The sequence below is a fragment of the Butyricicoccus porcorum genome, assembly GCF_051246315.1.
Classification (GTDB): domain Bacteria; phylum Bacillota; class Clostridia; order Oscillospirales; family Butyricicoccaceae; genus Butyricicoccus_A; species Butyricicoccus_A porcorum.
In genome coordinates this window covers 2,468,771-2,930,143 of the sequence record NZ_CP178353.1, presented here as the reverse complement: position 1 = coordinate 2,930,143, position 461,373 = coordinate 2,468,771, and the positions used below count along the sequence as shown (strand labels likewise).

General features: G+C 51.0%; 448 protein-coding genes, 4 tRNA genes, 1 other RNA gene and 13 pseudogenes (2 of these 466 only partly in view). 359 read left to right on the top strand and 107 right to left on the bottom strand.

Translation table 11 applies throughout. The features are described 5' to 3' along the window. The 24 genes from ACLM7Z_RS14585 to ACLM7Z_RS14470 all read left to right on the top strand — a co-directional run. On the top strand, positions 1–49 hold the end of the coding sequence (locus ACLM7Z_RS14585) for a hypothetical protein (protein WP_087017302.1). 455 nt of this gene lie to the left of the window's left edge; 49 of the gene's 504 nt are visible here — the last part of the coding sequence; the start codon falls outside the window, past its left edge; its stop codon occupies positions 47–49. Between the two features lie 362 nt (positions 50–411). Then, positions 412–1,278: a YicC/YloC family endoribonuclease gene (locus ACLM7Z_RS14580; protein WP_435645783.1), complete on the top strand. Its 867-nt coding sequence runs from the start codon at positions 412–414 to the stop codon at positions 1,276–1,278. Between the two features lie 16 nt (positions 1,279–1,294). Then, entirely contained in the window at positions 1,295–1,561 is a 267-nt protein-coding gene (remA, locus tag ACLM7Z_RS14575) for an extracellular matrix/biofilm regulator RemA (RefSeq protein WP_087017306.1), read from the top strand. Then, complete coding sequence (gene gmk / locus ACLM7Z_RS14570) at positions 1,554–2,138, top strand: guanylate kinase (RefSeq protein ID WP_087017308.1); 585 nt, start codon at positions 1,554–1,556, stop codon at positions 2,136–2,138. Before remA ends, gmk begins: the two co-directional genes overlap by 8 nt. A 51-nt stretch (positions 2,139–2,189) precedes the next feature. Beyond that, a complete protein-coding gene (rpoZ, locus tag ACLM7Z_RS14565; RefSeq protein ID WP_087017310.1) occupies positions 2,190–2,522 on the top strand; it encodes a DNA-directed RNA polymerase subunit omega in 333 nt (110 codons plus the stop codon). A gap of 3 nt (positions 2,523–2,525) precedes the next feature. Continuing rightward, positions 2,526–3,734, top strand: a complete 1,209-nt coding sequence (gene coaBC, locus ACLM7Z_RS14560) for a bifunctional phosphopantothenoylcysteine decarboxylase/phosphopantothenate--cysteine ligase CoaBC (RefSeq protein WP_087017312.1) — start codon at positions 2,526–2,528, stop codon at positions 3,732–3,734. Then, positions 3,734–6,187, top strand: coding sequence for a replication restart helicase PriA (gene priA, locus ACLM7Z_RS14555; protein ID WP_435645782.1), 2,454 nt, complete (start codon positions 3,734–3,736; stop codon positions 6,185–6,187). Before coaBC ends, priA begins: the two co-directional genes overlap by 1 nt. Before the next feature lie 62 nt (positions 6,188–6,249). Next, positions 6,250–6,735 carry a peptide deformylase gene (gene def / locus ACLM7Z_RS14550; RefSeq protein WP_087017315.1) on the top strand — a complete coding sequence of 162 codons (486 nt, stop codon included), beginning with the start codon at positions 6,250–6,252 and terminating at the stop codon, positions 6,733–6,735. After that, entirely contained in the window at positions 6,732–7,667 is a 936-nt protein-coding gene (fmt, locus tag ACLM7Z_RS14545; protein ID WP_087017317.1) for a methionyl-tRNA formyltransferase, read from the top strand. The genes def and fmt overlap by 4 nt, the downstream gene beginning before the upstream one ends. Before the next feature lie 25 nt (positions 7,668–7,692). Next, on the top strand, positions 7,693–8,421 hold the full coding sequence (locus ACLM7Z_RS14540; protein ID WP_273348961.1) for a zinc metallopeptidase: 729 nt from the start codon (positions 7,693–7,695) through the stop codon (positions 8,419–8,421). Next, entirely contained in the window at positions 8,414–9,835 is a 1,422-nt protein-coding gene (gene rsmB, locus ACLM7Z_RS14535) for a 16S rRNA (cytosine(967)-C(5))-methyltransferase RsmB (RefSeq protein WP_435645394.1), read from the top strand. The genes ACLM7Z_RS14540 and rsmB overlap by 8 nt, the downstream gene beginning before the upstream one ends. Beyond that, positions 9,832–10,878, top strand: coding sequence for a 23S rRNA (adenine(2503)-C(2))-methyltransferase RlmN (rlmN, locus tag ACLM7Z_RS14530; protein ID WP_087017322.1), 1,047 nt, complete (start codon positions 9,832–9,834; stop codon positions 10,876–10,878). The genes rsmB and rlmN overlap by 4 nt, the downstream gene beginning before the upstream one ends. A 4-nt stretch (positions 10,879–10,882) precedes the next feature. Further along, a complete protein-coding gene (locus ACLM7Z_RS14525) occupies positions 10,883–11,614 on the top strand; it encodes a Stp1/IreP family PP2C-type Ser/Thr phosphatase (RefSeq protein ID WP_087017324.1) in 732 nt (243 codons plus the stop codon). A gap of 11 nt (positions 11,615–11,625) precedes the next feature. Then, positions 11,626–13,728: a Stk1 family PASTA domain-containing Ser/Thr kinase gene (gene pknB, locus ACLM7Z_RS14520; protein WP_435645393.1), complete on the top strand. Its 2,103-nt coding sequence runs from the start codon at positions 11,626–11,628 to the stop codon at positions 13,726–13,728. Further along, the gene (gene rsgA / locus ACLM7Z_RS14515; protein WP_330395833.1) at positions 13,728–14,615 is read left to right on the top strand and encodes a ribosome small subunit-dependent GTPase A; all 888 of its coding nucleotides are present in this window, start codon (positions 13,728–13,730) and stop codon (positions 14,613–14,615) included. Before pknB ends, rsgA begins: the two co-directional genes overlap by 1 nt. After that, positions 14,612–15,235 (top strand): thiamine diphosphokinase, encoded by a 624-nt coding sequence (locus tag ACLM7Z_RS14510; RefSeq protein WP_435645392.1) that lies wholly within the window; start codon positions 14,612–14,614, stop codon positions 15,233–15,235. The genes rsgA and ACLM7Z_RS14510 overlap by 4 nt, the downstream gene beginning before the upstream one ends. Before the next feature lie 24 nt (positions 15,236–15,259). Continuing rightward, the gene (locus ACLM7Z_RS14505; RefSeq protein WP_087017330.1) at positions 15,260–15,502 is read left to right on the top strand and encodes a TIGR03905 family TSCPD domain-containing protein; all 243 of its coding nucleotides are present in this window, start codon (positions 15,260–15,262) and stop codon (positions 15,500–15,502) included. Positions 15,503–15,895: 393 nt separating this feature from the next. Continuing rightward, the gene (locus ACLM7Z_RS14500; protein ID WP_087017332.1) at positions 15,896–17,092 is read left to right on the top strand and encodes a pyridoxal phosphate-dependent aminotransferase; all 1,197 of its coding nucleotides are present in this window, start codon (positions 15,896–15,898) and stop codon (positions 17,090–17,092) included. An 85-nt stretch (positions 17,093–17,177) separates the two neighbouring features. After that, positions 17,178–18,611, top strand: a complete 1,434-nt coding sequence (purB, locus tag ACLM7Z_RS14495; RefSeq protein ID WP_087017333.1) for an adenylosuccinate lyase — start codon at positions 17,178–17,180, stop codon at positions 18,609–18,611. A 221-nt stretch (positions 18,612–18,832) separates the two neighbouring features. Continuing rightward, on the top strand, positions 18,833–20,143 hold the full coding sequence (gene secD, locus ACLM7Z_RS14490) for a protein translocase subunit SecD (RefSeq protein WP_087017335.1): 1,311 nt from the start codon (positions 18,833–18,835) through the stop codon (positions 20,141–20,143). A 5-nt stretch (positions 20,144–20,148) separates the two neighbouring features. Then, positions 20,149–21,258 (top strand): protein translocase subunit SecF, encoded by a 1,110-nt coding sequence (gene secF / locus ACLM7Z_RS14485; protein WP_087017337.1) that lies wholly within the window; start codon positions 20,149–20,151, stop codon positions 21,256–21,258. 83 nt (positions 21,259–21,341) lie between these two features. Further along, positions 21,342–22,145, top strand: a complete 804-nt coding sequence (locus ACLM7Z_RS14480) for a sugar phosphate isomerase/epimerase family protein (protein WP_165761017.1) — start codon at positions 21,342–21,344, stop codon at positions 22,143–22,145. Continuing rightward, entirely contained in the window at positions 22,142–22,615 is a 474-nt protein-coding gene (gene nrdR, locus ACLM7Z_RS14475) for a transcriptional regulator NrdR (protein ID WP_087017341.1), read from the top strand. The genes ACLM7Z_RS14480 and nrdR overlap by 4 nt, the downstream gene beginning before the upstream one ends. A gap of 23 nt (positions 22,616–22,638) precedes the next feature. Continuing rightward, positions 22,639–23,685: an acyltransferase gene (locus ACLM7Z_RS14470; RefSeq protein WP_435645391.1), complete on the top strand. Its 1,047-nt coding sequence runs from the start codon at positions 22,639–22,641 to the stop codon at positions 23,683–23,685. A gap of 43 nt (positions 23,686–23,728) precedes the next feature. Here the strand turns inward: ACLM7Z_RS14470 and ACLM7Z_RS14465 are convergent, their stop codons facing one another. The 6 genes from ACLM7Z_RS14465 to fabD all read right to left on the bottom strand — a co-directional run bounded on the left by ACLM7Z_RS14465 (position 23,729) and on the right by fabD (position 30,913). Then, positions 23,729–24,790, bottom strand: a complete 1,062-nt coding sequence (locus ACLM7Z_RS14465; RefSeq protein ID WP_087017345.1) for an NAD(P)H-dependent flavin oxidoreductase — start codon at positions 24,788–24,790, stop codon at positions 23,729–23,731. A 148-nt stretch (positions 24,791–24,938) separates the two neighbouring features. Then, a complete protein-coding gene (gene pfkB, locus ACLM7Z_RS14460) occupies positions 24,939–25,841 on the bottom strand; it encodes a 1-phosphofructokinase (RefSeq protein ID WP_087017347.1) in 903 nt (300 codons plus the stop codon). Positions 25,842–26,149: 308 nt separating this feature from the next. Then, complete coding sequence (locus ACLM7Z_RS14455; RefSeq protein ID WP_273348956.1) at positions 26,150–27,001, bottom strand: DUF6734 family protein; 852 nt, start codon at positions 26,999–27,001, stop codon at positions 26,150–26,152. After that, entirely contained in the window at positions 27,001–27,777 is a 777-nt protein-coding gene (locus tag ACLM7Z_RS14450; RefSeq protein ID WP_087017354.1) for a hypothetical protein, read from the bottom strand. The genes ACLM7Z_RS14455 and ACLM7Z_RS14450 overlap by 1 nt, the downstream gene beginning before the upstream one ends. Positions 27,778–27,954: 177 nt before the next feature. Further along, a complete protein-coding gene (locus tag ACLM7Z_RS14445) occupies positions 27,955–29,742 on the bottom strand; it encodes a DEAD/DEAH box helicase (protein WP_087017357.1) in 1,788 nt (595 codons plus the stop codon). Positions 29,743–30,001: 259 nt separating this feature from the next. Further along, complete coding sequence (fabD, locus tag ACLM7Z_RS14440) at positions 30,002–30,913, bottom strand: ACP S-malonyltransferase (protein WP_435645390.1); 912 nt, start codon at positions 30,911–30,913, stop codon at positions 30,002–30,004. Positions 30,914–31,055: 142 nt separating this feature from the next. On the opposite strand from fabD, the gene ACLM7Z_RS14435 reads away from it, so the two are divergent. The 31 genes from ACLM7Z_RS14435 to ACLM7Z_RS14285 all read left to right on the top strand — a co-directional run bounded on the left by ACLM7Z_RS14435 (position 31,056) and on the right by ACLM7Z_RS14285 (position 62,999). Beyond that, positions 31,056–32,045, top strand: coding sequence for a beta-ketoacyl-ACP synthase III (locus ACLM7Z_RS14435; protein ID WP_087017361.1), 990 nt, complete (start codon positions 31,056–31,058; stop codon positions 32,043–32,045). A gap of 19 nt (positions 32,046–32,064) precedes the next feature. Next, positions 32,065–33,027, top strand: a complete 963-nt coding sequence (gene fabK, locus ACLM7Z_RS14430) for an enoyl-[acyl-carrier-protein] reductase FabK (RefSeq protein WP_087017363.1) — start codon at positions 32,065–32,067, stop codon at positions 33,025–33,027. A gap of 2 nt (positions 33,028–33,029) precedes the next feature. After that, positions 33,030–33,764, top strand: coding sequence for a 3-oxoacyl-[acyl-carrier-protein] reductase (fabG, locus tag ACLM7Z_RS14425; protein WP_205703598.1), 735 nt, complete (start codon positions 33,030–33,032; stop codon positions 33,762–33,764). 40 nt (positions 33,765–33,804) lie between these two features. After that, positions 33,805–35,040 carry a beta-ketoacyl-ACP synthase II gene (fabF, locus tag ACLM7Z_RS14420; protein ID WP_087017367.1) on the top strand — a complete coding sequence of 412 codons (1,236 nt, stop codon included), beginning with the start codon at positions 33,805–33,807 and terminating at the stop codon, positions 35,038–35,040. A 13-nt stretch (positions 35,041–35,053) separates the two neighbouring features. After that, positions 35,054–35,494, top strand: a complete 441-nt coding sequence (gene accB, locus ACLM7Z_RS14415) for an acetyl-CoA carboxylase biotin carboxyl carrier protein (protein ID WP_273350414.1) — start codon at positions 35,054–35,056, stop codon at positions 35,492–35,494. Positions 35,495–35,507: 13 nt separating this feature from the next. Further along, a complete protein-coding gene (gene fabZ / locus ACLM7Z_RS14410; protein ID WP_330395834.1) occupies positions 35,508–35,939 on the top strand; it encodes a 3-hydroxyacyl-ACP dehydratase FabZ in 432 nt (143 codons plus the stop codon). Between the two features lie 5 nt (positions 35,940–35,944). Then, positions 35,945–37,291: an acetyl-CoA carboxylase biotin carboxylase subunit gene (gene accC, locus ACLM7Z_RS14405; protein ID WP_087017371.1), complete on the top strand. Its 1,347-nt coding sequence runs from the start codon at positions 35,945–35,947 to the stop codon at positions 37,289–37,291. Positions 37,292–37,318: 27 nt separating this feature from the next. After that, a complete protein-coding gene (gene accD / locus ACLM7Z_RS14400; RefSeq protein WP_087017373.1) occupies positions 37,319–38,179 on the top strand; it encodes an acetyl-CoA carboxylase, carboxyltransferase subunit beta in 861 nt (286 codons plus the stop codon). Further along, positions 38,176–38,976, top strand: coding sequence for an acetyl-CoA carboxylase carboxyltransferase subunit alpha (locus ACLM7Z_RS14395; RefSeq protein ID WP_435645389.1), 801 nt, complete (start codon positions 38,176–38,178; stop codon positions 38,974–38,976). The genes accD and ACLM7Z_RS14395 overlap by 4 nt, the downstream gene beginning before the upstream one ends. Positions 38,977–38,997: 21 nt before the next feature. After that, on the top strand, positions 38,998–39,222 hold the full coding sequence (gene acpP, locus ACLM7Z_RS14390; RefSeq protein WP_435645388.1) for an acyl carrier protein: 225 nt from the start codon (positions 38,998–39,000) through the stop codon (positions 39,220–39,222). Positions 39,223–39,479: 257 nt separating this feature from the next. After that, a complete protein-coding gene (locus ACLM7Z_RS14385) occupies positions 39,480–40,808 on the top strand; it encodes a hypothetical protein (RefSeq protein WP_273350415.1) in 1,329 nt (442 codons plus the stop codon). 244 nt (positions 40,809–41,052) lie between these two features. Next, the gene (locus ACLM7Z_RS14380; RefSeq protein WP_165761018.1) at positions 41,053–42,714 is read left to right on the top strand and encodes a Na/Pi cotransporter family protein; all 1,662 of its coding nucleotides are present in this window, start codon (positions 41,053–41,055) and stop codon (positions 42,712–42,714) included. Between the two features lie 18 nt (positions 42,715–42,732). After that, on the top strand, positions 42,733–43,332 hold the full coding sequence (locus tag ACLM7Z_RS14375) for a TetR/AcrR family transcriptional regulator (protein ID WP_242969762.1): 600 nt from the start codon (positions 42,733–42,735) through the stop codon (positions 43,330–43,332). 91 nt (positions 43,333–43,423) lie between these two features. Beyond that, positions 43,424–44,494 (top strand): NADH:flavin oxidoreductase, encoded by a 1,071-nt coding sequence (locus ACLM7Z_RS14370; RefSeq protein WP_087017384.1) that lies wholly within the window; start codon positions 43,424–43,426, stop codon positions 44,492–44,494. 4 nt (positions 44,495–44,498) lie between these two features. After that, positions 44,499–45,323 (top strand): EcsC family protein, encoded by an 825-nt coding sequence (locus ACLM7Z_RS14365; RefSeq protein WP_087017386.1) that lies wholly within the window; start codon positions 44,499–44,501, stop codon positions 45,321–45,323. 16 nt (positions 45,324–45,339) lie between these two features. Beyond that, entirely contained in the window at positions 45,340–45,885 is a 546-nt protein-coding gene (locus ACLM7Z_RS14360; protein ID WP_435645387.1) for a DUF3877 family protein, read from the top strand. Between the two features lie 159 nt (positions 45,886–46,044). Continuing rightward, the gene (locus tag ACLM7Z_RS14355) at positions 46,045–46,758 is read left to right on the top strand and encodes a LytR/AlgR family response regulator transcription factor (protein WP_087017389.1); all 714 of its coding nucleotides are present in this window, start codon (positions 46,045–46,047) and stop codon (positions 46,756–46,758) included. Positions 46,759–47,111: 353 nt separating this feature from the next. Beyond that, positions 47,112–47,417, top strand: coding sequence for a putative quinol monooxygenase (locus ACLM7Z_RS14350; RefSeq protein ID WP_165761019.1), 306 nt, complete (start codon positions 47,112–47,114; stop codon positions 47,415–47,417). After that, positions 47,404–47,652, top strand: coding sequence for a hypothetical protein (locus ACLM7Z_RS14345; protein ID WP_087017393.1), 249 nt, complete (start codon positions 47,404–47,406; stop codon positions 47,650–47,652). Before ACLM7Z_RS14350 ends, ACLM7Z_RS14345 begins: the two co-directional genes overlap by 14 nt. A 149-nt stretch (positions 47,653–47,801) precedes the next feature. Further along, positions 47,802–49,754, top strand: a complete 1,953-nt coding sequence (iolD, locus tag ACLM7Z_RS14340) for a 3D-(3,5/4)-trihydroxycyclohexane-1,2-dione acylhydrolase (decyclizing) (RefSeq protein ID WP_087017396.1) — start codon at positions 47,802–47,804, stop codon at positions 49,752–49,754. 253 nt (positions 49,755–50,007) lie between these two features. After that, positions 50,008–50,799, top strand: coding sequence for a 5-deoxy-glucuronate isomerase (locus tag ACLM7Z_RS14335; protein WP_087017398.1), 792 nt, complete (start codon positions 50,008–50,010; stop codon positions 50,797–50,799). Positions 50,800–50,815: 16 nt separating this feature from the next. Beyond that, entirely contained in the window at positions 50,816–51,940 is a 1,125-nt protein-coding gene (locus ACLM7Z_RS14330; RefSeq protein ID WP_087017400.1) for an iron-containing alcohol dehydrogenase, read from the top strand. A gap of 186 nt (positions 51,941–52,126) precedes the next feature. Then, the gene (locus tag ACLM7Z_RS14325) at positions 52,127–53,434 is read left to right on the top strand and encodes an acetyl-CoA hydrolase/transferase C-terminal domain-containing protein (protein WP_273350418.1); all 1,308 of its coding nucleotides are present in this window, start codon (positions 52,127–52,129) and stop codon (positions 53,432–53,434) included. Positions 53,435–53,461: 27 nt separating this feature from the next. Continuing rightward, entirely contained in the window at positions 53,462–54,913 is a 1,452-nt protein-coding gene (locus ACLM7Z_RS14320; protein WP_087017403.1) for a 4-hydroxyphenylacetate 3-hydroxylase family protein, read from the top strand. Between the two features lie 20 nt (positions 54,914–54,933). After that, positions 54,934–55,941, top strand: a complete 1,008-nt coding sequence (locus ACLM7Z_RS14315; protein ID WP_087017405.1) for a Gfo/Idh/MocA family oxidoreductase — start codon at positions 54,934–54,936, stop codon at positions 55,939–55,941. Positions 55,942–56,009: 68 nt separating this feature from the next. Beyond that, on the top strand, positions 56,010–56,864 hold the full coding sequence (locus ACLM7Z_RS14310; RefSeq protein WP_087017407.1) for a transketolase: 855 nt from the start codon (positions 56,010–56,012) through the stop codon (positions 56,862–56,864). Between the two features lie 15 nt (positions 56,865–56,879). Further along, entirely contained in the window at positions 56,880–57,848 is a 969-nt protein-coding gene (locus tag ACLM7Z_RS14305) for a transketolase family protein (RefSeq protein WP_435645386.1), read from the top strand. An 86-nt stretch (positions 57,849–57,934) separates the two neighbouring features. Then, positions 57,935–59,425, top strand: coding sequence for a sugar ABC transporter ATP-binding protein (locus ACLM7Z_RS14300; RefSeq protein ID WP_087017412.1), 1,491 nt, complete (start codon positions 57,935–57,937; stop codon positions 59,423–59,425). A gap of 6 nt (positions 59,426–59,431) precedes the next feature. Further along, positions 59,432–60,403, top strand: a complete 972-nt coding sequence (locus ACLM7Z_RS14295; RefSeq protein ID WP_087017414.1) for an ABC transporter permease — start codon at positions 59,432–59,434, stop codon at positions 60,401–60,403. A 101-nt stretch (positions 60,404–60,504) separates the two neighbouring features. Then, entirely contained in the window at positions 60,505–61,476 is a 972-nt protein-coding gene (locus ACLM7Z_RS14290) for a sugar ABC transporter substrate-binding protein (RefSeq protein ID WP_205703599.1), read from the top strand. A 116-nt stretch (positions 61,477–61,592) separates the two neighbouring features. After that, positions 61,593–62,999, top strand: coding sequence for an IS1182 family transposase (locus ACLM7Z_RS14285; protein ID WP_435645385.1), 1,407 nt, complete (start codon positions 61,593–61,595; stop codon positions 62,997–62,999). Positions 63,000–63,060: 61 nt separating this feature from the next. Here the strand turns inward: ACLM7Z_RS14285 and ACLM7Z_RS14280 are convergent, their stop codons facing one another. Next, entirely contained in the window at positions 63,061–63,924 is an 864-nt protein-coding gene (locus ACLM7Z_RS14280) for a helix-turn-helix domain-containing protein (protein WP_273350615.1), read from the bottom strand. Between the two features lie 421 nt (positions 63,925–64,345). Between ACLM7Z_RS14280 and ACLM7Z_RS14275 the strand changes: the two genes are divergently transcribed. Together ACLM7Z_RS14275 and ACLM7Z_RS14270 are read left to right on the top strand one after the other, a co-directional pair. After that, on the top strand, positions 64,346–64,852 hold the full coding sequence (locus ACLM7Z_RS14275) for an iron-containing alcohol dehydrogenase (protein WP_087017419.1): 507 nt from the start codon (positions 64,346–64,348) through the stop codon (positions 64,850–64,852). Further along, positions 64,776–66,155: an aldehyde dehydrogenase gene (locus ACLM7Z_RS14270; protein ID WP_435645384.1), complete on the top strand. Its 1,380-nt coding sequence runs from the start codon at positions 64,776–64,778 to the stop codon at positions 66,153–66,155. The genes ACLM7Z_RS14275 and ACLM7Z_RS14270 overlap by 77 nt, the downstream gene beginning before the upstream one ends. A gap of 103 nt (positions 66,156–66,258) precedes the next feature. On the opposite strand, the gene ACLM7Z_RS14265 is transcribed toward ACLM7Z_RS14270, so the two are convergent. Further along, entirely contained in the window at positions 66,259–67,101 is an 843-nt protein-coding gene (locus ACLM7Z_RS14265) for a helix-turn-helix transcriptional regulator (RefSeq protein ID WP_087017423.1), read from the bottom strand. Positions 67,102–67,258: 157 nt separating this feature from the next. On the opposite strand from ACLM7Z_RS14265, the gene ACLM7Z_RS14260 reads away from it, so the two are divergent. From ACLM7Z_RS14260 to ACLM7Z_RS14250, 3 genes are read left to right on the top strand one after another with little or no spacing between them, the layout of a single operon-like run. After that, positions 67,259–68,110: an LD-carboxypeptidase gene (locus ACLM7Z_RS14260; protein WP_087017787.1), complete on the top strand. Its 852-nt coding sequence runs from the start codon at positions 67,259–67,261 to the stop codon at positions 68,108–68,110. Between the two features lie 31 nt (positions 68,111–68,141). Continuing rightward, on the top strand, positions 68,142–68,609 hold the full coding sequence (locus ACLM7Z_RS14255) for an LURP-one-related/scramblase family protein (protein ID WP_435645383.1): 468 nt from the start codon (positions 68,142–68,144) through the stop codon (positions 68,607–68,609). Positions 68,610–68,639: 30 nt separating this feature from the next. Beyond that, positions 68,640–68,819 (top strand): hypothetical protein, encoded by a 180-nt coding sequence (locus ACLM7Z_RS14250; RefSeq protein WP_087017427.1) that lies wholly within the window; start codon positions 68,640–68,642, stop codon positions 68,817–68,819. Between the two features lie 235 nt (positions 68,820–69,054). Here ACLM7Z_RS14250 and hemB read toward each other — a convergent pair whose 3' ends face one another. From hemB to ACLM7Z_RS14235, 3 genes are all read right to left on the bottom strand, one after another. Next, positions 69,055–70,038: a porphobilinogen synthase gene (gene hemB, locus ACLM7Z_RS14245; RefSeq protein WP_087017429.1), complete on the bottom strand. Its 984-nt coding sequence runs from the start codon at positions 70,036–70,038 to the stop codon at positions 69,055–69,057. Between the two features lie 61 nt (positions 70,039–70,099). After that, positions 70,100–70,978 (bottom strand): DMT family transporter, encoded by an 879-nt coding sequence (locus ACLM7Z_RS14240; protein WP_165761020.1) that lies wholly within the window; start codon positions 70,976–70,978, stop codon positions 70,100–70,102. 240 nt (positions 70,979–71,218) lie between these two features. Next, positions 71,219–72,589, bottom strand: a complete 1,371-nt coding sequence (locus ACLM7Z_RS14235) for a hypothetical protein (RefSeq protein ID WP_087017433.1) — start codon at positions 72,587–72,589, stop codon at positions 71,219–71,221. A 497-nt stretch (positions 72,590–73,086) separates the two neighbouring features. On the opposite strand from ACLM7Z_RS14235, the gene ACLM7Z_RS14230 reads away from it, so the two are divergent. From ACLM7Z_RS14230 to ACLM7Z_RS14185, 10 genes are all read left to right on the top strand, one after another. Next, the gene (locus ACLM7Z_RS14230; RefSeq protein ID WP_087017435.1) at positions 73,087–73,401 is read left to right on the top strand and encodes a (2Fe-2S)-binding protein; all 315 of its coding nucleotides are present in this window, start codon (positions 73,087–73,089) and stop codon (positions 73,399–73,401) included. A 12-nt stretch (positions 73,402–73,413) separates the two neighbouring features. Further along, on the top strand, positions 73,414–74,982 hold the full coding sequence (locus tag ACLM7Z_RS14225; protein ID WP_087017437.1) for an FAD-dependent oxidoreductase: 1,569 nt from the start codon (positions 73,414–73,416) through the stop codon (positions 74,980–74,982). A gap of 15 nt (positions 74,983–74,997) precedes the next feature. Then, positions 74,998–75,330: a (2Fe-2S)-binding protein gene (locus tag ACLM7Z_RS14220; RefSeq protein ID WP_087017439.1), complete on the top strand. Its 333-nt coding sequence runs from the start codon at positions 74,998–75,000 to the stop codon at positions 75,328–75,330. Continuing rightward, complete coding sequence (locus tag ACLM7Z_RS14215; RefSeq protein WP_087017441.1) at positions 75,327–76,478, top strand: NAD(P)/FAD-dependent oxidoreductase; 1,152 nt, start codon at positions 75,327–75,329, stop codon at positions 76,476–76,478. Before ACLM7Z_RS14220 ends, ACLM7Z_RS14215 begins: the two co-directional genes overlap by 4 nt. A 136-nt stretch (positions 76,479–76,614) precedes the next feature. Next, positions 76,615–78,057, top strand: coding sequence for an APC family permease (locus ACLM7Z_RS14210; RefSeq protein WP_205703600.1), 1,443 nt, complete (start codon positions 76,615–76,617; stop codon positions 78,055–78,057). A 7-nt stretch (positions 78,058–78,064) separates the two neighbouring features. Next, entirely contained in the window at positions 78,065–79,216 is a 1,152-nt protein-coding gene (locus ACLM7Z_RS14205) for an iron-containing alcohol dehydrogenase family protein (RefSeq protein ID WP_087017446.1), read from the top strand. Positions 79,217–79,243: 27 nt separating this feature from the next. Beyond that, on the top strand, positions 79,244–80,386 hold the full coding sequence (locus ACLM7Z_RS14200) for a tyramine oxidase subunit B (protein ID WP_087017448.1): 1,143 nt from the start codon (positions 79,244–79,246) through the stop codon (positions 80,384–80,386). Positions 80,387–80,704: 318 nt separating this feature from the next. After that, positions 80,705–81,994, top strand: coding sequence for an O-acetylhomoserine aminocarboxypropyltransferase/cysteine synthase family protein (locus ACLM7Z_RS14195; protein ID WP_435645329.1), 1,290 nt, complete (start codon positions 80,705–80,707; stop codon positions 81,992–81,994). Positions 81,995–82,138: 144 nt separating this feature from the next. After that, positions 82,139–83,068, top strand: a complete 930-nt coding sequence (gene cysK / locus ACLM7Z_RS14190) for a cysteine synthase A (RefSeq protein ID WP_087017452.1) — start codon at positions 82,139–82,141, stop codon at positions 83,066–83,068. An 18-nt stretch (positions 83,069–83,086) separates the two neighbouring features. Further along, entirely contained in the window at positions 83,087–83,644 is a 558-nt protein-coding gene (locus ACLM7Z_RS14185; protein WP_087017455.1) for a hydrolase, read from the top strand. 74 nt (positions 83,645–83,718) lie between these two features. On the opposite strand, the gene ACLM7Z_RS14180 is transcribed toward ACLM7Z_RS14185, so the two are convergent. Then, positions 83,719–84,363 carry a superoxide dismutase gene (locus ACLM7Z_RS14180; RefSeq protein ID WP_087017458.1) on the bottom strand — a complete coding sequence of 215 codons (645 nt, stop codon included), beginning with the start codon at positions 84,361–84,363 and terminating at the stop codon, positions 83,719–83,721. Between the two features lie 259 nt (positions 84,364–84,622). On the opposite strand from ACLM7Z_RS14180, the gene ACLM7Z_RS14175 reads away from it, so the two are divergent. Continuing rightward, entirely contained in the window at positions 84,623–84,904 is a 282-nt protein-coding gene (locus ACLM7Z_RS14175) for a DUF2325 domain-containing protein (RefSeq protein WP_087017460.1), read from the top strand. Between the two features lie 37 nt (positions 84,905–84,941). Next, on the top strand, positions 84,942–85,367 hold the full coding sequence (locus ACLM7Z_RS14170; RefSeq protein WP_273349140.1) for a flavodoxin: 426 nt from the start codon (positions 84,942–84,944) through the stop codon (positions 85,365–85,367). 240 nt (positions 85,368–85,607) lie between these two features. On the opposite strand, the gene ACLM7Z_RS14165 is transcribed toward ACLM7Z_RS14170, so the two are convergent. Together ACLM7Z_RS14165 and gltX are read right to left on the bottom strand one after the other, a co-directional pair. Next, complete coding sequence (locus ACLM7Z_RS14165; RefSeq protein WP_435645382.1) at positions 85,608–87,284, bottom strand: glutamine--tRNA ligase/YqeY domain fusion protein; 1,677 nt, start codon at positions 87,282–87,284, stop codon at positions 85,608–85,610. A 132-nt stretch (positions 87,285–87,416) separates the two neighbouring features. Next, positions 87,417–89,063 carry a glutamate--tRNA ligase gene (gene gltX, locus ACLM7Z_RS14160; RefSeq protein ID WP_087017789.1) on the bottom strand — a complete coding sequence of 549 codons (1,647 nt, stop codon included), beginning with the start codon at positions 89,061–89,063 and terminating at the stop codon, positions 87,417–87,419. Between the two features lie 222 nt (positions 89,064–89,285). Between gltX and ACLM7Z_RS14155 the strand changes: the two genes are divergently transcribed. Both ACLM7Z_RS14155 and ACLM7Z_RS14150 read left to right on the top strand, forming a co-directional pair. Beyond that, positions 89,286–89,657, top strand: coding sequence for a metal-dependent transcriptional regulator (locus tag ACLM7Z_RS14155; protein ID WP_087017466.1), 372 nt, complete (start codon positions 89,286–89,288; stop codon positions 89,655–89,657). A gap of 263 nt (positions 89,658–89,920) precedes the next feature. Continuing rightward, positions 89,921–90,009 (top strand) — tRNA-Ser (locus ACLM7Z_RS14150). Positions 90,010–90,055: 46 nt separating this feature from the next. Here ACLM7Z_RS14150 and ACLM7Z_RS14145 read toward each other — a convergent pair. The 6 genes from ACLM7Z_RS14145 to ACLM7Z_RS14120 form a co-directional block, all read right to left on the bottom strand. Continuing rightward, positions 90,056–91,216: a tyrosine-type recombinase/integrase gene (locus ACLM7Z_RS14145; protein WP_435645381.1), complete on the bottom strand. Its 1,161-nt coding sequence runs from the start codon at positions 91,214–91,216 to the stop codon at positions 90,056–90,058. A gap of 122 nt (positions 91,217–91,338) precedes the next feature. Further along, on the bottom strand, positions 91,339–91,578 hold the full coding sequence (locus ACLM7Z_RS14140) for a helix-turn-helix domain-containing protein (RefSeq protein WP_314987181.1): 240 nt from the start codon (positions 91,576–91,578) through the stop codon (positions 91,339–91,341). Positions 91,579–92,073: 495 nt separating this feature from the next. Continuing rightward, a complete protein-coding gene (locus ACLM7Z_RS14135) occupies positions 92,074–92,571 on the bottom strand; it encodes a hypothetical protein (RefSeq protein ID WP_007592954.1) in 498 nt (165 codons plus the stop codon). Positions 92,572–92,790: 219 nt separating this feature from the next. Next, a complete protein-coding gene (locus ACLM7Z_RS14130; RefSeq protein WP_117473792.1) occupies positions 92,791–93,033 on the bottom strand; it encodes a hypothetical protein in 243 nt (80 codons plus the stop codon). Further along, a complete protein-coding gene (locus ACLM7Z_RS14125) occupies positions 93,033–93,761 on the bottom strand; it encodes an ImmA/IrrE family metallo-endopeptidase (RefSeq protein ID WP_435645380.1) in 729 nt (242 codons plus the stop codon). Before ACLM7Z_RS14125 ends, ACLM7Z_RS14130 begins: the two co-directional genes overlap by 1 nt. Beyond that, a complete protein-coding gene (locus ACLM7Z_RS14120) occupies positions 93,758–94,021 on the bottom strand; it encodes a hypothetical protein (protein WP_435645379.1) in 264 nt (87 codons plus the stop codon). The genes ACLM7Z_RS14125 and ACLM7Z_RS14120 overlap by 4 nt, the downstream gene beginning before the upstream one ends. Positions 94,022–94,224: 203 nt before the next feature. On the opposite strand from ACLM7Z_RS14120, the gene ACLM7Z_RS14115 reads away from it, so the two are divergent. The 13 genes and pseudogenes from ACLM7Z_RS14115 to ACLM7Z_RS14055 all read left to right on the top strand — a co-directional run bounded on the left by ACLM7Z_RS14115 (position 94,225) and on the right by ACLM7Z_RS14055 (position 104,618). Beyond that, a complete protein-coding gene (locus tag ACLM7Z_RS14115) occupies positions 94,225–94,644 on the top strand; it encodes a helix-turn-helix domain-containing protein (protein ID WP_435645378.1) in 420 nt (139 codons plus the stop codon). Between the two features lie 59 nt (positions 94,645–94,703). Further along, a complete protein-coding gene (locus ACLM7Z_RS14110; protein ID WP_178869376.1) occupies positions 94,704–95,216 on the top strand; it encodes an ImmA/IrrE family metallo-endopeptidase in 513 nt (170 codons plus the stop codon). Positions 95,217–95,227: 11 nt separating this feature from the next. Next, positions 95,228–95,554: a DUF6050 family protein gene (locus tag ACLM7Z_RS14105; protein ID WP_435645377.1), complete on the top strand. Its 327-nt coding sequence runs from the start codon at positions 95,228–95,230 to the stop codon at positions 95,552–95,554. 33 nt (positions 95,555–95,587) lie between these two features. After that, a complete protein-coding gene (locus ACLM7Z_RS14100; protein WP_435645376.1) occupies positions 95,588–96,337 on the top strand; it encodes a Cthe_2314 family HEPN domain-containing protein in 750 nt (249 codons plus the stop codon). A gap of 41 nt (positions 96,338–96,378) precedes the next feature. Then, the gene (locus ACLM7Z_RS14095; RefSeq protein ID WP_435645375.1) at positions 96,379–97,887 is read left to right on the top strand and encodes a DinB/UmuC family translesion DNA polymerase; all 1,509 of its coding nucleotides are present in this window, start codon (positions 96,379–96,381) and stop codon (positions 97,885–97,887) included. Continuing rightward, the gene (locus tag ACLM7Z_RS14090) at positions 97,884–98,717 is read left to right on the top strand and encodes a 4Fe-4S dicluster domain-containing protein (protein WP_178572298.1); all 834 of its coding nucleotides are present in this window, start codon (positions 97,884–97,886) and stop codon (positions 98,715–98,717) included. Before ACLM7Z_RS14095 ends, ACLM7Z_RS14090 begins: the two co-directional genes overlap by 4 nt. Before the next feature lie 87 nt (positions 98,718–98,804). After that, positions 98,805–99,200, top strand: a complete 396-nt coding sequence (locus ACLM7Z_RS14085; RefSeq protein ID WP_435645374.1) for a hypothetical protein — start codon at positions 98,805–98,807, stop codon at positions 99,198–99,200. Between the two features lie 31 nt (positions 99,201–99,231). After that, positions 99,232–99,528: a transposase gene (locus tag ACLM7Z_RS14080; RefSeq protein ID WP_087017840.1), complete on the top strand. Its 297-nt coding sequence runs from the start codon at positions 99,232–99,234 to the stop codon at positions 99,526–99,528. Between the two features lie 11 nt (positions 99,529–99,539). Beyond that, a pseudogene (locus tag ACLM7Z_RS14075) lies at positions 99,540–100,436 on the top strand (IS3 family transposase); the annotation flags it as partial. A 234-nt stretch (positions 100,437–100,670) separates the two neighbouring features. Further along, a complete protein-coding gene (locus tag ACLM7Z_RS14070; protein WP_435645373.1) occupies positions 100,671–102,281 on the top strand; it encodes an ATP-binding protein in 1,611 nt (536 codons plus the stop codon). Between the two features lie 130 nt (positions 102,282–102,411). Then, positions 102,412–103,341, top strand: a pseudogene (locus ACLM7Z_RS14065) (hypothetical protein); the annotation flags it as partial. A gap of 11 nt (positions 103,342–103,352) precedes the next feature. Then, complete coding sequence (locus tag ACLM7Z_RS14060) at positions 103,353–103,985, top strand: hypothetical protein (RefSeq protein ID WP_419050056.1); 633 nt, start codon at positions 103,353–103,355, stop codon at positions 103,983–103,985. A 15-nt stretch (positions 103,986–104,000) separates the two neighbouring features. Then, positions 104,001–104,618, top strand: a complete 618-nt coding sequence (locus tag ACLM7Z_RS14055; RefSeq protein ID WP_435645372.1) for a hypothetical protein — start codon at positions 104,001–104,003, stop codon at positions 104,616–104,618. Between the two features lie 157 nt (positions 104,619–104,775). On the opposite strand, the gene ACLM7Z_RS14050 is transcribed toward ACLM7Z_RS14055, so the two are convergent. The 6 genes and pseudogenes from ACLM7Z_RS14050 to ACLM7Z_RS14025 all read right to left on the bottom strand — a co-directional run bounded on the left by ACLM7Z_RS14050 (position 104,776) and on the right by ACLM7Z_RS14025 (position 109,989). Then, positions 104,776–105,684: an IS3 family transposase gene (locus ACLM7Z_RS14050; RefSeq protein WP_435644794.1), complete on the bottom strand. Its 909-nt coding sequence runs from the start codon at positions 105,682–105,684 to the stop codon at positions 104,776–104,778. Next, complete coding sequence (locus ACLM7Z_RS14045) at positions 105,681–106,019, bottom strand: transposase (RefSeq protein WP_087021933.1); 339 nt, start codon at positions 106,017–106,019, stop codon at positions 105,681–105,683. The genes ACLM7Z_RS14050 and ACLM7Z_RS14045 overlap by 4 nt, the downstream gene beginning before the upstream one ends. 191 nt (positions 106,020–106,210) lie before the next feature. After that, positions 106,211–106,819: a helix-turn-helix domain-containing protein gene (locus ACLM7Z_RS14040; protein ID WP_435645371.1), complete on the bottom strand. Its 609-nt coding sequence runs from the start codon at positions 106,817–106,819 to the stop codon at positions 106,211–106,213. Between the two features lie 384 nt (positions 106,820–107,203). After that, entirely contained in the window at positions 107,204–108,610 is a 1,407-nt protein-coding gene (locus ACLM7Z_RS14035; RefSeq protein WP_435644792.1) for an IS1182 family transposase, read from the bottom strand. A gap of 189 nt (positions 108,611–108,799) precedes the next feature. Next, positions 108,800–109,615, bottom strand: a pseudogene (locus tag ACLM7Z_RS14030) (IS3 family transposase); the annotation flags it as partial. A 23-nt stretch (positions 109,616–109,638) separates the two neighbouring features. Further along, positions 109,639–109,989 carry a helix-turn-helix domain-containing protein gene (locus ACLM7Z_RS14025; protein WP_087017471.1) on the bottom strand — a complete coding sequence of 117 codons (351 nt, stop codon included), beginning with the start codon at positions 109,987–109,989 and terminating at the stop codon, positions 109,639–109,641. Positions 109,990–110,224: 235 nt separating this feature from the next. Between ACLM7Z_RS14025 and ACLM7Z_RS14020 the strand changes: the two genes are divergently transcribed. After that, a complete protein-coding gene (locus ACLM7Z_RS14020) occupies positions 110,225–111,613 on the top strand; it encodes an MATE family efflux transporter (protein ID WP_087017473.1) in 1,389 nt (462 codons plus the stop codon). 72 nt (positions 111,614–111,685) lie between these two features. Here the strand turns inward: ACLM7Z_RS14020 and ACLM7Z_RS14015 are convergent, their stop codons facing one another. Further along, positions 111,686–113,023 (bottom strand): acetyl-CoA hydrolase/transferase family protein, encoded by a 1,338-nt coding sequence (locus ACLM7Z_RS14015; RefSeq protein ID WP_087017475.1) that lies wholly within the window; start codon positions 113,021–113,023, stop codon positions 111,686–111,688. 213 nt (positions 113,024–113,236) lie between these two features. On the opposite strand from ACLM7Z_RS14015, the gene ACLM7Z_RS14010 reads away from it, so the two are divergent. Then, a tRNA-Ala gene (locus tag ACLM7Z_RS14010) sits at positions 113,237–113,312 on the top strand. A gap of 38 nt (positions 113,313–113,350) precedes the next feature. Here ACLM7Z_RS14010 and ACLM7Z_RS14005 read toward each other — a convergent pair. Then, positions 113,351–114,466, bottom strand: coding sequence for a tyrosine-type recombinase/integrase (locus ACLM7Z_RS14005; protein WP_435645370.1), 1,116 nt, complete (start codon positions 114,464–114,466; stop codon positions 113,351–113,353). A gap of 99 nt (positions 114,467–114,565) precedes the next feature. Next, a complete protein-coding gene (locus tag ACLM7Z_RS14000) occupies positions 114,566–114,937 on the bottom strand; it encodes a hypothetical protein (RefSeq protein WP_435645369.1) in 372 nt (123 codons plus the stop codon). Between ACLM7Z_RS14000 and ACLM7Z_RS13995 the strand changes: the two genes are divergently transcribed. After that, positions 114,927–115,121 (top strand): hypothetical protein, encoded by a 195-nt coding sequence (locus tag ACLM7Z_RS13995; RefSeq protein WP_435645368.1) that lies wholly within the window; start codon positions 114,927–114,929, stop codon positions 115,119–115,121. The genes ACLM7Z_RS14000 and ACLM7Z_RS13995 overlap by 11 nt on opposite strands. On the opposite strand, the gene ACLM7Z_RS13990 is transcribed toward ACLM7Z_RS13995, so the two are convergent. Genes ACLM7Z_RS13990 through ACLM7Z_RS13980 form a run of 3 tightly spaced genes read right to left on the bottom strand, consistent with a single transcriptional unit; the run spans position 115,114 to position 117,446 of the window. Beyond that, positions 115,114–116,505 (bottom strand): BRCT domain-containing protein, encoded by a 1,392-nt coding sequence (locus ACLM7Z_RS13990; protein ID WP_435645367.1) that lies wholly within the window; start codon positions 116,503–116,505, stop codon positions 115,114–115,116. The genes ACLM7Z_RS13995 and ACLM7Z_RS13990 overlap by 8 nt on opposite strands. Positions 116,506–116,540: 35 nt before the next feature. Next, complete coding sequence (locus ACLM7Z_RS13985; protein WP_435645366.1) at positions 116,541–117,011, bottom strand: ImmA/IrrE family metallo-endopeptidase; 471 nt, start codon at positions 117,009–117,011, stop codon at positions 116,541–116,543. Positions 117,012–117,020: 9 nt separating this feature from the next. Then, positions 117,021–117,446 (bottom strand): helix-turn-helix domain-containing protein, encoded by a 426-nt coding sequence (locus ACLM7Z_RS13980; RefSeq protein ID WP_435645365.1) that lies wholly within the window; start codon positions 117,444–117,446, stop codon positions 117,021–117,023. Between the two features lie 68 nt (positions 117,447–117,514). Between ACLM7Z_RS13980 and ACLM7Z_RS13975 the strand changes: the two genes are divergently transcribed. The 12 genes from ACLM7Z_RS13975 to ACLM7Z_RS13920 all read left to right on the top strand — a co-directional run bounded on the left by ACLM7Z_RS13975 (position 117,515) and on the right by ACLM7Z_RS13920 (position 123,467). After that, positions 117,515–117,778, top strand: coding sequence for a helix-turn-helix transcriptional regulator (locus ACLM7Z_RS13975; protein ID WP_435645364.1), 264 nt, complete (start codon positions 117,515–117,517; stop codon positions 117,776–117,778). 108 nt (positions 117,779–117,886) lie between these two features. Beyond that, a complete protein-coding gene (locus ACLM7Z_RS13970) occupies positions 117,887–118,318 on the top strand; it encodes a helix-turn-helix domain-containing protein (RefSeq protein WP_435645363.1) in 432 nt (143 codons plus the stop codon). A gap of 13 nt (positions 118,319–118,331) precedes the next feature. Then, the gene (locus tag ACLM7Z_RS13965) at positions 118,332–118,574 is read left to right on the top strand and encodes a hypothetical protein (protein WP_273350551.1); all 243 of its coding nucleotides are present in this window, start codon (positions 118,332–118,334) and stop codon (positions 118,572–118,574) included. Between the two features lie 3 nt (positions 118,575–118,577). Next, positions 118,578–118,763: a hypothetical protein gene (locus tag ACLM7Z_RS13960; protein WP_435645362.1), complete on the top strand. Its 186-nt coding sequence runs from the start codon at positions 118,578–118,580 to the stop codon at positions 118,761–118,763. 37 nt (positions 118,764–118,800) lie between these two features. Next, positions 118,801–119,004 (top strand): hypothetical protein, encoded by a 204-nt coding sequence (locus tag ACLM7Z_RS13955; protein WP_435645361.1) that lies wholly within the window; start codon positions 118,801–118,803, stop codon positions 119,002–119,004. An 88-nt stretch (positions 119,005–119,092) separates the two neighbouring features. Further along, entirely contained in the window at positions 119,093–119,317 is a 225-nt protein-coding gene (locus ACLM7Z_RS13950; RefSeq protein ID WP_273349058.1) for a hypothetical protein, read from the top strand. Position 119,318: 1 nt separating this feature from the next. After that, a complete protein-coding gene (locus ACLM7Z_RS13945; RefSeq protein WP_435645360.1) occupies positions 119,319–120,035 on the top strand; it encodes a helix-turn-helix domain-containing protein in 717 nt (238 codons plus the stop codon). Beyond that, positions 120,029–121,360 (top strand): replicative DNA helicase, encoded by a 1,332-nt coding sequence (locus ACLM7Z_RS13940; RefSeq protein WP_435645359.1) that lies wholly within the window; start codon positions 120,029–120,031, stop codon positions 121,358–121,360. Before ACLM7Z_RS13945 ends, ACLM7Z_RS13940 begins: the two co-directional genes overlap by 7 nt. A gap of 8 nt (positions 121,361–121,368) precedes the next feature. Continuing rightward, positions 121,369–121,785 carry a single-stranded DNA-binding protein gene (locus tag ACLM7Z_RS13935; RefSeq protein WP_273349061.1) on the top strand — a complete coding sequence of 139 codons (417 nt, stop codon included), beginning with the start codon at positions 121,369–121,371 and terminating at the stop codon, positions 121,783–121,785. Positions 121,786–121,794: 9 nt separating this feature from the next. Further along, positions 121,795–122,046 (top strand): hypothetical protein, encoded by a 252-nt coding sequence (locus ACLM7Z_RS13930; protein WP_273349062.1) that lies wholly within the window; start codon positions 121,795–121,797, stop codon positions 122,044–122,046. Then, entirely contained in the window at positions 122,024–122,800 is a 777-nt protein-coding gene (locus tag ACLM7Z_RS13925) for a ParA family protein (protein ID WP_273349066.1), read from the top strand. Before ACLM7Z_RS13930 ends, ACLM7Z_RS13925 begins: the two co-directional genes overlap by 23 nt. Continuing rightward, a complete protein-coding gene (locus tag ACLM7Z_RS13920; protein WP_435645358.1) occupies positions 122,793–123,467 on the top strand; it encodes a ParB/RepB/Spo0J family partition protein in 675 nt (224 codons plus the stop codon). Before ACLM7Z_RS13925 ends, ACLM7Z_RS13920 begins: the two co-directional genes overlap by 8 nt. On the opposite strand, the gene ACLM7Z_RS13915 is transcribed toward ACLM7Z_RS13920, so the two are convergent. Continuing rightward, on the bottom strand, positions 123,412–124,338 hold the full coding sequence (locus ACLM7Z_RS13915) for an IS630 family transposase (protein WP_435645357.1): 927 nt from the start codon (positions 124,336–124,338) through the stop codon (positions 123,412–123,414). The two genes, ACLM7Z_RS13920 and ACLM7Z_RS13915, sit on opposite strands and share 56 nt — an antisense overlap. A 56-nt stretch (positions 124,339–124,394) precedes the next feature. Between ACLM7Z_RS13915 and ACLM7Z_RS13910 the strand changes: the two genes are divergently transcribed. The 31 genes from ACLM7Z_RS13910 to ACLM7Z_RS13760 all read left to right on the top strand — a co-directional run bounded on the left by ACLM7Z_RS13910 (position 124,395) and on the right by ACLM7Z_RS13760 (position 147,696). After that, a complete protein-coding gene (locus tag ACLM7Z_RS13910; protein ID WP_435645356.1) occupies positions 124,395–125,225 on the top strand; it encodes a helix-turn-helix domain-containing protein in 831 nt (276 codons plus the stop codon). Further along, positions 125,218–125,355: a hypothetical protein gene (locus ACLM7Z_RS13905; RefSeq protein ID WP_435645355.1), complete on the top strand. Its 138-nt coding sequence runs from the start codon at positions 125,218–125,220 to the stop codon at positions 125,353–125,355. Before ACLM7Z_RS13910 ends, ACLM7Z_RS13905 begins: the two co-directional genes overlap by 8 nt. Next, positions 125,342–125,629: a hypothetical protein gene (locus tag ACLM7Z_RS13900; protein ID WP_435645354.1), complete on the top strand. Its 288-nt coding sequence runs from the start codon at positions 125,342–125,344 to the stop codon at positions 125,627–125,629. The genes ACLM7Z_RS13905 and ACLM7Z_RS13900 overlap by 14 nt, the downstream gene beginning before the upstream one ends. Next, positions 125,626–125,805, top strand: a complete 180-nt coding sequence (locus ACLM7Z_RS13895; protein WP_087020659.1) for a hypothetical protein — start codon at positions 125,626–125,628, stop codon at positions 125,803–125,805. Before ACLM7Z_RS13900 ends, ACLM7Z_RS13895 begins: the two co-directional genes overlap by 4 nt. Before the next feature lie 53 nt (positions 125,806–125,858). Further along, positions 125,859–126,017 carry a hypothetical protein gene (locus tag ACLM7Z_RS13890; RefSeq protein WP_273349065.1) on the top strand — a complete coding sequence of 53 codons (159 nt, stop codon included), beginning with the start codon at positions 125,859–125,861 and terminating at the stop codon, positions 126,015–126,017. Positions 126,018–126,188: 171 nt separating this feature from the next. Next, a complete protein-coding gene (locus ACLM7Z_RS13885; protein WP_435645353.1) occupies positions 126,189–126,368 on the top strand; it encodes a cysteine-rich KTR domain-containing protein in 180 nt (59 codons plus the stop codon). A 42-nt stretch (positions 126,369–126,410) separates the two neighbouring features. Further along, positions 126,411–126,620 (top strand): hypothetical protein, encoded by a 210-nt coding sequence (locus ACLM7Z_RS13880; protein ID WP_435645352.1) that lies wholly within the window; start codon positions 126,411–126,413, stop codon positions 126,618–126,620. Between the two features lie 6 nt (positions 126,621–126,626). Further along, entirely contained in the window at positions 126,627–127,370 is a 744-nt protein-coding gene (locus tag ACLM7Z_RS13875) for a rolling circle replication-associated protein (protein ID WP_435645351.1), read from the top strand. Positions 127,371–127,575: 205 nt separating this feature from the next. Continuing rightward, on the top strand, positions 127,576–127,935 hold the full coding sequence (locus tag ACLM7Z_RS13870) for an HNH endonuclease (RefSeq protein WP_435645350.1): 360 nt from the start codon (positions 127,576–127,578) through the stop codon (positions 127,933–127,935). 185 nt (positions 127,936–128,120) lie between these two features. Beyond that, entirely contained in the window at positions 128,121–128,696 is a 576-nt protein-coding gene (locus ACLM7Z_RS13865; protein WP_435645349.1) for a hypothetical protein, read from the top strand. Continuing rightward, positions 128,689–130,281 (top strand): terminase large subunit, encoded by a 1,593-nt coding sequence (locus tag ACLM7Z_RS13860; protein ID WP_435645348.1) that lies wholly within the window; start codon positions 128,689–128,691, stop codon positions 130,279–130,281. The genes ACLM7Z_RS13865 and ACLM7Z_RS13860 overlap by 8 nt, the downstream gene beginning before the upstream one ends. Before the next feature lie 8 nt (positions 130,282–130,289). Beyond that, positions 130,290–130,487 (top strand): hypothetical protein, encoded by a 198-nt coding sequence (locus ACLM7Z_RS13855; RefSeq protein WP_435645347.1) that lies wholly within the window; start codon positions 130,290–130,292, stop codon positions 130,485–130,487. Then, complete coding sequence (locus ACLM7Z_RS13850) at positions 130,477–131,718, top strand: phage portal protein (RefSeq protein ID WP_435645346.1); 1,242 nt, start codon at positions 130,477–130,479, stop codon at positions 131,716–131,718. The genes ACLM7Z_RS13855 and ACLM7Z_RS13850 overlap by 11 nt, the downstream gene beginning before the upstream one ends. Then, positions 131,715–132,440: a head maturation protease, ClpP-related gene (locus ACLM7Z_RS13845; protein ID WP_273348975.1), complete on the top strand. Its 726-nt coding sequence runs from the start codon at positions 131,715–131,717 to the stop codon at positions 132,438–132,440. Before ACLM7Z_RS13850 ends, ACLM7Z_RS13845 begins: the two co-directional genes overlap by 4 nt. Positions 132,441–132,450: 10 nt before the next feature. Beyond that, positions 132,451–133,668 (top strand): phage major capsid protein, encoded by a 1,218-nt coding sequence (locus ACLM7Z_RS13840; protein WP_273348976.1) that lies wholly within the window; start codon positions 132,451–132,453, stop codon positions 133,666–133,668. Continuing rightward, a complete protein-coding gene (locus ACLM7Z_RS13835) occupies positions 133,665–133,922 on the top strand; it encodes a head-tail connector protein (protein WP_273348977.1) in 258 nt (85 codons plus the stop codon). Before ACLM7Z_RS13840 ends, ACLM7Z_RS13835 begins: the two co-directional genes overlap by 4 nt. Next, positions 133,919–134,251: a phage head closure protein gene (locus tag ACLM7Z_RS13830; protein WP_273348978.1), complete on the top strand. Its 333-nt coding sequence runs from the start codon at positions 133,919–133,921 to the stop codon at positions 134,249–134,251. Before ACLM7Z_RS13835 ends, ACLM7Z_RS13830 begins: the two co-directional genes overlap by 4 nt. Further along, the gene (locus ACLM7Z_RS13825) at positions 134,248–134,661 is read left to right on the top strand and encodes an HK97-gp10 family putative phage morphogenesis protein (RefSeq protein ID WP_273348979.1); all 414 of its coding nucleotides are present in this window, start codon (positions 134,248–134,250) and stop codon (positions 134,659–134,661) included. The genes ACLM7Z_RS13830 and ACLM7Z_RS13825 overlap by 4 nt, the downstream gene beginning before the upstream one ends. Beyond that, positions 134,662–135,051, top strand: coding sequence for a hypothetical protein (locus tag ACLM7Z_RS13820; RefSeq protein ID WP_273348980.1), 390 nt, complete (start codon positions 134,662–134,664; stop codon positions 135,049–135,051). It abuts the gene before it with no gap. A 3-nt stretch (positions 135,052–135,054) separates the two neighbouring features. Next, the gene (locus ACLM7Z_RS13815) at positions 135,055–135,666 is read left to right on the top strand and encodes a major tail protein (protein WP_273348981.1); all 612 of its coding nucleotides are present in this window, start codon (positions 135,055–135,057) and stop codon (positions 135,664–135,666) included. Then, on the top strand, positions 135,667–136,032 hold the full coding sequence (locus tag ACLM7Z_RS13810) for a hypothetical protein (protein ID WP_273348982.1): 366 nt from the start codon (positions 135,667–135,669) through the stop codon (positions 136,030–136,032). It begins immediately after the preceding gene. A gap of 205 nt (positions 136,033–136,237) precedes the next feature. Continuing rightward, on the top strand, positions 136,238–139,225 hold the full coding sequence (locus ACLM7Z_RS13805; protein WP_435645345.1) for a phage tail tape measure protein: 2,988 nt from the start codon (positions 136,238–136,240) through the stop codon (positions 139,223–139,225). After that, entirely contained in the window at positions 139,225–140,034 is an 810-nt protein-coding gene (locus ACLM7Z_RS13800; RefSeq protein WP_435645344.1) for a hypothetical protein, read from the top strand. The genes ACLM7Z_RS13805 and ACLM7Z_RS13800 overlap by 1 nt, the downstream gene beginning before the upstream one ends. Then, complete coding sequence (locus tag ACLM7Z_RS13795; RefSeq protein WP_435645343.1) at positions 140,034–141,230, top strand: phage tail protein; 1,197 nt, start codon at positions 140,034–140,036, stop codon at positions 141,228–141,230. Before ACLM7Z_RS13800 ends, ACLM7Z_RS13795 begins: the two co-directional genes overlap by 1 nt. Further along, complete coding sequence (locus ACLM7Z_RS13790) at positions 141,220–143,409, top strand: M14 family zinc carboxypeptidase (protein WP_435645342.1); 2,190 nt, start codon at positions 141,220–141,222, stop codon at positions 143,407–143,409. Before ACLM7Z_RS13795 ends, ACLM7Z_RS13790 begins: the two co-directional genes overlap by 11 nt. A 68-nt stretch (positions 143,410–143,477) precedes the next feature. Next, on the top strand, positions 143,478–143,693 hold the full coding sequence (locus ACLM7Z_RS13785; RefSeq protein ID WP_435645341.1) for a hypothetical protein: 216 nt from the start codon (positions 143,478–143,480) through the stop codon (positions 143,691–143,693). An 11-nt stretch (positions 143,694–143,704) separates the two neighbouring features. Beyond that, positions 143,705–143,866, top strand: a complete 162-nt coding sequence (locus ACLM7Z_RS13780; protein WP_435645340.1) for a hypothetical protein — start codon at positions 143,705–143,707, stop codon at positions 143,864–143,866. Beyond that, positions 143,866–144,840, top strand: a complete 975-nt coding sequence (locus tag ACLM7Z_RS13775) for a C39 family peptidase (protein ID WP_435645339.1) — start codon at positions 143,866–143,868, stop codon at positions 144,838–144,840. Before ACLM7Z_RS13780 ends, ACLM7Z_RS13775 begins: the two co-directional genes overlap by 1 nt. Continuing rightward, a complete protein-coding gene (locus tag ACLM7Z_RS13770; RefSeq protein ID WP_435645338.1) occupies positions 144,768–146,378 on the top strand; it encodes a hypothetical protein in 1,611 nt (536 codons plus the stop codon). Before ACLM7Z_RS13775 ends, ACLM7Z_RS13770 begins: the two co-directional genes overlap by 73 nt. A gap of 101 nt (positions 146,379–146,479) precedes the next feature. Further along, entirely contained in the window at positions 146,480–146,875 is a 396-nt protein-coding gene (locus ACLM7Z_RS13765) for a carbohydrate-binding protein (protein WP_435645337.1), read from the top strand. Positions 146,876–147,480: 605 nt separating this feature from the next. Further along, positions 147,481–147,696 (top strand): hypothetical protein, encoded by a 216-nt coding sequence (locus tag ACLM7Z_RS13760; protein ID WP_087017477.1) that lies wholly within the window; start codon positions 147,481–147,483, stop codon positions 147,694–147,696. A gap of 192 nt (positions 147,697–147,888) precedes the next feature. Here ACLM7Z_RS13760 and ACLM7Z_RS13755 read toward each other — a convergent pair whose 3' ends face one another. Both ACLM7Z_RS13755 and ACLM7Z_RS13750 read right to left on the bottom strand, forming a co-directional pair. Then, positions 147,889–148,230 (bottom strand): hypothetical protein, encoded by a 342-nt coding sequence (locus ACLM7Z_RS13755; protein ID WP_435645336.1) that lies wholly within the window; start codon positions 148,228–148,230, stop codon positions 147,889–147,891. After that, positions 148,227–148,487 (bottom strand): helix-turn-helix transcriptional regulator, encoded by a 261-nt coding sequence (locus ACLM7Z_RS13750; RefSeq protein WP_435645335.1) that lies wholly within the window; start codon positions 148,485–148,487, stop codon positions 148,227–148,229. The genes ACLM7Z_RS13755 and ACLM7Z_RS13750 overlap by 4 nt, the downstream gene beginning before the upstream one ends. A gap of 509 nt (positions 148,488–148,996) precedes the next feature. On the opposite strand from ACLM7Z_RS13750, the pseudogene ACLM7Z_RS13745 reads away from it, so the two are divergent. The 3 genes and pseudogenes from ACLM7Z_RS13745 to ACLM7Z_RS13735 form a co-directional block, all read left to right on the top strand. Continuing rightward, positions 148,997–150,204, top strand: a pseudogene (locus ACLM7Z_RS13745) (IS110 family transposase). Between the two features lie 119 nt (positions 150,205–150,323). After that, positions 150,324–150,674 carry a transposase gene (locus tag ACLM7Z_RS13740; protein WP_435645334.1) on the top strand — a complete coding sequence of 117 codons (351 nt, stop codon included), beginning with the start codon at positions 150,324–150,326 and terminating at the stop codon, positions 150,672–150,674. A 20-nt stretch (positions 150,675–150,694) separates the two neighbouring features. Continuing rightward, a pseudogene (locus tag ACLM7Z_RS13735) lies at positions 150,695–151,318 on the top strand (IS3 family transposase); the annotation flags it as partial. Positions 151,319–151,459: 141 nt separating this feature from the next. Here the strand turns inward: ACLM7Z_RS13735 and ACLM7Z_RS13730 are convergent. Then, on the bottom strand, positions 151,460–152,260 hold the full coding sequence (locus tag ACLM7Z_RS13730) for an IS3 family transposase (protein ID WP_435645333.1): 801 nt from the start codon (positions 152,258–152,260) through the stop codon (positions 151,460–151,462). Beyond that, positions 152,211–152,558 (bottom strand): transposase, encoded by a 348-nt coding sequence (locus ACLM7Z_RS13725; RefSeq protein WP_242969781.1) that lies wholly within the window; start codon positions 152,556–152,558, stop codon positions 152,211–152,213. The genes ACLM7Z_RS13730 and ACLM7Z_RS13725 overlap by 50 nt, the downstream gene beginning before the upstream one ends. Before the next feature lie 97 nt (positions 152,559–152,655). Here ACLM7Z_RS13725 and ACLM7Z_RS13720 point away from each other — a divergent pair. Beyond that, positions 152,656–152,880: pseudogene (locus ACLM7Z_RS13720) on the top strand (IS3 family transposase); the annotation flags it as partial. Between the two features lie 53 nt (positions 152,881–152,933). Here the strand turns inward: ACLM7Z_RS13720 and ACLM7Z_RS13715 are convergent. Beyond that, positions 152,934–153,752 (bottom strand): undecaprenyl-diphosphate phosphatase, encoded by an 819-nt coding sequence (locus ACLM7Z_RS13715; RefSeq protein WP_087017488.1) that lies wholly within the window; start codon positions 153,750–153,752, stop codon positions 152,934–152,936. A gap of 138 nt (positions 153,753–153,890) precedes the next feature. Here ACLM7Z_RS13715 and recQ point away from each other — a divergent pair, with 138 nt between their 5' ends. The 5 genes from recQ to ACLM7Z_RS13690 all read left to right on the top strand — a co-directional run bounded on the left by recQ (position 153,891) and on the right by ACLM7Z_RS13690 (position 160,152). Next, positions 153,891–155,720 carry a DNA helicase RecQ gene (gene recQ / locus ACLM7Z_RS13710; RefSeq protein WP_435645332.1) on the top strand — a complete coding sequence of 610 codons (1,830 nt, stop codon included), beginning with the start codon at positions 153,891–153,893 and terminating at the stop codon, positions 155,718–155,720. Positions 155,721–155,980: 260 nt separating this feature from the next. Continuing rightward, a complete protein-coding gene (locus ACLM7Z_RS13705) occupies positions 155,981–156,736 on the top strand; it encodes a gamma-glutamyl-gamma-aminobutyrate hydrolase family protein (protein WP_087017492.1) in 756 nt (251 codons plus the stop codon). 26 nt (positions 156,737–156,762) lie between these two features. Further along, on the top strand, positions 156,763–157,587 hold the full coding sequence (locus ACLM7Z_RS13700) for an EFR1 family ferrodoxin (RefSeq protein ID WP_087017494.1): 825 nt from the start codon (positions 156,763–156,765) through the stop codon (positions 157,585–157,587). Positions 157,588–157,732: 145 nt separating this feature from the next. Next, positions 157,733–158,431 (top strand): response regulator transcription factor, encoded by a 699-nt coding sequence (locus ACLM7Z_RS13695; protein ID WP_435645331.1) that lies wholly within the window; start codon positions 157,733–157,735, stop codon positions 158,429–158,431. Then, a complete protein-coding gene (locus ACLM7Z_RS13690) occupies positions 158,428–160,152 on the top strand; it encodes an ATP-binding protein (RefSeq protein WP_273350677.1) in 1,725 nt (574 codons plus the stop codon). The genes ACLM7Z_RS13695 and ACLM7Z_RS13690 overlap by 4 nt, the downstream gene beginning before the upstream one ends. Positions 160,153–160,577: 425 nt before the next feature. Here the strand turns inward: ACLM7Z_RS13690 and ACLM7Z_RS13685 are convergent, their stop codons facing one another. Then, positions 160,578–161,702: an AAA family ATPase gene (locus tag ACLM7Z_RS13685; RefSeq protein ID WP_087017500.1), complete on the bottom strand. Its 1,125-nt coding sequence runs from the start codon at positions 161,700–161,702 to the stop codon at positions 160,578–160,580. A 124-nt stretch (positions 161,703–161,826) separates the two neighbouring features. After that, the gene (locus tag ACLM7Z_RS13680) at positions 161,827–162,762 is read right to left on the bottom strand and encodes an L-lactate dehydrogenase (RefSeq protein WP_087017502.1); all 936 of its coding nucleotides are present in this window, start codon (positions 162,760–162,762) and stop codon (positions 161,827–161,829) included. 146 nt (positions 162,763–162,908) lie between these two features. Here ACLM7Z_RS13680 and ACLM7Z_RS13675 point away from each other — a divergent pair, with 146 nt between their 5' ends. The 4 genes from ACLM7Z_RS13675 (at position 162,909) to ACLM7Z_RS13660 (ending at position 167,072) form a co-directional block, all read left to right on the top strand. After that, on the top strand, positions 162,909–163,877 hold the full coding sequence (locus ACLM7Z_RS13675; RefSeq protein WP_435645330.1) for an acyltransferase: 969 nt from the start codon (positions 162,909–162,911) through the stop codon (positions 163,875–163,877). Between the two features lie 168 nt (positions 163,878–164,045). Then, on the top strand, positions 164,046–164,690 hold the full coding sequence (locus ACLM7Z_RS13670) for a trimeric intracellular cation channel family protein (RefSeq protein WP_087017506.1): 645 nt from the start codon (positions 164,046–164,048) through the stop codon (positions 164,688–164,690). A gap of 84 nt (positions 164,691–164,774) precedes the next feature. Then, positions 164,775–165,620 (top strand): aldo/keto reductase, encoded by an 846-nt coding sequence (locus ACLM7Z_RS13665; protein ID WP_273350670.1) that lies wholly within the window; start codon positions 164,775–164,777, stop codon positions 165,618–165,620. 186 nt (positions 165,621–165,806) lie between these two features. Next, on the top strand, positions 165,807–167,072 hold the full coding sequence (locus tag ACLM7Z_RS13660; protein ID WP_165761022.1) for an MFS transporter: 1,266 nt from the start codon (positions 165,807–165,809) through the stop codon (positions 167,070–167,072). Positions 167,073–167,122: 50 nt separating this feature from the next. On the opposite strand, the gene ACLM7Z_RS13655 is transcribed toward ACLM7Z_RS13660, so the two are convergent. Next, positions 167,123–168,316, bottom strand: a complete 1,194-nt coding sequence (locus ACLM7Z_RS13655; protein ID WP_087017512.1) for a dicarboxylate/amino acid:cation symporter — start codon at positions 168,314–168,316, stop codon at positions 167,123–167,125. A gap of 158 nt (positions 168,317–168,474) precedes the next feature. Further along, the gene (locus tag ACLM7Z_RS13650) at positions 168,475–168,855 is read right to left on the bottom strand and encodes a hypothetical protein (RefSeq protein ID WP_087017514.1); all 381 of its coding nucleotides are present in this window, start codon (positions 168,853–168,855) and stop codon (positions 168,475–168,477) included. A gap of 165 nt (positions 168,856–169,020) precedes the next feature. On the opposite strand from ACLM7Z_RS13650, the gene ACLM7Z_RS13645 reads away from it, so the two are divergent. After that, on the top strand, positions 169,021–169,872 hold the full coding sequence (locus tag ACLM7Z_RS13645) for a DegV family protein (RefSeq protein WP_242969765.1): 852 nt from the start codon (positions 169,021–169,023) through the stop codon (positions 169,870–169,872). Between the two features lie 91 nt (positions 169,873–169,963). Continuing rightward, positions 169,964–170,149, top strand: coding sequence for a hypothetical protein (locus tag ACLM7Z_RS13640; protein WP_087017517.1), 186 nt, complete (start codon positions 169,964–169,966; stop codon positions 170,147–170,149). A gap of 95 nt (positions 170,150–170,244) precedes the next feature. On the opposite strand, the pseudogene hydF reads toward ACLM7Z_RS13640, so the two are convergent. Beyond that, a pseudogene (gene hydF / locus ACLM7Z_RS13635) lies at positions 170,245–171,282 on the bottom strand ([FeFe] hydrogenase H-cluster maturation GTPase HydF); the annotation flags it as partial. 48 nt (positions 171,283–171,330) lie between these two features. On the opposite strand from hydF, the gene ACLM7Z_RS13630 reads away from it, so the two are divergent. From ACLM7Z_RS13630 to ACLM7Z_RS13620, 3 genes are read left to right on the top strand one after another with little or no spacing between them, the layout of a single operon-like run. Beyond that, positions 171,331–171,861, top strand: coding sequence for a transposase (locus tag ACLM7Z_RS13630; RefSeq protein ID WP_435644886.1), 531 nt, complete (start codon positions 171,331–171,333; stop codon positions 171,859–171,861). Positions 171,862–171,887: 26 nt separating this feature from the next. After that, positions 171,888–172,253 carry an IS3 family transposase gene (locus ACLM7Z_RS13625; protein WP_435645318.1) on the top strand — a complete coding sequence of 122 codons (366 nt, stop codon included), beginning with the start codon at positions 171,888–171,890 and terminating at the stop codon, positions 172,251–172,253. Then, positions 172,195–172,740 carry an IS3 family transposase gene (locus tag ACLM7Z_RS13620; RefSeq protein WP_435645781.1) on the top strand — a complete coding sequence of 182 codons (546 nt, stop codon included), beginning with the start codon at positions 172,195–172,197 and terminating at the stop codon, positions 172,738–172,740. Before ACLM7Z_RS13625 ends, ACLM7Z_RS13620 begins: the two co-directional genes overlap by 59 nt. A 28-nt stretch (positions 172,741–172,768) precedes the next feature. Here the strand turns inward: ACLM7Z_RS13620 and ACLM7Z_RS13615 are convergent. Beyond that, positions 172,769–172,918, bottom strand: a pseudogene (locus ACLM7Z_RS13615) (GTPase); the annotation flags it as partial. 289 nt (positions 172,919–173,207) lie between these two features. On the opposite strand from ACLM7Z_RS13615, the gene ACLM7Z_RS13610 reads away from it, so the two are divergent. From ACLM7Z_RS13610 to ACLM7Z_RS13590, 5 genes are all read left to right on the top strand, one after another. Continuing rightward, a complete protein-coding gene (locus tag ACLM7Z_RS13610; protein ID WP_242969766.1) occupies positions 173,208–173,642 on the top strand; it encodes a putative ABC transporter permease in 435 nt (144 codons plus the stop codon). Positions 173,643–173,675: 33 nt separating this feature from the next. After that, positions 173,676–174,452 carry a type III pantothenate kinase gene (locus ACLM7Z_RS13605; RefSeq protein WP_087017521.1) on the top strand — a complete coding sequence of 259 codons (777 nt, stop codon included), beginning with the start codon at positions 173,676–173,678 and terminating at the stop codon, positions 174,450–174,452. A gap of 130 nt (positions 174,453–174,582) precedes the next feature. Beyond that, positions 174,583–174,963, top strand: coding sequence for a GntR family transcriptional regulator (locus ACLM7Z_RS13600; protein ID WP_087017524.1), 381 nt, complete (start codon positions 174,583–174,585; stop codon positions 174,961–174,963). Next, complete coding sequence (locus ACLM7Z_RS13595) at positions 174,960–175,808, top strand: ABC transporter ATP-binding protein (RefSeq protein ID WP_087017527.1); 849 nt, start codon at positions 174,960–174,962, stop codon at positions 175,806–175,808. The genes ACLM7Z_RS13600 and ACLM7Z_RS13595 overlap by 4 nt, the downstream gene beginning before the upstream one ends. Then, on the top strand, positions 175,805–176,455 hold the full coding sequence (locus tag ACLM7Z_RS13590; RefSeq protein WP_273350458.1) for an ABC-2 transporter permease: 651 nt from the start codon (positions 175,805–175,807) through the stop codon (positions 176,453–176,455). Before ACLM7Z_RS13595 ends, ACLM7Z_RS13590 begins: the two co-directional genes overlap by 4 nt. 51 nt (positions 176,456–176,506) lie before the next feature. On the opposite strand, the gene ACLM7Z_RS13585 is transcribed toward ACLM7Z_RS13590, so the two are convergent. Then, positions 176,507–177,394, bottom strand: a complete 888-nt coding sequence (locus ACLM7Z_RS13585) for an RluA family pseudouridine synthase (RefSeq protein ID WP_087017531.1) — start codon at positions 177,392–177,394, stop codon at positions 176,507–176,509. Positions 177,395–177,510: 116 nt separating this feature from the next. Between ACLM7Z_RS13585 and ACLM7Z_RS13580 the strand changes: the two genes are divergently transcribed. The 15 genes from ACLM7Z_RS13580 (at position 177,511) to ACLM7Z_RS13510 (ending at position 191,727) form a co-directional block, all read left to right on the top strand. Continuing rightward, positions 177,511–178,530, top strand: a complete 1,020-nt coding sequence (locus ACLM7Z_RS13580; protein WP_242969773.1) for a M42 family metallopeptidase — start codon at positions 177,511–177,513, stop codon at positions 178,528–178,530. Then, positions 178,527–179,555: a M42 family metallopeptidase gene (locus ACLM7Z_RS13575; RefSeq protein WP_087017536.1), complete on the top strand. Its 1,029-nt coding sequence runs from the start codon at positions 178,527–178,529 to the stop codon at positions 179,553–179,555. The genes ACLM7Z_RS13580 and ACLM7Z_RS13575 overlap by 4 nt, the downstream gene beginning before the upstream one ends. Beyond that, entirely contained in the window at positions 179,545–180,564 is a 1,020-nt protein-coding gene (locus ACLM7Z_RS13570) for a M42 family metallopeptidase (RefSeq protein ID WP_087017538.1), read from the top strand. Before ACLM7Z_RS13575 ends, ACLM7Z_RS13570 begins: the two co-directional genes overlap by 11 nt. A 73-nt stretch (positions 180,565–180,637) precedes the next feature. Then, positions 180,638–181,159 carry a cysteine hydrolase family protein gene (locus tag ACLM7Z_RS13565; protein ID WP_087017540.1) on the top strand — a complete coding sequence of 174 codons (522 nt, stop codon included), beginning with the start codon at positions 180,638–180,640 and terminating at the stop codon, positions 181,157–181,159. Between the two features lie 132 nt (positions 181,160–181,291). Further along, a complete protein-coding gene (locus ACLM7Z_RS13560; protein ID WP_087017542.1) occupies positions 181,292–181,531 on the top strand; it encodes a hypothetical protein in 240 nt (79 codons plus the stop codon). Positions 181,532–181,721: 190 nt separating this feature from the next. Further along, positions 181,722–182,336, top strand: coding sequence for a TetR/AcrR family transcriptional regulator (locus ACLM7Z_RS13555; protein ID WP_087017543.1), 615 nt, complete (start codon positions 181,722–181,724; stop codon positions 182,334–182,336). Between the two features lie 251 nt (positions 182,337–182,587). Continuing rightward, positions 182,588–183,877: an O-acetylhomoserine aminocarboxypropyltransferase/cysteine synthase family protein gene (locus ACLM7Z_RS13550; RefSeq protein ID WP_435645329.1), complete on the top strand. Its 1,290-nt coding sequence runs from the start codon at positions 182,588–182,590 to the stop codon at positions 183,875–183,877. A gap of 144 nt (positions 183,878–184,021) precedes the next feature. Then, positions 184,022–184,951 carry a cysteine synthase A gene (gene cysK / locus ACLM7Z_RS13545; protein ID WP_087017545.1) on the top strand — a complete coding sequence of 310 codons (930 nt, stop codon included), beginning with the start codon at positions 184,022–184,024 and terminating at the stop codon, positions 184,949–184,951. Between the two features lie 85 nt (positions 184,952–185,036). After that, positions 185,037–186,095: a [FeFe] hydrogenase H-cluster radical SAM maturase HydE gene (hydE, locus tag ACLM7Z_RS13540; protein ID WP_273349224.1), complete on the top strand. Its 1,059-nt coding sequence runs from the start codon at positions 185,037–185,039 to the stop codon at positions 186,093–186,095. A gap of 84 nt (positions 186,096–186,179) precedes the next feature. Further along, positions 186,180–186,611, top strand: coding sequence for an RrF2 family transcriptional regulator (locus ACLM7Z_RS13535; protein ID WP_435645328.1), 432 nt, complete (start codon positions 186,180–186,182; stop codon positions 186,609–186,611). Positions 186,612–186,712: 101 nt separating this feature from the next. Next, positions 186,713–187,042 carry a divalent cation tolerance protein CutA gene (gene cutA / locus ACLM7Z_RS13530; protein ID WP_273349219.1) on the top strand — a complete coding sequence of 110 codons (330 nt, stop codon included), beginning with the start codon at positions 186,713–186,715 and terminating at the stop codon, positions 187,040–187,042. Between the two features lie 200 nt (positions 187,043–187,242). Continuing rightward, positions 187,243–187,419 carry a cysteine-rich KTR domain-containing protein gene (locus ACLM7Z_RS13525; RefSeq protein WP_330395835.1) on the top strand — a complete coding sequence of 59 codons (177 nt, stop codon included), beginning with the start codon at positions 187,243–187,245 and terminating at the stop codon, positions 187,417–187,419. Positions 187,420–187,665: 246 nt separating this feature from the next. Continuing rightward, the gene (locus ACLM7Z_RS13520; protein ID WP_435645327.1) at positions 187,666–189,033 is read left to right on the top strand and encodes an MATE family efflux transporter; all 1,368 of its coding nucleotides are present in this window, start codon (positions 187,666–187,668) and stop codon (positions 189,031–189,033) included. Positions 189,034–189,148: 115 nt separating this feature from the next. Further along, on the top strand, positions 189,149–190,555 hold the full coding sequence (locus tag ACLM7Z_RS13515) for an IS1182 family transposase (protein ID WP_435644792.1): 1,407 nt from the start codon (positions 189,149–189,151) through the stop codon (positions 190,553–190,555). Between the two features lie 227 nt (positions 190,556–190,782). Then, positions 190,783–191,727, top strand: a complete 945-nt coding sequence (locus ACLM7Z_RS13510; protein WP_273349222.1) for a 2-hydroxyacid dehydrogenase — start codon at positions 190,783–190,785, stop codon at positions 191,725–191,727. A gap of 120 nt (positions 191,728–191,847) precedes the next feature. Here the strand turns inward: ACLM7Z_RS13510 and ACLM7Z_RS13505 are convergent, their stop codons facing one another. Continuing rightward, entirely contained in the window at positions 191,848–192,546 is a 699-nt protein-coding gene (locus ACLM7Z_RS13505) for an ATP-binding protein (protein ID WP_087017552.1), read from the bottom strand. A gap of 101 nt (positions 192,547–192,647) precedes the next feature. Between ACLM7Z_RS13505 and ACLM7Z_RS13500 the strand changes: the two genes are divergently transcribed. Further along, entirely contained in the window at positions 192,648–193,307 is a 660-nt protein-coding gene (locus ACLM7Z_RS13500; protein ID WP_087017554.1) for a Crp/Fnr family transcriptional regulator, read from the top strand. Between the two features lie 149 nt (positions 193,308–193,456). Here ACLM7Z_RS13500 and ACLM7Z_RS13495 read toward each other — a convergent pair whose 3' ends face one another. Then, positions 193,457–194,320, bottom strand: a complete 864-nt coding sequence (locus ACLM7Z_RS13495; protein ID WP_435645326.1) for an AraC family transcriptional regulator — start codon at positions 194,318–194,320, stop codon at positions 193,457–193,459. Between the two features lie 472 nt (positions 194,321–194,792). Between ACLM7Z_RS13495 and iolG the strand changes: the two genes are divergently transcribed. The 10 genes from iolG (at position 194,793) to ACLM7Z_RS13445 (ending at position 204,798) form a co-directional block, all read left to right on the top strand. After that, positions 194,793–195,809: an inositol 2-dehydrogenase gene (gene iolG, locus ACLM7Z_RS13490; protein WP_205703601.1), complete on the top strand. Its 1,017-nt coding sequence runs from the start codon at positions 194,793–194,795 to the stop codon at positions 195,807–195,809. A gap of 133 nt (positions 195,810–195,942) precedes the next feature. Beyond that, positions 195,943–197,340 carry an MFS transporter gene (locus tag ACLM7Z_RS13485; RefSeq protein WP_087017558.1) on the top strand — a complete coding sequence of 466 codons (1,398 nt, stop codon included), beginning with the start codon at positions 195,943–195,945 and terminating at the stop codon, positions 197,338–197,340. 24 nt (positions 197,341–197,364) lie between these two features. Beyond that, on the top strand, positions 197,365–198,198 hold the full coding sequence (locus ACLM7Z_RS13480; RefSeq protein ID WP_273349211.1) for a sugar phosphate isomerase/epimerase: 834 nt from the start codon (positions 197,365–197,367) through the stop codon (positions 198,196–198,198). Between the two features lie 42 nt (positions 198,199–198,240). Next, positions 198,241–199,140, top strand: coding sequence for a myo-inosose-2 dehydratase (gene iolE / locus ACLM7Z_RS13475; protein WP_087020039.1), 900 nt, complete (start codon positions 198,241–198,243; stop codon positions 199,138–199,140). A gap of 36 nt (positions 199,141–199,176) precedes the next feature. Next, complete coding sequence (locus ACLM7Z_RS13470; protein WP_435645325.1) at positions 199,177–200,193, top strand: Gfo/Idh/MocA family oxidoreductase; 1,017 nt, start codon at positions 199,177–199,179, stop codon at positions 200,191–200,193. A 218-nt stretch (positions 200,194–200,411) separates the two neighbouring features. Then, positions 200,412–201,554, top strand: coding sequence for a lactaldehyde reductase (gene fucO / locus ACLM7Z_RS13465; protein ID WP_273350596.1), 1,143 nt, complete (start codon positions 200,412–200,414; stop codon positions 201,552–201,554). Positions 201,555–202,000: 446 nt separating this feature from the next. Then, complete coding sequence (locus ACLM7Z_RS13460) at positions 202,001–203,074, top strand: 6-phosphofructokinase (RefSeq protein WP_435645324.1); 1,074 nt, start codon at positions 202,001–202,003, stop codon at positions 203,072–203,074. Next, positions 203,064–203,750, top strand: coding sequence for an HD domain-containing protein (locus ACLM7Z_RS13455; RefSeq protein WP_435645323.1), 687 nt, complete (start codon positions 203,064–203,066; stop codon positions 203,748–203,750). The genes ACLM7Z_RS13460 and ACLM7Z_RS13455 overlap by 11 nt, the downstream gene beginning before the upstream one ends. 180 nt (positions 203,751–203,930) lie before the next feature. Continuing rightward, entirely contained in the window at positions 203,931–204,083 is a 153-nt protein-coding gene (locus tag ACLM7Z_RS13450) for a hypothetical protein (RefSeq protein ID WP_435645322.1), read from the top strand. 82 nt (positions 204,084–204,165) lie between these two features. Further along, entirely contained in the window at positions 204,166–204,798 is a 633-nt protein-coding gene (locus ACLM7Z_RS13445) for a metal-dependent hydrolase (protein ID WP_435645321.1), read from the top strand. A gap of 63 nt (positions 204,799–204,861) precedes the next feature. Here ACLM7Z_RS13445 and ACLM7Z_RS13440 read toward each other — a convergent pair whose 3' ends face one another. The 3 genes from ACLM7Z_RS13440 to pfkB (ACLM7Z_RS13430) form a co-directional block, all read right to left on the bottom strand. Beyond that, positions 204,862–205,620 (bottom strand): DeoR/GlpR family DNA-binding transcription regulator, encoded by a 759-nt coding sequence (locus ACLM7Z_RS13440; protein ID WP_435645320.1) that lies wholly within the window; start codon positions 205,618–205,620, stop codon positions 204,862–204,864. 137 nt (positions 205,621–205,757) lie between these two features. Then, positions 205,758–207,674, bottom strand: coding sequence for a PTS fructose transporter subunit IIABC (locus tag ACLM7Z_RS13435; RefSeq protein WP_087017564.1), 1,917 nt, complete (start codon positions 207,672–207,674; stop codon positions 205,758–205,760). A gap of 33 nt (positions 207,675–207,707) precedes the next feature. Then, the gene (pfkB, locus tag ACLM7Z_RS13430; RefSeq protein ID WP_087017566.1) at positions 207,708–208,610 is read right to left on the bottom strand and encodes a 1-phosphofructokinase; all 903 of its coding nucleotides are present in this window, start codon (positions 208,608–208,610) and stop codon (positions 207,708–207,710) included. 337 nt (positions 208,611–208,947) lie between these two features. On the opposite strand from pfkB (ACLM7Z_RS13430), the gene sdaAB reads away from it, so the two are divergent. From sdaAB to ACLM7Z_RS13415, 3 genes are all read left to right on the top strand, one after another. Further along, positions 208,948–209,616: an L-serine ammonia-lyase, iron-sulfur-dependent subunit beta gene (gene sdaAB, locus ACLM7Z_RS13425; protein ID WP_087017568.1), complete on the top strand. Its 669-nt coding sequence runs from the start codon at positions 208,948–208,950 to the stop codon at positions 209,614–209,616. Continuing rightward, positions 209,613–210,488, top strand: a complete 876-nt coding sequence (sdaAA, locus tag ACLM7Z_RS13420) for an L-serine ammonia-lyase, iron-sulfur-dependent, subunit alpha (protein WP_435645319.1) — start codon at positions 209,613–209,615, stop codon at positions 210,486–210,488. Before sdaAB ends, sdaAA begins: the two co-directional genes overlap by 4 nt. An 88-nt stretch (positions 210,489–210,576) precedes the next feature. Continuing rightward, entirely contained in the window at positions 210,577–211,605 is a 1,029-nt protein-coding gene (locus ACLM7Z_RS13415) for a response regulator transcription factor (protein WP_165761024.1), read from the top strand. A 132-nt stretch (positions 211,606–211,737) separates the two neighbouring features. On the opposite strand, the pseudogene ACLM7Z_RS13410 reads toward ACLM7Z_RS13415, so the two are convergent. From ACLM7Z_RS13410 to ACLM7Z_RS13400, 3 genes and pseudogenes are all read right to left on the bottom strand, one after another. After that, positions 211,738–212,129: pseudogene (locus tag ACLM7Z_RS13410) on the bottom strand (transposase); the annotation flags it as partial. A 94-nt stretch (positions 212,130–212,223) separates the two neighbouring features. Next, positions 212,224–212,589, bottom strand: a complete 366-nt coding sequence (locus ACLM7Z_RS13405) for an IS3 family transposase (protein WP_435645318.1) — start codon at positions 212,587–212,589, stop codon at positions 212,224–212,226. A 26-nt stretch (positions 212,590–212,615) separates the two neighbouring features. After that, entirely contained in the window at positions 212,616–213,146 is a 531-nt protein-coding gene (locus ACLM7Z_RS13400; protein WP_435644886.1) for a transposase, read from the bottom strand. Positions 213,147–213,437: 291 nt separating this feature from the next. Here ACLM7Z_RS13400 and ACLM7Z_RS13395 point away from each other — a divergent pair, with 291 nt between their 5' ends. The 8 genes from ACLM7Z_RS13395 (at position 213,438) to ACLM7Z_RS13360 (ending at position 221,976) form a co-directional block, all read left to right on the top strand. Further along, positions 213,438–214,538, top strand: a complete 1,101-nt coding sequence (locus tag ACLM7Z_RS13395; RefSeq protein WP_087017572.1) for a sulfate ABC transporter substrate-binding protein — start codon at positions 213,438–213,440, stop codon at positions 214,536–214,538. A 71-nt stretch (positions 214,539–214,609) separates the two neighbouring features. Next, complete coding sequence (gene cysT / locus ACLM7Z_RS13390) at positions 214,610–215,449, top strand: sulfate ABC transporter permease subunit CysT (RefSeq protein ID WP_087017574.1); 840 nt, start codon at positions 214,610–214,612, stop codon at positions 215,447–215,449. Positions 215,450–215,462: 13 nt separating this feature from the next. Further along, on the top strand, positions 215,463–216,284 hold the full coding sequence (cysW, locus tag ACLM7Z_RS13385; protein ID WP_087017576.1) for a sulfate ABC transporter permease subunit CysW: 822 nt from the start codon (positions 215,463–215,465) through the stop codon (positions 216,282–216,284). 2 nt (positions 216,285–216,286) lie between these two features. Beyond that, a complete protein-coding gene (locus ACLM7Z_RS13380; RefSeq protein WP_087017578.1) occupies positions 216,287–217,363 on the top strand; it encodes a sulfate/molybdate ABC transporter ATP-binding protein in 1,077 nt (358 codons plus the stop codon). A 16-nt stretch (positions 217,364–217,379) separates the two neighbouring features. Continuing rightward, positions 217,380–219,053 carry an adenylyl-sulfate reductase subunit alpha gene (locus ACLM7Z_RS13375; protein WP_087017580.1) on the top strand — a complete coding sequence of 558 codons (1,674 nt, stop codon included), beginning with the start codon at positions 217,380–217,382 and terminating at the stop codon, positions 219,051–219,053. Beyond that, complete coding sequence (locus tag ACLM7Z_RS13370; RefSeq protein WP_273350583.1) at positions 219,037–219,348, top strand: 4Fe-4S binding protein; 312 nt, start codon at positions 219,037–219,039, stop codon at positions 219,346–219,348. The genes ACLM7Z_RS13375 and ACLM7Z_RS13370 overlap by 17 nt, the downstream gene beginning before the upstream one ends. 20 nt (positions 219,349–219,368) lie before the next feature. Beyond that, a complete protein-coding gene (cysD, locus tag ACLM7Z_RS13365; protein WP_087017584.1) occupies positions 219,369–220,268 on the top strand; it encodes a sulfate adenylyltransferase subunit CysD in 900 nt (299 codons plus the stop codon). Next, entirely contained in the window at positions 220,261–221,976 is a 1,716-nt protein-coding gene (locus ACLM7Z_RS13360) for a sulfate adenylyltransferase subunit 1 (protein ID WP_435645780.1), read from the top strand. The genes cysD and ACLM7Z_RS13360 overlap by 8 nt, the downstream gene beginning before the upstream one ends. 69 nt (positions 221,977–222,045) lie before the next feature. On the opposite strand, the gene queF is transcribed toward ACLM7Z_RS13360, so the two are convergent. Genes queF through queD form a run of 5 tightly spaced genes read right to left on the bottom strand, consistent with a single transcriptional unit; the run spans position 222,046 to position 224,950 of the window. Beyond that, a complete protein-coding gene (queF, locus tag ACLM7Z_RS13355; RefSeq protein WP_087017588.1) occupies positions 222,046–222,543 on the bottom strand; it encodes a preQ(1) synthase in 498 nt (165 codons plus the stop codon). 2 nt (positions 222,544–222,545) lie between these two features. Beyond that, positions 222,546–223,235 (bottom strand): 7-cyano-7-deazaguanine synthase QueC, encoded by a 690-nt coding sequence (gene queC / locus ACLM7Z_RS13350; RefSeq protein WP_087017590.1) that lies wholly within the window; start codon positions 223,233–223,235, stop codon positions 222,546–222,548. A gap of 12 nt (positions 223,236–223,247) precedes the next feature. Beyond that, positions 223,248–223,826 (bottom strand): GTP cyclohydrolase I FolE, encoded by a 579-nt coding sequence (folE, locus tag ACLM7Z_RS13345; protein ID WP_273350581.1) that lies wholly within the window; start codon positions 223,824–223,826, stop codon positions 223,248–223,250. A gap of 23 nt (positions 223,827–223,849) precedes the next feature. Further along, positions 223,850–224,518 (bottom strand): putative 7-carboxy-7-deazaguanine synthase QueE, encoded by a 669-nt coding sequence (gene queE, locus ACLM7Z_RS13340; protein ID WP_087017594.1) that lies wholly within the window; start codon positions 224,516–224,518, stop codon positions 223,850–223,852. 3 nt (positions 224,519–224,521) lie between these two features. Further along, positions 224,522–224,950: a 6-carboxytetrahydropterin synthase QueD gene (gene queD / locus ACLM7Z_RS13335; RefSeq protein WP_087017595.1), complete on the bottom strand. Its 429-nt coding sequence runs from the start codon at positions 224,948–224,950 to the stop codon at positions 224,522–224,524. 279 nt (positions 224,951–225,229) lie between these two features. Here queD and ndk point away from each other — a divergent pair, with 279 nt between their 5' ends. From ndk to ACLM7Z_RS13320, 3 genes and pseudogenes are all read left to right on the top strand, one after another. Continuing rightward, entirely contained in the window at positions 225,230–225,634 is a 405-nt protein-coding gene (gene ndk / locus ACLM7Z_RS13330; protein WP_087017597.1) for a nucleoside-diphosphate kinase, read from the top strand. Positions 225,635–225,785: 151 nt separating this feature from the next. Further along, positions 225,786–226,739 carry a hypothetical protein gene (locus ACLM7Z_RS13325; RefSeq protein WP_273350434.1) on the top strand — a complete coding sequence of 318 codons (954 nt, stop codon included), beginning with the start codon at positions 225,786–225,788 and terminating at the stop codon, positions 226,737–226,739. Positions 226,740–226,903: 164 nt separating this feature from the next. Then, positions 226,904–227,170: pseudogene (locus ACLM7Z_RS13320) on the top strand (ATP-binding cassette domain-containing protein); the annotation flags it as partial. Between the two features lie 318 nt (positions 227,171–227,488). On the opposite strand, the gene aroD reads toward ACLM7Z_RS13320, so the two are convergent. The 6 genes from aroD to ACLM7Z_RS13290 form a co-directional block, all read right to left on the bottom strand. Further along, positions 227,489–228,244, bottom strand: a complete 756-nt coding sequence (gene aroD, locus ACLM7Z_RS13315) for a type I 3-dehydroquinate dehydratase (RefSeq protein ID WP_435645317.1) — start codon at positions 228,242–228,244, stop codon at positions 227,489–227,491. A 77-nt stretch (positions 228,245–228,321) separates the two neighbouring features. Beyond that, the gene (locus ACLM7Z_RS13310) at positions 228,322–228,966 is read right to left on the bottom strand and encodes a fructose-bisphosphatase class III (RefSeq protein WP_087017605.1); all 645 of its coding nucleotides are present in this window, start codon (positions 228,964–228,966) and stop codon (positions 228,322–228,324) included. A gap of 16 nt (positions 228,967–228,982) precedes the next feature. Next, positions 228,983–229,486, bottom strand: a complete 504-nt coding sequence (locus tag ACLM7Z_RS13305; RefSeq protein ID WP_242969770.1) for a phosphatase PAP2 family protein — start codon at positions 229,484–229,486, stop codon at positions 228,983–228,985. Between the two features lie 182 nt (positions 229,487–229,668). Beyond that, a complete protein-coding gene (locus ACLM7Z_RS13300; protein WP_087017607.1) occupies positions 229,669–231,204 on the bottom strand; it encodes a recombinase family protein in 1,536 nt (511 codons plus the stop codon). Positions 231,205–231,339: 135 nt separating this feature from the next. Then, positions 231,340–232,020: an HI0074 family nucleotidyltransferase substrate-binding subunit gene (locus ACLM7Z_RS13295; protein WP_087017609.1), complete on the bottom strand. Its 681-nt coding sequence runs from the start codon at positions 232,018–232,020 to the stop codon at positions 231,340–231,342. Positions 232,021–232,048: 28 nt separating this feature from the next. Next, positions 232,049–232,699: a LexA family protein gene (locus ACLM7Z_RS13290; RefSeq protein WP_165761025.1), complete on the bottom strand. Its 651-nt coding sequence runs from the start codon at positions 232,697–232,699 to the stop codon at positions 232,049–232,051. Between the two features lie 149 nt (positions 232,700–232,848). Between ACLM7Z_RS13290 and ACLM7Z_RS13285 the strand changes: the two genes are divergently transcribed. The 37 genes from ACLM7Z_RS13285 to ACLM7Z_RS13105 all read left to right on the top strand — a co-directional run bounded on the left by ACLM7Z_RS13285 (position 232,849) and on the right by ACLM7Z_RS13105 (position 268,199). After that, a complete protein-coding gene (locus tag ACLM7Z_RS13285; RefSeq protein WP_087017613.1) occupies positions 232,849–233,046 on the top strand; it encodes a helix-turn-helix transcriptional regulator in 198 nt (65 codons plus the stop codon). Positions 233,047–233,103: 57 nt separating this feature from the next. Next, on the top strand, positions 233,104–233,880 hold the full coding sequence (locus ACLM7Z_RS13280) for a phage antirepressor (protein ID WP_435645316.1): 777 nt from the start codon (positions 233,104–233,106) through the stop codon (positions 233,878–233,880). A gap of 18 nt (positions 233,881–233,898) precedes the next feature. Next, the gene (locus tag ACLM7Z_RS13275; RefSeq protein ID WP_435645315.1) at positions 233,899–234,600 is read left to right on the top strand and encodes a DUF7666 domain-containing protein; all 702 of its coding nucleotides are present in this window, start codon (positions 233,899–233,901) and stop codon (positions 234,598–234,600) included. Between the two features lie 30 nt (positions 234,601–234,630). Further along, entirely contained in the window at positions 234,631–234,807 is a 177-nt protein-coding gene (locus ACLM7Z_RS13270) for a hypothetical protein (protein ID WP_165761026.1), read from the top strand. Continuing rightward, positions 234,804–235,001, top strand: coding sequence for a hypothetical protein (locus tag ACLM7Z_RS13265; protein ID WP_087017620.1), 198 nt, complete (start codon positions 234,804–234,806; stop codon positions 234,999–235,001). The genes ACLM7Z_RS13270 and ACLM7Z_RS13265 overlap by 4 nt, the downstream gene beginning before the upstream one ends. Next, positions 234,998–235,273, top strand: a complete 276-nt coding sequence (locus ACLM7Z_RS13260) for a hypothetical protein (protein ID WP_435645314.1) — start codon at positions 234,998–235,000, stop codon at positions 235,271–235,273. Before ACLM7Z_RS13265 ends, ACLM7Z_RS13260 begins: the two co-directional genes overlap by 4 nt. After that, entirely contained in the window at positions 235,270–235,797 is a 528-nt protein-coding gene (locus ACLM7Z_RS13255) for a hypothetical protein (protein WP_435645313.1), read from the top strand. The genes ACLM7Z_RS13260 and ACLM7Z_RS13255 overlap by 4 nt, the downstream gene beginning before the upstream one ends. A 192-nt stretch (positions 235,798–235,989) precedes the next feature. Next, positions 235,990–236,190 (top strand): hypothetical protein, encoded by a 201-nt coding sequence (locus ACLM7Z_RS13250; protein ID WP_087017627.1) that lies wholly within the window; start codon positions 235,990–235,992, stop codon positions 236,188–236,190. Then, the gene (locus tag ACLM7Z_RS13245; RefSeq protein WP_435645312.1) at positions 236,187–236,459 is read left to right on the top strand and encodes a hypothetical protein; all 273 of its coding nucleotides are present in this window, start codon (positions 236,187–236,189) and stop codon (positions 236,457–236,459) included. Before ACLM7Z_RS13250 ends, ACLM7Z_RS13245 begins: the two co-directional genes overlap by 4 nt. After that, entirely contained in the window at positions 236,437–236,940 is a 504-nt protein-coding gene (locus ACLM7Z_RS13240) for a hypothetical protein (RefSeq protein ID WP_435645311.1), read from the top strand. The genes ACLM7Z_RS13245 and ACLM7Z_RS13240 overlap by 23 nt, the downstream gene beginning before the upstream one ends. Continuing rightward, positions 236,940–237,692, top strand: a complete 753-nt coding sequence (locus ACLM7Z_RS13235; RefSeq protein WP_435645310.1) for a hypothetical protein — start codon at positions 236,940–236,942, stop codon at positions 237,690–237,692. Before ACLM7Z_RS13240 ends, ACLM7Z_RS13235 begins: the two co-directional genes overlap by 1 nt. Continuing rightward, positions 237,689–238,267: a hypothetical protein gene (locus ACLM7Z_RS13230; RefSeq protein ID WP_435645309.1), complete on the top strand. Its 579-nt coding sequence runs from the start codon at positions 237,689–237,691 to the stop codon at positions 238,265–238,267. The genes ACLM7Z_RS13235 and ACLM7Z_RS13230 overlap by 4 nt, the downstream gene beginning before the upstream one ends. After that, the gene (locus ACLM7Z_RS13225; RefSeq protein ID WP_435645308.1) at positions 238,251–238,556 is read left to right on the top strand and encodes an HNH endonuclease; all 306 of its coding nucleotides are present in this window, start codon (positions 238,251–238,253) and stop codon (positions 238,554–238,556) included. The genes ACLM7Z_RS13230 and ACLM7Z_RS13225 overlap by 17 nt, the downstream gene beginning before the upstream one ends. A gap of 5 nt (positions 238,557–238,561) precedes the next feature. After that, entirely contained in the window at positions 238,562–239,257 is a 696-nt protein-coding gene (locus ACLM7Z_RS13220; protein ID WP_435645307.1) for a conserved phage C-terminal domain-containing protein, read from the top strand. Continuing rightward, entirely contained in the window at positions 239,217–240,047 is an 831-nt protein-coding gene (locus ACLM7Z_RS13215) for an ATP-binding protein (protein ID WP_435645306.1), read from the top strand. Before ACLM7Z_RS13220 ends, ACLM7Z_RS13215 begins: the two co-directional genes overlap by 41 nt. Continuing rightward, a complete protein-coding gene (locus ACLM7Z_RS13210; protein ID WP_435645305.1) occupies positions 240,044–240,418 on the top strand; it encodes a hypothetical protein in 375 nt (124 codons plus the stop codon). The genes ACLM7Z_RS13215 and ACLM7Z_RS13210 overlap by 4 nt, the downstream gene beginning before the upstream one ends. Continuing rightward, entirely contained in the window at positions 240,415–240,813 is a 399-nt protein-coding gene (locus tag ACLM7Z_RS13205; protein ID WP_435645304.1) for a RusA family crossover junction endodeoxyribonuclease, read from the top strand. Before ACLM7Z_RS13210 ends, ACLM7Z_RS13205 begins: the two co-directional genes overlap by 4 nt. Next, a complete protein-coding gene (locus tag ACLM7Z_RS13200; RefSeq protein WP_435645303.1) occupies positions 240,803–241,243 on the top strand; it encodes a single-stranded DNA-binding protein in 441 nt (146 codons plus the stop codon). Before ACLM7Z_RS13205 ends, ACLM7Z_RS13200 begins: the two co-directional genes overlap by 11 nt. Positions 241,244–241,264: 21 nt before the next feature. Next, complete coding sequence (locus ACLM7Z_RS13195; protein WP_435645302.1) at positions 241,265–243,766, top strand: DNA methyltransferase; 2,502 nt, start codon at positions 241,265–241,267, stop codon at positions 243,764–243,766. A gap of 11 nt (positions 243,767–243,777) precedes the next feature. Further along, positions 243,778–244,245, top strand: a complete 468-nt coding sequence (locus tag ACLM7Z_RS13190; RefSeq protein WP_435645301.1) for a siphovirus Gp157 family protein — start codon at positions 243,778–243,780, stop codon at positions 244,243–244,245. Positions 244,246–244,312: 67 nt separating this feature from the next. Next, the gene (locus tag ACLM7Z_RS13185; protein WP_435645300.1) at positions 244,313–244,657 is read left to right on the top strand and encodes a hypothetical protein; all 345 of its coding nucleotides are present in this window, start codon (positions 244,313–244,315) and stop codon (positions 244,655–244,657) included. Positions 244,658–244,771: 114 nt separating this feature from the next. Then, positions 244,772–244,849 (top strand) — tRNA-Met (locus tag ACLM7Z_RS13180). Between the two features lie 213 nt (positions 244,850–245,062). After that, positions 245,063–245,275 carry a hypothetical protein gene (locus ACLM7Z_RS13175; protein ID WP_435645299.1) on the top strand — a complete coding sequence of 71 codons (213 nt, stop codon included), beginning with the start codon at positions 245,063–245,065 and terminating at the stop codon, positions 245,273–245,275. Then, positions 245,268–245,603, top strand: coding sequence for a hypothetical protein (locus ACLM7Z_RS13170; RefSeq protein WP_435645298.1), 336 nt, complete (start codon positions 245,268–245,270; stop codon positions 245,601–245,603). Before ACLM7Z_RS13175 ends, ACLM7Z_RS13170 begins: the two co-directional genes overlap by 8 nt. A gap of 41 nt (positions 245,604–245,644) precedes the next feature. Beyond that, entirely contained in the window at positions 245,645–246,169 is a 525-nt protein-coding gene (locus ACLM7Z_RS13165) for a hypothetical protein (RefSeq protein WP_435645297.1), read from the top strand. After that, the gene (locus ACLM7Z_RS13160; RefSeq protein ID WP_435645296.1) at positions 246,162–247,592 is read left to right on the top strand and encodes a terminase large subunit domain-containing protein; all 1,431 of its coding nucleotides are present in this window, start codon (positions 246,162–246,164) and stop codon (positions 247,590–247,592) included. The genes ACLM7Z_RS13165 and ACLM7Z_RS13160 overlap by 8 nt, the downstream gene beginning before the upstream one ends. After that, entirely contained in the window at positions 247,592–249,808 is a 2,217-nt protein-coding gene (locus ACLM7Z_RS13155; RefSeq protein ID WP_435645295.1) for a portal protein, read from the top strand. The genes ACLM7Z_RS13160 and ACLM7Z_RS13155 overlap by 1 nt, the downstream gene beginning before the upstream one ends. Continuing rightward, the gene (locus tag ACLM7Z_RS13150) at positions 249,805–250,122 is read left to right on the top strand and encodes a ribosomal-processing cysteine protease Prp (RefSeq protein WP_435645294.1); all 318 of its coding nucleotides are present in this window, start codon (positions 249,805–249,807) and stop codon (positions 250,120–250,122) included. Before ACLM7Z_RS13155 ends, ACLM7Z_RS13150 begins: the two co-directional genes overlap by 4 nt. Before the next feature lie 67 nt (positions 250,123–250,189). Further along, positions 250,190–251,062, top strand: coding sequence for a hypothetical protein (locus ACLM7Z_RS13145; RefSeq protein ID WP_435645293.1), 873 nt, complete (start codon positions 250,190–250,192; stop codon positions 251,060–251,062). Between the two features lie 12 nt (positions 251,063–251,074). Then, positions 251,075–252,100, top strand: coding sequence for a N4-gp56 family major capsid protein (locus ACLM7Z_RS13140; RefSeq protein WP_435645292.1), 1,026 nt, complete (start codon positions 251,075–251,077; stop codon positions 252,098–252,100). Between the two features lie 9 nt (positions 252,101–252,109). Further along, positions 252,110–252,391: a hypothetical protein gene (locus tag ACLM7Z_RS13135; protein WP_435645291.1), complete on the top strand. Its 282-nt coding sequence runs from the start codon at positions 252,110–252,112 to the stop codon at positions 252,389–252,391. A 59-nt stretch (positions 252,392–252,450) separates the two neighbouring features. After that, positions 252,451–253,767 (top strand): hypothetical protein, encoded by a 1,317-nt coding sequence (locus ACLM7Z_RS13130; protein ID WP_435645290.1) that lies wholly within the window; start codon positions 252,451–252,453, stop codon positions 253,765–253,767. Then, positions 253,764–254,126 carry a hypothetical protein gene (locus ACLM7Z_RS13125; RefSeq protein WP_435645289.1) on the top strand — a complete coding sequence of 121 codons (363 nt, stop codon included), beginning with the start codon at positions 253,764–253,766 and terminating at the stop codon, positions 254,124–254,126. The genes ACLM7Z_RS13130 and ACLM7Z_RS13125 overlap by 4 nt, the downstream gene beginning before the upstream one ends. Next, positions 254,123–255,748, top strand: a complete 1,626-nt coding sequence (locus ACLM7Z_RS13120; protein WP_435645288.1) for a hypothetical protein — start codon at positions 254,123–254,125, stop codon at positions 255,746–255,748. Before ACLM7Z_RS13125 ends, ACLM7Z_RS13120 begins: the two co-directional genes overlap by 4 nt. Position 255,749: 1 nt before the next feature. After that, complete coding sequence (locus ACLM7Z_RS13115) at positions 255,750–256,382, top strand: hypothetical protein (protein WP_435645287.1); 633 nt, start codon at positions 255,750–255,752, stop codon at positions 256,380–256,382. A 9-nt stretch (positions 256,383–256,391) separates the two neighbouring features. Next, positions 256,392–257,126 (top strand): hypothetical protein, encoded by a 735-nt coding sequence (locus ACLM7Z_RS13110; protein WP_435645286.1) that lies wholly within the window; start codon positions 256,392–256,394, stop codon positions 257,124–257,126. A 9-nt stretch (positions 257,127–257,135) separates the two neighbouring features. Beyond that, positions 257,136–268,199, top strand: coding sequence for a hypothetical protein (locus ACLM7Z_RS13105; protein WP_435645285.1), 11,064 nt, complete (start codon positions 257,136–257,138; stop codon positions 268,197–268,199). A 168-nt stretch (positions 268,200–268,367) separates the two neighbouring features. Here ACLM7Z_RS13105 and ACLM7Z_RS13100 read toward each other — a convergent pair whose 3' ends face one another. The 4 genes from ACLM7Z_RS13100 to ACLM7Z_RS13085 are packed head-to-tail and all read right to left on the bottom strand — an operon-like array spanning position 268,368 to position 272,678. Continuing rightward, entirely contained in the window at positions 268,368–270,959 is a 2,592-nt protein-coding gene (locus tag ACLM7Z_RS13100) for a M14 family zinc carboxypeptidase (protein WP_435645284.1), read from the bottom strand. Beyond that, a complete protein-coding gene (locus ACLM7Z_RS13095) occupies positions 270,959–271,876 on the bottom strand; it encodes a hypothetical protein (protein WP_087017638.1) in 918 nt (305 codons plus the stop codon). The genes ACLM7Z_RS13100 and ACLM7Z_RS13095 overlap by 1 nt, the downstream gene beginning before the upstream one ends. Beyond that, positions 271,873–272,169 carry a DUF4406 domain-containing protein gene (locus ACLM7Z_RS13090; RefSeq protein ID WP_087017640.1) on the bottom strand — a complete coding sequence of 99 codons (297 nt, stop codon included), beginning with the start codon at positions 272,167–272,169 and terminating at the stop codon, positions 271,873–271,875. The genes ACLM7Z_RS13095 and ACLM7Z_RS13090 overlap by 4 nt, the downstream gene beginning before the upstream one ends. Next, a complete protein-coding gene (locus ACLM7Z_RS13085) occupies positions 272,166–272,678 on the bottom strand; it encodes a phage holin family protein (RefSeq protein WP_435645779.1) in 513 nt (170 codons plus the stop codon). Before ACLM7Z_RS13085 ends, ACLM7Z_RS13090 begins: the two co-directional genes overlap by 4 nt. On the opposite strand from ACLM7Z_RS13085, the gene ACLM7Z_RS13080 reads away from it, so the two are divergent. Next, positions 272,608–272,793, top strand: coding sequence for a hypothetical protein (locus ACLM7Z_RS13080; RefSeq protein WP_165761028.1), 186 nt, complete (start codon positions 272,608–272,610; stop codon positions 272,791–272,793). The two genes, ACLM7Z_RS13085 and ACLM7Z_RS13080, sit on opposite strands and share 71 nt — an antisense overlap. Positions 272,794–273,036: 243 nt before the next feature. Then, the gene (locus tag ACLM7Z_RS13075) at positions 273,037–273,516 is read left to right on the top strand and encodes a hypothetical protein (protein ID WP_087017644.1); all 480 of its coding nucleotides are present in this window, start codon (positions 273,037–273,039) and stop codon (positions 273,514–273,516) included. On the opposite strand, the gene ACLM7Z_RS13070 is transcribed toward ACLM7Z_RS13075, so the two are convergent. After that, positions 273,459–273,935 carry an NUDIX hydrolase gene (locus ACLM7Z_RS13070; protein ID WP_087017647.1) on the bottom strand — a complete coding sequence of 159 codons (477 nt, stop codon included), beginning with the start codon at positions 273,933–273,935 and terminating at the stop codon, positions 273,459–273,461. The two genes, ACLM7Z_RS13075 and ACLM7Z_RS13070, sit on opposite strands and share 58 nt — an antisense overlap. 193 nt (positions 273,936–274,128) lie before the next feature. On the opposite strand from ACLM7Z_RS13070, the gene ACLM7Z_RS13065 reads away from it, so the two are divergent. The 21 genes and pseudogenes from ACLM7Z_RS13065 to ACLM7Z_RS12965 all read left to right on the top strand — a co-directional run bounded on the left by ACLM7Z_RS13065 (position 274,129) and on the right by ACLM7Z_RS12965 (position 297,659). Further along, positions 274,129–275,355 (top strand): recombinase family protein, encoded by a 1,227-nt coding sequence (locus ACLM7Z_RS13065; protein WP_087017649.1) that lies wholly within the window; start codon positions 274,129–274,131, stop codon positions 275,353–275,355. Positions 275,356–275,377: 22 nt separating this feature from the next. Continuing rightward, positions 275,378–275,773: a hypothetical protein gene (locus ACLM7Z_RS13060; RefSeq protein WP_087017651.1), complete on the top strand. Its 396-nt coding sequence runs from the start codon at positions 275,378–275,380 to the stop codon at positions 275,771–275,773. Between the two features lie 133 nt (positions 275,774–275,906). Then, positions 275,907–277,312: pseudogene (locus ACLM7Z_RS13055) on the top strand (IS1182 family transposase). A gap of 168 nt (positions 277,313–277,480) precedes the next feature. Beyond that, positions 277,481–278,380, top strand: a complete 900-nt coding sequence (locus tag ACLM7Z_RS13050; RefSeq protein ID WP_435645283.1) for a hypothetical protein — start codon at positions 277,481–277,483, stop codon at positions 278,378–278,380. Between the two features lie 142 nt (positions 278,381–278,522). Continuing rightward, a complete protein-coding gene (locus ACLM7Z_RS13045) occupies positions 278,523–280,364 on the top strand; it encodes a TIGR03960 family B12-binding radical SAM protein (protein WP_087017655.1) in 1,842 nt (613 codons plus the stop codon). Beyond that, positions 280,357–281,025 (top strand): TIGR03936 family radical SAM-associated protein, encoded by a 669-nt coding sequence (locus tag ACLM7Z_RS13040; RefSeq protein ID WP_087017657.1) that lies wholly within the window; start codon positions 280,357–280,359, stop codon positions 281,023–281,025. The genes ACLM7Z_RS13045 and ACLM7Z_RS13040 overlap by 8 nt, the downstream gene beginning before the upstream one ends. Before the next feature lie 19 nt (positions 281,026–281,044). Then, positions 281,045–282,490 carry a tRNA (N6-isopentenyl adenosine(37)-C2)-methylthiotransferase MiaB gene (gene miaB / locus ACLM7Z_RS13035; protein ID WP_435645282.1) on the top strand — a complete coding sequence of 482 codons (1,446 nt, stop codon included), beginning with the start codon at positions 281,045–281,047 and terminating at the stop codon, positions 282,488–282,490. Further along, on the top strand, positions 282,483–285,077 hold the full coding sequence (gene mutS, locus ACLM7Z_RS13030; RefSeq protein ID WP_435645281.1) for a DNA mismatch repair protein MutS: 2,595 nt from the start codon (positions 282,483–282,485) through the stop codon (positions 285,075–285,077). Before miaB ends, mutS begins: the two co-directional genes overlap by 8 nt. 20 nt (positions 285,078–285,097) lie before the next feature. Continuing rightward, positions 285,098–287,107 carry a DNA mismatch repair endonuclease MutL gene (mutL, locus tag ACLM7Z_RS13025; RefSeq protein WP_165761029.1) on the top strand — a complete coding sequence of 670 codons (2,010 nt, stop codon included), beginning with the start codon at positions 285,098–285,100 and terminating at the stop codon, positions 287,105–287,107. After that, positions 287,107–288,096 (top strand): tRNA (adenosine(37)-N6)-dimethylallyltransferase MiaA, encoded by a 990-nt coding sequence (miaA, locus tag ACLM7Z_RS13020; RefSeq protein WP_087017665.1) that lies wholly within the window; start codon positions 287,107–287,109, stop codon positions 288,094–288,096. The genes mutL and miaA overlap by 1 nt, the downstream gene beginning before the upstream one ends. Beyond that, entirely contained in the window at positions 288,086–288,331 is a 246-nt protein-coding gene (gene hfq, locus ACLM7Z_RS13015) for an RNA chaperone Hfq (protein WP_087017667.1), read from the top strand. Before miaA ends, hfq begins: the two co-directional genes overlap by 11 nt. Before the next feature lie 28 nt (positions 288,332–288,359). Next, complete coding sequence (locus tag ACLM7Z_RS13010) at positions 288,360–289,643, top strand: HlyD family efflux transporter periplasmic adaptor subunit (RefSeq protein WP_087017669.1); 1,284 nt, start codon at positions 288,360–288,362, stop codon at positions 289,641–289,643. Then, positions 289,640–290,350: a YggS family pyridoxal phosphate-dependent enzyme gene (locus ACLM7Z_RS13005; RefSeq protein ID WP_273349458.1), complete on the top strand. Its 711-nt coding sequence runs from the start codon at positions 289,640–289,642 to the stop codon at positions 290,348–290,350. The genes ACLM7Z_RS13010 and ACLM7Z_RS13005 overlap by 4 nt, the downstream gene beginning before the upstream one ends. Before the next feature lie 40 nt (positions 290,351–290,390). Beyond that, the gene (locus tag ACLM7Z_RS13000; RefSeq protein ID WP_087017672.1) at positions 290,391–290,879 is read left to right on the top strand and encodes a cell division protein SepF; all 489 of its coding nucleotides are present in this window, start codon (positions 290,391–290,393) and stop codon (positions 290,877–290,879) included. A gap of 37 nt (positions 290,880–290,916) precedes the next feature. Continuing rightward, positions 290,917–291,180 (top strand): YggT family protein, encoded by a 264-nt coding sequence (locus ACLM7Z_RS12995; RefSeq protein ID WP_087017674.1) that lies wholly within the window; start codon positions 290,917–290,919, stop codon positions 291,178–291,180. A gap of 99 nt (positions 291,181–291,279) precedes the next feature. Then, a complete protein-coding gene (locus tag ACLM7Z_RS12990) occupies positions 291,280–292,002 on the top strand; it encodes a DivIVA domain-containing protein (protein ID WP_273349464.1) in 723 nt (240 codons plus the stop codon). A gap of 97 nt (positions 292,003–292,099) precedes the next feature. After that, positions 292,100–294,886: an isoleucine--tRNA ligase gene (gene ileS, locus ACLM7Z_RS12985; RefSeq protein WP_087017678.1), complete on the top strand. Its 2,787-nt coding sequence runs from the start codon at positions 292,100–292,102 to the stop codon at positions 294,884–294,886. Between the two features lie 66 nt (positions 294,887–294,952). Then, positions 294,953–295,426 (top strand): signal peptidase II, encoded by a 474-nt coding sequence (lspA, locus tag ACLM7Z_RS12980; RefSeq protein ID WP_242969771.1) that lies wholly within the window; start codon positions 294,953–294,955, stop codon positions 295,424–295,426. Continuing rightward, complete coding sequence (locus tag ACLM7Z_RS12975; RefSeq protein ID WP_087017680.1) at positions 295,423–296,346, top strand: RluA family pseudouridine synthase; 924 nt, start codon at positions 295,423–295,425, stop codon at positions 296,344–296,346. The genes lspA and ACLM7Z_RS12975 overlap by 4 nt, the downstream gene beginning before the upstream one ends. Beyond that, complete coding sequence (locus tag ACLM7Z_RS12970) at positions 296,333–297,145, top strand: Cof-type HAD-IIB family hydrolase (protein WP_087017682.1); 813 nt, start codon at positions 296,333–296,335, stop codon at positions 297,143–297,145. Before ACLM7Z_RS12975 ends, ACLM7Z_RS12970 begins: the two co-directional genes overlap by 14 nt. An 85-nt stretch (positions 297,146–297,230) precedes the next feature. Beyond that, positions 297,231–297,659, top strand: coding sequence for a hypothetical protein (locus ACLM7Z_RS12965; RefSeq protein ID WP_087017684.1), 429 nt, complete (start codon positions 297,231–297,233; stop codon positions 297,657–297,659). Here ACLM7Z_RS12965 and ACLM7Z_RS12960 read toward each other — a convergent pair. The 5 genes from ACLM7Z_RS12960 to ACLM7Z_RS12940 all read right to left on the bottom strand — a co-directional run bounded on the left by ACLM7Z_RS12960 (position 297,656) and on the right by ACLM7Z_RS12940 (position 302,415). Beyond that, positions 297,656–298,591, bottom strand: coding sequence for a M14 family metallopeptidase (locus ACLM7Z_RS12960; protein ID WP_087017686.1), 936 nt, complete (start codon positions 298,589–298,591; stop codon positions 297,656–297,658). The genes ACLM7Z_RS12965 and ACLM7Z_RS12960 overlap by 4 nt on opposite strands. Beyond that, the gene (locus tag ACLM7Z_RS12955) at positions 298,584–299,540 is read right to left on the bottom strand and encodes a M14 family metallopeptidase (protein ID WP_087017689.1); all 957 of its coding nucleotides are present in this window, start codon (positions 299,538–299,540) and stop codon (positions 298,584–298,586) included. Before ACLM7Z_RS12955 ends, ACLM7Z_RS12960 begins: the two co-directional genes overlap by 8 nt. A 93-nt stretch (positions 299,541–299,633) precedes the next feature. Then, the gene (locus ACLM7Z_RS12950) at positions 299,634–300,425 is read right to left on the bottom strand and encodes a transglutaminase domain-containing protein (protein ID WP_165761030.1); all 792 of its coding nucleotides are present in this window, start codon (positions 300,423–300,425) and stop codon (positions 299,634–299,636) included. Positions 300,426–300,439: 14 nt separating this feature from the next. After that, positions 300,440–301,120 carry an alpha-E domain-containing protein gene (locus ACLM7Z_RS12945; RefSeq protein ID WP_087017693.1) on the bottom strand — a complete coding sequence of 227 codons (681 nt, stop codon included), beginning with the start codon at positions 301,118–301,120 and terminating at the stop codon, positions 300,440–300,442. Beyond that, positions 301,102–302,415: a circularly permuted type 2 ATP-grasp protein gene (locus tag ACLM7Z_RS12940; protein ID WP_087017695.1), complete on the bottom strand. Its 1,314-nt coding sequence runs from the start codon at positions 302,413–302,415 to the stop codon at positions 301,102–301,104. The genes ACLM7Z_RS12945 and ACLM7Z_RS12940 overlap by 19 nt, the downstream gene beginning before the upstream one ends. Before the next feature lie 351 nt (positions 302,416–302,766). Between ACLM7Z_RS12940 and asnB the strand changes: the two genes are divergently transcribed. From asnB to ACLM7Z_RS12915, 5 genes are all read left to right on the top strand, one after another. Further along, positions 302,767–304,590, top strand: a complete 1,824-nt coding sequence (gene asnB / locus ACLM7Z_RS12935) for an asparagine synthase (glutamine-hydrolyzing) (protein ID WP_273349476.1) — start codon at positions 302,767–302,769, stop codon at positions 304,588–304,590. Between the two features lie 55 nt (positions 304,591–304,645). Then, on the top strand, positions 304,646–305,254 hold the full coding sequence (locus ACLM7Z_RS12930) for an NUDIX hydrolase (RefSeq protein ID WP_087017699.1): 609 nt from the start codon (positions 304,646–304,648) through the stop codon (positions 305,252–305,254). Between the two features lie 33 nt (positions 305,255–305,287). Then, positions 305,288–305,639: RNase P RNA component class A (rnpB, locus tag ACLM7Z_RS12925), an RNA gene on the top strand. Positions 305,640–305,798: 159 nt separating this feature from the next. Then, on the top strand, positions 305,799–307,196 hold the full coding sequence (gene murD / locus ACLM7Z_RS12920) for a UDP-N-acetylmuramoyl-L-alanine--D-glutamate ligase (protein WP_087017701.1): 1,398 nt from the start codon (positions 305,799–305,801) through the stop codon (positions 307,194–307,196). Between the two features lie 68 nt (positions 307,197–307,264). After that, positions 307,265–309,049, top strand: coding sequence for an ABC-F family ATP-binding cassette domain-containing protein (locus ACLM7Z_RS12915; protein WP_435645280.1), 1,785 nt, complete (start codon positions 307,265–307,267; stop codon positions 309,047–309,049). Here the strand turns inward: ACLM7Z_RS12915 and ACLM7Z_RS12910 are convergent, their stop codons facing one another. Together ACLM7Z_RS12910 and ACLM7Z_RS12905 are read right to left on the bottom strand one after the other, a co-directional pair. Next, a complete protein-coding gene (locus ACLM7Z_RS12910) occupies positions 309,050–309,652 on the bottom strand; it encodes a manganese efflux pump (protein WP_087017705.1) in 603 nt (200 codons plus the stop codon). A 256-nt stretch (positions 309,653–309,908) separates the two neighbouring features. Beyond that, on the bottom strand, positions 309,909–311,219 hold the full coding sequence (locus ACLM7Z_RS12905; protein ID WP_087017707.1) for an alpha-amylase family glycosyl hydrolase: 1,311 nt from the start codon (positions 311,217–311,219) through the stop codon (positions 309,909–309,911). 308 nt (positions 311,220–311,527) lie between these two features. Between ACLM7Z_RS12905 and rplS the strand changes: the two genes are divergently transcribed. From rplS to pyrB, 16 genes are all read left to right on the top strand, one after another. Further along, on the top strand, positions 311,528–311,869 hold the full coding sequence (gene rplS / locus ACLM7Z_RS12900; protein ID WP_087017709.1) for a 50S ribosomal protein L19: 342 nt from the start codon (positions 311,528–311,530) through the stop codon (positions 311,867–311,869). 161 nt (positions 311,870–312,030) lie between these two features. After that, complete coding sequence (lepB, locus tag ACLM7Z_RS12895) at positions 312,031–312,594, top strand: signal peptidase I (protein WP_087017711.1); 564 nt, start codon at positions 312,031–312,033, stop codon at positions 312,592–312,594. 9 nt (positions 312,595–312,603) lie between these two features. Beyond that, complete coding sequence (ylqF, locus tag ACLM7Z_RS12890; RefSeq protein WP_087017713.1) at positions 312,604–313,506, top strand: ribosome biogenesis GTPase YlqF; 903 nt, start codon at positions 312,604–312,606, stop codon at positions 313,504–313,506. Then, positions 313,493–314,119: a ribonuclease HII gene (locus tag ACLM7Z_RS12885; RefSeq protein ID WP_242969772.1), complete on the top strand. Its 627-nt coding sequence runs from the start codon at positions 313,493–313,495 to the stop codon at positions 314,117–314,119. Before ylqF ends, ACLM7Z_RS12885 begins: the two co-directional genes overlap by 14 nt. Then, positions 314,116–314,463, top strand: coding sequence for a YraN family protein (locus ACLM7Z_RS12880; RefSeq protein ID WP_087017715.1), 348 nt, complete (start codon positions 314,116–314,118; stop codon positions 314,461–314,463). Before ACLM7Z_RS12885 ends, ACLM7Z_RS12880 begins: the two co-directional genes overlap by 4 nt. Next, positions 314,463–315,416, top strand: a complete 954-nt coding sequence (locus ACLM7Z_RS12875; protein WP_435645279.1) for a dipeptidase — start codon at positions 314,463–314,465, stop codon at positions 315,414–315,416. The genes ACLM7Z_RS12880 and ACLM7Z_RS12875 overlap by 1 nt, the downstream gene beginning before the upstream one ends. A gap of 46 nt (positions 315,417–315,462) precedes the next feature. Next, positions 315,463–316,956, top strand: coding sequence for a threonine synthase (gene thrC, locus ACLM7Z_RS12870; protein ID WP_435645278.1), 1,494 nt, complete (start codon positions 315,463–315,465; stop codon positions 316,954–316,956). A 2-nt stretch (positions 316,957–316,958) separates the two neighbouring features. Continuing rightward, positions 316,959–317,660: a metallophosphoesterase gene (locus tag ACLM7Z_RS12865; protein WP_435645277.1), complete on the top strand. Its 702-nt coding sequence runs from the start codon at positions 316,959–316,961 to the stop codon at positions 317,658–317,660. 72 nt (positions 317,661–317,732) lie between these two features. Beyond that, positions 317,733–319,022 (top strand): trigger factor, encoded by a 1,290-nt coding sequence (gene tig / locus ACLM7Z_RS12860; RefSeq protein WP_087017724.1) that lies wholly within the window; start codon positions 317,733–317,735, stop codon positions 319,020–319,022. Between the two features lie 49 nt (positions 319,023–319,071). Then, positions 319,072–319,662 carry an ATP-dependent Clp endopeptidase proteolytic subunit ClpP gene (gene clpP / locus ACLM7Z_RS12855; protein WP_087017726.1) on the top strand — a complete coding sequence of 197 codons (591 nt, stop codon included), beginning with the start codon at positions 319,072–319,074 and terminating at the stop codon, positions 319,660–319,662. A 159-nt stretch (positions 319,663–319,821) separates the two neighbouring features. After that, positions 319,822–321,096, top strand: coding sequence for an ATP-dependent protease ATP-binding subunit ClpX (clpX, locus tag ACLM7Z_RS12850; RefSeq protein ID WP_273350002.1), 1,275 nt, complete (start codon positions 319,822–319,824; stop codon positions 321,094–321,096). Positions 321,097–321,111: 15 nt separating this feature from the next. Next, positions 321,112–321,429 carry a DUF3846 domain-containing protein gene (locus ACLM7Z_RS12845; RefSeq protein ID WP_087017730.1) on the top strand — a complete coding sequence of 106 codons (318 nt, stop codon included), beginning with the start codon at positions 321,112–321,114 and terminating at the stop codon, positions 321,427–321,429. 335 nt (positions 321,430–321,764) lie between these two features. Continuing rightward, positions 321,765–324,233, top strand: a complete 2,469-nt coding sequence (gene lon / locus ACLM7Z_RS12840) for an endopeptidase La (protein WP_435645276.1) — start codon at positions 321,765–321,767, stop codon at positions 324,231–324,233. Further along, on the top strand, positions 324,227–324,820 hold the full coding sequence (gene yihA / locus ACLM7Z_RS12835; protein ID WP_087017732.1) for a ribosome biogenesis GTP-binding protein YihA/YsxC: 594 nt from the start codon (positions 324,227–324,229) through the stop codon (positions 324,818–324,820). The genes lon and yihA overlap by 7 nt, the downstream gene beginning before the upstream one ends. 211 nt (positions 324,821–325,031) lie before the next feature. Continuing rightward, positions 325,032–326,312 (top strand): diaminopimelate decarboxylase, encoded by a 1,281-nt coding sequence (locus tag ACLM7Z_RS12830; RefSeq protein WP_435645275.1) that lies wholly within the window; start codon positions 325,032–325,034, stop codon positions 326,310–326,312. Between the two features lie 285 nt (positions 326,313–326,597). Continuing rightward, entirely contained in the window at positions 326,598–327,698 is a 1,101-nt protein-coding gene (gene pyrB / locus ACLM7Z_RS12825) for an aspartate carbamoyltransferase (RefSeq protein ID WP_087017736.1), read from the top strand. Positions 327,699–327,812: 114 nt separating this feature from the next. Here pyrB and gltA read toward each other — a convergent pair whose 3' ends face one another. Both gltA and ACLM7Z_RS12815 read right to left on the bottom strand, forming a co-directional pair. Next, positions 327,813–329,207, bottom strand: coding sequence for an NADPH-dependent glutamate synthase (gene gltA / locus ACLM7Z_RS12820; RefSeq protein WP_087017738.1), 1,395 nt, complete (start codon positions 329,205–329,207; stop codon positions 327,813–327,815). Between the two features lies 1 nt (position 329,208). Then, a complete protein-coding gene (locus tag ACLM7Z_RS12815) occupies positions 329,209–330,060 on the bottom strand; it encodes a sulfide/dihydroorotate dehydrogenase-like FAD/NAD-binding protein (protein WP_435645274.1) in 852 nt (283 codons plus the stop codon). Between the two features lie 265 nt (positions 330,061–330,325). On the opposite strand from ACLM7Z_RS12815, the gene ACLM7Z_RS12810 reads away from it, so the two are divergent. From ACLM7Z_RS12810 to ACLM7Z_RS12625, 38 genes are all read left to right on the top strand, one after another. Next, complete coding sequence (locus tag ACLM7Z_RS12810; protein WP_273349991.1) at positions 330,326–331,201, top strand: stage III sporulation protein AB; 876 nt, start codon at positions 330,326–330,328, stop codon at positions 331,199–331,201. Positions 331,202–331,215: 14 nt separating this feature from the next. Continuing rightward, positions 331,216–331,734, top strand: a complete 519-nt coding sequence (locus tag ACLM7Z_RS12805) for a stage III sporulation protein AB (RefSeq protein ID WP_165761033.1) — start codon at positions 331,216–331,218, stop codon at positions 331,732–331,734. Between the two features lie 7 nt (positions 331,735–331,741). Further along, positions 331,742–331,936: a stage III sporulation protein AC gene (gene spoIIIAC, locus ACLM7Z_RS12800; RefSeq protein WP_087017744.1), complete on the top strand. Its 195-nt coding sequence runs from the start codon at positions 331,742–331,744 to the stop codon at positions 331,934–331,936. Between the two features lie 2 nt (positions 331,937–331,938). Continuing rightward, positions 331,939–332,328 carry a SpoIIIAC/SpoIIIAD family protein gene (locus ACLM7Z_RS12795; RefSeq protein WP_087017810.1) on the top strand — a complete coding sequence of 130 codons (390 nt, stop codon included), beginning with the start codon at positions 331,939–331,941 and terminating at the stop codon, positions 332,326–332,328. Between the two features lie 17 nt (positions 332,329–332,345). Then, the gene (locus tag ACLM7Z_RS12790) at positions 332,346–333,437 is read left to right on the top strand and encodes a stage III sporulation protein AE (RefSeq protein ID WP_273349982.1); all 1,092 of its coding nucleotides are present in this window, start codon (positions 332,346–332,348) and stop codon (positions 333,435–333,437) included. Beyond that, complete coding sequence (locus ACLM7Z_RS12785) at positions 333,434–333,910, top strand: hypothetical protein (protein WP_087017748.1); 477 nt, start codon at positions 333,434–333,436, stop codon at positions 333,908–333,910. The genes ACLM7Z_RS12790 and ACLM7Z_RS12785 overlap by 4 nt, the downstream gene beginning before the upstream one ends. Positions 333,911–333,922: 12 nt before the next feature. Continuing rightward, positions 333,923–334,453, top strand: a complete 531-nt coding sequence (locus ACLM7Z_RS12780) for a hypothetical protein (RefSeq protein ID WP_087017750.1) — start codon at positions 333,923–333,925, stop codon at positions 334,451–334,453. A gap of 11 nt (positions 334,454–334,464) precedes the next feature. Further along, positions 334,465–335,067, top strand: a complete 603-nt coding sequence (locus ACLM7Z_RS12775; protein ID WP_087017752.1) for a SpoIIIAH-like family protein — start codon at positions 334,465–334,467, stop codon at positions 335,065–335,067. A 74-nt stretch (positions 335,068–335,141) separates the two neighbouring features. Next, complete coding sequence (locus ACLM7Z_RS12770; RefSeq protein ID WP_087017754.1) at positions 335,142–335,543, top strand: Asp23/Gls24 family envelope stress response protein; 402 nt, start codon at positions 335,142–335,144, stop codon at positions 335,541–335,543. Between the two features lie 182 nt (positions 335,544–335,725). After that, positions 335,726–338,314: an NYN domain-containing protein gene (locus tag ACLM7Z_RS12765; protein ID WP_435645273.1), complete on the top strand. Its 2,589-nt coding sequence runs from the start codon at positions 335,726–335,728 to the stop codon at positions 338,312–338,314. Between the two features lie 264 nt (positions 338,315–338,578). Further along, positions 338,579–340,507 carry an OPT family oligopeptide transporter gene (locus ACLM7Z_RS12760; RefSeq protein ID WP_435645272.1) on the top strand — a complete coding sequence of 643 codons (1,929 nt, stop codon included), beginning with the start codon at positions 338,579–338,581 and terminating at the stop codon, positions 340,505–340,507. Positions 340,508–340,582: 75 nt separating this feature from the next. Then, complete coding sequence (locus ACLM7Z_RS12755; protein ID WP_087017760.1) at positions 340,583–340,942, top strand: PqqD family protein; 360 nt, start codon at positions 340,583–340,585, stop codon at positions 340,940–340,942. Then, positions 340,939–341,283: a hypothetical protein gene (locus tag ACLM7Z_RS12750; protein WP_087017762.1), complete on the top strand. Its 345-nt coding sequence runs from the start codon at positions 340,939–340,941 to the stop codon at positions 341,281–341,283. Before ACLM7Z_RS12755 ends, ACLM7Z_RS12750 begins: the two co-directional genes overlap by 4 nt. 42 nt (positions 341,284–341,325) lie before the next feature. Beyond that, positions 341,326–342,765 carry an aminoacyl-histidine dipeptidase gene (locus ACLM7Z_RS12745; protein ID WP_087017764.1) on the top strand — a complete coding sequence of 480 codons (1,440 nt, stop codon included), beginning with the start codon at positions 341,326–341,328 and terminating at the stop codon, positions 342,763–342,765. 400 nt (positions 342,766–343,165) lie between these two features. Next, positions 343,166–348,151 carry an immunoglobulin domain-containing protein gene (locus ACLM7Z_RS12740; protein ID WP_435645271.1) on the top strand — a complete coding sequence of 1,662 codons (4,986 nt, stop codon included), beginning with the start codon at positions 343,166–343,168 and terminating at the stop codon, positions 348,149–348,151. 279 nt (positions 348,152–348,430) lie between these two features. Further along, positions 348,431–348,937, top strand: coding sequence for a hypothetical protein (locus ACLM7Z_RS12735; RefSeq protein ID WP_435645270.1), 507 nt, complete (start codon positions 348,431–348,433; stop codon positions 348,935–348,937). Positions 348,938–349,212: 275 nt separating this feature from the next. Then, a complete protein-coding gene (locus tag ACLM7Z_RS12730) occupies positions 349,213–349,419 on the top strand; it encodes a hypothetical protein (protein WP_435645269.1) in 207 nt (68 codons plus the stop codon). Next, entirely contained in the window at positions 349,416–351,488 is a 2,073-nt protein-coding gene (locus tag ACLM7Z_RS12725; RefSeq protein WP_435645268.1) for a M14 family zinc carboxypeptidase, read from the top strand. The genes ACLM7Z_RS12730 and ACLM7Z_RS12725 overlap by 4 nt, the downstream gene beginning before the upstream one ends. 653 nt (positions 351,489–352,141) lie before the next feature. Then, positions 352,142–352,894, top strand: coding sequence for a YveK family protein (locus ACLM7Z_RS12720; RefSeq protein WP_435645267.1), 753 nt, complete (start codon positions 352,142–352,144; stop codon positions 352,892–352,894). Between the two features lie 3 nt (positions 352,895–352,897). Then, complete coding sequence (locus ACLM7Z_RS12715; RefSeq protein ID WP_435645266.1) at positions 352,898–353,677, top strand: CpsD/CapB family tyrosine-protein kinase; 780 nt, start codon at positions 352,898–352,900, stop codon at positions 353,675–353,677. Then, entirely contained in the window at positions 353,664–354,368 is a 705-nt protein-coding gene (locus ACLM7Z_RS12710; RefSeq protein ID WP_087019839.1) for a CpsB/CapC family capsule biosynthesis tyrosine phosphatase, read from the top strand. The genes ACLM7Z_RS12715 and ACLM7Z_RS12710 overlap by 14 nt, the downstream gene beginning before the upstream one ends. 1 nt (position 354,369) lies before the next feature. After that, positions 354,370–355,257, top strand: coding sequence for a hypothetical protein (locus ACLM7Z_RS12705; protein WP_435645265.1), 888 nt, complete (start codon positions 354,370–354,372; stop codon positions 355,255–355,257). 140 nt (positions 355,258–355,397) lie between these two features. Next, positions 355,398–356,084 (top strand): sugar transferase, encoded by a 687-nt coding sequence (locus tag ACLM7Z_RS12700; protein WP_407922958.1) that lies wholly within the window; start codon positions 355,398–355,400, stop codon positions 356,082–356,084. A gap of 294 nt (positions 356,085–356,378) precedes the next feature. After that, entirely contained in the window at positions 356,379–357,464 is a 1,086-nt protein-coding gene (locus ACLM7Z_RS12695; protein WP_087019844.1) for a glycosyltransferase, read from the top strand. Between the two features lie 107 nt (positions 357,465–357,571). Further along, positions 357,572–358,810, top strand: a complete 1,239-nt coding sequence (locus ACLM7Z_RS12690) for a nucleotide sugar dehydrogenase (RefSeq protein WP_087019994.1) — start codon at positions 357,572–357,574, stop codon at positions 358,808–358,810. Positions 358,811–359,055: 245 nt separating this feature from the next. Then, positions 359,056–359,973 carry a glycosyltransferase gene (locus tag ACLM7Z_RS12685; protein WP_087019847.1) on the top strand — a complete coding sequence of 306 codons (918 nt, stop codon included), beginning with the start codon at positions 359,056–359,058 and terminating at the stop codon, positions 359,971–359,973. Positions 359,974–360,030: 57 nt separating this feature from the next. Beyond that, positions 360,031–361,173 carry an EpsG family protein gene (locus ACLM7Z_RS12680; RefSeq protein WP_087019850.1) on the top strand — a complete coding sequence of 381 codons (1,143 nt, stop codon included), beginning with the start codon at positions 360,031–360,033 and terminating at the stop codon, positions 361,171–361,173. Continuing rightward, on the top strand, positions 361,154–362,269 hold the full coding sequence (locus tag ACLM7Z_RS12675) for an ATP-grasp fold amidoligase family protein (protein WP_242969828.1): 1,116 nt from the start codon (positions 361,154–361,156) through the stop codon (positions 362,267–362,269). The genes ACLM7Z_RS12680 and ACLM7Z_RS12675 overlap by 20 nt, the downstream gene beginning before the upstream one ends. 195 nt (positions 362,270–362,464) lie before the next feature. Next, on the top strand, positions 362,465–363,658 hold the full coding sequence (locus tag ACLM7Z_RS12670; RefSeq protein ID WP_435645264.1) for a polysaccharide pyruvyl transferase family protein: 1,194 nt from the start codon (positions 362,465–362,467) through the stop codon (positions 363,656–363,658). Positions 363,659–363,673: 15 nt separating this feature from the next. Then, positions 363,674–364,870: a Coenzyme F420 hydrogenase/dehydrogenase, beta subunit C-terminal domain gene (locus ACLM7Z_RS12665; RefSeq protein ID WP_435645263.1), complete on the top strand. Its 1,197-nt coding sequence runs from the start codon at positions 363,674–363,676 to the stop codon at positions 364,868–364,870. Positions 364,871–364,883: 13 nt separating this feature from the next. Further along, the gene (locus ACLM7Z_RS12660; protein WP_435645262.1) at positions 364,884–365,918 is read left to right on the top strand and encodes a glycosyltransferase family 2 protein; all 1,035 of its coding nucleotides are present in this window, start codon (positions 364,884–364,886) and stop codon (positions 365,916–365,918) included. Continuing rightward, the gene (locus ACLM7Z_RS12655; protein WP_435645261.1) at positions 365,897–367,021 is read left to right on the top strand and encodes a glycosyltransferase; all 1,125 of its coding nucleotides are present in this window, start codon (positions 365,897–365,899) and stop codon (positions 367,019–367,021) included. The genes ACLM7Z_RS12660 and ACLM7Z_RS12655 overlap by 22 nt, the downstream gene beginning before the upstream one ends. Before the next feature lie 127 nt (positions 367,022–367,148). Continuing rightward, positions 367,149–368,606: a flippase gene (locus ACLM7Z_RS12650; protein ID WP_242969829.1), complete on the top strand. Its 1,458-nt coding sequence runs from the start codon at positions 367,149–367,151 to the stop codon at positions 368,604–368,606. Between the two features lie 302 nt (positions 368,607–368,908). After that, a complete protein-coding gene (locus ACLM7Z_RS12645) occupies positions 368,909–369,256 on the top strand; it encodes a transposase (protein ID WP_242969783.1) in 348 nt (115 codons plus the stop codon). Continuing rightward, positions 369,207–370,064 carry an IS3 family transposase gene (locus ACLM7Z_RS12640; RefSeq protein ID WP_435645260.1) on the top strand — a complete coding sequence of 286 codons (858 nt, stop codon included), beginning with the start codon at positions 369,207–369,209 and terminating at the stop codon, positions 370,062–370,064. The genes ACLM7Z_RS12645 and ACLM7Z_RS12640 overlap by 50 nt, the downstream gene beginning before the upstream one ends. Before the next feature lie 200 nt (positions 370,065–370,264). Further along, positions 370,265–370,387 (top strand): hypothetical protein, encoded by a 123-nt coding sequence (locus ACLM7Z_RS12635; RefSeq protein WP_278308592.1) that lies wholly within the window; start codon positions 370,265–370,267, stop codon positions 370,385–370,387. Between the two features lie 167 nt (positions 370,388–370,554). After that, positions 370,555–371,679, top strand: a complete 1,125-nt coding sequence (locus ACLM7Z_RS12630; protein WP_273350456.1) for a M20/M25/M40 family metallo-hydrolase — start codon at positions 370,555–370,557, stop codon at positions 371,677–371,679. 57 nt (positions 371,680–371,736) lie between these two features. Beyond that, complete coding sequence (locus tag ACLM7Z_RS12625) at positions 371,737–372,306, top strand: peptidase C39 (RefSeq protein WP_435645259.1); 570 nt, start codon at positions 371,737–371,739, stop codon at positions 372,304–372,306. Positions 372,307–372,868: 562 nt separating this feature from the next. On the opposite strand, the gene ACLM7Z_RS12620 is transcribed toward ACLM7Z_RS12625, so the two are convergent. Then, entirely contained in the window at positions 372,869–373,741 is an 873-nt protein-coding gene (locus ACLM7Z_RS12620; RefSeq protein ID WP_435645258.1) for an AraC family ligand binding domain-containing protein, read from the bottom strand. Positions 373,742–373,836: 95 nt separating this feature from the next. On the opposite strand from ACLM7Z_RS12620, the gene ACLM7Z_RS12615 reads away from it, so the two are divergent. The 10 genes from ACLM7Z_RS12615 (at position 373,837) to ACLM7Z_RS12570 (ending at position 386,968) form a co-directional block, all read left to right on the top strand. Further along, on the top strand, positions 373,837–375,132 hold the full coding sequence (locus ACLM7Z_RS12615) for a galactokinase (protein ID WP_087019875.1): 1,296 nt from the start codon (positions 373,837–373,839) through the stop codon (positions 375,130–375,132). Between the two features lie 17 nt (positions 375,133–375,149). Continuing rightward, the gene (galE, locus tag ACLM7Z_RS12610) at positions 375,150–376,139 is read left to right on the top strand and encodes a UDP-glucose 4-epimerase GalE (protein WP_087019878.1); all 990 of its coding nucleotides are present in this window, start codon (positions 375,150–375,152) and stop codon (positions 376,137–376,139) included. A 10-nt stretch (positions 376,140–376,149) separates the two neighbouring features. Beyond that, a complete protein-coding gene (galT, locus tag ACLM7Z_RS12605; RefSeq protein WP_435645257.1) occupies positions 376,150–377,649 on the top strand; it encodes a UDP-glucose--hexose-1-phosphate uridylyltransferase in 1,500 nt (499 codons plus the stop codon). 23 nt (positions 377,650–377,672) lie between these two features. Then, positions 377,673–378,710, top strand: a complete 1,038-nt coding sequence (locus ACLM7Z_RS12600; protein ID WP_087019882.1) for an aldose epimerase family protein — start codon at positions 377,673–377,675, stop codon at positions 378,708–378,710. Positions 378,711–378,777: 67 nt separating this feature from the next. Next, positions 378,778–381,852 (top strand): glycoside hydrolase family 2 TIM barrel-domain containing protein, encoded by a 3,075-nt coding sequence (locus tag ACLM7Z_RS12595; protein ID WP_435645256.1) that lies wholly within the window; start codon positions 378,778–378,780, stop codon positions 381,850–381,852. Positions 381,853–381,866: 14 nt separating this feature from the next. Beyond that, a complete protein-coding gene (locus ACLM7Z_RS12590; RefSeq protein WP_087019887.1) occupies positions 381,867–383,237 on the top strand; it encodes an MFS transporter in 1,371 nt (456 codons plus the stop codon). 235 nt (positions 383,238–383,472) lie between these two features. Next, a complete protein-coding gene (locus ACLM7Z_RS12585; RefSeq protein ID WP_435645255.1) occupies positions 383,473–384,369 on the top strand; it encodes a YitT family protein in 897 nt (298 codons plus the stop codon). Between the two features lie 358 nt (positions 384,370–384,727). Further along, on the top strand, positions 384,728–385,852 hold the full coding sequence (locus ACLM7Z_RS12580) for a radical SAM protein (RefSeq protein WP_435645254.1): 1,125 nt from the start codon (positions 384,728–384,730) through the stop codon (positions 385,850–385,852). Further along, positions 385,824–386,456, top strand: a complete 633-nt coding sequence (locus tag ACLM7Z_RS12575; protein WP_435645253.1) for a TetR/AcrR family transcriptional regulator — start codon at positions 385,824–385,826, stop codon at positions 386,454–386,456. Before ACLM7Z_RS12580 ends, ACLM7Z_RS12575 begins: the two co-directional genes overlap by 29 nt. Next, a complete protein-coding gene (locus ACLM7Z_RS12570) occupies positions 386,453–386,968 on the top strand; it encodes a hypothetical protein (protein WP_087019899.1) in 516 nt (171 codons plus the stop codon). The genes ACLM7Z_RS12575 and ACLM7Z_RS12570 overlap by 4 nt, the downstream gene beginning before the upstream one ends. A 166-nt stretch (positions 386,969–387,134) precedes the next feature. On the opposite strand, the gene ACLM7Z_RS12565 is transcribed toward ACLM7Z_RS12570, so the two are convergent. The 5 genes from ACLM7Z_RS12565 to ACLM7Z_RS12545 all read right to left on the bottom strand — a co-directional run bounded on the left by ACLM7Z_RS12565 (position 387,135) and on the right by ACLM7Z_RS12545 (position 393,231). Then, positions 387,135–388,280: an acyl-CoA dehydrogenase gene (locus tag ACLM7Z_RS12565; protein ID WP_087019901.1), complete on the bottom strand. Its 1,146-nt coding sequence runs from the start codon at positions 388,278–388,280 to the stop codon at positions 387,135–387,137. Positions 388,281–388,370: 90 nt separating this feature from the next. Further along, entirely contained in the window at positions 388,371–389,372 is a 1,002-nt protein-coding gene (locus ACLM7Z_RS12560; protein ID WP_087019905.1) for an electron transfer flavoprotein subunit alpha/FixB family protein, read from the bottom strand. A gap of 16 nt (positions 389,373–389,388) precedes the next feature. Beyond that, positions 389,389–390,189 (bottom strand): electron transfer flavoprotein subunit beta/FixA family protein, encoded by an 801-nt coding sequence (locus tag ACLM7Z_RS12555; RefSeq protein ID WP_435645252.1) that lies wholly within the window; start codon positions 390,187–390,189, stop codon positions 389,389–389,391. Positions 390,190–390,224: 35 nt separating this feature from the next. Continuing rightward, entirely contained in the window at positions 390,225–391,646 is a 1,422-nt protein-coding gene (locus ACLM7Z_RS12550; protein WP_435645251.1) for an FAD-binding oxidoreductase, read from the bottom strand. A gap of 43 nt (positions 391,647–391,689) precedes the next feature. Further along, positions 391,690–393,231 (bottom strand): L-lactate permease, encoded by a 1,542-nt coding sequence (locus tag ACLM7Z_RS12545; RefSeq protein ID WP_087019914.1) that lies wholly within the window; start codon positions 393,229–393,231, stop codon positions 391,690–391,692. Positions 393,232–393,513: 282 nt separating this feature from the next. Here ACLM7Z_RS12545 and ACLM7Z_RS12540 point away from each other — a divergent pair, with 282 nt between their 5' ends. After that, positions 393,514–393,675 (top strand): hypothetical protein, encoded by a 162-nt coding sequence (locus tag ACLM7Z_RS12540; protein ID WP_435645250.1) that lies wholly within the window; start codon positions 393,514–393,516, stop codon positions 393,673–393,675. Positions 393,676–393,724: 49 nt separating this feature from the next. Here the strand turns inward: ACLM7Z_RS12540 and ACLM7Z_RS12535 are convergent, their stop codons facing one another. Together ACLM7Z_RS12535 and ACLM7Z_RS12530 are read right to left on the bottom strand one after the other, a co-directional pair. Beyond that, the gene (locus ACLM7Z_RS12535; protein ID WP_435645249.1) at positions 393,725–394,471 is read right to left on the bottom strand and encodes a FadR/GntR family transcriptional regulator; all 747 of its coding nucleotides are present in this window, start codon (positions 394,469–394,471) and stop codon (positions 393,725–393,727) included. Between the two features lie 313 nt (positions 394,472–394,784). After that, positions 394,785–394,861 (bottom strand) — tRNA-Pro (locus tag ACLM7Z_RS12530). Positions 394,862–395,153: 292 nt separating this feature from the next. Here ACLM7Z_RS12530 and recJ point away from each other — a divergent pair. The 10 genes from recJ (at position 395,154) to ACLM7Z_RS12480 (ending at position 406,206) form a co-directional block, all read left to right on the top strand. Then, positions 395,154–397,268 (top strand): single-stranded-DNA-specific exonuclease RecJ, encoded by a 2,115-nt coding sequence (recJ, locus tag ACLM7Z_RS12525; RefSeq protein ID WP_435645248.1) that lies wholly within the window; start codon positions 395,154–395,156, stop codon positions 397,266–397,268. Between the two features lie 10 nt (positions 397,269–397,278). Beyond that, a complete protein-coding gene (locus tag ACLM7Z_RS12520; RefSeq protein WP_407922959.1) occupies positions 397,279–399,435 on the top strand; it encodes a RelA/SpoT family protein in 2,157 nt (718 codons plus the stop codon). A 10-nt stretch (positions 399,436–399,445) separates the two neighbouring features. Next, positions 399,446–399,904 carry a D-aminoacyl-tRNA deacylase gene (gene dtd, locus ACLM7Z_RS12515; RefSeq protein ID WP_087019928.1) on the top strand — a complete coding sequence of 153 codons (459 nt, stop codon included), beginning with the start codon at positions 399,446–399,448 and terminating at the stop codon, positions 399,902–399,904. A 10-nt stretch (positions 399,905–399,914) separates the two neighbouring features. Beyond that, positions 399,915–400,565 (top strand): MBL fold metallo-hydrolase, encoded by a 651-nt coding sequence (locus tag ACLM7Z_RS12510; protein WP_087019931.1) that lies wholly within the window; start codon positions 399,915–399,917, stop codon positions 400,563–400,565. Beyond that, entirely contained in the window at positions 400,562–402,031 is a 1,470-nt protein-coding gene (gene hemZ, locus ACLM7Z_RS12505; protein ID WP_087019934.1) for a coproporphyrinogen dehydrogenase HemZ, read from the top strand. The genes ACLM7Z_RS12510 and hemZ overlap by 4 nt, the downstream gene beginning before the upstream one ends. Before the next feature lie 9 nt (positions 402,032–402,040). Then, positions 402,041–402,961 carry a uridine kinase family protein gene (locus tag ACLM7Z_RS12500; protein ID WP_087019939.1) on the top strand — a complete coding sequence of 307 codons (921 nt, stop codon included), beginning with the start codon at positions 402,041–402,043 and terminating at the stop codon, positions 402,959–402,961. Positions 402,962–403,025: 64 nt separating this feature from the next. Then, positions 403,026–403,430: a zinc ribbon domain-containing protein gene (locus ACLM7Z_RS12495; protein WP_087019942.1), complete on the top strand. Its 405-nt coding sequence runs from the start codon at positions 403,026–403,028 to the stop codon at positions 403,428–403,430. Between the two features lie 95 nt (positions 403,431–403,525). After that, positions 403,526–405,103, top strand: a complete 1,578-nt coding sequence (locus tag ACLM7Z_RS12490; protein ID WP_087019945.1) for a putative polysaccharide biosynthesis protein — start codon at positions 403,526–403,528, stop codon at positions 405,101–405,103. 39 nt (positions 405,104–405,142) lie between these two features. After that, positions 405,143–405,931, top strand: coding sequence for a nucleoside triphosphate pyrophosphohydrolase (gene mazG, locus ACLM7Z_RS12485; protein ID WP_242969832.1), 789 nt, complete (start codon positions 405,143–405,145; stop codon positions 405,929–405,931). Next, positions 405,928–406,206 (top strand): HU family DNA-binding protein, encoded by a 279-nt coding sequence (locus ACLM7Z_RS12480; protein ID WP_087019950.1) that lies wholly within the window; start codon positions 405,928–405,930, stop codon positions 406,204–406,206. Before mazG ends, ACLM7Z_RS12480 begins: the two co-directional genes overlap by 4 nt. Before the next feature lie 212 nt (positions 406,207–406,418). On the opposite strand, the gene ACLM7Z_RS12475 is transcribed toward ACLM7Z_RS12480, so the two are convergent. After that, positions 406,419–407,201, bottom strand: a complete 783-nt coding sequence (locus ACLM7Z_RS12475; protein WP_087019953.1) for a ZIP family metal transporter — start codon at positions 407,199–407,201, stop codon at positions 406,419–406,421. 178 nt (positions 407,202–407,379) lie between these two features. On the opposite strand from ACLM7Z_RS12475, the gene ACLM7Z_RS12470 reads away from it, so the two are divergent. From ACLM7Z_RS12470 to ACLM7Z_RS12445, 6 genes are all read left to right on the top strand, one after another. Beyond that, a complete protein-coding gene (locus ACLM7Z_RS12470; RefSeq protein ID WP_435645778.1) occupies positions 407,380–409,113 on the top strand; it encodes an ABC transporter ATP-binding protein/permease in 1,734 nt (577 codons plus the stop codon). Continuing rightward, positions 409,110–410,765, top strand: coding sequence for an amino acid ABC transporter ATP-binding/permease protein (locus tag ACLM7Z_RS12465; RefSeq protein WP_242969833.1), 1,656 nt, complete (start codon positions 409,110–409,112; stop codon positions 410,763–410,765). Before ACLM7Z_RS12470 ends, ACLM7Z_RS12465 begins: the two co-directional genes overlap by 4 nt. After that, a complete protein-coding gene (locus tag ACLM7Z_RS12460) occupies positions 410,765–411,100 on the top strand; it encodes a nitrous oxide-stimulated promoter family protein (RefSeq protein ID WP_435645247.1) in 336 nt (111 codons plus the stop codon). The genes ACLM7Z_RS12465 and ACLM7Z_RS12460 overlap by 1 nt, the downstream gene beginning before the upstream one ends. Continuing rightward, positions 411,097–411,495, top strand: a complete 399-nt coding sequence (locus tag ACLM7Z_RS12455) for a YbaN family protein (protein WP_435645246.1) — start codon at positions 411,097–411,099, stop codon at positions 411,493–411,495. The genes ACLM7Z_RS12460 and ACLM7Z_RS12455 overlap by 4 nt, the downstream gene beginning before the upstream one ends. Before the next feature lie 412 nt (positions 411,496–411,907). Next, positions 411,908–413,422 carry a hypothetical protein gene (locus ACLM7Z_RS12450; RefSeq protein WP_273349016.1) on the top strand — a complete coding sequence of 505 codons (1,515 nt, stop codon included), beginning with the start codon at positions 411,908–411,910 and terminating at the stop codon, positions 413,420–413,422. Between the two features lie 229 nt (positions 413,423–413,651). After that, positions 413,652–415,388 (top strand): AMP-binding protein, encoded by a 1,737-nt coding sequence (locus tag ACLM7Z_RS12445; RefSeq protein ID WP_435645245.1) that lies wholly within the window; start codon positions 413,652–413,654, stop codon positions 415,386–415,388. Between the two features lie 451 nt (positions 415,389–415,839). Here the strand turns inward: ACLM7Z_RS12445 and nagB are convergent, their stop codons facing one another. Further along, positions 415,840–416,571 carry a glucosamine-6-phosphate deaminase gene (nagB, locus tag ACLM7Z_RS12440; protein WP_087019968.1) on the bottom strand — a complete coding sequence of 244 codons (732 nt, stop codon included), beginning with the start codon at positions 416,569–416,571 and terminating at the stop codon, positions 415,840–415,842. 278 nt (positions 416,572–416,849) lie between these two features. Between nagB and ACLM7Z_RS12435 the strand changes: the two genes are divergently transcribed. From ACLM7Z_RS12435 to ACLM7Z_RS12400, 8 genes are all read left to right on the top strand, one after another. Beyond that, complete coding sequence (locus ACLM7Z_RS12435) at positions 416,850–417,536, top strand: N-acetylmannosamine-6-phosphate 2-epimerase (RefSeq protein ID WP_087020008.1); 687 nt, start codon at positions 416,850–416,852, stop codon at positions 417,534–417,536. Positions 417,537–417,579: 43 nt separating this feature from the next. Beyond that, on the top strand, positions 417,580–418,500 hold the full coding sequence (locus tag ACLM7Z_RS12430) for a dihydrodipicolinate synthase family protein (RefSeq protein WP_273349013.1): 921 nt from the start codon (positions 417,580–417,582) through the stop codon (positions 418,498–418,500). 45 nt (positions 418,501–418,545) lie between these two features. Next, positions 418,546–420,066, top strand: coding sequence for a sodium:solute symporter (locus tag ACLM7Z_RS12425; protein ID WP_087019973.1), 1,521 nt, complete (start codon positions 418,546–418,548; stop codon positions 420,064–420,066). Continuing rightward, complete coding sequence (locus ACLM7Z_RS12420; RefSeq protein WP_087019976.1) at positions 420,063–420,512, top strand: YhcH/YjgK/YiaL family protein; 450 nt, start codon at positions 420,063–420,065, stop codon at positions 420,510–420,512. Before ACLM7Z_RS12425 ends, ACLM7Z_RS12420 begins: the two co-directional genes overlap by 4 nt. A gap of 146 nt (positions 420,513–420,658) precedes the next feature. Then, on the top strand, positions 420,659–421,546 hold the full coding sequence (locus tag ACLM7Z_RS12415; RefSeq protein ID WP_087019979.1) for an ROK family protein: 888 nt from the start codon (positions 420,659–420,661) through the stop codon (positions 421,544–421,546). A gap of 15 nt (positions 421,547–421,561) precedes the next feature. Further along, complete coding sequence (locus ACLM7Z_RS12410; RefSeq protein ID WP_087019983.1) at positions 421,562–422,401, top strand: MurR/RpiR family transcriptional regulator; 840 nt, start codon at positions 421,562–421,564, stop codon at positions 422,399–422,401. Positions 422,402–422,420: 19 nt separating this feature from the next. Continuing rightward, a complete protein-coding gene (nagA, locus tag ACLM7Z_RS12405) occupies positions 422,421–423,548 on the top strand; it encodes an N-acetylglucosamine-6-phosphate deacetylase (RefSeq protein WP_435645244.1) in 1,128 nt (375 codons plus the stop codon). Between the two features lie 151 nt (positions 423,549–423,699). Continuing rightward, on the top strand, positions 423,700–424,896 hold the full coding sequence (locus ACLM7Z_RS12400; RefSeq protein WP_273349012.1) for a cyclically-permuted mutarotase family protein: 1,197 nt from the start codon (positions 423,700–423,702) through the stop codon (positions 424,894–424,896). 130 nt (positions 424,897–425,026) lie between these two features. Here ACLM7Z_RS12400 and ACLM7Z_RS12395 read toward each other — a convergent pair whose 3' ends face one another. After that, positions 425,027–425,401 (bottom strand): transposase, encoded by a 375-nt coding sequence (locus ACLM7Z_RS12395; RefSeq protein ID WP_435645777.1) that lies wholly within the window; start codon positions 425,399–425,401, stop codon positions 425,027–425,029. Positions 425,402–425,451: 50 nt separating this feature from the next. Here ACLM7Z_RS12395 and ACLM7Z_RS12390 point away from each other — a divergent pair. From ACLM7Z_RS12390 to ACLM7Z_RS12380, 3 genes and pseudogenes are all read left to right on the top strand, one after another. Further along, positions 425,452–426,581 (top strand): annotated as a pseudogene (locus ACLM7Z_RS12390) (IS3 family transposase); the annotation flags it as partial. A gap of 55 nt (positions 426,582–426,636) precedes the next feature. After that, positions 426,637–427,560 carry a transposase gene (locus ACLM7Z_RS12385; RefSeq protein ID WP_435644858.1) on the top strand — a complete coding sequence of 308 codons (924 nt, stop codon included), beginning with the start codon at positions 426,637–426,639 and terminating at the stop codon, positions 427,558–427,560. Further along, positions 427,502–428,047 (top strand): IS3 family transposase, encoded by a 546-nt coding sequence (locus ACLM7Z_RS12380; protein WP_435645759.1) that lies wholly within the window; start codon positions 427,502–427,504, stop codon positions 428,045–428,047. Before ACLM7Z_RS12385 ends, ACLM7Z_RS12380 begins: the two co-directional genes overlap by 59 nt. 321 nt (positions 428,048–428,368) lie before the next feature. On the opposite strand, the gene ACLM7Z_RS12375 is transcribed toward ACLM7Z_RS12380, so the two are convergent. Both ACLM7Z_RS12375 and ACLM7Z_RS12370 read right to left on the bottom strand, forming a co-directional pair. Then, complete coding sequence (locus ACLM7Z_RS12375; RefSeq protein ID WP_435645243.1) at positions 428,369–429,571, bottom strand: IS256 family transposase; 1,203 nt, start codon at positions 429,569–429,571, stop codon at positions 428,369–428,371. Positions 429,572–429,661: 90 nt separating this feature from the next. Then, positions 429,662–429,946, bottom strand: coding sequence for a helix-turn-helix domain-containing protein (locus ACLM7Z_RS12370; protein WP_435645242.1), 285 nt, complete (start codon positions 429,944–429,946; stop codon positions 429,662–429,664). A gap of 224 nt (positions 429,947–430,170) precedes the next feature. Here ACLM7Z_RS12370 and ACLM7Z_RS12365 point away from each other — a divergent pair, with 224 nt between their 5' ends. From ACLM7Z_RS12365 to ACLM7Z_RS12350, 4 genes are read left to right on the top strand one after another with little or no spacing between them, the layout of a single operon-like run. Next, a complete protein-coding gene (locus tag ACLM7Z_RS12365; RefSeq protein WP_435645241.1) occupies positions 430,171–431,718 on the top strand; it encodes a hypothetical protein in 1,548 nt (515 codons plus the stop codon). Then, positions 431,718–434,495: a hypothetical protein gene (locus ACLM7Z_RS12360; RefSeq protein WP_435645240.1), complete on the top strand. Its 2,778-nt coding sequence runs from the start codon at positions 431,718–431,720 to the stop codon at positions 434,493–434,495. Before ACLM7Z_RS12365 ends, ACLM7Z_RS12360 begins: the two co-directional genes overlap by 1 nt. Beyond that, complete coding sequence (locus tag ACLM7Z_RS12355; RefSeq protein ID WP_435645239.1) at positions 434,492–435,499, top strand: hypothetical protein; 1,008 nt, start codon at positions 434,492–434,494, stop codon at positions 435,497–435,499. The genes ACLM7Z_RS12360 and ACLM7Z_RS12355 overlap by 4 nt, the downstream gene beginning before the upstream one ends. A 4-nt stretch (positions 435,500–435,503) precedes the next feature. Beyond that, positions 435,504–440,747: a DEAD/DEAH box helicase gene (locus ACLM7Z_RS12350; RefSeq protein WP_435645238.1), complete on the top strand. Its 5,244-nt coding sequence runs from the start codon at positions 435,504–435,506 to the stop codon at positions 440,745–440,747. An 877-nt stretch (positions 440,748–441,624) separates the two neighbouring features. Here the strand turns inward: ACLM7Z_RS12350 and ACLM7Z_RS12345 are convergent. From ACLM7Z_RS12345 to ACLM7Z_RS12310, 8 genes and pseudogenes are all read right to left on the bottom strand, one after another. After that, the gene (locus ACLM7Z_RS12345) at positions 441,625–442,677 is read right to left on the bottom strand and encodes a virulence RhuM family protein (protein WP_435645237.1); all 1,053 of its coding nucleotides are present in this window, start codon (positions 442,675–442,677) and stop codon (positions 441,625–441,627) included. 444 nt (positions 442,678–443,121) lie between these two features. Next, positions 443,122–443,244: pseudogene (locus ACLM7Z_RS12340) on the bottom strand (IS5/IS1182 family transposase); the annotation flags it as partial. Between the two features lie 285 nt (positions 443,245–443,529). Next, entirely contained in the window at positions 443,530–444,213 is a 684-nt protein-coding gene (locus tag ACLM7Z_RS12335; RefSeq protein WP_435645236.1) for a hypothetical protein, read from the bottom strand. A gap of 15 nt (positions 444,214–444,228) precedes the next feature. Continuing rightward, positions 444,229–444,696, bottom strand: a complete 468-nt coding sequence (locus ACLM7Z_RS12330) for a hypothetical protein (protein ID WP_435645235.1) — start codon at positions 444,694–444,696, stop codon at positions 444,229–444,231. Between the two features lie 259 nt (positions 444,697–444,955). After that, positions 444,956–445,930 (bottom strand): IS3 family transposase, encoded by a 975-nt coding sequence (locus ACLM7Z_RS12325; RefSeq protein WP_435645234.1) that lies wholly within the window; start codon positions 445,928–445,930, stop codon positions 444,956–444,958. After that, on the bottom strand, positions 445,860–446,198 hold the full coding sequence (locus ACLM7Z_RS12320; protein WP_087021933.1) for a transposase: 339 nt from the start codon (positions 446,196–446,198) through the stop codon (positions 445,860–445,862). The genes ACLM7Z_RS12325 and ACLM7Z_RS12320 overlap by 71 nt, the downstream gene beginning before the upstream one ends. 338 nt (positions 446,199–446,536) lie before the next feature. After that, complete coding sequence (locus ACLM7Z_RS12315; protein WP_435645233.1) at positions 446,537–447,679, bottom strand: hypothetical protein; 1,143 nt, start codon at positions 447,677–447,679, stop codon at positions 446,537–446,539. Between the two features lie 11 nt (positions 447,680–447,690). Further along, positions 447,691–447,906 (bottom strand): hypothetical protein, encoded by a 216-nt coding sequence (locus ACLM7Z_RS12310; protein ID WP_435645232.1) that lies wholly within the window; start codon positions 447,904–447,906, stop codon positions 447,691–447,693. Between the two features lie 161 nt (positions 447,907–448,067). Between ACLM7Z_RS12310 and ACLM7Z_RS12305 the strand changes: the two genes are divergently transcribed. Then, positions 448,068–448,373: a hypothetical protein gene (locus ACLM7Z_RS12305; protein ID WP_435645231.1), complete on the top strand. Its 306-nt coding sequence runs from the start codon at positions 448,068–448,070 to the stop codon at positions 448,371–448,373. A gap of 50 nt (positions 448,374–448,423) precedes the next feature. Beyond that, on the top strand, positions 448,424–448,792 hold the full coding sequence (locus ACLM7Z_RS12300; protein WP_435645230.1) for a hypothetical protein: 369 nt from the start codon (positions 448,424–448,426) through the stop codon (positions 448,790–448,792). On the opposite strand, the gene ACLM7Z_RS12295 is transcribed toward ACLM7Z_RS12300, so the two are convergent. The 8 genes from ACLM7Z_RS12295 to ACLM7Z_RS12260 all read right to left on the bottom strand — a co-directional run. Continuing rightward, on the bottom strand, positions 448,779–448,961 hold the full coding sequence (locus ACLM7Z_RS12295) for a hypothetical protein (protein WP_435645229.1): 183 nt from the start codon (positions 448,959–448,961) through the stop codon (positions 448,779–448,781). The genes ACLM7Z_RS12300 and ACLM7Z_RS12295 overlap by 14 nt on opposite strands. Before the next feature lie 14 nt (positions 448,962–448,975). After that, positions 448,976–449,476, bottom strand: coding sequence for a hypothetical protein (locus ACLM7Z_RS12290; RefSeq protein ID WP_435645228.1), 501 nt, complete (start codon positions 449,474–449,476; stop codon positions 448,976–448,978). A 22-nt stretch (positions 449,477–449,498) separates the two neighbouring features. Further along, positions 449,499–451,898, bottom strand: a complete 2,400-nt coding sequence (locus ACLM7Z_RS12285) for a hypothetical protein (protein WP_435645227.1) — start codon at positions 451,896–451,898, stop codon at positions 449,499–449,501. A gap of 54 nt (positions 451,899–451,952) precedes the next feature. Continuing rightward, positions 451,953–455,936, bottom strand: coding sequence for an ATP-binding protein (locus tag ACLM7Z_RS12280; RefSeq protein ID WP_435645226.1), 3,984 nt, complete (start codon positions 455,934–455,936; stop codon positions 451,953–451,955). Next, positions 455,937–456,416, bottom strand: coding sequence for a hypothetical protein (locus ACLM7Z_RS12275; protein WP_435645225.1), 480 nt, complete (start codon positions 456,414–456,416; stop codon positions 455,937–455,939). It lies immediately after the preceding gene. Between the two features lie 95 nt (positions 456,417–456,511). Then, on the bottom strand, positions 456,512–460,003 hold the full coding sequence (locus ACLM7Z_RS12270; RefSeq protein ID WP_435645224.1) for an FtsK/SpoIIIE domain-containing protein: 3,492 nt from the start codon (positions 460,001–460,003) through the stop codon (positions 456,512–456,514). A 15-nt stretch (positions 460,004–460,018) separates the two neighbouring features. Beyond that, positions 460,019–461,161 carry a hypothetical protein gene (locus ACLM7Z_RS12265; protein WP_435645223.1) on the bottom strand — a complete coding sequence of 381 codons (1,143 nt, stop codon included), beginning with the start codon at positions 461,159–461,161 and terminating at the stop codon, positions 460,019–460,021. Further along, on the bottom strand, positions 461,158–461,373 hold the end of the coding sequence (locus ACLM7Z_RS12260) for a hypothetical protein (RefSeq protein WP_435645222.1). Its footprint extends 324 nt past the window's final position; 216 of the gene's 540 nt are visible here — the last part of the coding sequence; the start codon falls outside the window, past its right edge; its stop codon occupies positions 461,158–461,160. The genes ACLM7Z_RS12265 and ACLM7Z_RS12260 overlap by 4 nt, the downstream gene beginning before the upstream one ends.

The following is a 461,373-nucleotide window of genomic DNA, read 5'->3' as shown; positions in this document are numbered from 1 at the left end:
TGTTTTCTCAAAACTGATTGTTTATCTATTTCAACGGTTGCATATCTAGGCGCTATCTGAAAACCAAGAAAATGACGAATATTTCGCAAAGACGAGGTCGATTCGAGACAACAACATGCGGGAATCCTTCCGGATTTCAAGTGTTGTTAACGAGGAAGCGACCCGTATTTGTAGAAATAGTCAAAATTTTCGACTTTTCAGATACGTCCTATATATAAAACTAGCATAGATCACAATGAAAACGAGAAAAAGAAAGAAAAATTTGTATACAATGTAAGAAAATGGCCCGTTTCGCTTGAACACAAGTGATGCGGGCTGTTAAAATAACATGGAAACCCCTTTTGAGAGCGAGCAAAGAGAGCAAAAGGGATTTTTGAATTTGTGAATATGGGAGGAATTTCCTTGAGAAGCATGACCGGATACGGCAGAGCCCGCCAGACGCTGCATGAGCGCGACATTACGGTGGAGCTCCGTTCCGTCAACTATCGATATCTCGACGTCAATGTGAAGGCACCGCGCATTTATGGCTTTCTGGAAGAGGCGGCGAAAACTGCTGTCGCTGCGCTGATTGCGCGCGGAAAGGTAGATGTATTTATTTCCATCGATTCCGGTGCGTCGGGCGATGTGCGCATTTCGCTCAACCACAAGATTTTGGAGGGCTATCTGGACGCCCTGCACGAGATGCGCGACCAGTATGGGCTGGCAGATGACATCAGTGTAATGAGCCTGGCACGCCTGCCGGATGTCTTTTCTTCCGAAAAACAGGAGGCGGATGCCGACGAGCTGACAAAGGATGTACTGGCGGTACTGGCTGCCGCTGGCGCGGACTTCTGCGCGATGCGCGCGCGCGAGGGCGCCAAGATGAAGGAGGATATCCTGTCCCGCGGACAGACCATCCTGAAGCTGGTCGCCGAGGTGGAACAGCGCTCGCCGCAGGCGGTGGAGGAATACCGCGCCAAGCTGACCGCGCGCATGAATGAGGTGCTCGCGGATACGACGATTGATCCGCAGCGCATTCTGGCGGAGGCAGCTATTTATGCTGATCGAACGGCGGTTGCCGAAGAAACCGTCCGCCTGCGCAGCCATATGCACCAGATGGAGGTTATGGCGGCAGAGGAAAAGCCCATCGGACGCAAGCTGGATTTCCTCGTCCAGGAGATGAACCGCGAAGCGAATACCATCGGCTCGAAGGCAAATGACATCGAGCTGGCAAAAATCGTTGTGGACATCAAGTCGGAGATCGAAAAGATTCGCGAACAGATCCAGAATATCGAATAACCGGAGGCATATTCCGATGAAGCTCATCAACATTGGGTTTGGCAACATGATTTCCGCAGACCGGCTGATTGCGATTGTTTCGCCGGATTCTGCGCCGATCAAACGCATTGTACAGGAGGCGCGTGAGCGCAATATGCTGATTGATGCCTCCTATGGCAGGCGCACACGCGCCGTCATTGTGATGGACAGTGATCATGTGGTGCTGTCCGCAATCCTGCCGGAGACCATTTCCGGCAGAGCGGGAAACCGCGAGAACGAAAACGAGGTGAATGACGATGAGTAAGCAGGGAATTCTTTTTGTCCTGACCGGCCCGTCCGGTGTAGGCAAGGGAACGGTCCTCGCGGAGGTGTGCAAGCAGAAGGAGCTGTATCTGTCCACCTCTGCTACGACGCGCGAACCGCGCCCGGGTGAACAGGACGGTGTGCAGTATTATTTCCTGACGCGTGAGCAGTTCGAGCAGAAGGTCGCGGAAAACGGCTTTCTTGAGCATGCGGAGTTCAGCGGGAATTGCTATGGAACACCGGCGGAACCGGTGGATGCGCAGCTGGACGCGGGGCACGACGTCATGCTGGAAATCGAAGTACAGGGTGCGATGCAGGTACACCAGATGCGCCCGGATGCTGTGCGCATTTTTATCGCACCGCCGAGCTTTGCCGAGTTGGAACGTCGTCTGACCGGACGCGGGACAGAGGATGCCGACGCGGTGCGCCGCCGTCTGGAGACCGCGAAGCATGAGCTGACGCTGGCAAAGGAGTTTGATTACATCGTTGTCAACAACACTGTGGAACAGGCGACAGCCGATGTGCTGGCGATTCTGCGCGCGGAGAACTGCCGCGCGGCACAAGTAGAAATTAAGTAAAACAAGCAGGCGGTTTGTGCCGCCGATGACAATAGAAGGAGCGAAAATAGTATGTTAAAGCCGTCTATGCAGGATCTGATGAAGAGAGTCAACAATCGTTATCTGTTGGTCAACCTCGCCGCACAGCGCGCGCGTGATCTGTCCGCAGAGGAAGAAAATTCCGGCGTCAAGCTGGAAGAGAAACCGATCAAGATTGCACTGGATGAAATCTGCGACGACAAGATTGAGTACCGTCCGGGCCCGAAGCCGCAGGCAGAGGATCTGCTGGCAGCAGCGAGCGCACAGGACATCAGCGCGGCGGACGATATGCTGATGAGCGCAGAGGATGAAGTTGTTTCTCTGGATGATGAGGCAGACGAAGCGCCGGTGCTGGAGGATCTGTAAGAGATGGATTTTTCCGGCAAAACCGTGGTACTTGGTGTCACCGGGGGCATTGCCGCTTATAAGGCATGCGATCTGGTGAGCCGGCTGCGGAAAAAGGATATCAAAATTCATGTTATTCTGACAAAACACGCCTGTGAATTTGTTCAGCCGCTGACGTTCGAGGTACTGTCCGGCGCGCGCGCCGTGACCGACCAGTTTAACCGCGATTTCCCATGGGAGGTCGAACATATTTCACTGGCAAAGGCGGCGGATGTCTTTGCCGTCGTCCCGGCGACCGCAAATATTCTGGGCAAATATGCGCATGGCATTGCAGATGATATGCTGTCGACGACATTGCTTGCAACGCGCGCTCCGGTGCTGTTTGCGCCCGCAATGAACACCGCAATGTATGAAAATCCTGCGGTGCAGGATAACATTGCGGCGCTGCGCGCACGCGGCTGTCTGTTTGTCGAACCGGCGTGCGGACATCTGGCGTGCGGGGATACCGGGCGCGGCAAGCTGGCAGATGTCGAGGTCATCGAACAGGCAATTCTGGACGCACTGACCGAAAAGGATATGAAGGGCATGCGCGTGACAGTCACGGCGGGCCCGACGCGCGAAGCGCTCGACCCGGTGCGCTTCCTGTCCAACCATTCGACCGGAAAGATGGGCTATGCCATCGCGCGCAGCGCGAAAATGCGCGGCGCAGAGGTGACACTGGTTTCCGGCCCGGTGGCACTGCCGCCGGTGGATGGCGTGAACATGGTGTCGGTCACCTCTGCCTGTGACATGCGGCAGGCGGTCATAGATGCGCTGCCGCAGTCGGATTTCGTCATCAAGGCGGCGGCGGTCGGTGATTACCGCCCGGCGCAGTTTCAGGACGATAAAATCAAAAAACACGACGATGATATGAGCGTTGCACTCGTGCGCAACCCGGATATTCTGGCAGAAATCGGCCAGAAACGCCGGGACGATCAGGTAATCTGTGGATTTTCGATGGAGACTCGTGATTTGGTGGAAAATTCAACCAAAAAGCTGAAGAGCAAAAACTGCGATGTCATTGTTGCGAATAATCTGAAGGTAAAAGGCGCGGGCTTTGCGGGTGACACCAACGTGGTGACACTGCTGTACCGCGACGGCACGCGTGAGCCGCTTGAGCTGATGGGCAAGGGCGATGTGGCGGATATCCTGCTTGACCGCCTGCTCGCGCTGTGGAAGAGCAAGCAGTCGTGATGCAGTCGGTTTGCCGCGTTGCGGTGTCCGCCGCAAATTATGCGTTTGACCGGCTGTATGACTACGATATTCCCGAAGAGCTGCGCGGAAAAGTACAGCCGGGTGTGCGTGTTATCGTGCCGTTTGGCAAGGGAAGCCGCACCTGTGAGGCGATTGTCGTGCGCATGGGCTGCGATCCGAAAGCCGAATATGCGCGCAAGTCGATCTGCCGCGTGCTGGATGCGGAGCCGGTTATGGATGCACATCTGCTTCGGCTGGCAGCGCATTTGTGTTCGACGCTGTTCTGCACGTTTTACGATTGCGCGCGCGCCATGCTTCCGGCGGGGCTGTGGTTCCGCCGGGTCGAGCGGTACACGCTGGCGGAGGAGATCCCCGAAGCACAGCGCGCACAGCTGGCGCAGGAGTATCCGGCACTGTCCGTGTTTACCAGACGCAAGCGTACGGCAACAGCAAAGGAAATCGCAAAAAAATGCAGCGAACTGCCCGCAGAACAGCTGGATGCGCTGTGTACGCGCGGGGTTTTGACCTTTTCGAGTGAATTTGACCGCCGTGTCAGCGACAAGACCGTGACAATGTACGGGCTGGCGATGCCGGATGACGAGGCGATGCGTCTCGCAGAGCGCGGCAGAAGCCCGGTGCGCATGGAGGTTGTCAGCGCGCTGATGCATGAGGGCGCACTCAGCCGTCATGATTTGCAGTATCTCAGCGGCGCGAGCAACGAAGTGCTGCGCGCAATGGTCAAAAAGGGCATGCTGTGCCAGTGGGAAGAGGAGGCTTTCCGCCTGCCGGAGCAGGAGGAACTGCCGCCGAGGCAGGATTTTGTGCTCAGCCCGCAGCAGCAGGCCGCATATGATGGTATGGAGCCGCTGCTGCTCTCCGGTCATCCGGAGGCGGCACTGTTATTCGGCGTGACGGGCAGCGGCAAGACGCAGGTTTACCTGCGGCTGATTGAGCGCACGCTGCGCGAGGGCAGAAGTGCCATCGTGCTCGTGCCGGAAATCGGCCTGACCCCGCAGCTGATTCGCAAGTTTATGGCGCAGTTCGGCGAAATCACAGCGGTGCTGCACTCGGCGCTGTCGGTCGGCGAGCGCTATGACAGCTGGAAACGCATCCGTTCGGGTGCGGCACGTGTCATCGTCGGTACACGTTCGGCAGTGTTCGCCCCGGCACGAAATCTCGGCCTGCTGATCCTCGACGAGGAGCAGGACGATGCCTATAAATCGGAAAATAACCCGCGCTATCATGCGCGGGACGTCGCAAAATACCGGGCAATGCAGGAGAATGCACTTGTTGTGTTCGGCTCTGCGACGCCGTCCATCGAGACCTTTTACGGTGCGGAAATCGGAAAATACCCGATGTTTTTGCTGCGCGAGCGCTATGCGGGCACGCAGCTGCCGGAGGTCACCATTGCGGATATGCGCGGGCTGATACGGCAGGGCTATACCGGTGCAGTCGGCCCGGTGCTGCGGCAGGCGATTGACACCTGTCTCGCGCAGGGACACCAGTGTATTTTGTTCCTCAATCGGCGCGGTGCCGCCCGGCAGGTGGTGTGTACCGCCTGCGGCTGGACGCCGCAATGTCCGTCGTGCAGTGTATCAATGACCTATCATTCGGTCAACCACCGTTTGGTCTGCCATTACTGTGGGCATACCGAGCCGCTGCCGCGCGTATGCCCGTCCTGCGGGTGCACGCACCTGAAAACTGACGGCATCGGCACGCAGCGGCTGGAGCAGGAGCTGCACGAGCTGTTCCCGGAGGCCTCTGTGCTGCGCATGGATGCCGACACGACTGCGACAAAGGGTGCGCATGCGAAGCTGCTCGCGCAGGTCGCCGATGGAAAAACTGACATCCTGCTCGGCACGCAGATGGTCACAAAAGGTCTGGATTTTGACAATGTGACTCTGGTCGGCATCATTGATGCGGATCAGGCGCTGTTTGCGCAGGATTACCGCGCGCGGGAGCGGACGTTTTCCCTTCTGACGCAGGTGGTCGGACGCGCGGGACGGCGTGGGATACAGGGGCATGCGGTCATTCAGACCTACAGCCCGGAAAATCCGGTCATTCTGAACGCTGCCCGGCAGGATTACGAGCGGTTTTATGAGGAAGAAATTGAGATGCGCCGCGCATTGCAGTGTCCGCCTGCGGCGCAGATTGTTGTGCTGACGGCGAGCGCGGAGCGCGAGCGTGATGTGCTCGAAGCGTTGGTTGCCGTGAAAGCGCGTCTGGAGAGCCTGATGGCGGGGCAGTTTGCCGATTTCTGTTATCCGGTGCTCGGCCCGGCACCTGCCGCAGTTGTGCGCGTGCAAAACCGGTATCGCTATCATCTGTCCATCCGCTGCCCGGAGGGCAGGCGCCGCCGTGAGCTGATCGGCGGTGTGCTGCGGGAATTTGCTGCGAACAGCAAATTTCGTCCGGTCACGCTGTATGCGGATATCAATCCGATGCAGGTGTAAGCGATCAATACGCCCCAGAAAAGAAAGTTACATGTTTGTTTGGAATATAAAGGAGGATTTTTATGCCTGTACGTCAGATTCTTACCGATCCCGATCCGGTGCTGTATAAAAAATGCCATCCGGTCACAAAATTTGACAAGAGACTTGCGTCCCTGCTGGAGGATATGGCACAGACCATGCTTGCGGCAAATGGCGTCGGTCTTGCCGGCCCGCAGATCGGCATGGTGCGCCGCGTGTGCGTTGTGCTGGATACCAACAACAATGACAGGATCATCGAACTGGTCAATCCGGAGGTGATTGCGACTGAGGGTTCCCAGACCGGTTCCGAAGGCTGCCTGAGCTTTCCGGATAAATTTGGCATTGTCACTCGTCCGAATGTCGTCACTGTCCGCGCACAGGATCGCAACGGCGAATGGTTTACCATCACCGGACAGGGGCTGACCGCGCGTGCATTCCTGCATGAGATCGACCATCTGGACGGCCATGTCTTCACCGAAAAAGTGTCGAAGTTCATCGAGCCGGCGGGCGAAGAGGATGAGGAAGAATGAGAATCGTTTATATGGGCACGCCGGACTTTGCGGTCGCGTCGCTCGAACGGCTGATTGCGGATGGACATGACATTGCCGCCGTATTTACCCAGCCGGACAAGCCGCAGGGGCGCAAGATGAAGCTGACGCCCCCGCCGGTCAAGCAGCTCGCCATGCAGCACGACATTCCGGTTTATCAGCCGGATACGTTCAAAAATGAGAGCCAGCTGGCATTGTTGCAGGAGCTGAACCCGGAGGTCATTGTGGTTGTCGCGTATGGCAAGCTGCTGCCGGGTTATGTGCTCGATCTGCCGAAATACGGCTGCATCAACGTACACGGCTCACTGCTGCCGAAATACCGCGGCGCAGCGCCGGTGCAGTGGATGGTGCTCAACGGGGAACAGACCGCAGGCGTCACGACGATGTATATGGATCGCGGGCTGGATACCGGTGACATTCTGCTGATGCGTGAGACCGAAGTCGGGGAGAATGAGACCGCGGGCGAGCTGTTTGACCGTCTGGCTGCGATGGGCGCCGACCTGATTTCCGAGACGCTCGCGCGGCTGCCGGAAGGCATTGCGCGCACGCCGCAGGATGACAGCGCATCCACCTATGTCTCTGTCCTCGACAAGAGCATGGCGGTGGTTGACTGGACAAAATCAGCACAGGAGGTGCACAACCTCATCCGCGGGCTCGATCCGTGGCCGGTCGCACTGACGACGCGTGAGGGCGGACGGCTCAAGCTGTTCCAGTCGCGCCTGACCGGACGCACAGCACAGGCTGCACCGGGCACCGTTGTAGAGGCCGATCCGAAGAGCGGGCTGTTCGTCGCCTGCGGTGACGGCGGTGTTCTCCAGATTCTGGAGGTGCAAATGGTCGGCAAAAAGCGCATGCCTGCGGGCGATTACCTGCGCGGGCACGCCATGCAGCCGGGAACCGTACTCGGCGGCTAATGTAAGTACTCCGGGGAGGGCTTTGATGTATTACAATTATGGCTACGGCGGCGGAGGCGGTTGGTATACTCTGTGGATTATCCTCATGGTGGCCTGTTTTGCTTTCGCTTCGTGGGCACAGGTTTCTGTGTCTTCCAATTTTAAAAAGTATTCGCGCGTTATGACCCGGCGTGGACTGACCGGCGCACAGGCGGCACAGGCGGTTCTGCGTGCCAACGGCGTGACGGGCGTACAGTTTGCCCGCATCAGCGGCAATCTGACGGATAACTTCAACCCGCGCACCAATGTCATCAGTCTGTCGGGCAGTGTCTGTGATGTCAGCTCGGTTGCGGCAGTTGGTGTTGCCGCACATGAGGCGGGGCACGCGGTACAGTATGCGAAGGGGTATGCACCAATCCGCCTGCGCAATGCAATTATTCCGCTGTGCAATTTCGGCTCAAGCCTTTCGTGGCCAATGCTGCTCATCGGGCTTGTGCTGGGCGCAACGTCGGTCATGGGGCTGGGCGTCGCGCTGTATGCGCTTGCGACGCTGTTTCAGGTCGTGACGCTGCCGGTGGAGATCAATGCTTCCCGTCGTGCGCTCCAGGCACTGGAGCAGGAGGGATTGCTGACGGCTGATGAGCTGCCGATGGCGCGCAAAACACTGTTTGCCGCGGCGATGACCTATGTTGCGGCGCTGGCGACCTCGCTGGTACAGCTGCTTCGTCTGGTGCTCATTTATCTCTCCAACGGAGGAGGGCGCCGCCGTGACTGAAGCTCGTTCGGCGCGTGAAGCTGCGGCACGCGCACTGTTTGCCGTCCGCGAGGAGGGTGCCTGGAGTGCGCCTGCACTGCGCAGATATGCCGCCGGGCTGTCCGCGCGCGATGCGGCGCTTGCAACGGCGCTGACGGGCGGCGTGCTGCAAAACCGCGCGATGTGTGATTTTTATCTCGCGCATTTTTCCAGCATTCGGCTCAAAAAGGTACAGCCGCGGATTTTGGATCTGCTGCGGCTGGCCGTGTATCAGATGGTTTGGCTCGACCGCATTCCGAATGCGGCGGCGGTCAATGAGAGCGTGGCATTGGCGCGCTCTCTGTGCCATGCGGACAAGCGTACAGCGGGTTATGTCAACGGCGTGCTGCGTGCGCTGGCGCGCAGCATCGACCATCTGCCTCAGCCGGACTGCGCGACCAAGGCGGAATATTATTCGCTGCGGTACAGCCACCCACAGTGGCTGACCGAGCTGTATCTGGAGCAATTCGGGTTGAAGCAGACAAGATTGCTGCTCGAGGCGGACAATGCGCCTGCACCGACCGTGCTGCGCGTCAATACGCTGCGTGCACAGATGCAGCAGGTACAGGACGAACTGGCGGCGCAGGGAATCCGTGTCACGCCGCACGCCTGCATCCCAAACTGTCTGACGGTATCCGGAACGGGAAATATTGAAAAGCTGTCTGCCTTTGCGCAAGGGCGTGTGACTGTGCAGGATGGCGCAAGCCAGATGAGCGTTTATGCACTCGACCCGCAATCGGGGAACCGGGTGCTTGATTGCTGTGCAGCGCCGGGGGGCAAGAGCTTTTTCATTGCCGAGCGCATGAAAAATACCGGAACTGTGGTCTCATGCGATGTATACGGCCACAAGCTGGAAAAAATTCAGGCAGGCGCAGAGCGGCTCGGTTTGACGAACATACAGACCGAATTGCAGGATGCGTCAGAATTCCGCCCGGAATGGGAGGGGAAATTCGACCGTGTGCTGTGTGATGTGCCGTGCTCCGGCATGGGCATTATTCGCAAGAAACCGGAGATCCGCTACAAGGATGAGAAGGAGCTGCGCGGGCTGCCGGAAATCCAGCGCGCGATATTGGACAATGCGTGCCGGTATGTCCGGCCGGGCGGTATTCTGGTTTATTCGACCTGTACGCTGCTGCGGCGGGAAAACGAAGAAATTGTGGATTGGTTCGCACAAACGCATCCAATGTTCCAAAAAACTCTATTTTCTATACCAGTTTGTGAACAGAATGTGGAAGGCAGTGTCACTTTGCTTCCGCATATCCATGACACGGATGGATTTTTTGTTGCAAAATTCCGTAAAATGGCTTACTATGAAGATGATCCTGCGCGCGGGAACGAAACCGGCGGAAATACCGGAACGGAAAACAGGCGCGCATGCATCGGAGAATGTTTATGATAAAACCTGAGATCAAATGCAGAACCCTGCCGGAACTGAAGGCGGAGCTGTCTGAGATGGGCGAAAAGCCGTTCCGTGCGGCGCAGATTTTCCAATGGCTGCATCAGGGCGTGAGCTCGTTTGACGAGATGACCAATGTCTCCAAGCAGCTGCGCGCGAAGCTGGATGAGCACTACCTGCTCACCGCGCCGAAGATTTTGCGGAAACAGGTCTCGCAGGTAGACGGTACGATCAAATACTTATGGGAGCTGTACGATGGCAATTGCATCGAGAGTGTCTTCATGCGCTATCATCACGGCAATTCGGCGTGTGTATCCTCGCAGGTCGGCTGCCGGATGGGCTGTAAGTTCTGCGCTTCCGGCATCGGCGGGCTGGTGCGCAGCCTGTCAGCCGGCGAGATTCTCGACCAGATCCTGTTTATGCAGAAGGACACGGGCGAGCGTATCTCCAATATCGTGCTGATGGGCACGGGCGAGCCGCTGGATAACTATGACAATGTGCTGCGCTTCATCCGGCTGGTCGGCGCGGAGGAAGGGCTGCACATCGGACAGCGGCATATTTCGCTTTCTACCTCCGGTCTGGCTGACCAGATCGACCGGCTGGCGGAGGAAAAGCTGCAAATTACCCTGTCCATTTCGCTGCATTCGCCGGACAACGAGAGCCGGAGTGAAATCATGCCGGTCAACCGGAGCTATCCGGTGGAGCGGCTGCTCGCCTCCTGCCGGCGTTATTTTGACATGACCGGGCGACGTATCTCGTATGAATATACCATGATCGACGGCGTGAGTGACCGCCCCTGGCAGGCGAGGAAGCTCGCGGCGCTTTTGCGCGGGCGTCCGGCGCACGTCAATCTGATTCCCCTGAACCATGTCACGGAGAGCGGACTGCATACCTCGACGAAGGAGCATGTCGCGGCTTTTCAAAATATTTTGGAAAAGAACGGAGTCACTGCGACTGTCCGGCGCACGCTGGGGCCGGATATTGACGCATCCTGCGGGCAGCTGCGCCGCAGGCACATCGGTGAAACGTTCGGGAAAGAGTGATAGAATGAACGCATTTGGCAAAACCGATAAGGGCTTGGTTCGCGCCAGCAATCAGGACACATTCCGCATCGATATAAGGGAAAACGGGCTGGGGTTCCTGGTTCTGTGCGATGGCATGGGTGGTGCGCGCGCCGGAAATATCGCAAGCGTGCGCGCAGCGGAGCGGTTTATGGAGCAGGCCTGCACGGCGGATCCGGAGCAGGCTGATACGGAAACGCTTTCCCGCATTGCCCAGCGGGCTGTCACGGCGGCAAATTCCGAGGTTTATGAGCTGTCGCAGTCCTCGCCCGCCTACAATGGCATGGGTACAACGCTGGTCGGCTGCATTTGTGCCGGTGATCGCGTGGTGCTCGCAAATGTCGGCGATTCGCGCGCCTATGTCATCGACGGAGAGAAAATCGCACAGATGACAGCGGACCATTCGCTCGTGGCGGAGATGGTGCGCACCGGACGGCTGAGCAGTGAGGAGGCAAAGTACTATCCAGGACGCAATCTGATTACGCGCGCAGTCGGTGTAGACAGCGAAGTGGAAGCGGATTATTATGAAATTACCCTGCATGACGGACAGACGCTGCTGCTCTGTTCGGACGGACTGTGCGGTCTGGTGACCGATCTGGAAATTGCGGCCGCCGTTGTGCAGTCGGCTTCGCAGGAGGAAGCGTGCGACAGGTTGATTCAGCTGGCGTGCAGCGCCGGCGGAAGTGACAATATCACGGTTGTTTTATATACCAAGTAGGAGAAAATAGAATGGAAAATTACATTGGACAGACGCTCGGGGGCCGCTATGAGGTCCGCGAGGTGATCGGAACGGGCGGTATGGCGATCGTCTACAAGGCCTACTGCACTGTTCTGAATCGATATGTTGCCATTAAGGTTCTCAAGGAGGAGTATGCATCGGATGACGAATTCCGCAAGCGCTTCTACAACGAGGCACAGGCGGTTGCCAAGCTGTCGCAGAACAACATCGTATCCATTTACGATGTATGTCAGGACGGCGACGGCCCGGAATACATCGTCATGGAGCTGTGTGAGGGCGTGACGCTCAAGGATTACCTGCGTAAAAAGCACCATCTGACCTGGCAGGAGACGCTGTTTTTCGCGCAGCAGGTGGCGCGCGCGCTCGACCATGCGCACAGCCGCGGCATCATTCATCAGGATATCAAGCCACAGAATATCATGCTGCTGCGCGACGGCACGGCAAAGGTGATGGACTTCGGCATTGCGAGCTTTGCAAACAGCCAGGAGACACGCAAGGTGTCCTCTGAGGCGATTGGCTCGGTGCATTATATTTCGCCGGAGCAGGCAAAGGGCATCACGGCAGACTTCCGCACGGACTTGTATTCCCTCGGCGTGGTCATGTATGAGATGCTGACCGGCACGCTGCCGTTCCGCGGTGACACGGCGGTTGCTGTTGTCATGCAGCATCTGAACACGGTTCCGCCGGTTCCGAGCTCCATTGTACCGGAAATCCCGAAGGCGATGGATGAAATTGTCATGCACGCGATGTGTGCCAATGCCAGCCAGCGTTACAGCTCCGCATTGGATATGTACCGTGATATGGAGCGCTTGCGCACCAACCCGAATCTGGTGCTCAATTATTCCGGACACAACAGTGATCTGGACGCGACCCGTGCAATCCGTTATGACGATGAGGATGCGACCCAGCTGCTTCGTCCGGTGGACGAAGAGCAGGCAACGAAGTATGTCCCGCGTCCGCGGCAGGAAACACCGGCACAGCAGCAGCGCCGTGTTTATCAGCCGGTCAACGATGTGGATGACGAATATGAGCAGGAAGAACCGGTTCATGAGGTCAAGCGCGTCAAGACGAAAAAGAAGAAGGGCAACGGCGGCAAGATTGTCGTCGGTGTCATCATTGTCGCTCTGCTTGCGGCAATTGCCTACATGGCTTCCGGCCTGATGGGCGAGAGCAGCAAGGAGATGATTGAGGTTCCGAACTTTATCTCCCTCAACTATGAGGAAGACGTTCGCAACAACAGTGACTACGACGCATTCCGCTTTGATGTTGAAACGCGCAAGGATTCGTCCGGCGACTATGAGGACGGCGAAATCGTCGATCAGGACCCACTGGAAGGTGAGCAGGTCGAAGAGGGTTCGACTATTACGCTGACGGTCATCTCTGTCGAGGAGAACGACAGCGAGGAGCTGGTCAAGGTTCCGTCGGTCATTGGCAAGACGTTTGAAGACGCACAGAGTGCCCTGCGCGCGCGCGGATTGACCGCAAGCCGCAAGGAGGAGAGCTCTGAATCGGTTCAGGCTGGTTATGTCATAAGCACCGACCCGGAGCCGGGCGAGGAAATTGCAACCGGTTCGACGGTCACGGTTATCGTGTCCTCCGGCCCGGCAAACACAAACAAGACGGTACCTAACCTGACCGGCATGACGCAGAGTGCGGCGAAGTCGCTGCTCGAGTCGATGGGTCTGAAGCTCGGCGCGGTCACGCAGGAGGAAAGCGACAAGCCGGAGGGAACCGTCATTGGTCAGACTGTTGCTTCGGGTACGGAAGTCGCAGAAGGCACCAGCGTCGGTATTACCATTGCCAAGGCGAAGGGTGATAACGGCGGCGACGGCGACGACGGAAACAATGGTGGAGATGGAGGTTCCGGAACCTCCGTCTCCGTCACCAACTCGGCAGTTGTTGTGACGCTTCCGTCTAATCACAAGGACTGTCAGGTTGCCATAAGTGTTGACGGAAACCAGCTCTATAACCACACTGTTCGTGAGGGTAACCTGACGGCAACCTGCAAGCTGTCGTATGGCAGCGGTACGCACCGCATTGTTGTCACGGTTGATGGCGCTACGGTCTACGACCAGGATTATAATTTCGGCTGATGATGACAGAAACAGGAATCATTCTCAAGGGAATCGGTGGATTTTATTATGTCCGCACACAGTCCGGCGTCATTGAATGCAAGGCGCGCGGCAGGTTCCGCAAGGCAGCGGAAAAGCCGGTGATCGGTGACCGCGTGACCATTGAGGTGCAGGACGACGGCACCGGCTATATGATGTCCATTGAGCCGCGCAAAAACCAGCTGCTGCGACCGGCAGTTGCGAACGTCGATCAGCTGGTTGTGGTGTGCAGCGCTGCTCCGCCGAAGACGGAGACGCTGCTCATCGACAAGGTGACGGCAATTGCCGCACACAAGGGCATCGATACATTGATTGTCATCAACAAGTGTGATCTCGACCGCGGCGACCGGCTGTATCAGATTTACACGCAGGCGGGCTTTTCTGTGTTCCGCGTCAGCGCGGAGACAGGTGAGGGCGTTGACGCGCTGCGCGCTGCATTGGCGGGAAAGGTTTCTGCTTTTGCAGGCAATTCCGGCGTCGGAAAATCCAGCCTGCTCAATTGCATTGATGCGGAATTTAACATGAAAACAGGCTCCATCAGTCCTAAGACTGAGCGCGGCCGCCACACCACGCGCCACGTGGAGCTGGTCGAGCTGCCGGGCGGCGGCTGTATCGCAGATACACCGGGGTTTTCGGCGTTTGACACGGAAAAAATGGATCTGATCCGCAAGGACGATTTGCAATATGCATTTCCCGAATTTGAGCCGTATATCAACCAGTGCCGCTTTACCGGCTGTGCACATGTCAAGGAAAAGGGCTGTGCCATCCGTGCGGCGGTAGAGGACGGGAAAATTCCGCGTGAGCGCCATGAAAGCTACTGTAAATTGTATGAAAGTGTAAAAAATCTCAAGGAGTGGGAGCTGAAGTGAAAACATTGATTCTGGCTTCCGCACCTGAGACCGAATACGACTATGTCAGGCAGCTGGCACAGCAGGCGGAGTATATTATCTGTGCGGACGGCGGCACGCGGCATGCGGCGGCATGCGGCATTCGGCCGGATCTGGTGATCGGCGATTTCGATTCGGGTGCGCGTCCGGACGGCGTCGAAGTCATCGCGCTCCGGCCGGAAAAGGACGACAGTGACCTGATGTGCTGCACAAAGGAGGCCATTCGGCGCGGTGCGGATGATATTACGTATGCATGTGCGTCCGGCGGGCGCATTGACCATTTCCTGTGTAATCTGTCGCTGCTCGAATATCTGCACAGCTGCGGCGTGCACGGCATGCTGTGCGACAGCCGCAACCGCGTGACATTCCATCCGGGCGGTGCAGTGTGGTATCAGGCAGATGCGTCTTACCGCTATGTCGGCATTATTCCGCTGGACGCGGAGCTGATCGGCGTCACGCTGCGCGGATTGAAATATCCGCTCACGGATGCGACAGTTTCGCGCGCACAGATGATTACGATATCCAACGAGCCGGCAGCGCCGGAATATATGATATCTGTTCGGGAAGGGCGCTCGCTGGTAATTGAAAGCAAGGATAAATAAAAGAACAGAACGGAGGATTTTGAAATGAACGTATATAAGACAAAAGGCACCTGTTCGAGAGAAATTCGCTACAGTGTCAAAGACGGCGTTGTTGAGAACATTGAGGTTGTCGGTGGCTGCGCGGGCAATCTGTCAGGCATCTGCCGTCTGATTAAGGGCATGCCGGTGGAGCAGGTCATCAAGGCGTTTAAGGGCGTCGACTGCGGCGGCCGCGGCACTTCCTGCCCGGATCAGATTGCACGGGCACTGGAGCAGGCAGGGCAGTAATTCATCGCAACACACAGGCGGGGCTGTCAATTGGCAGCCCTGCCTTTTTGTGTGTGCACGGCGGGCAGGTGTGGGCGGAACACGTACAAAATGAATTTTTGCGGGGTAAAAATTCATTTTTTTGTTGTCCGTCGAAAAAATGAAATGCAAGTTGCAAAAGAACATGCTGCAATTTGTGCAAAATGACGCGGAAGGCGCGGAGAACAGAAAATTTTTGTTCAAAGTATGGAAAATTTAAAAAATGGTATAAAAAGAGCGGTTTATGGTTGAAAAAGAGGGGAAATATATCTATAATAAATACCATTGAACAGAAAGATGATACGCGGCGGAACGCAGCCGCGTCGGCGGATTCCTCCAAGTTGAAGGATCGCCCGGAAAGGATGAACGATTACTATGGTTAAACCGATTTCAAAAATTGCATCCGCAATCGCACCGTCCGCGACGCTGGCTATCAGCGCGCTGGCAAAGCAGATGAAGGCAGACGGCATTGATGTCGTCAGCTTCGGTGCAGGCGAGCCGGATTTTAATACCCCGGAGACGATCAAAGAGGCAGGCATTGCCGCAATCCGTGCGAATAAAACCAGATACACCCCGGCAGCAGGCATCATGGAACTGCGCCGCGCGATCTGCAACCGCATGAAGGAGGACCTCGGCCTGGAGTACGAGCCGAGCCAGGTTGTCGTTGCATCCGGTGCAAAGCACAATGTCTATCTTGCTATCATGACCTGCTGCGATCCGGGCGATGAGGTTGTTGTTGCCGCTCCGTATTGGCTGAGCTACGCGGAAATGATCCGCATGGCAGGCGCAGTTCCGGTTGAAGTGCGCGCAGAGGCTTCTGCACATTTCAAGATCACCGCAGAGCAGCTGGAAGCGGCGATTACCGACAAGACCAAGATGTTCATGCTCAACTCCCCGTCCAACCCGACCGGCATGGTCTACACAAAGGAAGAGCTGGAGGCACTGGCTGCTGTCTGTGAGAAGCACGGTATCTATGTCCTCGCCGATGATATCTATTATAAGCTGGTATACGATGGAATCGAATACACCTCCATCGCTTCGGTTTCCCCGGCAATGAAGGAGCAGTGCATCGTCATCAACGGCGTTTCCAAGACCTATGCAATGACCGGTTGGAGAGTCGGCTACGCGCTGGCCAATCCGACGGTTGCCAAGGCAATGTCCAGCTATGCCAGCCATTCCACCGGTGCACCGGCAACCATGGCACAGTGGGCTGCGGTCGAGGCACTCGAGGGCCCGCAGGAATCGGTTGAGGAGATGCGCCAGCAGTTCGAGAAGCGCCGCGACCATCTGGTTGAGCGTATGAACAAGGTGCCGGGTGTTTCCTGCATCAAGCCGCAGGGTGCGTTCTATGTTATGATGGATATGTCCAGCTTTGTCGGCAAGACAATGTACGGCAAGGTCATCGAGAACGACGGCGACTTCGCACAGCTGCTGCTGGAAAAGAATCTGGTTGCAACCGTTCCGTGCACGAGCTTCGCGGCGCCGAACTACCTGCGCTGGTCGTATGCGACCTCGATGGAGCAGATTGACAAGGGCATCGACCGTCTGGAAGAATTTATCGCAAACGCTTGACACAAATTCCCCCCGCATACTACAATAGAAGAATAGTACCGTGACGGAATCGGCGTCCCCGCGGCGCCGGGAAAGGAATTTGTTTATGAGCAACAACATATACGAAAGCCCGTTTTGTTCCAGATATGCCAGCCCGGAGATGCTGTATGTCTTCTCCCCGGACATGAAGTTCTCCACCTGGCGCCGCCTGTGGGTATCGCTCGCCAAGGCGGAAAAGGAGCTCGGTCTGCCGATTACACAGGAGCAGATCGATGAGATGGAAGCAAACATTGACAACATCGACTACGAGGTTGCCAGAAAGCGCGAAAAGGAAGTCCGCCATGATGTCATGGCGCATGTATACACCTTCGGCAAGGTTGCACCGAAGGCAGCGGGCATCATCCATCTGGGCGCGACCAGTGCTTATGTCGGCGACAACACCGATATCATCCAGATGCGCGAGGGCCTGAAGATTGTCCGCAAGAAGCTGGTTGCGGTGATTCGCCGCCTGTCCGACTTCGCACAGCAGTATAAGGATATGCCGACGCTGGGCTTCACGCATTTCCAGCCGGCACAGCTGACCACCGTCGGCAAGCGCGCGACGCTGTGGATCAACGAGCTGCTGATGGATCTCGACGAGATCGAGTTCCGTATTGAAAACCTGCGCATGCTGGGCTCCAAGGGCACGACCGGCACACAGGCGAGCTTCATGGAGCTGTTCGACGGCGACCATGAAAAGATCCGCAAGATGGAGCAGATGATTGCGGATGACTTCGGTTTCCCGGGTGTCGTTCCGGTTTCCGGTCAGACCTATTCCAGAAAGATCGACGCACAGGTTGTCGCAACACTCGGCGGCATTGCACAGTCCGCAAGCAAGTTCGCAACCGATATGCGCCTGCTCCAGCACCTGAAGGAGCTGGAAGAGCCGTTTGAGGCACATCAGATCGGTTCGTCCGCGATGCCGTACAAGCGCAATCCGATGCGCTCCGAGCGTATCTGCTCGCTGGCACGCTATGTCATTGTGGATACCCTCAATCCGGCTGTCACCACTGCAACGCAGTGGTTCGAGCGCACGCTGGATGACTCCGCAAACAAGCGTATTTCCGTACCGGAGGCATTCCTCGGCATTGATGCGATCCTGAATATTATGATTAACATTTCTGAGGGCATTGTCGTTTATCCGAAGGTCATTGAGAAGCGCGTGATGGGCGAGCTGCCGTTTATGGCAACCGAGAACATCATGATGAGCGCGGTTAAGCGCGGCGGCAACCGTCAGGAGCTGCATGAGCGCATCCGTGAGCACTCCATGGCGGCTGGCAAGCGCGTCAAGGAGGAAGGTCTGGACAACGACCTGATCGACCGCATTGCAGCTGATCCGATGTTCGGCCTGACCAAGGAGGAAATCCTTGCGGAGATGGATCCGAAGGAATATGTCGGCCGTGCACCGCAGCAGGTTGAGGATTTTATCGCCAACGATGTTATGCCGCGCATTCAGAAGTATCTGAATGATGACGACATCAAGGTTGAAATCAACCTGTAATGCTGAACATATAAAATCGAATGCCGCAGACATTTGTTCTGCGGCATTTTTTTGCGCCATATGACGGATAAAAGTGGTCGCACAACCGGTGTCATGAGCAAATTGCGCAGCAAAATTGGCTAAATTGATGAAAATTTCATGAAATCCGTGGGATAAAATTGACTTTATTGCTGCAATCATATATAATTAGCTTGCTTATTGTCACATAGGAGGCGAGTAATTTGAAAAAAAGTATCCTGTCCTTTGTGGCTGTGATTGCAGTGATTGCACTGCTTTGCTGCACAGCTGTCTTTGGACTCACCGTGGGACCGGTCTCAGTCCCCAGTGCATTGGATGAGGAAGACGGCATCCGGCGTGGCCTTGACCTGGTCGGCGGTTCTTCCATTACCTTTGAGGCTGTTCTGGAGGACGGCTACGATACTGCGAATCTGGAAACCGACATGGCTTCCGTACAGGCCATGATGCAGAAGCGTCTGGATTCGCTGGGCTACACCGAAGCAACGGTTGAGCTGGTCGGCGACAGACGCGTCAAGGTGGACATTCCGGCGATCAATGATCCGGCGGAAGCCGTTTCCACGCTCGGTGCGACGGCACAGCTGAAGTTCGTCGATGCGGACGGCAATACCATTCTCGATGGTTCCGGCATCAAGTCCGCGAAATCCGGCTATGGTCAGCTCTCTGAGTCTGACTTTTCCAGCCAGCATTATGTCGAGGTTACATTTAAGGAAGACGCGGTCGAAACGTGGGCCGAGGCCACTAAGGCTGCGGCAAACGCAGAGGATGGCAAGAACACCATCAAGATTATGATGGACGATGAGGTTCTGTCTGAGCCTTCGGTCAGCTCGGAATATGCGGCGACCGGCATCACCGGCGATACCTGTGTCATTTCGGGCAGCTTCACGGCAGAGACTGCGAAGACACTGGCAGAGCAGATCAACATCGGTCAGCTGCCGTTCTCGCTGGAAGAGGTCAGCATGAGCTCTGTCGGCCCGCAGTTGGGTGAAAAGGCGCTGTCCACCAGCGTCAAGGCGGGCGCAATCGGCATCCTGCTGGTTATGCTCTTCATGATCCTGTTCTATCGTCTGCCGGGTCTGGTTGCATCCATCGCGCTGCTGTTCTACACGGCGCTTGATCTGGTCATCCTGTCGGTGGCACATGTCAACCTGTCGCTGCCGGGCATTGCAGGTATCATCCTGTCCATCGGTATGGCGGTCGACGCAAACGTTGTCATCTTCGAGCGCATGAAGGACGAGCTGAGCAACGGCAAGACCATCCGTGCGGCGATTGATTCCGGTTTCCACCGTGCATTCTCCGCAATTCTGGACTCCAATATTACGACACTGATTGCGGCATTTGTCCTGTATTTCATGGGCACCGGCACGGTCAAGGGCTTTGCCCTCACGCTGGGCATCGGCGTTGTTCTGTCAATGTTCACGGCAGTTACGGTCACGCATTTCCTGCTCAACCGCATGGCGGATTTCCGGCTTACTGATCCGAAATTCTACGGCGTGAGAAAGAAAAAGGAGGCGTGAGACCAATGAAGAGCAGATTTTCTATTGTAAAGAAATTTCCGATTTTTGCGGTTATTTCCCTGATTCTCATCGCCCCGGGCCTGATCGGACTGATTACGCTGCCGTTTGGCCTGAACCTGTTCAATATGGACGTTGATTTTGTCGGCGGCACGAGCATGACGTTTGACATCCATCAGGAGGTCACAAGTGACCTTTCGGGCAATGTCATCCCGGATCTCGTCGAAGAGGCGGCCGGCATTGCGCCATCTTCCGTACAGAAGACGGGCGACAACGGCGAGCAGGTACTGATTAAGAGCACCAAGCTGGACAATGACCAGCAGAAGGCGATTGTCGCTGCCATGCAGGAGAAATTCAGCATTACGGACGACGATACGCAGAATATTTCCGATGTCAATGCGACCATCGGCAAGGAGATGCAGGGCAAGGCAATTATGGCAGCGCTTGTTGCGGTCATCCTGATGCTGATCTACATCACCTTCCGCTTTGAGCTGACCTCCGGTCTCGCGGCAATCACCTGTCTGGCTCATGACCTGCTGGTTGTGCTGTCCGCATATCTTGTATTCCGCATCCCATTCAACACGACGTTTATTGCCGTTGCGCTGACAATCCTCGGCTATTCCATCAACTCCAGTATTATCGTCTTTGACCGCGTGCGCGAAAACCGCAAGTTTGCACGCCGCGAACTGTTCGAGGACACGGTAGAGAAGAGCCTGTGGCAGACTGCGGGACGTACGGTCAACACATCGATCACAACGCTGCTGGCAGTCGGCATGATCTTCATTCTGGGTGTCACCAGCCTGCGTCAGTTCACTCTGCCGATCATCATCGGCATCATCGCGGGCGCATATTCTTCGCTGTTCCTGGCAGGTACGCTCTGGGCGAAGTATCGCGGTCTGCTCCGCAAGAACAAGCGTGAGAAGGCACAGATCAAGGCGCAGCGCGCAAAGCAGGAGAGCAAGGCTTCCACACCGGAGGCTGCCCCGCAGGCCGCGGAGAAGCCGAAGGCAGAGTCTTCGACGGAAACCGCTCAGCCGGCAAAGCAGCCGCAGACGGTTACCCCGAAAAAGGTTTCCTCCGGTTCAAAGAAAAAGCGCAAAAAGCGCAAACACGGATAACATCGGCCGGGCAGTTTCGCACTGCCCGGTCTTTCTTTTTGGAAAAAAATATGGTATGCTGAAATCAGACAGGAGGGACTCTGGTGCAGATTGGAATTTCAACGGCATCCTTTTATCCAAAGGAACTGGAACACGGCATAGAATATGCGGCACAGCTCGGCTACCGGCGCGTGGAGCTGTTTATCAATTCGGAAAGCGAATATGGCGTGCCGTTCCGCAGGATGCTCAAACAGAAGCTGCGGGAACTGGGGCTTGCGGTCGTGTCGGTGCACCCGTTTACGTCTGCAATGGAAGGGCATCTGTTATTTTCTGACTATGCGCGGCGCACGCGCGATGCACTCGACCAGTATACACGATATTTTGAAGCCGCCGCCGATCTCGGCGCGAAGTATTTTACGTTCCATGGCGAGCTGCTGCGTTCCCGCGGCCTGCCGCCTGCGCGGGCGGATGAGCAGCGGTTTGAAACCTACCATAAGCTGTGTGAACGCGCGTCTGCGTGCGGCATTGCCTTTACACAGGAAAATGTGTCGTGGTGTAAATCGAGCGATCTGGCGTTCCTGCGCGCGCTGTATGACCATGTCCCGGAGCTGCGGTTTACGCTGGATATCAAGCAGGCGCGCCGCGCCGGTCTGGATTGGAGCGATTACGCCGATGCGGTCGGTGACCGCACTGTCAATCTGCACATCAGTGACTACGACACGCAGTCGGACTGCCTGCTGCCTGGACAGGGAAAGGTGGATTTTTCCGCTTTGTTTGGCAGGATGGAGGCACTTGGCTGCGGCAGTGCGATGGTCGAGGTGTACAGCGACGATTATACCCGTCTGGCGGAGCTGGAACAGAGCAGGCTGTTTTTGCAGTCCGCAGCACAAAGGGGGCTTTTGAAATGAAATGTCCATATTGTAAGCATACCGAGAGCAAGGTCATCGATTCGCGGTCGACCGTCGACGGTGAGAGCATCCGCCGCCGTCGTGTGTGCCTGCACTGCGGCAAGCGGTTCACAACCTATGAGACCGTGGAGACCAGCTCGCTCATGGTCATCAAAAAAGACGGTTCGCGTCAGCAGTTTGACCGCGATAAGCTGATGCGCGGCATTGTCAAGGCGTGTGAAAAACGCCCGGTTACAACCGCACAGATGGATTCTCTGCTCGCAGATATGGAGCAGAAACTGTATGGCAGACTGGAAAATGAGGTGTCGTCGGAAACAATTGGCGAGATGGTGCTGGAGCGTCTGGTGCATATTGACGAAGTCGCCTATATCCGCTTCGCTTCGGTATACCGCGATTTTCAGGATGTGCATTCGTTTATGGAAGAGCTGATGCGCATGAAGCATATTGATTCCAAAGGCACAGAAATATGACAATAAGGGGGAAGAATACGAATATGGCGGAAATTGAGTTGCGACCGCGGAGAGAGTATGCAATCGATGTGCTCAAAGCGGTCGCTATTGTTTGCGTGCTGACCATTCACGCCAGCACGGGCGGATATGGCAGCCCGATCCGGAGTTTTGACTGGTGGGCATCGCTGTTTTGGGGCTGTTTGACGCGGGCCGCTGTACCGTTGTTTCTGATGTGCAGCGGCGCGCTCCTGCTCGACCCGCACCGCAGACTGTCAGTCAAACGGCTGTATACACATAATATCTGGCGACTTGTCGTCGCACTGTTTTGCTGGGCGGTATTTTACAAGCTCTATCATCTGATAGAGCAGGATTCCCTCACCTGGAGCCGTGTACTCCAGGCGCTTAGGGAGGTCGTGCTGTTCAACCACGAATTTCATCTGTATTATATTCCAATGATGATTTTGGTATATATTTTTATTCCGGTCGTGCGGCTGGTAATAGAGCACGCCTCCAAACGGCAATTTCAATATCTGCTGCTGGTCTGGTTTTTACTGGGGATTGTCTATCCATTGCTGCGGCATTACTGGCCGCTGCGGTTGCTGCCGACATCGATGAGCCAGTTCGGTCTCACAATGCAATATGCGGCAATCGGCTATGCCGCTGCGGGTTATTATCTGAAAAAGTATCCACTGCCGCAAAGGCTGTGTGTGCTGTGCGCCGGTCTGGGCTTTGCGATTACTTACGGCATGACAACATTGCTTACCATTACACATGGAGAGCTGTATACGCAGTTTCTGGAAGGCATGACACCGGGCGTGTGCCTGCTGGCCATTGGCATTTTCGGCCTGTTGATTCAAAAGAAATATGGCGCCAAAAGCTGTGCGATTGCAGCGCATGTTTCTAAGGCGTCGTTTTGTATCTATCTGGTGCATGTGTGTTTTAACTGCATATTCCACAACCACGGCCTGACAGTTTCGATTCTGCCGTGCATTGTGTCGATACCGCTGCTGGTGTGCCTGAATTTTGCGCTCAGTTATGTGGTATATCTGATTCTTTCGCACATTCCGGTTGTCAACCGGTATTTGGTTTAACATGCAAACAGTCCTGCATGCAGACGCATGCAGGACTGTTTTTTTACGCTTCGCACAGCTTGTGCATTACTTCGGGAACGGTTGAAATTTCGGTGATTTCACCGACACGGCCGCCGCAGAACACAAGGCCGTCCTTTTCTCCGGTTGCCGCATCAAACAGAGCCTGAGACAGACAGAACGGTGTTTCCGCAGCATTGCAGATTTCCGGCATACAGCGGAAGCAGTGTTCGACCGGAATGCCGCCGCGGTCGTAAGCGCGCTGGACGAAGTCCGTGTTGACTGCGCGTGCAGCGAAGCCGGTGGGGCTTTTGATGATGCGCACATCCTCCGGCCGCGCATCAATGTAGGTCTGCTTGAAGCGGTCGCTTGCATCGCATTCCTCCGTGGCGGCGAACAGGGTGCCGACCTGTACACCGGAGGCACCGAGGTCAAACATACGGCATACATCGTCGTGCGACCGGATACCGCCTGCGGCGATGACCGGGATGGCGACGCCGTGCTTTTCACAGAAGCCGCGCACATATGCGACAACATCCGACAGCGCCTGCTCGAGCGTCTGGTTGGTTCCGGCGAGCAGGTCGTCCAGATGGAAACCGAGGTGTCCGCCGGCGAGCGGCCCTTCGACGACAATGGCATCCGGGAAGCGGTTGAATTTTTTCAGCCACTTGGTCAGAATCAGGCGGCAGGCGCGCGCGGAGGAGACAATCGGCGCAATGCGTGTCTTGCTTCCTTCGACCAGCCCGGGGAGGGACAGCGGAAGTCCTGCGCCGGAAATGATGAGGTCAACGCCGTTTTTGACTGCTTCAGTCACATATTCGTCGTAATGCGCGTCGATAGACATGAAATTCATGCCAATGATGCCGTCCGGCGCAAGCTCCCGCGCGCGGCGCAGCTCGCTGCCAATGGCACGCAGGTTGGCGGCAACCGGGTTTTTACGGAATTCCGGGTCACGGAAGCCGATCTGTACGCCGGAAATAATGCCGATACCGCCCGCGTTTGCGACAGCAGACGCGAGTCCGGACAGAGAAATACCGATTCCCATGCCGCCCTGAATGACAGGGTGTCGGGCAGACAATCCACCGATGTTCAATTCTGGAAGTTTCAAGATGAGTTCTCCTTTTTCTGTGAATTTGTTTGCCAATCTAAATAAAATCTACCATCAGTATAGCACGCCCGCGTCAGAATGACAATAGTTTTTAGACGAAAAGAAAGAGGATGTGTAAAAATACACATCCTCTTGAAGCTTGGTTGAATTACATGCGCTGTGCGATGGCGATGATTTCCTCTCTGGTCGCGAGGCCCTGCTTGTACGCGGTAGCACTGCCTGCGGCGAGACCCTTGGCAAAGCCGTCGACCATGCTGTTGCGCTCGAGGTAGCCGGCGAGGAAGCCTGCGACCATGGCGTCGCCTGCGCCGATGGAATCGACGAGATCACCGGACGGTGCCGGAGCGGAGAAAACCTGACCCTCATCCGTGACGAGGATGGCACCTGCACTGCCCATGGAAACGAGTACGTTGCGCGCGCCCTCTTCCTGCAAGTGCTTGGCGCAGCCGACAATATCATCGTAGTCGATCAGCGAGCGGCCGAACAGCTCACCGAGTTCGATCAGATTCGGCTTGATGAGGAACGGGTGATATGCGAGCGTGCGGCGCAGTAGGTTGCTGGAGGTGTCGACGACGACGCGGATCTTGTCGGTGTCAACGGCGTCGAGAATCTGCTCATACATATCCTGCGGCATGGAGCTGGGGATGCTGCCGGAGAGCACCAGCGTGTCGCCCGGCTTGAGGCGCTTGATATTCATCATAAACCGTTCACATTCTGAGATGGAAACCGCCGGCCCCATGCCGTTCATTTCGGTTTCCGTCTCGTCCTGGAGCTTGATATTGATGCGGGAGAAGCCCTGCGGCAGACGGATGAACTCGGTCTTGCAGCCCAACTGCTGCATGCCGGATTCGATCTGATCGCCGGTAAAGCCCGCAATGAATCCAAGCGCGATATTTTCAACACCCAGAGAAGTCAGGACGATCGAAACATTGACGCCCTTGCCGCCCACACGGATCTCCTCGTAGTTGGTGCGGTTCAGCGTGCCGACTTCAAAATTCTTGATGCGGATGGTGTAGTCCAAAGACGGGTTAAAAGTAACAGTATAAATCATGTGTTTTCCACCTCAATATTAGGATGTTGGTTGTGTTCTTCCGTTAAAAACGGGAGAGAAAACCGTTTGATTCGCCCCCGAATAAAACGCTCTCTTTTAATGATAAACGAATTTCACATAATGTCAATCGATACAGGGCAACCTTCGCGCACAAAATGCCAGATAGAATTTTGTTCAAAATAACCAAAAATCGGAATATAATTCGCAATTTCGTTGCATATCGACGAAAAAAACGAATGCGGCGAGCAAAAATTCCGGAAAAACCGGCGCCGAAAAAAGAAAAAGACGGCCGGATGGCCGCCATTCATTCAGAAGTATTTGCGGAGTGAGGGAATATTGGCGCAGATGCTGTGATAGGTGGGGAAGTCGCGTGCAATGCGCGCAGCACAGCGCCGACAGAATGCCTCCCGCAGCTCGGGATGCTGTGCCATCGCCTGCTTGAAGCCCCAGATGTGTGTAAACTCAGTCTGTGCGGGATGGAACAGATGTTCCGGCGACGACAATGCATCGATCGGAACACCGTGTTCCCCGGCACACATGGCGAGCAGGCGTTGCTCGGCGAACACCATATAAATCAAGCCGTCGCGTCCGCGTGTGGCGTGGATAAAGTCAAACGCTTCGGACAGATAGGACTGGCGCAGGGCATCGCTGCCGAACCAGGTAAACGCCGTGTTGCAGGCGGGAGCCGTCCAGTCCCACCCTGTCGGGAAGGAGTAGCGCGGAGACAGAGAAAAGGCGGACGGATCGGGATAAATATCCGGTGCGAGTTCCTCGCGGTGGATAACCGCGAGGGCGGAATCCGTCAGTCTGTCGTGCAGATCTGACCAGACGATAAAATCTGTATCAATCATGGCACACGGTGCGGAAACCTGTGCGAGCGCATACAGCTTGCCCGCTGCCCAGAACGTCGAGGGATCAACGGTATACGGCACTTCGTCCAGTTCACAGGAAATGCCGCCATCCCAGACGGTCTCGAGGCCGAGCGAGCGGTAATACCGCGCGCCAACGCGGTCAGTAATCATACGGATGCTGCCGTTTTTCTGCTGCCAGGTCAGTGCGGAAAGGATGGTTGTCAGCAGCTCAAAGTCCGCAACATCATACGGCCGTCCCGGATGCTGCATGGCATAGGGACGCGTCCAGTTCGAGGCAAACGCACGCATCAGATCAGATTCAGGCCGTAGCCGCCGGCATCGATACCCCAGAGGAAGCTGCCCATATATGGCTTGTCCGCGACTTCCAGTGCTTCCGGCGGGCAGAAGGTATCGCCGGGAACAGGTTCCTCCTGTATCGGCATGCGCAGCGCACCGGACGACAGGCGATAGGAGCCGGAAGTCAGCCGGAACGAGCCGGACGAACGGCGGAACGAGCCGGAGGATACACGGTACTCATATTCATGTTGATGCCGGTGCAAACCGCTGGAAAGCCGATAAAAGCCGGACGATATGCGATAGGAACCGGAAGTGAGCCGATACGAGCCGGAGGTCAGGCGGTAGGAGCCGGACGACAGACGGTAGGAACCGGAGGTACGGTATGATCCGGAGCCGCAGCGCACCAGCATCGGCGCGCCGAGCAGAATACGGAACTCATTCTCACAGACCGTCTCATTGGTCGGGATATATTCGTAATATTCGCCATTTTCAACCGTATATGGCACAAAGACAGCAGTTTCAGGGCGGTATTCCGCCTGCCGATCCGCTTCAAAGGCCTGTGCAGCCATTTGGCGGAGATCCTGCGGGACGCTGAACGGATCGCTCGCCACAGCGGTATCCGCTTCCGGCGATGCGGCAGGCGCAGCCGTATCAGCTTCCGGTGATACTTCAGGTGCGGCGGCCGTGTGCTTTTCGTAGCTGTCTTTATCCATAACAGCGCCGTTTAGTACATAGAGGCCATCATAGTACTCAGAGACCTGCGGGATATGGGCGGTATGATCGGACATATCGGAACACTCCTTTCTGGGGAAAACGGAATTATACGCTTATTATAGGGGAAAAGAAACAAAAGAACAAGAGGGAATTGCAGGCATAGGAGTAAAAACGACGAAAAAGTCTATCATATTGCACATTGTGTGCATATTTGCACATGATACGATGCATTTTAGACACAACGTAAGAAATCAGTGTGAATGTCCTGCTTTTTTCCGGCGGGCAGGACTGCGGGAGGGAAGACGGCGATGGTTTTCTGCGGGGCGTTTGCCGCGGGAAGACGGTTTTTCCGCATTGCTTCGGCGGCTGCCCTGAGAGGCTGCCTTTGGATTCTTCGAGTCATACAGGCGCACATCCACCTTGTGTCCACCGATTTTTGTGCCGGAAACCTTCTGGATAATGACATTTTTGTATTTGCTCGGCACTTCGACGAGGCTGTATTCGCCATAGCAGTAGATTTTCTGAATCTGCTTGCCCGGAATGCGGGTCGCCTCTGCAATCGCTGCGACGATGTGATTCGGTGCGACGCGCTGATAGCGTCCGACACTGAAGCGCAGGCGGATATAGCCTTCCGGCGGGGGCGGCAGCGGGCTGCCACTCTGCTTTCCGCCGACCGGACGCGGGATTGCCAGAACCGGAACATCGGTCATCTCGCGCTGGAGCAGCAGCTCCATCATGCTTTCTGCCAGCTTTTCCGGGCTGTAGCCCTCTTCCATCAGCTCGACGATGAGCGGATTGCAGTCGGAGGAGCCGGGCTTTTGCAGCTGTCCGCGGATTTCCGCAACCAGCTCGTCCTTTTTGCGGTCAATGATATCCTGCGTGCAGGGCAGCGGCTTGTGCGCAATCGGCGCGCCGATGAAGCGGGAAATATCGCGCACCTGGAACACCTGACGGCGTCCGGCGGCGAGTGTATAGGACATGCCGGATTTGCCCGCACGGCCGGTTCTGCCGATGCGGTGGATATAATATTCATAATCCTGCGGAATGTCGAAGTTGTAAACCGCGTCCACATCGTCGACATCGATGCCGCGCGCGGCGACATCAGTCGCAATCAGGATCGGCGTGCGGCCGGACTTGAATGCCTGCATAACCGCGGTACGCGCTTCCTGTTTCATATCGCCGTGCAGCATGGAGCAATGGAAGCCGTGCTCACTGAGATAACGGTTGAGCTCCTCGACCATCTTCTTGGTATTGCAGAAGATGATGGACAGCTTCGGCTCGTGCGTGTGCAGCAGCAGCGCGAGTGCGTCCATCTTGCTGCCAAGCGGCACCTCATAGTAATACTGCTCGATGGTATCCATCGTGCGTTCCGGGCCGGATTGGGTTTCGATCATCAGCGGGTCGTGCTGGTACTGGTCGGTGATGTCCAGAATCGCCTGCGGCATGGTCGCGGAGAACAGCAGAGTCTGGTGTCCGTCCGGCATATACGACAAAATGCTCTCAATATCCTCGCGGAAGCCCATGTTCAGCATTTCATCTGCCTCATCCAGGACAACCATGGAAAGATTGTCCAGCTTCAGCGTGTGGCGGTGGATGTGGTCCATGATGCGTCCCGGCGTGCCGATGACAATTTCTGCACCGCGGCGCAGCTGGGGAATCTGGTTCTGAATCGGCTGGCCGCCGTACAGTGCAACCGCGCGGATGGCCTGGGTATAGCGTGTCAGCTTGCGGATTTCATCACATGCCTGCATGGCGAGCTCGCGTGTCGGGCACAGCACGAGAACCTGTGTTTCCCGGCAGTCGGCATGGCGCAGGCAGCGTTCCACTGCGGGAACGCCGAACGCCATCGTCTTACCTGTACCGGTATGTGAGCGGCCGATGATGTCGCCGCCGGACAGGACTGCGGGGATGGCGCGCGCCTGAATTTCAGTCGGCTGTTCAAAGCCCATTTCACCGATGGCACGCAGGACAGCCGGGGAAAGGCCCAGTTGGTCAAAGGTAACGGCAGTTTCTGCCGCTTCATTTGTGTGAGTAGACAAAATATTCCTCCTATAAACAGTTCAATCGAAAAATTGAATCAAATTAAGCAAAAAGAAAAGGCAGGAAGAGCTTCCCTGCCTATTTCAGTATATGCTTTTTTTGCACAATAGTCAAATAAATTGTTTCATCTGGTTACAGAAATGACGTTTTTCATAGATTCCACGAGGACAGAGGTGCAGAATCCGTGAATCCTGCTCCATTGATATGAAAAAACGCCCGGCCTGTGGACAGACCGGGCGCAGGTATGTATGATTGCAGTTATTCGGTGACCGCGGTGACATCGTCCATTGTTTCGACGACGCGGCAGGTCAGGTCGCGGGAGATGCGGCGCGCAAAGCCGGTCAACGTCTTGCCGATGCCGATTTCCAGCGCGTTTGTATGTCCATCCGCCATCATATTCTGTACGAGATGTTTCCAGCGAACCGGGGAGACCATATGGCGCTCCAGATATTCCGGATACTGCGGCACATCCAGCAGCTCGCCTGTGACATTGGTGTACAGCGGGATTTCCGGAGCATGGAATGTCAGGTCCTCGGCGAAGGTGCGCAGCTGTGCAGCAGCGGATGCCATCATCGGCGTATGGAATGCGCCGGAAACTGCCAGCGGCACGGCACGGCGCGCGCCGGCCTCCTTGCAGGCGGCAGCGGCAGCGGTGACCGCTTCACGTTCTCCTGCGATGACCAGCTGGCCGTCGCAGTTGTAGTTGACCGGCAGGACAATCCCCTCGATCTGTGCGCAAATCTGCTCGACCGTTGCATCGTCCAGTCCGAGTACGGCAGCCATGCAGCCATCGGTGCTGTCCGCTGCCTGCTGCATCAGCTCACCGCGGCGCTGTACCAGACGGATGGCATCCTCGAGCGACAGCACGCCGGATGCTGCCAGTGCGGTATATTCACCGAGAGAGAAGCCCGCGCAGGCATCTATCTGTACACCGCGCTCGCGCAGGGCTGCGAGACCCGCCATCGAACAGGTAAAGATGGCAATCTGGCTGTTTACTGTGCGCGACAGCTCTTCCTTATCACTGCGGAAACAGAGGTCGGAAACAGAGTAACCGACAATTTCACTGGCGCGGTCGAAAATATTACGTGCCGCCGCGCTGTTGTCGTACAGGGAATGTCCCATGTCAGGGTGCTGTGCACCCTGACCGGGGAAAAAAGCGGTACAAATCATAGGAAATAACCTCCATGCTAAATTATAGATGTCTGATATTAGATAATTTTCTAAAAAATGATTGACAACTTAACTGCCATAAATTATAATAGGCTTCGATAAGTTTGTCAATCTAAACATTTATCTGGCAAAATAAAATCGGATGGGAGTGATCGCAATCGGCAGCAGAATTACGGGAACAGGCAGCTTTCTGCCGGAAACACGCCTGACCAATCAGATGCTGGAACAGATGGTGGACACATCGGACGAATGGATTGTGCAGCGCACCGGCATCCGCGAGCGGCGCGTTGCCGTGGACATGCAGGCGATTGATGTGGCGCTGCCCGCAGCACAGCGGGCTTTGGACGACGCCGGACGAAAGGCGGAGGACATCGACCTGATTATCGCCTGTACGGTGACCCCGGACAGCTTCACGCCGACGCTCAGCTGCGCGTTGCAGGACAGGCTCGGTGCAGCGCATGCGTTTGCGTTTGACCTGTCGGCGGCGTGCTCCGGCTTCGTATATGCGACCGACGTTGCGGACAGCTATCTGCGCTGCGGCAAGGCAAAATGTGTGCTCGTTGTGTGTGCGGAGGTGCTCAGCCACCTGATCGATTACACCGACCGCACGGTCTGCTGCCTGTTCGGCGATGGTGCGGGTGCTGCGGTGTACGAATGGAGTGACGCGGAAGACGGCATTCTGGGAACCTATATGCGCTCGGACGGCAAAAACGGCAATGCGCTGTTTGCGCCGGCTTTTGCAGCAGAGAACCCGCTTGCCATGCCGCGCGAAGCCAACACAAACCATTACCTGCACATGGACGGCAAGACCGTATTCCGCTTTACCGCGCGTGCGGTGCCGGATGCCATTGACGGCGTACTGCACCGGGCAGGCATGGATATCTCACAGGTGGACTGGATCGTGCCGCATCAGGCGAACATGCGCATTCTGGATATGGTCATTCGCCGCTACGGACTGCCGGCCGAGAAGGTATTCAGCAATCTCGACCGCGTGGGCAATACGTCCAGCGCGTCTGTACCCATCTGTCTGGATGAAATGCGGCGGCAGGGATTGCTGAAGGACGGACAGACCGCGATTTTTGTCGGCTTCGGCGGCGGCCTGACCTATGGCGCTGTGCTCATCCGCCTGTAATGAGGAAAGAGGACAATATATGCGTACAAAAATTACAGAGTTATTGAATATCCGCTATCCGGTCTTTCAGGGCGCGATGGCGTGGATTGCAGATGGAAAGCTCGCAGCAGCGGTGTCCAATGCGGGCGGTCTGGGCATTATTGCAGGCGGCGCAGCGCCGGTTGAAGTAATCCGCGACGAAGTGCGCACCGCAAAATCGCTGACGGATAAGCCGTTTGCACTCAACATCATGTTGCTCAGCCCGACGGCGGACGACATTGCACAGCTCGTCATTGATGAGGGCGTGCCGGTTGTCACGACGGGTGCAGGGTCTCCGGCGAAGTACATGAAGCAGTGGAAGGAAGCCGGTGTCAAGGTTATTCCGGTCATCGCGTCGGTGGCGTACGCCAAGCGCATGGAGCGCGTCGGCGCGGATGCCGTCATTGCCGAAGGCATGGAGTCCGGTGGACATATCGGCGAGACTACGACGATGGCACTGCTGCCGCAGGTAGTCGATGCCGTAAACATTCCGGTCATTGCCGCAGGCGGCATTGCGGACGGCCGTGGACTGGCTGCCGCACGCATCATGGGCGCGGAGGGCGTCCAGTGCGGCACCGTGTTCCTGTCGGCAGAAGAATGTAGCATTGCACCGAAATATAAAGACCTGATTTATAAGGCGAGCGATATTTCCACCGTTGTGACCGGCAAGGCGTCCGGCCATCCGGTGCGCTCGCTCAAGACGCCGCTGTCCCGCAAGCTCATGGAGATGGAAGGACACATCGAGACGCGCACGCTGGAGGAAATCGAGGCGATGACCGCCGGTTCGCTGCGCAAGGCAGTACAGGACGGCAATTTTGAGGAAGGCACCTTCATGTCCGGTCAGATTGCGGGTATGGTAAATCATCCCTCAACCTGTTATGATATTATCAAAACGATGGTGCAGGACGCTGACGCACTGCTGCGCGGCGCACCGGCACTGTCCGGAGATGAAGGAGTCGATTGATTATGGGTAAACTTGCAATTGTAACAGGCGCTTCGCGCGGAATCGGTGCGGCGATTGCCAGAAAGCTGGCTTCTGACGGCTATGATATCGTCATCAACTGCGTGTCTAATGTCGCAAAGGCGGAGGCTGTCGCGGAGGAATGCCGTGCTATGGGCGTACAGGCATACGCAAAGGCCTGGGACGTATCCGATTACGAGGCATGCAAGCAGGCAGTTAAGGAGATCAAGGACGAAATTGGTGTCCCCGCCGTTCTGGTCAACAACGCGGGTATTACGCGCGACGGCCTGATGATCCGCATGAAGGCGGAGCAGTGGAACGCTGTCATCCAGTCCAACCTGAGCAGCGTATTCAATATGACCAGTCTGGTCGGCGCACAGATGGTGCGTGCGAAGACGGGCAGCATTGTCAACATTACATCCATTTCCGGCATGTTCGGCAACTTCGGACAGGTCAACTACACCGCGGCAAAGGCAGGCGTTATTGGCCTGACCAAGACGGCGGCGAAGGAACTGGGCGCGCGCGGCATCCGCGTCAATGCGGTTGCGCCGGGCTTTACGGAGACCGATATGACAAACGAACTGTCGGATGAAATCAAGGAAAACGCGCGTGCGCGCATTGCGCTCGGGCGGTTTGGAAAACCGGAAGAAATTGCGGAGGCAGTTGCTTTTCTGGCGTCAGATAAGGCGTCGTACATCACCGGGCAGGTACTCTCGGTGGACGGCAACACCGCGCTGTAAGCGCGGACGGCTGGCTCCGCCGGTCTAAGGAGGAAATTACATGGAACGCGTTGTCATCACCGGCATCGGCGCCGTTACGCCGATCGGCAACACTGCACAGGAATACTGGGACGGCCTGCTCGCGGGCAAAAACGGCATTGCGCCGATTACACGGTTTGATACCGAGGGATATAAAGCGAGCGTCGCGGGCGAGGTAAAGGACTTTGACCCGACGGCATATATCGATAAGCGTGAAGCAAAGCACATGGACCGGTTTTGCCAGTATGCACTGGCGGCGGCAGCACAGGCGATGGAGCAGTCGGGCCTGAAGGAAGGCAGCTTTGACCCGTTCCGCGCGGGCACTCTGGTCAGCTCCGGCATCGGCGGCATCCAGACCTTCAGCGACGAGCAGACCAAGCTGAATGAGCGCGGTGCGCGCCGTGTTTCACCGTTCTGCATCCCGATGATGATCGGCAATATGGCGTCTGCTCATATCTCGATGACCTATGGCCTGAAGGGTTCGAGCCTTTCGGTGGTCAGCGCATGTGCATCCGGCACCCATGCAGTCGGCGAAGGCATGCGTGCCATTCGTCACGGCTATCTCGATATCGCAGTGGTCGGCGGCGCAGAGTCGAGCATTGTCCCGATTGCGGTCGCGGGCTTTGCCAATATGCATGCACTGAGCACGGAATCCGACCCGGAAGCAGCCTGCTGCCCGTTCGATGCGCGCCGCAGCGGCTTCATCATGGGCGAGGGTGCCGGCGTTCTGGTGTTGGAGAGCCTGTCGCACGCCAAAGCGCGCGGCGCGACAATCCTTGCAGAGGTCGCGGGCTACGGTACGACCAGCGATGCGTATCATATCACCAGCCCCGATCCGACGGGAGAAGGCCCGGCACGTGCAATGACCATGGCAATCGAGGATGCGGGTCTGACCCCGGCGGACATCGATTACATCAATGCGCATGGCACATCCACGCCGGTCAACGACAAGTGTGAGACCGATGCCATCAAGATGGCATTCGGCGAAAGCGCACAGCGCGTCAAGATTTCCTCGACCAAGTCCATGACGGGACATCTGCTGGGCGCGGCGGGCGCAATTGAGGCAATTGCATGCGCTATGGCGGTGAAGGAAGATAAAATCCCGCCAACCATCCATTACGAACAGCCGGATGAGACATGTGACCTCGATTATGTCCCCAATCAGGCGGTCAGCTGCCCGGTGAGCGCGGCGATTTCCAATTCGCTGGGCTTCGGCGGGCACAATGCGACAATCCTGATCCGCAAGTATCAGGACTGAGGAGGCATTTCGCATGGAGATCAATGATCTGAAGGAGCTCGCCTTTGCCTTTGCGGACAAGGCAGCACAGAAAAATCTGGCAAAGCTGGCGGTCAAGACCGATGAGTTTTCCATCACTGTGGAGACACATGCCCCTGTCTCTGCCGGCGCAGCTGTCCCTGCCGCACCAGTGGCGGAGGTAGCTGCACAGAAGCAGGAGACGCCGGAGGAGAAGTTCGACGGAACTGTCGTATTTGCCCCGCTGGTCGGCACCTTTTATGCGGCGAATGCGCCGGAGGAGCCGCCGCTGGTCGAGGTGGGCGACAGCGTCCGCAAGGGACAAACGCTGTGCATCATCGAAGCGATGAAGACAATGAACACGATTGAATGCCCGTGTGACGGCAAGGTCAGCCGTGTTCTCGTGCAGAACGGCGATCTTGTGGAATACAACCAGCCGCTTATCGTGATTGCGTAAGGAGGTACGGCAATTGCTGCTCGATACAGAACAGATTAAGGCGATCATTCCGCATCGTGACCCGATGCTGATGGTCGATTCAATAGAGGAGATGGATCTGGAAGCGGGAACCGTGACCGGAATCAAGCATCTGACCGGCGACGAGATGTTCTTTGCCGGGCATTTTCCGGGAAATCCGGTCATGCCGGGCGTATTTATCATTGAAGCGCTCGCACAGACCGGTGCTACCGCGATCCTGTCGCGCGAGGAATTCCGCGGCAAGACCGGTTACTTTGCGTCGTGGGATAAAATCAAGTTCCGCCGCAAGGTGCTGCCGGGCGATACGCTGACGCTCAAGGTTCAGCTGGTTAAGATCCGCGGCAAGATCGTCGTCGCGGACGGCGTCGCCTATGTCGGCGACGAAAAGGCGGCACAGGGTACGTTTACCTGTGCGATTGGGGACTGAGCCCCATGTTTACAAAGGTATTGATTGCCAACCGCGGCGAAATCGCGGTGCGCGTCATCCGTGCCTGCCGTGACCTCGGCATTCTCAGCGTCGCCGTGTATTCGGAGGCAGACAAAGAGGCGCTGCATGCACAGATTGCGGATGAAGCGGTCTGCATCGGCCCTGCTCCGTCAAAGGACAGCTATCTGAATATCAGCAACATCATTGAAGCGGCGATCGGCGCGGGTGCACAGGCGATTCATCCGGGCTACGGCTTCCTGTCGGAGAATGCGGATTTCGCACGCGCCTGTGCAGAAAATGGTCTGGTGTTCATCGGGCCGAAGGAAGAAACCATCCGTGCGCTGGGCGACAAGACGTCCGCCCGTGACATGGCGCGCGAGGCGGGCGTTCCGCTGGCGGAGGGCTCGGACGGCATTGTCGAAACCATCGAGGATGCGGCGCACTGGGCAGAGAAAATCGGATATCCGGTCATGCTCAAGGCATCTGCCGGCGGCGGCGGCAAGGGCATCCGTGTCGCAGAGGACGAAACCCAGCTCAAGGAGGCATTTGAATCCGCTTCCAGCGAAGCTGTCGTCAATTTTGGCGACGGACGGCTGTATATGGAAAAGTTTATTTCCAAGCCGCGCCACATCGAGGTACAGGTGCTGGGAGACAACGAAGGCAATGTCATCCACCTGTATGACCGGGAATGCTCCATTCAGCGCCGTCATCAGAAGCTGATTGAGGAAGCACCGTCGCCGTTCCTGGACGAGGAGCACCGCCGCAGCATGTGCGACTGTGCTGTTCGTCTGGCAAAGCGTGCGGGCTATGTCGGCGCGGGAACAGTCGAGTTCCTTGTAGACAGCCAGCAGAATTTTTATTTTTGCGAGATGAACACGCGCATTCAGGTCGAGCATCCGATTACCGAGGCGATTACGGGTATCGACCTTGTCGCATGGCAGCTGCGCATTGCATCCGGCGAAAAGCTGGACATCGTGCAGGAGGATGTGCCGCGGTGCGGACATGCCATCGAGTGCCGCATCAATGCGGAGGATGCACAGTTCCGCCCGCAGCCGGGCACCCTCCAGTCGATGCATCTGGCGGGCGGCGCAGGCGTGCGCGTGGATACCGCCGTCTATCAGGGGTATACAATTCCGCCGTTTTATGATAGTATGATAGGGAAGCTGATTGCGTTCGGCTGCGACCGCGCGCAGGCGCTGGCGCGCATGAAGCGCGCACTGTCGGAAATGCTGTTTGAGGGCATTGTGACCAACACGGATTATCAGCTGTCTATCCTGCTGTCGGAAGCGTTTGAAACGGCTCAGTTTCATACGAATTCGATAGAAGACGGCACGTTTGATACAAAACGCTGATGTACAGCGTTGTTTGGAGGGCTCACAGTGCTGATTGATTTATTTCCGAAAACACGGGAAAATTCCAGACAGATCAAGTCCAAAGCGGGAGAGAAGGACAGCCCCGTTTCTGTGGTATGCAAAAAGTGCGGCGCGCAGCTTTCTGCCGCGAAATATGGCAAAAATCTGTATGTATGTCCGACCTGCGGCGCGCATGGCCGCCTGCTGGCGCGCACGCGCATCCGGCAGATTGCAGACCGCGATTCATTTCACGAGCTGTTTGGCTCGCTGCAAACCGCCGACCCGCTCAATTTTGAAGGCTATGCGGAAAAAATTGCCGCCCTGCGCGAAAAGACCGGTATGAACGACGCGGTTGTGACCGGTACGTGCCGCATCGGCGGTATGAAAACCTGCATTGGCGTAATGGACAGCCATTTCATGATGGCATCGATGGGCAGTGTTGTCGGCGAAAAGCTGACGCGGCTGTTTGAATATGCCACGGAGCACGCACTCCCGGTCATCCTGTTTACCTGTTCCGGCGGCGCACGCATGCAGGAGGGCATGTTTTCCCTGTTGCAGATGGCGAAGGTCAGCGGTGCGGCTGCCAGACATTCTGAGGCAGGCGGCCTGTATATCACCGTGCTGACCGATCCGACGACGGGCGGCGTGACGGCGAGCTTTGCCATGTTGGGTGACATTATTCTGGCAGAGCCGGGCGCGACGGTTGGCTTTGCCGGACGACGTGTCATTGAGGGCACCATCGGTGAAAAGCTGCCGGACGAATTCCAGTCCGCAGAATTTGTGCTCGAACACGGCTTCTGCGACGCCATTGTACCGCGCAGCCGCATGAAGCAGACGCTTGCCGATCTGCTTTCCGTGCATGGCTGCAAAGCAAAGCGGGGGGAATGAGCATGGAACAGAACATGGAAAAACAGCTGCGCGTCATCCACGATGCCGCGCGTCCGAACATAGATGATATTGTAAATGAAGTCTTTCACGACTTTATGGAGCTGCACGGTGACCGCCTGTACGGTGACGATCACGCAATGCTCGGCGGCATTGCGCGTCTGAATGGCACACCGGTGACGGTAATCGGCCAGCGGAAGGGGCATACCACGGCGGAGAACATTGCGGCCAATTTCGGTATGGCGCATCCGGAGGGTTACCGCAAGGCGCTGCGCCTGGCGCGTCAGGCGGAAAAATTCCATCGTCCGGTCATCTGCTTTGTCGATACGGCAGGCGCCTTTTGTGGCGTTGGCGCCGAGGAACGCGGACAGGGCGAGGCGATTGCACGCAATCTGTATGAATTCATGGGACTGCGCACGCCGGTCGTATCCATTGTTACCGGTGAAGGCGGCAGCGGCGGTGCACTCGCCATTGCTGTAGCAAATGAAGTGTACATGATGCAGAATGCGATTTATTCGGTCATTTCACCGCGCGGCTGCGCCAGCATCCTGTGGAAGGATGCTTCGCGCGAGCTCGAGGCAGCGGAGGCGCTGCAAATTACAGCGCGCGATCTGTACCGCTTTGGCATGATTGAGGGCATTATCAGCGAAGGAAGAAGCCGTGCATCGTATTTCCGCAACATCAAATCCGCTCTGACCGATTCACTGAAGCGGCTGGACGGCATGTCCGGCGACGCCCTGCGTCAGCAACGGTATGATAAATTCCGCAAAATCGGAGTTTTCAACGATACAAATTTATAAAACATGAAGGAGAATTAAGTTATGTACGAAAAGATTTGCGAACTGCTTGCAGAAAAGTTTGACGTAGATGTCGGCACGCTGAGCGAGAACACCAGCATTAAGGAAGATCTGAAGGCGGATTCCCTGGACATCGTTGAGCTGATGATGGATCTCGAGGAAAACTACGACATCACCATCGAGGATGAGGAAGCAATGAAGCTGAACACCATCGGTGACATTGTCAAGTACATCGAGGAAAACAAGTAAATTGATCCCCTCGAATCCCCCGGTTTCGCTTTTTGTCGAAACTGGGGGATTTTTTGTGCCTGCGGTACAGCATATTGCCAATTGATGCACAAATATAGTTAGTCGGACAAAATTTTATACATCTGAGAGCAAAATTTGTTTATTCCAGCTATTTTCATGCGGATGGAAAGTAAATATAATAGACTTGGAGAGGAAAATATGATAATAGGAGACATATTAGGTATTTTTCGTTTGATAATTTTTCATCGGAGGTAATTATGACTGATTTACGAATCAATCCGCTGACAATGACGGATAGCTATGGAAAAATTTTTCTTTATAATACAGAATCCACCGTGGCGTGCGTGCCACGCCATACCATCCGCATGAGCGAGCCGATTGACCCGGAATGCCTGCTCAAGGCAGTACGCATTGCGCTGCTGCGTTTCCCGCATATGTGCATCGGCATTGAAAAGACCGAAACTTCGTATCAGTGCTATGTTAACGGCGAGGATCCGGTTGTTCTGCCGTTTGATCCGGCGGGGGTAGAGCACCGATATGCCATCGGTTCGGCGGATACACACCATTATCTGTTCCTCGTCGGCTACCGCGGCAACAATATTTACATGGAATATCAGCACAGCATCAGCGACGGCAGAGGCTTTGAAGAATTTATCCGCTGCGTGCTGTTCCTGTATTTGCAGGAATGCGGCAAGCCGGTCAGGAATGACGGCAGCATCCGCGCGCTGGATACCATGTACACCCGCGAGGAGAGTGAAGATGCGTTCCGTGCTTTGCAGGAGATGGAGCCGAAGGCGGACGGCATTTATCAGAAGCCGGAGGCTGTGCATGCAGAGGGGCTGACCAACCTCGGCGATGTGGCAGAGGTCGTAACCGATATTACGTTCCCGTTTTCTGAGCTGCATGCGGTTACAAAGAAGCTGGGTGTCAGCCCGCTGACCGTGCTCACGCCGGTGTTCAGCCGTGCCTTTTACCACAAGTACGGCGAAGGCGTGGATAAGCCGGTCATCTCGCAGATTCCGGTCGACCTGCGCCAGGTGATTCCGAGCAGCACTACGCGCTATTTTATCTGTTTCCTCGACCTGCCGTATCTGTCGGAGTATGAATCGCTCCCGCTGGAGGAGGCGTGCCGTAAGACACATGATTTCCTTATGACCCAGCTCGTGCCGGAGCAGCTGCTGTACCGCGGAAAGGCAGCGAGTGAGGTCTGTCTGGAGCTGCATGAGCGTGAAATGCCGCTGGCGGACAAGGTAAAGGAAGGCATCGAGGTTGCGCGCAATTTTGTCCTTCAGGACAGTTTCCTCGTCACCAATGTCGGCCGGTTCGCACTTCCTGATTCCATGCTGCCGTATGTTGAGGAATATGGCGCGATCCTGCCGAGTGCCGCGCAGACCTATGCACTGCTCATCAGCTCGTACAACGGCACCATGCGTGTCTCCATCGCACACAAGGATCAGGATTTTGATGTGTGCAATGAGATGGTTTCGCTGCTCAGTGAGCTGGGCATTCATGCCGACAGCCGAACCGAACCGTTCTGTGTCACGCGCTATTCCGGCGAACTGTGTACGGAAGATCAGATTCTTTAATCTGTTTTTACATGCTTTGCCCGCTTCCCGGGATAATACGGGGGCGGGCTTTGTGCGTTCTGCATAACAAATGTAAAATTCATGTAATAGAAACTATAAAAGAATGTAAAAAAGCAGGTGCAAATACAGAACAGAAGTGTTATAATATTCCCTGGAAGTCGCTTTACAGATTATGACGATTTTCGGCTTATTACCCGAAAAAGGAATGGTTTGGGGCGAATACTGCTGTTATGAGGAGAATACAATGGGATTTAACAACATTCTGTCGCTGTGCGGCGGACTTGGCCTGTTCCTGTTCGGCATGCGCTATATGGGCGCCGGACTGGAGCTCGCGGCAGGTCCGAAGTTGAACAGCCTGCTGGAAAAACTGACGCGAAATCCTGTCATGGGATTTCTTCTCGGTGTTCTGGTCACTGCCGTTGTTCAGTCGTCTTCGGCGACCACTATCATGTGTATGGGCTTTTTGAATGCCGGGATTATGGATCTGGTACAAGCGGCTGGCGTCATCTTGGGCGCAAATGTCGGTACAACCATGACGAGCATCCTGATCGCGCTCGATGTATCCGGTCTCGCACCGGCATGTATTTTTGTCGGCTCGATTATGCAGATGTTCTGCAAAAAAGACTTGCAGAAAAACATCGGACAGATTATACTTGGTTTTGGTATCCTGTTCCAGGGACTGCACACGATGAGCGGTTCGATGTCCAGCCTGAAGGATATCCCAGAATTCCAGAGCTTTATTGCATCCGCAACCAATCCGATTATCGGCGTTCTGGTCGGTATTCTGCTGTGTGCGGTCATTCAGAGCTCGTCCGCAGCGGTCGGTGTTTTGCAGGCACTCGCAATGCAGGGTCTGATGCCGATTCGGTTCGCGGCATTTCTGGTCTGTGGTATCAATATCGGCTCGTCTGTCACGCCGTTCCTGTCGTCCATCGGCGCAAAGAACAATACCAAGCGTGCGGCTGTCATTTACTGTGCCTATAACGTCATCGGCGGCATTCTCTTTGTCCCGCTGACGATGCTGACACCGTTTGTCAATGTCTATTCACTGGTGACGGACAATCCGGTCGTACAGATTTCGATGTTCCACATCACCTTCAAGCTGGTGACAGCGCTCGTGCTGCTGCCGTTTGTCAAACAACTGGTCAATCTCTCGTATTTCTTTGTACCGAAGAAGGTGCACGAGAGCGCGTATCGCTTTACTTATATCGACCCGAAGCAGATTGTTGCGCCGAGCGTCACCACGCGCCAGCTGTACAAGGAGCTGGAGCGCATGGCAGGCCTTGTCCGTCAGAACTTTATTCTGGCAGCAGAGGGCATGCTGGACAACGATACCAGTCATGCGGACGAAATTCGTGAGCGGGAAAATGTCATCAATTTCCTAAACCATGGCATTACAGACTATCTGGTTGAATTCAGCGGACACAACCTGCCGGCTCATGTGCCGCAGATTGTGGCAAATATGTTCCATCTGGTCGGAGATCTTGAGCGCATCGGCGATCATGCCATTAACCTGCTCGAAAAGACCGAACAGTGTGTACAGAACAATCTGATTTATTCCGACGAAGCGCGGAAAGAACTGAAAAAAATCTATGAGGTCGATCTGCTGCTGTATGACCGCGCCTTCAGCGGCTTCCTGTGTCATAATCTGAGCGAACAGGATGCGCTGGAGCTGCATCATCTGGAGGATGAGATAGATACACTCACCCAGCAGTCGGAGAACAACCACATTGCGCGCCTGCGTGCGAAACAGTGCAGCACCCAGCCCGGCATTATCTTTGCCGAGGCTCTGCATGATTATGAGCGCGTCGGTGACCATTCCAACAACATCGTCCGTATTGCCCGCAAGAATGCACAGATTTCCGGCGGTCTGCGTCCGCCGGTGCTCAGTACGGATGTGATGTAAGAAAGAGTTGCAATATATATGAAACTACAAAGTGACAAGGCGATGTCGACAGAGGACAAAATTCTCGATGCTGCACTTGACGTCGTGCAGGAGCACACCATCAGCGGCACGCGCATCCACCTTGTGGCGGAATATGCCGGATGTTTCCAGTCGAATATCCACTATTATTTTAAGTCCAAACGAGATCTCTTGCTCGCTGTGCTGCATCGGCTGCAACGGCGCTGTCTGGATATCCGCGCAGAACTGCGCGAGCAGGCAGATGCGGGGCTGGATGCCCAGCTGGATATCTTTTTTGAACAGAAAAAGCAGTTCATCCTGCATGAAACCAAATACGACTATGCGGAAATTGATTTCTGGACACAGGCACATCTGGATGAGGAAATCCGTGAACAGTTTGCTGTTTCATTCCGCAAGTGGCGCGAGGAAATCAGCCGCGTGATTGCGCGCTACGCGCCGTGGGTTTCGCCACAGCAGCGCAGCTTCCTCAGCGCGTTGATGGTTTCCATGATGGAAGGCGCAACGCTGCAATATCTGGTAGATAAAAATGCTTTTGCACTTGACGATTATTTTGCACGCTGCAAGCAGCTGATTCTCGAACAGCTGCGGCAGGAAAACTGATCCCCCGGCCCGGCGAAGCAGCTTCGCCGGGCTTTTTTGCATGTGCTGCACGGGGGCGCGACAGCGGCGGCAGGCCGCAGGGAGGAAAATCATGAAGAAAGTATTACAGGATCATTTTTTTATTCGGAACACACGCATTCGCAATCGCATTTGCGTTCCACCCATGGTATGCTATCATTGGACGGATGACAGCGGTATCGTGAGCGACCGCCATGTGGAGCATTATCGTGCGATGGCGCGCGGCGGTGCGGGATTGATTATTCAGGAGGCGACCTGCATTACGCAGGAAGGCCGGTTGGCGGACAGCCAGCTCGGTATCTGGGATGACAGCCAGATCGCAGGCCTGCGCCGCATTACGGAGGCCGTGCATGCGGAGGGCTGCCCGATTTTTGTCCAGATTCACCATGCAGGGATCGTCGGCATTGCGGAGCATGCGCTCTGTCCGGATGCCTACACCCTGCGCCAGGGCGGGACGGAAAAGACTGGCGTAAAAATGCAGCAGGAAGACATTGCACGCATCCAGCAGGCGTTTATCGATGCGGCGCGGCGCGCATATGAAGCCGGTTATGACGGTGTGGAGCTGCATGGCTGTCACAGCTATCTGATGTGTCAGTTCCTGAACAGCCGTGTCAACCATCGGGATGATCGGTATGGTAAAAATCCGGAGCTGTTTATCACGGAAATCATGGATGGTATCCGCAACATTGTCCCGGAGGATTTTGTTATGGGCATCCGTCTCGGCGCGTTTGAGCCGACGTTGGCGGACGGCATCCGTCATGCAAAGGCACTGGAGGCGCATGGTATTGACTTCCTTGATATTTCCTACGGCTTTACCGGCGAGGCTGAACCGGAAAAGCCGGCGGATTTCCCGTATAAAGATGTTATTTATGCGGCGGGCGAAATGAAGCGGCAGGTATCTGTTCCGGTATTTGCGGTCAATGGCATGCGTGTGGCGGAAGATGCGCGCGGTGTGCTTGCGCAAACCGATGTGGACATGGTGGACATCGGCCGCAGCACACTGGTCAATCCGGCATGGGCGGCAGATGCACTCGCGGGACGCGATACGGGCAAGTGCCTGGACTGTTCTGTCTGCCGATGGCGCATCGATGCCGATCAGTGTGCCGGACGGAAATTACTGCAATATAAGCGTCAGATGGAGTGATAGCATGAAACGCGATCTCTGGGAGAAGGAATGGAACGACCTCACCCGAAAACAGGAGAAATATGTCCAGAAGCACAGTACGGAAAAAGAAAGCGTGCTGGAAAAACTACAGCGGTTCGTTCCGAACGGCCTACAAAGCAAGTTGGATGCAGCCTTTGTCAAGGCATTCCAGTTGATTTTTGAAAAGGGAACCGTTGTCATTGAGAAGACCTATAACAAGCAGAAGCGGCAGGAGGATTATGAAATTGCGGAATATGCGGCGAAGGTGCGCGAGGATCGCAGGCATGTGCGCGCGTTCCGCCGCAGGGCAGGGAACAGTGCGCGGTTGAATCTGCTGGTTTCCTCTGTCGAGGGCATCGGGCTTGGTCTGCTCGGCGTGGGACTTCCGGATATCCCGCTGTTTGTCAGTGTCGTTTTGAAAAATCTCTATGAGATTTCCCTCAGCTTTGGATATGACTACGATTCCATGGAGGAACGCCTGTTCCAGCTTCGGCTGATTGAAACCGCGCTGTACAACGGTGCGGAGATGCAGCAGCGCGATGACGATATGAATACAATGTGCTGGAGCATCCGCGGCGCAAAGCAGCGCACGTCGGAAGAAACCGAACGCCTGACCGGGCGGTTGGATGACCAGATTCACCGCACGGCTAAGGCACTTGCGAACGATATGCTGTACGCCAAATTTTTGCAGGGCGCACCGGTTGTCGGCGCAGTCGGCGGCGCGACAGATGTGACTGTTCTCAAACGCATTTCGGACTATGCAATGCTGAAATATCGCAGACGATATCTGCTTGATCGCAAATATCAGCAGGAAAACAGCAAATCATGAGGTTAGGAGCTGGAATATGGATCAGACACTTGATTTTGAAGCCCTGAAACAGGGACTGATCGATCTGGTACAGGAATCCCAGATCAAGGTCGGATATACAAAAAATGCAGTGGGATTGTATTATCCGCTGGATTCACTGAATCATCTGCTGGGCGCGGAGCAGAGCGCAGATGAAATGGAGGATTCGCTCAGGCGATTCTGTGGATATGCAAAAGATCCGCTCGGTGAAATCACTGTGACGCACGATGGCGAGCTGTTCTGTATCACAATATCAGAAGAAGGTGCTGCCTATGTGCACGACAGCTGCGGGGACAATGCATTCCTGCGGGCATTTATCCAACAGATTGGAACGCATCCCTGTGGGCTGGATGATCTGCTGGCAGTGTTCCGGCAGTATTCCACGCACGTGGTCTGCCAGAAAATCGACAACGAAGAGTTTGATTATCTGGTCTATTTTGCGGACGGCAGGCCGGATTCTTACCGGTACTGCATCCGGCTTGAAATGGGACATGCGATCTATCACCGCTTTACAGATAAGGATTATCAGGCGTTTGGATTCTGACAGAAAACAGGATATTGTCCGGGCTGCGCAGTGCAGACCGGACTGTTTTTTCGTATATACGGATAAAACAACCGGTAAAAAGCTGGGTTTTGTTGAAATTAGCGGGATAATACGGTAAACTGATAATAATTCTATACTGTATGGGAGATAGAACAGAACATGCTGAAAATAGGCATTTATGACGATGATGCCCAGATGGTACAGAGCCTCACCCGCAAGATTGATGAAGTGTGGGATTCCGAGTATCGCGTTTATACATGGTCAAATGTGCAAGAGATGGAATCCTGCCTGATGGATGACCTTCGGGGAGAGCTGGATGTATTGTTTCTGGATATCCAACTGAACGATACCAACGGCATCGCACTTGCCAGACGGATTGCAGAAAGCTGTCCATATCTGAAAATTGTATATTTTACCGGTTATATCGAATATTGTCAGAGCATTTTTGATGGAAAGCCGTCCGGATTTCTGCTCAAGCCGGTCGAGGCTGACCGCCTGCGCAGCACGTTGGAGCGCGTGGCAGAGGAAGTGGAGCAGGAGCGGACAAGCTGCCTTGATGTGCAGGTACAGAAACACATGCTGCGCATCCTGACCAGAGATATTCAGTATTTGGAGAGCCAAAAACGCATTGTGCGCATTGTCATCCGAGCGGGTGATGTCGTGGAGGTGTATCAGAAACTGAATGTGCTGGCAGAACAGCTGCCGGAAAATTTCCTGCGCTGCCATCAGAGCTTTCTGGTTAATTTGGATTATGTGCGTCGGTTTGAGGGCGATCATTTCGAGCTGTACAGCGGTATGGAAATCCCGGTGAGCAAGCAGCGGCAGAAAGCGACACGGGAGGGCTTTTACCGGTATATTGAGGGACAGCTGTAGCCTGCTATACGGGGAAACACACCCAATCGTTACATTGAAAGGGTTGATTTTGCACATTCTCCCTGTTATCCACCGGATTGTGTTACAATACAAACGGGATGAGGCCAACAGGGGTGAAAGGCACTCGGGGCACCTGAGAGGGGCGGATCCGCTCTCGGGTTTTCAGGGAACAAAACAGAAAAGCAGTCCTTGGGCAGAGGGAGCCGGAAAAGGCTGCTTTTTTGCTGCATGGAAAAACAGAGGGAAATTTCCGGTGGAGGCATTTACCTTTTTCAAAAGCTGTGGTATACTCTGCCTGTTTTCAATACAGGCTGCCGCCTGTTCTGCGGCGGCACGGCGAAAGGATGAGATCAATGAATACCATGATTTTGGCGACTGTGCGTTACACGGTGAAAGAAGGAAAACGCGAAGAATTTTATCGGAAGGCTGTGGAATTGGGCATTGACGCAGCGTCGAGAGGGGAAGCAGGCAACCTGAAATATGAGTTTTATTATCCGGTGGATTCGGAAAATGACCTTTGCCTGCTGGAAATCTGGGCAGATGCGGAAGCACAGAAGCAGCATGGAAATACCGCACATTATCGGCTTTTGTCCGGGCTGAAGCAGGAATATGTGGAAAAAGTACAGATTCAGAGCTATTCAGTGTGTGAAAACAGGTAAAGATACCAGTCAGGACATACAGTTTGCGACGAAAACGGCAGCCTTGCAGGAATTTGCAGGGCTGCCGCTTTTTTGTGTGCAGCGTGGGAATATGGAAAAATCAGGTGCGTTTCGCAGGATTTTAGATAAAGCTGAAGGTTGGAAAATCAGGCGGAAACCGAGCGGACAGCAAAAATTTGAAAACGAACGTTCCATATCCGGCGGAAATGGGCAAATTCACAGCAAGGATGTGTAAATGGGGGATAGACACCATATATGCACAAAAAAGCAAGAAGATAGAAGACGGTTTTTGGACAGAATGCTATAATGTGAGCAAGAAAAGACGAGAGGATGTCAGTACAGACAGTCTCCAGATGAAATGCAATATTTAAGGAGGATGCAACAATGAGCAAGACTAAGATGACAGTCGGTCAGGCAGTCGTTAAGTTCCTGAACCAGCAGTACATCGAGATGGACGGCAAGGTAGAGCCGTTTGTAGATGGTATTTTCACAATTTTCGGTCACGGCATGGTCGTTGGCCTGGGTCAGGCGCTGGATGAGGATCCGGGACACCTGAGAGTATACCAGGGCCGCAACGAACAGGGCATGGCACATGTCGCGATTTCCTATGCAAAGCAGCATAATCGCCGTAAGATTATCGCGTGCTCTTCGTCCATCGGACCGGGCGCAGCAAACATGGTAACCGCAGCGCTCACGGCATCCATCAACCACATCCCGCTGCTGCTGTTCCCGTCTGACTCCTTTGCAACCCGTCAGCCGGATCCGGTTTTGCAGCAGATGGAGGTTCCGAGCGATCTGAGCATCACTGCTTCCGATTGCTTCAAGCCGGTTACCAAGTACTGGGATCGTGTTTCCCGTCCGGAGCAGCTGATGCCGGCTATGATTAACGCAATGCGCGTTCTGACCGACACTGCAAACTGTGGCGCTGTCTGCATCAGCCTGCCGCAGGATGTACAGGGCGAGTCCTTTGAGTTCCCGGACTACTTCTTCCAGAAGCGCGTTCACCACATCGCACGCCGTTGTGCAGATGAGTACGAAATCCAGCAGGCAGTTGAGATGATTAAGGCTTCCAAGAAGCCGCTGTTCATCTCCGGCGGCGGTGTTCGTTACTCCGAAGCAGGTGAGACCGTCATGGAATTCTGTAAGGAATTCAACATCCCGGTTTCCCAGACGCAGGCAGGTCATTCCGCTCTGCCGGACAGCTTTGAGCTTTCTGTTGGCGGCGTAGGCGTCACCGGCGGCCTCGCAGCGAATGCGCTGTGCAAGGATGCTGACCTGGTTATCGGCGTCGGCACCCGTTTCAATGACTTTGTTACCGGTTCCAAGTGGGTTCTGTTCCGCAATCCGGACATCAAGGTTCTGGCAATCAACACTTCTGAATTCCATGCGGAAAAGCTGGATGCAACCCGTTGTGTCGGCGATGCAAAGGTAACGCTGGAAGAGATCATGAAGCGCCTGAAGGCAGAGGGCTACAAGTCCGGTTACACCACCGAGATTCAGGAAATCCGCGAAGTATGGGAGAAGGAGCGCCTGAGCGTTCTGGGCGTCCAGTACCACGGTGAAGGCTTCGGCGAAGGCAAGTTCGTTCCGTGTGTACCGTCCTGGACAGAAAAGATCATGAATGACTTCGTTCGTGACATCGGCGGCACCATCACCGAGTCCAACGCAGTTGGCATCCTCCGTGAAGAGATCGACGACGATGCAATCGTTGTTGCAGCAGCTGGTTCCCTGCCGGCAGACCTCGAGCGTCTGTGGGTTACCGATGCAAAGGATTCCTACAATATGGAATACGGCGCATCCTGCATGGGTTACGAGATCGCAGGTGCCCTCGGCTCCAAGCTGGCTGAGCCGGACAAGGAAGTTTATGCACTGGTCGGCGACGGTTCGTTCATGATGCTGAACTCTGAAATCCCGACTGCAATCCAGGAGAACGCAAAGATCACCGTTGTCGTATTCGATAACACGGCATTCGGCTGCATCAACAACCTCCAGATGGGCAACGGCGTTGGCTCTCTGGCAACCGAGATGCGTTACCGCAACGAGGAGACCGGCAAGCTGGACGGCAACTACTGCTACACTGACTTCGGCAAGGTTGGCGAAGGCTACGGCATGAAGGCATTCTATGCCAAGACCCCGGATGAATTCCGCAAGGCAGTTCAGGACGCAAAGAAGGAAACTGGCTCCTGCATCATCGACGCAAAGGTACTGCCGAAGACCATGGCAGAAGGCTATGAGTCCTGGTGGCACATCGGTGTTGCTTCCACCTCCAAGTCCGAGGCGGTTCAGGAAGCACGCAAGCGCCTGGATCAGCACATCAGCGAAGCGAGAATGTATTGATCACAACACTTCCAATTTCCTCTGCATTTCTCTTTTACATGACATTGTGACTTTCATTCTCATGCACTTATTTTCTCACATTGCCCCATCGCGGCGAAAGCCGCGGTGGGGGACACCCTCAGAAGTGCAGAGAAAGTGGTTCAATACTTTGGTTATATTCCTTTATTCATAACACCTATCACACACCTAATTCGGCAAAGCCGCCCGATAACAGAGCGGGCGGCTTTGTCATATCCAAAAAAGGAGTAAAACGATGAAATATACTGCAAAGGGCCCGTTTGAGAAGGGCTATAACAAAATGGTTTCCGCAGTTGAGAATCCGGAAATGATGGGCATGGAGTTCGGCGTTGTTTCCATGGCAGCGGGCGACGTGATGAGCTTCAACTATCCGCAGGAGGTCGTATACGATCTGATAAGCGGCGGCGTTACGTTCGCATGGGACGGCGGCGTGGAGACTGTTTTCCGCACCGATTGCTTCCATGAGGGCGCGATTCTGCTGCATGTTCCGCAGAACACGGCAGTCACCATTACCTGCACGGCTGACGCGGAAATCGCTGTTGCACGCACCGAAAATGCACGCAGCTTTGAGGCAAAGCTGATGCGTCCGGAGGATTGTCTGTGTGCAAATGAGGAGCGCGGTGCAGGCCAGATGAACGAGGCATCCACCCGCCTTGTCCGCACCTTTTTCGACCGTTCCAACTGCCCGGAGACCAATTTCTTCATCGGCGAGGTTGTACATTTCCCGGGCAAGTGGTCCTCTTATCCGCCGCATCAGCATGTTGAGCCGGAGCTGTATTACTATAAATTCCTGCCGGAGAACGGTTATGGTCTGGCTGAGTACGGCGATGACGCATTCAAGGTGAAGAACAACGATCTGACCGGTATGCCGGAAAATGTCACCCATTCTCAGGCTGCTGCACCGGGCTATGCAGAGTATTACCTGTGGTGCATCCGTCTTCAGGACGATAAGAATATTGTCACAACTGTCGTACCGGAGTATGAGTGGGTAACCGCACCGGACGCAAAGTATTTCCCGGACATCTGAGAGAGGAGCACACGACATGAAGGCATTTCAGCTGATTCCCGCTGTCGCAGAATATGCGCAGTTTGCGGATTATGCAAAGGAAGCAAATCTCGGCGCAAACGACCTGATTCTCACAAATGAATATATTTATGAGCCTGCTATTTCCAAGCTGGATCTGGGCTGTCAGACGCTGTTCCAGGAGAAGTATGGCGCAGGCGAGCCGACCGATGTGATGGTTGATGCCATCCTTGACGAGCTGCGCGGCAAGAACTATGACCGCATTATTGCAGTTGGCGGCGGTACGATCATCGATATCGCAAAGGTTCTTGCAGTCGCAACCGCAGAGGACAAGGTAGACGATCTGTATGACCGCATGCCGGACGGTCTGACCAAGGTTCATCCGCTGGTTATTGTTCCGACTACCTGTGGTACAGGCAGTGAAGTGACCAATATCTCTATCATCAACCGCACCACCAAGGGCGTCAAGCAGGGTATCGTTTCCCCGGCAATGTTTGCGAATGAAGCTGCCCTGATTCCGGGTATGCTGGCAAGCCTGCCGTACGGTGTATTTGCAACCTCTTCGATTGATGCCATGATCCATGCGGTTGAGTCCTATCTCAGCCCGAATGCCTGCGCACTGAGCGAGCTGTTTTCCGAGCGTGCGCTGTCGCTGATTCTGCGCGGCTGGAAGGCTGCTGTCGCAGAAGGCACCAAGGATGCATGGAAGAAGAACGCACCGGAATTCCTGCGCGCTTCCAATTTTGCAGGTATCGCATTTGGCCATGCGGGCTGTGCAGCAGTTCATGCACTCAGCTATCCGCTCGGCGGTGTACACCACATCCCGCACGGACAGGCCAATCAGCTGATGTTTGCCGATGTTATGCGCAAGTATCAGGAGAAAAAGCCGGTCGGCAAGCTCAATCAGCTGGAGGAAATCCTGAGCGCGGAGCTGGGCTGCGAGCCGGTGTTCGCACTGGAAGAGCTGTACAAGCTGATGGACGACGTGCTGAAGAAGACCCCGCTGCGTGAAAATGGCGTAACGGCGGATGAGCTTCCGGTTTACGCAAAGAGCGTACTGGAGACTCAGCAGCGTCTGCTCGGCAACAACTATGTCGAGCTGAGCGAGGAAGACATTCTGGACATTTACCGCAACGCGTTCTGATTGCGGTTTGACATAATATAAGGAGGAAGACGGGATGCAGAGCCGGAGAAAAGTCTGGATACTGGTCATAGTACTGCTGATTTTTATTGCGGTCTGGGTCTCGTCTTCTTATCGGCTCGGATATCTGCCGGAACAGTACGTTCCGGTGTACTGACACACGACCGAAACACATGAGGAGAATCGATTATGGAATGGACAGATTACTATAAAGAACATACCATGACGCCGGAAGAGGCTGTCTCGGTCATCAAGGACGGTGACCGTGTGGTATTCGGTCACGCTGTCGGCGAGCCGATTATTTTCCAGCGCACCATGGCACGTATGGCGGAGCAGTTTCACGGCGTTGAAGTAGCACATATGGTATATCTCGGCTCCGGCGAGTATTTACAGCCGGGCATGGAGGAGCATTTCCGCCATAATGCATTGTTTGTCGGCGGTCCTGCGCGTAAGGCAATCGCGGAAAACCGTGCGGATTACACCCCGGTATTCTTTTCCGACGTCCCGCACATGTTCCGCAACGGCGAGCTGCCGGTAGATGTCTTTGCATTCACCTGCTCGCCTCCGGATGAGCGCGGCTATGTTTCTATCGGACTTTCGTGCGATTACGGCTGGCAGGCAATCAAGTCCGCTAAGACAGTCATCGCCGAAGTCAATCCGAATATGCCGCGTACCTTCGGCGAGAGCTTCGTGCATGTCACTGACATCGACGGTTTCCTGCTGTCGTGGGAGCCGCTGCCGGAGTCCAAGCCGCCGAAGATCACCGAAGAAGATCAGAAAATCGGCAAATACATCGCAGACCTTGTCCGCGATGGCGACTGCCTCCAGCTCGGCATCGGTGCGGTGCCGGACGCTGTGTGCTCGTTCCTCGGCGACAAAAAGAACCTCGGTATTCACTCCGAGATGGTATCCGATGGCGTTCTGTCGCTGATTGAAAGCGGCGTCATCAACGGTCAGTGCAAACAGCGCGATATCGGACGCATCTGTGTGACCTTCCTGATGGGTACGCGCAAGCTGTATGATTTTGTCGACAACAACCCGGTCATCAAAATGCTTCCGGTCGATGTATGCAACAATCCGGCAGTTATTTCGCAGAACGACAACGTTGTTTCCATCAACTCGTGCGTACAGGTTGACTTGCAGGGTCAGGTATGTGCGGAGGCCATCGGTCTGCGCCAGATTTCCGGTATCGGCGGACAGATGGACTTTGTCCGCGGTGCAAACCTGTCCAAGGGCGGTCGTTCGATCATTGCACTGCATTCTGCAACCAAGAATGAGTCAGAGTCTAAAATCGTTCCGACCATCACGACCGGTGGCCCGGTAACTACCAGCCGCTGCGATGTCAATTACATCGTTACGGAATACGGTGTTGCCCAGCTGCGCGGACAGACGCTGCGCGAGCGTGCCAAGCGCCTGATTGCCATTGCGCATCCGAAGTTCCGTGCGGAACTGGCGGAGGAGTATGCAAAGCGTTTTGGAGAAACGCTTGACATATAAAAGAAAATAGAAAGAGAAAGAAGGCAGATTGTCATGATGACAAAAGAACAGTACATTGAATCCCTGCGCAAGCTGAATCTGAATCTGTATCGTTTCGGCCAGAAGGTTGAAAATGTTGTGGACGACCCGATTGTCCGCCCGTCGCTCAACTCGTTTGCAGCAACCTATGAGCTGGCAGAGGATCCGCAGTATGAAGATCTGATGACTGCGACCTCCAACCTGACCGGCAAGAAGGTCAACCGCTTTACGCACCTGCATCAGTCCACGGATGACCTGATCCGCAAGGTAAAGATGCAGCGCCTGCTCGGTCAGAAGACCGCAGCTTGCTTCCAGCGCTGTGTCGGCATGGACGCAGCCAATGCTGTCTATTCCACGACGTATGAGACCGATGAGGCATGCGGAACCAATTATTTTGAAAACTTTAAGAAATTCTGGACAATGGTTCAGGAGGAAGACCTCGCTGTTGACGGCGCAATGACCGACGTCAAGGGCGACCGCGGCCTGTCTCCGTCCAAGCAGGCAGATCCGGATCTGTTCCTGCATGTTGTCGAGCGCACTGCGGACGGCGTTTATGTCACCGGCGCAAAGGCACATCAGACCGGTTACCTGAACAGCCATTATGTACTCGTTATGCCGACCATCTCCATGCGTGAGGGCGATGAGGACTATGCAATTTCCTTCGCATGCCCGACCGATGCAGAGGGCATCACCCTGATTCTCGGCCGTCAGTCCTGTGACACCCGCAAGACCGAGGAATACAACGATATCGATGTCGGCAACAAGGTATACGGCGGCCATGAAGTTCTGGTTATCTTCGACCGCGTCTTTATCCCGAATGACATGATCTTCCTGAACGGCGAGACCCAGTTCGCAGGCATGATGGTAGAGCGTTTCGCTGGTTATCACAGACAGTCCTACGGCGGCTGCAAGGTCGGCGTCGGCGACGTTCTGATCGGTGCTACCGCTCTGGCTGTTGAGATGGCAGGCTGTGCAAAGGCATCTCATGTCAAGGACAAGATCATCGAGATGACTCACCTGAATGAGACCCTGTATGCCTGCGGCATTGCATGTTCCTCTCAGGGCACGCAGACCAAGTCCGGCAACTATCTGATCGATCTGCTGCTGGCAAACGTCTGCAAGCAGAACGTCACCCGCTTCCCGTATGACATTGCGCGCCTGGCACAGGATCTGGCAGGCGGCCTGATGGTAACGCAGCCGTCCGAGGCAGATTACCGCAATCCGGCAACGCATGACTACATCGAGAAGTACCTCAAGGGTGTTGCTTCTGTTCCGACGGAGGATCGTATGCGCGTCCTGCGCCTGATCGAGAACATGACCATGGGTACCGCAGCTGTCGGCTATCTGCCGGAGTCCATGCACGGTGCAGGCTCTCCGCAGGCACAGCGCATCATGATTGCACGTCAGGGCAACCTCGAGATGAAGAAGCAGCTGGCTAAGGCAATTGCCCGCATCAACTGATCCGCAGAAAGGAACATCGTATGAAAAAGGTTCGCGTTGGTCTGGTCGGTCTGGGCCCGCTCGGCAGGGTACATGCAGAGAATTTAATGTTCCGCATTCCCAATGCTGAGCTGGCGGCAGTCTGCACCCGGACACAGGCAAAGCTGGATGAGGTGCGCCGCGAATGGGAGACCCCGGAGGTCTATACCGATTACGCGGAAATGCTGGAGAAGGCAAAGCTGGATGCCGTTGCGGTCATTTCGCCGACAAATGTACATCTGGAACATGTGCGCCTGGCGGTGGAGGCAGGTCTGCATGTGTTCATTGAGAAGCCGACCGGTATGGATGCCGCAGAATGCGCTGAAATTGAGCGTCTGGCGGCTGCCGGAGGCAAGATATTTGCCGTGGGATTTATGCGCCGGTTCGATGCATCTTATGCCGATGCAAAGCGCCGCATCGAGGCGGGGGAGATTGGCACACCAGTTTTCTTCCGTGGATACAGCCTTGACCCGGTCTGGCAGGGTGAGGCACAGGTCGCGCGCGCGGAAGCAAACGGCAAGTGGTTTCTCGACATGGGCGTACATGATTATGATCTTGCGCGATGGCTGCTCGGCGCAGAGCCGAAGAAAGCATATGCCTGCGGAGGTGCCTATGTGTTCGGAGATTTTGCAAAAAATCACGATGTCGACAACGGCTTTTCGCTTGTCCAGTTTGACAACAATGCCGCAGCCTTTTTCTACTGCGGACGTACAGCGCCGCACGGTTCCCATGTGGAAAGCGAGATCATCGGCACGAAGGGAACGCTGCGCATCTGTGAATCCCCGCGCCGTGCCCGCGTAACACAGTTTACCCGTGGCGGTGAGGTACATGAATGTATCGACCATTACCTTGACCGCTGGGGTGAAGCGTATTATCAGGAGATGCAGCAGTTTGTCAATGAAGTACAGGCCGGAGAGCAGTCCGTCAGCGCAACCGCAGGCGACTGCACCGGTGCTGTCAGGCTGGCAGAAATGATTCTCGAAGCATACGAAAAGCAATTGGACGAATAAAGAATGGAAGCCCGTCCTGTGCATATCGCATTTGGACGGCTTCTGTTCTGTCAAAACAGGAGGTAAGCATGGATAAAAAGCAGAAGATGCAGCAGCTGCGCGTTTTTGCTGCGGAAATCCGTCTGGAAACGCTGAAGGTTATCGCTTCGCGCGGCTTCGGACATGTCGGCGGCTCGATGTCGATGGCAGATGCCATGGCAGTTCTGTACGGTGAGGTCATGAACATCGACCCGAAAAACCCGCGCTGGGAGGATCGTGACTGGTTCGTTCTGTCCAAGGGTCATGGCGGCCCGGTTATGTACGCGACCCTCGGCCTCAAGGGTTATTATCCGATGGAGAGCGCATATACGCTCAACCAGCCGGGTACAGACTTCCCGTCCCATACGGATCGCATGAAGACAGTCGGCGTCGATCTGACAACCGGCTCTCTGGGTCAGGGCATGAGTGAGGCAGTCGGCGCAGCGCTCGGCAACAAGGCGCAGGGCAGAAATAACCATGTCTTTGTTGCAGTTGGCGACGGCGAATGCGACGAGGGCCAGATCTGGGAGGCAGCACAGTTTGCAGCACATTATAAGCTGGACAATCTGGTTTGTCTGGTAGATGACAACAAGCGTCAGCTGGACGGTGCGGTTGCCGACGTCATGGGTCATGGCAAGGGCATCGGCGCGAAGTTTGACGCATTTGGCTGGAATGTCATCAATATTGAGGACGGCAACGATGTCGAGCAGATTTATGATGCCATCCAGGCAGCTTACCAGGTCAAGGGTCAGCCGACCTGCCTGATTCTGAACACCACCAAGGGCAAGGGCGCAACCTTTGCGGAGCCGTCCGGCGCACACTCCTCCCAGCCGACGCAGGAGCAGTGGGACGAAGCCATTGCGGCATCCGAGGCAGAGCTCGCAGCCATCCGTGCGCAGAAGTAAAGGAGGGGAATACCAATGAGCTACACTTTGATTGGAAAGCATGAAAAGGACAGCCGTGCAAACCGCGACGGTTATGTATCCGCAATGCTCGAACTGATGGAGCAGGACAAGAGCATTGTTCATATCGACTGTGACCTGATGGGCTGCATCAATACGGGTAAGCTGCTGAAGGCATTCCCGGAGCAGACCTTCAACGCAGGTATTGCTGAGCAGAACGCCATGGGCGTTGCCGCAGGTATGGCGGCAACCGGACTGAAGGCATTTATCCATTCGTTCGGTTGCTTTGCATCCCGCCGCGCCTTTGACCAGGCATTCCTGTCCGCAGGATATTCCCAGCTGCCGGTACATGTCATCGGTTCTGACCCTGGCGTGACCGCAGCGTTCAACGGCGCAACTCATATGCCGTTTGAGGACTGTGCACTGTACATGACTGTGCCGAATGCAGTTGTCATTGATTCCTGCGACTATGCGCAGACCAATGCGCTGACCAAACAGCTGGCAAAGCAGCCGGGACTGACCTATATGCGCCTGATCCGCAAGGGCTTTACCACGGTCTATGCGGATGGCTCCGAATTTGAGATCGGCAAGGGTGTCACGCTGCGTGATGGTACGGATGTCACCATCATCGCTTCCGGCATTCTGGTCGATGAAGCATTCAAGGCTGAGGAGCAGCTGGCAGCAAAGGGTATTTCTGCACGCGTGATCGACATGCACACATGGAAGCCGCTCGATGAGGAGTTGATTCTCAAGGCAGCTTCTGAGACTGGTGCGATTGTCACCGCAGAAAACCACCAGGTTTCGTGCGGCCTCGGCTCGGCAGTTGCAAACCTGCTGACGGAAAAATGCCTCGTTCCGCAGGAGCGCATCGGCATCCAGAACCAGTTCGGACAGGTCGGCCCGCAGGACTTCCTGATGGAGCAGTACCACCTGCTGGCAGCGGATATCGTTGCAGCTGCTGAAAAGGCAATTGCACGCAAGGGCTAATTGCACAGGCATTTATTTTGAAAAGAACAGGGCACCCGGCGAAATATTGGTTTCCGCCGGGTGCTTTCAGATAGGAGGGATGACTCATGTCGGAATATGTTCTTGAGATGAAGCACATTGCAAAGAGCTTTCCGGGTGTTCGCGTTCTGGACGATGTTACACTTCGAATCAAGCCCGGAGAGGTTCATGCGCTGATGGGAGAAAACGGTGCGGGCAAATCCACGCTTATGAAAATTCTGATGGGAATTTATACGATGGATGAAGGCGAAATGCTTTTGGATGGCAAGCCGTATCATGCCCGCGGGCCGAAGGACGCGATGGAAAAGGGCGTTGCAATGATTCATCAGGAGCTGAACCCGATTCTGGACATGCAGGTATATGAAAATATATTTGTAGGAAGGGAGAAAAAGCGAGGTCTTTGCGTTGACAAAAATCAGATGATCCGGGAAACACAGGCTCTGATGGATGAGCTCGATATAGACATTTCCCCAACTGCATATATGCGTGATTTGAGTGTTGCACAGTGCCAGCTGATTGAAATTGTCAAAGCCATTTCACTTTCTTCCAAGGTGATTGTCATGGATGAGCCGACTTCTGCGATTACGGATAAGGAAGTGGAAACGCTTTTTGAACAGATTCGCAGACAGAAGAAGGCGGGCGTCGCAATTATCTATATCTCGCATAAAATGGACGAAATTTTTCAGATTTGTGACACCATTACCGTGCTTCGAGACGGAAAATTTATCGGAACGGATGCAGCGGCCAATATGACAGAAAATCAGCTGATTCACATGATGGTAGGCCGTGACATCACAGAGGTCTTTCCGAAGACAGAAGCAGACATGGGACAGGTTATTCTGGAGGTTAAAAATTTGTCCTACGGAAACCGGGTCAAAAATGTCAGCTTTCAGCTTCGGCGCGGTGAGGTTCTCGGAATCTCCGGTCTGGTCGGTGCGGGGCGTTCCGAACTGGTTGAAACAATCTTTGGTATGCGGAAAAAATCCGGCGGTGAAATTTTTGTGGATGGAAAGCCGGTGCAGATCAATCATCCGCGGCATGCAATTCGCAATAAAATCGCGTTGATTACAGAGGATCGGAAGTTTACCGGGCTGAATCTGATTGGAACTGTTGCAGAGAACATCACGATTGTCAATCTTGGCAGACTGTTCCGCAACGGCCTGATTAACCGGAAAAAAGAAAGAGAAATTGCAGACATATATATTGATAAACTGTCCATTCGGACGCCGAATGCACAGCAGCAGATTGCCAATCTGTCCGGCGGAAATCAGCAGAAAGTTGTAATTGCCAAATGGTTACTTTCTGAACCGGATGTTATCATTTTGGACGAGCCGACGCGCGGAATTGATGTCGGTGCAAAACGTGATATTTATTTGTTGATTGGTGAATTGGTGCAGCAGGGAAAGGCTGTTATTGTGATTTCTTCTGAAATTCCTGAGGTCATGGGTCTGGCTGACCGCATATTGGTTATGGCCGAGGGGCGTGTGACCGGTGAGCTGGAACGCTCGGAGTTTTCACAGGAACGCATTATGACCTATGCTGCACAGTTTGGAGAGTGAACTGCGATGGAAAAAACGATGAAATCGAAAGGGATTTTAAAGAATTTTGGCCTAATTATTATTTTTGTTGTGCTCGTTGCGTTGCTGACCGCTGTTTCCGGTGGTGCATTTATTAAACCCGGAAATTTAATCAGCGTTCTCAAACAGACGGCGGTCAACGGGATTCTGGCGATGGGTATGACATTTGTCATTATTTCCGGGGGAATTGATCTCTCGGTTGGCTCAATTGTGGGACTCACAGGTGTCATCGCCTGCATGCTGGCACATCCGGCAGCGTCCGGAGAGGGAGGACAATTCCCACTGATTGTTCCGATTGTTGCAGCACTGCTGATCGGAGCATTGATTGGAACACTGAATGGTGTTGGAATTGCATATGGCGATATTCCGGCCTTTATTGTTACATTGGGATCGATGACAATTGTACGCGGACTGGCTCTGATTATTTCAGGTGGCTCTCCGGTATTTGGTGTTACCTCCGGCTTCGAGGCAATCGCATCCATAAAAATCTTCGGCATTCCGATTCTGGCAATTTATCTTGTCGTTGTCGTTGCAATCTGTGCCTTTGTATTGCAAAAGACAGTATATGGACGGCGTGTGTATGCAATTGGAGGCAATCCGGTGGCAGCCAGCGTTTCCGGCATCAATGTCAAGAAAAATCAGGTGATGGTTTACACAATTGCCGGGCTTCTGGCAGGCTTTTGCGGCCTGCTGACAGCGTCACGAACCATTACCGGTGCGCCGACAGCCGGACAGAGCTATGAGATGGATGCCATTGCAGCGGTTGTCATCGGCGGTGTATCCATGTCGGGAGGTTCCGGCAAATGGCACGGCGTTGTGATTGGTTCGCTCATGATTGCTGTCATTGCCAATGGTCTTGATATTATGAGAGTTGATTCCAACTGGCAGCCGGTTATTAAGGGTGCGATTATTATTTTGGCTGTATTGCTGGATATCCGGAGCAAACGGCGCAGTCGCTGAATGCAGGGTAATATCGGAGGATTGGGAAAATGAAAAAATTCCCGATGCTTCAGATATACCTTGAATATAAAACAGTTTGAAAGGCTGAAAGGAGAAAAACAATGAAAATGAAAAGAAAGCTGATTGCCATGCTGATGGCAGGAGTGACAGCCGTTACGCTGACAGCTTGCGGCGGAAGCGGAGAAACCAGCACAGAAGGAAGTGCAGCGAATGCGGAGGGCGACAAAAATTATAAGATTGCTGTATTGATGAGCCATCAGACCAATGCGTTTACCACTGCGGTATCTTCCGGCGCAAAGGATAAGGGAACGGAACTGGGAGTGACCGTGGATATTCTCGACGGCAAGCAGGATCCGAACACGCAGGCCTCCCAGATTGAAACCTGTATTGCACAGGGCTATGACGCAGTACTTGTAGAGCCGATTTCCGCAGATGCCATTGTTCCGGCTGTCAAGGCGGCAAATGAGGCAGAGATGCCGGTTATGACCATCGTACAGCAGATGAAAAACCAGGAAGATATGGCGGTTTCGTACTGCGGCGGAGATGAAAGCAAGGCAGGCAAAATGCAGATGGAAAAAGCCATGGAAGCAATTGGCGGAAAGGGCAACATCGTTGTTCTGTATGGCCCTATGGGTTCCGACGCACAGCTGTCCCGCAAGGCAGGCTATGACGAAGTGCTGAAAAATTATCCGGATGTCAAGATTGCGTTTGAAGATACCGCAAACTGGACGACCGAAGAAGCACTGTCCAAGATGGAGACATGGATTCAGACGGGCACGCAGATCGATGCAGTTGTAGCACAGAACGACTCCATGGCACTGGGTGCACTGAAAGCCTGTGAAGATGCCGGGAAGGACATTCCCTGCTTTGGACTGGATGCAGTTGATGACGCGTTGGCGGCAATCAAGGCCGGACGGCTGGCAGGTACGGTTTCTCAGGACGCATATGGACAGGGTGCAATTGGTGTTGAGAATATGGTCAAGTACTTGAATGGCGAAGAAATTGAACCGTTCAATTACACCGAATGCATCTGGATCGATCAAAGCAATGTGGATGAATATATAGATAAATAATTCTGTCATATGAAAAAGGACCGCAGGATTTCCTGCGGCCCTTTTCAGCCTGTCGAAAAAGTCGCCGAAAGGCGGCTTTTTCTGTTATAATAAAGATAAGAAAGACAGGTGATAAAATGATAGTAAAAGGGAAGGAAAACAGAGAGGCAGTAGAGATTGTAAGTCTGGATATGTTAGTGCCCGAGGATCATCTACTGAGGAAAATAGATGCAGCAGTAGATTTCAAACAAATTTATGAATTTGTAGATGATTTGTACTGCAAGGACAACGGCAGGCCAAGTATCGATCCGGTAGTATTGTTTAAGATTGTAATGATACAGCACATATATGGGATACCATCGCTCCGGCGGACGCTGGAAGAAGTGAATATGAATGTTGCATACAGGTGGTTTATCGGTTATCCATTGAATGAACAGGTGCCGCATTTTTCAACAGTAAGCTATAATTTTAAGCATCGTTTTACAACAGCAACTGTAGAATATATATTTCGGTGGATATTGAACACAGCAGCAAAGGAAGGATTTCTGGATACGAGTGCAATTTTTATCGATGGGACACATATCAAAGCAAGTGCAAACATGAAGAAAAAAGCACGAAAAGCTGTTCCAGTTGAAGCAAAACGATATGCAAAGGAGCTGCGGGAAGAAATTAACAGAGATCGCGAAGAACACGACAAAAAGCCATTCGATGATGATGACGATTCAACACCGCCAAAGGAGAAAGAAATAACAGTTTCGACAACGGATCCGGATGCCGGCGTATTCCATAAAGGTGAACACAAGAAGTGTTTTGCCTACGAAGCGCATACAGCCTGTGACAAGCATAATTTTATTCTCGACGTAGAAGTAACAGCAGGAAATGTACATGACAGTGTAGCATTTGACCCGTTATATGACCAGCTTTGCGAACATTACCCAGAACATAAAACGATAGTAGCAGACAGCGCCTACAAAACTCCTTCGATTTGTAAACGTATTTTTGAGAGTGGAAGAGTATTATCTACAGCATATAAACGTCCAATGACAAAGAAAGGCGGTCATGAATGGTGGAAATATGTTTATGATGAGTATTATGATTGTGTAATCTGTCCGGAGTATAAAACACTTCATTATGCAACAACGAACAAAGATGGATATCGTGAATATAAGAGCAGGTCATACGTCTGCGAACATTGTCCGACCAGAGAGCTGTGTACATCGAGTGCAAAGTTTGAAAAGACTGTCACCAGACACGTATGGGCTGATTATGTAGAGTTGGCAGAAGACGCACGTCATATGACTGAATATCGTGACTTATATAAACTCCGACAACAAAAGATTGAACGTGTATTTGCAGATGCCAAAGAAAAGCATGGTATGCGCTATACACAATATCGAGGCTTGGCTCAAGTTACCAACTGGGTGAAGCTTAAATTTGCTGCCATGAATCTGAAAAAGCTGGCTATGTGGAAGTGGAAGATCCATTTCCCTATTCCAGTTTTCCGGCTTTTTCCCTATATGTGCCAAAATCTGGCTCTCGCTTAATGCGCAGCCGGGTTCTTCGACAGGCTCAAAGGACCGCAGGATTTCCTGCGGCCCTTTTGTTTTATTCCTTCATTTCACGCATCGACTGCCGGTATTTTCCGGGTGGGATACCGACATACTTGTTGAACATGGTATTTAAGTGGCAGATACTGCTGAAGCCGAGGTGGTCGGCGATATCGCCGATGGGAATAGAGGTATCCATCAGCAAGCCCTGAGCCTCACCGATGCGCCGCTTCATGACATACTGCATGGGCGGCACGCCGAACTCGTCCTTGAACACATGCGCGAGATAGTATTCGCTGATGTGCAGGGCGCTGGCGATGGAAGGCAGTGTGAGCGGTTCGCGGTAATGCACATCCAGATATCGACGGATACGGTCTGCTGTGGCAGAGGCTGTTGTGCGCGCGCGGATTGACAGATTGCGGCTGCGACTGAGCAGCATTTCATAGGTCAACAGCAGCAGCGACTGCGACAGACAGTTGCAGGTCTCTCCGAGATTTTTCTCGTCAGAGGAGAGCAGGTGAATCAGCCGGAAAATCGAGCCGATGTGTTCCGACAGCATGCCGCACGAGATGACGGGAGTAGTTTCCTCGTCGCACAGACAGTTGTCGGGCAGACCGAGCAGGGCGACATTGGAAATGCCGATGCTGTACGAGCGCACATGCCGCGTATCAGCCGGATTTTCACCGTGCAGGATACCGGCATTGCAGATGATGATATCGCCTTCCTGAATATCATAAAACTGACTGTCCACCATATAGCGTCCCTTGCCGCTGTATACATAGAACAGCTCCAAAAAATTGTCATGAATATGGGGCAGTCTGGAATGCTTATTGCTGTGCTCTTCGTTGATAAAGTGGCTGGTACAGTATTGCGGGATACGGCTGTCACGCAGATGCGAGGACAGCGGATTGATTGAATTCATACATCCTCTCTCCTTCCTCTGTTCATTATTGTAATACGATCCAGTCGCAATGTCTTACAATATCCTGCGAAATATTTTTAAAAATTGGTGTGTTTTTAGGTGTAAAATATGAATAAATAATGGTTTTATATATAATAAATCAATTATATATGAAAAAACAAAAGAAAACAAGAAATTGTAATTCGTTTTGAGACTTTCTGTTTTTTGCGGTTTGAAAAAACGGCAGTGGCGATTGCTCAGAGTTTTTTGAGAGACAAACTTTTATGGCATAAGATGTTGATGAATCAACATCGTCGTGTTACCATCAAGAGCAGCAGTTTTTCACCTTCGATGATCGGGAGGAATCCATGAACCAGAGATTTGAAGCCTTTGTCACTTCCGTGCCTGCGCAGACGGAAATGATATAGCAGCGCACCGCAATATGCTTCGAGCCGCCTATCTGGCGGGAGCGGCATTTTCCAAATCATATGTCGGCTATGTGCACGCAGTTGCGCATTCGCTCGGCGGACGGTATAATGTTCCACATGGGCTTGCCAATGCGGTACTGCTCCCGTATGTGCTCGAAGCATATGGCTCAAAGATCCATGGCAAGCTGCATCGGCTTGCGGTTGCCGCAGGAGTGGCGTCTGCATCCGATACCCCGCAGGCAGGCGCACGGGCATTTCTGTGTGCTGTCCGCGATATGCAGCGCAGGCTGGATATCCCGAAAACGATACCGGAAATCCGTGCGGAGGATATCCCGGCGCTCGCCCGTACAGCGGAGCGCGAGGCAAATCCACTGTATCCTGTCCCTGTGCTGATGGATGCAGCGAAGCTGGAAGCATTTTATTATTCTGTTATGGAGGATGCATATGAAGCCGGAAGAAATTCAGCAAATTGTATCGGCACAGCGGGCGTACTTTGCGAGCGGAAAAACACTGCCGGTTGACCGTCGCATTGCGGCGCTGAATCAGCTGAAGGATGCCATTGTGCGGCATGAGGACGAAATTGAACAGGCCTTGCATGCGGATCTGGGCAAGAGCCGGATGGAGAGCTATATGTGTGAGATCGGCATGGTGTACAGCGAACTGACATATATGACGAGACATGTCAGACAGTACGCGCGCGAGCAGCGTGTGCGCACACCGCTGGCGCAATCTGTCTCGCGCAGCTATGTCAAGCCGTCGCCGTATGGCATCACGCTGATTATGAGCCCGTGGAATTACCCGTTTATGCTGACCCTGGACCCGCTGGTTGATGCACTTGCGGCGGGCAATACGGCAGTCGTCAAGCCGAGTGCCTATTCCCCCCATACCAGCGAAGTGCTGCGGGACATCCTCACGGAATGCTTTTCGCCCGAATATGTCGCCGTGGTCACCGGCGGGCGGGAGGAGAATGCCTGCCTGCTCAATGAACACTTTGATTTTATCTTTTTTACAGGCAGCCAGGCGGTCGGCCGGGAGGTTATGCGCCGCGCAGCAGAGCATCTGACACCGGTTGCCCTCGAATTGGGCGGAAAAAGCCCATGTGTGGTGGATAAAACGGCAAAAATCAACCTCGCCGCGCGCCGCATTGTGTTCGGCAAATTCCTCAACTGTGGGCAGACCTGTGTTGCGCCGGATTATATCTACTGCGACGCTGCAATCCGGGACGAGCTGATATCTGCCATTCGCCGTGAAATCAAACGGCAGTTTGGTGCGGATGCACTTTCCAATGACAATTACGGAAAGATTATCAACCGGACGCATTTTGACCGCATCAGCGGACTGATTTCACAGGAAAAGGTCGTCTGCGGCGGCAGGACAGATGCCGGATCCCTGCGCGTCGAGCCGACGGTCCTGTGTCCCGCCGACTGGGATGATCCCGCCATGCAGGAGGAAATTTTCGGTCCGGTGCTGCCGGTACTGACCTATGACCGGTTGGAGGACGCACTCGATGAGATCAATGCGCATCCGCACCCACTTGCATTCTATCTGTTTACAGAGGACAAAAAGACGGCACGTCATGTCACAGAAACCTGTGCGTTTGGCGGCGGCTGCATCAATGACACAATCATTCATCTTGCGACGACGAACATGGGCTTTGGCGGCGTCGGTGCAAGCGGCATGGGCGCGTATCACGGCAAGGCGGGCTTTGATGCATTTTCCCACCATAAAAGCATCGTGGATAAAAAAACATGGCTTGACCTGCCGATGCGCTACCAGCCGTACACACGGCTGTACGAAAAGTTGGTTCGCGTATTTATGCGATGAAAAAAACAGATATCCGTTCAGCACAGACTGAGTGGATACCTGTTTTGCATGCAGCTGCATATATGCGTGGCTGCCGTTCGATGCGTGCATCTCATGACGGTTCCTATCTCCACATCATCCGGAACTGGAGCGGCGTGATGCCGGTCATCCGTTTGAATACCATAATGAAATGCGAGGCATTGCTGAAACCACAGATATCCGCGATGTCTTCGATGCTGCGCGAGGTGGTAGTGAGCATTTGCCGTGCACTGCGGATCCGCACCGCCTGGATATACTGGTGCGGCGTGATGCCGCGGATATTTTTAAACTGACGGATAAAATAACATGAGCTGAGTGCAGACATGTGTGCAAGGCTTTCATTTGACAGGTCAGCGTCACCGTAATGTGTTTCAATATAGGCGGCAGAGCGGTCGATGACCTGTTCGATGTCGCTTCTGTGCAGCTGTCCGGGCAACTGCACCAGCAATGCGAGCAGTGTGTGGATGTGAACAGATGTCATGTGGACATTCATATCCTGCTGCTGTGCGGCAGCCAGGATATCAGACATACAGGCCTGGATTTTTCCCTCCGGATCGACAGGGAGGACAACGCCGCGGGTTTGCAGGATAAGATTCGTATATGCTTCGCTGCCCGCACCGACGAAGTGGAACCAGCGCATATGCAGCTCATCCGAACCGGCGGTATATCGGTGTGGTCTGCGGCAGTCGAGCAGGACGAGTGAGCCTGCGGGAGCGACATAGCTTTCTCCGTTGTATTCGACGTACAGCTGTCCCTCCTCCACCAGAATGAGCTGGCACACGTCCAGATGGTCGCGTGCGACCTCATACTCGCGGTTGCAGCGGTAATCCCCTGCATGCGGGGTAAAATACAGGCAGCTTTCCGTGAATGAGTCCGCCTCATGGTAATAACGGCTGGAGCCGGGCAGAACGCCGATGTCTGCCAGCATATGCACTTCCTCCTTCCGGGATGTACTGCTTTTCGAGGGGTATAATATAAAATTATACCATAGCAGGGCGAAAAAGGAAAGCCGGGGCAAAACAGAGGGGACAATGGAATTCTATACATCGCTGTGTTATAATGGAAAGGAAAAGGAGGCGGTGCAAATGGAACGTCAGAGCTGTTGCGGACAGCATGCGCCGCTTGCGGGAATCCAAACTGCCGGCCTGGTCTGCTGCTCAAACGGGCTGCCGGCATCTGCGGCGGCGGAGTTGGAGCGCCTGCAACGCGTGCTTGCGGATTGCGGGATTGAAACCGTGTGTAGCCCGTATTTGTATGCAAAGGACGGCGTGCGCAGCGGCAGCGCGGTGCAGCGGGCGGAACGTCTGATGGCCTTTTACAACGATCCGGAAATCGATGCGATTTTTGATGTGTCCGGTGGCGATATTGCGAATGAGATTTTGCCGTATCTGGATTTTGCTGCGATAGCCAAGGCAAAAAATCGTCGCGGTGAGCCCAAACAACTGTGGGGATACAGTGACCTGACGGTTTTGCTCAATGCGGTTTATGCGGAGACCGGAAATCCGGGCGTGCTGTATCAGATGCGGTACTTCACACCGGAACGGGCGGATACGCTGTTTTCGTTCCGGTATTCGTTTGTACAGGGAAATGAAATGTCCGGTATTGTAGCGGGCGGCAACATCCGCTGTCTGCTCAAGCTCGCCGGAACGAAATTTTTTCCTGACCTGCGCGGCAAGCTCCTGTTGCTCGAGGCGCGCAGCGGCTTGCAGCCGCAGATGATTGCCTTTCTCAGCCAGATGCAGCAGATGGGCATTTTTGAACAGATCAGCGGCATTCTGCTCGGTACATTTACGCAGTTGGAGCGCGAGGGACAGCGGATAGAACCGCTGGTACAGCAGTTTGCCGGACAGCTTCCGATTGCAAAGACCGAAGACATTGGGCATGCGGCGGATGCATCGGCAATTGTCATCGGAACATACATGCATTTGTCGGATTAACCGGCAGAACACAGGAAAAGGAGGCGGCTGCATGCGTCTGCTCATCAAACAGCGTGTCTTTTCATGGACGGATTCCTATGATGTCTATGATGAGTACGGCAATCGGAAATACTTTGTCAAAGCGGAATTTCTAACGCTGGGACATCAGATTCATGTGTATGACATGCAAGACCGCGAGGTCGGCTGCATCCGGCAGAAGCTTCTGACGCTGCTGCCGGAATTCCGCATTGAAATGGATGGTGTGGAATGCGGCAGCATTCAGAAAAAGTTCACATTCCTGCGCCCGAAATATGAGGTTGACTGTAACGGCTGGCGTGTAGAGGGTGATTTCCTCGGCTGGGATTATGATGTGTATGCCGGGTGCAGCGCAGCCATCCACATCTCGAAGGAACCATTGCACTGGGGAGACACCTATGTACTCAATTTTGCCGACCCTGCGGATGAGAAAATGGGATTGTTGCTGGTTATTGCCATCGATGCAGCGAACTGTTCCGAATGAAGATACAGAAAAAAAGAGGAGGAAGCAACCATGGGATATGCAGACCCGGTCAATTACACGGTCGTCACGATTGACGGCGATTATGCAATGCTGCAAAATGAAAGCGAGCCGGAAGCGCCGCTCGCACAGGTCGCGTTGGCTCTTTTGCCGGAGGGGATTTCTGACGGCAGCCGCGTGCAGCGCATTTTGCTGGAATACACACTGCTGTAAAACAAGGGCGTATTTGAACAGTCGAAAACTTTGACTATTTCTACAAATGCGGGCTGCTTCATCGTGAAAAACACTTGAAATCCGAACGGATGCCTGCGTGTCTTTGTCTTGAATCAGCCTCGCTTTTGCGAAATTTTCGTCATTTTCTTGGTTTTCAGATAGCGCCAGTCAAAAAAAACGGAGGCTCAGATCCCCCCTAAAGGGAATCTGAGCCTCTTGACGATTTTAGATGAAATTATCCCAGACGGCCTTCATCCATGTACTTCGCCAGTTCCTGGGCGAAGTAGGTGATGTAGATGTCCGTGCCCGCGCGGTACGCGCAGGCCGCCATTTCACAGACGATTGCTGCTTCGTCAAGGAAGCCTGCGGCGGCGGTTGTCTTGACCATCGAGTATTCGCCGCTGACGCTGTAAGCCGCAATCGGCAGGCAGGTATTGTCCTTTGCCTCGCGGATCAGGTCGCCGTAAGCCATGGCAGGCTTAATCATGATGATATCTGCGCCTTCGTCCACGTCGAGCAAAACCTCCTTGAGCGCTTCCCGGCGGTTGTGGTAGTCCATCTGGTAGGTTTTGCGGTCGCCGAACGACGGTGCGGAGTCAGCTGCGTCGCGGAACGGGCCGTAAAACGCAGAGGCAAACTTGGCGGAATACGCCATAATCGGCGTGTTGATAAAGCCGTTGTCATCAAGGATCGAGCGGATTGCTTCAACACGGCCATCCATCATGTCGGACGGTGCGACCATATCCGCACCTGCCTGCACCTGGGAAAGTGCGGTCTTTGCGAGCAGTTCCAGCGTCTTGTCGTTGTCGACATCATGGCCGCACAGCACGCCGCAGTGACCATGCGAGGTGTATTCACACATGCAGACGTCGCCGATCATGTACAGCTCCGGGCAGGCTTCCTTTGCCTTGCGGAATGCCTTCTGCACAATGCCATCCTCGGCATAGGCCTGGCTGCCGACTTCATCCTTGTGATCCGGGATGCCGAACAGCATGACGCCGCCGACACCGGCTTCTGCCAGCTCGATGAGCTTTTCTTCCATGCGGTCGACGCTGTAGCGATACTGTCCCATCATGGAGGGGATTTCCTCCTTGATGTTTGTGCCTTCGGTGACAAACATCGGGTAGATGAGGGACGATTTGTCCATGCGCGTTTCACGTACCATTTTGCGCAGGCGCATGCTGGAACGCAGGCGTCTGGGACGATAAGTGAGATCCATTTTTGTGTCCTCCTAAACAGGGTATGATAAAATATTTGCCGCGGGGGCGGTAAAAGTAGCATTATTGTGAAATATCCGAGGCGGGATGCGCCTCCGCCGACGGGGCAGATGCACCAAGTATATTGTACGACAGAATGGCAATGACGACAATAGCAGCGCCTGCCATCGACAGCGGCGCAATGGTTTCACCCCAGAATACAGCGACCAGAATCGGATTGAGAATCGGTTCGATTCCGGCAATCAGTGATGCGGAAACCGGGCGTGTGTACTTTGTCCCGATGGAAAAGCAGAGATACGCTACGCCGACCTGGAAGAAGCCAAGCAGAAAGACGGCGAGCAGAACCGACGGCGTAAACACGGTTTCGCGCACGATCATCGGTGCCATCAGCACGGCGGAGATAATCTGTCCAAGCACCATGGAGGAAACGGCGTCGCCCTCCGGAAACTGATTGAGCAGGAACAGCCCGCCGTAAAACACGCCCGACAGGACAGCGATGACGTTGCCGACCATGCTGCCTGAGCCGAGGCTGTCCAGAAAGAAGCAGAGGATGCCTGCGAAGACGATGGCACAGGTCGCAATGTCCAGCTTTGTCGGGCGGACATGGAACAGCAGCGCCATGAACAGGATAATCCAGACCGGTGCCGTATACTGTAAAATAATTGCATTGGCGGCAGTGGTCATTTTGTTTGCGATGATAAACAGCGTGGTCACGCCGGTCATGCACAGCGCACCGAACAACACGGTACGGTTGAATTTTAGTTTATGATGGGTCGCCCGGAAATAGATGAGGAACACCAACGTGCTGAACAGGCTGCGCACACCGTTGATGGTCAGCGGCGACCACGGGATAAACTTGCACAGCAGGCCGCCGGTGGAAAACAGCAGTGCTGCACACAGCATCATAAACGGTCCGAAATGAGAAGACTTTTTGAGGGGCATATGCATACCTTCTTTGCTTGCTTGTCAGTCAGATTTCCGGGATGCTCCTTTTTGCTTGCATATATGCTTCTTTTGCGTGAAACAAGGGAGAAAATCTGTGGTATCTGCGGAAATACAACTGAAAAAATACAGAAATAATCATAATATCATCATTAAAGCACGCAGAAGGATGAAAGTCAAACAGTATGTGGGATGTTGCAAAAAAAATCAGGACGGGAACCGTCCGTCCTGATATGGAATTTATGAGAGCTGCACTGTGCTGCCGCCCCGGGTTAGAATCGGCACGATGCGTGACCGGATTTCGTTACTGTCCGCCATGCGATTGAGCACGAATGGTTCCGCGCTGCCGCAGCACAACAGATATTGGCTGTCAGTCTGTTGCAGAACAACCTGTTCGTAGCGTGTATAGGAACCGTCTATACCGAAGGCACGGTTGTCTGATACGCCGGCGGCGTCGAATACGATGTTGTTGTTTGCATAAAATAGCGAAAAGACGAGGCAGGCGGTAATGACGGCACGAGAACCCCAGGTGCGCACGGCAGAGCCGGGCATGTGGTCAGATTCCAGCAGTGCGGCTTCTTCTGTTCCAGCGAACCAGTGGTAAAACGAATGCCGCAGCAGGATGCAGAGCAGCAGGGCAGGCAGCAGGGCAAAGACGAACAGCCCGGCGCGGCTGGGGAACAGCACGAGCAGATGGTGCTGTGCGAACACGCGGCAGAATACCGTGTAAGCGCCCTGCGTGAGCACGCACAGCAGCGCATAGGTCAGTGCGGCACCGAGCGCCAGCGATCGCGACCGGGCACGCTCTGTGCGCTGTTTTTCCGCCGCGGTTTCCGGCACGAAAAACCAGAGTGCGCGCGGCAGGCTGGTATATGTCCGGTTTTCTGCGAGCAAGTTCTGAAGAAACGCATACAGACGCTGTTCATGTGCCAGAAGTCGGCTGTAACGGGAACGATTTCGATAGGCGCGCCGTGCGGCGGAGAAATTGCCCAGCAAAAACAGGAGATATGCGTTCGAGCACAGCCGCCGCGTGAGTGCGTCACTGTACCAGCCGAGAAAGACGGAGAGCTGTTCCGGGTGCCGGGCACACCGGGAAAATACATCATCCTGAAAGTAGGCGGTTACATCGTCGCAAAATGCTTTGTCCATCTGTGCAAGCCGTTCCGGATCACCGCACAGGCGGCTCAGCGCGTCATAGTGCCGCAGGAATGCGCGAAACAGATACTGCATACCCGCCTCCAGCTGTTCCGGCGTTGTGACGGCAGACAGCGTATAGCAGGAAAAATCATCCGGGTCGAGATAGGGCAGGACGGCGTAAATCGGATACGCGCGCGCATCTGCGCGCAGTCCAAAGCGAATATGAAGCTGCAATACGCCGGTGAGCAGGCGGGGATGGCGCGGCTCAAACATCACACACAGGCGAAAGCCGGGAAAGACAATGCTTCCCGTGATGCAGGACAGCAGGCTGTCATTGCTCTCATGTGTGGCACGGCTGAAGCTGCAGAACATCGCTTCCTTCTCATGAAATGTAAAGTCGGTTACCTGCTTCTGGAATGCAGTCTCCAGCTGGCAGAACAACCGCTCGGTTTGTGAAAGCTCCGAATGAACCATTGCGGACACCTCCCCTGGAGCAGGGCGTGGATTTTCTTTCATTATAGGGCAAAATGCGAGTGGTTGTCCAGATGCAATCGGTGGATCTTTTAACACGATACCGTACAGGGGGAGTAGAACAGGAAGCGAAAAGTGGTATAAACAGGACAGAAAGAATGTACACAGGGGATAAAAGAGGTGTGAAAACATATAGAAGGAGAAAATGTTGCAGATACTGGGTAAAAATATAAAAAATAAGGGGTATATGAACGGCTTGTGTTGTAAAAAACGGCAAAAGAATTAGTCTGAACTACAGTCGATTTTGGTGCATTCTCTACTGGAAAGAAATAAACTTTCTGTGTATAATAACACCTGTAAAGCGGTGGAAAACACCGGAATGAAGAAAATCAGATCAGTGAATTCAGACGACGGAGTCTTGTCAGTCTTCCTTTTCAGATGGGAGATTCGACAGGGCTCTTTTTTATTGGTTTGACAAAAGAAAAGAGGGAACTCCGACAATGAGAATCAGTCAGCATCCAATCCTCGGCGAACCCGAGAAGGGACGGCTCGTCACCTTTTTCTACGACGGCAGGCCCATGCAGGGGTATGAAGGGGAACCGATTGCAGTCGCATTGAAGGCGGCAGGCGTGATGGTTCACCGGCATACCAAAAAGTATGACAGGCCGCGCGGCGTGTTCTGTGCAATCGGACGGTGTACCGACTGCGTTATGGTAGTCAACGGAAAACCGAATGTGCGCACCTGTGTCACGCCGCTCGAAGAAGGCATGACCGTACAGACGCAGTATGGTGTCAGTGCAAAGCCGCAGGAATGAGAGGGTGAAACGATGGAAAGACATGATTTGATTGTCATCGGCGCAGGCCCGGCGGGGCTTTCTGCGGCGATTGAGGCGGCAAAAACCGGCATGGATGTTCTGGTCTTTGACGAGAATGCAAAGCCGGGCGGACAGCTGTTCAAGCAGATTCATAAATTTTTCGGCTCGAAAGAGCACAAGGCAAAGGTACGCGGCTTCCGTATCGGACGCGAGCTGCTGGACGAGGCAAATCGCCTTGGCGTCCGCGTTGAGCTGAATTCGGTCGTCATGGGACTGTATACTGACAAAGAGGTGACAGTCAAGCAGGGCGACTGTGTCCGCCATTACAAAGCGGATGCGATTATTATTGCAACCGGCGCGTCGGAGAACATGGTGACCTTTGATGGTTGGACACTGCCCGGTGTCATCGGTGCAGGCGCGGCACAGACGATGATGAACCTGCATGGCATCCAGCCGGGCAAGCGTGTTTTGATGCTCGGCACCGGCAATGTCGGTCTGGTTGTCAGCTTTCAGCTGTTGCAGGCGGGTTGTGAGGTCGTCGCGTTGGTCGATGCCGCACCGCGCGTCGGCGGCTATGGTGTGCATGCGGCAAAGGTTGCGCGCTGCGGCGTGCCGTTTTATCTGTCGCATACGATTGTCAAAGCAGACGGCGGGGATTGCGTCACCGGCGTGACCATTGCACAGGTCGACAGCAAATTCCAGCCGATTGCCGGTACGGAAAAGCATTTTGATGTCGATACGATCTGTCTGGCAGTTGGTTTGTCTCCGATGTCGCAGCTGGCGAAAATGGCGGGCTGCAAGATGATCGAGAGCAAGGGCGGCACCGTCCCCGCGTGCAATGAATACGGTGAAACCAGTATGGACGGTATTTTTGTTGCGGGCGACGTTTCCGGCATAGAGGAAGCGAGCTCGGCGATGATCGAGGGTCGCATCGCGGGCATTTCCGCCGCATACACACTCGGATATCTGTCCGAGGAAGAACGCAACAGCGGCGTTCAGGCACAGGAGGCCGCGCTGGAAAGCCTGCGACAGGGCATGTTTGCCCCGAAAAACCGAGGCAAGCTGGTCAAAGAAACGGAAGAGGGAATTGCGGTTTCGATGAACCTGCTCGAAAAGGGTTATGTAGCGGAGGATGAAATAGAACGCTATCCGGGTGTCACACATTCCGCACGCATCCATCCGGTCATGGAATGCACGCAGAACATCCCGTGCAACCCGTGTCAGGATGCCTGCCCGAAAAAGTGCATCAAGATCGGAGAAAATATCACCTCGCTGCCGGTGGTAGACCCGGAGGCGACCTGCATCGGCTGCGGCATGTGTGTGGCATCGTGCTCCGGTCAGGCGATTTTCCTCGTCGATGAAGGCTATGAGCCGGATTATGCGACGGTTACCATGCCGTATGAATTCCTTCCGCTTCCGGAAACGGGAGAAAAAGGAACGGCATTGGATCGCAGCGGCAAGCCGGTCTGTGATGCCGAGGTTGTCGGTGTCAAGAGTATGCCGGCGTTTGACCATACCAACCTGCTGACAATAAAGGTTCCGTTGGATATGGCATACCGTGCAAGATTTTTTCGGGCATAAGCGGAGGGCAGAACAATGAATGAACTCAGCAATCGGTTCCGTGATATCGGGGAATATGTCCCTGAACCGGATGATGACAGAATTATCTGCCGCTGTGAAGAGGTCACCAAGGGAGAAATCCGACAGGCAGTTCACGACGGCATGTATACGATAACAGAGGTGCGGCGCTATCTGCGCACCGGCATGGGTCTCTGTCAGGGACAAACCTGCGGACGGCTGGTCAAGGGAATTATTGCAAAGGAGCTTGGTGTTTCGCCGATGGAGCTGGAATCTGCGACGGCACGCGCACCGATGCGCCCGGTCGAGATGGAAATTCTCGCCAACGAAAAAGGAGGCGGAGAAGCATGAAGAAAAATGCAGAGGTCATCGTCATCGGCGGTGGCGTCAACGGCTGTGCAACCGCGTATTATCTGGCAAAGCAGGGCGTGAGCGTTATCGTTCTTGAAGGCAGTGATTACATCGGCAACGGCGGTTCCTCCCGCAACGGCGGTGGTGTCCGTCAGTCTGGACGTGACCCGCGTGAGCTTCCATATGCGATGTGGGGCATTCGGGAGCTTTGGCCGACGCTGTCTGAGGAACTGGGTGCCGACGTTGAATATTATCAGAAGGGCAACCTGCGGCTCGGCAAGAACGATGCACATCGTGCAAAGCTGCAACAGCTTGCGGACAAGGCGAGCGCTGTGGGGCTGGATGTCCGCATGATTTCCGGTGATGAGGCGCGAGAGATCAATCCGTACCTGTCAGAAGAGGTCACCTGTGCGAGCTGGTGTCCGACCGATGGACATGCGAATCCGATGCGCACCACACTGGCCTTTTTCCGCAGGGCGCGTCAGCTGGGCGCACAGTTTTACACGGATGCCCGCGTTGCGGCAATCAAAACCATCCGCGGCAAGGCGCGTCAGGTTGTGCTGACCGACGGCACAGTGTTTGAGGGAGAGTCCATTGTGGTCGCGGCGGGCTATCAGAGCCGCGCGATTCTCAATACGGTCGGCGTCGATATCCCCATGGTTGTGCGCAACGGCGAGACATTGGTCACGGAGGCACAGCCGCCGATGTTCTGGCAGATGCTCGGTACGGCAGCAGCTGACTTTTACGGTCATCAGACACCGCACGGTTCGTTCGTTTTCGGCGGTACGGCGGGCTACGACACGTTTAACAAGTTCCGCACGGACGGCATTGGTGTTCCGCAGACAACCAGTCTGCATCCGTCCTATCTGTGCCGTGCGATCTTGGGCTATTTCCCGGCGCTGAAGGATGCGAAAATTGTCCGCACCTGGGCGGGCTGGCATGACCAGTGTGCGGACGGTGTCCCGGTCATCAGCCCGATTGACGAGGTGCCGGGTCTGATTGCGGCATGCGGCTTCTCCGGACACGGCTTCGGAACGGCTCCGGCAGTTGGCAAGCTGCTCTCGGAGATGGCGACCGGACAGGAGCTTTCCGTCAACATGGACGCACTGCGGTATGACCGTTTTGTGGCGAAAGACCGGCTGGCATAATATACAGTTAAAATTCAGACAGGAAGAGCAACGGCGCTCAGATTTTCCGGACAGGAAGATTTGGGTGCTGTTTTATTGTATAAAAAATCGCGCGCTGCGCGGAAATCACAACAACGTAAGAAAGAAGTGATTGGTTATGGAAAAATCCAAATTCAACAAGGTGCTGGGCATGTCAGATGTACTGGTCATTGCCTTCGGTGCCATGATCGGCTGGGCATGGGTTGTCAGCACCGGCGACTGGATCAGCACGGCGGGCACCATCGGTGCAATCTTTTCATTTATCATCGGCGGCATCATGGTATTCTTTGTCAGCCTGACGTATGCGGAGCTGACCTCAGCTATGCCACAGTGCGGCGGCGAGCATGTATTCAGTTATCGTGCGATGGGATCGAATGCATCCTTTGTCTGCACATGGGCGATTGTCCTCGGCTATGCATCGGTTGCAGCGTTTGAGGCATGCGCCATGCCGACGGTCATCACTTATATTTTCCCGAATTTCCTTCAGGGGTATATGTACACGATTGCGGGCTTTGATGTCTATGCGTCCTGGGTTGCCGTTGCAGTTATCGCAGCGATTATTATTACTTATATCAATCTGAGAGGCGTCAAGACAGCTGCTATCCTTCAGACCGTGTTCACTGTCCTGATTGCCGCAGCGGGCATTGCGCTGGTTGCAGCTTCTGCTGTCAATGGCAATGGTAACACGCTGATGTCGTATCCGTTTGCCGGTGCAGATTTCACCGATTGCTCCAAACTCGGTGGCATCCTGACCATTGCTGTCATGACCCCGTTCTACTTTGTCGGCTTTGACGTTATTCCGCAGGTTGCGGAGGAGATCAACATCCCGTACAAGAAGCTCGGCAAAATCATGTTGCTTTCCATCATCATGGCAGTTGTCTTCTATGCACTGGTTGTTTTCGGCGTCGGCTACATCCTGCCGGTCGGCGATATGGCCGGTTCTGACCTGCCGACGGCTTCTGCAATGGAACTCGCTTTTGGCATTCCGGCAATGGCAAAGGTCATGGTCATCGGCGGCATTGCAGGTATGATTACCTCCTGGAACTCCTTCATTATCGGCGGCTCCCGCGCTATGTTCTCCATGGCAGAATCCAAGATGCTGCCGGAAGCATTTGCCAAGCTGAATCCGAAGACCAAGGCACCGACCAATGCAATCCTGTTCATTGGCATTGCTTCTGCAATCGCTCCATTCTTCGGCAGAAAGATGCTCGTCTGGATCGTTGATGCGGGCTCCCTCGGCGTCTGTGTTGCTTACCTGATGGTTTCTCTGTCCTTCCTGATTCTCCGCAAAAAGGAACCGGAGATGAACCGCCCGTACCGTGTCAAGCACGGCAAGCTGGTCGGTGTGCTCGCAGTCATCATGTCCGGCTTCTTCACGGTTCTGTACATCGTTCCGCTGCCGTTTGCAAGCACTGCGCTGGTTTGGCAGGAATGGATCGTAGCAGGCCTGTGGATTGCGCTCGGTGTCGTCTTCTTCGCGTATTGCAAGAAAAAGTTCGGCGCGGAATTTGGCAGACACATCGATGTCATGCTGGATGAGAGCCTGATGGAAAAGGACTAATGCACATATGAAAGACTTTACATTTTCTGTACCGCAGGAAATTCTATTCGGTTCCGGCAGCCTGAACAGGCTGCCGGAGCTGCTGAAAAAGCAGAAAGCGGCGCGTGTCCTGCTGGTTTCCGGCCCGCATCTGAACAAGATGGGGATCGTCGGACGCATCCGGGACAGCATCGCAGCCGCAGGCATTGCCTGCGAAGTGTTCACTGATGTTGAGGCAAATCCGTCGATTGAGACCGTGGAAAAGGCGGCAGCTGCATATCAAAACTTTGGCGCCGATGCCATTGTCGCCATGGGCGGCGGTTCTCCGATGGATGTCGCCAAAGCAGCGGGTGTGCTGGTCACGTATGGCGGCAACATCGCCGATTACGAAGGTATGGGTAAGGTGCCCGGCCCGATTGTCCCGTTGATTGCGATTCCGACCACGGCGGGCACCGGCTCGGAAGTCACGGCATTTTCCGTCATCACTGACCATGCGAGAAATTACAAGCTCAGCGTCGGCAGTTATGATCTGATTCCGCGCGGTGCGATTCTTGACCCCGAGCTGCTGGTGACGACACCGGCGGGTGTCGCAGCGGCGTGCGGCATGGATGCACTGGTGCATGCGCTGGAAGCATATGTTTCCCGTGCGGCATCGCCGTTCTCTGATGCGATGGCAGAAAAGGCACTGGAGCTGATCGGACGCAGCCTGCGCGCGTTTGTCGCCGACCGTGCCAATCTGGACGCGGCATCGGATATGCTGGCAGGCAGCCTGTTTGCGGGCATTGCGTTTTCATGGGCGCGTCTCGGCAATGTGCATGCGATGGCACATCCGCTCGGCGGCTTTTTCAATGTGCCGCACGGCGTTGCCAACGCGATTTTGCTGCCGGTCATCGTTGAATACAATGCAATTGCCGATCACGACGGAAAATACGAGAACATTTACCGTCGCATTGCCACGGTGCCGAAAGCGGAATTTTCTCCGGAGATGCTGGCAGATGAGCTGCGTCATCTCGCCGTGAGTATCGGTATTCCGAAGACGCTGGCGGAGGTCGGCGTGCAGGCGGACAAAATTCCGGCAATGGCCGCAGATGCCATGAAATCCGGCAATATTCACTGCAATCCGCGCGTATCGACACAGGCGGATGTAGAACAGCTCTACCGAAAGGCAATGGGCGAATAAATATCTATAAATTTGGAGGAAAAGAAAATGGAACTTCCCAAGGTTGACTTTTTATATCTGAGCGAGCCGGATATGATTCAGGCCGGTGTCAAGAACATGGCGGGCTGCATCGACGCAATGGAGGATGTGTTCTCTCTGATGAGTAAGGGTGACTATATGATGGGTGGCCCGAACGGCAATGAGCACGGCATCAAGATGATGTTCCCCAAGACCTCAAATGTTGAAGGTATGCCGCTGGACGGCCCGGATCGCCGTGTTGTCGCCATGCCGGCTTATCTGGGCGGCAAGTACCATCTGTGCGGCATCAAATGCTATGGCTCCGATCAGCGCAACCGCGGCAAAGGTTTGCCGCGCTCAATCCTGATGCTGACACTGATGGATCTGGAGACCGGCGTGCCGATTGCGTATATGTCCGCCAATGTGCTGAGTGCCATGCGTACCGGTGCGGTACCGGGACTGGGCGCGCGCCATCTGAGCGCAAAGAACCCGAAGGTTGCAACCATTGTCGGTCCGGGTGTGATGGGTCGTACAGCAATCGACGGATTTGTAACGGCACAGCCCACCATTGACACCGTCAAGATCAAGGGCAGAAGCCAGAGCGGCATCGAAGCCTTTATCAATTACTGCAAGCAGACGCATCCGACGCTGAAGAACTTCATCGTCTGTGAAAACATGGAGCAGGCATGCCGTGATTCCGATATTATCTGCTGCGGCACGACCAATGCGCCAGTCTTTGAGGATAACCCGTATGTCAATGGCGAATGGCTCAAGCCGGGCTGTCTGGTTATGGCAACCTCTGCCATGCTGATGGATGAGGCGTTCATGGCAGATAAAACCAAGTGCAAGCTGATCTCCGACAACTATAAGATGTACGAGGGCTGGGGCGTCGGCCGCGAATATCCGACCCAGAAGACCGTCAGCTCGCTGATTGGCATGCGCTTTTATGATCTGGTTGCTTCCGGCAAGATGAAGCGCGAGGATATCACTGATATCGGCGATATTTTGAACGGCTATGCGACCGGGCGTGAATCGGAAGATCAGGTTATCGTCTATGCCGTTGGCGGTATGCCAACGGAAGACATTGCGTGGGGCTATACCTGCTATCAAAAGGCACTTGAGATGGGCATCGGTACCCCGCTGCACCTGTGGGACAAGCCGGACATGGCATAAGCGGATTGACAGAACAGATCACGCAGATCGGAGGATTGTTCCTGGAGAGGGCAGTTCTCCGGTCTTTTTCGTGCAGAAAAAGAAATTCTTTCAATTTACTGGGAATTGTGGAAATTCCACTTGACAGGGCAGGGGGAATATGGTAATCTATATGCAGTCAAAAAATCCTAGTTAAATAATAGGAGTTATATGAAATTGGAGTACGAGACAATGAACCGTATTTTTATCGAAAAATTATATACATCCTACGGACGAATGTGCCGATGTTGATTGAATCCGAAATCCATCCCATGTTTGTTTGAAAAGGAGTTTATTACAATGAGCGAGAGAACTTTCCACTTTGAGACGTTACAGCTTCACGTAGGCCAGGAGCAGGCCGATCCGGCAACCGATGCACGCGCGGTGCCGATTTACCAGACTACATCGTATGTGTTCCATAACAGCGACCACGCACAGGCACGTTTCGGCCTTTCCGATGCGGGCAATATTTATGGCAGACTGACCAATCCGACGGAGGATGTTTTTGAAAAGCGCATTGCGGCGCTGGAGGGCGGCTCGTCCGCACTGGCAGTTGCATCCGGTGCAGCCGCACTGAGCTATACATTCAAAACGCTCGCGCAGAATGGCGACAACATCGTCGCGGCGAAGACGATTTACGGCGGTACGTATAACTATCTGGCGCACACGCTGCCGAAGGACGGCGTGACCACCAAGTTTGTCGATCCGGATGACATTCAGAATTTTGCCGATGCCATCGACGAAAATACCAAGGCAGTCTTCTTTGAGACGCTGGGCAATCCGAATTCCAACCTGATTGACATTCAGGCCGTTGCGGACATCGCACATGCACAGGGTGTTCCGGTTGTCATCGATTCTACATTTGCAACGCCGTACCTGCTGCGCCCGATTGATTACGGTGCGGATATCGTTGTCCATTCCGCGACGAAGTTCATCGGCGGCCATGGCACGACGCTCGGCGGCGTCATCATCGAGAGCGGCAAGTTCGACTGGAAGGCATCCGGCCGGTTTGCGTCGCTGGTCGATCCGGATCCGAGCTATCATGGCATCAGCTTTGTCGACGCGTGCGGCCCGGCGGCATTCACCACCAAGATTCGTGCGATTCTGCTGCGCGACACCGGTGCAACACTGTCCCCGTTCAATGCATTCCTGCTGTTGCAGGGTCTGGAAACGCTCTCTCTGCGCGTAGAACGCCATGTAGAGAACACCAAAAAGGTTCTGGAATATCTCCAGTCCCAGCCGTTGGTTGAGTCCATCAACCATCCGTCGCTCGACCCGAAATATAAAGACCTGTATGACAGATATTTCCCGAACGGTGCAGGCTCTATCTTCACCTTCCGCATCAAGGGCGGCGAGAAGGAAGCGAAGAAGTTCATCGATTCGCTTCAGATTTTCTCCATTCTCGCCAATGTCGCGGATGTCAAGTCGCTGGTCATCCATCCGGCAACTACGACCCACAGCCAGTGCACCGAGGCAGAGCTTGAAGATCAGGGCATTTACCCGAACACCATTCGTCTGTCCATCGGCACCGAGCATTATGAAGACATTATCTGGGATCTCGATCAGGCGTTCCGGAAAGTCAACGAGTAAACCGTTCACCTGCCGCAGCTTTCCCCATTCGCGGCAGCTGGCATTGATTTTTTGTTCTGAGAGTAGTACCATGAAAAAGAAGGGTGCTGTGCATCTCTTCCCAACATAATTTTCTGTTTTTATTTCGGAAAAGAGGATGTCATTATGTCTGTGAAAACAAGTATTACACAGCTGATCGGCGGGACACCGCTGCTCGAGCTTGTCAATTATGAAAAAGCCAACAATCTCAACGCACATATTGTCGGCAAGCTGGAATATTTTAATCCGGCAGGCAGTGTCAAGGATCGCGTTGCCAATGCGATGATTGCGGATGCAGAGGCAAAGGGCGTGCTCAAGCCGGGCGCGACCATCATTGAGCCGACCTCCGGCAACACCGGCATCGGTCTGGCGGCTGTCGGTTCGGCGAAGGGTTATCATGTCATTCTGACCATGCCGGAAACGATGAGCATTGAGCGCCGCAAGCTGGTTGCAGCCTATGGTGCAGAGGTTGTCCTGACATCGGGTTCTGCCGGTATGAAGGGCGCCATCGCAAAGGCAGAAGAGCTGGAGAAGTCCATCGACGGTGCAGTTATTCTCGGTCAGTTCGTCAATCCGGCAAACCCGAAGGTGCATTATGAGACCACCGGCCCGGAAATCTGGAAGGATACCGAAGGCAAGGTTGATATTTTTGTCGCCGGTGTCGGCACCGGCGGTACAGTCACCGGTACGGGCAAATATCTGAAGGATCAGAATCCGAATGTCCGGGTTGTCGCGGTTGAGCCTGCAACCTCTCCGGTTCTGTCCAAGGGCACCGCAGGCCCGCATAAGATTCAGGGTATCGGCGCAGGTTTTGTGCCGGATACGCTGGATACGGACGTTTATGACGAAGTCATTGCGGTAGACAACGAAGCAGCGTTTGAAACTGGCCGTGCAATCGCCAAGGCAGAGGGCATTCTGGTCGGCATTTCCTCCGGTGCGGCAGTGTATGCGGCGACTGAGCTGGCAAAGCGTCCGGAAAATGCGGGCAAGACGATTGTTGCCCTGCTGCCGGATACCGGCGAGCGCTATCTGTCGACTGCGCTGTTTGCTGACTGACAAAAGGAGGAATCCTGCATGGAGACCAGTTTGACGCGCGAAAGCGCGCTGGAGCTGCTGTATCAGTATAATCAGGATGATTTTCATCGTCAGCATGCGCGCATAGTCGGGGGTGTCATGCGGTATTTTGCCGAAATGTTGGGCTATGCGGACGATGCGGATTTCTGGGAAATCGTCGGAATTCTGCATGACCTGGATTTTGAGCAGTATCCTGACCAACACTGTATCAAGGAGCAGGAGCTGCTGCGCGCACACGGGGTAGAGGAATCCATTGTCCATGCGACGGCGAGCCATGGCTATGGCATCACTGTGGACATTGAACCCGAGCACCAGATGGAAAAAGTGCTGTATGCGACCGATGAGCTGACCGGCCTGATCGGCGCGGTGGCGATTATGCGCCCATCCAAAAGCGTACAGGATTTGGAGACAAAATCGGTCAAGAAGAAGTTCAAAAACAAAAAATTTGCGGCAGGATGCTCGCGTGAGGTCATCCAGCGCGGTGCGGATATGCTGGGCTGGGATCTGGATGAGCTGATCGAAAAGACGATTCTTGCCATGCGAACCTGCGAAGAATAAAAGCAAAACCGTGTGTTCCCGGAAAAACGGGACACACGGTTTTTTGCCGTTTGCACTGGAATGGCAAGGCAATGTTATGCATTGTCTGCCTGTATTCCGGCGCATTTGCGGTATCGCTGATCTGCCTGCTCCCAGTTGATGATGGGGAACCAGTCGGTCAGATAATCAGTTCGTTTGTTAAAATGCTTGAGATAATATGCGTGTTCCCAGACATCGACGGTCAGCACAGGACACAGACCGGCTTCCAGAGGACAGTTCTGGTTGGGTGTTGTGATGATACGGAGCCGCATGCCGTCGTATACCAGCCATGCGTAACCGGAGCCGAATACGGAAAGCGCCGCCTGGTCGAATATCTCCCGGAAATGGTCAACGCTGCCGAAGTCACGGTCAATGGCTTCGGCAAGCGCACCTGTGGGCTGCTGCCCTGCGGCAGGTTGCATCCCATCGAAATAAAAGCGGTGGTTATATACACCGCCGGCATTGTTGCGTATCGTGGTCTGCATACTGCCCGGCATGCGGAAGGCGTTTTCAATCAGCTCGGTCAGCGAAAGCCGCTGTAAATTCGGCTGTCCCTGTAGTGCCGCGTTGAGGTTGTCGATGTAAGTCTGTAAATGTCGGTCGTGATGCAGATGCATGGTTTGGGTATCGATATTTGGCTCAAGTGCGCCATAATCATACGGCAGAGGAAGGTTGATAAACGGATAGAATTCATTCTCCATAAACGGTACCTCGGGTCATGGTTTTCTTTCAGTATACGCACACGGCTGTGTGATATGACTGGAAAAATGGAATGCATACAAATTCTATCCACTTTTTTCAGAAAACCCCTTGACAACGGAAAGAGAATCCCGTATTATACTGATGCAGTTAGCGGAAACTAACCGCGAATACACCACAGAACATACAGGAAAACAGGCGCCGGAAGGCGCATGTTTTTCGATAAATAGTTAGCATATGCTAATTCGAAAGGAGCAACTGATGAGCGTAGTAATCGTAGGCGGAAACGACTGCATGGTTCGCCGCTATAAAGACGTATGCAAGGAATACCAGTGTCAGGCAAAGGTATTCACACAGATGAAGGATGGCTTGAAAAACAAAATCGGATGTCCTGATCTGCTCGTTTTGTTCACAAGCACCATGTCGCATAAGATGGTGCGGTGTGCGCTGAACGAGACCAAGGGACAGAACATGATCGTCGCGCGGTCGCATTCCAGTTCAATGTCCGCCTTGCGGAGCATTCTGGAAGAGTATGCGGGCTGAGTGACAAACTATCCAAAAGAAAGGTTGGTACACAGATATGAGTAAGGTAGCAGTTGTTTATTGGAGTGCTTCCGGCAATACGGAGGCAATGGCAGGTGCAGTTGCGGAAGGCGCAAAGGAGAAGGGAGCGGAGACTTCGGTTCTTTTCTGCTCAGCCTTCAGCGCGGATATGGTTGACCAGTACGATGCAATCGCCTTCGGTTGCCCGGCGATGGGCGCAGAGGTGCTGGAAGAAGCGGAATTCGAGCCGATGTTTTCCTCCTGCAAGTCGAAGCTGGGCGGAAAGCGCGTTGCACTGTTCGGCTCTTATAGCTGGGGTACCGGTGACTGGATGCGCAGCTGGGAAGAGGAGTGCGGTGATGTCGGCATCAACCTTGTCTGCGACAGCGTGATCTGCAACGAAATGCCGGATGAAGACGGCCTTGCGGCGTGCCGGGCGCTTGGCGCAGCGGTCGCAGGCTGATTTTCGATCCATAGCATATGCGCTGCTTACAAAAATAAAGCCAAATTATACCGAACACTTGACAACAAACAGGGGAAATGGGACTGCACTTCACTGAAGTGACCCCAAAAAGTTAGACAAATATTGGGAGCGCTGTTTTTTGCCTGTACCGCTACCAGCTTCCGTTAACATACCGGTTTCTGTATCAAAAAGCACCAGCCGGAGTCCATATGGCATCCGGCTGGTGTGAGGTAAACAGATTTACTTCTTGTCCGGCTTGAAGCTGTCCTTCAGCGAGACAATGCGGTTAAAGCGCAGCGTGCCGTCTTCTGTCGGCTTGCTGTCCTGAATATAATAGCCCATGCGGACAAACTGCATGCGCGTACCTGCCGGAACATCGGCAATCGACGGTTCCAGCTTGCAGCCGGTCAGCACCTTGCGCGACTCCGGATTGAGGAAGTCCAGATAGGTCTTGCCCTCCGGTACAGCTGCCGTATTTTCCAGCGTAAACAGGTTGTCGTACAGATTGAGCTCTGCGTCAATCGCATGCTTTGCAGATACCCAATGGATCGTGCCACGTACCTTGCGTCCATCAATCGGCTTGCCGTTGCCGGACTCCAGATCTGCTGTGCAGTGCAGCTCGACAACGTTGCCGTCCTCGTCCTGAATGACTTCGTTGCACTTGACAATATATGCGCCCATGAGGCGAACCTCACCGTCCGGCTTGAGGCGCTGGAACTTCGGAGGCGGAATGAGGGCAAAATCGCTCTTTTCAATCCACAACTCGCGGGTAAATGGAACCTCACGCGTGCCTGCGGCCTCATCCTTCGGATTGTTGATGACGGTGAATGTCTCCTCCTTATCCTCCGGATAGTTGGTAATAACCATCTTGATCGGCTCGGTGACCGCCATGCGGCGCAGTGCGGTGTTGTTCAGCTCGTCGCGGATGCAGTATTCCAGCAGCTTGATGTCAACCAGACTGTCAGTCTTTGCGACACCTGCACGGGTGACAAATTCCAAAATGGAGGACGGCGTATAACCGCGGCGGCGCAGGCCGCACAGCGTCGGCATACGCGGGTCATCCCAACCGTCGACCTTACCGGTCTCGACCAGCTCGCGCAGATAGCGCTTGGACATAACCGTGTGCGTCACATTCAGGCGGGCAAATTCTCTCTGCTTCGGATGCGACGGCAGACACGGCGCACAGTTGTCCACGACCCACTCATACAGCGGACGGTGGTTCTCAAATTCAATCGAACACATAGAATGCGTGATATGCTCCATTGCGTCCTGAATCGGATGTGCGAAATCATACAGCGGGTAAATACACCACTTGTTGCCGATGCGGTGATGAGTCGCATGCACGATGCGGTAAATTGCCGGGTCGCGCATGTTCATATTCGGCGAGGACATATCGATTTTTGCACGCAGCGTTTTTGATCCGTCCGGATATTTGTCATTGCGCATTTCTTCAAACAGACGCAGGTTTTCCTCAACTGAACGGTCACGGTACGGGCTGTTTTTGCCCGGCTCAGTCAGCGTGCCGCGGTATTCGCGCATTTCATCTGCACTCAGATCGCAGACATATGCCTTGCCCTCACGGATGAGATGTACCGCACATTCATAGCACTTTTCAAAATAATCCGAGCCATAGAAAACGCCGCCGGTCGGCTTGGTGCCGGTCAGCCATTCGACATCCTGCAAAATGGACTGTACATATTCGTCATCTTCGCGCACCGGGTTGGTATCGTCGAAGCGCAGATTAAACAGGCCGTTGTACTTGGTCGCAATCGACCAGTTGATATAAATCGCCTTGGCAGAGCCAATGTGAAGATATCCGTTCGGTTCGGGCGGGAAACGGGTATGAATCCGCTCGGTCATGCCGTTTTTGATGTCTTCATCGATGATTTCATGCAGAAAATTAGATGCAAATTCCATCGGTGTTCCCCTTTTCTTTTAAAAATTTCGGAGTCTTGAACCTAATAAAAAGGTACAACAACGGAGCCTGCACCTTTTTGAACAGGTTTCGACTCCGTTGTCGCTGTATTGATTTAAATTTGGAATATGGTATTACAGAGCGTCGCAGGCAGCAGTCAGGCGGCGATTGATTTCGTCCTGATCCATCAGCTGCATGACGGAATACAGATCCGGTGCATTGGTGCGGCCGCAGATCGCAACGCGCAGAACCATCGAAATATCACCGACCGGGCCCTTGTAGGCATCCGGATTCTTTTTATACAGCTTGGTTTCCGGTGCAAAGCCGTGCTGATCTGCCAGTGTCTTGACCTTGTCAAACCATGCGGACATGTCATCTGCCGGATCATAGATATCCTGATACTCGGTCAGGATCGCCTTGGCATCGTCCTTTGTGCTCTCCGGCATGCCGGAATAATCCGGCTGGAACAGCTCAGGGAACATAAAGTCCATATATGCTTTTGTCTCACTCCAGAACGCAAGATCCTTGCGCGGCTTTTTGCCGCCGCGTCCGATGGCGAGGAATTTTCTGGTCATTTCCGGATCACGGACAAACAGGTCATGGAATTCCGGGTCGTTATCCGCACTCCAGGCGGAAACAAAGTCATATACTTCTTCCGCTGTCATGCGGGAAATAACATTTTTGCTGACATCGCGCAGTTTTTCCATATCGAACAGCGAGCCGGAAACACTCATTTTCTTCGGGCTGAACGGGAAATCGTTGATGGAAGCGGTCTGGTTGGCGCGGCGCCATTCCTCGAAGTTGGAATTGAGCAGCGTCATCAGATATTCCATAACTGCCGGAACCGGAATGCCCTGTTGATAATAATAAGTCAGTGCAAGCTCCGGGTCCTTGCGCTTGGACAGCTTACGCTTGGATCCGCCGTCCATCTTCATCAGCTGTGCTGTATGCACATACTTCGGACGTTTCCAGCCCATGACGTCAAACAGCTGGAGATGTACCGGCAGGGTTGCCAGCCATTCCTCGCCGCGGACAACATGCGTGGTATGCATCAGATGGTCGTCAACGACATGTGCGAAATGATAAGTCGGAATGCCGTCCGACTTGAGCAGGACGATGTCCTGATCGTTTTCGGTCAGCTCCAGATTGCCCTTGACCAGATCGGTATGGCGCACCTTATGCTCAATGCTGCCGGGCGAACGGAAGCGGACAACATAGCTCTGTCCCTCTGCCAGACGCTTTTCAATTTCCTCGAGCGGGCAGTCACGATATTTTGCGTACTTTCCGTAATAGCCGAAGTTTTCTTTGTTTGCTTCCTGCTGGGCACGCATTTCCGCGAGCTCCTCCTCCGTGCAGAAGCATGGATAGGCATAGCCGCGCTTGACCAGATCCTTGACGAATACATGGTAAATAGCCGCGCGCTGGCTCTGACGATATGGGCCATAGGCGCCGTTGTCGCCATCAATGGTTGCGCCCTCATCAAACGGCAAACCGAAGGTCTTAAAAGTTTCGAGAATCAGCTGAACGCCGCCTTCTACCTCGCGCTTTTTATCGGTGTCCTCGATGCGAAGATAAAACACACCGCCGGACTGATGTGCCAGACGCTCATCGACAACAGCACCAAACAGATTGCCCAGATGCATAAATCCGGTCGGGCTGGGTGCCATACGGGTAACCTTTGCGCCCTCCGGCAAATCACGGGCAGGATAACGGGCTTCTACCTGTTCCGGCGTTTCCGTAACATTTGGAAACAGTAGTTCAGCCAAACGATTATAATCCATCATTTTTCCTCTCCAGTAACGCAGGAGACTGCTCCCCCGCGGTTTATCTTGTCTCATTTGGGCCCCATAGAATGTGGTTGCTCAAAAACAATTATAAGCATACCATAGTTTTGCCATTTTCGCAATGTTATGCAGCAAAAATCAGGTTGTTTTGTTGTCATCTTCCAAAAACTATGCTATAATATTTCTACTTTCTATACAATCAAGCAAGGCGGTGAATTCATGAAAATTCAAGAATCCGGTGAAAACTATCTGGAAACGATCCTTTTGCTGGAGATGCGCAACGGTACTGTACGTGCAGTTGATATCGCCAATGAGCTCGGATACTCCAAGCCCAGTGTTACCCGCGCCATGGGTGTACTGAAAAAAGCCGGATATGTCGATCAGGAATCATATGGAACCATCCGTCTGACGGACGCCGGACGCAAACGCGCCAACGAGGTTTATGGCCGCCATGTTCTGATTAAAGAATTTCTGATGACAATCCTCTCGCTCGACGCTGTGACTGCCGAAACCGATGCCTGCCGCATCGAACATATCGTAAGTCCGCTGACCGTCGAACGGATGCGCGAGGTTCTCCGCGAAAAAAGATAAAAAATTCCCTCTTGACGGATTGCCAAAACTGTTGTATACTATTTTAGCAGTTCCGCAAGAGGGATCGTTTTGATCCATCATATGGAGAAGTATCGAAGTGGTCATAACGAGAACGACTCGAAATCGTGGTCGCTACTCGGTAGCTCCCTGACCGGAATCCCTTGATTTTATGGGGTTTTTCGGGTATTCTTAACTTAATATTTTTGCTTGTTCTCCCCATCAGTTCTCCCCGTTTTCCGAGGTACTGATGTTGAGATAAATACGGAGCGGTATCGAAGTGGTCATAACGGGACTGACTCGAAATCAGTTGAACCGCAAGGTTCCGTGGGTTCGAATCCCACCCGCTCCGCCAGAAATCACGCCAGTAGTCGGTTTTTCCGGCTGCTGGCTTTTCTTTTTCAGTTCTGTGCAAAGCCCAAGCCATTGAGCATTGCATCAGCCGAAGTCAGCTTCGAGCTGTAATCCAGATGTGCGTAAATGTTCGCCGTAGTTGAGAAGTCGCTGTGACCAAGCCATTCCTGAATCTGCTTCATGGGAACACCGTTTGCCAGAAGAAGCGAGGCACAGCTATGCCGGAGATCGTGATACCTGATCTGTCTCATTCCCTTTGCCTTGAGCAGTTTCGGAAAACTCTCTGTGACGTAGTGGGGCTTGATCAGATCGCCAATCTCGTTGACACATACATACTCAAGGTAGTCCTTGATGTAGCTGCGTCCGCACAGGCGGCGGTTTTCCTGCTGCTCTTCTTTCAGAGCAAGAAGGCGTTCTCTCATGAACGGAACAAGAGGCAGTGTTCTCATGCTCGATTTGGTCTTGGTGGTGTCCGAAGCGACCAGAATGCGCTTGCCGTCCAGATCGCAGGAAGTAACCGTGTGCCGGATCGTGATGGTGTTCTGCTCAAAGTCAATGGCATCCCATTTCAAACCGATTGCCTCACTCCGGCGCAGACCGTAGAATGCGCCAAACAGGATCGGCAATTCGAGCTTGGTTCCCTTTGCGGCTTCAAAAAGAGCATTGACCTCTTCGGCATCATAAAAGCTACCAACATAGCGGTCTTTCTTCGGACGCTCAACCTTATCAGCCGGGTTTACATCGATCAGGTCAATCTTCACGGCATACTTGAGTGCTTTGTGAATGTTGGCGTGATAATGGATGACCGAGGAAGCGCTGACACGCTCAAGCTCACTCAGATAAAACTCCTGAATATCCTTTGCGGTCAGATTCTTGAGTGTCACTTCTCTTTCGCGGAAGTACGGCGATACGATTTTCTTAACCGTAGTCGAGTATGAAGCGAATGTCGGGACTGCAACCGAGCTTTTGATGATGTCGAGCCACTTTTCCATATAGTCCGCGAACAGAATGTCTCCGTTCATGACCTTCGGCTCTTCGGGATTGAAATTGCGTCGTGCGTCCATCAGGATTGCTTCGGCGCGTTTTTTGTTTCCCTTCACAGTAAGCCCGGTGGAAATCCACTTGGTCTTTCTTTTTCCGAGAGAATCGGTGTAGTTCAACACGGCGTAGTAATATCCGCTTTTTTCGCGGAGATGTCCTGCTACCATAATTATCCTCCTTCTTTGTAGCAGAGACACCTACCTGATACCATGCTTCTATTATACCAGAACCGGGTTCGAATTGGAGGACCTCTGCCGAACATTTTTTGTAAACAAATTGAGTCCAAGCATTACGCCGTGACTGCTTCTCCGCAACCGATGCAGAGAAACGTGAAAAGATGAGCCTTCGGAATACGATAGGCTCTGCCGACTTTGAGACAACAGATTTTGCCTTCCCGCAGGATGCGGTAGCCGGTCTTTGTGCTGATGCTGAGTATTTCGCACATCTGCTCAATGCTCATTACATCGGGATAGTCTTTCAGCATGAGCTTGTAGGCATCGCGCTGAGAAATGGTTGATGCGGTATTCACCCGTCTCACCTCCACAAGATTTGTTTTTGCCTTATCAGCAAAAGGATAGGCAGCAGTCCTTTTTGAGTAGACTGCTGCCCATAGTTTTTGATGATAAAGCCCTTTCGGGCGTTTTCATATTGTTTATCCTTCCGGCATATTTGCAGCTCGCGCCCCTGCCGAATAGGGAATGCTGCGGACTACCAATGGTCAATCGGTATCATGGGACTCTCACCCCTCCGAGGATCGCTCCGAGCCGCCCCTTCAAAGAAAAGACGGAAGTATCATTATACCCGGCATCTGCATCGTCGCAAGCAGCCGCACCACACGGCTGTTATAGCTCTCCGGGGGTCGCTCGTTCCCTTTCGGGAGGTCCTGGCGTCGGAAGCTGTGTTGCTTCGCAGAAGCGGAAAGATCCGCAGCACTGAACTATTCAGTTTTCAAGGAGCAGTGAAGAGTGATTTGCCTCTCTTCACCATCCCACGGACAAAAAAGCAGCTAATGTAAGGTATATCATCAAAATTTTTTGAAAAAGTATTTTGCTTTCTTCATGATTAGTGTCGCAGCATTGTAAACACTTTGCCGCTGCATATTGTTAGCAGCAGCATAATCAATTTTTGACTGTCCACCGATGATGCAATTCAGGTAGATGTCAAGTTGCTTCGGCGTAAGCGTTGCACGAAACTCCTTTTCTGACATCCAGAACATAACGCTTTCCTCCATGCTGGAAGAATCAATCAACCAGTATGGTTCTAAATCCTCACAACCCTCATAGCTGACATAGCTTAAGGACAGCACACTTGCCCGTTCTTCGGCTGTTTTGCCTTCAGTTCCGGAAATGGGAACTCCTTGCTTTGAGCGGCGCAGTCTTTTTTCCTCTGCGCGGAGGATTCGCATGACCTTACGGTCAACCTCTGTTACTTCACCGGTGATTTTCACGCGCACCATGCACTTTCCGTCCTCCGTAGTCCAGAGGTCGTAGTCGAACTCGATAGGGGTCTTAGGTGTTTTCATTGTTCATCCTTTCCGCTGCGCGGGAGCAGCGGGAAGGGTGAAGACAGAAAAAGAGCCGCATGACGGTGAGGTTTGAATCCCATGCCGATAAAACAGAGTAATTACACTCTGTCTCATGCGGCATTAGGATGACTTCACCTATCAGGCGGCTCCACAGCTCAGCTATGACATATATTTTATTTTAGAACAGAGGCTTGTCCTCTGGTTCTTACTCGGTACTTACTTGGTACGCGGTCGCAGTCTTCTCATATTCAGCACATCAAAGACTGTGATCCGCCCGCATTTCTTGCACTTGGATTCTACATGACCTCTCGTGTCTTCGTAGACAGCAATGGCATTATGCTGACAATACGGACATTTCAGGTATCGGGGCTTCTGCTGGGAAATGGCAACTCTTGCCCTGTGGATTTTTTCGATCAGCTCCGGCGTCGGTTCCTGAACCCGAATGGATGCTCTCTTCATTACCACACCTCCAATGGGTCAACATACTCACTGAATGGACGATCTACCATGTAGCCGAGTTGACGAAGGCGGATAGACGCCGTTGTCTTGGAGACACCGAACAACCGGCAGAAAAGGCGCAGCGTTAAGTGATCACCATACGAATACCTCCCCTCGTAATTGATCAGCGGCGTTTCTGCAAACCGACGCATTGCCAGGTCAACCTCCTTCTGAGGAAGAAGAATTGCCGCGCCCAAGACATTTGCTTGCCACTCGTTCCAATCCTCACGGGTTTTCAGCTCGCGCGGCGTATAGGCTGTCCGTGCAGAGTATTTCATTTCGCAGGATGTCTTTACCTCTTCCGATTCAAGTTGGAAAAGTATCTGATGGGCGCACTCGTGGGCAAGGGTAAATCTGCGCTTGGCGCAGAGCCGCTGCACGTTGCCGGATAGAATGAAGCTCTCGTCCAAGATGACCTGATTACGCTTCAAAGCCAGTGTGCGCGTAATGCCAAGTTCCGTGATCTTGTATTCGGTGTCGGCATAGGCAGTGACACCGCAGATGCTTCCGTCCGGCGAGAGACGGGCGAATGATACGCGAAGACCGAGATAATTCTTTGCAAACTGATCAATGGGCGTTGGCAAAGCAGATCGGTCGGGCTTGTCAGCCTCATCCCCGAAAAAGAACCGGTTGAAGTCCTTCGTTGTTGAGGCTGCAATTTCTTCAAGTTGGCGCTGGGATAAAATCATGAGCAGTTGTCCTCCTTTGCTTCGACAAACCACTTATCACCTTCATGAAAGAGGAACGACTCCTTTCCTCTGATTATGACCGTGTAGCGGATGCCGCCACCCCCAACCTTGTTGGAGCTGGCGCGGCATTTGTACTTGAGCTGTTCGATCTGAAAAACCCTTCCGTCCTTCCATCGGATCAGCATCGGGATGATTGTTCCCTCTTCATCGACATCCAAATTGACTCTGACGTAGGCTTTTTTGCATTGTAAATTGTTCATAAGCGTCCTCCGTTCCTAAAAAAGTTGCCTGTTTCCGACACGAATTTCGCCAAGAATGTTGACACACGCTCTGTTCGTGTGGTATCATGCTCACGAACGGAATGTTCGTGTAGGCACAGTATAGCACGAACATAATGTTCACGTCAATGGAATTAACGAAAGTTCTGTTCGTGTTCGCAGAAAATTTTAGAAAGAGGTGCCTTATGGGATTCAAAGACAGACTGAGAGAAAAGAGAGTGGAAGCCAACCTGACACAAGCCGCTCTTGCAGAAAAAGTCTCTGTTACTGCGAGGACAATTCAAAATTACGAGCTGGGCAGTCGAAAGCCAACAAAATATGAAGTCGTGAAGCAAATCGCTGAGGCTCTGAATACAACGCCGGAATATCTTCTCGGCAACAGCGGAATGCTCATCCTTGCCGCACAGGAACAGGGCGGCGCAAAGGCAGCACGGGAAATTGACGAGCTGGTGAGCGAGGTTTCCGGTATGTTTGCAGGAGGCAGTCTCAGTGAAGACGCACTGGACGGCGCGATGCAGGCTCTCACCAGAGCCTACTGGATTGCAAAAGAAAAGAACAAGAAGTACACGCCGAAAAAGTACCGGAAAGAACAGACGGAAGAGTAAGTCCGGTTTTTGGTACAGGCTGTTTGATATAATGGTTATCCCCGAAGGGAGGTGGCGCGATGAACGCCGAACAACTATCAAAAGTCGGCAGCGATCTCGTCCGACGCTGCGGCACAAGAGATCCTTTCCAGATTGCAAACGCGCTGGGTATCAATGTCATGGACGATTGCGAAAATCTCGGATCACTCAAGGGTATGTACTGCATCGTCAAAAGGAACCGCTTCATCTTTCTTAATAAGGATTTGAGTCCACAAATGAAGCGGATTGTCTGCGCCCATGAGATCGGTCACGACCGGCTGCACCGTGCGCTTGCAAAAAAACATGGCTTGCAGGAGTTTGTGCTGTATGATATGGCAACGAAGCCGGAGTACGAGGCAAACATCGTTGCAGCAGAGATCCTTCTTGATTCCGATGAAATCCTCGAATACATCTACGACTACGGGTACACCTCGGAGCAGATTGCGCGGGCAATGCACACAGACATCAACTTGGTTGCTTTGAAAATCGCGCATCTGGCAGAAACCGGGCATAAACTTCGTCGGATGGAGTACCGTAGCAGCTTTTTGAAGTGAAGGAGGTCAGTATGACGAAAAGCGATGTCATGAAAGAGTTCCTAAAGAAGACCGTCATTCCAGTTGTGGTTGCGCTGTTTTTGTTTTCGATGTTCAGCCGTATTTTCATCGAAAACGGAGTGCCCGATTATTTCCTGATCTGGCTTGCTTGCGGAGTGCCTTTTGGCATTGGGAAGATGTTCACGCTGATTCCGATTGGCTTTGGTATTTCCGGGACAGTAGGTGTTGTTGCACTCAACCTTGTCCTTGGCGGTCTGATCGGCGGCGTAATTCTGATCTGGAAGCTGGCAGTTGCCCTCTGGTATCTGCCCTTGACGATATATAGGCTTGCAATTTGACAAAAAGAAAATTGCGCGAAATTGAGGTGAATTATGGCACGAGAAGGAAAAGCATATTTAACTGAACTTGTAGAATCTGTGATTTGTGTGCCGGATGCTTTTAGAATTAGATGTGGAAATGATAATTTCATTTTTTCCATTCAGTCCAAAAATCAGGAAACCAATGATTATTTTGCTATCTCAGCTATTTATGATACGATTTGCACCATTGACAGTGCAATTAAATTTGCTTTTGCGGAAGCCATCGCTATTGATCTTCCTGAGTCTTTAGATACATACAATCCGTTTTCCCAAATTGGTGAAGATGAGCGAATTGCCATATATCATGTCGAGAACATTGTTTTCCGTGTGAGTATACTCTGGGATATGCTGGCTCAGCTTTGCAATATAATCTATCAGACAAAAGTTGATCTTAAAAAGCTGCACTGCGGTCGTTACTTTGATGCGTTTTCTAAGGGGGATAAATCGTTTGAATTTGCGAAAGAGGTTAATGACTATCTTGAAGAGAAAGAAGATACCAGTATAGACGCAAATCCTTGGCCGGGCAATCATGCGTTTCTTGCTAACTACCGCAATCAAATGACACATAGGGTATCTCCGTCTATTTCGAGCATAAGCACATTTGGGCATACATTGCGACCGCCGACAATGTATCTCCTTCATCGAGCCGTTGAGGACTATTATAAAGTCTCTTCTTTTTTGTGCCGGTTAGTCAATCAGTATCTCGACGAGCATCAAAACTGGCTGCCATTTGGCTTGGAAAAGTCCGAAGAAGACGAGTGAAAAGGGATAGAAAATAAAGTGCCAATTAGGAGACTTAGAAGATGAAACAACATACTTACATCGCAATCGACCTGAAATCTTTCTATGCCTCCGTGGAGTGCCGGGAGCGCGGCTTAGATCCTCTGGACACAAACCTTGTTGTTGCGGATGAGAGCCGGACGGACAAGACCATCTGCCTTGCCGTCACGCCCTCCCTCAAGAGCTACGGTATTTCCGGACGCGGACGGCTATTCGAGGTCAAGCAGCGGGTGAAGGAAGCGAACGCCGGACGGCAGCACGACGCACCGGGACACAGGCTGGACGGCACATCACACTTCTTCTCAGAACTGCAAGCAAACCCGTCTCTGGCGATTGACTTCATCATTGCACCGCCCCGGATGGCGTATTACATGGAGTACAGCACCCGCATCTATCAGGTTTATCTCAAGTATATTGCCCCGGAAGATATTGTGGTCTACTCCATCGACGAAGTGTTCATGGACGTGACGGACTACCTGAATACCTACAAGCTCTCGGCACATGACCTCGCCATGAAGATCATCCTCGATGTGCTTGAAACCACCGGCATCACAGCAACCGCAGGAATTGGCACGAACCTTTTCCTCTGCAAAGTGGCAATGGACATTGTGGCGAAGCACATCCCCGCCGACAAGAACGGCGTCCGCATTGCGGAGCTGGATGAAATGAAGTTCCGGCGTGAGCTTTGGTCTCATCAGCCCCTCACGGACTTCTGGCGCGTGGGTCGGGGCATTGCCAAGAAACTTGAGCAGAACGGGATGTTCACAATGGGCGATGTTGCCCTCTGTTCAGAGCGGAATGAGGACTTGCTTTATAAGCTGTTCGGAAAGAATACGGAACTACTCATTGATCATGCGTGGGGCTGGGAGCCTACAACCATTGAAGCGATCAAGGCATACCGTCCCAGCTCCAACAGCCTCAGCTCCGGTCAGGTATTGCACTGCCCATACGAGACGGATAAAGCAAAGCTGGTTGTGCGGGAAATGACGGACTTGCTTGTGCTGGACTTGGTGGACAAGGGGCTTGTCACTGATCAGATGGTTCTCACCGTGGGCTATGATATTGAGAACCTGACCGACCCAGCACGACGGGCAAAGTATCACGGCGCAGTCGAGAAAGATCCCTATGGGCGGGAGATTCCCAAACAGGCACACGGCTCTATCAATCTCGACAGTCACACATCCTCTACCCGCAAAATAATGTGTGCTGTGTCAGAGCTATTTGACCGGATAGTGGACAAGAATCTGCTTGTCCGCCGTATGTATGTTGTGGCAAATCATGTCCTGCCGGAAGCGGACGCACCGAAGAAAAATGACGGTGCTGTCCAGCTTGACCTCTTCACGGACTATGCCGCCGAAGAGGAAAAGCAGAAAGCCGAAGCTGCCGCCTTGGAACGGGAACGAAAAATCCAGAAGGCGGCTCTCGCCATCAAGAAGAAGTACGGCAAGAACGCCATCCTCAAGGCGATGAATCTTGAAGAAGGCGCAACTGCCAAAGACCGTAATGCGCAGATTGGGGGACATAAGGCATGAAGCGAAACAGCTTGAAAAGATACATACTTCCAGCATTCGTGCTGGTTGTCTTTGAGATTGTTGCGATTACGCTATGGTTGACAAAGAATAATATTTTCTATCTGTTCAATTTCAGCTATATTGGAATATCCATCACATTGGGGCTTGTTCTCTTTGCACAGAATTATAAACACGCAAGGCGTGTTGTACAGCTTCTTGTCGGTCTCTATATGCTCATCTATTTGGGGCTTATCTGTAATGAGAATATGCAGATTGAGGGTTTTTGGTATTATCTCTTCACTGGTGTTTTTGAAGCTGCGACAATCCACTATGCCGTAGCAAAGATTTTCGGACCGCTGATTTTCGGACGTGGATGGTGTGGCTATGCGTGTTGGACAGCAATGGTACTTGACTTCCTTCCGTATAAAACACCGGATCATAAAAGGCGAAAAATTGGATGGATCAGATACATCGTTTTCCTTGTTGCCCTTGTTTTCGTTGCGGCTTTATTTATTGCTGATGTGGCGAATATTGAAGGTATCATGTTCTGGGCGTTCATCGTTGGAAATGCACTCTACTACATTGTGGGGATCGCTCTTGCTATTGGCTTCCAGGATAACCGAGCCTTTTGTAAATATATCTGTCCGATCACAATCTTTTTGAAACCGATGAGCTACTTTGCATTATTCAGAATTAAATGTGATAAAAGCAAGTGCGTATCGTGTGGTAAATGCAAGAAAGTTTGTCCTATGGATGTGGATGTAACCGACAACTCAAGAAGACGGAAAAACGGAACAGAGTGTATTTTATGTATGGAGTGCGTTAAGAGTTGTCCGAAAGATGCACTATAACAAATCGAAGCGGAGGGAAAATAATTGAAGGATTTATACGAGGACATCATCAATCGGCCTCATCATGTCTCGAAGGCAAGACCGCAAATGTCGGAACTCGAACGGGCGGCGCAGTTTGCCCCTTTTGCTGCACTGACCGGATATGACTCCGCCATCAAGGAAACCGGGCGTCTGACCGATGAAAGGATTGAGCTTGACGAGGAAGCTTTAACTGCATTGGACATGAAGTATCAGCTTCTCATGGATGCCCTCGATGACGAACCGGAAGTCACCATTACCTACTTCCAGCCCGATGAGCGGAAGGCTGGCGGAAAATTTGTATCAGCAGTCGGCGCAGTCAAAAAGATCGATGATTTTGAGCGGCGAATCACCATGCGGGACGGTGCGAAGATTCCGATGGATGATGTGCTGTCTATTGAGGGAGAGCTATTCTCAGTGGAGTGGTATCATTTAAGTAGAGTCGGAAAACTCACCAAACTATGATAGAATAAGAACAAAGGAACGGTGAGAAATCATGGCAAGAAGCTACGATAAAGATTTTAAAGAAGAAGCATTGAAGCTCTCAGATGAAATCGGAGCAAAGAAGGCGGCTGACCAGCTTGGAATCCCCTACAATACAGTCACAACCTGGCGAGGTAAGCGAAAGAAATACGGAGATCAGGCATTTGTAGGAAGTGGTCATAAACAACTGCCGGCAAGCGAGCAGGAACGAAGAATGCTTGAGCTGGAGAAGGAAGTCAAAGAGCTCCAACGAGCTAACGATATACTTCAGGAGGCTCTTGGTTTTTTCGCAGCGCGCCGAAAGAAGTAAAAGCACATGAGCGATACCGCTTTATCCACTCTATACAGACAGATTCAGATAAGGAGTGGAGTGTGGAACTATTATGCAGAATTCTTCATGTAAGCGAATCTGGATATTATCGATATCTGAAGAATCTCAGTAAGCCGTCTAAGGACGCGCTTCTTTCGGCGGCAATAGACAGGATTATGAATGAATCCGATTATAATGACAATTACGGCGTGGAACGAATGCAGCTTGCCTTGGAGCAGAACGGATTCCACACAGGAAAACGTAGAATCAGGCGAATTATGCACGAAAAAGGTCTGATTCACGGCAGACCCAGACGTCCGCATGGTTTAACACGCGCTGCCACCGAAATTCAAGAGGAGGAAAATCTGATCAAGCAGGATTTTCGGGCTGATACCCCGTATCAAAAACTGCTGACAGATATCACGCAGATCGGCTGCCTGGACGGAAAACTCTATATTTCCCCGATTATGGATTGCTTTAACGGTGAGATTCTTTCTCTTCAGATGGATGACAATATGCGAAAAGAACTTTGTATCAATACACTCAAGGCAGTTGCCTGCCGGTATCCGGTTCGAGGCGCGACACTTCATAGCGATCGCGGAAGCCAGTATACCAGCGAGGCGTTCAAGAAAAAACTTTCTGAATATGGTATGCTGCAGAGCTTAAGCGGTGTGGCACACTGCTACGATAACGCCCGAATGGAGAGCTTCTTCGCAACTTTGAAGAAGGCACTGCTCTATAGAATTCCTACTTACCGAATGCCAATGGCGGAGGTTAAATCTATTATCTTTCGATATGTGTTTATCTACTATAATCGGAAGCGAGTATATACGTCGAATCCCTTAGGGCTTCCACCCGCTGTTTATAAGACACATTACCACAATATGTATCATTCATCTGCTGCTTAAAATTTGTGAGTTTTTAGACTGCACTTTTCTTGACAATTCCAAGAATACTACGCTGATGGCTTAAAACTCATGTTACACAAGCTTGGACTGTGGGAAAATAACATCAGCATACAAAAATCCAGTATTCCGATACGCTTCTGAGCTCCAAAGGTGAATGCGATGGACGGGTAAAAACACATACCTTGACATCACATATCCCTAACTCAAGGCGCACTAAAACGAAGGAGAAACGCTATGCCATATTTAGAAACTGTTCAAGAGCTTCTGGAAGCCAAAGAGGGCGAACACGTCCAATTCAAGGAAGCCAAAAATCGGTTTGACTTCGGAGAGGCGGCGAAGTGCTGCTGTGCTTTGGCGAACAATGGCGGCGGTAAGCTGGTATTTGGCATCACGGACAAGAGACCTCGCAGCGTGGTCGGGAGCGCAGCTTTTGACCAGCCGGAGCGTACCCGCATGGGCTTGATTGAGAAATTGAAGGTCAATGTTGATTTTCAGCTTTTCAACTACGAGAGAAAGCGGGTTCTGGTCTTCGACGTGAAGAGCCGTCCAATCGGCTTGCCGGTACAATACGATGGCGTAGCGTGGATTTACGAGGGCGATACGCTCAAACCCATGCCGGAGGATATGCGCCGCAGCATCTATGAAGAGACCGGCGGTGATTTCTCCGGGACGATCTGTGCCGGGGCAACGGTCGATGATTTGGACGAGACCGCCATTGAAAACTTCCGTGCCAAGTGGATCGAAAAGAGCGGAAAAAAGCAGCTTGCCACGCTGTCAAAGCAGCAGCTTCTCCATGACTGCGGCGCAATCACGGATGAAGGCGTGACGTATGCAGCCCTGATCCTGTTCGGAAAGAACGCAGCGATCATCAAGTATCTGCCGCAGGCGGAGATCATTTTTGAGTATCGTTCCTCCGAAGCGTCGGGTCCGGCGAATCAGCGAGAAGAGTTCAAGGTCGGCTTTTTCGCTTGCTATGACCGCGTGTGGGAGCTTGTCAATCTGCGGAACGACAAGCAGCACTATCAGGAGGGCTTTTTCGTGTTCGACATTGCGACCTTTAATGAGCGCGTTGTCCGTGAAGCGATCCTGAACGCGGTGAGCCACAGAAACTATCAGTTTGGCGGCAGCATCTTTGTCCGCCAGTTCCGCGACAGATTGGTTATTGAAAGTCCCGGAGGACTTCCCTTCGGCATTACGCTCGACAACATACTGGATCGCCAGCTCCCGCGCAACCGCCGTATTGCAGAAATTCTTTCTCTGTGTGGCATGGTAGAGCGTTCCGGTCAGGGCATGAACCTGATGTTTGAGCTGAGTGTGCAGGAGGCAAAACCGCTTCCTGATTTCACAGGCACGGATGACTTTTTCGTCAGTGTTACGCTGAACGGACTGATCCTCGACAAGGCGATGCTTTCCGTTCTCAATCGGATCAGCGAAAGAGGTGCGGAGCTGCTGTCCACCGAGGATTTCCTTGTGATTGATGCTCTGTACCACGAAAGACCGCTGAACGAGAAGATGCAGTCTCGTTTGAACCGGCTGATCGAAATGGGCATTGTCGAGCATATCGGTCGCAAGAAGTATGTTCTTGCCAGAAGTCTCTATGCGGCAACAGGCAAAACCGGTGTGCATACAAGGCACGTCGGTTTGGATCGAGATACCAACAAGGAGCTGCTGCTAAAGCACATCCGTCAGAACAACGAAGTTGGTACTCCGTTCAAAGAATTGCAGCAAGTTTTGCCGGGTCTCAATCGCAATCAGATTCAAGTGCTGATGCGGGAACTCAAGGAAGACGAAAAAGTGGTCTGCAAAGGCAAAACCAGTGCTGCAAGATGGTTTATCATCAAGTGATTCACCGTCGATTTCAAATGCGTTTTTGCGTTCAACTTGCGACCAACTTAAAACTAACTTGCGACCAACTTGCGACCTGATCAGCAAGGCATACCGAACTGTTGGAGGGATAATTGATATGGGAAGACTGATTTCCGAGAAATATGCTGCTTGGCAAGCCGAGTGCGAAGAGCGCTTCCAGCAGCTCAAAAAGAACGAAGAAGAACTCAACCGCATTTTCATTGACATTTACGGTTTGCAGGACGAATTGACGCCAGATGTGGCGGACAAGGATGTGACGGTGCATCGCGTGTTTGACAGCAAAGACGATGTGCCGGAGTCTATGAAGGGCAGCAACTATGTCCGCACCATGCGCGACGAGATCGTCTCCCTCATTTCCTATGCCGTGGGATGTATGTTTGGACGCTACTCTCTGGACGTGGACGGGCTTGCCTACGCGGGCGGCGAATGGGACGCCAGCAAGTACAAGACCATCATCCCGGACAGCGACAACATCATCCCCATCTGCGATGACGAGTATTTTGACGATGACATTACCGGGCGTTTCGTGGAGTTTGTCCGCAAGGTCTACGGCGATGATACGCTGGAAGAAAACCTCAAGTTTGTTGCCGACGCGCTCGGCGGCAAGGGTACGCCCCGCGAGGTGATCCGCAGCTACTTCCTGAATGACTTCTATGCCGACCATCTGAAAACCTATCAGAAGCGTCCGATCTACTGGCTCTTTGACAGCGGCAAAAAGAACGGTTTCAAGGCGCTGTGCTATATGCACCGCTATCAGCGCGATCTTCTCGCCCGTCTGCGCACCGACTATGTGCATGAGCAGCAGGAGCGTTACCGCACCCAACTTGCCCAGCTCGGTGACGCCATTGATCGTGCCAGTGCATCCGAGCGCGTGAAGCTGACCAAACAGCAGAAGAAGTTCCAAGACCAAGCGACCGAACTGCAAAAGTACGAGGAAAAGGTTCACCACCTTGCCGACCAGAACATCGAGATCGACTTGGATGATGGCGTAAAGCATAACTACGAACTGTTTGCCGACGTGTTGGCGAAGATTAAGTGAGGCGGTTGAGCATGGTCAAGAGCGAATTAGATATGCTGCAATCCTTCATTGATGAACTTTCCAGCGCACTTTCTGCGTCTCCGCAGGACGAGGAATGCTTGTATGATATACTCAATCGAGCGAACGCATTATATGGTGATTATGTGCCTGAAATCGCAGAGCAGCGAGAAGAAATCATGCAGTTTCACGGGCTGCTGTCTCGAAACTGCAACGCAATTCTCGCACTGCTCAAACGAGAACTCATAAAGCAGACAGATAACTTTGAAGCTGGCATTATGCCGCTGACCTATTCCCAGCTCTCTGTCTGTCCAGCAGCACAGACGGTGTATAAAAGCGGCATCACAAAATATGCTGAAAAGAAGTTCGACAGAAATGTGCTGGATGACATGAGGCTTTCGTTAGAGCTTCTGGTGAAACAGATTCTCGGCAATGGGAAAAGTCTTGAAAACCAGACATCAGAATTAGGGACGAAACTCAGCGGCTATCACACGGAGCTTAGGAACCTCGTGATAAAAACCGTCGATTATCTTTGCAAGTATCAAAATCAGTATGTGAAGCATAACGACGCGGTGAATCCAGAGGAAATTGACTACATAATTGAGCAAACAAGCGCAACGATCAATTTCCTTATCAAAGTCAAGTAAAGGAGTAGTGGGAAAATGTTTGGGAACGGTATGCAGAAAAACGAACTCCCTTTGATTATCGTCTGCGACGATAAGGATATGGTCTATGCCAATTATCTGATTCAGCTTATCGGACAAAAAGATGATGCCGGAGACAGCATTGTCGGCGTTGAGGATGACAGTGTTTCTGCTGCGATTTACACAGTAAAAAACTACAAGGACAATCTGCCGCAGATTCCATCCACGCAGCACATCCTTTTTATTGGGCAGACAAGCGTTGCCAAGGAACAGAGCAAAACAATTCCAGATGCGTTCAATAAGCTGGGAATGCACTATGGCTGGCTTGGTAAGCGGGCTGTACTGTATGTAGATGATACTACGAGCGATTGGATGAAGCTCAAGGATAGCAAAAAGCACTACACCGAGTTCTGGCAGTTCAGCAAGGATCGCGGCATGACACATCCTGATGCACTGGCTGAATATGCAAAGAAGCTCAGCGGCGGTTTCGTAGACAAGATCATGCCTGTCGTTGTAGGTGCGCCTAAGATGCTGATTGACCGTAGCAAGACGGTAAATGCAGTCAAAGCGCAGCAGTATAAAACGCTCATCAAGGTTTTCTATGAGGATGGCTTGAAATCCTTTGTGGAGGGATAATTTATGAGTGCCTTTGAGGAAGGCTATGCCTTTTTTGAAAAACAAGCTGGTGTTCAGTATGCCGGATATGAAGGCGGCGTCTATGTCGATCAGATTGACGCAGAAATCGCCAAATGAAGTTGTCAAGATCAGTTGACACATTTTGCTCAAGGATTTGCTAAGCAGCTTTCTTTAGGGAATGATAGTATCTCTGGCGTTTTACCATCGGAGGCAGCCCGCCATTTCTGGAACAGATACGGCGGTTATTCCAATACCCGATAAAGAATCTCCAAATCAGCGTCTTGAGTTCATCAATGGTCATCTTTTCGGTGTTGTAACGTCCATAAAGTAGTTCAACCTTCATTCTGGCCCACATGCTTTCGCAGCGTGCATTATCATGGCATCTTCCACCAGCACTGTTCATACTCTGAAGGATTCCATATCGGCCGATGGCTGCCCGATACTCCTGACTGGTATATTGTGCTCCTCTGTCACTGTGAATGATAACGCCACGCAGATCGTGGCAGGCATCATGGGCATTCTTCAGCGTCTGAACACACAGGGATGCTCTCATGTTGGTATCCATTGCAAGCCCCAGAACACAGGAATCGTAGCAGTCAAAGACAGCGGATACATATAGCTTTCCATCTTTTCCTTTGACTTCAGTAATATCCGTAACGCACTTCGTTAGTGGTTTGTCTGCGTCAAAATTGCGTCTTAGCAGATCATCGGATTTACGAGTTTCCTTATCTGCTCTGGTAATGCCATTGGGCTTGCGCCTTGGTGTGTGGCTGATACCCAGTTCCTCCATGATCCGGTATACCGTCCGTTCACTTGGAATTTGCACGCCCTGTGGCTGTTTCAGACGTAAAGCCTGATACATGCGGATTCGACCGTAAGTATCGTTGCATTCGTCTTCTGCAAGGATCTCCAGCATGGCATCAGCCAAATCCTGATACTTCCATGGGCGAGTCTGGGCCTTCAGATATTTGTAGAACCCCTGCCTGCTGACATGGAGCAACTTACAGTAGAATGCAATTTTCCCCGTGTTCTGGCCATCGTTGGTTTTCAAGGCAATGAATTTCATTCTTTCGTTCTTGCAGACCTCCGACGGCTCGCGGCGAAAAAAGCGCTGGCTTCCTCCAGAAATTCATTTTCTTCTCTGAGCCGTTTGATTTCCTTGTTCTGCTCTTTAACCTGTTTGCGAAGCAGCTGAATTTCTTCACTCAGAGTCATGGCTCTTTGCGGTGTCTGTGTGCCGGCTCCCAGGCTCAAGTTGCCCAGACGGTACTGACGCATCCATGTATGCAGGGTGTTCGCTGGAATACCAAGTTCTTTGGCTGCCTTCGTTGTACCAATTTCCAACGCCAGTTTAACTGCTTGTACTTTATATTCCATATCATAGGTTCTGTTTTGTGGCATCGTTGTTGTCTCCTTTTTCTCTTGATTATATTTTTAATCCTTGAGAATCAGTTGTCAACTAAAATTATACAACATCAAAATGCCTTGGCAGAATCTCTTGTGTTCATTGCCTTGACCTCCAATTTGACAAAAAATAAGCCCCGTTATTGTTCTGCTATGCGCAGTGCAATAACGGGGCTTTGCTATACGAATTATTCTGTTGTATCAAGTCTATCAAGAAATCCTTTGATGAGCAGTGTGTGCTTCCAAGTTTTCCGTGTAATGTCGAAGCTGTACTGAGAAACAAGGAAATCTACAAGGCTGATCTTCGGTATGAGAAACCTGCCGGAGATATTGAACGATTTGAGCTTCTTGGCGTTGCACCAGCGATGAAGAGAAGTATCGCAGTAGCCGATTGCCTCAGCCACTTCAACGACGGTCAGCAGATCGCCGTACTGACAAAACTCGTCTTCCATATATTTTCGGAAGTTGGCTCGTTCCTCTTCGGACAGCTTCGTCAGCTCATTCCGATAGGTGACACGCGAATTGTAATGACCTGACCGTTCCTGATACCAGCGATCCGGTGCGCGGTAGACCTCCGGGTGAAGCTCCCGGTCAATCAAATAGAAGATTATATCGTCGGTGCGGATTGTGTACCGGCGAGTTTTCTTGCCCGTATCTTTGCACGGGACTAAACCGTTTTGCAGAAGGTGCAGAGCAGTTGCTTTGCTGATATGGGCAATCTGGTAGAACTGATCTTTCGAGACCGTCTCAGGGTATTTGCGACGGATGGATTCGTAATATTTCATGCTTTCAGTCATGCGGATAACCACCTTGATTTTGATGTTCGGTATCGGTAGGTATCATCTGCATTGGACTGTGATTTCTCCCCGAGTTCTCCCCATCTTCTCCCCAACGGGCTTTTTTCTCCCCAAAACCGGATTTCTTTCGAACTCCTTGCTCTGTCTGGGCTTTTGGGATTTTCAACCTTCAAGGGCGGAAAAATGCTGATTTTTCAAGGGTTTGCAAACTCTCGCATTGTCCGTGAGTTTCCGCCGTTTTCCTTCAAAGTCCGGATAGCGACTCTAACTCGAAATCGTTTGACGGGTAAAACCGTCCGTGGGTTCGAATCCCACCTTCTCCGCCAGTTAAGAACCAGCAGCATCCGCTGCTGGTTTGAGCCTGTCGAAGAACCCGGCTGCGCATTAAGCGAGAGCCAGATTTTGGCACATATAGGGAAAAAGCCGGAAAACTGGAATAGGGAAATGGATCTTCCACTTCCACATAGCCAGCTTTTTCAGATTCATGGCAGCAAATTTAAGCTTCACCCAGTTGGTAACTTGAGCCAAGCCTCGATATTGTGTATAGCGCATACCATGCTTTTCTTTGGCATCTGCAAATACACGTTCAATCTTTTGTTGTCGGAGTTTATATAAGTCACGATATTCAGTCATATGACGTGCGTCTTCTGCCAACTCTACATAATCAGCCCATACGTGTCTGGTGACAGTCTTTTCAAACTTTGCACTCGATGTACACAGCTCTCTGGTCGGACAATGTTCGCAGACGTATGACCTGCTCTTATATTCACGATATCCATCTTTGTTCGTTGTTGCATAATGAAGTGTTTTATACTCCGGACAGATTACACAATCATAATACTCATCATAAACATATTTCCACCATTCATGACCGCCTTTCTTTGTCATTGGACGTTTATATGCTGTAGATAATACTCTTCCACTCTCAAAAATACGTTTACAAATCGAAGGAGTTTTGTAGGCGCTGTCTGCTACTATCGTTTTATGTTCTGGGTAATGTTCGCAAAGCTGGTCATATAACGGGTCAAATGCTACACTGTCATGTACATTTCCTGCTGTTACTTCTACGTCGAGAATAAAATTATGCTTGTCACAGGCTGTATGCGCTTCGTAGGCAAAACACTTCTTGTGTTCACCTTTATGGAATACGCCGGCATCCGGATCCGTTGTCGAAACTGTTATTTCTTTCTCCTTTGGCGGTGTTGAATCGTCATCATCGTTGAATGGCTTTTTGTCGTGTTCTTCGCGATCTCTGTTAATTTCTTCCCGCAGCTCCTTTGCATATCGTTTTGCTTCAACTGGAACAGCTTTTCGTGCTTTTTTCTTCATGTTTGCACTTGCTTTGATATGTGTCCCATCGATAAAAATTGCACTCGTATCCAGAAATCCTTCCTTTGCTGCTGTGTTCAATATCCACCGAAATATATATTCTACAGTTGCTGTTGTAAAACGATGCTTAAAATTATAGCTTACTGTTGAAAAATGCGGCACCTGCTCATTCAATGGATAACCGATAAACCACCTGTATGCAACATTCATATTCACTTCTTCCAGCGTCCGCCGGAGCGATGGTATCCCATATATGTGCTGTATCATTACAATCTTAAACAATACTACCGGATCGATACTTGGCCTGCCGTTGTCCTTGCAGTACAAATCATCTACAAATTCATAAATTTGTTTGAAATCTACTGCTGCATCTATTTTCCTCAGTAGATGATCCTCGGGCACTAACATATCCAGACTTACAATCTCTACTGCCTCTCTGTTTTCCTTCCCTTTTACTATCATTTTATCACCTGTCTCTCTTATCTTTATTATAACAGAAAAAGCCGCCTTTCGGCGACTTTTTCGACAGGCTGAAACCAGCAGCATCCGCTGCTGGTTTTTCTTTTTCATCTGATATCTTTCACAACGAAACGAGCGCCGGATTTTGAAGTGACCCCAAAAAGTTAGACAATATTTCAAAGAGAAAATTGTTCAAGCAGCCGAAAGGGCTTGCTGTCTGTGAATTGCAGGCGGTAAGCCCTTTCGTCTTGCCTTAATCCTGCGGTTGTTGTAGTAATCCAGATATTCAATTAGTTCCTGCTTGAAGTGTTCCATAGATTGAAACTCCTGCAAGTATAGAAGTTCGCTCTTGAGCAATCCAAAGAAATTCTCTATCACTGCGTTGTCCAGACAGTTGCCTTTCCGGCTCATGCTCTGGCAGACGCCCTTCTTCTTGAGCATCCGCTGATATTGTTTGTGCTGGTACTGCCAGCCCTGATCGGAATGAAGGATCAAGCCTGTGTCATCCGGAATTTTCTCAAAAGTCTTGTCCCGCATGGAAGTAACCATGCCTAATACCGGGCGATCTGAGATTGTGTAGCTGACCAGATCTCTGCTGTGCAAATCGAGAATTGGAGACAGATAGAGTTTCTCTCCGAACAAGCTGAACTCTGTTACATCGGTGACCCACTTCTGGTTCGGCTTCTCAGCGTGGAAGTCCCGATTCAGCAGATTCGGTGCAATTTTGCCGACTTCACCCTTATAAGAATGATATTTCTTCATTCTGACACGACAAACCAAGCCCAGTTCTCGCATAAGGCGCTGGACGGTCTTGTGATTCAGAGAAAAATTGCGCTTATGAAGCTCTGCTGTAATGCGGCGATAGCCATATCTTCCTTTGTTTTCGTGGAAGATGACGGTGATCTCTTGTTTTGCGGATGCATATTTGTCTGCTTTCTTCATCTGTTTCAGATGATAGTAGAAAGTTGAACGGGGCAGTTGAGCGATTGAGAGAAGGATAGCAAGGGAATGTTTTTGCCTTAGTTTCTGAACTACCTGCGTTTTTTGTGCTGGCGTCGCTCGTCTTCCAAAACCAAGGCTTGTAGATTTTTTAGGTAGTCGACCTCTGCACGCAGCCGCCGGACTTCTGACAACAGATCTTCCTCCACAGCTTCAGGCAGCTTTTTTGGCCTGCCGGTGCTGCGACGACCACGACGCTCTACAGCCAGACCTTCAGGTCCTTCTGTCAGATAGATCCGTTCCCAGCTTTGAATGCGGCTATGCCCGTCAATTTCATAAATCCTGGCAGCTTCTTTATAGCTTAACCCTTCCTTGACAACCGCTTCCACTGCCCGTTGTTTAAGCTCTGGCGTATACCTCTTGTTTGGTATTCCTTTTGGCATAATAAAACACCCCACTTGTTAGATAGTATATCATACTGTCTAACAAATGGGGTGCATTTCACACCGGTGGCAGTCCCGTTTTTTGCCTGACAGTACATTGGCAGAGCATTGACACCTACAATAGATATAGTATAATCTATTTAATATAATTGCACAAATACACAGAGAAAATGTGGGGTTTGTGAAAGAAAAAGCTTGTTCAGAGAGAACAGCTGCAAAGGATGTAAAGGTAAAAATGGAACAAAAAAATGAATTTCTGGGAACAGATCCGATTGGAAAGCTGTTGGTAAAGCTTGCAGTGCCAACGGTTACGGCACAGCTCATCAATATGCTGTACAACATCGTCGACCGCATTTATATCGGACATATTCCGGGTGACGGTGCACTTGCACTGACTGGTGTCGGCATCTGTATGCCGCTTATCATGATTGTCGCGGCATTTGCCGCCCTTGTCAGCAGTGGAGGTGCGCCGCGTGCTTCTATTTTTATGGGGCAGAAGGACATAAAGGCGGCGGAAAAAACGTTGGGAAACTGCTTCGGCTTGCAGATTATTGTGTCGATTGTTCTGACAGCGGTATTGCTTTACTGGAATGAAGATTTCCTGATGGCATTCGGTGCGAGTGAAAATACCATTGGCTTTGCACTCAGCTATATGAATATCTATGCGGTCGGTACGATTTTTGTCCAGCTGACGCTCGGCATGAATGCATTTATTACGGCGCAGGGCTTTGCGAAAACCGGCATGCTGTCTGTGGTCATCGGTGCAGTGTGCAATATTGTGCTCGATCCGATCTTTATCTTTGTCTTTGGCATGGGCGTGCGCGGCGCAGCACTGGCAACCGTACTGTCGCAGATGGTATCCTGTATTTGGGTGCTGTCGTTTCTGTTTGGAAAGAAGACGATTTTGCGCATCCGTCTGAGCAATACGCTGTTACAGCCCTCTGTTTTTCTGCCGTGTCTGGCACTCGGCTCGGCAACATTCATCATGCAGGCGAGTGAAAGTGTTATTTCGGTGTGCTTCAATTCATCGCTGCTCAAGTATGGCGGTGATATCGCAGTCGGCGCGATGACCATTCTCACCAGCGTCATGCAGTTTGCCATGCTTCCGCTTCAGGGCCTTGGACAGGGCGCACAGCCGATCACCAGCTATAACTTCGGCGCACACAACAGTGCGCGCGTGAAGCAGACATTCTGGCTGCTGCTGCGGGCGAGTCTGACTTATTCTGTTATTTTGTGGGCATGTATCATGCTGTTCCCGCAGGTATTTGCAGGTATGTTTACCGCAGATGCGGCGCTGCTGGAGTTTACCAAATCTGCTCTGCGCATTTATGCCGCTTCGATGTTCCTGTTCGGCATCCAGATTGCATGCCAGATGACATTTACCGCTTTGGGAAAAGCAGCCTCGTCCATCATTGTTGCGATCACGCGAAAGTTTATCCTGTTGCTGCCGCTGATCTATATCATGCCGCATCTGCTGCCGGATAATCCGACGCGATCGGTCTATATGGCGGAACCGATTGCGGATGCAATTGCCGTTACTTTTACTGCTATTCTGTTTTTCTTCCAGTTCCGCAAGGCAATTGCTTCCATTTCCGACCGAACAGCGGACAAAACAACCACTTGATCGAACTCGGACAGAGTCGCTGTATCCACGCAGTTTAAGACCTTCGGATGAATCGTCCGAAGGTCTTTTATATCAATATCGTTTGTTAGAGCGCCGCCAGATGTGCTGTTGTTCTGCGGCACAGATGAGGTCTTCGCGGAAATCCGGGTGTGCGAGGGAAATAAGCAGCTCGGCACGCTCCCAGGTGGAACGCCCTTCCATATTGACAACGCCATATTCCGTCGCGAGATAATACACTTGCGAGCGGGGGGACGTGATAATTTCACCGTTGAAATGCGGCAGTACGCGTGAATGCCGCTTTCCGTTCTTATCGGAAAATGTGGAACTCATGCAGATGAATGCCTTTCCGCCGCGCGATGCGGATGCACCGATCAGGAAATCCAGCTGTCCTCCTGTGCCGCTGATGTGTCGCATGCCGGAGGTCTCAGATGAGACCTGACCGAACAGATCAATAGAAATACAGCTGTTGATGGAAACCATATTGTCGATTTGTTCGATGACGGTTGGGCTGTTGACATATTCCAGTGGATAGGCCGCTACAGAGGGATTTTCATCAATCCATTCATACAGGGAACGCGATCCAATGGCGACGCCAAGCACACTCTTTCCGCGGTTGATGGTTTTATATTTGTTTGTCAGCTTGCCTGCGTTGTGCAGCTCAAGATAGGCATCGGAACACAGTTCGGTGTGCATACCGAGATCCTTCAGGTCAGACTGGGCAATCAGCTGCCCGACTGCGTTGGGCAGGCTGCCAATGCCGAGCTGTAAGGTGATGCCGTTGCTCAGATGCGGCATGAGATTGGCGGCAATCAACCGGTCTGTTTCTGTGGGGACAGGAATCGGAAGCTCCGGAAATGGCTCATGTTCGCCCTCAACGATGTAATCGACATCAGAGATATGAATACATTCATCATAGCCACCGTACAGCTTGGGCAGGTTTGGATTGATTTCAAGAATCACAATATCTGCCTTGCGCAGAATCTGTGCACAGACACCGGTAGAAGTGGAAAAGTTAAAAAAACCATGTTTATCCATCGGTGTGACGCTCATCATGGCAACGTTGACGTCAAGAAAGTGCTTGTAATAGGCTGAGTTGTTGTGGAATACCATTGGGATGAAATAACACAGCCCGCGGTCACACAGATTGCGCTCATATGTGGAGCAGTGCCACGAATTATAAATAAAATGCTCCTGTGAAGGGTCACATTCTGCAACTTCAATGGGTCCGTTAATCAGGTTGCCGCGGATTTTGACATCAAACAGTTCATCCCGCCGTTTTGCAAGCGCCTGATCGAGCAGAATCGGCTTGCCAAGGGATGTAGTGTAATCAATCCAGTCACCGCTTTTGACCACACGGACAGCTTCTTCCGGTGTGCGCAGTTTGCTTCTGTATTCTGTAAAAATACTCATGTCATCCACCTCATTTTATGATGCGTTTCGCCTGATCGAGAGGAATTGTATTGATTCTAGTTTAACATAGCATGGAGAAAAAACAAGGGGAAGAAGTACAAGGAATGCATACCGCAAATTTTACACCGCATTTGTGAAAAAACAGTTGACAGGAATAGGTGCATATGGTAAATTAGTATCGTTAAGTCAATGTTACATAATCTGTATCCGTATGGGGGTATAGCTCAGCTGGGAGAGCGCTTGAATGGCATTCAAGAGGTCAGCGGTTCGATCCCGCTTACCTCCACCATGCAGAAGCCTTGTTTCGCAAGAAACAAGGCTTTTTCATTACTTTTTTGAAGTACAATTTTTCTTGACGACATTTTGACGACAAATTTTCCCGGAAAGTTCTGTCCGGAGAGATTCAACATCCGGGTGCACGTAGGTCTTGGATGTCACTTTGATATCCCGATGCCCCAACAATTTGCTGATGGTATAGATGTTGACGCCCTTCCGCATCAGCTGGGATGCGTAGCTGTGCCGGAGCTCGTGCGCTGAGCATCGGCATTCCTCAGGAAGCCCGCTGAAAAATCTGCGCAGCCTGCGAGAGAAGTTGTTGGGGTTTTCTGCACCGTGTGTCAGCTGCGCCGGAAACACATACAGCGATGTACGCTGCCGGGATCGCAATAGTTCGATCGTTGACGGCATGAGCGGTATTGTACGGTAGCTTTCCCATTTTGGCGGGCGCACAACAGCTTTTCCAGCTTCGACAGATACGGATCGCTGTATTTTTGCAGTGCCGTTTTTCAGGTCTATGTCCGACCACATCAGGCCCAGCAGCTCGCCACGCCGCAGACCGGTCTCCAGCAGGAAAATTACCTCTGGCATTTTATCCTCCGCTGCACTTTTTACAAACTCGATCTGATCGTCCGTCAGGGCGGTCTTTTTCTTTGGTTCAGCTTCGGATTTTAGCTTTGTGTACTTGGCTGGATTTTTGTATATCAGGTCGTTATCTATGGCAGCTTCAAAAATTGCCGACAGCGTTGTGCGTAGTTTTTCCAAAAGGGAATGTGAACATTCCTTCTTGCTGGCAAAGAATTCTTGCACATCAGCAGGCCGGATGTCTGACAGGATCGCTGCGCCGAAGAAGGGGATCAGGTGTTTTTCCACACAATTCTCGTATGTATTTTTGTAGGTGGAGACACTGATAAACGGCTTTTTGTATGTAATCAACCATTTACGTGACCATTCAGAAAATGTCACAGATTGCGTTGTCACAGGCTCTCCAAGGGCGTCAGATACGGCCTTTTCCTGCTTATACGCTTCGGCTTGCCGTTTGGCATCTGTCAAACTGACCGTGCTGTAGAATGACTTGCGGATAGCTGTACCATCTAGTTTGTGGCCAATGGTACACTTGTATTCAAACCGTCCGTCAGCGCGCTGGTGTTTCTTTTTCCTGGGCATTTCGGTTCTCCTTTCAATTAGAATAGAACAAATGTTCGGTTTCGCGGGTAAAGAGTTGCCGCCCCGCAGGGCGGCGAGCACTTCTTGAGTTGTAACGAATCAGTTTTCCTTCACTTCATATGTAGCTGCTTTATAGGTGACTATCTGTCCGTCCGGTTCATCGGAATCGTACTGAACAACTTCAACGTCATGCTGACCAACGGAAAGTGCATTCCCTGAGAGGTCGAGAGAGATCTGGCTTTCGCTAAGCTGCTCTCTGGTGTTTAGCATGCCATCTACATAGACATAGGAGAGATGTGCGCCGTCGAAGTCTATGGTATCCAATCCGATCTGAATCAGGATATCTTCATCTGATACAAACAGAACGGGAACAGCGTCGTCTTCGGATGTGCCGGATGCTGTGGAAATATACATTGTACCAACACCGGTGTCAGCGTAATCACCTTCCGGCAGATCCCTTTTGGAAACCATTTCCGATGCATCCTGCTGCGAGCTGCTGGTTGCTGCTGATCCGGCGTTGTTATCAGGCTGTTCAGTTTTGCTTGCACTGGATCCGCTGCAGGCCGACAACATGGATATTGCCATCAGCGAGGCTGCGGCAATTACAAAAAATCGTTTCGTCATTTCAGATTCCCCCAATATTCAAATTAAATAGTTTTATTCTTTCCGTAAAAAATTCTGCCCTTCCTGAGGTTTTGGCGATATTGGCAGCCGCCCTTAAGTTCCGGATCAGGCTGAATGCATTTCAGATTATCGCTACACTGTAAATAACGCGAGCAACATCCGAATTGTTCAGAGCTGTCAAGCCAACATTTCTCGTATACGTCAACAAGTGCATCTTGGAATTGTGCGATGTCAACCTTTGACAGCTCTATTCGTTTCCACGGCGTCGTAGCCATTTTCTGTAGATCAAGCGAAGAAAAACGTCGCTGAATTGCAGATGCAATATATAGATAGACCGTTTGTTTTCCTTTCACTGAAAAGCACGGCTTATCAAACATTGTGATTGCTGCATCAGTATCTCTGTTTTTATAACCTTTCACGCAGATTTTTGATACATCATATCCCTCGTCTGCCTGAAGAATTAACTTTTTAATTTTCTCGCAGAGAAGCTGTGCTTCGGTTTCGTTTTCATCTTCATCGGCGGAATCATAGGTATCCCAGAAATCAAGCTCATTTACAATCATGATGCGGTTGCCTGCTTTTCGCAGGGATACGGCTTTTTCAACTTTTCGGCCATAGCAATTAAACATCCAACATGGATTGCCTTCATTACCGACGATCAGAAAATCAGTTTTCTTTGTGACGTTATTGTTGAAATGACCACCGCGTTCTGTAATCATTTCTGCGATTTCATCTCGTTTTGCACGAGATGATGTGCCGGTGAAACAAAACGTCTTGCCTTTGATTGATATTTCTGGTTCACGAGCGCAGATTCCATCAACTGCATATTTCTCCTGAAGGTGTTCAATTTCAACCTGAGAAATATTCATGGAGTTTCTGGTATCTACGAAGTTTCCAAGCAGAGCTTTTAAGCGAAGAGTTTCTTCTTCACTTACAGACCAATCTTCCAGCACCTCGCAAACAACGCAGTATATTTCATCGTATGGATATGTACCAGTGAGGTTTTTGTGATCCTTGAGCCAGTGGTATAAACTTTTCACCTCATGGTCGTTAATCACGTTATCTGACAGAATGCCATGAATTATTCCGTGCAGTTCCTGAATATCATGCGTTTCAATATTCTGAGAATCTAAATTATCAGCATACTGCTCACAGTATCCGAGAATGTTCCCGTATGTTTCACGAGACAATTCGCCATTCGCAAGAATTTCTTCGACATAGGGGATAATTTTATTAAAAGGTGGCTGCTTGATATAATCCCGTTGTAAATTACACCAGTTTGCCAGCTCGCTGATTTCCTGAATGTTAATACTTTTATCGAAAGCTATTCCGGTAATAATTCCATGAAGTGTGTTCAGCGCTTTCTGTAATTCTGCTTTTGTGCAAAACATGCGGTAATCTTCTAGTTCTTTCATATCTTCCCCCGATCCGTGTCCAATTTGGACACAGGTTAACATTCTTCAAATTGATTTCGTACCGAAATATCTTCCAAGGTTTTGAAACGATATTCGACCAGTGTTTCGGGCAGACCAGTACAGCGTGCGATCTGCGGAATGGTGTATCCATATTCATTGCTGTATTCAATCATCATCTGATCGGATAACAACAGGCAGGCGGCAAACTGATTGGCTTCGACCTCATAACGGTTTACGGACAATAGTGTGTTGTTTCGCAGGAACGGCGTATTTAAGTTTTCGTGTAGGATCGCGTGCCCCACCTCATGCGCACAGACAAAATTCTTCAAATATTCTGGCATATCGCAGTTGATGTGAATGAATTTTTGCCGGAAGTTTTTGCTGTAATATCCACGGATTGTACCTAGGGGTTCATAAACGATAATGATGCCCAGTTGTTCTGCAACATCAAACGGATTCCTCCCGCAACGTTTGGCAATCCGTTCGGCAGTCGATTTGATGTACATTGCATTTCCCTATCCTTCGTTTTGCTCGGGGGTTTTTCTGTATTTCTTCGGCGTGTACTTTTGCTTCGCGATTATCTTTGCCATACGGATCTGATTCTCTAAGCTCGCGCGCAAAAGCTCGCGGGTGTCATCATCTAGCGGCTCACCGTCAAACATCAAAGCTCCATCAGAGTCTTGTAATCTGTTTAAGGTCTTTTCCAATTCACGTGCAATATCACGCTCGTCTTTTTCAGTTAGGGCGGGCGTTCGCTTTTGATTTAGCAAATAATCGGTAGATACTCCGAAGAATGCTGCGAGTTTTTGCAATGTTTCGAAGTTTGGCTCGCTTGCGCCCGTTTCGTATTTCACGTAAGTGGTTCGATCAACACCCAGAAATTCGGCTACATCCTTTTGTGTTAAATTTTTACTAGTGCGTAATTGCCTTAATCGTTTCATAGTATCACCTTGCATATAGTATATGTGAAATAAATTCACATTGCAATCACTGTGAAGAAAATTCACATATGGTCTTGACAAGTGAAAAGATATCACGTAGAATACAAGAAGAAGTGAAGAAACTTCACATGTGCAAAGGAGGTGAAGATGTGGTCGGCATCAGAATTCAGCGCGAAAAGTGTGGAATCACACAAGAAGCGCTTGCGAAAACGTTGGGTACAGATCGATCGACAATTGCAAAATGGGAAGCTCCGGGCAGATACCCTAGGTGTAAGTTACTTCCGCAATTGGCGGAAATTTTTGGCTGTACCATTGACGAATTGTTCCCCTGATTTCAGAATAGCCGATTTTTGTTGTGATTACCATGCACGCCGGATACCGCTTTCTGCGGCGAACCGGTAATAAAAATACCGCCTAATGGCGGCAGGAGGTGAAGCTATATGCAGAATATATATCAGTCAGCCCGGATGGCTGCCGGACTGACGCAGGAACGTGCGGCGGAAGCGCTGGCAATCAGCACTGAAAGCCTGCGACTGTATGAAACAGACCGGCGCGTACCGCCAAATTGTATCGTTGCCCGGATGTCTGATCTGTACAACACGCAGTATCTGATCATCCAGCACGTGCGGCAAGCGGATGATCTGGCGCGGTCATTGCTACCAGATACGCAGCAGCGTCCGTTGGAACAGGTAAGTATGCGTTTGTATCGACTGGTGCGTGATTTTGTGCAGCATCATCGGACTGATGATTTGATTGACATAGCCGAGGATGGCGTAATTGATGCGTCAGAACGTCCGAAGTTCGACGAAATCATGGCCGAACTTGAAGGAATATCCGCAGCGTTTTACGAGCTGCGGCTCAATGGATTTTGAGAGGAGAATTTGCATGACATTGCAGGAATTGATTGATTCGGGAAAGCGGACGATTAGCACAGATGTCGCTGCCGATATTATCGGGATAAATCCAGTTACGCTTCGCAATTCAATTCAGATGGGTACATGCCCGTTTGGATTTGAAGCAAGCGCACCCAGAACTGCGCGGCGGTTCTATGTGGTTTCGGTGCTGAAATTGGTCAACTGGCTTACGGGATCGCATTACATGGATCTGGACGAATGTCAGGGGAGGTAACCCATGGATTGGAGCTACCGGGAGAAAATGCATCGGATTGCAATGGCATGCGCGTCTGCGGCAAATATGTCTGCGTCAGGTCGTTGCCACGATGCGCCGAACCACATTGAACTGGAACGCCAGCGGCGTTTAATGGCAAAGAAAAGCGCCCAGCGGGACTGCCATCCCAACAAGGCGCAAAGCAAATAATACATCTTTATAATAGCCGGAGAAGGAGGAAAAGTCAATGAAAGATTACTTTTTTCTCGATGGAGGAGTGTATGGTTCTGCCATGGACGAGATCAGCAGAAAATGCCCTGCTATGCTGCTCCCAGGTACATATTCTAAGAAGCAGAAACAAAGATTAGAGAAAATCGCGAAGAAACATAGATGTTCTGTCCGCTGGGTAAAGGTTGGGTATGACGATGAAAATGAAAATGAGTGTTATTGATCAGATTGTACGGTGCGTGATCTGGACGGCTGTGGGCGTGATCCTCAGCTGCGAGATCCTTATGCACGCGATCGTGTGAGGTGAAGGCATGGGCAAAACATATTCCGGGGTAGTCGGCTTTCTGGAGCTCCAGAAAGATCGACTTGTGAACTACATGATGGAACCGTCCTGCGGCTATGCCGCGGACGATATTCACATGCTGATCGGGGCGGGCTATAACGCAGCCTGCGCCCTGAATCTCATGGGGCTGTGCCCTGATGACGAGCTACAAACCATCGGCTTGATGGTCACGCAATTACTGGGGAGGTGTTGATATGTCAGATCCGGCGTACTACGCTGTCATTCCGGCTACGGTCAGATATGATGCTGACCTGCCCGCAAACGCCAAGCTGCTGTATGGCGAGATCGCTGCGCTGGCGAACCGAAATGGATATTGCTGGGCACCTAATTCGTACTTCACGGAACTCTATGGCGTCAGCGATCGGTCGGTATCCCGTTGGATTGAAACACTCATCAAAAAGGGATATTTGTTCCGCGATGTCATCCGGAATGCGAAGCAGGAAGTCACGGAGCGGAGGCTGTATGTCAATGATTTGCCGCGGGGATTTGCTGGTGCTGACCCTCCTGACAAAAATGTCACCACCTCCCGACAAAAACCATCAAACCCTCCTGACAAAAATGTCACCACCTCCCGACAAAAACAGTCAGACCCTCCTGACAAAAATGTCGGAGAGAATAATACAAGAGAGAATAATACAAGAGAGAGCGCGCGCAAGCAAGCGTATGGAGAGCTGCACAACGTCTTCCTGACAAACGAAGAATTGAAGAGGCTGATACAGCGCTTCAATGCTCCTGCGGTTCAGAGGACGATCGACCGTCTGTCCTGCTACATGGAGTCATGTGGCAAAAAGTACAAAAGCCATTATGCAACACTGCTCAACTGGCTGAAGGAGGACAGCGAGTTCAGCGGATCACAGATCCCGGTAGCCGTGGGAACTGAACTGGAAGATCGAGGTGTTGACGAATGGTAGGGAAAATGCCGGAGCTGGATGCCCAATATGCAGTGCTCGGTGCGGTACTGATTGATCCCAGCATTGCCGGAGAGGTCGTCCAAACTGTGCGGGAGGAAGATTTCGGAGACGCGACATGCAAGCATGTGTTTGCGGCCATCCGTGATCTGTACATATCGGGCAGTCGTATCGATGCAGTCGTCGTGCTGCACCAGCTGGGCGAGGAATACCGCGATTACCTGTCCCAGCTGATGGATGTAACCCCGACGTCGGCGGTCTGGGAGTCATATGCAGCCATCATGCGGGATCAGGCGCAGCTGTATCGAATTCGCGGGCTGGCAGCCCAGTTGGAAGCCAGCTTGTCAGTCGACGATGCGCGCGGCGTAATTGCCAAACTTCACGACGAATTGTCAGACAAGTCGCGACGCGTTGTGTCTGTGTCGGGCGGCTTCCAGATGTTTCTCAACGCGCAGGAAACGCAACCTGCGTATCTGGAATTTGGCATTGACCCGCTGGATGACGGTCGACTGTTTGCGGCAAAGGGTGATTTCATCGTCATCGGCGCTCGGCCTTCCGTCGGCAAAACAGCATTGGCGATCCAGATGGCGCGGCACATGGGCCAGACGCAAAAGGTCGGCTTCTTTTCGCTGGAGACCGGCGCGGAAAAGTTTTTCGACCGGTATATTGCAAATAGCACCGGTACCGACTTCGGTCGGATCAAACGGCGCGAGCTGGATGAAGAGGATTGGCCGGGCATCAGCGCAAAGATGCACGAAGACATGAAGCGCGTGAATCTCGACATGATTGACGCGTCCGGTATGACTGTGGATGACATCCGAGCAATGACGCTGGCACGTCGGTATGATGTGATTTTTGTGGATTACCTTCAACTGATTTCCGGTCGTGACCGGGACAACTATTCCCGCGTCACGCAGATCAGCATGGGGCTGCACAATCTTGCACAGCAGGCGCATGTCGCTGTAATCGCGCTGGCGCAGCTCCGCCGCGCGGAGCGTGTGACGGACCGGAAGACGCGCAAAGCGGTTGAATACGCGCCGACACTGTCAGACCTGCGCGAGTCCGGACAGATCGAGCAGGACGCCGACATTGTCATGCTGATGTATCTGTCCGATCCCGACAACCGCAACAGCGCGAGGATCCTGCGCGTTGCAAAAAACAAGGAAGGTCGCTGCGGAAGTGTCCGGCTTCTGTTTGACGGCGGTCGCCAGCGGTTTGATTGCGAACCGCAGGAGGAAGCCCCGCCGATCGGGCAGCTGCAGGAGCGACCCAAAAAGACTGAGCCGGAGCAGATGAACATGTTCCCGGTTCAGCGTGGCGTAGTTTAGGAGGCGCAATGTTAAATACAATTTCTTTGCAGGGGCGGCTTGTCCGCGATCCTGAAATTCGATACACAAAGACCGATATCCCGGTTGCAACCTACACGCTGGCGGTTGATCGCGGATACAAAGACCGTCAGGGTAACAGTCCGACCGATTTCATTCCCTGCGTCGCATGGGACAAGCGCGCCAACTGGGCATCGACGTATTTGCGCAAGGGTATGCAGATCATCGTGCAAGGTCAGTTGCAGACCCGGAAGTGGCAGGACAATGAAGGTCACAACCGCACAGCGTATGAAGTGATTGTGGATACGCACCATTTCTGCGAAAGCAGGCGCGAGGAACGTCCTCCACATCCGGGAGATGTTGAATCACAGGCACCGGAATACGGTGATTTTACGGAAGTCCCTGACGACGGAGAGGTTCCGTTTTGAGGTGATTGAATGAAGTATAACTATTCGGACGAATTGAAGACCGTATTTAAGGCATTGTCAACAGTGCGAAAAGCCAGAGGACATGTAAACCTTGCGGATCATGCGGTTAAGCCTGAACATGTTCGCACTCTGCGAGATGCATATCTTGTTTCGCTGCAAGCTGGTTTGATCCAGTTGAGTTTTGCACTGGACAAGTGGATAGACGCAGGAGCGCCGATGGAAAGGAAGGAATATTGTGATGAAGACGATATCAATCATTAACCTGAAGGGCGGCGTTGGTAAAACTACGACCGCAGTCAACCTGGCCTATGCGCTGGGTGAAGAGATGGGTTATCGTGTCCTGTTGATCGACAACGACAAGCAGGGCAATGCCAGCCAGCACTATGGCGTACATAGCTATGATGTACCCAGCATTGCGGACATCTTCGAGGGGCGGGCAACGTGCCTGAGTGATGTCATCGAGCATACGGGGTATGACAATATCGACATGATTCCGGCAAACATGGACTTGCTGGATGCCAACGTGCATCTGATTTATGAATCGTCTCCACAGCATCATCTGCTGCGCGAGGCGATAAACACGGCGCACGATGACTATGATTTTTGCATCATCGACAACGCGCCAGACATCAACATGACCACAATCAATGCGCTGGCAGCATCGGATTTTGTTGTCGTACCGGTCAACAGCGATGCGTATGCAACGGACGGCATTGACCGCATGATGGATATCATTGACGATGCGCGGAAGTTCAATCCTGACATTGCGCTTGCAGGATGCGTCTTATGCAAGTACCAAAACAATGCCGCAAATCAGCAGATGTTGCAGTTCCTGCAAAGCTATCCGCAGTATTGCGCTTTTGAAACCAAGATTCGGCTTACGCCGAAGGTAGATGAAAGCACATTCTACCGTGCACCGGTCTTCGATTATTCGCCTCGATCGGCGGCGACGGCGGACTACCGGGAATTTGCTGTGGAATTGCTGGTTAGGATCGGAGCTGATGTAGATGGCTAAGAAGGACTTCATGGCGGCATTCCTTCGGGAGCGCGAACAGTCGGAAGCCGTGTCCAAATTGGACACGGAGGTTACTATGGTTCCCGTTTCCAATGTAACGGGAAACTGGAAGAACTTTTACAACGTCGATGATCTCGATGACCTGATGGCTTCCATCCGTATTCGCGGTGTGCTGGATCCAATCAATATTACGGATCATCATACAGTGATTTCTGGACATCGAAGGCTCGCAGCATGCAAGCGATTGTTCGAGGAAACGGGTGACGAGAAATTCAAGATGATTCCGTGCATCATCCGGCATCCGGAAGATGACGTGGAAGAAGAAATGATGCTGATCGAAGCCAACAGTACCGCACGTGTTCTGACGTCATTTGAGTTGATGGAACAGGCGAAGCGATATGATGCGCTTCTGGTTAAAGCGAAAGATCAGGGGTACGAGTATGAAGGGCGACGCCGCGACATTGTTGCCAAGATGATGAAGGTCGGCCCGGCAAAAGTGGGACGGTATGCTGCCATTGACAAGCATCTGAATGAAAACTGGAAATTCTTGTTTCAGCAGGGTGAAGTTTCTGAGTCTGTTGCCTATGAAATATCTATAGCAATCCAACGAATTACTGCACATAGCCACATGAACGAAACCAACCAAAGCAATCGGATTGGCGAATAGTAGAAAATGCCCGCTTAATTGCCTCAGGAAGTTGTGCTGCAATACGTATCTTCTGCTTTCTGAGATTGGCCTTGAGTTTTGACCACATCTTCTCAATTGGATTCAGATCGGGACTGTATGGCGGCAGATACAGATACCGGACGCCGGCCCTATCCAATAGCTCTTTTACAATCTTTGCATGATGAGAACGCATATTATCCATTACAATGATATCTGTTTCAGACAGCGTTGGCAGAAGAGTAGAGCTCAGATATTCCGCAAAACGTTCTGCTGTCGTTCCACCTTGATAGATTGTATATGCAGTCTCTCCGGTAATGCGGACAGAAGACAAAATAGTAGTATTGGCCGGCGTATTGACAGGAGTGCTGTCAATTGCTCGTCTTTCTTTCCGGGCACGGGCATAATGCCTTGTCATATTTGTGTTGACTCCGCTTTCATCAAGAAATACCAGGCTGTTTGCGGCGTTCTCCGGTATAAGCTGCTCCCAATTTTTCCGTTTTTGCTGTACATCGGGACGCTCCTGTTCCGAAGCATGCAGAGACTTCTTTTTATAGACATATCCAAGCTTCAAAATTGTTTTACGTACCGTTTCATCACTTACATGGAGTTGGAGTGTATCAATAATCTCATTAATTGTAATATCCGGCTGTTGCTGGATCAAACAGTCAATATTCTGAATATCTTTCCGGCTCAGAGAAGGTTTGCGTCCACGCAGGGAAGTCCTCGTTTCAACAGAACCGGTCTCTCTCATCCGCTTTACCAAACGGTAGACTGTGCTTGTATTTACACCAAAACATTCTGCTACTTCTTTTGCATTATGCGTTCTATTCCATGCTTCAATCAACAATTTTCTGGCTTCGTTGTGCAACATAATAATCACCTCTTGATTTAATCATAATACCTTTGTCAAGAGAGTGCACTATTTATTTGGATTGCTATAAGATGGATATGGATGCACAGGAATCTGTGCTGGGTATATTTTTAGACGATGATGGACATGTAAATGTAACCCTTGCAGAAGTGCAGCAGTTTGCTACTGATATGCAGAAAGTAAACGAAGAACCAGATATAGAACCGGAGTTGAAAGAGCTGCCTGAGCAGGGATATACCTTGTGTACACCAGAAGGTGAACCGGAAATCGTTGGACTTCCACCGCGGAAATATGAATCTGAAAAGACTGTGCAACATGACATTGTACCTGATCCTGATCCTGATCCGGAAACGGAACACGAAGAAACCCTTGATAAATGGCGTAAGATGGCAGAACAGCAGGAAGATGCCGAAGCTCCGGCTCCTGCCCGGGAAACAGAGCCTGAGCAGACATCGTCCAGCTGCGGACAGGCGTTAGATCAACTGGATGAGCTGATCGCAGCTGTACCGAATACAGGCGGGGAATCGTCCCCGTACGATTATATTGGCCAGAGATTTAAGCTGCTGCGGGAAGAGAAGAACTTCACCCGCAATCAAATGGCAGATTATCTCGGGTGGTACCCGGGTACCTATTCTACTGTGGAAAATGGAGCTGCAACATCGATTGATCGGCTGTGTGAGGCTGCCAAGAAGCTGGGTGTATCCTTGGACTGGCTGGTCGGCTTCAGCGACAACCGCACCGGCGGCATTTCCGTCCGGAAGGGCCGCGACCGTCTGACGCACGAACGATGCAGCGGAATGACGTCTGGATATTGGTCGCCAGCAAGGAAGGACGAGCTGATCGACCGATTGGCAGAATATGAGAATGCGGAGGACCGCAATGGGTAAAATTATCATTGCAATTACGGTTGCTGTTCTCGTCATCGATGCGCTGTCTGTATACGCCTGCTGCGTTGTAGCGAGTAGGGCGGACAAAACAGCGAAATCATTGTGGGAGGATAAGTATGGACAAAAATAACGATGATATTGAAATTGATGATATCATACAGGCACTGCGCCGCATGGCTACGGAAACCGGCAGCTTGAATTGTTTGGGTTGTGGGCATGAACATAATTGCAGTTTACGCGGCTGTGCCGTGTTGATGGAAGCGGCCGAAAAACTGGAACAGTTGAACACATTCGACCGCACGCATAGCTACACGATGCTAAAGCGGATCAATACGTTGGAAACAGAAAACGAACTGCTGCGCGGTGCACTGGCATCGTGCGGACAAGGAGGGAGTATATCGTGAAGATCGGGCAGATCATCAGGCTGCGCGTGAAGCCTGACGGCACGCGGGTTTATGGCAAAGTCGTTTTTGTTCACCCTCAAAAGCGATATATGACGGTGGAACGTGATGTCCCGTTTGGCGGGAAAATCCGAGAAACGGTTTACATGGGGCGGCGCAGAGGCCGCCGAGGAGAATAAATCAAGAAGTGGGGCGGCGCTGCGGCGTCGCCTTTACCATTTGGAGGGATTTGATGGAGGATAGACGCAGGGCACTGACCCGGCCGCAGCTGATGCAGCGCATCGGGCAACCGATTGAAATTATCGACCTTTGGTCGGGACGGAGATGGACGCAAACGTTTGACGGCGATCTGCGCGGGTATCATATCGCGTGGATTGCGTTTGAGGCGTAGGAGGTGAGCCGATGAGAAAATGTGCGGTAAACTGCCCGATGTATAACTATGAGGAGCGACGCTGCATGCAGTGCGGGCGATACATACGGTTCTTGACGTCGTGCCCAGCGCGACGCATTGAGCAGCAGCTGGCAGAAAAATCCTTGACAAATCGCAAGGTGTAGCTGTATTATGGAGGGCAAGAACATGAGTGGTAAATGGATATGCTGTCCGTGCTGTGGTTGGCATCTGATACGACGCAGGCCAGATACAGCAGCGAGGAATTTACCGTTATATTGTAAGCGATGCCATAATGTATCGCTGTTTGATATTGCGCCAGAGCCTGAGAGCCAGAGCCATCACCTAACATAATTACGTGTTAGGTGATGGCTCTTTTTGTTTTGGAGGTGTGCTATGGGGACGCTGTGGGAGCTCGCGCAGGAATATAGATCAAATCAGCTTCCGATTGAGCGCCGTCTGGAGGATCTTCAGACGGAGCTGACGCAGGTCACATCGTTGGAATCGCGCCGTCGTTTGCGTCATCGAATCAATGTGCTGGAGAAAATGCTGGCTGATTCACGGCGGTATGTATTTGAGATGGAGCATTATTATGACAAGGAGTAGGCTGCTATGGCAAAGCGCAAAAAAATGATCCGGGCCGGACGACTGGTGGTCGGTATTATTTACACTGCATCAAATCCGTGCGATCCAGAACATGTCCGGGCAGCAAAATCAAAAGTATCGACTGCTGCACGCCAGCGCATGAACTTCAAGTGTTCCTGTCGGAAACTGGAATTGCTGCTTGCCGCAAATTTTGATACCAGAGATATTGTATTGACACTTACATATCGCGATGCGGATCTTCCGGCAGATAAAGCCGAGGCTGTCCGGCGCATACGGCGATTTGTGCGGAAACTCCGGGAGAAACGCACAAAGGCCGACCAGTGCTTGAAGTATGTCTATGTCACAGAGAGCAAACATGAGCACGGCCGTTGGCATCATCATATGGTTATCAATGGTACCGGCGCTGATATTGAAACTATCCGCCAGCTATGGAAATGGGGCGACGATATCGAGTTGGAAGCGCTTGACATCTATGGATATGAAGGTCTTGCACAGTATCTGACGAAAGAGCCTAAGGATGGACAAAAAAAGGTCGGTGAGCGCATGTGGTCACAGTCGAAAGGACTGAAACATCCAGAGATTGAATCCGGATGGGCAAAAGATCATGAGACGTTGACGCCGCCACCGGGCGTGATTGTACTGGCAAACGAATCGCAGCAGAACGAGTTTGGCAGCTATGCGTATATTAAGTATCTTGTACCGGATTATACGCCGCGCAAGGTCAGGCCGAGCCGGAGAAAAAGAGAATAGCATATATTTTTTCTGACTTGAAACCATAGTATAACTTATTGTCGGGTGCTTGAGAGCCGTTGACAATCCGCCACCGATCGAGTATTATGGGAATCAGAGTTGAATAATTTCTTGCGCCAGAGCCTGAGAGCCAGAGCCATCACATCATCAGCACATTGCGTGCCGGTGGTGTGATGGCTCTTTTTGTTTTTCCGGAGGTGACAACATGCCATACAAACCGCTGCGCCCGTGCAGGCATCCGGGATGCAGCGTCCTGACGTCAGTTGGGTACTGTGACAAGCACAGGCCCAGAAAAAGCGTGGCGGCGGCAACGCGACATTCGATGTATTCGTCCGCCGTATGGCGTCGCCTCAGACGGGAGCACCTGCTCGCCGAACCGTTCTGCCGCGAGTGTGCGAAGCGTGGAGAGCGCGTGCGTGCCACCGATGTCGATCACATCACGCCGCACGGTGGAGACTGGCGGCTGTTCACAGACAAAAACAACCTGCAATCGCTTTGCCATGCCTGCCATTCGGCAAAAACCATACGTGAAACGATGGAAAACGGGCTGCTTTTGCGCGAGTGATTTTGCGGCGTCTCGCGCAGGCATGCATGCACAGGCAGGCGGGCGCGCGGGGCGAAAGCCAAAGGCTTTCGGGATGCTCCCCGGGGTCAAAAAGTTTCGGATTTCGGCCCCCTAGGACCGCGCCCCCTCTCAGCGTGAAAAAATTTCCCGAAATCGAAGAATGAAGCCAGAAAGGAGGAACTGCAGTGGGCAGACCATCGAAGCCTGCAAACGTGATCCGGATGGAAAAATCCGGTCATCGAACAAACGCCGAGCTTGACTGGCGCGAGGCGCATGAGAATGCATTGCTGACCGGCGAGAACTTGGTCGAGAGTAAAGCAGTCGCCGCCGATCCGGCTGCGCATGCCGTCTTCCTGCGGGTGCGCAAGTTGCTCCGGAAGATCGGCAAGTCCGATGCGCTATACGAGCAGGTCATCAATCGCTATGCGCTGATTGCTGCCGAGTGCGCGGACTTCGAGCGGAAGCGCGAAGTCTTCCATCAGCGCGCTTTGGCGCTCGATCAGGCTTTTGAAGACCAGTCGCCGGACGACGATGACTATATCAAGCCAGTGGATTACTTCCGTTTGTCCGCCCAGCTGCAAGGCCAGGTTGTAGCCCTGGACAAACAGGTACAGGCCAAACGGCGCATGCTGCTGGACATCGAGAAGGAGTGCGTGATGACAATCTCTTCGGCACTGCGGGCAATCCCGAAAGCTCCGCCGGATGATTCTGCCGATGACCCACTGAGCAAGCTGCTTGAAAGCAGGCGCGGCGTTGTATAGCCCGGACGCTGCGGCATTTGTCGTTGCGTTTCTGGAATGCCTGACATTCACGCGCGGCAAATGGGCCGGACAGCCGTTCCAACTGCTGCCGTGGCAGGTGGATGCGGTTGATGATTTCTACGGCAACGTGGATGATACTGGGCGGCGCATATATCAGTACCTGTATCTGGAAATCCCCAAGAAGAACGGAAAGAGTGAACTTGCGGCAGGGCTGGGCCTGTACCATCTGGTCGCAGACGGCGAGAAAAACGGCGAAGTTTATATCGTCGCTGCAGACCGCGACAATGCGAGCATCATCTATCGAGCCGCGCTGACGATGGTGCAGGCATCCAAGCTGCTGTCCAAGCGCATCAAGGTGCGAGAGAGCACGCGAGAGATGGTTGACCGTGCATCCGGCACAGTGCTCAAGGTTCTGTCTGCTGAAGCATACTCCAAGCATGGATATTCCCCGTCCTGTGTCATCTTCGACGAGCTGCACGCCCAGCCGAATCGCGATCTGTGGGACGTCATGACATTCGGCGCAGGCGCGGCCCGTGAACAACCGGTCTGGATTGTCCTGACGACGGCGGGCGATGACCCCGACCGCAATTCCATCGGCTGGGAAGTCCACGAAAAGGCACGGACAATTCTGCGATATCGCGCGGGCGACACCGAGAACACCTATGATGATCCGCTTTGGCTGCCGATCGTGTATGGCCTGCCGGATGACCCGGACGAGATCAAGGATCTTGACATCTACGACGAGGCGTTGTGGTATGCGTGCAATCCGTCTCTCGGATACTCGCTGTCGATCGATACCCTACGGGCAGAAGCGCGCGATGCGCGGCAAAATCCAGCGCGTGAGCGTCTGTTCCGCTGGCTGCGTCTGAATCAGTGGATTGCCGTCAAGACAGTTGGTTGGTTGCCACTGACATTGTTTGATTCAACGGTTGCTGATCTGCCGGAGCTGACCGGAAAGGTCTGTTATGGCGGGCTTGATCTGTCCAGCACGACCGACCTGTCGGCGATGGCGCTGGTATTTCCTCCGCAGGAGGGGCTGGATTGCTGGTGCGTTGTATTCTGGCGGGCGTGGATTACCAGCGAGGCAATCCGCAAAAGAGAGCGGCGCGATCATGTGCCATTTGAGCGATGGTCACAACAGGGATTTGTGACCATGAGCGACGGAGACACGATCAACTTTGGCGACATCGAGCAGGCCGTGCGTGAAGCGGCGCAGATGTACCGCTTGAAACAGCTGGGTGTCGACCCGTATCTGTCCCGCATGCTGACGCAGAACCTGATGGATACCGGTCAGGATATCGTGGAAATCCCGCAGACAATGCGGGAAATGTCCCCAGCTATGAAGCAGGTAGAACGCCTGCTGCGCGAAGGGAATCTGATCCACGAGGCGAATCCGACTGCACGCTGGTGCTTTGGTAACGTTCGGTGTGCGACGGATGGCAATGAAAACATCAAGCCGATGAAAAACAAGAGTATTGATCGAATCGACCTGATAGTGGCGCTGATCATTGCCATGGCGACGGCGATGTTGAACACAGCGCCGGACATCAACGAGAAAATTAAATCTGACAATTGGAGCCTGTGATGAAACTGATGAAACGAATCAAAACGTATTTGCCGACTGTGCGCAAGGTATTGACCGGCGCAATACCTGATGTAATGTGCGTCGCCGGATGCGGCTGCATTGTGTATGCCGCATGGTTGGTGTGCGCTGCGCTGTCGTTTTTCACAGCGGGAGTACTACTGGTAGTCGCTTCGTTCCTGATCGGCGGTGACGGCAATGCTGGTTGACCTGATGAAGTCCGGCTTGTCCGCGACCGTGAAAAATATGTCGGCGGGTGTATCCGCGAATGTCCTCACACTGGACAACCCAGCCGGTTGGCTGACCGGCAACGGGCCATTTGATGGAACGTCCCGGCGAACAGCCATGAAACTCAGCGCCGTCAGTGCATGCGTGGAAATCATCGCAAATGCCTGCGCGAAGCTGCCAGCATATGTTGTCAACTCCAGAACGTATGAACGGGTAGAACATCCCCTTGATCGGGTACTCAAGCTCCGGCCGAATGAGGCAATGAGCCGATATACCTATGAGCATCTGCTGACATGCAACTATCTATTGAAGGGAAATGCATACGCGCTGATCGGGCGTAATCGCTTCGCAGAGCCGGTTGAGCTGATACCGTTGCCCCCGGATTATGTCACACCGTTCTACGATTCTTCCGGGGTTCTGTGGTACGGATTTACGAACCCGACCACGGGAGAGCAGCGCAAGCTGTCCGATCAGGATGTGCTGAACTATCCCGCATACAGCGAGGATGGCGTGAATGGTATCGCAGTCCTGCGGCGGGCGGCAGATACCATCAACACCGCACGTATGGCACAGCAGTACGAAAGCAATTTCTACCGAAAAAATGCACAGATTCCCGGCGTTCTGTCTGTTGATGGCGATCTGTCGCCGGAATCAAAGGACAAAATACGGGCGGAATGGGAGAAGACGTATAGCGGCGTAGATAATGCCTTCCGGATCGCTGTGCTCGATCTTGGGCTGAAATATACGCCTATTGCCATCAGCAACAGCGATGCACAGTTTGTGGAAAACAAGGCAATTAGCGTGGAGGATATCGCACGATTCTTTGGCGTTCCGCTGTATATGCTGAACGCCGGGAAACAGAGCTACAACAGCAATGAACAGAATTCCATCGAGTTTGTTTCCCGAACGGTTCAGCCGATGCTGACAAATCGAGAGCAAGAGGACACCTACAAGCTGCTGTCTGATGCAGATATCAGCCGAGGGCTGTGGGTGCGCAGGAACATGATGGCCATGCTCAGGGGAGACACGGCTGCCCGGGGAACGTGGTACAAAAACATGCGGGAGATCGGCGCGTTTTCCGCAAACGATATCCTGCATCTGGAGGACATGCCGTCCGTGCCGGGCGGCGATGTGCGGTATGCATCGCTCAACTATGTGCCGCTGGAGGATTTTGCAGATCTTAGCCAGCGACGCAACGGAGGTGAAAAATGAGTTTTTGGAGTGTCAACAAAAACGGTGACGGAGGCGCGGAGCTGCGGATTGAGGGTAAGATCACATCCGAACAGGGACTACTTGAGTGGATGCTTGGTCTGCCAGACAAATCCGCACCAGCTATCATACAGGAAATCCGTTCTGTTGAAGGCCCCCTGACTGTCTGGATTAATTCGCCCGGCGGATCAGTTTTTGCAGCGTCGGCGATCTACACGGCTCTGCGCGATCACGGTAATGTGACTGTCAAAATCGATAGCGAGGCTTGCAGCGCAGCGTCAGTCATCGCTATGGCGGGAGATACTGTGTTAATCAGTCCAACAGCCATGATGATGATTCACAACCCACTTACGAGTGCAGAGGGTGATATCCATGACATGCAACGCGCTATGCAGATGCTGCGCGAATCGAAAGACGGTATCGTGGCTGCGTACATGAGGAAAACTGGTCTGTCTGCGGAGGAAATCGGCAGGATGATGGATGAGACGACGTTTATGTCTGCATCTACGGCGATTCGGTTGGGTTTCGCCGACGGCGAACTGTTTTCCGACAATGCACAGCCGCCTGATGTCAGCAACCTGATGCGGTCAGCATATCGCGTATCCGAAGTTGTAGACTGCGTGTCCAAATTGGACACAACTGCACTGCGCAATGCATTGCAGGAAAAACCAAAAACCGATGCCATGCGTGCCGCCCAGCTGAGGCTGGCAAGGGCGCGCAGATAAGGAGGAAATCATGAAACGTAAAATCATCAATCTGCGCCAGCAGTTGAAAAATGTGCTGGATCAGGCGCAGGCCGCGCTGGAAGCGGGAAATTCTGCCGAGTTTGACACGCAGATGGCGGAGGCAGATCGCCTGAATTCGGAAATCGATAATTACGAGCGCCTGCTGGCCGCGCGCGGAGATTTTGACGAGAATAATGCCCATATGATCAACCTGCATGATGTGCAGCAGGAACAGCGGCAGGACAATATGCGCCGTTCCCGTATCGATAACCTGCGCAACGAACGCGAGTATGTCACTGCATGGACAGAGGCGATTTGCACAGGCATCTCGACGAGACGGGCCGTGAGCATGGAGTCGATGGCACCTCTGGTCAATGTCCTGACCATTTCGGGAGGCGACCCGACAGGTTCAGATGGCGGGTTCCTGGCCCCGATCGACTTTGACAATATGCTGCACGAGGACGAGAAAGAGTATTTTGACTTGTCCACACTGTTTGCCGCCGAACGCGTGACCGCGATGTCTGGATGGCGTGCTGTTGCGACATCTGGCGCAAAGGCGCTTCCCAAGATCGGTGAAGCTTCGGAAATTGGAACGGATTCGCAGCCGGCATTTCGTAAGATTGAATACAGCGTGAACAAATACGGCGATCGCCTCCCGGTGTCCCAGGAACTGCTGAACGCAGAGCCGGGTGTCCTGATGGCATATATTTCCCGGTGGTTTGCTGTTCGGCATGTCATGACCAAAAACGACTTGCTGAAATCCCTGATGAACTCGTTGGTTGCGAAAGATCTTTCTGCGGGAGCAGAACTGTCCGGACTGAAAACCGCGCTGAACAAGGATTTGAATACGGCGCATTCGCGCGGTGCGAGCGTGCTGACAAATCAGTCGGGATACAATGCACTGGATCAGCTGACCGATGACAAGGGCCGTCCGCTGCTGGTGCCGAATCCGGCAGATCCGGATACCTACCGAATCAAGGGCAAGTCGATCTACTACATGGACGATGACCTGCTTCCGAACGATACCGGCAAGGCTCCGATCTATATCGGAAAGTTTTCCGCATTTGGCACGCTGTTTGAACGCAGCGGCATCGAAATCGCATCGACCGATGTTGGCGGCGATGCGTGGGTGAATGCCGCACCGGAAATCCGTGCCCTGTGCTATCTGGATGCGAAGAAGGTCGATGAAAAGGCCGTCGTAAAGAAGACGTATGTGGTAGCTGAATGATGGATGAACTGCTGGAGGTAAAAGCGTATCTGCGCATCGACGGATCAGGTGAGGATGACCTGTTGCAGTCGCTGATTGCCAGCGCAGAGGCGTATATGGCAAAATCCGGCGTGCCGGAACAGCCTGAAGACCCCACGTGGAAGCTGCTGCGGAATGTGCTGGTGCTGCACTTTTATGACCGCCGCGATTCCCCGGATATTCCGGCGGGTGCGCGAGGTCTGCTGCTCCAGCTGCGGAGCGGAGGCAGCGGATGAATGAAATTGCAAGTAAGCTGAATCGGCGGGTGACGATCAAGCGTCGGATGTTGTTCGATACGGACGGCGCAACCAGCGAATGCTGGGAGCCTGTATGCACAGTGTGGTGCGGCGTGAACTGTTCCAGCTTCCGGAGGTTCCTTTATGCCGATGCTGTGAATTACGAGAACACGACGCTGTTCACAATCCGCTATCGCACGGGGATTACGCCGGATATGCGTGTGTATTACAACGATACGCCGTATGCAATCGTTGGCATCGTTGATCCAAACGATGGACACCGGGAACTGCATATTACTGCAACTACGGATTTGGATGTGGGAGCATGAGTGCGGATATCAAGATTGAGGGCATCGAGGATTTAGTCGCACAGCTGAAAGCGATGCAGCCGAAGCCGAACGAGGTCAAAGCTATGCTTGAACTCGCAGCTGAGCCTATTCGTGCAGAAGCGGCGAACACTATTCCGCGGACAGCTTCCCCGCGGCAGGCGACAGTAAAAAACAGCTGGCGGACGGGTCAGCACCTTGCTGACAACGTTGTTGTTGATACGGCAAGTTCCTTTGTCGGCGTTACGTTTAACGGAGGCCTACAGAATGGACCATTTTTCTACGGAAAGTTTGGTGAATACGGCAGAGAACACGAAACGCCGCGCTATTGGCTGCAAACTGCCGCCGATGCAAAGGCATCGGATGCCGAAAATATACTTGAATCTGAATTAAAAAAGAAAGTGGGTGGTTAAGTGATTACATCCGCAGATGTTGTACGCGCGCTGCGCGGATGTGAAAGCGTTACGAGGTACCTGAAACCGGACAAAAACGGCAATCTGCCGATCTATCAGATTGTATCGGCGGATGAAAAAGCATACCCGCATATGGCCGTATTCGAGACGAAGCGAGATCCTTTGTTCCATTCAGACGACGCACCGGTTACGGATGAAGTCTGTTTCCGGATCAACCTGTATTCCTTGGAAAACAATCTGCATGAAATTTCGCGTGCAGTTCGGGCGTGTCTGGATGCCGCCGGATTTGACAATGTCACAATCGGCGCGGATGGTTGGTCTGTCTCGCTGGGATTGTATACAAAAACGGTATCCTGCTCCTGCTGGGAGCAGATGGAAGGAGTGGAGTAAATCATGAGTGCATCTACTGCTGAGCATACGCTGCGCCGTCAGAGCGTGCGCAAGTTGTATTTTGCAGAGATTATCAGCGAATCGGAATCCGGGACGGTGTATGATACGCCGTTTCCGTCGCCGTGGACGAATGCGGTGAAGGTTTCGCCGAGTACGGAGTCAGCCGAGGTTTATTCGGATGATGTACTCGCGGAGCGTGTTACTATGCCGGGTGATATCAGCATCGAAATCACAAAGGACAGTGATGCTCCGGAGGTACACGCCAAACTGCTGGGCCACACCTACGAGGACGGCGAGATGGTTAAAAGCAAAAACGACGTTGCTCCGTTTTTTGCGGTCATGTATATCACGGAATATTCTCCGGGCAAATATGAGCTGGAATGCCTGTACCGTGTCCAGTTCGAGCTGCCGGAAAAGGAGCGCAAAACCGCCGAGAAAACGCCGTCCTACGTGCAGCAGACCTACAAGGGTACGGCGTATCCGCGCATTGATAATGGCGCATGGGAGCGTACCAAGGACAGGAAAAAAGGCGAAGGCGGCACACTTGTGCCGCTGACGAAAGAAGACATTGACGCATGGTTTACAGCCGTGCCGGGTGGATCGGAGGCATCGTAAATGTACGACTTATCTGCAATCAAACCGAAGAAAGTGCCTGTTATGCTGAGCGATTGCAAACAGCGGCATCTGTTGTTTGATCTCAACGCGCTCGCTGAGCTGGAGGATGTCTATGGCGGACATGCTGATGCCCTGAAGGAAGTGCAGACTGGATCGTTCAGGGCGATCCGTGCAACCTTGTGGGCAGGCTTGCTGCATGAAGATCCGAATCTCACCATCAAGGATGTAGGCGCGATGATTGCGGTCGATGGCATGAGCATCATCTCCGATGCCATTGTCGACGCATTTAACATTGCCGTACCGACAGCGTCAGTGGCGGATCAGCCGCCGGATGTTTGCAGCAAGGATGCGCCGCAGGATTTTTAGCACAGCTGTGGAATGAATCAGAGCCGGAACACGCTGATGCAACCGCCCAGTCTTCCCCGGGAGGGTTGGACTGGGCGGTTTTGTACTATATCGGACGTGTTGTTCTGCGGCTGAGCGATCACGAATTCTGGCATTCGACGCTCCGTAAAATCATTGTGCTGACTGAACAGCACCTAAACTTTCTAAATGGAGGGGGCGGAGATGAATGGCAACGCTGAGCGATCTGATCGTCAAGTTATCGTTGGATAGTTCAAAATTCAGTCAAGGGTTGAGCGAAACAGTTCAGTCTCTGTCCAAGCTGCAAACGAAATTCAGGGATTCCAAAACCGGAATCGTAGATTTTGGAAAAGTTACGGAGTCCTTGAAAAACAACGCACAGTTGCTGACTGAAAAGTTCAAACTTCAGTCTGCCCGTTTGGAAAATCTGAAACAGAAGTATCAAGAGGCTTGCGACGCAGAGGGAGAAGATTCCGAGACGGCACAACGACTGGCGGTGCAGATCGGCACGCTGGAGCGTAACATGCAGACCCTGCAAGGGCGCATCGATGCGGTAAACAGCGATATCGAAACAAACAGCAATCGCCTGTACCAGGTCGGCACGAACATGCAGGGCGTGGGCGACAAGCTGCGCCAGCTTGGTTCAAAGGTCAGTGATGTAGGCAAGACATTGACCACCCATTTGACGGTTCCTCTGGTCGGTGTGGGAACGGCAGCGGTCAAAGTTACCGCTGATTTTGACAGCGCCATGTCGGAAGTTGCGGCAATCTCCGGAGCGACGGGCGATGAGCTCGACCAGCTTCGCGACAAAGCCCTTGAAATGGGATCGAAGACGCAATTCAGCGCTACCGAATCCGCAGAGGCTATGAAGTACATGGCCATGGCGGGCTGGGATACCCAGCAGATGATGGACGGACTGGCGGGCGTCATGAATGCAGCCGCGGCATCCGGAGAGGATTTGGGTACTGTTTCTGACATCCTGACAGATGGCCTGACAGCGTTTGGAATGGCGGCGAGTGAATCTGGCCGCATGGCAGATGTGCTGACAGCGGCGGCGACATCATCCAATACAACGATTGGGCTGTTGGGCGAGACTTTCAAATATACGGCTCCGGTCTGCGGTGCGTTGAAAATCAGTCTGGAGGACTGCGCACTCGCGACCGGTCTTATGGCCAACGCGGGCATCAAAGGTAGCCAGGCGGGCACTACGTTGCGGACGGGCTTGACAAATTTAATCAACCCATCCTCGTCTGTAGCAAAAGCCATGGAGCAATATGGTGTTGCGCTGCAAACGAATGCTGACGGATCGGCAAATCTGTCTGCAACTATGCAGGTGTTGCGCGACAAGCTCGGCGGCCTGTCTGAAACGGAACGTGCAGCTGCGCTGGCTGCAATATTTGGATCTGACGCGGTTTCCGGCTGGTCTGCGGTTGTGACTGCATCTGACGATGATTTCAACAGTTTGGCTGATGCAATTGCAAATTCTACCGGAAAAGCCGAAGAAATTGCAAACCTGAAACTGGACAATCTTTCCGGACAGCTGACTATTTTGAAATCAACAGTCGAAGGAATAGCTGTTCAAATTGGCGACATTCTGACACCGACTGTGTCTGGAATCGTTGACAAGCTGCAATCGTGCGCAACAGCATTTTCTGGTCTGGATGATAGCACCAAGAAAACTATTGTGACTATTGCAGGCGTTGCCGCAGCAGTCGGCCCGGTTATAGCGGTCATTGGTGTTGTGATCAGTACTATTGGCGGAACGGTTTCTGCCGTTGGCGGCGTCGTTGCGGCGGTCGGTGCAGGCACCGGCGTCCTCGCGGCGCTGGGAGGAGCATTCACTGCATTTGCTGGCCCGATTGCGATTGTTGTTGCAGCCGTTGCGGCCGCAGCGATTGCGATCGTGACGCATTGGGACGATATCAAGCAAAAAGCAGGGGAAATTAAGGATTCTGTAGCGGGTAAAATCGGTGAACTAGCAACAGTTGTATCCGAAAAATTTGGTGACATGGGAGATGCCGCTGGGCGAGTTAAAGATGCTATTTCTGAAAAGTTATCCGCAATAGGGGACACTGCGCAGGGTGCATTGGATACAGTTGCTGGTATTGTGCAGGTTGGTCTGATGGTCATAAGCGAAGTGATGAGCGCAGGAGCGCAGATCATCACATTACCATGGCAATTCCTCTGGCAGAATTTTGGCGCGCCGATTGCAGAATACCTTGCTCCGGCAGCAGAAGCTGTCAAAACAAAAATGACTGAGATTGAGGACGCTATCAGCGGGAAGTTGACAGAAGCTGCATCGGTAGCATCTGGGAAATGGTCAGAGATATCCACCACGGTCAGCACCAAGGCGGGAGAGGTGAAGGCTGCCATCAGCGGGAAGCTGTCAGAAGCGACCTCTGTCGCGTCTGGCAAGTGGTCATCAATGTCGTCGACTGCGTCGCAGTATGCAGGTTCCATCTATACAGCAGCAAGCACAAGGTTCGGACAGGTACAAAGTGCAGTGTCTTCAAAACTAAGTGCTGCGGCCACCACCGCCAGCACAAAATTCAATTCAATCAAAACGTCAGCTGCAACAGCACTGTCGTCCATGGCATCTACAGTTTCGTCAAAGTTGTCTTCGGTTGCAAGCTATTTTTCTACAAAGATGCAGGCAGCAAAAGATGCAGTGTCAAATGCAGTCAGCAAGATCAAGGACGCATTCAATTTCACATGGTCTTTGCCGAAAATAAAGCTTCCCCACTTCTCGATTACTGGTTCGTTCTCGCTGAATCCCCCGAGCGTACCCAAATTTTCTGTTACTTGGTATAAAAACGGCGCAGTATTTGCAAAACCCACGTTGTTTGACACTGCAAGCGGCGTGAAGGGCGTTGGAGAGGCTGGCGCAGAGGCTGTTCTGCCGTTGTCAACTCTCTGGCGGGAGCTCGATGATCGTCTGGCAGCTGCCCTTGCGCGTTTTTCGTCCAACGGGAACGGCATAGCGAACTCCGAACTGACGCAGCTGCTGGTAGCCATCAAGGATGCGGTTTCCGCTGGATTCGCAGAGGTAGTGTCCTGCCTGAAAGTGGAACGGACAGACGGCGGTCAGATTGTTTTGAAACTTATCATCGACGGCAAGGAGCTGGCAGCAGTTCTGACCCCATACGTCGATGAAAATCTCGATCACAGGAGAAATCTGGCAGGGAGGTATGTATAGTGGTTGGAAATTTCTCAATCAACGGTACCAGTGTGCGCTCTCTGGGCTTTTATGTCTCCCCTGAGAGCTGTATTTCATCCGCCGAACCAAACATACAGCAAACAGAAATTCCGAACAGCTCGGACGTATTTGATACGACAGAATACGGCGGGTTTGTGACCTATGGACGCGGCGAGATTGTTACCATCATCGAAGGTATCTTTTCTAAAGATCTTTGGCCACATAAACAGAGTGAGATTGCTCGGCTGTGCAATGGCAAGCTGTGCAAACTGATCTTTGACAATGACCCCGGTTATTATTACATAGCCAGAGGTAAAATTGACCCCACATTTTCCAAGTTGCATGTCGGCAGTATCAAAATCACTTGGAAATGTGATCCGTACAAGTACGAGCTGACTGACGGAACCGACGAGCAGGAATGGGACACTGTTGACCTGATCGACGGCGTTTTCCGCGAGTACGAGCCGACCGTTGTTTCGGGATCGGAGATATTTGAGATTGTCGCTCGGGACAAGCCGGTTGCGCTGGAAATCGAGATTATTGACGACGGCAGCGAGGATTGGCCTACAAGCCTTGGCGATATTTATGTGTCGCATGCGGAATCTGCCGACGCGACCAAGTGGTATGATCGCACAAACATCGGCCCGGTACCGGAATACACGGACGACAGCGGCGTGATCCATGTAAGTGTATTTCGCCCGCGCGTGACGCTTCCGGAGTTTTTGTTCGGTGCCGGTACGACGCATTATGTGAAAGTCGAGGGTAATTGCACAGTGCAGATGCATTATCGGGGAGGTGTGCTGTACTAATGCGCATGATTTATGTCAGCACGGCGCAACATCCGCCTGGCATCTACAAAATCGAGCTGTTGGATCTGCACGGCGAGAAAATCGGCGTGCTGCATTATCCGCACAGCCCGAACATGTTGATTGACCCGATACTTTCGCGCGGCGTCAACCGGGCAGGCACGCTGAAATTTAATATTTCGGTTGAGCACCCATACTACGAGTACATTGCTGACCGGCAGTGTTATTTGCGCGTGTGGAGGGATGGGAGGCTGATCTTTGAATGTCGGCCGATTCCACCGATCACCCGGGCAGACGGCATTAAATCCGTCACTTGCGAGGGCGCGCTGGCGTACCTAAACGACACGATCCAGTGGAGGAAGACCTATCATGATACATCGCCTGCGGAATACCTGCAGGATAAGATCGACTGGCACAATGCGCGCATCGGAGATGACGATCCGATGCGACAGTTTACGTCGGTCGACTGTACCGTCACCAACAGCACGGACAACGTCTATCGGCAGGACAACGACCTGCCGAACACCTTGACAAACATTCAGAAAAAACTGGTAGAACGGCTGGGTGGATATGTCGATGTCACGTATACCGTGATGACGGAAGAAGGCGGAAATGGAAACGTAGTATCGCAAACGGTAGAAAAAGGTCTGGAATATATTCCGGATCTGCCGAAGCTGGAGGGGCAGGAGGTGCGCGCAGGTGTCAACCTGCTGTCCTGCGAGACAGCGGCATCATCGGATGATTTTTACACGGTACTTATTCCTCAGGGCGCGACGCTGGAGGGGAGTGATTATCCGCTGGATATCCAATCGGTAAACGACAATCATACCTTTGTGGAATGTGCTGACGGTGTTGCGCAGTATGGCCGTATTTGGGCAGTGAAAACATGGCAGGACGTCACGGATGCTGCGAACCTGAAGGAAAAAGCGCAAGCCGACGTGGACAGCCAGCTTGACCGGCCGGAGTCAATTACCGTCAGCGCAGCTGACCTGTATTATTCCGGTGACAGTGATGCCCCGCTGGAATACGGCCACAAAATCTATGTAGCCGACAGTGCGGACGGCGTGTCCGGCTGGTTTGACTGCACGGACGAGGAAATCCATATTGCAGACCCCAGCCAGAACACATACACGCTTGGCTGCCGTCGATCCAGCATCACGCAGCTGGCCGGCGAATGGAGAGTGAAATATGGCAGTTAACATTACGCAAGAGGTCGAGAATATCCGCAATGCAACCTATGCACGGGATGTGCGGAATGCGATGGCGGACAGTCTGGCGAAGATGGCGGGCGTAGCTGGAGATGACGAGACCTTTGAACGCTATGTAACGGAAGCTACAAATCAGTATTTGCAAGAGCACCCGGATGCCGTTGCCCCGACAGATGAGCAGGTCAATGCCTGGCTGGATGCCAACGGTGTAACAACCGGCGCAACCGCCGAACAGGCGGAGCAGATCCAGCAGAACACACAGGACATCCGTTTATTTACAGAAGAACTTGAAAACAATATCAATTCACTCTCTCTGTGGGAAAGCGGACAGATCAATTCGGATGGAACGAACAATACAAACAACACCCGAATCCGCACGATCAGCTACATACCCGATAATGTCATTCGCGTCAAAGCGGACGATCAGACAAATGTCAGGGCACAGTTGTATGCCGCAGACGGTACATTTGTGAAGGTGTCCGATCTTGGATTTACACAGGATTTTTTGGTTGCAGATGTGCTGGCAGAAGATGCGCAGGCATCAAAAATCCGGTTGACTGCCAGACACGTAAAAACGACGACGGCGATTGACACAGATTATGCGGAACATATTAAGCTGCTTACTCTGACGGACACGGAACTGACTGCCGCCGGAAAGTCGGCAGACGCAGCGGCAACCGGTGCGGCGATTGCGGCACTGAAGGAAACAGACAGCGGCCAGCAGTCACGAATCTGTAGTATTGACCATATCCTGTCCCCGGTGTGGGAACAGGGTCACATCAAGACTGAGGATGGTACAGACGGTTTGCCGACTGCAAACAGTTTTGCCCTGCGTATCCGAACAGGCTTTCTGCCGGAAGATGTGCAGAAGATCACAACGTCCCGGCTGGGATGGCTGTATCTGTTCCGCTATGACAAAGACGGAAATTTTGTGGATTATATCGATTACGAGGCGTCAGCAGAGGTGACCGATTTCGACCACAGCCAATATTTATACCGTGCGATGCTGCGCGACGGCTTGGATTATGGCGCTGCGACGGATCTGTCCTACACGGCGTATGTCAAAATCGAAAATAAGATCAACCGACCGCTTGTGCGGTTTGAAATCGACTATACTATGCGCGATGTATCCGGCGATTTGTCTGGCGTGGATTTATCTGCCGACACCCTGTCGGAGAAAACGCTGGAGCAGGTGTACAGTCTGTTTGACGGGCTGGTTACAGCGTATCCCGACTATGTGACAAAATCAGATGCAGCGGGGCTGTGCAGTATGACATACCCCGATTATGCCAACGGCGTATCGGGCAGCAGCATCTATGCGGATACACCGGCATACAAGACATATCTGTACACCCTTTCAGAATCCAACGAATGCGCCGGAAATGATGGCACATGCAGAAAGGCGAAGCTGCTGATGATCTGCGGCGTGCATGGAAATGAATATGCCGCACCATACAATGCCTATCTGTTTGCAAAGCAGCTGTGCGACAGCGTTTTGACAGACGAAAATTTCTTCAAGCTGCGGGCGGCCTTTGATATCTATATCATCCCGTGTCTGAATGGCTATGGCATGTACCACGGACTGCGCGGCAATGCCAACGGGGTAAATATCAACAGAAATTTCCCTGTTGAGGACTGGAAGGTGCGGAGCGAAGATACGAAGGACACAGCAGCGAACAATTACAGTGGCCCATCTGCCGGAAGCGAATTTGAAACACAGCTAGTCATGAACATAACGGATTTGATTCAGCCGGATATGTGCATTGACCACCACAACTACAACAAGGAAAAATGGCAGTTCTATACAACGGTATGTGATTACCGATGGCTGGGGTTGATGTATCAGTCGTTGGTGGACTGTTCGTGCGCATTCAAAAAGAACTATCCGCAGTATTTCGGAACCGGATTTTCCCTTCTGGTAGATAAATCCGGCGCGGCGCCATCCAGCGTGTCGAAGGATAAGACGCTTTGTACGGCGTCCAAATGGTGGTTCGAAAGCGGAAGGACATTTGCTGCCACGGTAGAAGCAGCCGTGTCAATCAACTATACTGACGGCGTTTATACGGATTCCACCGTGGATTACTACGGAATGGATACGTTATCCGTCGCGGAATACACGCTGCGCAATGTGATCCTGCATGCGGGGCAGTACGTGTTGGACAACAGATAAGGGAGGTAACGATATGGACAACGTGGTAACTATGATAAAAACATACAGCGTGCAATAAGGAGGTAAACGTGGGAGACAAACACGATGGCTGCCCCTGCGAAGCGGTACAGCAGCTGATTGAGCTTGTTAATCAGCATGAAACCCGGTTGGACAAGCACGATGAGCGTCTTGAGAGAGGCAATGTTGATTTTGCTGTCATTTCAACCAAACTGAACATTATCATGGCTGTGCTGGCTGCTATCGGGGTAGCTGTAGTCGGTGCCGTGATCGGCAACATTATGTAGGAGGTATACATATGTTTGAGAAAATCAATGCCGTGGAATTGTGCGCAGTCGGTGCCCTGGGAGTTGGCCTGATTGCCGCAATCGTCTGTGGGCAGAATGATGCGGTTCTGGCGCTTGGCGGTGCGCTGGGCGGCTATGTCGGCGGCGTGTATAGCAAGGGGGTGGCTGATTGATGGGTATTAACTATTCCAAGTTCCACGAACAGACGGTTGATTCGTACCGGTATGTTGACTACGGCGGCAACAGCATTTACAAATCCGGCTGCGGCCCGGCATCATTGGCAAATGCGCTGATGGTATTGGGCATTGCTGATATCACGGTAAAGGATGCGTGCGAGTTTGCGGTATTCTGCGGCGCGCGCATCCGGGATGCCGGAACCAATATGTCCACGTTGCTGAAGCATGCTGCGGAGAAGTGGCCCATCACGTACCGCACGACCAGTAGCAACGCGGAGCTGGCGGCGCACCTGCGCGCCGGAGGCGTCGCGATTATGAATCAGGGCGATACATACAAGGTTTTTTCGAATGGTGGACATTATGTTGTGGCTGCCTCGATTGACAGCGCAGACCGTGTAACTGTAATCGACAGTTACTGGAACACGAAAAAGTACAAGACCTGGCCGGAGTATCATGCAAAGTCTGAAATTTTGTCCCGCTGCTTTGTGCGCACGCCGCTGTACTGGTGCGGTCGGGCTACGGTAGGACGCGATCCGTCTTATTATTTGATTTCCAAAAAGACGGAAAAGAAGCCTGTTGCGGCAAAGAAGGAGGATAATGAAATGGTTGAAAAGACAACGTTTGAAATCGGTGGAGAAAAATTCACGCTGGATGCCATCACGAAAAACGGCACGACCTATGTCTGCTTGAAACAGTACAACAATGTTCTCGGTCTTGACACCGGATACGACGTGGCAACGGATACCCGTGCAGTCGATTTTGACCAGCTGAATATTTCCGTTGACGGATCAAAGCATACGGTTCACGGCCTGATTGCAGGCAAGGGACATTCCTTCGCGTCGGTTCCGGAGCTGCTGAAGCTGACCGGCTGCGACGTCGGATGGGATGGTCAGAATAATTGCGTCACGGTGAAAACGCCGGAGATTACCGCGGAAGGCGGCACGATGGAAGCACACAAGTCCACAGATTGATTTACAGTGCGCATTGTGCGCAACATAAATTTACCGTTTACAAAAAATATAAATTTGGTATTATAACCGAAAAAGGAGGTAATAATACGAAAAACATCAATGTGAATGTACAGCGCCCACCGATTAACATCCCGTTAGGACGGCAGGGCGAAAATCGTGCTACCTGTGTTATATTTGATTGTACCGGTCTGGTGCAGCTGTATGGCGATGGTACGGCCGAACTGTTGCATGAACTGAAAGATGGAACAGTGTACCCTGTAGCAGTAACGCAGGACGGTGCATCTGTAAGCTGGACTGTATCTGCATCCGATACTGCAACTGTTGGCGCGGGTCGCGCGGAACTTCGCTGGTATGTAGGCGATACGCTGGCGAAATCGGCAAAATTCCGCACAAGCGTATCATCTGCGCTGGCTGATACATCTGTATCAACACCACCTGCTCCGCAGCAGTCGTGGGTCGATAAGGTACTGGCAGCGGCGCAGGAAATCAAAGATGGCGCAATTTCGGACGAAAAACTGGCAGCAGCTATTGCCGCATATCTGGAAGAACATCCGATTGATGCGGGACTGGATGAAGCTGAACTGGCGGCGTATCTGGTAGAAAACGGCTATCTGACGGATGCAGCATTGGCAGATGCAATCGCGCAGGCGTTGGCGGAGGCGAAGGCCTCCGGACAGTTTGACGGCGCACCGGGTAAGGATGGCGCGAATGGATCGCCGGGAGCAGATGGCGTGGACGGCGTGGGCATTGAATCCGTAGTTCAAACAACAACATCGACCGATGATGGCGGTACGAACATTGTTACCGTGACAAAAACGGACGGAAGCACAAGCACATTTGAGGTTCGTAACGGCAGTAAGGGAAGTGACGGCGCAGACGGCCAACCGGGCGCAGACGGCAAATCCGCCTATGCTTACGCCGTGGAGGGCGGCTACACCGGCACGGAGGCGGAGTTTGCCGCAAAGCTTGCGGCGGAGAAGTTCGCCAATCCCAACGCCCTGACATTTACCGGAGCCGTGACCGGCAGCTATGACGGGTCTGCCCCGGTCAGTGTGAAGATTCCCGAGGGCGGTTCTGGCGAAGCATGGGAACTGATCGACAGCGTTACATTATCGGAAGATGTCACGGCGGTTAATTTTGACTTTGACACACCCTATAAAAAGATTTTGTTTATGTGTCAGCCTAACGTTGGGGTAAGCGGGTGGAAACATTTATCCATAAATAAGGGATATTGGATTCCTTGCGCGAATGTTGCTATAAGTTCTACCTATGCGCTATTCATCGAGATTGGAGCATCCGAAAAACGGCGTTATCAAGCAAAAGACAACCGAGTATTTGCGAGGGTAAGAGCAACAGTAGAACAAATTTCTATGCCACAGAACGGCACATTAGATACCTATGATGGCAATTTGTGGGTAGATGTTGCAAGCGATTACTTCGGCAAAAAAAGCGCAGTGGAAATTAACAGCATTGCTATGGAAACGGGAGGAATGTGCGTGGCGGGTGCATATTTTGAAGTTTGGGGGGTTAAGGCATGAAGAATTTTGTAAACGGTCAATATGTCGAATTAACCCAATCCGAAACCGACGCTATGAAGGTCGAGCAGGCCCGGTGGGCGCAGATGGAAAAGTCCATCCCCATGACAGAATCCGAAGTCACCCGTGTGTTGATCGACCAGCAGATCAACAGCCTTGACGTGGACGATAACACCGCCCTGCGGATGGTGGACTACTACCCCGCATGGGAAGTTGGCACCGACTATGCCGCAGGGTTCAAGGTACAGCGTGGCGGCACCCTGTACAAGTGCCTGCAGGCCCACACATCGCAGGCAGACTGGTCTCCGGATGCGGCGCCGTCGCTGTGGGCGAAGGTGTTGATTCCGGATGAAACAGTCATCCCAGAATGGGAACAGCCGGACAGCACAAACCCGTATAGCAAGGGCGATACGGTGACGCACAACGGCAAGACGTGGGTCTCGGATGTTGATAACAATGTCTGGGAACCGGGCGTGTACGGCTGGACAGAAAAGGCATGACAAAAGGCGCAGGGCATCAGCTCTGCGCCTTATTTTTGTTGTCGGAGTGGAAACGCGCGATGGGAAAGAAAAGCCCCGCGGCCGGGTAGCTACGGGGCAGTTTTTGGTTTAAATGTTCGCAGTTTGTTCGTGGCAATAATATTATTGGGTTTAAAAGTTGAAAAAACCGCCATTTCATCGAGAAACAGCGGTTTTAAGTGGTACGCCCGGTGCGATTCGAACGCATGGCCTTCAGAGTCGGAGGGATGTATAGGGATAAGAACATTTTTCGGCTTGAGGATGGAACAGAAGTATAAGTCTAGTTGACGACATTTTGACGACACCTTTTGCGGCTTTATAGGCACCTTGAGTAGATTTTCTTAAATGCGTGCCCTAAACAATTAAGGATAAAAGTGCGAAAATAATTAAAAATCAATGCAAAATCAGATGTTTATTAGAAATTAAATTCCTATTTAATGTTGCGCAGGAATATTATAATTTCTATGGCATTCAAGAGGTCAGCGGTTCGATCCCGCTTATCTCCACCATATAAACCGTCTGTTTTGTATAAAACGGGCGGTTTTTGCTATTTTTCAGAGGCATGCTATCTAAGGAGGATTGATACAATGAAATCTATTTTAATCAAAGACACGACGCGTGAGGAGCGCATTCAGATTATCAATCAGTCGCTTGCCGTTTGTGGCAGCTCATGCGATTTCTGCAACGGATGTGACAATTTGGGCGGTGGTAGAATCGAAGCGATTTACCAGCCGTATATCGACGGAGAAAAGGAGATTTCTGAAATCAATGCGGAATATCGGGCCAATATGGTGAAAGGATAAGCATTTTTTCTGTGCACATATCCGGGATACTGGAGCAAAACAAAAATACAATCGAAAACAATACAGGCAAAACCGAAAATCATCGGTTTAATATGCAGATGGTATTCTGTTTTGGGCAACAGAAAAACAATATCAGATTTACATCATGAACACAAAGAAAAGACAGGGACAATATGGATTGTCCTGCCTTTTTTATGCCGCCGTTTCAGACGGTATCTGGCTGATGACCAGCTTGATAAATTGTGCACAGGAAAGTTTTTCAAAGCATTTGCCAAAGGATGGATTCCGCTGGCATATGGAATTCATAACGCCGGCAATACTGCGTGTAATTTCAGAAACAGCCACAAAAAAATGCCTGGCGGCGGCAGGATACAGCCATTTCTGGGGATATAGCAGGCGTGCGGGCTGGCACCATGCCAGATAGATGGCATAAGCTGTTTGCAGAATTTGCGCGTGGTTTTTCGCGGCGGCATCCAGATGATATAAAGTCAGATGAATAGCCGTTAAACGATCAAGTTCCCCCGAGTGATTCATTGTTCCTCGGCCTCTGTTGATGCGATTTCCTCCAGCTCGTCAATCAGTTGCAGAACCTCCGTATCGGACATCATGAGCATAAACATCACCAACGTATGTGCCGACATGCCGTATCGTCCATGCTCGATATCTACATATGATCGGGGAGATATTCGCAAATATTCCGACATGGTTTCCTGTGACAGCTTGTGTGTATGACGATACTGTTTCAGCTTTACTGCCATATGATTTCGGAATGTTTTCTTGTATGTCAGCATTCTATCAGGCTCCCCGTATTATGATATATGAGAACTGTATCAAAATATGGGGGGTTTTACCATGAAGTGTACTTCGGGATATAGGCGGGTGGTCGAATGATGTGTTTTTAAAGTATTGGTAGAAGACAGTTGCTTTCACAGCTCAGATACTGGAAAGTGAAAAAATAAAACGAGCGCTGGAAAATGAACTGCCCCCCCATTTGTTAGACAAGTATGGTATAATACTTGTACTAAGAAATGGGGTGTTTTTGATACTATAAAAGCGTAAGTGTAAGGCACCGACGGGTGTTTCACATTTGCGCTTATTCTTTTACAATAAGGGAGTAATTGGTCTGGCGTGGTGCTTTTTGGAGCGAAGCCTCCGACATAAAAACTGCCAGCCATCCCTTATTGTAAACATTCGATTAAGCAGGTTGAAACCGGAATGGGCTTTCGCGTAACGAACCAAACTGAATAGCAATAAGTGCAGATGGGATTACAATTACAGATTTCAATCAGGAGGGTTCAACATGACAAGCGTTGGCATTGATGTATCGAAGGTCAAAAGTACCGTCTGTATTCTCCGACCATACGGAGAAGTAATTGCTTCACCATATGAAGTACAGCACAGTGAGCCGGAGATCAAAGAGCTCATATCCCGAATCAAGGCTGTTGACGGAGAGGTTCAGATCGTAATGGAAGCCACCGGAGCTTATCATCTACCGTTGCTTTCCAGTTTCAAGGAAGCTGGCCTTTTTGTGAGCGTTGTCAATCCGTTGTCTATGAAGCGGTATGCTTCGACGGCCATTCGCAAGGGCAAAACCGATAAAATGGATGCCGTGAGAATTGCAAACTACGGGATTGACAATTGGTTTAAGCTGGTGGATTATATACTGCCGGATGAAATATACGCCCAGCTTAGAATTTTGGGGCGGCAATACGCCCACTATATTACGATTCGGATTGAAAGTAAACTGGCTTTGACTAATCTGTTGGACAGGACTATGCCCGGAATAAAGAGCTTACTCAGCTGAAAACGTTCGGAAGAGCCAACAAAGGACAAACTCAGTGATTTTGTAGCGGAATACTGGCATTTTGACAACATTACAAAGAAAAGTGAAGCTCAGTTCGTTCGGTGTTATTGTAACTGGGCCAAAAAGAAAGGATACCATGCAAGTGAATCCAAGGCAAAAGAAATTTACACCTTGGCTTGCAATGGTATCCCTACTTCGCCCTCCGGCGCCGCATCGACCAAAATGTTAACGCTGGAGGCTGTGAGAGTCCTAAAAGAAGTGAACAAGACTCTGGAAACTATTTTAGCACAAATGCAGGAGCTTGCAACTACTTTACCCGAATACAATACTGTTCGTGCTATGAATGGCGTTGGTGATGTTTTAGCGCCAAGGCTGATTGCCGAGATTGGCGATGTTCGACGCTTCCATAGCGGAAGCGCACTAATTGCCTTTGCCGGGATTGACTCGCCACCGTTTCAGTCAGGCAGCTTTACAGGGACACAGCGTAAAATCTCTAAACGAGGATCTTCACTGCTTCGTAAAACCGGATATGAAGTAATGAAATGCCTAAAGGCTGTGAAACCAACCGAGGACGCGGCTGTTTATCTGTATATGCTCAAAAAAGAAGCCGAGGGTAAACCTAAAAAGTGGCAAAGATTGCAGCCCTCAACAAGTTCCTGCGTATTTATTACGCCCGCGTGAGCGAGGTGTACGCAGCGGAATAATAATCCCAGCTTCATTAGGTCAGCGGATTCCCGGTGGCCCGCTTTGCTATACCTTTTTTCTCAATAATATTTTTCTCGTCTTGCTAAGATTTGTCCTTGACTTTTCTTAGCAGGTTTTTATGCCTAAAGGGATACCAAACAAGCGGTATACGCCAGAGCTCAAACGACGGGCAGTGGAAGCGGTTGTCAAGGAAGGGTTAAGCTATAAAGAAGCTGCCAGGATTTATGAAATTGACGGGCATAGCCGCATTCAAAGCTGGGAACGGATCTATCTGACAGAAGGACCTGAAGGTCTGGCTGTAGAGCGTCGTGGTCGTCACAGCACCGGCAGGCCAAAAAAGCTGCCTGAAGCTGTGGAGGAAAATCTGTTGTCAGAAGTCCAGCGGCTACATGCAGAGGTCGACTACCTAAAAAATCTGCAAGCCTTGGTTTTGGAAGACGAGCGACGCCAGCACAAAAAACGCAGGTAGTTCAGAAACTAAGGCAAAAACATTCCCTTGCTATCCTTCTCTCAATCGCTCAACTGTCCCGTTCAACTTTCTACTATCATCTGAAACAGATGAAGAAAGCAGACAAATATGCATCTGTTAAAGAAGAAATCACTGCAATTTACCACGAAAACAAAGGAAGATATGGCTATCGCCGCATTACAGCAGAGCTTCATAAGCGCAATTTTTCTCTGAATCACAAGACCGTCCAGCGCCTTATGCGAGAACTGGGCTTGGTTTGTCGTGTCAGAATGAAGAAATATCATTCTTATAAGGGTGAAGTCGGCAAAATTGCACCGAATCTGCTGAATCGGGACTTCCACGCTGAGAAGCCGAACCAGAAGTGGGTCACCGATGTAACAGAGTTCAGCTTATTCGGAGAGAAACTCTATCTGTCTCCAATTCTCGATTTGCACAGCAGAGATCTGGTCAGCTACACAATCTCAGATCGCCCGGTATTAGGCATGGTTACTTCCATGCTGGACAAGGCTTTTGAGAAAATTCCGGATGACACAGGCTTGATCCTTCATTCCGATCAGGGCTGGCAGTACCAGCACAAACAATATCAGCGGATGCTCAAGAAGAAGGGCGTCTATAGTGGCTCAGTTGTCAAGACAAAAATCTAAGATTTTTATAATGAACTGATATAGTGGACAAGTTACAAGGAACATGTGGAGAACAGTGGAGCACTCCCCAGATTCAATATATGCTAAGCTACATATGGCATCAACATTGCCGGATAGTAGCATTCAGCCGGTGTTTGGTAATCAAGTGCAGAATGGGCGCCGCTCAAAGTTGTAGATGTAGATATACTGTCCGATAGCAGCTCTTGCTTCCCTGATGTTGTTGTACTGTGTCAGATAGGCTTCCTCATACTTGAAGCTGCGGAACCAGCGTTCAATCATGATGTTGTCTGCCCAGCGACTTTTTCCATCCATACTCTGACGGATGCCGTTTTCCTTTACAAAGTCAATGTATTGCTGACTTGTAAACTGACAACCCTGATCTGAATTCAGGATTTGAGGTTTTGCCACTTTGAAAGCTTTTTTCAGGGCACTGATAACCATTCTGGTATCAAGTGTGTCATCCACTTCCCAGCCGACAATACAACGGCTATACCAGTCGATCACGGCTGTCAGATACAGAAATCCGCGCTTGATCGGGATATATGTAATATCAATAGACCATGCTTGATTTGGCTTGTCTATGACCGCATTACGAAGAAGATATGGACATACTTTCGCCTGCTGCATTCGCTTGGAAAGATTCATCTTTGGATAGATCGGGTAAATATCCATCTCATTCATGTAGCGTCTTGCCTTGCGGCGCCCAACCTGGTAACCACGGGCTTTTAACTGTGCAGACATTTGTCTTGCGCCCCAAGCGGGATTATCTGTATGGAGATGATCAATGATCTCTTTGCAGGCCAGTTCCTCATCTGAAATAGGGGCGCCCTTGTAATAAATGCTTGTACGGTTGATGTCAAGCAACCTGGCACCAACGGAAGCCGGAATTTCCTTAGTCGTCAAAAGGTTTTGGACTAAACTTACTCTCGTAGTCAGGTCCACAAATTTCTTCAGATTTTTTTTTGAGCCAGTCAACCTGCATGGTTAACTGACCAACCTTTTTGGCATACTCCGCTTTCTCTTTTCGCTCTTCGGCAAGCTTTTCTTTGAGGTTTTCCTCTCGCTTGTCGTCGAACACAACCGAAGCATTGTTCAGGAACTCCTTTTTCCAGTTACGGAGCAGATTTGATTGGATGCTATTTTCAGCTGCCAGGGTATTGAGATCTTTCTCACCCTTAAGCAGCTCAATTACAAGGTTTGATTTGAATTTGGCACTAAAACTTCTTCTCTGTCTGGACATGATAATGGCTCCTTTCTTACATACTGGTTTAAGTATATCAGATTCATTAAAATCTGTCCGAAAAAGTGTCTTAATTTATGAGACCATTATAGTTCGCCAGAGCATGAGCCGGAAAGGCAACTGTCTGGACAACGCAGTGATAGAGAATTTCTTTGGATTGCTCAAGAGCGAACTTCTATATTTACAGGAGTTTCAATCTATGGAACACTTCAAGCAGGAACTAATTGAATATCTGGATTACTACAACAACCGCAGGATTAAGGCAAGACGAAAGGGCTTACCGCCTGCAATTCACAGACAGCAAGCCCTTTCGGCTGCTTGAACAATTTGCCTTAGAAATATTTGGGGAGCGCTGTTGCGTTTGGCTCGTTTGGCTTATGATGCAAACAGTCCGAAGTACAGCAGGACGACGATACCCAGCACAATGCGGTACCAGCCGAACACTTTGAAATCGTGTTTGCGGATGTAATTCATCAGGAATCGGATACAGAACAGGGAAACGACAAAGGCCGTGACCATGCCGACAATCATGACACCGACCTGTGCGGCGGTGTAGTTCAGGCCATATTTGAGAACCTTCAGTCCGCTCGCACCCAGCATAACCGGAATAGCGAGGAAGAATGAAAATTCAGCGGCGACCGGACGCGCACAACCGAGGAAAACCGCACCGAGGATGGTCGAGCCAGAACGCGAGGTGCCCGGAATCAGGGACAGCGTCTGGAAGACGCCGATGAGCAGCGCCTTGCGGTAAGACAGCGATTCGAGCGAAGTCGTTGTCGGGGTGTGGTGTGTGCTTTCGAGGACGATAAACAGAATACCGTAAACAATCAGTGCAATTGCGATGACCAGCGGGCCATACAGCAGATCGTGAATCAGATCGTCAAACAGGATGCCGATGACGCCTGCCGGGATGCAGCCGATGATGACTTTTTTCCACAGTGTCCATGTACTTTTCTTTTCCGCCGGTGATTTTTTGGCGGAAAACGGATTGAGCTTGTCGAAGTACAGCACCAGTACGGCGAGAATAGAGCCGAACTGGATGACGACGAAGAACATGTCGGTAAATTCCTTCGGGAAGTCCAGCTGAAGGAATTCATCGAACAGCAGCATATGTCCGGTCGAGGAGACCGGCAGCCACTCGGTAATGCCCTGGACAATACCGAGAACAAATGATTTGATGAGTTCGATAAACATAATTGTCTCCTTTGTGTGTTCAAAAAAACGATTGGTATCAGTATACCGTATCTGTTTGCAAAAGTAAAGGCTGTGGCTTGCAGGATGGCAGAAAATATGGCATACTGATACACAGAAGCCGGAAAAGGAGGGAAACGGATGGATTTAAAGCACAGATTGCTACAGGAATCATTTGGCTATGCGTCGTTCCGTCCGGGACAGCAGAAGCTGATTGATGCGATGCTCGCGGGACGCGATGTGCTCGGTGTTATGCCGACCGGCGCGGGCAAATCCATCTGTTACCAGATTGCCGGCATGCTTTTGCCGGGCGTGACACTGGTGGTTTCTCCACTGATTTCTTTGATGCAGGATCAGGTTGCGGCACTGCGCCGGGTCGGGCTTTCCGCCTGCCTGCTCAACAGCGCACAGACACCGGAGGAGCGCAGGCTGGCAATCCGGCAGGCTGCCATGGGGCGCTGCAAGCTGATTTATGTCGCACCGGAACGGCTGATGCAGCCGGATTTTGCCCAGCTGGTAAACCACCTGCCCATCGGCATGGTTACGGTAGATGAAGCGCACTGTATTTCGCAGTGGGGACATGATTTTCGTCCGAGCTATCGGAAGATACCGGAGTTTATCCGAAGCCTGCCCAGACGGCCGGTCATTTCCGCCTTTACCGCAACGGCGACAGCGCAGGTGCGTGAGGATATTGCGCAGGCACTGGGGCTGCATGCACCGGAACGGCTGGTGACCAGCTTTGACCGTCCGAACCTGCATTATGAGGTGCGGCGTGTTTATGACCGTGAAGCACAAATGGTACGGTTTATTGCGGAACAGGACGGTTCATCGGGGATTGTCTACTGCCTGACGCGCAAAAAGACGGAGGAGATGGCACGTTATCTGTGTGATAACGGCATTCGGGCGGCGGCATATCACGCAGGTATGGAGCCGATGGCACGGCGGGCAGTACAACAGAATTTTGTCGGTGGCAGCATTCCTGTCATCGTCGCAACCAATGCGTTTGGCATGGGCATTGATAAGCCGGATGTGCGCTTTGTGGTGCATTATGGCATGCCGCGCGACATCGAGAGCTATTATCAGGAGGCGGGACGCGCCGGGCGGGATGGCGCATCGGCACGCTGCCTGCTGCTGTTCGACGAGTCGGACATTGCATTGCATGAATATTTGATTGGGCTCGATCCGGAGAACCCCGCATTGACCGACGAGGAGGTCGAATGGCTCAAAAAGCGCAGACTGGAACGACTGTCCCAGATGAAACGATACGTGTTTACAGATCAGTGCCTGCGGCAGCATATCCTGCGGTATTTTGGACAGGAGGCACCGGACTTTTGTGGGCAGTGCGGCAACTGTGAGGCCTCCAGCATTGAAAAGGATGTCACGATAGACGCACAGAAAATCCTGTCGTGCGTCTACCGCACAAAGGAGCAGTGCGGCGCAGACATGCTTTGCCGTATTTTGCGCGGTTGTGCGGATGTGGATATCTGCGCGGCCGGGTATGATGCGCTGTCTACCTATGGCATTCTGCGCGATGCTGAGCCGGAGGACATTGCAGCGGTCATCAGTCACCTCATCAGCCGCGGATATTTGATACGGCAGGAAAATCCCCATATTCGCCTGCGGCTGAGTGCGGGGCCAAAAAATGTGCTGTTTCACGGCGAAAAAGTGAGGATGCGCGTGCGTGTCTCGCAGAAGGAGGCGCGGCTGGCGCGTGCATCCAGCCAGTCTGAGCGGCCTGAGCTGTCACGCGAGCTGCGCAAATACCGGCAGAAATCAGCGGCACGGCATGGCATTCCACCGCACAGTGTCTTTTCCGACCGGACACTGGAGGCACTGGTGCACGCATTGCCGCAGACAGAGGATGAGGTGCAGGCGGTTGCAGGTGCAGACGGCAGGGCAAAAAAAGAGTCGAAAGCAATCCTGCGTGTCATTCAAAAATATTGTTCTGTATATTTTTCAGAAAAAGAATGAAATCTTTGGATCGTTGTGGTATACTAACAGAGAAGATTTCAGATAATGCGGGGTGAATAACCATGAACAGAGGTCTGAGTATTGCGACCCTTTCCCTTGGCGCATTGATTACTATGCTGGGAACAGCAATTGTAGCAGTCAGCGTGGCAAGCATGGGCCATTCGAAGATGGAATTTTAATCAAATACGAAATAAATGCAGCAATGGAGCGGATGCGATAGGTATCCGTTCTATTTTTTTGCTATTTTGGAGGAAATAACTATGAATCGACCAGCAATTATTGGCATTGTACCGCTCTATGACAAGCAGCGCAAAAGTCTTTGGATGGTTCCCGGCTATATGGAGGGAATTGTGCAGGCGGGCGGTCTGCCTGTTATTTTTCCACTGACATGCGACAGAGAGAAGCTGGAGCAGCTGCTCGACCGTGTGGACGGTGTGCTGTTTACCGGAGGTCAGGATGTGGATCCTGCGCGCTATGGACAGCAGATGCAGGACAGTTGTGGAGAAATCTGCCGCAAACGTGACGAGATGGAATGGGAGCTGCTGCGCCTGTGCCGCGTGCGCCGCAAACCTGCTTATGGTATCTGTCGCGGCATTCAGCTGTTCAATGCCGCACTGGGCGGCACACTGTATCAGCATATTCCGGACGAGCTTCCGAGCGAGGTGGAGCACCATATGACTCCGCCGTATGACCGCGCGGTGCATCCGGTTACGGTCGATGAGGACAGCATGCTGTATCGGATTCTCGGCAAATCCAGCCTGCGCGTTAACAGCTATCATCATCAGGGTGTACGCGACCTGTCCCCGGTGCTGACGGCCTGCGCATGGGCACCGGATGGGCTGGTAGAAGCCGTAGAGGACAGAAAGCAGCCGTTTTTCCTTGCAACTCAGTGGCACCCGGAATTTTCGTGGGAAAAGGATGCGAGCAGCCGTCGGATTTTTCAGGCATTTGTTGATGCCTGCCGCCAGACCGCAAGAAAGTCGTTGGGTTATTCGACTGTTTGTGATATACTATAATTATTACAGACAGTGGAGGGAAGGATATGAAAATTCAGCGCATTCGGCTGATTTATTTCAGTGCGACGGGCACGACACAGAAGGTGCTGCGCTGTATGGGCGAAACACTGGCACAGGAGCTGGGGGCTGCGGTGCAGGAGGACGATTTTACGCTTCCGGCGGCGCGGGAGCAGACGGTAGCATGTATGCCGGATGAACTCGCGCTGGTCGGCACGCCGGTATATGCCGGGCGCGTGCCGAATGTGTTGCTGCCCTATCTGAAGGGACAGCTCACGGGCAGCGGAGCACCCGCCGTTCCGATTGTACTGTTCGGCAACCGGAATTATGACGATGCGCTGATTGAGCTGCGCGATTTGCTGGAGGCAGCCGGTTTCCGTACAGTGGGTGGCGCGGCCTTTGTCGGAGAGCATTCGTTCTCGGATATACTGGCGGCGGGGCGCCCGGATGCGGCGGATTTGAAGCGCGCAGAGGAATTTGCACACGCGCTTGCGCATAAAGTGCGGACACTGGAATGTGTGCCGGAGCAGCCGGTTCCTGTGAACGGACAGACTCCGATCCGACCGTATTACACGCCGCGCGACCGGCAGGGCAATCCGGTCAATATTCTCAAGGTAAAGCCAAAGGTGAATGACCGGTGTGATGCCTGCGGCCTGTGCACGGAGGTTTGCCCGATGGGTTCCATTGACCGCACAGATGTGCGAAAGTATACCGGAATCTGCATTAAATGCGGCGCGTGCATCAAAAAATGTCCGCAGCAGGCACGGTACTATGATGACGCCGGTTATCTGTACCACCAGCATGAGCTGGAGGAGGGGTATACCCGCCGGGCAGAGATCGAACTGTTTTTATAAAATCGGATATAGCATGACAATCCCCGGCAAACAGCGCCGGGGATTGCTTTTTCTTTGAGACTTTACATACATTTTACGTTGGGGTCGGTGGGAATCTGCTATAATAAGAAATGAGATTAAGATTTTTTCAAAGACGGAGGAAACTATGGACAATCTGTCGATTTACGTGGTAGAGGACGACGAGAGCATCCGCACGATGGTAGTATATGCGCTGAACGGAAGCGGTTATGTGGCGAGAGGGTTCTCAGACAGCCGGGCTTTTTTTCAGGCAGTAGATGAAAAAGCCCCCAATCTCGTGCTGCTGGACATCATGTTGCCAGGTGAGGATGGGCTTTCCATCCTGAAGCGCCTGCGCAGCACGCCAAAGACAGCACGCATTCCCGCCATTATGCTGACGGCGAAATCTACGGAAATGGATAAGGTGCGCGGGCTGGATATGGGTGCAGACGACTATGTGGCAAAGCCGTTCGGCATTCTGGAGCTGCTGTCGCGCATTCGCGCCGTGGCGCGCCGCACGGTGGAATCCGGCAGACAGACTGCGGAAGAGGGAAACGGTATCTTTGAATACCAGAATATCCGTGTCGATGAAGCGAGCCATATCGTCACAGTGGATGGCGCGGAGGTCATGCTGACGCGCAAGGAATTCAAACTGCTGTGCGACCTCATGCGCAATCAGGGGCGTGTGCTGACGCGCGACCAGATTATGGAACAGGTATGGGGCTTTGATTATGGCGGCGCAACGCGCACAGTAGACATTCATATCAATACATTGCGGAAAAAGCTGGGCGATGACGGCACGATGATTCAGACCGTGCGCGGCGTAGGCTATAAGATCGGAAAATGAGTAACAATAAACAGCAATTTAATACACAGATGAAAAAACGTATTTACTGGGTACTGCTGCTGCTCAGTGCGGTTGGCGTTGTCAGTGCCTGCATCCTGACACTGACAGTTGCCATGCAGTATTCCATGCGGCAGGCAGAGCAGATGATCTGCGATCTGACGGATACCATCAGCGAGTCATATTCCTACATGACACAGGATGAGTATACGAAGATGCTCGCACATCTGCCGGATAATACACGTGCCACGCTCATCACACAGGACGGCACAGTGCTTTATGATTCCGATGCGGCTGCATCGGAGATGGAAAATCACCTCGGCCGCCCGGAAATTCAGCAGGCAATGCAGGATGGCAAGGGCGAGGATATCCGGCAATCCGCCACAATGAATACATCCACGTATTATTATGCAGTCAGTCTGCCGGATGGCTGTGTCCTGCGCCTGTCGCGCAGCTATGCCAGCATCCGCAGTATGGTTTTGAATACCATTCCGGGCATTGCCGTGATTTTGATTGTGCTGTTCGGACTGGCGCTCTTCCTGTCGCGCGGGCTGACAAAGTGGATGATCCGCCCGGTCGAGCGGGCGGCACGCGCATTGGATCACGACGAGGAGAGCGGCGCGACCTATGATGAACTGACGCCGTTTGTCTCGCACATCCGGGCGCAGGATCAGCAGATCAATGACCAGAAAGCAACACTGGAGCAGGAGCGTGAAACACTCGGCATCATCACGAACAGTATGCGCGAGGGTCTGCTGTTGATATCGAAGGATAAAAATGTCGTATCCATCAATCCGAGTGCCATTCATATGCTGACCGGCCGGAAGGCAGATGTATATGAATTCCAGGGACACAATTACCTGATTGTCAACCGTACACGCGAGATGCACGAATGTGTCACTGCGGCGCTGGAAGGAAACAGCCGCGATGCGGTATTCTCGATGTACGGGAAAATTTATCACGTCTATGCCAGCCCGATGATCCGGCTGGCGGAGGTGCAGGGCGTTGTTGTCATTGTACTGGACGAGACCCAGCAGCGTCTTGCCGAACGCAGCCGCCGGGAATTTTCCGCAAATGTCTCACATGAGCTGAAAACACCGCTGACTTCGATTTCCGGCTATGCCGAGATGATGGAAAATGGCATGGTTTCCAGCATGGATGATATCCGCACGTTTTCCGGCAGCATCCACAAGGAGGCGCTGCGGTTAATTGCATTGATTGAAGATATCATCCGCCTGTCGCGCATTGAGGAATCGCCCAGACAGGCAGATGAAATGGAATCGGTTGATCTGAACGAGCTGTGTGCGGCCGTTTTGGAATCTCTCGATCCGGTCGCGAAGAAAGCGAAGGTATGCCTGCATCTGGACGGCTCTGTGCCGCCAATTTCCGGCGCAGAGGCCATGCTCAGTGAAATGGTGTATAACCTGTGCGAGAATGCCATCAAATATAACCGCCCGGACGGCGATGTTTGGGTTACGCTCACCGATGATGACGGCGAGATCGAGCTGAAGGTGAAAGACACTGGCATCGGCATTCCGGAGGAGTCGCAAGTGCGTGTTTTTGAGCGCTTTTACCGCGTGGATAAAAGCCGTTCCAAGCAAATCGGCGGCACAGGCCTCGGTCTCTCCATCGTCAAGCATGTGGTGGAATACCACCTCGGACGTGTAGAGCTGGACAGCACATTGGGAGTCGGAACAGAAATCCGTGTCTGGCTGCCTAAATAACAGATGACAGCAAAAGAAAAGAGCGAACAGTTTTCCTGCGACAGGGAATCGTTCCCTCCTGTCCCGTCCCGGTATTGGTCTGCCGGGGCGGGATTTTTTGTTGAAATTCGTGAGGGGATATGCTATCCTGTCGAACAGGAAAACTTTGTTTTTCAGCGCGTCGTCCTGCCCTGCGGTAGGCGGTTATTCCCACCGAACCTTTACAGAGGGGAGGTGGTGCGAAATGGTTACTTATGAAGGGTTATTTCTTCTTCTGACGTTTCTTGTCGCATTTGCCGATCTGATTATTCAGATATGCAAAAGAAAATGACCGCCATCCTTCCAAAGACATGCGGTCAAATTCTTTTGACAATGTTTAGGGGATAACCGTCTACAGGCGGCGCGCCCTTTTTCTATCTTTAGTATACCCGTTTCGCGCGCGCTTGTCAATTCCTCCCGGCTTCGATTTCCTCCGGCGGGATGCTGCGTGCAAGGCTGTGGTTTTTATAGGTGCTGTCATTCGTAACCTCACGAAGAACAATCAGATAGGGTGGAAAGATAACATGCTGTTCCGGGGTGTTCAGCTGAACCTCGAGAATTGCCTGATGCTTCCAGAATGGGTACACATCAATTTCAAAGTATAGGTTGTTTTCTGTCAGGCAGTAGCGGTTTTTGCGGATCTGCCGCAGAGAGGTATCTGCATCCATGAGCAGGCTCAGATATTCATCCTTGGTAATGCGCTGCTCTGTTTCAATGCGCTTGCCGTTTGCGACGGTCTTCTTGGCTGTTTTGATGTAGATATAGCTGCCATCCCGTCCGCGCTGGCGGATGCGTAGCTCTACATTACTGTCACTGCTGATGAGATAAGTCTGGATGATTTCTACCTTTTTGCAGTTCGGCATGCGTTCCAGATGTTCGAGGTCAGGCATGCGAATGAGAAATTTGCTCTCGATTTCATATGGGTCGGGTTCGCCCAGAAACTGTGTGATTTCATTGACCAGCCGTTTCATTTTGGTGTTAAAATCGGTGGAATTGTCGATAACACGCAGGTATGGATGCCCCGTCCAGCAGGAAATCAGCTTTTGATCCATCGCAATAGCCTGTTCCGGCGTTTCGGTGCGCGCCTGATTGTTGGCGAGCGTATAGAATTTGGTTGCGCCCTGTGCCGCCGTAACGAGATGAAACACTGCATCATAGTTGTCGCGGAACGAGATCTCGCTGCCGCCCAGCTCACGGCACAGAGATTGGAACTCCTCATCAGTCATATAGGCTTTGTTGTCCAGAATGCCGCGGTCAGCGACAATCAGGATTTTTTCGTCATCCATGTTGCGCGCTGCCATTTCAAACACGCGTTCCTTCTGGATTTGCAGCGAAACCAGCGCCTTCTGGAATTCATAGTTTGAGCTGACCGTCCACGGCGCGACACCGCCCAAAATCAGTTCGGACGCGGTTTCCGGAATGAACAGCACCTTATAGCCGCGTTTGGACAGGTTGCTTTCAATCCAGGTCATGGCGGTGGATTTGCCGCCGCACGGGCCGCCGGTGATAACGATTTTCGTGATAGATTTCATATGAGGATATCCCTCCCGTGGTGCAGGTTTCCATACGTTCAGTATAGCGATTCCGGCAGAAGAAGTCAACGCGGGCAAAGAAAATCCACTGCACGCAGGCAGTGGATTGAAGACAATGTGCAGGCTACAGTTGGAGCTGGTCGAGGGCATTTTGCAGTGTTTCAGCCGAGCGGTGCAGCTGCTGCATTTCGTCGGGACTGAGCGGGATATCCAGAACGGTTTCGACGCCGCCGCGTCCGACAACGCATGGCAGACCGATGCAGACCTTGCCGAGCCCGTAATGCCCTTCGGCATAACAGGAGATGGGGAGTACGCTGTGCTCGCCGCGCATGATGCAGGTGGCAATGCGCAGCACGGACATGGCAATGCCGTAGTAGGTTGCACCCTTGCCCTCGATAATTTCATAGGCGGCATGGCGCACGGACTCGAACAGACCGGAAAAATCATCTGAAAGTCCGCGCCCGATGCAGTAATCGTCCAGATCAATGCCGGAAATATTCGCACTCGACCATACGGCAAGCTCACTGTCGCCGTGCTCACCGATGACGAAAGCGTGTACATTTCTGCCATCTACGCCGAGCTTTTGACCGAGCAGAAATTTCAGGCGGGCGGTATCCAGCACGGTGCCTGTGCCGATGACGCGTTCAGAGGGAAAGCCGGAGATACGCAGTGCAATGCCGGTCAGCAGATCAACCGGATTGGAGACAATCAGGAGGATCGCATCCGGACAGACGCGCGTGATCTCTGTGATGATCGAGCGCATGACAGCGGCGTTGCGTGTCAGCAGGTCAAGACGGCTCTCGCCGGGCCGCTGTCCGACGCCCGCAGCGATGATGACCATGGCGGCGTCCTTCAGGTCATCATAATCGCCGTCCATGACGCGGCACGGTTGAGAAAATGAAACACCGTGGCTGATATCCATCGCCTCGCCATGTGCACGCTTCTGGTTCATATCAATGAGGACAAGCTCGGAGAACAGGCCGTGTGTGGCGAGTGTATAGGCTGCCGCTGCCCCCACGCTGCCGCAGCCGATGATGCCACATTTTCGGGAATTTGTCAAAATTCACACTTCCTTCATAAAAAATTGATGCATATGTGTTTTCATAGTTTTTCCAATGTGGTATGATGTATGCATGGGTTTTGTGCGTGAATATAGCGAAAAAACCCAATTGATGAAATTTTCAGAAGAGAGTTGATCTGCACACAATGAAACGAAGAATGGTTTATCCTGATGTCCTGCGTGCGCTCAGCTGTATCGCGGTCGTTTTCCTCAGTGTATCCATGGCGGCGGGCAGCACGGCGCTGAGTGGATTGCTGACATGGGCGGTTCCGCTGTTTGTTATGCTCAGCGGTATGTTTTTCCTCGACGGCAGCTGGTACATCAGTCCGCGTGATATGGCGCGGAAATATGCCATGCGGCTGCTGGCTTCGTACATCGTCTGGTTTGTTGTCGCGGCGGTCGTCAATCAGGCCACCGGCGGCGTGCTCCAAGGCATTTTGAGCGGACAGGGACTGTATTTGAACTTCCTGTTTGTCATGATTATCCTGTATGCCATTTCCCCGGTTCTGCGCGTATTTACACGCGCGGCACAGCCGAAGGAATTACAGTTTGTCGTTATCTTTGGCTATCTGATTGGATGTGTGTACCCGTTTTTCCAGATCCTGCTGGGCACGACCCATCTGGCAGATTACGCAATGCTGGGCTTTGGCCTGATCGCTGTGTTTGTCACAGGCTGGTATTTGCGCAGCGCGATGTTCACGCGCAGGCAGCTGCGCGTCATTTACTTGCTCGGTGGCATCTGTCTGCTGCTGACGTTGCGCGGCTTCTGGTTTGGCTCGACGGCGTTCACCACCGATCCGGCAATGATGATTGTTTCGCCTGACGCGGTGCTCATCGCCATGGCGCTGTTCCTGGTTGTCAAGAATACGCTGTCCGGTATGCGCCTGTCGCGCAGGGTGTTGCGCCCGATTGCAGCGCTGTCTCAGCTCAGCTTTGGCATTTACCTGATTCATCCGATTCTGATGGCAGTTCTCTGCTATATGCTCAACCGCGCAGGCGTTGTCCTTCCGGCAGGCGTGTTCATTCCGGTCGCGGCAATCGGCCTTCTGATTGTGTCAGGTGCGCTGGCGTATCTCATCCGGAAAATTCCGAAAATCGGAAAATATCTCGCATAATACAGGCGGTTCGGCGTATGCCGAACCGTCATTTTTTGTTTCAGGTAACGCCTGAATGAAAAGAAAAATGGATCATTTGAGACTTGCATATCCGTATTGACTGTGATAGAATGCATTGAAAAGAAAAAATGTGGAGATACCGGAGCTTTTCCGGTAAAAAAGATGTGTATGAATTATTCAGATTATTTCATTTTGATGATGGAAATCCTGGGAACGGTATCTTTCGCGTCTTCCGGTGCTATGCTGGCGATCCAGCGGCGGATGGATGTCTTTGGTGTGACAATACTGGGAGTAACGACAGCAGTTGGCGGAGGGGTTATCCGGGATCTGATTCTCGGAATAACTCCTCCTTCTATGTTTCGTGATTTCAAGTATGCCCTCATGGCAATCGTGACTTCTCTCGTGATTTTTACATTGATGTGCCTGCGCAGACAGCTTTTCTCCGGGAACTTTCTGATCTGGTACGATAAGGTGATGAACCTTTTTGACACGGTGGGACTCGGTGTTTTCACGGTTGTGGGCATGAACACGGCCGTTCAGACAGGCTATGGCGACAACTATTTTCTTCTGTGCTTCGTAGGCGTCGTGACCGGCGTGGGAGGCGGCATGATGCGTGATATCATGACCGGAACAATGCCATATATTTTTGTGAAGCATATCTATGCTGTAGCTTCTCTGGCAGGTGCACTGGTATTTGTGCTGTTTTATCGGCATGTCCCGGAAATTGTCGGGATGCTCCTGGGAGCCGGAACGGTCATTGCCATCCGAATTCTGGCAGCACATTACCGATGGAACCTGCCGCGGGTGTCATAACTGTCTGGTTGTTTTGCTTTGCAAGCATGCAGGAATATGATATACTAAATATATCTGCAACAGCAAACAATGGGAGGAAATTGTATGGATTTACAGACACGCATTCCGATTTGCAACGGGACATCCATCCCGTGCGTCGGCTTTGGTACATGGAAGACGCCCAACGATGAGGCGGCTGCATCGGTCGCAGAAGCCTTGCGCGTGGGTTATCGCCACATCGATACAGCGACAGCTTACGGAAATGAAGCAGGTGTGGGCAAGGCGATTGCGGAGTCCGGCATTCCGCGTGAGGAAATCTTCCTCACCAGTAAGCTGTGGAACCCACATCAGGGCTACCAGAGCACGCTGGACGCATTTGAACGCTCGCTGGAAAAGTTACAGACCGATTATCTCGACCTGTATCTGATTCACTGGCCGCATGACCGCAAGTATTTCGACAATTGGGAAGAGAAAAACATCGAGACCTGGCGCGCATTTGAGAAGCTGTATCACGATGGTCGCATCAAGGCAATTGGCGTCAGCAATTTCCGTCCGCGTCATCTGGAGAATCTGTTCAACAATTGTGAGATTAAGCCGATGGTTGACCAGATTGAAATTCATCCGGGCATGGCACAGGACGATATGCTTGCCTACTGCCGTGAACACGACATGGTCGTGGAGGGTTGGAGCCCGATGGCAACCGGACGCATTTTCTCCGTCCCGGAGGTACAGGAGCTGGCGGCGAAATATAACCGTACCGTCGCACAGGTTGTCCTGCGCTGGCATGTCCAGCGCGGCGTTATCCCGCTGCCGAAATCCGTCACGCCGTCACGCATTGCGGAAAACAGCAGGATTTTTGATTTTGAACTGGAGCCGCAGGACATGGCGCGGATCAGTGCACTGACGGATTGCGGCTGGTCTGGCCTGAATCCGGACAATCTGGTGTATTGAGCACCGCAAGAATCTGTAAACAGGACGGGTTGCCCACCTTTTTCCATTGGGAAGAGGTGGGCATTTTGCCTATAAAAGGCAGTTCAAAACATGGAAACATGGTATCAATGCGGATTGATTCTTTTACTGCAAGGGAATATACTGGGTGAGGTTTTACAGATTACGGGAAAACGAGGGAAATTTATTATGACACAGGTTATCAGGCGCCGCGTTTGCCCGCATGCACTGTCACAGAGACTGTTCCTGCTGTGCGCTGCGACGTATATTATCGGATTGTTTGGACGCCTCAGTTATTCAGCCGTCATGGTTGATCTGATTTCATCCGGCAGCATGGACAAGACGCAGGCGGGATTGGTCGGTACGGCACTGTTTATTGTGTACGGTGTCTGCCAGATTTTCAGCGGCCTGATCGGCGACCACATCAGCCCGAAAAAGCTGGTGTTTACCGGCGTGCTCGGTTCGGCTGTCATCAATCTGGGCATGGGGCTGACGGGAACCTATGGTGTAATGGTTGTACTGTGGTCGCTCAATGGCGTGTTCCAGTCGCTCATCTGGTCTCCGGTTGCGCGCATCTTTGCGGAACAGCTGCCGCCAGACCAGCGCAAACGCGCGTGCAGCAATGCGGCGGCAACCTATCCGCTGGCGACAGTGCTGACCTATCTGCTTGCTTCGGTCATGCTTGCATTTTTGGGCTGGCGCAGTGTGTTTTTGATTTCCGGTATTGTCATGGTGGCTGCTGCTGCATTCTGGTTTGTGCGCATGAGTTGGTTTGAGCGCACGATTGCAGAGCACGGTGAAATGGAAACCATTGAGCTGCATCATCAGGCGAACAGCAAGCAGAAGGACGGACTGATTCATCTGATGATTGTGTCGGGCATTCTGCTCGCTTCCATCTCTTCCATGACGCACGGCATGCTGCGTGACGGCATTCAGACCTGGCTGCCGTCGCTGATGACGGAGAACTTCCACTTCGGCACCTCGGCTTCGGTCGCGCTGGATATCATTCTTCCGCTGGTCAATATTTCGGGCGTCTTTATCACCAAGGCAATTGCGAAAAATCATATTAAAAATGAGCTGAAGGGTTCAGCGGGATTCTTTGCCGTCACGATTGTGGCGCTGTCGCTGCTCGGGTTTGTGTGTGACAGCAGTGCAGTCGCATCGCTGCTGCTGCTGACCGTTGCAAGCACCTGCATGGTTGGCGCGAACATCATGCTAGTCAATCTGATGCCGATTCATTTCGGTGCAATTGGACGTGCGTCCTCAGTCACTGGCATTCTCAACTGTGCGGCTTATGTCGGCTCGGCACTGTCCAGCTTCGGTATTGGTGCCGTTGCGGACAGCTTTGGCTGGACGTCCGCCATCTGGGTCTGGGTTGCATTTTCTCTGCTCGCGCTGCTCGCGGCACTGAGCGGCTCCGGCAGATGGGGACGTTATGCGCGCTCCATTGGCTAAAAGAAACAGGCGTATCCAAATTTGGATACGCCTGTTTGCGTCTAAGGGGATTATTTCCGTTCGACACGGCGGTCAACGTGGTCGACAATATAGGCAATAGCCTGGTCTCCGGAGATATTACATGCAGTACCGAAGCTGTCCTGCGAGAAATGCAGCGAGATAATCAGCTGTTGCATCGGTTCGGTGAAGCCGAGCATGGAGGAAATCAGACCGAGTGCTGCCATGACACCGCCGCCCGGGACACCGGGGGCTGCGACCATTGTGATGCCCAGCATAAGGATGAATGGGATAAACATGGACAGGGTCGGCGTGATGCCGTTTGCCAGCAGGATTCCCATCGAGCCGAGCACAAGGCAGATGGTGTCACCCGCGAGGTGGATAGTCGCACATAGTGGGATGACAAAATCCGCAATATAATTGCGCACGCCGTTTTTCTTCGTGCAGTCCAGATTGACCGGGATGGTTGAGGCAGAGGACTGTGTGCCAAGTGCGGTGAAATATGCCGGGGCAAGATTTTTGATGCCTTTGAACTTGTTGTCGCGGCAAATCAGGGAAGCGGTCAGATGCTGGAGTGCAATATAAATCCACTGGCAGACCAGAATCAGGATGAACAGCTTGATAAACACCTGAATGGTGGACAGAAGTTCTCCCTCAGCGGCAATTTTGCAGAACAGGCCGGCGATATAAAACGGGATCAGTGGGATGATGATTTTGTTCAGTGCCAGCGTGATGATGTCCTGTAGATCGCGGATGCATCCGAGCAGGGTTGTACTCTTGCTGTTCGCAATGCCAAGGCCGAGCAGAAACGCGAGAATCAGCGCCGTCATGACACCGCAGACCGGTTCTGCTTCAATCGTGAACAGTGTTTCAAATGCAGCGGAGTCGGTTGCGCTGTCTGTAATTTCACTGATGAGATTCGGCAGGATGGCTTTGCCTGTGCAGTATGCCAGAAGACCGGAGATAACGGTCGAACCATAGGCGAGCAGCAGCGTGATGCCGAACAGACGATTTGCCTTTTTGCCGAGATCAGCCAGACCAATCGAGACGAATGAGATAATCAGCAGTGGGATGATAAAATTCAAAAATGTACTGAACAATGTGGTAAAGGTGGCGAACAGACGCACCATCCCCACAAAGGCAGGGTTGTCCTGCATATGAAGCAGGTCTCCCAGTGAGCCGAGCAGCATGCCACAGACAATGCCGAGCAGAAGCCGGGAGAGCAAGCCGAGCTTGTGTTTTTTCATGGGTTCCTCCTGGTTGTATAAATTAGACAAATCTATTTTAGTACAAATGCGGAAAATCTGCAAGATATAACAAAAGAAAGTCCAAAATCGATCAGACTTGTACGGCATTCTGATGGATTTTGGACAAAATGATGGGTGAGTTTGTGCCTTGTACAGTCTTATACTGTGATATCGAACGACTGGAAGTATTTTTTCAGCTTGCGAAGCAGGCTGTTTGCCGTGCGCAGATGGCGCTGTGCTTCCTTCCGCATTTCACCGACGATATCGTCCTGATCGAGAATGGTATTGAGATAGTCGCGCTCTTTTTCAACAAGGTCGCTGACCTGGAGCAGGTCTGCGGATTTGAAAGCGTTGTTTTCGAGCAGGAACTGATCCTGAATTTCATCGAGTTTTTTGATGTAGGTGGTCAGCTCGATGCGCTCGTCCTTACTGTACTTGTTTTCGTTCAAATCCCGCTCTATGTCCTCGATTTGCAGCTGGAGTGCAGAGATGCAGAATTCCAGCTCTTCCGCGGTAAAAGAGGAACCGATGGTATCCATAAAATATCAACTCCTTTGGGTGCTGTCATTTTACCATGAAACGGCACATACGGCAAGAGGCAGGAAATATCGATGTGCGGCCGGGAATTGCTCTTGACAAATACAGTGTGTTATGTAATACTATTGAATATGGTTATGAAAACTATTTTGTGCGAGGGACGGACGATGATAGAGAAAAAGACGGCAATTCTTGTGGATTCGGGTTGCGATGTTCCGCAGTCATTTGTAAAACAATATCAGATCAGGGTGCTTCCGCTGCGTGTCTCCTACGAGACAGAGAGTCTTGTGGACAGCGTGGAGCTTGCTTCTGAGGTTTATCGGCGTTTCCCGCAGGAAATCCCGCATACCTCTACGCCGGTTATGCAGGATTTTTATAATGTAGTCGAAGAGCTCAAGACAGAGGGATATGAAAATGTGCTCGGCGTGTTCATTTCGAGCAACCTGAGCAGCACCTGCCAGACGGCAAAGATGGTGCTGGACGAGCACCCGGAGCTCAATTCCTTCGTGCTGGATACCAAAAATATTTCCATTGGCGCGGGATTGCTCGCCATGTGGGCAGCAGTTCAGTTGGAACAGGGTGTTTCGTTCGAGGAGGTATGTCAAAAGCTCCCGGCGAAGGTCGCGGATTCCAAGGTCTTTTTCTACATGGACACATTGGAGTACCTGCGCAAGGGCGGACGCATCGGCGCGGTGACGTCGGTTGTCGGCAGTCTGCTCAAGATCAAACCGATCATCTCGTGCAATGAAGAGGGCATTTATTATACAGTAGAAAAAATCCGCGGCGCGAAGGCGGGCGTCAGCAAGCTGATTGAGCATGCAGCTGCAAAGGCTGGAAACGGGTCGGCATGGCTGGCACTGATGAACGGCGCAGCTGCGGAGACCGCGGCACAGGTGAAACCGAAAATGCAGGAGGCAATTCCGAAGGGAAAGCTCATGGCGGAAAGCCAGATTGCAGCTTCATTGGCGGTACATACCGGTCCTGGACTGCTCGGCATTGGTGTACTCGCCAACCCGTAAACACCATTGTCTGACAGACAGAGGGCGCGCGAAAGCGTGCCCTTTTTGTACGCTGCCGGATATATGCGCGGCAGTGGAGGAACCGACTGACATGACAGAGGAAATGTATGATTATCAGACTATATCAGTCATCCGATTGTGCGCAATGGTTTTATCAGACTGTCCTATTACGGCAAAGCCGTTTTTTCTGAGCCGGGGATACCGTCTGGTCAGAGAACAGCAGATGATCCGCGACGAAATTGTTTTGACCAATGTTATGATGGAAAAACAGCGTTGATTTGTCGGTTAGCAAAAAAGAGTGAAAAACAAGGCTGCTTTTCACTCTTTTTGTTTTCTGCTATGTCACATTTCTGCGCAAAGAATCTGTACTGTTTACAGCTCCAGTCCAAGCGGTTCGACCGCGCGCGCCAGAATGCCGTGGATATACGAAATCAGAATACCATAGTTGGTCATCGGAATGCCGCAGTCCTCTGCATAGGCGAGGCGGTATTTCATCTCGCGCTCATTGAGCATGCAGGCACCGCAGTGGATGATGAGCTTGTACGGTGAGAGATCATCCGGGAATGCGCCGCCGCTTGTGAAATGATAATCGAATTTTTTGCCGGTGTACTGCTCAATCCAGCGCGGCAGCTTGACCGTGCCGATGTCGTCACACTGGCGGTGATGGGTGCAGCCTTCCGAGATCAGGATGGAATCGCCTTCCTGAAGAGTATCCAATGCCTTGACACCACGGACTGCCTGCTCCAGACGGCCCTTGTAGCGCGCGAACAGGATGGAGAATGATGTCAGTGGGACTTCCTCCGGCGTATCTCTGGAAACGGACGCAAACGCCTGGCTGTCAGTAATGACCATGCGCGGCGGCTGGCCGAGCTTTGCGAGTGTTTCGGCGAGCTCTGTTTCTCGACAGACAACAGAGGTTGCACCTGCTTCCAGGATATCGCGGATGGTCTGCTGCTGCGGCAGGATCAGGCGGCCCTTGGGGGCAGCGGAGTCAATCGGCACGACGAGCACGACAAAATCGTTCGGCGCGATCAGATCCGCGACGATGCGCCGCCCGCTGTCGCCTGACGGAACAAGGTGTGCGATTTTCTCTTTGAGCTCATAGATGCCCGTGCCGTCTGCCGCGCTGACATAACGCACTTCCTCGGTGTCCGCAGGGACAGAAGCCAGAAGGTCGCATTTGTTCATAGCGACGACATGCGGGATGTTTTTTGCCGTCAGGCGCGCGAGCAGCTGTTCATGCGCTTTTGTCTGCCCTTCGGCGGCATCGACAACAACGACAGCAAGGTCACATTTGTTCATCACCTGCATTGCCTTGCGCACGCGTTGAGCGCCCAGCTCGCCCTCGTCATCCAGTCCCGGCGTGTCGATCATGACAACCGGGCCGAGCGGGAGCAGCTCCATTGCCTTGGAAAGGGCCTGCGGACAAAAAGTTGGACTCCAAAAGGAGGGAACTGAATGTATACAAAAGAGCAGGAAGAAATCGCACTAAGAGAATACGAGCGGCTGGGATCAATAGCTGCTGTAATCCGTCGGTTAGGATACCCGAGCGAGTCTACGCTTTACCGCTGGTATGAGCGCAAAAAAGCCGGGTTAGAGAACAGACATGGCCACACAGAAGAGTCTCCCACAGAGATGGATCATCACTGCAACACATCGGGGCATCCAAGGCATCCCTCAGCAGAATTCAAATATGAGGTAATTCACCGTTGCTTTGAATTAGGCGAAGATGTAGAATATGTATCAAGGGAAATCGGATACAGCCGTATGAGCATATACGTCTGGCGCAGGAAATATCTGAAGTATGGGATGGTGGGTCTGATGGCGAAGAGAAAAAGCATACCAAGGGAGCCGTTGCCTCAGGATCATGCATTGCCTGAATCTGAGGAACTGGAGAATCTTCGAACGCAACTCCAGGAACTGCAGTTTGAAGTAGATGTGCTGAAGGAGACCATCTCAGTTTTAAAAAAAGACCCGGCATCGATCTAACGGTACTCAGAAACCGTGAAAAGGCAGTGATCATCGATGCCTTGAAGGGGAAATATGCACTGCCAGCGCTGCTGTCCCGTTTTAAGATGGCCAAAAGCAGTTACTATTACCAGCAAGCTGTTATGAACAAACCCGACAAATATCTATCCCAACGGGCACAAATCACCTCGATTTTTCACGAAAACAGGGGCATATATGGTTACCGTCGCATTTATCTGGCGCTGAAGCGCAAAGGGATTATGCTCTCCGAGAAGATCATCCGCCGGATCATGAAGAAGAAAAACTGGTGGTTTTGCGCTCGAAGAAACGAAAATATAGTTCGTATTTGGGGAAATCACACCCGAAGTAGAGAACATCATTTTACGCGATTTCCATGCAAATCAGCCGTATGAGAAGTTGCTGACGGATATCACAGAATTTGCCCTTTCGAACGGCAAGCTATATCTCTCCGCCATGATCGATTGTTTTGATGGAATGGTTGTGGGCTGGACGATCGGAACCCGCCCCAATGCCGATCTGGTCAACACCATGTTGGATCAAGTGATTGCCGATCTGCCAGAGGGCTGTCATCCGATTGTCCATTCTGACAGGGGCTGCCATTACCGATGGCCCGGATGGATTGAACGGATGAATGGGGCCGGTCTCATTCGCTCTATGTCTAAGAAGGGCTGCTCCCCCGATAACGCAGCCTGCGAAGGTTTCTTTGGAAGGCTCAAAAACGAAATGTTCTATGGCCGCTCTTGGACAGGAGTCTCGCTTGACGATTTTAGCCGGGAGATTGACCGCTATATCAATTGGTATAACCATAAACGCATCAAGTTATCTCTAGGTGGGATGAGCCCGATTGAGTATAGACATCATCTTGGTTTTGCTGCATAATCAGTCCAAGATTTTGTCCGCACCCCCAAACCGGGTCAGTCGTTGTACCCGCGATGTCGGATACAATCGCGAGATCCTGACCGGTCAGGGCGTTGATTAAGCTGGATTTTCCGGCATTTCGCTTGCCAAAAATACCGATATGTACGCGTTCAGCCGAAGGAGTGGCATTCAGTCCCATTGTAATCACCTCGTAATTTCAAGTTTTCTCTATTATACAACGGAATGACTGAGCCGTAAAGATCGGATTATCGGAGGCGCTGCTGTGCGAGAGAGCCGTAACGCAGCCTGAACGCAGCATTTGCACGGCGCAGACGATATCTCGGACGGACAAACAGTCCGCCAAATGTACCATATTTTACTCCCAAATTGTGCTGTTGTTTCAATTGCTTTCACCCATAGTATCATATCCAAAATTCCGCCGAATATTCCGGAAGTATTTTGCGCACACTGTCTGCGGGTGATATAGCGTGAAACAAACGGAAAAAACAGCGATTCTGGTTTCTTTCGGCTGCTGGGGTTATCCGCTGCTGGAATATCTCTGGCGGGGATGGTCGCATTGGTCGATGGCACTGGCGGGCGGCGTATGCTTCGGTCTGCTCGGACGAATTTCGGACAGGCTGCGAGGGAAAAGTCTGCCGGTGCGCTGTGCAGCGGGTTCGGCGGCAATTACGGGTGTCGAATTTCTCTTCGGCTGCGTGTTCAATCTCGGGCTGGGCATGCATGTCTGGGACTATTCCGGCGAGCTGTTCAACATTGCAGGACAGGTGTGTGCGCGGTACAGTGTACTTTGGTTTTTCCTCAGTGCGCCGCTGATGGGATTGGCCGATCTGCTTGTTGTGCGCGGAAGTAAACCGAATACACGCGCGCTTTCCTCTTGCAACCGGGAGAAAATCAGCATATAATGACAGGCAGAAACAACGAAGGGATGAGACAGCATGCTGCTTGCAATCAATGCACAAAATTCGGCCATTGCCCTCGGCTGCTTTGACGAGGACGGACACCTGCGCGCGGTGGCGCGCATTGCGGCGGAGGCAACCCATACGGCAGACCAGTATGCCTGCCAGATCGACAGTGTGCTGCACCTGCGCGGCTATTCGTCGACGGAGATTTACGGTGCAGTGCTCTGTTCGGTCGTACCGTCGCTCAACGCTGTGCTGCACGATGCGGTGAAGATTTTGTGCGGTTGTGAGGTGGTGAGCGTGTCTTCCGGTGTCAAAACCGGGTTGAGCATTCAGACAGAAAATCCGCGTGCACTGGGCAGCGACCTCGTGTGCGTGGCGGTGGAAGCGGCGGCACAGAACCGTCTGCCCGCGCTTGTTGTGGATATGAACACAGCAACAACATTCACTGCGCTGGACAGCCGCGGCGTGCTGGTTGGCTCGGTGATTGCGCCCGGCGTGCGCACCGGACTGGAGGCGCTGCGTGAAAAGGCAGCACAGCTGCCGTCCATCAGCCTGACGTTGCCGGAAAACCGTTTGCTCGGCAAAAATACGGTCGATGCGATGGCATCCGGCGTGCTCAACGGCGCGGCAAGTATGGTCGATGGTATGATTGGCAGATGCCGCGAACAACTGGGCGACAGCCTGACTGTATATCTGACCGGTATGGACGCACCACTTATCGCGGGGCGCATGCGGGAACAGGTGCGGTGCATGGATGACATGGTGCTGTACGGATTGCATCGAATTTGGCTTAAAAATCGCAAAAAATAACAAAAAATCCGCATACAGCTGTACGTTTGGGTGCAGCTGTATTTTTTTGCCCGGACGGGTTGACAACGGTGTGGACTACGTATATACTGTATATATAGAATATAAACAGTGAACACGGAGGTGAGTGCGCATGGCGATTGTACTGTCAAATTCCAGCGGAAAGCCGATTTATGAACAGATCACCGAACAGATCAAATCGGAGATTCTGACGGGCGTGCGGCAGGCGGGAGAACAGATGCCATCCATCCGCACGCTGGCGAAGGATCTGCGCGTGAGTGTAATTACCACCAAGCGCGCCTATGAGGAGCTGGAGCGCGATGGGTTTGTGGAAACCGTGCCGGGACGCGGAACGTATGTGGCGCTTCAAAACAGGCAGGCACTGCGGGAGGAGCAGTATCGGCGGGCAGAGGCAAAGCTGCTGGAGGCTGTTGAAATTGCAAAGGGGGCGGGCATCACCGAGAAAGAGCTGACCGGCTGTCTGCATGAGCTGTATGGAGGTGGAGATGCATGAACGCATTGGAATTGAACGGAATCTGCAAAACGTATCCCGGTTTTACACTGGAAAACATCAGTTTTTCGCTGCCGATGGGTACGATTACCGGCCTCGTCGGGCGCAACGGCGCAGGAAAGACAACGACTCTCAAGAGCATTGTCGGTACGGTGCATCCGGATGGCGGCAGTGTCCGCATTCTGGGACAGGAACTCGGCACGAATGTGATGCAGGATGTCGGTATTGTGTATGATGAGTGCTGTTTCAGCGAAATTCTGACGGCAAAAAATATGAATTCTGTGTTGGGTTCGGTTTATCACAACTGGTCACCTGACCTGTTTCTGGGTCAGTGCGAACGGTACGGCCTGCCGCTGAACAAAAAAATCAAGACGTTTTCACGCGGTATGAAACAGAAGCTGTCGATTGCGGCGGCGCTGGCGCACAGTCCGAAGCTGTTGCTGCTCGACGAGCCGACCGGCGGACTTGACCCGGTCGCGCGCGGCGAAATTCTGGATGATCTCTGGGAATTTATCGAGGATGGACAGCATGCGGTTCTGTTGTCGACACATATCACGACCGATCTCGACCGCATCGCCGACCGCATCCTGATTCTTTCGGACGGACAGCTGAAACTGGACGAGAGCAAGGATGTCCTGCTGGATGAATATTGTGTGCTCCGTGGCAGTCCCGACCAGCTGGATTTGCTGGACAGAGATGAAATTCTTGGTTTCAGGCGGAATGCCTATTCGTTTGAAGCATTGTGCAAGAACCGTGCGGCGATGGCAGAAAAATATCCGGCACTCGTGTGTGACCGCACGGATATCGAACAGGTTCTTGTGCTGCTGGAAGGGAGCGAACAAAAATGACAGGTCTCATCAAGTATGATTTGCTGCAAATTTGCAGCGGCGTAAAGGGCGGTTTTGTCGCTTTATATCTCGTCTTTATGGCTGTTTTGGGCATTGTAAACGACGTTGGCAGCATGTTTTCCTATATTTTTGTCTTTGTCAGCGCTATGTTCGGCATTGCCTCGTTCAGCTATGAGGAAAATTACCATTGGAATCGCTATACTGCGTCGCTGCCGGTGAGCGTTCGTCAGTTGGTATTGGCGCGGTATGGCTCGGTCAGTATCTGCGTTGCCGCAGGCATTGTGGCGAGTGCACTGCTGGGTATCATTTCCTTTGTGGCGGGACATGCGGCGATTACCGGAATGGACTGGCTGCTGATGCTGATTCAGAGCCTGCTGTGTGCCGTATTATATATGGAGATTTTAATCCCGATGATGTATCGTTTTGGCGCGGAAAAAGGCCGCATTGTGATGTTGATTCTGTTTGTCGCGCTGTTTGCGGCACTCAGCGTAGTGGGAACGATTGCAGAGGAAGCAACGATGGAGCAGGCAGCCGCACTGGAGCTCTCGATGAAATATATCACCATGGGCAGTGCGGTCGTTGTGTTCGCGTTGCTGCCCGTATCGGTCAGCGCTTCGGTTCGCATTCGGGCGAAAAAGGAATTTTGAGAGCAAGGAAACAATGACACGCAAAAAAGAGCAGCGAGGGCTGCTCTTTTTCTATGCCAGAATCTGTATCATGTCCTGTGGGATGGGCGCAGTAAATTCCATCTGCTGCCTGGTGATTGGATGGTGGAAGGCAAGACGGTATGCGTGCAGCGCCTGCCGCTGGATTACGCTGTAATCGGGATTGTATAAAAAGTCTCCCGGCAGCGGGTGGCCGATGTGCTTCATATGAACACGAATCTGGTGTGTGCGCCCGGTTTCGAGCCGGACGGCGGCGAGGGAAAAACCGTTTTTGACAGTGAGGCGGGTGTAATGAGTGACGGCGCGATCACCGCGCTCCGAGTCAATGATCCGTTCGATGGTGCTGCCATGTGCACGGGCAATCGGCGCATCGATTATACCGCATTCCGGCAGCGTGCCGGTGCAAATGGCACGGTATTCGCGGTGGATTTCGCGGCGGCGCATCTGCTCCGCGAGGATGCAGGCGGAGAGCTCATGTCGTGCGAACAGCACAAGGCCGGAGGTGTCACGGTCGAGCCGACCCACGGAGCGTGCAACAAACGGCTCGCCCTGCTGTGCAAAATAATACGCGAGCGCATTGGACGCCGTGTCGTCGTAATGACCCTGTGACGGGTGCACGGGCATGCCTGCGGGTTTGTCGATGACGATCATATCTTCATCCTCATAGACAATGGACAGCGGCAGCCGGATCGGCTGCATGCGTTCGTTTTGTGCGCCATTGACAATGGCGGCGGACAGGCACTGGCCGGCTTTGAGCTTGACATTGGTGTGCACCGGTGCGCCGTCCAGCAGCAGACCGTTTTCCGTATATTTGGTTTGAATGAGCAGGTGGCGGGAAAAGCCCTGCGCGCGCAGGAAGCGTTCGACCGTGCGGCCTTCCTCCTGTGCGGAAATTTCATATTGTATTCTTGTCCGTATCATACAAAAAAGTGTAGCATATTTTGTGCGAAATCGCAATCCGCTTGTACAAAACGGCGTGGGCGCGTATAATAGAACCGGGCAATCTGTTTTAGACAGGAGGAAAAAATGTGAATGATATGCTGACACGGCTTTGCAGTGCAGACGGTGTGACCGGTTTTGAGGGAAACGCTGTCGCTGTCGCACGAGAACTGCTGGCACCGTACTGTGACCGCACGGAAATCGACCGCTGCGGAAGCGTACTTGGCTGGAAACGCTGCGGCAAACCGAATGCAAAGACCGTCTTATTGGATGCACATCTCGATCAGATCGGCTTTATGGTCACGGATGTACTGGAAGGAGGTTTCCTGCGCTTTACACAGGTGGGCGGCATTGATCCGCGCATGCTGCTCGGTGCGGAGGTGACCATTCTGACCGAAACGCCGCGGTACGGCGTGATTGCATGCATGCCGCCGCATCTGCTGAAGGCGGGAGAAGAGAACAACGCCGTTCCGATGCATGAGATGCTGATCGATACAGGCCTGCTGGACGCGAAGGCGGTTATTCCAATCGGCACGCCGGTTGTATTTGCACAGCCGCCATATGCGCTGACAGAGGGACAGATGACGGGCAAATGCCTCGATGACCGCGCGGGCTTTGCTGCCATTGTGGATGCAATGCGCAGGCTGGAGCATGTGGACCTGTCTGTGGATGTTGTCGTGTGCGGTTCGGTACATGAGGAGACCGATTCGCTGGGCGCACTGACAGCGGCATACCGCGTCCGGCCGGATTATGGCATTGCCGTTGACGTCAGCCATGCAAAGACGCCGGACAGCGGTTCGGATGAGGCGTTTGCGTTTGGCGGCGGTGTGCTGGTTGGCATGGGGCCAAACCTGCACCGCGGACTGACCAATATGCTGCTGCGCACGGCGCGCGCAGAGGAAATCCCGCACCAGATCGAGGTCATGGAGGGCAACACAGGTACAAATGCATGGGATATGCAGGTTGTACGCAGCGGCATTGCAATGGGTTTGCTTTCCATCCCGCTCAAATACATGCACACGCCGATTGAGAACATCCAGCTCTCGGATGTTGAGGCGGTCAGCACACTGATTGCAGCATTTCTGCGCGAATTTACCGGGGAGGTGGCACGGGTATGATAGAAGTATTACAGAAGCTGTGCAGCCTGCCCGGCCCGTCCGGCTGTGAGGACGCAGTGCGCGATTACATCCGCGCACTGGCGGAGCCGGTTGCGGACGAGATTCGGGAGGACAGCATCGGCAATCTGATGGTGTTCCGAAAGGGAAAAAAATCCTGCGGAAAGACAATCATGCTCGCCGCACATATGGACGAAGTCGGTATCATCTGTAAAGGCTATACAGAAGATGGTTGTGTGAAATTCGGCTTTGTCGGCGGTGTAGACCCGCGCGTTGTCATCGGGCGGCGCGTGCTGTTTGACGATGTGCGCGGCGTAGTGGGTATCAAGGCGGTGCACCTGACCACGCGTGAGGAGCGCAAAACCATGCCGAAAACCAAAGATTTGTATATCGACATCGGTGCATCGGACAAAAAAGAAGCGGAAAAACGCGTGCCGCTCGGCACATACGGCGTGTTTGATTCTGCGTGCGTGCCGTTCGGCGATGGACTGCTCAAGGCAAAGGCGATTGATGATCGCGTTGGCTGTGCTGTTTTGCTGACACTGCTTCTCGAACAGCCTGCTGTAGATACCTGGTTCGTGTTCTCTGTACAGGAAGAGGTAGGGCTGCGTGGTGCGCGGTGTGCGGCGTTTGACCTGAATCCGGATATCTGCCTTGTGCTGGAGGGCACGACAGCGGCAGATCTGGCAGAGGTCGACGGAGCAAAGCAGGTCTGCGGCCTGCGCCGCGGCGTTGTCATTCCGTTTATGGATCGTGCGACGATTTACCATCAGGGCATGTTTGAAACACTGCGCAAGCTGGCAGAGGAAAACGGCATTCCATGGCAGACCAAGCACCGTGTTGCGGGCGGTACAGATGCCGGACGCATTCATCTGACGCGTGACGGCGTGGTAACCGGCGCGCTCGCCGCACCGGTACGCTATATTCATTCGCCGTCCTGCGTGGCAGCAATTGACGATATGAACGGCATGCTGGCACTCAGCCGCCGGTTCCTGGAATATATGGGGGAGGATCACCATGAAATTTGATATTTTTGAAGCATTTCGCACACTGTCCATGACCTTTGGGCCGTCCGGGCGGGAGCATGGTATTGCAGAGACAATCACCGAGATAATTGCAGAGGTCGTCCCCCACATAGGCGACTGGGATCATCACACCGATGCGATGAACAATCTGATTTACCACCGTTCCGGCGAGGGAAAGAAGGTTCTGCTCGCGGCACATATGGACTCCATCGGCATTGTTGTGACACACATTAACGACAACGGTTTCGCACGCTTCGCGCAGGTCGGTGGGCTGATGCTGGGCGATTTGATCGACTGCCGCGTGCGCTTTGCCAACGGCACGCGCGGTGTGATTTCCTTTGAAGAAAAGACGGAATATAAAAATCTCGGCTTCGACAATCTGTTCCTCGACATCGGTGCAAAGGACAAAGCACAGGCGGAAGCCAGCATTCAAGTCGGCGATTTTGCTGTATTTGACGGCGAACCGTTTGCCCAGGGTGATATCCTGTGCGGACCGTATCTTGACAACCGCATCGGCTGCCTGACGCTGATCGCCGCAATGGCGCAGATCGAACAGACTGACTGCGACCTGTATGTCGCGTTCACGGCGCAGGAGGAGGTCGGCCTGCGCGGTGCGCAGACTGCGGCGTTTGCCGTCCAGCCAGAATATGCAATTGCGGTCGATGTCACGGATACCGGTGATATGCCGGAGCGCAAATACCCGATGGCAGTCCGTCTCGGTGAAGGCCCGGCTGTCAAGGTCATGGATCGCTCAGTCATCTGCGACCATGATGTGAAGCATACACTGTACCATGCGGCAGAGCAGGCAGGCATTCCGGTTCAGCGCGAAATCATGGAATTTGGCGGTACGGATACCGGCGTGATTCAGCGCACGGCAGGCGGTGTCAAGGCTGGTGCAGTCAGCATCCCGACGCGTTATATCCATTCGCCAAATGAAATGGCAAGCATTTCTGATATCAGAAATGCGGCGACACTGATTGTGCATGCAGTCAGCGGGGGCTTTGAAAAATAAAAGCTTGTTTTTTGAGAAAGTTCCCGTTATTGTGGTATACTGATGATAATAAAACGGAAAAGAGGTGCTGCACATGCATGTATTGGTTGTTGTAGATATGCAGAAGGATTTTATCGATGGCGCGCTGGGCACAAAAGAAGCGCAGGCCATTGTTCCACGGGTTGTGGAAAAAATTGAAAACTTCGACGGGCGGGTGATCGCAACGCGCGACACGCACGGGGAAAACTATCTGCAAACCGCAGAGGGGAAAAAGCTCCCTGTTGTACACTGTATTCAGGGAACGGATGGCTGGCAGCTGCATCCCGATGTTGCGGCGCTGATTTCCCGCAGACCAATTGACAAGCCGACGTTCGGCAGTACAGAGTTGGCAAAGCTGCTGGCGAAATGCCATTCCGATCATACCGTCGACAGCATTACGCTGGTGGGGCTGTGTACCGATATTTGTGTCATTTCCAATGCGCTTTTGCTGAAAGCATTTCTGCCGGAGGTTCCGATCATCGTGGACGCCTCGTGCTGTGCGGGCGTGACACCGGAGAGCCATGAAAATGCGCTGCGTGCCATGGAGATGTGTCAGATTGCGGTTGTCGGAAGATAAGAAAACTGCACAAAATCAAAGCCGGATGGTATGCGCGAAATGAACGAATTTTTCTGAAGCCGGAAAATTTCGTTTGCACGCGTTTATTCAAAAATGGTATAATATCCATATAGAAAAGGAGGGTTTTCTACCATGAAACGAATTAAAGCCGCGTGCCTTCTGCAAACGGTACATTTTCTGCTGAAGGAAGATATGCCGCATGATGCCGCAATGACTGCCGTAAAGGGAGAGGTTGCACAGTATAAGGCACAGCTCGACCGCAGCAATACGAAGTACCAGATTACGGAGGAGACCACGCAGCCGGACGGCTCGATTGTTATCAAGATTCGCAAGCAGTATAATCATCATGATACGGGAGATTATATCTCTTAATAAAAATACAGTTCACCCGAATCCCGCGGCGTATGCCGCGGGATTTTTGCCGGAAGGGAACCTGTTTGGACGGTAAAATGCGATGTTTCAACCCGATCAATTGACATCAATGGTACGAGACGCTATAATGAATCAAATGATGCAAAACACTTGATTTGAAATATGCCACATTCAGAAGGGAAGAAGCCATATGCCACCGAAACCGAAATTTACAAGGGAAGAAGTTATTGACGCTGCGTTGGAGATTGTCAGCGAAAAGGGAATGGAGGCGCTGACCTCCCGCGACCTCGGTGCACGGCTGGGCAGCTCTGCCCGCCCCATTTTTACTGTTTTTCAGAATATGGAGGAATTGCAGCGGGAGGTGCGCATTGCCGCGATGAAGCGGTTTGAAGCGTTTTCGGAAAAAGCCATTCACTATACGCCTGCCTTCAAACAGTTCGGGATGCAGATGATTCTGTTTGCGATGGAGGAACCGAAGCTGTATCAACTGTTGTTTATGGCAGAGAACATCGGTCATCGCAATTTTGACGATGTATTTGACGATCTGGGTGAAACCGCAGTGGTGTGTGTCGATGTCATTCAAAAGGACTATGACTTGGATGCTGAGGAAGCCAGAGCGCTGTTCCAGCAGGTATGGATTTATACGTTCGGGATTGGCGCGCTGTGCGCAGCGCATGTGTGTCATTTCTCTGAGCAGGAAATCAACGACCTGCTGGGTCAGGATTTTACTGCAATGATGTTGCTGATCCGCTCAGGGAAGCAGAATGATCCTACTGTGCAGCCGCGCCCAAAAGTGGACGGCTGACCGTTGGTGAAGCCCGGGCTCAGATAAAAAATACGGCAATTGAAAAATCAATGCTTGACAGCTGGATAGAAACATGGTATTCTGTATTTAGTCAATAAATCCTACTTAACTAATATGTATTATATGAAACAGAGGATATCATGAAACATAAAATTTTTATTCAAAGACTGTATACTGCTTACGGACGAATGTGCCGATGTTGATTGAATCCGAAATCCATCCCATGTTTGTTTGAAAAGGAGTTTATTACAATGAGCGAGAGAACTTTCCACTTTGAGACGTTACAGCTTCACGTAGGCCAGGAGCAGGCCGATCCGGCAACCGATGCACGCGCGGTGCCGATTTACCAGACTACATCGTATGTGTTCCATAACAGCGACCACGCACAGGCACGTTTCGGCCTTTCCGATGCGGGCAATATTTATGGCAGACTGACCAATCCGACAGAGGATGTTTTTGAAAAGCGCATTGCGGCGCTGGAGGGCGGCTCGTCCGCACTGGCAGTTGCATCCGGTGCAGCCGCACTGAGCTATACATTCAAAACGCTCGCGCAGAATGGCGACAACATCGTCGCGGCGAAGACGATTTACGGCGGTACGTATAACTATCTGGCGCACACGCTGCCGAAGGACGGCGTGACCACCAAGTTTGTCGATCCGGATGACATTCAGAATTTTGCCGATGCCATCGACGAAAATACCAAGGCAGTCTTCTTTGAGACGCTGGGCAATCCGAATTCCAACCTGATTGACATTCAGGCCGTTGCGGACATCGCACATGCACAGGGTGTTCCGGTTGTCATCGATTCTACATTTGCAACGCCGTACCTGCTGCGCCCGATTGATTACGGTGCGGATATCGTTGTCCATTCCGCGACGAAGTTCATCGGCGGCCATGGCACGACGCTCGGCGGCGTCATCATCGAGAGCGGCAAGTTCGACTGGAAGGCATCCGGCCGGTTTGCGTCGCTGGTCGATCCGGATCCGAGCTATCATGGCATCAGCTTTGTCGACGCGTGCGGCCCGGCGGCATTCACCACCAAGATTCGTGCGATTCTGCTGCGCGACACCGGTGCAACACTGTCCCCGTTCAATGCATTCCTGTTGTTACAGGGTCTGGAAACGCTCTCTCTGCGCGTGGAACGCCATGTAGAGAACACCAAAAAGGTTCTGGAATATCTCCAGTCCCAGCCGTTGGTTGAGTCCATCAACCATCCGTCGCTCGACCCGAAATATAAAGACCTGTATGACAGATATTTCCCGAACGGTGCAGGCTCTATCTTCACCTTCCGCATCAAGGGCGGCGAGAAGGAAGCGAAGAAGTTCATCGATTCGCTTCAGATTTTCTCCATTCTCGCCAATGTCGCGGATGTCAAGTCGCTGGTCATCCATCCGGCAACTACGACCCACAGCCAGTGCACCGAGGCAGAGCTTGAAGATCAGGGCATTTACCCGAACACCATTCGTCTGTCCATCGGCACCGAGCATTATGAAGACATTATCTGGGATCTCGATCAGGCGTTCCGGAAAGTCAACGAGTAAACCGTTCACCTGCCGCAGCTTTCCCCATTCGCGGCAGCTGGCATTGATTTTTTGTTCTGAGAGTAGTACCATGAAAAAGAAGGGTGCCGTGCATCTCTTCCCAACATAATTTTCTGTTTTTATTTCGGAAAAGAGGATGTTATTATGTCTGTGAAAACAAGTATTACACAGCTGATCGGCGGGACACCGCTGCTCGAGCTTGTCAATTATGAAAAAGCCAACAATCTCAACGCACATATTGTCGCCAAGCTGGAATATTTTAATCCGGCAGGCAGTGTCAAGGATCGCGTTGCCAATGCGATGATTGCGGATGCAGAGGCAAAGGGCGTGCTCAAGCCGGGCGCGACCATCATTGAGCCGACCTCCGGCAACACCGGCATCGGTCTGGCGGCTGTCGGTTCGGCGAAGGGTTATCATGTCATTCTGACCATGCCGGAAACGATGAGCATTGAGCGCCGCAAGCTGGTTGCAGCCTATGGTGCAGAGGTTGTCCTGACATCGGGTTCTGCCGGTATGAAGGGTGCCATCGCAAAGGCAGAAGAGCTGGAGAAGTCCATCGACGGTGCAGTTATTCTCGGTCAGTTCGTCAATCCGGCAAACCCGAAGGTGCATTATGAGACCACCGGCCCGGAAATCTGGAAGGATACCGAAGGCAAGGTTGATATTTTTGTCGCCGGTGTCGGCACCGGCGGTACAGTCACCGGTACGGGCAAATATCTGAAGGATCAGAATCCGAATGTCCGGGTTGTCGCGGTTGAGCCTGCAACCTCTCCGGTTCTGTCCAAGGGCACCGCAGGCCCGCATAAGATTCAGGGCATCGGCGCAGGTTTTGTGCCGGATACGCTGGATACGGACGTTTATGACGAAGTCATTGCGGTAGACAACGAAGCAGCGTTTGAAACTGGCCGTGCAATCGCCAAGGCAGAGGGCATTCTGGTCGGCATTTCCTCCGGTGCGGCAGTGTATGCGGCGACTGAGCTGGCAAAGCGTCCGGAAAATGCGGGCAAGACGATTGTTGCCCTGCTGCCGGATACCGGCGAGCGCTATCTGTCGACTGCGCTGTTTGCGGAATAACCCACACAGAAACAGATAAGCCCCATGGCCAGACTTCACGGAACTTCTCCAGGGGTCTGACCGAGGGGCTTTTTTCTATGAAATGATGAAGAGATTGATTGAACAATTGAAAGAAGATCACGACCTGTGTGATGGCGCGCTGGCTGATCTGATCGAGAGCAATGAGCCGGATGATGCCCTGTTCGCTGCGGCGGATGCGGTGCGCCGTGCACAGTACGGCACGGATGTCTATCTGCGCGGCTTGATCGAGTTCACCAATGTGTGCAAAAACAATTGCTATTACTGTGGAATCCGGCGGGATAACACCAAAGAAATGCGCTATCGCCTGACGCCAGAGGAGATTCTGGAGAGCTGTGAAAGCGGCTATCGTATGGGCTTCCGCACGTTTGTGTTGCAGGGTGGAGAAGACCCGCACTGTACAGATGATTTTATCTGTACACTGGTCAATACAATCAAGACACAATTCCCCGACTGTGCCGTAACCCTGTCCATCGGCGAGAAGCCGCGCAGCAGTTATCAGGCCTATTTTGATGCAGGAGCAGACCGATATCTGCTTCGGCATGAAACTGCGAGTGAGGCTCATTACAGAAAGCTGCATCCGCCGGAGTTGAGCCTTACGAACCGGAAGCGATGCCTGTATGACCTGAAGGAAATCGGGTTTCAGGTCGGCGCTGGTTTTATGGTCGGCTCGCCCGGACAGACAACACGCGAGCTGATTGCAGACCTGCGCTTTTTGCAGCAGCTACAACCGGATATGATTGGTATCGGACCGTTTATCCCGCATCATAACACCCCATTTTTACATGAAAAAGCTGGTACGCTGAAGCTGACATTGCGCATGCTGGCCATTCTTCGGCTGATGTTTCCATATGTCCTGCTGCCGGCGACGACAGCATTGGGAACAATCAGTCCCATCGGTCGGGAACTGGGACTCAAGGCAGGTGCGAATGTCATGATGCCAAATCTGACGCCGCGTCGGGTCAGACAGTATTATGATCTGTATGACAATAAAATCTGTATGGATGAGGAAGCAGCAAAGTGCAGGGCGTGCCAGGAAGGGCGCGTGCGCGGAGCAGGGTATCGCATTGTCTGTGATCGCGGTGATGTATGCAGGTCGATAAAATCAGAAAAAAAGGAACAATAACAGGGGGCAGCTGTCTGGCGCAGATTGCTGGAAGAAACGCTGACGCTGAACAGGTTATCTGAACTAGGAGGGAGATGATTTGCAGTGAGAATTTCGATAAAGGGGCGATATGCACTTGCAGTTATGCTGGATTTGTCGATTTATGACACAGGAGAAAATATCTCGATTAAAACAATTGCAAAACGGCTGAATCTCAGCGGAAAATATCTGGAACAGGTCGTTGGTGTGCTCACCAAGGCGGGTTTTGTCAAAAGTGTACGCGGCTCTTCCGGTGGCTATCGGCTGGCAAAGCAACCGAAAGAGTATACTGTGGGTGCCATTTTGCGCCTGACCGAGGGCTCTCTTGCACCGGTGGCCTGTGTGGAGGACGGCGAGCCGGCTTCGGAAGCCGACAGCGGTGTCATTATGACTGTCTGGCAGGAGTTGAACGATGCAATCAACAGTGTGGTAGATCGCATCACGTTGGAAGATCTGGTCGGGCGCAACCAGATGATGGCAGATTACTATTCCATCTGATGATATCCTGCGGATACAGGACAGAAACCCTTGACGGGGAATTTGTGCCGCGTTATACTGAAAAAAATAGTGCAGGGCATGCCAAAAGGTCAGGTGACAGAATGCAATTTCAATATTTTAAACTGGAAATTTTTATTCCGGAGACACATTTTCATGCACTGCAAACAATATTGCAGCAGGTGGATGCCGGGCACATCGGAAATTATGACAGCTGCCTTTCATATAGCCGGGTCACCGGTACCTGGCGGCCGCTGGCGGGCACCGATCCATATATCGGCGTACAAAATGAAATCAGTGAAGAGCCGGAACTGAAGGTTGAGGTCTGTTGTAAGGCGGAAAGACTGGAAGAGACCATGCAGGCAATCAAAGCGGTACATCCGTATGAAGAACCGGTCATCAATGTCATTCCGCTGTACAAAACCGGGATATGAATGCAGCAAAGAAAACGAAGAGAGGGGACCGTGCAATGCGTTACGGTTTCCTCTTTTTTCTGCCCGTTGACAGTCCGATGTCAATGCTCTATAATGAAACAAATGATTCAAAACAATGGTTTTAAAACTTATGTTTTAAAATTCCGCAGTATTTCTCTGATAAGTAAGGGTAAATTTTCTGTTGATGAGGGGCAGTTGGTATGAAAGATACTGTGAAACGATCTGAGTGGGTACTCTGCCCGCTTTACCGGGGAAAAACGCGGCTGAAGCTGTTGCCGGAAAACGTGCTGAAAAATTTCCCCCTGTTTTGTCCAAAGTGCAGGAGGGAAATGCTCATCAGCGCAGAACAGTTTACCGTTTCGGTTGTGATGAAGTAGAAAAAAAGAGGATACTTGACTGTAGAGTGAACAGAAAGAGCTGACGGGAGCATCGCAGAAACGATATCCGATAAATGGCAGATTGCGGAGAATTTGAGCAAGAAAAGATTGATTTTTGAAATTTTCTATGATAAAATGCAGATGAATTAAAAATGATTAGCCGGCATTTTTGCGTGAAAGTATTGAGGATTGCTAGTCCTCTGTATTTTCACGCTTTTTGTTTTGGCAAAAAGAAAGAGGTACGATATGCAGAAAGAAAATAAAATGGGCGTCATGCCTGTGCCCAGACTGGTGTTATCCATGGCGGTGCCGATTATGATTTCCATGGTGGTGCAATCCATGTATAACATCGTGGACAGCATTTTTGTGGCGCGAATCAACGAACAGGCACTGACAGCGACTTCGCTGGCATATTCCGCCCATATGCTGCAAATTGCTGTGGCAGTGGGAACCGGTGTCGGTGTCAATGCATTGGTCTCCAGAAGGCTGGGCGCAAAAGAGTATCGGGAAGCAAATGAGGCCGCTACTACCGGGCTGATTCTGACCATGCTCAGTTCTTTGATTTTTGTCCTGTGGGGAATCTGTGGAAGCAGGTCGTTTATCGTGCTGTTTTCGGATGATCCGGCAATTCTGGACTATGGCACCACGTATTTACAGATTTGCCAGACGTATGCGACCGGTATTTTTCTCGCGACATTTTTCCAGAGAATTTTGCAGGCGACAGGAAGAACTGTTTCCAGCATGTTTGCCCAACTGGCAGGTGCGGTTGTCAATCTGATTCTCGATCCCATTATGATTTTTGGATATTTTGGCTGTCCCGCAATGGGGATCGCGGGAGCGGCAATTGCCACTGTCATCGGGCAGTGGGCTTCGGCATTGTGTGGTATTTTGCTACAGGTGATACAGAATAAGGAATTGCGGTTTGCCTGGAAAGGCTTTCGCATGAAAGCTGCCAATGTGCTGACAATTTATCAGGTTGGCATTCCGACTATCGTCACACAGGCATTTGGCAGTGTGATGATTGCACTGATGAATATGGTACTCATCGTATTTTCTTCGACTGCTGTGGCATTTTTTGGCGTATACTTTAAATTACAGAACTTCCTGTTTATGCCGCTCAATGGCATGGGACAGGCATCGCTTCCGGTTGTCGGGTACAATTACGGAGCAAACCGACTGAAACGGGTGGAGGAAACCTATCGCACTACGATCAGATATGGATTGGTTATCGCATGCATTGGCGCTGTCATTTTCATGACAATCCCAGGCCTGCTTTTGGATGCCTTTTCCGCAAGCGATGTTATGAAACAAATGGGCATTCCAGCTCTGCGGATTATCTGTATCAGTTTCCTTCCGGCATCGGTCACAATGATGATTGGCTATACGGTTTCCGGACTGGGAAATGGAATAGTGAATATGATTTCCACAGCAATCCGCCAGTGCATCGTGCTGATTCCTGTTGTGTTGCTCTTCGGAAAGCTGGGACGAATCGATGTAATCTGGTTTGCTTTCTGGATTTCAGAAGCCTGTGCGCTGATTTTCGCAGGCATTCAGCTGCGCAAAAACATGGAGCGGGTGAGGAAAATCGGCAGAAACAGAGGAACTGCGATGTGAAAAGAGCGCTGTGTAAAAATGAGGCCATCTCCCGATGGCCTCATCAGCCTGTCGAAAAAGTCGCCGAAAGGCGGCTTTTTCTGTTATAATAAAGATAAGAGAGACAGGTGATAAAATGATAGTAAAAGGGAAGGAAAACAGAGAGGCAGTAGAGATTGTAAGTCTGGATATGTTAGTGCCCGAGGATCATCTACTGAGGAAAATAGATGCAGCAGTAGATTTCAAACAAATTTATGAATTTGTAGATGATTTGTACTGCAAGGACAACGGCAGGCCAAGTATCGATCCGGTAGTATTGTTTAAGATTGTAATGATACAGCACATATATGGGATACCATCGCTCCGGCGGACGCTGGAAGAAGTGAATATGAATGTTGCATACAGGTGGTTTATCGGTTATCCATTGAATGAGCAGGTGCCGCATTTTTCAACAGTAAGCTATAATTTTAAGCATCGTTTTACAACAGCAACTGTAGAATATATATTTCGGTGGATATTGAACACAGCAGCAAAGGAAGGATTTCTGGATACGAGTGCAATTTTTATCGATGGGACACATATCAAAGCAAGTGCAAACATGAAGAAAAAAGCACGAAAAGCTGTTCCAGTTGAAGCAAAACGATATGCAAAGGAGCTGCGGGAAGAAATTAACAGAGATCGCGAAGAACACGACAAAAAGCCATTCAACGATGATGACGATTCAACACCGCCAAAGGAGAAAGAAATAACAGTTTCGACAACGGATCCGGATGCCGGCGTATTCCATAAAGGTGAACACAAGAAGTGTTTTGCCTACGAAGCGCATACAGCCTGTGACAAGCATAATTTTATTCTCGACGTAGAAGTAACAGCAGGAAATGTACATGACAGTGTAGCATTTGACCCGTTATATGACCAGCTTTGCGAACATTACCCAGAACATAAAACGATAGTAGCAGACAGCGCCTACAAAACTCCTTCGATTTGTAAACGTATTTTTGAGAGTGGAAGAGTATTATCTACAGCATATAAACGTCCAATGACAAAGAAAGGCGGTCATGAATGGTGGAAATATGTTTATGATGAGTATTATGATTGTGTAATCTGTCCGGAGTATAAAACACTTCATTATGCAACAACGAACAAAGATGGATATCGTGAATATAAGAGCAGGTCATACGTCTGCGAACATTGTCCGACCAGAGAGCTGTGTACATCGAGTGCAAAGTTTGAAAAGACTGTCACCAGACACGTATGGGCTGATTATGTAGAGTTGGCAGAAGACGCACGTCATATGACTGAATATCGTGACTTATATAAACTCCGACAACAAAAGATTGAACGTGTATTTGCAGATGCCAAAGAAAAGCATGGTATGCGCTATACACAATATCGAGGCTTGGCTCAAGTTACCAACTGGGTGAAGCTTAAATTTGCTGCCATGAATCTGAAAAAGCTGGCTATGTGGAAGTGGAAGATCCATTTCCCTATTCCAGTTTTCCGGCTTTTTCCCTATATGTGCCAAAATCTGGCTCTCGCTTAATGCGCAGCCGGGTTCTTCGACAGGCTCATGAGGCCATCTCCCGATGGCCTCATTTGTGTGTGTGAAATCGGATGCTCCAATATCCCGCAGCGGCTTGCAAAGTCGGCTGTAATGTGATAAACCATATGGTAGAAAGAAGTACAAGCAGATGCTTCGACGGAATTGCTGTCGACAGCAGACGGTCTGCCTGTCTTGCAGGTACTTTGAAATAAGGAGGAGTTTTTGTGATAAAAGTTGTATTTCTGGAACCGCTTGGCGTGGCAATGGAAAAGTTTACCGCAGATGCCAAGACTGTGATCGGTGACCGCGCGGAGCTGGTCTTTTATCCTGACCGCGTGACTGATGTTCCGACCCTGATTGAACGCAGCAAAGACGCAGATATCGTCGTACTGTCTAATTTCAAGTACCCGCGTGAGGTCATCGAGGCATGCCCAAAGCTGAAAATGATCTGTGTCGCGTTTACAGGCGTTGATCACATTGATGCGGCATGCTGTAAGGAGCGCGGCATTATGATCTGCAACTGTGCGGGCTATTCTACCTCGGCTGTCGCTGATCTTGTGTTCGGCATGCTGATTACGCTGGCGAGAAATATCATCCCATGTAACGAGGTTGTCCGCAAGGGCGGCACGAAGGACGGTCTGGTCGGTTTCGAGCTGGAAGGCAAGGCCTTTGGTATTGTTGGCACGGGCGCCATCGGCCTGCGTGTGGCTTCCATCGCACAGACGTTTGGCTGCAACGTCTATGCCTACAGCCGTACCAGGAAGGACATTCCGGGCATTACTTACGTATCGCTCGATGAACTGATGGCAACCTGTGATATCGTATCGTTGCATGTTCCGTCTACTCCGGCAACCAAGGGACTTATCAATGCGGACAACCTCGCGCTGATGAAGCCGGGGGCAATTCTGATTAACACCGCGCGCGGCCCGGTTGTCGATTCCGAAGCGCTTGCCGCAGCGCTGACGGAAGGCCGTCTTGCCGGGGCATGCATTGATGTCTTTGAGGATGAGCCGCCGCTTGACCCGTCACATCCGCTGCTGCATGCGCCCAATGTCATCGCAACGCCACATGTCGCCTTTGCCACAAAGCAAGCGTTTGAAAAGCGTGCGGTCATTGTCTACGAAAATATTCGGTGCTATCTGGACGGACACCCGCAGAACGTCGTGCAATGAATACACAGTATATCCGCAGGATGTGAATGCACCGGAAGGGCATTCCCACGATTGCGTGACAAAAGCAGTTGTCAACGGGCGGGAGAGTCTCCTTGCAAAGCTGGCTGATGTGAGAGGGGGTTATTCCAGAATCATTCCGTCGGTGGAGATGGTCACAACCTGCAAGGGAATACATTTGCCGCTCGCCTGCAGCGCGTGTCTGACTGCGTGCTCCATGCCGCCGCAGCAGGGTACCTCCATGCGGACGATTGTCACGCTTTGGATGTTGTTGCCCGCAATGATCTGTGTCAGTTTGTCGGAATAATCGACGCTGTCCAACTTGGGACAGCCGATGAGTGTGATGCTGTTTTTGATGAATGTGTTGTGGAAATCACCGTAGGCATAAGCGGTACAGTCGGCGGCAATCAGCAGGTCAGCGCCGTCAAAATATGGCGCGTTCACCGGAATGAGCTTGATCTGTACCGGCCACTGGGACAGTCGGCTGACGACAGGCGCTGCTGTCTGACGGATGCCGGATGACTCCCCATGATGAATTGCCCGTGACTGTGTGCCCGGACAGCCGCACGGAAGTGCATTTGCCTTTTGTGCCTTTGCCGCCTGCACAGCGGCTTCGTCATAAGCGGGAGCTTCGCGTTCCTCAAAGGAAATTGCATTGGTCGGGCATGCGGGCAGGCAGTCGCCCAGACCGTCGCAGTAATCCTCGCGCAGCAGCTGTGCCTTGCCGTTTACCATGCCGATGGCGCCCTCATGACAGGCACTGGCGCATGCGCCACAGCCGTTACATTTTTCTGCATCTATTTTGATAATCTTGCGAATCATCGTTATTACCTCCTGAAATTTGTGAGTGATTCACTTACTGAGGATATCTTACACGGTTGAGGGAAGACTATATGTTGGAATTCCAACGAACGGAGCGAAAGATGGAACAATATTTTGAATCGCTGAAGACCTGTCCGTTATTTGATGGGATCGGACAATCAGAGCTGCCCGGCATGCTGAACTGCATAGAGGCGCATGTATCTGCCTATATAAAAAATCAGACAATCTTGCGCGAGGGTGACCCGGTGGGAACCGTCGGTATTGTCCTTTCGGGCAGGATACAGGTGGAAAAAAACGACTATAATGGCAACCGCACGCTGCTCGCCCGGCTCGAGCCGCCGGAGCTGTTCGGAGAGGCGTTTGCCTGTGCCGGAGTACAGCGGCTGCCGGTCAGTGTGACCGCCGTACAGGACAGTGAGGTTATGCTGATCCCATGTAAACGGATGATAACCGCGTGTGCGAACTGCTGTGCATTTCACACGCGCGTGATTCATAATCTCCTGCACATTGTCGCGGAGAAAAATCTGATGCTGAATCAGAAAATCGAAGTTATCTCCAAACGCACCACAAAGGAAAAACTGATGGCATTCCTTCTGGTGCAGGCAAAGCAGCACAACAGCCGGATGTTTTCCATTCCGTATGACAGGCAGGCACTTGCCGATTATCTCGGCGTGGAGCGCAGCGCAATGTCTGCGGAACTGGGCAGGCTGCGCAGGGAGGGAAAAATTGATTTTTACAAAAATCAGTTTAAGCTATTGTGAATACAGACGGCCGCAGCGCCGGAGAGCAGGACTATATTCCCGTTTTCCGGCGCTGTTTTTTATGCAGTTGGACAGGCAGACAAAAACCCGATTCCACAATCGGAACCGGGTTTTGCCTGAGAGACGGTATATACAATGTGAGTGGAGAGTTATTCCTCCATATTACGGAGTGACTGGCGGTATTTGCCGGGAGGAAGCCCGACATATTTGCTGAACATGGTGTTCAGATGGCTGATCGAACTGAAGCCAAGCATGTCTGCAATGTCACCGATGGGAATAGAAGTGTCCATCAGCAGACTCTGTGCTTCACCGATGCGGCGCCGCATGACATACTGCATCGGCGGAATACCGAATTCATCTTTAAAAATATGGGAGAGATAGTATTCATTGACATTCAGCTCGCGCGCAATGGCGGACAGCGTGAGGGATTCGCGGTAATGTTCATCCAGATAATTGCGGATGCGGTCTGCCATAGTGGAAGCGGAAGAACGCGGCTTTTTTGATTCGTTCTGGCTGCGGCTGTTGAGCATTTCATAGATCAGAAGAATCAGAGACAGCGCTATACAGTCACAGATATCGCTCAGATGCTTTTTATCAGAATGCAATAAATAGATGAGGCGGAACATTTCGCCGATCTGATCGGAGATCAAACCGCAGGAAACCACTGGGGGTTCACCTTTTGCGCAAAGGCAGTTGTCCGGGAGACCAGACAGGGCCAGATCACAGATCCCTACACTGTAGGAACGGAGATTCTTGGCAAAGGCACAGCTCTTGCTGTGCAGCAGACCGGCATTGATGATAACAATATCCCCCTTGCGGATGTTGTAATATTGTCCGTCAACCATGTATTGTCCTTCGCCCTGGTAGACAAAAAACAATTCGAGATAATTCTTGTGCGCGTGAGGCAAAAACACATGTTTGCTGCTGTGTTCCTCGTTGATAAAGTGACTGTTGATGCATTGGGGAATACACTCGCCGCGCAGGCGGCTTTTCAGAAAATTTGACTGACGCATAAAACCTTCCTCTCATCTCGAAAGGAATTTTACCATGATTTACAGATAATTTCTTTACAACGTCTTGTTAAATGTACGGAAAAATTGTCAAATTATTGCGATTTATCACGTATAACAACTTTATGATTACATTTTGGTGATATTGTGAAAGACAAAGAAAAATTGTGCTATCTGACCGGAAATAGCAATAATATGCAAGTCATTTTGTGAAAACGCGAAAAAAGCCCCGAAAAAGGCGTTTTTTTCAGCAATAATCGGTTAACGGATTTTTACGCTGTTTTGCTATAATTTAGGCATGAAGTTGAGAGCTGCGGACGACAGAATATCCGTGCTGTTTGGTGCGGAATCAGGGTAGAAATGCCGATTCAGCCGCTTCGCGGGAAACCATCTGTTGGCTGCTGTAAATCAGTACAGGGACAGATACAACACGTAAATTCGTGGCATCTCAGCCACAAAAAAGGAGAGAATGATTATGAAAAAGGTACGTATTGGTCTTCTGGGTGCAGGCCGCATTGGCAAGCTGCACGGTGAAAATCTGGCGCACGCTGTTCCGAGCGCAGAGCTGTATGCGGTTGCAGATCCGTTTATGAACGACGCAACCCGTGAGTGGGCAGCATCCATGGGTATTGAAAAATGCTATGATGATCCGGAAAAGATTTTCTCTGATCCGTCCATCGAGGCAGTCTTCATCTGCTCTTCCACCAACACCCATGCAGAGTTCATCATGCGCGCTGCAAAGTCTGGCAAGCATATCTTCTGCGAGAAGCCGATTGACACCGATCTGAACAAGATCCGTGAGGCACTGGCTGCTGTAGAAGAGGCAGGTGTCAAGCTGCAGGTAGGCTTTGTCCGCCGCTTTGACCACAACCATAAGATGGTTCGTGATACCGTTGCTTCCGGCAAGCTGGGTGCACCGCACATCGTCAAGGTTACCTCCCGCGACCCGGATCATCAGTCGATGGATTACATCAAGGTTTCCGGCGGCATCTTCATGGATATGACCATTCATGATTTCGATATGGTTCGCTATCTGGCAGGCAGCGAGGTTACTGAGGTAACTGCATACGGTGCAGCTCTGTCCGGCGCAGGCTATGACCAGTACGACGATGTTGATACGGCTATCATCATGATGAAGTTTGAAAACGGCGCACTCGGCGTCATTGACAACAGCCGCGCCGCACATTACGGCTACGATCAGCGCACGGAAGTTCATTGCGACAAGGGTTGCGTACAGGTTTCCAACGACCTGAACGATATGTCCATGATCTCCACAGCAGAGGGCGTTGAAATCGCAAAGCCGACCTGGTTCTTCCTGGAGCGCTACAACAATGCGTTCATCTCCGAGGCAAAGGAATTCACCGAGGCTGTCCTGAACGACACCGAGACTCCGGTAACCGGCATCGACGGCATCCAGCCGGTCAAGATCGCACTGGCTGCTGCGAAGTCTCTGAAGGAAGGCCGTCCGGTTAAGATCAGCGAAGTAGAGTAATTTATCTATTGGGCTGCTCCGGGTGGGAAACCATCCGGAGCAGAAAAACAATGTGAGAAGAGTGCTGCTATTTTTCAGAAACAATCATATGCTGTTCCAATGGAAGTGGGCGGCAGAAAGGAAAGAGAGAGTTATGAATGAAAACAGCACGCCGGTTCTGGGAAATGAACCGAAGCTGACCGTTGGCACACGAATTGCCTATGGATTCGGCGATACAGCTTGTAACATTGTTTACGGCATGATTTCCGCACTGCTGGTATTGTTCTATACGGACTATGCCGGCGTTTCGGTCGCAACAGTTGGTCTGGTTATGCTGATTTCCCGTATTTTTGACGGAACGAGCGACGCAATCATGGGCGTCATCGTCAGCAAGACCAAGAGCAAATGGGGCAAGGCACGTCCGTGGATTCTGTGGATGTCCATTCCCTACTGTGTTTCTGCGATCGCACTGTTTACGGTACCGCAGACGCAGGGCTCCCTGCAGTTCTGGTACATCTTTATCACCTACAATCTGACAACAACGGTATTCTATACCGCAATTAACGTACCGTATGGTACGCTGTCCACGATGATGACGCGTTCCTCTCACGAGCGCGATATGCTGTCCATCTTCCGCATGTCGCTGGCACCGATTGGCCGCATCATTGCCGTAACCTTCACCCAGCCGGTTGTCAAGCTGTTCGGTGACGATCAGGCAGCCTGGGTTAAGGCCATGACCATGTGGGTTATCCTTGCGTTCATCATGCTGATGATCTGCTTTGTACGCTGCAAGGAAACCGTACATATTGAAGCACAGGAAAGCAAGGACAGCAAGGTATCCCTCGGCAAGTCGCTCAAGGCGCTGCTTGGCAACCAGTATTTCTGGGCATGCCTGATTCTGTGGACTGTTACCTGTGTACACGGTACCATCGTCGGCACCGCACTGCCGTATTACTGCAAGTATCTGCTCCACAACGATACCTGGATGTACAGTGTCCTGTATCTGGGCGAAACGCTGACGCTGGTTGTTGGCGCAATGCTCTGCCCGTTCCTGCTGCGCCGGTTCGGCAAGCGGCAGATTTCTCTGGTCGGTGCGATTGTGGCAGTCGTTGCCCATGCGGCATTCCTGCTGAATCCCGGCAGCTTTACCTGGGCACTGGTTACCTGCATCATCCGTGCACTGGGCGAGGCACCGCTGACGGCAGTTGTCTTCGGCATGCTGGGTGACGTTGTAGAATTCGGTCAGTGGAAAACACATATTCGTCAGGAATCTCTGATTTTTGCCGGCGGCGCAGTTGGATTTAAGCTGGGCAACGGCATCACCAGTGCGATTATCTCCAAGCTGCTGGATGCAGCTGGCTACATCAGCTCGTCTGGTACTTCGGTTGTACAGCCGGATTCGGCACTGGCTATGATTCAGAACATTTACATTTGGGGTCCGATTCTGGTTTGGGTCATTGCAGTCGTTGTACTGGCACTGTACAAGCTGGACAATAAGTATCCTGCCATTATCAAGGAGCTGGCGGAGCGCGAAGCACGCGGCGAAATGTAAGCATGTAAGGAGGAGTACATTCCCATGTTGAAATTAGGTTATAACGAAGCGACCTGCAAGGAAAATTCCTCGGTCGAAAAAGATCTCGAACTGTGCGAAAAGTATGGCTATGACTACATCGAGCTGCGTCTCGATATGCTGAAGGAATACCTGAAGACACATACGGTTGATGACCTCAAGGCATTCTTTGCAAAGAGCCACCTCAAGCCGTTTGCGTTCAATTCGATTGAAAACATCAACTTCTGCACGCCGGAGGAATGGAAGGAGCTCGTAGAGCTGTTTACATTCGGCTGCGAAATCGCACAGCAGATTGGCAACCCGTACATCATCGTTGTTCCAACGGTTACCGATGAAATCTGCACGAAGAACGAGAAGGAAGTCTTTGAGGATTCCGTCAAGGTTCTGAACCAGCTTGCAGATATCGCAGAGCCGTATGGTGTCAAGCTGTCCTTTGAGCCGATCGGCGACAGAAAGTGGTGCTGCAACAGCGTCCGTCAGGCGCTGGAAATTGTACAGGCAGTTAACCGCGACAGCGTTGGCCTGACTGTCGACTGCATCAATGTTTATCTGCACGACAAGTGTGCGGATGTCGACTATATCCGCAAGATTCCGAAGGACAAGCTGTTTGTCTTCCATATCAATGACTGCGAAGACCTGCCGCTCGGTATTCTCGACCACTGCCACCGCCTGATGCCGGGTCTCGGCGCTATTCCGGTGCAGGAGGTTGCAGACGCAGTACAGGCTGTCGGATATGATGGCCCGGCCTGCCTTGAGCTGTTCCGTCCGGAGTACTGGGCAATGGACGCAGAAGCTGTCATCAAGATGGGCGCGGATACCACCCGCCCGTTCCTGGGATAAAAAGCAAATCCATATCAACACAGCACATGAGAGGAGAGAATCATGTTAGACCCGAAGAAAGTAAAAATCGGCATTGCTCCGATTGCATGGACGGAGGATGACATGCCGGAGATGGGCGCGGAGAACAGCTTTCTCCAGACCATCAGTGAAATCGCACTGAGCGGTTATGTCGGCACAGAAATCGGCTGCCAGTATCCGAGAAATCCGGCAGTCCTGAACGAGGAATTCGGCCGCCGCGGCATCTCTGCTATCACGGCATGGATCAGCACGTATCTCAACGAGCAGCCGATGTGGTGGAATGAACGCGCGTTTGTCGACCACATGAATTTCCTGAAGGCTATCGGTGCTGAGGTCATCAATGTCTCTGACCAGAGCTTCTCGATTCAGCATCAGTGGAACACCCCGCTGGCGAACAAGAAGGTTCTGAACGATGATGAGTGGGAGGTTCTCACCAAGGGCCTCGATCATCTGGGCAAGATCGCTTATGACAGCGGCATGAAGATCGTTTATCATCACCACATGACGACCACCGTACAGAAGACGGGGGAGATCGACCGCCTGATGGAGATGACTGATCCGAAGTATGTCAGCCTGATTTATGATACCGGTCATCTGACCTTCTCCGGCGAGGATCCGATTGAAATACTCAAGAAGCATCACGACCGCATCGGCCATGTACATCTGAAGAATGTCCGCAAGCCGGCAATGGAAAAGTGTTATGCAGAAAACAAGAGCTTCCTGCGCTCGATTCCGGAAGGCGTATTCACGGTACCGGGCGACCCGGAGGGCTGCGTAGACTTCCCGACCGTCTTCAAGCTGCTGGATGAGTACAATTATGAAGGCTGGCTGGTTGTCGAGGCGGAGCAGGATCCGGCAAAGGCAAATCCGCTTGACTATGCTCGCATGGCACGCGCTTATGTCAACAAGTACACTGGTCTGTAATACTCTAAATCATTTATATACAAGGAGCGAATTATCATGAAAAAGCTGAAAATTGGCATCATCGGCGTCGGCCGTCTGGGTTATGAGCATGCCTGCAATATCGCAAACCGCGTACCGGGCTCTGAGCTGGTTGCGATCTGTGATAAGGATTTCGACCGTGCAAAGTCCGTTGCGGAAGAGCTGGGCGTTACCGCTGTTTACAGCGATCCGAAGGAACTGTGCGCAAATCCGGAGGTCGAGGCAGTTGCTATCATCACCAACACCGATTCGCATGTTGAGATGATTCAGATTGCCATGGACGCAGGCAAGCATGTCTTCTGTGAGAAGCCGCTGTCTGATACCGTAGAAAAGTGCAAGGAAGCAGAAAAGATCATCGAGTCCCATCCGGAGCTGATCTTCATGCTGGGCTTCATGCGCCGCTACGATCATTCCTATCAGGTTGCCAAGCAGAAGATGGAAAATGGTGACATCGGCGATGTTATCCTCGTTCGCTGCTATTCTCAGGACCCGATTTCCATCATTCAGGGCACGCTCGAGTATGCACCGCGCTCCGGTGGACAGTTCATCGACATGTCCATTCATGATATCGACCTGATCCGCTGGCTGACCGGCTCCGAGCCGAAGAAGCTGTGGGCAATCGGCGGCTGCTTCGAGTTCAAGCAGTACAAGGATTGGGACGACGGCGACAATGTTTCCTGCCTGATGCAGTGCGAGAACGATGCAATGGCATTCTTCTTCGCAGGCCGTGCAGCAGCACATGGCTCGCATGTTGAGACCGAAATCGTCGGCACCCGTGGCACGCTGCGCATCGCAGGCGTACCGGCAAGCTCCATGGTTGAAGTTATGAGCGAGCATGGCGTATGCCGTGAGTGCTATCAGGACTTCGTTACCCGTTGGCATGATGCTTACATCACCGAGATGGAAGAGTTCTGCGACTGTGTTGCAAAGGGTCGTCAGGGCAGCCCGAATGTATATGACGGCACTGCTTCCACCAACATCGCGTTCCGCTGCAAGGAATCGTTCCTCAAGAACGAGCTGCTGACGCTGAAGTAATCGGTTCCATTTGATTTCACTCTCCTATTTTACACTCTCCAAGTTATATAGGTTCTCTAGTTCTCCTGAGAAACCCGCGGCTTATCTCTCAGACGCGGGTTTCCGCATATTCGGTTCATATTTTTTGTGCTATTTTCAATCGTATGTGTTATAATATAACCAACAAACAGTATCCATTTTTAACCATAGGATACACCGAGTACGGGAGGGAAACTAGTATGGTCAATCGTTTTGTACTTAACGGCATTTCCTATCATGGCAAGGGCGCTATCCAGGAAATTCCCGGTATCATTCAGAGTAAGGGACTGCAAAAGGCATTTATTGCTTCCGATCCGGATCTGATCCGTTTCGGTGTCACAGCAAAGGTTACTGACCTGTTGGATGCCAATCAGATGGCATATGAGGTATATTCCGACATCAAGCCGAATCCGACGATTGAGAACGTCAAATCCGGCGTTGCGGCGTACAAAGCCTCCGGTGCAGATTATATGATTACCATCGGCGGCGGTTCCTCGATGGACACTGGCAAGGCCATCGGCATTATCATCAATAACCCGGAGTTTGCGGATGTTCGTTCTCTCGAGGGTGTAGCACCGACTAAGAACCGTACAGTATTCACAATTGCTGTGCCGACAACCGCCGGAACGGCAGCAGAAGCCACGATTAACTATGTCATCACCGATGTGGAGAAAAAGCGCAAGTTCGTCTGCGTGGATACCAATGATATCCCGGATATTGCCATTGTCGATCCGGACATGATGTCCTCCATGCCGAAGGGCCTGACCGCTTCCACTGGTATGGATGCCCTGACACATGCCATCGAGGGCTATACCACCAAGGCCGCGTGGGCGCTGGCTGATTGCCTGAATCTCGAGGCGATTCGCCTGATTGCCAAAAATCTGCGCGCTGCGGTTCAAAATGAGGACGAGGGCCGGGAAGGCATGGCACTGGGACAGTTCGTTACGGGCATGGCATTCTCCAATGTCGGTTTGGGCATTGCACACTCCATGGCACATACGCTGGGCGCGGTCTATGACACGCCACATGGTGTTGCCTGCGCAATGATGCTGCCGATTGTCATGGAATACAATGCGGATTGCACCGGTGAAAAGTATAAGGCCATTGCGGAAGCCATGGGCGTTGACACGACCGGAATGGATCAGGCGGCATATCGCAAGGCGGCAATCGATGCTGTCCGCCAGTTGTCTGCGGATGTTGGCATTCCGTCCAAGCTGGAAGCGCTGAAGGAAGAGGACCTGGACTTTTTGGCAGAATCCGCAGCGGCGGATGCCTGCGCACCCGGAAACCCGAAGGATGCAAGTGTCGAGGACTTCAAGATGCTGTTCCGCAAACTCATGTAAGTGACCGGATGATGAAAAATAGAATTTGTCAGATGCGCTGCTTCTGACAGGTTGCCCCCATGGCGATGGTTTCCGTCTGCCGTGGGGGCGTTTTGCTGTTTATACAATGGTGTATTGAAAAAAACGGATCGTGTGACTATTTCTGCAAAAGAAAACAGAGGGGATCGGTGCACAGCATCGATCCCTGTTGCTTTGCTTTCGCAATGTAAAGAATATTTTACACAAGTCCGGATAATTTTACCAAACTATGGTGGAAGGTGTGTGGGAAAACTGTTCTAATAGTAAATATGCAATCGAATGATCGAACCGCTGGACTTCTGTGATATACAGGTAAATGATTCAATAGAATCAGGATAGAGAACACGATACAGCAGAATCATCCGGCAGTATCGGAAATGCGGGCTGAAATAATTTTGTGTAAAAGAATACAGACGAAAGGACAGTTTATGTTGAGAATTGGAATGCTGACCAGCGGAGGCGACTGTCAGGCGCTGAATGCAGCGATGCGCGGCGTGGCAAAGGCTTTGTATGAACGGGCAAAGAATGTAGAGATTTATGGTTTTGAGGATGGCTATAAAGGCCTGATCTATGGGAATTACAGACGGCTTTCCCCGGCAGAATTTTCCGGTATCCTTACAGAAGGCGGTACGATTCTGGGAACCTCCCGGCAGCCGTTTAAGCTGATGCGCGTGCCGGATGAAAATGGGCTGGACAAGGTCGAGGCCATGAAAAAGAATTACCGCAGACTGAAGCTGGAGTGTCTGGTCATTCTGGGAGGCAACGGGACACATAAAACCGCAAATCTTCTGCGGGAGGAAGGGCTGAATATCATCACGCTGCCTAAGACGATTGACAATGATATCTGGGGCACGGATATGACCTTCGGTTTTCAGAGCGCGGCAAATATTGCAGCACATGCCTTTGACTGCATTCATACGACGGCAGCATCACATGGCCGCGTCTTCATCGTTGAGGTCATGGGACACAAGGTCGGATGGCTCACCCTGCATGCAGGTATTGCCGGAGGGGCTGATATTATTCTGGTGCCGGAAATCCCCTATGATGTGGATAAAGTCATCCAGGCGATTGAAAAGCGTGACAGGGCGGGAAAACGGTTTACCATTCTCGCAGTGGCAGAAGGTGCAATTTCCAAAGAGGACGCGGAATACAGCAAAAAAGACCGGGAAAAAAAGAAAAAGGACAGCAAGTATCCATCGGTTTCGTATGAACTGGCGGATCAGATTCTGAAGAAAACCGGCAAAGAAGTCCGTATTACAGTGCCCGGACATATGCAGCGCGGCGGTTCTCCCTGCCCGTATGACCGCGTGCTGGCAACACGGCTGGGCTCTGCGGCTGCGGAGCTGATCCTGAAGCAGCAGTATGGAAATATGGTTGGAATTGTCAATGGCAGGGTGGAACCGGTGCCGCTGAAAAAGGTCGCCGGGAAATTGAAGATGATTGATCCAGACAGTTCGATTATTCGGGAAATAAAGGCGGTAGGCATCAGTTTTGGCGACTAAAAGAAACGAGAAACCTGTGACACTGTATCAGGCAGTGCGGGAAAATAAAGAAATCTGTGCATTTTTGCGCAAAGGCAATGAAAATCTCGGCGTGATGGGATTTACCGATCACTCACAGGCGCACTGTGGTCTGGTGGCGGAGCGCGGGGCAGAGATTCTTCGGAAATTTGAATATCCCGAGCATGACATCGAACTCGTGAAAATTGCAGGCTTTATGCACGACATCGGCAATGCAGTCAACCGCACGCATCATGCGGAGTACGGTGCGCTCCTCGCCAATGAACTGCTGAAGGAAATCGGCCTGCCGCTGGAGGATCGCATCACAGTTGTTTCTGCAATCGGACATCACGATGAATCAACCGGTGGTGCTATGGATCCGATTTCTGCCGCACTGATAATCGCAGATAAAACCGATGTGCGCCGGAATCGTGTCCGGGAGAAGGAACAGGCGGCATTTGATATCCATGACCGCGTCAATTATGCAGTTACCGAAGCAAAATTAAAGGTAAATGCCAAAAAGTCTACTGTTGCACTCAATTTGCAGATTGACGAGCATATTTGTACGATGTACGAATATTTTGAAATCTTCCTCGGACGCATGGTGATGTGCAGACGAGCCGCGAAAATGCTGGGTGCCAAGTTCAAGCTGACAGCCAATGGCAGCAAGGTGCTGTGATGCAACAGGATTGCCCGAAGAAAACAAAAGGTCGCCGGAAGGCGGCCTTTTTTGATGTAATACAATAGCTTTGGTATTTCCGCATTCCTGCGCCGCGGTGGTCTGGGGCTTGGGCTGGGCATTGCTGCCATTGCATACTTTTTAAATCTCATCGCCAATCTCTCCGATCGGGCGGAGTTTTTGAAATATACCACGCCGTTCGGATATACGGAGGGCGCAGATATTGTTACAAACGGCTGTTTGGACATGAAAATGGTACTGCCGGGCATGCTGTATGCTGTCATCGGCATTGCCGTCGCATACTGGAAATACAGCAGGAAAGATATCTGCTGAATTTCAACGCTTTACTTTTTTCTGCATTTGCGTTAAAATAGGCAATGCTTATCAAAAAATGTAGGAATAAAGGAAAAAGTATATGCTTGGAAAGACACATATGGCGGTTGGCGTGGCCGCCGGGCTGGTGGTCATGCATCCGCAGAACATACAGGAGCTGATTGTCGGCACAGGAACGCTTGCCGTTGGCTCGGTCATCAGCGACATTGACATCGGCACCTCGGATTCCCACAAAGAGGCAGATAAGATCATTGCACTCGCTGGGCTGGCATGCTTTGCGGTTGCTGCGGCGGAAGCCACAATGAATCTCGGCATTTATGACAGGCTGATGCGCAACAGCAGCCTGATGCGGATTCTGGCGGGCGTGGCAGCATTCCTGCTGCTCTGTGCGTTTGGGAAGGAACAGCCGCACCGCTCGTTTATGCATTCGATTCCGGCGCTGGTCTTGCTGACGGGGTGTGTGGAGATTATTTTTCCGCTCGCGGCGCCGTATTTTGCGGTTGGATTTGTTTCGCACCTCGCACTCGATTTGTGTAACCGGAGGGATGAACGCCTTCTGTACCCGCTGAAATGGGGGCTGAGCTTTGGCGTGTGCTCGTCCAAGGGACTGGTCAACCGGATTCTGTTTTCTGTGGGTTTTGCTGTTTCCGCGATTACCTTTGCGGTGCTGGTGCTGCAAATTTACGATATCCGCCAACTGCTGCATTTGTTGTAACTGAAAAAGAGAATGGTATGGTCGGTTTTCCGGCACACGCCATTCTCTTCTTTTTGTCTTTTTTTATTCTTTGGGGGCGCAGATGATGTTTTCACATTGCTGATATGCCTCGTTGTGCAGATCGTCTGTGACGATAGAGGCGGATGCGAAGCTGCCGAACGTGACAGAGGAAACCTGGCCAAACTTGCTGGCGTCGCACAGAACATAGCATCTGTGGCAGTGCTCCATCGCGCACTGCTTGATGAGAGCTTCATTGACATCCGGCGTGGTAAAGCCCGCCTCAAAATCGACGCCGTTGCTGCCGAAAAATCCCAATGTAAAATGGTACATTTTCAGATTCATATAGGCTTCGCTGCCGACGAGAGCCTCTGTGACCGCTTTGATCTCGCCGCCGATGATGCGTACCTGTGCGCCGCGCAGGGCCAGCAGCCGGGCGTGCGAGACAGAGTTTGTAACATAGGTGGTCTCGTTGACCGGGAGAAATGGAATCATGCTGCCCGTTGTTGTTCCTGCATCCAGATAGACAAAATCACCCTTCGAAACAAGTCCGGCGGCATAGCGGGCAATCCGCACTTTTTCTTCCTTGTGAATTTCTTCACGCAGAGAGACTGCGTCTTCGCGGGTCAGTACGTTGCTTTTGATATGCGGCGCGACGGCGCCGCCGAAAACTTTAACCAGCTGCCCCTGTTCGTGCAGCGTATTCAGATCCCGACGGATTGTGGATTCAGAGATACCGAGGCGATCCTTGATTTCCTGAAGAGTAATGCTGTCCTTTTCCTCCAGCATTTGCAATATTTTTGAATGGCGCTGCTCCGGGAGCATGGCAGATCCTTCCTTTCGTGACAGATATGGGCGGGGTGCGCCGCGGGAAATAAAAGTCGGCTCACAGCTGCCCTCTGTGTGTGAGGAAGAGGGTCGAACTGTGAGCCGTGCTGTTGAAGGGAAAATACAACGGTGTATTATTCTTCTACATTTTTCTTGAGTATGCCGAGGAGGACGGCGCTGACTACCGTGCCGACAACCAGAGAGATGACATACATCGGGGCATTTCCGACAACCGGGAAGACAAAGATACCGCCGTGCGGCGCCATCAGAGTGCAGTCAAACATCATGGACAGCGCACCGGAAACAGCCGAGCCGATAATGCAGGACGGCAGGACATGTAACGGATCGGAGGCAGCGAACGGGATAGCACCTTCCGTGATGAACGCAAGTCCCATGATAAAGTTGGTTGGGCCGGACTGACGCTCTTCCTTTGTAAATTTCTTTTTGAACAGCAGCGATGCCAGAGCAATTGCACACGGCGGAACCATGCCACCGATCATAACGGCTGCCATAACGTTGTAATTGCCTGCGGCGATAGAGGCCGTACCGAATACATATGCTGCCTTGTTGAACGGGCCGCCCATATCGATTGCCATCATTCCGCCGAGGATCAGGCCTAAGAAAATTTTACCGGAACCGTTCATGTTTGTCAATGTCGTATTGAGCAGTGTATTCAGGGCGCCTACCGGCGGCTCAACGACAAAGGTCATGATGACGCCGACAATCAGGATGCCGAATACAGGATAGAACAGGACGGACGAGATTTTTTCAAGCGACTGTGGGAGCTTTTCAAACAGCTTTTTGAGCAGGAGAATGACATAACCGGCGAGGAAGCCTGCGACCAGCGCGCCGAGGAAGCCGGATTTGCCGTTGGCGGCAATTGCACCGCCGACAAAGCCGAGCGCGAGTCCCGGACGATCCGCGATGCTCATTGCGATGTAGCCCGCGAGTACCGGCAGCATGAAGCCGAAGGCAATTCCGCCAATGCTTTTCAGCGTTGCGGCAATCGGAGTGATGGTACCGAAGTTGGCGCGCGCTTCTTCGGAGAGCGCGGTCATATCGACACATAAACCGTCAATCAGAAAGGCGAGTGCAATCAGAATACCGCCGCCGATAACGAACGGGAGCATGTGGGAGACGCCGCTCATCAGATGGACATACAGCTGATGACCAATCGAACCGCCACTCTTTGCGGATGTGTCTGTATGTGCGCCGCCACTTGCGGATTCATAGACCGGCACATTGCCGCTCATGGCGCGTGAAACCAACTCGTCCGCCTTGCTGATGCCGTCGGATACCTGGCATTCAATCAGCTTTTTGCCGTGGAACCGATCCATCGGCACCTTTGCGTCCGCTGCGATGATAATACAGTCCGCGTCTGCAATTTCCTGTGCAGTCACAACATTTTTTGCGCCGCTCGAACCGCGGGTTTCGACCTTCAGGAAGCAGTTGTGTGCCTTGGCGGCCTTTTCAAGTGCTTCGGCTGCCATATAGGTGTGAGCGATGCCGGTCGGACAGGAAGTAACCGCCAGAATTTTGAACGATGCGTCTGTCATGGACTGCGTTGTCTCGATGGATGCGTCCAGATCCGGGCGTTCCTCATCCGCTTTGTCGATGATTGCAAGGAATTCTTCGACGGTTTTTGCGTTTTTCAGCTTTTCAATGAATTCTTCGTCCATCAGCATCATGGACAGTTTGCTCAGTACATCCAGATGGATGTTATCCTTTGTGTTGGGGGCGGCGATCAGAAAGACAATGTGTACCGGTTCATCGTCGAGGGAGTCGAAGTCCACACCGTTCGGAATGACCATTGCCGCGAGCCCCGGACGGGTTACAGCAGCACCCTTGCCGTGCGGAATGGCAATGCCTTCACCGATGCCGGTTGTGCTTTCCTCTTCTCTGGCGTAAACCAGCTTGCGATACGCTTCCCGGTCGTCGATTTTTCCGCTTTTGCACATCAGATCGATGGCCATATCCAGTGCTTCCTTCTTGGATGAGGGAGCCGCATGGAGTTCCACGCTGCGTGCGTCCAGCAAATCTGTGATTCTCATAAAATCCTCCTTCTTACATAGTATACCATTCTCTTATAATGTGGCATATAGCTGCTCGATTTCTGCTTTTGTTGCCAGCAGTTCGGAAAATGCGCTGGCGCTGCCGGCGGCGACACCCATTTTAAATGCATGGCTGTAGTCTCCTGTCTCCAGCCATCCCGCGAGGAAGCCCGCTACCATCGAATCACCTGCGCCAACACCATTGACCAGCGTTCCCTTTGGCGCGTGCGTTTCATAAAAGCTGCCATCCTCCGCGACGAGAACCGCGCCTTCTCCTGCCATCGAAATGAGAACATTACGCGCCCCCATCTCCTGGAGCTTTTTTGCATATGGTACTACGGCGCTGCGGGTTTTCAGTTCAACGCCGAAAATTTCACCCAGCTCATGATTGTTCGGCTTGATGAGGAACGGATGGTACCGCAGGACATTCACCAAAAGCTCCCGTGTTGCATCGACCACAATCAGAACATGCTTATCTTTGAGCCGTTTCATGATATCCATATACATGGAATCCGGCATGGAGGATGGAATGCTGCCCGCAAGCACCAGCATGTCAGTGTCAGTCAGATCATCCAGCAGCCGCATCAGTTCTTCAATCTTTTCGGCGGAGATAGCGGGTCCCATGCCGTTGATTTCCGTGCCCTCAATGGAGCGGAGCTTCATGTTGATGCGGGAAATACCGGATTCAATCGGGATGAATTTCGACAGGCAGCCGATTCCTTCCACACGCCTGCGAATTTCCTCTCCCGTAAAGCCTGCGACAAAACCGAGCGCCGTGGTCTCCAGACCGAGGTTATTCAGGACAATCGAAACATTGATGCCCTTTCCACCGGGAAGGATCTGCTCGAAGGTCGTCCGGTTTGTCATGCCGAGTTGGAAGTCATCTACCGCAACAATATAATCCAGCGATGGATTAAACGTTACTGTGTAAATCATGTTCTCTCTCCTTTCGTTTTTCTTGACTATAGTATATAACAGCAGACGGTCAAAATCAATCAAACTAATTCACAAAAATGCAGGATATTTTTTGTATATCGTTCATAAAAAATCATTTACATTCAAACTCGGTTAAAAGGTGCGTGGGCGTACAGCAGATTCGCCGGGCTCCGTTTCTCTGTCCAGACAAAAATCTGCTGTATAAAGCGATACCGGGATATTGAAAAAACGACTGCGGGTGGATATAATAGGAACAGGATAACGGCGTCTGAAAAAACTGTCGTTATCTTTTTTTATCAATGTTTTCACTCAGCACAGAAAAATGGAAGGAGAAAACATGAATGTATTTGATATCATCGGGCCGGTAATGGTTGGCCCGTCCAGCTCACACACAGCGGGCGCGGTAAAAATCGGATATGTCTCGCGCAAGCTGCTGGCAGAACCGCTGAAAAAGGCAGAGATCCTGCTGTACGGTTCCTTTCTGGCGACCGGCAGAGGACATGGCACAACGCTCGCGCTTGTCGCAGGACTGCTCGGCATGAAGACAGATGACAGCCGCATTCCGGACAGCATGCGCATTGCGGAGGAGCGCGGCATTGAAATCACCTTCGGAGAGGCGGAGCTGCGCGACGCGCACCCGAATTCCGTCCAGCTCATCCTGACTGGCATTGACGGAAGAAAGCTGGAGGTTGTCGGGGAATCCATCGGCGGCTCGCGCATCAATATTGCGGGGATCGACGGCATTTCCACAAACTTTTCCGGCGATTATCCGACGCTGATTGTCCACAACCTCGACCAGCCCGGGCATGTCGCGGAGGTCACGAGCATGCTGGCACATAAGTCGGTCAATATTGCCACGATGCAGCTGTACCGTGCTTCGCGCGGCGGCTATGCTGTTATGGTCATCGAATGTGACCAGGAGGTGCCGAAGGAGTCTATCGCATGGCTGGAACACCTCGAGGGTGTACAGAAGGTCACCTATTACAGCCTGAAGGACGGTGAATGACAATGAGCTTTGAAAAATTACAGGAAATTTTGGATTGCACACAGGAACGGCACATTCCGTTCTGGAAAGTCATTCTGGAAGATGACTGCACGGAGCGAAGCGTGTCCGAAGAGGAATCCTTTGAGACCATGCGCCATATGTACCGCGCAATGAAGGAAGCCGACACAGCCTACGACGCAGAGCTGCGTTCTGCCAGCGGCATGGCGGGCGGCGACGGTGCGAAGCTCGAGCAGTTCCGCAGGCAGGGAAATCATCTGGTCGGCGACTATCTGTCCGAGGTTATGGAAAAGGCTGTCAAAATGGCGGAGTCCAATGCCTGCATGCGCCGCATTGTCGCGGCACCGACCGCAGGCTCCTGCGGTGTCATCCCCGCTGTACTGCTCACATATCAAAAACAGAAGGGAACAGAAGAGAATCGCATGGTTGAAGCACTGTTTGTCGCGGCAGGCATCGGCGAGGTGATCGCCGCCAGTGCGAGCATTGCGGGTGCGGAGGGCGGCTGTCAGGCGGAGATCGGCTCTGCAAGCGCCATGGCTGCCGGGGCGGTCGCTTATCTGGAAAACGGCGGGGAAGAAGACATTGTGCATGCGGCGGCACTGGCGCTGAAAAACATGCTCGGTCTGACCTGTGACCCGGTTGCGGGTCTGGTAGAGGTACCGTGCATCAAGCGAAATGTTTCCGGTGCGGTCAATGCGGTGACAAGTTCCCAGATGGCGCTTGCCGGCGTCCGCAGTGTCATTCCGCCGGATGAGGTCATCGATTCCATGCGCCGCATCGGCAGACTGCTGCCCGCCTGCCTGCGCGAGACAAGCCAGGAGGGGCTTGCAACAACCCCAACCGGACAGCAGGTAGCAAAGCGTATGCGCAGCTGAGGACGCTGCGCAGGTATCAATTTGACAGAATGGCAGAAATATGATACCATACTCTTCCACTGTGAAATGAATGGGGAAAGAGGAAACGATGGAAACACGACTCCGGATTTTGGAAGCGGTTGACCAACCGCGCGATTCCATTTGGGATCGATTTCAGGAATATGCTGAGGTGACGGCAGTGCGTGACGGCGAATGTGCGTACCACCTGCTGTGTGAGCAGAAGTTTGACCTTGTGTTTCTCAACCTGATGCTGAGCGGACTGGATGGTCTGGAACTGCTGCGGCGCATCCGGCAGCAGGAACTGTGCGGGTTTGTGGTACTGACCAGCGAATTTCCCGATTTCCGGTATGCGCAGCAGGGGATTTTATATGGCGCGTTTGATTATCTGCTGCGCCCGCTGACGGAGGAAACGCTGCTGCCTGTCCTGCTGCGCGTGCGCGACCGCATGGGACAGGCAGATTCGGTTTTGCAGCAGGAGAGCGTTGCGCTGGCGGAAGAGATGGGTTCACCGCAGCTCCCGCAGCGTTTTGACGAGGTGGTACAGGCACTTGCCGGGATTCAACAGGGAAACGATGCCCGTATCGATGTCATGGTGCGCACACTTTACCGAGCTGTCGTGGAGCGCACCTTCGCAGACCGCCCGTGGCTGTCGCGCTTTGAGCAGCCGGAGGCATATGATACCATCGACTGGATGGGCGCCGGCAGCCCGAGTATGGTGCGCGATTATTGCAGGAGAAGGCTGGGAGAGCTGAGTGACAGGATTGCCATCCTGTATCCAAAGACGGGCTGCGCCAAGCTGGACAGCATCCTGCTCTATCTGTTGGACAATGTGGATGGCGGCTGCCTGCAAAAGGATGTGGCGGCAGCGCATTATCTCAGCAATACGGCGCTCAGTGAGCTGTTCCGCAGTCAGTTGGGACGGTCATATCGCAGCTATGTTACGGATATCAAGATGCTGCGCGCACAGTATCTGCTCCAATACACCGACCAGAAGATATATGAAATCAGCGCGCAGCTGGGTTACCGGGATGTGAATTATTTTTCCCGTATTTTCCGGCAGCGCTATGGCGTTCCGCTCTCGCAGTACCGGCAGCAGACACAGGATTATCAAATTTGAATCAGGGCACCTCCAAAGGAAGAATTTTCCCGAGGGGGTGCTTTTTATGTGCAGACACAGCGCGTTACGCGGAAAAACAGGAAAATACGGTAAATTTTTCAGGAAGGGGGTGCGGACAAAATCTTGGACTGATTATGCAGCAAAACCAAGATGATGTCTATACTCAATCGGGCTCATCCCACCTAGAGATAACTTGATGCGTTTATGGTTATACCAATTGATATAGCGGTCAATCTCCCGGCTAAAATCGTCAAGCGAGACTCCTGTCCAAGAGCGGCCATAGAACATTTCGTTTTTGAGCCTTCCAAAGAAACCTTCGCAGGCTGCGTTATCGGGGGAGCAGCCCTTCTTAGACATAGAGCGAATGAGACCGGCCCCATTCATCCGTTCAATCCATCCGGGCCATCGGTAATGGCAGCCCCTGTCAGAATGGACAATCGGATGACAGCCCTCTGGCAGATCGGCAATCACTTGATCCAACATGGTGTTGACCAGATCGGCATTGGGCGGGTTCCGATCGTCCAGCCCACAACCATTCCATCAAAACAATCGATCATGGCGGAGAGATATAGCTTGCCGTTCGAAAGGGCAAATTCTGTGATATCCGTCAGCAACTTCTCATACGGCTGATTTGCATGGAAATCGCGTAAAATGATGTTCTCTACTTCGGGTGTGATTTCCCCAAATACGAACTATATTTTCGTTTCTTCGAGCGCAAAACCACCAGTTTTTCTTCTTCATGATCCGGCGGATGATCTTCTCGGAGAGCATAATCCCTTTGCGCTTCAGCGCCAGATAAATGCGACGGTAACCATATATGCCCCTGTTTTCGTGAAAAATCGAGGTGATTTGTGCCCGTTGGGATAGATATTTGTCGGGTTTGTTCATAACAGCTTGCTGGTAATAGTAACTGCTTTTGGCCATCTTAAAACGGGACAGCAGCGCTGGCAGTGCATATTTCCCCTTCAAGGCATCGATGATCACTGCCTTTTCACGGTTTCTGAGTACCGTTAGATCGATGCCGGGTCTTTTTTTAAAACTGAGATGGTCTCCTTCAGCACATCTACTTCAAACTGCAGTTCCTGGAGTTGCGTTCGAAGATTCTCCAGTTCCTCAGATTCAGGCAATGCATGATCCTGAGGCAACGGCTCCCTTGGTATGCTTTTTCTCTTCGCCATCAGACCCACCATCCCATACTTCAGATATTTCCTGCGCCAGACGTATATGCTCATACGGCTGTATCCGATTTCCCTTGATACATATTCTACATCTTCGCCTAATTCAAAGCAACGGTGAATTACCTCATATTTGAATTCTGCTGAGGGATGCCTTGGATGCCCCGATGTGTTGCAGTGATGATCCATCTCTGTGGGAGACTCTTCTGTGTGGCCATGTCTGTTCTCTAACCCGGCTTTTTTGCGCTCATACCAGCGGTAAAGCGTAGACTCGCTCGGGTATCCTAACCGACGGATTACAGCAGCTATTGATCCCAGCCGCTCGTATTCTCTTAGTGCGATTTCTTCCTGCTCTTTTGTATACATTCAGTTCCCTCCTTTTGGAGTCCAACTTTTTGTCCGCAGGCCCGAATCTGCCAAAATCCATGAAAAATTTCATAATTCTGGAAAAGGGGTTGCATCTCGAGCAGGGGACAGATATAATAGCCACATTAAATCTACTAAACCTACAGAATAAGTAGGAATAAGAAAATGAAAGGGATGATTGTTTATGCAGTACGAAACCGACCGACAGAATCTCCCTCTTCTGCGAATGCGATGTTGTGGATGACAGACAGACGCACACACAACGATATCGAATAAAAGAAAGAGGAATCTATGATGACATACAAAAAGAGAGTATCTGCTATTTTACTGGCATCCGCACTGACCGTCGGCGTGCTGGCGGGCTGCGGAAGCACGTCGGACAGCAGTTCGGCTTCCGGTTCCGGAGAAAACGGCGGCTCGGTTGAGCTGACCAATGTATCGTATGACCCGACTCGTGAGCTGTATGAGGCATACAACAAGGCATTTGCGGCGCACTGGAAGGAACAGACGGGTCAGGATGTCACAGTAACGCAGTCGCATGGCGGTTCGGGCAAGCAGGCGCTTGAAGTTGCAAACGGTTTGGAAGCAGATGTTGTGACGCTGGCGCTGGAGGGCGATGTCGATGCAATCAAGGATGCCGGTCTGATTGAGGACGGTTATACCGAAGAATTTGACAACGACAGCGCACCGTATACGTCCTCCATTGTCTTCCTGGTTCGCAAGGGCAATCCGAAGAACATTCAGGACTGGGATGACCTGCTGCGCGATGATGTCGGCGTCATCACGCCGAATCCCAAGACCTCCGGCGGTGCACGCTGGAATTACCTCGCGGCGTGGTACTATTTCGAGAAGCAGGGTCAGAGTGAGGAGCAGATCAAGGAGAGCATGAAGACACTGTACTCTCATGTACTGGTTCTCGACTCCGGCGCACGCGGTTCGACGACATCCTTTGTGGAAAACAAGCAGGGCGATGTGCTGCTGGCGTGGGAGAACGAAGCATTCCTGTCGCTGGAGGAGTATCCGGGCGAATATGAGATTGTCATTCCATCCGTATCCATTCTGTGCCAGCCGACCGTAGCGGTTGTAGATGAGGTTGTGGACAGCCGCGGTACGCGCGATGTGGCGACCGAATATCTGAACTATCTGTACTCCGACGAGGCACAGCGCTTAGAGGCAGAGAACTTCTATCGCCCGTCAAATGAGGAAATCCTGAAGGAATACACATCGGACAGCGAAAGCAGAACCATAACGGAAATTCCGGAAGACAACAAGTGGATTGTTTCCGATGGCTTTGAGCTGACCAATATTGACCATTTTGGCGGCTGGACGGAAGCAACCGAGAAGCATTTTGTCGACGGCGGCATATTTGACAGCATTTACGAAGAAAAATAACGAGATTCATCTGTACGGGGCGGGCAGAAATGCCCGCCCCCGGTGAAGACAGCGGAAAGGAATGAATCACTTTGAAAAAAAAGAGAAAACAGAGGAGGGTTATACCGGGGTTCGGTTTGTCGCTGGGCATTACTGTCACGCTGCTCAGCTTGATCGTTGTCATTCCGCTGTGTTCACTGGTAGTTTTCTCCTCACAGTTATCATTTTCAGAATTTATTGAGACCATCACCAGTCCGCGTGTGCTGGCGAGCTATCGGGTCAGTTTTCAGACAGCACTGATTGCTTCGCTCATCAATGCAGTGGTCGGACTGATCATTGCATGGGTGCTGGTTCGGTATCAGTTCCCGGGCAAGCGCATCATGGACGGACTGATTGAGGTTCCGTTTGCACTGCCGACGGCGGTTGCCGGCATTTCACTGACTCATATGACAGTTGACAGCGGCTGGGTTGGCAGTATCTTCCATAAATTCGGCATTGAAATTGCGTATACGCGCATTGGCATCACGATTGCACTGGTTTTTATCGGCATTCCGTTTGTTGTGCGTTCCGTCCAGCCGGTGCTGGAAAAGCTCGATCCGCAGTACGAGGAGGCGGCGAGCATGCTTGGCGCGGGCCGCACCTACAGCTTCTTCCGAATTATCTTCCCGGAAATCTTTCCCGCACTCGTCGCGGGCTTCACGATGGCATTTGCCCGCAGCCTCGGCGAATACGGCAGTGTGGTATTTATCGCGGGCAATACCCCATTTAAAACGGAGATCACACCGCTGCTCATCATGTCCCAGTTACAGGAATATGACTATGCGAGCGCAACCTCGATTGCGCTGGTCATGCTGGCAGCCGCGTTCCTGATTTTGTTTGTCAACGCAGTCCTGCAAAGCAGGGCTTCCAAAATTGTCAGTGGCATCGGATAAGGAGGGATTTGCTTTGAAACAGAACGAACAGTCCGGCGCTGTCAAATGGCTGCTCATTGCGTTCAGCGCGGTTTTTCTGGCGGTGATGCTGGTTCTGCCGCTGGTGTATGTCCTGATTACGGCGTTCCGCGAGGGCATACAGCCCTACCTTGAGGCAGTCACTGATAAGTATGCGCTCAAGTCCATCCAGCTGACGCTGGAGGCGACCGTGATTGCGGTTATCGTCAACACAGTATTCGGGCTTTTCGCCTCATGGTCTATCACAAAGTTTCAGTTCCGCGGGAAAAAGATCATCTCCACACTGATCGACTTGCCACTGACGGTTTCGCCGATTATTGCAGGCCTGATTTATGTCCTGACTTTCGGACGGCAGAGCTTCCTGTATCCATATCTAAAAAGCGCACACATCTCGATCATTTATGCCGTTCCGGGCATTGTACTCGCAACCATCTTTGTCACCTTCCCGTTTATCTCGCGTGAGATTATTCCCGTGCTGACGGCAGCAGGTAAGGACGAGGAGGAAGCGGCAGCGCTGATGGGCGCAGGCGGCTGGACGATTTTCCGGCGCGTCACCTTCCCACATATCAAATGGGCATTGCTGTACGGCATCGTGCTGTGCACGGCGCGTGCTATGGGAGAATTCGGTGCGGTATCCGTTCTCTCCGGACATCTGAGAGGCAAGACAAATACCATGCCGCTGTACATTGAGCTGCTGTATCAGGGCTATGACTTCACCGGCGCCTTTGCCGTATCATCGATTCTGGTTGTCATGGCGATCATCATTCTGGTTCTTCGCAGTGTATTGGAATACCGGGGCAGGAAAAACGAGGAGTAAGCATGGAAAAGAACTATTATGTCGAGCTGAAAGGAGTCAATAAGAGCTTTGGCAGCTTTCAGGCATCGAAAGATATCAGTTTTGGAATAGAAAAAGGCAAGCTGATCGGTCTGCTGGGGCCGAGCGGCAGCGGCAAAACCACCATTCTCCGCATGCTGGCGGGACTGGAAACCGCTGACAGCGGCGATATTATCATCGACGGCAAGGTGGTCAACGATGTACCGGCAAGTAAGCGCGGCATCGGCTTTGTCTTTCAGAATTATGCACTGTTCCGCTATCTGACTGTATATGAAAATATCGCATTCGGTCTGAAGGTACAGAAGTGGCCGAAGGACAAAATCCGGGCGCGTGTGGAGGAAATGCTCCGTCTGATCGGGCTGGAAGATACCGCAAAGCGTTATCCCAACCAGTTGTCCGGCGGACAGCGGCAGCGCATTGCGTTTGCTCGTGCACTTGCTCCGCAGCCGCAGCTGCTTCTGCTTGACGAGCCGTTCGCCGCGGTCGACGCAAAGGTGCGGCAGGAACTGCGCAGCTGGCTGCGCGAGATGATTTCGGCAGTCGGCGTCACGAGTATTTTTGTCACGCACGACCAGGACGAGGCGATTGAGGTTGCGGATGAGATCATCATTACCAATCAAGGCCACATTGAACAGATCGGCACACCGAAGGACATTTATCGTCAGCCGGATACGCCGTTTGTCGCACAGTTTATCGGGCAGTCGTCCATTGTCGAGGATTTCCGCAGATTCGCAGGCTTTGCACACGCGGGCAGCAACGCGACACGCGCCGCTGTCCGTCCGGAATACATCAGCGTTTCCAAACAGGGCGAACCGCTCCGGTTCCCGGTCAATACCGAGACCGGCGTGGTCGAACGCACTGCTTTCCGCGGCAGCGAAATCGAATTGACCATCCGCGTCAAGGATACGCTGCTGACGGCGAAGCGCTTACTGGATGATACACCGGTTTCCGTCGGTGAAACCGTGCGCGTTTTCATCTATCGTCTGTATGCTTTCGACAACGAAAAAGCATATGTCATTGAAAATGAGGCGTTGACTTCGCCGGATTCGGTCGTCATTTAACAGGGGGGGACATTCTGTGAAAACAACAATTCTGGACACGGATGTTCTCATCCTCGGCGGCGGTGCAGCGGGATGCTATGCCGCGATTACCCTGCGCGAAAAGGCACCGGATGCAAGGGTGCTCATTCTGGAAAAAGCGGATATCCGGCGCAGCGGCTGCCTTGCAGCGGGTGTCAATGCACTCAACGCCTATATTGTGCCGGGCAAGACGCCGGATTTTTACGTCGATTATGCAAAGAAGGACGCACACGGCATTGTGCGTGAGGATTTATTGCTCAGTATGAGCGAGCGGCTCAACCAGGTGACACATCGTCTGGAGCAGCTCGGACTTGTCATTCTGAAGGATGAAAAGGGAAATTATGTCACGCGCGGCAATCGAAATGTGAAGATCAACGGCGAGAACATCAAGCCGCTGCTGGCGCAGGCGGTGCGGGAATGTCCGAATGTAACGGTCATGAACCGCGTCAATGCGGTGGATTATATTGTGGAAAATGGCCGTATCGCGGGCGTGTTCGCCAACGATGTGCGCAAACAGGAGCTGTATTTTATCCGTTGCCGCGCATGTATCTGCGCGACCGGCGGCGCGGCGGGACTGTACCGCCCCAATCATCCGGGCTTTTCACGGCACAAGATGTGGTATCCGCCATTTAACACCGGAGCGGGCTATGCGATGGGCATCCGCGCAGGGGCGGAAATGACGACATTTGAAATGCGCTTTATCGCGCTGCGCTGTAAGGACACGATTGCACCGACCGGTACACTCGCACAGGGCGTCGGCGCCAAGCAGGTCAATACACATGGCGAGGTCTATGAACAGAAATACGGTCTGACGACTTCCCAGCGTGTATATGGCACTGTGATGGAAAACCGAGAGGGGCGCGGCCCTTGCTATCTGCGCACAAAGGGCATTACGCGCGAGCAGGCGGACAGCCTGAAAAAGGCGTATCTGAACATGGCGCCGTCCCAGACACTCAAATGGCTGGAAAATGGCAGCTCTCCGGACGAAGAAAACGTCGAAATTGAGGGTACAGAGCCATATATCGTCGGAGGACACACTGCGAGCGGCTATTGGGTGGACGCTGACCGCATGACAACCATTGACGGCCTGTTTGCGGCGGGCGATGTAGCGGGCGGAAGCCCACAGAAATATGTCACCGGCGCACTGGCCGAAGGCGAGATTGCGGCGGAAGCCGCAGCGGCGTATGTACAGAAACCGATGGGCAGCGTTTCTGAGGAATATATCGGGCAGCGCGAAGAAGAAATACAGAAGTATTTTGAAAATACAGGGCTGTTCACGACCGAACAGCTGGAAGAAGCCATGCAGGGCATCATGGATCATTACGCGGGCGGCATCAGCACAGATTACGGCTTTACCGAATCCGGCTTGCAGTTGGCTGACCGAAAAATTCAGCGGCTGCTCCGCCTGAGTGACAGTGTTCATGTCTCCGATATGCAGGAGCTGACGCGACTGTTTGAGCTGCGGGAACGCCTGCTTGTCTGCCGCGTGGTCATCGCGCATCTGGCGGATCGAAAGGAAACCCGCTGGCACTGCTTCGCGGAAAATCTGGATCATCCGCAGAGTGATGACAGCTGGCTGAAATATGTCAATTCCCGTTATGAAAACGGTGAAATCCACATGCTCCACCGTGAGCTGGTAGGGAGGCACGAGCGATATGAGCATTCACATTGACCGGAATACATGCATCGGCTGTGGGCGATGCGCCGATATCTGTCCGGGCACACTGTTCTGTATGACAGATGGACGGGCGTCTCTGCGCTATCCGGAAGAATGCTGGGGCTGTGTGTCCTGCGTCAAGGAATGCCCGGTTCATGCGATTTCGCTGTATCTCGGCGCCGACATCGGCGGCATGGGCAGCCGCATGACGGTGCGACGCGAGGACAGCCTGCTGCACTGGACGGTTGCCCGCCCGGATCATACAACGGAAACCATCACGGTCGATACGCGTGATGCAAACAAATATTAAACGTTTGGAGATGAATAACAATGAGTGAATTTTCCCACCTCGACCAGTTAGAGGCAGAGGCTATCTATATTATGCGTGAAGTCGCGGCGGAATGTGAACGCCCGGTTATGCTGTATTCTATCGGCAAGGACAGCTCGGTTATGCTGCACCTGGCGATGAAGGCGTTTTACCCCGAAAAGCCGCCGTTCCCGTTTCTGCACATTGACACGACATGGAAGTTCCGTGAAATGATCGAATTTCGTGACCGCAAGGCGAAGGAACTCGGCATTGAGATGCTGGTTTACACCAACCCGGAGGGATTGGCGCAGGGCATCAATCCGTTTGACCATGGCGCTGCGTATACCGATATCATGAAAACACAGGCGCTCAAGCAGGCGCTGAAGAAATATGGCTTCACCGCAGCCTTCGGCGGCGGCCGCCGCGATGAGGAAAAGTCGCGTGCAAAAGAACGCATTTTCTCGTTCCGAAACGAAGCACAGGCATGGGATCCGAAAAACCAGCGTCCGGAGATGTGGAAGCTGTACAACACCCGCATCAACAAGGGCGAGAGCATCCGCGTATTCCCGCTGTCCAACTGGACGGAAAAGGACATCTGGCAGTACATCAAGCGCGAGAACATCGACATTGTGCCGTTGTATTTTGCGGCGGAGCATCCGGTAGTTGAGCGCGACGGCAACCTGATTATGGTCGATGATGACCGCATGCGCCTGAACGAGGGCGAAGTGCCGCAGATCAAAAAGGTTCGCTTCCGCACACTCGGCTGCTATCCGCTGACCGGCGCGGTCGAATCGGATGCAACCACACTGGATGAGGTCATTTCGGAAACGCTGTCGGCTGTCACTTCGGAACGCACCAGCCGTGTGATTGACAAGGAAGCTGCCGGCAGCATGGAACGCAGAAAGAGAGAAGGGTATTTCTGATGAAGAATCTGTTAAAAAATTTATTACATGCGGCAGTGTGGACGACGGCAAGTCCACACTGATCGGACATATTTTATACGATACCAAGAAGCTGTACACCGATCAGGAACAGGCGCTCGAGCTGGAAAGCAAGGTCGGCAGCCGCGGCGGTGAAATTGACTATTCTCTGCTGCTCGACGGCCTTATGGCGGAGCGCGAGCAGGGTATTACGATTGACGTCGCTTACCGCTATTTTACTACAGACAACCGCAGCTTTATCGTTGCGGACACGCCGGGACATGAGGAATACACGAGAAACATGGCAGTCGGTGCATCGTTTGCCGACCTCGCCATCATCCTCGTCGATGCTTCCCAGGGCGTGCTGGTGCAGACCCGCCGACATGCGCGTATCTGTGCACTGATGGGCATTCGCTACTTTGTCTTTGCGCTCAACAAGATGGATCTGGTTGGCTACAGTGAGGCGCGCTTCCGCGAAATCGAGGCGGAGATTCATGCGCTCGCCGAAGAGCTGCACCTGCACAGCGTGCAGATTATTCCTGTCTCCGCGACGGCGGGTGACAACCTGACGACAAAATCAGACAACACACCGTGGTATACGGGTACAACACTGCTGGATTATCTGGAAACTGTAGATATTACCGAAGCACAGTCAGAAGAGGGCTTTTATCTCCCGGTACAGCGTGTCTGCCGCCCCAATCATACGTTCCGCGGCTTCCAGGGTCAGATTGAGTCGGGTGAAATCGCCATCGGCGACGAAATTACCGTCCAGCCGAGCGAAGAAAAGGCAGGCGTAAAGGCAATTCTGGTCGGCGACAAGCAGGTAGATCACGCCTATGCGGGGCAGCCGGTTACCATCCAGCTCGACCGTGAAATCGATGTTTCGCGCGGCCGTGTTCTGACGCGCGGCAACAGCATTTCCTCTGCGAAGGCATTCCAGGCGACGCTTCTGTGGATGGATGACAGCCAGCTGACAGAAGGAAAGGAATACTTTATCAAGCTCGGCACCCGCACGATCCCCGGCGTAGTCCGCGCGATTCGATACAAGACGGATGTCAACACCGGTGAGCAGCTTCCTGCGCTCAGCCTGAAGAAAAATGAAATCGCCTACTGCGACATTGCAGTAGACGAAAACATTCCGATTGATACGTTTGAAAATCACAAGACGCTGGGCGAGCTGCTGCTGATCGACCGCGTGACCAATATGACATCGGCATGCGGCGTGGTACAGGCGATTGTTCATGAAACAGACATCGGCCGCACAGTACAGTTCCAGCAGGGAGACGAGATTGTCAAGACACACCTGTTTGAAACCGTTTATGTCCAGCTGCAAAGTGGTCTGCTCGGCAGCTATGACCCGGAGGGTGTCCGCTTCCAGATCGGCGATGCCGTTCCGCTCAGCGGTGAGGGCTACCATTACCCACAGGATTTTGATATCCTTGATCTGGCGAGCCGTTCGGTTGTCCGCATCCGGGACGGCGTGTTTGCCCAGCTGCTGCCGCTGAGCCAGTATGTCACAAGAGGTCTGCCGATTGTCAACGAGCGCGGTGCAGCCATCTGCGTGCCGTCACAGGACGATTTGGAGCAGTTCCTCGTGGCATATGATTCGCATACACGGGCGGATGAGAAGAAGCTCAACCGCTGGCTGCATTTTGAGACCTTCCGCCGGATTGTCTACCGCAGCAGTACAAGCGATGACTATATGATTTAATCCCATCTTACCAGAGAAACGCAAAAGCGGAAGCCAACGGCTTCCGCTTTTGTTATCGATACAGGTTTGTTATCGGTTGTCGATTTTTTCCGGATACAGGTCGTGGTTTGCCATACGGTTCCATGCGACTTCCTCCCAGCGTGTGCCGGGCTTGCCGTAATTGCAGTAGGGGTCGATGGAGATGCCGCCGCGCGGGGTGAATTTGCCCCAGACTTCGATATATTTCGGATCCATCAGGCGAATGAGATCCTTCATGATGATGTTCACGCAGTCCTCATGGAAATCACCGTGGTTGCGGAAACTGAACAGGTACAGCTTGAGCGACTTGCTCTCCACCATGCGCTCGGACGGCACATAGGAGATCGTAATGGTGGCAAAATCCGGCTGTCCGGTGATCGGGCACAGGCTGGTGAATTCCGGACAGTTGAACTTGACAAAATAATCGTTTTCCGGGTGCTTGTTGACAAAGGTTTCGAGCACTTCCGGAGCGTAATCATCGCGGTATTTTGTGCCCTGATTGCCGAGCAGGGTGATGCCCTGCGTTTCTTCCGTGTTTCTTCCTGCCATGCTTATCCCTCCTGCAATGCCGGATCGGCGACACCGTTGGCGGCAAAGGCTGCTGCGCGGTCGCGGCAGGTGCCGCACTTGCCGCACGGCTTGTCACCGCCTTCATAACAGCTCCAGGTCAGCTCGTATGGCACGCCGAGGCGCAGACCCTCGCGCACAACATCTGCCTTTGTGGAATGGACAAACGGCGCCTCGATGGTCAGCTGGTTGCCGCTGCCGATGTAAATCGCATCGCGCATGGCGTTATGAAACGCACTGCTGCAATCCGGATAGGCGTTGCCTGCCGCATCGTCGCTGTGTGCGCCGTAATAGATGACAGAGCAGTCCTTGGACAGCGCAATGCTGGCTGCAGAGGACAGGAACAGGCCGTTGCGGAACGGCACATAGGTGGAAACCGGCTTGCCGTCGGTCTTTTGGAGCTGATTGGCGTACGACTCCTCCGGGATTTCATTTTGCGAACCCTGGAGCAGGGAGCATTTGGTGTCGTACTGGAAGATTTTTGCGAGGTCGAGCGTCAGAAATTCGACGCCGTAATAGTCGGCAATTTTTTTCGCTGCTTCGACTTCTTTTGTATGCAGCTGGCCGTAGGTGATGGACAGTGCAACTATGTTTTCTTTTCCGTATTTTTCAATTGCCAGTCCGAGGCAGGTGGTGCTGTCCACGCCGCCGCTGGATAAAACAAGAGCCTTCATGGTGATATCTCCTTATCGGTACAGTCTCATCTGCAAATCGGAATCGGTGCGGAACCGTCCGCGCAGGGTGGTGGTTGTGGTGCGGGCATTTGCCTGTCGGATGCCGCGCGCGGTCATACAGCTGTGACTGCCCTCGATGAGCACGGCGACGTCTTCCGAACCGGTGACGATCTGCATAATCTGGGCGATGTCCGAGCCGATGCGCTCCTGTAGTTGCAGGCGTTTGGACACCATATCAGCAATGCGTGCGATTTTGCTCAGGCCGATGACCTTGCCGTTCGGCATATAGGCGACGGTCGCGGTCATGTCATACATCAGAGCAATGTGATGCTCACAATAGCTGAACAGCTGGATGTCACGCACAATGACAAGGTCTTTGGAATCGCTGGCGAAATCCATTTCGTCCTCAAAGGTCTTGTCGAACATCTGCGCAATTTCTTCGTTGGTGTAATTCATGCCCTCGAACACCTCGCTGTACATGCGTGCGACGCGGTCAGGCGTGTCTTTTAAGCCTTCGCGGTCGGGGTCATCGCCGAGGGCAATGAGGATGCCGCGGATATGTTCCTTGATTGCATTGGTATCAATAGCCATAATTTTTTCCCTTTCTGCGGTGCTTATACGCCGCGCTGGTCGGGGTCCCAGATGATTTTGTGCATCTGGAGCTGCATAGTGATGTCATTGAGCACATGCTCCTGCATAAATTCGACAATTTCCACCGGCTGGATGCGCCCGAAGACCGGACTGAGGTAGACATGGCAGCGGTGGGTCAGGTCATATGTTTGGATGATTTCCAGTGCGCGCTCGAGGTCAGCGCGGCTGCCAGCGACAAACTTCACCGTATCGCGTTCGGTCAGCAGCGCAAAATTTTCCGTGCGCATGTGCGATTCCATACCACTGCCCGGCAGCTTGTAGTCCATGGTAAATGAAATGGCGGAAGAGATGCCGGTAAACGGTGTGAGATCGATGCTGCCATTGGTTTCGATTTCCACACGCTGTGCCGGATTTTCTGTCAGCCTGTGCAGCAGCTCCGCCATGCCCGCGCGCAGCAGCGGCTCGCCGCCGGTCAGGGTGACGTTGTGCACACCGGTTTTGCGCACAGCTTCACAGATTTCCTCGGTTGTCATGGTTGTATGTGGTGCATCAGCATCGTTTGCCCACATCGTATCACAGAAGGAGCATCGCAGGTTGCAGCCGGTAAAACGGACAAAAACGGAGAGCTGTCCGGCGAGCACTCCCTCGCCGTTGATGCTGACAAAGGTTTCTGCTACGTTGAATTCTGCCATGTTTCAGTCTTCCTCCCCGGTGTAGGAGGCGCAGTTGTTCGGCGTTTCGTATACAGTCGCCTCTGCGACGTGGTAGCCGAGCGCCGAAGCGCGCTCAAAAAAGTATTTTGCAAAGTGCTCGGCAGTCGGGCGGAATGGGATTTCCGTCAGAGAAAAGCCGTCCTCCGCGAGCGCATCGCGCGTACCTGCGCGAAGCGTGCCTGCTTCATAAATCAGTGTGTGATCCATTGGTTCGACAATCGCCTTCAGGTCACCCTTGAGCTGGGAAAAATCCACCAGCATGCCGCGCTCCTGCACGGTGTCCTGTAGCGCCTCGCCGCAGACGCGCAGCTGGACAATCCAGTGGTGCCCGTGGATGTTGTGGCATTTGCCTTCGTAATGGGCGAGAAAATGCGCCGCATCAAAGCTGGATTCCGCCTTCAAATAAAACATACAATCTCCTTCAAAGCAAACAAAAAAGCAGGCACAACGGCCTGCTGTAACAGATAGCGTATCATGGTACAGTAGCCCTGGTTTTGTTTAGAGACAGGATGGTGCAAACGAACTGTCTGATTTACATTCTATATTACTATACCACCGTCATGCAAGAATGTCAAATCTTTCGCGTTCCGCAGGCTTTGGAAAATTTTCTGTAAAATTGCTGGTAATTCCTGTGCAAAAACGGTATAATACATTTTGAAACATATCTGACCTGAGAGGAGAAAGAGGAATATGGTACAGCAGACGTATATTATGCTCAAGCCGGATGCGTTGCAGCGTGGTCTGGCGGGCGAAATTATTTCCCGCATTGAGAAAAAAGGCTATCATATGGTGCGCTGTGAGCTCAAGATGCTGGATGAAGCGATTTTGAAGGAGCATTATGCACACATCGCAGATAAGCCGTTTTTCCCTGAGCTGGTTGCGTATATGACCTCCGGTCCGGTGCTGGCGATGATTATTGAGGGAGAAAACGCCATTGTGGGCATGCGCATGCTGATGGGCGCAACCAAGTTCGGTGAGGCGTTGCCGGGAACGATTCGCGGCGATTTTGCCAATACAACAACGGAAAACCTCATCCATGGCTCGGATTCCGAAGAGACTGCTGCGATTGAAATCAAACGCTTCTTCGGCGAATAACAGGAAAATACCGGCAAAAGGCTGCTGCGGCAGCCTTTTTGTTTGCATGAATGGCATACATTCCTTGAATCGGAGCGGGAAGTATGGTACTATATGCAGTGAACCTGTGCCGGCTACACAGGGATTCTGGGCAAACAATGGAGATAAGATTATGAATGTAAAACGAATTGCCGCGCTTGTGTTTGCGTCCTGCATGACTGTTCTGCTGGCAGGCTGCGGTGCGGCATCGAACAACGATACCGGCAGCGCCGCACTGCCTGCGGGCACACCGACACTGGAAGAAATTTATGCGGCAAACACGCTGGAGGCATATCATGCGGCGAATATCCAGCCTTCCCTGAGCACTTGCCTGCGTGAAGGGCCGGACAATCGGGAGACCAACGCCCTGCTTACCCTGTACTGGGAGGAAGACCTTGGTCTGGTTTCGCGCTTTCGCAAAACAGATATGTCGTTTCGGTATTATTTTACACGCGATGATGTGAATTATTCCGCTGCCATTACAGAGGATGAGGACACCGTGCTGACCATTCTGGCCGATGATCCGGAGCAGCGCGGCGAAAAGGAAATCACCTATGCGGAAAAGCTGTTCCATCAGTACAGCTTCGGCGATTATAGCAGCAAGGAAAAGCTGGTTTCCTGCACGGACAGCGGAGATACCTACCATATTATTACGGATATTTCCGCAATGTCCTTCACAGACAGCACCGGACGAACCTATACCTACACGACGCAGGAATACGATGTGGAGAAGGAAACTCTGCGCATTCTGGATGTCTTCCGCACATACCGCTTCACCGATACCGATGGAACGGTAAAGGAGTGTACGCGCTCGCGCTGCATGACCTACAACAAAAAGATTGTATCCCTGCCGGATTTCATGCGGGAGGATATCATAGAAGCGGACTGGAGCCGTACGTTTACACTGCACTATCCGGATGGCTCAACGGATACTGTAGCCGTGCCGGACGGAATTTCGGTTCTGGTACAGGCACCGGATGGATATGAGGTATATGCCGACAGTGACTGTGAAACTGTGTACGAAGAAGACCGGACGGACGAGGACGGAGCCTTTCCAAACCGTACGGTTTATCTTGCAAAGAAATAACAAAACATACAAGAGAGTATCGAGATCCGGTAAATCGGGAACGGTTCACCGGATTTTTTTCGCCAACCTTACAAAACTGTTCGTTTTCAGCAAGGAAAATCGATGGAAATTGTATTACTGTAATGGTACAATAATGATGCAAACCAGACAGGGGGGTCTATGCAATGGCATCGATTTTAACAGTAAAACAGTTGCAAAAATATTATGGTGGAAGTGGAAACCTGACCAAAGCGGTCGACGGCATCAGCTTTTCGGTCGAACAGGGGGGATTTATCGGTATTATGGGCGCATCAGGCAGCGGCAAAACAACATTGCTCAGCTGTATCTCCACGATTGACCGCCCGACGGCCGGACAGATTTGCATCGGGGGAACAGATATTACGGCAATGAAGGAAAAACAGCTCGCAGCCTTCCGGCGCGACAAGCTGGGTGCAGATAAACCCATGCTTCGCCGTGCACTGCTCCGGCAGATCGCTGTATATTTCCTGCTGCCGCTGCTGTTGGCGGTGGTGCATTCGTTCTTCGGCCTGTGGGCGGCGAATGAAACGTTGATGGCAGACGGAGGAATGGGGAATATGTCGGGCAGCATTGCGGCGACAGCAGCCTTTGTCGGCGCAATGTATCTGGCATATTTCGGCATGATCTATGTCAGTGCCAAGAGCTGCCTGAAGCTGTAAAAGAAAGGCAAATAAAATTCAACGCCGCGGAGCGACTGCTCCGCGGCGTTTTCCATCCGGGGATATGGGGGGTTACTTGTGGTGCAGTAGCTCGAGCACCTCGCGCAGCGGCTCGATGCCGATCTGGCCGGGCGCGGACGCATAGCCGACCGTGCCGAAGGTCATCGCACTGCCAAAGACCTCACCGCTCAGGCGGCTGATCATGCCGAGTTCGCCCATCGACATCGTGACAACCGGACGTTCGCTGGTGCGGGAGACTTCCACGGTCGCACAGAGCAGGTCGAGCACATCGCGGCTGTTGTGCGGCATGACGGCGGTCTTGAGGATATCACCGCCGAGCTCCTCCGCGCGGCGCAGGCGGGCAACCAGCTCGTCGTGCGGCGGGGTTTTTTCAAAGTCATGGCTGGAGACCACAACCGGAACATCGACGGCATGGGCGTCTGCAATGATCTGGCGTACCACATCATCGCCCGCAAACAGCTCGACGTCAATCAGGTCAACCAGATGCTCAGATGCAACGATGTGGTTGAGTTCCATGTAATACGCAGGGTCGATATCTGCCTCGCCGCCTTCTTTCTTTGTGCGGAACGTAAACAGGATTGGCGTTTCGCCGAGAATACCGCGCAGGACGCGCGCCGCACGGCGCACGGTATCCGGATTAGTAAATTCTTCAAACCAGTCGACACGCCATTCGACAATGTCGAACGTTTTATTGTTTGTGGCACGTGCCTGGGAAAAAATTTCACGCATGGTGCGCGCAACAATCGGAACACAGATTTTCGGCATGCCCGTTCCGATGGAGCAGCCTCTTACACATACTTCTCTCATGATCTATTCTCCTTCATGGTCATCCTATCACCGATGCAGTATGGTTATTCTATCACATATTGTACAACATTTCCATGTTATACATAAAATTCTTTGTTGTCGTCCAGGCGCAGGCAGGCGAGACAGCCGCCGGGGACAACCGAACGGAATGCTGTGCCGCAGTCAATGTCGGTAAAGTTTCCGTTGCGCCAGATGCGCAGTGGAATTTTCTCCTGATAATAAGCAGTCGGCGTGTGTCCGGCAATGACAGGCATGTCAAAGGTGCTGTCGGGGGAAACACGTGTCCAGAGGAAGTATTCCAGCGCGTCCGCGTTGGAACTGCCCTGTGGTGCGGGACACGCATGTACCAGGAAATAGTCCTGACCGCCGGCAGAAACCGTCAGGAACAGCGGCAGAGTGGAAAGATACTGCGCAAGTGCGGCGCGTTCCTCTGCGGATAACTGGCACACCTCGGCATAGGTCTGCGGGTCAAACCAGTCTGCGCTGTCCGGGTTATCGAAGTGCGCGAGCCCCTGCAACAGCATCAGGTCATGATTTCCCATCAGAAGCGTCATATTTTCCTGCTGGCGAATGAATTGCAGCAGCTTGATGCTGTGCGGGCCACGGTCGACGACATCGCCGATGATATACAGCTGATCTGATTTGGAAAAACGGATTTTGAGCAGCATCAATTTAAAGTGTGCCCAATCACCGTGCAAATCAGACATGACATAGACAGACATGAAATCAATTTCTCCTTTATAACAGAACGAAGCCTATGATGCCGGAGAGAATGCCGATGCCCAGACCTGCAATTACATCACGAGGGAAGTGCACGCCGCCGAGCACACGAATGATGGCAATCAGAACGGCACAGAGCATCAGGAGAATCCCGACGGGCGGACAAACAAACCAGAACGTACAGGCGATGACAGAGACAGAAAACACATGGCGGCTGGGGAAGGAATGTCCTTTGGTATTTTTGCGGATCAGAGGATCGATATCGAGTGCTTCATAGGGGCGCGGCGCGTTGAACCGGTCGCGGAAAATCGAGAGCAGAACAAAGGAGATACCCGGTGTCAGCAGTACGCGCAGAAAGCGGTCATCTTGCCGCAGCAGCAGAAAGAGAAGCAAAATCGGATACAGAGCATAAAGCAGCAGCGGCAAAATGCGGTTGAGCAACAGCATGGCGCGCCGCAGGCGCGGCCTGCGGCGCAGCGGCTGTGTCCAGGTCTGATAGTCTTGTGCAGTAATAAAAATCATCCTCCTTGACAGCAGTTTTATTGTGAAATCACCTTTTTCCCTGTGCGGCATAGTATAGTCCAGAATACCGACATGGAGGGAGAAGTTATGAGTGAACGCGTAACACCCGGCCCCGTATGCAGCGATGCGCAGATTCGGGAAGCTGTGTGCACCCACACGAACAAGACCCTCCATGTTACACATTAACTTTTTCGCCCCAAACGAGGGTAAATCCACAACTTTATGCTGGAATCATTGTATTGTTTTGTCTTTTTATATTCGATACGTTCCAGACATGCTTTGAGCATATCGTTTTTTTCACGGGCAGTATCAGCGTATTTGTACATCATAACCAGCCGTTCAACCGCCGGAACAATATCTTCCTGTTGTTCGACTGCCTGCTCGTACTCGCTGATCTTTTTTTCTATTTGGGATTTTTTTTGCGTAAGCTCTGCAATCCGTTCCTGTATTGATGCGCGGCGTGCGGTGAATTCGTCGGTTGTGTATACATCGGATTCCAGTAGGTCATAGGCTTTTTGCAGCTTCCGATTTTCCTGCGAGATCTGGGAGTCTATCCGTTGCGAAGATGTCTGGGCTTCGGAAAGCCTCTGCCGCAGAAGGTCTGAGGTCTCCGAATTACATTCCACCCGATATGAATCCAGCCAGTCTTCCAGCATGTGCAGGAGAAGCTCTTCTACAACAGGGAGCCGGGCAGAGATATTGCTGCACGATATGTTTCGGCACAGAAGCGAGTGTGTTTTCGCCGGACGGACATTGAGTTGCATTCTCGCGCCGCAGTCCCGGCAGAAGAGAATGCCTTGGAACGGATTCACAAGGTCTTCGTCGTTTCTGACCGGCGCGCTTCTATACTTCATGCGCCGCGCCTGCGATGCATCAAACAGTTCCTTTGAGATGATGGGTGGATGGATACCTTTGCAAATCAAGACTTCATCTGCAAGCGGTCTGCGCTTGATTCCGCGCCGTCCTGTTGATGTCTTTACCGTCTTGACGCGCCCGTAATAAACATATCCTGCATACGTCACGTTGTCTAGTATTGCACGCACAGAGTATGGACACCAAGGATTGCCGCGCCGTGTGAGTGCGCCTTCCTCGTTCAGCATGCGTGCCATGTGCTGGAATCCGACGCCCTGCCTGACATGCATGTCATACAGCCGCCGGACGATTTCCGCTTCTTCCGGCACGATTTCCAGCGTCCAGCCTTTTCCGTTTTCGACCCGAACGCGCCGGTAACCGAACGGCGCGGTTTTTCCCATGTATTTTCCCTCGCGCACTGCGGCGCGCTTTCCAGCCTCCATGCGCCGCCGGATGGATTTGTATTCTCTGCGGCTCATGAACAGTCCGAACTCGAAATACTCCTCGTCGAATTCGTTGTTTGGATCGTAGGTTTTCGCCGGCGTGATGATCAGCGTGCCGCTGGATTTGAATGCCTGTGATACAATGCCCTGATCGATGCTGTCACCGCGCGCAAGGCGTTCCACCTCCATGACCAGTACAGCATCCCATCTGCCAGCTTCGACATCTGCGAGAAGTCTCTGCATTTCCGGGCGTGCAGCGATGGTCTCCCCGCTTTTGACTTCCTCATAAATCTCGCCGATTGTGCGGTTTTGCCGTTTTGCCAATTCCAGCAGAGTGGTTTTATGTCGAAGCAGCGTGTTGCCCTCTCCACTTCTTTCGGCGTCGAGATCAATGCGGGATTTTCTGAGATACATTGCGTCCATACTTGATCCCCTTTCTTTACTTTTATAAAAATATATAGTAAAATAAAGGGGTAGATGTACCGTGGAAAGTTTATCTACCCCTTGTCCCGTCTTGGTGTTGGCGCACCGAGGCGGGATTTTTTTGTTTTCAACAGCTTATGCCGTCGGATTCGTTTCTTTTAATTTATCTGCTAACCGACGCAGTAAGCGCCTGTAATCGGTGCATATGCAACCGAATATCTCCTGTGCAGTATCTTCGTTATATGTGTGAGAGGTGAGGTTGCGATCCGTCAATAACTTGCTCCATAAAGAATCTTCACTGATCAGACCGGCTGCATACGCTTCGCGCATGACTGCCTTTGGTGTATTGCGAAATTCCGCACCTTCTTCCAGCAAATATTCTCGTGTCGTTTTCCATGCGAGTTCCGTGCAAAATTCAAAGCGCTGGATGATGCCGTCGCGGATAATATCAGATGGGTTGCTCTCATATTCTGAAATCGCTTCTTCGAGCCGATCTACTGCCATGCAATATTTGGCGTATTTTTCATTGAATTTTGTCATAAGATCAATACCATCTCTTTCAATATTGGCGCGTAATTCTTCTGAAATTGGTCGATTCATATCTATCAAATCAAAAGGAAGGAGAGTGGGGAGTGCGTCGACTGCATCCTCAAAATCTGACCATGCCGGTTCGGGAAGTCCATAAACCGCAATGTCGATGTCGCTGTGCTCCCGGTTATCGCCCCGGGCACGCGAGCCAAACAGGACGATTCGAGCTGCGCCGAACTTCCGACCGAGCGCGGCAAGCTGGCGATATAGTTCATTGCATTGACGCATCGTATACCTCCGTTTCTGTGGTGGCGTTTTACAGTACCTGAAACTCTGCTTTGACGACCTTTCCAATGACTCGGATCGGTGTTTCCTTCAGATTGTATATCTGTGGCATGTGCGCCGGATTTGTGCTCTGAGGCATCAGTGTGACGGTATCGCCGTCCTGATAGAATCGCTTCATGGTCGCCTCGTCATCTCCAACCATCACAATGGCAACCTCACCGTTTTCCACCATGTCCTGCCGTCTGACATCAACAAGATAGCCGTCTTTGATGCCAAGAGCATCCATGCTGTCTCCGTGAACCCGCAGCGCGAAATATTCCGCGCCGCCGTTTAACTCCGTATATGTCCAGCCTTCGATGTGCTCCTCTGCGTACAGCGGCAACCCGGCAGAGATGCGCCCCAAGATCGGGATGCGGTGCGTCGGGTTAAAGGGAAGCGCATCCTTTGGAAGAGGTGATTTTGAAAATTGATCTTCTATTAAATCAGACATGCAAACGCCTAACGTATCGGCTATGCGTTGCATTCGATTCGGACGTGGATATTTTTTTCCGTTGAACCAGTCAGATACAGTCGCAGAGCTACAATTTGTTGCCGACACGATATCCGACTGAGTAATTTGCTTTTCGCTTGCAATTCGGCGAAGATTTCGAGCAAAAATTTCTCTTGTTTCATTTATCTCCATAAAATTCATCTCCCTCCTGTTAATATGTATACTACACCAAAAGCGAAAGAAAATCAATATAAAATAAAAAATATTTCGCTTTTAGCTTGACAGCTAGCTAAAAGCGAGCTATACTAAATACATGATCAGAGAAAGTGAGGTGATTGCAGATGCAGATTCCAAAGATTACATTGAAAGCGGCACGTGTAAACGCACATTTTACCCAAAAAGAAGCGGCAAAAGCGCTCAATATTTCGGTTGCTTCGTTGCAAAACTATGAATCTGGTAAAACCACTCCGGATTGGACTTTGGTTCGGCAGATCGAGAAGCTGTACAATTATCCGATAGACTTTATTTTTTTACCCTGATTGTTAGCTTTAAGCTAGCGAATGCATGTGACTTGCATCGTTAGGGAAGGAGACCAAATGAACAAAATCAAAATTTTTGAAAACCCTGAGTTCGGCAGTATCCGAACGCTACAAAAGGACGGTGAGCCGTGGTTCGTCGGGAAGGACATGGCGGCAGCATTGGGTTACAGCAACCCTCGCAAAGCTATTGCAGATCATGTCGATGAAGAAGACAAGGGGGTAACGAATTGTTACACCCTTGGCGGAAATCAGAATATGACCATCATCAACGAATCTGGCTTATACAGCCTGATCCTGTCGAGTAAGCTGCCGACTGCGAAGAAATTCAAACATTGGGTGACCAGCGAGGTGCTTCCCAGCATCCGCAAAACCGGCGGTTACATATCCGGGCAGGAAACGATGTCAGATGCTGACCTGATGGCCAAAGCGCTGCTGGTTGCACAGCGACAGATCAATCAGCGCGATGCGCGCATTGCGGAGATGCAGCCGAAAGCGCTGTTTGCAGATTCCGTCGCAGCCAGCAAGACCAGTATCTTAATCGGCGAGCTGGCAAAGATTCTGAAGCAGAACGGCGTGGAGAATATGGGTCAGAACCGGCTGTTCGAGTGGCTGCGCAGCAACGGCTATCTGATCCGCCGAAAGGGAACGGATTACAACATGCCAACGCAGCGCGCGATGGAGCTGAAGCTGTTTGAGATCAAGGAGACCGTTGTCAGTCACGCGGACGGACACCAGACCATAAACAAGACGCCGAAGGTTACCGGCAAGGGACAGCAGTATTTTATCAACGCATTTTTAGGCGGTATTTTGAGACAACCGTTACATACTGATTGACGAAACTGGAGGAAAACAATGGAAGAAAAAATTATCAAATCGTATAAGGGCTTACATCAGAACATGACCGGTTATGGCGGGTTTAAGTATGAAGTCGGCAAGGAATATAACCAGAGTGGTGAAATCTGCGCTTGTGAGAACGGCTTTCATGCTTGCGAAGTTCCGTTGGATGTGTTCTGCCATTACGATCCGGCAGATAGCCGATTTTTCGAGGTTGAGCAATCTGGAGATATGGACAGAGATACAGACGATTCTAAAATTGCGTCTCGCAAAATCAAGATCGGCGCAGAAATCGGTATTCCTGGACTTGTAAAGGCCCATGTTGAGTATATCAACAGCAAGATAGATAATACATGCGCTGCAACGAACACCGGCAACTGCTCTGCTGCAACGAACACCGGCGACCGCTCTGCTGCAACGAACACCGGCGACCGCTCTGCTGCAACGAACACCGGCTACTGCTCTGCTGCAACGAACACCGGCTACCGCTCTGCTGCAAGCGTTACAGGGCGCGATTCTGTGGCGATCGCAACGGGCCGTAACTCGAAGGTACTTGGGTCAATTGGGTGCTGGCTCGTTGCCGCAGAATACGGCGCATTTGATGGGGAAGATTATCCGTTACTGTGCGTGAGAACTGCACAAGTGGATGGCGTGGAAATCAAGCCGGATACATGGTACACACTCAAAGATGGCGTATTCACTGAAGCTGACAACCTCTGACCGCATACCATTTACCGGAGGTGAATTCCCATGAAAGACGGGAATGTAATTCGAGAGTATGAATACAACGGCGCACATGTCTATGTGATGGACACATACCTCCGTGGTGTTTCGCAGGAGGAAATGCACAGGCGCGAGGAAGCGGCCTATGCGTCCGCGCGCAGGATTTATCAGAACCATATGAGAAGAAAGAAGGAGAAAACATGAAACTTTTTGATCGGATTCGCGCGCGGTTTGCACCGCGCCGCACGCCCACGCTGGACGAGCTGACCGCAGAGAACCGCCGCAGATATGCCGCGCAGCATGCGCGCCTTGCAGAAAACCTGCGGCAGTGCGAGGACATGACCTATCTGAATCAGGTTGCGCTGGTGCGCAAGCTGTCGGAGGATTTGTACTCATGAGCGCGGGTGTCTCTCATATCCGCGGACTGGAGCTGCTTCATCTCGCGCTGGATGATATCGAGATAGAGCGTGAGATGAGCAGTGCGCCCAGGACGGAGGAGGAACACGCTCGCAATCGAGAACGCTGCCGCAGATATCGCGAGCGTCATCCGGAGAAGATGGAGGCGCGCAAAGAGTACCTGCGGGAGTATCGCAAAACGAAAAAAGCCCTCGCCGCGCAGGAACGCACGAACGAGGACGAATTATCACAGAGATTGGAGAAACGCAAATGAAAGCAACACAGGATGCCACACGACAGAAGGTTGCGGAACTGCGCCACATGGCGGGACGTACCGGAAACCACAATGCAGAAACGACGATGCGAGAAGCCGCTTCGTACATGGAAGACCTGAACATCGCACTGATCAGCGCGATGACGGAAGCGGACAAGCTCCGCGAGAAGAACGCTGACCTGCTGGAACAGCTTTCCGGCTGGAAGGCGCTGGTGGACAGCATGAAGTCTGCGCAGTCTGTCCAGTTGGTTGAACCGGAAGCTGAATCGGTGACTGTACCAGCACAATCTCCGAAGCGAAGTGCTCCGTTTGATTATACCGGTGAACTTGCCCGCTTTATCGCATCGGGAGAATCGGTACATGCGGTTTCGGTTTTACGGCATTATGATGCCGGTGGATATACGCCAAATGCCTCGCGATTCAATGCGATATCTAAAAAACGAAATTTTCCGGTGGCTGCGTTTTACCATCCGGAGAAAGATGCAGTCATTCTGGTTCGCACATCGGCAGGTGATGCCAAATGATCTACGGCAGACCCGACCCACAGGATGCCGCGCCGGTGGCGTACTGCCTCCACTGCGGCGGGGAGATTTATGCAGGAGACGAAGCGTGGCAGCCCGATGACGAATATGGATTTGTACATCGGGAATGTGTGAAGGATTACATGTTTGGACATTATGCTCGGACAATTGGGTCGTTTGTGGAGGTGAGCTGTAGTGGCGAGTAACAATGTACTGAAGCGCCGAATATACGATGACAAAAACCGCCGTTATATGGCACGTGCAGAGATGGCTACGCGCGGTGCCATTGACTTCATTGCCTGTGAGCAGCAGGTTGCCGCAGGCGTATCGCCCACAATTGTCTACAGCTGCGCACGTTTCCAGCAGCGCAGAATGAGAAAGGAGAACGAAAAATGAATAGTAATCTTGAGCTTATTTTTGGCGGAGCGCGAGGTCTCGCGCTTGCGATGAAATCCAACGGCTTTCGCGGGAGCGTGACGATCGACCCGCAGGATACATATTGTCCCATCACATTCACTTGCGAAAACGCGGAGGATGTGGCGTTCCTGAATGGAGAGAAAGCATTCGGCGGCAGCTTTATTCAGCATGTCAACATGCGTGCCTTCTGTTCTGCGGATGTTGCAGGGAAGGAGGTGCTTACGCATGAAACGGACACCGACGAATGAGGCAACCGGCTGGGTTGCAGTAGCGCAGCACTACGGGCTGTACGCCCAGTTGAACAAGCTCATTGAGGAGGTCAGCGAGTACATGCAGGCGGACGCGCTGTTTGGCGCAGGCGCCTTAACGGAGGACGCCCTGGTGTCCGAGATTGCGGATGTGTTCGCCGTTTCCCAGCAGGTTGATTACCTGCTGGGCGACGCAACCGGAGAACTGGAAGATCTGATTTCCCGCGCATCGCGCGCGGTGCTTCCGGCACAGTCCGTCAATCCGGTCGTGCTGTATGGGTCAGCGGTCATTTATACGCTGTCCCGCGCCTGCTCCCGGTACTATCGGGTAGACAGGAGCGAAGTACTTGTCCCGCTGTCCAACCTGCTGGCATATATGCGTTGGTACTGCGCACAGGCGCACTGTGAGCGCGCGGTGCGTCGGACGATGGCAGCAAAACTGAGCCGTCAGCAGCGGCGTATGAAGGAGGAGGATGCCTGATGGAATACAGATTCCGCACGCTGGTTCCCGAAGAAATTGACTGTCGGGTACAGCAGATTAAGCAGACCAATAAAGGTGGCTTCGGATTGTCTGTCCTGCTGTATAAGGACGCCCGTTGCGACATGAATATCCTCGATGAAACCGTCGGGCCGGAGAATTGGCAGCGCAAACATGAAGACCACAACGGCAATTTATTCTGTTCCGTCGGCGTGAAGTACAACGACGAGTGGGTCTGGAAGGAAGATGCCGGTGCGCCATCGAACACGGAAGCTCAGAAGGGGCATGCCTCTGACAGTTTCAAACGCGCGTGCACAAACCACGGCATTGGAAGAGAACTGTATACTTCTCCGTTTATCTGGATTGAAGCGATGGATGGAGAAATCACGCCCGGGGGAAATGGAAAATACCGTCTGAAGCCCGGTGTATCTTTCCATGTCAGCGAGATCAGTACGGACGAGAAGCGCCGCATTGTTTCGCTCACGCTGGTTGACAACAAAGGAAATGTCCGGTTTTCTTTTCCGCGCCAGTCTCGCCCGGTGCAGAAGCAGGAACCCCATGCTGCTCCCCAGCCTGAGACTATCTCCGCAACGCAGGCGGCATGGGTTACTGAGATGTGCAAGGTGCTGTTCGGTGAGAAATGGTCGCAGTCGTTTTATAAAGCGACCGGATACCGTTATCCGCATGAAATCACAAAAGCTGATTTTCCGGGCATCAAAGCCCGGCTGGAAAAGAAGGAGGCGCAGCAGGCGTGAGTGCATTTCGCGTTTCTGATCTCCAGTTCCAGTTCAACCCTTACACGCGGAACTATTTCCTGTCCATGACGCCGGATCGGAACGACTTTTCACGCGTAAATCGCGCGGTCAGACAGTTGACAGAAGGGAACAAGACGCTCTGCTGCGAGATCAAAGAGTACAGACCGCCGCGTTCGCTCGACGCGAATGCGTATGCCTGGGTACTTCTCGGCAAGCTGGCAGCGGCAACCGGTATTCCCCGCGAGGCAGTTTACCGGGAAATCATCCGGGAGTTGGGCGACAACTGCGAAGCCCTGTACATCGCCGCAGATGACCTCAGTGCGTTTGAAACGCACTGGTCGTCAAAGGGGTTGGGCTGGCTTACGGAACGCACTGGAAGCAGCCTGCGCGCAGGGAATGCGATGCTGGAGGGCATCGTTGCCTACTACGGATCGTCCGCGTTCGATTCTGCGCAGATGTCGAGGTTCATCGATCTGATCGTGCAGGAATGCCGGATGGCGGATATTGAAACCAGACCGAAAGAAGAGGTCACGGCTATGCTGGAAAGGTGGGATCAGCGTGCACAGGAGAACTAAGGCACTTGCGATCAGCCGCGAGACAAAAGACAGGGTGTGGGAGCGAGATCACGGGCGCTGCATTCTCTGTGGTGCGTCGTATACCGCAAGCCCGTCGGCGCACTTTATCAGCCGCGCGCAGTCCGGTCTTGGCGTAGAGCAGAATATCGTGACGCTCTGCTCGCGCTGCCACCGGGATTATGACCAGTCCCCGGCGCGGAATTATCTCCGTGATGAAATCCGCGGGTATTTGCAGTCCCAGTACCCAGACTGGGATGAGAGCAATCTTGTTTACCGGAAGGGAGAGTGAGGAACATGGCGATTTTGAGAAAGCGTCACGCTCAGTACACAGTTATTCCGAAAGGAATCTTCTGCGACAGCCGTTTGAACCTGCGGGACGTCGGTTTGCTGTGTTTCATGCTGCATCTTCCGGATGACTGGAATTTTAGTGTGGCAGGCCTCTGTGCCGTGCGCGGCGGAGATGGAAGGGACGCAATCCGCAAATCCGTCCGAAAGCTGGAGGAATGTGGGTATCTCCAACGATCTCAGGCGAGAGATACAGAGACCGGAAAAATGGGAGAAGCAATCTGGTATCTATATGATGTACCGATGACTGAAAATCCGACGTCGGCAAAACCGATGTCGGAAACACCGACGTCGGTAAATCCGACACAATCAAATACTAAAGAACCTAATACTAAAAAACTAAATACTAAAAATATATATCGTTCGATTGTGGATCATTTGAACAAAGCATGCGGCACAGCGTATCGTTCTGCCAGCCGCAAAACACAGCGTCTGATTGATGCGCGCCTGCGGGAGGGATTCACACCGGAGGATTTCTTCAAGGTGATTGATATCAAATGCGCCGCATGGAAGGACGATGCAAAGATGAGCAAATATCTCCGACCGGAAACATTATTCGGCCCGAAGTTCGAGGGATATTTGAACGAGAAGGAGGTACGGAAGAATGGAACAGCTGTTTACAGCTTCGACGAGTATACCATCTGAGCTGATTACCGAGATGAGCGAGGACGAGTATCAGGAGTGGGTCTGCGCGCGGGAAAACGCGCGGCATGTGGTGCGCAAAAGAGACTACGGCATCGACTGCCCGCTCTGCGGGAACAAAGGTGTCGTGTTTGCGTGGGACAGGAAATTGCAAACCCGCGTGACACGCACCTGCGAATGCGCACAGATGCGTGATACCATGCGCCGGATGGAAGAGTCCGGCGTGTGCGACGACTGGCAGAGCAAGACCTTTGATGCGTTCCGTGCGCGGGAGGGCTGGCAGGCGAAGCTGAAAACGCGTATCCGGCAGTATGCAGACGATCCGGACAGAGACTGGCTGCTGGTCACCGGGCAGAGCGGATGTGGAAAGACGCATCTGTGTACGGCAGCATTTGCGCAGCTTGTCCGTTCCGGTATTCCCGGTCAATATGTCTGCTGGCTCGACCTGATGCAGAAACTCGACGCGCTGTATTACGATAGCGACCGTTTTGACAGCGCCGTTCGCCCGCTGATGACATGCCGCCTGCTGTATCTGGACGACCTGTTCAAAACACGCGGCGGCGCGGAGGTCGGCAACCGGGCGTTTGACAACACGCTGCGCATTCTGGATGCGCGGTATAAGTCCCCGAATCTGCTGACTATCCTGTCGACGGAACTGTCGCTGGATCAGATTGTCCGAATGGATGAGGCACTCGGCGGCAGAATCCGCGAGCGGTGCGGATCGTACATCGTACAGATCGAGAAAAAAGATGGGAGAAACTACCGACTGAGGAAAAGAGGATCGAACGGATGAACAGACAGCAGAAGCGTGCGCACAACCGTGCAAAGCGGGACGCACGGTATCAGGATACGAAAGCGATGTCGATGGACGAGCGTATCCGCATGAAGCTGGTGCGGGATAAATCGATTGATATTGCTGTGCATGACATGACGCAGATCAATGTCATGCTGATGTTCACTGCCGCCGCAGAGGTGTTCGGCGCCGGAGCGAAGCGGCTGAACCGTCTGCAGGAGGCGTTCGAGAGAGATGTGCGGGATTATACGCGCATCTCCCAGCAGGACGGCGCGACCTATGCGCAGGCTGTGCTGGAGCGCAAATGCTCCGAGATTTTCGGTGCGGACTTCCACCTCGATCTGCTGAAAGAAGTGAAGTTCGTAGAATGAAATGGAAGTTGATTGGTGCATTCACAATCCCGGAGATTATGCCGGGATTGAATGACTACTCCGCCGCCGAACGGTCGAACCGGCACTGCGGCGCGAAGATAAAGGCACGCTGGACAGCCGCAGCCGCCCTGTACGCAAAGAAAATCCCAAAGGTGGAAAGGAGCCTGTATCCGGTGAAAATGCTGTACAGATGGTATGAGCCTTCCCGGAGGCGCGATCTGGATAACATATCTGCCTTCGGTCGGAAAGTGATACAGGATGGCTTGGTACAGGCCGGAGTGCTCGAAAACGATGGCTGGAAACAGATATGCGGATTTGTTGACGAATTCTTTGTCGATACGGAACATCCGAGAATTGAGGTCTACATTTACACGGAGGATAAACATGCTGAATAACGTAATTTTGATGGGGCGCTTAACCCGCGATCCGGAGCTTCGATATACACAGACCGGGAATGTACCGGTCGTCACGTTCACGCTTGCTGTGGAACGCAGCTATTGTGGAAACGGGAAAGAACGCCAGACCGACTTTATTGACATCGTTGCATGGAGACATCAGGCGGAATTCGTTTCGCAGTGGTTCACCAAGGGCATGATGGCAATCGTGGTCGGAAACATCCAGTCCAGACGCTGGCAGGATAAGAACGGAAACAACCGCACTTCGATCGAAGTTGTTGCGGAGAATGTCCAGTTTGGAGAAACCAAAAAGTCCCGCGAGCAGAGCAGTACATATGCAGGATCACGCAGCGCGCAGCCCGGCATTCCGGATGTCGGCGACGCGGACGATTTCAGCGAGATCACAGACGACGGAGAAGTCCCGTTCTGAGAGGGAAGTAGGAGATGAAATATGAATTACAACTCGTTTTTGCGCACCAAGCTGGTAAAGGCACCGATCAGTGGTTTCAATCTTTCGCCGGATGAAATCAATCCGGCATTAAAGCCACATCAGCGCGACGCTGTGCGGTGGGCGGTAAAAGGCGGCCGCCGCGCCCTGTTTGAATCATTCGGTCTCGGGAAAACAGTGCAGGAACTGGAGTGGTGTACGCAAGTCATCCGACACGAAGGCGGCAAAGCGTTGATCGTACTTCCGCTGGGCGTGCGGCAGGAGTTTACACGCGATGCGGTCGAGCTGCTGCACATTGCCCCGCCGCAGTACATAATGAGCGCTGCGCAGGCAAATGCCGCGCCAGATGGCACGATTCTGATGACGAATTATGAACGTGTCAGAGACGGTGATATCGACCCGAAGCAGTTCACGGCAACAGCACTGGACGAAGCGTCCGTGCTGCGAAGCTACGGAAGCAAGACGTTTCAGGCATTTATGGACTTGTTCCGGGGCGTTCGATATAAGCTGGTGAGCACGGCTACGCCATCGCCGAATAAGTACAAAGAACTCATCCATTACGCTGGATACCTGGAGATCATGGACACCGGTCAAGCACTGACGCGATTCTTCCAGCGAGATAGTACCAAGGCAAACAACCTGACGCTCTATCCACACAAAGAGGAAGAATTCTGGTTGTGGGTGTCCAGCTGGGCGCTGTTTATTCAAAAGCCGTCTGATCTTGGTTATGACGATGAAGGCTATGCGCTGCCGCCTATTGAAATCAGGAAGCATGTTGTTTCCGATCAGTATGGCAAGGTCATAGATAAAAAGACCGGTCAAATACAGATGACGAATGAAGTTGCGCGGTCGCTGGCAGACGCAGCAAAGGAGAAACGTGAGAGCATTGACCGGCGTGTAGCTGTTGCGGCTGAGATCGTGAACAGCGCGCCTGAAGATCATTTCATTCTGTGGCATGATCTGGAAGCGGAACGGCATGCGCTGAAAGCTGCGCTCCCGGATGTCGTAGAGATCTATGGCAGCATGGATTATAACGAGCGCGAAAAACGCGTTGTTGATTTCTCGGAGGGACGCACGCGGCTGTTCGCAACGAAAAAGAGCCTGTCCGGTTCTGGATGCAATTTCCAACGGCATTGTCATCGGGCGATCTTTGTCGGTATCGACTATGAGTTCAATGACTTTATTCAGGCAGTGCACCGCATTTATCGATTTTTGCAGACGGAACAGGTGATTATAGATATTATCTATACCGAGGCGGAGGACATGATCTGGCAGGCGCTTGAAGAGAAATGGAACCGACATGATTACCTACAAGAGAAAATGCAGGACATCGTCAAAAAATACGGGCTGTCCGGCAGAGATCAGTTGGAACGGATGGCACGAAGCATAGGGGTGAAGCGAGTGGAAATCAAAGGGAATAACTGGACAGCCGTTAACAACGATTGCGTGGAGGAAACGGCACGGATGGAGGAAAATAGCATTGATCTGATTCATACATCCATTCCATTTTCCAATCATTATGAGTACACACCAAGTTACAACGATTTCGGACACAACGAGGACACGGAACGATTTTTCGAGCAGATGGATTATCTTACACCGAATCTGCTGCGCATCTTGAAGCCGGGGCGTGTGTTTGCCTGCCATGTCAAAGACCGTGTACTTTTCGGAAATGCAACCGGCATGGGAATGCCGACTATGGAACCGTTTCATGCACAGTGCATTCAGCATTATATGAAACACGGATTTGCGTATTTCGGTATGATTACAGTGCTCACCGATGTCGTTCGGGAAAACAACCAGACATATCGCCTCGGTTGGACAGAGCAGTGCAAGGATGGAACAAAGATGGGTGTCGGATGCCCGGAGTATATCCTGTTGTTCCGAAAGTTGCCGACAGATCGGAGCAAGGCATACGCTGATGAACCGGTAAAAAAGAGCAAAGATGAGTATACCCGTGCACAGTGGCAAATTGATGCGGCGGGATTCTGGCGCAGCAGTGGGAACCGACTGATGACAAAGGAAGAAATCCTGAAAACACCAGTCAACCGCCTGCAGGCTGTATATCGGCAGTACAGCAGAGAAACCGTGTACGATTATGCGGAACATGTAGAGATTGCAAAGAAACTGGATGAAGACGGCCATCTGCCAGCAACATTTGCAGTGGTTTCCAATGGCTCGTGGTCACCGGATGTGTGGGATGATATTAACCGTATGCGTACACTAAACACAACACAGAGCCAGCGTAGGAAAACCATGCATGTCTGCCCGCTCCAGTTGGATATCGTGGAGCGCATTATCAATAGATATTCCAATCCGGGAGACCTGGTACTTGATCCGTTCGGCGGGCTTGGTACGGTTGCGCTCAAGGCGGTACAGATGGGGCGCAGGGGATACACGATTGAGCTGAACGACGGATATTTCCGGGACGCTGTCGGATACCTGAAAGCGGAGGATGACAAACTCGATACCATCAGCTTGTTTGATTTGCTGGATGCACAGTGAAAGGAGACGCCATGAACTTATACGAAATCGACGAAGCAATTCTGACCTGCATCAACCCGGAGACCGGAGAGGTGGATGATCTCGACCGCCTGACGAAGCTCCAGATGGAACGGGACAGAAAGGTGGAAAATGTCGCCTGCTGGGTTAAGAACCTCCGGGCAGAGAGTGCGGCGCTGAAGACGGAAGCTGACGCGCTTCTCGAACGCCGCAAAAAGGCGGACGAAAAAGCAGACAGCCTGATTCGGTGGCTGTCTGAGGCACTGAACGGTGCCGGATTCTGTACGGCGAAGTGCGATGTCTCATTCCGAAAATCCCCCGGAAAACTCGTAGTGGAGGATGTGAATGCACTTCCGGAGGAATATACCGTGGAGGACGTAACGGTTAAGCCGGACAAGCGGAAAATCAAGGAGGCGATCCGGAATGGAACTGATGTCCCCGGTGCGTCCATCGAAGCGGGACTGAGTATCACAATCAAGTAATTCTGTTGTGGATGTAATCAGAAAATTGTATAATGATTGCATAAATTTACAACAGGAGGAAAATACCATGTTTGAACGGTACATAGACTACATGAACGTGACGGAGAATGTATTGAAGCATCTTGGACACATTCGGTATTTGGCTTCCCGCCGGGATCTTCCGAAAGAACAGAAAAAGATTGTTCAGAAAGAACTGGATACCGTTGAAGCTGCACTGAATACACTGCCGGAACACGACAGAGAGATACTGGATATCTTTTACCTGTCCAATCCGGAATCTGTAGAGGAAGCAATGCGAAACGGAAAAGAGCAGTTCGATCTGAGCCAAACAGCGCTGAGAAAGCACAAAAAAGCGGCGCTGAAACGCCTGCAAAGAATTCTCTTCCCCGGAACTGACCATATTATGATGTGAGCGAAACCATGTTTGCTGTATATATAACAGGGATGCTATACTGATTGCAGATCAAAGGCATGGACTAGATCACCCCCTGTTTCGCTTCCAGCCCTCCCTTTTGGGAGGGCAATCTGGCGGAGTGGAGAAGTCAGGCAACTCGCCGGGTTCATATCCCGGAAATCGCTGGTTCAAATCCAGCCTCTGCAACCATCGGCGGAACCTCCTATTTCTATTTTTTCGCCGGACATAAAATCCGGCGATATGCCAGACCGAGCGGGCGTGCCCGGCGCGGCAGGTGCAACTCCTGCCTCTGGATTCATTCTCCTTTCTTTTGTCACGCCTCGCAAGAGGCGTGAGAGTGAAACATCTCTCCATTCTTTCTCAGAGCCGCCTCAAGCGGCTCTCTCTTTTGCAGGTGAAATCATGAGCGCAAGATACGTTTACGAATGTCCGTACTATATCAGGTACCGTTCGGATAAAAAAGAAATGCACTGTGAGGGTTCGATTCTATATTTTAAATCAGCCGACGACCGTGCGCGCTGGCTGAGTCGATATTGCTGTAATCATCCGGGATGGATGGAGTGCAGCAACGCAAAACGCATGACGGAATTCTATGAGGAGGATGCACATGACTGAGAATGCGAAGCACTGGAAGGAACGCGCCGAATACTGGCAGCGCTGCTATCATAACGCAAAGAAGCTGGCGGATGATAGAGATCGTACTGTGGCAGAATCCCGGCAGGAAATGGACAAGCTCAAGGGTGTGACGACGCGCTCCACTGTTCTGATGATGGCGGCAATGCTCCGCCTCCGAGGCGGACAGAAATTTACGCTTGTCATCACGCCAGAAGAAATGATTGCCGCCGCACAGTACGATGCGGATATCATCCGACTGGACGAGGGCGCCTATCAGGTGAATGTGTCTCACATCCCGGAGGAAGATGCTTGTCACAGCATGGAGTGACAAGTCCGTGTAAAATGCCATCTCAAAGGAGGTGGCATTTTTTGTGCGCAAAAAAGACAGGTAAGACGTTGCCGAAATATGAAACGCACGTTGCACCGCGCATGGATGAAATCAAAACCATGTTTGAAAATGGCGCGAGAATGAAAGATGTCGCGCAGGCGCTCGGTGTATCGCCGCGTTCCATGTTCCGGTATGCAAACGATCACCCTAGACTGCGTGAGCTGATCGAGGAGGCGAAAAAGCCTGCGGACGATTGCGTGGAATATGCATTTTACCGTACAGCGACCGGATTCCACTATAAAGAAAAGAAGATCGAGAAGGACGAGGACGGGAATATCGTCAAGGAAACCGTTTATGAGAAGTATTTCCCGCCGTCTCCGCAGGCAGCCTTCCGCTGGCTCCTCAACCGAAGAAGAGATCAGTGGTCTCTAAACGGAAATGAGACCCAAATTGATCCAGATGCAGACAGCTCCGGAATCATTGAAATCCCGGCGATTAACGCCGCAGAGTTTGAAGCGGAACGCGAGGCAGAACTAAAACGGCTGGAGGCGGAGAAAAATGTCTGAAATCATCTGGTCTCCGCAGCCGAAGCAAAAGCTATTTCTGTCTGAACCGGGATTCGAGGCGTTATATGGCGGTGCTGCCGGAGGCGGAAAATCAGACGCACTTCTGATGGAATCGCTGCGGCAGATTGACAAGCCGAATTATAAAGGCATCATTTTCCGGCGGACGTATCAGCAGCTGGAGGAACTGGTGGATAAATCTCTGCGCTTTATCCCGCGCGCCGTTCCGGGCGCAAAATTTAACGCGAGTAAGACGATCTGGACATTCCCAAGCGGCGCTAAGGTATTGCTTCGCCCAATGGACAGGGAAACGGACAAGACAAAATATCAGGGACATGAGTACCAGTATATCGGATTCGACGAGCTGACCCATTTCTCGTACACGCAGTATGCCTATCTGAAGTCCAGATGCCGAACATCGGACAAGAGCATCCGATGTTATATCCGTGCGACGGCGAACCCCGGCGGCGTAGGGCATGCGTGGGTAAAGGAACGCTTTATCGATTCGCTGAAACCATATCAGCGAAAATGGGAATTGGTGAGTGAGGGTGGAATCAAGATCATGCGCTCACGTATTTTCATCCCGGCGACCGTGTTTGACAATCGTATTCTGATGGAGAACGACCCGGATTATATTGCAAACCTTGCGACCCTGCCGGATGCAGACAAGCGTGCGCTGCTGTATGGCGACTGGAATAGCTTTGACGGGCAGGTGTTCCGGGAATTCAAGGACGATCCGAATCATTATATCGACCAGAAATATACGCATGTGATTGCACCGTTTGACATTCCGGCACACTGGCGCGTATACCGCGCCTATGATTTCGGTTACAGCAAGCCGTTTTCTGTCGGATGGTATGCCGTGGATACCGAAGGAACACTGTACCGCATCGGTGAGCTATATGGCTGCAACGGGACGCCAAACGCAGGTGTGCGCTGGGAACCGGCAAAGCAGGCGGCGGAAATCAAAGCCTATGAGCAGCAAAATCCTAATTTGAAGGGCAGACAGATCTATGGGATTGCAGACCCCGCGATTTTCGAGGAATCGAAGGGCGAATCCATTGCGGAGATTATGCGGAGAGAGGGAATCTTTTTCGACCCCGGAGACCATCAGCGGATCGCCGGAAAAATGCAGGTGCATAACCGCCTTGCGTTCGATGAAAACGGACGTCCGGGGCTGTATTTCTTTAATACCTGCAAAAATATGATCCGCACGCTTCCGGCTCTCTGCTATGACGATTGTCATGTGGAGGATGTGGATTCAGACATGGAGGATCACGCCTACGACGAACTGCGCTATATGTGCATGGAACGCCCGATCAAATCCAAAAAACAGAAGGAAGCTGTCGTCAAACCGTATAACCCGCTGGATGATACGGAATACAGTATCGGCGCGCATTACGAATATTACCGAAGGAGGACATAATGGCAAAGAAAAAGCAGCTCGGCACGCAGCCGGGATCAGACAGCGCAACCGGCCCGCAGAGCAACGCTGCCGGAACACAGCCGTCAGGAAAAAACGAGCAGACAAAGCCATCTGCACACAAGAAAACGCAGGACAACACGCCGCAGTCTGAAATAGACTCCGTGTCCGCATTCGCCCAGTCCCAGCAGCAGCCGGTGCAGGACGAGAAAAACGCACTACAGTCGTTTGCGGCGCTTTCGGACGGGCGCGATGCTGTAAAGAAAATGGCGCCTGCGCAGCAAATGCATGTACAGAAGGAGCTTCCGCCGATTCAGACGCAGAACGACGGCGAGGTAAAGGATGCACTGGGCGCACGGTCTCCGATTGGCCCGGAAGAAGTCCGATCTGCAATGCGTGTACTGGAGGAATACAAGGCCGGAAAGGTCAATCTGGATGAGCAGCACATCCGGAACGAGGAATGGTACCGCATGCAGCACTGGGAGCTGCTCCGGCAGCAGGCAGGACAGCTGGAACCGGTGTCCGGCTGGCTGTTCAATGCGATTGCCGCCAAACATGCGGATGCAATGGACAATTTCCCGACCTGTAATATCCTCCCGCGCGAACAGGAAGATGAGCAGGCTGCGGACGTCCTGTCGGAGATCATACCATGCGTGCTGGAGCGCAACCGGTATGAACAGGCGTATTCCGACGGATGGTGGGACAAGCTGAAACACGGCATGTCTGCATACGGCATTTTCTGGGACAAGGACATTAACGATGGGGAAGGCGACATTGTTGTCCGGCACATCGATACGCTCAAGATTTTCTGGCAGCCAGGTATCACTGATCTCCAGCAGTCGCGCAATCTGTTCATTGTGGACTTTGTCCATAGGGATCAGTTGAAGGAGCTGTATCCCGATCTCGACACGGAAACGCTGTCCAACACGCGGGATTTCCGGCAGTACATCCAGCAGGACTACGCCGATAACAAAGACATGATTCCGGTGATTGATTGGTATTACAAAAAGCTCCGGAACGGAAAAACCGTTCTGCATTACTGCAAGTTCGTGGAAGATCATGTGCTGTTTGCAACTGAAAATGAACAGGGCTATGAAAACGGACTGTATGACCACGGCATGTATCCGCTGGTATTTGACGTCATGTATCCGGAAGCCGGTACCGTGTACGGATTCGGTATTATTTCGATTGCCAAGGACAATCAGATGTACATCGACCAGCTGTATAAGGACATCATGGAGAACGCGGAGGTGTCCGCGAAGCCGAGATACTGGGCATCGGAACAGTCTATCATCGACGAGAAAGAATTTCTCGACACGAAAAACACGATTGTACATGTCGGCGGAAGTATCGATGAATCGAAGCTGAAGCCGATTGAAGCGCCGACTATGCCGTCTTTTGTGCTGAATATTCTACAGCAGAAAATTGACGAGCTGAAAGAAACGACATCGAACCGTGATGTCAATTCCGGTACGACAGCCTCTGGTGTTACCGCCGCGTCTGCCATCTCCGCGTTGCAGGAGGCAGGCAATAAAAACTCGCGCGACATCATCGAGGGCGGTTATCGCGCCTTTCAGGATATCTGCACGCAGATTGTCGAGCTGATCCGGCAGTTCTATACGGAGGAGCGTTCGTTTCGCGTCAGCGGGAAGGGTGGGAAGTCGGAATTCCTGTCGTTCAGCAATCAGATGATGGCAGACCGTCAGCTGCCGGAGGCGTATCCGGGACAGAATGAGGAATCCGGAATTGCGCTCAAACGTCCAGTCTACGATATCAAGATTTCTGCGGAGAAGCGCTCTCCGTACCAGCGTCTGAGCCAGAACACCTTTATCATGGAACTGTACGGCAATGGATTCTTCGCGCCGGAGAACGCGCAGGCATCGCTTGCCGCATTGGAAGCGATGGAGTTTGAGGGAAAGGACGACATCATTGCGAAGGTTCAGGAAGGACAGACCCTGTTGAATGTTGTTCAGCAGCTTCAGATGCAGATGGCGCAGATGCAGCAGGCGCTTGCGGCAATGTCAGGCGTAAGCATGGGGAAGTCTCAGCAGCAGGATTCAGCGGAGCCGACTGCAAAGGGCGGAAACTCGGAAGGCGGACGCGCACTCCGTGCGCAGACCGCGAACAGCTCCGAGCAGACGTCTACAAAGCAGGAGACCATTCGGGCGAATGCGCCTGCGGATATCAACCGCGGAGGAGAAAGGACATCGCCCAAATGATTGAAATTGCATTCCGGTATGACGACGATATCCTGTCCATGACGCTGTCCGGACACAGCGGACTTCATCCCGGCAACGATATCGTCTGTGCCGCCGCAAGTTATGCATTCCAGCAGTTGCAGTTCTGGATCGCGCAAAATGATCCTGCATCTGTACGGGTGCGGAACAAATCCGGAGACGGGTATATTGCAACGGACAATCCGGCGTTCCTGCCGTTTTTTCGCATGACAGAGCTGGGTGTCCGTTCGCTTGCGGCGTCCTATCCGGAAAATGTTTGCGTGCTTGTCACAGCGGGAAAACAGGAAGCCAAATAAAATATAGATGATCAGGGCGCGGGCAGCCCGAAATGCCCGTAATCCGGTAAACCGAGGAGGCATCTTTATGCAGAACTATGTCATGAACCTGAGAATGTTCGATGACGGCGGCGAAGGAGCCGCAGAAACGGGCGAACAGTCCAGCATCCAGAATGTTGTATACGGTATTCAGGATGAGCAGGACAATTCTGGCGACGCCGGTCAGAGCACGGACGTCAATCCTGCGGACGCAGAAGCGGAATTTGATGCCCTTATCAAAAAGGGCGGAAAATACGAACAGCTGTTCAATCAGAGGATGACAAGCATCATCCAGAAGCGTCTTGGAAAGTCAAAGGAAATGCAGCAGGCATATGAGCAGCAGCAGCCGGTTATCGACGCGCTCATGGCGAAGTACGGCGTTTCCGATGTCAGCAGGCTGCAGGAAGCAATCGATGCTGACGAATCGTTCTACGAAGACGCCGCGATGAACGCAGGAATGACGGTCGAACAGTACAAGCGGGTATCGCAGTTGGAGCGTCAGAACCAGCAGCTTCTCGATGCACAGCAGCAGAGAGAGCAGGAGCTGGGCGCACAGCAGGTGCAGGCGAAGTGGTTCGCAGAGGAGCGCGCGCTGCGAGAATCCTTCCCGGAATTCAATCTTCAGAGCGAGATTGCTTCCAATCCTGCCTTTGCGGAAAGCCTGCAGCGGGGAAATTCCGTCATTGACAGCTATCGTCTGACGCATTTCGACGACCTTATGAACAACGCATCCCGCAGTGCCGCCTCTATCGCATCGCAGCGTGCGGCGGTGAATGCAAGAAAAAATGCGGCGCGCCCGTCTGAAAACGGCGCGTCTGCCCGCGCGGCACAGCGTGTGGTATCCGATCCGTCAAAGCTGACCAGCGAGGATATCAACGCGATCATTGCAATGGCGCAGCGCGGAGAAAAAGTACGATTCTAAAAGGAGGACACTGTGTTTAAGAACACTGATTTTTACGAGCTTCCGCTCGATCTGCATCTGTTTGATCTTGCCGTACAGACGCCGTCGGCAAGTCTGAACGCGAATGCATCGACCAGCGATACTCTTTCTGCTGGCATGGTCACGTTCTACGACAAGACGCTGATCACTTTCATGGAGGCCGACCTTGTCTATGAACGCTTCGCAGAAAAGCGCCCCATTCCGAAGAAGAACGGCAAGACGATTCAGTTCCGTTATTATGAGAGCCTCGGCAAGGCGCTTACGCCGCTGACCGAAGGCGTGACCCCGGATGGTCAGAAGCTGGTACAGAAGTCCCTGACCGCGACCCTGTATCAGTACGGCGCTTACGTTACGCTGACTGATGTGCTCGACCTCGTACATATCGATCCGAACCTCGCAGAGGCGCAGAGGGAATGCGCGAGACAGGCGGCAGAGACCAGAGATACCATCGTGCGTGAGGAGCTGATGGGCGGCAGCAACGTGCAGTATGCGGACGGATCGGTCGCGGCGAGAGCATCGCTGAAGGTCACGAACACCATGAGCGTAAAGGCAATCCGCATGGCAGTCCGCACGCTGAAGCGCAACAACGCGCCGAAGATCGACGGCTACTATGTAGCGGTGATCCATCCGGATGTCGTCTATGACATTCAGGACGACGCGAACTGGAAGACGCCGCATGAATATACCGACACTGCGAACATCTACAACGGTGAGATCGGCATGCTGTACGGCGTGCGTTTTGTAGAATCTACCGAAGCGAAAATCTGGGAAAATGCATCTTCGGATACCAATGCGGTATACGGCACCATTTTCCTCGGCAAGGGCGCCTATGCAGTATCCGATCTGGATGGCGGCGTGCATACCATCATTAAGCAGCTTGGCTCTGCCGGTTCTGCCGACCCGCTCGACCAGCGTTCCACGGTCGGCTGGAAGATGATGATGGCGGTCAAGCGCCTCATCGAAAAGTACATGGTGCGTGTCGAAACCTGTTCCAGCTTCGGCGCGGCATCTGCGAACTAAGGAGGACATATGGCAGAGAAAACCGTAGACGATACTGAAAAGAAGTCCGAGAATATGTCCGTGGATAAAGTTAAGGCAAAGGAATCGAAGGTGAAGATTCTGCTGCCGCTTGATCCGACCGGCGAACGTCAGACGGAATGGTTCTGTATCAACGGACATGAATTCACCGTAAAGCGCGGTGAAGAAGTCCCGCTTACCAAGGCGCAGTATGATTATGTAAACAGCGTTATGCTGCAGCGTCAGGAGAGCCTCAGAACCAAGCTGTCGCTCCAGCAGAAGGACGAAGAATAAGATCTGAGAAAAAGGGGAAGGGATTGATTCCCTTCCCCTTTTGTTTTTTGGAGGTATCCATGATCACAAATAACAAAATCAGAATCAAGCTGAACGGATCGTCCATGTGGGCCAATCAGTCCGTAGCAGGGGTGCAGGGCGATGCGAATGCAAAGACACTGATCGTGAACCTGTACGGAGAATGGCGTGAATGCGAGGCAGTAACGCTGTTCTTCGACGATGCGAACGGAGACGAAGCCGCAAAGGTTCCACTGCTTGCGTTTGATCCGGCAGTCGGCGGAAACATGCCTGCACAGGACGAGTATCATGTCAGGCTGCCCGGAGAAGCGATGCGGTATCCGGGAAAGCTGACCATGACGGCGAGGGGATACGATGAGGACGGAAATGCAGTGCGCCGCGCGGTCATACGACTGACGGTACTGGAGGCGCATACCTATTACCCAGATCCCGCTGATCCGTCCCCGACGATGGCGGAACAGCTTCAGACGGCGATCACACAGCTTTCCCGGAAGCTCGACGACACGATTGCCGCACTGTCTGCGCCCCCGGCGAAAATTGACCCGGAGAACAATCACTGGCTGATCTGGAATCCGGAGTCTGCGGCATACGAAGATAGCGGTGTAAACGCTGTGCACATCATCGACGCGGGCGATGTGATGCGGACGGACGGCATCACGACGCCGTATCTTGCGGATGGAGCCGTAACGACATCGAAGCTGGCAGATATCGCAGTATCAAATGCCAAAATTGCAGACGGAGCGGTAACAGAGCCGAAGCTGGCAGACGGAGCGGTTTCCACGGAAAAAATCGCTGCGGGAGCAGTTACGCTGGATAAACTCAGCCCGGATTTCAAATTGCCAGAAACGAACATTATCGACGGAATGCTTGTCGTTGATCTGTGCAACAACACGGGTACCGGACGAAACGAAATCGCGCTGGATACGGTGCAGAAAGAACTTACAGGCGGCACATTGTATGGATGCAAGGCATTTGCGGAAGTGAATCCAGATGGCAATCTTTGCATTCAGGAACACGGCGTATATCTCATCTGGTCTGAAATGGCACTGTACAGCAATACAACAGAAGCCGAAAATGTTGGCTTTAATATCACGGTGTGGGCAAAAAGTCCAACCGATCAGATAAACGACGAGGAGACCGTATGGAGTACACGCAATGTAGTTAAATTGGACGCTTCCGCAGGTAAATATGGAAACCTGATACAGACAACACCGGATATTCTGCGGTTTTCTTCCGGCGATCTGGTAAACGTAAGCATCCGGTTTTTATATAACCCAGCCATCAAAGATCAGTATGTAGCTACTCTTTCCGACCTGAAACTTTTTGTCCTGCGACTGGATGTGGAGGCGGCGGCATGACGCTGAATGATGTGATTACCCGCGTAGACAGCTTACGCCCGAATGGTTTTACACCGGAGGAGAAGGCGGAGATGGTTTCGCGTCTGGATGCGGAAGCGGTGAAGGACGCGGAAGGCATCCCGGCATCCCCACTGTTTTATCCGCAGGATGCTGAGATGGAGCTGTACATTCCGTTCCCGTTTGATGACTGCTATGTTCTGTATGTCATTGCACAGATCGATCTGGCGAATGCGGATATGAGCCTGTATCCGAACGATTCCGGTGCATTCAACGCGCGATATACGGAATGGCGCGCATGGCAGGCGCGGCACAGACCACCCCGGCGCATGGAGTGGAAAGGGAGGTATCTGAGAGTATGATTCTTCCGCAGTTTGCGACCTCCAGAAGTCCGGTGCAGGAGCAGATGGTTCAGTTTGCCGGATTGGATTTCCGGTATGGCAGGGACGGAGCGGTATGGGACGGAGATGGCTTTTCTTCCGATCGGTATCCCTCTTTGTCCCCGCGTCTCCCGACTGAGACTGTGGACGAATACAGAGAACCGTCACGTGTCTTTGCCTACGGCGGAGGATTTCTGGTTGTGGACGGAAACGAACTGAAGTGGAACGGAGAAACCGTGACCACGCTGGAGAATACAGAAAACCTGCTCATTGCAGGAATCAACTCCAAGATTGTGATTTTTCCGCAGAAACTCGCAGTTGATGTGTCTGGCAGCACGCCGAAGCTGGAGTCTCTGGAATGCACGCTGAAGGGAATGCTGAGATATCAGGTCAGCGCGAACGAGTATGTCGAGGACGAAGGGCAGTATTTTGATCTGCTGCGCTGTTACTACAAGGATAACACGCCGTTTTTGTTTGAAGGACTGCGCATAAACGACACCATTTCAATTTCAGGTCTTCGTTACAAAGATCATGACAAGGAAGGAAACCCGATTGTAAACCTGAAAATCGAAGCAATTACAATCCGATACATTTCTCCGGATAAGGAACAGATTGGATTCTATGCGAATTCGCTCCCAAAACTTATTAAAAGTGGATTGCCAAAACCGATGACTTTTAAGCGGGTTGTACCGGATGTGGACACGCTCTGCGAGAGCAACAACCGTCTGTGGGCGACGGTTGGGAACACCATCCGTGCCAGCGCGCTCGGCGACCCGACGAACTGGAACCGATACGACGGGTTGTCAGATGACAGCTATGCCGTCGATGTCGCCACAGACGGCGCATTCACGGCCTGCGGGCATTACGGCACGCATGTCGCGTTTTTCAAAGAGAATGTCATACATAAAATCTACGGTTCCCGGCCGGCGAACTATCAGATGGTATCTGCGGTTGTTCCGGGCGTGACATCAGGTGCGGCGCGGACACTCGCCACTGTGGGCGGCGTTCTGTATTACGTCGGAAATGGCGGCGTGTACGCTTATGACGGCGATTGCCCGACCTGTATCTCCCTTCCGTTTGCCGGGCGCACCATCGTGCCACACTTCGGCGTAGGAACAGCACAGAACTACTATCTGTATGCGGATATCGGCAGTGGCGACATGCTCCTGTGCTATGACACTCGAAAGAATGTATGGAGTGTGGAAAACCGGCTGTGGCTGACGGACGCGACGTATTCCGATGGGAAACGGTATGATCTGTGTACAGACGGAAGGCTGCTGCGGTCCGGTGCAGGGAACGAAAATGTGGAATGGTGGGTACAACTGGCAGATATCGACGAAGGGGCCAGTGAACGCAAGCGGTACCAGAAGCTGACGATCCGCTGTCAGATGAACGGTGAGTCCACGCTGCGCGTCGATATCCGGGCAGGCAAAGGGTCGTGGCATGAAGTATTTGCAGCGCAAGGCGCACACAGCGATGTGCTGTATATTCCCGTATATCCTGTCCATTGCACCTCTCTCGGCATCCGGTTCCGGTGCACGGGAGATGTCACGATTCATTCCATTACGCGGCAGTTTGTCGCGCTTTCCGATCTGGGAGGATGATATGTCGAGTTTTACTGAAGTAAAAATGCCGCGCTATGACGAGGAGAACATTGCCGGAACAGTACGCGAGCTGTATACCGCATTCCGTGCGCTGGCAGAGCAGCTTACGATTGCAATGCAGAATATTGATGAAGACAACGGTGCAGCATCATCCGATCATCTGAATCAGCTGGAGCAGACCGTAAACAACAAGTTGAGCGATATCAATGGCAATTATTCCAGTGTGATACAGTCGGTCGATGCCTTGCGGCAGGAGGTGTCCGCGGTGTCGAACACGGCGTCGAGCGCTGCGTCTGCTGCGAATGAGGCTGCGCAGAAGGTGGCTGCATTTACTGTAACTGCGGATGCGGTGAAAATCGATGTGTCAGACGGCGAGGGAAATGCATCATCACTGATCCTGACGCCCAATGGCATTACCGCAGATACACAGAACCTGATGGTGAACAATGGACAGGTCACCATGATGCAGGATTCCAATTCTGTCGGCGGTCTCCGGGTGGACACCACAAATAACAACGCAGTCCAGCTGTTTTCCAACGGTGTTCCGCTTGGCGTGTATGCTGGCACAAATAATCTGGCAATGACGGCGTCGAAGGTATATGTTATCACAGACTCGGGCACGACGACGCACTAAGGAGGTATTATGTCGTACAACAAAAACACGGATTACACCGCATTGATTGACAAAGCGGTTGCAAAGGGGGATTACAAATCCGCTGCGCAGTATGAAAGCCAGCGCAACGAAAAAGTCATCGGAGAGGGACTGACGCAGTACAAAGTTACATCGGATTATGCACCGTATCTGGATACCTATCATTCCAACTACGCAAAGCAGCTGACAGATGCGTCCAACGCGGTGTCAGGCATTCAGGATTTTTCGTTTGATCCCCGCACCAATGATCTGTGGAAGTCGACGCAGAACCAGTATACGCGCAATGCGTCCCGTGCCATCCGAGATACTATGGCATCGTCTGCGGCGCAGACAGGCGGGCTCAGCTCGTCGTATACTACATCTGCTGCGGCACAGGCCGGACAGAATTATATGTCCCAGATGAATGATGCGATGGGAGATGTGTACAATCTTGCCCTCCAGTCGTGGCAGGCAAATAACGCCGCGAAGCAGAACAAACTGTCTGCACTCCAGTCGCTGAATGAATCCGCATATAACATGTACGCAAATGACCGGAGCTATCTGTCGAGCAAGTCACAGGGTGAGTTTGACAATGCAATGGCAAAATGGCAGGCATCCGGCGTGCTGGATGCGGCGTCCGCGAAAATACTCGGTCTCAAGCCGGGTACGCTGTACAGTGACTATGCGAAGTGGAAGGAAGAACTCGCGGAAGCACGGTATGAAGCGCAGCTTGCAGCGCAGAAGTAAGGAGGATATATGGCTAAGAAAAAAGACCCGCTTGACTTTGCGTCCGCAGGCGCGGAAAAAGTTTACAAAGAGTATGTAAAACCTGCGCAGAAGAAACAGCCGACGAAAAAGAAGCCGTCCGGCGGAAAAAGCCCCAGAAAGAATCAGGGCAATCGTTCCGACAGGACACCGAAGCGGAATACCTCGCCGGTATCGTCCAAGACCAGGCAGACGCGAGCGAGCAATCAGCGCGTCTCTTCATACAACACGAAAACCAGAAATCAGGACAGGCAGAAGCGGCAGTCGGAAATCAACCGCAGCCAGAAGAAATCCTATTTGCGGGATGTCCAGAACGCGACCGGGAACAAATCGTATTACTCTGTGTCTGACAAGCTGAAATCCGGATATCAGGGCTCATGGGCGAAAAAGGACACGCCGCAGCGTGTCGGTGTTCAGACGAGCGATCTGAAGGATAAAAGCCAGTCGCAGCAAGCCAGTGAAATCTGGAAACGGATTGACCGGAAGCGGGATGAAAATACAGGGAAAAAGATCATGGAGCAGTCCGGCATTCAGCCGCAGGTGCAGAAGCCGGAAACCGTGAGCGAAAAGCTCGGACTGATGCGTGCGAACGGTCAGTCGTGGGCATCCCTTCCGAAGTCCTCCCGCACGGATAACGAACAGGACGATGCCACCATGCAGCATCAGATCAATCTGAGTATCATGGACGATCTGAATCAGTCTATCCGAACGAAAATGCAGCGGGAGTACGGCGACGAATACGATCTGTCAACCTACGAACCGATTTCGTATCATGCGGATACCGGCGAGTATACGTTGAACTATACCGGCAGAGCATCGTATGATTCGACGACCGGCACATGGACATATAGCGGCGGCAAGAAGCTGTCTCAGGTCAATGTGTCCGGCGCGAAGTCTCCGGTGCTGAACGATCAGATTTCCATGGAGGCACCGGGAGCGGCACCTGACACGCTCAGTCAGGACGCGGTACAGCAGGACTTCCTGACCGAAAATCTGCAGTATCTTCCGGATGCTGTCGAGTCGCGGAAGAAAAAAGCGGAGCAGGATACCTACGAACAGATGTACGAGGATGCCTACGGAAAGAAGTGGGATGATAAGACATGGCTCGGTAAGAAGCTGTACAAGGCGAAAGCGGGCGTGGAATCCGGACTTTATAACGCGAATCAGGCGATCATGCAGGGCGTGGATTTCATCCTGCCGACCGAGGCGATCTTCGGCGAGGACAATGTGTTCGACCGCTGGCTGAATGATACATACGGGAATGACAGCGAGACCGCACAGCAGTTTGCGAACCAGTACAATCTTGCCGCATCGGAATCCGGCGCTGCCGGAAAGCTGGGGTTGCGGCTGACCAGTCTGATTGTGGAAAATATCCCGCAGGCTGTGGTTGCGATTGCATCCAGCGGACTGTCCGAAGCCACTGCCAGCGCGTCTGCACTTACGTCTTCCGCCGCCGGAGCTGCAGGAACGGAAGCTACTGTGCGCGGCATGCTGAACACAGTACAGGAAACGATGAAGAACCCGTCGTTCTGGGCATCGTTCGCGCAGATCGTGGGCCCATCTTACTACAGTGCGCGGGAAAGTGGCGCTTCCGAGCTGGATGCGAGCGCCTACGCACTGGCAACTGCCTTTGCTCAGTCAGCAGTTGAAATGGGTGGCGGTCTTGAAACGATGAACACAGAAGGCGCAGTGCAATCTCTGCGCGATGTATTCCGCCGAACGCTGTCGACTGCATGGGAGGAAGGCGGCGAGGAAGTCCAGCAGGACATGATCGACCAGCTGCTCCAGTTGGGATATGACCAGAGTAAGCCGCTGTACTCCACCTCAGATGATAATGCGATTGTCAACCCGGTGCGTGCGGCTGAGAACTTTGCCGCAGGTGCTGCCGTTGGCGGAATTATGGGGGGAGCAGGCCATGCATTGAATTATGCCGCAAACCGTGCGACTGGAGCGTCCGGCGCTCCGGAACAGGTAGTTCCCGCATCCGCCCAGCCGACCGAAACTGCGGAACAGACGCAGCAGGAGACCGCAGATGCGCAGGAGGATGCGCAGAGCAAAACAATCCGCGCAGCAAAGGAAACCGCAGCACAGCGTGCATCCGAAGCGGCAGCGGCAGCCTCCCGACGCGTGACGGATGGAGCACGGACGGATGCGGCAGGAGAAACACAGAACGCCGCACTGTCCGGCATGGGAGAAGCCGGAACAGAGGCGTATGTCAACAGCGGCATGCGCAATGCATCCGCAGCGGAGAAAAGTGCGGCGGCATCTGCCTATGCCATCGGCGCAGAGATTGGAGCGGGCAATGAGAAGATCGCAGAGCAGGTATCTCCCGGACTGGATGCGCAGACGCGCAGTGCCATGTATCAGGCAGGTGTGCGGGATTCCGCCACATTCACCGGCTCTGCCTATGCGGATATTGCGGAGGAACAGTTCGACGCGGAAGGTGCAAAGGCATTTCGCGAGAACATCAGAAGCGCAAAAGATCTGGATGACTATTTCGAGGGCTTTGCGCGGTATTACAACGCCGGTCTGACCGGATCAGGAATCACCATCAACAGCAGCTATGCGGACTATGTATCGTCCGATGTTGCGTCTGCCGCATACCGCGCCGGTCTTGCGGATGCGGACAATACGGCAGCTATCCAGCAGGCAGCCATCACCGAAGGACGCGTAAACGTGTACCGGGACGGCGGACTGGTGTACGATGCCAATGCGGAAGTGCTGGACGCCGAGACGCAGACCCATCTGGACAGTCTGGGAAAGATGACAGGAACCGCAGTGAAAATCGTGCCGACGATTGACGGAGGGACGAAAAACGGCATGTATCTGAATGGTGTCATTTATATTGCGAAGGATGCTGACGGAGCAGAGGAGAATATTTCCTTTGCCGCCCGTGCGCACACGGCACATGAGCTGACGCATCGGATGCAGGAGCTTGCGCCGCAGGAGTACAGGCGTTTCCGCAGCGCGGCAATGCGTGTTCTGTCTGAAAAGGCAACGGAGAAGAGCGGAAGACGGCAGACAGCCGACCTGACCGAAGCGTTGATTTTTACCCAACAGCAGCGCGCAGAGCGGTGCGGGATTCGCCTGACCCGTCAGCAGGCGATGGACGAAATTGCTGCGGACTATGCCGCAGAACTGATGACTGACCCGGACACCATCCGACAGTTTATCGCAATTCGCCCGAAGACCGCGCAGACCGTGTGGGAGAAGCTGAAGCAGGTAATCTCCGACCTGCGCCGGAAGATAACCGGAAAGACGCGGGAGGAAAAGAAGTTTCTCGAACAGCTGTCGGAAACCGAACGTCTGTGGCTGGAAGCGCTGTCCGCCGCGTCCGACAGTGCAAAGAAAATACGTTCCGGTATGGCGGCACAGTCTGCCCGATATTCTGCGAAAACAAAAAAAGCTGCCAGCCATGGCAGTGAGTTGACGGAGGATGAAATTCGTGCGGTTCAGTCTCTGGACAGAAAGAGCCTGAACGAGCTGACTGGTGAGGAAATGCAGAAGCTGTATCCGATTGCGGAGAAATACTATCATCAGATGGGGGAGAAGTCTCCGTTTTTCCGGGCATGGTTCGGCGACTGGCGGGTAAACGATCAGACAGAAGTGCAGATTGCTGCGCAGGAAGGCAGTGCCAGAGGCTTACAGCATAATGTTGACACTGGATGGGATATCAATGTTTCTGGTAAAACTTTTTCAGAAACGAAATCGCATACAAAATCAATAAACCGATCTGCAATTCCGTATCTGGACTATATCAATGATATTGTCAGGAATGCCGTCCTGTTGGATACTTATACAATTGGAAAGGCAAAATCTCCGAATTCTTTGCTGATGCACAGTATGTACACGGTAGCAGACATCGGAAATGGTCCTGAGATCTTGAAGTTATACGTTGAGGAAATGTTTGATCCAAATCGGGTGCAGACGGGAAAACGCGCATATCAGTTACAGAATATAGAAAAATCGACAGCCTATAGCCAGAGTTCAGGTGAAGTCCCTAGCTCCTTACTTAAGACTGCCGATATAAAAACTGTATCAGATTTGTTTGCGGCTGTCAAGCAGAGAGATCGGAATTTCAACCCGTCCGAGAGCAGCAAGGTAATCAATGCAGACGGGACACCGAAGGTTATGTATCACGGTACAGCGTCTGATTTCTGGGAATTCAATATGAGAAAGTCCAACGACATGACCGGGAGAAAGCTGGGACTGGGAGCCGGCGGCAATAAAATCTATCTGACAGAATATAAAATGTCTGCGAGGCTGGCTTCGGATGGCGCGAACAGTCGCAAGCGCGGCGGCAGCCCGCGTGTGCTCGGTTTATATGTTTCCGCAAAGAAAATCATGGAAAGGGCGCAGTATAATGCGATGTTGCGGGAGCAGTATGAGAAGTATCCGAATGCAGACCCGTCCGGCGCGGTTTATGATTATAGGCAGCGTGACAAAGCAATTCGTGCTGTTGACAAAAAAGTGCGTGCAGATGGATATGATGCCGTATGGGACAGGGAAGGCGGAGAGATGTTTGTATATAGTCCGGAACAGATCAAATCCGCTACAGACAACATTGGAACCTTTGACCGCAGCAATGCAGATATCCGATATTCTGTCAAGGAATCCACCAAAGACGGCAGGATTTACGACTATACGAAGTCCTTTGCGGAACAGATTGACGATTGGAAGGCAGGAAAAATTCCAGAGCGGGACAGTCTGCTGATCGGAGGAACTCCGGAAGTTTTTCAAAAGATTGGCTTCAACGCCCTGCCGATGACAATCAATCAGGCGCACGTTGATTATGCAATCAACGGCACGAAAAACGAAGATCACACCATCGGAGAAGACGGACTTCGCCAGTTGCCGGAGGCGTTACAGCATCCGGTTGCAGTCATCGCTTCGGAGACGAAGAGCGGAACAAGTGTTGTTGCGCTGCTGCCATTTACTCATAATGGAAATACTGTTATTGCTCCGGTCGTCATTGACGGTTTTGCCAGACAGAATAATATTTTGCTGGACAGTAATGCGGTCACAAGCGTGCATGGCAGAAAGAACGCAGTCACCGGACTGCTGGCGAATGCACTGAACAGGTATGCCAATGGGGAAACGACGTTGTTTTACTGGGACAAAGAAAAAGCCACCGCGCTGTTACGGCTGGCAAGGGTCACAATGCCCAAGGCGGACGTACAAATACACGATGGCTATATTGCGAGTATACGCGATGCCAACTCCCCTGTCAAGCCAAATCAGGAGGATCAGATCGAAGCAGAAGTGCGCGCGGTTCTGGCGAATGGAAAACGCAGTGCGACGGAGACAGGGAAAAAGTATTCGGTAAAGAAAAAAGCCGCCGGAGGGCGACTGGATACACAGGACGAAATCACGAAGCAGTATCAGAAAACAGTAGAGAAAATTTTAAGCGGAGACAGGAGCACAAAGGGCGCCGTCCTGATGGGATATTCTCCCGAAATTCTGGAAAAGCTGGGCGTTCCAAATCTTCCGATGGTCATCGGCTCCGGTCATATTTACAGCATTGCAAAGACAGAGGAACAGGCAAAGGCAGAAGGAAGATTCAGAAAAAAGACGAATTATCATGGAATGGGAACGGATTTTGTAAAGAATCTTTACAGCTATCTGCACAACCCTGTCATGGTAATCGCTTCAAAGGATATAGGTAATCGGTTCCCTGTTCGCAGCATGGAGAGTGTAGTTGCTATTGTTGATATTGGACACAACGATGAAAGTTTGCTGGTACCGGTTGAAATTACAACCGAACGAACCGTTGACGGTCAGGACTTGGATGTCCATGTACTATCGTCTGCATATCCGAAAAACGTATACGGATTGATAAAAGAAGCGATTGCGCAGGAGAATGCAGGTCAGACCGGAATTTTCTATCTGGACATAAAAAATGAGGCTGCCTCTAAGGTAGCGGAAAGGGTCCAATTCCCTAATCAGCCTACCAAAGCCACAGTCTCTGGTATTATCTTACACAGTATTCCGGAAAAAGTCAACCTTAAAATTCAGAATCAGACCCAGACGCAGCAATTCCTTCGCTGGTTTGGAGACTGGCAGAATGAACCGACAGATGCCAGCAAAATTGTCTCCCCCGACGGCACGCCGAAGGTTGTCTATTACGACGCAGCAAACAGCGGAAACGGTTTGTACCGCCTGACCGACACCGAAGCGGGAGAACCTGTCTATCTGAACATGCGCAATCCGTACAGAATCAGCCAGCAGCCCAACCCGCAGGCGGAGGAAGAGATCATCCGCCGGGCAAAACAAAAGGGATATGACGGTGTTGTGATCGCAGGACGAGAGAAGCGGTATCTTGCGTTCGCACAGACGCAGATCAAATCTGCGACGGATAACGTTGGCACTTTCGACCGCAAGAGTGCGGATATCCGCTATTCTATCAAGAAAAATGGCACAAAAAAAGCCGCCGATGATGGCAGCTTGTATGATTATAAGAAGTCCTTTGCGGAGCAGATTGACGATTGGAAGGCAGGAAAAATTCCGAAGCGAGACAGTCTGCTGATCGGAGGAACTCCGGAAGTTTTGCAAAAGATTGGCTTCAACGCCCTGCCGATGACAATCAATCAGACGCACGTTGATTATGCAATCAACGGCACGAAAAACGAAGATCACACCATCGGAGAAGACGGACTTCGCCAGTTGCCGGAGGCGTTACAGCATCCGGTTGCAGTCATCGCTTCGGAGACGAAGAGCGGAACAAGTGTTGTTGCGCTGCTGCCATTTACTCATAATGGAAATACTGTTATTGCTCCGGTCGTCATTGACGGTTTTGCCAGACAGAATAATATTTTGCTGGACAGTAATGCGGTCACAAGCGTGCATGGCAGAAAGAACGCAGTCACCGGACTGCTGGCGAATGCACTGAACAGGTATGCCAATGGGGAAACGACGTTGTTTTACTGGGACAAAGAAAATGCCACCGCGCTGTTACGGAAGGCAAGGGTCACAATGCCCAAGAGTTCCGTACAAATACACGATGGCTATATTGCCAGTATACGCGATGCAGATTCCCCTGTCAAGCCAAAGCTGGCAAATATCACGGAATCCGTACAGTTTAAGCGTTGGTTTGGCAATTGGAAGGAAAATCCGAATAAGTCCAGCAAGATCGTCTCCCCCGACGGCACGCCGAAGGTTGTCTATTACGACGCAGCAAACAGCGGAAACGGTTTGTACCGCCTGACCGACAGCGAAGCGGGAGAACCTGTCTATCTGAATATGCGCAGGCCGTACAGAATCAGCCAGCAGCCCAACCCGCAGGCGGAGAAAGAGATCATCCGCCGGGCAAAACAAAAGGGATATGACGGTGTTGTGATCGCAGGGCAGGACAAGCGGTATCTTGTGTTTGCACAAACGCAGATCAAATCTGCGACGGATAACGTTGGCACGTTTGACCGAAACAATCCGAATATTCGCTATTCCATGAAGACAGTGGGCGAAAACGATTCCCGTCGATCCGGAAAGACCAGAACCGGAGAGCAGGCATTCGCAGAGGACAAATATTTTAAGCGGCAGGTGGACAGATGGGATGAGCTGTCGGATGGTACACGCATCAAAGTTGGTGTTGTGCAGAAGGACAGTGCGCTCAATCGTGTCGGTATTCCTGCGGAGAGAATGTTCTTTGATGTGAGTAAAATCAAAAAAACGCTCACAAAACACGGAAGCCAGCTTTCAATCAGCGATTTGAAGAAAATTCCAGAACTACTCAGCGATCCAATTGCCATTACAGAATATGAAGGTGCTCGCAATACAGTGAATGTATACGGCAATCTATTCTCCGCGAATGGAACTCCAATCGTTGTGGGAGTTGTCATGCGTGTTGATATCGATGGAAGTACAATGATTTCCAACATCAGAACGGTTCATCCCAGAAGCAACTATGCCAAACAAATTACAGATGAAACGATTCTTTATTTAAATGAGGACAAAAAAAGAACCCGCAACTGGTTCCACGTCTGCGGCAACTTAAGAGTGCCGTTAGACGGAACCAAGTTTGGGTTCATCCGTAGTATATCATTTGATGATGGAAATGTCAATTCGCGTGCCAGCCTGAAAAGCGACCGCAGCCTGTTGGATGATGCCGTGGAGAAATACGGCGCGATCGAGCCGGGCGAAACGCCTGCACGTGAGGTGAATTTCCCGCAGCAGGTAAACGACGAAACCCGTGTGCGCCGCTTCGTCCGCACGGCGGCAGAGACACCGCAGGCGAACGAAGCGCAGGTATCCGGTCTGGAACGCGCTGTGATCCATGATGCGCAGGCATCATACACGCCGGTCAGCAATGCGGAAAGCCTGAAAAAGGCGCGCGCCGTGATTGATTCTATCGGCATAGACGCGGCGACACGGCAGTTTGACGGAATTGTGGAAAGCGACCGGATGCCGTCTGCGGCAGATGTCGCGCTGGGTGAACAGCTGATCCATGACGCGATGCAGCGCGGCGATGTCGCTGCGGCAACTCATCTGGTGGAGAAGGTTGCATATATCGGTACGAAAGCCGGACAAGCTGTGCAGGCCATGCGTCTGCTGAAGCAATTGGGAGGTGCATCCCAGCTGCGGTATACAGAAACCGCTGTGCGTGATGTACAGCGCCAGCTTGTGCGGAAATACGGCAGCCGTGCGCCGAAGATCGAAGTGCCGTCCGGATTGCAGGAACGCCTGCTGAAGGCGCAGACCGAGCAGGAACGCGCGGATGCAATGGACGACATCATGCAGAATATTGCAGATCAGATGCCCGTCACGCTGGAGGACAAATGGAACGCGTGGAGATATCTGGCGATGCTGGGAAACCTGCGCACACATATCCGCAATATGGTCGGCAATGCCGTATTTGTCCCGGCAGTCACGTACAAAAACATCATCGGAGCAGTCAGCGAATCGGTTGCAGACCGTGCCGCACGCATGACCGGACGCATTGACGGGATTGAGCGCACGAAATCTCTGCGCGCTACGATTCCGACGCAGAAAACCCGCAATGCCAGAACCTTTGCACGGAACGATTACAAATTGCAGAAAGATATGGTTGCCGGAGGCGGAAAATACAATCCGACCGATCAGGTGCGGGAAAAGCAGAAAATCTTCCGTAACCGCGCGCTGGAGTGGGCGCGGACGCGAAATGACAAGGCGCTGGAGGCGGAGGATCGCTTGTTCCAGCGGGTACACTATACCAACGCGCTGGCAAGCTATATGGTGGCGAACAATCTGACACCGGAGGATATGACAACGCCTGACGGGCATGAAACCGCGCATCTTGCCCGTGCCCGCCGCTATGCAACGGCAGAAGCACAGCGTGCAACCTATCGTGACGCGTCCAAATTGGCGACCAACCTGAACGAACTCAGCGCGCAGCACAAAGTCGCGCATCTGATTATCGAAGGTCTTGTGCCGTTTAAAAAGACCCCGGTAAACATCGTGAAGCGTGCAGTGGAATACAGCCCGATTGGGCTGCTGGACACAGCGACGCGCGGTGCCCGCGATCTGCGGCGCGGCAGTATCACAGCATCCCAGTACATCGACCGGCTGTCTGCTGGCATGGTAGGATCACAGATTGTCGCACTGGGCGTGTGGGCTGCGGCATCCGGCATTGTCCGTGCATCCGGCAGCGGGGACGATGACCGCGATGGTTACGACGAATACACGCTTGGATATCAGGACTATGCCATTCAGATCGGGGATAACAGCTATACGATTGACTGGATGGCGCCTGCCGTCATGCCGTTTATGGTAGGCGCGGAGCTGTACCGCATGGAACAGCTGGAGCAGGGCGATGGCATCAGCGTGGCGACCCTGCTGGATAGTCTGTCGCTGATCAGCGAGCCGCTGGTATCGCTGTCCATGATGGATGGTCTGCAAAACACGCTGACCCAGATTGCACAATCGGACAATAAAATCGCCAGTATTGCGACATCTGCAACCGGGCAGTATGTCAGTCAGGCAGTGCCGACGTTTGTCGGACAACTGGCGCGCATCGGACAAAGAAACGCGAAAACGACATACATCGATCCGGACAGCTGGATCCCGACTTTTGCGCAAAAAATCCTGTACAAGTCGCGCAATAAAATTCCAGCCATCCCGCAGTCTGTGATTGATGTCGCACCGGACAGCATGGCGACCCTGCTGCGTTGGTATAACAGCCATTGCACGATTGCGGCAGGTACAGACCTGCTGGACAGCTGGGGACGCGCGACCAGCAACGGCAGCGTGCCGTATCGTGTGTTTGCCAACATGGTCAGTCCCGGATATTATAGCCGCATCCAAAAGACATCAACAGACGAGGAGCTGCTGCGACTGTACGACAAAACGGGCAATGCCGCATTACTCCCCGGCCTGCCGGATAAGCGCCTGTCACTGGCAAACGGGACAGCAATTGTGCTGTCGGCTGACCAGTATACGCAATTGAAGCGCGAAATCGGCGTAAACAGCTACAATTTGCTGACTAAAATGATTTCGTCCGCCGCGTACAAATCCGCAGCAGACGAGGACAAAATGGCACTCATACGTGATTGCTACGACTATGTACGGGAGTTGGCAAAATGCAACCTGAATGAAAATGTCACGAAGACATCATGGATTTGGAAAATCAACGCCAGCGGCATTGATCCGGCAACTGCCATTGCGATCCGGTACAACCTGCAGCAAATCGAGCAGCAGGCGCAGGCAGACGGTACCAAGCGGACACAGATGCAGACGATGCAGCGTGAGTATATTATGTCTACCGATCTGTCTGCCGGGCAGAAGAAGCAGCTGGATGAAATGTTCATCAGCCGATACCAGTTCGTGTACAAGGAGGCAAATGTGGACTACAGCAGCAGCGAGACCATGCAAGCGACGCAGATGTCCGAAAGCGCCCAGAAGCGCTGGCCTGCCGCGAAATCCGCAGGCTGGAATATCGACGACTACCAGCAGATGTACCGTATCGTCAGCGACCGGCGCACCGGATATACCAAGGACGCCAAACGTGCCGACGCAAAAAAGGCAGGATTTTCAGACGATCAATTTACCTATATGTGGGATCTTTATTATAAAAATCGCGGGTAATAAAAATAAAATATCCCACAAAGCAGCAAGCCGGGGGACGAGCGTATACTCATCCTCCGGCTTTTATGACTGATAGTCATTTTATCTGACGGTGTGCCAACTGCCACATACAAGCATACATACGGGCACAAAGAAGCGCAGGGTTTTCGCCCCTGCGCCTATTTTGCGTTATTTGTTATCCAGCACATATTGTCCCGCGTGCAAAACCACATTGCGCAGCGTATATTCTGCGACGGATAACGTGTCCATACCGTAGTAATTTGTAGTGGAATCCGTATAAACGCCGTCGGTATAGTTGATTGACACGGCTGCTTCTACTGTGGCGGCGAATGTCATACCGCTTTCATACCACCATTTGGACGCCGTACAAAGCGTCTTATCCTTCGACACGCTGGATGGCGCCGCGCCGGATTTATCTACCAGAAGGGAAAATCCGGTTCCGAAATACTGCGGATAGTTCTTTTTGAATGCGCACGAACAGTCCACCAACGACTGATACATCAACCCCAGCCATCGGTAATCACATACCGTTGTATAGAACTGCCATTTTTCCTTGTTGTAGTTGTGGTGGTCAATGCACATATCCGGCTGAATCAAATCCGTTATGTTCATGACGAGCTGTGTTTCAAATTCGCTTCCGGCAGATGGGCCACTGTAATTGTTCGCTGCTGTGTCCTTCGTATCTTCGCTCCGCACCTTCCAGTCCTCAACAGGGAAATTTCTGTTGATATTTACCCCGTTGGCATTGCCGCGCAGTCCGTGGTACATGCCATAGCCATTCAGACACGGGATGATATAGATATCAAAGGCCGCCCGCAGCTTGAAGAAATTTTCGTCTGTCAAAACGCTGTCGCACAGCTGCTTTGCAAACAGATAGGCATTGTATGGTGCGGCATATTCATTTCCATGCACGCCGCAGATCATCAGCAGCTTCGCCTTTCTGCATGTGCCATCATTTCCGGCGCATTCGTTGGATTCTGAAAATTTGTACAAATATGTTTGATACGCCGGCGTATCTTCATATATGCTGCTGCCCGATACGCCGTTGGCATAATCGGGGTATGTCATACTGCACAGCCCCGCTGCATCTGATTTTGTCACATAGTCGGGATACGCTGTAACCAGCCCGTCAAACAGACTGTACACCTGCTCCAGCGTTTTCTCCGACAGGGTGTCGGCAGATAAATCCACGCCAGACAAATCGCCGGATACATCGCGCATAGTATAGTCGATTTCAAACCGCACAAGCGGTCGGTTGATCTTATTTTCGATTTTGACATACGCCGTGTAGGACAGATCCGTCGCAGCGCCATAATCCAAGCCGTCGCGCAGCATCGCACGGTATAAATATTGGCTGTGGTCGAAATCGGTCACCTCTGCTGACGCCTCGTAATCGATATAATCCACAAAATTTCCGTCTTTGTCATAGCGGAACAGATACAGCCATCCCAGCCGGGACGTTGTGATCTTCTGTACATCTTCCGGCAGAAAGCCTGTTCGGATACGCAGGGCAAAACTGTTTGCAGTCGGCAAACCGTCTGTACCATCCGCAGTCTTGATGTGACCCTGTTCCCACACCGGGGACAGGATATGGTCAATACTACAGATTCGTGACTGCTGGTCGCTGTCTGTTTTTTCCAGCGCCGCAATCGCAGCACCGGTTGCCGCTGCGTCTGCCGACTTTCCCGCGGCAGTCAGTTCCGTGTCCGTCAGAGTAAGCAGCTGAATATGTTCCGCATAATCTGTGTCAATCGCCGTCGTCGTTTTTACGTGTCTGGCAGTCAACCGGATTTTTGATGCCTGCGCATCTTCTGCCAGCACATCTGCAACCAAAAAATCCTGTGTAAATCCAAGATCGGACACCTTCACAAATGTACCGTCTGCGGCATACAACTGTGCCCTGACATTTGCCTGATCGTCCGCTTTGACGCGAATGACATTATCGGGTATGTAGCTGATCGTGCGGATTCGGGTGTTGTTTGTATTGTTCGTTCCATCCGAATTGATCTGTCCGCTTTCCCACAGAGAGAGTGAATTGATATTGTTTTCAAGTTCTTCTGTAAATAAACGGATGTCCTGTGTGTTCTTCTCGATCTGCTCCGCCTGTGCGGCAGTCGCACCAGCCTGCACGCCGTTCGCCTTGCAGTATGTGTCGACAAAACCCTGCATTTCTTCGGAGCTTGCAATTGGTACACTGACTGCGCCGTTTTTGTCCGGAGATACTCCATTCACGGTTTTTACACGTTGTGCGATTTCAGCATCAGATAATGTCTGTGCCTGTTCCAGTTTCTGTAATTCTGCACTGGCGTCGTTCAGCTCGTTGCCCAGGTCAGATATTTCTGTTTCCTGTGTTTTCAGCATCGTGCTGTGCTGCTTCAACGTGTTGCTGTGCTGTTCCAGTATGGTATCATGCTGATCAAGTCGGACATCTAAATTGTCCCACTGTTTGACCGGCGTTTCTTCGCAGACATAATCCGCCGGTCTGCAACGAGGTTCGACATGCAGAATTTGTTTCCGTATCGTGCGGAACGATTCTGTTTCAGAAACGCATTCATAGGCGATAATCGGTTCGCAGGACTGTAGCAGGATGTTCGGCACTGCCACCGTTGGCGGGGATGTACTGCGATCCGGCTCGATGGGAATCGGCTGCTGCATGCCGTTGCGCCAGAATTCCACGCGGGAAACCGTCACATCCTCCGGATCGTACAGCTCCAGTTTCCGGTTGCTGTCCCACTGACGGAGTCGATTTCCGTGCAGCATCAGACATCACCTTCGGACGATGTAACAACAATGCTGCCGTCATTCCAGCCGACTGTACAGCCGGTGAGCTTCAGCAAATCGGGAACCGATGCATAGGAATGTCCCTTGCCAGCGATCAAACCGGGAACTGTGTGTTCCGTCCCGTTAACAGCAATATTCAGCTGGTCAAAATTGACTGCACGGGTATCAGTTGCCGCATCATATCCGGTGTCAAGACCGAGAACATTGTTGTACTGTTTCAAGCAGACATAGGTCGTCCCGTTTTTTGTAATGGCATCCAGCGTGAATTTTTCTCCGCCGATTTCAAACTTTGTCTTTTCGACCAATTCAGTTTCCTCCTTCTTCGGTTCTGTTTTCTTCGCAGGTGCGGGCTTGGAAATCAGATAATAACTCGGACTGCGGTCAATGGTCGCCTTACCGCACTGTGTCAGGCTGGTTTTGACTACGCCCTTGCTCACGACGCTGACATAATTGCGCCGGATGGATGACGCGGTATATTTCCCGCTGTACCAATAGCTGTCGAGCACCGTAATTGTCTGTCCGGATGCAGCTACAGCTGCGACAAAGTGCCCGCTGTTGGAAAACAGCTTGTACGTTGATCCGGCATGCAGAATTGCTGCGCCGCCTGCTTTCAGGTGGGAGAGAAGTTCAGCATTTTTGCTGGTGCTGCGCCATTCAAACCCATACTTTGAGGCTGCTGACCGGAGAAGAACTGCTTCATCCGTGCCGCCTTCCACACGCGCACCGCACGATACGGCGAGATTGCACATTGTCGGAATGCTGATATCCGCGATGCCCAGCGCCTTCAGAGCATTACACAGGCTGGCAGGCCCGCATGCGGAATTATAGATGCTGTTTCCGCCATAGCGGATGTTTTTGTATTCCGGCTCTGTCTGGAATTTGACTGTATAGTTCATGCCGACACCACCATCTTCACATCATAGTTTTCTGCGGCAGAGCGTTCCACACGGCATCCGCGCGCATCTTCCCAGCCTTTGCAGAAATACACCACATCAGCCTGCGCCATCATCATGATCGACTTACCTAGGAACTCCAGCGGCTTACCGTCATAGTCCGTAAAAAATGTATTCAGCGGTTCAACTTCTTCGCCGATCATCCGCTGAACATCCTGAACTGCCTGTCGACGTTCTGTCAGAATTTCGTCATTGGTTCTGCCACGCATCTGCTGCGAAATAAACAATTTTTTCATTCGTCCGACTCCTCTCTTCCAATTCCAATGATTTTCAACAGCTTGGACGCTGCCAAATCCGGATTGATCGCACAAATGTTTTCCAACGCGCTGCCAATTTCCATCAGAACAATGTAGGTGCAGATCGCACCGGCAACCGGCAGGTTGATACCCAAATCCAGATACCCCTCCGCGTATTGGATGAGAATACCCAGTGCGATGCACAGGATTTCTCCGATTTTGTGAAACAGCCCTTCGCGCATCATCGAGGATTTGAACTTACCGGAACTGATCGCCTTGATCAAACCTGTGACAAAATCCAACACAATGAATGCAAATGTGATTGCGTATACCATATAGTTACCTCCGCATGTTTTTTCCACAATATCAAAATTCACAGAATCTTGCTGTTGCAAGTCCACACTCTGCGTAGTACGATATATGCAAGGAGTTGATCGAATGAAAGATTTAAGAAGTCGAGAGAAGACGGGCGCGTGGAATGTTGTTTGGGTGTTGATTGTTGCAGGCATCTTAAATAATGTTGTAAGCAACCTGTGGTTTCAAATAGTTGTTGGTTCCGGGACAGTCCGTCCAACTGTTTTTTGCATCTGCCGGAGCGTTGCTGGGCGTTTACTGTGCCTATAAATTTATCTATAAATTTTCCGGTAACACCTGTATGTTGTGGTTCTGTAGTTTTTATACACTGTTTACTCTCGGTTCGTGTGCGAATCTGTTTGCTAACAGCCTGACGACAGGCGCAGGAGTTGTATGTGCGGCAAGCATTGTGTTTGCGTGGGTATTGTGGTATTTCAAAAAGTGGAAAAGTTAACACCGCAAACAGGAAAGCCTCCATCAGTTGCAATAACCGATGGAGGCTTTGTGTGTAACTTGAAACATCTTACGAAAAAAATCTTTGATGCCTGCCGATCCAAGGAATGTATCCGCGACCTGCGTGTGTATCTGACACGCTGCTCACAGGAGCTGCTGGAGCGTGCGACGAGCATCAAGCCGCGCCGTGCGGAGCTGCTGTGGGTGGACATCGACGTACAGCCGGTTGATTTCAACCGGGGATTTTTCAGCATAGATGTACGCTATTTTTACAAGGTCTTCACAGAGGTCAGCACAGGCTGCGGTTGTACACAGGAGCTGTGCGGTCTCGCCTATTATGACAAACGTGCGATTCTGTACGGCAGCGAGGGCTCTGCACGCATTTTCTCATCGCAGGCAGGATGCCCCAATGCCCAGACGATTGAACGCACGAACAAGCCGGAGGCGGTGGTTGAGTCTTGTGCCGCAGCAATCGGAATAAATCAGTCCAGAGGGAGCGGCACACCGTCCTTTGCGGCGTATACCAGTGTATCGCCCTGATATTCCAGCTTAAGCGAAAAGAACGGATGTTCCGGATCAAATAACAGGTTCAGGAAGATGCGGTCGCCCTCCCACATGGGCAGCGAAAGCAGCTTTTCGCGGGAAATCCACACGCAGTCGCCCTCGTCACAATCGATCAGAGTACCGGTGAAGCCGTCTGCTGTAAACAGGTGCATGTATTCCGTTTCCCAGATATCCGAGACAAAGGTGACGATGCCGCGGTAACGGTAGCTCGTCAGGGTCAGGCCGGTTTCCTCGCGCGTTTCGCGCAGGATACATTCTTCCGGACTCTCTCTGTCCTCAAATTTACCGCCGATGCCCAGCCATTTGTCATGGCTCTGATCATTTTCTTTCTTGGTGCGGTGCAGCATCAGATAGCTGCCATTGTGTTCAATATAGCACAGCGTGGTGTTTCTCATCGGGATTCCTTCCTTTCGTAGTTATTGTAGGCGGTTTTGCGGCAAAACGCAACGGTTATTTGCATATATCATCAGGGAGGAGGAATGCATATGGGCAAACGTCTGCGTGCATCGGATTACCGCGTGCAGTCCGACCATATACAGTGCAGGGAATGGATTCTTACTGTTTTGGGCGAGCTGAAGGAGGGGTAGGATGAGCAATAAGCCGGTACGCTTTGCGGCCTATTGCCGCGTTTCGACCAAAAAAGAAGAACAGATGGACAGCCTCGCACATCAGAAGGAATTTTTTGAGCAGTATGCGGCGCGGGAGGGCATGGAGCTCGTCAAAATTTATGCAGACGAAGGTGTATCCGGCCGACAGCTGCGCAGGCGGGAACAGTTTGTGCGCATGCTGTCCGATGCCGCACACAGCGCATTTGATCTGGTGGCCGTCAAGGATATTTCACGTTTTGCACGCAATACTGTCGATTGTTTGCAGGCGATCCGTACACTCAAAAAACAGGGCATTGCTGTGCGTTTCCTGTCATCAGGGCAGGAGAGCCTCGGCGATTCGGAATTTATTTTGACGGTGTATGCGTCGCTTGCGCAGGAAGAGAGCGCAAATCTGTCCAAACGTGTCAAATTCGGCAAGGAAATCAATGCGAAAAAGGGGCGTGTGCCGCCGATGCTGTACGGCTATGACCGCATCGATCTGTTCACCCTGCGCATTTGTGAGGCAGAGGCCGAGACAGTCCGGTTTCTGTTTGCGCGGTATCTGGATGGCTGGGGTACAGCGCGCATTGCACAGGAGCTCAATCGAATGGGTACGCCGACCAAGTTGGGAAAACAGTGGAACTCGCGAGGCGTGCGCCGCTGCCTGAGCAACCCGGTGTACTGCGGCACATTGATCAACCATCGGAGTACCGTTGTGGATTATCTCGACGGCACGGTGAAGCCGCTGCCGCAAGGGGAATGGTTTTCACATGAGCGCCCCGACTGGGCAATTGTTCCCCGCGCACAGTTTGACGCCGTACAGCAGGAGATGACGCGGCGACGGACCATCGCGGCGGGCAGACAGCGGATCCAAACTCACCGACCAAAGCTGCCGCTCAGTGGTCTTTTGTTCTGTGAGACATGTGGCGGCGTATTTTCCCCGCGCACACGCGGCGGACGCCGGTACTGGATGTGCTGGCACCATGACCGCGGCAAAAACGGCTGCACGAATGCCGTGAGCATCCCGGAAGCGATTGTATTTGACCTGCTGGAACGCTGTCTGCGTGATCTCACCCAGTCAGATGTGTCCTGCGTGCATGGACTGCCGCATGCGCAGCTGACTCGTCTGCTGTCCCGCATCGAGGTGGCAGAGGATCGGACGGTGCGCATTTTCTGGAAAAGGAAGGAAAATTGTTCCGATTATTGCGGCACAGACAGAAACACTTGACCCGCTGATTCTTTCGGCAAAGATGGTGGATCCGGGCTGCCGCTGCGGCTGCTGCTGTGAACTGAACAAGGTGCCGGAGAGCATTGGCTGCCTGTTCGGGGATGACATTATTCTGGATACTGATGTGAAAAAGCTGTACGTCACGCTCGGACAGTTTTCGATTATCCGCCTGGAACGTGACATTCAACTGCTCATGCCTGCCTATGACATCTGCATGCCTGCAAAGGATTGCAGCTGCACCGGTGATGACGGGAGCTGTGGTCGTGCGGAAGACCCGTGCGATATGTTTGAACGATTTGATTTCCCGGTTGAGGAATTTTTCCCGCCCAGACGGGAGAATGCGGATTCGGGCGGCCGCAACGGAAGACAGCCCGAATACGATGATTGCCGCTGTGAGCGCCCGCCGCACTGCGGATGATGTGCGAAAGCACGCAATATTGCCAAAGCCGATGCGGAAAGCCGGAGAAATTTCTCCGGCTTCAGCCTGTCGAAAAAGTCGCCGAAAGGCGGCTTTTTCTGTTATAATAAAGATAAGAGAGACAGGTGATAAAATGATAGTAAAAGGGAAGGAAAACAGAGAGGCAGTAGAGATTGTAAGTCTGGATATGTTAGTGCCCGAGGATCATCTACTGAGGAAAATAGATGCAGCAGTAGATTTCAAACAAATTTATGAATTTGTAGATGATTTGTACTGCAAGGACAACGGCAGGCCAAGTATCGATCCGGTAGTATTGTTTAAGATTGTAATGATACAGCACATATATGGGATACCATCGCTCCGGCGGACGCTGGAAGAAGTGAATATGAATGTTGCATACAGGTGGTTTATCGGTTATCCATTGAATGAGCAGGTGCCGCATTTTTCAACAGTAAGCTATAATTTTAAGCATCGTTTTACAACAGCAACTGTAGAATATATATTTCGGTGGATATTGAACACAGCAGCAAAGGAAGGATTTCTGGATACGAGTGCAATTTTTATCGATGGGACACATATCAAAGCAAGTGCAAACATGAAGAAAAAAGCACGAAAAGCTGTTCCAGTTGAAGCAAAACGATATGCAAAGGAGCTGCGGAAGAAATTAACAGAGATCGCGAAGAACACGACAAAAAGCCATTCAACGATGATGACGATTCAACACCGCCAAAGGAGAAAGAAATAACAGTTTCGACAACGGATCCGGATGCCGGCGTATTCCATAAAGGTGAACACAAGAAGTGTTTTGCCTACGAAGCGCATACAGCCTGTGACAAGCATAATTTTATTCTCGACGTAGAAGTAACAGCAGGAAATGTACATGACAGTGTAGCATTTGACCCGTTATATGACCAGCTTTGCGAACATTACCCAGAACATAAAACGATAGTAGCAGACAGCGCCTACAAAACTCCTTCGATTTGTAAACGTATTTTTGAGAGTGGAAGAGTATTATCTACAGCATATAAACGTCCAATGACAAAGAAAGGCGGTCATGAATGGTGGAAATATGTTTATGATGAGTATTATGATTGTGTAATCTGTCCGGAGTATAAAACACTTCATTATGCAACAACGAACAAAGATGGATATCGTGAATATAAGAGCAGGTCATACGTCTGCGAACATTGTCCGACCAGAGAGCTGTGTACATCGAGTGCAAAGTTTGAAAAGACTGTCACCAGACACGTATGGGCTGATTATGTAGAGTTGGCAGAAGACGCACGTCATATGACTGAATATCGTGACTTATATAAACTCCGACAACAAAAGATTGAACGTGTATTTGCAGATGCCAAAGAAAAGCATGGTATGCGCTATACACAATATCGAGGCTTGGCTCAAGTTACCAACTGGGTGAAGCTTAAATTTGCTGCCATGAATCTGAAAAAGCTGGCTATGTGGAAGTGGAAGATCCATTTCCCTATTCCAGTTTTCCGGCTTTTTCCCTATATGTGCCAAAATCTGGCTCTCGCTTAATGCGCAGCCGGGTTCTTCGACAGGCTCAAGCCGGAGAAATTTCTCCGGCTTTTTTGCCGGAATTCGCGGAACCTATTGCGGAAATGGCGTTAAAGTAGTACAATAACCTTGATTTTAATCGGATTTTGATTTTCACATAACGGCTGAGTCCGGATAGGAGATACACCAATGTTTGAGAGCATGAAAGAACTGTTGGGCGCCCGTGAGTCACTGAATGCTACCAACGCAAAGATTGCAGACGCGGAAGCCCGGTTACAGGAGCTGGAGGAAAAGCTGACAGAAGCGCAGGAGGAGCTGCGCGCGCGCGAAGAAACCATTGCCAGAAAGGACGACATTGTCATTGCCATTCACAAGCAGGTGACAGCGGAGCGCGAGGCAATTGTGGCGGAGTACGCTGATCGTGAGGCGGAGACTGCGGAAGAGCTGGAGCAGATCGAAGCGAAGCTCAAAAAAGCGAAGACCTATTTTGAGGACTGTGAGCGGCAGGTCTACTGTATGGCCAACCTCTATAAGGCAATGCGCGCAGCGATCACCAAGTACAGCTCGACTGGCTTCCCGGATGATCTGGACATCACGCCGGAGGAGATGGAAGAAATCCGCCTGACGGAGGAATCTGTCGGCCTGAAAATGCATTCCTATAAGATGGAAGATCTGCACAAGATGCATGAGGCGAACAACAAGCTGCTCGAGCAGCTGCTGACGCGTTATGAGACACGCCTGATTGTGCCGGCTGACCGTGTCGTCTTCCAGCTGATGACGCTGGGTATCCGCGCCGAGTTACAGCAGATCATCAATGAGATGGAATACGGCGAGCTCAACCGTGCACAGGTCAAGCTGCACCTGGCAGTCGGAAAATACCTGAAAATTATCTCGTTCGCAAAGCTGGACGCGGCGGAGGAACTGGATGCATATTCCTCCGAGCTGGAGGTTCTGCTCAAGGAAACACTGCGTCTCGAGCATGCATACTGCGAGCGGCGTACGGACTTTGAGCGCCATCAGGAGCTGTTCGGCACGGAAGAGGGACAGGAAGAATCCGAACCCGAACAGCAGCCGGATGACGCGCAATAAAACCGCGCGCGTCTGTGCGCAAATCAGCCTGAACCCTGCAAACAGCGGGCTCTTCGGTCAAACGGTCGGAGAGCTCCTTTCTTTTGGAATGGAGCAGGCGCTATCTGGAAAGAAAATGACGAATTATGGATGAGGTACTGATATGAAGCTCTCTCGAAAGCTCAAACGAATACTCCCACGCGTGCAAAAGCCGGCACGCTATGTCGGCGGCGAATGGGGCTCTGTTGTCAAGGACAGGGACAGCGTCGATCTGCGCTTTGGCATGTGCTTTCCCGATACCTATGAGGTCGGCATGTCGCATCTGGGCAGCCGCATTTTGTATGGTCTTCTGAATGCACAGGACGGCGTGTGGTGCGAGCGTGTGTTTGCGCCGTGGATTGATATGGAGGATGAAATGCGAGCGGCGGGCATCCCGCTGTACGGTCTGGAAAGCGGTGACAGCATCGCGGAACTGGATATCCTCGGCTTCACGCTGCAATATGAGCTGTCGTTTACGAATATTCTGAATATGCTCGACCTCGGCGGCATTCCGGTGTACGCGAGTGAGCGCAAAGGACTGAAAAATCTGGTTATCTGCGGCGGCCCGTGTGCCTATAACCCGGAGCCGCTTGCGCCGTTTATCGATGCCTTCCAGATCGGTGACGGCGAGGAGATCATGATTGAATTTACTGACCTGTATCGTCAGGCGAAGCGGGAGGGCTGGAGCAAAGATGAATTTCTGCGCCGCGCCTGCCATATCGAAGGCGTTTATGTCCCGTCTCTGTATGATGTCAGCTATAACGGCGACGGCACGGTGAAGGCGGTGACGCCGAAGGACGGCGCACCGGCATTTATACAGAAGCGTATTGTGCGCGATCTGGACAGCATGTACTATCCGGAATCTTTTGTCGTACCGTCGACAGATATTGTGTTCGACCGTGCGATGGTCGAGCTGTTCCGAGGATGTCCGCGCGGCTGCCGCTTCTGCCAGGCGGGACATACCTATCGCCCGCTGCGCAAAAAGAGTGCGGAAACGTTGCTCCGACAGGCGGAGGCCGTGTTGGAACATTCCGGCTATGAGGAGATTTCGCTCTCGTCGCTGTCGACAAGCGATTATTCCGAGTTGCCGGAGCTGGCGGACAAGCTGCTCGACTTTTGTGAGGCGCGCCGCGTCAGCCTGTCGCTGCCGTCCCTGCGCGCCGATTCGTTCAGCCTCGAGCTGATGGAGCGCGTACAGAAGGTGCGCAAGAGCGGCCTGACATTCGCGGCAGAGGCTGGCAGTCAGCGCCTGCGCGATGTCATCAACAAAAATCTGACGGCAGACGATCTGCTCAATGCCTGCACCTATGCATTCAAGGGCGGTTGGAACAACGTCAAGCTGTACTTTATGATGGGCCTGCCAACCGAGACCAACGAGGATTTTGACGAAATGGCGCAGCTGTGCCGCGATATCGCATACTGCTGGAAGTGCAATACACCGAACAAGGCGCGCGGTGTGCGCATCACTGCGTCCGCGTCCTGCTTTGTGCCCAAGCCACAGACTCCGTTCCAGTGGGATGCACAGGTGACAAAGGAGGAGCTGGACGAAAAGACCGCGTATCTGCGCGTCGTCATGAAGACCAAAAATGTTACGTTCCGCTGGCACGATTCAGACACCAGCTATCTGGAAGCTGTATTCGCGCGCGGCGACCGCCGCACGGCGGATGCGCTGTATACTGCATGGAAATCCGGCTGTAAGATGGACGGATGGGATCAGTGCTTTGATTACAATAAGTGGCTGGATGCGTTCCGTGCCTGTGGTCTGGACCCGGCGTTCTATGCCAACCGCCAGCGCCCGCTGGATGAGGTATTCCCGTGGGATCACATCGGCTGCGGCACAAGCAAGGAACACCTGAAGCGTGAGTGGGAGCGCTCGCGCCGCGCGGAGCCGACACCGTCCTGTCTGGAAAAATGTGCGGGCTGCGGTGCCGCCAGCCTGATGAAAGGATGTGCCTGCCATGTTTAAAGCAAGAATGCGCTTTTCCAAGACGGACGAAGCCGCTTATATTTCACACCTCGATCTGATGCACTGCATGCAGCGTGCGATTGCGCGCGCACACCTGCCGGTGTGGTATACCGAGGGATTTAACCCGCATATTTATATTTCTGTCGCGCTGCCGCTGTCCACCGGCTATTCCGGTGAGTGGGAATTTCTCGATTTCAACTGTACGGCAGAGGAACTCCCGGCGGATGCGGTGGAGCGTCTGAATGCGGTTATGCCATCCGGCCTGTCCGTGCAGGAGATTTATCCGCTGGACGACGGCGGGCGCAAGGTGCGCGACATCGCCTACTCTAAATTTGAGATCACATGGGAATTTGATGATGGCGTGCCGGAGGGCTTTGTCGATGCGGCGAACGCGCTGTTTGCCCGCGACGAGTTGACCATTCTCAAAAAATCCAAGCGCGGTGAGAAGGAAGTCAATGTCCGCGATTACATGCGCGGCATCACGCTGGAGCCGGATACCGACTGCGTGCGTGCGTATACCATTCTGGGCGCGGGCAATAACAACCTCAGCCCGGAATATCTGACCAAACTGATTTTACGTGAGCTGCCGCAGTATGCGCCGGATGGCACGAACTACCATCACCTGATGGTATACGACGCGCAGCTGAATGAATTTCGATAATACGGGATAGAAGTATATTATGATAGATTTTACCTCAAGACAAATACCGAAGGCGGACATCGCGCATCAGTTGGATTGCATCGAACAGATACACCGGCGCAATGCGCTGCGCCCTGAGCCGCCGCATTTTTACTGCCAGACCTTCGGCTGCCAGCAGAACGAAGCGGATACTGAGCGCATCGCAGGCATGCTGGCGGAGATGGGCTATGTGCGCACACAGGACGCTGCCGAAGCGGATGTCATTGTAGTCAATACCTGCGCCGTGCGCGAGCATGCGGAAAAGCGCGTGTTCGGCATCATGGGGCAGTATACGCACATCAAGGAAACCCGCCCGGATGTGACCATCTGCATGTGCGGCTGCATGGTGCAGCAGGAGCACATTGCGGAAAAAATTAAAAAGAGCTATCCGCGCGTCGATATTGTCTTTGGCACGCACATGCTGTGGCGTTTCCCGGAGCTGCTGCTGCGGCGGCTGAACGGCAGTAAGCGTATCTTTGAAATCTCCGGCGACCCGAAGGGCGAAATCGCCGAGGGTCTGCCGGTACAGCGCGATGCGGGTTGCCATGCATGGCTATCCATCATGTACGGCTGCAACAACTTCTGCACATACTGCATCGTGCCGTATGTGCGCGGCAGGGAGCGCAGCCGCCATCCGGAGGACATCGAAGCCGAGCTGCGACAGCTGGTCGCTGACGGCTATAAGGACATCACGCTGCTCGGGCAGAATGTCAACTCCTACGGCAAGGATCTGGGCATCGGCATGGACTTTGCCGACCTGCTGACTCGGCTGGATGCCGTGCCGGGTGAATACCGCCTGCGTTTTATGACCAGCCATCCAAAAGATGCATCGGAAAAGCTGTTTGCTGCGATGGCAGAGGGAAAACATATCTGCCATCAGCTTCACCTGCCGTTCCAGTCCGGTTCGGATACGGTTTTGAAAAAGATGAACCGAGGATATACGAAGGAGGGCTATCTCGCTCTCATCGAACAGGCGCGGCGTTATATGCCTGACCTCGTGCTGTCCTCTGATATCATTGTCGGCTTCCCGGGTGAAACGGAGGAGGATTTTCAGGGTACGCTGGATGTCGTGCGCCGGGGACAGTATGATCTGCTGTATACCTTCCTGTATTCCAAACGCAGCGGCACGCCCGCGGCAGAGATGCCGGACAATACGCCCGCGGAGGATAAGCAGGATCGGTTCAACCGCCTGTTGCAGACGCAGGAGAGCATCAACCAGCAGCGGCAGGATGCCTATCAGGACAGGAAGCTGTCCGTGTTGATTGACGGCCTGTCCAACGGCAAGCAGGAAAGTGAATACACGCACTGTGGACGCACCGACGGCGGTCTGCTTGTTCTGGTGCGCGGTGAAGACCTGCACATCGGCGATTTTGTCGATGTGGAAATCGAACGAACCTCCCTGCGTGCGCTGTACGGCAGGGAAATTGGAAAGGGATACCATGGCTGAACTGACGCCGATGATGCGGCAATATTTTGACATCAAAAAAACCTGTGACGGTATTTTGCTGTATCGGCTGGGCGACTTTTATGAAATGTTTTACGATGACGCGAAAATTGCGTCGAAGGAGCTCGATCTTGTGCTGACCGGGCGCGATTGCGGTCAGGAGGAGCGCGCACCGATGTGCGGCATTCCATTCCATTCGTGCGAGAGCTACATTGCCAAACTGGTCAAAAACGGGCACAAGGTTCACATCTGCGAGCAGACTGAGGACCCCAAAAAGGCGAAGGGGCTGGTCAAGCGTGAGATCATCCGCACGATTACGCCGGGAACCGTTATCGAGGCCTCCATGCTGGACGAGGACTGCAACAATTATATTGCATCTGTCTATCTGAGTGCGGTCGGTGTCGGCGTATGCTTTGCCGATATTACGACGGGCGAGATGCTGGCGACCGATATGACCGGCAGCAATCTGAGTGCCTACGCGATGAATGAGCTTGGACGGTTTCTGCCGCGCGAGACATTGGTCAATCCGGCGGCTGCCAACGAGGAGCAGCTCATGCGGTTTCTGCACGACAACATTGAATGCGGCGTGGAGGAGATACGGGAAGCGGATTATGACCCGGATGCCTGCATGAAGCTGGTTCGCGCGCGGTTTGCCGATCTGGATGGCGACGCGTGGGAGAACCATCCCGCTGTTGTCTGCGCGGTTGGCGCGCTGCTGCTGTATCTTGCAGACACGCAGAAATCCGACCTGTCCAATATGGACACCATCCAGCTGTACCATCAGGGGCAGTATCTGGAGCTGGATATGAATGCGCGGCGCAATCTCGAGCTGTTCGAGACCATGCGCACGAAGGAGAAAAAGGGCTCGCTGCTGTGGGTGCTGGACAAGACACGCACCGCGATGGGCGCGCGCCTGCTGCGGCAGTGGATGAGCAAGCCGCTGCGCAACCCGAATCAGATTGCTCAGCGCCAGAAGGCGGTCGGAGAGCTCAAGGAGGACTTTGTCCGCCGCAGTGCGCTGACTGATGAGCTGCGGCAGGTGTTTGACATGGAACGCCTCATCAGCCGCATTGTCTACGGCACGGCAAATTGCCGTGATCTGCGCAGCATGTGCGCGACGCTGGAGCATGTGCCCGCCATCCGTGCGGAGCTGGCACAGTGCGGCGCTTCCATGTTGCAGGTGCTGTGCAGCTCGATGGACGAGCTGGAGGACGTCAAGACACTCATCAAGTCCGCAATTGTCGACGATCCTCCGTTTTCACTGCGCGAGGGCGGCTTTATCCGTGCAGGCTACAGCGATGAGCTCGACCGCCTGCGAGACATTGCTTCCGGCGGCAAGGGAGCGATTGCCGAAATCGAACAGCGCGAGCGTGAGGCGACCGGTATTCAGAAGCTGAAGGTCGGTTATAACCGCGTATTCGGCTATTATATCGAGGTGTCGCGCCAGTATTCGGACAGCGTTCCGGCACATTATGTCCGCAAGCAGACGCTGGCCAACTGTGAGCGCTACATCACCGATGAGCTCAAGCAATACGAAAACACGGTTTTGCAGGCGCAGGAGCGCATCACCGATTTGGAATACCAGTTGTTTACCGAAGTGCGTGAGCAGATTTCCGCCGCCGTGCACCGCGTTCAGATCACAGCGCAGACACTGGCACAGACCGATGTCCTGTGTTCGCTGGCTGAGGTGGCAGACCTGTACAACTACTGCTGTCCGGAGGTCGAATATTCGTCCGTCATTGATATTCGGGACGGACGCCATCCGGTGGTCGAGCGCATGCTGCGCGATACGATGTTCATTGCAAACGACACGCTGCTGGACGACCGTGCGAACCGTGTCGCGGTTATCACCGGTCCGAATATGGCAGGTAAATCCACATACATGCGTCAGGTCGCACTGATTACCGTCATGGCGCAGATGGGTTCCTTTGTCCCGGCGAAATCTGCCCGCATCGGCATTGCCGACCGCGTGTTCACGCGTGTCGGTGCATCGGACGATCTGGCGAGCGGACAGTCTACGTTTATGGTCGAGATGAGCGAGGTCGCGGATATCCTGAAAAATGCGACGCGGTTCAGCCTCGTCATTCTGGACGAAATCGGGCGCGGGACCTCCACCTTTGACGGCATGAGCATTGCGCGCGCCGTGGTGGAATTTATTGCAGACCCGAAGAAGCTGGGCGCACGCACGCTGTTTGCAACGCATTATCACGAGCTGACCGCCCTCGAAGATCTGATTGACGGCATTAAAAACTACAACATCGCGGTCAAAAAGCGCGGTGATGACATCACATTCCTGCGCAAAATCGTGCCGGGCGGCGCAGATGACAGCTATGGCATCGCAGTTGCAAAGCTGGCAGGTGTTCCGAAGCCCGTGCTGCGCCGTGCCAAGCAGATCCTGAAGGAACTGGAATCGACTGCGCCGAAGATTGACCTGCATGAGATTGCAGATGAGCCGGAGGACGACCAGATTTCTCTGATGGGCATGCAGTCGGATGAGGTTGCGGAAAAGCTGCGCGCGGTCAATGTCAACACAATGACGCCGATCGAGGCGCTCAATCTGGTATATGAATTGCAGAAAATGGTCGAATGACCGAAAGGAGGCAGCGCCGTATGGCAGTCATTCATGAACTGGATTCGCACATGGCGGATCTGATCGCCGCGGGCGAGGTGGTGGAGCGCCCATCGTCTGTGTGTAAAGAGCTGGTGGAAAATGCGATTGATGCCGGTGCAACACAGATCACGGTTGAGCTGGAGCACGGTGGCATTTCCTATCTGCGCATTTGTGACAACGGCTGCGGCATGTCGCCGGAGGACGCACCGGTTGCATTCCGCCGCCATGCGACGAGCAAAATCCGCACGCGCGAGGATCTGGCAGCCATCGGCACGCTGGGCTTCCGGGGCGAAGCACTCGCCGCCATCTGCGCCGTGTCCCGTGTCGATCTGTTTACCAAGCAGATCGGTTGCGTGGAAGGCACGCATCTGTCGCTCGAAGGTGGGAAAATTACAGCGAATGAGCCAGCGGGCTGCCCGGAGGGCACGACCTTTGTCATCCGTGACCTGTTTTATAATACGCCCGCGCGCATGAAATTCCTGAAAAAAGACTTTACTGAGGCGGGCTATGTCCTGTCGGTGGTGGAGCATGCGGCAGAGAGCCATCCGGAAATCATGTTCCGCTGTATCCGTGACGGAAAGGATGTCTTTCATTCGCCCGGCGGCGGCAGCCTAAAAAATGCCGTATTCAGCGTATTCGGCAAGGAGTTGTCCAAAAATCTGATCGAAATGCCGGAACACGAGCTGAATGGCGTGAAGGTTTGGGGGTATATTTCCAAGCCGCATGCGCCGCGTGCCAACCGCACGTATCAGCATTTCTTTGTCAACGGGCGGTTTGTCAAGTCCAAGCTGATTCAGGCGGCGATGGAGGAGGCCTACCGCAACAGCATGATTACGGGCAAGTATCCGTACGGCTGTGTGTGCGTCCAGCTCCCACTGTCGCAGGTGGACGTCAATGTTCATCCGGCCAAGACAGAAGTGAAATTCGCACAGGAAAAACAGGTGTTCTCCGCAGTCTATGCCGCATGCAAAAATGCATTGGCGGGCGACGACAATGTTCCGGAAATTCAGGCGAAGCCGGTGCGTCCGGCTGCCGCTGTGCCGCAGGAAAAGGCGGAGCAGACGGTGCTTTCCGTGCCCAAAACAGAGGTGCATGAGCCGGCAGCGCCTGCCGTGTCGGCGGCACCGAAGGCGGTTTCCGGCGGGACGATGCACCATCCGCCCGCCTATCGTGCCACGGAACGGCCTGCACCGCGCAGCAGCGGATTTTTGCCGTTTGTCGATGTGGATGACCGCGACGAACAGGCGCTGCGCATGCCGCACGAGACAAAGAAACCGGCAAAAATCGATTTGTTTGCGCCTGAAATGCCCAAGGCACAGCAGCCGGTACAGACGGAACCGGTGTTTGCTGTGCCTGAGGCAGAAGCAGAGAAGGCTGTACAGAGCATGCCGGAGCGGACAGAACCGAAGCAGGAGGAAGCCGAGCCGCTTGTTCCTGACCTGCCGTCCGCGCGCGTCATCGGCAGCTGTTTTGAGACCTATATCCTTGCGGAGGACGCCGACGGGCTGATCCTGATCGACAAGCACGCTGCGCATGAGCGCATGCTGTTCAACCAGCTGCGTGAAAAGGCGGACATTCCGACGCAGATGCTGCTGGCACCGGTCGTCGTCGATCTGTCCGGTGAGGAATATGCCGCAGTTTTGGATGGCATGGAACAGATTCAGATGCTCGGCTTTGTCATGGAATCCTTCGGACAGCACAGCGTCGCGGTGCGCGAAGCGCCTGCTTATCTGGATGCGGGAGATATTCCCGTGACGGTATCCGAAATGGCACAGAAGCTGATGGATCGGCGCACGCCTGTGCCTGACCGTCTGGATGACCTCATTCATACCGTGTCGTGCAAGGCCGCTATCAAGGCGGGCAGCAAGACAAGCATACAGGAAATGCAGTCGCTGTGCGACCGCGTGCTGTCCGACCCGGCTGTGACATGCTGTCCGCACGGCAGACCGGTGACCGTCCGCCTGACGAAATACGAGTTGGACAAGATGTTTAAGCGGGTGAACCAGTGATGAAACCAAAGCTAATTTGTATTGCGGGCCCGACGGCATCGGGTAAGACAGCACTTTCGATTGCGCTGGCGAAGCAGCTGCACACCGAGATTATTTCCTCCGATTCCATGCAGCTGTATCGCGGCATGGACATCGGCACGGCAAAGCCGGATATGGCGGAGCGCGACGGTGTCGTGCACCATATGTTCGATGTCGCGGAGCCGGGTGAGGATTTTTCCGTGGCGCGATACCAGCAAATGGCAGATGCCTGCGCGCAGGATATCCTGTCGCGCGGGAAAATCCCGATTGTCTGCGGCGGCACTGGATTGTATCTCGATGCACTGATCGAGGGGAGCACCTTTTCCGGCGACGAGACCGACACGGCGGCGCGGGAGAAATACAACGCAATTGCACGCGAACAGGGAGCGCATGCGCTGCATGAAATGCTGCGCGCAGTCGATCCGGAGTCCGCTGAACGCATTCACGAAAACAATGTAAAGCGCGTCGTGCGCGCGCTCGAGGTCTATGCGCAGACCGGCATGACCATCGGTGAGCTGAATGCGCGCAACAAACGACCGGAACCAAAATATGACGCAATCCTGTTCGGACTGTGTCCGACCGACCGACAGACGCTGTACGATCGCATTGACCGGCGTGTTGACCAGATGGTCGAACTGGGACTGGTGGAAGAGGCGCGCCGTCTGTGGGAGGACGGCAGGCTGACCGGCACAGCAGGGCAGGCGATTGGCTATAAGGAACTGCTGCCATACCTGCGCGGAGAAGCAGAGCTTGAGGCGTGTCTCGACACGCTCAAACGTGCCTCGCGCAATTACGCCAAGCGGCAGCTCACCTGGCTGCGGCGCGATACCCGTGTCAACTGGCTGTATTACAATTCTCCCGATGAATTTTCCGCAATTCTCCAACAAGCGACAGAAATTTTGTCTGCCCGGGGTGTACCATATGAAAAGTATCTATACAACTCGGGAGGATTGCTCTATAATGAAAACTGAAATCAATTTACAGGACAACTTTTTGAACAAGGCACGGCAGGAAAAGGTTCCGCTGACTGTCTTCCTGACCAATGGCTTCCAGCTTCGCGGCATTGTGCGTGGGTTCGATACATTTATCATCCTGTTTGACTGCGACGGCAAGCAGGAGATGATTTACAAGCATGCGATTTCTACAGTGATACCGCAGCGCAGGCTGGATATGTCCGGCGGACGGAGGGAAACAGCGACAGCATAACCCGAACTGCCGATAGGAGTAGCTTTCTATGGCATTCAAATGGCCTCCGTTTTCACGGAGAAATTCCGCAAAAGAGCCGAACCGCGTGTGGCGGATCGGAAAAATAAAAATCAATAAAACGCTCCGCATGCCGATTATTGTTTTCGCGCTGATTCTGGTTTACAGTGCGGTCAGCTTTGTGGTCAACCACTACAATCCGGTCAGAACAACATCGGCAATCCAGCTGACGATGGATGATTCGTTTTCAACGACAGGATATTTTATCCGCGATGAAAACATCATTGATATTGCGGAGGGCGACACGGTGGAATATAATTATTCCGAGGGCGATAAGGTCGCAAAGGGAGCTTCGCTCGTCACGGAATATAAGGATGAGGATGCACTGACGGTCAGCCGCGAGCTGAAAAATATACGCGACAACATCGAGCAGCTGGAAACACTGCGCACGATGTCGTCGACGAGCACCAATTCCAGCCAGCTCAATCAGAAAATCATTGCGCAGATGAACGCCATCAGCAGCGAGGCGGAAGGCGCGTCGCTGGGACAGCTTGCTTCACTCACCTCGGAGCTGCGTCAGCTCGCGCTCAAGAGCGGCTCGCTGGAGGACGGAAGCGATGACATTGACGCAGAGATTGCAAGCCTGGAATCGCAGGCGGAATCTCTGGAGGAACGGCTGGAAGGCAAGACCTCCGAGATTACCTCGCCGTATGCGGGATATTTCTGCGAGTCGGTGGATGGTTATGAAGAAGTGCTCACACCGGATGTGGTCGATGACCTCACGCTGTCCGGGCTGGACAAGCTGGTGGACAAAAAGAAATCCGCAGCATCTGACAAGGGCAAAATTGTCTCCAGCTATACGTGGTATTTTGCCGCACGGGTGTCAGATACAGATGCACAGCATCTGACGCAGGGCAAAACGGTGGAGCTGCGCTTTGCGCAGGTCAGTCAGGATGTGCAGGCAACCGTCGCGTCAATCCGTGACGATGCGGACAGCGAGGATACACTGGTCATCTTCCAGTCTCAGGATATGAATGAGGATCTCATTTCCATGCGCAAACAGGTCGCAACGGTCGTTGTGGCGTCTTATTCCGGCCTCAAGGTTCCAAAATCCGCCGTCCGCATGCAGGATGACGAAATGGGTGTCTATGTCCTGTCCAACGATGTGGCACGATACAAGAAGATTGAGCCACTGTTTGAAGGCGAGGAATTTTATATTGTCGAGCAGAATGTAACCGGAAATGATTCTCTGGTTGCGGGCGACGACATCATTGTGGAAGCAAAAGATTTGGATGACAAGAAGGTAATGAAATGACAGAGGAAGAACGCAGGCAGATTGAAGAAAAGGTTGCGCAGGCACGGGAGCGCATTGCAGAGGCCGCAGCTGCGGCCGGACGCCGTCCGGAGGATATTACGCTGGTAGCGGCGACCAAAATGAACGACGCGGACCGCGTGCGCGCGGCGATTGCGGCGGGCGTGGATGTATGCGGCGAAAACCGCGTGCAGGAGCTGCTGGAAAAGTATGAACAGCACGCGTATGACGGATGCCCGCTGCATTTTATCGGCACGCTTCAGACCAACAAGGTCAAATATCTCATCGGCAAGGTCTCACTGATCGAATCCGTCAGCTCGCTCAAGCTGGCGCGCGTCATCGATAAAGAGGCGGCAAAGGCAGGAATCCGTCAGGATATCCTGCTGGAGGTCAACATCGGCAGGGAGGAGAGCAAGCTGGGCATTGATCCGGATGAGCTGTTTTCTGTTACCGAGCAAATTGCCGAATTGGAGCATGTCCGTGTTCGCGGTTTGATGGCAATTCCACCAAAACCGCAGCCAAATCAAGAAAAAACTCTTTATTTCGACAGAATGTCCAAACTATTTATTGACATATCGGCGAAAAAATACGATAATATCACCATGGACTGCTTGTCGATGGGAATGAGTGCCGACTATACAGAGGCAATTTCCTGTGGGGCAACCATCGTCCGGCTGGGTACGGCTATTTTTGGCGCCCGCCATTATTGATATATTTGGAAGAATTGTTCCATTCAGGAGGAAGCAGAAAATGGGATTAGTGAATGACTTCAAGCGCTGGGTGAGCGGAGAAGTGGACGACGACGACTTTGATCTGGACGACGAGACCATGGAGTCCACAGAGCCGGAGGAACCGTCTTATTACAGCCGCCCGGAGTCTGCTGCATCCGCGCCGGTTGAGGCGGCGCACACGCAGGTTCAGCCGCGCAGAAATAATAGAGTCGTCAACATCAGTGCAACGACCCGGCTGGCCGTCGTGCTGGTGAAGGCCGATCAGTTCAACAATGTTGCCGATATCGCCGACCATCTCAAAAATAAGATGACGGTTGTGCTGAATCTTGAGTCGACCGACAAGGAAGTTTCCAAGCGTATGCTCGATTTCCTCAGCGGTGTTACCTATGCCATTGAGGGCAAGATCAAGCGCGTTGCGAGCAACACATATCTGATTACGCCTTTGGATGTTGAAATTGTCGGCGATGACCTCATCAGTGAGCTGGAAAACAGCGGCATGAAATTATGATTGCTGCTCTCCGGCCAGAGAGTAGGATAGTGCTGATATGATTATAGTTTACTTGACAATTAGGCTGCTCAGTCTGCTGCAATGGCTGCTTGTGTTCCGGGCGATTGCCTCGTGGTTCCCGCAGGTGCAGAGCTCGCGCATCGGAGAGCTGCTGTATGCAGTTACCGAGCCGATGATTGCGCCCTGCCGCAGTTTTCTCAGCCGGTTTCGCTCGCTTCGTACCATGCCGCTGGACTTTTCGACGCTCTTGGCGTTTGTCATTCTGGCCATGGCGCAGAGTCTGCTGTACGCATTGTATTGATTGCTGATTCGCACAGATTTTATTCGGCCGGGTTTTCTGCCCGGCCATTTTCCAGTTATTCTCCGCCAGTCGTGTGCTGCCGGATTTCAGGAGGTCAACATGTTAAGTTCCAGGGAATTGCGGGAGTACTCCATTGAAAAGGCCGTCTTTGGCGGATATGATACCAAAAGCGTGGATTCGCTGCTGGATCAGGCGGCAGACGATATGGAGGCGCTGGAAAAGGAAAATGCAGAGCTGCGGGCAAAGCTCAAGGTTCTGGTGGACAAAATCGAGGAATACCGCAGGGTTGAAAGCGGCATCCGTCAGGCGCTGATGACGGCGCAGAATGTGGCGGAGCAGACGACGAAAAAGGCAACGGATGAATCCGAGGAGCTGCTCAGCCGTGCGCGGGCACAGGCAGAGCAGATGAAAGCGGATGCGTCCAGCCAGTGCGAGGCAGTGATTCGACAGTATCAGATTCAGGCCTCGCAGGAGCAGGCGCGCCTGCGTCTGGCACAGCGCGAGTGTGCGGCGTTTATCGATAAGATGACGCGCGCCTTCCGCGAGCAGAGCGAGCGCATTGCGTCCATACCCGAACAGGTTGGTCTGGAATTTACTTCGATTTCCGGACAGACCGTACAGAGCGAAACATTGGAAAGCCATGTGGAGGGTCCGGCGGAGCCGGCAGTTCCGCCGCGTGAGCAGCATACCTCCGGAACAGAGATTCCGGACGATATTTTGAAGATATTTGCCGATGCATCCCATGCCTCCCGCAAAAACGGCATGGAGGAGACCCAGTTCACCGTAGAGGTGAGCGGCTCTCAGGCAGGCGCAGATACATAACCCTTGACGATAAACAGCGTCAGCTGTTTGCGATATAGAGATGCCGCCCGTTGGCGGTTGGCGATTTGACGCCAGAGTTAGAAAGGAGTACGGTTCAATGCCGCAGGACTACAACAAGACAATCCATCTTCCCAAGACTGATTTCCCGATGCGCGCGGGTCTTCCCAAGCGCGAGCCGGAGTTTTTGGCGAAGTGGGAAGAGGATCATATTTATGATACATTGATGAAGAAAAACGAGGGCAAGCCCCTGTTTATTCTGCATGATGGCCCTCCGTATGCAAACGGTAATCTGCATCTGGGTCACGCCCTCAATAAGATCCTCAAGGACTTTATCATCCGCTATAAGAATATGACCGGTTACAAGGCACCGTATGTTCCGGGCTGGGATACGCACGGCCTGCCGATTGAGCGTCAGGCGATTGCCGCGTTTGGTCTGGATCGCCATAAGGTCAGCAATAAGGAGTTCTGCGAGAAGTGTAAGGAATTCGCACTGGAGCATGTCAATACGCAGCGCGAGCAGTTTAAGCGCCTCGGCGTTGTAGGCGATTGGGAACATCCGTACCTGACGCTGACCAATGACTTCGTTGCAAAGCAGATCGAGGTCTTCGGCGAGATGGCGAAGAAGGGCTATATCTACAAGGGCCTGAAGCCGGTTTACTGGTGCCCGCACGACGAGACCGCACTGGCAGAGGCGGAGATCGAATATAAGGACGCAACCTGTGAGTCTATTTACGTCAAGTTCGCCGTAAAGGACGACAAGGGCAAGATCAGTGCGATTCTTGGCACCACTGAGAACGTCTATTTCGTTATTTGGACGACGACGACCTGGACGCTGCCGGGCAACCTCGCCATTTCCGTCAATCCGTACTTTGAATATTCGTTTGTCAAGGTTCCGAATGGTGAGATTTACGTTCTGGCAACCGACCTGATTCCGTCTGTTGCGGCGGCTGCCGGCATTGAATCCTATGAAATCGTCGGCACGATTCAGGGCTCTGAACTGGAATATATCACCACCCAGCATCCGCTGATGGATCGCGAGTCGCTCGTCATCGTCGGCGAGCATGTCACGCTGGACGCCGGTACCGGCTGCGTTCATACCGCACCGGGCTTCGGTGCAGACGACTTTATTGTCTGCCAGAAATATCCGGAGATCCCGATGATTGTTCCGGTGGACAGCAAGGGCTATGCAACTGAGGATGCAGGTAAATATGCCGGCATGTACTATGAAAAGACCAATCCGGTCATTCTGGAAGACCTCAAGGAGCAGGGCGCGCTGCTGGCTGTCGAGACCATTGAACATTCCTATCCGCATTGCTGGAGATGTAAGAACCCGATCATCTTCCGTGCGACCGAGCAGTGGTTCTGCTCTGTCGACGCGATGAAGGATGATGCAGTCAAGGCCTGCCATGACATTCAGTGGATTCCGGCATGGGGCGAGGATCGCATGACCTCTATGATTCTGGAGCGCTCTGACTGGTGCATCTCCCGTCAGCGCACCTGGGGCGTACCGATCCCGATCTTCTTCTGCAAGAAGTGCGGCAAGCCGATTGTCAACGAGAAGACCATCAAGCTGGTTGCCGACCTGTTCCGTGAACACGGCACGAGCGCATGGTTCGATATGGACGCGAGCGAGATCCTGACCGACGACATCAAGTGCGAGTGCGGCTGTGGCGAATTCACCAAGGAAACCGACACGATGGATGTCTGGTTCGACTCCGGTTCCAGCCACGCGGCTGTTATGGATGAGCGCGACGATCTGACTTATCCAGCTGACGTCTATCTGGAAGGCAACGACCAGTACCGCGGTTGGTTCCAGTCGTCTATGCTGACCGCCATTGCGACCAAGGGCACCGCTCCGTATAAGACGGTCATCACCCACGGCATGATTGTCGATGAGGAGCGCCAGAAGATGTCCAAGTCCAAGGGCAACGGTATGAGCCCGCAGGAAATTACCAAGGAATACGGTGCAGATATCCTGCGTCTGTGGGTTTCTTCTGCGGATTACCGCGTTGATATGAAGATTTCCAAGAAGATGTTCAAGCAGCTGTCGCAGAACTATCTCAAGATCCGCAACACCGCGCGTTACATCATGGGCAATCTGGACGGCTTCACTGTCGATCAGATGGTACCGTATGACCAGATGCTCGAGCTGGATCAGTGGGCGCTGATGAAGTGCAACGATCTGGTTGGCCGCGTTCGTGCTGCATATGACAGCTATGAGTTCCACACCGTTACGCACGCGATTCACAACTTCTGCGTTGTTGATATGTCCAACTTCTATCTGGACGTCATTAAGGATCGCCTGTACTGTGACGAAGGCCTGAGCCGTCTGTCCGCACAGACTGCGATTTACCGCATTCTGGATGCACTGGTTCGCATGATTGCACCGATCCTCTGCTTTACCGCCGATGAAATTTGGCATGCAATGCCGCATCAGCAGGGTGACGATCTGGACAATGTCCTGTTCAACGACATGCCGTCCTACGACGAGTCGCTGGCATTTGATGAAGCGGCTATGATTAAGTGGGAAAAGATCATCGCAGTTCGCGACGATGTCAATAAGGCATTGGAGCAGGCGCGCGGTGCAAAGCTGATCGGCAAGCCGCTGGAGGCAAAGGTTGTCATCACTGCGTCTGACGCAGGAAAGGAATTCCTGGACAGCTGTGGTCAGGATCTGGCAAAGCTGTGCATTGTTTCCGCTGTCTCTGTCCAGAGCGGCGAAGGCGAGGGCGACGATTACGAAGCACTCGGCGGCATCAAGATTGCAGTCAGCCGCATGGAGGGCGAGAAGTGTGCCCGCTGCTGGATTTATGATCCGACGGTCGGTGAAAATGCAGAGCATCCGTGCCTGTGCGCACGCTGCGCTTCTGTAATCAGCCGATAATTTTATCAGACACGCTGAGGCAGAGGGTGCGTCCTCTGCCTCATTTTTTGAAAGGGGGCGTTCCCGATGACGATTCTGATGACGCTGCTGGCGGTGCTCGCCATGGTTCTGGTCGATCAGGTTGTCAAATACTGGGCTGTTACGGTGCTGGCACCGATCGGCAGCATTCCACTGATCCCGGGCATTTTGCAGCTCACTTATGTGGAAAACCGCGGTGCGGCATTCAGCTTGCTGGAAAATCAGATCTGGCTGTTTGTGCTGCTCGCAGCGGCTGTTGTAGGCGCGATTGTCTACGCGTTCCGCAAAAACCTGATACAGAATACATGGGGTAAGATCAGCCTGCTGATTATCTGTGCAGGTGCGGTCGGCAATGTCATTGACCGCATTGTACACCACTATGTTGTGGATATGATTGAAGTTCTGTTTATCCACTTCCCAGTGTTTAACATTGCGGATATTTATGTCACGGTCGGTGTGGTTATGTTCGCCATTTATTACCTGTTCCAGCACAAGGATTCGGACGAAACGGAGCGCGAATGAGACAGATTGTTACAGTAACTGAGGCGGACGCGGGACAGCGGCTGGATAAGCTGCTCGCGGAGCAGCTGCCGGAACTGACGCGATCCGCCATACAAAATCTGATGCGGGAGGGCTGTGTTACACTGGCAGGCGCGCCGCTGAGGAAGAATGCAAAGGCCGCTGTCGGCGACACAATCTGGATTGAGCTGCCGGAGCCGAAGGAAACTGAACTTGTTCCGGAGGAAATCCCGCTGGACATCATTTATGAGGACGATGACATTGTTGTGGTCAACAAACCGCGTGGCATGGTGGTACATCCCGCGCCGGGCAATTGGAGCGGCACGCTGGTCAATGCACTGATGTACCACTGTGGGGACAGTCTGTCCGGTATCAATGGAGAGATTCGCCCGGGCATTGTCCACCGCATTGACAAGGACACGAGCGGGCTGCTGGTTGTGGCGAAGAATGACCGCGCGCATCAGTCGCTCGCCGAACAGATCAAGGAACATTCCGCCGGACGGCGGTATTATGCCGTGGTTTACGGCGCACCGCGCGAGGACAAAGGAACAGTCAACGCGCCGATTGCGCGCCATCGTGTAGACCGAAAGAAAATGGCGGTCACAGAGGGTGGACGACAGGCAATTACACACTATGAAGTGCTGGAGCGCTATCGCGGCTATACCTATATGGCGTTTCAGCTCGAAACCGGGCGCACGCATCAGATTCGTGTGCATATGGCACACATTGGGCATCCGATCATCGGCGATCCGCTGTATGGCCCGTCCAAAGACAAATGGAAGCTGGACGGGCAGTGCCTGCACGCCGGGCAGCTGACGCTGACACATCCGGCAACTGGAGAACGCATGACATTTGAAGCGCCGCTTCCGGCGTATTTCACCACTGTTTTACAGAAACTGAGGAATCAATATGGGGAAATTTGACGGCATTTTACTTGCATCCGATATGGACGGCACATTGCTGAACGACAAACACGAGATCGGCAGCGCGACGGTCGAAGCGCTGAATTATTTCACACAGAACGGTGGACACTTTGCGCTCGCAACCGGCCGCACCCGTCCTGCGACGGCGGCATATCGTACGTTGCTGCCGTGCAATGCGCCGGGCGTTTATCTGAACGGCGCAATCATCTGTGATGAGAGCACAGAGAAAATGGTCTATATGGAGGGTCTGGATGACCGCGCAAAGGCACTGGCACATGAGGTGATGAAAGAGTTCCCGCATATTGGTATCGAGGTGTATCTGCTCGACCATTCGTATGTCTGCCGGATGAACGATACCACGCGCGACCATTTTCGACTGCTGGACATCCCATATACAGAAATGGCACTGGATGACATCCCAGAGCCGTGCGAGCAGTGGGGAAAGATCAACTTCACCGGACAGCCGGACGAGATGGAGCCGGTGCGTGCCTTTGTCGACCCGATGAAGGAGTATTTTAATCTGACCTTCTCCACGCCGATTTTCTATGAGATGACCTGCAAGGGCGGTCACAAGGGTGACGGCGTGCGCCGCGTTGCGGACTATCTCGGTATCAGGCCGGAGATGGTCTGCGCCATCGGTGACAGCCAGAATGATCTGCCGATGCTGAAAAACGCAGGCATCGGTTTTGCACCCGCCAATGCGCGCGATTATGTGCTGGAAATTGCCGATGTTGTCGTGCCGGACAACAATCACGACGCACTCAAGGGCGCTGTAGAATATCTGGACAGCAAATTCTGAACGAAAAAAAGAAAGCAGCGGATTGCCATGCAGTCCGCTGCTTTTGTGATATACTGATAGAAAAAGGAAACCGGAGGAAACATTTATGAACAGAGAGGAACAGAACCGCGTGCTGGGCGCTGTTATCAGCCTGACTTATTCACTGTATCCGATTGAGATGACAGAGGAGAGAAACGCACTGGTGCGCCGCGCGCTGGCGGCGCTGGGGGAGGATTGCAGCACAGAGCAGCTCGATGCGTTGCTGTTTGACCTGCACCAGTCAAAGTATGACCTCAATCCCGGTTGTCAGTGCCTGTTCGGCAAAGGCTACTATCCGGATGACTTCACCGATAATTTCCGCAAGCTCGACCGTCAGGATGCAGTGGGAGCGGCGGCACGCGCCTTATTTGCAGCATTACAGACGCCGCACCCCGACTGGGATGCGGCGCTGATGTACTGCGCGATCCGCGCGATTTATAATACGGAATATGGAGAAGAACGCATGGAAACAATCCGTACACAGCTCGGCGGTTAACCGTGCAGGCGGCGGATAATGCGGAATGCAGTCGTCTGCTCGTTGATAAGCGGAGCGGAGTGAGAGAAGAATACAATGCCGTCACACGGGGCATAGATGTGCTGCATGACATAACCCTCAAGTGGGTGGGTAATCTGTGCCAGCTCGTCACCATAGGAGACTTCATCACCCGGATGCTTGATGCGCGTGAAAATGCCGCCGCACGGAGACTGCACGGGGCGAAGCTCGTCATCCTGGATAATAGATGCGATAAAGCCGCTGTGGCAGTGATATTTCAGAATACCCATACGGGAAAGGAAGCGCAGGACAGACACAATTGCCGTGCGTGCGGATTCCTGATCGATGTGGTCGGTCTCCTTGGTGTAGATGGAAAAAGCGTTCGTGTCCCAAATCTGCCAGTTGTAATTGAGCGTGCCGGTGTCATAGGGACGCGGCTTGCGCACGAGTACATACGGCAGACCGAACAGGTTTGCCAGTGAGGTGGACTGAAAACCGGTATCCATCATGCGCACATGAGGGATAAAGTCGCCCGGCATATAGAACGAGGCGAACTGAATGCCATAGTGGTAGCCCTGTACTTTTTCAAAAATACCGGCAGCAATGCGCTGTGTGGTTTCGCCGCGGTCATAGCCCGGATACATGCGGTTGATATCGGAATTGTCCATCGCCCAGAACCGCTTTCCGATGTTCATCGAATAGTGGTTGACCGACGGGACGACAAGAATTTCATTGCCCTTGACCAACATGCCGCGCTTTTCAAACTGCTCGAGCGTGTGTACAAGCTGTGCGCAGATATACAGCTGCTGGACTTCATTGCCGCGCATCGCACCCATGATGCAGACCGATTTTTCACCGCGTCCAAACCGATAGCCGGTGACATTGAGTGTATCGCGGTAAGGCGAGGGCAGTGTAAACAGTGTTTCCTTAGTCATTTTCGGCATCCTCCTCATATTCCTCCAGTACACGTGCAATCAGTGAACCGGAATATACGACCGGGTATTCGCGCAGCGTGAACACGCGTCCGGTAACATCTGCCTGTACGGCGTGCAGAATCTCTCCGGTCGCCGGGTTGACGATATCGCCCAGATGATCGCCCTTTTTCACGCGCTGCCAGTGCTCGACTGAGGAGACAAAAATACCGGATGCCTCTGCGTTGACAAAGCTGACATGGCCATCGCGCGAGACAATCGGTTCACGCACTGCCGGCGCTTCGCCCTTCCAGATGCCAAGTTCGCACATCAGGCGGAAAATGCCGTCTACCAACTGCATGCAGTATTCCTTTGTGATGCGCATGCCGACGCCCATCTCCACGACGAGGCACGGCACACCGGTCTTATTTAAACTGTGTGCCAGCGTCGCTTCCAGAACAGTTGCAGAGGCATGCACCCAGACGAAATCCGTGTTGAGCAGCTTGGCATACGGCAGAAGATTGTCCGCAGTTGTTTCATTGACGCGCACCTGCGGCGTCTCGCGCAGGAAAATATTCGATGCATGGATATCGATTGCCATATCAGCACCGCTCATATCGTTCATGATCTGCGCCGCGACAAATTCCGCTGTAGCGCTTGTGTTTGAGCCGGGAAAAATACGGTTCATATCCAGGTCGAACATTGGGATACCGCGCGTAATCGAGTCGATGCCGAGCGGGTTGAGTGCCGGATAGATGTCGACAATGCCATTCAGCAGTTCTTTGTGTTCGTTGATCCGGCGCGCGACCTCATAGCAGACATACTGGCCTTCCAGCTCATCGCCGTGTGTACCGGTGACAATGCAGATGCGCTTCATGTCCGGCCGCGTACCGGATTCCGGCTCAATGCGGTTCTTGATGATTTTCCATCGCTCATCGACCGGCAGGCCGACGGACACAACTTCTTGTATCATGAATATTCCCTCCATAACGCCACAATAACCGGCAGGGATACTCCTTGTCGGTCAATGTGGTATATTTTTTAATTATATGCGAATATGTAAGAATTACACATCGCGCACAGTCACAGTTACATTCTGCTTTTGGGAAACCGTGCAGGGGGCGTAGCCCGGCGTGCGGAAGAAGCCCTTGTCAAGGATGCAGTCGTTGTAGTCGCGGCCGGTTGTCAGGCAGATATAGCCGCTGTCAATCATGCAGTCATTGGTTGGGTCAAGCCCGCACCAGCGGCGGCCGTCGAAAACTTCGACCCAGGCATGTGTTTCCCCCTCGCCGAACAGATAACCGACTACATAGCGCGCCGGAATACCGTCGCGGCGGCACAGGGAAAGCATGATGTGCGTGAAATCCTGGCAGACACCTTTTTTCAGCGCAGCAGCCTCTTCTGCGGTGGTGCAGATGTTGGTGACACCCTTTTCATAGGTCATGATGCTGTGCAACAGATGCATCCACTGCTGTGCACGTTCCACCGGCTCTTTGCCGCTGATGGCAGCACCGGCATACAGGGATTCGATCGCTTCCCCCGGACGTGTCAGTTCGGACGGATAGCGGTAGATTGGATGCAGCGGGCCGTCAACATACGGAGTATCCCGCACCCAGGCAATGCCTGCTACAGAATACGAAAAAGAAGTATGTTCACTGTAGCAGTCGCCGATATACATGGTTGTTCCCCATTCATCGGTGACGTTGGCCAGATGCTCGGCAGGTGTAATTTCTTTGTGCAGGTCGCAGATAATCTGGCGGCTGTCTGTGCGGGGAACAAGCCGCAGGGAAAAGCTGTGCGAAATGACAGGTGTGTCAAATTCCAGCTTTTTGCAGTGCGTGAAATTCAGCTTTCTCATACGCGTCTCCTTTGTTATTCGGTAATCAGCGTCATGAGCGAACGGGCACATTCACGGCGCCAGCCGGGGGTGTGCAGCATGGATTCGCGCACATGGGCGTACAGAAAGTCGAGAACCTCTTCGTCGTATGCGATGCCGCTCTGTCTGAGGCGCGGTGTCATCTTGCAGAGTGCACGCTCAATATCTGCCGTCGGGAAGCTCAGACGCAGGAACAGGTCGAGACGCTCCAGATAGCGGCCGCATTTGATAATGCTGCGGCAGCGCTGATCCAGCACGTTGTCATCGATACTTGCCCAGAAAGCGAGCAGGTAATCCTGCACCGGGAGCAGAGCCATTGTGGGAACATCGGAATGGGAGGATGCCGCGTAGATATCCAGCGACATCTGGATGTAAGCCAGCGAATCGCTGGTGATTTCATTTCGCAGAATAATACCGTTGTCGTAGGAACGGTTGAGCGAAGTAAAGATCGAGTTCGGATCATCCTTATCGAACAGGAAACGATGGATAAAATCCGTCTCACTTTGATAGATGTTTGGGATATCCAGACGTTCGCATAGATTTTTGTATGCATCTGCCTGGCGGTCAATCATCTGATCGTAATAATTGTAAAACGCCTTCAGTGTTGTGTACACACGTTCGGTATAGCGTCCCAGCCAGAACAGGCTGTCCCTTTTTTCTAACGAGATAGTACCCATGTATCCTTAAATCCTCCTCCTTGCGATGAGTTGACAATAAACGAATCGGGGTTGCGGGAGAAACGGGTCAGGCCGCTTGCCCAGACCTTGGTTTCCGCGCCGCTGAGCACAAAGGCACGGAGATCAGCCTTGCGCGGAACCTGTTTGCCCTCGTCGATGATGTCCAGATCGCGGAAATCAATGACTTCCTGTGCAATGAACCGGCGCGGCTCGCGCTGGATAAGCTCGCGCCAGTCAGCAAGCTCCTGTTCGGACATTTTATCTCCGAAAACGACACCGTAGCCGCCGGCCTCCGCGACATCCTTGACAACCAGGCGTTCCAGATTTTCCAGAACAAACTTCTGATCTTCTTCGTACATCGGAAGATAGGTAGGCGCGTTATTCAGAATCGGTTCTTCCCCCAGATAATAGCGGATCATTTTGGGGACGAAGTAATAAATACCCTTGTCGTCCGCAACACCGTTGCCCGGTGCATTGATGATAGCAACATTACCTGCACGGTAAGCTGCCATCAGGTTGGGCACACCGATAAGGGAATGGGAGCGGAAGGTACATGGATCCAGAAATTCATCCGACTGGCGGCGATAGACGGCACCAACACGTTTTTTGTTGCCATGGTCATCGCGGTAATACAGTTTGCAGTCCTGTACGAACAGGTCGTTCGGCATGGCGAGTACGCTGTTGGTCTTTTCTGCAAGATAGGAATGTTCAAAAAATGCGGCGTTATAGCGTCCCGGTGTCAGAATGACATTGATGCCGCCGAGATTGACATTATCCATCGTTTCACGCAGCAGGTTCGCGTAGTCGCGGTTGTCGCGCACGGCATATGAGCGGAAAACACCCGGGCTTGCTTTTCGGGACAGTTCTCGTGCAATCAAGGGATAGGAGGCACCGGATGGAATACGCAGATTGTCTTCGAGGACGTACCACGTGCCATCCTTGGCCTGTACGAGATCAATGCCGGAGATATGGCTGTAAATACCTGCGGGAGGCATGATGCCCTCACATTCGGGCAGATATCCGGAGGAGGAAAAGACGAAATCCTCCGGAATAATGCCGTCAGCAATAATACGTTTCCGGCTGTAAATATCCGCCAGGAACTGGTTCAACGCATCGACGCGCTGCCGTAAACCGCGCTCAAGATAGTCGAAATCTTCTGCCGGAATGACGCGGGGAATCGGATCAAACGGAAACAGCTGCTCGTGAAATGTCCCGTTCTTATATATTCCGAATTTTACGCCATAACGTGCGAGAAGTACGTTAATGTTGTCGCCATGGGCGATAATATCTTTCATGGGAACCTCTCCCTTTCTATAGATTGCAAAACAGGAAAAAGAAAAAGGCACTCCAATTATCTTGGAGCACCTTTGCTTATATATATTGTACGCTGTTTCCGACGGGATTGTCAAGATTTTTTGCCGTATATGGAAGTACGGATATAAACAAAAAAATTACAATGATTCGTGTATATTATACAAAATTTCACCAGAAATGACAGAGAACCCCAGTGTGTTATACTACAAAATAAGAAGTTCGTGCGTAAATATACGCATAAACAGAAACGGTTTTATTTTACATATCCCGATGTGCTGCTGCATACAATGATCGGAGCGATTCTATGATACTGCGGAACGGAGGCAGAGAGCATGTGTGGAATTGCAGGACTTGTGGGGGATATTCCGTCCCGGACAATATTAGAGCGAATGCAGAAGACCATGCGGAGGCGCGGACCGGATCAGGAAGGGATCTGGCAGAGGGACAGTGCGGCACTGATCCATGCGCGCCTTGCGGTTATTGATATCGAGGGCGGACGGCAGCCCATGACACGATGGGCGGGCGAAAAGGAATATTGCATGGTATATAACGGTGAGCTATACAATACGGCTGAGCTGCGCCGCAGACTGGAAGCATGTGGCCACAGCTTTTCCACTCATTCAGATACTGAAGTCGTACTGGCATCGTATCTGGAATGGGGCGAGGCCTGTCTGGATCTGTTTAATGGAATCTATGCATTTGCTGTGTGGGATATACGTAAAAAATCTCTGTTTTTTGCGCGTGACCGCATCGGTGTAAAGCCATTGTTCTTTACGGAAAAAAACGGAAATTTTCTGTTTGCATCAGAGATCAAGACCTTGCTTGCCCATCCCGATATCGACGCGCGGATTGATGTGAATGCGGTCGCAGAGCTGATGCTGGTTGGCCCGGGGCGCACGCCGGGCTATGGCGTATTCTGCGGCATCCATGAAGTGCCGGCAGGCTGGTGCGGGACCTATTCCCAACGGGAGGGTGTGCATCTGCGGCAGTACTGGAAGCTGAAGGATCGGGAACATACGGACAGCACAGAGGAAACTGTAGCGCATGTGCGGGAACTGGTGTGTGATGCCGTGGAGCGGCAGCTGGTGTCAGATGTTCCGTTGTGTACGTTTTTATCCGGTGGTTTGGATTCGAGTATTATTTCTGCGATTGCTGCGCGCACCTATGCCGCAGCAAGGCAGAAGTTGCATACCGTTTCTGTCACCTATCGTGATAATGATAAATATTTTCAGAAATCGCACTTCCAGCCCAACAGTGACGATGCATTTATTTCCAAAATGAATGACGCTATCAGTGCGGAAAATCATTTGGTTGTCATTGATACGCCGCAGCTGGTACAGGCGCTGTTTGAGGCAGTGGAAGCGCGCGACCTGCCGGGCATGGCAGATGTGGATGCTTCGTTGCTGCTGTTCTGCCGCGAGATCAGAAAGATCGGCACGGTGGCACTGTCCGGCGAATGTGCGGATGAAATTTTTGGGGGATATCCGTGGTATCGGGATGCAGATGTGCGCCGGAGACAGGGATTCCCCTGGGCGCAGTCGACAGAATACCGCGCGTCCTTCCTGCGGGGGGAATGGCAGGAACAAATAGATGCTGCGGCATATGTTGATACAAAATATCAGCAGACCATTGCAGAAGTGCAGCCGATTGGAGTACATGGCGTCGATGACTGCCGAATCCGGGAAATGACACGGCTGAATATGAACTGGTTTATGCAGACATTGCTTGATCGTAAAGATCGCATGAGTATGTTCAGCGGGCTGGAAGTACGCGTGCCGTTCTGCGACCACCGTATTGCAGAATATCTGTACAGCGTGCCATGGCACATGAAGGATTTAGACGGCATGGAAAAGGGATTGCTGCGTGAAGCTGTACGCGGGTTGCTGCCGGAGGAGATCCGCATGCGCAAAAAAAGCCCGTATCCTAAAACACACAACCCGGCCTATCTGCGTGCCGTGTCCAATCTGCTGCGCCAGGTGCTGGATGACGGGACATCGCCGATGTTCGATATCGTCAAAAAAGAGGCACTTGAGCAGCTGCTCACTGAGCACCGCGCACAACCGTGGTACGGGCAGCTGATGCAGACACCGCAGACCATCGCTTATTTTTTGCAGCTTCACCATTGGATGGCACTGTATCACGTGACGATTTGCTGAATGCCTTGCGTACGATATCGTTCTGCGGTATGATAGATGCAGGACGGTGATTGGCATGGAAGAACAGCTTGATATTTTTGACGAACAGATGGACTGGATCGGCACAGCACCGCGCAGCCGTGTACACGCAGAGGGCCTGCTGCATCAGGTTGTACACTGCTGGATGATTGGTGAGAGTGAACCGGTGCTGTATTTCCAGCAGCGTGCACATACGAAGGCGGATTTTCCGGATTATTATGATCTGGCGTGCGGAGGGCATATTGGCGCAGGGGAATGCCCGGATAAGGCTGTGCTCCGCGAGGTGTGGGAGGAAACCGGTTTGCGGCTTGCATCGGGACAGCTGACAAAGCTCGGACAGTACCGTGCGCCGGATCTGCATCTGCCCGGCTTTTTTGACCGCGAGACTTCCAATGTTTATGTGTTACGGCAGGATACGCCACCATTTGCACCGGGGGAGGAGGTTGCGCGCATGATTTGTGTGCGTGCGGAGGAATTTTGCCGTATGGAGCTGGAAAATGCGCGTGAAATTGAGGCAAAGACGCTGGATGGCGTACCATTCCGCATTTCACGGGACGCATGGTGCTGTCATGACGGTGAATTTGCTGCATTTGTCTTCCCGTATCTGAAACAGGCTTTTCCTCAGCTCAGATGTGCAGGAGATTGACAAAATCGTGGATTTCTGTATAATAAATTGGAGTGAGTAAAGTTAACAGCCGCGTAAACAGTGCCGAAAGGCCGTTTATGAGGAAAGTCCGGGCTGCGCAGGGCAGGATAACGGATAACGTCCGCCGGAGGCGACTCCAGGAAAAGTGCAACAGAGATATACCGCCACGGCATTGCCGGGGTAAGGGTGGAAAGGCGAGGTAAGAGCTCACCAGTCGCATAGGTAACTATGCGACTCTGTAAACTCTATCCGCAGCAACACCGCAGAGGGACACACAGGGCTTGCCCGGCCCGTCCCGAGAAGGTGGCTAGAGGTGTGTGGTAACATGCATCCCAGATAGATGGCTGTTCCAATGACAGAACCCGGCTTACTCTTTGCTCACTCTTTTTGCATTTTCTCCCCGCTGGTGCGAGGGTTTCTGTGGGAATGCATCCGGGCAAGGAAGCATTCCCGACATAATAAAATGAAATGAAGATGATATATTTGCGTGCGGCAGGAGAGCGGGACGCTTTTCGGTGCGCAGAATATTCGGAGGCAAGTGAAAATGAGCGCATATGATCGTTTTTTGCAATCGATGAATGAAAAACAGGTCACGGTGATCGGCATCGGTGTGAGCAATACGCCACTGATCAGCCTGCTGTTGGAGGCAGGAGCATATGTCACCGTACATGACCGGAAAACAGAAGAGGAATTGGGAGAGATTTATGAGGGCCTGTCTGATCTGGGCGTTCGCTTCTGTGTCGGAAGTGAATATCTGAAAAATCTTGGCGGAGATATTATTTTCCGTACCCCGGGCATGCACCCAAACCATCCGGCATTGGTACGGGCGCGCGAGCAGGGCAGCGAGATCACCAGCGAGATGGAGGTCTTCATGCAGGTTTGCCCGTGCCCGATTGTCGCCATTACTGGTTCGGACGGAAAGACTACTACTACCACGCTGACCTGTGAAATTCTCAAGACGGCAGGGTATACCTGCCATCTCGGCGGCAACATCGGACGCCCGCTGCTGGCAGATGTCCCATTGATGACAGAACAGGACATTGCAGTTGTCGAGTTATCTTCCTTCCAGCTGATGGATATGGAATGCTCTCCGGCAGCGGCGCTTGTCACGAATGTCACGCCGAACCATCTGGATGTCCACAAGGATATGGAGGAGTATATTCAGGCGAAGACCAATATCTTTAAGCATCAGAAGCCAGGTGCAAAGCTGGTGCTCAATGCAGATGATCCTGTTTCGCAGAGCTTCCATCCGGCAGATGGTGTGGAACTGCTTCAGTTTTCCATGAAGGAGCCGGTACAGAATGGTGTTTATCTTCAGGATGGCGTAATCTGGTATGCAGAGGACGGTAACCGCCGTAAGATCATGGATGCCTCGGAGATTCGCATTCCGGGCGCGCACAATATTGCAAACTATATGGCGGCGACCTGCCTGACACACGGTAAGGTTTCGTTTAACGATGTCATTACGGTTGCGCGTTCGTTCGGCGGCGTTGAGCATCGTCTGGAGCTTGTCCGCACCTTGAATGGCGTGCGCTATTATAACGATTCGATTGCATCCAGCCCGACGAGAACAGCGGCAGGTCTGCGTGCCTTCAAACAGAAGGTGATCCTGCTGGCGGGCGGTCATGATAAAAAGATTCCGTATGACAGCTTTGGCCCAATTGTATGCGACCATGTCAAACGACTGATTTTGATCGACGCAAATCCGGATGACAGCACGGCACCGGCAATTGAAGCATCGGTACGTGCAGCAGAGAATTTTGATCCGGAACAGCTTGTCATTGAAACCTACAATGATTTTGAAGCAGCTGTACGCGGTGCGGCAGCCGCTGCACAGGACGGTGACATTGTTCTGATGTCTCCGGCAAGCGCATCATTTGATATTTTCAAAAACTTTATGGAGCGCGGCAACCGGTTTAAAGATATCGTCAATTCGCTGTAAGTTACGAAAAATATTCCACAACCGCCGGACGCAAGTTCGGCGGTTTGTTGTGTATGGGAGGGAGCAGTATGGTACTACTCAATGCGGAGCATATTTCACTCAGCTGGGGAGAAAAGGTGCTGTTTGACGACGTTGGATTTGCGCTGGAGGAACACGACAAGGTCGGATTCATCGGTGTCAACGGCACAGGAAAATCGACATTTTTGCGCATTCTCGCGGGTTTACAGGAGGCGGATGAAGGAACTGTGACGCTGGCGAACGGTGCGCGCATCGGTTATCTGCCACAGGCACCGGATTTTTCGGAGGATATCACAGTATTGCAGCAGGTGTTCCGCGGTGCATCGACGGAATTTGCGCAGGAACGCGCATATGAAGCGAAGACGCTGCTCACACAGTTGGGCGTTGCGGAATTTGACAAATCCGTGCGCCGGTTGTCCGGTGGACAGAAAAAGCGCGTGGCGATTGCATCCGCACTCATCAATCCGAGTGAAATTCTGATTCTGGACGAGCCGACCAACCACATCGACAACGAAACGGCGGCATGGCTTGAACAGCAGCTGAAGGCATACCGCGGCGCGATTGTCATCATCACGCATGACCGATATTTTCTCAACCGTGTGACAAACCGCATCTGTGAGCTGGATCATGCGAAGCTGTATTTTTACGACGAGAATTATGAGGGCTTTGTTGCGCGCAAGGCGGAGCGCGAGGCAAGCGCCATTGCATCCGAGCGCAAGCGGCAGAGCCTGCTGCGGCGTGAGCTGGAATGGATGCGGCGCGGTGCACGTGCGCGCGGCACCAAGAGCCGCAGCCGCATCGAACGCTTTGAGGAGCTGTCCAGCCGGAATCCAATTCAGGAAGCGGATACACTGGAGCTGAAATCTATTTCCACGCGCCTTGGCAAAAAGACCATCGAGGTTTCCCATCTGACAAAGGGCTGGGATGGTGTGACGTATATCCGCGATTTGAACCTGATAGTGGCGCGGAAGGACCGGATCGGCATTGTCGGACGAAATGGCACGGGAAAATCGACCTTTTTGCGCATGCTGACCGGCCGTGCGCAGCCGGACAACGGTACCATTGAATTCGGTGAAACGGTTCGCATTGGATACTTTGCGCAGGACTGCGGACATATGGATGACAATCAGAAGGTGATCGAGTTTATTCGTGACATCGCGGAAACCGTGCGCACACCAGACGGCACATTGTCGGCCTCCCAGATGCTGGAAACCTTCCTGTTTTCCGGTGAATCACAGTGGACACGCATTGGCAGCCTGTCCGGCGGAGAAAAGCGGCGCCTGTACCTGCTCAGTGTTATCATGAGTGCGCCCAATATTCTGCTGCTGGACGAGCCGACTAATGACCTCGATATTGAGACACTGACCATTCTGGAAAGCTATCTGGAACATTTCGACGGCGCAGTGCTTGCAGTATCGCATGACCGCTACTTCCTCGACAAAATCGCCGGGCGTATTTTTGAATTTCGTCCGGATGGGCATGTCAGGGAGTACCTGGGTAATTATGCCGATTATCTGGAAAAGCGCGGAGATGCGCCGGAAGCGGTGTCGAAGAAGACAGAAGCCGCGCCGAAGCCGCGTAAAAAGCCGAGCGAAAAGCTGCGCATGAGCTATAAGGATCAGTATGAACTGGAGCATATCGAGGACGAAATTGAGGCGATGGAACAGCAGCTTGCGGGCTTGCAGGCGGAGCAACAGGCGAATACCTCAGACTTTGTGGCGCTCCAGCAGCTTGCCGGACAGATCGAAGAACTGTCCGCGAAGCTGGAGGAACGAACCGAACGGTGGATGGAGCTACAGGAACTGGCAGAACGCATCGAGCAGCAAAACAGTTGATTACAGCACCAGCTTGCATATGCCGAGCGCCATGAGCGCGAAGCCGCACGCCATCGAGCGTGCTTTTTCGCCCGGAATAGGCAGCTTTGTGCCGAACCATCTGCCATACCAGACGGCGAAGAAATTCCACACAAATGCGATGCCAAACAGCGGCAGCAACGCAAGACCCTCTGTCAGGATGCCCAGACCACCGATCAGTGAGTCGATGGACACCGGGACGGCGAGCACAATGGCCTCTGCCGGGGAAAGAACCTTGGAATTGTCCTTGTCCGCTTGTGCATGGTCGAGAAAGACTGCCGCACCGGTGCGCAGCGGTGCAAGCCACCGGCTCTTGGTTCGCTGAACGGCGAGAGAGATATGATCGCCGCAGAGCTGCATCAGACCGATCAACATGAGTGCGAAAAAGCCGAGCAGACGGATGTACAGCTCCGGCAGGTCGTCGAACAGGATATTTTTGCCCGCGGCAGACACGAGCAGGAATCCACTGCTTACAGCCGCCATGCAGAGGCGCGAGTACCATGGAATCCAGATGTCTGAGGTGCCGCAGGCCATGGCGGCAAACATGACGTCCATCGTGACGGCGATGATGATAAAAAAGTCCAAAAAAATCCCCCCTGAAAAAAACCGCCCGCATTCGGTACAGCCATTTGTATGACAGAACCGAGCGAGCGGTGATTTTTTCAGATGGGGAAGTGTTTAGGTGCTATCTGAAAACCGAGAAAATGACGAATATTTCGCAAAGGCGAGGTCGATTCCAGACAAAAGCACGCAGGAATCCGTTCGGATTTCAAGTGTTTTTAACGATGAAGCGATCTGCATTTGTAGGACTAGTCAAACGTTTCGACTTTTCCGATACGCCCTAAAAGACCTGCCAGTAAGCGGCGAAATAGGGCGGAAGCTCCGAGCCGCCGCCGAAGTCGTGAACTTCACCGGTAATCAGGTCGCGGGCGCGTCCAGCCTCTGCGTTGAAATGTGCGGTAAACGGCTGGTCATCCGCGTTGATTGCAACCATGACGCGCTCATCTTCAAATGCACGTTCAAAAATAACCTGTTTGGTCGTGAGCAGGCGCGTGGTGAAATTGCCGTAGCACAGCGCCTTCGAGTTTTTCTTCGCCTCTGCGAGCTTTGCGATGAATGCAGTCAGCTCATTGCTCTGCGGCTCGTCGAAGCACGGACGGAGATTTGCATCCGAACCGGGCTGCTTGACTGCTTTTTCCCCCCACTCACTGCCGTAATAGATGCACGGGATGCCAGGCATGCCGACCATCAGTGCGTAAATCAGCGGCAGGTGTTTTTCATTTTGCAGGATGGAAGCGACACGTGTGACATCGTGGTTGTCGACGAAGGACAGCAGATGCTTGCCCTTGTACAGTGTCCAGTATTCCGGGCCGAACTGGCGCTGGAGCGAATGTGTGATCTCGAACATGTTCATGCTGTTGAACGACGAATACAGGCCCTTGTAGCAGTCATAGTTGGTGCAGGCATGCAGCATGCCGTCCGCGAGGAACGGAGAACAGTCGCTGCTCATGACCTCGCCGACAAGGAAGAAGTCCGGCTTCAGCGTGTCGCAGAACGCGCGCAGGCGGCGCATAAAGTCGCGGTCGAGGGAATAGGCGACGTCGAGGCGCAGGCCGTCGATGTCAAATTCCTCAACCCAGCCGCGGATGCAGTCGAAGATGTGCTGGATGACTGCCTCATTGCGCAGATTGAGCTTGACCAGTTCATAATGACCCTCCCAGCCCTCATACCAGAAGCCGTCGTTATAGTTGGAATTCCCGTCGAAGTTGATGAGGAACCAGTCCTTGTACGGAGAGTCCCATTTCTTTTCCTGTACATCTCGGAAAGCCCAGAAGCCGCGGCCGACGTGATTGAATACGCCGTCCAGCACGACACGGATGCCGTTTTCATGCAGCGTGTCGCAGACCGCTGCAAAGTCCGCATTGCTTCCCAGGCGGCAGTCGATTTTGCGGAAGTCACGGGTGTCATAGCCGTGGCTGTCCGATTCAAAGACAGGGGAAAGATAGAGTGCATTGCAGCCGACCGAAGCGATGTGCTTCGCCCATGTGGCGATTTTGCTCACACGGTTGACGGTTTTGCCGTCGTTTTCCCACGGCGCACCACAAAATCCCATCGGATAAATCTGATAAAAAACGCTCTCATATGCCCACATAACGAAAGATGACCTCCTCGATATGAAAAAGTGAAGTGCTATTGCCACCATATTATACCATATTTGTGAACATGCAACAACAAATCTGTACAAAAAGTCGTGGTATTTTTTGTATCTTTCTCTTGCTTTTTCGCAGAATTCATGGTAGACTTATTAACCGAAACCGGACAATCCTCTGTCCACCCGGTCACGGGGCGTGGCCACCGGTCCGCTGCGGCGCAGCATTGTGCCCGGAGTTCTTCCACGGCGGGCGGGATCTGAGGTTTTAAGAGAGACACGATTGTCTAAGATTGAGAGGAGAAAATACGATGGACTTAGTAAAGGTTCTCGCAGAGCAGCAGATCAAGACCGACCTGCCGGAGCTCAAGGTTGGTGACACCGTCAAGGTACACCAGAAGATCAAGGAAGGCAACCGTGAAAGAATTCAGATTTTCGAGGGTACCATCATCGCTATGAAGCATAGCGGCATCAACAAGTCTGTTACCGTAAGACGTATTTCCTACGGTGTCGGCGTTGAGAAGACCTTCCCGGTACATTCCCCGAACATCGCAAAGTTCGAGGTTGTTCGCAACGGTAAGGTTCGTCGTGCCAAGCTGTACTACCTGCGCGGCAGAGTCGGCAAGGCGGCGAAGGTTCAGGAAAAGCTGTAAGTTTCAGCCTAAATTCAGAACCACAAAGGAGAGGACAGCTTATGTTCCTCTCCTTTTTTCTTTGTTTTTGTCCCGGATAGGTAAAACTACTTGCCAAGTACCCATAAAGCGGTATATTATAACAATATATATGCTTATCCGACGAAAGGATGATGGAACCAATGCGCAAACAAAACAAAGCTGCCGCGGAAGAGGAAGCATCCCGGTTTCACAGCGAGCTGTTCGATTGGGGCGAGGCCCTGCTGATCTCACTGGCGACTGTGATCCTGATTTTTGTCTTCGGCGTCCGTATCATCGGCGTACAGGGCTCGTCTATGGAGCCGACCCTTCAGGATGCCAACCAACTGCTCGTGTCCAACCTGTTCTATACGCCCCAAAAGGGCGATATCGTGATTCTGACGAAGGATTCCTTTATGGAGAGCCCGATTGTCAAGCGCGTGATCGCCACAGAGGGGGATACAGTCGATATTGACTTTGACACAGGTGTTGTCACGGTCAATGGCGAGGTTCTCGAGGAGGAATACATTGCGGAGCCGACAACGACCTTTTACGATGTGACTTTCCCGCAGACGGTGCCGGAGGGCTGCATTTTTGTCATGGGTGACAACCGCAATCATTCGACTGACAGCCGCTATGCTGCGCTCGGTATGGTGGATACGCGCTATGTCATCGGCAAGGTTTTGATGCGCATTTATCCGTTTAATGAAATTGGAACGGTATCATAAGGAGGATTCATGAATATACAGTGGTATCCCGGCCATATGACGCGCACCCGTCGACAGATGGCGGAAAATATCCGACGCGTGGACGCGGTGTGCGAGGTCGTTGATGCACGCATTCCGCAGGTCAGCCGCAATCCGGATATGGATGACATTGCAGCCGGTAAGCCGCGCCTGCTTGTGCTCAACCGCACCGACCTGGCAGACCCGGAGTCGACAAAGCTGTGGGCGGCGTATTACCGCAGACAGGGGTATGCCGTGCTGACCACCGACTCGAGAAGCGGTGCCGGCGTGGCGAAATTTTCCGCTGCCGTGCGCGCAATGCTGGCGGACAAAATCGCGCAGTGGAACGCGAAAGGGCAGACCGGTAAGCCGGTTCGTGTCATGGTTGTCGGTATTCCGAATGTCGGCAAATCCACATTTATCAACCGGGTGCTCGGCCGGAAATCTGCGAAGGCGGCGGATAAGCCAGGCGTGACGCGCGGCTCGCAGTGGTTCCGCGTTGAAGGCGGCCTTGAGCTGCTGGATACGCCGGGCATCCTGTGGCCAAAGCTGGACGATGAGCGCACCGGTATTTACCTGGCCGTCACCGGTGCAGTCAAAGACGATATTCTCGACGTCGAAACACTGGCGTGTAAGCTGATGGAGATTCTCTATCACCATTCACCGCAGTCTCTCACCGGGCGGTATAAAATTGAACTTCCGGGAGAGGATGAGGAATTTGATTTCCTCGGCTATGAGCTGCTGATGCGTGCCGGACGCAAGCGAGGCTTCCTGATTTCCGGCGGCGAGATCGATACAGAGCGCATGGCACGCATTCTGCTCGACGAGTTCCGCGGCGGAAAGCTCGGACGCATTACGCTGGAGACACCGGACGAATACGCTGGCGCGGAGGGACAGGACGATGAAACAGAATAAGCCGTCTGTCCTGCTCACGATGGACAAAGAGGCGGAAATTCGGGCACAGGGCTTTGCCGCCGTGTGCGGCATCGACGAAGCCGGACGCGGTCCGCTCGCCGGGCCGGTGGTCGCGGCGGCAGTCATCCTGCCGGATGGCATCGAACTGCCCGGCGTCAACGATTCCAAAAAAATTACCGAGAAAAAGCGCGAGGTACTGTTTGACTTTGTCAAAGAACATGCACTGGCGTGGGGAATCGGTGAAGCGAGCGAAGCCGAAATCGATGAGATCAATATTTTGCAGGCGACCTTTCTGGCGATGCGCCGCGCGGTAGATGCGCTGCAAATTTCGGCGGATTTTGCGCTGGTCGATGGCAACCGCATCAGCGGGCTGGATATCCCGTCGGAGTGCGTCATCGGCGGCGACGGCAAGGTTTTGTCGATTGCGGCGGCGTCTATTCTGGCAAAGGTCACGCGAGACCATTACATGCGCGAAATGGCGAAACAGTACCCGCAATATGGCTTTGAAAAACACAAGGGGTACGGCACCAAAGCGCATTATGCGGCGATTGAACAGTATGGCATCTGCCCCTTGCATCGTAAGACTTTTTTGAAAAAGGTGCTGAACAAATGACAACCGGGCAGCGCGGCGAACAGCGGGCGGCAGAGTTTCTGGAGCGGCACGGTTATGCCGTGCTCTCCCGCAATTACCGCACCCGGTACGGCGAGATTGATCTGATCTGCGCGGGTGCGGGCTGCATCGCATTCGTCGAGGTCAAGACGCGCAGCAGCACGAAATTCGGCGCGCCGCGCGAAGCGGTCACGCTGTCCAAACAGCACAGGATGATACTCGCAGCACAGAAGTGGCTGTTGGAACATCCCACAGCGTTGCAGCCCCGTTTTGATGTTGTGGAGGTGTTGGTTTCCGGTGATCTGTGCCGCATCAATCATATCCCCAATGCATTCGAGGTGTCCTGATGGATTATTTTGACCTGCACTGTGACACAATTTACGAGTTGAGCGAGTACGGCCTGTACCGCCGGTCACGCGGCACGCTGCGCGAAAATGGCGGACAGCTCGATCTGGCGCGTACTGCGCGGTATGCGCACTATGCGCAGGTGTTTGCGCTGTTCTGCGGTTCGACGCCTATACAGACCGAAGAAGAGGCACATGTGCGCTTTACGCACCTGCTGCAAACGGCGCAGAATGCCTTTGCTTCCTGCTCGGATGTGCTGGTACATTGTAAAACGGCAGACGATTTTGCAGCCGCAGAGCGGCAGGGGAAGGTGGCAGCCTTCCTGTCCATCGAGGGCGCGGAGCTTTTGCAGAGCGAGGCGGACATACAGGCAGCCATTGACGCGGGCGTGCGCATTGTCACACTGACCTGGAATCATCGCTCATGCTATGGCTGCGGTGCGGCGGCGGACAACGATGCCGGACTGACCAAAGCAGGCATTTGGCTCGTGCAAAAGCTGTCGGCGCACGGCATTGTTCCCGATGTGTCGCACTTGTCTGAGCGCGGCTTCTGGGATCTGATGCAAAATACCTCAGCGCCGGTTCTGGCGACGCATTCCAACAGCAGGGAAGTGTGCCCGCATCTGCGCAATCTGACCGACGCACAGTTTACTGCCATTGTGCAGCGCGGCGGTCTGGTTGGTATCAATCTGTATGTGCCGTTCCTGACGCGGAACGCACATGCGGAGCCTTCAGACATTCTGCGCCATATCGAGCATTTCTGTGCGCTCGGCGGCGCGGACAGTCTGTGCATTGGTGCGGACTGGGATGGCTGTGACCGACTGCCCGACGGCATTTCGGACGTAACCGGCATAGAGCGCCTCGCGGAAGCGCTGGCGCGGCACGGTTATACCGATATACAGATTCGCAATCTGATGTATGACAACGCAAAACGGTTCGTGACAGCGAACTTTTGATAGATACTTATTCTGAGAATGAAACAACCCGGGAGGTTTTCAAATCATGGATTATGTAAGCACAAGAGACAAAAATCTGACCGTCAGCGCCGCCAAGGCGATTGCAACAGGCATTGCGCCGGACGGCGGCCTGTATTGCCCGACGGAAATCCCGCAGCTGACGGCGGATGACTTTGCCGCCCTGTGCGCGAAGGATTACCGCGGCAGAAGCGCTGATATCCTTGGCCGCTTTCTGACCGATTTTACTGCGGAGGAGCTTGAGACCTATGCAGCGCGCGCCTATGCGGATGAGAAATTTGGCGGCCCGGATACTGCGCCGCTGGTCAAGCTGGAAGACGGCACGTATATTCTGGAGCTGTGGCACGGTCCGACCTGTGCGTTCAAGGATATGGCGCTTCAGATGCTGCCGCACCTGCTGACTGCATCGCTGCGCAAGACCGGTGAGCAGCGCACGGCCTGCATTCTCGTTGCCACTTCCGGCGATACCGGCAAGGCAGCGCTGGATGGCTTTGCGGATGTGGAAGGCACCAAGATTATGGTCTACTATCCGGTGGACGGTGTCAGCACGATTCAGAAGCTCCAGATGGTCACCCAGAAGGGCAGCAACGTACAGGTCTGCGCCATCCGCGGAAATTTTGACGATGCACAGAGCGCAGTCAAGAAGATTTTTACCGATAAGGCATCGATTGACAAGCTGGATGCGCAGGGCATGACGCTTTCGTCTGCAAACTCCATCAACTGGGGCAGACTGGCACCGCAGATCGCCTATTATGTTTCGGCGTACTGCGACCTGCTCAACCGCGGTGATATCAAGCTGGGCGATCCGATCAATGTCTGCGTGCCGACCGGCAATTTCGGCAACATCCTCGCGGCGTATTTCGCAAAGCAGATGGGCGTGCCGGTTGCAAAGCTGATCTGCGCCTCCAATGAGAACAACGTCCTGACCGATTTCTTCATCTCCGGCGGTACCTATAACCGTGTCCGCCCGTTCCACACGACAATTTCCCCGTCGATGGATATTTTGATTTCCAGCAACCTGGAGCGTTTACTGTTCCTGGTTTCCGGCTATAATGACACCATGGTTGCTGATCTGATGGCACAGCTGGCAGAAACCGGAACGTATACCGTACCGGAGGATGTCTTTGCAAACATCGGCAGCCAGTTCGATGCGGGCTTCTGTGACGATGCACAGACCAAGCAGACGATTGCGCGCCTGTTTGAGGAAAACAAGTACCTGTCCGATACGCATACTGCCGTTGCTGTCAAGGTTTATGAGGATTACCGTGCGCGCACGGGCGACACAACGCCGACGGTGATTGCGTCTACTGCAAGCCCGTTCAAGTTCTGCCAGAGCGTCATTTCTGCGCTGGGCGGCGAGGTCACAAGCGACGGTACTGAGCTGCTCGACCAGCTGCATGACATGACCGGCGCACCGGTACCGGCTCCGCTGGCAGCCCTGTCCGGTCTTAAGCCGCGCTTTGATCTGGTCATTGACCGCGAGGACATTCTGGGAACGGTTGACCTGCTGAACAAAATCTGAGCATGGCGCTGTACACAATCTCTGACCTGCATCTGTCACGCGGCGTGGAAAAGCCGATGGATATTTTCGGTGGCAGATGGCAGGGCTATATGGAGAAGATTGAAAAGAACTGGCGGGCGATGATTTCGCCTGAGGATACGGTTGTCATCGGCGGGGATATTTCGTGGGGCATCAGCCTTTCTGAAGCCCTGCCGGACTTCCAGCTGCTCAGCAGCCTGCCCGGAAAAAAGATCATCGGGAAGGGCAATCATGACCTGTGGTGGAACACCGTCCGGAAGATGAGGCAATTTTTTGAGGACAACGGCATAAAAAATATCGATTTCCTCTTTAATAATTGTTTCATTTATGATAACATTGGTATTTGTGGAACCCGCGGATGGTTTTTCGAGGAATCCTTTAAGGAATGCCATGACGAAAAGATTTTCCGGCGGGAACTGATCCGGCTGGAAGCATCACTCAAGGCCGCAAGAGCACAGGGCGCAGAGGAAATCATCTGTTTCCTGCATTATCCGCCGATCTATGCGAATTTCCGCTGCGGCGAGATCATTGAGCTGATGCAGCGCTATGGCGTCGGACGGTGCGTGTACGGGCATCTCCATTCCGACAGCCTGCGCTACGCCGTGACCGGCCTGCATGACGGCATCGATTTTACGCTGGTATCGGGCGATTATATTGATTTTACGCCCGTCCTGCTAAAAAAATAGAAAAAAATGTAGCCAAAAAGCCAACTATCTGATAGAATAGATTGGACATATTATTAGGAGGAGTCATTTAACATGGAACTCAAGAATACCGAGAAGCTGGAACACAGCCAGGTGAAGCTGACCATCGCTGTTTCCGCTGAAGAATTAGATAAGGCAAAGGACGCCGCATACAAGAAGAGCAAGAACCAGATCCAGGTTCCGGGCTTCCGCCGTGGCAAGGCTCCGCGCAAGGTGATCGAGAAGCTGTACGGCGAGGGCGTATTCCTGGAGGACGCGCTGAACATCGTCTATCCGGAAGTTTATCCGAAGGCTGTTGAGGAAGCTGGCATCACTCCGGTTGGCGCTGCAACGGTTGACGTTGACAACATGACCGCAGAGGGATTCGACTTCATCTGCACCGTTCCGGTTGAGCCGGAGGTCACCATGGGCCAGTACAAGGGCGTTGAGGCCGAGAAGGCTGATGCTACTGTAACCGAGGATGACATCAAGGCAGAGCTCGACCGTCTGGCACAGCGCGCTGCAAGCACGGAGACCGTTGAGCGCGCAGCTGCTCTGGGCGATACCGTTGTCATTGACTTCGAGGGCTTCGTTGACGGCGAGGCATTTGAAGGCGGTAAGGGCGAGGACTTCAACCTGAAGCTGGGCTCCGGCACCTTCATCCCGGGCTTCGAGGATCAGCTGGTTGGCAAGTCTGCCGGCGAGGACTGCGATGTAAATGTTACCTTCCCGGAGGAATATCAGGCTGAGGAGCTGGCTGGCAAGCCGGCAGTCTTCAAGTGCACCGTTAAGTCGGTTATGGAGACCATCCTGCCGGAGATGGACGACGAGTTCGCAAAGGACGTTTCCGAGTTCGAGACGCTGGAAGAGCTGAAGAAGGACACCGAGTCCAAGATCGCCGAAAGCAAGAAGAATGCTGCTGACCGCGACTTCGAGGAGAAGATTCTGGACAAGGTTCTGGAAGGCATGGAAGCTGACATTCCGGAAGCAATGTACGAGAGCCAGCTGGATAACATCATGCAGGACTACGGTTACCGTGTTCAGCAGCAGGGCATCAAGCTGGAGGATTACGTCAAGCAGATGGGCATGGAGATGTCTGCATTCCGCAATATCTTCCGCGATCAGGCTGAGCGCCAGGTCAAGGTTCAGCTGGCAATGAAGAAGATTGCTGAGCTGGAGAACATTGAGCCGTCGGAAGAGGACATGAACGCTGAGTACGACAGACTGGCTGAGATGTACGGTCTCGAGGTCGAGAAGGTTCGCCAGTTCGTACCGGAGGACTCCATCAAGTCCGACCTGACCATGTCCAAGACGATGGAAATGCTCAAGGAAAACGCTGTTGTCGTCGCAAAGGCTGCTGAGTAAACAACCCTCCGACGATACATACCCCCAATGGGGAAGGAGGAGTATTTTTATGAGTTTGGTACCTTATGTTGTAGAGCAGACCAATCGTGGAGAGCGTTCGTATGATATTTTCTCCCGCCTGCTCAACGACCGCATTGTCATGCTGTCCGAAGACGTCAACGACACCACCGCGTCGCTGATCGTTGCACAGTTCCTCTATCTGGAGGCGCAGGACCCTGACAAGGACATTCAGTTTTACATCAATTCGCCCGGCGGTTCGATTACGTCCGGCATGATGATTTATGACACCATGCAGTACATCAAATGTGATGTATCGACCATCTGTGTCGGCATGGCGGCATCGATGGGCGCATTCCTGCTGTCCTCCGGTGCAAAGGGCAAGCGTTTTGCGCTGCCGAACAGTGAGATCATGATCCATCAGCCGCTGATCGGCGGCAATGGCCTGTCCGGTCAGACGACCGACGTCAAGATTCACACCGATCATCTGGTGCGCACCAGAGACCGCCTCAATGAGATTTTGGCGAAGAATACCGGCAGACCGATTGAGGAAATCGCACGCGATACCGAGCGCGACAACTTCATGTATGCCGACCAGGCGAAGGAATACGGTTTGATCGATCAGGTCATGGTTCACAGATAATTGTTACCCGATCACCGGAACGGCTGGCGTACAGCCGTTCCGGTGATTTCGCCATGTGATCCTGTCTTCGGGTGCGCGCTGCGGACGCGATGGCGGGCTATTTACTATTGGGGCGCATTGGTGCGTGATCCGGTACGCCCCGGGAATTCGAGGTGTATTATGGCACGAAACGACGATAAGCGTGAGATTCGCTGCTCGTTTTGCGGCAAACCGCAGTCGGCTGTACACAAGCTGATTGCCGGCCCGAATGTATATATTTGCGACGAATGCATCAACATTTGTCAGAGCATTCTGGACGAGGAATTTGGCCTTGCCGATGACGAATTTGCCGCTGCGGCAGCAGAGGAGAATGCGCCTTCTCTGGAAAAGCTGCCTACCCCGCGCCAGCTCAAGGAAACGCTCGATCAGTATGTCATCGGGCAGGACCGCGCAAAAATCGCGCTGAGCGTCGCGGTGTATAATCACTATAAGCGTATTTTCAACAAGGATATGGATGATGGTGTGGAGCTGCAAAAGAGCAACATCCTGCTGGTCGGCCCGTCCGGCTCGGGCAAGACGCTGCTTGCGCAGACACTCGCAAAGACGCTGGAGGTTCCGTTTGCCATTGCGGATGCGACGACGCTGACCGAAGCCGGTTATGTCGGCGAGGACGTCGAGAACATCCTGTTGCGCCTGATTCAGGCGGCAGATTTCGATGTCGAGCGCGCTCAGCGCGGCATTATCTATGTCGATGAGATCGACAAGATCGCGCGCAAGAGTGAAAATCCGTCCATTACGCGCGACGTCAGCGGCGAAGGCGTACAGCAGGCGCTGTTGAAGATGCTGGAGGGTACGATTTCCAATGTTCCGCCGCAGGGCGGACGGAAGCATCCGCATCAGGAGTTCATTCAGATCGATACGACCAACATCCTGTTCATCTGCGGCGGCGCATTCAATGGTCTGGAAAAGATCGTAGAAGCGCGCACTGGCACGAGCAGTATGGGCTTCGGCGCACAGATCAAGTCCAAGGAAGAAAAGGATGTCGGCACGGTGCTGCACGATCTCGAGCCTCATGACCTGATGAAGTTCGGCCTGATTCCGGAAATCATCGGTCGCCTGCCGGCACTGGTTACGCTGGATTCGCTCGACCGAGAGGCGCTCATCCGCATTCTCAAGGAGCCGAAAAATGCGCTGGTCAAGCAGTATCAGAAGCTGCTCGCCATGGATGGCGTTGAGCTGATCTTTGACGACGACGCGCTGGAGCGCGTTGCGGATATTGCGCTGGAACGCAAGACGGGTGCGCGCGGCCTGCGCGGTGTCATCGAGGATGTCATGACGGAAATCATGTTTGAAATCCCGTCCGACGATACGATTGCATCCGTCCGTATTACAAAGGAAGTCATTGACAAAACCGGCAAGCCGGTTGTCACTCAGAAGGCTCCGAAATCTGCATAACAGGAGGAACGGAACATGGACGTATTGAATCCTTATATTATCCGTGCCCTCTATGTCCGTCCGGGCGAACAGCCGAAGGAGGAATTCCTCAACGGCACGGAGGCGCAGATGGAGGATCTTGTCGACGGAAGAATTGCATCAATCGGTGTTGATGAAGGTATTTGTGTCATTCACAATGCTTTTTCCGACCGACTGAACATGCAGGAAAACCGTTCGATTTACAATGAAACCTTTTATGGCCCGATCCTCGTTGTCGGCTTTGACGAGTTTGGAAACATCATCTCGTTGAGCGATGACAATTTCAATTATTACGAAAACCTGCTCAAGCTCTGAGGATGTAGCGGCCTGCGCCTGCGGACAGCAACTGTGTCTGCGGGCGCTTTTTTTGCGGATTTTCATACTGTATTTGTATAAATTGCACAGGACTCGTCTTTTTCACGGTGAAGCGGTGCAAAGTGAAGTCAGATTTCGGTAGTTTATCCACATTTCTAACCGGAAATGGGCTTGAAATGACGTATCAAATACTATATAATTTTAGGAAGTATGAAATAACATCACGCCGTTTGTGCAAGTCCGGTGCGCGCTCGCGTCATTGGGATGGAAAAAACGGCGTGCAGCGCCTGACGCTCATCGGCTGCATGTGCTGCCGAAAGGAGGTACCCACACATATGGCTCAAATCAAAGAAATAGAGACTGGATTGGAGCTGGAATATGAAACGCTTCCGGTTCTGCCGCTGCGCGGGCTGGTCGCATTTCCTGACATGCTGATACATTTTGATGTCGGCCGACTGATTTCCATGAAGGCACTGGAACAGTCCATGAAGGACAACCAGCGGCTTTTTTTGACGGCACAGCGCGACATCCGCACAGATTCGCCGGAAGAGGACGATCTGTATACCGTTGGTACAGTCTGCACGATCAAGCAGATTTTAAAGCTGCCGGGTGATAACATTCGTGTGCTCGTCGAAGGCACGCACCGTGCGGCTGTAGAAGCGTTTTCCATGCAGGATGACTGCCTGTTTGCACGGGTGTTCCGGCTGGAAACTGACCCGGGACGCACGTCCCAGCGCCGCAAGCAGGCGCTGGTGCGCACCTTGCAGGAACGCTTCGAGGATTATGCAACGCTGTCGTCGCACCTGTCGCGCGATGTTGTGCTGACTGTGCTGGACGGCGGTGAACCGGGCTATCTGGCAGACTATGTCGCACAGAATACGCCGCTTGGTTTTGAGATCAAGCAGAGATTGCTCGAGGAACTGCGCGATGTGCGCCGTCTGGAGCAGGTCATCCGCATTATCGGAAATGAAATAGAAATCCTGCGCATTGAGTCCGATCTTCAGGAGAAGCTCAAAGAACAGGTAGACAAAAACCAGAGGGAATATTATCTGCGCGAGCAGATGAAGGTGATCCAGAACGAGCTGGGAGAGCAGGACTTTGGCAATGAGGTAGAGGAATACCGTGAAAAGATTCGCGCGCTGAAGCTGCCGCAGGAGTCAGAGGAAAAGCTGCTCAAGGAAGCGGGACGGTTGGAGAAGATGCAGCCGTTGTCTGCGGAAAGCGGTGTCATTCGCACCTATCTCGATACCTGCCTGGAGCTGCCGTGGAATACTACCACGAAGGAAAACATCAACCTCGCCGAAGCGCGCCGCATTCTCGACCGCGACCATTACGGTTTGGATAAGGTCAAGGATCGTATTCTGGAATTTCTTGCGGTCAAGTCGCTTGCACCGCAGCTCAAGGGACAGGTTCTGTGCCTGGTTGGCCCTCCGGGCGTCGGTAAGACGTCAATCGTGCGTTCGGTTGCGGAGGCAATGGGACGCAAATATGCGCGCATGTCACTCGGCGGCGTGCGCGATGAGGCGGATATCCGCGGCCATCGCAAAACGTATATCGGTGCAATGCCGGGACGCATTATGACTGCGCTGACGCAGGCGGGCAGCAAAAACTGCTTGCTGCTGATGGATGAAATTGACAAGATGGGTGCGGACTCGCGCGGAGATCCGGCAGCGGCACTGCTGGAAGTGCTCGATATCGAGCAGAACAGCACGTTCCGTGACCACTTTATTGAGTTGCCGTTCGATCTGTCGGATGTGCTGTTCATCACAACTGCGAATACATTGGACACCATTCCGCGCCCGCTGCTCGACCGCATGGAGGTCATCGAGATTTCCAGCTACACGGAACAGGAAAAGGCGGAAATTGCCATGCGACACCTCCTGCCCAAGCAGTTGGAAAAGCACGGCCTGAAAAAGTCCAATCTCAGCCTGTCGCGTGAGACTATGGTATATCTGATTGGCGCCTATACGCGCGAAGCCGGTGTGCGCCGCCTGGAGCAGCAGATTGCACAGGTTTGCCGCAAGGCGGCAAAGATCATTGCCGACGATCAGCAGGCGAAGGGGACAACCGAAGCGCGCAAGCGCGTCACCGTGACGCGCTCCAACATGGAGAAATTTCTCGGCACACCGCGCTATAAGCAGGACAACGTCAGCAAAAAGGACGAAGTCGGTGTGGTCAATGGCCTTGCATGGACATCGGTCGGCGGTGAAATGCTTCAGGTTGAAGTCAATGTCATTCCGGGCACCGGAAAGCTGGAGATTACCGGCAATCTCGGAAAGGTCATGGAGGAATCCGCAAAGGCAGCGGTCACCTGTGTCCGCTCCTCGGCAAAGGATCTCGGTGTTGACCCGATGTTCTACAAAGACAGCGACATTCACATTCATTTCCCTGAAGCTGCCATTCCGAAGGATGGCCCGTCTGCGGGCGTGACGATGACAACCGCGATTGCCTCCGCTGTCACGGGCATTCCAGTACGCCATGATGTGGCGATGACCGGTGAGGTGACGCTGCGCGGTCGTGTCATGCCGATCGGCGGACTGAAGGAAAAGACCATGGCAGCTTATCGCGCTGGCATCAAAACCGTCATTGTTCCAGCTGAAAATGAACCGGATTTACAGGATATCGACCCAATTGTCCGTGAAAATGTGGAATTTGTCACGGCAGAAACGATGAAGACCGTGCTTGATACCGCACTGCGCCGCCCGGCACAGGAGACTGTGCGTGCGGCAGAGCCGCACACGACCCTGCCGGTCGTTCCGGCTGCTGTTCCGGCACGGATCACCAGACAAGGAGATATATGCTGAATTTACACAAGGCGGAATTTGTCCGCTCCGCGGTAAAAACGGCGGATTTCCCACAGGATCCGCTGCCGCAGATTGTATTTGCGGGAAAATCCAATGTCGGCAAATCATCTACGATCAACCGTCTGCTCAACCGCAAAAATTTTGCCCGTGTCGGTAACGAGCCGGGCAAAACCATTCACATCAATTTTTTCCGCATCGATGAAAAGGTATATTTTGTCGATCTGCCGGGTTATGGCTATGCAAAGGTATCCAAAAAGGAGCGCGACCGCTGGGGCCGGCTGATGGATGAATATTTTGCAAGTGAGGATACGATGACACTGGGGTTCCAGATTGTCGATATCCGGCATAAGCCAACGGCAGATGACGTGACGATGGCAAACTGGTTTTTACAGACCGGCATGCCATTTGCCATCATCGCAAATAAACATGATAAGATCAAAAAGAGCCAGCTCGAGGGCAGTCTGCAAACCATTCGCGAGACACTGCATCTGCCGGAGGAGATTCCGGTGATCCCATTTTCCGCGGAAAAGGGCACTGGACGCGATGAAGTCCTCGCATTGATTCTTGACCATATCAGCAACGAATAAACACATCTATCCTGGGGCGTATTTGAAAAGTCGAAAATTTTGACTATTTCTACAAATACGGACTGCTTTTTCGTTAAAAACACTTGAAATCTGAAGGGATTCCAGCGTGCTTTTGCCTTGAACCAGTCCCGCCTTTGCGAAATATTCGTCATTTTCTTGGTTTTCAGATAGCGCCTGGCAAGACAGATATAGAAAAGGATGAGGTAAGAACATGAACAAAAAGAAACCATTTGTCACGAAGGAACAGGCCGAAAAGATTGTAAAGCAGTATCCCACGCCGATTCATCTGTACGATGAAAAAGGCATCCGGGAAAACGCGCGCAGATTGTATCAGGCGTTTTCGTGGAATAAGGGCTTTAAGGAATACTTTGCAGTCAAGGCTACGCCGACCCCGCGGATTCTTCAGATTTTGAAGGAAGAGGGCTGCGGCACTGACTGCTCCTCGTATACCGAGCTGATGATGAGCGAGGCATGCGGTTTCTCCGGCAAGGAAATCATGTTCTCCTCCAACGATACGCCGGCGGAAGATTTCATTCTGGCGGATCGGCTGGGCGCGACCATCAATCTGGACGATATCACCCATATCCCGTTTTTGGAAAATGCGATTGGTCATATCCCGGAGCGCATCTGCTGCCGTTACAATCCGGGCGGCGTCTTCCAGCTGGGCGGCTCGGAAGAAGGCTTCCAGGTCATGGACAATCCGGGTGATGCCAAGTATGGCATGACGCGCGAGCAGATGACGGAGGCATATAAGACACTGAAGGCAAAGGGTGCAAAGGAATTTGGCATTCATGCATTCCTTGCATCCAACACCATTTCCAACGAGTACTATCCGGCGCTCGCACGCATTCTGTTCCAGATGGCGGTTGAGCTGAAGGAAGAGACCGGTGCGCATATCACGTTTATCAATCTGTCCGGTGGCATCGGTATCCCGTACCGCCCGGAACAGCCGGTCAATGATATTGCCATTATCGGTGAGGGCGTGCGCAAGGCATATGAGGAAATCCTGGTTCCGGCAGGCATGGACGATGTTGCCCTGTATACCGAGCTGGGACGCTATATGCTTGGCCCGTATGGCTGCCTGCTCACCCGTGCCATTCATGAGAAGAATACCTATAAGAATTATATCGGTGTCGATGCGTGTGCAGCGAACCTGATGCGTCCGGCAATTTACGGCGCGTATCATCATATCACCGTGCTCGGCAAGGAAGACGCGCCGTGCGACCACAAGTACGATGTCACGGGTTCCCTGTGTGAGAACTGTGATAAGTTTGCGGTTGACCGCATGCTGCCGAAGATCGATATGGGAGACCTTCTGGTAATTCACGATTCGGGTGCGCATGGCTTCTCCATGGGCTATAATTATAACGGCAAGCTGCGCTCCGCAGAGGTACTGCTGAAGGAGGACGGTTCGACTGAGTTGATCCGCCGTGCAGAAACACCGGCAGACTACTTTGCAACGCTGGATATTACCGGCTTGTTCAATAAGTAAAATACGATGTATGTCAGAAAAGCGCTGGTTGTTTGAATCAGCGCTTTTCGTCGGATAAAATGTGGCGCAGCCGTCCATGCTGTACAGCAGGAGAGGGGGCGCGAAACGCATATGATCCGGTATCGTATCATCCTGCTGGCCACTGCCGCAGTACTGGCAGCCATGCTGTTGCTGGCTGTCCGGTGAGTTTGCCGTTTTCTTTTACGGCGATATACAGTTTATCTTTTCTTTCGACAGCATTTGTGCTACAATGAATAGTAAATATAAGGAAGGGGAAGCGCATCCATGAGACATATCAATGACCTCAGCGACCTGACGATGGAGGAATTCCGCGAATTATATAAACTGACCAGCAACATTATTGATCGTCCGGAGGGCTATACAGAGGCCTGCCGCGGCAAGGTTCTGGGAAGTCTGTTTTATGAACCCAGCACCCGTACCAATCTTTCGTTTTCCACAGCAATGATGCGCCTGGGCGGCAGTGTAGTCGGTTTTTCCAATCCGAACTCCTCTTCTACGGCGAAGGGTGAAACGCTGAAGGATACCATCACGATGGTCTCCAATTATGCCGACATTATTGTGATGCGCAATCCCAATGAGGGCGCTGCCAAGGCGGCATCGCTGTTCTCTGAGGTACCGGTCATCAATGCGGGTGACGGCGGACATCTGCACCCGACCCAGACGTTGACCGATATGACGACCATTCTGCGCCTGCGCGGCTCAGCGGATAACATGAAAATCGGCATCTGCGGCGATCTGAAATATGGCCGTACAGTACATTCCCTGATTCATTTTCTTGCCAATTATGAAAACGTACAGTTTTATCTGATTGCGCCGCGTGAGCTGGCCATTCCGGAATACCTGCGCCAGTTTATGAATGAGCACAAGATGAAGTTCTATGAGGTTTCCGGTCTTGAGCCGGTTATCCCGATGCTGGATGTTCTGTATATGACCCGCATTCAGCGCGAGCGTTTTGCGGATATCGATGTATATGAGAGCCTGCGCGGCATCTACTGCCTGACTGCGGCGAAGCTGCGTGATGCAAAGAAGGATCTGCTCATTATGCATCCGCTGCCGCGTGTCGATGAAATTGCGCAGGATGTCGACGACGATCCGCGCGCGGTTTATTTCGATCAGGCGCGCTTTGGCATGTATGCGCGCATGGCACTGCTGTTGACGCTGTCCAAGCAGCCGCGCATCCATATGCCAAAAAACATTCCCGGCAGACCGAATCTGCGTTGCACCAACCCGAAGTGCATCACGCGCAAGGAGACCTATCTGCCGATGGAAACCCACCGCACACGCGAGGGCGAGCGCTGTATCTACTGCGACCAACTGGTTGAATACAGAAGAATGCGCAAATTTAACATGGATTACGAATATTGAACCAAAAGAACAGGCGCCGCAGGTTTTTTCCTGCGGCGTTTTTTGCTTCTGAGACGAAAAAAACGCCCGCCCGGATGTTAACCCGGGCGGGCGTTGCTGTGTCAGACAGAAGTCTTACTTGTTCTTGTTCTGAATGTACTCGTCCATTGCGGCAGCAGCCTTCTTGCCTGCGCCCATGGCGAGGATAACGGTAGCAGCACCGGTGACGGTGTCGCCGCCTGCAAATACGCCTTCCTTGGAGGTTGCACCGACTTCGTCGGCAACAATGCAGCCCTTGCGGTTGGTGTCCAGACCCGGGGTCGTGGTGCGGATCAGCGGGTTCGGGGAAGTGCCGATGGCGACAATGACAGCATCGACATCGAGAATAAACTCACTGCCTTCAATCGGAACCGGACGGCGGCGGCCGGATGCATCCGGCTCACCCAACTCCATGTTCTGGCAGCGGACGCCCTTGACATGGAAATCATCATCGCCGAGGACTTCCAGCGGAGCCGCCAGCAGCTTGAAGATGATGCCCTCTTCCTTGGCATGATGGACTTCTTCCGCACGTGCCGGAAGCTCTGCTTCACTGCGGCGGTATACGATGTAAACGTCCTCCGCGCCCATGCGCTTTGCACAGCGCGCAGCATCCATTGCGACGTTGCCGCCGCCGAAGACTGCGACCTTCTTTGCGTGGTAAATCGGGGTCGGGGACTCTTCCTTATATGCCTTCATCAGGTTGACACGGGTCAGGTACTCGTTGGCGGAGTAAACGCCGTTATAGCCCTCGCCCGGTACGCGCATGAAGTTCGGCAGTCCTGCACCGGAGCCGACAAAGATTGCCTCGAAGCCGTCAGCAAACAGGTCGTCAATGGTCTCAGTACGGCCGACAACAAAGTTCAGGACGAACTTGACGCCCTTTGCCTTCAGCGTATCGATTTCCTTCTGTACGATTGCCTTCGGCAGACGGAATTCCGGAATGCCGTACATCAGGACGCCGCCTGCGGTGTGCAGAACCTCGAAGACGGTGACATCATAACCCTTTGCAGCCAGGTCACCTGCGCAGGTCAGGCCAGCCGGACCGGCACCGACAACTGCGACCTTGTGGCCGTTGGGAGCCGGGACTTCAACTGCATCGTCAGTCGGATGTGCCATGGCATAATCGGCAGCGAAGCGCTCCAGACGGCCGATGGCAACCGGCTCGCCCTTGATGCCGCGGACACACTTGCTCTCACACTGGCTCTCCTGCGGGCAGACACGACCACAGACAGCAGGCAGAGAGCTGGTTTCCTTGATCTTTGCATTGGCTTCGAGGAACTTGCCTTCTGCGATCAGGGAGATAAAATCCGGAATCTGTACGTTGACCGGGCAGCCGGATACGCACGGACGGTTCTTGCAGTTCAGGCAGCGCTGTGCTTCGTCCACTGCGGTTGTTTCGTCATAGCCGAGGGAAACTTCCAAAAAGTTCTTATTTCTTACGTTAGGATCCTGTTCCGGGATCGGATTCTTTACGGGAGACATGTTTGCCATCTTACTTTACCTCCATCTTGAGCAGATTGCAGTGCTCTCTGTGCGCTTCAATTGCGGACTGCTCCTGCGGCTTATAAATGCGGGAACGACGCATTGCTTCGTCGAAGTCAACCAGATGACCATCAAAGTCCGGGCCGTCGACGCAGGCGAACTTGGTTTCACCGTCAACCGTCAGGCGGCAGCCGCCGCACATGCCGGTGCCGTCAACCATGATCGAGTTCATGGAAACAATGGTCTTGATGCCGTACGGCTTGGTGGTCAGAGATACGAACTTCATCATAATCATCGGACCGATCGCAATAACTGCGTCATACTTCTTGCCGCTTTCGATCTGCTGCTTCAGAATGTCGGTGACCAGTGCCTTGTTGCCGTTGGAGCCGTCATCGGTGCAGATGTACAGGTTGGTGGATGCCGCGCGCATCTCATCCTCAAGGATGATGATGTCCTTGTTGCGGAAGCCTGCAATCAGGTCTACCTCAGCACCCATTTCGTGCAGCTTCTTTGCCTGCGGGTACGCAATGGCGCAGCCCAGACCGCCGCCGACAACTGCAACATGCTTCAGGCCTTCCAGTTCGGAAGCACGGCCAAGCGGGCCGACGAAGTCATGCAGGCAGTCGCCCTCCTCCAGCAGACCCAGCTGCATGGTGGTAGCACCGATTTCCTGGAAAATAATCGTGATAGAGCCCTTCTCGCGGTCATATTCTGCGATGGTCAGCGGGATGCGCTCGCCTTCCTCATCGACACGAAGAATGATAAACTGACCCGGCTCTGCCTTCTTGGCAACATACGGAGCGTCGATTTCCATCAGAACGACGTTCTCACTGAGCCGGCGCTTTTTCAAAATTTGATACATAGCATATCCTCCTCATTATCAGATAAAACAAATCTAAGCAAATCGCTATAAAACAACTATACCTTCCTATGATAGCGTATTTGTCCCCATTTCACAATAGATTTTGTGCAATTATTTTGCAAAAATTGCGAAAATTCACCGCACATACAACGGGCGCAGACAGGGACAGGAACGGATTTTACAGTTATAGGCGCGGTATTTTGGTTCTAGCAGGCGCGGATGAGCCATAGGCTGAAACAAACAGAACGGACAGGGGGTGATGTACATGCTGGAAAAGCGGCTGGAACAGGCGGCGGGCTGCCTGCCGCCGCAGCTGCGCACCGCGCTGAGAAATCTGTCGGCTGTGGAACAGGCACGGTGTGAAGAGATTCGCCTGCGCGCCGGACAACTGCCTGCCGTGACCATCGGCGGGCAAGAGCACCTGCTGGGCAGCCAGAGGCTGGCACAGGGAGAGCTGGAGGAAACGCTGCGCCGCGCGACAGCGTATTCCGTCCATACGTTTGCGGACAGCCTGCGGCAGGGGTTTGTCACGGTACAGGGCGGGCACCGCATCGGCGTATGCGGACAGACTGCTGTGCAGGAGGGAAAGCTCCTGTCCTATCGACACATATCCTCACTGAATATCCGTGTGGCGCGGCAGGTGCCAGGGGCGGCGGATGCCGCGCTTCTGGGCCAGATATGGGAGGGGGGACAGGTACACAGTGCACTGTTTCTTGCCCCACCGGGCAGGGGAAAGACGACGTTGCTCCGTGATCTGGCGCGTCAGCTGTCCGACAGCGGCATACGCACGGCACTGGCGGATGAGCGCGCTGAGCTCGCGGCACTGTATGAAGGGGTGCCGCAGTTTGACATCGGGACACATACCGATGTGATCGATGGCTGCCCGAAGGCAGAAGCTGCGATGATTCTTATCAAAACCATGTCTCCGCAGCTGCTGGTGCTGGATGAAATTACATCGGAGCGCGATGTACGGGCAGCGGAATGTGCATCGCATTGCGGTACAGCCGTGCTCGCCTCCGCGCACGCATGGGATATGGACGACTTTCGTCTGCGCCCGCTGTACCGCCGCTTGTTGGACACACAGATTTTTACGCGCATTTTTTGCATTGGGAACGACAGGAAGATCATCCCCATAGTATAAGGAGGAGAACAGGAATGCTGAAAATCATGGGAATTGTACTGATTATCGGTTCGTTTACCGGCATCGGCATCTCACAGCGGCGGCAGTTCCGCTGTCATGTCACGGTGCTGGGCGATATGCTTTCCGTATTGGATACGATATCCAACGAGCTGTCGTTTCACCTGACGAGCATCCCGGATATTGTAAAACAGCTGGCAGCGGACAACAGGCCAGCTGTATCACAGATTTTTACTGCGATGCGCGACAGCATTGCGAAGGATGACAATCTTTCGCTCACATTCAAATGGATGAAAGCGTTTAAGGATTGCGGGCGCGATGCAGGGCTGAGCGAAGATGATATCACAATTCTGTGCGATCTATCTGATTTCATCGGAAAATATGACGCACAGGCACAGCAGAAGAGCATTGATTATGCCAAAGTCCGCCTGTCGCGCCAGCTGGAAATCGCCTCTGACGAGCTGAAGAGCAAAGGCACGGTATATCGCACCTGCTGTGTCGCAGCAGGTATCCTGCTCGTGCTTGTCCTGCTTTGAATGTAGTATGGAAGTTGACCTGATTTTTAAAATTGCGGCGGTCGGCATTCTTGTCGCCGTGCTGAACCAGCTGCTTGTCCGCTCCGGGCGGGAAGAACAGGCTATGATGACGACGCTTGCAGGTCTGATTGTCGTAATGATGTTGATTGTACAGAAAATCAGCGAGCTGTTTGCGCTGATTCAGAATGTATTTGGGTTTTAAGCATGGAACTGATTGTCAAGCTCGCGGCAGCAGCGCTGTGCGGTGCATTGTTTGCCGCATTTCTGCGCCCGCTTTCACCGGTTTTTGGTATGCTGACGGCATTGGCGTGCGGCTGTATTCTGCTTCTGGCTGTGCTCGATCCAGTCGGGCAGATTTTTCAGGCGCTGTCGGCCTTCCTGACTGCTGCGGGAATTTCGGGAGAAATTTATCTTCCGGTCATCAAGGCGGTCGGGATTGCTGTTATCGTGCATATTACGGCACAGGTCTGCCGCGATGCGGGGGAAGGCGCACTGGGGAGCAAGCTGGAGCTCGCCGGGACAATTGCGGCCATCGCCGTATGTATCCCGCTGATGCGACAAGTGTTTGCCCTGCTGGAGTCCATGCTGCTGTAAAAGATACCGGAGGAAAAATGATGAAGCGTGTGGCAGCTGTTGTGCTGTGTATCCTGCTGCTGTGGGTGCCCGCCCGTGCGGCAGATACGCTTTCTGACCAGAAAAGCGCGGGACAGGCGTCCATGCGCAGTGCACTGGATGGAGAAGCACAGTCTCTGTTGTCGGGCCTGGATGGGGAAGGCGATCTTGCACAGAGCGTATATACCTTATTGCAGCGCACCAAACAGGAGCAGCAGAGTGCGGTCAGGCGTGCGGCGGCAACCCTGGTTCGCGTTGCAGTTATCCTGATCTTGTGCGGTTGTGCGGGCAGTTTTGCAAAAACCTCTCAATTGTCGCCGTTGATTCTCAGCCTGGCGGGTGCACTTGGGGTCACGGCGGTTGTATACCGCGATCTGTCCGGACTGATGGGGCTGTGCAGCCAGACAGCAGAGGAAATACAGGTGTTTTCCAAATCCATGCTGCCGGTTATGATGACCGCGGTATCGCTGTCCGGCTCACCGGCTTTGGCAGCGCTCGCATACAGCGGTACGATGTTCGCTCTTGACCTGTGTATTTCTCTGATTACAGGGATTTTCATTCCCGCTGTATCGGCATATGTGGCGATGATTACTGTAAACGCGGCAATCAGCAACAACATGCTGTCGCGGCTGGCGGCATTTCTCAAATGGTTGACCGTGGGCACGCTCAAGCTGCTGCTCACGCTGTTTTTTACCTATATCACAATTTCTGGTACAGCAAGTCATGGAATGGACACAAACACGGTCAAGGCGGCGAAGTTCGCGTTGTCCGGTGCTGTCCCGGTGGTTGGAAATATTCTGTCCGGGGCGACAGACGCGGTGCTCTCCGGTGCCGTCGTACTCAAAAATTCGCTCGGCATTTTTGGCATGCTGTGTGTCGCGGCAATCTGTCTGGTGCCGTTCCTGCGGCTCGGCATCAGCTATCTGGTATTCCGCACGGGGACGGCATTGCTTTCGCCGATCTGCCCGCCGCAGCTGGCGGGACTGCTCGACGGTATCACCGGCAGTATCGGGCTGATTCTGGGTATGCTGGGCAGCTGTTCGGCAATCCTGTTCTTTGAGCTGGTGTATTCGGTGGTGATGGTGACATGATTGTGCTCCTGCGGCAGGTAATCCTGAGCGTGACAGCTGCATCGCTGTTCGGTGCGGTCGCACTGGCGCTTGTGCCGGATGGTGCGCTGAAGGAAGCCATCCGGCTGGGGGTTGGTATCGTGTTGATTCTCTCTCTGGTCATTCCGCTGCGCGGTGCGCTGCCGTCCGGACTGTCTGACCTGCTGCCCAAAGCGGCAGAGGTACAGCAGGACGAGGCGGGTGATGTGTACCGCGCGGCGATACAGGAACAGGTGGAGGCGCAGACGGCGGAATATGTCGTACAGCAGGCGGCAGAAGACGGAATCTCCTGTACGGCACAGGCGACGGCAACTGTTGCGGAGGATGGAACCGTTTCGATCACTGCCGTGTCCATCCAGCCAGAGGACAGCGTCTCCGAAAGCAGGCTGGATGCGCTGCGAAACCGGCTTTCGACAGAACTCGGCGTGCCGAAGGACGCAATTTTGGCAGAGTGAGAGGGCGGTTACATGAAAAGCTGGCAAACAGGACTGATTCGCCTTTGGGAGAAATATAAATATTTTATCGCAGTGATTTTGATCGGTGTGGTGCTTCTGGCCTCGTCCGGTCTGCCTGAAAAAGAGTCGGAGCAAACTGAGACCGGAAGTGAATCTGTACAGGAATTTGACCTCGCTGCATTTCAGCAGGCCATCGCGGAGAGCCTGTCCAAAATTGACGGTGCGGGGCGCGTCGAGGTTTTGCTCTCCCTGGAATCAGGGGAGGAGTCGGTGTATGCTTCGGATGTAAACAAATCCAGCCAGACCTCATCGGACGGCAGCAGTACAAGCGAGAGCTATCAAAGTGCGATGTCCATCCTCTCCGATGGTAGCTATGGCGAATCCCCGGTGCTGATTAAGAGCAATTATCCGACCTTTCGCGGTGCAGTTGTGCTGTGCGATGGCGCGGACAGCAGCGCGGTGCGGCTGGAGATCACACAGGCGGTTTCGGCACTGTGCGGCATATCGAGTGATCGTATTTCCATTTCAAAAATGAGCCAATAGGAGGAACGCATATGGGAACCATTCGGAAACGCGGTGCCGTGTACGGCGTCATCGGTCTGATGTTGTGCGTGGCAGTCTATCTCAACTGGAGTTATTTTCAGTCGCCGGAGGAGCTGACGATTGCCAATCAGGCGATGGAGGAGGACAGCGAGGCAACCGGCTCGGTCTACGGCGAGGTGACTGCTGTGGATAAGGAAACAACGGATGCCGCCGGTTCGGGAGAAACGGACAGCGGGGATCAGGCAGCGAGTGGAACCGCGAATGACTATTTCGCACAAGCACGCCTGTCCAGACAGACTGCGCGCGACGAAGCACTGTCCATGCTGAAGGAAACGGTTGCGAGTGAGACTGCGACAGAGGACGCCAAGAAAGAGGCAAGCGCCAAAATTACCGATATTGCGGGCGATATGGTAAAGGAAGAGCGTTTGGAGAGCCAGATCAAGGCAAAGGGCTATGAAGATGCGGTCGTTTATATCTCAGAGGACACGATTAGTGTAGTTGTCGCACCACCGAAAAAGGGCCTGACCTCTGCCGACGCTGCCACAATTTCTGATTTGATCGTGTCAGAAACCGGTGCTGATCCGTCCATGATCCGCCTCAGTGAAGCGAAATAACGCGCTTTTTTGATTTTGTTATTTCCAAATGCCGCGCGGTATGATATAATCACTTCGTAAGGAGTGTGATACCTATGGCAGACAGCAAGGATTATTGGACTTCCGAAAGCGATCAGGGAAGCGTCCGTATTTCTGAAGACGTTATTGCATCTATCGCCGCAATCGCTGCATCCGAAACGGAGGGCGTTGGAAACCTGTATTCCGGCATCGGCACCAATGTCGCGGAGTTTTTGGGCAAAAAAAGCCTGGCAAGGGGCGTCAGGGTCGAGTTCCACGGCGATCTGGTCGAAGTGGAGGTCAGCCTGCTCGCGCAATATGGCTTCAACATCTGTGAGGTTTGCAAGAATGTGCAGAGCGCAGTCCGTTCGTCCATTCAGTCGATGACTGGTATGCGCACGTCGGCGGTCAATGTCAACGTCGGCGGTGTTTCGTTTGAAACATCTCTGGCCGTTCCGGCAACCGATCCTGTCCAGTGATTGCAAAAACAATGTAAAATAAACCCTGACCGCCGCGTCAAGGGTTTATTTTTTTGCCCTCGCTTTGCGCGCAGGGCTTTTTTTGCTGTGCTTGTAAGTCTGTCGCCGCGAAGAGGGTGAAAAAACCGGCGGTATGTGATACAATAGAGCCAAAACGACAATTTTGGACAAGGAAACCCGTTATGAAACGATTAGTTACAGGAATTTTAGCCCATGTCGACGCAGGAAAAACCACGCTGTCCGAAGGCATGCTTTATGTCAGCGGTAATCTGAAGAAGCTGGGGCGCGTTGACCACAGGGATGCGTTTTTGGATACCTACCGTCTGGAACGCGAACGCGGCATTACGATTTTCTCCAAACAGGCGATTTTATCGCTGGAAGAGACGGAGTTTATGCTGGTGGATACGCCGGGACATGTAGACTTTTCCGCAGAAATGGAACGTACACTGCAAATTCTGGATTATGCCATTCTGGTCATCAGCGGCAGCGACGGCGTGCAGGGCCACACGGAAACACTGTGGAAGCTGCTGGAACAGTACCATATCCCGACGTTTCTTTTTATCAATAAGATGGATTTGGACAGTGCGGAGCATGACACGGTGCTGGAGCAGCTCAGGCATCGTCTGAGCGATGGCTGTGTGGATTTTTCCGCTGAGGAAGATGAACGGAATGATGCCGCTGCCATGTGTTCGGAAGTGCTGATGGAGCAGTATCTGGAGAACGGGACGCTGTCCTACGAGGAATTGCAGCACGCCATTGTCCATCGGGAGCTGTTTCCGTGCTTTTTTGGCTCGGCACTCCGGCTGGACGGCGTAGAAGATTTCCTGCGCGGTATGCAGGCGTACACCGTCACCCCGCAGTATCCTGCGACATTCGGCGCGAAGGTATATAAAATTTCCCGCGACCCGCAGGGCAACCGTCTGACCTGGATGAAGATCACCGGCGGAGAGCTGAAGGTAAAAACACTGCTGACCAATGCGGGATTGTCTGCTTCGGGAGATGAGGTTTGGGAGGAAAAGGCGGATCAGCTGCGGCTGTATTCCGGCGAAAAGTACCAGATGGTTGACGTTGTCCCTGCGGGGAGCATCTGCGCGGTCACCGGGCTGACCAGAACCAGACCGGGCGATGCGCTCGGCTTGGAGCCGGAATCGCAAGCGCCTGTCTTGCAGCCTGTGTTGACCTATCAGCTGCTGCTGCCGGACGGCTGTGACGCCTATACCGCGTTGGGCAAAATCCGACAACTGGAAGAGGAAGACCCGCAGCTGCATATCGTCTGGAATGAACACCTTCAGGAGATTCACTTGCAGCTGATGGGAGAAATTCAGCTGGAAATCCTCAAAAACCTGATTGAGGAACGGTTTGATATGGCGGTTTCATTCGGTCCGGGCAATATTGTTTACCGGGAGACGATTGCTGCACCGGTAGAGGGGATCGGGCATTTTGAACCGCTGCGGCATTATGCGGAAACACATCTGCTGCTCGAACCGCTTGCACGGGGAAGTGGGTTGGAATTTGCGACCGCATGCAGCGAGGACACGCTGGATCGCAACTGGCAGCGTCTGATTCTCACACATCTGGAGGAAAAAGAACATCTGGGTGTGCTGACCGGCTCACCCATTACCGATATGCGCATTACGCTGCTCACAGGGCGCGCGCATGCCAAGCATACGGAGGGCGGTGATTTTCGACAGGCAACCTATCGCGCTGTCCGGCAGGGGCTCATGAAAGCGGAATCGATTCTGCTGGAGCCGTGGTATGCATTTCGTCTGGAGCTGCCGCAGGACTGCGTGGGGCGGGCGATGTCGGACATCCCGGCGCGCGGCGGTACATTTGATCCGCCGGAATCCGATGGGGAATACGCTGTACTGACCGGTACCGCACCAGTCTCTACCATGCAGGATTATCCGCGGGAGGTTGCTGCTTATTCCAGAGGGCGCGGCAGGCTGTCCCTTTCCGTTGACGGTTACCGTCCATGCCACAATACAGAAGAAGTTGTGGCGCGCATGCAATATCAGCCAGAGGCCGACCTGGACAACACACCGGATTCTGTGTTCTGCTCGCACGGCGCGGGATACCCGGTCAAATGGCATGAGGTGGAGCAGCACATGCATCTGCCTGCCGTGCTCAAGGCGCCAAAGGCAGAGGAGGCACCGACACAGACCATTACACAGCGCGTGTCGGCGGCCTATAGTAGCCCGGCGGAGCTCGACCGGGAACTGCAAAAGATTTTTGAGCGTACCTATGGCAAAATCCAGAGACGGGGTGCGTTTCGGCCGCGGCAGGCTATGCAGTATGACCATCCGCGGGAGATATTGCGGCAGCTGGAGCCTGCAACCGATTATCTGCTCGTCGATGGTTATAACATTATTTTTTCGTGGGAGGATCTCAAGGCGCTGGCGAAGGATAACATTGACGCGGCGCGTCAGTCGCTGATGGATACGTTGTGCAACTATCAGGCATACCGCCGCTGCGAGGTGATTCTGGTCTTTGATGCCTACCGTGTACCGGGACAAACCGGTATCGTGGACAGCTATCACAACATCCATGTCGTGTATACGAAGGAAGCGGAAACGGCGGATATGTTTATTGAAAAGGTGTCGTATGAGGTCAGTGGGCGAAAAACTGTCCGCGTTGCCACATCGGACGGCATAGAGCAGATCATTATTCTGGCACATGGTGCACAGCGCATTTCTGCGCGTATGTTCCGGGATGAGGTCGAGCAGGTCAACCGGCAGATCGAAGCGTCAATTCACAGACAGAACCAGAGGTAAGCAGGTACCCGGAATATCAGAGACATGGAATACAGTTCATACCTGCATCGGAAAAAAACTGCACAATTTCCCTAAATATGGTGTGGAGTACCACGGAATACGGATTTTTTCAACAAAATTATACGGGATATCCACTGATCTACTTGACGGAGGTACTGGAATAACGTACAATAGCAGATAGAAGTATGTGCATGTTTCACATACTTCTATCTACAAGCGGGTGTTGTAAAATGGCGACAGCCGCAAAAGAGAGGAGTAGAAAACGTGGAAGAAAAGAAATTCCAACCCTACATTCCGGCGGATAAGGTTATGCCTGAATTTACAGTGGTATCTGTAGTTCTCGGCGCGCTTTTGGCCATTCTGTTCGGTGGAGCCAACGCGTATCTGGGTCTGCGCGTTGGCATGACTGTTTCCGCATCCATTCCTGCGGCGGTCATCTCGATGGGTATCATTCGCATGGTACTCAAGCGGGATTCCATTCTGGAAAATAATATGGTTCAGACCATCGGCTCGGCCGGTGAGTCCGTGGCAGCCGGTGCAATCTTCACCCTGCCTGCCCTGTTCATGTGGGCAGATGAGGGCCTGTGTGATGTGCCGAGCCTGCTGGAAATCGGCCTGATTGCCCTGTGCGGCGGCGTTCTCGGCGTACTGTTCATGGTACCGCTGCGCAGCGCGCTGATTGTCAAGGAGCATGGCGTACTGGCATATCCGGAAGGACAGGCGTGCGCGGAGGTTCTGATTGCAGGTGAGGAGGGCGGCTCCAAGGCGTCCACTGTATTTGCAGGCCTCGGCATTGCAGCAGTTTATAAGTTTGTGGCTGACGGCCTGAAGCTGTTCCCGAGTGAGGTTGCCTATGAGATTCCGGCCTACAAGGGTGCCGGAATTGGCATGGATGTTCTGCCTGCACTGGCAGGTGTCGGCTATATCTGCGGCGTCAAGGTATCGTCGTATCTGTTCGCCGGCGGCGTGACCGCGTGGTTTGTTATTATGCCGCTCATCGCGCTGTTTGGCGGCGATGCGGTGCTGTTCCCGGCAGATGTGTCGGTCAATGAACTGCTTGCAACCGGCGGTGTCGATGCGATGTGGAGTAAGTTTGTCCGCTATATCGGTGCGGGCGCAGTGCTTGCGGGCGGTATTATGAGCCTGATCAGCTCGCTGCCGCTGATTGTCCGCACGTTTAAGGATGCCATCGGCGACTATGGCAAGAAGGGCGCAGGCAACAGCACGCTGCGCACCGATCAGGATCTTTCCATGAAAGTTCTGCTTGTCGGTGTCCTCGGCATTGCTGTTGTTCTGTGGCTGGTTCCGACCATTCCGCTCAACCTGTTCAGCGCACTGATTGTTATTATATTCGGTTTCTTCTTTGCAACCGTTTCGTCCCGTATGGTCGGCCTTATCGGTTCGTCCAACAACCCGGTATCCGGTATGGCGATTGCAACGCTGCTGATCTCCACGCTGCTGCTCAAGGCCACAGGCAACGGCGGCACGGACGGCATGATTGCAGCGATCACCATTGGCGGCATCATCTGCGTCATTGCAGTAATTGCGGGTGACACCTCGCAGGATCTGAAGACCGGCTTCCTGGTTGGTTCAACCCCGAAGAAACAGCAGATGGGTGAGTTGATTGGCTGCGTGGTATCGGCGATTGCAATTGGCGGCATTATGTATCTGCTGTCCGCAGCATGGAGCTATGGCTCCAACGAACTGCCGGCACCGCAGGCGATGTTGATGAAGATGGTTGTCGAAGGCGTTATGGGCGGCAACCTGCCGTGGACGCTGGTACTGACCGGTGTTTTCATTGCAATTGTTGTCCGTGTTCTCGGCATTCCGGTACTGCCGTTTGCAATTGGTCTGTATCTGCCGATTTATCTGTCCACTCCGATTATGGCGGGCGGCCTGCTGCGCTGGTATCTGGAGAAGCGCAAGTATGCGTCTGAAAAGGCAAAGAATGATTGCGTACAGTCCGGCGTTCTGTATACCTCCGGTCTGATTGCAGGCGAAGGCCTGGTCGGCATCCTGCTGGCAGTTCTTGCTATCTGGAAGGTTGGCGACAAGTCTGTCGGTAAAATCATCGACCTGTCTGCACGCGGCATTTCTATCGGCCGGATCGGCGGTCTGGTTGTATTCGCTGTCCTGCTGTTCACCATTTATCTGTTTGCCAAAAAGGGCGAAAAATCCTCGAAGAGCGAATAAGATATCCTGACAAAATGAGAGCCGGGCTGCCATGTGACGATGCAGCCCGGCTTCAATCAATAGGAGAAAAAAACATTGGCGAAAAAACAGAAAGAGAATTACCTGGATTATATTCCGGTGCACAATTCACAGAATTCATGGGAGGAAAAAGACGGAAAGGTTACCATTCACATGGTACACCGCGGTTTTTACAGCAAAATCGCACAGACGTTCTTTCATACGCCCCGCGTGAGCCATATTGATCTGGATGCATATGGCAGCTTCCTGTGGAAGCAGATTGACGGGGAGAAAACGGTCGGTCAGCTGGCTGATGCGCTGAAGGCACAGTTCGGAAAAGATGCAGAGCCGCTGTATGACCGGCTGGTAAAATATATGCAGATTTTGCGGAACAATCGGTTTATTTTGTTTCGTGGGAAGGATCGGATGCCGAAATGAGCAAGGGAAGAATTTTGCTGGGAATCCTGCTGTTCGCGGTTGTGACCGCTGTGCTGTATGCCTGGGGACTGAAAAAGTCCATGAGCCAGCAGGAAGACCTGACCCGCATGCTGCTGTCGAAGTGCGGGCGGCGCGTCCTCAACTATCTGAAAAAACATGAAATCATTACGCTGGCGGAAATTGCCCGACAGATTGACGGTGTCAAGGTCGGGCAGTTCTGGTCCCGCAAGCGTTTGACTGTGATGGAGCCTGAAAAATTTGCAGGTCAGGTGGCGGAATTTCTGCTGGACCAGCAGTATATTCAGCCGGAGAAGGGTAAAGGCTACCGTCTGAAAAAATAAATCTGCCGCAAGGCATATTTTCTATAAAAAGGAGCATTTGATATGGCAGTTCTTGAAAATCTGGAGCCGAAACGTGTGTTTGGCTTTTTCGAGCAGATGTGTGCAATTCCGCATGGTTCCGGCAACACAAAGGCAATCAGTGACTGGCTGAAGGCGTTTGCCGATGCGCGTGGTCTGGAAGTGCACCAGGACAGCATGGGCAACGTCATCATTATCAAAGAGGCATCTGCCGGCTATGAAAAGGCAGATCCCGTGATTTTTCAGGGTCATATGGACATGGTGTGCGAAAAGGCACCCGGCTGTACGAAGGATATGCAGACGGAAGGGCTTGACCTCGTGACGGACGGCGATACGGTCTATGCAGAGGGCACGACGCTCGGCGGCGACGATGGCATTGCTGTAGCAATGGCGCTGGCGATTCTGGATGATCCGGAGATACAGCATCCGCGCTTTGAGGCGGTATTTACAGTAGATGAGGAAATTGGCATGCTCGGTGCAGTTGATATCGATGTCAGCGCGCTGAAGGGACGCCGCATGATGAATCTCGATTCCGAGAATGAAGGTGTTTTTACCGTCAGCTGTGCCGGCGGCAATATTTCCCGCTGCATATTGCCGGTGACGCGCACGCCGTTTGACGGCACGGTGCTCCGCCTGACTGTCGGCGGTTTACAGGGTGGACATTCCGGCGTTGAAATCGACAAGGGGCGCGGCAATTCCAACATGTTGATGGGCCGCGTGCTGTATGCAGTCAGCAAGGCGACAGATATGCGCCTGATTTGCGTGAACGGCGGTCTGAAAGACAATGCCATTTCACAGGAGACTGTCGCAGTGATCGTTGCTGCGGATGCAGACTCGGTCAAAACGGCCTGCGCACAGATGGAAGCTGCACTGAAAAATGAGTATCGTTCCACCGACGCCGGTGTTTTCACGGCTGTCGAGCAGACAGAGGCAAATGCACTTCCCATGGATGCGGCGGGCACACAGAATGCGCTGTGCCTGCTGACCTGCGCGCCCAATGGCATTCAGGCGATGAGCCATGAAATCGACGGACTGGTGCAGACATCGCTCAATCTGGGTGTACTCAAAACGGAGGAACAGCAAATCAGCGCGTCGTTCTGTGTGCGCAGCAGTGTGGAAACACAGAAGCAGATGCTGGTAGACCGCCTGTCCTGCCTGATGTCCGTTTTGGGCGGAAGTGTCGAGGTGTCCGGAGACTATCCGGGCTGGGAATTCCAGAAGGATTCCGCGCTGCGCGATCTGATGGCAGAGGTGTACACGGAGCAGTACGACGAAGCTCCTAAGATTGAAGCGATTCATGCCGGTGTGGAATGCGGCATGTTCGCAGGCAAGCTGCCAGGGCTGGACTGCGTTTCGTTTGGCCCTGATCTGACGGAAATCCATACGTTCCGTGAACGTATGCATATCGCCTCTGTCCAGCGCACCTGGAAACTGGTTGTGGAGATCCTCAGACGGATGAAATAACGCACGCAATATTATTGTATGCAAATTGTGAAGCAGTGATCTGCCGCGAAGACGGGTCACTGCTTTTTTCTATTCCACAAGAGATACAAATTGCAGCGCGCTATTCCATGTTTTTGTAAAAAAAGGAAGAAAAGATATGAAATGGCAGGTGAATACATTGAAAATAAATAGTGGACATTTCCTGCAATATATGGTAATATGGGGCTACGAATAGTTAAAAATCACCGGTGGAGCAGGATTGGGGCTGCGGATTTATTTTTTGTTGGATTTTTGGGATAATTGGGAGAAAAATGTGGAAAGATTTGGGCAGCCCTGGCCATTCACCATATGCTTTATCATATGTTTTATCATATGTTATTATATATAAATCTTACTATACTTTAATGAAAGGACAGGGAAGATGAAAAATCAGTTAAGGAAGTTTGTCATCGGACTTCTGGCAATGGCAATGGTGGTAAGTACCATTACTCCCGCTGCATTTGCCGCTCCTTCCACAACAACTGACACAGAGGACAACTCAGAAGAGACTTCGATCAGCTCGACTGAGGAAATCAATCGTACCTCTGCGAAAATTGTTGCATCGTTGGATGACAGCGAGGAAGCAACCGAGGACAGCGAAGCAAAGTCGGTAGTTAAAGATGCAGTCTTTAACAATTACAATGACTCCACAGATGTCTCTGACCACAGTATTTCTTCGGAGGAAATGGACTCCGCAACCGAGGAGGTACTGGAAGAGAATAACATGACCGGATTGGTTGACGTTACCTATGAAACCGATTCGGATGACAATGTTACCACGGTCAACGTCGAGATGGATAACCGCATTTCTCTTGCGGCAGATGAGCTGGAGGAAAAATCCAACGTATATAATCTGACGGACGAGCAGGCACAGAATCTGCTGGGGCTGTATGCGCAGTATATTCAGAGCCTTGAGGAACATGCGGATATTTACGGTGTTCAGGTAGCGTACAACACCACGAAGGATACCAATGCAAATCCGATTGGCTCTCTTCTCGATATTGCAAGCATTCCGGAAACCGGTGCCGATTACGATACCATGGCAGGTCTGGTACAGATCTACTACCTGGCTACCGAATTCAGCGCCCAGGCATATGGCGATCAGATTAAGAAAGTCAGAGATCAGGCGCTGGCATCGCTGGATGACAGCATGACGGATATTCAGAAGTATCTGGCACTGAATGACTGGCTGGCAAATTACTGCAATTTCGCTATGGCGTCCATTATGGAGGATTCGGCGAAGATGGAAGCACCGGAGCCGACCGAGAGCGACCTTTATAAGACGGCGTATCAGTGCATGTACAACATGATTCAGACGCAGGTACATGACGGATACTATGATGCCCTGGTGGATCAGTACGGCGAGGAGCAGGCAGAGGCAATTGCAACCGCAGAGGCTCAGAGCTATATGGAGGATCAGACGGATGACCCGAATGGCAATGGTTCTCAGCAGGCAGCTTCTACTGCCGATACCATCGTTGGCCTGTGGGAAAGCACACAGGTTGGCGCGCTGGTTGGCAGAAGTGCAGTATGCTTTGGCTATGCCAATGCATATGCGTATCTCGTTCAGTGTGCATTCCCGGAAGTCTATGTGAAGGACGGCGGAAGCATCGACACGGCTTCCGACTGGAAATCCTACAAGGAACTCAACTATAAGCTGAATGCCGATGGTACGCCGGAAACCGATGAAAACGGCGACTGTGTCTGGAGCGCGGACAGTGCTGCGATTATCGACGAGGTTAAGATCATTTACCAGACTGAGTCCTCCATGTTTGGTGAGACGGGTGATTTCGATTCTCCTCACTACTGGAACGCAGTCAAGGCAGATGGTAAATGGTATTATGTTGACCCCTGCTATACCGATATCTATATCGAATGCATGAACCGAGACCGCGTTGAGACAGACGGCAACATGAACCATTTGTATTTCATGTTCAGCGATACGTCTGCACGCAAACTGTACGACGGATATTTTTCCGACATTGTTACCCTGTATCAGGATATTGCAACCGATACGACCTATGAGGATGCATGGGTAGCTTTCATCAAGAGCCAGACCTATCAGGTTGGTGATCGCGCGTACTATCTGTATGATTCCACCAATATGCTGGAGATCATGGATCAGTATGGCGATTATATGAAGAATACCGGCTCGAACAGCACCACCAGAAGCAGCACGAAGGCTGCGGACGATCCGTATGGAGACATTTTTGGTGATACTGAGCTGAAGGTTGTTTATCACGACACGAAACTGGCAGATTCGGATGATTCGTATGTAACACTGGTTGATTTCAACAACGGCCAGACCTATAATCCGTCCTCCAATGCAATGGTTGACAACGATTTGATTCAGTCGCTGTATGCGGAGTATACAGAGGCAGCGGAGCAGTATCCGTCTATTGCGATTTCTACCGCATACTATGATGGCAAGGTATACTTCAGCCTGTCCAACTGCATCCTGTCGTATGATCTGGAGAGCGGCAAAGTAGACAAGCTGATCGAGTACAATAAGGTCAGCGGCAAGCGCGACATGTCTGTAGCACTGGGCGGCATGGCATTCACCATGACGGATGATGAGACCGGCGCAAATACCATTACTGTGGAAAATCCGCCGATTGCTGATATGACCATCAAGGATGACGGCAAGATGTATGTTTCTGTCGCCACCCGTTATGGCTACGCCTCCGGCAAGGCTCCGTATACGGATGCGGACGGCACCAGCCACGGCATTATTGAAGATGACCGCAGCTTTGGCTATCAGTTCGCAGAAACCAACTACAATCCGGATTACAATACCTATTACTCCAGCGATGATGAGACCAACGACAATGATGAGTTCATGTGGAGTGCAAACATTGTCGGTACCATTGAAATGACGCATCTGACTGGCACTGACCATTCCTACAGCGAAGTTACCGTGCCGGAAAGCTGCACAGAAGGCGAGCATACAGTAAGCTGTTGTTCCGAGTGCGGCCTGATTCAGGAATCGTCCGAAGAGAGCCAGGCAGAGGGCGGCGATACCGAGCCTTCCACAGAGGCACAGGCTGACGAGTCTACGGGACATGGCCACACATATGTTAAGTATGATGAAACTTACTATACCAAGGATAGCGATGGCAACCGGAATACCGGCACCTCCTATGTATGCATCGACTGCGGCAAGAGCTTTGACGCAGATGAACTGGATGACAACAAGACCGATGCAGATACGGTATATAATGACATTGCGGCCGGGTTGGAACTGAGCGGCGAGAAGTCTGAAACCTGGATTCATTCTGCGGATTATACGGAAGCTGCTCTGTACAGAGTTCCGGTTGAACTGAAGGATCATATGTTCGACTGCGTATGGGACAATACGACCATCAGCACCCGCACGGTAGCAGATGTGGCTCAGGCAGGCAATTGTGTTGACGGACTGACCTACACCTATACCGCAAATGTTGACGGCCAGAATTATACGCATAAAGAATCGGTTACGCCGGGGACGCATACGTATTCTGTGGAGTGGACCTGGGCAGATGATTGCTCTACCGCAACCGCGAAGCTGACCTGTGACCGCTGCGGCGCAACAGCAGAGGAAACTGCAACTGAGGATGCTCAGACTATCACAAAGAGCGGCTATACTGCTGCGACCTGTGAGGAAGACGGTTCTATTTCCTATAAGGCAAAAGTTACACATGACGATGTAAACTATGTAAGCACCAAGACACTGACCATCCCGGCTACAGGCCATAGCTATGGCGATCCGGTATGGGAGTGGGTTAAGGCAGATGACGGAAGCTACACGGCAACTGCAACCTTTACCTGCAAAAATGACGACACACATGTTGAGAAGCGGGATGCAACACTGACGGTTGAAACGGACGAATCCACCGGTGAGCAGAAGTATGTTGCAACCGTAGAATTCAACGACACAACCTATACAGACGAACATGAGAAGGAAGTTATGATTACCTCTCAGCCGGGGGATTATACCGGCGAGATCGGTACAAAGGCGACCTTCACGGTTGTTGCGGAAGGCAATGGCCTGACCTACCAGTGGCAGTATCAGAACGGTGGCAAAACGACATGGCAGAATTCTTCCCAGAGTGGCTGCACGACCGATACACTGACTGTCCCGATTACGGAAGCACGTGATGGTCAGAAGTATCGCTGCATTGTCACCGATGCAGGCGGAAACAGCATTACTTCCAGCGCGGCAACAATGCATGCAACGGCAGCAACGCCGAAGATCACGATCACCTCTCAGCCGACGAATGTCAGCGGCGCGGTTGGCACAAAGGCTGTCTTCACTGTTGAGGCGGAAGGCAACAGCGAGCTGACCTACCAGTGGCAGTATCAGAACGCTGGCAGCACCTACTGGCAGAAATCCTCTCAGAACGGCAGTACGACCAAGACGCTGACGGTTTCGATTACTGCGGCACGCGATGGTCAGAAGTATCGTTGCGTCATCTCGGATGTGGACGGCAATACTGTCACCTCCGATTCGGCAGCAATTGAGGTAGTTGAACCGACCACTACAATTACGATCACCTCTAATCCGGTCGATTACACCGGCGCGCTTGGTGAAAAGGCAACCTTCACGGTTGAAGCTACGGGTGAAGAGCTGACCTATCAGTGGCAGTATCAGAACGCCGGCAAAACAGTATGGCAGAATTCTTCTCAGAGCGGCAACCAGACCGCAACACTGACGGTTCCGATTACGGCGGCGCGCGACGGTCAGAAGTATCGCTGCGTCATCTCGGATGCAGCTGGCACAACTGCGACCTCCGGTGAGGCAACGCTGTTTGTCAAGACGGTAGATACGCAACTTGAGATCACTGGTCAGCCGGAGGATGTTTCCGGTGCAGTCGGCGAGCAGGCAGCATTTACTGTTGAGGCAGCAGGCGAGGGTTTGACCTATCAGTGGCAGTACCAGAACCCTGGCAAGAGCTACTGGCAGAATTCTTCTCAGAGCGGCAACCAGACCGCAACATTGACCGTTCCGATTACGGCGGCACGTGATGGCCAGAAGTATCGCTGCATTATCACCGATGCAGCAGGGAATTCGGCAACTTCTGATGCGGCGACGCTGACTGTTGTAACGAAGATTACGATCACAAGCCAGCCGGTAGACTTCACCGGTGCGGTTGGTGACATGGCGACCTTCACCGTCGAGGCAACTGGAAACAGTGACCTGACTTACCAGTGGCAGTATCAGAATGTTGGCACCAGCTATTGGCAGAATTCTTCCCAGAGCGGCAACCAGACCGCAACGCTGACTGTTCCGATTACGGCGGCACGTGATGGTCAGAAGTATCGCTGCGTTATCACGGATGCGGACGGCAACACAGTTGCTTCCAATGAGGCATCGATTTTTGTTGAATAAGTCGGGCTCTGACCGGAAGGCGACCTGTGAAACAGTTGAATTTATAGAAAAGTAAACAGCGGGGCGGGCATATTGTCTGCAAATAAACATCCTGCATGCTATATTCGTATAGTGTGCAGGATGTTCTTTAATTTATCAAAATATATTGCAATGCTGTCGATAGAATGGTATAATAAAGACGATTTAAATTGTATGAATCACAGAAAGACATAGCTGTTTTTCTGTGGGAGAAGAGGTTGGATTTATGCTATATTGCTATAAATCTAGGAGGATTGCATTATGAAACGTAAAATTCAGGTGATGATCTTGGCTGCATGCATGGTGCTGGCCGCTGGCTGCGGCTCGAAAGATTTATCAGACTCCGTAAACGATGCCGCCACTGCCGATAATGGCTCTGCTGTGATTGCCAGTGAGCCCGTTGCGGGAACGCCGTCGTTAAATGTCGAAAATGACACCTTTACCTTTGAACAACTGGCACGCCAGGCTGGGGCAAAGGAAACAGATGTATTGGCGATGCTCGGTGCCAATGAAAAAAGCGATTCGTATTCCACGACCCTGTTCGGTGAGAGCGTAACGGTTGTTCTGACCAGTGAAGGCGATACTGTAAGCGCGATCAAATTGACTTTCGTAGGGACAAATGCTGACTCACTCATCAATGCCATTGCTGAAGAACTGGGTCAGGATGGCGAAAACACAGATGACATCACAACATGGACGTATCAGAACAACACCGTTACGTTGACCAAGGATAATCAGAACTGTGTTGTCAATATTACAAAGGCATAAGCGAGATCCCTGTAATAGGATAACATAAGAAGCGAGTATCCCTTATCAGCGAGAACAGAAAATAAAAAGCCGATCGAAGCAGTATGATTGCATAACTGCTCCGACCGGCTTTTTTGTGTTGATAGCAAAAGAACGCCTGATAACGGGATGTCCGGTCAGTGTTGACTTTGATTTATGCCAGCGCTCTTTGTTAACAGTTTTGAAATTTATTACAGTGGACAACTCGTTCAGTACGATTATTATTACAGTATATTTTGTTTGAAAGGAATGGTCATATGATTTCTACCATTTGCTATGATTATCTGCATGATAATATAGTTCGATTCGACCTTTGTGGTCTTTCATCAGATCCAAAGCCTTTTCCGAATTTCGGGAAGAGAATGATTGCAAACGGAAGTTCGTTTATCGAAATGGATACCGGTTCGCTATATTTTTTTGATGAGGATGGACAAAACTGGTTAGAGTTTGGAGTGAATACATGATGGTTGATATCATTGCGCGTGGGATGGCGGCAAAGGCGCTTCAAATCGGTGCCCCAACGGACGAACAAATTACGGACTCGCTTTCCGTGTTGGCGGAAAATGGAAAGATTACCACAGGTGCGACTGCCGCACAGGCAGAGCAGATCGAGAAGAACACACAGGACATCCGTTTATTTACAGAAGAACTTGAAAACAATATCAATTCACTCTCTCTGTGGGAAAGCGGACAGATCAATTCGGATGGAACGAACAATACAAACAACACCCGAATCCGCACGATCAGCTACATACCCGATAATGTCATTCGCGTCAAAGCGGACGATCAGGCAAATGTCAGGGCACAGTTGTATGCCGCAGACGGTACATTTGTGAAGGTGTCCGATCTTGGATTTACACAGGATTTTTTGGTTGCAGATGTGCTGGCAGAAGATGCGCAGGCATCAAAAATTCGGTTGACTGCCAGACACGTAAAAACGACGACGGCGATTGACACAGATTATGCGGAACATATTCAGCTGCTTACTCTGACGGACACGGAACTGACTGCCGCCGGAAAGTCGGCAGACGCAGCGGCAACCGGTGCGGCGATTGCGGCGCTGGAAAAAACAGACAGCGACCAGCAGTCACGAATCTGTAGTATTGACCATATCCTGTCCCCGGTGTGGGAACAGGGTCACATCAAGACTGCGGATGGTACAGACGGTTTGCCGACTGCAAACAGTTTTGCCCTGCGTATCCGAACAGGCTTTCTGCCGGAAGATGTGCAGAAGATCACAACGTCCCGGCTGGGATGGCTGTATCTGTTCCGCTATGACAAAGACGGAAATTTTGTGGATTATATCGATTACGAGGCGTCAGCAGAGGTGACCGATTTCGACCACAGCCAATATTTATACCGTGCGATGCTGCGCGACGGCTTGGATTATGGCGCTGCGACGGATCTGTCCTACACGGCGTATGTCAAAATCGAAAATAAGATCAACCGACCGCTTGTGCGGTTTGAAATCGACTATACTATGCGCGATGTATCCGGCGATTTGTCTGGCGTGGATTTATCTGCCGACACCCTGTCGGAGAAAACGCTGGAGCAGGTGTACAGTCTGTTTGACGGGCTGGTTACAGCGTATCCCGACTATGTGACAAAATCAGATGCAGCGGGGCTGTGCAGTATGACATACCCCGATTATGCCAACGGCGTATCGGGCAGCAGCATCTATGCGGATACACCGGCATACAAGACATATCTGTACACCCTTTCTGAATCCAATGCATCTGCCGGAAATGATGGCACGTGCAAAAAGGCAAAGCTGCTGATTGTCTGCGGTGTGCATGGAAATGAATATGCCGCACCATACAATGCCTATCTGTTTGCAAAGCAGCTGTGCGACAGCGTTTTGACAGACGAAAATTTCTTCAAGCTGCGGGCGGCCTTTGATATCTATATCATCCCGTGTCTGAATGGCTATGGCATGTACCACGGACTGCGCGGCAATGCCAACGGAGTAAATATCAATAGAAATTTCCCTGTTGAGGACTGGAAGGTGCGGAGCGAAGATACGAAGGACACAGCAGCGAACAATTACAGTGGCCCATCTGCCGGAAGTGAATTTGAAACACAGCTCGTCATGAACATAACGGATTTGATTCAGCCGGATATGTGCATTGACCACCACAACTACAACAAGGAAAAATGGCAGTTCTATACAACGGTATGTGATTACCGATGGATCGGGCTGATGTATCAGTCGTTGGTGGACTGTTCGTGCGCATTCAAAAAGAACTATCCGCAGTATTTCGGAACCGGATTTTCCCTTCTGGTAGATAAATCCGGCGCGGCGCCATCCAGCGTGTCGAAGGATAAGACGCTTTGTACGGCGTCCAAATGGTGGTATGAAAGCGGTATGACATTCGCCGCCACAGTAGAAGCAGCCGTGTCAATCAACTATACCGACGGCGTTTATACGGATTCCACTACAAATTACTACGGTATGGACACGTTATCCGTCGCAGAATATACGCTGCGCAATGTGATCCTGCATGCGGGGCAGTACGTGTTGGATAATCGATGATGCTGGCATGAGTAGAACGAGACAGCTTGAAAACAGGGAACTGGCTCTGGCAAAATAAACTTATATTTACAGCAGTCATGTCATACTCCTTTTCAGGGAAACAATGCATAAAAGCAGAGTTTCTCTGGAGAGGAGCATTTTTATGCACAATAGAGGGAGAAAACGCACAAGCCAGTGCAGTGATGTGGAGTTTGATTGTAGCTGTAAAGGGAAACAATGGGACTTCATTTTGCAGCGAATGCGGAAATTCTGCCCAAGCAATGTAACTTTATGGAAGGAAATCTAGAGAATTGCGTTAAAAAAACTTTTTTGTGTAATATTATTTATTTCTTTATTGCTTTTTGTATATTTCGTGTATTGACACAGGAAATAATATTTTATAGAATTTTAACGGTATACATATTGACTCAGTAATATAAAAAGTTGGTTTAATCCACAATTGGATACAGCGATTTGAGGTTTTCTCTTGCATCAGATGTGGAGATGTGCCAATTGACAGAAGAAATCTTCCGATTTCTGTCAGACAACTACGGAGAGACTTTTAGAAACCGTTAGTTCTGAAAATGTTGTGAGGACTCTATAGAATATTAGAAACATTCCGGAAACTTTGTGATATCTGGAATAAGCTTTTTGGAAGGGGTAAGGAGAAAGTAATGGAAATAATGCAACATGACACGGACGAAATTGATATTAATTTCTTAAAATTATTTCATATATTATTAAGTAAGCTGCATATCATTCTTCTTTGTGGCCTGCTTTTTGGTCTGCTTGCGTATGGAGCTGTTTATCTGCTGATAACGCCGAAATATATGGCGAGTACAATGCTGTACGTAAACAATGCTTCCACAAAGGAAAATACCACAACGATTACTCAGAGCGATTTGTATGCCTCTTCGCAGCTCGTAAATACATATTCTGCTATCATTACCTCTGAATCTTTTCTGGGACAGGTAATCGTAGACGCAGATATTGATCTTGAGGTGGAAGAGCTTGCAAAGCAACTGGAAATTGAGTCTGTGAATGATACAGAAGCATTTAGAGTAACTGTCATGAATGAAGACCCGAAGGCTGCCGCTCGTATTGCCAATGCGATTGCGGATATTGCACCTACCCAGATTCCTACCATCGTAGACGGCAGTTCTGTAAAGGTTATTGACTATGCAAGTATCCCAACAGATATTGCGAAACCGAACTATCGTAAATTCACATTGATCGGAATCATGCTTGGTCTCTGCATCAGCATGCTTGTCATTCTTTTGAGAGAAATTATGGATACGACGATTAAATCGGAAAGTGATCTGGAAGAATGGAATCTGCCAACTCTGGGAGTTGTGCCTGATTTTGCAGAAGCAAAAAAGCATAAATCATATGGATATAGCTATGGAAATCAAAATGTAGGGAGATAAATGATGATAGGATCAAAAAAGCGTGCGGGAAATGCTGGTTTTACAAATCAGGTAGAGTATTTGCTGACGGATACCGTTCCCTTTGCGATTCAAGAAGCATATAAAATGATTCGAACGAACATTATTTTTTCGATTCCCGATCAGAAATGTAAGAAAATTTTAGTAACAAGTGCGTTGCAGGGTGAGGCGAAGAGCACCACGGCTGTTAATGTGAGCATTGCATTTGCGCAGAATCAATCGCGGATATTGCTGGTTGACTGCGACCTGCGTCTGCCTACAGATGCGAAGAAGCTGAATGCACAACAATCGCCTGGTCTGACGAACCTTCTGGTTGGAATGTGTACGCTGGATGAAGCAATACAGCAGTTGCCCAGTGGTCTTGATGTGCTCGCTGCAGGAGATATCCCGCCCAATCCGTCGGAATTGCTTGGCTCGCCGCGTATGGAGCAGCTCATGAAGGAATTGGAGAGCAGATACGAATATATTATTCTCGATACTCCGCCGATTTGTGCCGTTGCAGATGCGACGATTCTTTCTAAAATGGCATCCGGTGTGATTTTGGTTGTGCGTCAGGGAATTGCAACACGTGAAAATGTCAATAATGCGCTGGAAAAGCTGAAAGTTGCGAATGCCAAAGTTCTCGGCATAGTTATGACCGGCGCAGCAAATGAAAAGACAAAAAGCTATAGTAAAGGCAAGGGTTATGGGTATGGATACGGATATGCAGATAACTATGCCAAGGCACAGATGCAAATAGGTGATCAGAAAAATGAAAGTCATTGATTTTCATTCCCATATTCTGCCAAATATTGATGATGGAAGCAAAGACATCAATATGTCTATGGAGATGCTGAAACGTTCAAAGGAACAGCAGATTGATGTAATGATTGCAACGCCGCACTTTTATGCGGACAGCGATACGATAGAACATTTCCTGAAAAAACGAACGTATGCGTTGAAGCAGCTGGAAGACAATATCGATTTTTCAGCTCCCAAAATTGTCAGTGGTGCAGAGGTATGTTTTTTTGCCGGAATCGGGCGGGCAGATAATATTGAGGAGTTATGCATCGGAAGCTCTGACCTGATGCTGTTGGAGATGCCATTTCGAGCATGGTCCAAAGGGGATCTGCGTGAAGTCGAACGATTGCTGAATCGCGGGATCAGACCGATTATTGCACATCTGGAACGGTTTTATCGGTTTCAAAAAGATAAGGAATTGATACAAGATTTGTTCGCTTTCCCGGTACTAATCCAGGTGAATGCAGAATGCCTGCTGTCTTGGAAGGATCGGCGGCGCGCCATCAAGCTGTTTCAGAGCGGGCAGGCTCACCTGCTTGGCTCGGACTGTCACAATCTTACGGGTAGGCCGCAGAATCTGATGGAAGGCCGAGCCATGCTGGAGAAGAAAATAGGACGGCAGTTCCTGAATCAGATGGATCAGTTGGGCGTATCACTGTTAAGAGAGGATATTTAAAATGCGGAAGGTGCTTGGATTTATTGGCTGCATCGTCCTTGCAGGCAGCCTGTTTGCGCTGGACTACTGGCAGGGGCATAATAATAAACTGACTTCGGAACAGTTGAAACAGGATAATGCGGAAATTCAGCAGCTATTAAATGAAAAATCACAGTTGGAAAAGAAGCTGGAGGAAACCGCACAGCAGGAAACCACGCAGGAGACTCAGGAAATATCGGGAGCCGTTCTTTGCTTTCATTCTTTGGACGAGAGTTTTTACACGGAAATTTATCCTGTTGTAAAAGAAAAGGTCGATTCCGGTATTCTGATCTTGGAGGATGGCAAGCTTCCAGGTGATAACGATTATATTTCCGCACAGGCTTTTTCTGAACTGATTGAGGATGGCTGGGACTGTGCCGTTTCTATTGAACGAACAGCGGATGCTTCTCAATGGCAGACCAATATCAAAAATTATTTAAATGCATTGAGTGCCAGAGTTTCTGCAAAACCGACAGTATATTATTTTCCTTCGGGAGGATGCAGTGAAAGCGATGCGCAGATTTTGAAGTCTCTTGGATTTGAAACTGTACTTTGTCACGAAGAGACAACGGAGAAGACCATAGGGGGACTGAATCTTGTCCAGCTATATGGATATAATGATTCGGCTGCCGTAAATAACGTTTTAGCCAATCCGGGCAACTGTGGCTTGGAGATTTGGGTAAATTGGGATAATTCGATCCGTACGCGTGTACGTTATACGGAAACCGCGTTGCAGCGCTTATTGAACAGCAGTACAATAACATTCAAAGGGCTGGAAGAGCTGCTCGACGAAGACCAGGTTGTTACATCACAAACTGTAGAGGAACGACTTACAGAAATAGATCAGTTGCTTGATGATCTGTACCATTGAAAGCGGCGTTTCATATGAAAGGCTGGAGTAGGTGATCTCAAACAGTGCATTTTATAAATCATGCGTGTGAGGGAACATCTTGGGCTTTGGAAGAGTGAGGAAGAGGTTAGATGGAATTGGCAGAGATGATGGCGGTTGATATGGAACAAATGAACAGCAACGTCAGTTTAAGCGGTGAAAAACGAATCTATATCGACCGAAAAGAGCAACTGCACAGAAAGAGAAGATATTGGATACTCAGACGAGTGCAGGATATTCTGCTTTCGGGGATTGGTTTGATTATTCTTTCTCCAATTATGCTGCTTATCGCTTTGGCAATTTGCATTGATGATCCGCATGGCAGCCCGATTTTTACGCAGATTCGGTGTGGAAGAGACGGGAAACTGTTTAAGTTTTATAAATTTCGCAGTATGTGTGTGGATGCGGAAGACAAGTTGGTTGAATTGCTCGGGAGTAATGAGATGGATGGCCCTGCATTTAAGATTAAGGACGATCCACGCATTACGAAGATTGGGCGCATTATTCGGAAAACAAGCTTGGATGAACTGCCGCAGCTTTGGAATGTTTTCAAGGGAGATATGAGCATTGTCGGCCCACGACCGGCGCTGCCCAGAGAGGTTGAACTGTATGATGATTATCAGCTTCAACGCATGTATGTTCAGCCGGGGCTGACCTGTTACTGGCAGATTCAGCCGCGAAGAAATGAAATTTCCTTTGAGGACTGGGTTGCTCTTGATATCAAGTACATACAGGAACGAAGTTTCTGGATCGATTGGAAAATTATTTTCATGACAGTTGGAGCAGTGATAAGGGGCGAAGGAGAATAATTTCTGCTCAGGAGCGCAGGCAGGAGCCTCGATACATCGTACAAACCCGAATGCCATAGGCAGGATATTTTATATTTCTGACAGAATGCCAATATGCTAATAGAGAGTATCCCGCGCATATTAGCCTGCAAGCCGATGTCAATTGACAGCAAGCTACAGGCTTTTTTCTTTTGATTTTTTGCGGAAAAAGTAGCTGATACATGGCAGCTGACAGGGGGATGATATACCTTTGCCCAGAGGTGTTGATATTCCTGTAGGACAAAATAGTGAAATCAGGAACCGGAGGAGACAGACATGGCTGAAAAAAGAAAGACAATTTTGTTTGTGGTTGAGGCCATGGGCGGCGGCGTGTTTACATATGTTGTTGACCTTGCAAACGAGCTTGTGAAGACATATGATATGTATATTGCATATGCGGTGCGCAGCCAGACACCGGCGAATTATAAGGAACAGTTCGATCCAAGAATACAGATGATTGAGGTAAAAAATTTTGTTCGTTCGATCAATCCCCTGAAGGATATCAGAGCCTTTTTTGAAATCAGAAAAATCGCGGACAGAGTTCAGCCGGATATCATTCATTTACACAGCAGCAAGGCTGGGGCACTGGGGCGTTGGGCATTCAATGGAAAGAATACCCCGATTTTTTACACACCGCATGGATACAGCTTTTTGATGCAGAATCAAAATGCAGCAAAGAGGCTGTTGTACAAATTGGTGGAAAAAGTAAGCGGTCAACGGAACTGCACCACCATCAGCTGTAGCGAAGGGGAGCACAGGGAATCATGCAGACTGACCCGGCATGCAACCTATGTAAATAACGGAATTAATGTTGACAAGCTGAAAAATGTGCTGGATTTCGTTACAACAGAGAAAGAACATCCGTTTACTGTGTTTACGCTTGGAAGAATATGCTATCAGAAAAACCCTGCATTATTTAACAAAATTGCGCTGGAACTGCCGGATGTGCACTTCGTCTGGATTGGCGATGGAGAAATGCGTGCGGAGCTTTCCTCGCCTAACATTGAAATAACCGGCTGGGTAGAAAGAGAACCGGCGCTTCAGCATTCCATGCAGGGTGATGTATTTGTACTTACCTCTCTTTGGGAAGGGCTGCCGATGTCTCTGCTGGAAGCTATGTATATGCGGAAGCTTTGCATCGTCAGTGAGGTCATTGGAAACCGGGATGTCATTCATACAGGGGAAAACGGATTTGTCTGCCGAACAGCGGAAGATTTTGTAAAGGCAATCCGGGAGGCACAAAACGGCGATACAAAGGGCTTGATCGAGAAAGCCTACGCGGATATTATTGAAACATATAATACAAATGCCATGGCCAGACATTACAGCGACATTTACAGGGAAGCATTGCGTTCTTGCTGAAAGATACATTTCAGCGCTTCGGGCGCGGAACGATGCAGTACAAAGCCATCAGAGAAGCGGTTTTCCTATCCATTTCTCTGTCATATAAGGAGAATAATATGAGTCATTTGAAGATTGCTGTTGCTGGTGCCGGCTATGTTGGATTGTCTCTGGCAGTTTTGCTGGCGCAACAGAACGAAGTTACAGCGGTTGATGTAGTGCAGGAGAAGGTTGACGCAATCAATCAGCGGAAATCGCCGATTCAGGACAAAGAAATTGAAGAATATCTGGCGACAAAAGAACTGGATTTGACTGCGACGTTGGATGCAAAAGCGGCATACACAGATGCAGATTTTGTCGTGATTGCAGCGCCCACAAATTATGATTCTCAAAAGAATTTTTTTGACACTTCGGCAGTGGAAACGGTCATCCGATCGGTTATAGAAAGCAATCCGCAGGCAATTATGGTGATTAAATCCACTATACCGGTTGGCTATACAAAAGCAATCCGTGAGAAAACCGGAAGCGAAAATATCATTTTCAGCCCGGAATTTTTGCGGGAAAGCAAAGCTCTGTATGATAATCTGTATCCGAGCCGGATTATTGTCGGCACCGATCTGGAAGACGAACGGCTGATGCAGGCTGCCCGTACCTTTGCCGGTCTGCTTCAGGAGGGTGCGATAAAAGAAAATATTGATGTGCTGTTCATGGGCTTTGCGGAAGCGGAGGCAGTCAAGCTGTTTGCGAATACGTATCTGGCGCTCCGTGTATCGTATTTTAATGAGCTGGATACATATGCTGAAATGAAAGGATTGGATACACAGCAGATTATTCAGGGAGTCTGTTTGGATCCCCGCATCGGAAGCCATTATAATAATCCGAGCTTTGGATATGGTGGATATTGTCTGCCCAAGGATACCAAGCAGCTGTTGGCAAACTATAAGGATGTTCCGGAGAATTTGATTCAGGCCATTGTGGAAAGCAATCGGACGAGAAAAGATTTTATTGCAGATCGTGTCCTGAAAACAGCAGGCTATTATGGCTATGATGATGACAATGAATTTGACAGAGCGCACGAGAAGAAAGTGACAATTGGTGTGTATCGCCTCACGATGAAGTCAAATTCCGATAATTTTCGTCAGAGCTCCATACAGGGAGTCATGAAGCGGATCAAAGCGAAGGGGGCTGTCGTTATCATTTTTGAGCCGTCGTTGAAGGATGGAGAAACCTTTTTTGGAAGCGTTGTTGTCAACGATTTTGAACTGTTCGCAGCACAGTCGGATGCCATCATTGCGAACCGTTATGACAGTTGTCTGGACGCTGTACGGGACAAGGTGTACACGCGAGATGTCTTTGGAAGAGATTAAATGCCATCTGAAAACCAGAAAACGAAGAATATTGCGCTATGGCGCGGGGAGTTCGATGCAAGATTTCTTGGAAACCTTTGTGGATTCCAGGGGATTTTAACGAAGAAAATTCTGCCTTGCCGAAATAGTCAAAATTTCTGACTTTATCAGATCCGCCCTGACGGAATAGTGGAAATATATGCAGAATATTCATTCACAAAGCTGTATGGGAAGAATCGTTGTACAATAGAATGAGGAGATGACCAATGAATAATCCATTGATTAGCGTGGTAGTTACGACACATAAGAGGGAAGTAAGTGAGATTCGGCGGGCGATTGACAGCGTTTTGAATCAGACGTACCAAAACCTCGAACTGACGATTGTAGATGACAGCCCGGAGAGTTATGAACATCGCAATGAAGTGAAAGCATTTTGCGAGAGTATTTCAGATGAGCGGGTGACATACATTCAGCATGAAAAAAATTCCGGAGCCTGTGTTGCGCGGAATACCGGACTTGCGCACAGCAAAGGTGAGTTTATTTCCTTTTTGGATGATGACGATGAATTTCTTCCGTTTCGCATGGAAAAAATGATTGGCTATTTTTCCGATCAAAATGTTGTATTGGTTTATGCAGATGCAGCCATGTACCAAAATGGAAAATATGAGAACAAAAACTACTCCGATCTTCAGAAGCCACGCACCGGACAGGTTTATGATGAAATTATGAAAGCGGATTTCATTGGATCAACATCCATGGCAATGCTGCGGACAGATATTCTGCGCAAGGCAGGAGGTTTTAATCCGGAAATGGAGGCATGCCAGGACTGGGAAACCTGGATTCGTGTTGCCCGGTATGGCGAAGTAGCATATTGCCCGGAAGTGGTATTTAACTACTATGCGTATGATGGCAATGGCAAGGATGCCCGAATCACCAACGACACCAATCGACGCATCCGAGCAGTGCGACATTTGAATGAGCTGCACGCGGACTATTTGAAAGAACATAAAGACGCGTTGGCGGTCAGAAAAGCGTATGAAATGAGATTGCACATTAAAAACAGTGACATCAAGAGTGCTGTTGCCTGTTACCGGGATGTCCTTTCTGCAAGACCGACTGCGATCCTCAGCAATCTGATTCTGCTCAAGGCGTTTGGAAGACTGTGGATTAAGAAAAAACAATAACCGGCAAGAGGGCATGATTCCTGCACGGTGATATAGATTAGGGTGGGAGAACGATTCATGGCGATATATGTAGCAACATTTGCAGCTTCAGTGCTGTTTCTATTTATTTCCAGGAAATTGAGGTACAGGCAGTTGAGGCAGCTTTGTGTGATAACAGGCATCCTGATCCCTGCTGTTTTGGCCGGATGCCGGGCGTCGACGATCGGCGTCGATGTTATGGTATATGGTATACCATCCTTTCAGCAGGCGCTCAAGAGCAGTAATATCATTGATTTTTTGGGCCGACAGACATTACAGGGCAGTACGGATTGGGGCTTTAATGTCATTGTATATGCAGTTTCTCTGCTTGCCAAAGACTATCACTGGAGTCTGTTTGCCTATGAACTGATTACAGTTTGGGTGATGTATCTTGGAATGTCCCGCATGGAAAAGCAATATGGTACGCCGGTGTGGTTGGGAATGCTCCTGTATTATCTTACCGTATACAACGCCTCGTTGAATATCATGCGGCAGGCAGTTGCTGCCAGCTTTGTATTTTTGGCATTTACATATCTGACCACCAAGGAATATAAAAAATATGCTGTTTTGATGGTGATTGCTTTTCTGATGCATTCTTCCGCTGTGATTGGCCTTGTGATCTTGCCGTTATACCTGATTCTTCAGGTTCAGAACGGAAGCAGTGAGAAAAAGCAAATTTTCCGGGGGCTATTCGTCATTGCCGGGGTCATGCTCATAGTGGCAGTTGGACCGCAGCTTGTTCGGATGTTAGTCCATATGGGATTATTTCGGGAGAATTATCTCAACTATTTACAGGGAGGAAGATACTCTACTATCTCGCAAGGCAGATCAATTTCTATTGCGGAGTTGGTTATTCAATTGGCATACATTGGAATTTTTATCCTATATTACCGTATTTTAAATCGAAAAAACATGCAGGGATTGTTTTATCTGATGGTTTCCGGAATGGTTCTGGCAATCACTTGCTTTAGCCCGTTGTTCGCAGAATATATTTCACGAATGAGTTATTATTTTATCCCAATGCAAATGGTTGGATTGGCGAATACGTCACTGTGCTATCGGAAAAGCCGCAGAGGTACATGGACTGCTTTGATTGTTCTGTTTGTATTTGCTACATGGCTGAGAACTTATGTTTTCCTGGGGTATCATGCGACAGTTCCGTATGAATTCTTTTGGCAATGAGCCGGGATACCGTGCGAATGCGTGGAGTACGGCAGAAATATTTTACAATGAGCCGGAATGTCAAGGGATTCGTGCAACGAATGATTCTCGGGGTAAAGAACGGATCAGATTTAAGATAAGGGTGAGAGTTGTTTTGGCATATGATGGAATAAAAAAGAAATTTCCTTTTTTGTACGAAGTATATCTCTGTGTGAAGAGCCGAAGGCAATTGTCTCAAAATATGGCGAATACAAAACGAATTCACGCTATGACAAAGAAGGAATTGGAAGCATATGATGCGGCATTGTATCAGGAGTGGACGGGAAAAATCCTGAATTGGGATGATTTACAGACGTTCACGGAAAAAATGCAGTGGGCCAAGCTATATGACGATGATCCACGGAAGGTAGTCTGTGCAGATAAAATTGAAGTACGAACGTGGGTCGCTGACAGAATTGGAGAAGAGTATCTGATTCCGTTGATTGGAACATGGGATAGGTATTCTGATATTGATTTTTCAGCATTACCGGAACAGTTTGCAATGAAAACAAACCACGGAAGTGGTGATGTGGTTGTTGTTCAAAGCAAGAGTCGAATGTCTGTAACAGACAAAATTGATATGCGGCGGAAGATAGAAACCGCCCTGAAAATGGATTTTGGTGCATACCTGTGCGAAATGCATTACAGCAAAATAACACCGCGCATCTTGGCAGAGCAATATCTTGTGTCAGAGGAAGGAGACCTGAGGGATTATAAATTTCAGTGTTTTGATGGAGTGGTAAAGTATTGCTATGTGGATTTTGACAGATTTCATCAGCACAAACGAAATGTATATGATTTGGACTGGAATTTGCAGGATTGGAACACCGGAGAGTATGAAAATTATTCCGGTACGATAGAAAAGCCTGCCAATTTTGAGAAAATGATTGCCATAGCGGAGAAGCTCTCCGCAGGTTTTTCACAGGTACGTGTTGATTTATATAACCTGCATGGCAGGATTTATTTTGGCGAAATGACCTTTACCAGTGCAAGTGGATTTCGTACGTTTTCCTCACGTGAAGCGGATCTGATGCTTGGCAGCATGTGGAACTTACCTATGGACAAAAGCGATTCGTAATCTGGCGCCTGCCTCCCTCTTTTGTGTTTGTTTATGCGGCTGTTGTTGCCGCATTGTACATTTCGCTTATCCCAATGGAAGCGCAGCAAACCGCTCCGGCAATGGCAGGTATGTCGGATCACTGCTCCTGAATGATATCTGCGGGCGCATAGCAGATGGTTGATAAAGTAAGGTAAAGAGATAGGGGAACTGAAAATGAAAAAAACAGCGATCGTTTCATGCTATTTCCAACATAATTACGGGAGTATGTTACAGGCATATGCTACACAGATGGCTCTGGATCAGTTGGGATATGAGAACGAGACAATAGATGTTTCTGGTTTTAATCATGAAATGAAAAAGGCAAAGCTGCTTTACTTTGCGAAAGCCAGTCTGACTTCAGACATCCTGCTTTCTAAAATGGGCATGGCAAAAAGTGTGCTGATCCGAAAGTTTTCCAAAAATGAGTACGCTGTCTTGTCCCAAAAGAGGAATCAGAAATTTGATGCGTTTTCTAAAAAATATTTCAGATTGTCTCCGGTCTATTCCTCTAAGGCTGAATTGGGGGAGAAGTGTAAAGATAACTATTCTACAGTCCTTGTTGGCAGTGACCAGCTGTGGCTTCCGGGTAATATTGCAGCAGATTATTATACATTGAATTTTGTCCCGGATACGGTAAACTCCATCGCTTATGCGACAAGCTTTGGGCAGTCCGTACTGCCAAAAGATTCTTCTGAAAAAGCGCGTGTGTTTTTGAAGAAAATCAAACACATTGGTGTACGCGAAGAATCCGGACAGAAGATGGTAAAAAAACTTTCCGGAAGAGATGTGCCCGTTGTCTGTGACCCAACATTGCTCTTTACCGGCGATGAATGGATGTGCATACAGAAAGAACAGGCAATTGTGAGAGAACCATATATTTTTTGTTATTTTCTGGGGAATAATCCGCCACACAGAGAATTCGCCAAGAGGTTGAGAGAAAAAACTGGCTGTAAGATTGTTGCTCTCACACATTTGGATGAGTTTGTGAAGAGCGATGAAGAGTATGCTGATAAGAATCCGTATGATATAGATCCTGCGGACTTCCTAAATCTCATTCGCAATGCATCCTATGTATGTACAGATTCCTTTCATTGCTCTGTTTTTTCCATGCTCTATAAAAGGACATTTTTTGCATTCAGACGATATTCCAGAAAAACTAAGTCCTCTACGAACGGCAGGCTGGATACATTGTTTCAATTAGCGGGTATCCAGGGGCGCATTCTGAATGGCGAGGAGGATATTCAGGAGTGCCTGGACAGGAAGATCGACTATGAAAAGGTTCATCAGAATTTGCAGAAAATGAGAGAAAAATCATATCATTATTTAGTGGCGGCTTTGGAGGATAAGGAGAGTACCGATTTCGATTAAACAGGAGGGACTTTTATGATACAGATTTCTGATAAAAGGCAATGCTGTGGCTGCGGAGCCTGTATGAATGCATGTCCAAATGGCTGCATTACTATGAGGGCTGACAAAGAAGGCTTCCTGTATCCTGAAATTGAGAAACAGCGATGTATGGACTGCGGGCTCTGCGAAAGGGTTTGTCCGGTTATTCAGGTTTCAGCTGATATTCCTTTTGAACAGAACGCATATGTCGTGCAAATAAAAGATGAGAAGATCCGCAGAGAGAGCACTTCGGGAGGCAGCTTTTCTGCGATTGCAGAATATGTGCTGTCTAGAAATGGCATCGTTTTCGGTGCATCATATGATCGTAATTTCAAAGTCCTGCATACAAAGGCTGAAAGCAGATCGGAAATGTCGAAGTTTCGCAACAGTAAATATGTTCAAAGCGATACGGGAACAACCTTTCGTCAGGTGCAGCAGAGCCTGGAAGAAGGAAGATGGGTTTGTTACAGCGGAACGCCCTGTCAGATAGAAGGGTTGAAAGCATTCTTACGAAAAGAGTATGAGAAGTTAATTACAGTTGATGTGGTCTGTCGTGCAGTCCCATCTCCATTGGTTTGGGGTAAGTATGTTGAAATGCAGAAAGAGAAATTCGGAAGTGACATCTCAAATATTATGTTCCGTGACAAATATTATGGCTATAAGTATTCTACCATGACTGTAAAAGACAGGACTGGTAAGTCAGTATATGCATTTGGCATCGATACAGACCCAATGCTGCGGGCATTTTTTTCCAATATATGCGACAGGCCATCCTGTTATGACTGCAAATTTAAGAAGAGATATAGAGTAAGTGATTTTACAATTTGGGATTGTTATCCGGTATATGACTTTGATAAGGCACTGGATGATGATAAAGGTACGACAAGAGTTCTGGTACATACAGAAAAAGGGAATACGGTTTTCAATGAGATACGTGAAAATCTGAGATATACAGTCGTTTCACCTGACAAATTAACAAAGGGATTCAGGGAAATGTTTGAATCAGTCGAGGAAAATGCCGAGAGAACAGCCTTTTTTGCTGACGCGAGTCGAATGTCAGGTAAGGCGCTGTTCAATAAATATTATCCTGAAACCTTGAAGGTGAAACTGGAAAGAACAGTCAGAATATTTTGCTATCACACTGGAATTTACAGTGTCGTTAAGCGCACTGCAAAGAGAATTTTAAAAAGATGAAAGGAATAGAGCAATGAGCAAGCCATTGGTAAGTATTATTGTTCCAATATATAAGGTGCCAGAGCAATATCTGAGGAAATGCATAGAGAGTGCGATAGCTCAGACTGTTGAAAATATAGAAATTTTGCTGGTTGATGATGGCTCGCCAGATCAGTGTGGTGAAATTTGCGACAGTTATGTCACTTCGGATGGCAGAGTAAAAGTTATCCACAAAAAGAACGGCGGTTTATCCGCTGCACGCAATGCAGGTTTTCAGGCGGCGTCTGGCGAGTGGATCATGTTTGTGGATGGCGATGATTGGATTGAGCCGGATATGTGCGAAGTCATGTACAGGTTGGGCGAACAAACAAAGGTTCAGTTGGTGATGTGCGGCATCATGAAGGATTATGGACATTCGCAAACCGAATATAAATTTTATTTAGAAGAGAATAAGGTTTACAAAGATCAGGAATGTAAGTGGCTGCAGCAACAGCTGTTAGTTTATAATGGAAATATTGCTGTGGCGTATTCAAAACTAATCAGAAGATCATTGCTTGCTGACAATCATATATTGCATGACGAAGTCCTGAAGCAGGGAGCGGAGGGACTTGAATTTAATCTCCGCCTTTTTGAAAAATTGGAGAGTGCAGTGTTTATCAACAAACCGTTTTACCATTATATTTATAATGCAAATTCGATTTCGGCTTCGCATAATGAAGAGAACCATGAACTTGTGGTCCGGTGTTTTGAGAAGATTAAAACCTTTGCAGAGAGCAGTTCAAATAAACAAATGCTGCTTCCATGGCTGGACAATAGACTTTTATATGTGATTATTACAACTGCAATCAGTGGCTATTTTAATCCGGCCAATACGGAACCATATTCTGAAAAGAAAAGGAAGTACGCGGCTTATCTGAATAAGCCTATTATCGCTGAAGCATTAAAGACAGAAAATCTTGAGGGATTATCGAGGCAGAGAAAGATTGTTTTGTTTATGATTAAGCATCATATGTATTGGATGCTGAATCTCATGGGGATGATACGAAAATGTCAAAAAGAGCATCGCTAAAGTCAAAAAAAGCTTTGATCGTATTGCCATATTTAAAAAACGGAGATGGGACTGCCGTTGCAATTATGAACTATTATCAATCATTGATTGATGATGGCTGGCATGTTGATTTTATGCATTTGAAGAGCAATGCATGTCAGTGGCTGAATGAAGTGAGAGAGAATAATGGCAATGTTTTTGAACTGCCTCAGGCAAATAAATACACCCCTGCGGTACAAAACCGGATTGAAAATGTTATTTCTCAGGGAAATTATGATTTGGTTCATGTAAATATGCCGGGACATATTGGATATTCCACTCTCAGGCTCGCCCGAAAAAAGGGGATTGCAGTCAGAATTTTTCATGCACATAATCCGAAAAATATACTGAATATAAAAACAAAGATGTCTACATGGCTATATGATTATCTCATTCAAAAAGAAGCGACTGACTTGATTGCATGCTCAAAAAGTGCCGGAGAATCCCGCTTCGGGAGCAAAGACTTCCGGGTAATGAGAAATGTAATTGATACAGATCGATTTCAGTATCGCAGTGATGCAAGAAATTGCATTCGATCCGGATTGAACATTACGAATAAAGTGGTTGTTGGTGTTGTTGGGCGCTTTGCCGCTCAGAAAAATCCGGGATTTTTAGTACATTGTTTTGCTGAATATGTAAAAATTGAATCCAGAGCTTTTCTGTTGTGGGTAGGTGATGGCGAATTAAAACAGCGTGTCGAACAGGAATTACATCGGTTGAGCTTAGACGACAGGTACTATTTTGCCGGTAGAAAAGCTGAGGTTGAAGATTGGTATGCCGCAATGGATTTATTTTTCCTTCCCTCTGTTTTTGAAGGAATGGGAATTGTTTTTTTAGAGGCTCAGTGTACAGGTTTGCCATGCTTGGGTTCCAACCATGTGCCTGTGGAAACAGAAGTGACAGAATTGATGCACCGCTTGGATTTAAACCTTCCTGAAAAGGTATGGGCTTTGGAAATGAAGAAAATTACAGATCATGCAGAGGCAGAGGTTAGGCAAAGCAGGGCAAATGATTTTATCGCATCCGGTTATTCGCATGAGGCAACAAAAGATGATTTGAAGAATTATTATAATCATCTGTTTTGATGAAAGCAAAAAATGAACGATTACGCGGCTTGTGGAAACATTCATTGCAGTGTAGAATAGAAGCACAGCAATGGAGATGACACAAATGGAATCCGGCGTTTTTATCTCACCTTCTGAAAGGGTATGAATGATGGAAAAAAGCAGTGTAAAGAAGAATTTTTTTTATCAGATGATTTATGAGGTACTCGTATTCATCTTACCTTTTATTACCTCTCCATATATCGCGCGTGTGATTGGAGCGGAAGGACTGGGGATCTATTCATATGCCAATTCCATCGCGTATTATTTTGTTCTGTTCTCAATGCTGGGTCTGAAAAACTATGGAAACAGAACCATTGCACAGTCCAGAGATGATCGGGAGAGGCTGAATGAAACCTTTTCTAACGTTGCTGCATTACATATTATTGCTTCAACAATCTGCATTCTTACCTATGTCGGGTATATTGTTATCCTGAAGGGAGAACGTCTTTATGCCATTATCATGGGTGCATATGTATTGAGCGGATTGTTTGATATCAGCTGGTTTTATTTTGGAATTGAAAAGTTTAAGCTGACTGTCACAAGAAACACGCTGATCAAAATAGCAAATGTTATTTGTGTGTTTGTGTTTGTCAGGGACGCAGATGATTTGTGGAAATACTGTATGATTATGTCCGTCGGCACGCTGATCAGCCAGATGGTGCTGTGGATTCCATTGAAAAAATATGTGACATTTGTCAAACCCACATGGAGCAAAATGGTAATCCATATCAAACCGCTGTGCATCTTGTTTATTCCTTCGATTGCTGTCAGTCTGTACAAGTATATGGATAAAATTATGATCGGCGTGCTGAGCAATAAGGTTCAGCTAGGATATTATGAGAACGCGGAAAAAGTAATCAATATTCCGATGGGTATTATCACATCCTTTGGCGTCGTAATGCTCCCAAAGATGTCAAATCTGCTGGCAACCAAAAACCGGAAAGAAAGCCAAAAATATATGGCGTTGTCCATGAAATATATCATGTGCCTTGCCTATGCCTTAACCTTTGGACTGGCTGGTGTTGGAACTGTATTTGCACCGGTCTTTTGGGGCGAAGAATTTGCGCTTTCGGGAATTTTGATTATGGGGCTGTCGCTTACGATACCATTTATGTCGTTTGCAAATGTCATTCGGACACAATATCTGATTCCATCTGAGAAAGACCGGGAATTTTTATCGTCTGTAGTGGGAGGCGCCTGCGCCAATCTCATCATCAATACGCTGCTGATTCCTGTATGGGGGTCAGTCGGCGCAACCATTGGCACGATTGTTGCGGAGATCGTGGTGTGCCTGATTCAATGTCTGGCAGTCAGAAAAGAGCTGCCCTTGCAAATATATTTGAGAAACTCTGGTATTTTCCTCCTGTTTGGCATCGCGATGTTTGCTGCGGTTTATGGGGTGGGCAGCGTGATGAGTTCCGGAGTTGTTACTCTGCTGCTTCAGATTATCCTGGGTGTATGCATCTACGCTGGGTGTTGTCTGGTTTATTTTATTGTTGCGAAGGATCAGATGATCGTGGGGATGTTGGATCGTTTGCTGAAAAAAGTGAAAGTAAAATTATAAGCCTGTGTTTAAAAACAGGATGCCTGAAATAAAATATGGTGTATCTGAGTGCATTCAAATATGCTTGTGAGGTATACTGGAACCCTTAGTCGCTGTCGAGCTGTAACTCCGCAGCGACTTTTTTCTATTTTTCTATCAGTGCTCAATGGCCTCCCGTATGGGTTTGGTATCCAACTCCTCGGTTTGATAGTTCAATCACGTTAGCCAATAGTATAATGGTATCATAAATTAAGACACTTTTTCGGACAGATTTTAATGAATCTGATATACTTAAACCAGTATGTAAGAAAGGAGCCATTATCATGTCCAGACAGAGAAGAAGTTTTAGTGCCAAATTCAAATCAAACCTTGTAATTGAGCTGCTTAAGGGTGAGAAAGATCTCAATACCCTGGCAGCTGAAAATAGCATCCAACCAAATCTGCTCCGTAACTGGAAAAAGGAGTTCCTGAACAATGCTTCGGTTGTGTTCGACGACAAGCGCGAGGAAAACCTCAAAGAAAAGCTTGCCGAAGAGCGAAAAGAGAAAGCGGAGTATGCCAAAAAGGTTGGTCAGTTAACCATGCAGGTTGACTGGCTCAAAAAAAAATCTGAAGAAATTTGTGGACCTGACTACGAGAGTAAGTTTAGTCCAAAACCTTTTGACGACTAAGGAAATTCCGGCTTCCGTTGGTGCCAGGTTGCTTGACATCAACCGTACAAGCATTTATTACAAGGGCGCCCCTATTTCAGATGAGGAACTGGCCTGCAAAGAGATCATTGATCATCTCCATACAGATAATCCCACTTGGGGCGCAAGACAAATGTCTGCACAGTTAAAAGCCCGTGGTTACCAGGTTGGGCGCCGCAAGGCAAGACGCTACATGAATGAGATGGATATTTACCCGATCTATCCAAAGATGAATCTTTCCAAGCGAATGCAGCAGGCGAAAGTATGTCCATATCTTCTTCGTAATGCGGTCATAGACAAGCCAAATCAAGCATGGTCTATTGATATTACATATATCCCGATCAAGCGCGGATTTCTGTATCTGACAGCCGTGATCGACTGGTATAGCCGTTGTATTGTCGGCTGGGAAGTGGATGACACACTTGATACCAGAATGGTTATCAGTGCCCTGAAAAAAGCTTTCAAAGTGGCAAAACCTCAAATCCTGAATTCAGATCAGGGTTGTCAGTTTACAAGTCAGCAATACATTGACTTTGTAAAGGAAAACGGCATCCGTCAGAGTATGGATGGAAAAAGTCGCTGGGCAGACAACATCATGATTGAACGCTGGTTCCGCAGCTTCAAGTATGAGGAAGCCTATCTGACACAGTACAACAACATCAGGGAAGCAAGAGCTGCTATCGGACAGTATATCCACATCTACAACTTTGAGCGGCGCCATTCTGCACTTGATTACCAAACACCGGCTGAATGCTACTATCCGGCAATGTTGATGCCATATGTAGCTTAGCATATATTGAATCTGGGGAGTGCTCCACTGTTCTCCACATGTTCCTTGTAACTTGTCCACTATATCAGTTCATTATAAAAATCTTAGATTTTTGTCTTGACAACTGAGCCACTATAATCCGCGCAGATCAGCGCATAGAAAAGCATGCCGACTGGGCAGATGAGTTAAAGACACGTTATAGCTTCACGGCAGACAATGCGATGGACATCGTACAGAAGGAAGTTGGCGTTGTCTTCTCCAAGGTGCTCGAACACGCGGGTGTATTCAAGCGCGACGAAGCTGGAAAAACGGCTTTTTTACGGTTTGTACAGTCGGTTTCATGAGTATATTTTAATTGCACACGACCTTACGCCTGTTTCTCACAGGGGTGAGGTCGTTATTTATTTGCCGGATATCTGTTGAAAACAGGAGTTAAATCCTTTATACTGTTTTGCGTAATAAAGTACAAATTTTGGAAAAAATCATATCATAAAAAGGGTGAAAATTTCTCATGATACAAACAGAACGACTGCTTCAGACTTTCTGCACACTGGTTTCCTTTGACAGTCCATCCTGTGGAGAACGTAAAATCTGTGATTATTTAAAAGAAACCTTGAAACAGCTTGGCCTTGCGGTAACAGAGGATGATGCAGCGGAAAAAATCGGCGGAACTGCCGGAAATATATATGCTGTTCTGCCGGCAACACAAGGGATGGAGTCACTGCCGCCCTTGCTCTTTTCCGGACATATGGACACGGTAGAACCATCGCATGGAAAGCAGACGGTTGTTCATCCTGATGGCACGATTACATCAAATGGCGAAACGGTTCTCGGCGCAGATGACTGCGCTGCATTGGCAGCGATTTTAGAGGCGCTATCTGTGATTCAGGCAGACCAGCTGCCGCATCGAATGATTGAAGTATTATTTTCAGCCGCAGAAGAGAGCTATTGCACCGGAATCGGAATGTTTGATTTTAACAGAATTCAGGCAAAGGAAGCTTACATTCTGGATATATCCGGTCCGGTTGGTGGAGCTGCCACTCAGGCTCCGACGATTCTTTCTTTTCGCATCACTGTGCATGGACGCGCTTCTCATGCCGGATTTGTGCCGGAGGCAGGTATTCATGCAATTGCGATTGCAGCGACAGCCGTACATACTCTGAAAAATGGATGGCTGGATGAGCAGACCACGCGCAACATTGGAACCATTTCCGGCGGATCCCAAACTAACATTGTGCCGGAGCTCTGCGTTGTGACCGGGGAAATCCGCAGCTTTTCGCATGCTTCTGCCATGGCGGCATGGGAGGAGACGCAAACGGCATTCCGCGATGCCGTCGCACAGAGCGGTGCTGAGCTGGACATGACGCATACCATTCATGTCCATGCATATCATACGCCGGAAACACATCCTGTGGTCAAACGGTTTGAAGCCGTGTGCAGAAAACAGGGGATTTCCTGTTTTCTGCGTAGCACGATGGGGGGAAGTGACAATAATCCGTTGTCCGAGCACGGAATCACAGGCATTGTCCTTGCCACCGCAATGAATAACTCTCATTCCTGTACGGAATATACATCCATAGAGGAGCTGAGGCGGATTTCTGCTATTACTGTAGATCTGATGTGCGCGGAGGTGTGACCGATGAAAACTCCCTTGCACTATCAGATTTCCGAATATGATTGCGGCCCGACAACTATGATGAATGCCATGAGCTTTCTTTTTTCGCGAGAACAGCTCCTCCCGGAAATTGTACAACATATTATGCTGTACAGTCTGGATGCCTATAATGCCAAAGGTGAAATCGGTAAAAATGGCACCTCTCGTGTGGCTATGATGTTTCTTTCCAGCTGGCTCACTCAATTTGGCAGAGCCTGTCATTTTCCTGTTGTATGTGAGTATCTATCCGGTCAATCGGTCTACCTTGGAGATAAAAGCCTGCTCACACAGGCGCTGCACTGCAACGGTGCTGTGATTGCCCGGCTCAACTATGGCGGTGATCACTATGTCCTGTTGACTGGTCAGGAGGAAAATCAAGTTTCGATGTTTGATCCGTATTACCGCAAGCGTCCCTTTGTTCAGCGAGATATTCAGCTTTTGGAAAACGAGCCGTTCCGTCGGAATCGCATTGTAACAGCGGAACGGCTGAATACCGAAGAAAAGCAGGGAGTTTATGCTCTGGGCCCTATAAAAGCACGCGAAGCGATATTACTGTTTAATGAGGAAACAAGATTGACAGCAGAGAAAACCATCGAATATTTTATCTGAATTTGTTGCGGAAAAGGCCAAAACATCCAAATGACAAAATAAACGCCAAAATTGTTCAGGAACTACGTTTCTGATTGCAATTTTGGCGTTTTATTATGAAAATATATTGCACGATTTGAAAGGCGGTTCATATGAACTGATCCGCAGAGGTGAAGCTGAAAACGGATGTAAATCTGTATAGGCTGCTCAGATGACGTTCAGTGCCATGGCATAACGGATGCGCACGGAGAAACAGCTGTTTCCGGTGATAAAAGCTGAGACCAGCTGTTTTATGGGGGAAGATATCACGGAAAGTAAAATAAAAAGAAAAACTGAGTAAATTTTACTAAAACTATTCAACCTGAACGAAAAACAGATTTTTTGTTTTTTAATGAGTAAACGAAAAGTATGGTATTATCAACGCGTGTTACTTTTTACGTTGAAATGAAAATGATATAATCATTACAGAAAAAAGGAAGATAAACAGGAGACAGAGAGTATTTTCGATATAAAAAAGAAAAATTCAACTGGAACAATGGATACAAAAAAACAGACGATATGTCGATTGTACTTGAGAAGATATTTATTGTTTTCGTATCTGTTGAATGTTTATTTTCCTCTCTTCACGAATGGATTTTCGGTACTGGGAGGGAGTTACATGAACCTTCTTTTTAAAAGCTCGTGTAAAAACCAACGGATTCTGATATCCGCAGTTCTCGGCGATTTTGCTCACCGGATCATCTGTAATACCGAGCTGTTCGTGTGCGCGGGTCAGTCGGAAGTCGGCGAGATATTCGCTGGGCGAGGTGTGCAGAACCGTTTGAAACAGTGTGGACAGATAACTTCGGCTGATTTCAACCGCATCGGCAATATCTTGTACGGTGATATTATCTGCATAATGTTCCCGGATGAACTCTTCCGCAGCACGCACATAATAATTTTGCTTATCGCTGCGAAATATCGTTCGATCTGTGGAGAGACCATGTGACAGACAGGAAAAAAACTGAAATAGCTGCGCCTGAAGGTACAGTTCCTGCTCCAGACCGTCCAGTTCGCTTTTGAGTATTGCAGTGACGATTTTCAGCAGTTTTGAGCCACAGTTTGCAGAATAGGTGAGGCTCTGGTGAGAAAAGCCCATCGCTTCCAGCAGCGTCCTGGCAGTTGAGCCTTCAAAACCAATCCAAAGATACGTCCATGGATCTTCATGATCTGACCGATAGGAAGACATGACATTTGGTTCTATTAAAAAGCCCTGATTTTTACCCAGTGAATAGGTTCGGCCATCAACCTGATATTGTCCTTTGCCATCCAGAATATAATGCAGGACATAACAGGGGTGTGCTGCGGGACCGATACTGTTATCTGGATAACATACAGAATGGCCACAGAAGCTCATATGAAGCTCATGAAAGTGGGATTTCTTACCCTCCAGTGTCAATGTATAACCTTTTTCCATATGCCTTCCTCCAATACAGACAGAACAGGTTGTCTTACTGTGTTTATTATAACACAGATCATACATAGAGAAAGAAATAAAGATGAGGTGAACGTATGATTTTGTTAGATCAGGCAGAGTTTGCTCTGCGAACCGGAAAAATGGATGAAAGAATATGTGAGGTATATGGCTGTGCCAGCGGGAGCGAACAGCTGAGTGAGTACCGCGGCAGACTGCTTCATGTGGCAGACGGATTCAGTTCTACGTTCGGACGCAATGATGAAGTAGAATTGTTCAGTGCGCCGGGCCGCACTGAGCTGGGCGGCAACCACACTGACCATCAGCATGGCAATGTGCTGGCGGCGAGCGTGAATCTGGACATTGTGTCGTGTGCGGCACCGAATGACAGCATGCTTGTCCGCATTCAGTCGGAGGGCTATCCGCCGGATGAGATTGATTTGACTGACCTGACCCCGCATCCGGAGGAAGTCAACAAAACTGCGGCACTGATTCGCGGCGTGGCAGCGGCAGCACATAAGCAGGGCTATGAAATCAAGGGCTTTGATGCTTACATGACGAGCAATGTGCTGAGCGGATCGGGACTGTCTTCTTCTGCCGCATACGAGACCATGATCGGTGTCATCATGAATCAGTTTTTCTGTGAAGGTGCGTTGACAGCGATTGATATCGCAAAAATCGGGCAGTATGCGGAGAATATTTACTTCGGCAAGCCGTGTGGCCTGATGGATCAGATGGCATCCTCTGTGGGCGGTATAGTGGCCATTGATTTTGAAAGTGAATCCGAGCCGAAGGTGTGCCGTGTGTCGTATGATATGAGCACGAGCGAGCATTCGCTCTGCATTATTGACACCGGCGGGGATCATGCGGAGCTGACCAGCGATTATGCGGCAATTCCGCGCGAGATGGGCGAGATTGCAGGCGCATTTGGCAAGACTGTGCTGCGCGAAGTGGAAGAAGCAGAGTTTTTGCGCGCCATTCCATCGCTGCGCAGACAGTATGGCGACCGTGCCGTACTGCGTGCGATGCATTTCTTTGCGGAAAACCGCCGCGCAGTGGCGGAAAAGGAAGCGCTGCAAAAGGGAAACTTTGAACGGTTCCGCCAACTGGTGCGCCGTTCCGGACGTTCTTCTGCGATGTACCTGCAAAATGTATATGCCGGCGTAAATCCGGAGAAGCAGGATATGTCGATTGCACTGGCGCTGGCAGAAAACATTCTTGAGGCGCGCGGCGCAGTCCGTGTCCACGGCGGCGGCTTTGCAGGCACCATTCAGGCGTTTGTTCCGAATGATATGCTGGGATATTTTAAGACGACAATGGAATCGGTTCTGGGTAAGAATGCCTGCCATGTATTGACGATTCGTCCGGCAGGCGGTGTGGTTCTGATGGCATAAAAAGGAGGAAGTTTACTATGGCAATTCTGGTACTGGGTGGCGCGGGCTATATTGGTTCGCATACCGTATATGAGTTGATCGACGCAGGAAAAGACGTCGTCATTGCAGACAATCTGGAAACCGGACACATCGAGGCAGTACACCCGAAAGCAACATTTTATCAGGGCGACATTCGGAATCGCGCGTTTGTTGACTCGGTTTTTGACAACGAACAGATTGACGGCGTGATTCACTTCGCAGCGAATTCACTGGTTGGTGAATCCATGACCAATCCCCTCAAGTATTATGACAATAATCTGTACGGGACAAAGGTTCTGCTGGAATCCATGGTTACACATGGAATTGATAAGATTGTCTTTTCGTCCACGGCGGCAACCTACGGCGAGCCGGAACGGGTACCGATTTTGGAAACCGACCGCACAGAGCCGACCAACTGCTATGGTGAAACCAAGCTGAGCATGGAAAAGATGTTCAAGTGGGTTGGAAAGGCTCATGGATTGCGTTTTGTCTCCCTGCGCTATTTCAATGCGTGCGGCGCACATGTTTCCGGCACCATCGGCGAGGCACACAATCCGGAATCGCATTTAATTCCGCTGATTTTACAGGTACCGAATGGACAGCGTGACGTTATCTCCATTTTTGGCGACGATTACGACACCAAGGACGGCACCTGCATCCGCGATTACATCCATGTCACCGATCTGGCACAGGCACATATTCTCGCCATGGATTATCTGATAAACGGCGGCGAGAGCAATATCTTTAATCTGGGCAATGGCGTCGGCTTTACCGTCAGGGAAGTGATCGACACTGCGCGCAAGGTCACCGGTCATCCGATTCCGGCAAAGACCACTCCGCGCCGTGCAGGTGATCCGGCACAGCTGATTGCCTCCAGTGAAAAAGCACGCACTGTCCTGGGCTGGAACCCGCAGCATGCCGATCTGGAAGAAATCATCGCAACCGCGTGGAACTGGCACAAAAATCATCCGCATGGCTTTGCAAAGTGAGGTGGAAACGATGTTATATGACAGCATTCAAAAGGTTGTCGCCTATGGTATCCAGACCGGACTGATGGAACCGGCCGACAAGACATGGGCCATCAACCGCCTGCTGGAAGTTCTCCGTGTGGACGACTATGAAGAACCGGAGGATGCCGACGGCACTGACGATCACATTGACCTGGCGGCAGTGTTGAACGACTTGTGTGACTGTGCGCTGAAAACCGGCGCGTTGACCGAAGACAGTGTGGTATATCGTGATCTGTTTGACACCAAACTGATGGGCGCCATTACGCCCGCGCCGAGCCAGGTACGTAAGAAATTCTTTGATCTGTACGAAAAAAGTCCGCAGGCTGCGACTGACTGGTATTACAAGTTCAGCCAGGATACCAATTATATTCGCCGCGACCGCATTGCAAAGGATGTCAAATGGATTGCACCGACCGAATACGGCGATCTGGATATTACCATCAATTTGTCCAAGCCGGAAAAAGACCCGAAGGCGATTGCGGCAGCAAAAAATATGCCGCAGTCTGCGTATCCGAAGTGCCTGCTGTGCAAAGAAAACGAGGGCTATGCAGGCCGTGTCAATCATCCGGCGCGCCAGAATCATCGCATTATCCCAGTGACGATCAATGACAGCGCATGGTTCATGCAGTATTCGCCGTATGTGTATTATAACGAACACTGCATTGTGTTCAATTCGCAGCATACACCGATGAAAATTGAACCGGCGACGTTCCGAAAGCTGTTGGATTTTGTGAAGCAGTTCCCGCATTACTTTGTCGGCTCGAATGCTGACCTGCCGATTGTCGGCGGTTCGATTCTCGCGCACGACCATTTTCAGGGCGGACACTACACATTTGCGATGGAAAAGGCACCGGTGGAGACGCCGCTCCTGTTTGACGGCTTTGACACCGTCGAAGCGGGTATTGTCAAATGGCCGATGTCAGTCATCCGCCTGAGAAGTGCTGATGACAATGCTCTGGTCGAACTGGCTTCCAAAATCCTCGCGGTATGGCGTGGATATACCGATGAGTCGGCATTTATCTTCGCGGAGACCAACGGTGAGCCGCACAATACGATTACGCCGATTGCACGTATGCGCGATGGCAAATATGAACTGGACCTTGTGCTGCGCAACAACATCACAACAGAAGAGCATCCACTCGGTGTATATCATCCGCACGCAGAATTGCACCACATTAAGAAAGAGAACATCGGCCTGATTGAGGTTATGGGTCTGGCAGTTCTCCCGGCACGGCTCAAAGAAGAGCTTCAGGTTCTGGCAGATGCGCTGGTTTCCGGCGCGGATATCCGCGCAGATCAGCGCATAGAAAAGCATGCCGACTGGGCAGATGAGTTAAAGACACGTTATAGCTTCACGGCAGACAATGCGATGGACATCGTACAGAAGGAAGTTGGCGTTGTCTTCTCCAAGGTGCTCGAACACGCGGGTGTATTCAAGCGCGACGAAGCTGGAAAAATGGCTTTTTTACGGTTTGTACAGTCGGTCTGACAGCCAAAAGAGAGGGATAGCAGATGAATATTACATGTGAACACTTTGGAACCACTGGAGAAGGGATGCCGGTGGAGCGGTTCTGGCTGACGGAGGGGGCATATGCTGTTGCAGTGCTGACACTGGGCGGTATCATCCAGTCAGTAAAGGTTCCAAACCGCGAGGGGATAGCAACGGACATTGCTCTGGGCTTTGATTCGGTTCAGGACTATGAAGCGCAGACTTGTTATATTGGGGCATTGCTGGGACGGTGTGCGAACAGAATTGCCAGAGGAGAGCTTTCCGTTGGAGGGAATCAATTTTCCCTTGCATGGAATGACAACGGTGTGTGCCATTTGCATGGCGGTGTATCCGGCTTTGACAGAAAACTATGGCACGCGGATATTTCAGATGCGGGACTGGTGCTGCGATGCACCAGTCCGGACGGAGAAGAAGGATATCCGGGAGAATTGCAGGTTTCCGTCACCTATCAGCTGGCGGACGGTGCGTTGTCGCTGACCTATCGGGCGGAAAGCACGAAGGATACCCTGTGCAATTTGTCTAACCACGCATATTTCAATCTGTCCGGGCACAATGCGGGAAGCATCGGGCAACAGCAGATTCAGGTCTTTGCAGACACCTATGCAGTCAAGAATTTGCACAGCGTGCCAACCGGTGAAATCCAGCACGTGCAGGATACACCGCTGGATTTGAGGGCGCCGCATCGATTTGCAGAGCACTGGGACGATCCATTTGGACAGATTCAATCCGCAAGAGGCTATGACCATCATTATTTCATTGATGGGACAGGTATGCGTCCGTTTGCCCGGGTATATGCCGAAGATACCGGGATTATGATGGAGGTAGAATCTGATCTGCCGGGCATGCAGTTGTATTCGGGGAATTATCTGGAACAGCTTCCGGTGGGAAAAAATGGGGCGGTTTATGACATGCGAAGTGGCTTTGCCATCGAAACACAATATGCACCGAATGCTGTGCATTGTCCGAATTTTGCCGCACCGGTTCTCCGTTCCGGGGAGCAGTATGCGCACACAACAGTATATCGTTTTTCAAACAGATAAAACAGAACAGGATTATTTTGTGCATGGTGCACTGAATAAAAGAAGAAAAGAGTAGGAGGAAGCAAACATGATTGTACCAAGGTATTATGAAAATCTGGATATTTTGCATGATCGCACGATGCCGAACCGGTCGTATTATATCCCGGCGTCCCGGCGGATGGATGATCTTGTGGAGCATCGGACGCATTCCGACCGCATGCAGCTGCTGAATGGAGACTGGGAATTCCGGTACTATGACAGCATTTATGACTTGCAGGATGCGTTCTATGAAACCGAATATGTGCCGGAGGGATATGACAAAATTCCCGTTCCAAGTGTCTGGCAGATGCATGGCTATGATGCGCACCAGTATACGAATATCCGGTATCCGTTCCCACTGGATCCGCCATATGTTCCGCAGGAAAATCCGTGCGGTGCGTATGTACATCACTTTACCTATCAGAAAAACGCAGAAGCGCCGCGGGCATATCTGAACTTTGAAGGTGTGGATTCCTGTTTTTATGTCTGGCTGAACGGAACCTATGTCGGATACAGCCAGGTAGCCCATTCGACCAGTGAGTTCGATGTGACCGAGTATCTGAACGAAGGCGACAACAAGCTCGCCGTGCTGGTGCTGAAATGGTGTGACGGCAGCTATCTGGAGGATCAGGACAAGTTCCGTATGAGTGGTATTTTCCGCGATGTTTATCTGCTGCGCCGCCCGGAACAGTGTATCTTTGATTATTATGTCCATACGGCGATGCAGGCGGAGCATGCGGAAGTGCGGGTGGAGTTCTCGTATCTGGGACAATTTGTTCCGACTAAAGTTATAATTTATAACAAAAATGGGGTGCTTGTCGGAGAAGGCTCTGCGGAAGCATCTCACTCCGATGGCGGATATACGCATGCAGCGTGCATCAAGATTTCGGAGCCTGTACTGTGGAATCCGGAAGCCCCATATCTGTATACCATGGTTCTTGAGACAGCGAACGAAGTGATTACCGACCGTGTGGGCATTCGTGAAATCTGTGTACAGGGAACCGTTATCTATGTCAATGGAAAACAGATAAAATTCCGCGGCGTGAACCGACATGATTCCGACCCGGTAACTGGCTTTACCATTGGAATTGACCAGATGAAGCGCGACCTGTTTCTGATGAAACAGCATAATTTCAATGCGATTCGCACGAGCCATTACCCGAATGCACCGCAATTCTATCAGCTGTGTGACCAATATGGATTTTTTGTCATCGATGAAGCGGATCTTGAGAGCCACGGTGCGTCGCAGCTCTACTGCGAAAACAATGCCGACTGGGACAAGCATGTAGCGTGCTGGAATGAGCCGTTTGCAGACAATCCGGACTGGATGGAACCCACGCTGGATCGCATTCAACGCTGCGTGATGCGTGATAAAAACCGTCCGTGTGTTGTCATCTGGTCGATGGGCAATGAGAGTGCATATGGGTGCACGTTTGAAAATGCACTGGCATGGACAAAGGCGTTCGATCCGAGCCGTCTGACCCACTATGAGGGGTCCTATTATTACAACCGTGACAAGAAATATGACTTCTCCAACATCGATATGTACAGCATGATGTATCGTACCATTGAGACAGCGATGGAGGACATGCAGGATGTACCGGACAAGCCGTATCTGTTGGTCGAATACAGCCATGCGATGGGCAATGGCCCCGGTGATCTGGAAGACTATTTCGGAATGATCCAGTCAGTCGATCAGGTTTGCGGCGGCTTCGTATGGGAATGGTGCGACCATGCCATTTACAAGGGGCAGGCGGAAAATGGAAAGGCAATGTATTGGTACGGCGGCGACCATGGGGAATATCCGCACGACGGTAACTTCTGCCTGGACGGACTGGTTTTCCCGGATCGCACACCCGGTACCGGTGTCATTGAATATAAAAATGTATACCGCCCGGCAAGAATCACAGCCTATGACCAGAAAACCGGAACCGCTGTGCTCCGCAGCTATATGGACTTTGTGAATCTCAGAGACTATTGTACTGCTGGTTATGAGGTTACCTGCGACGGCTTGACAGTTTCTTCGGGTGCAATTGACCTTCCGTCGGTTGACCCGAGACAGCAGACGGAGGTCAGCATCCCGGTCACAGTTCCGGCAGGGGGCAGATGCTTCCTGAAGGTGAGCTATTATCTGAAGGAGGAAACCGAGATTTTGCCTGCCGGTTACGTACTGGGCTTTGATGAGCTTCCCTTGGAAAATGAGGATAGCAGGAATCAAACCAATGTCCGGCTGTGGTATGCGGAGGAGAAACACACAGATGCAGCACCGGTTGTCGAAGAAACTGACCGCTATCTGACGATTACAGCGGAATCATATACTTATGTATACAACAAGCTGAAGGGTGTTTTTGAATCCATGGAACTGGGCGGAGCTGCCGTCATTACGAAGCCGATGGAAATAAATATCTGGCGTGCACCGACGGATAATGACAAAAAAATTAAGCTGGAGTGGATGGATGCGCAGTATGATCGCAGCACCAGCCGCAGCTATCAGACAGAGTATCAAATTGTCGGAAATGAAGTCAAAATCCACAGTGTTATGTCTGTACAGGCAGTTTCTGTACAGCGGTTTATGGATATCGACGCGACATGGACGATTTCTGAGCAGGGGGCCATTACCGTTTGCATGGATGTCGTGCGCGATATGCAGTTCCCGGAGCTGCCGCGCTTTGGCCTTCGCCTGTTCCTCCCGAAGGAGATGCAGCAGGTACGCTATTGCGGCATCGGCCCGGAGGAAAGCTATTGCGACAAACGCATTGCCGGAAGCTATGGTGTATATTCCGCTGCGGTTTCTGACCTGCATGAGGACTACATCCGCCCGCAGGAGAACGGAAGCCATTGTGACTGCGATTATGTCGCGCTGACCGGCGACAGTATGACCTTTACCGCAGTTGGAGCCAAGCCGATTGCATTCAATGCTTCGGTTTATACGCAGGAGGAATTGACTGCTAAGAATCACAATTATGAGCTGGTTCCGTGCGGCAGCACAGTTCTTTGTCTGGATTATGCTCAGGCAGGCATTGGCTCGCAGAGCTGTGGCCCAAAGCTGATGGAACAGTATCAGCTGGATGAAGAAACCTTCCGATTTGAACTGAAGATGATTCCGACGATTGCATCTGTTTGAAAGGAGAAAAGAACGTGGAAGAGAAAAAGTATTTGAAATGGTATAACAAGATCGGATATGGCTCGGGCGATATTGCCGGCAGCGGCGTGTATAATTTCCTCGCAGCCTTTGTTATGATCTATCTGACCAATACCATTGGTCTGAATCCGGGTATCATCGGCACACTGATGATGTTGTCCAAGCTGTGCGATGGTATTTCCGATGTATTCTTCGGCGCAATGATTGACAAAACGCGTTCCAAGCTGGGACGCGCCCGTCCGTGGATGCTGTTTGGCTTTATCGGCTGTGCCATTACAATGGTTCTGATTTATGCCATTCCGACAAGCTGGGGACAGACGGCACAGTATATCTATTTCTTCATCACCTATACGCTGCTGAATGCTGTGTTCTATACGGCAAATAATGTAGCATATGGCACGCTGACTGCGCTGATTACCAAAAACGGCAATGAGCGCGTACAGATGGGCTCGATTCGATTCATGTTCTCCTACGGTACGAGCATCGTTGTTCAGGCCGTTACGGTCGGTGCAGTCGAGTTCTTCGGCGGCGGTGCAGTTGGCTGGAGAACGGTAGCAATCGTCTATGCAATCATTGGACTTATCAGCAATACCATTTCCGCATTCTCTGTTAAAGAACTTTCGGATGAGGAACTGGACGGTGAAGACAATGTCATTGATGAGGATGGCAAGGTAAAATACAGCCTGAAGGATGCAGCAAAAATGCTGCTGCACAACAAGTACTATCTCATGATTTGCTGTGTTTACATTTTACAGCAGATTTACAGTGCGATGATTAACTCCGGCATTTATTTCATGACTTATGTTCTTGGCGATGCCAATCTGCTGGGTACCTTCTCTGTTGCAATCAATCTCCCGATGATATTGGGCCTGCTCATCACGCCGTTCCTTGTAAAGAAGATGAACGGCATGTATAAGCTGAACCTGTCTGGTTATCTGCTTGGTACTGTCTCGCGCGGACTGGTCATTGTGGGTGCGTATATGGGAAGCGTTCCGATGATGCTGGTGTTTTCTGCGATTGCTTCGATCGGCATGAGCCCGCTTCAGGGTGACCTGACTGCACTGATTGCATCCGCATCCGAGTACACATATCTTACGCAGAATAAGCGCCTGGATGGTACGATGTTCTCCTGCTCCTCGTTCGGCACAAAGCTGGGCGGCGGCATTGGTACGGCAATGTCCGGTTGGCTGCTCGCGGCGGGTGGATATGTTGCTGACGCAGCAGTTCAATCGGCTTCCTGCATCAATATGCTGCACTGCATGTATCTGTGGATTCCGATGATTATCAATTTCGTTATCATGCTGATTCTGTCCAGACTGAAGGTCGAAAAGGCAAACGAAGAACTGATTGCTGCAAAAAACGCGTAATGCAGTTGCAATAAACAAGTAAAACGACAAGCTCCCTGTCAGGAGGATGCATTTCACCTGACAGGGAGCATTATTTTGTTGTTCAGAGGAAAACATATAAAACAATTTTCAAGAGCAACGAGTGTCTGAAAGACCGGATGTCTGCGTGACAGTATGCCTGTGACTTTTCGATTTTACTGTGTAAACTGCTGTCAGCCGGGAAATCTATAAGCAGCACAGAAAAGGAGAGAGTCATATGAAAACAGCGCAAGCCAAAAACATAGCGTTGGATTTGCTTTGCGACATCATCGGCTCATTTTTCTATTCCGCAAGCGTTTATACCTTTGCCAAAACAGCAACTTTTGCGTTGGGCGGCCTGACCGGACTTGCCCTGATTATGAATTATTTGTGGCAATTTCCCATTGGTATAACCACGATGGCGTTAAATATACCGCTTATCCTATTGAGCTATCGGATCGTAGGAAGAAGTTTTTTGCTGAAAACCATGAAAACGATGTGCTTCTGCACGGTTTTTCTGGATATCCTATTTCCGCGGCTGCCGGCCTATTCCGGTTCGCAGTTTATGGCGGCATTGTACTCTGGTATTTTTGCCGGAATCGGTCTTGCATTCTTTTATATGCGCGGCTCTTCTTCCGGGGGCATCGATTTTCTTGTCATGTCAATCAAGATATTGCGTCCACATCTGTCAATTGGAATTGTTTCCATGACGATAGATCTGGTCATTATTCTTTTGGGATGGCCGGTATTCGGAAATGTAGATTCCGTGCTCTACGGACTCACCGCCACAATATTGACTTCATTGGTGCTGGACAAAATTATGTATGGCATGGATGCGGGTGCACTGATTATCATTGTCACTGACTGCGGTGAACAAATTGCACAGCGCATTGGCGAGCTGATCGGGCGCGGTTCTACCGAATTGCGGGCACGGGGCGGCTATACAAAGCAGGAGAAGAATGTGCTGCTCTGCGCCTGTTCCAAATCACAGGCGTATCTGGTGTGCTGTGCGGTACAGGAGATTGACAAAATGTCGTTTGTTATGGTTACGGAGACAAATGAGGTCTTTGGAGAGGGGTTTTCAGAGCACCAACCCAAGCAGGAAATAAAGAAAAAGGTGAAAAAATGTCGCTAGACTCTGCCTGAGCGACAAAAATGATTAAGACATATCTGAAAAGTCGAAAAATTTGACTATTTCCACAAATGTGGGTTGTTTGTTCGTTAAAGCCGCTTGAAATCCGAAAGGATTTGGACGTGTTTTTGCCTCGAATCCTCCGCGCCTTTGCGAAATATCCGTTATTTTCTCGGTTTTCAGATAGCGCCTAGAAAAACTTCTCATTGCCACGGATATGGGGATGAGAAGTTTTTTTAGCCAGCGACTGATCTGAAACCCTTGACAGCTAGTGAATACTAGCTTATACTGTGAATGAGCTAGTATTTACTAGCTTGAATTGGAAAGAACGTATACAGTTGGGACAGAATGGGAGGAGCAGATGAAATCATTTGATCTGGAAGGGTATTTAAGCAGCGGCGTTGAACAGGTGATAGCCGGGATTATGAAAGCGACTGCAAAGAACCCAAAGGAAAGCCTGTTTCTGATACAGTATTTGCGCGACAGCCGGAAAGCGAGCCGTATCCGGCGCGCACATGCGGACAACGGGGAACACATTCCACCGTTTCTGATTGCCAGCATTACCACGCAGTGCAACCTGCATTGCCGGGGCTGTTATGCGCGGGCGAATCACAGCTGTCAGGATGGGATTGATTTGAAGCATCCGATGCTCCGCGCGGATGCATGGGGAGAGATCTTTCGACAGGCAGCCGAGCTTGGCATTGCATTTATCCTGCTGGCAGGTGGGGAACCATTCCTCCGGCTGGACGTGCTGGAACAGGCAGCGTTACATAAAAATATCTTATTTCCGGTTTTTACAAATGGAACCATGCTGACAGAGGATTCTCTTGCTTTGCTCAGCCGCAGCAGAAATCTCGTTCCGGTTCTCAGCATAGAAGGAAACGAAAGTACAACTGATCTGCGGCGCGGCAGCGGAGTGTATCAGATGCTTGTCCGCAGCATGAAGCGGTTGAATGAGAAAGGAATTGTTTTTGCTGCATCCGTCACCGTCACAAAGGAAAACCTGGCGGAAACGCTGTCGGAGGATTTCGTCGCGGCATTGGCAGAGCAGGGCTGCAAGGGTATTGTCTATGTGGAATATGTGCCGATTGATGCGGCGACAAAGGCGCAGGCGTTGGATGATGTGACCCGGGCAGATATGATGAATCGGCTGAATACCTTGCGGGAATATCGGGAAGACATGGTTCTGCTCGCTTTCCCCGGAGATGAGAGAAGTTCCGGCGGATGTCTCGCGGCAGGCAGAGGTTTTTTCCATATCAATGCATTCGGTGGCGCGGAACCCTGTCCATTTTCACCGTATTCTGATGTAAATGTGGCAGCAATCGGGCTGCGGGAAGCAATGAAATCTCCGTTGTTTGTCCGGCTCAGGGAAAGTAGGAATCTGGAAGCCGAACATATCGGTGGTTGTGTCCTGTTTGAGCAGGAACAAGAGGTCAGAAAAATGCTGGAGGAATCGCATGACAACCAAGGAACGAATTGTAGATGAAGCGCTGACCCTATTTTCCAGACAGGGCTACAAGGGAACCAGCGTGAAGAATATTGCGGATGCAGTTGGAATTAAAGACAGCTCGATCTACAAGCATTTCAAAAGTAAACGGGAGATTATCGATGCCATTGTCGATCAGATGCGGAGATGTATGGACCAAATGTCTGTGGATGCAGGGCTGCCGCAGGAGGACAATGAAACAGCTGCTGCCATATACGGCAGAATGACGGTAGAAGATCTCCAGCAGTTGAGCCGGAAGGTTTTCCTCTTTTATCTGAAGGATGATTTTATTTCCCGGTTCTGGCGGCTTGCTGTGATGGAGCAATATCAAAATCAGGAAATTTATGAAATTTATCGCAGCATTTTCTTTGACCAGAGTATTGCCTATCAGACCCGGTTATTTGCTGAAATGATTCGTCAGGGAATTTTCCGGGAGGCAGATCCGCGTGTGCTCGCAATGAATTTTTACGCGCCGATTTATTTTCTGCTGAGCAAATACAACGGCAGAACCGACAACGTGGAAGAAGCCCTGCAAGCCTTGGATATGCAGGTAGCAGAATTTTGCCGCATCTATACGGTACAGGAAAGGAACAGTCACATATGATTACAGCCATTGTTTATACTTCAAATTCGGGATATACCGCTCAATATGCAGAACTCCTGCATGAGAAAACAAATCTTCCGGTCTATTCGCTGGATCAGGCAAAAGCTGCGCTGCCGGAGCAGTCCGAAATCATTTATCTGGGCTGGATTATGGCGAGCAATATGCAGGGCTATCAGAAAGCAGCAAAACGATACCGCATTGCCTGTGCATGCGGCGTGTGCATGGGAGCTTCCGGCTCCCAGCTGAAAGAAGTGCGAAGCGCGACAAAAATAGATGCATCCATTCCGCTGTTTACTCTGCAGGGCGGCTTTGACATGAACAAGCTGCACGGCATGTACAAGCTCATGATGCAGGTCATGGCAAAGACAGCCGGAAAGGGTCTGGCAGAGAAAACTGACCGGACGCCGGATGAGGATGTCATGCTGGATATGATGCTGCATGGCGGAAACTATGTCAGTGAGGAAAATCTCCGGCCGGTGCTGGATTGGTACACCGGACAGCAAAAAATCTGAAGCATAAAAACAGCAAGCCCGTTTCTGCTTTTCAGGCAGGCGGGCTTGCTGCTATTTTACGGATTTCATGCGAAAGCCGGTTCGATTGACATCGAAACCGGCCCGCAGTGTGTGTGATAATAAGTAGAAGGGGGTATACAGGCTTGTTATCGTATATACAGCTCGATCACTTGACGCCCATCCAACCGGAGATGACCATCATCTGAACTTCGCTGGTGCCTTCATAGATTTCCGTAATCTTTGCGTCACGCATCATGCGCTCAATCGGATAATCCTTGGTGTAGCCGTAGCCGCCGAACAGCTGCAGGCAGCGACGGGTAACATCACTCGCATTGTTGGCAGCAACCAGCTTCGCCATAGCAGCCAGATGCGTATACTTTTCATGGTTGTCCTTTGCGCAGGCTGCCTGATAAACCAGCAGCTTGGCAGCTTCGGTGTTTGCCTGCATTTTAGCCAGCTCGAACTGCGTGTTCTGGAACTGGGAAATGCGGCGGCCAAACTGCGTGCGCTCCTGAACATACTTGACAGTTTCCTCGATTGCGCCCTCTGCGATGCCGAGTGCCTGTGCAGCGATACCGATACGACCGCCGTCCAGCGTCATCATCGCATACTTGAAGCCCTTGCCGATTTCACCGACCAGGTTTTCCTTCGGAACGATGCAGTCCTCGAAGATCAGCTCACAGGTAGAGGAAGCGCGGATGCCCATTTTGTTTTCATGCTTGCCGATGGAGAAGCCCGGCATGCCCTTTTCCACGATGAATGCGGAAATGCCCTTGTTGCCCAGAGACTTGTCCGTCATGGCGAGGATGAAGAAGATGTCAGCAGCACCTGCGTTGGTGATGAAGATTTTGGAGCCGTTCAGGACCCAGTGGTCGTCATCAACCAGAACAGCGGTGGTCTTCTGCTGCGAGGAATCGGTGCCCGCGGACGGCTCGGTCAGGCCGAAAGCGCCCAGCTTTTCACCGGTTGCCAGCGGAACGAGATATTTCTGCTTCTGCTCCTCCGTACCGAACATGTAGATCGGCGTTGCGCACAGCGAGGTGTGTGCGGATACAATAACACCGGTGGATGCGCAGACCTTGCTGAGCTCTTCGATACACTGGACATAGCTCAGCGTATCCATGCCGGCTCCGCCGTACTCTTCCGGGAACGGGATGCCCAGAAGACCCATTTCAGCCATTTTCTTTACATTTTCCATCGGGAAACGCTCGGTTTCATCGATTTCAGCCGCGATCGGCTTAACTTCATTCTGTGCAAATTCGCGATACAGGTCAATCAGTTCCTGATGTTCTTCATCAATTCGAAAATCCATAGATATACCTCACTTTTTACTGTCGTTGATTAGGAAAGATGGGGGAGAAACCGGTGGGCAATTTCTCCCCCTATGGGCTGGAAGAAGAATTTATGCCTTGATCTTCTTGTATGCTTCGATAAAGGCCGGGATGACATCGAACAGATTGCCGACAATGCCGTAATCTGCTACTTCAAAGATCGGTGCCTCCTCGTCCTTGTTGATTGCAATGATGGTATCAGAACCGCTCATGCCGGCAACGTGCTGAATTGCACCGGAAATGCCGCAGGCGATGTATACCTTCGGAGCAACGGTCTTGCCGGACTGGCCGACCTGATGTGCATGCGGCATCCAGCCTGCATCGACAACAGCACGGGAACAGCCAACGGTTGCGCCGAGAAGATCAGCCAGCTCACGGATGGTGGCAAAGCCTTCTGCACTGCCGACACCGCGGCCGCCGGATACGATAATGTCAGCCTCTTCCAGATTGACTGCTTCGGCAACTTCCTTGACACGCTCGACCAGCTTGGTGCGGATGGCATCTGCGGCAACATGGATGTCCTCGCGGATGATTTCACCGGTCTTATCTGCCTGATAGGGAGCCTTCTTGAAGACTGCCGGACGGACGGTACCCATCTGCGGACGGCATTCCGGGCACTCGATGGTAGCCATGAGGTTGCCGCCGAATGTCGGACGGGTCCATGCAATGCAGCCGGTCTCTTCGTCGATATCCAGTGCGGTGCAGTCAGCAGTCAGGCCGGTTTTCAGACGGCAGGATACACGCGGACCCATGTCACGGCCGTTGTTGGTTGCGCCAATGATGACGGTTTCCGGCTTGTGCTTCTGGATCAGCTCGAACAGTGCCGTTGCAAAAGCATCGGTGGAATAATATTCGTACTCGTCGCCTTCTACCAGGATTGCGCTGTCGGCGCCATAGCAGATGGCATCCTTTGCCACGTGCTCGACATCCTTGCCGATGACGACAGCAACCAGCTTGCAGCCCTTTTTATCAGCCAGTTCTCTGGCCGGGTTGAGCAGCTCGAAGCCAACATTCTTGGCCTTGCCGCATTCTGTTTCAACGAACACCCAAATGTTCTGATATGCTTCACTCATAATGGTTACCTCTCAATCACAGGATCTTCGCATCAGTCAGCAGGGTTGCCAACTGTGCCGCAGCTTCGTCAGCCGGCAGACCGGCAATCTTCATGCCGTTCTTTTCGCGGCTCGGCGTATATGTGCTCTTGACCTTGGTGGGGGAGCCCTTCAGACCGCAGCGGGCAACATCAATCTTGAGGTCTTCCGCGGTCAGCACCGGAATCGGCTTTTTCTTTGCAGCCATCTTGCTGCGGATGGTCGGGTAACGCGGTTCTGTCGGGAGCTTGACAACTGTGACAACAGCCGGAAGGGAAGTGGTCATCAGGTCATAGCCCTCATCGCATTCACGCTTGACCTGGATTGCACCGTCTTCGACGGTCAGATCCATCGCATAGGTGATCTGCGGCAGACCCAGATGCTCTGCCAGCTCAGGGCCAACCTGTGCTGTATCACCGTCGACAGCCTGCTTGCCGCAGAGAATCAGATCGAACGGTGCTCTTTCCTTTTCTTCCACTGCCTTGACGACATGGGAGAGGATAAAGCTGGTGGCGAGGGTATCCGAACCGCCGAACTCCCTGCCGCTGACAAGATAGGCAGCATCTGCGCCGACAGACAGGCAGGTTTTGAGTGCATCAGCCGCCTGCTCCGGGCCCATGGATACAACGACAACTTTGCCGCCGACTGCTTCCTTGATCTGGACGCCGGCTTCCAGCGCATAGGTATCAAACGGGTTTACGATGCTCGGTACGCCAGCGCGGACCAGAGTATGAGTTTCCGGATCAATCTTGATTTCGTTGGTATCCGGTACCTGCTTTACACAGACTAAGATATTCATAGGACAGCCTCCTGTTTGTTCATTTAAAATTCTGCTTACAGACGGTAGCAGACCTTGCCCGGATTGAGGATCATATTCGGGTCAAATACATGCTTGATGCCTTCCATCAGGCGCATGTTGGTTTCGCCGACCGATTCGACCAGATACTTGATCTTGCCGGAGCCGATGCCGTGTTCGCCGGAAACCAGTCCGCCCAGTGCGGTAGCTTCTGCGTAGATCAGTTCGAAGAACTTGTCAACGCGGGCCTTGAATTCGTCCTCAGTCAGGTCGTTGGAGCACTGATAGATGTGCAGATTGCCATCGCCTGCATGGCCGAAGCTCTTGATGGTCAGGCCGCACTCTTCGCCGGTCTTGTTGACATAAGCCAGATAGGATGCAATCTTGTTGACCGGAACGACAACGTCGCACTCGTCCAGCAGCTTGGTTTCCTCCATGATTGCTTCGAGGAAGCTGGAGCGGGCTGCCCATGCGTCCTTCATCTTGTTCGGCGTGTCGGCAACCAGGACGTCGATGGCACCGGCTTCCATAACCAGTTCGGCTGCCTGCTCAATCAGGACATCCAGCTCGTCTTCATTGTTGGCGTCCAGCGTGACAAGCAGATAAGCGCCGGCGGTAATGCCGTCAATGACCTGCGGGAATACGCTGCGGCCGATATAGCGCTCGGACGACAGGACGATCTCGCGCTCCATAAATTCAAGCGCCTGCGGGTCCATATGTGCCATCTTAAACTTCGGAACGGTGGAAATACAGGTGTCGAGATCCTCGAACGGGATAATCAGGCTGGCAACCTTCTTCGGCGCCGGGATAATTTTGAGGGTGAGTTCGGTGATGATGCCCAGCGTGCCTTCCGAACCGATCATGAGGTTCAGCAGGGAGTAGCCGGAAGAGGTCTTGGAAACAGTTGCGCCGAGGTGGGTGATCTCGCCGGTCGGCAGAACAACGGTCATGGCGCGGACATAATCGCGCGTTGCACCGTACTTGACAGCACGCATGCCGCCTGCGTTTGTTGCGACGTTGCCGCCGACACAGGCAAACTTTTCACCCGGATCAGGCGGATACAGGAGACCCTTGCTGCTGCAGTCTTCCGCGAGGTCGTTGAGCAGCACGCCCGGCTGAATGCGGACGACAAAGTTTTCCAGATCGTATTCCAGAATCTGATTCATCTTGGTGGTGTCGATGAGCACGCCGCCGTACAGCGGAACTGCACCGCCTGCCAGACCGGTACCGGCGCCGCGCGGGGTAACCGGAATCTTGTTTTCATTGCAAATCTTCATGACTGCGGCAACCTCTTCGGTGCTGCGCGGCACAACGACGCAGTCAGGAGCATGGGTGCCATAAATCGGCATTTCGTCCTTGCTGTAGTCCGGATTGATGTCCTCGCCGGTAATCACATTTCCGGGAGCAGCTGCCTGCAGCTGTTCAATGATTTCAGCTGTCAATGTGTTGTAAGTACTCATATAAATTCCCTCCTACTCAAAATTGAGTTATTATTTAAAACAATCACAGGATCAGCGAGCCTGCAAAGCAGACAATGCCTGCAAGAATGACGTATGCAACACAGTATTTAATGGATATTTTCAGAATCTGGCTGTCTGAATTGGGCTGGTTGATTGCGCCGACGCCGATTGCAATCGACTGCGGACAGATCATCTTGCCGATGCAGGCACCGACCGTATTTGCGGATGCGAGCCAGGCTGCATTGATGCCGAGGGCGGATGCGGTTTCTGCCTGCAGACCGCCGAACAGAACCGTTGTAGATGTACCGGAACCAGTGACGAATGCACCCAGTGCACCGATCAGCGGGGCAACGAACGGATAATAGTGGCCGGTTGCCGCGACGAAGAACTTCGCGATGTCGGAGATCATGCCGCTGTGGCTCATGACCTTGGCGAGTGCGAGAACCGAGCAGATGGTCAGAATGGTCTTGGCCATGCTCACCATTGTCTTTTTAAAGACCTTCCACATCGTGGAAAAGGATGCGCCCTGGACAAGGCCGCCGATAATCGCAGCGATAAAGATCAGGATACCGGGTGTGTTGACCCAGCTGAAGCTCAGCGTTGAGGTATCATCGCCGGCATAAACATGTACCGTGGATTTGAACTGTGCCAGGAAATCGTGAATCGGCGGAATCAGGCTGGATGTTACCATCAGCAGAACAAAGATCAGCAGGAACGGCATCCATGCGCGGATGGCCTCGCCCAATGCAATCGATTTGTTCGATTCGCTCTTTTCAGCGGAGATACAAAATTCTGCCGGAGGATTGCGGTTGAAAATGCGGGAAGCGATGACGGTGCCAACCATGCAGCAGATGGAGCCCAGAATATCCGGCAGTTCTGCGCCGAGGAAATGGGATGCCAGATAGAACGGAACCACAAAGCAAAGGCTGGAGATCAGCGTTGTCGGGATCATGCCTTTGAGACCCTTGAACCCCTTGCCGCACATGGCGACCATGACAAACGGGGTGATGAACATAAACAGCGACAGCTGGAGGCCGGTGGCACTGGCCAGTGTCGGGACATCCACACCGGTGACAGAGCCGAGTGTCGTTGTCGGAACGCCTACCGAACCGAATGCTGTCGGAGCAGCATTCGCGACCAGACAAACGACGGCGGAAAAGATCGGCTCAAAGCCCAATGCGACCAGCATGCTTGCGGGAATGGCAACGGCGGTGCCAAAACCTGCCATGCCTTCCATAAAGCCACCGAAACCCCAGGCGATAATCAAAACAAGAACACGCTTATCGTTGGACACCATCGTAAGCATCTGCTTGATTTTATCCATCGCCTTGGTTTCGAGTGTCAGGTTATACGTGAACATCGCTGCCACGATAACCAGGCAGATCGGCCAAAGAGCATTCAGAATGCCTTCGACACAAGCGGTAGCCATATTGATGGCACTGAACTTCCAGATCATCATAGAAGCGATGATGCCAACAATCAGTGCGATGGGACAGGCGCGATAGCCGGGCATCTTCAGTACGGCCAATGCGATGATCAGCCAAATGATAGGCAGCATCGCAAGGATAAACTTCAGAAACAGCATATTACTACTCTCCTTTACTGCATCTCTTTCGGGCAAATTGGCATTACCAATTTTCGAATTAAATTCTGCGATAATCCTGCCACTCTCAAGATTATGCAAATTCAATTGCCGAATTTCGCAAATTCTGCCGGATTATATTGGACAATATTCGCTTTGTGTCCAAAAATAACGGGAAGAATCTGAGGATTGCAGCTGCGCACCGTTAAATTGGTACTACCTTCTACATGTTTTATTCTACAACTGGATTTTTTGAAAATCAAGAGCAATCGGCGAAGTTTTCCAATGCCGGAAAAAAACGGGTTGGCACACGGAAAAAGCGACAAAACAGCACTTTCTGTCGATTGCTTTGCAAATAACAGATTTTTTATTTCCAAAAATGAACAAAAAGCGGAAGGGGGAAAAGAAAATTTCGGCACAATTGCACAAACGGTGGCAGGCCAATAAAAAACCGCAGATCTGCGGGCAGAGCTGCGGGAAAGGGAGGCAAATCAGTTTATACGGACTGAATCTGGAGCGTGCGATCCGGTTCGTGATCGGAAAAATCCGGACGTTTTTGCTCGAATTTGATGACATGCTCCTTGACAATTTCAAAGTGCTGTTCCATCGCTTCGTATGCGCGCGGCGCGTCGTGCGTCAGCAGACCGTTGTAAATGTCCCAGTGTGCGGCGCGCAGCGCCTTGGAACGACGGCGGTCAGCGAGAATCGAGGTGCGCAGGTTTTTGATAAAGATATCCAATAGGTCACTCATCAGCTGTGTAAGATAGATCATCAGTGTATTATGCGATGCTTGGATCAGAATGCGATGGAATTCCACATCCAGCTTTGCGTTGCTTTTGAGGCTCATCGGTTCGTCCATCTGCTGCAGGACATCGTGCAGTCGCTCCAGTTCCTCCTGGGTGATATTCTGTACCGCGAGCGTGAGCGCTTCAAATTCCATGGCGCGGCGGGTATCAAAGATTTCATTATAGCTGATGTCGCGCAGAACCATCAGCATATTAAAAGACTGCGTAAAATAACCGTGCGGATCGCAGCAGATATAATTGCCGGAGCCCTGAAGACTTTTGACAAACCCCATCATTTCCAGCATACGGATTGCTTCGCGGACGGAATTGCGGCTCACGCCCAGCTGTTCTGCGATATCCCGTTCGGCAGGCAGTTTGTAGCCGATACCGATTTCTCCGCTGAGTATTTTGCCTTTAAAATAATCGAATACGACTCTGTATGCTTTTTTTTCAACCATATTGTTCACCTGTGTCTTTTATGATGGGATAACGCGCAGTGCGAAATATCCTGAATAAACATAAATCATTATATTGGATTTGAACACCGTTTGTAAATATATAAAAGTATAAATAATTTGTACTTTTTCATAACGAAATGTAGATAGAATGGCACACATACAGTACGAAAGTAAACAGAAAAGACAGAAAGAGAGTAAAACAGGACAAAAAGCGGGGGATGCCAAAAACGGGCGTATGCATATCCGCTGGATTGTATCCGGTGCCATGACATGAAAAAAGACGAACGATGAGAATCAATCGTTCGTCTGAAGATGGTCGAGGTGGCGGGACTTGAACCCACGGCCTCTGCGTCCCGAACGCAGCGCTCTACCAAACTGAGCCACACCTCGTTATTCTGTTTCGCAACCTTTCTCGCTGCAACGAAAATTATTATATCAGGCATCTGTTGGAATGTCAACAATTATTTTCTGGTTTTGCAAAGTTTTTTCGCGTTTGCCTTTTTGATGGCAGGAAAAGATGCTGCTCTGAAAGACAGACAGGGATATGACATGCCATATGCATGACAAAAATCGGAAAAAGCGGATATCTGGTCGGAGATTTTAGTAATTTTGTCTATAATCTTGAGAGTGTCTGGTTTTTTTGTTATAATATCTTTGAATTAAAATAAAAAGAGGAGTTGCAATGAAATCGAAAAAATGGAATATTGCTGCACCGAATCGCGAGAAGATCCGAAATCTCTCGCGTCAGTGCGGATATGCGCCATTGACTGCCGCTGTTTTGTGCGCACGCGGGCTGGATACACCGGAACAGGCAGCTGAATTTCTCTCTTGCGACCTGTCCGGGCTGCATGATCCGTTGCTGTTGCCCGATATGCAGGCGGCTGTGGACACCATTCGCACTGCAATCCTGCGCGGGGAACACATTACGGTATTCGGTGATTACGATGTCGACGGCATTACATCAACCTGTGTGCTTATCCGGTATCTGAAAAGCCAGGGCGCAACATGCAGCTACTACATCCCGGATCGGCTCACGGAGGGCTATGGCCTGAATAAGAAGGCGTTGCTGGAGCTGCGGAACAGAGGAGTTTCTCTGGTCGTGACCGTCGATTCCGGCATTACTGCGGCGGAGGAAATCGCCTATGCGCGCCAGATCGGCCTGAAGGTAGTTGTCACCGACCACCATGAATGCAAGGACAGCCTGCCGGATGCCATCGCCGTGGTCAACCCGAAGCGTGCTGACAGCACCTACCCGTTTAAGGATCTTGCGGGTGTCGGTGTGGTGTTCAAGCTGATCTGTGCACTCGCCGGGTCGGCGCAGCTGGGGAGCATTCTGGCATCCTATCTGGATCTGGTTGCCGTCGGCACCATTGCCGATGTTATGACGTTACAGGGCGAGAACCGCGTGATTGTTGCCAACGGTCTGCGGGTTCTCCAGCAGACACACAATCCCGGCCTGCGCATGCTGATGCGCGAATCCGGTGTGGAAACGCGCCGCATGACCTCGACAATTGTCAGCTTTACCCTCGCACCGCGTATCAATGCCGCCGGGCGTATGGGCTGCGCCGATCAGGCGGCAGAGCTGTTTCTGACAGACAACCCGCTGCGTGCACAGGAGATTGCCGCTATGCTGTGCTGTCAGAATAAAGAGCGGCAAAATGCGGAAAATGCCATTTTAAAGCAGGCGTTTGATGTGCTTCAAAAAGAATATGACCCGCAGGTCGACCGTATGATTGTGCTGTGGGGGGAAAATTGGCATCACGGTGTCATCGGCATTGTCTCGTCCCGCATTTCCGATCGGTATGGCTGTCCGACTGTCCTCATTTCGCTTGATGGCGATCAGGGCAAGGGCTCCGGCCGTTCCGTGGGCGGGTTCAACCTGTTCGAAGCGCTGGAAAACAGCGCACAATACCTCGAAAAATTCGGCGGGCACGCGCTGGCAGCCGGTCTTACCATCAGCCGAGATCAATTGCCTGCGTTCAAGCAAAGCATCTGCGCATATGCGCGCGAAAACATTCATGACGAAGATTTGATGCCGGTTGTCGACATCGACTGTCTGATTACGCCGGATGATATTTCTCTCGAAGCTATTCGTGATCTTGGCATTCTCGAACCGTATGGCATGGGAAACCGCGAGCCGGTGTTTGCCGTCCGGGAGCTTACAGTGGAGGAAATCACCCCGATTTCCAGTGACCGACATCTGAAAATGTCGCTTATCAAGGGCGGCAGGCGGTTTACTGCCATGCTGTTCGGCACAGGCTCCGGTGGATGCCCGGTTGTACAGGGTGATGTCGTGGATGCTGCGTTCAGTCTGGAAATCAACACCTTCCGCGGGCGGCAGGACATTCAACTGATGCTGAAGGATATCCGCCTGAGTGATTGCGAGCTGGAAAAGGATCACTATTACTTGTCTGTATATTCTGCCTTTATCAATGGGAAGGAGCTGACAGACCGGCAGGTGAATGACATGTATCCGGACAGAGCAGATCTGGTTGCTGTCTGGCGTCATATTATTTCGCGTGCGGAAGCAGGCAAGCTGACAGCACCGTACAACACCCTTTCCCGGCGCATTTCCTATGAATCGCGCCGCTGTATCAACATCGGAGAGCTGTTTGTCTGTCTGGATGTCTTTTCCGAGAGCTGCCTGCTGAGCTATCATTTCAAAAACAACCTGCTACATATCAGGCTGCGGCCCTTCAAGGGAAAAGCGGATATCACGAAATCCGTGGTTCTCGCAACCCTGCGGCAGAGAAAACAACAGAGTACCGCCGATCATTCGATCACAGCCGGGGAGTAAGCGTATGGATATGAAAACAAAAATTGATTTTTTGATCGAACGTGTGCAGAAGCAGAATTCTTCCGCAAATGTCGAGAAAATCCGCGCCGCATATGAATGTGCCGCTGCGGCGCATGAAGGGCAGAAGCGTAAAAACGGCGATCCGTATATCATTCATCCGGTATCTGTCGCTGAAATTATCGTTGAGATGGGGTTGGATACCGACTCGATCTGTGCCGGTCTGCTGCACGACTGCATGGAGGACACTGATTTCCAGTATGCACAGATTGAGGAAAAATTCGGCACATCGGTTGCAAACCTTGTCGATGGCGTCACCCGCCTGGGCCGCCTGCATTACTCCAAGGAGCAGGAACAGATGGAGGATCTGCGCAAGATGCTCATCGCCATGGCGAAGGATATCCGTGTCATTCTGATTAAGCTCGCTGACCGCCTGCACAACATGCGGACGATTGAGTTTATGCCGGAGGAAAAACAGCGCTCTAAATCGCTGGAGACCATGGAGATTTATGCGCCGATTGCACACCGCCTTGGCATGCAGAAGATCAAGTGGGAGCTGGAGGATCTTTCGCTCCAGCGGCTCGACCCGGTCGGTTATCAGGAAATTGTAGACGGTCTCGCGCGCCAGCAAAACGAGCATGAGGAAATGTTGGAGCGCATCAAAAAGACCATCGGCAAAAAGCTGGATGAGAGCGGCATCCGCAACTCGATTTCCGCGCGCGTCAAGCACATCTATAGCATTTATCGCAAGATGTATGCACAGAATAAAAGCATTGACGAAATTTATGACATTTGCGCCGTGCGCGTCATCGTCGATTCGGTTGCGGACTGCTACAATGTCCTTGGCTATGTGCACGACTTGTATAAGCCCATTCCGGGCAGATTCAAGGACTATATCTCCACGCCAAAGCCGAACGGCTACCGCTCGCTGCATACGACCGTTATCGGACGTTCGGGCGTGCCGTTTGAAGTGCAGATCCGCACGGAGGAAATGCACAAGATGGCGGAATACGGTGTCGCGGCACACTGGAAATACAAGCAGGGCGTCGACAAGACCGGCAATGAGGAAACATATGCGTGGATTCGCCAGCTGCTGGAATCGCAGCAGGATACCGAAGCGGAGGACTTTATCAAGGCGATCAAGGTCGACCTGTTCTCCGATGAGGTCTTTGTCTTCACGCCGAAGGGCGATGTTGTCAATCTTCCGGCGGGGTCTACGCCGATTGACTTTGCCTATGGCATTCATTCCGCTGTCGGCAACCGTATGATCGGGTGCAAGATCAACGGCCGCATTGCGCCGATTGATTATGCGCTGCAAAATGGCGATATCGTGGAGGTGCTCACGTCCAAGGAAACTCATGGCCCGAAGCGTGACTGGCTCAAGATGATTAAGACCTCTGAGGCGCGCAACAAAATCAAACAGTGGTTTAAAAAAGAATGCCGCGAGGAGAATATCGAACAGGGCCGGGAGGATCTCGACCGCGAGCTGCGTTCCAGCCTGCTGTACAGCCATTTTATGGAGAAACCGGAAATTCAACAGGCCGTGCTGACCAAGTTCGGGTATCCGTCGCTGGAAGAACTGTATGCGGCCATCGGCTATGGCGGCATCACGGTCACCAAGGTGCTCAACAAGGTGAAGGATGAGGTTATCCGCGCGAAAAAGGCGGAGGAGGCACATCATCCGCTGACCACTCACAAGCATACCAAGTCGGATTCGGGCGTTATTGTCGAGGATATCGGCAACTGTAAGGTCAAATTTGCGCGCTGCTGTACGCCGATCCCGGGCGATGATATCATAGGCTATATCACGCGCGGCTATGGCGTATCTGTCCACCGCAAGGACTGCGTCAATGTTAAAAACAGCAGTCCGGAGGATCGCGATCGCTGGATCAAGGTCTCATGGGATGAAAACCACATCGAGGTCAAGGAACGCTTCAGTACAGCCCTTCAGGTCTCCACGACCGACCGCATGGGCGTCATGAGTGAGGTGCTCCAGATTCTCGCAAATAACCATATCAATGTGCGCGACTTCAACGGCAAAACGCTGTCGGAGGGCTTTGGCATCATCAACATTGTGATTGACGTGACCGGCCTGTCCCAGCTGGATGCGCTGACCAAAAAGCTGCGCAGCATCAAGGGCGTCATCAACGTCGTCCGCCAGTCGACGTGAGGAGGGCGCAATGAGAGCAGTATTACAGCGCGTGTCACATGCAAAGGTGACAATTGACGGCACTGTGTCGGGCGAGATTGGAAAGGGCTTTCTGATCCTGCTCGGCGTTGCGCCGGAGGATACCGCGGAGGAAGCGCTCTATCTGGCGCGCAAATGTGTCGGTCTGCGTGTTTTCACCGATGAAAACGATAAAATGAACCTGTCGCTCGACGATGTCGGCGGGAAAATTCTCGCTGTCAGCCAGTTTACACTGTATGCCGATTGTCGCAAAGGCAAGCGCCCCAATTTCATCGGCGCGGCGAAGGGCGAACAGGCAAACGAACTGTATGAATATTTTGTATCCTGCTGCCGGGGTCTCGGGATTGAGACACAGACCGGCGAATTTGGTGCAGACATGCAGGTTGAGCTGTTGAACGACGGCCCGGTGACCATTCTTATGGATACCGATGAGCTGATGCGAAAGAAATAAAGGAGACTGTATGAAAATCAAGCAATTTTGTGTGGGTGATGTCGCCACCAACTGCTATCTGGTATATGATGAGAATACCCTCGAGGGTGCCATTGTCGATCCCGGCGACCGTGCAGACATGCTTCTGGCGGAGATCGAGGATAAAAAAATAACGCTGAAATATATCCTGCTGACACATGCGCATTTCGACCATATTCTTGCGGTCGGCGCACTCAAAAAAGCCACAGGCGCGCAGGTTGTCGTCAGCAAAGCGGACGAATACCTGTTTGACGCAAATGCATCGCTGTCCCCCTTTGGCGCATATGGCCGTCAGCTGATGAACCGCTTTGATTTCCCGGGCGCGGATATCTGGGCAGAAGAGGGAACAGAGGTCACGTTCGGCGGCATGACGGCAAAGTATCTCAGCACACCGGGACATACGCCCGGCTCATGTACGATTCTGTTGGACAACAGCATTCTGTTTACGGGTGACACGCTGTTCTGCCAGTCCTGTGGCCGCACTGACCTGCCGGGAGGCGACTGGCATGCGATGCTGAAGTCGCTCAAACGGCTGTATGAGCTGCCGGGAGATTATCAGGTGCTGCCGGGACATGAATCGCTGTCCACATTGGAGCGGGAGCGCGCATCCAATCCGTATATGCAGCAGGCTGTGAAACAATGATCTATACTGTACACGGTCTGGAAAATGACCATCATGTCCGTGAAATGCTGCTGTGCCTGCTGCCTGCTGAGACCCCGGAACGCGTAGAGTTTGCGCCGGAGGGCACGGATGCGCTTGGCGTAGCCATCGACCACACTGGGACAGAGACTGTGATTCGCGTCTGTTGTACGCGCGGGGGCAGACAGGTCTGCGTGGAACAGCGCGCGCCGGTTACAGACAGCGAAGAGGATACCAAGCGCGCGCAGACACATGCGGTGAAATCGGCCATTTTTGAAGCGGTAACCCCGTTTTTGGATGCCGTTCCCGAGTGGGGATCCCTGACCGGCGTCCGTCCGGCGAAATTTGCGCGCGGCTTTCTCGAAAAGGGGTATACCCCGGTACAGGTCGCACAACTGATGACCGAGCAATACCATGTTTCACCGGCACGGCGTGCACTCGCCATTCGTTCAGCGGGCATTGCGCTCGATTGTAAAAAACGGCTGCATCCGCGCGATATCTCCATTTATATCGGCATTCCGTTCTGTCCGTCGCGGTGCAGCTACTGCTCCTTTGTCAGCCATTCCATCGAGAAGGCAGGCAGACTCATGGCGGAATATCTGGATACGCTGTGCGCGGAAATCGTGCATACGGGTAAAATCATAAAGCAGGCGGATCTGCATATTATCTCGATGTATATCGGCGGCGGCACGCCGACCACGCTGTCGGCAGAACAGCTGGAACGCCTGCTGGATACCGTACAAAACGCCTTTGATTTACAGTATATGACGGAATTTACTGTCGAGGCAGGGCGTCCGGACACCATCACTGAGGAAAAGCTGCATGTGCTGGCACAGCATGACGTCGACCGCATTTCCATCAATCCGCAGTCGATGAATGACGAGGTGCTTGCTGCAATCGGGCGGCACCACAGCGCACAGGCTGTGCTGGACACCTACGAAATGGCGCGTGGCATCGGCTTCCGTGCCATCAATATGGACACCATCGCAGGGTTGGACGGCGACACACCGGAGAGCTTTGCGCATACCATGGATACACTCATCGGGCTGAACCCGGAAAATATTACCGTCCATACGCTCGCCGCCAAGCGCGGCGCAGACCAGCACGACCGTGTGCGCAACGCGGAAAAGCACGAGACTGTGCGACAGATGCTGGATATCGCGTCCCAAAATCTGACCGCTGCCGGCTATGCGCCGTATTATCTGTACCGCCAGAAATTCATGGCGGGTGGCTTTGAGAATGTCGGCTGGTGCAAAATGGGATATGAATGCTGGTATAATGTCTATATGATGGAGGAGCTTCAGACCATTGTATCGCTCGGCGCGGGCGGCATGACCAAGTTGCTGAGCGCGGATGGAAGAAAAATCCGGCGCATCAACAACCCGAAATATCCATATGAATACAATACTTCATTGGAAAAAATCAACGCGGGGAAGCAGGCATTGCTTGCCTGGGCTTCCGAATTGTGAGGGATTTGCTTGCAGTATCTCAATCTTGAGGATATCAATGAACGCTGCCGCCGGGATCCGGCGGAGTTCGTTGCTTCCTGTGAACAGAGCTATACCAATGTCATCGAGAATGTCGCGGAACGCATCTGTGCGGGATGTGAGGAACGCATGATCCTGCTGCTCAATGGCCCGTCCTCCAGCGGAAAGACCACGACAGCGCATCGCATTCGCGATGCCGCACAGCGAAAGGGGATCCGGACGCATTCGATTTCCATGGATGACTATTATCTGAGCCGGAATACCTATTCTGTCCCGAAGGACGAGGACGGTGCGGATGATCTGGAATCCCCGTTGTGTATGGATCTGCCGCTGCTCAGCGAGCATCTGGCTGCACTGTGCGAGGGGAAAACCATAGAAGTTCCCAAGTATGACTTCATGACGCACCGGCGGACAGAAGAGCGGGAAGAGGTCCGTTTGGGCAAGGGAGAAATTGCCGTCATCGAAGGCATCCATGCGCTCAACGATGTCATTACCGGCAAGATAAAGGAACACGCCATCGGGGTCTATATGGCGGTCGGCACAGAGGTCGTCCTGTCCAACGACTGGCGGCTCGCACCCCATGAGCTGCGGTTTGTGCGGCGTGCCATCCGCGACCGGAATTTCCGCGATGCACCGATTTCGGATACCATTCGGATGTGGCGCTCTGTCCGGCGCGGTGAACGGCTGTATATTCGGCCATATATCCCATCAGCTTCCTATATTCTCAACACGTATCTGCCCTATGAGGACTGTATTCTGATGAATCAGCTTCGCCAGGAAGCGGAGCCGTACCATCAGGACATGATTGACGCGGGACTGGAACCGCTTGTCCGGGCACTCGACCGATTTGAGCCGCTGGAAAACTTAGAGCTGATCCCGCCGCAGTCTATCATGCATGAATTCATCGGCTGACACTGACGCAACAAAGAAATACGAAAGCCGGCTGTCAGTCCGCTTTCGCGAAAGGAGCTTTATCATGGATAAGAAAGTGAATAGTTTTCTCGAAAAAGCCAGAGTATCCGCAGAGTTGTTTGCCAACCGTACCGGGCGGGTTGCGACGCAGGCCGCCAGCACAGCCGGAAAGACCGCAAGCAATGTGGTGGAGGCGACCCGGCTGAATCTCCGGATTTTCGATCTGAACACAGAAATTGAAATCCTGTATAAGGAAATCGGCAAAATGGTTTATGCCGTGCACAGCGGCACGACGGGAAATCAGGATGAAATGCAGATCAAGCTGGAGCTCATTGATGAAAAGCTGGATAAAATTGCTGCAATCCGCGAAAAGTTGAGCCAGGTCAAGTCGACGGTCACCTGTCCGAATTGCGGCAGAGAATGCGGGCCGGACGACACGTTTTGCAGCAGCTGCGGTGCACAGCTGTAACCCACTGGTACACAGGAAAACCATCCGCTTCGGCTTCTAATGTCTGCACTTGCGTCATACCTTGTCTATCATAGGAAGACAAGGGAGGCGTGGGGATGAAACAAAGGGAAAGCTTTGTCGGCGGTGCGATGGCACTGCTTGTGTCCGGCATTGTCGTCAAGCTGCTCGGCGCGCTGTTCAAGGTGCCGCTGACCAATCTCATTGGCGACAGCGGCATGGGGCTGTTTTCGTTTGCGATGCAGTTTTTTTCACTGCTGTTCGTCGTATGTGCGGCCGGCCTTCCCGTTGCGGAGTCGCATCTGGTATCCGAGGCGCTTGCGCTGGGCGACCGCAGGCGGGCACAGGCGGTTGTCGTACATGCCGCAGCCGTGTTTGGCGCGCTTGCGCTGGCGATGTCGGTGCTGCTCGCTACCTTTGCGCCGATGATCTGCCGCCTGTTTGGAGAATCCATTAACACGGCATACTGCCTTGCTGCCATCGCACCTGCCGTTTTCTTTGTCACGCTGGAAGCGGCACTGCGCGGCTGGTATCAGGGAACAGGCAACATGGTTCCAACGGCAATTTCTCAGGTTGCGGAGGCAATAGGAAAGCTCATGGTGGGTCTGACGCTTGCCTGGACATTTCTGGACAGAGGGTTTGGCATAACCGGCGCCGCAGTCGGTGCGGTCATCGGCGTGAGCTGCGGTGAACTGGCCGCTACGTGTTACCTGCTCTGGAGTGCGCGGCGCGGGGTTCGACCGGCATTGCATATCCGGCAAAATGGGCCATCCGTCCTGCCGCAACTGTTCCGCCTGATGGTGCCTGTCACGCTGGGAGCGGCTGTCATGACGGCGTCGGGCTTTCTTGATATGGCAGTGATTTATCGTCGCCTGCCCGCCGCCGGATTTTCCCCTGAGGAGGTCGTGGCGGCATATGGCGCATACACCGGTATGGCCATGACACTGTTCAATTTGCCGCAGGCGCTGTCCAACTCGGTATCTGTCAGCGTGCTTCCCGCGCTGTCCGCAGCACATGCCCGGCGGAATACGATTCAGATGCGCCGCCTGACGACGTCCTCGCTGCGGCTGACACTGCTCGTCTGTCTGCCGTGCGGCGCAGGACTGTTTGTGCTGTCCGGCCCATTGCTCCGCGTATTGTTTGCCTCACAGCCGCGCGGCGTCCTGACAGCGGAACCATTGCTGCGCCTGCTCGGAATTGCAGAACCGTTGGTGGGGCTGTCTGCTGTGACCACTGCGGTTTTGCAGTCATTTGGACGCCCCGATCTGACGGTGTATTCGTCTGCCATCGGATGTGCGGTCAAATTTGCGGTCAGTTTTCGGCTGGCTGGCATGCCGGAGTACAACATTTCAGCAGCGCCCATTGGCACGCTGGTATGCTATACGATCATCCTGCTGCTCAATCTTATGTCGATTGTTCGGCTGACAGGTTGGCTGCCGCCGCTTGGAAAGGCAGTGTTTCGCCCGCTGCTGGCGTCCTGTGGCATGGCAGTAATTGTATATCGGATGTATCTGGCGCTGCTGCCGTATATTGGGCTGTGCCCTGCCGTCGTGCTTTCCATCTGCGCGGCAATCCCATTGTATGTGATTCTGCTGGTTGGACTGCGTGCACTGACGGCGGAGGATGTTCTGCCGCTGCCGGGCGGGGAACGGCTGGCACAGCTGCTGCGGCTGTGACGTCGTAATCAATTTCAGAAAGGACTTTTATCAATCATTATGGATTTTACAATAAAGGAACGCTATCAGTTTGAGGATCTGCTGAAGATCATGGAAATTCTGCGGAGTGAAAATGGCTGTATGTGGGATCGGGCGCAGGATCATCACAGCATCCGCCGCAACTTCATTGAGGAGACCTATGAGGTCTGTGAGGCGATTGATAACGAGGATGTCGATCTGCTCCGGGAGGAGTTGGGCGATGTGCTGCTTCAGGTCGTTTTTCACACCCGTATCGAGGAGGAAAAGGGGACATTCAACATCGACGATGTCGCGGACGGCATCTGTAAAAAGCTGATTTATCGTCATCCACATATTTTTGGCAGCGTAGATGTCGCGTCCACTGAGGAAATCCTCAACAATTGGGATGCGCTCAAAAAGGTAGAAAAAGGGCAGAAGAGCACGACGGACACGCTCAACAGTGTTGCGCGCAGTCTGCCCGCCCTGATTCGTGCGGAGAAAGTGCAGTACAAGGCAGCGAAGGTTGGCTTTGACTGGGATGACATCCGCGGCGCGCTGGACAAGGTACAGGAGGAGCTGGATGAAGTAAAGCGTGCAGTAAATGGTGACGGCGATCTGCCTGAAGAGATCGGCGATCTGCTGTTTGCCGCTGTCAATGTCGCACGTTTTGCGGATACCGATCCGGAGGGTGCCTTGAATGCGACGACGGAAAAATTCATCCGCCGTTTTTCCTATGTTGAACGCGTAGCAGCGGCGCAGGGAAAGAAACTGGAAGACATGACGCTGCGCGAAATGGATGCTCTCTGGGACGAGGGAAAGAGCAGGGAATGAAAAAGTCTGAATTTGCCGCAATGGTTGCCGAACGCGCCGGCATCCGCAAAAAAGATGCGGAGTATATCGTCGATCTGACATTCCGCTGCCTGAGTGATGCGCTGGCACAGGGAGAACGGGTTTCTGTGAGTGGTTTCGGTGTATTTGAGACCCGGGAGCGCGCTGCGCGTACCGGGCGTGTGCCGTCTACCGGCGAACAGATTGAAATACCTGCGGCACAGGTTCCCGTATTTAAGCCTGCGAAACAGCTGAAAGAGAAGGTAAATCCGTCCTGAGATTAAACGGGTATCCAGCACGTTTACACAGGTGTCCGGGAGAAAATAAGACAATATATCCATTTCACTGCGTGGATGCCGATAAATATGCAAATGTGGCTGCTTTCTTTGAGAAAGCAGCCACATTTTTTCTGACAAAATATAATGAGTTGGAAAGGACGATGGAAGCGATGACGATGTTCCTATACGGTATACGGAAGATCCCCGCACAATCAGCCTAACGCCACATCCAGTATCATCATGATGCTGAAACCTGCGGCAAAACACACAGTCCCTACATTGGAATGCTGTCCTGCGGACATTTCCGGGATCAGCTCTTCTACAACGACATAGAGCATGGCTCCGGCTGCAAAACTGAGCAGATATGGCATTGACGGAACCAACAGACTGGCTGCTGCAATGGTCAGAAGGGAACCGATTGGCTCTACAATGCCGGACAGGGCACCATAGGAAAAGGCTTTTCGTTTCCTGACACCCTCCGCCCACAGCGGCATGGAGATGATTGCACCCTCCGGAAAGTTCTGGATCGCAATGCCGAGTGACAGTGCCAGGGCACCCATGACCGAGATACCGGTATTCCCGGTCAGATAACCGGCGTAAACTACACCTACTGCCATTCCTTCCGGAATATTGTGCAGCGTTACCGCGAGCACCAGCATTGTTGTGCGCTGCAAATTGCTTTTCGGACCTTCCGCCTGATCTGCATTCCGATGCAGATGGGGAATCACATGATCCAGCAGAAGCAAAAATAAAATACCGAGCCAAAATCCTGCAGCAGCTGGGAAAAACGACCATTTCCCCATATGTTCCGCCTGATCCAACGCCGGAATCAGCAGGCTCCAGATGGAGGCTGCCACCATAACGCCTGCCGCGAAGCCGGACAGGGCTCTTTGTAAACGGTCACTCATGGCATTTTTTAAAAAGAATACACAGGCCGAACCGGAAACGGTCCCCAAAAAGGGGAGAAATATCCCCTGTAAAAGCTGTAATGTCATGGATTTCCCTGCCTTTCCTATCAATATCTGTATGAAAGCAATCAGCGTCCCCGAAAAGACAATTCATGAAGACGAAATCTTGATTAGTAAGTGCTAATTAAAATAATCATAGCATTGAGTTGCCTGTTTGTCAATAACGCAGTCCCGCTTACTTATCTGAAACGGAGATAACATAATGATGATGAACAAACGGCTGATCGGTGCGGTCAGCGAAAGCAAAAAGTATATCGCCGGAAATGTAGCCCTGCAATGGTGTTCGCTGGCGGCCAATATCGCTATGATTGGGGTGATCTGTCAACTGCTGGAACAGATGTACCGGGGCAGTGCCGGAAGCAAGGATCTTTTTACTGCGGTTGTGATTGCCATCAGCGCAGTGGTGATCCAGTTTGTATGTAATATAGGGTGTGCGCGGATGGGATATCTGTCCAGCCGGGCGGTGAAAAAGATCCTGCGGGAGAAAATCTATCAAAAGCTTTTGCAGCTGGGCAGCGCTTATAAGGAACAGGTTCAGACCTCTGAAGTGGTACAGGTGGCGGTAGAAGGTGTGGATCAGTTGGAGACATATTTCGGTGCATATCTGCCCCGGTTTTTTTATGCTATGCTGGCGCCGCTGACGCTGTTCCTCGTGCTGTGCTTCGTAAATGTTCCCCCCGCAATTGTATTGCTGGTGTGCGTGCCTCTGATTCCCATTGCCATTGCTGCAGTGCAAACCTGGGCGAAAAAGCTGTTGAGTAAATATTGGAACCAGTATACGGCCCTCGGTGACACATTTCTGGAAAATTTGCAGGGTTTAACCACGCTGAAAATTTATCAGGCGGATGCGTTTAAAAACCGGGAGATGAACGAGGAGTCGGAAAAATTCCGCCGCATCACCATGAAGGTGCTGACGATGCAGCTCAATTCCATCACCATTATGGATCTGATCGCCTATGGCGGTGCAGCAGCGGGGATTGTCATGGCGGTGACGCAGTTCCAGGCTGGCCATGTGGGATTGGGCGGCTGCCTTGCGATTATCCTGCTTGCCGCCGATTTCTTTATTCCCATGCGTCAGCTGGGCAGCTTTTTCCACATTGCCATGAACGGTATGGCGGCATCGGATAAGATTTTCCGGCTGCTGGATCTGCCGGAACCAGAGCAGAAAACCGGATCAGTCCCTGACAACTGTTCGATATGCTGTCAAAACCTGCATTTTTCTTATGAGCCGGAGCGGGAGATTTTAAAGGGTATTGACCTGTCTTTCCCCAAGGGCAGTTTTACCGCTATCGTGGGGGAAAGCGGCTGTGGCAAGTCCACGGCTGCATCTATCCTTATGGGAAGAAACAGAAGTTATGTCGGCTCCATTGCTGTAGGTGGCGTGCCGCTCTCGGAAATTTCAGAAGAGAGTCTTCTGAAAAACTTTACTTATGTCAGCCATCAGAGCTACCTGTTCAAAGGGACTGTCCGGGAAAATCTGCGGATGGGATGTCCTGATGCCGGAGAAGATTCCATGTGGAATGTGCTGGAACAGGTGAACCTGGCGGATTTTCTGCGAGGGGAGCAAGGGCTTGATACCCAGCTTGCGGAAAAGGCATCCAATCTTTCGGGAGGACAGTGTCAGCGACTTGCTCTGGCAAGAGCATTACTCCACGACAGTCCGGTATATTTCTTCGATGAAGCCACTTCTAATATTGATGTGGAAAGTGAAAATGATATTATGACTCAGATTCATACGTTAGCGAAAACCAAGACCGTTATTCTGATTTCCCACCGTCTTGCCAATGTCGCCGATGCGGACCGTATCTATGTAATGGATAGCGGCAGGGTGGTGGAAAACGGCACGCATGAGCAGCTTCTTTCCGCAGGCAGCTACTATGCCAGATTATGGAACGCTCAGCAGGCTCTGGAGAATTACGGAAGGGAGGCACTGGCATGAAAAGAAGTGGATTTACCGTGATGCGAAAGCTCATCGGGTTGGTAAAGCCCCTGACGGCATATATGATTCTCGCCATTGCCATGGGACTGATCGGTCATTTATGTGCTGCATTTCTCACTGTTTTTGGCGGATATGCCGTGCTGAATGTTTTGGGATTTGAAACGTCTCTGAATCTGACAGTTTTGTTTGCGAGTATGGCGGTATTTGCGTTGTTGCGGGCAGCGCTGCGCTATGGAGAGCAGGCTTGCAACCATTTTATTGCGTTCAAACTGTTGGCGCTGATCCGGGATCGGGTATTTCAGGCGCTGCGCCGTCTGTGCCCTGCCAAACTGGAAGGCAAAGATAAAGGCAATTTGGTTTCTGTTATTACTTCGGACATCGAGCTGCTGGAGGTGTTCTATGCCCACACCATCTCTCCGGCCGCCATTGCAACCCTGTTTTCTATGATTTTGTGCCTGTTTATCGGGCAGTATCATTGGAGCCTGGGGTTGCTGGCTCTGGCTGCTTATCTGATGGTGGGCGTGGTGGTGCCGCTTATCACATCCAAATACAGCGGAAACGATGGCATGAGATTCCGCACCCGGTCGGGCGATCTGAGCAGTTTTGTGCTGGACAGCCTTCGGGGATTGGCAGAGACCCAGCAGTACGGTCAGGGAGAAAAGCGGTTGGCAGAAATGAACCGTCGCACCAATGCACTTGCCGGAGACGAGGAACGCATGAAGCGAACTGCAGGCCGCAATACTGCTTGTACCAATACCATTATTCTGGCATTTGATCTGGCAATGCTTTTTGCTTCCGCCGGACTCTGTCAACAGCACTTGGTTGGTTTTGACGGCATTTTGATTCCTACTGTGGCGTTGATGAGTTCGTTTGGTCCCGTGGTTGCCCTGGCAAATCTGGGCAGCACACTGCAAAATACCTTCGCAGCAGGCAATCGGGTACTGGATATTCTGGAGGAAACGCCAGTGGCAAAGGAAGTTACGGGGCACGCTGACATTGCATTTACCGGTGCAGATGCCCAAAATGTATACTTTGCCTATGGAGAAGAGACCATTTTGCATGATGTTTCTGTAACGATTCCACGCAATCAGATTGTTGGCATTGTGGGACGCAGCGGCAGCGGCAAATCCACCCTGTTAAAGCTGTTCATGCGTTTCTGGGAAGTGCAGAAGGGACAGGTCAGTTTGTCCGGGCACACAGTAAACGATATCAACACTGCGAATTTACGCAACATGGAGAGCTTTGTCACGCAGGAAACTCATCTGTTTCATGACAGCATTAAAAATAATCTGCGGATTGCCAGACTGAATGCCACCGATGAGGAAATTGTCACAGCCTGCAAAAAGGCCTCTGTTCACGATTTCATCATGACATTGCCAAAGGGATATGACACTCCGGTGGGTGAGTTGGGTGATACCTTGTCCGGTGGTGAGCGCCAGCGGCTGGGGCTCGCAAGAGCTTTTCTGCACGATGCTCCGTTTTTGCTGCTGGATGAGCCGACCAGCAATCTGGATAGCCTGAATGAGGCGGGAATCCTTCGCTCCCAGCGGGAGGAGGGACAGGACAAAACCGTTGTGCTGGTATCGCATCGGGCTTCTACTATGCGGATTGCGGACAAGGTTTATTCCGTTGAGCATGGGAGGATGAGCTGATGGATATCCAGACCAGGCGGGAGCGGGAGAAGGCACTTGTCTTTCAGATGATTGCCCTGTACTGCAAAAAGAATCACGGCGGCCGGAAGTTGTGTTCCGACTGTGCTGCGTTGGATGCTTATGCACGGAAATGCAGCGATACATGCCCCTTTATGGAGAACAAAACCTTCTGTTCCAACTGCAAAGTGCATTGCTATCAGCCGGAAATGCGCGAAAAAATCCGTGAAGTCATGCGGTTTTCCGGACCGCGAATGATGTTTCGTCACCCGATCACAGTGGTGCGGCATGTCGTGGAAACACAAAAAGAAAAGAGACGATTGGAGAATAAAAAATGAACATCAAAAAGATTGTGTATCGTATATTGGGTTGTCTGGGTGTGGGACTGGGTGCTCTGGGGGCAGTGCTGCCTCTGCTTCCGGCATTTCCCTTTTTGTTGCTGGCGGCCTTCTGCTTTGGAAAAAGCTCTGACCGGCTCCATACCTGGTTTATTGGAACCAGACTTTATAAGGACAATCTGGAAAGCTATGTACAGGGGAAGGGAATGACCAGAAAAACCAAAATCCGTATTATGGTCACGGTGACTATCCTGATGAGCATCGGCTTTATCCTGATGCATCAGGTTCCTGTGGGATGCATTGTACTGGCCTGCGTATGGGTATTTCATCTCATTTACTTTCTTTTTGGTGTCAAGACCTTGCAGTCAGAGAAAACGGGAGAGCTGGCGGATTGATTGCGGCTCGGAGGATATGCCCATTTCTTTTGCGGATGCATAATCTCTGGCTGTCTTTCCTTTCCGGTTGCTGATAGAATGATATCCCCCTCTTGATGTGGTGTTTGTTATCCTGCATCAGGGGGGATTTTGTTGGATTCATTTTTTATCACGTATCATTTTACAAAAGTGAGCATAATTTTATCTTTCTTTTTTCCCGGATTATGGTATAATAAAAAACGTATATCGCAAAAATGACCTGATACAGCCTGGGGAGCAGGAGGATCCATCACAGGCTGGAAAAACAGGCGATTAAAAGAAAGATAGAAGAATATATCAGCAGACCGGTACAGAGCAATTGTGATGGAATGCATACTCGTAAAAAGAACGGATCGATATCTGCTGATTTATATCATACCAGGGGGTGGGGACCGTGCCAGAAAAAGAAAAAAATCGTTTTAGCCAGATATTAGAACAGCTGATGAATCTGGCCGAGATCAAGAATGCAGCGCTGGCCAAGGCACTGCAATATGATGTCAGCTATATCAGTAAGTGGATCAGTGGGCGGATGCTTCCGGCCGAAAAAACAAAGCGGAATGTGCTGCAGCGGATCAGCAGTGAGATTGTCCGGCTGAGTTCCGCAGTGGGGATTGAAACGCTGTATGAAACTTATCAGGTTGCAAATAAAAGAGATTTGGAACAAGTCATTTTCGACAATCTGGAGGCGGAATATGACTATGTACAGGACATGCAAAGGCTATATGGCTCCTCTGTCGCACCAAAAACCATTTTCTTTGTCGATCTGAACCCGGCACAGTATATTTCCAAAATGCATCATCCGGTTCTCCGACGGGTGAGCAGGCTGTATATTATGGCGCAGATGGATTTGCTTGCACTGGCACATGAATACAGAATCCAGATTATTCAGGGAAATATCCCGCGCGGGCCGTATCATTCCTATCCCGATGTTCATTTTTCACTGATGATTGATCTGTCGCCGGATAAAATAGATCCTATTTATGATCCGATTTTCCTGATTAACATGATGAAGGAAGAGGCGGGTCTTGACTTTCATTTATACAAAGGAAAGCAGGCTGCCGGGCGGATGCTTTTTACAGTAAAAGATGATTTCATGATAAGCGGCATACTGACGGCTCCCAACCGCTGCATGTCGGTAACTGTCAGCAGCGAAGCAGATAACTGCAATCCATTGTATGACAGCATTCGTAATCTGTGCACCAGAGAAATGCTGCTGTATCGTGATACAACCATGGCGGACATGGTCAACGGAAACGGTTACATCCGTTCCATACTTGCACTGCATCAACGCTGGATGATCGGCCAGATGACAGAGCATTTCCTGCCGGATGATCTGTTCGAGGAACTGCTGGAACAGACAGAAATCGAAGCAGAAGAGGGGCTTGACAAGGAAATGCTGCGGAATCTCCACCGGCTTACAAAAAAAGCCATGGAGGAAACCCGCATTAAAGTCATCTTCCATCGCATTGCCTTTTCCAATCTGGCGGTCGAAAGTGAGATTGATTTTTTTGACCACAAAATTTCCCTGACTTTACAACAGAGAATACGGTATCTGAAGTATTTACTGGAGCTGTGTACAGAGCAGGACACAATGCATTTCCGGCTGATCCATGAAAGCCCGGTGCCCGATTTTCAGTATGCCGTCACACAGAGTATTTTTCTGTCGGATACCTTTTGTTATATGAGATTGAATACGGAAAATGGCAAGAACAACCTTGCTGTTCTGAATCATCCGGAGATGAAAATGATCTTTGAACGGTTCTTTGAAATCATCTGGTCAGATCAAGATGATATGAGCCTTTCCGACCACGAGGAAATTGCGTCCTTTATTCGACAGATGATACATAGAACTGAAATAATTGCCAGTATAAATACAGAAAACACCCCGGATTTGCTGGAATACTGTTAATGAACTGGAAAAATATAGTGTAAAATAACACAAACCAGCGCTGCCTTGATGTTGTCATTTGGACAACAACAGGCAGCTTTTTCTTGTGAAAAAGCTGCGATTGGGAATTTGTCCATTTTATTCAATTTTATTCCTGCGTTTTTGTGATAAACTGTTTATGGCAGAAAAATAGAAATTTTCTGGCAACAAGAGAGCGGGAAGTCTCTCTGAAAAGAAAGGGGAACATTTGATGAACAGAACATTAACAGGAAAGCCGAGCGTAGACCGTCCGTGGATGCAGTATTATCCGACGGAGATGGTTGAGGGACTCAGAGTTCCGGAAAGCACCGTATGTGAATATTTAAAAGAACAGTGTCCAGGGGAATCTGTCGTAGCGATGCATTATTATGGGACAGATATCACATGGCATGAGGTATATGAACAGGTTGACAAAACAGCGCGTGCGCTCAGAGCAATCGGATTCGGCGAGGGGGATGAGATTCCGGTATTCCTGCGCGCTGTACCGGAATTTATGTACCTTCTGCTGGCAGCGGAGCAGATCGGTGCCTCGCTGCTTTGCCGCGACAATACCATTGAAGAAAATGTCGCAGCTGTCAAAAAATCGGGCGCTAAAATGATTTTTGCCCATGATTTTTTATCCCATAAAAACTTCAATGCGTACCGCACTGGTGCCGGAATCCGCGGAGCCGTTCTGTCGAGTCCTCTGCACAGTGCAAACCGAATGAAAATACCGGATTATTGTTGGAACTACCTGGATTCTCTGTATACAAGTCATCCCGCCTATGGTCCGTGTACAATATCCTGGGATGAATTCTTGAAGCTCGGAGAAGATTTTGAAGGTGTCGTTGCGGCACCGCGCGACATCAACCGTCCGCTGTTCCGCGCCTATACCAGCGGCTCGACCGGCCCCTCTAAGCAGGTGATCCATTCCGCCTACACCATGCTTGCAATCGTTCAGCAGATGAATTTTTATGGTGCATCCAGTCAGTTCCGTCCGACGTGGCTGATGACCCATCTGACACCGGCGCTCGTCGCAGTTGTCGTTTCCATGCTGCTGATGCCGCTCGCATCCAATAAGCTGCTGATTCTGTCACCGTTTGTCGATGTAAACGATGTTGACCTCGAACTCATGCGGTATCGTCCGAACTGCTGGCCGCATATTCCGATGTTTATTGAGCTGGTCATGCGCAATGGCCGTGTACCGGATGATTATGACCTTTCGCATCTGATTTCGGCAGGAGCCGGCTGTGAGGCATACAATAATATTCAGCTCAAGCGCGCACAGAAATTCCTGGATGACCACAACTGTCATGTTCGGTATACGACTGGTTATGGCTGTAGTGAAGCCGGTTCGAATATGACGCTGCCGATGACGGCACAGCCGATCGGAAACGGCAATGTTGGCGTACCGCTGCCGCTGACGGATATTTCGGTTTTCAAGCCGGGCACAGATAAGGAATTGACTTACAACACGGTGGGAGAAATCTGTCAGTGCGGCCCGGGCACGATGCTCGGATATGATGATCCGGTAGCAACTGCAAAGGTAATTAAGCTGCATTCGGACGGCAGACGTTGGCTGCATACCGGTGACATCGGGTATATGACAGAGGATGGAACCATTTATACATTGACCAGAGGCTGTGCAACCCGCTATGGAGGCGGCGAGCTCGCGACGCTGCCGATGGAAAATCGTCTGGCAGATGCGGAAATCGAAGGAATCGATGATGAATTCTTCGTCATCACGGAGGATCCGGAGCATCATCATTGCTTTGTTCCATACCTCTTTGTTGTATTAAACGATGGTTACACCGTCGATGATATCAAAGATGCGGTCGCTGCATGTCTGGAGGACTACATGCAGCCGGTAGATATCATTGTTTTACCGGAACGCCCGTTCTTCCATTACAAGACCAATCGCATTGGACTGAGAGAAGATATTCGCAACGGAACATTTGACAAAAACTAAAATGAATCGCACACAGGACAGGGTTTCCCTGCCCTGTGTTGCATTGCGGGATAACCATGTGCGTGATTTCATGCTGTGATACCAAAACCCGGCGCAGAGATTACGTAAATCAAAAGACAGCCCGCCGAAGGAAGAAACTTCCCTCGGCGGGCTGTTTTGCGTCGCCAGACCTGACGGTTGAGGCTATACGATCCGCTGCGCTGTTCTGCTCAATGGAATAAAATTCCGTCCACATCTGCAATGGAATCGGGGGCAGGTTTTCCCGATTCGTGTTGGATTGTTTATCGGAGAGATGTATGGAGAGAATTACACCATACAGGATAGGAGGAAAAACAGAACAAAATCAGAACCGAAAGCCGATTACAGATAGAAGGAATAGGAAAGGAAGAATGTGGTTCTGGCTTTCGGCATCCGCAAAAGTGGGGAAACAGAAATGAATTCTGTTTTGCGGTTATACATCCAGCAGAGACATGGCAGCTTCGTCTGCAACAAATGTTACATCGTTATGCAGCTGTAAAATGGAGGCAGGCAACGCCGGCGTGATGGGGCCATGCAGCGCCTGCTTCAGCGCATTGGCCTTGCTCTCGCCGCTGACAATCACAAGGATTTTTTTTGCCTGCATGATGCTCTTAATACCCATGGAGTACGCCTGACGCGGTACATCCTCAATGCGGGAGAAGAAGCGCTTGTTTGCTTCAATGGTGCTCTCCGTCAGGTCGACGCAATGTGTTTCCTGCTCAAACACGGCACCCGGCTCATTGAAACCGATGTGTCCGTTGCTGCCGAGTCCGAGCAGCTGCAAATCGATACCACCTGCCTGCGCGATAATCTGATTATATTCAGCGCAGGCTTTTTCTGTGTCCTGCGCCAGACCATCCGGGACGAAGGTGCGGGATTTGTTGATATTGACATGGTTGAACAGATGGGTATCCATAAAGTAGCGATAGCTCTGTTCGTTGTCCGGCCCAAGTCCCTTATATTCGTCCAGGTTGATGCTTGTGACTTTAGAAAAATCAAGATCTCCCTTGTTGTACCATTCGACCAGCTGCTCATATGTGCCGATCGGGGAAGAGCCGGTCGCCAGTCCGAGTACACAGTTTGGCTTCATGATGACCTGTGCGGAGATAATATTGGCAGCCTTACGGCTCATGTCCTGATAGTCCTTTGCCTTGTAAATAATCATAAGTTGGTCTCCTTTGATTGGCATGTAAAGTTGGTATTTACTTGCGGAATATTCCTGTCTTTTAGTATAATCATCCGCAAATTAAATGCAATATCCACGTAAAAGGCAGAAAGAAGTCTCAAAAAATTGTGCAAATCTCCTAAAAAGCGCGCGCGAAAATCGGTCGTTTCAAAGGAGAATTTAAGAAAAGTGTGAAAGTACTTTCTGAACAGTTTGAAAATATTGAAATTTCTTTTGCAAAAGATATACTGAAACCATCGATCAAGGAGGCGATGACAATGAATGAGAGAGTAGAAACACTGAGAGGGAAGCTGATCGTATCCTGTCAGGCTCTTCCGCATGAACCGTTGCATTCTTCTTATATTATGGGACGAATGGCACTGGCGGCCAGAGAGGGTGGCGCATGTGGCATTCGGGCAAATACAAAAGAAGACATTCTGGAGATTCAGTCACAGGTAGATCTTCCGATCATCGGTATTGTCAAGCGGGATTACGCGGACAGTCGTGTGTACATCACGCCGACAATGAAGGAAGTCGATGAGCTGATGGAAGTAAAACCGGAGATTATCGCTGTCGATGCAACCGGACGCCTGCGCCCGAACGGTGTGACACTGGATGACTTCTTCCATGCAGTCAGGGAAAAGTATCCGGATCAGCTCTGGATGGCAGACTGTTCGACGGTAGAAGAAGCGCTGCATGCGGATGCACTGGGCTTTGACTTTATCGGCACAACAATGGTTGGCTATACCGAACAGAGCAAAGGGGCAAAAATTGAAGCGGATGATTTTGCGATTCTGCGCCGGATTCTTGCAAACGCAAAGCATCCGGTTATCGCGGAAGGCAACATCAATACACCGGAAAAAGCAAGACGTGTCATTGAGCTGGGCGCATTCAGCGTCGTGGTCGGTTCGATTATCACCCGGCCGCAGCTTATCACAAAAACATTTACAGAGGCATTAAAGTAGAGTCATTCTATTTTTATGTAAAAACAGTAAAGGAGCAGTAGATATGAAAAATCTGGACAAGTACAAGGGTGTTATCCCCGCATTTTATGCATGCTATGACAGCGAAGGGAATGTCAGCCCGGCGGGTGTGCAGGCACTGACAAAGTATTTTGTCGACAAGGGCGTGAAGGGCGTGTATGTCAACGGCTCATCCGGCGAGTGCATTTACCAGAGTGTGGAGGACAGAAAGATCATTCTGGAGAATGTGATGCAGGCGGCAGAGGGCAAGCTCACGGTTATCGCGCATGTTGCGTGCAACAACACGAAGGACAGCATGGAGCTGGCAAAGCATGCGGAAAGCGTTGGTGTCGATGCAATCGCAGCCATCCCGCCGATCTATTTCCATCTGCCGACATATGCCATTGCGAAGTACTGGAATGACATCAGTGCGGCGGCACCCAATACCGATTTTGTGATTTACAACATCCCGCAGCTCGCAGGTGTTGCACTGACGATGGATCTGTTCGCAGAAATGCGCAAAAATCCGCGCGTGATCGGTGTTAAGAATTCGTCTATGCCTGTTCAGGACATTCAGATGTTCAAGCAGGAAGCTGGCGAAGATTACATTATTTTCAATGGCCCCGATGAGCAGTTCATCAGCGGACGTGTCATCGGTGCGGAAGGCGCCATCGGCGGAACCTATGGTGTCATGCCGGAGCTCATTCTTGAGATGGATCAGGCTGTCAGAGCCGGAGACATGGAACGGGCTCGTGAAATCCAGTATGCAGTAAATGCCATTATTTATAAGATGTGTGCGGGACACGGCAGTATGTATGCTGTAATCAAGGAAATCCTCAAAATCAACGAGGGACTGGAGCTCGGCGGAGTCAGGGAACCGCTTCCGGCTCTGATTGACAGTGATATGGCAATTGTCACGGAAGCTGCACAGATGATCCGCGATGCAAAAGCGGCATTTCTGGCATAAAACATCGAGATTACAGTTTTTTGAGAGAGAATCAGGAGGAAAGGCATGCAAGGATTTACTATCGTTGACCTCGTCATCTTGATTGTATATCTTGGCGCAGTACTGCTCGCCGGCCTTCATTTCGCAAAAAAGGATATGAAGGGAAAAGAATACTTCAAGGGTGACGGCACCGTACCGTGGTGGGTTACATCCGTATCGATATTCGCAACCCTGTTGAGCCCAATTTCATTTTTGTCGCTGGCAGGAAATTCCTATGCGGGAACATGGATCATGTGGTTTGCCCAGCTGGGCATGCTGCTCGCTATCCCGCTCACCATCAAGTTCTTCTTACCGATTTACAGTAAGCTGGATATTGATACCGCATATCATTATCTGGAGCTTCGCTTTGGCAGCAAAGGACTTCGTGTGCTCGGCGCAATCATGTTTATCATCTATCAGGTTGGACGCATGTCAATTATCATGTATCTGCCGTGCATGGTGCTCGGCAATCTGACTGGCATCAGCGTCAATCTGCTCATTGTCATCATGGGTGTGATTGCCATTATCTATTCGTATACCGGCGGTCTGAAATCGGTACTTTGGACAGACTTTATCCAGGGCTCTGTTCTGCTGATTGGCGTTACAGCTTCGCTGGTGTTCCTGATTGCGCATATCAACGGCGGTTTTGGCGCGATTACAGAAGCGCTCACCACAGGCGGCAAATTCCTTGCGGCAGATCAGCCGATTTTTGACATCAATCTGCTCAAGGACAGCGTATTCCTGATGATTATTGGTGCAGGCTTTAATACCATGGGTTCTTATGTATCCAGCCAGGATATTGTACAGCGTTTTACAACCACGACAGATACGAAGAAGCTGAACAAGATGATGCTGACCAACGGTGCACTGTCTATCTTTATCGCAACCGTATTCTATCTGATCGGCACCGGTCTCTATGTCTTCTATCAGCAGAATGCACTGCCGCCGGCAGCTGCACAGGATCAGATCTTTGCATCGTATATCGCATTTGAGCTTCCGGTCGGCGTAACCGGTCTGCTGTTGGCAGCGATTTACGCAGCATCGCAGTCTACTCTGTCCACTGGACTGAACTCTGTTGCGGCAAGCTGGACACTGGATATTCAGGCACGCCTGACGAAGAAGGAACTCAGCTTTGAAAAGCAGACCAAAATTGGTCAGTATGTCTCTCTGATTGTCGGTATTTTTGCTATCGTTGTATCCATTGTACTGGCAAATGGCGGAATCAAGTCGGCATATGAGTGGTTCAATGGATTTATGGGTCTGGTACTTGGCATCCTGATCGGTACCTTTATCCTCGGCGCATTTACGAAGGTTGCCAATACCTTTGGTGCAACGCTGGCCTTTATCGCATCGTCTGCCGTCATGGTTGGTATTAAGTACTTCGCTCCCGCAGGAGCAGTATCCATTTGGTCTTATTCCATCATTTCCATTGCGGTATCTCTCGTTGTCGGTATTCCGGCAAGCATGATCTGGAGAAAGATCAAGGGCGACTACTCTGAACCGGCACCGAATACGACGATTTATCAGACGAAGGAGCATGCAGCATGATTTTTGGAAATATAAAAAATCTGGACGAGTATCCGTTCCTGGATCAGCAAATCAAAGCGTGTTTTGCCTATGCACAGTCGCATGATCTGTCGGACTATGAAACGGGCAGTTATGAAATCGATGGACAGCAGTTGTTTGTCAATATCGTTGCTTACACCACAACAGCACCGGAGAATCGTTTCTGGGAAGCGCATCAGCAGTATCTGGATCTGCATCTGATGCTGCATGGAACAGAACAGATTGACCTCAATTTCATTCAGAATATGCAGATGAAGGACTACGTGGAGAAGGACGATTTTGTACCGATGGACGGTGAAAAAAACAGCTCCGTGGTTCTCTGCGACGGCGATTTTCTGATCTGCTATCCGAGTGACGGACATCGCACCGCAGTAGCGGCAGGTGAGCCGGGCTCCTTAAAGAAGGCAATCTTTAAGATTCGCATCTAAATTACATACGCACGGGGAGGGCGAACGAGAATAATCCATCTGGTTCGCTCTCCTATGTTATGAATCATAACATATTGCGTATGGAATTACGACAGCGATTATTGTACACTATAATATAATACACAAAATTGTGTAGAGGTGCAGAGATGAAAAAGTATATCAGTATTGACATCGGGGGAACAGCAATGAAATATGGTGTCGTTACCGAAAATGCAGTGATTGTAACGCGCAGTGAAATGCCGACAGAAGCCTGGAAGGGCGGCCCTGCTATTCTGGAAAAGGTGACAGATATTGTCCGTCAAGCCTGTCAGACAGATGACATCTGTGGCATTTGCATTTCGACTGCGGGAATGGTTGACACGCAAAAAGGGGAAATTTTTTATTCTGCGCCGCTCATTCCGCAATATACCGGAACAAAATTCAAAGAAACGCTGGAACGACAATTTGGCATTCCCTGTGAAGTGGAAAATGATGTGAACTGTGCGGGACTGGCAGAGTACACATCCGGAGCCGCTCAGGGAAGCAGGCTGATGCTTATGCTGACAATTGGCACAGGGATCGGCGGATGTATCGTTATGAATGGAGAAGTATTTCACGGCTCTGCAAACAGTGCCTGTGAAGTCGGTTACATGCATCTGCGTGGCAGCGATTTTCAGACACTCGGGTCAGCAAGTGCGCTGACAAAAAAGGTTGCAAGCCGGAAGCAGGAACCGGAGGAAAACTGGAGCGGATACCGCATTTTTGAGCAGGCAGAGCAGGGAGATCTCCTCTGCTGCAATGCCATAGATGAAATGGTTGACGTGCTCGGACAGGGCATTGCCAATATCTGCTATGTGATCGATCCGGAAACTGTTGTCCTTGGTGGCGGCATTATGGCGCAGGAGGCATATCTGAGAGATAAAATACAGGCTTCCGTCAATCAGTATTTGATTGACAGCATTGCATCTCGCATAAAAATAACTTTTGCAAAACATAAAAATAATGCGGGAATGCTCGGCGCTTTTTATCATTTTAGAAATCGCCGCGAGGAATAAAAGAAAGGATTTCCAATGGAATATTATGTAAAGTCCGTCGTTCCAATTATCGAAAAAAATTACGATAAGTTTACCACTGTCGAAAAAAGCATCGCTGATTTCTTTATTCACAATCAGGAAAAGGTTGATTTGTCTTCCAAGGCAATGGCTGACAGGCTGTATGTATCGGAAGCATCCCTGTCCCGTTTTGCGCAGAAATGCGGCTATCGTGGATATCGGGAGTTTGTATATCAATACGAAGTGACTTTTGTGGAAAAGCAGGAATCTATGACCGGGAATACGCGGATGATTCTGAATTCGTATCAGGAACTGCTGAATAAGGCATATAGTCTCATCAATGAGGAACAGATTGCCCGCATCGGACAATACCTGAGCAGCGCGCGCCGCGTATTGGTTTGTGGGCGCGGAAGCTCTGGTCATGCTGCCGCAGAAATGGAACTGCGCTTTATGCGGATTGGTGTGGACATCGATTCATTGCAGGACAGCGATCTGATACGCATGCAGGCAGTGTTCCAGGACAAGAATAGTCTGGTTTTCGGTATCAGCATCAGCGGAGAGACAGAAGAAGTACTGTATCTGTTACAGGAAGCACGCAAACGAGGGGCGCGAACCGTGCTGATTACTGCGAAGAATGCAGAGGGTTTCCATGAATTCTGTACAGAGGTTATGGTTATGCCATCGCTACAATATCTGAATCATGGCAATGTAATTTCTCCGCAGTTTCCGATTCTCCTGATGCTGGATGTCATTTATTCGTATTACGCAGAATTGGATAAGGGAAAAAAAGAGCTCCTGCATGATGATACGCTCCGTGCACTCACGGATGGAAAATCCAAGCATCATACCATATTGTAAATCGGAGAGGAGGCAGGCAATGATTATTCAAAACGCAAAGGTTTATACAGAGCAAAAGACCTTTGCATGCAGAGAAATCCGGATACAAAACGATGTGTTTGCATCCGAAACAGACGATCCTACGGCAATCGATGCAGGGGGTTGTTATGCGATTCCTGGTTTGATTGACATGCACTTTCACGGCTGTATGGGGTATGATATCTGTGACGGAACGCAGGAAGCGATCTCACAGATTGCCGGGTATGAGGCATCGATCGGCGTTACTGCTATTGCGCCGGCGACCATGACACTTCCAGCCGATGAGCTGGAGCATATTCTTTCCGTTGCCGCTGCATATCGCAGAGAACCGGCAGCGGAGGGCGCTGATCTGGTTGGCATGAACATGGAAGGCCCATTTATCAGCAGGGTAAAAAAGGGTGCACAAGATGCGCGCAATATCATTCCATGCAATATCGGATGCTGTCAGCGTTTCCTCGATGCTTCGGAAGGGCTGGTGAAGCTGATCGGTATTGCACCGGAGGAAAACCTTGATTTCCGTGCATTCATACAGCAGATGAAAGACAAGGTAACCATTTCGCTCGCACATACCAATGCAGATTATGACACTGCAATGGCGGCATTTTCTGCGGGAGCAAGTCATGTTGTACATTTATACAATGCCATGCCGCCCTTCACTCATCGGGAGCCGGGCGTGGTTGGTGCGGTATGTGATTGTGCACATGTAACGGCAGAGCTGATTTGTGATGGCGTGCACATTCATCCAGCTGTCGTGCGTGCGACCTTTGGTATGCTGGGAGCTGATCGTATTGTTTTGATTAGTGACAGCATGCGCGCTGCTGGTATGCCGGACGGGCGCTATACATTGGGCGGATTGGACGTCAACGTAACGGGCAACCGTGCGACATTGGTTTCAGATGGAGCACTGGCTGGTTCAGTCACCAATCTCATGGATTGTATGCGCATTGCAGTGAAACAAATGCATATCCCGCTGGAAACAGCAGTTGCCTGCGCGACAATGAATCCGGCGAAATGTCTGAGCGTATATGATAAGTACGGCTCGATTCAAATTGGCAAAAAGGCAAATGTTGTGCTGTTGGATGAAAAATTGAATCTTCAGGCCGTCATCAAGGACGGCAAAGTGCTGTAACTGTGTTTATGCAGTATGGTACAGATGAAATGGGAAATCCATTCCCCGGAATGAGACGCTATCTGGAAACAAAGAAGATCACAAATCTTTCGCAAGAGCTTCGACTTCTCAGATGCACCTTGGTAAGAACGATAACAGGAGGTTGAGACACATGAAAAAGAATCGTTTGACAGCGATGGTACTGGCTGGAATTTTGATGGTTTCGATGGCAGGATGTGCCGGAGAGAAAAATACAGCGGCAGATGATGCGGCCGCTGCGCAGGGAAGTCAGACAGAGACCAGGGACGGAACAGTATCCAAAATTTTATGGGAGTTTGCGGGTGATCTCGCACCTCAGGAGGGCATGAAGACAAATAAGGGAACGGCAGGCATGCTGTCGGGTATTTCCAACGGATATGTTGTCGTCGGTGGCGGCGCGAATTTCCCGGAAGATGGCCCGGCACTCGGCGGCGCAAAAAAGTCCTACCCGGATATTTATGTATTGAAGCAGGAAGATGGTCAGCTGGTTGAGGTGAATCATACAACGCTGGATCATGAGATTTCGTATGGTGTTTCGATCACGACGGACGATGGCATTTATTATGTTGGCGGAAGTACGGCAGAAGGAAAGGGCAACCAGGTGCTGCTTGTAAAGGCGGATGATGCCGGAGAGATTACCGTCGATACCGTCGGCGAACTGCCATTTACATTTTCCGATGGCTTTGCGGCTCTGAAGGATCAGGTGCTCTATGTGGGAGCCGGAAAAATGGACGGACAGGCAACAAATCGTGTCGTCTCTCTGGATTTAAAAACAAAGAAGACAACAGAACTGGCAGCAATGCCGAATGAAGCCACGAGAACACAGTGTGTTTCGCAGCTGTTAGGCGATTCCATCTATGTGTTCAGCGGCGGCGACCAGGTTGCGTATACGGACGGCTATCGCTATAGCATCGAAGAAAACAAGTGGGAACAGGTTTCCGACGTGCAGATTGGAAATGAAAAAATTTCCCTTTTGGGAGCAAACTCTGTAAAGCTCAATGAACATTCCATGCTGGTAGTAGGTGGCTTTAACAAAGAGGTATATGATAACGCAGTGGCTCAGATGGCGGAACTGAAAGATGAAGCATTGCAGCAGTTTAAGCTCAATTACTTTGGCGCAGATCCATCGGAGCTGCAATGGAACCGCAAGGTGCTGGTTTATGATGCAGATGCGGATACATGGACATCGATCGGAGAAGTCCCGTTTGATGCTCCGTGTGGAGAGGCACTGCTTCTCGACGGCGATCGTATTTATTCCATCAATGGAGAGATTAAGCCGGGAACGAGAACAAAGCACATGTATAGTGGCATCCTGCAGATGGAGGAATAAAGCAACATGCAGGCGTTTCGGCATCTGATTGACTGGTTGACAGCCTGATTTTCTGGAATAATACAAGCTGATACCCAAAAGCGCCTATCTACGGATAGGCGCTCAGTCTGTCGAAGAACCCGGCTGCGCATTAAGCGAGAGCCGGGTTTTGGCACATATAGGGAAAAAGCCGGAAAACTGGAATAGGGAAATGGATCTTCCACTTCCACATAGCCAGCTTTTTCAGATTCATGGCAGCAAATTTAAGCTTCACCCAGTTGGTAACTTGAGCCAAGCCTCGATATTGTGTATAGCGCATACCATGCTTTTCTTTGGCATCTGCAAATACACGTTCAATCTTTTGTTGTCGGAGTTTATATAAGTCACGATATTCAGTCATATGACGTGCGTCTTCTGCCAACTCTACATAATCAGCCCATACGTGTCTGGTGACAGTCTTTTCAAACTTTGCACTCGATGTACACAGTTCTCTGGTCGGACAATGTTCGTTGTTGTGATATAATATAGTTGTAACACCTCGACCTAATAGGATATAATCTTAGGAGGAAACGAGGTATGTCACAAATGAGTAAACACTATGAACCAGAATTCAAGAAGAAGATAGTTCGTCTTCATCTTGAGGAGGGAAGAACCCTCAAAGGGCTTGCTGCCGAATATGGTGTATCCAAGGCAAGTATATCTATCTGGATCAAGCAGTTCCGCAAAGAATGCCAAACAAATGAAGAAGCCAAAGCTGATTATGATTACATGAAGGAGAATCTGCAATTGAAAAAGCAGTTGGCAGAACTTCAGAAGGAAAATGACTTCCTAAAAAAAGCGGCGGCATTCTTTGCGAAGGAAATCGATTAGCGGCTTATCGATTTATTCAGCAGTATGGGCACAAATATGGTGTCCGTTGGTTGTTGAAAAGACTGAATATCTTACCAAATGCTTATTATAATTTTCTGAAAAACAGAAAATGTGATTATCATAAGCATAAGGACAAAATCAAGCGTGAAATTGTGAATATATACCACTCTCACAACGGCACAGATGGTTACAGAACCATGCATGCTTATCTCCTTCGCAGAGGATATAACATCAGTCGAATAACTGTCCATAAATACATGAATACAGAGCTTCAGTTATTCTCAATTGTAAGGAAACGCAAGCCGGACTATGAATACGGTGCACCTCATAAAGTGTTTGAGAATAAGCTCCATCAGGATTTTAAGGCAGAATCCATTAACCAGAAATGGTGCACTGATTTTACCTGTTTATTTTTAACGAATGGCAGCAAACGTTATAATTGCACGATTATTGATCTATATGACAGAAGCGTTATTGCCAGCATTACCGACAAACACATAACCGCAGAGCTTGCAAAAAGGACCCTGCAGAAAGCAATTGATTCCCAGCCGGGCTTAGATCCCAGCTGCCTGATTCTTCACTCGGATCAGGGAAGCCAGTATACCTCAAAGGAATTCACAGAATACTGCGAATCAGTTGGTATAACGCAAAGTATGAGCAAGGCTGGATATCCATACGATAATGCCCCTATGGAGCGATATTACAACACTCTCAAGAATGAATTGATAAATCATCATTACTATCATTCTGAGAAAGAATTATATACATCCATCGAAGAATTTGCGTATGTCCATTATAACCATGAACGACCGCATTCTTATAATAATTACAAAACGCTTTCGAGGGAGGGGCCTGCGGACAAAAAGTTGGACTCCAAAAGGAGGGAACTGAATGTATACAAAAGAGCAGGAAGAAATCGCACTAAGAGAATACGAGCGGCTGGGATCAATAGCTGCTGTAATCCGTCGGTTAGGATACCCGAGCGAGTCTACGCTTTACCGCTGGTATGAGCGCAAAAAAGCCGGGTTAGAGAACAGACATGGCCACACAGAAGAGTCTCCCACAGAGATGGATCATCACTGCAACACATCGGGGCATCCAAGGCATCCCTCAGCAGAATTCAAATATGAGGTAATTCACCGTTGCTTTGAATTAGGCGAAGATGTAGAATATGTATCAAGGGAAATCGGATACAGCCGTATGAGCATATACGTCTGGCGCAGGAAATATCTGAAGTATGGGATGGTGGGTCTGATGGCGAAGAGAAAAAGCATACCAAGGGAGCCGTTGCCTCAGGATCATGCATTGCCTGAATCTGAGGAACTGGAGAATCTTCGAACGCAACTCCAGGAACTGCAGTTTGAAGTAGATGTGCTGAAGGAGACCATCTCAGTTTTAAAAAAAGACCCCGGCATCGATCTAACGGTACTCAGAAACCGTGAAAAGGCAGTGATCATCGATGCCTTGAAGGGGAAATATGCACTGCCAGCGCTGCTGTCCCGTTTTAAGATGGCCAAAAGCAGTTACTATTACCAGCAAGCTGTTATGAACAAACCCGACAAATATCTATCCCAACGGGCACAAATCACCTCGATTTTTCACGAAAACAGGGGCATATATGGTTACCGTCGCATTTATCTGGCGCTGAAGCGCAAAGGGATTATGCTCTCCGAGAAGATCATCCGCCGGATCATGAAGAAGAAAAACTGGTGGTTTTGCGCTCGAAGAAACGAAAATATAGTTCGTATTTGGGGAAATCACACCCGAAGTAGAGAACATCATTTTACGCGATTTCCATGCAAATCAGCCGTATGAGAAGTTGCTGACGGATATCACAGAATTTGCCCTTTCGAACGGCAAGCTATATCTCTCCGCCATGATCGATTGTTTTGATGGAATGGTTGTGGGCTGGACGATCGGAACCCGCCCCAATGCCGATCTGGTCAACACCATGTTGGATCAAGTGATTGCCGATCTGCCAGAGGGCTGTCATCCGATTGTCCATTCTGACAGGGGCTGCCATTATCGATGGCCCGGATGGATTGAACGGATGAATGGGGCTGGTCTCATTCGCTCTATGTCTAAGAAGGGCTGCTCCCCCGATAACGCAGCCTGCGAAGGTTTCTTTGGAAGGCTCAAAAACGAAATGTTCTATGGCCGCTCTTGGACAGGAGTCTCGCTTGACGATTTTAGCCGGGAGATTGACCGCTATATCAATTGGTATAACCATAAACGCATCAAGTTATCTTTAGGCGGGCTGAGCCCGATTGAGTATAGACATCATCTTGGTTTTGCTGCATAATCAGTCCAAGATTTTGTCCGCACCCCCGAGAATCCCAAATTCTGTGTAAACACTGTATAGCAGTGCAGAAAAGAAGGTCATGTCAATATATTTTCGCACATTTTTGAGGACTCCAAATCAGCGTAAACGATACTGGATATTCTCAGATTTCCGGAGCCATTGTCTAGCCTGCCGACACCGCCGGCAGGCGGCATGGCCTTTACGGACGGCGAAGGCGCAGTAAACTGAACCCGGCGGCGGACTCCATTTACTGGATATTCCCGAGTTCCCGTCGCCGTGTCTGACGAACTGCGCCGTGAGCCGGCTGTCAAGGCTGGCGGCTTAACTTGCAGAACTCTCAGCCTGTTCCGCTCGCTGCTCACGTTCCAGTTCATATAGACGATCCATATTCACATAGGTTTTCACGCCCCAATCCGAAGCTGAGATATATCTCAGTCTTGCGCAGACCAGCATCAGAGCACTGTTCCCATCCGGAAAACAGCCAACGGCATCCGTTCTGCGCCGTATTTCCCGGTTGATCCGCTCGATTAGGTTATTGCTGCGGATCTTCAGCCAGTGAGTCCGAGGGAAGTATGTGTAAGTAAGTGTTTCCTGCATTCCGCTATCCAGCGTATTGGCAGCAGCTTTCAGTTTTGCCTCTCTCAGAAATTTGCTGACCTCATCAGACTTTCGCAGGCACGCCTCACGGTCCTCCTGCGCAAAGATCGCCTTCAGTTTGGCAGCGACCTCAGCACTGCGCTTTCTTGGCACATCGCTCAGTACATTTCGCATGAAGTGAACCATGCACCGTTGATATTTTGCGTCAGGATATACTTCCTTGATCGCCTCGACAAGACCAATACATTTATCTCCAACCATCAGACGCACGCCCTTCAGATTTCGCTCTTTCAACGATCTCAGGAATCTAAGCCAACTTTCCTTATCTTCCTTTGCACCCTCTGCAGCGCCAATGATCTCACGGTTCCCGGCAGCATTCACTCCAATAGCGACCAGAATTGCGATGTTTTCAATTGTTCCTCCCCAGTTTTTCTTAAGGTAAATACCATCCAGATAAACATAGGGATATTCCACCTCAAGCTTTCGGTTGCGCCATTCTTCAATCTGAACATAGACCTTCTGGTTCAGATTACTAATCGTTCCGGGAGATACCTTCGCACCCCATAGAGCTTCGGTAATATCCTCAACGCGGCGTACGGATACGCCTGCCAGATACATCTCTATGAGGGCCTCTTCAACAGATTCCTCCCGGCGCTTATAGCGTTCTATGATTGCTGTTTCAAACGGCAGTTTTCGCAACTTCGGAACCTTCAGAGTGACTTCTCCAGCCTTCGTGAGCAGTTTTCTGCTGTAGTGCCCTGCACGGGTATCCTGTCTTGTATCTGTGCGTTCGTACTTGTGTGCCTGGGTAATCTGATCTGCCTCAGCATCCAGCATAGCATTGAGTGTTTCCTCAACCGTATTTTTTACCATATCGCTCAATTGGGATTTGATTTCTGCCTGATTTAACTGTATAATGTCTGCCATAGGGAACTCCTTCCTTCGTGTGTGTGTTTGTGGTAGAACTATCTTACACGATTTGGGGTTCCCTTTCAATTGTGCGAAAAATATTATACGTTATCCGGCATGATCTTCTTGGTAATGCTCTTTCAGCCAGTCGCAAACCTGGGCTGCTGTCAGAGAAGGATACTCCCGCAGCCAGGAAACGATCTGCTCCTGGTGAGCATCCAGGTTTCGGATGCGAACGATTTTCCGGGCATTATACTCGTATTCGTCCACATCCATATTCCAATACCGTTTTACGGTTTTGCGGTTGATACCCAAAGCCTTTGCAGTGGCACGCTGGGAAAAGCCTGCCTCGCGCATTTGATGAACCTTGCTATACACATTATATCCCTTCATTTCGTCACGGCCTTTCCTCTGGAATATAGCCATTGTACCAGAGTGAAAGCCTGAATTTAAGCGGTATACTTTGTGGCGAAAGTGGTCCCTTTTGTGGCGAGGGCGGCCCAGTTTTTATGGCGAAGGGTGGTATACTTCTCATGGCCGAAATTGGTATACTTTATCTTACCATCTACATTTAGAAATAATAAGGAACTTTTCGTATGAATTGGAGGTGATAATTGATGCCATTAACACATGTATGTATGTGGTCAAAGCATGGATGGACACCTGTAACATTAGAAGAAGCCAAGAACATTCATCCAGGAGGAACAACATCTGCGAAAAGCGGATTATTTATGTGCAGCCTTTGTGGGCAGTATGTTACATTTACTAAACAAGGTGCCTGTGACAGACATTTTAGACACAGCAAGGAAGAACTGAGCAAGGATTGTCCTGATCGATCCTTTTCATCTACATCCATTACATCTTTCATAGCAGGACAGCATGAAATGCCGATTCGATTAGTTCTTCACTCGCCAGATAACTTTGAATTAGAAGTTGGATTATTGCCGATACCAGATAGCAGCCAATTTAATCGAAAAAATCAGCTACAGATTACTCCTTGCCAGACAGATGTTCTGCCGTTTGCTTATTCTTTTTCCAGATTGAGTAGGGACACGGTTACATATTTTTCTGTAGGAAATGTGCCTGCGCCTACGTATCGGATCACAACATCAACCCCTATAAGTGTTTGGCCGAATGTCATCACAGGAATCAATGAAAATGGAACACTGTTTGACGGAGTCACTCGAAAGAAGCTTCCAGTGGATGCAGATACGGAAGTTAATCATACTTATTTAATTTTGACAAAAAGAGTAATTCATTCTATATATAGTGGAATTGTAATAGAAAACATTTGCAGAAAGAGAGTAGGCTGGAATAATTGGAACATTTACAGAGTCAAAGCCACTAGATTTGACGAAAGTGCTGCACGATTTTTTTTGGATTTTCATTGTCGGTTATCGGAGAATCCGGTATTACTCTTTCCGATATGGCCAGCTACTATGCAAACACCGTATTTTATTTATTTTTGTCGTAATGATATTGTGCTGTATTTACAGGGACAGGCAAAAGCACAGGTATTTCCCAACGCATATTTAAAAACATATAATTGTTTGGACGGTCAGGTTTTGAAACTCGACTGCAATGGGAGACAGCAACTTCTGTCAGCTGGACGTACTAAAGTATTGCGATATACATATCTTTGGAAAGATAAATTGGATAATTATTCTGAACCACCTTCCGTGTCGGTTGTAGATTTCTCTGGGAACAAATTAACCGGTGGGGTTTCAACAATATTGCCACAAAAATCGTATATGGCAATAGAATCTACGTTTGATGGTTTTGTAACAGTTGAAAAAGAACATAAGTTACTAGATCGCAGAGAGTTAAAAGCTGGAGAAAAAACAGAAATTTCCGGAATTCAATTTGAGTATCAGATTAGAGTATTTCAAGGATTAGATTGTGTTTGGACAGCTTTTTTCCAACGAAAAAAGAAAGAAAAAAAGGCAAATAATGAAGATTTAATTCTTACACAGTTAAAAAATAGTAAAGGAAAGATTATTCCTATATCACATACACTTGGAGCCAATGCAGCTATCCTAAATGATTATCCATTTATAAAGCAATGGCTATATCAGAAAATACGAGAACAATCTATGTCAGACAGATCATACCGAATATTTAAAAATTTTATCAGAGAGCTTAAATCGAGTGGAATCAGGGGATAATGATGGATTATATCTCAAAACTTAATGAAAAGGAAATACAAATCGTTTGCGAAATAATAGGCCCAAAAGGTATCAAGTGGTTTTTTCAGGGGAATTCTAAATTGTTTAATAGAATTAAACCTGGATTTCGAGCAGTGAAACTATCTGATGAACAAGCTATCCAGCTCATTATAAAAAATATATCCGAACCTATTATTTCTAGTTATATTAATCAGTTTATTTTCGCAACTATTCAAGTAATACAAAAGAAGAAAGCAGAATTAATAAAAGAAGGAAAAGATGTTGCGACGGCATTGACTTCAGCTATTTCAGACAGCTGTTTTTCTAATAATATAGATTTATATTTTAAACTGGTATACTGCAACGAACATAATTATTCTATTCCGGAAGAACTGATCGCTCTGATACAAAAAGGAATGCAAAGTGTTTCTAATGAAGATGAGGAATCTGAGCTCGAAGTTCAAGCAGCGAAAGAAGAAATTGTAAAGCTGACCAATCAGCTTCAGGATTGCCAGATGGAACATGAAGCAGAAAGAGAAAGCTATACGCAAAAGCAAACTGAGCTGACCAATAAAATTGCATCATTGTCGGCTGCATTGGATGAGACAAATGCAGAGTTAAAAAGAACATCGGATAAATTGGCGGCAGCAAATATCACTATAAAAGAACAGAACACACAATTAAAAAAGCAGACAGAACCCAAGCGAGATTCTGCTGATTATATAGAAGAAAATTATGAATATACCTCTCTTTGTATGGTTTCAGAGCCTGATTACACCAATAATAACCAGATTTGGCTTATTCGATTAGCGGATATATCCAAGGGAAAGATGGAATCATTTTTTGTAAATGAAGCTTTGCCGCGTTCTTTTGGAAATCGTGACCGCTTGTTTTGGAATGATGGACCGTCTAAAATAGGATATATTGGCGTCTGGAACTGGAATGCAATTCCTAATCTTAGTGATCCAACCCGAGATTATGTTACAACGGCTTATGATGCCTCGATTGAACCAGCTGAGATTATTGAATTGAAAATGTGCTCAACTGTCGAGGAGATTTTAGAGGCTTTGCAACATGGTGTTGATGTAATTCCAAGTTGCAAACAAGTATTATTCACTGCTTCCCTGCCGAAGGGAAGGAACACTGGTCTGCTATGTTCAGATAAACAATTAAATATTGATAATAATAGAACGTATCTTCGAAATAACGTTTTTGTATTAAAACAATATAACTTTTTATCTCAAGATATATTCCGTGTAAATGGAAAGGCCTTTTACAGGAAGTTAGATATTGGAGAACCAAAGTGCACGATGCAAGTAAAAGATCCTTTAGAGGCTGTTAAAGACATTATTCTGCACAGAGCCACTTGGAATGAATTCAAGCAACGTGGAACCGCAAAAAGTACTTGGAGAACTTTCCGGGAATTCTTGACAGAGATGTGCTCAACACCTGTATATCAGGAGATAGCAGAAAAATGTGGCTGCGATGAAGATACAGCAAAAGAATATATCGATTTGTTTATCCAGCGGGCAGCAGCGTATCTTGATTCGACAGATGTTGAAGACAATGTTCTTGCAGCTGCTATTGAAAACCATGTCTGGCTCTTAGAACGCTGCAACAAGATCGTAGAAGAAACGTGGAAAACTGAGAATTTTGAAAGAATAGAAAAAGTGGAAAAAGAATTACATTTGGCACAAAAAGCTGTGGAACGGAAAAAGGCTGAGTTAGCACAGTGCAAAAGCGAACTGTCAGATGTTCAAAAGAAGTTAACTACTATAAATGCGGCTATTTCCGAAAGAGAAAAATTTGCTCAGAGTGTGGAGGATAAGGTCGCAACAAAAATTTCAGAAGCACGGAAAAATGCCGCTGATTTTATTAGCGAAATGGCATTCCAATTTCCAACGATGGTTGCAGAACCTTCTTCGGTAAAAGCTATTTCTCATGGCGGACCAAGTTCATATCATGAAGGTATGAACTTGGATTTTGATACGTTAGAAGAATGCAGCACATGGCAGGATATGATCAATATTATTGCAGAGGAATTGACAGCAGCCGGAGTTTCTGCGAAATATAATCACGGACTGGCAGCATATATGTATTCTGCATATGTAAATGAAACTCCGTTATTGTTTGCTGGACCGTGTGGACAAGAAATTGCCGACGCATTTTCAGCATCATTATTTGGCAAAACAGCTGCATATATCAATTGCATAGACGGATACAACACGGAATATATGTCAGCAATATTGGCGAATGACGAACCTATCATTGTGTTGAACAGTCCCTTTGGAAGCGATTGGATCGCTCGAATTCCCAATATATTGATGACCAAGGGAAAGTATTTTATTTTAACGCATCCTTTTACAGAAGACTTGCTGATTGAACCACGCAGCCTATTCAATTATTGTCTGCCTGTAATGACTGAGCCGTTTATTGATACGATGCCCGAACAAAAGTATATCGGTGGACGAATGAGTGACAGTTTTGTATACTATCAGAAAAAGAAGGCGAAGCCATTTCATAACCGGTTGCTACAATCTATGTGCATGGGCACTCTGACTAAAGCGAGACTTCAGCAGTTATTGACAGATATGCATATTATCGCTTCAACAGAAACAGCGGATAATGATTGCTTATTTGGACTATTTCCGTATGCATTTATTTCTGGTAATATTGAAATCTTCAGAGAAAAGCTGCAGGCTGAAGATCAAAAGGACATGCCTGTATCAAAGGAGCTGCGTATGATGCTGTTATCTTTCGTAGGAGAAGATGTATGACACAATATAATGGTTTGTTAAGTTCTATAGCACAATCCTTAAGTATTGCAAGAGGAACTGCTGAGGATGATATCTCATGGAAATGCCGGATTGTTTATAGTGTATTGGGAAATCTGGCTCTTGCATCACTGTGGGATATTCAGGATGAACATGAACCGATTTCTGTTACACATTTCAAACACCGAATAGAGCAGCTTACAAAAGCATATTTTTCGATGTATCCAGAGGTGAAAGCACATTTTTTGCCGGAAATAGAAAAATTGTACGATGAAATTTATGAGAGTTATCTTAACACTGGATATATCTATCATTCACCCAAGAAGATTGCTCCTGCGGCACTCACACAGGCAAAGCAGGGAAATATAATTTTTCAACGTGGAGTTCCATTAAATCAACGAGTATTTATGAGTGGCCTTGGATTGTATCAAGTATCAAAAGAACAAATAAAAAGTAACCATTCTGTTCAATCCATGTTTCTTTTATCTGAAAATAGTTTGATTGATAACTGGAATGATATTGTTTCAAATGCTCAGTGGACATCGTTTCGTGCATCAAATGATGTTGAGTATTTGAGGACAGAACCTCCATTCTATTGGTCATATTGGGTTCGTGATCCTGATCTAAACGGAACGGTTTCTATGCTTCGCATTGGATCATATGAATCTCAACTATATTATTTGTACAAAGTTGATGAAGAAGGAATCTCTGTCAGCCAGTTGCCTAATTGGATGGTTAAAAACTATCGGTATCGCACACTTGCCAGTGGATGTTTATGTGCATCAGCGACTCTTCCTGCGATCCAATATAGCATAGATGGAAAAATTGTATATATAAAACTTGGATATTTGCTGCCGCCAGCTGAGTTAAATTTTTTGAAGCTATATAGCTGGCCAGCAAGCTTCTACAATCTTCCGTCTGATTTTTCTCGAATCATGGATACAAAGGTATTTTTAGAAATAAAAGAAAATTTAGAACGGATAGGATATCAATTTATAGAGGAATAATATTATGTCTAACGGTGCAAATTCTGTTCATCTCCAGCTTAGAACAGAACTAGAAGATTACATAAGATCACAGTATTTCGGAAAATCTCCCTTATTGCTTTCTGCGGTCAACTCGGTTTTGGATAATGAGGGATTGCTTTATCAAAAACCATATATTGAATCATCACCTGCTTATAAAAGCGTTAAAAACGGAATAGCTGTATCGGATATTCCGGAATGGATGAAGGATTTTTTCATCCAGCTTTCCGATGCAAATTTAGGTGTTCATCCGACACCATTTCGCCATCAGATTGATGCATTAGAAGCTGCACACGCAGGTAAGGATCTATTTGTTTCGACTGGTACAGGTTCTGGTAAAACAGAATGTTTCATGTGGCCGCTAATGGCTAAGTTGGCAACAGAGGCACGAAACCAGCCATCTAGTTGGAATCATCGTGGTGTGAGAACAATCATTATGTACCCGATGAATGCACTTGTTTCCGACCAGGTGAGCCGATTGAGAAGATTGATTGGTGATCCGGATGGAAAGTTTGTGCGCATATTTCGTAATATATGCGGAAATGATTCTCGTAGACCGCAGTTTGGTATGTATACTGGAAGAACACCATATCCAGGAATAAAGCCAAGTAAGAAAAACGATCAGCAGTTGGAAAAAACACTATCCAGAATGACTACTGCAAACGATAAAGAGCAGAAAGAATTCTTGAAAAAGTTGACAGAAGATGGTAAAATTCCGGCAAAAGCTGATATGAATGGCTTTTTACAGCGGTTGCATAACAGTCAGCACATTCCTGATGACGAAGATGCTGAATTGATCACTCGATTCGAAATGCAACAATTTTGTCCCGATATATTGATTACAAACTATTCCATGCTGGAATACATGTTGCTTCGACCAAGAGAACGCAAGATATGGGCAGATACAAAGAAATGGCTGAATAGTAATCCTGCAAACAGACTACTCTTTGTAATTGATGAAGCACATATGTATCGTGGATCGTCCGGAGGAGAGGTTGCATTACTAATCCGACGTTTATTCTACAAGCTTGGAATTACTCGTGAGCAGGTGCAGTTTATTTTAACCACTGCAAGTATGCCTGACCATGATGAATCTGACAGAGCTGCTGTCATGAAATTTGCTCGTGATTTAACAGCATCGGATAATAACACGGAATTCTGTTATTTAACTGGTGAGCGAGAAAAAATCAGCGAGAAGAAAAAATATGACATTCCCTTTTCTATATTTGAGGAATGTAAAGCAGCTGATTTTGAAGATACAGATGATAAAAAACTATCTGCTCTAAACCATTTCTGGAAAGACCTCGATGGCAGCGCAGCGCCGTTTGATAATGTAGAATTGGCATGCAGATGGATGTATACTAATCTTCCGTCATATCGTCCATTTTCTGAGCTTTTACAGGCATGCAGAGGTACTGCTGTTTCTCTGCGCGAATTAGCAGAACAGATATTCCCACGCCAGCCTGAAGAAAAAGCATTGTATGCCGTTAGTATCCTTCTGGCAATTGGACCTTTGGCACACGATGATAAAGGTGCTGTGCTATTTCCTGCTCGAATGCATATGCTGTTCCGTGGAATAAAGGGTGTATACGCATGCGCAAATGAACATTGTCCTAATTCCAAGACAGATGGAGAACTGACCCTAGGAAAAGTTTTTTTGTCTGACGGACATATGGTTTGTCCGGAGTGTAACAGTGTTGTGTATGAGCTATACAATGACAGACGCTGTGGCGCATTGTTTTACAAGGGATATATCCTTGAGGATGATGCTGACTTAAGCGGAAATGTTTTTCTCTGGAGATACCCAGGTCAGATGATGGATCATCGTATGAAGGAGATCCATTTATACATTCCTCCCAAAGACTATGAACTGCCCGACAAGCAAGGAAAAAATGCAATCAAGCCTTGTTATCTGGACGTCAGAAGCGGATTTATTCATTTCAGAGATGATTCGTTGGATGGCAAAGAGGGTATACGAAAACTATACTACTGCAACTATTCAGCAAAAGGACGTCCACAATTTATTACATTTCCAACCTGTCCACATTGCAGACACCAGTTATCTCAGATGCAGCTTACTTCATTTAGTACAAGAGGCAATCTATCGTTTTATAATCTGATCAAAGCTCAGTTTCAGGCACAGCCATCTGTACACGGAAAGGATAATAACCCGGATCGTTTGCCAAATGAAGGACGAAAAGTATTGTTGTTCTCTGACAGTCGGCAGCGTGCTGCAAAGCTTGCGCGTGATATGTCCGAAGCCTCTGATATTACTGCTGTCAGACAGTTATTTTCTCTGGCAATTGACTATATGGAGAAATCAAATGTTGATCGCTCCATGAATGAATTGTACGATTATTTTTGTCTCGCAGCTGCTCAAAACCATGTGCAAATGTTTCATGATTTAGAAAGAACAAAATTTGCAAATGACTGCGAAACGGCACTAAGCAATTATAATCGGTCTCAGAGAAGAAAAAGAGAATATTCTCCCAGATTTACAATATCGAATGCACCGATTCAGATGCAGAAATATCTGTTAAGACTATTCTGCGGTGGTTATAATACGCTATATGATTCTGCGATCAGTTGGATTGAACCTACAGACGTTGCATTAAATGATGCAGTGGATTCTTTATATGAGCAAGGTATTGATATTTCTGATGAAGAGTTTATGGAAATATTCAATGCATGGATGATTTCTATTTGTGATACAGCAACAGCACTTGGTCATACCATTAAGGATGAAATACGTCTGGATGTCCGAGCAAACTATGGTGGTTATGGATTAGACAAAGATTGGAAATTTTCTAAAAATATTCAAAATGTTTTGGGCTGGGATAATAATCATTCTGAGATGGACATCTGGCGTAAGATACTACAGGATACTTTTCTTGATACAGCTCAGCCAGATAATGGAAAATGGTATGTGGATTTATCCAGAATAAAGCCTCGATTTGATATAGAGCATATTTGGTGCAGATGTGATCGTTGTTCGGAAATCACGCCATATCTCTTAAAAAATCGCTGTCCAAGCTGCGGATCAAAAGAAATCCATACAATAACAGGTGATGAGCTTGATTCACTGAGATTTTGGCGTAAACCGATTGAGGATGCTTTGAATGGTGAAAGAATTCGCGTTATTGATACTGAAGAACATACTGCACAGCTGTCACATAAAGACCAAAGAGATGAACTGTGGTCTAAAACAGAAAGCTACGAACTTCGATTTCAGGATTTAATTCAGGCTGGCGAGACACCAGTTGATATTTTGAGCAGTACGACAACAATGGAGGTCGGCATTGATATTGGTTCCCTTGTTGCAGTAGGACTGCGGAATATCCCACCGATGAGAGAAAACTACCAGCAGCGTGCTGGTCGTGCTGGTCGAAGAGGCTCCAGCTTGTCAACAATTGTGACATTCTGTGAGGATGGACCGCATGATACCCTGTATTTTAATGACCCGGTTCCTATGTTCCGAGGTGATCCGCGAAGACCTTGGATTGACATAAGTAGTGTCAAGCTTTTACAGCGACATCTTAGTATGGTGGTTTTTCAAGAATTCCTTAGAGATAAGAGTTCCAGTTTAGATTTTATGAGTGCAACAGAATTTTTGGACGATTATTTGGAAGAATTTTTGATGTTTGTACATTCATTTGATATAGAAACTCATAGCTTGCTTATGCCTGCACATGATGAATTCTCTATGAATGAGTTTGAATCCAGTCTGAAAAATGCAGTTTTACAGTTAAAGCAGAAGCGTGATGACCATCCTGAGTTATTTGGGGCTGATAGCGAGAATACAAACAACAGGAAGAGCTTATTGGACGCTTTGTATGAGGAAGGCATTGTACCAACGTATTCTTTTCCAAAGAATGTAGTCAGCACATATATTAGTGATAACGAAGGGAAACTTAAATATCAAGTGGAACGCGGTCTTGACGTTGCAATCGGAGAATATGCTCCAGGCCGTGCAATTGTGGTCGATAAGTTGACATATCAGATCGGCGGATTATATTATCCTGGGAGTGATAGAAGGCCGGGAAAGTCATTAACCCCCGCTCGTTCTTTTATTAATGATCCCAATTACAGAAAGAACATTATTATCTGCCCGGATTGCGGATGGTTTGGTCTTGGAGGAGAGGCAAATATCTGTCCGTTTTGTGGAAATTCACAGCTTCAGGAAGACCGACAGATGCTTAGACCGTGGGGTTTTGCACCCAAAAACGCTGAATCTATACCAGATGCTCAATTAACAGAAGAATATTCTGCGGTTCAACAGCCATTGTACTCAACGCTGCCTGATGCCGAAGAAATGCGAGTCATTACGCATTACAAAAATATTCGTCTTGCATCAAGAACAAATCAGCGCATTATTATGCTTAACAAAGGCGTTGAGAATCGTGGTTTCATGGTTTGCAAGGATTGTGGTGCAGCAATGCCTGGTGATAATGCCCATGTATTAGACGGCGTCGAGCGTCCATACAAATCTAACTTTGCGCGAAAGAAATGCAGACATGATAATCTGGTTAATGTTAATTTGGGATATGACTTCGTTACTGATATGCTTGTATTAGAATTTGCATTGGATGACAGCAAGATTGATACTCGAAGGGTAGACAATCCATGGCTTGGAAGAGCAGCGCAGTCATTGGCAGAAGCATTGAGATTGGCTGCAAGTAAGGAACTAGATATCGAATTCACCGAGCTTGTAACCGGTTATCGTTTGCGAAAAAATACAAAAGGCTCATTTGTTGATGTGTATCTTTACGATAGTTTGTCAAGCGGTGCTGGATATGCGGTTAGCGTTTCCGATAATATAGAACTTCTTCTGAAAAAAGTTGAAGAATTGCTTAAAGGCTGTACATGCGAGGGAGCTTGTCATAAGTGTCTAAAGCATTATCGAAATCAGTTTATCCATGGACAATTAGATCGATTCTATGCAATGGAGCTTTTGGATTGGGGGAAATCTGGTAAATTATCCTCTGACATTTCAGTTGTCGAACAAAAAAAATACGTTGATTCATTGGCGCATGTTCTTAAATGGTCAGGACACACAATTGAAACACGAGCAGATGGTCTTTTTGTTTCAAATAAGAAGAAAACAAAACAAATATGCGTTTATCCAGCTATGAAAAAGGAACCACATGCACCTGGAAAGGTATTTGTAAGTGATGCATATATGAAGTATGCCAAACCATATGCTGTTCAAAAAATAATTAGCAGTTTGTAAAAGTGAGAATGAACTTTCTAAATAAACATTCTCTGTTCAGATAGATCGTATCTATAACAGATTTTCTGGTTTAAGGGAAACGCGATTTCTAACAAAATAGATTAGTGATTTCCATACGCAGGACAGGTGATGGAGTTCATCCTGGATGACTCATTAATCGACCGGAATACCTGCAGCAGCTGATTCAGAACAGCGATGTGGATCTGCTTAAAGTCGTGACTGGCATTCGCTGTTATGGAGAATCTTCTCCGTCGGATTTGCATTTATCCCTCTGCTATTGCTGATCTTATCATTTAGCGGAGTGTTGGAATTTTTCAAATGAGCCCAAATTTTTTCGAGAGCCATTTCATGACTCTATATACATAAATGCGTCCAAAATTTCCAGTCTAAATTTTGCTCTATTCCGCCCAAAAGTTCAAACGCATTTGTCTATATTTTTCACGAAAATATTTCCGAACGATTTTCTGGGGACAGGCAGACACACAAAAGCAAGAATTTTGATGCAAACGAATAAACGCCAAAATTGTTCAGAAACTACACTTCTGATAGCAATTTTGGCGTTTTAACGTGAAATTTATTTACTTGTTCTCACGAGCAGAGCGACAGTCTCGACGTGGGTCGACAGGCTGGAATTGATGTCTGATTTTCCGCGTGTTCGTGGGAACTGCTCTACACCCGAAATAGGCGAGATAGGGCTGGCATCAAATCCAATGTCTAAAGCGCGGCAGTTTGAGGAAACAGGTCTGTACACTGCTGGCCGATACTATAATATATATCGGCAGGGGAGAAGGGGGGAGGAGCGCCATTGTCTCGACTCTGCCTGTCCGTTCTGGGGATAAGTCCACGATGACTTGTTCCCGCGAACAATAGCATCGTCTCAACTCTTGTCTTTGCTGGCCTGTTCCTCTAGTTCCAGCAAATAGCGGTCGAAGTCAGACATAAACAGTCTATCTTGTATAACACGATATTTTTCAAACTCCGTTTCAGCATGGAGCTTTGCAATTTCGGCAGACACCCTTCCCGCATCCTTTAACAGCCCATATTCAAACATTTGGATAAAGCCATTAAGCCGGTTTTCCCAATCCTCCATCGTCAGGGGAATGTGGCGCAGCGTCATACTTTCGGCAAAGTCCAGATAAGCGGAAACCATTCGCTCCAACTGTCCCATTTCTGCTTCAGAGAGATAGTTTTTCGCGATGATTACATCACTTTTCTTGATTTTTCCGTCAGGAGCATCGGCCCAAGTAGTCAGTCCCATGTGATCTTTTTGGTGGTCTGCTCGCTCCGCAATCAGCTCGGCTGCCGTGTGACCGTGGATGGCGTAGTGCATTTTATTCTGCACAGTTGCATAAAAACGTTTGGTAGCCGCTGCGGTCTTGTCATAATCAATGGCGGTGGCGTATAGGTCTGTGATTTTTTGGTAGAATTTTCTCTCGCTGGCTCTGATTTCACGGATACGCTCCAACTGTTCGTCAAAGTATTTTTCCGTCAGATAAGTGCCGCGCTTAATACGCTCTACATCCATTGCCCAGCCTTTGATGGTGTAGTCCTTTACGATGCTGTTGGCCCACTTGCGGAACTGCACAGCACGCTCATTATTGACCTTGAAGCCTACTGCAATAATCATTTGAAGATTATAATGATTCACATTGCGATTCACCTGACGGGAACCCTCAGACTGAACTATCCGGAATTTCCGGATAGTTGAGGTTTCTTCAAGTTCAGAATCCCTGTATATCTTTTTTATATGTTCATTGATAGTGCGAACATCAACATCGTACAGCGTAGCCATCATCTTCTGCGTCAGCCATATATTTTCATCTTCGTAGCGCATCTCGATACTGTCCTGTTGGTCTCCGATAGAGGCAACATAGGTCAGATATTCCGCTGCGCTGGAACGAATGGTTATTTCATCTTTCTTTTTTGCCAAATCAAGTACCTCCAATATAGCTCTGGCACATTAAATTTCATTTATCCAAACATTGCGCTTAAGATATTTACATGTATAATAGTTCAATTCAATAGGACACTGCAACTGACAATACGAAGTATTGTACATTCAATTGTATTGGTATATATTAATGGACCTGCAATATCTCCAGTGTTCGCAATTATCATTTCTTCGTATTGTTGTGGTCAAGGATTTTTGTAACACTTGTGGCTAAAAATGATAGCTGCTTGTAGTCTGTTGGAGCTGCCAGATTTCACCAAGGGAGCTACATGCCACTGCGCCTGATCTACCTCGCGATTCGAGCTTGATATGGTGTGCGGTAGCCGTTGAAACTATGGGAACGGACATGATTGTATCGGACATAAGCAAATTCCTCTATGGCCTGATAAAGCGATTCTTCTGTTAAACAGTGTCTACACGAGATTATGTCAAAATGGTGCACCAAATAGCGATGCACCGAATTTGAACAGCAGCAAGGAATGAAGCCGTATTTTTGGCGTTTCGAGTGGCAATTCCGCGCCAGCGTTTCAGATGCAAGAAAGCATTTATCTTTTGCAATCCCGCCCCACTGACCGCGTTGCCCGGTAGGTGCGGTTTCAACAGATTCCATACTTCGTCGCTCATATCGTGACGTTGTTGTTCGTTAGCCATAATTGCACCTCGTTTGTTTCTTGGTGCTTCCATTATATCACATTACTTGTGTAAACACTATCTAGGGTCAGTGTACTACCGCTGACTGGTACAGAAATGGCCAAATAGGGCAAAATGCGTCAAAATGTAGACGTCAAAAGTAGTAAAAACGTAGTAAAGTAGTCAGTGTTTTACTACCGTCTATTTTACCTCCAAATCTGCGCCAATCTGCCAGAATCCCATGTCGATCAGCTTCATCTGCGGATAGAAAATGTCATTCAGTGCCAGATCATGGCGAGCTTTTTCCAGGACGTCTACATTCTCCTGGTAAAATTGTGCCAATTGGAGGAGGGATTTCACATTAAAATTCCCTGTGGCTACCTTTCTGTTCTTAATTCCTGCTATAAAATAGCGGTCGTAGGCAGGAGCACATCCCATGGTACCCATCAGTGTTTTAGTCACCAATGTTTCGGATATACTGTTCTTTATTCCAGGTCCCTTAACAGATGTGCGAACACTATCGTAGTATTCGGAAAGGGCCTGCACCAGCTCCATCAAAAGAGCCTGTACCTTCTCGTCTAGAAGATCTTCGCACTTCAATCCGAACAAGATATCATATCTAGGTTTCAGCACTTCCTCAACCACAGGAATGTGTATCTTGTAATCCTTCTGGAGAAGAAACGATGATCCGCGATACATACCCCAGCTTGCTAAATAAAAAGCTAGTTGAAGACTCAGATAGTCCACATCTACCGTCTGTGCAGTTCGAGCCTTATAGAACGTGTAATAGCAATACTCCCATGAGCGATATCTTCCATGTGTATCTTTGTTGATTTCGTTATAAAATTCTTTTGCAGCAGAAACTACCAGTTCTGCGGTTCCCATGAAATCACCACCTTATTATAAATACTGTAGAATTATATTGTATGCCTCTATAAGATCTTTCTGACGTCTATTCGGCACTCCAAAAGGAGCGAAGCATCTCTCTCCTACAAATTCTGTAGAACCCTCAAATCGTCTGTTTTTACAAAATATGCCGTGAATGCTTCCTTCTCTCCCAACATGGACTGGTTGTATGTTATTGGGCATATTAGTTTTTCCATTGAATTGATCCCCTGTAATATCCACAACTATTCCATCCATGGTTTGAAGCCAAACATGATGCCATTGGTGATTATTCTTATGTTCACCATTTATTTGCACAGTCGGAATATCATTTTCATGCAAATACTGAGCCAACAAATCGCACATCATATCACAACAATCGTCCGGGAATTTATAAAACGGATACATTGTTAATTCTCTATTATAAACCGCTGTATCAATAGCACGTCTAAACCTTACAGCTAAGTTATATATATCTGGCATATTGCCCTCCTGTGCATTGTTTGAATTGTCTCGCTCGACAGACAAACAGAATTATATACATACTATCATGATTTTACGTTTTTCTCCATAGAAAAAAGGGCTCAATGAAAAAGTTTGTGTGTTTGGACATCTGAGGCAAGCAGTATCACGCAACAGCCATAGGTTTCTGAATACCCACTCCCTTGTATTCCATACTTCTGGGGCGCAGGATGCATATGAAGTTGTCAAGATCAGTTGACACATTTTGCTCAAGGATTTGCTAAGCAGCTTTCTTTAGGGAATGATAGTATCTCTGGCGCTTTACCATCGGAGGCAGCCCGCCATTTCTGGAACAGATACGGCGGTTATTCCAATACCCGATAAAGAATCTCCAAATCATCGTCTTGAGTTCATCAATGGTCATCTTTTCGGTGTTGTAACGTCCATAAAGTAGTTCAACCTTCATTCTGGCCCACATGCTTTCGCAGCGTGCATTATCATGGCATCTTCCACCAGCACTGTTCATACTCTGAAGGATTCCATATCGGCCGATGGCTGCCCGATACTCCTGACTGGTATATTGTGCTCCTCTGTCACTGTGAATGATAACGCCACGCAGATCGTGGCAGGCATCATGGGCATTCTTCAGCGTCTGAACACACAGGGATGCTCTCATGTTGGTATCCATTGCAAGCCCCAGAACACAGGAATCGTAGCAGTCAAAGACAGCGGATACATATAGCTTTCCATCTTTTCCTTTGACTTCAGTAATATCCGTAACGCACTTCGTTAGTGGTTTGTCTGCGTCAAAATTGCGTCTTAGCAGATCATCGGATTTACGAGTTTCCTTATCTGCTCTGGTAATGCCATTGGGCTTGCGCCTTGGTGTGTGGCTGATACCCAGTTCCTCCATGATCCGGTATACCGTCCGTTCACTTGGAATTTGCACGCCCTGTGGCTGTTTCAGACGTAAAGCCTGATACATGCGGATTCGACCGTAAGTATCGTTGCATTCGTCTTCTGCAAGGATCTCCAGCATGGCATCAGCCAAATCCTGATACTTCCATGGGCGAGTCTGGGCCTTCAGATATTTGTAGAACCCCTGCCTGCTGACATGGAGCGACTTACAGTAGAATGCGATTTTCCCGTGTTCTGGCCATCGTTGGTTTTCAAGGCAATGAATTTCATTCTTTCGTTCTTGCAGACCTCCGACGGCTCGCGGCGAAAAAAGCGCTGGCTTCCTCCAGAAATTCATTTTCTTCTCTGAGGCGTTTGATTTCCTTGTTCTGCTCTTTCACCTGTTTGCGAAGCAGCTGAATTTCTTCACTCAGAGTCATGGCTCTTTGCGGTGTCTGTGTGCCGGCTCCCAGGCTCAAGTTGCCCAGACGGTACTGACGCATCCATGTATGCAGGGTGTTCGCTGGAATACCAAGTTCTTTGGCTGCCTTCGTTGTACCAATTTCCAACGCCAGTTTAACTGCTTGTACTTTATATTCCATATCATAGGTTCTGTTTTGTGGCATCGTTGTTGTCTCCTTTTTCTCTTGATTATATTTTTAATCCTTGAGAATCAGTTGTCAACTAAAATTATACAACATCAAACAGCTAAGATAGCGAAAGTTGTACGCTTCTTTTTGCTCTGTTTGTTAATAATTTGGCGTTCTACATCTACACGGATTTTTTCGTCTCGTGATTTTTCTTTTTCTACTGAATCCCAGTAGGATGAAGTAGAGCCACTTTTTTCGGATGTGCTTTTTACGGCTTATCCGCAGTGAGGACAATAATCCTGTGCAGTAGTCACTTCATTGTTGCAATATGGACACTTCATTTGTTTTCTCCTCTTTCTGTAGGTTTGTTTCATTTAATATACAGTAAAAGTTCCCTCAAATTTCGGCTGGTTGCCGACGTATGCGGAATAGTGGTACAGACCTTTCTTCCAACTTCCAGATTCTTTGTATCCTACACCAGTCCAGAATGCTATTGTGTTATTGTCGAGCGGCTGAATGAAATAATCATCCCAAAACACAGAGTCGTCTTCTAGGCAAGTGATTTTAATAAAAGCTTGGACATTCATGTTTTCGCCTGGTTCACTAATGAGGAATTTGAAATATACACATTCAAGAGAATTACCATCGAATATCGTTTTATAGGTATCTCTATCCTTTTCGAGTGCACCAGATGCCTTTGAAGCGAACAATTTAATATCATTGACTCTAGGACCTGATTTATTCATCTTACCGTTGTACATACGAAAATCCTGGCTATATGTTGTCTTTCCGTCAATTTCAATAACCCAGCGATATGTATTATTGCGATAACAATTGTAGTTGGTATTTCCCCAACCGTTGGTCCTTAACCATCGTGTTTCAGGTGTAATATCGTATTCATCGGAAAAAACTTTCGAGAAAGGTTCATCGCCCAAATAAATCTGGGAACGCACAGTGATATGTTTTCTGCCATTAAACGGCTTGACATAGACTTTAGCGTAAAGATAATCTATATCACCGGCAGTAAAATACAGACCTCTATATTCCTTGCACTCAAAAGTCATATAATCGACAACAATTATGTCGTCGGATTTTGGGGGAGAGGATGCCGCAGAATCTTCTCCAGGCTTTGTCGTATTAGGTGCGCTTTTGCTTTTCTCGATGTGAGTTTTTTCTTTGGTGAACACATTTGTGTAACCTTCATCTACCATGCGACGCAGGTTCACCAGTGCTTCTGTATTCTGTCCGTTTTCAGACAACAGGAGATCATAGTAGAGTCCCTTCAGCATACAATCATCTTCACTGAGTTTTGCTTTGAGCTCGGAAAGTACAGCCTTTTTTTCGGGGGCGGTGCCTAATCCGAAGTAGCGCATAGTCATCAAATAAGGCTGGACTTCATCCAGATGGTCCATATTGCAAAAACGCATATAGAGTTCTTCGTAATCATCGGCTGATAGGCCGGATTTCGAGTATAGCGCTGTTAATTCTTCAAATAAGTATTGATCAAAAATATCCATACAACGTCCCTTCATTTGATAGTTTTTTTGTCAACTAAGGCGAATAATCGAGAAGCAAACTGTGTCATCTTAATTATTTCGTCAAGAGTAAATTTAGCATCCGTTTTTCCGATTAGATTTATTTCAGCAGATAATTCTTTTTCTGGGATAATCAAATGCATATACTTTCCGTTTTTGTCTTTTTCAAAAGTGTTCAAATATTCTTCGTAAGTAATTTTTTCTTTCATTTCATCTCCTTCTCATATTCAGTTTGTTTGTGGACATGAATATAAATATATTTATGATTGTTAATTTTTCGCTTCCCAAATTGCAATAACAAGTTGAGCATTTTTTGTGTTACTTTAAACAGTTTGATCTGGAATACCAGATCGAGGGGAAACGCGACAACGTGAAAAAGGCCGACAAACTTAAACTGAACCTGTATTTTGACCCGATCCGGCGTGGGCAAGAACTCATCGATCTTGATATTGCAATCAAAGCCCAGGCTGAAGCGCTTGAGGACATCAGAATCAGAAAGCTGCCACCCGATGATGACGCAACAATCAGCAGGGTATACCGCTTTTATACGCTTAACTACGATGCTGATACCCGAATTCTTACTTCATTTATACTGAACGAGAAAAAGGTCACCAAAGCGCGGCGCGAGGCTGTTTTTTTGCTAACACGACACATGGTCTTAATATCAGCGCCATGACAGCTTAGCATTACTATGCCCTCCGGGATGAGCAGGAGAAATACTTCGCCATGATGAAGGGCATACTCGGAGCAGACCGTCAGCGAAACTCCACGGAACTTGGGAAGGAAGGCCGGCTTTTTGTATTGTTTGTGGCACAGATTCTTGGCTGCCACCTTACATATGTCCGCAAAGTAAAACTAAACGATAACTTTCATTCTATCCAGGATGTCCTAAATGAGATGAGACCGATCCGCTACATAGAGCATCCAGAAACCAAACCATTCGTAACACCATTCATCGGCAAGCAGGTCGACATTTGCGAAGCCTTTGGGTTTGATATCCCTGAAGGCTGTTCTCCGGAATATGTGGTTCGAAAAACCAACAAGGGCAAGCCGGGTCGGCCACGTAAAAACAAGTTGGTAGTCAAGGAATCTTAGTACAAAAATTTGCAAAACTCAGAATGGTTAGCAGATAAGGCCGGACTTCTTTTAGGTAGTCCAAATTGCAAAATCGCTGGTAAAGTTCTTCATAATCATCTGAGGAAAGACCAGACTTTGAATACTGTGTCGTTATTTCTTCAAATAAATACTGGTCAAAAATGTCCATAAACTTTTCTCCTTTTATACGGTGTCAATATAATGCAAAAGTCGGAAACTAGTATTATCCGATTTAACGCTAGCGAAGTCAAAATCAAGCAACGTTTCGGAAATCAACATTTCATTTTTTCGTTTATCACTTTCGCTAATTGAACTACCCGTGATAAGCCCTATATAGAGTTCTTCAGTAAGATAGGCTAAATGTTGAAATAGATTCCCTTGAATCCGGTTTCTCGCCAGTTGATTCGATAATATCGAAAAAACTTGTAGTGCTATTTCCGGTGTTATTTGTCCAAAGTCATCTAAATATAATAAAGTGGATTTTATTTCTTTCTTTTCAAACCTCTTAACCTCATCAACGAAAATACGCTGTCTCACATCACAGTTTATTTCTAATAAGTTTTTTAGAGGTAGCGAATACAAAAAGGATAGACGAAGCATATACTCGTCCACTAAAGAGGAATATTCTGTAGTAAGCACATATTGTGATATATCCACCAAAATGTCTATTAACGTGTTATCCATAATCATTCTCCTCCACGACCATCTACAGTTCTCTTTCTCGTTCTTCCCCAATAGCCCGTTCTCTAGGATCTTTTTTAGGAGCTTCGCTCTTGAGAGAACTTGAAGCGCTATCAGAAGGAATATTAACAGGGGCAGTTTTTTGGTGCCGACGAAATCTATAGTTGGAATCTCTCTTTAGTCTTTCATATTCATCTAAAGTCTCAAATGCCTTTGAAATTCTATTGGCAACTTTGGGAGATGAAGGGCTTTTTCCACCCACAAATATTAACAGATTAATTTCATCAACGAGATTGGAGAATTCATCGAATTTACCCTTTTCGCCAAAACATGAATCAAAATCCTTGCGAAGTTCCTCGATTTTTCCATGCGAAAAAACTTCCAACAATTCTTCTTTCCCATAAATACTTTCTAAACGTTCAACAATAGAAATTTCTGTTGGATAGCCTGGGGCAAAATAGTTTGGTACAACAGATTCCATTGCTCTACACGCATAAAGATCAGTTATTCCTTCATTTAATCCAGTGTTTTTTGTGACCTTTTCGCCTTGATACACACTAGTTTCAAGTAACCCAACATTTCCAATTCCGTGCGAGAGCTTATGAAGCATTTCGTGCACATATGTATGTAAGAAACGTCCAATAGGAATTTGTGATCCTTTTTTAATAACAATTTTTTTGGTTTCACTACAATAAAATCCTGCAATGTCGCTTCTCGCATTAGGATAGAATTTTTCTATTTCTTCCTTTGAGAGAATTATTATATCCTTACTAAGATTTTTGAAACGCTCGTCCGAAAACGTACTACTAAAATTTTTTCTTAATACATCAGTGGCTAATGACGTTAAGGCATAAAGGCTTTCTTTTGATATATTTCCAGTATCAGTATTTCGCAAAAGACTATAACGTTTTTCAAGCGGTACAACCTTTAAAGAGGATGCCGTAGTCTTAATCTTAGAAAACGCACTTCCAAAGAAAGTATCTGCACCTGTTCTCGTTTTTTCACCAACCGAAGACATATCTTCAGGAATTTTCATATAATGCAAAGTGGCAGTTGCACGCCTACTATGCCCTGCAAAAGCAGATGAACGAATTTCATGAGACAGACGTTGCCACTCAGGGTCACGAGAATATGTTATATAGTCATCCCAACCATAATTATGTTCGTACATATACTGCTGCAATTTCTCTTGCGGGGTCATTATATTGTGTTCAGCACTTGTTGGATAAGCGGCCTTATGTAGTTTTTGCCAAGTAGGATCTTGGGAGTAAATACTATAATCCCACGCACCGTAATTATGCTCCTGCATATAAGAGTTCAATGCTTGTTGTACTGGAGTCATTATTGTGGCTCCGTATTCACCGGAATCACCGCCATAGGGTTTATATCCCCATGTTTGTCCATCTCCAATATAACGACCATCTTCAGTATAGTTGGCAGGATCAAGCCAATCCGCGAAAGTGTGCTTTCGTCCACTCGTATCAGCGGACGGTGTTCCTGCTGCCGGCGTTTCAGTAGATATAAACTGACTCTCCAGACTCTGAGATGTTTGGCTACTACTATACCCATCAGCATTTGGAGATTCAATTTGCGGTGCAGCAACATCACCGAAAGAACTTAGAGCATATTCGTTTGTGTCTTGTTCTGAAGAAAAATTTTGTGGTGCTTTAGTGTTCAGTGTTCCTTGCCCGGAGTGGTAATTTGGCATTGTGGCTGGTGTGACCAACTGATCTTGACTTGTACTAAACTGACTTGCAGATAAAGGTAAAGATTCACCTGAATGTCCTCCAGTGAATGCCGCCAAAGCGCCAGTTTCTGTGTTTCCGTTCCCAGCACTGGTTCCAACTTCTCCTGAAGCAGTGCTTCCTGTTCCAGAGGTAGTGCCGCCAGAACCTCCTCCGGAGGCTCCATCAACGGAGCCTCCGAGGATGCCAGCTGCTTGTGTCAAAGAAGAAAGACTTGTTTGCAAGGAATTTTGCAGAGTACCACCAACACCAGCATAAGCACCGTACATTCCGCCAGCTAGGCTGATATTCTGTGAAGTTTTTCTTGTACGTTCCTGAATTTCAAATAATGTCTGGGCTTTTTCTTCTTCAACAGCTTCGAGTTCATTTTGTTTGCTTTCCAATTCGCTACCGGTAGAGTCTAAATCTTGTTCCACTCCCGACAATTCATTTTCAGCAGAGCTTTTTTCTGCTTCTAAGGAAGCAATAAGCCCGTAGTCGGGATCACCGTCTTCGTCGGTATCTTCGTAAGCGGCAGCAATCGCAGCTTCTAAGTATGAAATTGTGCTGTTTAATGAACCCCTTCTGCCAGACAATTCAGACATACGTCCTTTTAGATTTTCAATCTGGCTCTTGGTAGATAATTCATGGCTGCGAATACCTTCGGCTATACCAACGAAATCTCTTGATCTAACAGCCATAGTAACCCCTTTCTACGTGATAATTTCTTGCTGATATCGGAATGCTAATCACATTTATTTGGTAAAAATCTTTAATGCTCGAGTCATTTTTGCAGAAAGTTTGTTCCAATCTTCTTTCGTAGATTGCGAAACCTGATCGGACGCAGTCATTTTAATCATTAGATTCCTGCAATCATTCCAGTTGTTGGTTGAGTATTTGAATAGGACTGGGTATACGATTGTTCCAATGTCGATTACATCTTCCAAGAAGCGCCTGTAATGTTGAACCAGCACGTACTGAAATTCGTGAGTGTCTATGCCCATGGTGTAATACATTTTGAATAGGGCATTGTAGTTTTTGCAAAGATCAGTGAAGAACTTCATATCAATATTTTCTTCATTCATCCTACTGAGCTTCTGCATTCTGAGTTGGTGGAAATAATCAAATTTAGCACCCAACTCCAAGAAGGCTATGGAATTAGAACCCCGCCACATTTCGTCATAGCCATTCCACATAGAAAGTCTAGTTGTTGCGTTTTTATTGCGATAATCAACGACATTCCTAAATGTAGAAAGCAGTTCTTGTGTGTAAGTCAGAAGGATAGTTCTATTCACCCCTTGCAATCCATCGAAACGCTTGAAAACTCGAACAACGTATGCTGCCAATGCCTTATGAAGCAATGTGGCTCTCGTGCGGTATTCAATAGCTTTTTTATTGGCTTCCTCCCATTCAGGTGTTTCTAATTTCAACGTATTATCCAACTCATATTGCACGCTATTGGCAAGGTTGACGGTAGTGGAGTAGTAGATTTCTGCGATTTGATAATAATGTTGGAAAGTAGAAACAAACTGGTCACAGTAATCTGCAAGAGCTTCTTCTATACTATCTTCATGTCCTAATATAGCGGTAGCCTTTTGGTGGTACGCATCTGTTTCGGCATCGATCTGATTGCTGATAAAATCACCGGCTGCATAAATTGCAGCATTGTATCCGGGATGATTTGCCAACAGTGCATCGGAAGAAAGAGTTCTGAAATCCACATAACGTTCAATGTCAGCTGTAATATTCTTTGTTTCTTCCATGAGAATGGCCTTTAACTGAGGAACATCATGCAAAGATCTCATTATTCCGAACAAGGAGAGGTAGTTGTTGATGGTACACATATACATATCATCCGAATATACATAGTAATTCTTAGATAAGGTCATGTACGCATAATACTGGTTCGCAAAGCCCCAACACAGCTTCTTCAAATCACGGGTCAGTGCTCCGGTAAACTCTCTTTGTTTCTTTTCGTAAGCCAATCTAGTTTCAGCAATATGCTTCTTGGTTTCAGCAATATCATCCTCATCGCAGAGTCGTTCGAGCTTGCTCTGCAGGCCGCTAAGATTATTGGATACATAATTTAACTCAGCATATTTTTTGCTGATGCTTGCTTTTAGGGTCTGGGCTTGATTTCTGAGCAGGTCAAACTCTACACGCATTTTCTCCTGCATAATAACTGCGCTTCGAGCCAACAGTGCATTGTAAGTTTTATTGGTCTTTAAGCATTCAAACAACTGAGTATTAGTAGGAGAATCGTATTTTTTCTGAGAAACACCTTTTTCCCATTCGCAGACTCTCATCTTGAAAGGTTTGAGCAGGTTTTCATAGAAAATAAGTGCTTGACCTGTGCCAAACGTGCCTTGTTCTTCTAACTGGTCAGCAGAAGCAGACATAGTGCTACCAAGCAAATTACGGTCGTCCTGTGCTGTAATTCGATGGCCAAGTTTGAGACCAGTATTTTTCAGAACTTCTGGAGCCATCGCAGTAGGAAGCTGATCGGCAATTACGATACCTTCACCCAAAGCTCGGACCTCGGCAAGCATCTTGACAAGGTACTTAGTTGCAGAGATTTTAGGGTCAACGGAACCGCCTACAGGGTCATCTGTCGTAGGTCCGATAAGGTTATGCGCTTCTTCATAGAAAATGATGTGTTCAATTTCACGCTTAAGTGCGCTTTCATTTGCTTTGGCGACGTCACTTGTTTTGCGAACCTTAAGTACCTCTCGAATCAATGTGGAAATCAAGAGGGACATAAAGTTTGCGGGACCCTCACCAAGTGCTTCCAGTTCGATGATAACCGGACGACTAAGCCAATCTTCAGGTTCAATGCTTGATTTGCGGACATTATAAACATTACCGATTTCACGTCGTAAAAGGCTACCAATTCGTACTTCCATAACAGAGCGGATATTTGCCTTAGATTCACCTTCGTAGCCAGATTCTTCTACAGCTACTTTCAGTGAGTCGTACAATTCCTGCATTGTCGGGTATTCTTTTGTTCCGTTATTTCGTTCGTTAATATTCCAGCCCTTATCGAGATAGACTTTCTCAATACAGCTATCAATCAAGAACGGAGACGGAGGAATCAGTTCAAATGCGCCTGCAAAAACAGCGTTCAAGTTGGCAATATGCTCGGCAAGTGTTAAACCCACCGGAAACTGGAACGGATTGATATGCAGCGGAAAATACGTATCAGCACCAGGAGAGAAGACACAGAGATCTTCCATCCCTTCAATCATTGCTAATGCTCGATATTCCTGTTTAGCAGGTTCCAGCACAAGGAAAGGAACGTGCTGCTGTGTATCACGCCAGAGAGTCGTGACTAAATACAACATGGTGTTGGTTTTACCGGCACCCGGAACACCAGCGATAAATGCGTGTTTCTTGAACAGTTTTACAGGGAAGGTAACATCATATCCCATGGAACTAACACCCAAGGAAATAACCTCATGGACTTCTCCGGTATCTTTGTCGATGCTAAGCTCCTTAGAGAAAGGAGTAGGATCAGTTTCTTTCTGACACTCGATAGCTTCGCCAGGATACAAAATCGGGAAGGAGAACATCGGGCGAATCTCCTCCAAGGTGTATAGCGATAGGAATGGAGCGACGTAATTACCTGCCTCTTTTTCCTTGTGAAGGATTTTAGCATCACTCTCATACATACTAAAGCCGTTTTCGGAACTCATTGTCTCAATCAGATAAGTTCCGGATTCCACCGCTTCTGCAGCAACGCTATCTGCAAGCATTACGGCAATGTCCTGTGAATCAGCAAAAGCAACGACATTTGCAAGGAACTGAGGGAATTTCATCAAATTATTGAGATACTTATCCCAAGATTTCACGATGCTTTCGCTGTTGTCATCTTTACCCTGTACTCGATCCGAAATTCTGCGTCGTGTTTCTGTGTAAGGCAATCTTTGACGGATGGCTTGTGTGTGTTCTACTGGGAAAATATCAATACGAAGAACAGCGCTTCGATCATATCCTTCCATCAGTTTCAGAACGTTATAAAGTCTGCCAGTTTCGCAAGGTTCCCACTCCATAATAGAGTAGAGGTTAATTTCACCAGCTCCGTCCGTATTCAATCTATTTTGTGCTGGAAGGGAATAATCTTTTTTTGTCAAAAATGCTCCGTAGGCGAATTTTTTCTCCAACACAATTCGACCCGTTTTATCAACAGGCATTTTATTGAAGCTCAACATTGCATCTGCGTCAGATGCAATCTCACAAACGATATGAGAGCGTGTGCCGCCAGCAATTTCCTTTGCCGCAGTAATAACTTCTTCAGGCTTGGTTTTACCAAGGCTGTATTTTTTTACAGCCCCAGAAATATTCGTCAACTTGAGCAAAGGAAGGATGGAACCGTCGGATAGCTTTTCTTCCTCAATGGCAAAATTCTGGGCAACTTCATAGCAGAAAAACTCGTAGTAGGTACTCAAAACAGAGGTCGTCAGAAATTCACGAATTCCCTCCAGTTTTGTCTTGCTTTGAGAAGTCGCATAGAAAATGATGGATAAGTGGTGTCCTTTCGGAATGCTCTTATCCGGGTTGTAGTAGTACAGCAAATGGAAATATACACCAGAAGTGTATCCAAGTCTATGTAATTGGCGAAGGAATACACCGTGCTTATCCATGATGTTCTCAACACTGGAACCATCAAAAACGCTGTACTTTGTTAATGTTAAATCCGGTAGTTTGTTTACTGAAAAACAGAGGTAATATAATTGATCCATTTAGAAGACTCCTTCCAATGCGGCTGCAAGCTGGTCATATTCAGACTGCAACTCATCATTTACCTGATCGCTTTCCTCTGCAATTTCCTGGAATTCCTGTCCGCTTTCCTGAAGTTCGCTAGATAATTCACCTCCAACCTCAGAATAGTCTCCGACCATTTCAGATGCTTTTTCTACATCAGCCATTTCGGTTTCGCTATACTCGGTAGACTGCTCAGAGGTTTCCTTTAAGGATTCACCAACTTCACGTCCCGGCTCCTTAACTTCACTTTCGGCAATCGCTTTGGCAATGCCATCCGATTCACTTCTGGCCGCATCAAGTGCAGCCTTGTCATCATCATCAATGGCTTCGATCTGCTCCATTGCGCCCTGGGAAGCTTCGGCTTCTTCTAACTTCTGCTCGCCAGCTTCTTTTATTTCATGACCTTTTTCCTGATCACTTTCAACTTTTTGTCTTTGTTCCAGTTTCAAAGAACCCATGATAATCCTCCTAAGTAATCAATTTTGTATTTTTATCAGAATATAAAGCATAATGCGCAGAGCCAGATTGTATAACCCGACTCTGCGCATCGTAATTAGTGCAGTTTAGCGCTAATATCGTTCAGCCAATCCTCGTCAGGTGCCTGGTAAGGACGGAACTTCTGATTATCTCTTGCTTTGTTGTAATAAATTGCGTTGTTTTCACTCATCAAGCTGATGTCATTTGCGCCAACAGAACGAGAGAATTCTTCAGGAGACATATCAAACGCTACCTTCAGGTTAAAGTAGGACATGATGTTATTATCATCTTGTTCAAGAGCGCTGTAGCTATCCTGCCAGAGGATTGCGTGTACGCCACGTTTTGCACCATCTTTCACTATGAGGTGGAAGATCTCCTTAGGCGAGATCTGAGGCTTATTGGAGCTACTCGGCATCAGATTGAACAGGCTGTCAATATCATCGCCCTGAGAAAGTTTTGTCTCAGATTTTAGTTCTTCAGCACGCTGATAACCAAATACAAAGAAATACTTATCGGTATCTCCGATAGGAGTAGTACCCTTCAGATTGTCAAGCAGTTCGGACAGTACATCTTGTGTAGCGTTTTCGTCGCCGCAATGAATATATCTGACATATTCAGGAAGCAACTCACTTGCAATAATCTGAGGAGTGTCCTTGAAATAGCTATCATCCAAAGGTTTGCAATTAAGTAGATAAATGAACGGCTGATCCGGTGCCTTACCATGTTTAACCTTGTAGTTAATGCAGAGACTAAGGATTGCAAAGGCAAACATACTTCTTGCTTTCTCGGTATCATTACCCAGCATCAACAAGTTAGAATTATCATTGCGAGTGAGATCCATATTCATGTTGTTTGTAACACTAAGCGGTTCGCCAATGTACAGACGACCAGGAACAGGACAACGGTTCGGCTCATAATTCTGGAACTGATTGAAGATACTGTACTTGTTATCTTCGATATTGGACAGCAGAATACGAGTAGGCTGTTTTGCATAGGAAATTGTTTTATCGCTAATTTCCTGTAGCATACCTCTGTGTTGCTCTGGTTCAATGTAAGCAACTCTGAAGTGGCTGTTATATTCTTTATTACCTGCTTCAGAGTTATAGACAGCACGACCAGGATCATCAATAGAAATCTGGTCAATTTCTGTGCTACCGTTATCAAGAAGCAGATTTGCATCAGCCTTGGAACACTTAAGCACAATTCGTACAGCCATCTGATCGAATACAGCACGGTCAATGCCGGTAATATTGGAGTAGCTCTGAGATGCAAGAATCAGATGAACTCCGAAAGCACGACCTTGGCGCACAATACGCTCCATGATAGTTGCAGACTTCTTTGCCAATTCATCATTTGCATTGGAGAACAACTCGTGGAACTCGTCCATAATAACTAGGACACGAGGCATCTTTTTGCCCAACGCACGGTACTCCTCGATTTTATCGACATGGCTTTTCTTAAAGAGATCTGCACGGATTTTTTGCTCACGTTCCAGTGCAAGCAAGATGTTATATCCGAACTCACGCTCACTTTCGATAGCCACAACCTTGAACGAAGGAAGTTCAAAATCAGCGTAAATCTTGAACTCAACACCACGTTTGAAGTCAACTAAGTAAATAGAAAGCTCGTCAGGCGAATACTGAGTAAGTGTTCTGAGGATAATTGTATGTAACAAGCTGGATTTACCGGAACCCGCCACACCCGCAATCAGTGCATGGTGGCTACCACCAACACCTAAAGTAAGGTACTGAACTTCATTAGCACCATGGATACCAATAGGAATTCGGATGCCATCCTTGGTTGTTTCAGTGGTTTCGGCATTGCTGACTTTATCAATGCCGATAACGACTTTGTTTGCATTTTTGATGCCTTTTTTGAGCGTGGCAATAATCTGATCCATTTGATTATTGCTAGGTAGCTGGAGGTTACTCCAAAGTAAGGCTTTATCTTTTACCTTTTCGCCAGAGCAGGAGATCTGAGTGCAATTATCATTGAAATTAAACACTTGGAAACTGGTTTCGATGTTCGTAATCAAAGGGTAGGAACGCTCAGAAATCTTTTTGTACTGGCTTTCGTTTCTATAAATAACCGTAAAGACTCCGCACTTCGGTCCAGAAGTTACAATCTGCTCAAGCAATTTTAGAGACTGGTCAGTAAGACCGGCAGGAAAATCCATGAGCATCAAAACCTGATAGGCTTCGGCGTTTTGTTCGGCAACACGATTATACTCATAGATGTTGTCATACTTGCCCTGTAAGCAACGCTGAGTAACATTGGAAATATGGTCGGTCATGATTTTTAACTTCTGCTCAATATCAGCAGGAGCAGACCAGATCTTTCCGTTAATTACTTCGCTTGTACGATCGTCAACATCAACCAGTCGAGTGAACATTGCGAAGCTTTCGCCAAGAGTAACCGGGTCGATAAAGGTAAAGTTGAGTTTGCCAGGAGGAAGCATCATAAATAAACGCATACCAAGATCGCAGGCATTTTTAACGACATTTTGGCGACCTTCGCCGTTGAACTTGAACAGATAGTTAAATTCAGGACCGAAGGAAGCACAGTAGGGAATGCAAAGCTTATTGTCTCGGTAAAGGAAGAAATAGTATCTATCCAAGAAAGCCTTTGTATAGTCGCTCAGTCCCAATGCAGAAATGTCATACTCTAAGGTGCTGATATGAACATTGCGGGGCATTTCCTTATAGCAATCATAGTGTTCGAAGGAAGGTTCCAGAGAATAAAGTCTGGCATATTCATTAGCAAATTCCTGCGGAGGGAATTGCGTGTGGAATGTATCAACAAGTTTTTCCAAGCGCTGTCTCAAGACATCATCGCTTCCTACGAAAACCTTTTCTGTCTCAGCAAAACTTGCCGTTCTCTGCTGAACGAATTTGCCAGCAGTGGTGGTCAATGCATTCATAGCAGAATCCCACTCGGAAGAAACTTTCTGATGAGAACTGCTTGCTACATTGGTATAGTTTTGATGCAGCGAATCCCTATTCTGTACGATGGAACCACGGAGGGCAATAATTTCCTGATTCAACATAGCTTCTGCTGCACGACAAGTGTTGTAAAAAGAAGCGCAAGAACTGGCTATTTTTCTTTTTCTGGAACCCTTGAGGGCTTCATTCAGATCATAAGCCATGGAAACAAAGTCAATTTTTTCATTGATAATATCCTCGATAGAAATAGAAATCTGCGGAGAAGATCCATTTTTGTTAGATTCATATACGTCCTTGTGAGTGATGCTTTTTTCGGCGCTTGAAATCAACGCAAGAGCTTCTTTACATTTCTGCAATCTGTTAAAAGTAGCAGTTTTATCGCCTATATCACGAGAAAGAACGTTATCCATCTGCTTCTGGAAATCTGTGATAATAGACTGTACTTTGCTAGAGAAATTTTTCGCCTGCTGTTCAGCAGTAGTGCGAACTCGACCCCATTCATTCTTTTCTCCGGCATCACGATCGTTTTTCACACGAGATGCGACCAGGATTGCAGATTGACTATCTTTATCAAAGACAATCAACTTCTTTAAGAAATCAACAAATAATTTTGATGTATATTCCATTTTTCACACCTCCTATTAGTAGTTGTCATTGGGCAGACCCCACGCACTATAGTAGTCATCACTATCGTCGCCATCGACGTCGATAGGGGTAGTATAGGTGGTATTAGGCTGCCAACCTTGAGAAGAAACAGATATTTGAACATCAACATCAAGACCAATGCCACGAAGGACAGTATTATAAGTGTCCTTTCCCAACAGATTTGCGGCATCCAGGAAATCGAAAGTTTCCACGGCATGAATCGCGGTACGATGTCGCTGTTCAATTTGGTCAATTTCATCAAGGGTCTGCTGAACTGTTGCTTCATATATTTTCAAAGAAGAAATTTCGTTAGTAATCTGTCTCACCTGTTCATCACGCTTTTTAACCAGATCATTAAAGGATTTAACCCATGGATGCTGTTTTTTCATGCTTTCCAAGGCATCCTTAGCTTGTTCAGACTGCTGAAGGATATTACCGATTCTGACCTGATACTTATGGAGGTTCTCTGCAGTACATTCCTCTAGCTGATAGGTTTCCGTTTTAATTGAAGAAGCGGCTTGTGCAGCCTTGTCAAGGGCATCGCTGTGTTCTTTAGAAAGCAGGATGCAGTCCTTCTCCAGCGTATACATGGAATGCTCAGTTTCTTCAAGCTCAGCCCACAGTGAGAACAACTTCTTTTTGCGGGCATCCACTTCGCCCTTCATAGTTTTTTTGATTTGCAAAATGTTAGTTTTCATTTTGCATTGATATTCATAATTCAGGACTTCTGCTTTCAGAGCTTTTTGAGCAGTCAGTACCATGCTTCGCACATCCTGATATGCGCTGCGCTCCGCACCTGCTGAGAAAGTCAGAGCATTGCAAAAATCAGCATCTTCTTCGCAATTAAATCCTTTCTGGATCAGCTCTACAGCGTTTGAACATTTGCTTTTTGCCAAAAGGCGCAGCCAGAAAATACCTGCCAGATTCGGCATCCATTCAATAACGGTGTGAGAGAGGGTGAGTGCTTCAGCAAATTTTTTGCTTTCTACCAAGGACTCAACTTTGGAGTATTCAGCAGCTGCATTCTCGTGGATATCAGGCATTTCTACCTCATCAAATCCCACGGTGTTACCGCAATGAAAGCACTTACCAGTTTTATGTACATACTTCTTACATTTTGTGCATTTTACAATTTTCATACGGAAGCACCACCTTTCTTTGACAATTCTTCTGCCAAGGAATCCACTTTACCTTGTTTTTCTGCAACCTTGGTCAGTTCATTCATAATTTCGGTCATCTGAGCATTGGCTTTGTAAGTTGTAGAAACCAGCGGTTTGTCAGATGTTTTGTTTCTGGAGCAAGTGTTGTTCACATTTAAGGCTTTCTGCTTTATTTCGCTTGCCCAAGTTAC

Bases quoted from the DNA above. Each gene is read 5' to 3' on its own strand.
- ACLM7Z_RS14580 (WP_435645783.1), top strand. From the start codon at position 412: ATGACCGGATACGGCAGAGCCCGCCAGACGCTGCATGAGCGCGACATT.
- remA (WP_087017306.1), top strand. From the start codon at position 1,295: ATGAAGCTCATCAACATTGGGTTTGGCAACATGATTTCCGCAGACCGG.
- gmk (WP_087017308.1), top strand. From the start codon at position 1,554: ATGAGTAAGCAGGGAATTCTTTTTGTCCTGACCGGCCCGTCCGGTGTA.
- rpoZ (WP_087017310.1), top strand. From the start codon at position 2,190: ATGTTAAAGCCGTCTATGCAGGATCTGATGAAGAGAGTCAACAATCGT.
- coaBC (WP_087017312.1), top strand. From the start codon at position 2,526: ATGGATTTTTCCGGCAAAACCGTGGTACTTGGTGTCACCGGGGGCATT.
- priA (WP_435645782.1), top strand. From the start codon at position 3,734: ATGCAGTCGGTTTGCCGCGTTGCGGTGTCCGCCGCAAATTATGCGTTT.
- def (WP_087017315.1), top strand. From the start codon at position 6,250: ATGCCTGTACGTCAGATTCTTACCGATCCCGATCCGGTGCTGTATAAA.
- fmt (WP_087017317.1), top strand. From the start codon at position 6,732: ATGAGAATCGTTTATATGGGCACGCCGGACTTTGCGGTCGCGTCGCTC.
- ACLM7Z_RS14540 (WP_273348961.1), top strand. From the start codon at position 7,693: ATGTATTACAATTATGGCTACGGCGGCGGAGGCGGTTGGTATACTCTG.
- rlmN (WP_087017322.1), top strand. From the start codon at position 9,832: ATGATAAAACCTGAGATCAAATGCAGAACCCTGCCGGAACTGAAGGCG.
- ACLM7Z_RS14525 (WP_087017324.1), top strand. From the start codon at position 10,883: ATGAACGCATTTGGCAAAACCGATAAGGGCTTGGTTCGCGCCAGCAAT.
- pknB (WP_435645393.1), top strand. From the start codon at position 11,626: ATGGAAAATTACATTGGACAGACGCTCGGGGGCCGCTATGAGGTCCGC.
- rsgA (WP_330395833.1), top strand. From the start codon at position 13,728: ATGATGACAGAAACAGGAATCATTCTCAAGGGAATCGGTGGATTTTAT.
- ACLM7Z_RS14505 (WP_087017330.1), top strand. From the start codon at position 15,260: ATGAACGTATATAAGACAAAAGGCACCTGTTCGAGAGAAATTCGCTAC.
- ACLM7Z_RS14500 (WP_087017332.1), top strand. From the start codon at position 15,896: ATGGTTAAACCGATTTCAAAAATTGCATCCGCAATCGCACCGTCCGCG.
- purB (WP_087017333.1), top strand. From the start codon at position 17,178: ATGAGCAACAACATATACGAAAGCCCGTTTTGTTCCAGATATGCCAGC.
- secF (WP_087017337.1), top strand. From the start codon at position 20,149: ATGAAGAGCAGATTTTCTATTGTAAAGAAATTTCCGATTTTTGCGGTT.
- nrdR (WP_087017341.1), top strand. From the start codon at position 22,142: ATGAAATGTCCATATTGTAAGCATACCGAGAGCAAGGTCATCGATTCG.
- ACLM7Z_RS14470 (WP_435645391.1), top strand. From the start codon at position 22,639: ATGGCGGAAATTGAGTTGCGACCGCGGAGAGAGTATGCAATCGATGTG.
- pfkB (WP_087017347.1), bottom strand. From the start codon at position 25,841: ATGATTTATACTGTTACTTTTAACCCGTCTTTGGACTACACCATCCGC.
- ACLM7Z_RS14455 (WP_273348956.1), bottom strand. From the start codon at position 27,001: ATGCGTGCGTTTGCCTCGAACTGGACGCGTCCCTATGCCATGCAGCAT.
- ACLM7Z_RS14450 (WP_087017354.1), bottom strand. From the start codon at position 27,777: ATGTCCGATCATACCGCCCATATCCCGCAGGTCTCTGAGTACTATGAT.
- fabD (WP_435645390.1), bottom strand. From the start codon at position 30,913: ATGATTTGTACCGCTTTTTTCCCCGGTCAGGGTGCACAGCACCCTGAC.
- ACLM7Z_RS14435 (WP_087017361.1), top strand. From the start codon at position 31,056: ATGGGAGTGATCGCAATCGGCAGCAGAATTACGGGAACAGGCAGCTTT.
- fabK (WP_087017363.1), top strand. From the start codon at position 32,065: ATGCGTACAAAAATTACAGAGTTATTGAATATCCGCTATCCGGTCTTT.
- fabG (WP_205703598.1), top strand. From the start codon at position 33,030: ATGGGTAAACTTGCAATTGTAACAGGCGCTTCGCGCGGAATCGGTGCG.
- fabF (WP_087017367.1), top strand. From the start codon at position 33,805: ATGGAACGCGTTGTCATCACCGGCATCGGCGCCGTTACGCCGATCGGC.
- accB (WP_273350414.1), top strand. From the start codon at position 35,054: ATGGAGATCAATGATCTGAAGGAGCTCGCCTTTGCCTTTGCGGACAAG.
- accC (WP_087017371.1), top strand. From the start codon at position 35,945: ATGTTTACAAAGGTATTGATTGCCAACCGCGGCGAAATCGCGGTGCGC.
- ACLM7Z_RS14395 (WP_435645389.1), top strand. From the start codon at position 38,176: ATGAGCATGGAACAGAACATGGAAAAACAGCTGCGCGTCATCCACGAT.
- acpP (WP_435645388.1), top strand. From the start codon at position 38,998: ATGTACGAAAAGATTTGCGAACTGCTTGCAGAAAAGTTTGACGTAGAT.
- ACLM7Z_RS14385 (WP_273350415.1), top strand. From the start codon at position 39,480: ATGACTGATTTACGAATCAATCCGCTGACAATGACGGATAGCTATGGA.
- ACLM7Z_RS14380 (WP_165761018.1), top strand. From the start codon at position 41,053: ATGGGATTTAACAACATTCTGTCGCTGTGCGGCGGACTTGGCCTGTTC.
- ACLM7Z_RS14375 (WP_242969762.1), top strand. From the start codon at position 42,733: ATGAAACTACAAAGTGACAAGGCGATGTCGACAGAGGACAAAATTCTC.
- ACLM7Z_RS14370 (WP_087017384.1), top strand. From the start codon at position 43,424: ATGAAGAAAGTATTACAGGATCATTTTTTTATTCGGAACACACGCATT.
- ACLM7Z_RS14365 (WP_087017386.1), top strand. From the start codon at position 44,499: ATGAAACGCGATCTCTGGGAGAAGGAATGGAACGACCTCACCCGAAAA.
- ACLM7Z_RS14360 (WP_435645387.1), top strand. From the start codon at position 45,340: ATGGATCAGACACTTGATTTTGAAGCCCTGAAACAGGGACTGATCGAT.
- ACLM7Z_RS14355 (WP_087017389.1), top strand. From the start codon at position 46,045: ATGCTGAAAATAGGCATTTATGACGATGATGCCCAGATGGTACAGAGC.
- ACLM7Z_RS14350 (WP_165761019.1), top strand. From the start codon at position 47,112: ATGAATACCATGATTTTGGCGACTGTGCGTTACACGGTGAAAGAAGGA.
- iolD (WP_087017396.1), top strand. From the start codon at position 47,802: ATGAGCAAGACTAAGATGACAGTCGGTCAGGCAGTCGTTAAGTTCCTG.
- ACLM7Z_RS14335 (WP_087017398.1), top strand. From the start codon at position 50,008: ATGAAATATACTGCAAAGGGCCCGTTTGAGAAGGGCTATAACAAAATG.
- ACLM7Z_RS14330 (WP_087017400.1), top strand. From the start codon at position 50,816: ATGAAGGCATTTCAGCTGATTCCCGCTGTCGCAGAATATGCGCAGTTT.
- ACLM7Z_RS14325 (WP_273350418.1), top strand. From the start codon at position 52,127: ATGGAATGGACAGATTACTATAAAGAACATACCATGACGCCGGAAGAG.
- ACLM7Z_RS14315 (WP_087017405.1), top strand. From the start codon at position 54,934: ATGAAAAAGGTTCGCGTTGGTCTGGTCGGTCTGGGCCCGCTCGGCAGG.
- ACLM7Z_RS14310 (WP_087017407.1), top strand. From the start codon at position 56,010: ATGGATAAAAAGCAGAAGATGCAGCAGCTGCGCGTTTTTGCTGCGGAA.
- ACLM7Z_RS14305 (WP_435645386.1), top strand. From the start codon at position 56,880: ATGAGCTACACTTTGATTGGAAAGCATGAAAAGGACAGCCGTGCAAAC.
- ACLM7Z_RS14300 (WP_087017412.1), top strand. From the start codon at position 57,935: ATGTCGGAATATGTTCTTGAGATGAAGCACATTGCAAAGAGCTTTCCG.
- ACLM7Z_RS14295 (WP_087017414.1), top strand. From the start codon at position 59,432: ATGGAAAAAACGATGAAATCGAAAGGGATTTTAAAGAATTTTGGCCTA.
- ACLM7Z_RS14290 (WP_205703599.1), top strand. From the start codon at position 60,505: ATGAAAATGAAAAGAAAGCTGATTGCCATGCTGATGGCAGGAGTGACA.
- ACLM7Z_RS14285 (WP_435645385.1), top strand. From the start codon at position 61,593: ATGATAGTAAAAGGGAAGGAAAACAGAGAGGCAGTAGAGATTGTAAGT.
- ACLM7Z_RS14280 (WP_273350615.1), bottom strand. From the start codon at position 63,924: ATGAATTCAATCAATCCGCTGTCCTCGCATCTGCGTGACAGCCGTATC.
- ACLM7Z_RS14275 (WP_087017419.1), top strand. From the start codon at position 64,346: ATGCTTCGAGCCGCCTATCTGGCGGGAGCGGCATTTTCCAAATCATAT.
- ACLM7Z_RS14270 (WP_435645384.1), top strand. From the start codon at position 64,776: ATGAAGCCGGAAGAAATTCAGCAAATTGTATCGGCACAGCGGGCGTAC.
- ACLM7Z_RS14265 (WP_087017423.1), bottom strand. From the start codon at position 67,101: ATGCTGGCAGACATCGGCGTTCTGCCCGGCTCCAGCCGTTATTACCAT.
- ACLM7Z_RS14260 (WP_087017787.1), top strand. From the start codon at position 67,259: ATGGAACGTCAGAGCTGTTGCGGACAGCATGCGCCGCTTGCGGGAATC.
- ACLM7Z_RS14255 (WP_435645383.1), top strand. From the start codon at position 68,142: ATGCGTCTGCTCATCAAACAGCGTGTCTTTTCATGGACGGATTCCTAT.
- ACLM7Z_RS14250 (WP_087017427.1), top strand. From the start codon at position 68,640: ATGGGATATGCAGACCCGGTCAATTACACGGTCGTCACGATTGACGGC.
- hemB (WP_087017429.1), bottom strand. From the start codon at position 70,038: ATGGATCTCACTTATCGTCCCAGACGCCTGCGTTCCAGCATGCGCCTG.
- ACLM7Z_RS14240 (WP_165761020.1), bottom strand. From the start codon at position 70,978: ATGCCCCTCAAAAAGTCTTCTCATTTCGGACCGTTTATGATGCTGTGT.
- ACLM7Z_RS14235 (WP_087017433.1), bottom strand. From the start codon at position 72,589: ATGGTTCATTCGGAGCTTTCACAAACCGAGCGGTTGTTCTGCCAGCTG.
- ACLM7Z_RS14230 (WP_087017435.1), top strand. From the start codon at position 73,087: ATGAGAATCAGTCAGCATCCAATCCTCGGCGAACCCGAGAAGGGACGG.
- ACLM7Z_RS14225 (WP_087017437.1), top strand. From the start codon at position 73,414: ATGGAAAGACATGATTTGATTGTCATCGGCGCAGGCCCGGCGGGGCTT.
- ACLM7Z_RS14220 (WP_087017439.1), top strand. From the start codon at position 74,998: ATGAATGAACTCAGCAATCGGTTCCGTGATATCGGGGAATATGTCCCT.
- ACLM7Z_RS14215 (WP_087017441.1), top strand. From the start codon at position 75,327: ATGAAGAAAAATGCAGAGGTCATCGTCATCGGCGGTGGCGTCAACGGC.
- ACLM7Z_RS14210 (WP_205703600.1), top strand. From the start codon at position 76,615: ATGGAAAAATCCAAATTCAACAAGGTGCTGGGCATGTCAGATGTACTG.
- ACLM7Z_RS14205 (WP_087017446.1), top strand. From the start codon at position 78,065: ATGAAAGACTTTACATTTTCTGTACCGCAGGAAATTCTATTCGGTTCC.
- ACLM7Z_RS14200 (WP_087017448.1), top strand. From the start codon at position 79,244: ATGGAACTTCCCAAGGTTGACTTTTTATATCTGAGCGAGCCGGATATG.
- ACLM7Z_RS14195 (WP_435645329.1), top strand. From the start codon at position 80,705: ATGAGCGAGAGAACTTTCCACTTTGAGACGTTACAGCTTCACGTAGGC.
- cysK (WP_087017452.1), top strand. From the start codon at position 82,139: ATGTCTGTGAAAACAAGTATTACACAGCTGATCGGCGGGACACCGCTG.
- ACLM7Z_RS14185 (WP_087017455.1), top strand. From the start codon at position 83,087: ATGGAGACCAGTTTGACGCGCGAAAGCGCGCTGGAGCTGCTGTATCAG.
- ACLM7Z_RS14180 (WP_087017458.1), bottom strand. From the start codon at position 84,363: ATGGAGAATGAATTCTATCCGTTTATCAACCTTCCTCTGCCGTATGAT.
- ACLM7Z_RS14175 (WP_087017460.1), top strand. From the start codon at position 84,623: ATGAGCGTAGTAATCGTAGGCGGAAACGACTGCATGGTTCGCCGCTAT.
- ACLM7Z_RS14170 (WP_273349140.1), top strand. From the start codon at position 84,942: ATGAGTAAGGTAGCAGTTGTTTATTGGAGTGCTTCCGGCAATACGGAG.
- ACLM7Z_RS14165 (WP_435645382.1), bottom strand. From the start codon at position 87,284: ATGGAATTTGCATCTAATTTTCTGCATGAAATCATCGATGAAGACATC.
- gltX (WP_087017789.1), bottom strand. From the start codon at position 89,063: ATGGATTATAATCGTTTGGCTGAACTACTGTTTCCAAATGTTACGGAA.
- ACLM7Z_RS14155 (WP_087017466.1), top strand. From the start codon at position 89,286: ATGAAAATTCAAGAATCCGGTGAAAACTATCTGGAAACGATCCTTTTG.
- ACLM7Z_RS14145 (WP_435645381.1), bottom strand. From the start codon at position 91,216: ATGGTAGCAGGACATCTCCGCGAAAAAAGCGGATATTACTACGCCGTG.
- ACLM7Z_RS14135 (WP_007592954.1), bottom strand. From the start codon at position 92,571: ATGAAAACACCTAAGACCCCTATCGAGTTCGACTACGACCTCTGGACT.
- ACLM7Z_RS14130 (WP_117473792.1), bottom strand. From the start codon at position 93,033: ATGAAGAGAGCATCCATTCGGGTTCAGGAACCGACGCCGGAGCTGATC.
- ACLM7Z_RS14125 (WP_435645380.1), bottom strand. From the start codon at position 93,761: ATGATTTTATCCCAGCGCCAACTTGAAGAAATTGCAGCCTCAACAACG.
- ACLM7Z_RS14120 (WP_435645379.1), bottom strand. From the start codon at position 94,021: ATGAACAATTTACAATGCAAAAAAGCCTACGTCAGAGTCAATTTGGAT.
- ACLM7Z_RS14115 (WP_435645378.1), top strand. From the start codon at position 94,225: ATGGGATTCAAAGACAGACTGAGAGAAAAGAGAGTGGAAGCCAACCTG.
- ACLM7Z_RS14110 (WP_178869376.1), top strand. From the start codon at position 94,704: ATGAACGCCGAACAACTATCAAAAGTCGGCAGCGATCTCGTCCGACGC.
- ACLM7Z_RS14105 (WP_435645377.1), top strand. From the start codon at position 95,228: ATGACGAAAAGCGATGTCATGAAAGAGTTCCTAAAGAAGACCGTCATT.
- ACLM7Z_RS14100 (WP_435645376.1), top strand. From the start codon at position 95,588: ATGGCACGAGAAGGAAAAGCATATTTAACTGAACTTGTAGAATCTGTG.
- ACLM7Z_RS14095 (WP_435645375.1), top strand. From the start codon at position 96,379: ATGAAACAACATACTTACATCGCAATCGACCTGAAATCTTTCTATGCC.
- ACLM7Z_RS14090 (WP_178572298.1), top strand. From the start codon at position 97,884: ATGAAGCGAAACAGCTTGAAAAGATACATACTTCCAGCATTCGTGCTG.
- ACLM7Z_RS14085 (WP_435645374.1), top strand. From the start codon at position 98,805: ATGTCGGAACTCGAACGGGCGGCGCAGTTTGCCCCTTTTGCTGCACTG.
- ACLM7Z_RS14080 (WP_087017840.1), top strand. From the start codon at position 99,232: ATGGCAAGAAGCTACGATAAAGATTTTAAAGAAGAAGCATTGAAGCTC.
- ACLM7Z_RS14070 (WP_435645373.1), top strand. From the start codon at position 100,671: ATGCCATATTTAGAAACTGTTCAAGAGCTTCTGGAAGCCAAAGAGGGC.
- ACLM7Z_RS14060 (WP_419050056.1), top strand. From the start codon at position 103,353: ATGGTCAAGAGCGAATTAGATATGCTGCAATCCTTCATTGATGAACTT.
- ACLM7Z_RS14055 (WP_435645372.1), top strand. From the start codon at position 104,001: ATGTTTGGGAACGGTATGCAGAAAAACGAACTCCCTTTGATTATCGTC.
- ACLM7Z_RS14050 (WP_435644794.1), bottom strand. From the start codon at position 105,684: ATGAAATTCATTGCCTTGAAAACCAACGATGGCCAGAACACGGGGAAA.
- ACLM7Z_RS14045 (WP_087021933.1), bottom strand. From the start codon at position 106,019: ATGCCACAAAACAGAACCTATGATATGGAATATAAAGTACAAGCAGTT.
- ACLM7Z_RS14040 (WP_435645371.1), bottom strand. From the start codon at position 106,819: ATGACTGAAAGCATGAAATATTACGAATCCATCCGTCGCAAATACCCT.
- ACLM7Z_RS14035 (WP_435644792.1), bottom strand. From the start codon at position 108,610: ATGATAGTAAAAGGGAAGGAAAACAGAGAGGCAGTAGAGATTGTAAGT.
- ACLM7Z_RS14025 (WP_087017471.1), bottom strand. From the start codon at position 109,989: ATGCCAAAAGGAATACCAAACAAGAGGTATACGCCAGAGCTTAAACAA.
- ACLM7Z_RS14020 (WP_087017473.1), top strand. From the start codon at position 110,225: ATGGAACAAAAAAATGAATTTCTGGGAACAGATCCGATTGGAAAGCTG.
- ACLM7Z_RS14015 (WP_087017475.1), bottom strand. From the start codon at position 113,023: ATGAGTATTTTTACAGAATACAGAAGCAAACTGCGCACACCGGAAGAA.
- ACLM7Z_RS14005 (WP_435645370.1), bottom strand. From the start codon at position 114,466: ATGCCCAGGAAAAAGAAACACCAGCGCGCTGACGGACGGTTTGAATAC.
- ACLM7Z_RS14000 (WP_435645369.1), bottom strand. From the start codon at position 114,937: ATGGTTTCCAAAAGGGATCTGCCGGAAGGTGATTACGCTGACACCGGT.
- ACLM7Z_RS13990 (WP_435645367.1), bottom strand. From the start codon at position 116,505: ATGAAAGAACTAGAAGATTACCGCATGTTTTGCACAAAAGCAGAATTA.
- ACLM7Z_RS13985 (WP_435645366.1), bottom strand. From the start codon at position 117,011: ATGTACATCAAATCGACTGCCGAACGGATTGCCAAACGTTGCGGGAGG.
- ACLM7Z_RS13980 (WP_435645365.1), bottom strand. From the start codon at position 117,446: ATGAAACGATTAAGGCAATTACGCACTAGTAAAAATTTAACACAAAAG.
- ACLM7Z_RS13975 (WP_435645364.1), top strand. From the start codon at position 117,515: ATGGTCTTGACAAGTGAAAAGATATCACGTAGAATACAAGAAGAAGTG.
- ACLM7Z_RS13970 (WP_435645363.1), top strand. From the start codon at position 117,887: ATGCAGAATATATATCAGTCAGCCCGGATGGCTGCCGGACTGACGCAG.
- ACLM7Z_RS13965 (WP_273350551.1), top strand. From the start codon at position 118,332: ATGACATTGCAGGAATTGATTGATTCGGGAAAGCGGACGATTAGCACA.
- ACLM7Z_RS13960 (WP_435645362.1), top strand. From the start codon at position 118,578: ATGGATTGGAGCTACCGGGAGAAAATGCATCGGATTGCAATGGCATGC.
- ACLM7Z_RS13955 (WP_435645361.1), top strand. From the start codon at position 118,801: ATGAAAGATTACTTTTTTCTCGATGGAGGAGTGTATGGTTCTGCCATG.
- ACLM7Z_RS13950 (WP_273349058.1), top strand. From the start codon at position 119,093: ATGGGCAAAACATATTCCGGGGTAGTCGGCTTTCTGGAGCTCCAGAAA.
- ACLM7Z_RS13945 (WP_435645360.1), top strand. From the start codon at position 119,319: ATGTCAGATCCGGCGTACTACGCTGTCATTCCGGCTACGGTCAGATAT.
- ACLM7Z_RS13940 (WP_435645359.1), top strand. From the start codon at position 120,029: ATGGTAGGGAAAATGCCGGAGCTGGATGCCCAATATGCAGTGCTCGGT.
- ACLM7Z_RS13935 (WP_273349061.1), top strand. From the start codon at position 121,369: ATGTTAAATACAATTTCTTTGCAGGGGCGGCTTGTCCGCGATCCTGAA.
- ACLM7Z_RS13930 (WP_273349062.1), top strand. From the start codon at position 121,795: ATGAAGTATAACTATTCGGACGAATTGAAGACCGTATTTAAGGCATTG.
- ACLM7Z_RS13925 (WP_273349066.1), top strand. From the start codon at position 122,024: ATGAAGACGATATCAATCATTAACCTGAAGGGCGGCGTTGGTAAAACT.
- ACLM7Z_RS13920 (WP_435645358.1), top strand. From the start codon at position 122,793: ATGGCTAAGAAGGACTTCATGGCGGCATTCCTTCGGGAGCGCGAACAG.
- ACLM7Z_RS13915 (WP_435645357.1), bottom strand. From the start codon at position 124,338: ATGTTGCACAACGAAGCCAGAAAATTGTTGATTGAAGCATGGAATAGA.
- ACLM7Z_RS13905 (WP_435645355.1), top strand. From the start codon at position 125,218: ATGGGTAAAATTATCATTGCAATTACGGTTGCTGTTCTCGTCATCGAT.
- ACLM7Z_RS13900 (WP_435645354.1), top strand. From the start codon at position 125,342: ATGGACAAAAATAACGATGATATTGAAATTGATGATATCATACAGGCA.
- ACLM7Z_RS13890 (WP_273349065.1), top strand. From the start codon at position 125,859: ATGGAGGATAGACGCAGGGCACTGACCCGGCCGCAGCTGATGCAGCGC.
- ACLM7Z_RS13885 (WP_435645353.1), top strand. From the start codon at position 126,189: ATGGAGGGCAAGAACATGAGTGGTAAATGGATATGCTGTCCGTGCTGT.
- ACLM7Z_RS13880 (WP_435645352.1), top strand. From the start codon at position 126,411: ATGGGGACGCTGTGGGAGCTCGCGCAGGAATATAGATCAAATCAGCTT.
- ACLM7Z_RS13875 (WP_435645351.1), top strand. From the start codon at position 126,627: ATGGCAAAGCGCAAAAAAATGATCCGGGCCGGACGACTGGTGGTCGGT.
- ACLM7Z_RS13870 (WP_435645350.1), top strand. From the start codon at position 127,576: ATGCCATACAAACCGCTGCGCCCGTGCAGGCATCCGGGATGCAGCGTC.
- ACLM7Z_RS13855 (WP_435645347.1), top strand. From the start codon at position 130,290: ATGAAACGAATCAAAACGTATTTGCCGACTGTGCGCAAGGTATTGACC.
- ACLM7Z_RS13850 (WP_435645346.1), top strand. From the start codon at position 130,477: ATGCTGGTTGACCTGATGAAGTCCGGCTTGTCCGCGACCGTGAAAAAT.
- ACLM7Z_RS13845 (WP_273348975.1), top strand. From the start codon at position 131,715: ATGAGTTTTTGGAGTGTCAACAAAAACGGTGACGGAGGCGCGGAGCTG.
- ACLM7Z_RS13840 (WP_273348976.1), top strand. From the start codon at position 132,451: ATGAAACGTAAAATCATCAATCTGCGCCAGCAGTTGAAAAATGTGCTG.
- ACLM7Z_RS13835 (WP_273348977.1), top strand. From the start codon at position 133,665: ATGATGGATGAACTGCTGGAGGTAAAAGCGTATCTGCGCATCGACGGA.
- ACLM7Z_RS13830 (WP_273348978.1), top strand. From the start codon at position 133,919: ATGAATGAAATTGCAAGTAAGCTGAATCGGCGGGTGACGATCAAGCGT.
- ACLM7Z_RS13825 (WP_273348979.1), top strand. From the start codon at position 134,248: ATGAGTGCGGATATCAAGATTGAGGGCATCGAGGATTTAGTCGCACAG.
- ACLM7Z_RS13815 (WP_273348981.1), top strand. From the start codon at position 135,055: ATGAGTGCATCTACTGCTGAGCATACGCTGCGCCGTCAGAGCGTGCGC.
- ACLM7Z_RS13810 (WP_273348982.1), top strand. From the start codon at position 135,667: ATGTACGACTTATCTGCAATCAAACCGAAGAAAGTGCCTGTTATGCTG.
- ACLM7Z_RS13805 (WP_435645345.1), top strand. From the start codon at position 136,238: ATGGCAACGCTGAGCGATCTGATCGTCAAGTTATCGTTGGATAGTTCA.
- ACLM7Z_RS13795 (WP_435645343.1), top strand. From the start codon at position 140,034: ATGCGCATGATTTATGTCAGCACGGCGCAACATCCGCCTGGCATCTAC.
- ACLM7Z_RS13790 (WP_435645342.1), top strand. From the start codon at position 141,220: ATGGCAGTTAACATTACGCAAGAGGTCGAGAATATCCGCAATGCAACC.
- ACLM7Z_RS13780 (WP_435645340.1), top strand. From the start codon at position 143,705: ATGTTTGAGAAAATCAATGCCGTGGAATTGTGCGCAGTCGGTGCCCTG.
- ACLM7Z_RS13775 (WP_435645339.1), top strand. From the start codon at position 143,866: ATGGGTATTAACTATTCCAAGTTCCACGAACAGACGGTTGATTCGTAC.
- ACLM7Z_RS13765 (WP_435645337.1), top strand. From the start codon at position 146,480: ATGACAGAATCCGAAGTCACCCGTGTGTTGATCGACCAGCAGATCAAC.
- ACLM7Z_RS13760 (WP_087017477.1), top strand. From the start codon at position 147,481: ATGAAATCTATTTTAATCAAAGACACGACGCGTGAGGAGCGCATTCAG.
- ACLM7Z_RS13755 (WP_435645336.1), bottom strand. From the start codon at position 148,230: ATGAATCACTCGGGGGAACTTGATCGTTTAACGGCTATTCATCTGACT.
- ACLM7Z_RS13750 (WP_435645335.1), bottom strand. From the start codon at position 148,487: ATGCTGACATACAAGAAAACATTCCGAAATCATATGGCAGTAAAGCTG.
- ACLM7Z_RS13740 (WP_435645334.1), top strand. From the start codon at position 150,324: ATGCCTAAAGGGATACCAAACAAGCGGTATACGCCAGAGCTCAAACGA.
- ACLM7Z_RS13725 (WP_242969781.1), bottom strand. From the start codon at position 152,558: ATGTCCAGACAGAGAAGAAGTTTTAGTGCCAAATTCAAATCAAACCTT.
- ACLM7Z_RS13715 (WP_087017488.1), bottom strand. From the start codon at position 153,752: ATGTTTATCGAACTCATCAAATCATTTGTTCTCGGTATTGTCCAGGGC.
- recQ (WP_435645332.1), top strand. From the start codon at position 153,891: ATGGATTTAAAGCACAGATTGCTACAGGAATCATTTGGCTATGCGTCG.
- ACLM7Z_RS13705 (WP_087017492.1), top strand. From the start codon at position 155,981: ATGAATCGACCAGCAATTATTGGCATTGTACCGCTCTATGACAAGCAG.
- ACLM7Z_RS13700 (WP_087017494.1), top strand. From the start codon at position 156,763: ATGAAAATTCAGCGCATTCGGCTGATTTATTTCAGTGCGACGGGCACG.
- ACLM7Z_RS13695 (WP_435645331.1), top strand. From the start codon at position 157,733: ATGGACAATCTGTCGATTTACGTGGTAGAGGACGACGAGAGCATCCGC.
- ACLM7Z_RS13690 (WP_273350677.1), top strand. From the start codon at position 158,428: ATGAGTAACAATAAACAGCAATTTAATACACAGATGAAAAAACGTATT.
- ACLM7Z_RS13685 (WP_087017500.1), bottom strand. From the start codon at position 161,702: ATGAAATCTATCACGAAAATCGTTATCACCGGCGGCCCGTGCGGCGGC.
- ACLM7Z_RS13675 (WP_435645330.1), top strand. From the start codon at position 162,909: ATGAAACGAAGAATGGTTTATCCTGATGTCCTGCGTGCGCTCAGCTGT.
- ACLM7Z_RS13670 (WP_087017506.1), top strand. From the start codon at position 164,046: ATGAATTATTCAGATTATTTCATTTTGATGATGGAAATCCTGGGAACG.
- ACLM7Z_RS13665 (WP_273350670.1), top strand. From the start codon at position 164,775: ATGGATTTACAGACACGCATTCCGATTTGCAACGGGACATCCATCCCG.
- ACLM7Z_RS13660 (WP_165761022.1), top strand. From the start codon at position 165,807: ATGACACAGGTTATCAGGCGCCGCGTTTGCCCGCATGCACTGTCACAG.
- ACLM7Z_RS13655 (WP_087017512.1), bottom strand. From the start codon at position 168,316: ATGAAAAAACACAAGCTCGGCTTGCTCTCCCGGCTTCTGCTCGGCATT.
- ACLM7Z_RS13650 (WP_087017514.1), bottom strand. From the start codon at position 168,855: ATGGATACCATCGGTTCCTCTTTTACCGCGGAAGAGCTGGAATTCTGC.
- ACLM7Z_RS13645 (WP_242969765.1), top strand. From the start codon at position 169,021: ATGATAGAGAAAAAGACGGCAATTCTTGTGGATTCGGGTTGCGATGTT.
- ACLM7Z_RS13640 (WP_087017517.1), top strand. From the start codon at position 169,964: ATGACAGAGGAAATGTATGATTATCAGACTATATCAGTCATCCGATTG.
- ACLM7Z_RS13630 (WP_435644886.1), top strand. From the start codon at position 171,331: ATGTATACAAAAGAGCAGGAAGAAATCGCACTAAGAGAATACGAGCGG.
- ACLM7Z_RS13605 (WP_087017521.1), top strand. From the start codon at position 173,676: ATGCTGCTTGCAATCAATGCACAAAATTCGGCCATTGCCCTCGGCTGC.
- ACLM7Z_RS13600 (WP_087017524.1), top strand. From the start codon at position 174,583: ATGGCGATTGTACTGTCAAATTCCAGCGGAAAGCCGATTTATGAACAG.
- ACLM7Z_RS13595 (WP_087017527.1), top strand. From the start codon at position 174,960: ATGAACGCATTGGAATTGAACGGAATCTGCAAAACGTATCCCGGTTTT.
- ACLM7Z_RS13590 (WP_273350458.1), top strand. From the start codon at position 175,805: ATGACAGGTCTCATCAAGTATGATTTGCTGCAAATTTGCAGCGGCGTA.
- ACLM7Z_RS13585 (WP_087017531.1), bottom strand. From the start codon at position 177,394: ATGATACGGACAAGAATACAATATGAAATTTCCGCACAGGAGGAAGGC.
- ACLM7Z_RS13580 (WP_242969773.1), top strand. From the start codon at position 177,511: ATGCTGACACGGCTTTGCAGTGCAGACGGTGTGACCGGTTTTGAGGGA.
- ACLM7Z_RS13575 (WP_087017536.1), top strand. From the start codon at position 178,527: ATGATAGAAGTATTACAGAAGCTGTGCAGCCTGCCCGGCCCGTCCGGC.
- ACLM7Z_RS13570 (WP_087017538.1), top strand. From the start codon at position 179,545: ATGAAATTTGATATTTTTGAAGCATTTCGCACACTGTCCATGACCTTT.
- ACLM7Z_RS13565 (WP_087017540.1), top strand. From the start codon at position 180,638: ATGCATGTATTGGTTGTTGTAGATATGCAGAAGGATTTTATCGATGGC.
- ACLM7Z_RS13560 (WP_087017542.1), top strand. From the start codon at position 181,292: ATGAAACGAATTAAAGCCGCGTGCCTTCTGCAAACGGTACATTTTCTG.
- ACLM7Z_RS13555 (WP_087017543.1), top strand. From the start codon at position 181,722: ATGCCACCGAAACCGAAATTTACAAGGGAAGAAGTTATTGACGCTGCG.
- ACLM7Z_RS13550 (WP_435645329.1), top strand. From the start codon at position 182,588: ATGAGCGAGAGAACTTTCCACTTTGAGACGTTACAGCTTCACGTAGGC.
- cysK (WP_087017545.1), top strand. From the start codon at position 184,022: ATGTCTGTGAAAACAAGTATTACACAGCTGATCGGCGGGACACCGCTG.
- hydE (WP_273349224.1), top strand. From the start codon at position 185,037: ATGAAGAGATTGATTGAACAATTGAAAGAAGATCACGACCTGTGTGAT.
- cutA (WP_273349219.1), top strand. From the start codon at position 186,713: ATGCAATTTCAATATTTTAAACTGGAAATTTTTATTCCGGAGACACAT.
- ACLM7Z_RS13525 (WP_330395835.1), top strand. From the start codon at position 187,243: ATGAAAGATACTGTGAAACGATCTGAGTGGGTACTCTGCCCGCTTTAC.
- ACLM7Z_RS13520 (WP_435645327.1), top strand. From the start codon at position 187,666: ATGCAGAAAGAAAATAAAATGGGCGTCATGCCTGTGCCCAGACTGGTG.
- ACLM7Z_RS13515 (WP_435644792.1), top strand. From the start codon at position 189,149: ATGATAGTAAAAGGGAAGGAAAACAGAGAGGCAGTAGAGATTGTAAGT.
- ACLM7Z_RS13505 (WP_087017552.1), bottom strand. From the start codon at position 192,546: ATGATTCGCAAGATTATCAAAATAGATGCAGAAAAATGTAACGGCTGT.
- ACLM7Z_RS13500 (WP_087017554.1), top strand. From the start codon at position 192,648: ATGGAACAATATTTTGAATCGCTGAAGACCTGTCCGTTATTTGATGGG.
- ACLM7Z_RS13495 (WP_435645326.1), bottom strand. From the start codon at position 194,320: ATGCGTCAGTCAAATTTTCTGAAAAGCCGCCTGCGCGGCGAGTGTATT.
- iolG (WP_205703601.1), top strand. From the start codon at position 194,793: ATGAAAAAGGTACGTATTGGTCTTCTGGGTGCAGGCCGCATTGGCAAG.
- ACLM7Z_RS13485 (WP_087017558.1), top strand. From the start codon at position 195,943: ATGAATGAAAACAGCACGCCGGTTCTGGGAAATGAACCGAAGCTGACC.
- ACLM7Z_RS13480 (WP_273349211.1), top strand. From the start codon at position 197,365: ATGTTGAAATTAGGTTATAACGAAGCGACCTGCAAGGAAAATTCCTCG.
- iolE (WP_087020039.1), top strand. From the start codon at position 198,241: ATGTTAGACCCGAAGAAAGTAAAAATCGGCATTGCTCCGATTGCATGG.
- ACLM7Z_RS13470 (WP_435645325.1), top strand. From the start codon at position 199,177: ATGAAAAAGCTGAAAATTGGCATCATCGGCGTCGGCCGTCTGGGTTAT.
- fucO (WP_273350596.1), top strand. From the start codon at position 200,412: ATGGTCAATCGTTTTGTACTTAACGGCATTTCCTATCATGGCAAGGGC.
- ACLM7Z_RS13460 (WP_435645324.1), top strand. From the start codon at position 202,001: ATGTTGAGAATTGGAATGCTGACCAGCGGAGGCGACTGTCAGGCGCTG.
- ACLM7Z_RS13445 (WP_435645321.1), top strand. From the start codon at position 204,166: ATGCTTGGAAAGACACATATGGCGGTTGGCGTGGCCGCCGGGCTGGTG.
- ACLM7Z_RS13440 (WP_435645320.1), bottom strand. From the start codon at position 205,620: ATGCTCCCGGAGCAGCGCCATTCAAAAATATTGCAAATGCTGGAGGAA.
- ACLM7Z_RS13435 (WP_087017564.1), bottom strand. From the start codon at position 207,674: ATGAGAATCACAGATTTGCTGGACGCACGCAGCGTGGAACTCCATGCG.
- pfkB (WP_087017566.1), bottom strand. From the start codon at position 208,610: ATGATTTACACAGTAACGTTTAATCCATCGCTGGATTATATTGTTGCG.
- sdaAB (WP_087017568.1), top strand. From the start codon at position 208,948: ATGAATGTATTTGATATCATCGGGCCGGTAATGGTTGGCCCGTCCAGC.
- sdaAA (WP_435645319.1), top strand. From the start codon at position 209,613: ATGACAATGAGCTTTGAAAAATTACAGGAAATTTTGGATTGCACACAG.
- ACLM7Z_RS13415 (WP_165761024.1), top strand. From the start codon at position 210,577: ATGGAAACACGACTCCGGATTTTGGAAGCGGTTGACCAACCGCGCGAT.
- ACLM7Z_RS13400 (WP_435644886.1), bottom strand. From the start codon at position 213,146: ATGTATACAAAAGAGCAGGAAGAAATCGCACTAAGAGAATACGAGCGG.
- ACLM7Z_RS13395 (WP_087017572.1), top strand. From the start codon at position 213,438: ATGATGACATACAAAAAGAGAGTATCTGCTATTTTACTGGCATCCGCA.
- ACLM7Z_RS13380 (WP_087017578.1), top strand. From the start codon at position 216,287: ATGGAAAAGAACTATTATGTCGAGCTGAAAGGAGTCAATAAGAGCTTT.
- ACLM7Z_RS13370 (WP_273350583.1), top strand. From the start codon at position 219,037: ATGAGCATTCACATTGACCGGAATACATGCATCGGCTGTGGGCGATGC.
- cysD (WP_087017584.1), top strand. From the start codon at position 219,369: ATGAGTGAATTTTCCCACCTCGACCAGTTAGAGGCAGAGGCTATCTAT.
- queF (WP_087017588.1), bottom strand. From the start codon at position 222,543: ATGGCAGGAAGAAACACGGAAGAAACGCAGGGCATCACCCTGCTCGGC.
- queC (WP_087017590.1), bottom strand. From the start codon at position 223,235: ATGAAGGCTCTTGTTTTATCCAGCGGCGGCGTGGACAGCACCACCTGC.
- folE (WP_273350581.1), bottom strand. From the start codon at position 223,826: ATGGCTATTGATACCAATGCAATCAAGGAACATATCCGCGGCATCCTC.
- queE (WP_087017594.1), bottom strand. From the start codon at position 224,518: ATGGCAGAATTCAACGTAGCAGAAACCTTTGTCAGCATCAACGGCGAG.
- queD (WP_087017595.1), bottom strand. From the start codon at position 224,950: ATGTTTTATTTGAAGGCGGAATCCAGCTTTGATGCGGCGCATTTTCTC.
- ndk (WP_087017597.1), top strand. From the start codon at position 225,230: ATGGTACAGCAGACGTATATTATGCTCAAGCCGGATGCGTTGCAGCGT.
- ACLM7Z_RS13325 (WP_273350434.1), top strand. From the start codon at position 225,786: ATGAATGTAAAACGAATTGCCGCGCTTGTGTTTGCGTCCTGCATGACT.
- aroD (WP_435645317.1), bottom strand. From the start codon at position 228,244: ATGAGAGAAGTATGTGTAAGAGGCTGCTCCATCGGAACGGGCATGCCG.
- ACLM7Z_RS13310 (WP_087017605.1), bottom strand. From the start codon at position 228,966: ATGTCTGTCTATGTCATGTCTGATTTGCACGGTGATTGGGCACACTTT.
- ACLM7Z_RS13305 (WP_242969770.1), bottom strand. From the start codon at position 229,486: ATGATTTTTATTACTGCACAAGACTATCAGACCTGGACACAGCCGCTG.
- ACLM7Z_RS13300 (WP_087017607.1), bottom strand. From the start codon at position 231,204: ATGGACGCAATGTATCTCAGAAAATCCCGCATTGATCTCGACGCCGAA.
- ACLM7Z_RS13295 (WP_087017609.1), bottom strand. From the start codon at position 232,020: ATGCGTCAATGCAATGAACTATATCGCCAGCTTGCCGCGCTCGGTCGG.
- ACLM7Z_RS13290 (WP_165761025.1), bottom strand. From the start codon at position 232,699: ATGGAGATAAATGAAACAAGAGAAATTTTTGCTCGAAATCTTCGCCGA.
- ACLM7Z_RS13285 (WP_087017613.1), top strand. From the start codon at position 232,849: ATGCAGATTCCAAAGATTACATTGAAAGCGGCACGTGTAAACGCACAT.
- ACLM7Z_RS13280 (WP_435645316.1), top strand. From the start codon at position 233,104: ATGAACAAAATCAAAATTTTTGAAAACCCTGAGTTCGGCAGTATCCGA.
- ACLM7Z_RS13275 (WP_435645315.1), top strand. From the start codon at position 233,899: ATGGAAGAAAAAATTATCAAATCGTATAAGGGCTTACATCAGAACATG.
- ACLM7Z_RS13270 (WP_165761026.1), top strand. From the start codon at position 234,631: ATGAAAGACGGGAATGTAATTCGAGAGTATGAATACAACGGCGCACAT.
- ACLM7Z_RS13265 (WP_087017620.1), top strand. From the start codon at position 234,804: ATGAAACTTTTTGATCGGATTCGCGCGCGGTTTGCACCGCGCCGCACG.
- ACLM7Z_RS13260 (WP_435645314.1), top strand. From the start codon at position 234,998: ATGAGCGCGGGTGTCTCTCATATCCGCGGACTGGAGCTGCTTCATCTC.
- ACLM7Z_RS13255 (WP_435645313.1), top strand. From the start codon at position 235,270: ATGAAAGCAACACAGGATGCCACACGACAGAAGGTTGCGGAACTGCGC.
- ACLM7Z_RS13245 (WP_435645312.1), top strand. From the start codon at position 236,187: ATGAATAGTAATCTTGAGCTTATTTTTGGCGGAGCGCGAGGTCTCGCG.
- ACLM7Z_RS13240 (WP_435645311.1), top strand. From the start codon at position 236,437: ATGAAACGGACACCGACGAATGAGGCAACCGGCTGGGTTGCAGTAGCG.
- ACLM7Z_RS13235 (WP_435645310.1), top strand. From the start codon at position 236,940: ATGGAATACAGATTCCGCACGCTGGTTCCCGAAGAAATTGACTGTCGG.
- ACLM7Z_RS13220 (WP_435645307.1), top strand. From the start codon at position 238,562: ATGGCGATTTTGAGAAAGCGTCACGCTCAGTACACAGTTATTCCGAAA.
- ACLM7Z_RS13215 (WP_435645306.1), top strand. From the start codon at position 239,217: ATGGAACAGCTGTTTACAGCTTCGACGAGTATACCATCTGAGCTGATT.
- ACLM7Z_RS13210 (WP_435645305.1), top strand. From the start codon at position 240,044: ATGAACAGACAGCAGAAGCGTGCGCACAACCGTGCAAAGCGGGACGCA.
- ACLM7Z_RS13205 (WP_435645304.1), top strand. From the start codon at position 240,415: ATGAAATGGAAGTTGATTGGTGCATTCACAATCCCGGAGATTATGCCG.
- ACLM7Z_RS13200 (WP_435645303.1), top strand. From the start codon at position 240,803: ATGCTGAATAACGTAATTTTGATGGGGCGCTTAACCCGCGATCCGGAG.
- ACLM7Z_RS13195 (WP_435645302.1), top strand. From the start codon at position 241,265: ATGAATTACAACTCGTTTTTGCGCACCAAGCTGGTAAAGGCACCGATC.
- ACLM7Z_RS13190 (WP_435645301.1), top strand. From the start codon at position 243,778: ATGAACTTATACGAAATCGACGAAGCAATTCTGACCTGCATCAACCCG.
- ACLM7Z_RS13185 (WP_435645300.1), top strand. From the start codon at position 244,313: ATGTTTGAACGGTACATAGACTACATGAACGTGACGGAGAATGTATTG.
- ACLM7Z_RS13175 (WP_435645299.1), top strand. From the start codon at position 245,063: ATGAGCGCAAGATACGTTTACGAATGTCCGTACTATATCAGGTACCGT.
- ACLM7Z_RS13170 (WP_435645298.1), top strand. From the start codon at position 245,268: ATGACTGAGAATGCGAAGCACTGGAAGGAACGCGCCGAATACTGGCAG.
- ACLM7Z_RS13160 (WP_435645296.1), top strand. From the start codon at position 246,162: ATGTCTGAAATCATCTGGTCTCCGCAGCCGAAGCAAAAGCTATTTCTG.
- ACLM7Z_RS13155 (WP_435645295.1), top strand. From the start codon at position 247,592: ATGGCAAAGAAAAAGCAGCTCGGCACGCAGCCGGGATCAGACAGCGCA.
- ACLM7Z_RS13150 (WP_435645294.1), top strand. From the start codon at position 249,805: ATGATTGAAATTGCATTCCGGTATGACGACGATATCCTGTCCATGACG.
- ACLM7Z_RS13145 (WP_435645293.1), top strand. From the start codon at position 250,190: ATGCAGAACTATGTCATGAACCTGAGAATGTTCGATGACGGCGGCGAA.
- ACLM7Z_RS13135 (WP_435645291.1), top strand. From the start codon at position 252,110: ATGGCAGAGAAAACCGTAGACGATACTGAAAAGAAGTCCGAGAATATG.
- ACLM7Z_RS13130 (WP_435645290.1), top strand. From the start codon at position 252,451: ATGATCACAAATAACAAAATCAGAATCAAGCTGAACGGATCGTCCATG.
- ACLM7Z_RS13125 (WP_435645289.1), top strand. From the start codon at position 253,764: ATGACGCTGAATGATGTGATTACCCGCGTAGACAGCTTACGCCCGAAT.
- ACLM7Z_RS13120 (WP_435645288.1), top strand. From the start codon at position 254,123: ATGATTCTTCCGCAGTTTGCGACCTCCAGAAGTCCGGTGCAGGAGCAG.
- ACLM7Z_RS13115 (WP_435645287.1), top strand. From the start codon at position 255,750: ATGTCGAGTTTTACTGAAGTAAAAATGCCGCGCTATGACGAGGAGAAC.
- ACLM7Z_RS13110 (WP_435645286.1), top strand. From the start codon at position 256,392: ATGTCGTACAACAAAAACACGGATTACACCGCATTGATTGACAAAGCG.
- ACLM7Z_RS13105 (WP_435645285.1), top strand. From the start codon at position 257,136: ATGGCTAAGAAAAAAGACCCGCTTGACTTTGCGTCCGCAGGCGCGGAA.
- ACLM7Z_RS13100 (WP_435645284.1), bottom strand. From the start codon at position 270,959: ATGCTGCACGGAAATCGACTCCGTCAGTGGGACAGCAACCGGAAACTG.
- ACLM7Z_RS13095 (WP_087017638.1), bottom strand. From the start codon at position 271,876: ATGAACTATACAGTCAAATTCCAGACAGAGCCGGAATACAAAAACATC.
- ACLM7Z_RS13090 (WP_087017640.1), bottom strand. From the start codon at position 272,169: ATGAAAAAATTGTTTATTTCGCAGCAGATGCGTGGCAGAACCAATGAC.
- ACLM7Z_RS13080 (WP_165761028.1), top strand. From the start codon at position 272,608: ATGAAAGATTTAAGAAGTCGAGAGAAGACGGGCGCGTGGAATGTTGTT.
- ACLM7Z_RS13085 (WP_435645779.1), bottom strand. From the start codon at position 272,678: ATGCCTGCAACAATCAACACCCAAACAACATTCCACGCGCCCGTCTTC.
- ACLM7Z_RS13070 (WP_087017647.1), bottom strand. From the start codon at position 273,935: ATGAGAAACACCACGCTGTGCTATATTGAACACAATGGCAGCTATCTG.
- ACLM7Z_RS13065 (WP_087017649.1), top strand. From the start codon at position 274,129: ATGAGCAATAAGCCGGTACGCTTTGCGGCCTATTGCCGCGTTTCGACC.
- ACLM7Z_RS13060 (WP_087017651.1), top strand. From the start codon at position 275,378: ATGGTGGATCCGGGCTGCCGCTGCGGCTGCTGCTGTGAACTGAACAAG.
- ACLM7Z_RS13050 (WP_435645283.1), top strand. From the start codon at position 277,481: ATGTTTGAGAGCATGAAAGAACTGTTGGGCGCCCGTGAGTCACTGAAT.
- ACLM7Z_RS13045 (WP_087017655.1), top strand. From the start codon at position 278,523: ATGAAGCTCTCTCGAAAGCTCAAACGAATACTCCCACGCGTGCAAAAG.
- ACLM7Z_RS13040 (WP_087017657.1), top strand. From the start codon at position 280,357: ATGTTTAAAGCAAGAATGCGCTTTTCCAAGACGGACGAAGCCGCTTAT.
- miaB (WP_435645282.1), top strand. From the start codon at position 281,045: ATGATAGATTTTACCTCAAGACAAATACCGAAGGCGGACATCGCGCAT.
- mutS (WP_435645281.1), top strand. From the start codon at position 282,483: ATGGCTGAACTGACGCCGATGATGCGGCAATATTTTGACATCAAAAAA.
- mutL (WP_165761029.1), top strand. From the start codon at position 285,098: ATGGCAGTCATTCATGAACTGGATTCGCACATGGCGGATCTGATCGCC.
- miaA (WP_087017665.1), top strand. From the start codon at position 287,107: ATGAAACCAAAGCTAATTTGTATTGCGGGCCCGACGGCATCGGGTAAG.
- hfq (WP_087017667.1), top strand. From the start codon at position 288,086: ATGAAAACTGAAATCAATTTACAGGACAACTTTTTGAACAAGGCACGG.
- ACLM7Z_RS13010 (WP_087017669.1), top strand. From the start codon at position 288,360: ATGGCATTCAAATGGCCTCCGTTTTCACGGAGAAATTCCGCAAAAGAG.
- ACLM7Z_RS13005 (WP_273349458.1), top strand. From the start codon at position 289,640: ATGACAGAGGAAGAACGCAGGCAGATTGAAGAAAAGGTTGCGCAGGCA.
- ACLM7Z_RS13000 (WP_087017672.1), top strand. From the start codon at position 290,391: ATGGGATTAGTGAATGACTTCAAGCGCTGGGTGAGCGGAGAAGTGGAC.
- ACLM7Z_RS12995 (WP_087017674.1), top strand. From the start codon at position 290,917: ATGATTATAGTTTACTTGACAATTAGGCTGCTCAGTCTGCTGCAATGG.
- ACLM7Z_RS12990 (WP_273349464.1), top strand. From the start codon at position 291,280: ATGTTAAGTTCCAGGGAATTGCGGGAGTACTCCATTGAAAAGGCCGTC.
- ileS (WP_087017678.1), top strand. From the start codon at position 292,100: ATGCCGCAGGACTACAACAAGACAATCCATCTTCCCAAGACTGATTTC.
- lspA (WP_242969771.1), top strand. From the start codon at position 294,953: ATGACGATTCTGATGACGCTGCTGGCGGTGCTCGCCATGGTTCTGGTC.
- ACLM7Z_RS12975 (WP_087017680.1), top strand. From the start codon at position 295,423: ATGAGACAGATTGTTACAGTAACTGAGGCGGACGCGGGACAGCGGCTG.
- ACLM7Z_RS12970 (WP_087017682.1), top strand. From the start codon at position 296,333: ATGGGGAAATTTGACGGCATTTTACTTGCATCCGATATGGACGGCACA.
- ACLM7Z_RS12965 (WP_087017684.1), top strand. From the start codon at position 297,231: ATGAACAGAGAGGAACAGAACCGCGTGCTGGGCGCTGTTATCAGCCTG.
- ACLM7Z_RS12960 (WP_087017686.1), bottom strand. From the start codon at position 298,591: ATGACTAAGGAAACACTGTTTACACTGCCCTCGCCTTACCGCGATACA.
- ACLM7Z_RS12955 (WP_087017689.1), bottom strand. From the start codon at position 299,540: ATGATACAAGAAGTTGTGTCCGTCGGCCTGCCGGTCGATGAGCGATGG.
- ACLM7Z_RS12950 (WP_165761030.1), bottom strand. From the start codon at position 300,425: ATGAGAAAGCTGAATTTCACGCACTGCAAAAAGCTGGAATTTGACACA.
- ACLM7Z_RS12945 (WP_087017693.1), bottom strand. From the start codon at position 301,120: ATGGGTACTATCTCGTTAGAAAAAAGGGACAGCCTGTTCTGGCTGGGA.
- ACLM7Z_RS12940 (WP_087017695.1), bottom strand. From the start codon at position 302,415: ATGAAAGATATTATCGCCCATGGCGACAACATTAACGTACTTCTCGCA.
- asnB (WP_273349476.1), top strand. From the start codon at position 302,767: ATGTGTGGAATTGCAGGACTTGTGGGGGATATTCCGTCCCGGACAATA.
- ACLM7Z_RS12930 (WP_087017699.1), top strand. From the start codon at position 304,646: ATGGAAGAACAGCTTGATATTTTTGACGAACAGATGGACTGGATCGGC.
- murD (WP_087017701.1), top strand. From the start codon at position 305,799: ATGAGCGCATATGATCGTTTTTTGCAATCGATGAATGAAAAACAGGTC.
- ACLM7Z_RS12915 (WP_435645280.1), top strand. From the start codon at position 307,265: ATGGTACTACTCAATGCGGAGCATATTTCACTCAGCTGGGGAGAAAAG.
- ACLM7Z_RS12905 (WP_087017707.1), bottom strand. From the start codon at position 311,219: ATGTGGGCATATGAGAGCGTTTTTTATCAGATTTATCCGATGGGATTT.
- rplS (WP_087017709.1), top strand. From the start codon at position 311,528: ATGGACTTAGTAAAGGTTCTCGCAGAGCAGCAGATCAAGACCGACCTG.
- lepB (WP_087017711.1), top strand. From the start codon at position 312,031: ATGCGCAAACAAAACAAAGCTGCCGCGGAAGAGGAAGCATCCCGGTTT.
- ylqF (WP_087017713.1), top strand. From the start codon at position 312,604: ATGAATATACAGTGGTATCCCGGCCATATGACGCGCACCCGTCGACAG.
- ACLM7Z_RS12885 (WP_242969772.1), top strand. From the start codon at position 313,493: ATGAAACAGAATAAGCCGTCTGTCCTGCTCACGATGGACAAAGAGGCG.
- ACLM7Z_RS12880 (WP_087017715.1), top strand. From the start codon at position 314,116: ATGACAACCGGGCAGCGCGGCGAACAGCGGGCGGCAGAGTTTCTGGAG.
- ACLM7Z_RS12875 (WP_435645279.1), top strand. From the start codon at position 314,463: ATGGATTATTTTGACCTGCACTGTGACACAATTTACGAGTTGAGCGAG.
- thrC (WP_435645278.1), top strand. From the start codon at position 315,463: ATGGATTATGTAAGCACAAGAGACAAAAATCTGACCGTCAGCGCCGCC.
- ACLM7Z_RS12865 (WP_435645277.1), top strand. From the start codon at position 316,959: ATGGCGCTGTACACAATCTCTGACCTGCATCTGTCACGCGGCGTGGAA.
- tig (WP_087017724.1), top strand. From the start codon at position 317,733: ATGGAACTCAAGAATACCGAGAAGCTGGAACACAGCCAGGTGAAGCTG.
- clpP (WP_087017726.1), top strand. From the start codon at position 319,072: ATGAGTTTGGTACCTTATGTTGTAGAGCAGACCAATCGTGGAGAGCGT.
- clpX (WP_273350002.1), top strand. From the start codon at position 319,822: ATGGCACGAAACGACGATAAGCGTGAGATTCGCTGCTCGTTTTGCGGC.
- ACLM7Z_RS12845 (WP_087017730.1), top strand. From the start codon at position 321,112: ATGGACGTATTGAATCCTTATATTATCCGTGCCCTCTATGTCCGTCCG.
- lon (WP_435645276.1), top strand. From the start codon at position 321,765: ATGGCTCAAATCAAAGAAATAGAGACTGGATTGGAGCTGGAATATGAA.
- yihA (WP_087017732.1), top strand. From the start codon at position 324,227: ATGCTGAATTTACACAAGGCGGAATTTGTCCGCTCCGCGGTAAAAACG.
- ACLM7Z_RS12830 (WP_435645275.1), top strand. From the start codon at position 325,032: ATGAACAAAAAGAAACCATTTGTCACGAAGGAACAGGCCGAAAAGATT.
- pyrB (WP_087017736.1), top strand. From the start codon at position 326,598: ATGAGACATATCAATGACCTCAGCGACCTGACGATGGAGGAATTCCGC.
- gltA (WP_087017738.1), bottom strand. From the start codon at position 329,207: ATGGCAAACATGTCTCCCGTAAAGAATCCGATCCCGGAACAGGATCCT.
- ACLM7Z_RS12815 (WP_435645274.1), bottom strand. From the start codon at position 330,060: ATGTATCAAATTTTGAAAAAGCGCCGGCTCAGTGAGAACGTCGTTCTG.
- ACLM7Z_RS12810 (WP_273349991.1), top strand. From the start codon at position 330,326: ATGCTGGAAAAGCGGCTGGAACAGGCGGCGGGCTGCCTGCCGCCGCAG.
- ACLM7Z_RS12805 (WP_165761033.1), top strand. From the start codon at position 331,216: ATGCTGAAAATCATGGGAATTGTACTGATTATCGGTTCGTTTACCGGC.
- spoIIIAC (WP_087017744.1), top strand. From the start codon at position 331,742: ATGGAAGTTGACCTGATTTTTAAAATTGCGGCGGTCGGCATTCTTGTC.
- ACLM7Z_RS12795 (WP_087017810.1), top strand. From the start codon at position 331,939: ATGGAACTGATTGTCAAGCTCGCGGCAGCAGCGCTGTGCGGTGCATTG.
- ACLM7Z_RS12790 (WP_273349982.1), top strand. From the start codon at position 332,346: ATGATGAAGCGTGTGGCAGCTGTTGTGCTGTGTATCCTGCTGCTGTGG.
- ACLM7Z_RS12785 (WP_087017748.1), top strand. From the start codon at position 333,434: ATGATTGTGCTCCTGCGGCAGGTAATCCTGAGCGTGACAGCTGCATCG.
- ACLM7Z_RS12780 (WP_087017750.1), top strand. From the start codon at position 333,923: ATGAAAAGCTGGCAAACAGGACTGATTCGCCTTTGGGAGAAATATAAA.
- ACLM7Z_RS12775 (WP_087017752.1), top strand. From the start codon at position 334,465: ATGGGAACCATTCGGAAACGCGGTGCCGTGTACGGCGTCATCGGTCTG.
- ACLM7Z_RS12770 (WP_087017754.1), top strand. From the start codon at position 335,142: ATGGCAGACAGCAAGGATTATTGGACTTCCGAAAGCGATCAGGGAAGC.
- ACLM7Z_RS12765 (WP_435645273.1), top strand. From the start codon at position 335,726: ATGAAACGATTAGTTACAGGAATTTTAGCCCATGTCGACGCAGGAAAA.
- ACLM7Z_RS12750 (WP_087017762.1), top strand. From the start codon at position 340,939: ATGAGCAAGGGAAGAATTTTGCTGGGAATCCTGCTGTTCGCGGTTGTG.
- ACLM7Z_RS12745 (WP_087017764.1), top strand. From the start codon at position 341,326: ATGGCAGTTCTTGAAAATCTGGAGCCGAAACGTGTGTTTGGCTTTTTC.
- ACLM7Z_RS12740 (WP_435645271.1), top strand. From the start codon at position 343,166: ATGAAAAATCAGTTAAGGAAGTTTGTCATCGGACTTCTGGCAATGGCA.
- ACLM7Z_RS12735 (WP_435645270.1), top strand. From the start codon at position 348,431: ATGAAACGTAAAATTCAGGTGATGATCTTGGCTGCATGCATGGTGCTG.
- ACLM7Z_RS12730 (WP_435645269.1), top strand. From the start codon at position 349,213: ATGATTTCTACCATTTGCTATGATTATCTGCATGATAATATAGTTCGA.
- ACLM7Z_RS12725 (WP_435645268.1), top strand. From the start codon at position 349,416: ATGATGGTTGATATCATTGCGCGTGGGATGGCGGCAAAGGCGCTTCAA.
- ACLM7Z_RS12720 (WP_435645267.1), top strand. From the start codon at position 352,142: ATGGAAATAATGCAACATGACACGGACGAAATTGATATTAATTTCTTA.
- ACLM7Z_RS12715 (WP_435645266.1), top strand. From the start codon at position 352,898: ATGATAGGATCAAAAAAGCGTGCGGGAAATGCTGGTTTTACAAATCAG.
- ACLM7Z_RS12710 (WP_087019839.1), top strand. From the start codon at position 353,664: ATGAAAGTCATTGATTTTCATTCCCATATTCTGCCAAATATTGATGAT.
- ACLM7Z_RS12705 (WP_435645265.1), top strand. From the start codon at position 354,370: ATGCGGAAGGTGCTTGGATTTATTGGCTGCATCGTCCTTGCAGGCAGC.
- ACLM7Z_RS12700 (WP_407922958.1), top strand. From the start codon at position 355,398: ATGGAACAAATGAACAGCAACGTCAGTTTAAGCGGTGAAAAACGAATC.
- ACLM7Z_RS12695 (WP_087019844.1), top strand. From the start codon at position 356,379: ATGGCTGAAAAAAGAAAGACAATTTTGTTTGTGGTTGAGGCCATGGGC.
- ACLM7Z_RS12685 (WP_087019847.1), top strand. From the start codon at position 359,056: ATGAATAATCCATTGATTAGCGTGGTAGTTACGACACATAAGAGGGAA.
- ACLM7Z_RS12680 (WP_087019850.1), top strand. From the start codon at position 360,031: ATGGCGATATATGTAGCAACATTTGCAGCTTCAGTGCTGTTTCTATTT.
- ACLM7Z_RS12675 (WP_242969828.1), top strand. From the start codon at position 361,154: ATGAATTCTTTTGGCAATGAGCCGGGATACCGTGCGAATGCGTGGAGT.
- ACLM7Z_RS12670 (WP_435645264.1), top strand. From the start codon at position 362,465: ATGAAAAAAACAGCGATCGTTTCATGCTATTTCCAACATAATTACGGG.
- ACLM7Z_RS12665 (WP_435645263.1), top strand. From the start codon at position 363,674: ATGATACAGATTTCTGATAAAAGGCAATGCTGTGGCTGCGGAGCCTGT.
- ACLM7Z_RS12660 (WP_435645262.1), top strand. From the start codon at position 364,884: ATGAGCAAGCCATTGGTAAGTATTATTGTTCCAATATATAAGGTGCCA.
- ACLM7Z_RS12655 (WP_435645261.1), top strand. From the start codon at position 365,897: ATGTCAAAAAGAGCATCGCTAAAGTCAAAAAAAGCTTTGATCGTATTG.
- ACLM7Z_RS12650 (WP_242969829.1), top strand. From the start codon at position 367,149: ATGATGGAAAAAAGCAGTGTAAAGAAGAATTTTTTTTATCAGATGATT.
- ACLM7Z_RS12645 (WP_242969783.1), top strand. From the start codon at position 368,909: ATGTCCAGACAGAGAAGAAGTTTTAGTGCCAAATTCAAATCAAACCTT.
- ACLM7Z_RS12635 (WP_278308592.1), top strand. From the start codon at position 370,265: ATGGACATCGTACAGAAGGAAGTTGGCGTTGTCTTCTCCAAGGTGCTC.
- ACLM7Z_RS12630 (WP_273350456.1), top strand. From the start codon at position 370,555: ATGATACAAACAGAACGACTGCTTCAGACTTTCTGCACACTGGTTTCC.
- ACLM7Z_RS12625 (WP_435645259.1), top strand. From the start codon at position 371,737: ATGATGAATGCCATGAGCTTTCTTTTTTCGCGAGAACAGCTCCTCCCG.
- ACLM7Z_RS12620 (WP_435645258.1), bottom strand. From the start codon at position 373,741: ATGGAAAAAGGTTATACATTGACACTGGAGGGTAAGAAATCCCACTTT.
- ACLM7Z_RS12615 (WP_087019875.1), top strand. From the start codon at position 373,837: ATGATTTTGTTAGATCAGGCAGAGTTTGCTCTGCGAACCGGAAAAATG.
- galE (WP_087019878.1), top strand. From the start codon at position 375,150: ATGGCAATTCTGGTACTGGGTGGCGCGGGCTATATTGGTTCGCATACC.
- galT (WP_435645257.1), top strand. From the start codon at position 376,150: ATGTTATATGACAGCATTCAAAAGGTTGTCGCCTATGGTATCCAGACC.
- ACLM7Z_RS12600 (WP_087019882.1), top strand. From the start codon at position 377,673: ATGAATATTACATGTGAACACTTTGGAACCACTGGAGAAGGGATGCCG.
- ACLM7Z_RS12595 (WP_435645256.1), top strand. From the start codon at position 378,778: ATGATTGTACCAAGGTATTATGAAAATCTGGATATTTTGCATGATCGC.
- ACLM7Z_RS12585 (WP_435645255.1), top strand. From the start codon at position 383,473: ATGAAAACAGCGCAAGCCAAAAACATAGCGTTGGATTTGCTTTGCGAC.
- ACLM7Z_RS12580 (WP_435645254.1), top strand. From the start codon at position 384,728: ATGAAATCATTTGATCTGGAAGGGTATTTAAGCAGCGGCGTTGAACAG.
- ACLM7Z_RS12575 (WP_435645253.1), top strand. From the start codon at position 385,824: ATGACAACCAAGGAACGAATTGTAGATGAAGCGCTGACCCTATTTTCC.
- ACLM7Z_RS12570 (WP_087019899.1), top strand. From the start codon at position 386,453: ATGATTACAGCCATTGTTTATACTTCAAATTCGGGATATACCGCTCAA.
- ACLM7Z_RS12565 (WP_087019901.1), bottom strand. From the start codon at position 388,280: ATGGATTTTCGAATTGATGAAGAACATCAGGAACTGATTGACCTGTAT.
- ACLM7Z_RS12560 (WP_087019905.1), bottom strand. From the start codon at position 389,372: ATGAGTGAAGCATATCAGAACATTTGGGTGTTCGTTGAAACAGAATGC.
- ACLM7Z_RS12555 (WP_435645252.1), bottom strand. From the start codon at position 390,189: ATGAATATCTTAGTCTGTGTAAAGCAGGTACCGGATACCAACGAAATC.
- ACLM7Z_RS12550 (WP_435645251.1), bottom strand. From the start codon at position 391,646: ATGAGTACTTACAACACATTGACAGCTGAAATCATTGAACAGCTGCAG.
- ACLM7Z_RS12545 (WP_087019914.1), bottom strand. From the start codon at position 393,231: ATGCTGTTTCTGAAGTTTATCCTTGCGATGCTGCCTATCATTTGGCTG.
- ACLM7Z_RS12540 (WP_435645250.1), top strand. From the start codon at position 393,514: ATGCCGGAAAAAAACGGGTTGGCACACGGAAAAAGCGACAAAACAGCA.
- ACLM7Z_RS12535 (WP_435645249.1), bottom strand. From the start codon at position 394,471: ATGGTTGAAAAAAAAGCATACAGAGTCGTATTCGATTATTTTAAAGGC.
- recJ (WP_435645248.1), top strand. From the start codon at position 395,154: ATGAAATCGAAAAAATGGAATATTGCTGCACCGAATCGCGAGAAGATC.
- ACLM7Z_RS12520 (WP_407922959.1), top strand. From the start codon at position 397,279: ATGAAAACAAAAATTGATTTTTTGATCGAACGTGTGCAGAAGCAGAAT.
- dtd (WP_087019928.1), top strand. From the start codon at position 399,446: ATGAGAGCAGTATTACAGCGCGTGTCACATGCAAAGGTGACAATTGAC.
- ACLM7Z_RS12510 (WP_087019931.1), top strand. From the start codon at position 399,915: ATGAAAATCAAGCAATTTTGTGTGGGTGATGTCGCCACCAACTGCTAT.
- hemZ (WP_087019934.1), top strand. From the start codon at position 400,562: ATGATCTATACTGTACACGGTCTGGAAAATGACCATCATGTCCGTGAA.
- ACLM7Z_RS12495 (WP_087019942.1), top strand. From the start codon at position 403,026: ATGGATAAGAAAGTGAATAGTTTTCTCGAAAAAGCCAGAGTATCCGCA.
- ACLM7Z_RS12490 (WP_087019945.1), top strand. From the start codon at position 403,526: ATGAAACAAAGGGAAAGCTTTGTCGGCGGTGCGATGGCACTGCTTGTG.
- mazG (WP_242969832.1), top strand. From the start codon at position 405,143: ATGGATTTTACAATAAAGGAACGCTATCAGTTTGAGGATCTGCTGAAG.
- ACLM7Z_RS12480 (WP_087019950.1), top strand. From the start codon at position 405,928: ATGAAAAAGTCTGAATTTGCCGCAATGGTTGCCGAACGCGCCGGCATC.
- ACLM7Z_RS12475 (WP_087019953.1), bottom strand. From the start codon at position 407,201: ATGACATTACAGCTTTTACAGGGGATATTTCTCCCCTTTTTGGGGACC.
- ACLM7Z_RS12470 (WP_435645778.1), top strand. From the start codon at position 407,380: ATGATGAACAAACGGCTGATCGGTGCGGTCAGCGAAAGCAAAAAGTAT.
- ACLM7Z_RS12465 (WP_242969833.1), top strand. From the start codon at position 409,110: ATGAAAAGAAGTGGATTTACCGTGATGCGAAAGCTCATCGGGTTGGTA.
- ACLM7Z_RS12460 (WP_435645247.1), top strand. From the start codon at position 410,765: ATGGATATCCAGACCAGGCGGGAGCGGGAGAAGGCACTTGTCTTTCAG.
- ACLM7Z_RS12455 (WP_435645246.1), top strand. From the start codon at position 411,097: ATGAACATCAAAAAGATTGTGTATCGTATATTGGGTTGTCTGGGTGTG.
- ACLM7Z_RS12445 (WP_435645245.1), top strand. From the start codon at position 413,652: ATGAACAGAACATTAACAGGAAAGCCGAGCGTAGACCGTCCGTGGATG.
- nagB (WP_087019968.1), bottom strand. From the start codon at position 416,571: ATGATTATTTACAAGGCAAAGGACTATCAGGACATGAGCCGTAAGGCT.
- ACLM7Z_RS12435 (WP_087020008.1), top strand. From the start codon at position 416,850: ATGAATGAGAGAGTAGAAACACTGAGAGGGAAGCTGATCGTATCCTGT.
- ACLM7Z_RS12430 (WP_273349013.1), top strand. From the start codon at position 417,580: ATGAAAAATCTGGACAAGTACAAGGGTGTTATCCCCGCATTTTATGCA.
- ACLM7Z_RS12425 (WP_087019973.1), top strand. From the start codon at position 418,546: ATGCAAGGATTTACTATCGTTGACCTCGTCATCTTGATTGTATATCTT.
- ACLM7Z_RS12420 (WP_087019976.1), top strand. From the start codon at position 420,063: ATGATTTTTGGAAATATAAAAAATCTGGACGAGTATCCGTTCCTGGAT.
- ACLM7Z_RS12415 (WP_087019979.1), top strand. From the start codon at position 420,659: ATGAAAAAGTATATCAGTATTGACATCGGGGGAACAGCAATGAAATAT.
- ACLM7Z_RS12410 (WP_087019983.1), top strand. From the start codon at position 421,562: ATGGAATATTATGTAAAGTCCGTCGTTCCAATTATCGAAAAAAATTAC.
- nagA (WP_435645244.1), top strand. From the start codon at position 422,421: ATGATTATTCAAAACGCAAAGGTTTATACAGAGCAAAAGACCTTTGCA.
- ACLM7Z_RS12400 (WP_273349012.1), top strand. From the start codon at position 423,700: ATGAAAAAGAATCGTTTGACAGCGATGGTACTGGCTGGAATTTTGATG.
- ACLM7Z_RS12385 (WP_435644858.1), top strand. From the start codon at position 426,637: ATGTATACAAAAGAGCAGGAAGAAATCGCACTAAGAGAATACGAGCGG.
- ACLM7Z_RS12375 (WP_435645243.1), bottom strand. From the start codon at position 429,571: ATGGCAGACATTATACAGTTAAATCAGGCAGAAATCAAATCCCAATTG.
- ACLM7Z_RS12370 (WP_435645242.1), bottom strand. From the start codon at position 429,946: ATGAAGGGATATAATGTGTATAGCAAGGTTCATCAAATGCGCGAGGCA.
- ACLM7Z_RS12365 (WP_435645241.1), top strand. From the start codon at position 430,171: ATGCCATTAACACATGTATGTATGTGGTCAAAGCATGGATGGACACCT.
- ACLM7Z_RS12360 (WP_435645240.1), top strand. From the start codon at position 431,718: ATGATGGATTATATCTCAAAACTTAATGAAAAGGAAATACAAATCGTT.
- ACLM7Z_RS12355 (WP_435645239.1), top strand. From the start codon at position 434,492: ATGACACAATATAATGGTTTGTTAAGTTCTATAGCACAATCCTTAAGT.
- ACLM7Z_RS12350 (WP_435645238.1), top strand. From the start codon at position 435,504: ATGTCTAACGGTGCAAATTCTGTTCATCTCCAGCTTAGAACAGAACTA.
- ACLM7Z_RS12335 (WP_435645236.1), bottom strand. From the start codon at position 444,213: ATGGGAACCGCAGAACTGGTAGTTTCTGCTGCAAAAGAATTTTATAAC.
- ACLM7Z_RS12330 (WP_435645235.1), bottom strand. From the start codon at position 444,696: ATGCCAGATATATATAACTTAGCTGTAAGGTTTAGACGTGCTATTGAT.
- ACLM7Z_RS12325 (WP_435645234.1), bottom strand. From the start codon at position 445,930: ATGAATTTCTGGAGGAAGCCAGCGCTTTTTTCGCCGCGAGCCGTCGGA.
- ACLM7Z_RS12320 (WP_087021933.1), bottom strand. From the start codon at position 446,198: ATGCCACAAAACAGAACCTATGATATGGAATATAAAGTACAAGCAGTT.
- ACLM7Z_RS12315 (WP_435645233.1), bottom strand. From the start codon at position 447,679: ATGGATATTTTTGATCAATACTTATTTGAAGAATTAACAGCGCTATAC.
- ACLM7Z_RS12310 (WP_435645232.1), bottom strand. From the start codon at position 447,906: ATGAAAGAAAAAATTACTTACGAAGAATATTTGAACACTTTTGAAAAA.
- ACLM7Z_RS12300 (WP_435645230.1), top strand. From the start codon at position 448,424: ATGATGAAGGGCATACTCGGAGCAGACCGTCAGCGAAACTCCACGGAA.
- ACLM7Z_RS12295 (WP_435645229.1), bottom strand. From the start codon at position 448,961: ATGGACATTTTTGACCAGTATTTATTTGAAGAAATAACGACACAGTAT.
- ACLM7Z_RS12290 (WP_435645228.1), bottom strand. From the start codon at position 449,476: ATGGATAACACGTTAATAGACATTTTGGTGGATATATCACAATATGTG.
- ACLM7Z_RS12285 (WP_435645227.1), bottom strand. From the start codon at position 451,898: ATGGCTGTTAGATCAAGAGATTTCGTTGGTATAGCCGAAGGTATTCGC.
- ACLM7Z_RS12280 (WP_435645226.1), bottom strand. From the start codon at position 455,936: ATGGATCAATTATATTACCTCTGTTTTTCAGTAAACAAACTACCGGAT.
- ACLM7Z_RS12275 (WP_435645225.1), bottom strand. From the start codon at position 456,416: ATGGGTTCTTTGAAACTGGAACAAAGACAAAAAGTTGAAAGTGATCAG.
- ACLM7Z_RS12270 (WP_435645224.1), bottom strand. From the start codon at position 460,003: ATGGAATATACATCAAAATTATTTGTTGATTTCTTAAAGAAGTTGATT.
- ACLM7Z_RS12265 (WP_435645223.1), bottom strand. From the start codon at position 461,161: ATGAAAATTGTAAAATGCACAAAATGTAAGAAGTATGTACATAAAACT.